This window comes from Rhodanobacter ginsenosidimutans (assembly GCF_042655685.1).
Lineage (GTDB): Bacteria > Pseudomonadota > Gammaproteobacteria > Xanthomonadales > Rhodanobacteraceae > Rhodanobacter > Rhodanobacter ginsenosidimutans.
Genome location: NZ_JBHSMM010000001.1, coordinates 745,432 through 1,206,804, shown reverse-complemented (window position 1 = coordinate 1,206,804; position 461,373 = coordinate 745,432). Strand labels below are relative to the sequence as shown.

Sequence of the window (461,373 nt, the reverse complement as noted above, 5' to 3'; positions counted from 1 at the left end):
ATTTCCACGCTGAGCAGGGCATCCTCGCCGCTTTCCACCGCCTGGCGCAGCGCGTCGGGGCCGGCGGCCAGCAATTGCGAGAAATCCATCCCCTGCAGGCTGCGGCCGTTGTTGAACAGGTGGCGCGAGGCGATGTTGGCGTAGGCCACGCGGCCGATCGCATCGGTCAGCACCAGCGCCACCGGCGTGTTCTGCACCACGGTGTCCAGCAACAGTTCGCGCTGCACCAGGTGCTGGCGCTGCTCGCGCAGGGTCTGGCCCAGCGCGTTATGCATGCGGATCAATTCGCCCAGTTCATCGCGCCGGTCCACGGCGATGGAGAAGCTGAAATCGCCATCGCGGTAGCTGGCCACCGCACCTTCCAGTGCGCGCAGCAAGCGGCTCACCGGCGCCATCACCACCCCGGCCAGCCAGAGCGCCAGCGGCAACAGCACGAGCAGGCTGATCAGCACGCCACCATAGACACCCGCCGACGACGCATGCGCCGAAAACGACTCCTGGGTCTGCAGCCAGTGCAGCACCTGCGGCACGGGCCAGCGGCTGACACCGGCATAGATCAAGGCCCCCGCCACACCGGCCACGACCAGCAGGATGGTCAGCCGCATCCGCAGCGAGGTCAGCCAACGCCACATGGCGAACTCCACCTTTGCGCAAAACCTGTAGGAGCGGCTTCAGCCGCGACCCACGGCCGTCGATTCTGCGTGGTCGCGACTGAAGTCGCTCCTACAAGGGCTGTGCAATGAACAATCGCACCATCCCTCAATGGCACTTGGCATCCATCGGCGTCTGCGCGCAATCCAGCGGCGGGCGGCCATCGGTCCACGGCAGGCCCAGGCCCAGCACCACATTGCGGTCGTTGGGTCGCGGCGGCGGCTGGCCCACCGGGCCGCGCGGGCGATGGTCGTCGAACTCGAACGGACTGGGTGGCGGCGCGTCGAGCCGCGGCGATCCGACGCGGTAGTCGATGGCGGGCGACTCCGTTGCCGGGATCGTCCACTTTTGCGCGATGGTTGGCTGGGTCAAGGCGGCTTGGGCCACCAGCGCACCCAGCAGCAGTGCCGGCAGCGGTGCCATTACGTATCGCATGACAGTTCTCCCCCGAGACAGACGGCGCCCATCTTTCTACGACCAGCGCGGCGCGGCAAGGCCACTGCATCTCAGTTTGACGACGCCAGGCCGTAGCGCTCCATGCGCCGGTACAGTGCCTGTCGCGACAGGCCCAGTTGTTGCGCTGCACGACTGACCACCCCGTCGGCCTTGTGCAACGCGCTTTCCACCACCTCGCGGCTGGGCTCGTCCAGGCTGCGCGCCACGCTGGAAACGTGCTGCGGCAGGTTGAGCAGCTCCGGTGTGATCGACCCGCCGCCCGAGAGCAATGCGGCGCGCTCGATGGCGTTTTTCAACTCGCGCACGTTGCCCGGCCACGGGTAGCCGAGCAGCAGCTCGCGCGCCGCATCGCCCAGTTCGGCGCGGCCACCGAGGAAAAATTCGGCCAGCGGCAGGATGTCGTCGCTGCGCTCGCTCAACGGCGGCAGGTTCACCTCGATCACGTTGAGCCGGTAATACAGGTCCTCGCGGAACGTGCCGGCACGCACCATCGCCTTCAGGTCGGCATTGGTGGCCGACAGCACGCGCACCTTCACCTGCCGCGTGCGCCCGGAACCCAGCCGTTCGTACTGGCCCGTCTCCAGCACGCGCAGCAGTTTCACCTGGCCGGACAACGGCAGGTTGCCGATCTCGTCCAGGAACAAGGTGCCGCCATCGGCCAGCTCGAAGCGTCCCTCGCGCGCCTTGTTGGCGCCGGTATAGGCACCGGCATCGGCGCCGAACAGCTCGGCCTCGATCAGCTCGCCGGGCAATGCACCGCAGTTCACCGCGATAAACGGGCCGCGCTTCACCGCGGAGTTCGCATGCACGATCGCGGCGATGCGCTCCTTGCCGGCGCCATTGGGGCCGGTGATCAGCACCGGTACGTCCGAACGGGCGATCTGGCAGGCCAGCTCCAGCGTGCGCGCCATCGCGTCGGAGGCGAACACCAGACCGTCCAGCTGGTAGTTCTTGCGCAGCTGATCGCTGCGCTGGCGCCGCTCGCGCCGGCTGCGCGACACCTCGCGGGTGGATTCGGACAGCTCCAGCAGGTTCTCTACCGTGGCCAGCAGCTTGTTGTCGTCCCACGGCTTGGCCAGGTAATCGGCGGCGCCGGCTTTGACCAGCTCCACCGCGGTTTCCAGGTGCGTCCACGCGGTCAGCAGGATCACCGGCAAATCCGGATGCCGCTCGCGGATGGCACGGAACAGCGCCACGCCCTCCTCGCCCGAGGTGGTGTCGGCGGTGAAGTTCATGTCCTGGATCACCACATCCACCTGGCCACGCGCCAGCAACGCCAGCCCCTCGTCAGGCGTGAGCGCGGTAAGCGGCTTGATCTCGTTCAACGACAACGCCAGCGACAACGCCTCACCCACGGCCGGGTTGTCGTCGATGACAAGGACAGTTCTCATAGGCTTTCTGCACATGCGGTCATGGATGCCGCCAAGGCCGGGAAGGTTGCCATGACTTTTGGCGGAAGTACCTCAATGATGCCTGCAGGAGCGGCTTCAGTCGCGATGCTTTTCGGTTCGCGCAAGAGCATCGCGACTGAAGTCGCTCCCACATGTCGGTTTTGGTGGCGTTTCGTCACACCGACCTCGTCGCCACCACCGGCGGCACCGCCGAGGCGCGGAGCGCGGGGCCGAGTACGGCGAGCTGGCCCAGCAGCCACAGCACCGGCGCGCCGATCGGCAGATAGAACAAAGGCAATCGCGGCACTTCGTAATGCGTCATCAATACCGCGTTCAAGCCGAACGCCAGCGCCATGCCCAACACGATGCCTGCGCCCACGATCAGGAAATTCTCGGCCTGGAAATAGCGCAGGATGTCGCCGCGGGTGGCGCCGATGGCGCGGCGGATACCGATACTGCGCGTGCGCTGCTGCACCCAGAAGCTGGCCAGCCCTGCGATACCCAGTGCGGTGACGAACAGCAGGCCCAGGGCCGAAGCCAGCAGCAGGCCGATCATGGTGGTGTCGCGCTGGAAGTAGGCCGCCCGGATCTCCTCGTAGGTCTGCGTGCGGGCGGCACTGATCAGCCGGTTCGCGTTGAGCTTCAGCAATTCCGCCGAACCCTCCTGCAGGACCCGCGCCCGATCACCGGGGGCGCTGCGCAGCACGTAGAGCACGCCTGAGCCCGGCGGCAGCTGCGGCCAGATCATGCTGTCCTCGTCCACCGCCGGCGAGCGCAGGTTCGGGCGCAGCAACCGGTCGACGATGCCCACGATGCGAATGTAGTTGTCGCCGTCGTACATGCTCTGGCCCAGCGCCTGCTTGCCCGGATACAGGTGTTGCGCCAGCGCGCGACTGACGATGGCCACCGCGGGCTTGCCCTGGCTCACGTAGTCTTCCGGCCGGAAGTCGCGCCCCGCGACCAGGTGCAGGCCCAGCGTGCCGACCAGACCGGGGGTGCCGTCGTAGACGGCAGGTTGCATGCAACCGCTGCCTTCGATCGTATTGAGCTGCATCGCCCGATCCAGCGCCTGCTTGCTGGGGCAGATGCCGCTGGACGACTCGCTGCGATCCAGCGGCAGCGAATAGCTGACCGCCACCACCGACTGCACGCCGCGCACGCCACGCAGGGCAGCCAGGTCCGCGGCATGCCGCGCCTGCGGATTCTCGCCCTCCTCGATGCTCGTGCTGGGGATCACCGACAGCTCGCTTTCGGCGATCCCGGTCGGCACGCTGATCCGCTGCAGGCGATTGGCGATCATGAACACCACGTTGCAGACGATCGCGCAGGTCAGGGCAGCCTGCAGCACCAGCAGGGTCGCGGTAAGTTTGTGTCGACGCAGGGTCGAGAGTATCGGGCGCAGTTCCATGCTGGATGTCCTCACAAGGCCTTCAGTTGCAGTGCGGGCGGCACGCGACACGCGCGCCATGTCGGCAACAGGCCGGCCAGGAGGCTGGCGGCGACCGCCAGCGCGAACGTGCCCAGCAGCATCGACGTGTCCATCTGCGCCAGTTGCGCATAGTCGTCGGGGCGATGGCGCACGCTCCACAGGCCGAGCTGGGCGATCAGCAAGCCGGACAGGCCGCCGGCCACGCCGACCATCGCCGACTCGATGCCCAGCTGCAGGAAGATGTCACGCCGGCGCGCACCCAGCGCGCGACGCACGCTGATCTCGCCGCTGCGGCGCAGGAACTTCGCCAGCAGCAAGGCCATGATGTTGACGATGCACACGAACAGGAAACCCAGCGCCAGCCACAGCTGCAGGCGCACATCCGTGGGCACCAGGTTGCGGTGCGCCAGCCAGCCCATCAGGCTGTACAGCTTCGCTTCCGTGGGCGGGCGCTGGAAGCGGCCCAGCGCCTTCTGCTGGGCGGAATAGTCGAGCAGGAACTGGCGATACGCCTGCACCTGCCCGGGGCTTTGCAATTGCACCCAGAATTGCAGCCAGGACATGTTGCCGCTGGTCATGGAATCACCGGCGTCGTCCTTGCCCCAGCCGGATTGATTCCCGTTGGTCGGCAACTTCAGGTCCACCGCGGCGGACAACGGCAGGAAGAATTGATCCGCATCGCCAAACGATTGCGCCGACAGGTCGGCATGGAACATCGGTTGCGGCTGCCAGTCGGTGGTGACGCCGATCACGCGGAAGTCGTGTTCACCCAGCCGCACGACCTGACCGACGCCTCCGCTGCCGCCGAACAGCTTGCGATCCAGCGTCTCGCCGAGCACCACCACATGCGTCCGTGCGGCATCGTCGGCGGCGGACCAGCCCTGTCCATGCTCGAACGAGATGCCGAACATCGCGAAGATGTCCGCCGTGGCATAACGCCCATCCACGCGGAACGGACGCACGTCCGCCCGCGCGGGGCGCACCAGCAGCGAGCCACCCGCCATCGCCGCCTGGCGCACGCCGCGGTGCGCGCGCAACAGGGACATCGCATCGGGCCAAGTGAGGTTGTCGGCAGGATCGGGACCGTTGCCGCCGTGCGTGTAATCCAGCGGCAGCGGATCAAGGTGCGGCGTATAGAGATGCGCACTGCGCCCCGGCAACGGATCCTCGGTCATCACATGCAACACCGTGATCATCGTCATGCTGGCGCCGATGCCCAGGCCGATCGCCAGCACCATCAGCGCGGTGAGCACCGGGCTTCGCTTCAGGCTGCGCAGCGCAAGTTCCATGTAATAAGCAAACATCCCATTCCCCTTGAATGGCTGGCGGAAGCGTGGACGATCAATCGCCGCGGGTGATTTCCGCCGGTGCCGCATCGCCGGCCTTCTGGGCAAACGGCAACGCATCCGTCACCAGGTGCATCAGGAATCGGCCCGGTTGATCCTGCATCACCATGTGCGCCGATTCCGCAAACAGCACCAGGTGCTTCGACGGCGCCTGGATGCGGTCGAACCATTGCTCGGCCAGTTCGTGCGAGGTGGTGTAGTCGTGTTGCCCGACGAACAGGATCACCGGGCAGCGGAACGCCGTTACGTTGTCGAGGTTCAGGCTGAGCAGCGGCTGCAGCAGGTGATGGAGCGTGTACAGGCTGCCCTTGCCGATCGCAGCGAGCTCAGCCTGGCTGTAATCGGGCGACAGGGCGCCGGCGTCGGCGTCGTAGGAGAAGTCCCTGCGGCCATAGGCCAGGCCGCCGTAGTAGGCCTCCCACTTGCTGCGCGTGCCGATGCGCGGGATCGTCATGGGCCCCGTGCCCGGATAGGGCATCAACGCCTCCAGCTCGCGTACGGCCGCCTGGTTGTGGTCGGCCTTAGCCTTGCGCAGGGCGAAGGCGAAACCGATCTCCTCGTTCCTGCGAACGTTCACCACCTGGCCGACGCCGATGTAGGCGTAGAACCAATCCGGATGCTGCTGCGCCAGCCGCGTGCCCAGCACGGTGCCCCAGGAATGGCCGAGCAGGAAAATCTTCTGCTTGCCGTAGTGCTTGCGCAGGTATTGCACGAGTTGCGCAGCGTCGTCGGTCATGCCGTCGACGGTCATGCCCGGCGACATCTGCGCTTCGGTGTTGGCCGCATAGGTCTTGCCGGCGCCGCGCTGGTCCCACTGCACGACGGTGAAGTAATCCTCCCACGGCGACTGGAACGTGTAGCTCGCCGGCATCACCACCGACGCCGGGCCACCGTGGAGAAACAGCAGGATCGGATTGCGGCGGTCGCGCCCGCGAATCGACACCCACTGGTCGATGCCGCCGATACGCAGCTTGATGCGTTCGTCCACGCCGTTGGGTGAAACGATGCGACGGGTGTTGTCGATGATGCCGGTGATCTCGTCACGCGAAAACATCCGGGGCGTGGCACTCGATGATGCCGACACTGCCGGGGCATCTGCTGGCGCGGGCGTCGCCCACGCCGCACGCGCCATCGTGGCCACGGCGACGGTCGCCATGCAAAGAAGTGTCATGCGGAAAGTGTTCATTGAAACTCCATGTTGGAAATGCCGGAAACCGAACCACCGATACGAGCCTTCACCGCGACATGTCCCGAGAGGCAACCCATCACACGCTGCGCGTGGCCACCACCGGCGGCACCGCTGCCGCACGCAGCGCGGGGCCGAGCACGGCAAGCTGCCCCAGCCCCCACAGCGTCAGTGCACCGATCGGCAGGTAGTAAACCGGCAGGCGTGGCAATTCGTAGTGCTGCATCAGCAGCAGGTTCAACCCGAACGCCAGCGCCATGCCCAGCACGATGCCGCCGCTGACGATCAGGAAGTTCTCGATCTGGAAGTAGCGCAGGATGTCGCCGCGCGTGGCGCCGATGGCGCGGCGGATGCCGATCTGTCGACGGCGCTGCTGCACCCAGAAGCTGGCCAGGCCGACGATGCCCAGCGCGGTGACGCCGAGCAGGGTGACGATCACGCCGAGCAGCAGGTTGATCATGATGCGATCGGATTCGAAGTAGGTCGTGCGCAGGTCGCTCACGGTCTGGCTGTTTTCCTGATCCAGCACCACATCGGGGGCAATCTTCGCCACGGCGTCGCGCGCGTTGTGCAGTACGCGCGGCAGATCGTGCGGGTCGGCACGCAGCAGGTACGTGCCGGCCAGCGAGCCTCCCGGCAGCGTGGGCGTGAACACCGTCCACTCTGTTGCCTGCGTGCCCCAATCATGCGGATGCGCGCGCGCCAGATGATCGACCACACCCATCACGCGGAAGTGCAGCTTGTCGCACCAGAAGTCCTTGCCCAGTGGGCTTTCCCCCGGCCAGGCGTGATCCGCCAGCGCGCGACTGACCAGCACCCGCGCATCCGGCGGCGCGAAATTGGTGGCAGGGCGATAGTCGTCCGTCTGCGGCAGGCGGCCCTCGACCAGCTTCAGGCCCAGCGCCTGATACGTGCCCGGGCCGCCCAGCACGAAATCCACCACGCCGATCTTGTTCTTGAAACTGCCGGGGTCGTGCGAAACGCCCGCTGCGCCGGCCTGGGTTCCGAACGGCACCTGGTTGGTCACGGTGACCGACTGCATGCCAGGGATGGTGCGCAAGCCGGTCAGCATGCGCGCATTGAGGTCTGCGGCCTGGCTGGGGTCGAAGCCATTGACCGTCAGCACCGCCAGCGCGCTTTCATCGACACCGCTGTTTATCTGGATCAGCTTCCAGCGCTGCACCACCAGGAAACACGCGTTGCACAGCACGGCGCAAGCCAGCGCAATTTCCATGGCGATCAGCAGCGTGGCGAGCCGATGGCGACGCAAGGCGGCGAGTATGGGTCGAATCTGCATGGTCATCCTCCTCACAGCGCCTTGAGTTGCCAGGCGGGCACCACGCGGCTGGCGCGCAGCGCGGGTATCACCCCGGCCAGCAGGCTCGCTGCTATCGCCATGACGAAGGTGGCCAGGAACATGCCGGTGTCCAGATGCGCGAGATGGGCGTAATCCACCGGTTGCTGTCGCACCAGCCACAAGCCGGCCAGCGTCAGCAGCCAGCCGAAGAACCCGCCAAGCAGACCGATCACGCCGGCTTCCACCAGGCACTGCGCAAAGATCGCGCGACGGCTCGCGCCGAGCGCGCGGCGCACGCCGATCTCACCGCTGCGGCGCAGGAACTTCGCCAGCAACAAACCCACCGCGTTGAACAGGCAGATCGCGAGGAAAGCCGACGCCAGCCATGCCTGCAGGCGTACATCGCCAGGCACCATGCCGCGTGCGGTCAGCATCGTCATCACGTCACGCATCCGCACATGCTCCCTGCCCGTCGCAAACCGCCCCGACGCCTTCTGCTGATCCGCGTAATCGCCCACGAAGCGCGCATAGGCCGCCGCCTTCGCCGGGCTGTCCAGCTCCGCCCACAACCACACCCACACGCAATCCGCGTTCTGCAGGTGGTGCGTATCCTCCGGCACATGCCAGCAGGTGTAGGGCAGGAAATTGCCCTCGTTGATTTCCATGCTGCTGGTGAACGGCGCAAATACATCCTCCGTCTTGCTGAAGTTCTGCGGCCACGGGTCGTAGAACAGCGGCGTGGGTCGCCATGGTTTGAGCACGCCCACGATGCGCACGTCGGTGTCGCGCACTCTCAGGCTGCGGCCGACGCTGTTGGCGCCACCGAACAGCTTGTCGTTCAGATCGTGCGAGATCACCACCACGCGTGCGTGGCGAGCGTCGTCTTCCGCGCTCCAGCCGGAGCCGTACTGGAACGGCACCTGGAACATCGGGAAGAAATCCGCGGAGGTGGAAAGCAGGCCCAGCATCAGCGGTGGTCGACCGGTTTCCGCTGCGCGCACCTTCACGGAACTGCTGGTAAGGATGGCCTGGCGATCGGCGCGGTGCGCGCTCCACAGATCCACCGCCGAGCGGTAATCCATCATGGCATAAGGCTCGGCGTGATCCGCTCTGGCAGGATTCTCGGGATCGAGCTGCGGGAAATACAGCACGCTGCTCTTGCCCGGTATCGGGTCGCCGGACAGCAGATGCACCACCGTGAGCGTGGTCATGCTCGCGCCGATACCCACGGCAATGGCCACCACCATCAGCGCGGTGAGCACCTTGTTGCGCTTGAGGCTGCGCAGCGCGAGGTTGAGGTAGTAGGTGAACACCTTCGGTGACTCCTTCGGAGGAGGGAATGGGGAATCGGGAATAGGGAATGGGAAAAGCCAGAGCGGGCCGCTGTTGCTCTACCGATTCCCTATTCCCGATTCCCCATTCCCTGCTTGTTGATCACACTGATCGCGTGGCCACTACCGGCGGCACCGCCGCCGCGCGCAATGCAGGCCCCAGCACGGCCACTTGCCCGATCAGCCACAACGCGATCGCGCCCACGGGGAAATAGATGGCCGGCAGGCGCGGCAATTCGTAATGCATCATCAAAAACAGGTTGATGCCGTAGGCCAGCACCATGCCCAGCGCGATGCCGATGGTGGCCAGCAGGAAATTTTCGGTCTGGAAGTAAACGAGGATGTTGCGGCGGGTCGCACCCAGCGCGCGGCGCACGCCGATGGTGCGGCGGCGTTGCGCCACCCAGAAACTGGCCAGGCCCACGATGCCCAGCGCGGTGACGATCAGCAGCGCGGCGATCGCTCCCACCAGGATGCCGGCCATGGAGCGATCATTCTCGAAGAACTTCTCGCGCACCTCGTCATACGTGCGTTGCGTGGTCACCACGCGGCGGGGGTCGGCCTTTTTCAGTGCGGCCACGGCGGCCTTGAGCACGGCGTGACGGTCCTGCGGCCGGGTGCGGATGAGGTAGCTCTGGTCCTTGCCGGCGCCCATGAACATGGGCAGGATCATCGAGTATTGCGCGGTGGCGTCATCGTACGCATTGGCACGCGCCAGTTCCGCCACCACGCCGACCACCCGCACACCGATCGGTCCGAGATAGATCATCTTGCCCAGCGCCTCGCCGCCCGGCCACAAGCGTTGCGCCATCGCCTGCGTGATCACCGTGACCGGGGCGATGACGTCCGTATCGCCATTGGCCACGGCCTTGAGCACGATGTCTGAATCAAGCACTTCCTCGGGGCGCAGGTAACGTCCCGCCAGCAGGCGCAGGCCCATCGTGGGCGCCAGATCCGCGCCGAAATACGTACCGGCATTGAGGGTCGGCTGGCGTTGCGCGGGGTCGAGAAAGATGCTGGCATTCGACGACGACGAGCCCAGCGGCACCTGGTTCACCAGGGTCGCGGCCTGCACGCCGGGCACCTGCCGGATGACGGCCAGATCCTCCCGCGCCCGCGCGTAGATATCCGGCAAGGGCGCCACTTCGGCCACCTGTATCTGCACCAGGGCGTGCTCGTCGATGCCGGTGGACATCTGCATGTGCTGCAGGCGGTGGTTGATCATGAACACCGCGTTGCAGACGATCGCGCAGGTCAGCGCGATTTCCAGTATCAGCAACCATGCGGTGGTCTTGTGCCGTCGCAGTGTGGAGAGAATCGGTCGCAGTTCCATCCGTGTCGTCCTCAATTGCTCTTGAGCTGCAGGGCGGGCGGCACCTGGCAGGCGCGCCAGGCGGGCAGCATGCCGGCGACCAGGGTGGAACCCAGCGCCAGTGCAAAGGTGACCAGCAACATGCTGCCGTCCAGATGCGCCAGCGCGGCATAACTGGACGGGCGCTGCCGCACCGCCCACAACCCCAGGCCCGCCAACAGCAGGCCGCCCACGCCACCGACGATGCCCACCACGCCCGACTCCACCAGCAACTGCGCGAACAGCGAACGTTTGGACGCCCCCAGCGCGCGACGCACGCCGAGGTCGGCGGCGCGACGCATGAACTTGGCCAGCATCAAGCCCATCGTGTTGACCAGGCACACCAGCAGGAAGCCGAACGCCAGCCCGGTCTGCAGGCGCACGTCGTCCGGCACCACTTTTTCGTGGGCCAGCCACTGCATCACGTTGCGCAGGCGCACGTTCGGCGGCCTCACGAAGCGTCCCAGCGCTTTCTGCTCCTGCGAGTAATGCACCAGGAACTGCTCGTAGGCGGCAACCTTCACCGCGCTGTCCAGCTGCGCCCAGAACTGCAACCACACGCAGCTTTCGCCGGGGTAGATCCGGCCCACACCACCGGCGCCCTTGCCCCAGCAGTCGTTGGAACCGTGGCGCTCCAGCTTCAAACCCATGGCCGTCTGCAACGGCACGAACACCTGCTCGGTACGGCCGAACGAGCCGGTATTGAGATCGTAGAAATGCGGATTGGGCGCCCAGTCGTCGAGCACGCCCACGATGCGGAAACGGGTGTCGGCGATGCGCAGCGTGCGGCCCACGCTGTCGGCGCCACCGAAGAGGCGGCCGTTGAGCTCGCCATTGATCACCACGTCGCGTGCCCTGGTCTCGTCGTCGAAGGCATTCCAGCCGCGGCCGTAGCGAAACGGCGCGCCGAACATGGGAAAGAAATCGGCGGTAGTGAAACGCGCCTCCACGTAGAACGGATCGACCACCGCGGAATCGGACTGCACCGGCACGTAACCGCCGGTCATCAACGCCTGTCGATCCGCCCGTTTCGCATGCAGCAGGTTGAGCCCGTCGGCGAGGGTGACCTGCGTCGGCGGCTCCTTGCCGGGCATCTGGCCACTGTCGTCGCGCGGGTCGATCTGCGGGTAATACAGCGATCCGCTGCGCCCCGGCAGCGGATCGCCCGACAGCACGTGCAGTACCGTAAGCGTGGTCATCGACGCACCGATACCCAGCGCGATCGCCAGCACCATCAGCACGGTGAGCGCCTTGTTGCGCCTCAGGCTGCGCAGGGCCAGGTCGAGGTAGTAGCCGAACACCTTCGGTGTCTCCTTTGGAGATGGGAATGGGGAATGGGGAATCGGGAATGGGGAATGGGAAAAGCCAGAGCGTGCGGCTGTTGCTCTACCGATTCCCTATTCCCTATTCCCGATTCCCTGCTTGTTGATCACACCGCGCGCGTCGCCACCACCGGCGCCACGTTCGACGCGCGTCGCGCCGGCACAAACACCGCGGCCTGGCCAATCGCCAGCATTGCCAGCACGCCCGTGAGCACGTACAGGACAGGGATGCGGGTCATCTCGTAGTGGCTCATCAGCCACTGGTTGAGCCCCACCGCCAGCAGCACGCCGATCACCACGCCGGTGCCGGCGATCAGCAGGTTCTCGATCTGGAAGTAATGCAGGATGTCGATCTTGCGTGCGCCCAGCGCGCGCCGCACGCCGATCTGCCGGTGCCGCTGGCCGACCCAGAAACTGGTGAGCCCCACGATGCCGGCGGCGGTGACGCACAGCAGGATCAGGCACACCACGCCCATCAGGATCGCCATGCCAAGATCGGCGCGATAGGCCTTGTCGCGGATCTCGCCGAACGAGCGCACGCTGTCGTCGTCGAGCACACGCATCGGGTTGACCTTGTACAGCGCCGGCATCACCGCGCGCATCACCTCGTCCAGGCGGCCCGGCTTGGTGCGTACCGCGTAGCGGGCGAAGTTCGCGTTCAGGCGGGCGGGTATCAGGGTGGAGTTCCACGCCACCTCGTCGCCGCCGCCGGCATACGGCACCTGCATGCGCTCGACCACGCCGATCACGGTGACCGGCTTGTTGTTGCCGTTGAGGTAAACGGCCTTGCCCACGGCACCATCCGGGAACAATTTGTCGGCAAGCGCCTTGGTCAGGATCGCGATGTCCGGATCACGCTGGTCGCGGAATCCCTGGTGCACCACGTCGCCGGCATTGAACGCGCGCCCGGCGACCAGCCGCACGCCGAGCGTGGGCAAGACATGCTCGTCGCTGAAGTAATACGTGGTGCGGGTAACGCTTTTGCCGCGGAATTGCGTATCCCCTGGCTTGGTGGCGATGGCGCCGTTCCATGACGAGTCGAGCAGCGGCATCGAATTGATCGGCGCCACCGACACCACGTCGGGCATTTGGCGCAACGCCGCCAGATCCTCGAGCTGCATGGCATCGAGCTTGTCCACGCCACCGGGCACGTCTTCGCCCGGCGCACCCACCCATTGCTGGGTGACCAGGAACAGGTTGCTCTCGTCCAGCCCGGTCGGGCGGTTCACCCGTTCGATGCGCTGGCCGATGATGAACACCGCATTGCAGACGATCGCCAGGGTCAGCGCGATCTGCATGGCGATCAGCACGACGCCGGCCTTGTGCTTGCGCAATGCGGCGAGGATGGGATGCAAGGTCATCGGTCGATCCTCAATTGCTTTTCAGTTGCCACGCGGGCTGCACGCGCGACGCACGGAAGGTGGGGTAAAGCCCGGCCAGCAGGGTCGCCGATACGGCCACCAGCAGGGTGATCACCAGCAGCGAAAGGTCGAGCCTGGCCAGGTCGGAAATGCTCTTGGGCAACACCAGGCCCACGCTGGCCACGCCCACGCCGGTCAGCAGCAGACCCAGCACGCCGCCGGCCGCGCCGACCATGCCGGCCTCGGTGAGAAACTGCAGGTAGATCGCCTTGCGCGGCGCACCCAGCGCGCGGCGCACGCCGATCTCGCCGCTGCGGCGCAGGAACTTGGCCAGCAGCAGGCCCACGGTATTGACCAGGCACACCAGCAGCAGGCCCAGCGCCACCAGCAGCGACACCTTGGTATCGCGCGGCACCACTTGTTGTTGTTCCAGGTAATCCGGCAGGTTGCGCAGGCGGTTGTTGGGTGCCCAGCCGAAACGGCCTGCCTTCTGCTGGTTTTTCGCATAGGCGTCCAGGTACTGGCGATACGCGGTGACCGCCGCCGCATCGTCCAGCTCGGCCATGTAGGCGATCCACACGCATTCCGAATGCTGCAGTCCCACGAAGCCCGACTCCTTCGGCGTGGCGTTGCAGTTGGTGTTGCCGTTGTTGGGCAAGCCCACGGAGATCGCGCGCTCGAACGGCAGGAAGACGTCCTCGACGTTTTCGCTGAAGCCGCCCGTGTTCGTCACATCGTAGAAGCGCGGTTGCGGATTCCAGTGATCGAGCACGCCGACCACGCGGTAATCGCGGCCTTCGATGTTCACCGTACGGCCCACGCTGTCGACATTGCCGAACAGCTTCTCGTTGAGCTTGCTGCTGATCACCGCCACCGCGGCGCGCTGCGCATCGTCCTGCGCGCTCCAGCCGTTGCCGTAGAGGAACGGCACGTCCAGCATCGGGAAGAACTCGCTGTACACCGCATGGCCGGTGACGTTGAGCGGATGCTTGCCGGCCTGCGTGGGCACCACCGAGGGAGAGATCTGATACATCGCCGATTGCCGCTTGGCGCGGTGGTCGCGCATCAGCGTGGTGGCGTCCACATAGCTCATGGCGCTGGGTGGCTCGCCATCGGTGTCGCGATCCTTCGGACCCCAGTTGTCGACCTGGGGCACGAACAACTGTGCCGACTTCCACGGGATCGGGTCACCCGAAACCGCGCGAAACACCGAGTACGTCGTCATCGACGCGGCGACGCCGAAGCCGATCGCCAGCACCATCAACGCGGTGAGGCCGGGGCTTCGCCTGAGGCTGCGCAGGGCCAGTTCGAGGTAGTAGGCAAACATTCCATTCACTCCGTTGTTTGTCTCCTCCCCCTGCAAAGCAGGGGGAGGTTGGGAGGGGGTGCTCCTTGAGCTATCCCGCGAAAAGCAAAAGCACCCCACCCCAGCCCTCCCCTGCATGCAGGGGAGGGAGTAGAAACTCACACACTCCGCGTTGCCTCCACCGGCGATACGTGCGAAGCACGCAACGCCGGCGCCAGCACCGCACCTTGGCCGAGCACCAACAACGCCACCACGCCGGCCGCCACGTAAGCCAGCGACAGCCGCGCCATTTCGAACTGGCTGACCATCCACACGTTGATACCGATCGCCAGCACCGCGCCGACCATCACCCCGCCGATGCCGATCAACAAGTTTTCAGTAAGGAAATAGTTGAGGATGTCGCGGCGCGTGGCGCCCAGCGCGCGGCGCACGCCGATCTGCTTGCGCCGCTGGCCGACCCAGAAACTGGTGAGGCCCACGATGCCCGCGGCGGTGATCGCCAGCAGCACCGCGCTGATGATGGCCATCAGGATCGCCATGCCGCGGTCGGGCCCGTAGGCGCGTTGGCGCACCTGGGCGAAGGTCATCACGCCGTCCTCGGGGTCGATGATGCGCATGCGGCTTTGCGCGAACAGCGCCTTGGGCGCATCTCGCATCGCGGCATCGAGCTGGCCCGGTCGCGCACGCACCAGATAGTAGGTGTAGTCGTTCAACAGCCGCGCCGGCACCAGCACCGCGTTGTACGCATAGGGGCCGGCCCAGCTGCCGGTCATGTGCGCCTGCAGCGTGTCGGTGATGCCGATGACGGTGGATGGCGTGCGCCCCATCGTCACATAGATGGTCTTGCCCAGCGCGGAGCCATCGGGGTAGAGCCGGTGCGCCAGGTCCTTGCTGATGATCACCTGCGCCGCATGCATCGCATCGCGCGGCTGCTGCGCGCCTACCTCGCTGGCGGTGAAATTGCGCCCCGCGATCAGGCGTGTACCCAGCGCGGCCAGGGCGTGTTCATCGGAGAAAAATATTGCCGCGTCGGTGGTCATCTTCACCTGGTCGGGCTGCAGCTTGATGAAGTTGTCCCAGCCGCTGCCAAGCAGCGGAAAGCTGTTGATCGGCGCGGCATCCTGCACGCTGCCGAGCTGGTGCAGGGCGATCAGGTCGGCGCGCATCTGCGCGTCGATGCGCTGCGGGTCGGACTTGTCGGCCCAGTCGCTGCGGATCACGAACAGGTTGGTTTCATCCAGGCCGCTGGGGCGCGCCATGCGTTCGATGCGCTGCTGGATGATGAACAGCGCGTTGCACACGATCGCCAGGGTCAGCGCGATCTGCAGCGCGATCAGCACAGTGCCGGCTTTGTGGTGGCGCATTGCCGCGAGGATGGGTTTGATCTGCATGACTGGAGCCTGCCCCATGCCTTCAGTTGGATTTCAGCTGCCACGCCGGCTGCACTCTCGCGGCGCGCCAGGTGGGATAGAAGGCCGCCAGCACGGTCGCCACGACCGCCACTAGCAAGGTCATCGCCACCAGCGACGCGTCGAGATGCGCCAGCCGGGCGATCTGCGGCTCGAACAGCAAACCCACGCCGAACATGCCCAGCGCCGTCAGCAGCAGGCCGAGCACGCCGCCGGCCAGGCCCACGGTGGCTGCCTCGGTCAGAAACTGGCGGTAGATCTCGCCGCGCGGTGCGCCGAGTGCGCGGCGCACGCCGATCTCCGCCGCACGGCGCATGAACTTGGCCAGCAGCAGGCCGATGGTGTTGACCAGGCAGATCACGAAGAAGCCCAGCGCCACCATCAGCGAGATGCGACTCTCCGGCGGCACCACCTGCTTGTAGTCGAGCCAGTTGTTGACGTCGCGCAGGCGCACATTCGGCGCCCAATGGAAGCGACCGGCACGCTGCTGCTCGGCGGCGTAGTGGGTGAGGAAATCGCGATAGGCGTTCGCAGCCGGCTGGTCGGCCAGCTCCGCCCACATCGGCACCCACACGCACTCGCCGTGCAACCAGGCATCGCGGCCGCTACCGAAATCCGCGTTGCTCCCGCAGTTGTTGCGCCCCGCGGTGTCCATCTCCACGTCGACCGCGCGGGAGAACGGCAGATACACCTGCACTGGGTCGCCGAAGGCGTTGCCGCTGAACAAGTCGTAGAAACGTGGCTTTGGATCCCAGTGCGCCGTCACCCCGACGATGCGGTAACTGTGCCGATCCATGGTGATTTCGCGGCCCACGCTATCGGCGCCGTTGAAAAGCTGCTGGTTGAGCGCGTGGCTGATCACCGCCACCGCCGCGCGGCCCTCGTCGTCGCTGGCGCGCCAGGCGCCACCAAACTCGAACGGCACCTCGAACATGCCGAAGAAGTCCGTGTTGGTGGCGTAACCGTGAGCGATGAAAGGCAGGCTCTGGTTGCCTTCCGGCAGCACCGACGGCGCCACCTCGAACAACAGCGTCTGGTGCGCGGCCTTGCGCGCGGCGACCAGCGCGGTAGCGTCGGTATAGGTAAGCGCCTCCGGCGGCTCACCCTTGTCGTTGTATTGCGGACCGCGGTTGTCGACCAGAACCGTATAGAGCTGGCCGGATTTGCCGGGTATCGGATCGCCCGACACCGCCCGAAACACCGACCAGGTGATCATCGACGCGGCCACGCCAAACCCGATCGCCATCACCATCAACGCCGTCAGAGCCGGGTTGCGGCGCAGGCTGCGAAGACCGAGTTGGAAGTAGTAGATGAACATGCGTGGGTTCCGGGAATGGGGAATCGGGAATGGGGAATCGGAAAGCGGCGGTCTCGCGAGCTTGCGCTCTCAACGATTCCCTATTCCCGATTCCCCATTCCCTGCTCTTCAGCCACGCACTTCGCCAGCGGCGACTTGCGCCGGGTGAAAGCGCGGGTCTTCCGACAACTCCACCACCTGGCCGTCGATGATGTGCACGTTGCGCTGGGCGCGGGCGGCCAGCTCGGGGTCATGCGTGACCATCACGATGGTGGCGCCTTCGCGGTGGATGTCTTCCAGCAACTCCAGCACGCTGCGCGCCATCTGCGTGTCCAGGTTGCCGGTGGGCTCATCCGCCAGCAGCAGGCGCGGCGAGCCGGCCAGGGCGCGGGCGATGGCCACGCGTTGCTGCTGGCCGCCGGAGAGTTCGGCCGGGTAGTGCTTGGCGCGCGAGGCCAGGCCCACGCGCTCCAGCGACTCCATGATCCGCTGCTTGCGCTCGGCCGCCTTCATGCCGCGGTAGCGCAGCGGCACCTCGATGTTGTCGAACACGTTGAGGTCGGGGATCAGGTTGAACGCCTGGAAGATGAAGCCGATCTTCTCGTTGCGGATCTTCGAGCGGGCGTTGTCGTTGAGGTTGCTCACCTCGATGCCATCGAGGTGGTACTCGCCACCGCTGAAGGTCTCCAGCAAACCGGCGATGGTGAGGAAGGTGGTCTTGCCCGAACCGGACGGACCGGTAACGGCCACGAACTCGCCTTCCTTCACGTCGATGTTGAAATCGCGCAGCGCGTAGGTCTCCACCACTTCGGTGCGGTAGACCTTGGACAGGTGGGTCATTTTCAGCATGGTTGCGTCCCTTGGTGGTGGTGATCTTGAAGCCCCTCTCCCCGTGGGAGAGGGGTTGGGGAGAGGGTTCGGGGCTTGCGGGGATTCCGCGCAAGGCACCGCACCCTCATCCGCCCTGCGGGCAAATCGTCAGTTACTGATCGCGACCGTCGTCGCGCCCTTGAAGCTGTCGGTACCGGAAATCACGATGCGGTCGCCTTCCTTCAGGCCTTCGAGGATTTCCACTTTGTCGATGCTGGAGGCGCCCACGCGGATGGGAGTCTTGGTGGCGATGTCGTCGCGCACCAGATAGGCGTAGCTGCCGCCGGATTCGTCCACGAACGAGCCGCGCTGCACGGTCAGCACGTTGTCGCGCTTGTCCAGCAGCACGCGCACGGACAGGCGCTGGTTCTGCCGCAACTGTTTGGGCGTGTCGCCGGCGAAGCGCAGCCGCGCGGCCACCTGGCCGTTGACCACCTCGGGCGAGATCGCGCTGACCAAACCTTTCCAGGTATGGCCATTGCCGCTGATCTCGCCGGCCATGCCGATGCCCAGATCGCGGGCGAAGCTTTCCGGCACCTGCATTTCCACCTGCAGCGCGGACAGGTCGATGACGCTGAGCAGTTGCGCATCCTTGGCCACGGTGGCGCGCTCGGCGATAAACAGCTGGCCGACCTGCCCGTCCACCGGCGATTTCACGTTGAGGTCGTCGACCTGGCGCTGCAGATCCTTCACCAGCAGCAACTGGCGTTCGTGCGCCAGCTTCTTCGACTGGATGTCGAAGTTGAGGCTGGCGTTGTCCATGCCCAGGTCGGCCTGGGCGTGCTGCAGGGTGATCTGCGCCTTGTGCAGGGCGTCCTTGGCACGGTCCACGTCCATGCCGGGCACGGCGCCCTTGCCGAACGCCTTCTGGTTGCGATCGAGATCGCGCGCGGCGGCCTGCTCGTCGATCTTGGCGTTGTCGTACGCCTTCTGCAGTTCGCCGCGCTGCTTGCGCGCATCGATCTGGGCGCGCTGGTAATCCACCTCCATCGCGTCGGCGTTGCTCTGTTCCTGCGCCAGCTTGTTGGTCAGCTCGGGGCTCACGATGGTGGCCAGCACCTGACCCTGCTTCACCGTGTCGCCCGCGTGCACCTTCAAGGTCACCGCGCCGCCCGACGTGGCATACAGCGTTGGGCTGACCGCCGCCACCACCTTGCCCTCGGCCGCGATGTCGCGCACGAACGGCCCACGCTCCACCGTGGCGAACGACAACCGCGAACTGCTGACCGACGCGGACGCGGAAAACATGCGCCCGATCCCCGGCGCCAACCACACCAGCAAGGCCAGCACGGCCACGCCAACGCCCGCCAGAATCACCCGTCGCCGACGGTTGGGTTTGACCTCGACCATGCGGTCTTGCGCGGAGGTATCACGAATCATCTTGCCCTTCCCGACCGCGGACAGCGCGGTTGCGAAGGGATGATTGCAAACGCTGTGCCAGCAGTACCCGGTACTGATTTGGCTTACCAATCAGTCAGTTAGGTCACAGCTGCGGAAAGACTCCAGTGTCCGCGGACAATAGGGCGGACAGGCGGACAGCCAAGGCGCCCTCATCCGCCTTCGGCCCCTTCTCCCGCGAAGCGGGAGAAGGAAACGGCAAAAGCTCGCGGCGCAAGCCCGCGACGCGGTAGGGCGGGATGCCCCCTTCTCCCGCTTGCGGGAGAAGGTGCCGAAGGCGGATGAGGGCGCTCTTCTAAACCCTCGCCACCCGCTACAGCGGTAACGCCTCGGCCAGCGCCACCTGTGCGGCCAGCCGCTGCCCCACCAGCGACACGACGGGCGCGGGGCAGGCATCGAACACCTTGAAACACGCCTGCGGCCACCAGCGAAAACCGCACAGCCGGGCGCTGGCCGGTCGAAATCGGCGCGACGCACGCCACGACGCGGCCGCAGGCACGCCCTCGCCCGCCGCCAGCAACCGGTCCCAGGCGAGATAGTCGGTATCCGGCAACAGATGCAACCGAGCCTGGGTCGCGCCGCGCACATCCACGCATTCGATCCATTCGCGCGGGCCTTCCGTGGTCACTTCGCCAACTTCCGCCAGCCAGTGCGTGCGCAACAACGGTTGCAGATCAGCCGAACCCAGCAGCCAGCCAGGCGGTGACCGGGTGTCGGCGCACTCGCCCGGCAGGTACAACACGCAGCCGAGGGCCGGCAGCCGGTGCATCAACTCCAGCGGCGTGAGCCGCCGCCAGCGCCGGGTGACGTGGGTGGGTGCGGGGTGATAGCCCAGACATTGCAAGATGGAAAATGGACGGCCAAACATGGATCACCTCGACGGTGGCCCGGCTGGCGCATGCGCACTGGCTGAGGCGTGGAAACTGGGGGTGGCGCGAGCTACTTGGTGAGGATCAACTTGTCGTTGCGCGTGAGGCGCAAGTGGTATTCGTTGCCCTGGTGCTGGATCACCAGCTCACGCGCGCCATCGAGCAGCGCGAGGCTGTTGACGCGGCGCACCGCACTGGTGGTCATCGACAGCGGGCGTCGACGTGATTCGCCGATGGAAACGACGGGGGACGACAACAACTGGGAGGAAGGCGACATCGGGAGCTCCAGCGCGGCGACGGTTTAAAGATGATAATGATTCTCATTAACCTGTCAACCGTACCGCAGCGAAGCCCGCGGAAATCCCGCTCAGCCCGCCATCGCCTGCTCGATCCGCTGTGCCACGGCTGCATCCAGCCGCGGCAGCACGTCCATCGCGCCCAGGTTGTGCTCCAGTTGCTCCAGCCGGCTAGCGCCCAGCATCACGGTGGACACGTGCGGGTTCAGCAGGCACCACGCCAGCGCCAGTTGCACCTGGCTCACGCCCAGGTCGTCGGCGATCGTCTTCAGCGCGCGCACCTTGCCGATGCGCTTGTCCAGGCCATCGCCCAGCAGGCTGTCGCGCAGCCATTCGTAACCTTCCTGTGCCAGCCGCGAATCCGGCGGCACGCCGTTGTTGTACTTGCCGCTGAGCAGGCCGGACGCCAGCGGCGACCAGATGGTGGTGCCCATGCCGTAAGCCTCGTACAGCGGCGCGTATTCCACCTCCACCCGCTGGCGATGCAGCAGGTTGTATTCGGGCTGCTCCATCACCGGCGCGTACATGTGGTTTTCGCGAGCCACGCGATGCGCCGCGTGGATTTCCTCGGCCGACCATTCGCTGGTGCCCCAGTACAGCACCTTGCCCTGGCGGATCAGCGTATCCATCGCCGCCACGGTTTCCTCCATCGGCGTTTCCGGATCGGCGCGATGGCAGAAATACAGGTCCAGGTAATCCACCCGCAACCGCTGCATTGCCTGGTGGCAGGCTTCGATCACGTGCTTGCGCGACAGCCCGCGCTGGGTCGGCAGCGGGTTCGCGGCCGAGCCGAAAAACACCTTGCTGGAGACACAGTAGCTGTCGCGCGGAAAACGCAGGTCGGCCAGCACGTCGCCCATCACTTCCTCTGCCACGCCGTGGTTGTAGATCTCGGCGTTGTCGAAAAAATTCACCCCGCGCGCGTGCGCCAGCGCCAGCAACTCGCGCGCCTGCGTGCGGTCCACCTGCTTCCCGAACGTCACCCACGCGCCAAACGACAATGCGGAAAGCTGCAGGCCGGATTTGCCAAGGCGACGGTATTGCATGGGCGTTTCTCCATGGGTCGGGTGAGTTAGCGCGCCGCAGCTAGCTGCGGCGACGAACTGCCGACATTACCTCAGCTGACCTCAGCGCCGCGAGAAAGTGGGAAAAGCGCAGGGTGCGTTCCCCGCGCCTTCAGGTCGACGGTCGCTTGTACGTGGTCACCTGCGTCCACAGCGCCCGCGTCAGGGCAAGCACCTCCTCGCGGCTCAGCTCGGTTTCGGCGCCGATGAACACCTCCATCATCACGCCACGCTCAGCCACCACCACCTGCCGAAGGGATTGGGACGGATCGCTGCCGAAACCCAGCGCCACTTCGGCCAAGTCGCCCAATGCAGGCGACCCCGCGTTGCCGTAAGTCTGCGCGGCCTCGGCCAGGATCAGGCGCACGGATTGATCAAACTGGCGCGAACCGCCCGCCGCGGCACGCGTGAGAAGCCCGACCTGGATGCGCCCGCCGCTACCGTCGCCGTCGTCGACATGGAACTCGCAGGTACCCGGTCCGCGCTCGGTGATCGGCACGCCATGCAGCGCTGAAGTCGCCGCCTCCAGCATCAGCGCGCAAACGTCGACGGTCTTCTCCGACGCCACCCGATGATTGCAGCCGGCCAGCAGCAACAGCGGGAGAACCATCAGTACGTGGCGTGACCGATGAAAGGCCCGAGACCACGCCTTCCCCGCCCGCACGGAAACCGGGCCCGGAAAGAATCCGCCCCCATGAGTGTCTGCAGCATGCATCGGTCTATCCCCTGTCGATGATCAAGCGGCTCAAGCGTCTTGCGGACCATACGCGACAACCGGGGGCGCCGGAATGTGCATGCCCCTCCCCCAGCAACGCCCGCACCCGCACAACCGCTAGATATTGGTCCCGTCGGACGGCGCCTCGCTGCCCAGAGGCGATGCCCCGGGCAAACCCGCCGCGGCAGGCGGGCACGGCACGCCCACGCCAAACGACGTCATCGACAGCGAGCCATAGGCGTAACCATCCACCAGCACCTTCGGCGTGTCCCCGGTGGCCGCGCTGAACCCGGCGATGTACAGCAGCGGCAGGAAATGCTCCGGCGTGGGCGCCACGCGGCTGAAGTCGCGATGCGACACCAGTTGCGCCGCATCTGCGGGGCGGTCCGTCATCACGTCGATCGCCTCCTCGCTGAACGGCCGCACCCAGTCGAAACCCAGGTCGGGCGAGCGGCCGTCCATCGCGCGCAGGTTGTGCACCACGTTGCCGCTACCCATCAACAGCACGCCGCGCTGGCGCAGCGCCGCCAGCCGAATGCCCAGCTCCACGTGATAACGCGCGGGTTCGGCGGCGTTGATCGACAACTGCACCACCGGCACGTCGGCATCCGGAAACGCATGCACCAGCACCGACCAGGTGCCGTGATCCAGCCCCCAGCTGTCCGCATCCGCGCCCACATAATCGGGCTTCGCCACCTCCGCCACTTCCTCGGCCAGCTCCGGCAACCCGGGCGCCGGGTAATCCACATCGAACAGCGCCTGCGGAAAGCCGTAGAAATCGTGGATCGTCTTCGGCCGCGCCATCGCCGTCACCGCCGTGGCATTGACATACCAATGCGCCGACACCATCAGGATCGCCCGCGGCTTCGGCACCGATGCGCCAAACGCACGCCATGCCTCCGTATAGCGGTTGCGCTCCAGCGCATTCATCGGACTGCCGTGGCCGATGAACGCGGCGGGCATGACGGGAGTGGGCATGGCTCATCCTCGGGCGGGTGACTGGAGATTACGCCACCCAGTCTGATTGGGCCGATGTGGTTTTCTGGCGAAGCTGGGGACCGCGCCGAATGGCACTTACCTAAGCGCAGGACCTTTTTTCTCGTCATTCCTGCGAAGGCAGGAATCCAGTGACTCGGGCCTTCCGCGAGCCGCCAAGGGAAACAAAAGGGGGGCATGTTCATTTACTGTTGAAAATGACAGCTAATAAATGAACCCGACCCCTTTTCCTTGACCCCTTTTCCTTGATGAGATGCTACGTATCACTTGGGCGATGGTCGTTGCCAAGCGGAATGCCAGCGAATCCACGTACGATCCAACCAATGGCCCAAACTAGCGCCCAGAAAACGCCAAGACCCACCGCGATGAAGCCTAATGAATGCAGCCAATTTTTCCAGTAACGTCCAGAGATCTCCTCGTCTACCCAGCTTGCGTCAGAAGCGGGGAACCTAAACCGGCTCTCCAGGTCGTGCTTGTAAACGCTAACTTCGTTGCTGTAGGTGGCAGCCCCCCAAAGCATGCCGGACTGGTCAATTTTGTAGGGGACCAATTGCTGGTGATCTTTGCCAAACGGCATAGTCAATAGACAGAGATTGATACCAACAGAATTACCATCTTGGCTCTTTTTAGGAAAGTAATCTCGCGCAGCCTCCATTGGACATGGATCATCCGTACGGATAAATGGCGCATCCGGACGAGAAACACTGTAATTCAAAGATAGGTAAGGCTTGTTTGTGCCCGCAACAATGAGAGCAGTAACAGTTGCTAGGAGCGCAAGCAATAAAGCAATTCTACGAGCCCCCTCAAATACATTGATTCGCATGGCTACCCCTAAGTTCACGTGCTGCCTAACGCTGGATTTTAGCGATGGATAAGCCGCCACCTCGAATGAGGTGTCAGGCCGCATTTTCGATCTTGACATTGACCAGCTGGATACAAGACGGCACTGCCACGTCGGGAATTGGGCGCGCTGCGAAAGCATTCTTGTACACCGTAACCGTAGCTCCTTCCTTTGTCTTTTGAAGATGACCGACACCGCTAAAGGAGGTATTGACACCCTCTCGCAATTTCGCGTTGCGACCGTAAAATAGCTCGCGCGCTTTGAGGCTCGTGGCGTCAATATGAAGCGTAAGCTCACCATACATTGCGTGCAGAAAATCGTGCGGCTCAGTGCCAAACAGTTGAAACGGGTCCACGGTGTTATAGATCAGAAGAATGGTTGGCATGCCATTACGCGCCGCAGCTTGAAGTTGGGCGCGGGCATCCGAGATCTGCTGCCGTACATGCCAACCGACGGTTCGCGAGCTAACCCCGCCTGGGTTAAACCCACGGAGACTTTCAATTTGTTTGATTTCTACGGCAACTGCAACCGAGCCAAAGTTAACGCTGTAATCCGGGGTCTTGACTGCACTTTCAGGAATACGGCACCAGTCCAAGTCGTGTCGGCGACAAAAGGCTTCGAAGATATCCTCGGATTCTGTCTTGTTCATTTCAAGATCATCTAGAGGTTGATAACGCGACCTAACGCTTAGTTGATTTAAAGACGCTCTGCGATACTGCAGCCTAACTCAACGGTTGACCTGTTCATTTCGGCGACATGCCTTGCTAGGCCAGATAGTTGCCCCAAATGGCGTAACCCGATCCTTCGCCTATCCCGATCTTGTCAACAAATGGCTTCTTGCGTATCGAATCCACCGTAAAGGTTGATCCGGTTTGTAGGCACGCTTTCGGCAGAAAGCGAATTCGACCACCGCTTACCCCAACCCCCACAACCCTACTACCAACGCCACCCCCGCAAACATCCCCGCAATCACATCATCAATCATCACCCCAAACCCGCCTTTGACCCGCCGATCTAGCCAACGAATCGGCCATGGCTTCCACACGTCGAACAGGCGGAACAGGGCGAAGGCGGCGAGGGGCATCCACCAGGCCAGGCCGGTGGGTGGCAGCAGGACCGCGATGCCCAGCGGCAGCAGGGCGATCCATTGGCCGATGAATTCGTCCCAGACCAGGCTGCGGTGGTCGTCCACGCCCAGCGCGCGGCCGGCGATGGTGCAGGCCCCTACGCCGATGGCGAAGCCGACGACCAGCACGGCAATGTAAAGCCACAACGGCAGCTGGCGCAGGGCCAGCCAGGGGATGAAGGCGGCGACCGAGCCGAAGGTGCCTTGGGCGATGGGTGCCAGGCCGGAGCCGAAGCCGCAGGCCAGCCAGCCGGCGGGAGTGGCTAGCAGGGCGCGGCGCTGGTCGCGGCTGAGGGTCTTTTTGGCGCTCATGCGAAATGCTCCCAGCCCTTCATGGTGACAGTGAGAGGGCTGCCATCGACGGCGCGCACGCGCACGTCGTGACCTTCGACGATGCGGCCGATGCGGGTCACGGGACAGCCGGTTTCGGCCAGCGCCGCCAGTGCGGCCGCCAGCCGCTGCGGCGGCACGGTGAAGCAGAGTTCGTAGTTGTCGCCGCCGCTCAGCGCCAGTTGTATGGATTCGTCTTCGCCATGCAGTTCACGCAGCGCGGGCGAGCGCGGCAGTTGTGCCGCCTCCAGTTCCGCGCCCACGCCGCTGGCGCTGCAGATATGGCCCAGGTCGGCCAGCAAGCCGTCGGAAATATCCACGCAGGCGGTGGCCAGCCCGCGCAGGGCGATACCGGCGGCCACGCGCGGCTCGGGGCGGGTCAAGCGTTCGGTCAGGGATTGGCGGAGAGTGGCCTGGTGCGCGTCGTCTTGCGGCGGTTCGCGCAAGGCGTACAAGCCCGCCAGCGCATCGCCCAGCGTGCCGGTGACCAGCACCTCATCACCCACCTGCGCGCCGGCGCGGGTCAGCGCCTGGCCCGGCGGCACGAAACCATGCACGGCTACGCTGATGCAAAGCGGCCCACCGGTGGTATCACCGCCAACCAGGGCCAGCCGGTGCGGCTGCGCCAGTTGTGCGAAGCCCTCGGCGAAACCATCCACGAAGGGCGCGTCGGCCTTGGGCAAGGTCAGCGCCAGCAGAGCCCAGGCGGGCGTGGCGCCCATCGCGGCGAGGTCGGAAAGGTTCACCGCCAGCGCCTTCCAGCCAAGGTCGGCGGGCGCGGTGCCGGGCAGGAAATGCGTGCCTTCCACCATGGTGTCGATGGCCACCACCAACTCCTGCCCCGCCGGCACCGCCAGCACGGCGGCGTCGTCACCGATGCCCAGGCGCACGTCGTCGCGTGGCTGGGCGGTGAGTTCGCGGATGCGATCGATCAGCCGGAATTCCATCGAGGCCCTTTGTGTTTTTTGTAGGAGCGGCTTCAGCCGCGATGCTTTTTGGCCGGGAATCGGGAATCGGGAATCGGGAATCGGGAATCGCGAAAAGCGTCGCGGCTGAAGCCGCTCCTACAGGTGTTTTGCGGGTGGGGTCAGCCGCGCTTCTCGACCGCGCGCAGTTCGCTGGCGAGTTTGTCCAGCACGCCGTTGACGTAGCTGTGGCCGTGGTCGGCGCCGAAGCGCTTGGTGACTTCGATGGCTTCGTTGATCACCACGCGGTACGGCACGTCGGGGCGGAATTTCAGCTCGTAGGCGGCCAGGCGCAGCGCTGCGCGTTCGATCGGATCGATCTGGGCAACTTCGCGGTCGATATGCGGGCGCAGGCTTTCGTCGAGCGCGTCGACGTTGGTTTCCACGCCGTGCAGCAGGTCTTCGAAGTACTCCAGGTCGGCAATCTCCATGTCCTGCTCGTGGCGGAACTGGTCGATCACCGCGTTCATGTGGCTGCCGCTCAACTGCCACGCATACAGCGCCTGCAGCGCGCGGCGGCGGGCGCGCGAACGCGCCTGCATGTCGATGCCCTGGTTCATGCCAGCTTGCCGTAGAGGTTGACCATTTCCAGCGCGGCCATGGCGGCGTCGGCGCCCTTGTTGCCGGCCTTGGTGCCGGAGCGCTCGATCGCCTGCTCGATGCTGTCGGTGGTGAGCACGCCGAACGCCACCGGCACGCCGGACGCGTACGCCGCCTGCGCCAGGCCCTTGGCGCATTCGCCGGCCACGTAGTCGAAGTGCGGAGTGGAACCGCGGATCACCGCGCCCAGGGCGATCACCGCCGTGTACTTGCCGCTGTTGGCCAGCTTGTGCGCGGCCAGCGCGATCTCCCAGGCGCCGGGCACGCGGACCAGGTCGATCGCGTCGTCCGCCACGCCGTGGCGCACCAGCGCGTCACGCGCACCGGCCACCAGCGGTTCGACGACGAAGCCGTTGAAGCGGCCGGCGACGATGACAAAGCGGCCTTTGGGCGTGGCGAAATCGCCTTCGATGATCTTCATTGCGGATTCCTTGGGTGGGCACAGCCCATGCTGGCCGGTCATTTTACGGGTTTGGGGCTTCGCCTGCTCTCTTTGCTCCCTCCCCTGCTTGCAGGGGAGGGTTGGGGTGGGGTCGCTTTTGATCTTGGAAAGTCAAAAGCTAACCCCCTCCCAACCTCCCCCTGCAAGCAGGGGGAGGAGTAAAGAGCTTCAGGTCAGGTGGGGATAACCGCTGAAACTCAGGCTGGCCTCGCCGCCGCCCACGCGCAGCCGTGCCGGCGCGCCGAAGGGCAGCGTGAACTTGTCCGGTTCGTGGCCGGTGGGCAGGCCATCGATCACCGGGATGCCGCAGGCGGCGCGGATCTGCTCGAAGCTGTGCTGCAGGCCGTAGCCGTTGTCGTAGGCGCTGCCGCGGCACTGGCTGAAATCGCCCAGCAGCAGCGCGCGCTGGCGCCCCAACACACCGGACAGGTGCAGTTGGTACAGCAGCCGCTCGATCCGGAACGGCGGCTCGCCCACGTCCTCCACGAACAGGATGCCGCCCTCGATGGCGGGGAAATACGGCGTGCCGATCAGGCTGCACAGCACGGCCAGGTTACCGCCCCACAGCGGGCCTTCGACCTCAGCTTCCGTTGCGGCCCTGGTGCGCCATGCGACCTCGGTCGCCGGCGAGCGCGCTGTCTGCCAGAAGTGTTGCCAGGTGAAGTCGCTCAAGGCTTCCGCGCCGAAATCCGCGCCCAGCATCGGGCCGCTGAAGGTGCACAGCCCGCTTTTTGCATGCAATGCCAATTGCAGCGCGGTGAAATCGCTGTAGCCGACCAGCATGGTGTTGCTGCCGCTCAGCCGTTCGCGCAAGGCGTCGTAATGCAGATCGGCCAGCAACCGCGTGGCGCCGTAACCGCCGCGGATGGCCAGCGCGATGTCCGGCAGTGCATCCAGCGTGGCCAGCGCATTGATATCGGCCGCCCGCTGGGCGTCGCTGCCGGCGTAGCGCTGCTCGCTGCGGTCAAGCACGTCCAGCGCATCCACGACGCAACCGGCCTCGCGCAGCCGTTCCACGCCGCGCGTCATGGCGGCGCGATCGTGCGGATAGCCGGAAGGGGCGATCAGGCGGATGCGGGTTTCGGGCATGGGCTTGGGTTCGGTTGGCGACAGTCGATTATGCGGGGATGGGGTGGCGGTTGCAGGGCGGAGACGGGCGCGATGCGGTGATTTTCTGTAGGAGCGGCTTCAGCCGCGACGCTCTTGGCTTCACCGAATCCCGAATCCCGAATCCCGAATCCCGTAAAAGCGTCGCGGCTGAAGCCGCTCCTACACGGGCGGGTGCGAGTCAAACGTACTCGACCACCTCCAGATCGAAACCGCCCAGGCCCACCAGCTTGCGCGGGGTGCCGAGCACGCGCAGGCGGTGCACGCCCAGGTCGGACAGGATCTGCGCGCCAAGGCCCAGCTGGCGCCATTCCTGCTGGGTGTCGCGGCGGCGGTTTTCCGTTTGCGGCTGGCGTTGCAGCCCAGCCAGCAGGGCATCGGGGCTGTCGTCGCCCGACAGCACCAGCAGCACGCCGCGATCCTCGTCGGCAATGCGGCGCAGGGCTTCGGTCACGGTGATGCCAAGATCGTCGCGTTGCAGGTGCAGCACGTCGGACAAGGTGTTGCGCACATGCACGCGCGACAACACCGGCGCGCCGTCGTCCACCGTGCCGCGCACCAGGGCGAAGTGCAGGCCCTTGCGGATCACGTCGCGATACGCGACCAGCCGGAACGCGCCGAACTCGGTCTGCACGTCTTCCTCGTGCACGCGCTGCACGGTCTTCTCGGTTTCCAGCCGGTGGCGGATCAGGTCGGCAATGGAGCCGATCTTCAACCCGTGCTTGCGCGCGAAAACCTCCAGCTCCGGTCGGCGCGCCATCGAGCCGTCCTCATGCAGGATCTCGATCAGCACCGCCACCGGCTCCAGCCCCGCCAGCGCGGCCAGATCGCAGCCGGCCTCGGTGTGGCCGGCGCGGCTCAGCACACCGCCGGGCTGGGCGGTGAGCGGGAAGATGTGGCCAGGTTGGGTGAGGTCCTGCGGCTTCGCGTCCGCCTGCGCGGCCACCTGGATGGTGCGCGCGCGGTCGTGCGCCGAGATGCCGGTGGTGACGCCTTCGGCCGCCTCGATCGAGACGGTGAAGTTGGTGTGGTAGGCCGAGGTGTTGTCGCTGACCATCGGCTTCAGGCCCAACTGGCGCGTGCGCTGCTCGGTGAGCGTGACGCAGACCAGGCCGCGCGCCTCGCGCACCATGAAGTTGATGTCTTCGGGGCGCACTTTCTCGGCGGCCATGATCAGGTCGCCCTCGTTCTCGCGGTCTTCGTCGTCGACGATGACGACCATGCGGCCGGCGCGGATGTCTTCGAGGATTTCGGGGATGGTGTTGAAGGGCATGGGTGTATCCGTTTTGGCGGTTCCCTTCTCCCGATGGGAGAAGGTGCCCCGAAGGGGCGGATGAGGGTTCGGGCGGAGCGAAAGCGCTGCGCTCCGCCCGAACCCTCACCCCAACCCCTCTCCCAGGGGGAGAGGGGCTTCAGGATCAGGCGAAACCGTTCTGCTTCAAAAACGCCTCATCCAGCTTCGGCGCCTCGCCGCTGGACAGCAGCCGTTCGATGTAGCGCGCCACCACATCCACCTCGATGTTCACCGCATCGCCCACGCGGCGGGCGTGGAAGGCGGTGTGCTCGACGGTGTGCGGGATCAGGTTGACGCCGAAGCGATGGCCCGACACTTCGTTGACGGTGAGGCTGGTGCCGTCGATGCAGACCGAGCCCTTGGCGGCGATATAGCGCGACAGGCTGGCGGGCACTTCGAAGGTCCAGCGCTGCGAGCGGCCATCGGGCGTGACCGACACCACCTTGCCCAGCCCGTCGACGTGGCCGGACACCATGTGGCCGCCCAAACGGTCGGCGAGGCGCAAGGCCTTTTCCAGGTTCACCGGATCGCCGGCTTTCAATTTTCCGAGAGAAGTCAGCGACAGCGTTTCGTTGGAGACGTCCGCCGCGAAACCGCGCGCTTCCAGCGTGACCGCCGTGAGGCAGACACCGGAGACGGCGATGGAATCGCCCAGTTGCACGTCGCGGAGATCGAGGTCGGCGGTATCGACATGAAGCCGCACGTCGCCGCCACGCGGTTCGAGCCGCGCGATGCGGCCCACGCATTGGATGATGCCGGTAAACATCAGCGCACCTCCGGCGGGAGGGCGAGGCGATGCCGTGACTGAACGATTTTCATGAAACGTTTCCCGCGTCGAAAAAAGCGAAAAACGCCTCAAGGCATGAGGCCTGACGCACGCCGCGAAGCGTGTGCCGTGCCGTCTTCTCTTTATCCGGACTTTGAGGATGCGGTTGCCCGCATCCAACCGTCGGCTCCGGAGTCTGACCGGATCTGCTGACCTTCCAGTGGGACTGGAAGCGCTCGCGGGCTCGCCTCGAAAGGCCTACCGCCGGTGGGGAATTTCGCCCCGCCCTGAAGACGTCGTACTGCCGGCCGAAGCCGGATGCGGCAGTCTAGCACCATCGCCGGCAGGCCCCTGCGCTTTCTGGCCTTCTGTGGGAGCGACTTCAGTCGCGATGCCTTTGTTTCAGCATCCCGAATAAGAGCATCGCGACTGAAGTCGCTCCTACAGAAGGCGGCGCGTGCTGCGCTACAGCCCGATCTGCTGCCCCGTGGCGCGCCGGTAATCGCGCAGCACCTGATCCATCACCCACGTGGTGCGCACGCCGCTGGCGGCAAGGTCCGGGCAGACGGCTGGTTGGCCGTGGAGCTCGGCCACCAGGGTTTCGATCAGCGGCTGCTGGATGGTGCGCGGGTTCTCGATGTGGAACTCGCGCACGCCGGCGGCATTCTCCAGCCGGATCGGACCGTCGCCGAAGGTGGCGAAGGAAAGCCGGCCCGCATCGCCCGTCACCTCGGTGAGGTCGTGCCGCTGCAGCGCGTCGAAATTCCACAAGCCGGTACCGACCATGCCGTTGCCGAACGCGAACGCCATCGCCACGCTGTCCTCAGCCGGATAGCTGCCGCGCTGGTTGCTGGCGTGGCCACTGACGCGGGTGATGGGGCCGAACAGCCAGTCCAGGATGTTCAGCGTGTGGCAACCGATGTCCACGAACAGTCCGCCGCCGGAAATCGCCGGGTTCACATGCCAGTGCGGCGACTGCGGACCGTCGTAGCGCGGGTTGTGCGAGGCGGTATGCACGCAATGCACCGAGCGCGGCGTGCCGATGGCGCGCTCGTCGAACAGCAACTCGCGCACCTTGTGGAAGCGCGGCAGCATGCGCCGGTAATAGGCCACGAACACCGGCACGTTGGCGGCACGGCCGGCAGCCACGATGGCCTCGCACTCGGCCGTATCCATCGCGAAGGGCTTCTCCACGTAGACCGGCTTGCCCGCCGCGATGCTCATCAGCGCGTAGTGCTTGTGCGATGACGGCGGCGTGGCGACATAGACCGCATCCACGTCGGGATCGTCGACCAGCGCCTGGCCATCGTCATACCACTTCGCCACGCCATGGCGCTGCGCGTAATCGCGCGCCTTGTCGCCGTCGCGGCGCATCACCGCCACCAGCGCGGACCCTTCCACCTTCTGGAAGGCCGGACCGCTTTTCACTTCGGTCACATCGCCGCAACCGATGATGCCCCAGCGGATGGTTTTCGGGTTGGCACCACTCATGGCGATGGGCTCCTTGTGCGACGAACGGCGGCGGGACTTCGGTGGCTCACGCGGGGCGCAGGCGCAAACGGATGTCGGGGCCGAGCATGCGCTGGTCCAGCAACTGCAGCGACCAGCGGGAGGCCATGTCGGTCAGGCCTGGAAGGTTCATCAGGGGTGCGGCTTCGCTGCCCAGCAGCACCGGCGCGATGTACAACAACAGCTCGTCCACCAGGCCCGCGGCGAACAACGCGCCGCACAGGGTGCGGCCGGCTTCGACGTGAACTTCGTTGCAACCGCGCGCCGCCAGCAGGGCCAGCACGGCATGCAGGTCGAGTGCGTCGCCCTGCTCCGGCACGCTGGCGTATTCGACATGCGCGGAACGCGTTGCAGCGGGCGTTGCGTTCGCCGCGTGCAGCAGCAGCGTGGGGGATGCGCCATCCAGCACATGGCTGCCGGCGGGGGTGCGCAGATGGCGGTCGAGGATCACGCGCAGGGGTTTGAAGCCCTCTCCCCCAAGCTCGCTTGGGGGAGAGGGTGGGGTGAGGGGGGCTCCGGCTTTCAGAGCGGCCCCCTCACCCCAACCCTCTCCCCCGGCAGCGCCGGGGGAGAGGGAGTTGGAGGCCCGCCGTACGGTGAGACGGGGGTTGTCCGCCAGCACGGTGCCGCTGCCACTGAGGATGGCCGAGCTGCGCGCGCGCCAATGCTGCACGTCGGCGCGGGCGGCTTCGCCGGTGATCCATTTGGAATCGCCGTTGGCCAGCGCAGTGCGGCCATCCAGGCTCATCGCCAGCTTCACCCGCACGAATGGACGTCCACGCTCGATGCGACTGAAAAAGCCGATGTTCAGTTCGCGCGCGGCATCGCGCATCAAGCCGGTTTCGACCGAGATGCCGGCGGCGCGCAGGCGCTCGATGCCGCGGCCGGCCACCTGATCGAATGGATCCTCCGCCGCCACCACAACCCGCCCGACTCCGGCTGCCACCAGCGCGTCGGCACATGGCGGCGTGCGGCCGTGGTGGGCACAAGGCTCCAGCGTTACGTAGGCGGTGGCACCGCGGGCGCGTTCGCCCGCGTCACGCAGCGCGAAGACCTCGGCGTGGGGTTCGCCGGCGCGCTGGTGGAAGCCGGTGCCAAGCACGGTTTCACCGTCCGCGATCACGCATCCCACGCGTGGGTTGGGCGCCGTGGTGTACAGGCCGCAGGCCGCGAGGCGCAGGGCGTGCGCCATGTGGGTGTGGTCGGTGGCGGAGAAAGAAATGGTCACGGCCTGGTACTTGTAGGAGCGCACCCTGTGCGCGAACCACGTGACCGTATCGCAAACCCTTCGCGCACAGGGTGCGCTCCTACGGGCACATCACTTGCCTTCACGCTTGCCGCCGCCAAGCAGCGGCAACTGCAGATCTGACAAGCCCGGCAGATCGCGCTCCAGCTTCTCGATTTCCTCGCGAAACGCGTGCACGTCCTCGAATTTGCGGTAGACCGAGGCGAAGCGCACGTACGCCACCTGGTCGAGATTCTTCAGCTCGCGCATCACCAACTCGCCGAGTTGGCGCGACGGGATCTCGCGCTCACCGCTGCGGCGCAGGTCGTTGATGATGGTGCGCACGGCGCTGTCCACGTCATGGCTTGGCACCGGCCGCTTCTGCAGCGCGCGCTCGAAACTGACCCGCAACTTGCGCTCGTCGAACGTCTCGCGCCGCTCGCCACTCTTCACGATCGTCGGCAACTTCAACTCGGCCGTCTCGAACGTGTTGAACCGCTCACCGCACTGCGGACACTCGCGCCGCCGACGCACCGTGCTGCCGTCCTCGGTCAGCCGCGAATCGATCACCCGCGTGTCTTCGTGCTGGCAGAAGGGGCAGTGCATGGTTAGGGGAATCGGGAATGGGGAATGGGGAATGGGGAAAAGCAAAAGCGCCCGGGAAACCGGCTTTCACCGATTCCCCATTCCCCATTCCCGATTCCCGGCATTTCAGCCATACACCGGGAACTTGCGGCACTGCTCGGTGACCTTGCTGCGCACCGCCGCGATCACCGCCTCGTCTTCGGGCGCGTCCAGCACGTCGCAGATCCAGTTCGCCAGCTCGGTCACGTCCGCTTCCTTGTAGCCGCGGGTAGTGACGGCCGGGGTGCCGACGCGCAGGCCGGAGGTGACGAAGGGCTTGCGTGGGTCGTTCGGCACGGCGTTCTTGTTGACCGTGATATGCGCCTTGCCCAGCGCTTCCTCGGCCGCCTTGCCGGTGACGTCCTTGCCGATCATGTCGACCAGCATCAGGTGGTTCTCGGTGCCGCCGGAGACGATCTTGTAGCCGCGCTCGATGAAGGTCTTGGCCATCGCCTTGGCGTTCTTCACCACCTGCGCCTGGTAGCTCTTGAACTCGGGCTCCAGCGCTTCCTTGAACGCCACCGCCTTGGCGGCGATCACGTGCATCAGCGGGCCGCCCTGGATGCCGGGGAACACGATCGACTGCAGCTTTTTCTCGATCTCTTCGCCGGCGCCCTTGGCGACAATGAGACCGCCGCGCGGGCCGCGCAGGGTCTTGTGGGTGGTCGAGGTGACCACGTGCGCGTGCGGCAGCGGGCTGGGGTAGACGCCTGCGGCGATCAGGCCGGCAACGTGGGCCATGTCGACGAAGAACAGCGCGCCCACCGAATCGGCGATCTTGCGCATGCGCGCCCAGTCGACCACTTGCGAATACGCGCTGAAGCCGCCCACCAGCATCTTCGGCTGGTGCTCCGTGGCCAGGCGCTGCACTTCGTCGTAATCGATCAGGCCGTTCTCGTCGACGCCGTACTGGATCGCGTTGAACAGCTTGCCGGAGACGTTGACCTTGGCGCCGTGGGTCAGGTGGCCGCCGTGGGCCAGGCTCATGCCCAGGATGGTGTCGCCCGGCTGCAGCAGCGCCAGGTAAACCGCCTGGTTGGCCTGCGAGCCGGAATGCGGCTGCACGTTGGCGTAGTCGGCGTCGAACAGCTGCTTCAGGCGCTCGATGGCCAGCTTCTCGGCCACGTCCACATACTCGCAGCCGCCGTAGTAGCGCTTGCCCGGATAGCCTTCGGCGTACTTGTTGGTGAGCTTGGAGCCCTGCGCTTCCAGCACGCGCGGGCTGGCGTAGTTCTCCGAGGCGATCAGCTCGACGTGATCTTCCTGGCGCTGGCCTTCATCGGCGATGGCCTTGGCCAGTTCGTCGTCATAACCGGCAATCGTGCAGTCCTTGGGGAACATTCTGGCCTCGGCGGGGTGGTGGCGGGATTTAGCCGGAAATTGTAGCGCTGCCGGGCTTTTGCGGCCACCGGCAGCTGGCTACACGCGGGTTCATCGGTGCGATGGCACAAGCCGCTATAATGCGCGGTTTGATGAATTCCCTTTCCGCGCCGCCCGTCGGTGGCGCGGTGCACGCTTTCGGAGGTTGCATGAGCTCGCAGTACATCTACACCATGAACGGGGTCAGCAAGATCGTCCCGCCGAAGCGGCAGATCATCAAGGACATTTCGCTCAGCTTCTTCCCCGGCGCCAAGATCGGCCTGCTCGGCGTCAACGGCGCGGGCAAGTCCACCGTGCTGCGGATCATGGCCGGCGTGGATACCGACTTCCAGGGCGAGGCGCGCGCCCAGCCGGGCACCAAGATCGGCTACCTGGCGCAGGAGCCGAACCTGGACCCCGAGAAGACCGTGCGCGAAGTGGTCGAGGAAGGCGTGTCGGAAATCCTCGACGCGCAGAAGCGGCTGGAAGAGGTCTACGCCGCCTACGCCGAGGACGGCGCGGATTTCGACAAGCTGGCCAAGGAACAGGAACAGCTGGAAAACCTGCTGGCCGCCAACGACGCGCATGCGCTGGAGCGCCAGCTGGAAGTGGCCGCCGATGCGCTGCGACTGCCGGCGTGGGATGCCATCGTCGGCCCGCTGTCTGGCGGCGAGAAGCGCCGCGTGGCGCTATGCCGCCTGCTGCTGTCCAAGCCGGACATGCTGCTGCTCGACGAACCCACCAACCACTTGGACGCCGAGTCGGTCGACTGGCTGGAAAAATTCCTGCACGACTACCCCGGCACCGTGGTGGCGGTCACCCATGACCGCTACTTCCTCGACAACGCCGCCGAGTGGATTCTCGAACTCGACCGCGGCCGCGGCATTCCGTGGAAGGGCAACTACACCGAGTGGCTGGAGCAGAAGGACGCCCGCCTGAAGCAGGAAGCGAACCAGGAGAAGTCGCGCCAGAAGGCGATCGCGAAGGAGCTGGAGTGGGTGCGCTCGGCCGCCAAGGGCCGCCAGTCCAAGGGCAAGGCCCGCCTGGCCCGCTTCGAGGAACTGAACTCGGTCGACTACCAGCGCCGCAACGAGACGAATGAAATCTTCATCCCGCCGGGCGAGCGCCTGGGCCAGGAAGTGATCGAGTTCAAGAACGTCACCAAATCGTTCGGCGACCGCATGCTGATCGAGGACCTGTCGTTCAAGGTGCCGCCAGGCGCGATCATCGGCGTGATCGGCCCCAACGGCGCCGGCAAGTCGACCATGATGAAGATGATCATGGGCAAGGAACAGCCGGACACCGGCGAGGTGAAGCTGGGCCACACCACCAAGCTGGCCTACGTCGACCAGTCGCGCGATGCGCTCGACCCGAAGAACAACGTATGGCAGGAAGTTTCCGGCGGTTCGGACATCCTCACCATCGGCAACTTCGAGATCCAGTCGCGCGCCTACATCGGCCGCTTCAACTTCAAGGGCACCGACCAGCAGAAGATCGTCGGCAGCCTGTCCGGCGGTGAGCGTGGTCGCCTGCACATGGCCAAGACCCTGCTGCAGGGCGGCAACGTGCTGCTGCTCGATGAGCCGTCCAACGACCTGGACGTGGAAACCCTGCGCGCGCTGGAAGACGCGTTGCTGGAATTCCCCGGCAGCGCGATCGTGATCTCGCATGACCGCTGGTTCCTCGACCGCATCGCCACCCACATCATCGCGTTCGAAGGCGACTCGCACGTGGAGTTCTTCCCCGGCAACTACAACGAGTACGAGGCCGACAAGAAGCGTCGCCTGGGCGACGATTCGGGTCCGAAGCGCGTGAAGTACAAAAAGCTGGCCTGAGCTCTGCTCCTCCCCCTGCGCGCAGGGGGAGGTTGGGAGGGGGTTGTCCGGGCTGGCGGGGAGATCAAAAGCACCCCACCCCAACCCTCCCCTGCAAGCAGGGGAGGGAGCAAAGGCCACAAGCAAAAAAACACCCCGCCGCAGCGGGGTGTTTTCGTTTCAGGCCTCGACCGTTACCAACACGGCACTACCACGCGGCAGCGACAACACGCCCCGCCCCGCATCGATCCGCAGCGTTTCATCGGAAACCGGCGACCACTCGCCCGTATGCCCCACGGCGGCGCCAGCCAACGTGGTGTGGTGCACGTCGTCGATGCCCGGCGCCTGCAGACGCCACACCTTGGCCGCACTTCCCGCGTGGCCGAAATCCACCTGCAGATCCACATCACGCTGCAGATCCTTGTTGAACACCGCCAGCAGGCGCTGCCCGTTGCGGTCGGCCGCGTAGGCGGTGAGGTTGGCGCCGTTCGCACTGAGCGCGGCATCGACGAAACCCGCCCCCGCGAACTGCCGCGCCAGCAGCAACCCGTAATACAGCGGGCGGGCGTAATAACCCTCCTCCGCATCGCCGGCGATGGGCGTGTAACGACCGCTGATCGCATCCAGCCGCTGCTCGTAAGTGGCGCCCTTCGGCGCCGTCGCCACGTTCTTGTTGAGCGATGCCTCCAGCACCGACAGCGTGCCGGAGTGAATGTTGATGCCGTCCACGCCGGCCTGTGCGCAAGCCAGCGCGAAATCGCCGCCCCACAACGCCGAAGCGAACGTATTGCTGACACCCAGCTTGCCGCCGCCCCAGTAGGAGTTCGCTTCGGTCAGCAGGAACGGCAGCTTCTTCGCCGCCGCCACCTTGGCGACCTGTTCCGCCTGCTGGATGAAGTCGGGGTCGCCACCCAGCATTTGCGCCACCGTGGTGGTCGGTTGCGGCGCGCCGCCGCGGTAGTAGTGATGCGTGAGTGCCACGATGTCGTTGGTGTCGTGGGCAAACTTCCGCACCCAGTCGATTTCATTGCTGGTGTCGGGGCCGGCGATCGGCACGTGCGCGCGCTGACGGATCGCCCCGGCGGTTTTGCGCCACAACGCCAGGTACTCGTCGTAGCTGAAGGCGCTGCCATCCGCGTGCTTGTACAGGCTCGGCTCGTTGCCGATCTGGATCGCCTGCAACCGATCGCCCACCGCGCGCTGCACCGCCTCAGCCAACTCGGCCGCCATCTCCGGCGAGCCGCGGCGCAGGTTGACACCGAACACCAGCCGCCAGCCGGTGGCATCGAGAAAGCCCGCCAGGTTCGTCAGCTGTGCGGGTGTAACCATGTACGGCCGCTTGAACACCGCGTGCGGCAATTGCTCGAACGGCGGCAGCGCGCCGGTGTAACCGCTCCACGCCGAGTAATCGCTGGAATTGCCGCCGATGCGCAACACGCCCTGCGGATTCAACCGGCGCAACATGCCGATCAGCGCCTCGTTCGATGCCGAAAAGTAGCTGGTGTCGTGCATCTGCAGCGTTTCAAAACTCAGGCCGACGAGGTCCGATGGCACGGTGCGTCCGGTCGCCGACTTGCCCAGTTTCAACATGGCGCGCGTTGGCGTTCCGCCGGAACCACCGCCGGCTCGCGCGGCAAACGGGTTGATCAGCGCCATGGTGGCGGCAGTGGCACCGATCTGAAGGAAGCGACGACGGCTGGCGGAAATCTCGTGCGTCATGGGCAAGGCCTCGCGGTTTCGAGATGACAGATCACTCCGGTCGACGATAAACGAAAAATCCCGCCAGCCGCTAAAATGGCCAACCGATCCCGCCGACCCGAGAGTGACCATGCGCTTTTCCGACGCCCTGCAGCAACGCTGGCGCCAGCACGACACCCTGGTCTGCGTGGGGCTCGATCCGGACCCGGCGAAATTCCCCGCGCACATCAAGGGCGCGCCCGATGCGGTGTTCGCCTTCTGCCACGCCATCGTCGACGCCACCGCCGACCTGGCCTGCGCATTCAAACCGCAGATCGCCCACTTCGCCGCCCTGCGCGCCGAAGACGCACTCGAGCGCCTGATCGCCTACATCCACCAGCGGCATCCCGGCGTGCCGGTGATCCTGGACGCCAAGCGCGGCGACATCGGCAGCACGGCGCAGCACTACGTCACCGAGGCGTTCGACCGCTACGGCGCCGACGCGGTGACGCTTAACCCGTACATGGGCCGCGATTCGATCCAGCCGTTCCTGGACCGCGCCGACAAGGGCGTGATCCTGCTGTGCCGCACCTCCAACCCCGGCGGCGCGGATTTCCAGGCGCTGGATTGCGGCGGCGTGCCGCTGTACCTGCGCGTGGCCGAGACCATCGCCCGCGACTGGAACACCCACGGCAACTGCGCCCTGGTCACCGGCGCCACCTGGCCCGAGGAAATCCGCCAGGTGCGTGCGCTTGTCGGCGACATGCCGCTGCTGGTGCCGGGCATCGGCGCCCAGGGCGGCGACATTGAGGCGGTGATGCACGCCGGCCGTACCACCGACGGCACCGGCCTGATGATCAACTCCTCCCGCGGCATCATCTACGCCGGCAACGACAAGGACTTCGCCCTCGCCGCACGCAACGCCGCCATCGAACTGCGTGACACGATCAATCGCTGCCGCTGACGCGCCTGCTCCGTCAGAAGAAAAGGGCTGACGGCAATCAGGGCCTTTTCTTACAGCGTCACTGCGCCGGATGGTTATCCTTTGCGTTTGGCAACGCGCGCTTGTCGGCTCCGTCGCAAGCGGTCCATGGACAGCATCCACCCATGCAGGGAACAGCGATGATCTTCCGTTCTGCACTCCTGATGCTTCTGGTCGGCGTCACCCTCCGGCCAGCTGCTGCGGAGGCCCCGCACATCACCACTCAACGGGAGAACGCGACCAGCATCCTGGTCATCTCACCGATCTTCAGTCAATTGGTGGCTTTCAAGATGCCGCTTGACTTCAAGGTGGTCAACGAAGAAACCAGCGCCCACGGCTACATCCGGGAATCCGTACCTATGGGGGAGAACGTTGAACACTGGAGCCGAATGATTACCGTCACCGGATACAAGGATGTCGCCGCCAACCCCGGACCGCCGCCCGCGGTATTGCTCAATACGATTGCGGAAGGTTTCAGGAAGGCCTGCCCCGACAGCGTAAGCGTCGGCGATCTGGGAAGCCCGTCCGTCGACGGCTACCCCGCCGCGGCCGCTTTCATTGCCTGCGGCACCACCATTTCCGGTGGCAAGCCTCATAGCGAAGCGGCACTCGTCGTGGCCATCAAGGGTGCGCGGGACTACTACACGATCCAGTGGGCCGAACGCGGAGCGGCGCAGGCGACTCCCGTCGCCTTCGACGGAAAGCACTGGGTGGGCCAGTTCAAGCAGTTGATGCCGATTTTCCTGTGCCAGAGGATCCCCGAGGAGCAAGCCCCCTACCCAAGCTGCATATCGCGCTTGTCCAGTGATAACCAGGCTCCTGCGACGCATGGAAGCCAGGCGGTGCCGCCGTTGAATGCCGCGTCGCCAGCTTCATAAAGCTCCTCGCCTGCATGCGACTTGCAGCCAGCGTTGACGGCCAGCGGATCACCCACGCTCAACCTTCCAATCGCAGGAAAAAGCGACACTTGGGTTTCCCGATGGCGCCGACGCCACGATAGAAACGTGCGGCATCGGTGTTCCAATCCGGCGTCTGCCACTGCATTTCTGCGCAACCGCTGCGGCGGGCGGCCGCGATGACGGTAGCCAGCAAAGACGCACCGATGCCCCTACCACGTCGGCCTTCGCGCACGAACAGGCAGTCCATGTGCAGGAATTCCCGCGCCCGCCACGTCGAGAACTCGACCGTGGCGGTCGCGTAACCCAGCAGGTCCCCGTCGGCCTCGGCGACCCATGCCTGCAGCCGTGGCGAGGGCGCAAACAACGCGCGCGCCAACCCGTCGAGCATGTCCGCCGCGGTGCCGAGCGTTGCCCGCTCGTACAGCGCATGTTCGCCACAAAGCGCGACCAGCGCCATGAGATCCTGCCGCTCTACGCGCCGCACCACGCAAGCTGCTGCAAGCGCTTTCACAATGCCTCCATCGCCAACGCCTGCTCGCGCACCGGTCGGGCATCGTACTGACGTCCCGCCCGGTGGTTTCGTGCCCTGTAAGACGCCACCGATCCAGTCGACTGCCATGCGCGCGGTGCCTGCATCACCCCTAATTCGTCATGCTGCTCAGTCATGCCCGGTACCCTCGGCCAGCTCGAAACCCTCATCGATCCAGCCCGTGATACCACCGGCCATCAGCTTCACCGGTCGTCCCAGCCGGGCCAGCCGCACGGCGGCGCGTGCTGCGCCATTGCAATGCGGGCCGGCGCAATACACCACGAACAAGGTCCCCGCGGGGTGCGTCGCCAGCCGCGATTCGATGATCTTGGCGTGCGGGATGTTGATCGCGCCGGGGACGTGCCCGCGCTGGTAGTGCGCCGGGCCGCGGGCATCGATGAGAACGAAGCCCGGCTCGGCCTGCTGCAGGGCGTCGTGCGTATCCCAGCAATCGGTTTCGAAGGCGAACGCCGCTTCGAAATGCTGCAGCGCCTGCGCGGACGGCGCGGCGGGAATCTGGGTGACGGCGTTCGACATGGGTGCTCCCGGGTGCGGATGGAGACTCATTGTTCGGCCGCGGCGGGGCGCGCACAATTGGCGAAAACGACACGCTTCGATCAGATCATGCCAATCTCCCGTCGCCGCCGAACCCCGCCCAACCCACTGGTCGCCGCGCTGGTCTACGACGGCTTGTGCGGCTTCGAGTTCGCCTGCGCGGCCGAGGTTTTCGGCCTGCCGCGACCCGAATTGCAGCCCGGCTGGTACCGCTTCGAAACCTGTGCCGCCGAGCGCGGCCCGCTGCGTGGTCAATACGGCATGCGGGTGACGGCGGACGCGGGACTGGAGCGACTCGCCGACGCCGGCACCATCATCATCCCCGGCTGGAAAGGCCTCGACGTGCCGGTACCGACACGCGTGCTGGACGCCCTGCGCGAGGCGCATGCACGCGGCGCACGGTTGCTGACGATCTGCTCGGGCGCCTTCGTGCTGGCCGCCACCGGCCTGCTCGATGGCCGCCGCGCCACCACCCACTGGCGCTACGCCGAGGCGCTGCAACGCAGGTACCCGCGCATCAAGGTCGATCCAGCGGTGCTGTACGTGGACGAAGGCCAGTTGCTCACGTCCGCCGGCAGCGCGGCGGGCCTGGACTTGTGCCTGCATCTGGTGCGTCGCGACCACGGCGCCGACGTGGCCAACCAGGTGGCGCGGCGGCTGGTGATTCCGCCGCACCGCGACGGCGGCCAGGCGCAGTTCGTCGAGCGGCCGGTGGCGAAACGCGAATCCAGCGCGCTGTCAAAGGTGATCGACCACATGCAGCGGCGGCTGGCCAGCCACCAGCCGATCGCCGAGCTGGCCGCGATGGCGGCGATGAGCGAACGCAGCTTCATGCGCCACTTCAAGCAAGCCACCGGCACCAGCCCGGCGGACTGGTTGATCGCCGCGCGGGTGGACCGCGCGCGGGAATTGCTGGAGGGTTCGTCGCTGTCCATCGACGCCATCGCCGGCGAGTGCGGCTTCGGCAGCGCGATCACCCTGCGCCATCATTTCCGCCGCAAGCTTGGCGTCAGCCCCGGCGCCTACAAGGCGCGCTTCGCTGCCACGGAAACGCGGCGGGAACCGACCACCGTGTGACGGCCGATGCGCCGACGCCGCAGCGTCGCTGCATCCGATCGGCCGTAACGCCAATCAGGCGGCCGTCTTGGCCGCCTGCAGGGTTTTCGCCTTCAGGTCCAGCGCATCGGCTGCGTCCAGCAGCGCTCGCGCAAAGCTGCGCACCTCACCGGGACGCAGGGCGTACCAGTTGCCCTTCTTGCTCACGTCGCCCACGGTGCGGCCGACGCGGGATACGCAGTGCGGTCGAAAAATCACCATCCCGGTCAGCAGTTCCGAGCTGATATCCGCGGACACAATCTGCATGTGCGTTTCATCTTCTTTCTTCACCAAATCTCTCCCCGGCGGAAAGCCACCGCTCTCCAGCTTACGCCACCGGTGATTTGGCGGTTGCCACCGCAACGGTGTGGAGCACCAAACACGGGAATCCTATACTCGCCGAGGGCCTACTGCTGGATGCGGTATCCGGCGGCATGTCCCTCCCTCCATCACACAAGGATTCCCCAAGATGAACGGACTTGCCGATGTGCGTATCGAAGACTGGAACCGCCTGCAACATGAAGTAGCCCGTTTGCGCGTGCTGGTGATCCTCGCCCTGCTGGCGGTGGTTGCGCTGGCCGCCGTGTCCCTGCTGCGCAAACCCGAGGCGCCGGCCAAGCCCGACGCGATCATCCGCACGCAAGGCCTGGTGATCACCGATGCCCAGGGCCACGACCGCATCCTGATCGGCGCGCCGGTGCCCGCCAGCAAGGACCGCACCCGCAAGGACGACGCTTCGGACGGCATCATCTTCCTCGGCAAGACCGGCGCCGATCGTCTCGCGATCGGGCAAATGCCCGCACCGGTGATTGGTGGCCAAACCCTGAAGCGCATCGGCGACGGCGACAACTACGGCCTGGCCTTGTTCGACAAGAAAGGCAACGAGCGTGGCGGCATGGCCTTCCTGGGCATGGGCCGTGTCGTGATCGGCCTGGACCGTGCGGCGCCGCTCAGCGACGCAATCGGCCTGATGGTCGATGACCGGGATGGCTTCGCGGGCATGATCATGAATTATGCCGACGGCAAGGTGCACGCGCCGGCACTCGAACTGGGCACCACCGCGAACGAGGTGCACATGCAGTTCTACGGCAAAGACAACCTGCCCCACGCGCAACTCAATTTCGACGGCAAGGGCAAACCCGCCTGGCAATTCGACGACGCGGCATCAGCGGCGAAGGCGGCGAAGGCCGCGCCGACCACCGCAAACTGACACGCTGCTCGCATCGTCCATGCGTAACCCGCTGCATGGACGATGCGTATCCACGCTTGCGCTGACAGATTCCTAATTCGTCCGCGGATACGGGCTTCCCTGCAACAGCCCCGCCAGATGCGCCGCATTGCAGGCCTGGGTCTTGATCGCGCCGGCCAGCGCCTTGGGCGTTTCCTTCAGGTCGATGTAGTTGGTCTTGTGCATCGCCTCGCCGACCCAGTAGCTGGAGCTGCCGCCGGGGATACTGAAACCGACATCGGCCAGCGCCTGGTAGAGCTCCGCGGTGACGTGATGCGCACCGTCCTCGTTACCGACCACGCAGACCATGGCGACCTTGCCGAAGGTGGGATAGACGCCGTGCTCGTCGATCTCGCCGAATACCGCGTCGAGACGTTCGCACACCCGTTTGGCCACGCTGCATGGCTGGCCCATCCAGATGGGCGTGGCCAGCACGAAGATGTTGGCGTCGTCGATGCGTTTGCGCAGCGCGGGCCACGCGTCGCCCGGCCCCTGGTCGGTCTTCACGCCGGGCTTGATGTCGTGGTTGACGGCGCGCTCGCTGGCGGTGGCCACGTCGTAGCCCTGCAGTGCTTCCAGCACCTGATCGAGCAGTTTCTGGGTGGACGATGGTTCGTTGCCGGTCTTGAGGGTGCAGTTGAGGCCGAAGGCGGAAAGCATGGCGGCTCCTTGAATCAAGGGCTTTCCAGCCTGCGCCTGCGGATGTCGAAATGCGGTCAGCATCATGTGTTGCCGTTGCATGGAGAACGGCAACGCAAAAACCCGCCGTATCAATCGACGACGCGCACCCCTTTCCAGAACGCCACCCGACCGGCGATCTGCGCCGCGGCTTCCTTCGGCTGCGGGTAGTACCACGCGGCCTGGGCATTCACTGCATCACCGACCACCACGTCGTAATAGCTGGCCGTACCCTTCCACGGACACACGCTGTGATGATCGCTTTCGCGGAAATATTCCTCTCGCAACGAGGCGGCGGGAAAGTAGTGATTGCCCTCAACCACGACGGTGTCGTCGCTGTCGGCCAGCACGGTGTCGTTCCAGATGGCTTTCATCAATCGTCTCCCAGGTCCTGCCCCGGAAACAGCACATCGGTGTAGCCGAACTTGCTGAAGTCGGTGATGCGCGAGGGGTACAGGCGACCGATCAGGTGGTCGCATTCGTGCTGCACCACGCGGGCGTGGAAGCCTTCGGCGGTGCGGTCGATGCGGGTGCCTTGCGGGTCGACGCCCTGGTAGCGGATGAGTGAGTAACGGCTCACCGCGCCGCGCAGGCCCGGTACGGACAGGCAGCCTTCCCAGCCTTCTTCCATGTCCTGCGACAGTGGGGTGATCAGCGGGTTGAGCAGGATCGTGCGCGGCACTGCCGGTGCGTCGGGGTAGCGCTCGTTGTGGTCGAAACCGAAGATCACCAGTTGCAGGTCGACGCCGATCTGCGGCGCGGCCAGCCCCACGCCGCCGGCGTCGTGCATGGTTTCGAACATGTCGGCGATCAGCACATCCAGCTCCGCGCTGCCCAGCATCGCCGTGGGCACGGCCGGGGCGACGCGCAGCAACCGTGGGTCGCCCATCTTCAGGATTTCGCGAATCATGCAGAACCTCGACGTGGAATCGCCATCTCTTGACGATCTAGGGGCGGTGCGGCGCAATGCAAGCGATGTGGTTCACGAGCCACGAGAAGCACGAGCCCCGGCGAGCCACAAAGCCTGAGCGTTGTGTTTGTTGAACCCGCAAGCGGGTTCAACCGCCGCCGAACACCTTTTTCAGCAACTCGGTGCTGCGCGCAGCGGGGTTCTCGCGGATCGATCGTTCCTGCGCGCCGATCTCGGTGAACAGGCCATCCAGTGTTTTCGCTGTCACGTAGTCGTCCAGGTCCAGCGGGCTGCCGCCCTTGTTCGACTTTCCGCCGCCCAGCGCCCCGAGCACGCTGCCGAGCTGGCCACCACCGCTGCCAGAGGTGAACGCCTTGTATTTCCGGGTGACGCCGGCGCTGTCGGTGGCCTGGGCCACGATGGGATGGATGCGCGCGGTCAGTGCATCGCCGGCCACGCGACGGAAGAAATCGGTGGCCGCGTGGTCACCGCCGGTGAGGATGCCGCGCGCGTCGTCCAGCGTCATCTTGCGGATGGCGTCGCCGAAGATCCCGGCAACCTGTGGCACCGCCTTCTCGGCGGCGCGGTTCATGCTCAACTCGAACGCATCCACCTTGGCGCCCTGGCCCAGTTGCCTGGCCAGCTGGCCGGCCTGTTCGAGCTTGCCCGGCAGGGGAATACGCACCTTGGCGTTGTTCCAGAAGCCGCCGTCGCGGCCGAGACTGTTGATGGCGTTGGTGGTGCCCTTGGCCAGCGCTTCCTTGAGGCCGGCGGCGATGTCGCTGGTCGGCAGGTTGCTGCCCGCCTGCGACGTATTCGAGGTGTGCGTCGACTGCTTGACCTTGTTCAACAAGTCCTTGAATTGATTGGACCCGACGGCGCCCACCGGCAACGCCAGAGCCACCAGGGCAAGACCGCACAAACCGTGACGTATCGCGATGCGCATGGCGTATTTCCTCGATGGCGGCGGGCCGGGCAGTGTAGCGCCGCCCCTGTGACGCGGTGTGCACGGATCTCGCAATTCGACCAATGGCTAATCCGGCTGGCCTTATTTGGCATTGACCATCGCCGCCGCCGGGCGGAGTCTTGCGGTATTGCCGAGGAGGAGTTGCCATGCAGACGATGCAAGCCACCGTTCCCCCGCCGAGCGCCGCCAGCAAGATTGTCTGGGTCGCGATCGCCATCATCGGTGCTTTCTGCCTGGGCGTGGTGGCATTGAGACGGGGCGAACCGATCAATGCGATCTGGCTGGTAGCTGCCGCAACGGCGATCTTCGCCATCGGCTACCGCTTCTACGGCAAGTTCGTCGAACACTCCGTGTTGAGGTTGGACCCCACCCGCGCGCCGCCCTCCGTGCTGCGCAACGACGGCCTCGATTACGTGCCCACCGACAAATGGGTGGTGTTCGGCCACCACTTCGCCGCGATCGCCGGCGCCGGCCCGCTGGTCGGCCCGGTGCTGGCTGCCCAGATGGGTTATCTGCCCGGCACGTTGTGGATCCTGTTCGGCGTGGTGTTTGCCGGCGCAGTGCAGGACTTCATGATCCTGGGCCTGTCGCTGCGCCGCGACGCGCGTTCGCTGGGCCACATGTTGCGCGAGGAACTGGGACCGGTGCCCGGCATCGTGGCGATGATCGGCGTGCTGGTGTTGATGATGATCGTGCTGGCGGTGCTGGCGCTGGTGGTGGTCAAGGCACTGACGCACAGCCCGTGGGGCACGTTCACCGTGGCCGCCACCATCCCGATCGCGTTCCTGATGGGCGGCTACATGCGCTGGTTCCGGCCGGGGCGGATTCTCGAGGTGTCTATCATCGGCCTGGTGCTGCTGCTGGTCTCGATCTGGGCCGGCAAGTACGTGGCCGACTCGGCCACGCTGGCGCCGCTGTTCGACATGGACGCCAAGGCGCTGGCCTGGTGGCTGATCGGCTACGGCTTCGTGGCCTCGGTGTTGCCGGTGTGGCTGCTGCTGGCGCCGCGCGATTACCTTTCCACCTTCCTGAAGATCGGCACCATCGCGTTGCTGGCGCTGGCGATCCTGATCGCCGCGCCGGACCTGCAGATGCCGGCGGTGACCCGCTTCATCGACGGTACCGGCCCGGTGTTCGCCGGCGACCTGTTCCCGTTCCTGTTCATCACCATCGCCTGCGGTGCGGTGTCCGGCTGGCATTCGATCATCGCCTCCGGCACCACACCCAAGCTGCTGGCCAACGAGGGCCAGGCGCGCATGGTCGGTTACGGCGGCATGCTGTGCGAAGCCTTCGTGGCGATCATGGCGTTGATCGCCGCCACCTACCTGCACCCGGGCGTGTACTTCGCGATGAACTCGCCCAGCGCCATCATCGGCACCACGGTGCAGGAAGCGGCCACCACGATCAGCCAGTGGGGCTTTGTGGTGACACCGGACGAGTTGATCAAGACGGCCCAGGACATCGGCGAAAACAGCATCCTCAGCCGTGCCGGGGGTGCGCCCACGCTGGCCGTGGGCATGGCCCAGCTGCTGCACAACATCCTGCCGGGCGGCGGCATGATGGCGTTCTGGTACCACTACGCGATCCTGTTCGAGGCGCTATTCATCCTCACCACGGTGGACGCGGGCACCCGTGTGGGCCGCTTCATGATCCAGGAGATCGCCGGCCTGATCCACCAGCCGCTGCAGGAAACCGAGTCGTGGGCTGGCAACCTGCTGGCCACTGCGATCTGCGTGTTCCTGTGGGGTTATTTCCTGTACCAGGGCGCGGTCGACCCGCTGGGCGGCATCAACACCTTGTGGCCGTTGTTCGGCATCGCCAACCAGATGCTGGCGGCAATCGCGCTGATGCTGGCCACCGTGGTGGTGGTGAAACTCAAGCGCGAGCGCTACGTGTGGGTGCCGGGCATCCCGGCGATCTGGCTGATCATCTGCACGCTCACCGCCGGTTACCAGAAACTGGTCGGCCCGATCAGCTTCACCGCCGCCGCCAACAAGTACAACGCGGCCCTGCAGCAGGGCCAGCTGCTGGCGCCGGCCAAGACCCCGGCCGCCATGCAGCAGATCGTCACCAACAACTACGTGGACATGGCGCTCACCGGCCTGTTCATGCTGCTGATCGTGGTGATGGTGGTGTTCTGCCTGCGCGCGCTGATCCGGGGCTGGCAGGCCAACCATCCCACCGCGCATGAAGAGCCCTACGTGGCGTTGGGTAGCGTGGCGTCGTGATGGCCAGCACGTTGAACGCGGTACGCAAGTGGGCGGTGCAGACCGCCCGCCTGTGCTGCGGCATACCCGACTACGACGTCTACGTGAAGCATCTGCGCGAGCATCACCCCGAGCGCAAGGTGCCCAACTATGGCGAGTTTTTCCGCGAACGGCAGGAAGCGCGCTACAAGGGCGGTGGCGGGCGCTGTTGCTGACGAGCTGCTCAATGTAGGAGCGGCTTCAGCCGCGACCGCTTCTGTCTCGACGCAGAGCGGTCGCGGCTGAAGCCGCTCCTACAGGGGTAATGCATGGCGCATTGGTCAACCGGTGCGAAGCGAGGACAATGGGCTGCTTGTCTGCTTGATGCCCACCATGTCCCCCACCGAAATCACCCTGCCGTCCCCGCTGAAATCCGCACCGCTGCAACGCCACCCCGAACTGCGCGTCATCGCAATGTACGAGATCGTAAAGACCGCCTGCCTGCTGCTGGTGGCGATGGCGGCGTTCCATCTGGACCATCAGCAGAATTTCGAACACCTGGTGCACTGGCTGGAACATCTTTCGCTGGCCGACAGCAATGGCCTGCGCTGGAAACTGGTGGGCGTGCTGGTGGCGTTCGGTCCCAGCAAGTTCGTGGCGGTCGGCGCGGTGGCGTTGGGTTATGCGGCGCTGTTCGGCGTCGAGGGCATCGGCCTGTGGCTGGGCAGGCACTGGGCGGAATGGTTCACGGTGATCGCCACCGGTTCGCTGATTCCGCTGGAGCTGTACGAGACGCTGCACCGCTTCGGCTGGTTGAAACTGGCCACCCTGGTGGGCAATGTGGCGATCATCATTTACCTGGTGCGGATCGCGTTGCAGCCGCGTGGCGGCGCATCCATCAGGACGCAACAGCCTCACACCTCGTGATGCGCCGCCTCGGCTTGCAGCGCGGTCGCCGTGTCGGACCGGCGCGGCGCCAGCTCCACCAGATACATCGCCGCCAGCACCAGCGCGCCGCCTGCCAGCATGCGCCAGCCCAGCACGTCACTGCCGAACAGCACCGCGAACGCCGCGGCAAATACCGGCTCGGTGGTCATCACGATGGCGGCGCGGGTGGCCGGCAGGTGTGACTGCGCCCAAGTCTGCATCAGCATCGCGCCGGCGCCGGCGATCAGCGCCATGTACAGAATCGCCAGCCACGCGTTGCGGTCGGGTGGCCACACCGGGCCGTGCGGTGCGGTGGCCAACAGGCAGACCGCGGCGATCGCCAGCATCTGCACCGCCGACATGCCGAACGCCTCGCCCGGCCGCGACCATTGCCCCAGCCCCACGATGTGCAGCGCATACAGCACGGCCGAGGCCAGCGTCAGCCACACGCCCAGATCCACCGAAAGCCCATTGAGCGACAGCAGCGCCAACCCCGCCGTGGACAAGGCCACCGCCAGCCACGTCACGGCAGGCATCCGCCGACGCAACAACAGCACCGCCAGGATCGGCGTGAACACCACATACATGCCGGTGACAAAACCGCTGACGCTGGGTGCGATCAAGGCCAGGCCCCAGGTCTGCAGCAGCTGCCCAACGCCGTAGAGCGCACCCAGCAACAAGCCGCGCACCAGCTGTTGCCGGCCAAGCCGCCACACCGGCCGCGCGAACAACGCCAACATCACCCCCGCGCCGATCAGGAAACGCACGGCCAGAAAATCCGCCACCGGCATGCGCCCCACCACGTCCTTGATCAGCACGAAGGTCGAACCCCAGACGGCTGTCATTGCCAGCAGGCCGAGGGTCGCGAGGGTGGTGGTCTGGCGTGGGTTGGGCATGGCGTGCCGGATGGAATGGGGAATGGGGAATGGGGGAATGGGGAATGGGGAAGCTCCCATCGATCGCCCTGAGCGTAGCCGCCCAGCGGCGGAGTCGAAGGGTGGTTATGCGGCAGGGCTTCGACTACGCCGCTGCGCGGCTACGCTCAGCCGGAACGGTTGAGGAAACTGTTGCGCGAAATCAGGCGTTCCCGCCCCGAACCCGTTGCCTCGCACGCCACCACTGCCCCGGCACCAGCAACAAAAAGTGTCCCCAGATACCGAGCCACACCACGGCCGCCAGCAGCGGGTTGCGCGCGGCCGGGTCAAACTTGCGAAACCAGCGCCACATGCCGCGGTGCTTGTAGCGGCTGACGAACACCGGCCGGTGGCGGCTGGAACTGCCCTTGCCATGCGGCACACGCACGTCGCCCGCCAGCAGCACCTGGTAGCCGGCATCACGCACGCGGCGGCACAGGTCCAGATCCTCGCAGTGCAGGAAATAGCCTTCGTCGAAGCCGCCCAACTGCTGGAAAACCCCGCGCGGCAGCAGCATCACCGCGCCGGAGACGGCCTCGGCTTCCACCACCCGATCGGGCATGGCGCCGTCGATCGCCACGCCTTCTCCCGCGCCACCGAACAGGCTGGTGAGCGCGCGCCGCAACAGCGGATCGCGGCGGAACGAGGCCGGGTCGGGCTGGCCGTCGGCGTCGCACACCACTGATCCCACCAGTCCCGCACGCGGATGCGCTTCGAGGATATCGAGCAACCGCTGCAACGCCGTTTCCTGCAGCAGGCAATCGGGGTTCAACACCAGCAAGGTTTCGCCGCATGCCTGTGCAGCCGCGCGATTCACCGCCGGCCCGAAGCCCAGGTTCGCCCCGTTCTCGATCACCCGCAACCGCGCGTCACCCGCGTGCGCCCGCGCGATCGCCTGCGGCATGCCGTCGGTGGAGGCGTTGTCGATCAGGATCAGTTCCAGCGGCAAGGTGCCAGCCAATACCTCGCGCACGCCATCGCGCAGCGACGGGCCGCTGTCGGCCGACACCACGATGATGCTGACCGCGGGCGCGGAAGCGGAAGAAGAAGGAGGATTCACCGGCGCAAGTATGCGTGAGACGGGGCGATGTGAGAACCGGATGGGTGCATCGGTGGGAGCGGCTTCAGCCGCGATGCCTTGCTTTGATGTGACAAGGGCATCGCGGCTGAAGCCGCTCCCACAGGGTGCGCTCCTACCGTCGCCCGCGGGAGCCGGCGACGTGTTCCAGCGGCACCGGCATGTCGCCTTCGCGCCGTTGCAGCCAGGGCTGTTCGCCGTCCCAGCCATACAGGTTCCAGCCGCGCAGGCGGTGGCAGCGGTGATGGTCGCGATCGCATAGCAGCAGGCGACGGCCGTGTTCGGGGCGGGCAGCGAACCAGCGTCCGCCCGGGCTGAAATCGCATTGCTCGCCGGCTTCCACTTGCATGCCGTCGGCAAACAGGTAGCTGCCTTCGCGCCACTGCAAGCGGCCGCCGCGCGGGTCGGCGAGTTCCGCTGATGCGGCGTGCCACTCGGGTGGGCGCAGTTCGATGATGCGGGCGGGCGGGCCGATCGGCGCGCGGGCCAGCTCGGGCCATTCCGCGTCGGAGGTGGTGCCGGCGGGGGCGCGGCGCAGGTCGCGATCCAGCCATGCCTCCATGCCGGCCAGCAAGGTGTAGCCAGCGAGTGCGCCCAGCAATGCGGCACCCACGCCGAACGCTCCGCCACCCAATGCCCGTTGCAGCGCGACCATCACCCCGGGCAGGCCCCAGCGCAACGCCTGCCGCAACAGCCTGGCGTGTTCAGCCGGCCAGTGCAGTTGCAACAACAACGCGGCAGCCAGCGCCAGCAACAGGGGCAGCCCCAGCCACCACGGCAGCAACGCCAGCGCCGCGAGCCATGCCAGCATCGGCGCCACGGCATGCCACTCGGGTAAGCGCCACCGGGCCATGGCTCAGTGGCGTTCTGTGGGCGGTGGAACGATCAGTCGCACCACACGCGGGCGTTGCGGAACATGCGCATCCACGGCGAATCCTCACCCCAGTTTTCCGGATGCCAGCTCAATTGCACACTGCGGAACACGCGCTCCGGATGCGGCATCAGGATGGTCACGCGGCCATCGGCGGCGGTGAAGCCGGCCAGGCCGCCGGGCGAGCCGTTGGTGTTGAGCGGGAAGTTCTCGGTGGGCTTGCCGCGGTTGTCGACGAAGCGCACCGCGCCGTGCGACTTGGACGGGCTGCATACCTGCGGAAAACTGACCCGGCCCTCGCCGTGCGCCACCGCCACCGGAATCCGCGAGCCAGTCATGCCCTTGAAGAACAGGCTGGGCGAATCGAGGATTTCCAGCGTGGCCACGCGCGATTCGTACTGCTCCGACGCGTTGCGCAGGAACTTCGGCCAGTGCTGCGCGCCGGGAATGATTTCCTTCAGCTGCGACAGCATCTGGCAGCCGTTGCACACGCCCAGCGCGAACTTCGTCTCGTCGGCGAAGAACGCGGTGAACTGCTCGCGCAAGTCGTCGTTGTAGAGGATCGAAGTGGCCCAGCCGCGGCCCGCGCCAAGCACGTCGCCGTAGGAGAACCCGCCGCACGCCGCGAAACCGCGGAAGTCGGCCAGCTTCACGCGGCCGCTGGCGAGATCCGACATGTGCACGTCCACCGCGTCGAAGCCGGCGCGGGTGAACGCCGCGGCCATCTCCACCTGGCCGTTGACGCCCTGCTCGCGCAGTATCGCGATGCGCGGCCGCTGGCCCTTGGCGATGAGCGCGGCGGCAACGTCCTGCGTCGGGTCGAACGTGAGCTTTGGCGAGATGCCCGGGTCGGCATCGTCCAGCCGCCATTCCAGCTCGGCGTCGGCGCTGAGCGGGTTGTCGCGCAGGCGCTGCATGGCGTGGCTGGTTTCGTTCCAGGCCGCGTACAGCGTGCTCCAGTTCCACTTGAACAAGGTGTCGCTGCCGTTGAACAGCTTGATGCCCAGCTTTTCTTTTGGACGTCCAATCCGGTGGCTGCAACCGGCGAGGTCGTATTTCACCAGCAGGCTCTCGAACGCCTCGCGGTTGGCATCCGCCACCTGCAACACGGCGCCCAGTTCCTCGTTGAACAGCGCGCGCATGGCCGCTTCGGCCCAGCCGTCCAGATGGATTTCCAGGCCGCAATGGCCGGCGAAGGCCATCTCCAGCAAGGTGACGATGACGCCGCCGTCGGAGCGGTCGTGATAGGCCAGTAACAGGCCGTTGGCATTCGCCTCCTGCACCAGTTCGAACAGCGCGCGCAGCCGCTTCGCGTCATCGAGATCCGGCGGCACGCCGCCGCCGCGGTTGAATACCTGGGTCAGCGCGGAGCCGCCCAGGCGGTCGCGGCCGGCGCCCAGATCGACCAGCCACAGGGACGAGTGGCCGCGATCGAGCTTCAGTTGCGGGGTCAGCGTGCGGCGCACGTCGCCCACGCGGGCGAAGCCGGTGATCACCAGCGACACCGGCGACACCGTGCGCTGTGGCGTGCCACCGTCCTGCCACACCGTCTGCATCGACAGCGAGTCCTTGCCGACGGGGATGGAAATATCGAGTTCGGGGCACAGCTCCATGCCCACCGCGTGCACCGCATCGAACAACGCGGCGTCCTCGCCCGGATGGTTGACCGCGGCCATCCAGTTGGCCGACAGCCGGATCTCGCCGAGTGAGGCGATCGGTGCGGCGGCCAGGTTGGTGATCGCCTCGCCCACCGCCAGCCGCGCCGCATCGGCGCTGCTGAGCAAGGCCACCGGCGCGCGTTCGGCCATCGCCATCGCCTCGCCCGCGTAACCGTCGAAATCGGCGATGGTCACCGCGCAATCGGCGACCGGCACCTGCCACGGGCCGACCATCGGGTCGCGCGCATTGAGGCCGCCCACGGTGCGGTCGCCGATGGTGATCAGGAAGCTCTTGCTGCCCACGCCGGGCAACCGCAGCACGCGCAGCAGCGCCTCGTCCATGCCGATGCCGGTGAGGTCGGGCACCAGGTCCACGCGCGGCTTGATGCGGGTGGCGTCGCGATGCATGCGCGGCGGCTTGCCAAACAGCACGTCCATCGGCAGGTCGATCACGGTCAGCTCGCGGCGCGGATCGGTCAGCACCAGTTGGCGTTCGGCGGTGGCGTCGCCCACGACGGCATACGGGCAACGCTCGCGCACGCACATGGCTTCGAATTGGGCCAGATTTTCCGGCGCGATGGCCAGCACGTAGCGTTCCTGCGACTCGTTGCTCCACACCTGCATCGGCGACAGCGAAGGATCGTCGCAGGGGATTTTCGACAGGTCGATCACGCCGCCCACGTCGGCGTCGTTGAGCAATTCCGGGATGGCGTTGGACAGGCCGCCCGCGCCCACGTCATGCACGCTGACGATGGGGTTGGCCTCGCCCAGCGCGCAGCAGGCGTCGATCACTTCCTGGCAGCGCCGTTCCATTTCGGGGTTGTCGCGTTGCACCGAGGCGAAGTCCAGCTCCGCGCTGGACGCGCCGCCGGCCACCGACGAGGCAGCACCGCCGCCCAGGCCGATCAGCATCGCCGGGCCGCCCAGCACGATCACCTTGTTGCCCGGCTGCACCGGATGCTTCAGCACGTGGCCCGCGCGCAGGTTGGCCAGACCGCCGGCCAGCATGATCGGCTTGTCGTAGCCGCGGCGCAGGCCGGCTTCGCCGGTCTCGTGCTCGTAGCTGCGGAAATAGCCGCCCAGGCAGGGGCGGCCGAATTCGTTGTTGAACGCGGCCGCGCCCAGCGGGCCGTCGCGCATGATCTCGAACGCGCTGGCCATCCGCGGCGGCAGCGGGCGCTCCACTTCCCACGGTTGCGGGTGGCCAGGAATGCGCAGGTCGGAAACCGAGAAACCGGTGAGACCGGCCTTTGGCTTGCCGCCGCGACCGGTGGCGCCTTCGTCGCGGATCTCGCCGCCCGCGCCAGTGGCCGCGCCGGGCCAGGGCGCGATCGCGGTGGGGTGGTTGTGCGTTTCCACCTTGATCGCGAAGTCGATGCGCTCCTCGATGCCGCGCCACACGCCATCATCCGGGTCGGTGAAGAAGCGCTTGCCGTTGCTGCCCTCGATCACCGCCGCGTTGTCCGAATACGCAGACAGCGTATACGCCGGCGAGCGCTGGTGGGTGTGCTTGATCATGCCGAACAGGGTCTTGTCCTGCGCCTCGCCATCCACCGTCCAGCTGGCGTTGAACACCTTGTGCCGGCAGTGCTCGGAGTTGGCCTGGGCGAACATGAAAAGTTCGGCGTCGGTGGGGTCGCGGCCCAACTCGGCGTAACGGTCGGCCAGGTAGTCGATCTCGTCGTCGGCCAGCGCCAGGCCCAGCCGCTTGTTGGCCTCGGCCAGCGCGCCGCGCGCGTCATCGCCCAGCGCGATGTATTGCAGATCGCCCGGCGCGCCACCCAGGAACAGGCTGTGTGCGTCTTCGATACGGCTCAACACCGATTGCGTCATCGCATCGTGCAGCAGCGCCATCACCGCTTCGTGGGCAGGCGTGCCGGCGTCCGGCAGGCCGGCCATGCGCCACGCCATGCCACGCTCCACCCGCCGCACGTCGGCGCCGAAACCGGCACCATGCAGGATGTCGGTGGCCTTGCTCGACCACGGCGAAATCGTGCCCAGTCGCGGCACCACCCACAGCGTGGCCGGCTCCGGCGCGGCATCCTTCGCTTCCAGCACGGCCAGCAACCGCTGGCGCAGCACGCCTTCGGGCGCGGCATCGGCGTCGATGAAATAGACAAACCACGACGCCTGCACGCGCACACCGTGATGCAGGGCATCCAGGCGGGCGTTGAGGCGTTCGAGGCGGAACGGCGAGAGGGCGCTCTGCCCGTCGAGTGCGATCATGCGGGGAACGGCGCTATGCGAGGGGAAACGCCCATTCTAACCGACCTGCCCGCCCGAGGTCTGCTGATGGGGCATCCTGCGGCAGAAACCCGGCATTACCTGTAGGAGCGGCTTCAGCCGCGACCGGCCTGTGCGGGGAGGCGGGTCGCGGCTGAAGCCGCTCCTACAGAACAGCCAGCTCAGCTGCCTTTCTGCAGCGCGATCAGCATTTGCTCGGGGGTCACATAACCGCCCAGCGTGCGGCCGTCAGGCGCGACGATGGTGGGCGTGCCGCTGACGCCCAGTTTCATGCCTAGGTCGAACTGGTCCGCCACCGGGTTGGTGCAGGTGGCCGCGGCCGGCGCCTTGCCTGCGATGGCGGCGCTGAAGGCCGCCTTGCGATCGGCCGCGCACCAGATCGACGCCATTTCGCTATAGGTCGCGGTGGGTTTGCCCGAGGTGCTGGCGACACCTTCACGCGGCCAGGCCAGGTATTCCACCGCGATGCCGGCCTTGTTGAAGGCGGCGATGTGCTCATGCAGCGCGCGACAATAGCCACAGTTGATATCGGTGAACACGGTGACGGTGTATTTCGGGTTCGCCGGCGCGAACACGATGCGCTGCGAGGCGGGCACCTTGGCCAGTTCCGCCTTGCGGAAGCGGGCCCACGCCGCGTTGCTCACGTTCTTCTTCTGCGTCAGGTCGATCAGGTCGCCGTTGAGCAGGTAGCGACCGTCGCTGCTGAGGTACATCAGCTGGCCCGAGGCGATCACCTGATAGAAGCCCGGCAGCGCCGCCGGCTCCACCGCATCCACCTGCACGCCGGGCGCCAGCGTTTTGAGCGCGTTCCGCACCATGGTGTTGACGGCGGGAGTGACCTTCAGGGGAGCCGGCTCGACCGCACTCGCAGCACCCATCGCTGTCGCGCTGGCGAGCATTGCGCTGGCGACCATCAGGCCGGCGCACGTCGCCAGCAGCCATTTCTTCGACATCACGACCTCGTTCGATCCGGCTTGGCCGGGCATGACAGGCGATTCTCGCATAGTCCGCTGAACCGGCCTGATCCACATCAACTCGATCCGCGCACGATCATCCGCGCGGGTGGTGCTGCGCGTGCAGCCGCTTCAGGCCTTCCTTCGCCACCAGGGTGTAGATCTGGGTGGTGCTGAGCGAGCTGTGGCCCAGCAGCATCTGCAGCGCACGCAGGTCGGCACCATGGTTGAGCAGGTGGGTGGCGAACGAATGGCGCAGCACATGCGGCGATATGCGCTTCGGGTTGATGCCCACCTGCACCGCATAGCGCTTCACCAGCAACCAGAACATCTGACGCGTCATGCCGCTGCCGCGCTGGCTGAGGAACAGTGCCGGCGGCTGGCGGGCGCCGGCCAGTTGCGGGCGTGCGTCGGCCAGATAGTTGCCGAGGTGCTCCAGCGCCACCTCGCCCACCGGCACCAGCCGATCCTTGCCGCCCTTGCCGGTAACCCGCAGCACACCCTGGCGCGCGTTGAACCCGGCCAGCGGCAGCTCGACCAGCTCCGACACGCGCAGGCCGCAGGCGTACATCAGTTCCAGCATGGCGCGGTCGCGCAGGCCCAGGGTGCTGCCGGAATCGGGCGCGGCCAGCAGGCTTTCGATCTCGCGCTCGGCCAGCGCCTTGGGCAGGCTGCGCGGCAGGCGCGGCCGCTCGATCAGGGCGGTGGGGTCGACGAACGAGGGCTCGTCGCGGGCGATGGCCGCGTAATAGCGGCGAAACGTGGATTGCCGCCGCGCCATCGAACGGATCGCCCCCGCGCAGGCCGCGTGGTAGGCGGAAATATCCTCGCGCCGCGCCGTGCGCAACTGCCGCCCGCGCCCGGCCAGCCACGCGGCCAGCGCCTGCAGGTCGCGGCGATACGCTTCCAGCGTACGATCCGCCAGGCCGTCCTCCGACCATAGCCGTTCGAGAAACGCGGCAATGCCCGCGCGGTCGGCTTCGGCGATACTGGCCGGGTTTTCTTCCTTCGTCATGCGCTCGATGCTGGCCATTGCGCGCGCAACACGCAAGCGATCCACACTGATGTCCAGCACCTTTCCCACCGCCCCGCCCTGCCCGCTGTGGCGCCGATTGACGGCGCTGGTGTACGACCTGCTGATCGTGCTGGCGATCATGATGGTGGCGAACATGCTGGGCCTGCTGGTCACCGGCGGCCGCCTGCTGGACGAGCAGCAGCACCTGCGTGCCTGGTGGTTTCCGTTGTTCGAGGCGGCCTGCGTGGGCGGGTATTTCGTGGCGTCGTGGCGGCGCGGTGGGCAAACCATCGGCATGCGACCGTGGCGCATCCGCCTGACCACCGCCGCTGGCGACACGCCCTCGTGGCCGCAATCGCTGATTCGCCTGGGTGTCGCCGCCGCACCGTGGTTTTTGCTGGGCCTCACCCACTGGGTCGGACTTCGACTGGCGCTGTGGGCCGTGCTGGTGGCGTGGGTCGTCTGGTACATACCGGCATTGATCGATCCGCGCCGCCGCGCCGTGCACGATATCGTTGCCGGCACCGAAATCCGTTCACCACCCTGATTCCCACCGTCGCCCCGCCCGCGCAGGACCCCAACCGCCCATGCCAAGCCCCGCACGCGACAGCCGCAGCAACGATGACCTCATTCGTGCCAACCGCGGCTTCTATGAATCGCTGTGGGCCGACGCGCATCTGATGGAACCGCAACGCTTCAACACCTGGCCACTGGTGCGCGAACTGGTCGCCGCCGCGCCGCGCCGGCTGGAGGTAGCCCCGGGCCTGCGCCCGCGCCTGCCGCTGGAAGACACCTGTTTCATCGACCTCAGCCACGCCGCCCTGCGCCAGTTGCGTGCGCGCGGCGCGAATGCCGCCCACGGCATGATCGGGGCGCTGCCCTGCGCCAATGCCAGCTTCGACCTGGTGTGCGCGCTGGACATCCTGGAACACGTGGCCGACGACGAAGGCGCGCTGCGCGAACTGGCACGCGTGGCCGCGCCCGGCGCCACAGTGCTGCTTTCGGTGCCGTTGCACCAGCACGCGTGGACGGCGTTCGACGAATTCGTGGGCCATTGCCGCCGCTACGAGCCGGACCGGATCATGACGCTGCTGGCGCAGCACGGCTTCACCATCGAGCAGAGCGCCGTGTACGGCATGCAACCCAAATCCTCGCGCCTGCTGGAACTGGGCCAGTGGTTTCTGGTGCACCGGCGCCAGCGCGCGATGTGGTGGTACAACCGCGTGTTCATGCCGCTGGGCGTGCGCTTCCAGAAGCCGCTGCAATGGCGCGACGGCATGGGCGACACCGAGGGCGTGGATGAGCTGCTGCTGCGCTGCCGTTTCTCGCCAAGTGATTGATTAGGCAGGCCACCGCCGCTTTTGCGGCGACGCAACACCCGGCGCTCAAAAGGGCTAAGATGGCGCCTTTCGTCGCAGGCACACCCGCCCCATGCTTTATCAAATCCACGAATGGCAACGCTCGTTTCTCGGCCCGTTGAGCTACTTCGCGCAGGCCAACGCGCGCATGCTCAATGACCATGCCAGCCCGCTGTCGCAATGGCCGGGCGTGCAGCGGATGGCGGCGGGTTTCGAGCTGATCCACCGGCTGGGCAAGGATTACGAGAAGCCGGAATTCGGCATCCACAGCGCGCTGGCGCACGAGCACGAGATCGCGGTGATCGAACGCGTGGCGCTGGACAAGCCGTTTTGCCAGCTGAAGCGCTTCAAGCGTTTCAGCGACGACCCGGCCACCATCGAGAAAATGAAGGCCGACCCGGTGGTGCTGGTCGTCGCGCCGCTGTCCGGCCATCACGCCACGCTGCTGCGCGACACCGTGCGCACGCTGCTGCGCGAGCACAAGGTCTACATCACCGACTGGGTCGACGCGCGCATGGTGCCCGCCGAAGCCGGCACCTTCGGGCTCGACGATTACGTGGCGTATATCGAGGAGTTCATCCGCCATATCGGCGCGCGCGAGCTGCACGTGATCTCGGTGTGCCAGCCCACCGTGCCGGTGCTGGCAGCGGTGTCTCTGATGGCCGCGCGCGGTGAGCACACCCCGCTCAGCCTCACCATGATGGGCGGCCCGATCGACCCCCGCCGCAGCCCCACCGGCGTCAACAACCTGGCCACCACGCAGCCGCTGTCGTGGTTCAAGAACAATGTGGTGCAGACCGTGCCGCCGAACTATCCCGGCCACGGCCGCGAGGTCTACCCGGGCTTCCTGCAGCACGCCGGCTTCATCGCGATGAACCCCAGCCGGCACCTCAGCTCGCACTGGGACTACTACCAGAACCTGCTGCGCGGCGATCAGGAAGACGCTGCCTCGCACCGCAAGTTCTACGACGAATACAACGCCGTGCTGGACATGCCGGCCGCGTTCTACCTGGACACCATTGCCACCGTCTTCCAGCAGTTCCTGCTGCCGCGCGGCCTGTGGGATGTGGCCGGCGAACGGGTGAATCCCGCCGCGATCACGAAGAGCGCGCTGCTCACCGTGGAAGGCGAGCTGGACGACATCTCCGGCCTGGGCCAGACCCAGGCGGCACACGACCTGTGCAGCGGCATTCCCGCGAAACGCCGCGCGCACAAGGTGATCGAGGGCGCCGGCCACTACGGCATCTTCAGCGGCCGGCGCTGGCGCGAGAAGGTGTATCCGCAGGTGCGCGACTTCATCCGCAAGTTCGACCGCGCGATGAAGTAAGCCAGTTACGCGGTGACACCACGAACGACAAAGGCCGGCAAGTTGCCGGCCTTTGTCGTTTTTGCATGCCTGGTGCCCCCGAGACGATTCGAACGTCCGACCTGCCCCTTAGGAGGGGGCCGCTCTATCCAGCTGAGCTACGAGGGCGAACGGCAATTTTCGCATGGATTCGCCGGGGCGCGAAGAACGCCAGCGAGAGGCTCGGTAAATGACCACCTGCTAGAATGGTTTCTTTTTAAACCATTCAATGGAGACGCTCATGTCCCATGCGATCCTGAAGTCGCTCGGCCTCGACCAGACCTTGTCCGGCACCTACCTGGGCCAGGGCGAATGGTCGGCCACGACCGACGCCGGCACGCTGCAGCCCACCAACCCGGCCACCGGTGAAGTGATCGCCAGCGTGCCCGCCACCAGCGCGGCCGATTACGAAAAGCTGATCGCGCGTGCCCAGGCCGCGTTCAAGATCTGGCGCACCACGCCCGCGCCGCAGCGCGGCGAAGCGGTGCGCCTGTGCGGTGAGGCGTTGCGCAAGCACAAGGACGCGCTGGGTTCGCTGGTGGCGCTAGAGATGGGCAAGATCAAGCCCGAGGGCGATGGCGAAGTGCAGGAGATGATCGACATCGCGGACTTCGCCGTGGGCCAGAGCCGCATGCTTTACGGCTACACCATGCATTCGGAGCGCCCCGGCCACCGCATGTACGACCAGTACCATCCACTGGGCCTGGTCGGCATCATCAGCGCGTTCAACTTCCCCGTCGCGGTGTGGGCGTGGAATGCGATGCTGGCGACCATCGCCGGCGACATCTGCATCTGGAAGCCGTCGCCGAAGACACCGCTGTCGGCGATCGCCACGATCAGGATCTGCAACGAGGCGCTGAAGGACGGCGGCTTCCCGGACCTGTTCTTCCTGTTCAACGATGCCGGCAGCGAGTTGGCGCAGAAGTTCGTGGATGACAAGCGCATCCCGCTGATCAGCTTCACCGGTTCCACCAAGGTCGGCCGCATGGTCGGCGAGCGCGTGGCCAAGCGCATGGGCCGTTCGCTGCTGGAGCTGGGCGGCAACAACGCCATCATCCTGGACGAGAGCGCCGAGCTGAAGCTGGCGATCCCCGCGATCGTGTTCGGCGCGGTGGGCACCGCCGGCCAGCGCTGCACCAGCACCCGCCGGCTGTTCGTGCACGAGTCGATCCACGACACCGTGGTCGACACGCTGGTCAAGGCGTACAGCCAGGTCGAAGGCAAGATCGGCGATCCCACGCTGGCCACCACCCTGATGGGCCCGCTCAACAGCCCGGACGCGGTACAGGCGTATCTGGCGGCGATCGAGAAGGCCAAGGCGGCGGGCGGCAACGTGCGCAGCGGCGGCAAGGCGCTCACGGATCGCAAGGGTAACTTCGTGCTGCCCACGATCATCACCGGGCTGAAGAATGACGATGAGGTGGTGCAGACTGAAACGTTCGCGCCGATCCTCTACGTGATGCCGTTCAAGACGCTGGACGAGGCGATCGAGCTGCAGAACAGCGTGCCGCAAGGTTTGTCCGCGGCGATCTTCACGCAGAACCTGAAAGCGGCCGAGCAGTACCTGTCGGCGGCCGGCTCCGATTGCGGCATCGCCAACGTCAACATCGGCACCAGCGGCGCGGAAATCGGCGGCGCGTTCGGCGGCGAGAAGGACACCGGCGGCGGGCGCGAGTCGGGTTCGGACGCGTGGAAGGTCTACATGCGCCGCCAGACCAACACCATCAACTATTCGGACGCGCTGCCGCTGGCGCAGGGCATCAAGTTCGAGTTCTGACGCAGGCGACCTGGCCGCGGCACCCGCCGCGGCCGGCGCCACGCGAGACCGCGTTGTATCCCACAAGAGTGCGCGATCGATGAGCTACCAACCGTCCCACCGCCCCGCCACAAACAGCACGCTGGCGATCGTGAGCCTGATCTTCGGCATCCTGGCGTGGTGCGTGTTGCCGTTCGTGGGAGCCCTGGTGGCGATCGTCTGCGGGCACATGGCGCGCGGACATCCGCCGCGCCAGCGTGGACGCCCCGATCGAAGGCGATGGCCTGGCCATCGCGGGCCTGGTGCTGGGCTACGTGCAAGTGCTGTCCGGCGTGGCGGTGGTCGTCTTCATCCTCGCCATGCTCTTCACCGGCCTGGGCTGGATGACCTGGTAGCGGCCACGGCATCGGCTGCGCAGATATTGAACGGCTGACCGACCGGCCAGGAGCGGGGCGGTAGAAACCAAGGGAGCGAGGCGAAGCGCTTTTGTGTCGGGTTTTTCGATCGTTTGAGGAAGATAGCCGTAGCTATCTGACGAGAAGGAGCGGAAAACCCGGCCAAAAGCGCAAAGCCGCAGCCCCTCGCGTTTCTGCCGCCCCCGCTCCCGAGCGCGATAAACTGGCGCGACGACTCCCGCACTTCGCGGACAACCGGTTCGACACATGTACGACTACCTGCGCCCGCTGCTGTTCAAGCTGGATGCCGAAACCGCGCATCGCGCCACCTTGTATGCCCTGGGCGTGGCCCAGCGCAGCAACCTCGCGCAGTGGATCACCAAGCCGCCGGCCGACCTGCCGACCACCGCGTTCGGCATCAGTTTCCCCAACCCGGTCGGCCTGGCCGCGGGGCTGGACAAGAACGCCGAGCATCTGGATGCGCTGAACACCCTGGGTTTCGGTTTCATCGAGGTGGGCACGGTGACGCCGCGGCCGCAGTCGGGCAATGAAAAACCGCGCATGTTCCGGCTGCCGCGGCACGAGGCGATCATCAACCGCATGGGCTTCAACAACGAGGGCGTCGATGCGCTGGTGCGCAACGTCCGCGCATCGAGCTACCACGGCGTGCTCGGCATCAACATCGGCAAGAACAAGGACACGCCGAACGAGAAAGCCGCCAGCGATTACCTGTTCTGCCTCACCCGCGTGTACGAGCACGCCAGCTACATCACCATCAATATCTCCTCGCCCAACACGCAAGGCCTGCGCGACCTTCAGCAGGAGGCCACGCTGCGGCGCTTCATCTCGGTATTGCGCGAGGCGCAGGAGCGCCTGGGCGCCCAGCACGGCCAGCGCAAACCGATGCTGCTGAAGATCGCGCCCGACCTGAACGAGGCCGAGCAGGACGCCGTGGCCGAGGTGCTGCTGCACACCGGCATCGACGGCGTGATCTGCGGCAATACCACCATCGACCACAGCGCCGTCGCCGACGATCCGCACGGCGACGAGGCGGGCGGGCTTTCCGGCAAGCCGCTGTTCGCGCACTCCACCGCTGTGCTGGCCGGCATGCACAAGCGCCTGCAGGGGCGCATTCCGCTGATCGGCGTGGGTGGCATCCTGGATGGCAGTGACGCGGCCGAGAAGCTCGACGCCGGCGCCTCGCTGGTGCAGCTGTATTCGGGGCTGATCTATCGTGGGCCAGCGCTGGTCAACGAATGTGTGGACGAAATCCGCCGCCAGCGCGGGGCCGCGCATGTCGAGTGAATACGAGCGCATGCCAGCGGAGCGGATTGATATGGGCGGCTACACGCTGATCGAAAACGCCCCGTTGGCCAACCGCAACACCTTGCGCGTCGATGCACGGGCCCGGCTGCTGGCCGAGATCCACGACGCCAGCAAGCTGCCCGAGCTGCTCGACTTCCCCGCCGTGCGCAACGGTCGCCTGCTGGTGTTGGGCGAAGGCAGCAACATGCTGTTCACCGGCGACTTCGACGGCACCGTGCTGGCCATGGCCACCCGCGGCGTGCAGGTGGAAAGCGACGGCGACAGTGCCCGTATCGCCGTGGCGGCCGGCGAACGCTGGGACGACTTCGTGCGCTGGACCCTGGGCCAGGGCTACGCCGGACTGGAAAACCTGATCCTTATCCCCGGCACCGTGGGCGCCGCACCGATCCAGAACATCGGCGCCTACGGCTGCGAAGTGGCCGAATTCGTCGAAAGCGTGGAAGCATGGGACACCCGCGAGCGCGGCGTGGTCACGCTGGATCACGCCACCTGCGCCTTCGGCTACCGCGACTCGCTGTTCAAGCACGAACCCGGCCGCTACATCGTCACCGCCGTGCGCTTCCTGCTGCCGCGCAACCGCCCGCTGCGCACCGACTACGCCGGCATCGACGAACAACTGGCGCGCATGGGCGTGGACAAGCCCGCACCGTTCCACGTCGCCGAAGCCGTCGTGCACCTGCGCACCAAAAAACTGCCCGACCCCGCCGTGATCGGCAACGCCGGCAGCTTCTTCAAGAACCCCATCGTTGACGCCACCGCCGCCGCCACCTTGAAACGCAACCACCCCGACCTGCCCGCCTGGCCGATGGCCGACGGTCGCTGCAAACTCTCCGCCGCCTGGATGATCGAGCAATGCGGGTTCAAGGGCCTGCGCGAAGGCGATGCCGGCATCTCCAACCGCCATGCGCTGGTTCTGGTAAACCACGGCCACGCCACCGGCCCGCAGTTGTGGGCATTGGCGCAGCAGGTGATGGATGGCGTGCGCGGGAAGTTCGAGGTGCAACTGGAACCCGAGCCGATCGTCATCGGGTCCTGAGTCCCCGTAGAAGCGCGCTCCGCGCGCGATGCTTTACTCTTCCTCTGTCCTGTGGGAGCGACTTCAGCCGCGACGCTTTGCTCTTGGATGTGACTTCAGAGCGAGAGCTTCGGGGCTGCGCGAAAACCGGAAAAGCGTCGCGACTGAAGTCGCTCCTACAAATACCCAAAGCAACAGCAAGAGCATCGCGCACGACCGAAGGAAGCCCCTTGTGGACATACACGGAAGCGGCAGGAACGAGGGGCATCTATCGCAAACGACCGGCGCGAAAACCAGCCTGATCGCGAAGACTCACACCACCCGCGCAAACCATGCGCCGTAACCCGGCAAACGCAACCCATCGCCATGCACCGCACCGGTCAATAACCCGTGGCCTTCCAAGGCGTGCAACGCACCCAAGGCAGGCAACGACACATCGACCGCCGCGCCGCCGAGGTTGAATATCACCAGCACGGTCTCGCCAGCGACGCGGCGTGTGAATGCCAGCACCGGTTCGGGCATGTCGATGAAGCTGATTTCGCCCACGCACAACGCCGGTTGCGCCTTGCGCCAGTGCATGAAAGTGCGGAAGCCGTTGAGTACCGAATGCGGATCGTGTTCCTGCCGCGCGACAGCGAGTTCGCGATGTTCCTGCGGCACCGGCAGCCACGGCGTGCCGGCGCTGAAGCCGCCGCTGGTTTCGTCGCTCCAAGGCATAGGCGTGCGGCAACCGTCGCGGCCTTTGAACTGCGGCCAGAACGCGATGCCGTAGGGGTCCTGCAACGCCTCGTAGGGCACGTCGACTTCGGTGAGGCCGAGCTCCTCGCCCTGGTATATGCATACCGAGCCACGCAGCGAACACAGCACCGCCGTGAACAGGTTGGCCAATGACGTCGATGCGTGCCCCCGGCCCCAGCGCGTGATCACCCGCTCCACGTCGTGGTTGGAAATGGCCCAGCACGGCCAGCCCTGGTCCATCTGCGCTTCCAGCGCCTGCACCGTGTCGCGGATGTAGGTTGCGCTGAAATCGTCGGTGAGCAGCTCGAAGCTGTAGCCCATGTGCAGGCGGCCGGGGCGGGTGTATTCAGCCATCGTGGCCAGCGAATCCTCCGACGAAATTTCGCCCAGCGCGGCCACATCCGTATAGCCGTCCATAAGTGCGCGGAGATCGCCGAGGAATTTCAGGTTCTCCGGCTGGGTGTTGTTGTAATGGTGGTACTGGAAGGCGTACGGGTTGTCCGGGCTGAAGCCGCGGCCCACGCGCTTTTCCTTCGGCTTGGGCGGGTTGTCGCGCAGTGCGCGGTCGTGGAAGCAGAAGTTGATGGAGTCCAGCCGGAAGCCGTCCACGCCCTTGTCGAGCCAGAAGCGCAGGTTGGCCAGCACCGCCGCGCATACATCGGGGTTGTGGAAGTTGAGATCCGGTTGCGAGGCCAGGAAGTTGTGCAGGTAGTACTGCCCGCGGCGCGGCTCCCATTGCCAGGCCGAACCGCCGAACAGCGACAGCCAGTTGTTCGGCGCGCTGCCATCGTCCTTCGCGTCCGCCCACACGTACCAGTCCGACTTGGGATTGTCGCGGCTCTCGCGGCTTTCCTTGAACCAGGCATGCTCGTTCGAGGTATGGCTGAGCACCTGGTCGATCATCACCTTCAGCCCCAGCGCATGCGCCTTCGCCAGCAAGGTGTCGAAATCGGCCAGGGTGCCAAACAGCGGGTCGACGTCGCACGGGTCGGCAATGTCGTAGCCGAAATCGGTCATCGGCGAACGGAAGAACGGCGCGATCCAGATCGCGTCCACGCCCAGGCTGGCCACGTAATCGAGCTTGCTGATGATGCCGGGGAGATCGCCCACGCCATCGCCATCGGTGTCCATGAAACTGCGTGGATAAATCTGATAGATGGCGGCTCCGCGCCACCAGGATGCCTCACTCATTCCGCATGTCCCCTTGTTCTTGTGCCGCGGCGCCGACGGATTCGGATCGGCTCGACTGCATGACATGGGGGCAGCTTAATGGCAGCGGACGACGCTCAATACGAGCGTGCATACGTATTCATTTGCGGCATGTAACGCGTCGCAACACGACGACAAAACGCTCCGGAACATGCCCTGCTTCATCGACGAAAACAGCTGGAAAATAGTGGTATTTCACACATGAACATACGTCATCGACCCCTGCCGTGTTAGCGCAAACATTGATGCGAAGCACAAAAATGAATACGTATGCACTACCCGCTTGAACGCGCGTTTCCGCGCCTACCATGGCCCCGCATCGACAAGCCGCATGCAACTCCAAGGGAGTACGCGGGGGAAAGTCGATCAGTCATCGATACGCGCAACCAATCATAGAAACTGGGGAGGGGGCACCATGGTATTCAAGCGAAACGTACTTGCCTTGGCATTGGCATCCGTCGGCTTTTGCGCTGCATCGAGCAGCTACGCTGCGCCGCAGGCGAACGACAGCAACGACCAGGCAACGCAGACGGCCGCGTCCAGTGACGTAGCCACCGCCAAGGCCAAAGCGCAGGCGAAGGAAGACCAGCACGTCAAGAACATGAGCACGATCACGGTGACCGGCTTCAGCCGCAGCATCGAGACCTCGATCGACGTGAAGCGCTACGCCGACACCGTGGTGGACGTGGTGACGGCGGCGGACATCGGCGGCCTGCCCGACGTTTCCATTTCCGATGCGCTGACCCGCCTGCCCGGCATCTCGGCCGAGCGCATCAACGGCGAAGCCAGTGCGATCAATATCCGCGGCATGTCCGGCGGTTTCGTGGAAACCACCTTGAACGGCCGTGAGCAGGGCGCCACCAGCGGCAGCCGCGTGATCCAGTTCGACCAGTACCCGTCGGAGATGATCAGCCAGGCGACGGTCTACAAGTCGCCCAAGGCCTCGTTGATCGAGGGCGGCGTGGCCGGCACCGTGGCGATGGAAACCGCCAACCCGCTGGAGAACTCCAAACAGTATTCGGCCGTGTTCAACCTGCGCGGCAGCTACAACGACCGCGGCAACGAAACCGACGGCGCCAATCCGCGCGGCTATCGCGCCAGCGCATCGTTCCAGGGCAAGTTCCTCAACAACACGCTGGGCCTGGGCCTGGGCGTGGCGCAGATGTACCAGCCGCACGTGGCCGACCAGTTCAACGGCCTGGCCTACAACGGCTCCAAGGACGTCGACGGCGACGGCGTCAACGACTACACCAGCGAAGGTTTCGAGATGCAGCAGAACGGCGGCTCGGCACGTCGCAACGGCTACATGGCCGTGGCGGTGTGGGAGCCCAGCGATTCGTTCACGCTGAAAGCGGACGGCTTCTACTCGCATTTCGACGCCACCAACTTCGGCCGCGGCTTCCGCGTGAAGACGCTGTCCAACGGCATCATCACCAACCCGCACCTGCAGCCGGATGGCCAGGTCACCGGCGGCACCGTCACCAGCGACCCGTCCAATCCGTACTACACCATCCAGACCACCAACGACGACGACAGCACGGTCACCAGCGTATTGTCCGGTGGCTTGAACGCGACATGGAGGACCGGCTCGTGGACCATCGCCGGTGACGTGGGCATGTCGCGCGCCAAGAGCGACATGACCAACGCGGTGTCATGGACATTGCCGTTCAACGGGCTCGGCACCGACAGCCCCACGGTGGCCAACGACCTTTCGGCCACCTATCAGCTGAAGAACCTCAACATCCCGGACGTCAGCTTCAACCGCGATCTCACCGATCGCAACCAGATGGCCCTGGCCAAGGTCGGCGTCTATCCGTACATCTACGAGGACACCACGAAGGCGGCGAAGCTGGACGTCCAGTACGACCTGTTCAACAACTCGGTCATATCCGCGATCCAGGCCGGCGCCCGCTATTCAGAGCGCCGCTACGAAGCGGACCGCGCCATCTGGGAATACGGCAACGACTTCGGCCAGTACGCCAACGGCCAGGTGCCGCTGGCCTTGAACGATGGCAACTCGCACACCGCCTGCTTCAAGGGCAACCTCTCGGGCTTCCCCTGCTTCCTCTCGGTCAACAGCCTGGCCGTGCTGGGCGAGAACGGCATCACGCCCACCCCGACCCGGCAGTGGGCCAACGACTGGACCCAGATCCAGAGCGCCACCGTCAGCGAAAACGTGCTGGCCGCCTACGTGATGGCCGACGTGGACACGATGATCGGCGACCACAACCTCACCGGTAACTTCGGCGTGCGCATGGTGCGCAGCTCGCAGTACAGCGAGGGCCTGCAGAACATCGGCGACGGCAGCGCACCGCCGCTCACCGACGGCCTGGGCGTGGTCAGCACCAACTACCTGATGGTGCGCCGTGGCAAGAAATACACTGACTACCTGCCCTCGCTGAACCTCAACTACCACTTCGACGACGCCAACCAGTTGCGCTTTGCCGCGGCCAAGGTGATGTCGCGCCCGCCGCTGAACAAGCTGATGGCCGGCGGCGGTTCGTGGATCGACGGCAACAAGTACAACATGTGGGGCAACACCAGCCCGTTCCTCGACCCGTTCTACGCCAAGGCGTATGACCTGTCGTTCGAGCACTACATGGACGACAACGGCGGCGCCATCGCGGCGGCCTTGTTCTACAAGAAGATCGATTCGTTCATCGAAGACCGCACCATCGATCCGTTCGATTTCGCCGGCGCGGGCATCCAGGTGCCGATCAACCCCACCACCGGCCAGCCGTACGAGAACGGCCAGTACCAGACCGCGGTGAACAACGACAAGGGCGGCTACGTCCGCGGCATCGAGCTGGATTACTCCAAGGTGTTCAAGTCGCTGCCCGGCGCATGGTCTGGCCTGGGTTTCACCGGCAGCTTTGCGTACTCGCAGAGCAAGGTGACGGAAACCTCCACACTGGGCGGCACGCCGGTCCAGATCGGCCTGCCCGGCCTGTCGCCGCGGGTGATCAACGGCACGCTGTTCTACGGCCACAAGGGCTTCGACACACGCCTTTCCGCGCGCTATCGCGACCGCTTCGTTTCCAACCAGATGTCCGAAGACAGCCAGACGGTCTATTACGCGCCGGAAACCGTGGTCGATTACCAGGCCTCCTACGCGTTCCAGTCCGGCAACCTGAAAGGCCTGAGCCTGCTGTTCCAGGTCAGCAACCTCACCGACCAACCGACCCGCACCTACTTCGGCAGCGAAGACCTGACCGGCACCTTGCAGTGGTTTGGCCGCCAGTACTACGTGGGCTTCACCTACGCGCTTTAATCGATGGATCACGGGCGCCGCGCAAGCGGCGCCCGGCAGTTTTCCTCTTCAGCCCGGACCGGTCGCACGCTGGATCCGGGCTTTTTTTCGACAGGCCGCACCGCGCATCATGCGTAGCTGCCGTCCACCCGCACTCCATGGGGAACGTCCATGTTCTGGCGACAGTCCGTACTCAGCTGCACCACCACGCTTTTCGCCGCGCTGGCACTTGGCCTTGCCGGCAACGTCGTTGCGGCCACGCCCACGACAACCAGCCACACACCCGCAACCCGCGCGGCGCCGTCGGATGTCTGGTACGAGATCTTCGTACGCAGCTGGGTCGACACCAACGGTGATGGCATCGGCGATCTCAATGGCGTCACCGCCAAACTCGACTACCTGCAATCGCTGGGCGTCAGTGGTATCTGGCTGATGCCGATCAACCCCTCGCCCAGCAACCACGGCTATGACGTCACCGATTACTACGGCATCAACCCGCAATACGGCAACATGCAGGACTTCGAAAAGCTGCTGGCGGAGGCGCACAAGCGCGGCATCAAGGTCATCATGGATCTGGTGATGAACCACTCCAGCGACCAGCACCCGTGGTTCCGCGCCGCACTGGACCCGGCCAGCAAATACCGCAGCTGGTACCAGTGGTCGCAGCCCGGCACCGACCTCGACGCGATCAGCGCCACCGGCACGCCGGCGTGGCACGCGCGGGGCAAACAGCATTACCTGGGTGTATTCACCGGCGCCATGCCGGATCTGGATTTCGACAACCCCGCCGTGCGCCAGGAGATGATCCGCATCGGCCGCTATTGGCTGGAAAAAGGCGTGGACGGTTTCCGCGTGGACGCCGTACAGCATGTCTATCTCGACTTCAAGGCGGATACCGACAACCCGCAGATACTGGCGAAGAACATCGCCTGGCTGACGCAGTTCCGCGCCGGCATGGATGCGGTCAATCCGCACGCCTATATCGTGGGTGAGGTCACCCAGCCGTCGGCGGAAAAGCTGGCGCCGTATTTCAAGCCGCTCAGCGCCGTGTTCGATTTTCCGCTGGCCGAAAAATTGATCGACAGTGCGCGGCAGGAACGCAACGATGGCCTGGATCAACTGCTCGGCCATATCGACACCACCTACCGTGCCACCACCGGTCGCTCCGGCGTCGATGCACCCTTCCTTTCCAACCACGACCAGAACCGCGTGATGAGCCAGCTCGACGGCAACGCCGAGCACATGCGCATGGCCGCCGCGATGCTGCTGACCCTGCCCGGCGAACCGTTCATCTACTACGGCGAGGAGATCGGCATGCAGGGGCAAAAGCCTGACCCCGACATCCGCACGCCGATGCGCTGGCATCGCGCCACGAACGCGCCCGGTGAAACCACCTGGCGCGCCGGCCATGACGATCCCGCCACCTCGGTGGAGGCGCAGCATGGCGACCCGGACTCCCTGCTGAATTTCTACACCCGGCTGATCCACTGGCGCGGCCAGGTCAGCGCGCTGCGCGATGGCCGGCTCACACCGTACCGCGTGGACAACAAGCAAGTGGTCGCCTACCGCCTCGACGACGCCAGCAGCCATGTACTGGTGACGCACAACCTTTCCGGCACGCCGCAAACGATCACGCCGGACAAGACACGCAGCGTGCGGTTGCAGAGCAAACCCGGCGTGACGCTGCGCGATGGCGTCCTGCACCTGCCGGCCTACAGCACGGTTGTGCTGCAATGATGGTGCTGGCCACCGCCCTCGCGATGGCGCTGTCGGGCACCGCGACGCCCGCGGCCGACAGTATCGAATGGCAGCAGCGTCGGGCCAGCATGAGCATCGCCGGTGACGGCTTCGTACTGCACGCCCCCGATGGCGAGCGCCACATCCCGGCCCAGCCGCTCGCCACCCATACCGGCAGCCCGTTGTTCGACGGCCTGTTCGCGATGGCGCTGGACGACCTGCACAAGGACTCGGTGGCGGCGATCCGCGACGACGCATTCGACCACGGCCAGTCGATGCCTTGCCCCTGCTTCGAGACGGGCGAGAAGTGGCATTACGTGTGGACGCGCGACCTGTCCTACGCGATCGACCTGGGTTTGTGGCGGATCGATCCGGCACGGGCAAAAGCCTCGCTGCTGTTCAAGCTGTCCGACGTGCGCGAACCCGCCGCGCCGCCGGGCCTGTACCCGATGCAGGACACCGGCTCGGGCGGCAGCTGGCCGATCAGCACCGATCGTGTGGTGTGGTTTCTGGGTGCGCGGCATCTGCTGGGCGACCCGGCGTTTGCCGACAAGGTGTATCGCGCGCTCACCGACACGCTGGCGCAGGATCAACACTACGTGTTCGATGCCGCGATGGGGCTTTATCGCGGCGAGACCTCGTTCCTCGACTGGCGCGAGCAGAGCTACCCCGGCTGGACCGCCAACGACGTGCGCTTCATCGCGCAGTCCTATGCGTTGTCCACCAATGTGCTGTATTACGAGGCGCTGCAATTGGCCGTCCAGATGGCCGAACGCCGCCACGACCCCAAGGCCGTCGACTACCGCGCCCGCGCCGGCGCCTTGAAGGCCGCCATCAACACCCGCTTCTGGCGCAGCGACCGCGGCCTGTACATGAGCTATATCGGTAGCGACGGCATGCCGATCGAGGCCTACGACCTGCTGGGCACCTCGCTGGCGATCACCAGCGGCGTGGCCGATGCCGATCGCGCCCGCCAGGCGCTGGCCAATTACCCCGCCTATCCGGCCGGCAGCCCGGTGATCTGGCCCGAGCGGGCGGATCAGCCGATCTATCACAACCGCGCGATCTGGCCGTTCGTCAGCGCCTACGCCCTGCGCGCCGCGCGGGCGGTGAACGACCCCGGGCGCATCGCGCACGAGTTGCGCTCGTTGCTGCGCGGCGCCGCTTTGAGCGGCTCCAACATGGAGAACTTCGAACTGCTGAGCCAGCGCGTGCATGTGGAAGACGGCAAGCTCAGCGGCCCGGTGGTCAACTCGCCGCGCCAGCTGTGGTCGGTGGGCGGTTACCTGGACATGGTGATCGAAGGCGTTTTCGGCCTCGGCGCCGATGGCCGCATCGCGCCGAAGCTGCCCGCCTCCCTGCTGCCGATACTGTTTGGTGACCACGAGCGCATCAGCCTGCAGTTGCGCGACCAGCGCATCACCCTGCAACGACCGGCCTCGGTGAACGGCAACCTGCTGGTGGCCGGTGACATTGAACAGCACGGCAACGAGACGGTGGTGACGCTGAAGGCGATCCATGTCGATACGCCGCCACTGCGGCTGGACGCACCGCTGTTTGCGCCGGCCACGCCGGCGGCGCCGCAAGCCACTCGCGCCGGGAGTGACTGGAAAGTCAGCTTCAGCGAGCATGGCCAGTTGTATGTGGATGGCAAGGCCGTCGGTGCCATCGACGGCCAACGCCTGGTTCCCGCCAGCACCGCGCAGCAATGTTTTTCCGTCACCCGCCGCGCCGGCGAACTCGAATCGCTGCCCAGCCCCGCCACCTGCGTCGGCCCGGCGCAGCGCCTTGCCGGCACCTGGCCACGCACGTGGACAGCGCCCGCCGGCGGCCGCTTCCAGGCCACCTTGATCTACGCCAACGATCACGGCCCGATCAACACCGGCATCACCGCCGCGGTGAATAACCTGGTCATCGCGTGCAAGGGCGCGCCAGTGCAGACAAGGCCCCTGGTGATGCCGCACAGTGTCGGCATGCAGCCATCCACCGATGTCACCTTCGACGCAGCCGCGGGCACGCCTTGCACCTTCTCGATCAGCCAGGGGTTCAACATGAGTTTCCTGCGCAGGTTCGCGCACTACACCGGCGGGCAAGGTGGCATCGAGGGATCATTGAATGAAGCGCGCATCGGCGATCTGCTTGTCGCACCGTTGACCAGGGCCACACCATGAGCAAAAAACCCGAGCTGTCGTTCTGGCAGATATGGAACATGTGCTTCGGTTTTCTGGGCATCCAGTTCGGCTTTGCGCTGCAAAACGCCAACGTCAGCCGCATCTTCCAGACGCTGGGCGCGGACGTCACCGACATACCCGCGTTGTGGATCGCCGCGCCGCTCACCGGTTTGCTGGTGCAGCCCATCGTGGGTTACTGGTCCGACCGTACGTGGAACCGGCTGGGGCGGCGGCGGCCGTATTTCCTGGCCGGTGCGGTGCTGGCCACGCTGGCCCTGCTGGCGATGCCCAACTCGCCTGCACTGTGGATGGCCGCGGGCCTGCTGTGGGTGCTGGACGCGTCGATCAACATCTCGATGGAACCGTTCCGCGCGTTCGTGGGCGACCAGTTGCCGCCGCGCCAGCGGCCATTGGGTTACGCGATGCAGAGCTTCTTCATCGGCCTCGGCGCCATCGTGGCCTCGGCCCTGCCGTGGCTGCTGGCGCATGCCGGCGTGGACAACGTGGGCGCCGCCGGCGTGATCCCCGATACGGTGAAATACGCGTTCTATATCGGCGGTGCGGTGCTGCTCTGCTCGGTGTTGTGGACGGTGCTTTTCACCCGCGAATACCCGCCGGAGACCTTGCTGGGTTTCGAGCAGAGTGACGAGCACGCCGCCGCCGTGACGGAAGCCGTCATCGACCGCCACGCCGCATGGCGCAATGCCGCGATCTGGTGTTTGGCAGGCATCGTCGGCGCGCTGCTGATCAGCCATTACAACCTCGAACGCGACCTGTACATCCTGGCCGGCAGCCTGATCGCCTACGGCCTGGCGCAGGCATGGCTGGGCCGCTCGCGCGGCGACGGCATGCTCACACAGGTGCTGCGCGACCTGCACCACATGCCGGACGCGATGCGTCGGCTGGCCTGGGTGCAGTTCTTCTCCTGGTTCGCGCTGTTCGCGATGTGGATCTACACCACCGCGGCCGTCACCGAAGTGCATTTCGGCAGCACCGATCCCCACTCCACCGCCTACAACGACGGCGCCAACTGGGTCGGCGTGCTGTTTGCCGCCTACAACGGTTTTGCCGCGCTGGCCGCACTGGTGATTCCGCTGATGGTGCGCCGCTGGGGTCTGCGCATCAGCCACCTGCTGAACCTTTGGATAGGTGGCGTTGCGCTGCTCTCGTTCCTGTTCATCCGCGACCCGCAGTGGCTGCTGCTGTCGATGGTGGGCGTGGGTTTCGCCTGGGCCTCGATCCTGTCGCTGCCGTATGCATTGCTGTCGGACAACCTGCCCGCCGCGAAGATGGGCGTCTACATGGGCATCTTCAATTTCTTCATCGTGATACCGCAGTTGCTGGCCGCCAGCGTGCTGGGCATGGCGCTGAAAACCTTCTTCCACAGCCAGCCGATCTGGGCACTGGCGATGGGCGGCGTCAGCCTGATGGTCGCCGGCGTTTTCACTTTGCGGGTGCAAGAACCACAGGCCGCATCAATTTCGCGCTAGCACCCACTTGTGGGAGCGACTTCAGTCGCGATGCTCTCGGAACGAACACAAAAGCATCGCGGCTGAAGCCGCTCCTACAAGGGCCTCGACCGCGATGCCGCACAGGACACCAACATGCTTTGCAAAACCATGCTCCCCATCCTCGCGACGATGCTGGCCACCAGCGCAGCCCAAGCAGCCGCCCCACCCGACTTCTACGGCACCGATGCCCCCTTCGCCGCCGACGCGATCTACTTCGTGATGACCGACCGCTTCGTCAACGGCGACCCCGCCAACGACCAGCGCCACCAGGGCGGCGCGCACCCCACGTTCAACATCCCCGTGGCGGGTGCGCCCGAAGGCCGCAGCGCGAACATCGGCTACCTCGGCGGCGACTTCAAGGGCGTGCTGGACAACGCCGGCTATATCCGCGGCATGGGCTTCGGCGCGGTGTGGATCACGCCGATCGTGGACAACCCCAACGAGGCGTTCACCGGCGGCGATCCGGTGCAATGGGCGTCCAAATTCACCGACCGCGGCAAGACAGGTTTCCACGGCTACTGGGGCGTCAACTTCTACAAGCTCGACGAACACCTGCCCAGCAAGAACCTGGACTTCGCCCAGTTCACCGCGGAGATGCGCACCCAAGGCTTGAAGACCGTGCTGGACATCGTCGCCAACCACGGCTCACCCGCTTTCACCATGCCGACAGCGCAGCCGATGTTCGGGCAGATCTACGACAAGAGCGGCACGCTGATCGCCGACCAGCAGAACCTGCCGCCGTACCAACTCGATCCGGTGCGCAACCCGCTGCACCGCTTCTATCACGCGTACGACGACCTGGTGCAGCTCTCCAACATCGACGACGCCAACCCGGCTGTACTCGACTACTTCGTTGGCGCGTACGAGCAATGGATCGAACGCGGCGCCGACGCTTTCCGCATCGACACCATCAGCCACATGCCCACCGCGTTCTGGCAACAGTTCGCCCAACGCATCCGCGCCAAACACCCCGGCTTCTTCATGTACGGCGAAGCCTTCGACTACAGCCCCGACAACATCGGCAAATACACCTGGCCCGAAAACGGCGGCATCAGCCTGCTGGACTTCCCCCTGCGCGGCCGCATCGCCGAACTGTTCGAGCACCCCGACGGCGACTACGCCAGCGTGCTCGACCGCCTCTACCTCACCAACGGCCCCTACGCCAATCCGTATGAGTTGGTGACCTTCTACGACAACCACGACATGGCCCGAATGAACGCCAGCGACAACGGCTTCATCGACGCCAACAACCTGCTGTTCACCGCACGTGGCATCCCGGCCATCTACTACGGCTCGGAAACCGGCTTCGAGCGCGGCCGCGCCGAACACGAAGGCAACCGCAACTACTACGGCCAACCCCGCATCGACGCCTCCCCCGCCAGCCCCATCTACCAGCACCTGAAACGCATCGCCCAACTGCGCCGGCAAACCATCGCCCTGCAACGCGGCCTGATGCTGCCCCTGCACTTCGCCGGCGACAAAGCCGCGTTCTACCGTGTCTACCAGCACAAGGGCGTGCATCAACTGGCCCTGGTACTGCTCAACAAAGGCGACCAGCCGGCAAGCTTCAACGTCAGCGAAAAACTGCAGCCCGGACACTGGAAGCCGGCACTAGGCGGCAACGCCATTGACGTGGCCGACGGCGGCAGTCTGCAGGCCAACGTGGCCCCGCACGACGTACAGGTCTACCTGCTCGACGCACCCGCCACCCAACCCGATCTGGTTGCCGAACTGACCCGACTGATGCGCGAGCGTGGGCATCCGCGGCATTAGAGATGTCGACGCCCAACCCGTCATTCCGATGCACTGGTTTCAACAACAACGCCGATCGAGTCGCAACTCGGTCTATCGAGGGCCAGCCGGGTCACTGGATCCCAGCTTTCGCTGGGATGACGGCGGTTCGTTACGTGCGGGCGCGTGCCGAGCGTCGAAGGCGGTCGAAAGCTCTGGCTCCGAATCAATGCCGAACCACAAAGCGTCGCGACTGAAGTCGCTCCCACAGTTTGCTGTTTGGCTATCGCGTCCGTGCCGCAACCCGATCAATCCAGCGTCGGATAGTCCGTATAGCCCTGCGCACCACCGCCATAAAACGTCTTCTGATCCGGCGCATTGAGCGACGCGTTTTCGCGCAGCCGGCGTGGCAGGTCGGGGTTGGCCAGGAAGGGGACGCCGAACGCCACCAGGTCGGCCTTGCCGTTGGCCAGCGCGTCGATGGCCATGTCGCGGTCGTAGCCGTTGTTGACGATCCAGGCGCCGCGGAACGGCTTGCGCATGGCGGCGTAGTCGAACGGTTGCGGGTGGCGATTGCCGCCAGTTTCGCCTTCGATCACATGGATATACGCCAGGTCCAGCGTGGCCAGGCGCTCGACGGCGCGGTTGAACAGGGCCTGCGGATTACTGTCGGCGATGTCGCCGGCCGGGGTCAGCGGCGACAAGCGCACGCCGGTACGGCCGGGGCCGACTTCGCGGGCTACCGCGTCGCACACTTCGAACAGCAGCCGCGTGCGGTTCTCAATGCTGCCGCCGTAGGCGTCAGTGCGATGGTTGCTCCTGTCGCGCAGGAACTGATCGATCAGGTAGCCGTTGGCACCATGCACCTCGACCGCATCGAAGCCGGCCTCGCGTGCGTTGGCGGCGGCCTGGCGATAGGTGTCGATGATGCGGGGGATTTCATCCAGCGCCAGCGCGCGCGGCGCGGACACGTCGACGAAACCTTCGGCGATGAAAGTCTTGGCGTCGGCCTGGATGGCCGACGGTGCCACCGGTGCCTGGCCGTCCGGTTGCAGCGATACGTGGGAAATGCGACCCACGTGCCACAACTGCAGCGCGATGCGCCCGCCCTTGGCGTGCACCGCGTCGGTGACCTTCTTCCAGCCGGCGATCTGTTCGGGCGAATGGATGCCCGGCGTGGCGATGTAGCCCTGGCCTTCGGGGCTGATCTGGGTGGCTTCGGCGATGATCAGCCCGGCGCTGGCACGTTGTGCGTAATAGGTGGCGTTGAGCTCGGTGGGCACGTTGCCGGCGCTGGCGCGGTTGCGGGTCAGCGGCGCCATCGCCACGCGGTTGGGCAGGTTCAGGTCACCGACCTGGATCGGCTGGAACAGGACTTCGGCATCGGATGGGCTGGCGTGGGAAGAGCTCATGGGATTTCCTTGTGGGTCGAAGAGCGGGCAGGCGCGCGTGGGGAACGCGCATCCTGCCCGAGGCCATGTTTGCGTTTCATGAGCGCCGGCCACATCGCCGCCGGGTGGTGACCGTTACCGCGGGCAGCGTCCACTACAATGGCCGCTTTCCGCGCTGATCATTCCCATGCCGCCGCTGCGCCTGAAACGCTACCTGCTGACCGGCTTGCTCACGTTCATCCCATTGTGGGTGACGTGGCTGGTATTCAAGTTTGTGCTGGGTGTGCTGGTGGACATCGGCGCGCCGCTGGTGGGCGCGTTGCTGGGTGCGCTGGCGCTGGTGGCGCCGCGCACGGCCGCCGTGCTGGGCAGCGCGTGGAGTACGTACATCGTGGCGCTGCTGATCACATTGGGCGCCTTGTACCTGCTGGGCGCGCTGGCCAACCGCGTGATCGGGCAGCGCGTGATCGGCGCGTTCGACGGTGTGCTGGCGCGCATCCCGGTGGTGCAGACCATCTACGGCGGCACCAAGAAGTTGATGGCGGTGCTGCAGAACAAACCCTCCGGCGTACAGCGCGTGGTGCTGGTGGAATTTCCGCGGCGCGGCATGCGGGTGGTCGGCTTCGTCACCCGGGTGATGGTCGAGGAAGACAGCGGACGCGAGATGGCGGCAGTGTTCATCCCCACCACGCCCAACCCCACCGGCGGCTATCTGGAAGTGGTGCCGCTGGCCGAGCTGACGCCCACCGACTGGACCATGGACCAGGCCATGGCCTTCATCATCTCCGGCGGCGCGGTGGCGCCCGATACACTGCCGGCCCTTTGTGGGAGCGACTTCAGTCGCGATGCTCTTGCGGCAACCGAAAAGCATCGCGACTGAAGTCGCTCCCACAAATATCCCCACACAGGAGCTCCCATGCATCGATGGCTGCTGATTCCCCTGCTGGGCCTTGCGACCCTCACCGTCCACGCCGCCGACTGGACCACGCCGGCCGAGGCGGCGCAGTTCCGCACCACGCCCAGCTATGCCGACACGCTGGCGTATCTGCAGCGGCTGCAGAAGGCGGCGCCGGGCATGATCCATCTGGAAACGTTCGGCACCACGCCCGAAGGCCGGCCGATGACGGTGGTGATCGCCAGCGGTGGCGGCACGTTCGATCCGGCCGCCGCGCGCGCGGCGCACAAGCCGGTGGTGCTGGTGCAGGCCGGCATTCATCCCGGCGAGATCGAGGGCAAGGATGCGGGGCTGATGTTGCTGCGCGATATCGCGGTCACCGGCAAATACCCGCACCTGCTCGACAAGCTGGTGCTGGTGTACATCCCGGTGTTCAGCGTGGACGGCCACGAGAACGCCAGCCCCTACCATCGCATCAACCAGAACGGCCCCGCGTCGATGGGTTTCCGCGGCCAGTCGCAGTACCTCAACCTCAACCGCGACTACATCAAGGCCGACGCGCCGGAGATGCGCGCGTGGCTGAAGCTGTGGCAGGCGTGGCTGCCCGATTTCCTGATCGACGTGCACACCACCGACGGCGCCGATTACCAGTACGACCTCACCTGGTACACCGAGGACCCGCACAAACTCGACCCCGCCGTGAGCGCCTGGCAGCACGACGCCATCGTCAACCACGCCATGCCGGCATACGAGCAACGCGGCCATCTGGCCTCCAGCTACCTGGAGTTCAAGGACGGCCGCGACCCGCTCAAGGGCCTGGAGAACTTCGGCTCCGGCCCGCGCTTTTCCACCGGCTACGCGGCGCTGCAAAACCGCCCCGCGCTGCTGATCGAAACCCACATGCTGAAGCCGTACGCGAACCGCGTGCGCGCCACCTACGACATCGTGGAACTGATGCTGGAACAGATCGGCGCACACCCCGCCGCCCTGCTCGCTGCCACCGCCAAAGCGGATGCCGACACCATCGCCCGCGCCCACGCTGCAAAGGCGAGTGTGCCGCTGACCTTCAAGCTTGATCCCCAACCCACGAAGTTGGAATTGAAGGGCTACGCGTTCACCCGCAGCCACAGCGACATCTCCACCAGCGAGTGGATCCGCTACGACCCCAGCCAGCCAACCACGTACACCATCGACAACTGGAACCGGCTGCTGCCCAACCTGTCCATCACGCCGCCCGCCGCGTACGTGGTGCCCGCGCAGTGGACGGTGATCATCGACCGGCTGGACGCGCACGGCATCCATTACCGGCGCACCACGCAGCCGCTGACGATGCATGCCGAGGGCTATCAGCTGGACGAACCGCGCTGGGCCGACAAGCCGTTCGAAGGCCATCTGATGCTGCGCGATTTCCGCTTGCGCACACTACCGCGCGAGGTGCAGCTGCCCGCCGGCTCGGTGATCGTGCCGATGGATCAGCGCGCCGCCAACGTGGCGATCAACCTGCTCGAACCGCAGGCGCCGGACTCGCTGCTGCGCTGGGGCTATCTCGACGCCATCTTCGAGGCCAAGGAATACGGCGAGCCGCGCGTGGTCGAGAAACTTGCCCGCGAGATGCTGGCGAAAAGCCCGGCGTTGAAAACCGAATTCCAGCGCAAGCTGCACAACGATCCAGCCTTCGCTGGCGACAGCCGCGCGCGGCTGGCTTTCTTCTTCGAACGCTCGCCCTGGTACGCCGCGCAAGACGTGGGCGCCTACCCGGTGCTGCGCCTGGACGCCGCGCAGTGGCGGTCGTTGTCGGCACAGGATGAAACGGTTGACGGCGCCCGCCACTGAGGCCCCGGCCGGCGGCCATACCCCTTACCTTTGACACTGTGCCCACCATGACGATTGACCTAGCTTGGCTCGTCATTGTCGCAGCCTGTGTCCGACCCACCATCAGCCACGCTCGCCATCCAAACGCCGCGCTCGCGGACCACAATCACGAGGGAAATCCATGACCAAGCCGTATTTGAAACCGCTGGCGCTGGCCGTCAGCCTGGCCTTGTCGCTGACCGCCTGCGGCAAACAGGAGCCGGCCGAATCCGCTGCGCCGGCGCCCAGCGCCAGTGCGAACGCCGCGGCAGCGCCGGCCGCGTCGGGCGGCATTTTCGATGTCAGCGAGCTCGACCCGAACATCAACGCCTGTCAGGATTTCAACGGCTTCGTCAACGACAAGTGGGTTGCCGCCAACCCGATCCCCGCCGACCACACCAGCTGGGGCGCGTTCAACAAGCTGGCCGAGGACAGCCTCAACACCCAGCATGAAATCGTCGAGGCCGCGGCCAAGAACGCCGCCTCCGCCAAGGCCGGTTCGATCGATCAGAAGATCGGCTACCTGTACCAGTCCGGCATGGACGAGGCCACCATCGACAAGGCCGGTTTCGACCCGATCAAGCCCCGGCTCGATGCGATTGCGGGCCTGAAGAACACCGCCGACATCGTCGATTTCATCAACAAGAGCTACGCCGAAGGCAACGGCCAGGTATTCGGCTTTGGCGCCGGCGCCGACTTCGACAACGCCAAGCTGCAGATCGCCTACGCGATGCAGGCCGGCCTGGGCCTGCCGACCAAGGACTACTACACCGAGCCCCAATTCAAGGAGATCCGCGACGCGTACGTGGCCTACATCGCCAAGTCGCTGGAGTTGACCGGCGTGTCGGCCGCCGACGCGAAAGCGCAGGCCGACCAGGTGATGAAGCTGGAAACCTCGCTGGCCGCCGCCTCGCTGGCGCCCACCGAAATGCGCGACCTGGACAACCAGTACCACTTCGTCAGCGTGAAGGAAGCGGACAAGATCACCCCGCACTTCAGCTGGGAAAAATTCTTTGATGCCCAGGGCGTCAAGATCGACAAGGGCTTCTCGCTGTCGCAGCCGAAGTTCTTCGCCGAGTTCGACAAGCTGCTGGCCAACGCGCCGGCGTCGCAGTGGCAGGCCTACCTGCGCTTCCACACCATCGACGACTCCGCCAACGCGCTGTCGAAGAATTTCCGCGACAACAAGTTCGACTTCTACGGCAAGACCCTGGCCGGCCAGCCGCAGCAACAGGAGCGCTGGAAGCAGGTGCTGGGCGCGGTCAACGGCGCCATGGGCCAGGCCCTGGGCCAGTTGTACGTGGCCAAGGAGTTCACCCCGGAAGCGAAACAGCGCGCCGAGGAGCTGGTCACCAACGTGCGCGATGCGTTGAAGACCCGCATCGAGAACCTGGACTGGATGAGCGCCGATACCAAGGCCAAGGCGATCGAGAAGTGGGAGCAGTTCATGCCCAAGATCGGCTACCCGGACAAGTGGCGCGACTGGTCGGACCTGAAGCTGAGCCCGGACAACTACTACGCCAACCTGCAGGCGGCGGCCAAGTTCAACTACGACTACGACATCGCCCACATTGGCAAGGCCACCGACCGTGGCGAGTGGTACATGACCCCGCAGACGGTCAACGCGTATTACGACCCCAGCACCAACACGATCAACTTCCCGGCCGCGATCCTGCAGCCGCCGTTCTTCGATGCCAAGGCGGATGACGCGATCAACTACGGCGGCATCGGCGCGGTGATCGGGCACGAAGCCAGCCACGGTTTCGACGACCAGGGCAGCCAGTTCGACGGCTTCGGCAACCGCCACAACTGGTGGACCAAGCAGGACAAGGCGCAGTTCGACGCGCGCAGCACCAAGCTGGTGGATCAGTTCAACGCCTATGCGCCGATCAAGAACAAGCCGGACCTGCACGTCAACGGCAAGCTGACCCTGGGCGAGAACATCGCCGACCTGGGCGGCCTCAACGTGGCCTACGACGCGCTGCAGACGGCGTTGAAGAACCATCCCGAGGAAGCGAACAAGAAGATCGACGGCTACACCGAGGATCAGCGTTTCTTCCTCAACTGGGCCCGCGTGTGGCGCGGCAGCATGCGCGAGAAAACCTCGATCGTGCGGCTCAACACCGATCCGCACGCACCGATGGCACTGCGCGCCACCGCCGCGCCGTCCAACATGCCGGAGTTCGCCAAGGCGTTCCAGTGCAAGCCCGGCGACACGATGGTGCGCCCGGCCGACACCCAGGTGAAGATCTGGTAAGGCGTTCGCGCCCACGCTGCAACAGGTGAAACGAAGAGGCCCCGCATGCGAATGCGGGGCCTCTTTCATTGTGGGAAAGAGGCTGCCCCGCAACAACGCTATTGCAAATCATTCTCATTCCTTTACCATGCGTCCGGTCGCGCCCGCCCCGATCCACGGGTAGCCAGCGCTCCACCCTCCCGCAATAAGTACGCCTCGGCACGACCCGGCGGCTGCGCCGTTCCGCCGTTCGCCCGGCGTCGGCAGCGGGATACATCGCAGATGGCAAAGGAACCCCACGCATGTCCTTCATCAAGAGCCGCAAGCACGCCGTTTCCACGAGCGCGCGCCGCCTGTCGCTGGCCGGCACCACCACCGCCACGTTGCTGACCAGCCTGGCGCTGGCGCAATCCGCCGTGGCCGCGGACTCCTCCCCGGTCGCGCAGCTGACTGACGCGCGCACGCTGCCGGGCATCAAGGTGCAGGCTACGCGCGGCGCCGATTACCGCGCCGACAAGGTCGAGTCGCCCAAATTCACCCAGCCGCTGCTGGATACGCCGCAGACCATCACGGTGATCTCCAAGGATCTGATCACCGACCAGGGCGCCACCACGCTGACCGAGGCACTGCGCAACAGCCCGGGCGTGGGCACCTTTTATGCCGGCGAGAACGGCGCCACCTCCACCGGCGACTCCGTCTACATGCGCGGCTTCGACGCCTCCAGCAGCATCTTCGTCGACGGCGTGCGCGACCTCGGCTCCATCTCCCGCGACGTGTTCAACATCGAACAGATCGAAGTGGAAAAAGGCCCAGCCGGCACCGACAACGGCCGCACCTCGGCCGGCGGCGCCATCAACATGGTGAGCAAGCAGCCGTTCCTGATGAATGCCGTCTCCGGCTCGGTCTCCTACGGCGACGCCAACCGCAAGCGCCTCACTGCGGACTGGAACCAGGCGATCGGCGAGCACGCCGGTTTTCGCCTCAACGTGCTGGGCCAGGAGGGCGGCGTCAGTGGCCGCGACCATGTCGAAAACAACCGCTGGGGCGTCGCGCCGTCGCTGGCCTTCGGCCTGGGCACGCCCACCCGCGTCTACCTCAACCTGCTGCACGTGAAGCAGAACAACGTGCCCGACGGCGGTGTGGCGACGATCGGCCTGCCCGGTTACCGCAGCCCCGATCCGGACGTCCGGCCGTGGCTGGACGATGCCCCGCGTGTCGACCCGGAAAACTTCTACGGCACCGATGCCGACCACGACCACGTGAAGGCCGACATGGCGACGTTGCGCATCGAGCACGATTTCGCCAACGGCGCCACGCTGCACAACACCACCCGCTGGGGAAGGACGCATCAGGACTATCTGCTGACCGCCTTCATGTACAGCGCCGCCAACCTGGTCACGCCCGACCCGGCCGATCCGTCCAGCTGGACCGTGGCGCGCAGCAACCCCACGTTCAAGGACAACACCAACACCATCCTCACCAACCAGACCAACCTCACCGCCTCGTTCCACACCGGCGCGGTGGAGCATGCGCTCAGCACCGGCATCGAGCTGACCCGCGAAAAGCTGTCGACCACCGGCATGGCCGTGCGCAATGGCAGCGCCTGGACACCGGCGAACATCTACCACCCCACGCCCCACGCCATCGGCCTGGCCTGGGGCCGCAACGACGCCGACAGCAACGGCAAGACCATGACCGAGGCGGCGTATGCGTTCGATACCCTGAAGTTCGGCGAGCAATGGCTGCTCACCGGCGGCTTGCGCCTGGATCACTACAAGACCGAGTTCACCAGCCGCGTGCCCTGCGGTGGTCGCCGCGGGCCGGACTGCGGCACGCTGGCCGAAGGCACCGCGGTGCCCGGCGTCGATGCCACCGTTTCGGACAACCTGCTCAACTGGAAGCTGGGCGTGGTGTACAAGCCCGCCGAGAACGGCAGCATCTACGCCGATTACGCCGTGTCCGCCCAACCGCCCGGCGGCGCGCAACTGCAGCTGAGCTCGTCGGCCAACAGCGCCGACAATCCCGCGTTCGATCCGCAGAAGGCGCGCACCGCCGAGATCGGCACCAAGTGGGATCTGCTGGGCGAAAACCTGCTCGTCAGCGCGGCCGTCTATCGCACGGAAGTCAGCAACGACATCGCCCAGGGCGACGACGGGCTGTACTACCAGACAGCGAAGAAGCGCGTCAGCGGGGTGGAGCTCACCGCGGTGGGCAAGCTGTCCGAGCGCTGGTCGGTCAGCACCGGCTTCACCACCATGGACACCAAGGTGCTCAAGGGCACGGTGGTTTCGCAGGATGGCTCCGACGATCTGGCCTACACGCCGAAGTACGCGTTCACCGCCTGGACCACCTACCAGCTGCCGTTCGGCCTCTCCATCGCCGGTGGCGCGCGTTACGCGGGCCAGCTGAAGCGCGGCACCGATGGCGCCGTCGGCACGCCCAACTACACCAAGTCGTATACCGTCTTCGACGCGATGGCCACCTATGCGATCAACCCGCATTTCGACCTGCAGTTGAACGTCTACAATCTGTTCGACAAGACCTACGTGGCGGCGATCAACAAGAGCGGTTACCGCTACACGCCAGGCGTGCCGCGCTCGGCGATGCTGACGGCCAATTTCCGGTTTTGATGGAGGCCGGGCGTTGAACGGGGAGAATCCTTTCAATCCGTTCACCCTGAGCGTAGCCGCGCAGCGGCGAAGTCGAAGGGGCTCCAGCACCAGGCTTCGACTCCGCCGCTACGCGGCTACGCTCAGCCCGAACGGTTGAGCGATACGCTTCTTCCCGATTCCCGTTCTGCCCACCGACGGAACCCGCCCATGCTCCTGCACATCCCCGCCGTTCTCGCACCCGATCAGACCACCCGACTGCGGGCCGCGCTGAGTACCGCCGAATGGGTCGACGGCCGCGAGACGGTGGGCGCGCAGGGCGCGAAGGTGAAGCGCAACCGGCAATTGCCCGATGGCTCGCCGCTGCGGCGGCAACTGGGCCGCGTCGTGCTCGATGCGCTGGCGAAGCATCCGCTCTATCACGCCGCCGCGCTGCCGTTGCGCACGCTGGCGCCGCGCTTCAACCGCTACGAAGGCGGCGGCGAATACGGTTTCCATGTGGACGGCGCGGTGATGGCGCTGGATGGTGAGGGTGCGCAGATTCGCAGCGATGTTTCCTGCACGCTGTTTCTCAGCGACCCGCACGAGTACGACGGCGGCGAGCTGATCGTCAGCGACACCTACGGCGAGCACGAGGTGAAGTTGCCCGCGGGCGACCTCATCGTCTACCCGTCGAGCAGCTTGCATCGCGTGGCGCCGGTCACGCGCGGCGCGCGCATCGCCTCGTTTTTCTGGGTGCAAAGCCTGATCCGCGACGACAGCCGCCGTCGCCTGCTGTTCGAGCTGGACGGCTCGATCCAGGCACTGACCGCCAGCGGCGCCGACGCCACCGCCGTGCTGCAACTGACCGGCATCTATCACAACCTGCTGCGGCAATGGGCCGAGACCTGAGCAACCAGGAGCCTGTCGGACTTGAGCTGGCCGGGCTGCAAAGCCGCCTGCGTGGTTCCGCCTTCCGCCCATGTTTGACCCATAGATGACTATGGGCCGGCACAAGGGCGAAAACCGGCCCTCACGCAGCCAGCTTTTCGCCTCGACCACTCAAGTCCGACAGGCCCCTACGACGCGGCACATCGCACCGATCCGCATCACAACGGTTCCCAGCGGGGACCGCGCGGCGGATAATCGTCGGCCCTCGAATGCAACACGGCGGCGCAATGTTCGTACCTGGTCAACGCTGGATCTCCTCTGCCGAACCCGAACTGGGCCTGGGCACCGTCTTGCGCGTCGAAGGACGCGGCGTACAGGTGCTGTTTGCCAAGGCCGGGGTGCTGCGTCCGTACGCGATCGACTCGGCGCCGCTGCTGCGGGCGGAGTTTCGCGCCGGGCAGCGGGTGGCCGGCAAGGGCATCGCGTTTCTGGTCGAGCGGGTGGAAATCCGCGACGAGTTGCTGATCTACCGCGGCGAAGGCCGCGAACTGGAAGAAGGCCAGCTCGACGACGAGCAGAGCGTGAGCCAGGCCGATGATCGCCTGATCGGCGGACGCACCGACCCGGTGGCGCAGTTCGAGCTGCGGCTTGACGGCATGCAACGGCGCGCGCTGGCGCGCCGTTCACCCAGTTGGGGCCTGGCCGCCGCCCGCATCGGGCTGGTGCCGCACCAGTTGCGCGTGGCCGGCATCGCTTCGGCACGACGCCCGCCGCGCGTGCTGCTGGCCGACGAAGTGGGCCTGGGCAAGACCATCGAGGCGGGCATGATCATCGCCCGCCAGCTCGCTACCGGCCGCGCCTCGCGCGTGCTGTTGCTGCTGCCCGACACGCTGGTCTACCAGTGGTTCGTGGAGTTGCTGCGTCGCTTCAACCTCAGCTTTGCGATCTACGACGAGGAGCGTTGCGAGGCACTCGAACAAGCGGGCGAACACGGCAATCCGTTCGAGGACGAGCAACTGGTGATCGCCGATTTCGGCTTCCTGGAAAACTCGCCCAAGTACGCGCAGCAATTGCTTGAGGCGCCGTGGGATCTGCTGGTGGTGGACGAAGCCCATCACCTGGCGTGGTCGCCCACGGAGGCCAGCCCGCGCTACACCATGGTGGAAAAGCTGGCCGCGGTGATCCCCGGCGTGATCCTGCTCACCGCCACCCCGGAGCAGCTCGGCCGCAGCGGCCACTTCGCCCGGCTGCGTCTGCTCGACCCGCAGCGCTACCACGATCTGGACGGCTATCTGGCCGAATCGGACAGCTACCAGGCACTGTCGAAAGTGGCCGACCGCCTGCTCGACGGCGAGCCGCTGGACGACAACCAGCGCGCCGCCCTGGCCGACGCCTTCCGCGGCGACGGCGCACTCACCGCGCTGCTGGCCGACTCGACCAAGCCGGCCAACGCGCGTGAGTTGCTGGCCGCACTGATCGACCGTCACGGCACCGGCCGCGCGATGTTCCGCAACAACCGCGCTGGCGTGGGCGGCTTTCCGCAGCGCGCGCCGGTATGGCACCTGCTGGATGCGGATGATATCGACGAGGCCACCCGGCAATCGCTGCTGGCCGAATTCCACGCCGACATCCAGCAACCGGCCGGGTTGATCGAGGTGGATTACAGCGCCGACCCGCGCGTGGATGCGCTGATCGCCCTGCTCGACGCGCACCCGCAGGACAAGTTCCTGCTGATCTGCCGCAGCCAGGCCAAGGTGCTGGCGTTGGAGGAAGTGCTGCGCACGCGCAGCGGCGTGGGCCTGGCGCGTTTCCACGAGGGCCTGGGCATCGTGCAGCGCGACCGCAATGCGGCGTTCTTCGCGCAGCCCGACGGCGCGCGACTGCTGCTGTGTTCGGAGATCGGCTCGGAAGGGCGCAACTTCCAGTTCGCCCATCGGCTGGTGCTGTGGGATCTGCCGCTGGACCCGGACCTGCTGGAACAGCGCATCGGCCGGCTCGACCGCATCGGCCAGCAGCACGACATCGCCATCCATGTCATCGCCGTGGCCGACAGCGCCCAGCACATGCTGGCGCGCTGGTATGACGAAGGCGTGGATGCGTTCCGCCACAGCCCCGCCGACGGCCGCGAACTGCTGCGCCGCTACGGCGCGACGCTGACCGAACTGGCCGAGGAACACGCCCGCGGCGACGACAACCGCGACCAGGAATTCGAGGCACTGCTGGCCGAAACCCGCGCCAGCCACGAGGAGCTGGCCGAGCTGATCCGCGGCGGCCGCGACCACCTGCTGGAACTGGCCGCCAGCCGCGACCTGCACGCCGACGAATTGCAGCAGGCATTCGCGCGCGAGGACAACGACCCCAGCCGCGACGCCTTCATCCAGCGCCTGCTGGAAGCGTTCGGCATCCACCCCGAGGAGCTGGGTGGCCAGGTGCTGCTGCTCGATCCGCAATACCTGTCCACCGACGCCCTGCCCGGTTTTGCCGAGGGCCCGCAATCCGTCACCTTCAGCCGCGACGTGGCGCTGGCGCGCGAGGAGCTGCCGCTGCTGCGGCTCGACCACCCGCTGGTGGCCGGCGCGCTGGACCTGGCGCTGTCCGGCGAACAGGGCAACGCCGCCTTCATGGTGGACGACGTGCTGCCGCCGCGCACCGCGTTGCTGCAGGCGGTGTTCGTGCTGGAGTGCGTGGCCGACCGCAGGCTGGACGCGGAGCGTTTCCTGCCCAGCCTGCCGATCATCGTCACGGTCGACACCAAGCTGGCCGAGCGCGCCGATTTCTCCCCCAGCGAAGTGGCCTTGCGCAAGGCCGCCGATCGCAATATCGAGGTGGCGCGCTACCGCAAATTCCTGGGCAAGCTGGTGCCGCCGATGCTGGAGCGCGCCGAAACACTGGCCACCAACCGCGGCCAGTCACGCATTGACGAAGCGCTGGCGCTGGCCACCGAAACGCTCGATGCGGAACTGTCACGCCTGCTGGCGCTGCGCGCGGTGAACCCGTCGGTGAGCGATGCGGAAATCGCCGCCGTCACCGACGAACGCACCCAGTTGCTGGCCGCACTGCCACTGTCGCGGCTGCGCCTGGATGCGGTGCGGTTTGTGGTCAGCGCGGATTTTCTGGCGCTGCGTTGACCTGTGGGAGCGGCTTCAGCCGCGATGCTCTTTCTCAGTGCCTGGAGAAGAGCAAGAGCATCGCGGCTGAAGCCGCTCCCACAAAAAACCGGCCCGGCAACGTCAACGCAGCAGCCTGCCCTTGGGCTTGATCGGCAGCCGCCCGCGCCAGTACTGGATCAACACATAGCCGCCCACCATGCCGCCCAGGTGCGCGAAATGCGCCACGCCGGCCTGGGTGCCGGTGACGCCCATCACCAGTTCCACCAGCGCGTAGCCGATCACGAACAGCCACGCGGGCATCGGTACCGGCAGGAACATCAGCATCACTTTCTCGTGCGGGTACAGCATGCCGAAGGCCAGCAGCAGCCCGAACACCGCGCCTGACGCGCCCAGCGTGGGATAGAAGCCGTGGGTGAACCACTGCACCACGATCAGCTGCGCCACCGCCGCCACGATGGCGCAAACAAAGTAATAGATGACGAAGTTGCGCGCGCCGAAGGTGCGCTCGATGACGCCGCCGAACATGTACAGCGCGATCATGTTGAACAGGATGTGGGTTACGCCACCATGCATGAACGCGTAGCTCACCACCTGCCACGGCCGGAAACCCACCGACGCCAGCGCGCCGCTGGACAGCTGCATCACGTGGTCCGGCCCCCACGGCCACAGCGCGAAATACTGCAACAGCATTTCGCCGAATACCTGCTGCAGCAGGAACACCACGACATTGGCGATCAGCAGGTTACGGGTGACGGGCGGCAGGTTCAAAGGCATGCGGCGGATTCCAGGAAGCAGGTGGCAAGCATGACAGCAGACGCGCCATGGGCGGCGCGCGCATCAACCCAGTGAGATGGGGCGGCCACGGCGATGGCACAAGCAGCGGGCGGGGCGTGAAAACCAAAAGCCGCCTTGCGGCGGCTTCATGCGGTGCGACGACGGTGGTGGATCAACCGTTGTGCGCGGCCATCGCCATCGCTTCCGGACGCTTGGCGCCCACGAAACGCTTGGCCCAGTAGCCGGTCTCCAGGCTGGAGATTTCCACCGACTTGCCGGTGGTGGGTGAGTGGATGAAGCGGCCGTCGGAGATGTAGATGCCCACGTGCGAGACGCGGTGCTTGCCGCTCGTGCGGAAGAACACCAGGTCGCCGGGCTTCATGTCGGCGCGCTTGACCTTCAACCCGGCCAGGAACTGCGCCGCGGAATTGGTCGGCAACTGCATGCCCACCGCGTGGGCAAACACGTAACGCACGAAACCGCTGCAATCGAAACCGGTCGAGGGGTCGCGGCCGCCACGTACATAACGGGTATCGCGCAGCTTCATCGCCATCGCGATCAAGGCCTTGCGCAGGTCGGTGACGCCGACGACGTCTTCCGCCTCTTCGTCCGCGGCAGTCGCCATGTCCGGCTTGATCGGTTTGACCGGCGCGACGTGGGCCACGTTGCGGTGGGCCAGCAGTGCGGGGAACGCGGCGGCATCGGCGCCGGCCAGGGACACGCTGGCGAAGATCGGCAGCGGCGCTACGGCCGGGGCGGCAGCGGTGGTGGCGGGCTGAACATCGATATAGGCGCTATGCGTGACGGCAGCATGCAGCGAACCGCAGAGTGATGCGGCAACAACGGCCGCAGCAACGGTCAATCGGTGGCTTGGCATGCGGGACTATCCCCTTTTGCGGTTCACGGACTGTCACCGAACGGTGTCGATGACGTGACGAAGGGGTGAACTTAGCAAAGGGAGATAGGCCGTATGTTCGATCCGGGTTAACTGAACTCCGTCGTTTCGGGTTTCCGAGACGGCGCGCACAGTTGGAATGGACTGATTCGACAGGGAAAATCGTCGCACGCCGGCTGAGATCTGGGCGAACCGCCTTCAGCCAGCAGCAGGTATGACCGTCGGCTGGGGGCGCTGGCCGAAGATCGCCGTGCCGATCCGTATCTCGGTGGCGCCCTCGGCGATCGCCAGCGGGAAATCGCCGCTCATACCCATCGACAGCCGCTGCAGATCGTGCCCGCGGGCCGCCGCCTGGTCGCGCAGCTCGCGCAACTGGCGGAAACAGCCGCGAACCACGCGCGGATCGTCGGAATGGGTGGCCAGCGTCATCAGCCCGCGCGGGCGCAACGTCGGGTAGTCGCGCAAGCTGTCCAGGAACGCCGGCAGCTGCGCCGGCTCCAGCCCGTACTTGCTTTCCTCGGCGGCGGTCTTGACCTGCACCAGCACGTCGATCGCCCGCCCCGCGGCCACCAGTTGGCGGTGCAGCGCCACGGCGAGTTGCGGCCGGTCCAGCGACTGCACTTCGCTGGCCAGCCGCGCCACGTCATGGGCCTTGTTGGTTTGTAGGTGGCCAATCACCACCCACTCGATGCCGCAGCCATCCAGCGCGGCGGCCTTGTCGCGGATTTCCTGCACCCTGTTCTCGCCGAAGCGACGCAAGCCCAGCGCCATCGCGGCGCGAACGGTCTCGGCGTCGAAGGTCTTGCTGACCGGCAGGATCGTCACCCCGGCCGGATCGCGCCCGGCGGCATGGCAGGCTTCGTCCACGCGCCGACGGACGTCGGCCCAGTTGGCGGCGAGATAGGTGGGGTCTGGCAACGTTGGAATCTCCTTTGAAGCGAGGAGTGATGAGTGAGGGAAAGCCGGGTAACGCGTGCCCTCCCTCACTCCCCTTGGCTCACTTCTCCGCCGTCACGCCTTGCCGCCGTTCTCGCCATGCCGCGCCACCACCTCGGCCACCACCATGCTCACCTTCTTGCCGGTGGGGATGTGCAGGAACTCGTTCGGGCCATGCGCGTTGGAATGCGGCCCCAGCACGCCGGTGATCAGGAACTGCGCCTTGGGGAATTTCTCGCCCAGCATGCCCATGAACGGGATGCTGCCGCCCTCGCCCATGTAGGTGGCGGGCGCGCCGAAGTAGTGCTGCGAGGCGTCGTCCACCGCCTGCTCCAGCCACGGCGACAGCGCCGGCGCGTTCCAGCCGCTGCCGTCCTTCTCCAGGTCGAAGCTGACCTTGGCGCCGTACGGCGGGTCCTTTTCCAGCAGTTGCTTCACGAACTCGCCGGCCTTGGCGCCGCTCAGCGTGGGCGGCACGCGCAGGCTCAGCTTCACCGCGGTCTTCGGGCGCAGCACGTTGCCGGCGCTTTCCAGCGGCGGGATGCCGCCGATGCCGGTGACCGCCAGCTGCGGGCGCCAGGTGCGGTTGAGCACCAGCTCGGACAGGTCGTCGGTGACCGGCTGCATGCCGTCCACCCACGGGAACTTGTTGAAGATTTCCTCGCCCAGCACCTCGGCCGAATGCTTCGCCTGCTCGACGCGATGCGGCGGGATGTCGACGTACAGTTCCTTCGGCTTGATCGTGCCGGTGGCCGGGTCCTCCAGCCGCGACAGCAAGTCGCGCAGGATGCGGAAGCTGGACGGCACCACGCCGGAGGCGTCGCCCGAATGCACGCCCTCCTCCAGCACCTGCACGGTGAGGTTGCCGCCGGTCATGCCGCGCAAGGACGTGGTCAGCCACAGCTGGTCGTAGTTGCCGCAACCGGAATCCAGGCACACCACCAGCGACGGGCTGCCGATGCGGGCGGCCAGGTGGTCGACGTAATGCGGCAGGTCGTAACTGCCCGACTCCTCGCACGCTTCAATCATGATCACGCAGCGGGCATGGGCAATGCCCTGGTCGTGCAGCGCCAGCAGCGCGGCCAGCGAGCCGAAGATGGCGTAGCCGTCGTCGGCGCCACCGCGGCCGTACAGCTTGTCGCCCTTGAGCACCGGCGTCCACGGGCCAAGCCCGTCGGCCCAGCCGGTCATTTCCGGTTGCTTGTCGAGGTGGCCGTACAGCATCACGGTGTCGTCGCTTTGGCCGGAGGCCGGCGCGCCGTTCGCACCGCAGGCGGGAATGTCGATGTAGATCAGTGGCGTACGCTTTTCCAGCCGCACCACTTCCAGGGTGGCGCCGGGAAGCTTCTCCAGCTTGGCGCGGGCCCAGGTTTCCATCAGCCGCACCGCCGCATCCATGTGGCCGTGCTCGGCCCACTGCGCGTCGAACATCGGCGACTTGTTGGGAATACGGATGTATTCAACCAACTGCGGCACGATTTCGGCGTCCCACAGATCACCCACGTAGCGGGAAAGACGGGCAGTATCCATCGCGTAACTCCAACAGCGTCAAACGCGCATTCTATCAGCGGCGTATGTTGGCCCTGCGCCGACGTGCCGTAAGTCATATCTCACAGTTCTCCACGTTTGACGCGCACGGGCTGGCTGCACGCGGTCCGGCTGTGCCCGCTGCACGAAGCGGCCAGTGTGGGGCGGCGGCCATCGGCCGCCTCGAACTTTCGCAAGGAGCAACCCATGATCCGCAAACTCGCCACCCTCGCCTTCGTCGCCCTGGCCGCCCTGCCCGCGCTGGCGCTCGCCGCCACGCCGGTCAACATCAACCAGGCCGACGCGCCCACCATCGCCAAGTCGCTCGACGGCGTCGGTGCCACGCGCGCCGAAGCCATCGTGGCTTGGCGCGATGCCCACGGCCCGTTCAAGAAGGCCGACGACCTGCGCCACGTCAAGGGCATCGGCAAGGCGACCATCGAGCGCAACCGCGACGCCATCCTGCTGGCCGACACCGCTGCGGCACCGTCCGAGCACAAGCGCGCCGCCCGCAAGGATTGAGCCTCGAACCGCTTTGCTCCCTCCCCTGCGCAGCAGGGGAGGGCTGGGCGACCACAGGGAGTGCTTCAGCTGAGGGGTCGCTCTTGATCTTCGACTCGCTGAACTGAAAAAACGCACCGTTCTCCCGCCCCCGACATCCCGCTGGCACCGTCGCCCCCCGGATCCATTCGCCGCACCGCCGCGCTAAACTCGCGCGCCCCGCTGCCGCTGTACTGGACATGATCCTGCCGCGCTACCACGTTGCCGCCTCCGCCATACCCGGCGCAGGCAAAGGCCTGTTTCTCGATGAACCCGTCGCCGCGGGCCGCGTGCTGACCGCGCCCGACGGCATCGACCGCACCTTTCGCCACGCCGAAATCGCCGCCTCACCCGCGCTGAGCGCCCAATGGCACGCCAGCGCGCGCTGGTTCGAGGATCGCTACACGCTGTCGCCGGATTGGCCCGACGAGTGCTACATCAACCACAGCTTCGCGCCAAACGGGCTATGGCACCTGGGCTTCGTGTTCGCGCTGGCCGACCTGCCCGCAGGAACCGAGTTGACGGTGGATTACCGCCACCTGCTGCCGCCGGGCCAAAGCGAGGATTTTGCCGATTCGGTGACAGGTGAGATAATTACCGGCTTGCCCTGGCACGAGAGTCTTGCCAGCACTACCCAGGCGCTGGCCCGTTTGCTGGCCGCCACCGACGCTGACCGTGATGTTTGACATTCCTACCCTCCAAACGGCGCGCTTGCGCCTGACCGCGCTCACCGAGCGTCACTTCGACGATTACGCCGCCATGCTGGCCAATCCCGAAAGCACGCGCTGGGTCGGCGACGGCCAACCGCTGGACCGCACCAACGCCTGGCGTTCGCTGGCGATGCTGCTGGGCCACTGGCAGTTGCGCGGTTGCGGCATGTGGGCGCTGGAGCTGAAAAGCACCGGCGAGTTCATCGGCCGCGTGGGTTTCATGTACCCGGAAGGCTGGCCGGATCTGGAGCTGGGCTGGATGCTGAAACCCGAACACCAGCACATGGGTTACGCCACCGAGGCAGGCAACGCCGCCCTGGATTTCGTGTGGAACCGCCTGCACGCGCCGCGGGTGATCAGCCTGGTGCGGATCGGCAACGAAGCCTCCGACCGGCTGGCCGAACGGCTCGGCGGCGAGCATATCGAAGACATGGATTTCTACGGCAGCCACAGCCACGTGTTTGCCTACTACCCGCCCCATCGCGAGCATCGCCGCGCCTACGCGTAAGCGCCGCGCGCTTCAGTAAACGTCGCGGCGATAACGGCCTGTTTCGCGCAACTGCTCGACAGCCGTCTCACCCAGCACCTCGCACAACACCGCATCCACCGCCGGCGCCATGCCCTGCAGGCTGCCGCAGACCTGGATCGCCGCCCCGGCCGCCACCCATTCGCGCAGCGCGTCGGCGGTTTGCAACAGGCGGTGCTGCACGTAGATACGCGCGGCCTGCTCGCGCGACCAGGCAAAATCCGCGCGTTCGAGTTGGCCCTGAGCCAGCCAGCGGTTGATCTCGTCGCGGTAGGGCAAGTCGTGCGCCTGCTGGCGCTCGCCGTACAGCAGCCAGTTGCGGTGGCGGCCCGCATCGATCCGCTCCTTCAGCAACGCGCGCAGGGCGGCCATGCCGGTACCGTTGCCGATCAGGATCAGCGGCCGCGCATCGGCGGGCGCATGGAAGGCGGCGTTGCGGCGCACGCGCAAGGCGATCTCGCTTCCGATCGGCGCATGCATGGTCAGCCAGCCCGAGCCGATGCCCGGCGTTCCATCCGGCGTGTTCTGCTGGCGCACCAGCAGGTGGATGGCACCATCGGCCGGTACCGAGGCGATCGAATATTCGCGGTGCGGCAACAGTTGCAACCGGGCCGCCACCGCAGCCTCGTCCAGCCCCGTCATCTCGCCGGGCGCCGGCAGGCGACAGCGTGCCAGCAGGCTGGACAGGGGCAGTGATTCCTTTCCAAACATCACCATGGCGTTGCCGTCGAGCGCGTGCGCCGACAGCCACTGCACCACGTCGGCGGGCGCATGCCGCGGCCCGATGTCCACCAGGTCGCCAGCCTGCCAAGACACCGCGCCGTGCAGCGGTCGCAAGGCCAGATGGAAGCAGGGGCCGCCCAGGCTGCCGGCATTGAGTAGTTGCCGTTCCGCCAGCTGCCATGGCTGATAGCGCGGCGGCTGCCAATCCGGCAGGTCGCGCACGTCGCACAGCGCGGCCAGATGGTGCTGCCAATGGCGCAGCGCGGCGGCGTCCTCGTCATCCACTTCCACCGGATCGAACAGCGCCTGCGCGCCGCTGGCCCGCAGCCAGCGCTGCAACTGGCGGCCGAAACCGCAGAACTCGTCGTAGTCGCTGTCGCCCAGCGCCAGCAGGCCGTAACGCACGCCGGCCAGATCCGCCGCGTTCGCCATCGCCTGATGGGCGAAGGCGACGGCCATGTCCGGCGGCTCGCCATCACCGGTGGTACTGACCACGAACAGCGCACGCGAGGTATCGCGCAGGGCCGCCAGGGTCGACGCGTCGATCGCATCCACGCGCGACGGCACGCCCGCCGTCTGCAGGCTTTGCCAGGTTTGCCGCGCCAGTTGCTCGGCCAGGCCGGTCTGGCTGGCGTAGAACACGCGCACCGTATCCGCCGCGGCCGGCGCGGGTGCCGCCGCGGTTTGCGCTGCCGGGGCGGCCGCTACGGTTTCACCGCCTTCGGTCCGTCCGCGGCGGCGACGGAACCAGCCCACCAGCGCCATCCAGCTGCCCAGCAATCCTGCCGCAGCCAGCCAGCAATGGCGGCCCGGATCATGCCACTGCACCGCTTCGACGCGGCAATACCACAACAGCGCGGCCAGCAGGCCGAACGTCGCCAGCAACATGCCGTTGCTGACGGCGGCGAGCCGGCCAAACATGTCGTGATCACGTTTCATCGGCGCACCGCCGCGGCGAATGCCGGCGACATCCGCTGCACGAAACCGTCGGCCTTGCGCACGATCATCAACACGGCCAGGCCGTGCGCCCGCGCGTACGCCATGCCCTTGTCGGCGCCCATCACGCTGAGCGTGGTGCCCAGCGGATCGGCTTGCATGCACTCGTCCGCCAGCACGCTCACCGAAGCCACTTCGTGCGGCACCGGGTAGCCGCTGCGCGGGTCGATGTGGTGCGAGTAGTAGCGGCCGCCGTCCTCGAACACGTGGCGGTAGTCGCCCGAGGTGGCGATGGCGTGCTCGTCCAGTGCGACGGTGTCGATCAGTTCATCGGCATCGACCACCGCGCCGGCTGCCGCGTCCGGCCGCTCGATGCCCACCCGCCACACGCTGCCGTCCGGCTTGCGTCCATGCGCCCGCAGCTCGCCGCCCACTTCCACCAGGTAAGCGCCCACGCCCATCCGCTGCAGGTAGCGCGCGACCTGATCCACGCCATAGCCCTTGGCCACCGCGGACAGATCCAGGTACACGCTGCCCGGCTGGCGCACGCGGCGGGTGGCGGGATCGATCTGCACTTTCCACCAGCCCACCCGCGCCTGCGCCGCTGCGATCGCCTGCGCCGTGAGTGGATGACGCGGGCGCTGGTCGGGGCCGAAACCCCACAGGTTCACCAGCGGCCCCACGGTGGGGTCGTAAGCGCCGTCACTATCCTTCGCCAGTTGCAACGCATGCCGCAGCACGGTGAAGAATTCCGGCGGCAGCTGCTGCCAGCTGCCGGCCGGCGCGCGGTTGAAGCGCGACAGGTCGGAGTCCGGCTTGTACGTGCTCATCTGGCCATCCACCCGATCCAGCTCAGCCTGGATGCCCCGCTGCAACACGTCCGTGGCGTGCGTCGGCGACAGCTCCACCAGTACCGACCAGGTGGTGCCCATGGTTCGCCCATGCAGGCGCTGCAGTTCCGCCGCCGCGACGGGTGCGGCCGCAATCAGTGCAATGAGGAAAACCAGGCAGGCGAGCAGACGGAACCGCATCATCGATTACTCGGGCAAAACCTCGAGCGTGGCGGTGTATGACAGCCGGCGCTTGCTGGCCTGCTTCACGCCGGCCTTGTCGTCCTGCGTGGCCGCGTTGACCCAATACATGCCCGGGTGCGGCCAGGTCAGCGTAAACCGGCCGTCCGCGCCGGTCTGCGCGGTCATCTCCTCCTGCGCATTGCGGTAACGGGTGGCGCCGGCGATGGCGCTGACCTTGAGGCCCGCGGCCGGCTTGCCGTCCAGCAGCAACTGGAACGTGGCCGGCTCGCCTTCCACCAGATCGGTGACGCCGGAAACCGGCACCAGTTCCAGCCCCTGTCCGCTGGGCTTCAGCGCGGTGGCGTTGGGCTTGCCGTTGGTGACGAAGGTTTCCACGCGACTGCTGGAGGCGGTGACCTCGACGTCCTTCGCGCCTGCAGGAATCGCCGTGGCCAGCTGAGCGGCATCGCCGCGCCAGCGCTTCTTCTGGCCGTTCAACTCATAACGGGCGAACAGGCCCCGGTTCACCAGCGCCAGCTTGTAGGTGCCTTGCTGGCTCAGCTCGACGTCGAACACGCTGCGGTATTTGCCGGTGGCCGCGTTCTGCGGTTTGGCCGTCTGGCCGTCCGGCGCAGTGATCACCAGCTGCTCCAGCGGCGCCGCGTGGTGATCGGGGAAAAACAGGTCGTTGGAGATCGCCGCGTCCACCGTCACCCACGGATCGGCGCCGGCCACGTTGGTGGCCGAGGGCACCATCCACATCTTGTGCGCCTGGGCCGCCAGCGGCGTGGCGATGGCGGCGGCAAGGACGATCCATTTCAGTGTGCGCTTGTGCATGTTCGCTCCGGGGTTCGGCAAGGGTGTTCTAGGGGTTGAGGTCGAGACTGACGGCGCCGAGTTCGCTGCTGCCTTGCGCGCTCAGGTGTTGGGTGGCGCTGACCGGCCAGGTGAACGGCACGCGCACCACTTCGCGGCCACCGACTTCGCGCGCGGCCTCGACCACCAGCGTGTAATCGCCCGGCGCCAGCGTGCCCAGCGGCGCCTGGCCGTCGACGAACTTCAGCTGGTACTGCCCGGCCGGCCGGGTGGCGCCGGACACGCCATCGACCGGCAGCGACAGTTCGCGGCCACCGCGTCGCCACCATTGGCGCAGGTCGGGTAGCCACTTGGTGCCGGCGCCTTCCTTGCTGTCTTTCTGCGCGTACCACGCCGCGAGCTGGGCGGCCACGCTGCGGTCGGCGCGCTCGATCCAGATGGCGGCGTAGGGCCGGTGGTACTCGGCCACCTTCTGCTCCGGAATCTGCACGGTAAGGTCCAGCTCGGCCGCCGCCAGCGGCGTGGCCAGCAACAGCGCGAGGGTGCAACAAAGCAAACGACGCATGGGCGTGGATCCCGTCAGTGAATGAAAAGCAGCGCCAGCAACGCGGGCAGCACCAACCCCAGCGCCACCAGCGGCCAGGTGGATGCGCGGCGCGCGGCGTGGAACTTCAGCAGGAACAGCCCGGTGATCGAAAACACCAGGCAGGCCAGCGCGAAGACATCGATGAACCAGCCCCACACCGGTCCGGCATGGCGGCCCTTGTGCAGGTCGTTGAGGTAGGCCACCGCACCGCGACGGGTCACCTCGAATTCCACCGCGCCGCTGGCGCGATCGATGCTGAGCCAGCCATCGCCGCCGGGGCGCGGCAGCGACAGATAGATCTCGTCCGCCGACCATTCGCCCGCACGGCCGGCAACATGGGCCGACAGGGATTCATCCAGCCAATCGGCCACCGCGTCCGGCAACGGCGCCGCCTTGCGCGCATCCTCGCCCGTCACCATCGCCAGCAGCGCCGGCGGCAACGTCGCCGCGCGGTCGACGACCTTTGGCGTGGCCTCGATCTGACGCGCGTGATTCAGGGTGATGCCGGTCAGCGCGAACAGCAGCAACCCGATCAGGCACAGCGCCGAGCTGATCCAGTGCCATTGATAGAGCTGGCGCATCCAGAACGCACGGCGTTGCGGGCGAATTGAATCGGCAGATGCTTGCAGCTGAGCCATGGTTATCCGTAGTTCGCACACCCGCACTCACGCCGGGAACTGCGGCGAACAGGCAGGGTCAGGATGAGCGCACACTCGCCTCGGGGCGAGCGCGCCGACTGATGCATATTAGACAGTAAATAAGAATCAATCTCAACTTCAAGCGCCCTGAAACAGCCCGTGGTTTCCCACCTTGCGGAGTAACCCATGCGAATTCTTCTGGCCGAGGACGATGGCTCCATCGCCGAAGGCATCAGTGCGTCGCTGCGCCATGGCGGCCACACCGTGGATCACGCCGCGCGCGGCAATCTCGCCGATGCGGCGCTGCGCGAGCACGACTACGACATGGTGGTGCTGGACCTGGGCCTGCCCGCGCTCGACGGCAGCGAGGTGCTGCGCAGGTTGCGCAGTCGCGGCACCAGCATGCCGGTATTGGTGGTGACCGCACGCGATGGCCTGGCCGAACGTATCCGCGTGCTCGACCTGGGTGCGGCTCATCTGCAGCAGGTCGACCTGGCCGGCCATGCCTTCGCACGAGCCGATACGGCCGGCGCGCCAGTTCTGCTACAGCACTTCCCAACCGGGGCGGCCGAAACGATCGAGCAGCGAGTCGATCACATCCTCGACGGAAATGGTGCCGTCGAAATCGCACAGGATGGTCCAGCCGGATACGGGCATCGCGAGCTCACATCGGCAGCGGTCCAGCAAAGCTTAGGAAGGCTGCCTTCCTGCGCCTTTCCTGGTTTCTAAGCCAACGAAAAGCTGGCGCGCGTAGCGTCGCCCGATAGAAACCAGCGGGCTTGCTGGCCGGGAGGGTGTGGACATGCGCGCTGCCAATCCTGTTGTTCGGCCTCGACAATCGCCACTGATCATCGAATGGCTGCCAGGCGGCTTCCAGATCGGCTTCATCCATCATTTCACGTGACCACCAGAATCCGCCCGCCGCACGCCAACCCTCGTCGCACGCGTACCGATCCGGTCGCGACACCCACCGCCGTGCGCCCGCGCCCGGCCGTTCGCAGCCGTTCACTTCGCCACGGCATCCGCATAGGCCTGTTGATCGGCACCATGCTGATCCTGACCAGCTGCGCCACCTACTCCGCACTGCCGCTGGGCGACGGGCACGGCGCCTCCAGCGTGGCGCAACTCAGGGCGCCGACGTCGGCGATGCCGCTGCCCGCGCTGTCGACCCATCGCTTCGATCCGTCCGATGGCCTGGATGCAACCGAGCTGGCGATGCTGGCGGTGGCGAACAGCCCGGCGCTGAAACTCCGGCGCGACGAACTGGGGCTGGCCCGCGCGCAGGCGTTCGCGGCCGGCCTGCTGCCCGACCCGCAGCTGAGTCTGGGTGCGGATTTTCCGCAGCACTCCGGGCCGGGCCTGAGCAAGGCATTCAACCTCGGCATCAGCGAGGACATCAGCGCGCTGCTCACGCGCTCCTCGCGCACAGCCGAGGCGCGCAGCCACGTCGAGCAGGTCAGCCTCGAGCTGCTGTGGGCGGAATGGCAGACGGTGACGCAGGCGCGCCAGCTGTTCGACCAAGTCGTCGCGTTGCGCGCGCAACAACATCGGTTGCAGCTGGAAGCGGATGCGCTGGCGCCGGTGGACCGCCATGTGCAAATGGCGCTGCAAGAAGGCAACCTCAGCTACGACACGGCCAGCGCCGGGCTCAATGCCGACGCCGACGTGCGCAAACGTCTCGGCGACATGGCAACACAATTGCACCAGGCGCAGAGCGATCTGCACGTGTTGCTGGGGCTGGCCGACAGCGCGCCGATCGAACTGGTGGAAGGCACCGATCCCGTTCAACCCACTGCCGCGCAAATCCAGCAGGCATTGACCGACCTGCCCGCGCGGCGGCCGGACCTGCTCGCGCTGAAGGCCGGCTATGCGGCGCAGGACGCCGCGCTGCGCGGCGCCATCCTGGCGCAATTCCCTGCGCTCACGCTGGGCTTCAACACCGCACGCGACACCAGCGCCGTGTACACCAAGGGTTTCAGCATCGGCATCAACCTGCCCTTGTTCAACCGCAACCGCGGCAACATCGCGATCGAACGCGCCACCCGCGTGCAGCTGAAGGATGCGTACGACGAGCGCGTGCTCACCGCCCGCAGCGACGTGGCGCGGCTGCAGGCCGACCTGGCCACGCTGGATGCGCAACGCGCGCCACTCGTCGCCCACGTTGGGCAGCTGGACGCGGCGCGCCGCGCAGCCGAAACGGCGTGGCGCGAGCAGTTGCTGGATTGGCCCACCTACCTTGCCATCCGCAGCAACGCGCTCAGTGCCGACCTCGATCTGCTCAGCTTCCGTCAGCAGCGCGCCAACGCTGCCGTTGCACTGCAGGCGCTGCTGGGCAGCACCGACATTCCCGCCGCCAGGAAATCTTCCCCATGATTCGCCGCTGCGTGACCTCATACCTCGGCGCCCTGGCCGTGCTCGGCTTGCTGGCCGGCTGCGACGGTGCCAGCCCACCCCAGCCCACTGACGACAGCAACACGGTGACTGTCACCACCATGACGCCGCGGCAGCAGCTGTTCCACGACACGATCGAGGCCATCGGCACGGCCGTGGGCGATCCGAACCGCGCGCGCACCTTGAGCCTGGCCCACGGCGGTCAGGTCGTCAGCGTGGCTGCCAATGCGGGGCAACGCGTGCAGCGTGGCGCGACGCTGTTGACCATCAGTCCCGACCCGACCACGCGCCAGGCCTTCCAGCAGGCGCAGACAGCGCTGGACCTGGCGCGCGGCGACCTGCAGCGCACCGGAAAACTTGTCGCGCAGCGGCTGGCCACGCAATCCCAGCTGGCCGCCGCCCGCAAGAGCCTGGCTGATGCGCAGGCCGCACTGGAGGCCCAGAAGGCTATCGGCGGCAGCAGCGCCAGCGAAGCGGTAACGGCACCGGCCGACGGTGTGGTGACCGCGTTGCGTGTGGGCCTGGGTGAGCGCGTGGCGGCGAACGCGCCGCTGCTGGATTTCACGCCGGCGCAAGCCCTGGTGGCGCAACTCGGCGTGCAGCCGCAAAGCGGTGGAAAGCTGAAGGCGGGCATGCCGGTGCAATTGAAGAGCGTCTACGCGCCCGCGGAAACTTTTGTCGGCGCGCTGCGCATGGTCGGCCAATCCATCGATCCGCAGAGCCATCTGCTGCCCGCGCAGGTCGAGCTGCCAGCCAGTACGGGCACCGGGCTGCTGGCCGGCACGGCCGTGACGGCGCAGATCGACGCCGGCGATTTCCGCGCATGGGCCGTGCCGCGCAAGGCCGTGCTGCACGACGACCGAGGCAACTATCTGTTTCAGGTGCACGATGGCCACGCCAAGCGCGTCGACGTGACGGTGCGCAGCCCCGATGACGACACCGTCGGGGTGCAGGGATCGATCGACCCGCGTGCGCCGATCGTGGTGCTTGGCGTCTACGAACTCGGTGATGGTGACGCGGTAACGGTCGGCGTGCCGAAGGACGGTGCAGCGGCCGCCGCCACGCAGCCCCCAGCCAGCGCGAGTTCGTCGACGTGAACTTCAGCCTGTGGATGCAGCGGCATCGCCGCTCGTTGCTGTTCCTGGTTTTCATGCTGGCCGTAGGCGGCATCGCCAGCGCGTTCTTCATGCCGGTGGCGCTGTTTCCCGACGTCGCCTTTCCGCGGGTGCAGATGAGCCTCGATGCGGGCGACCGGCCAGCCGACCAGATGGCCATCCAGGTGACCACGCCGGCTGAAGTGGCGGTGCGCCGGGTACGTGGCGTGCGCGACGTGAAGTCCACCACCAGCCGCGGCAGTGCGCAGATCGAGGTCAGTTTCGACTGGGGCTTCGACATGAACGCGGCGCTGCAGGAGATCAACGGCGCCGCCAGCCAGATGCTGGCGCAGCTACCCGCCGGCACGCAGCTGACCACCCGGCGGATGGACCCCACCACCTTCCCCGAACTCGGCTTCAGCCTGCGCTCGCACACGCTGTCGCCAAGCGACCTGCATGACCTGGCCCAGTACCAGCTGCGGCCGTTGCTCAGCTCGATCACCGGTGTGGCGAACGTCGACGTGCAAGGCGGCGCCGCGGCCGAATTCCATGCCGACGTGGACCCGCAGAAGTTGCGCGCGCTGGACCTGAGCCTGGCCGACGTGACCACGGCGGTGAGCCACGCGGCCACGATCCAGGCGATGGGCCGCGTGTCGGATCACTACAAGCTGTACCTGCTGCTGGCCGACAACCAACCGACCACGCTTGCCGCGCTGGGCGACATCGTGGTGCGGGCGAACCTGGGTGGCGTCATTCGCCTGAAGGATGTGGCGCGGGTCAGCCTCGGCCATGTGCCGCAGTGGATCCGGGTCAACGCCGACGGCCAGAACGCGGTGCTGCTGCAGGTCTATCAGCAACCCGGCGGCAACAGCGTGCAGATCGCCAGGGACGTGAGGCAGAGACTGGCCGACTACGCGCCACAACTGCCCGCAGGCGTGCACATCGCCAACTGGTACGACCAGACCCAGCTGGTGACGGCGGCGGCCGGCAGCGTGCACGATGCGATCCTGATCGGCATCGTGCTGGCGGGGCTGGTGCTGTTCGTGTTCCTGCGCAACACGCGGGTGATCCTGATCGCGCTGATCGTGGTGCCGGCGGTGCTGGCCATCACCGTGCTGCTGCTGTCCGTGCTGGGCATGAGTTTCAACATGATGACCCTGGGCGGCATGGCGGCCGCCGTGGGCCTGATCATCGACGACATCATCGTGATGCTGGAACACATCATGCGCCGGGTTGCCGGCGGTGCCGGCGAGATCCACCAGCGCGTGGCCGAAGCGGCGTGGGAATTCACCCGGCCGCTAAGCGGTTCCAGCGCCGCCACCATAGTGATCTTCCTGCCGCTGGCGTTCCTGACCGGCGTCACCGGCGCGTTCTTCAAGGCGCTGTCGCTGACCATGGCCAGCGCGCTGATCATTTCCTACCTGCTGACCTGGGTGGCGGTGCCACTGCTGGCCGAGCGCTTTCTTGATCGGAAACATCTTGCCGAGCCCGCGCAAGACCGATTCGCCCGCCGCATGATGGCCGGCTACCAGAACACGCTGGCGCGCGGGTTGAAGCGGCCGTGGCTGGTGCTGGTCATCATCGTCCCGCTGCTCGCGCTTGGCGGCCTGGCTTTCACCCAGGTCGGCTCCGGCTTCATGCCGAAGATGGACGAGGGCGGTTTCATCCTCGATTACCTGTCGCCGCCGGGCACCTCGCTGGAGGAAACCGACCGCCTGCTGCACCAGGTCGAAACCATCATCCGCGCCAATCCCGATGTCGACACCTATTCGCGGCGCACCGGCCTGCAACTCGGCGGCGGCCTGACCGAAGCGAACTCCGGTGATTTCTTCGTGCGCCTGAAGAACGGTGCGCGGCCCTCGACCGAGCAGGTGATGGAAACGGTACGCAGCCAGATAGAAAAGCAGGTGCCGGGGCTGGACGTCGACGTGGCGCAGTTGATGGAGGACCTGATCGGCGACCTGGTCGCGGTGCCGCAACCGATCGACGTGCAGCTTTCCGGCGCCGACGCCGCCACCTTGAACGCCACCGCGAAAAAAGTCGCGGCGAAAATCAGCTGGATCGATGGCGTGGTCAGCGTGCTCGACGGCATCAACCCGGCCGGCGACGCGCTGACCATCAAGGTGGACGAAACCAGGGCCGCACTCGAAGGGCTCGACCCGGTCAGCGTCACCGACCAGGTGGCCGCGGCAGTCGACGGCACGGTCGCCGCCAGCATGCCCGAGGGCGACAAGCTGGTGGGCGTGCGCGTGCGGCTGCCGGAAAGCGCGCATCGGCGCATCGAGCAGATCGACCAGTTGCTGATCCGCTCCCCCGATGGCCACATGGTGCCGCTGTCGCGCGTGGCCACCATCACCCCCGTGCAGGGCCAGCCGGAGATCACGCGGATCAACCTGAAGCGGACGGTCTCGGTGACCGGCCGCCTCAGCGGCCGCAGCCTGGGCGCCGCCGTCGCCGATGTGAAAAAGGTGATGAGCACCCCGGGCCTGCTGCCCAGGGGCGTGGTCTATCAGCTGGGCGGCACTTATCAGCAGCAGCAACAGGCGTTTCGCGGATTGATGATCGTGATGGCGGCGGCGATCGCGCTGGTGTTCACCCTGCTGCTGTTCCTGTACGAAAGTTTCCGCGTGGCCATCACCATCCTGGCGATGCCGCTGCTGGCCATTCCCGCCGTGTTCGTGGGGCTGTGGGTTACCGGCATCGAGCTCAACATCTCGGCGATGATGGGCATGACGATGATCGTCGGCATCGTCACCGAGCTGGCGATCTTCTATTTCTCGGAGCTGCAGGAAGCGGAGAAGGAACACGAACTGCACGCCGCACTGCACGCGGCCGGCGAACACCGCACCCGGCCGATCCTGATGTCCACGCTGGCGGCGGTCCTGACCCTGCTTCCGCTGGCGCTTGCCATCGGCCGGGGTTCGCAGATGCAGCAGCCGCTGGCCATCGCGATCATCTCCGGCATGCTGGTGCAGCTGCCGCTGGTGCTGCTGGTGATGCCGGTGCTGTATGCGCTGCTGCGTCGCCGCGACAACACGCAGTGTCCGGATTCGACGCGTCAGTGACCCAGCTCGACCTCGCCGCGTTCGGGCGCTGGCGGTGTGCTGACCGCGGGACGATCGTGATCGTATCCGGCGTGGATTCGCACCGCGTGGCGAGGCAGGTCAGCCCCGCGACGACGTGCCGCCGGCCACCTGTTTCGGCGAGAGCTTCGCGCACCATTCGGCGGCGGCTGTCGCCACCACCACGGCATGCATCCCGCGGGTATCCAGCGCGGCGTTGGCACCGCCGCAGGGCGCGTACTTGGTCGGGTCGGTCACCGAAAACAAGCCAAGCGTCGGCGTGCCGCTGGCGGCAGCCAGGTGCATGACGCCGCAGTCGGCGCTGATGAAGCCGTCCATGCAGGCAATCATCGCGGCCAGCCGGCGCAGGTTCCGCGAGTAGAACGGCGTCAGCCGCGACCCCAGTTGCGAGTGCCCATGCGCGGCCAGCAAATCCACCAGCTGCACTTGCGGGCACAACGCCTGGAACGTGTCCACGAACTGGTTCCACCAGCTTTCGCTGTAACACTTGGCGCCGGTGGCATTGGGGAAGATCGCCACCGTCATGCTGTGCGACCCACGCGACGCGCCACAAACGCGGCCCATGACCTTGGCCGCCTCCTGTATTTCGCGCGGCGTCAGATCGAGATTGAGTGGCGGGTAATCCGCACGCGTGGGGCCGGCATATGCCTGGCGCAGCAGGAAAACACTTCGATCGGCGAGATGGCGCGGCCATGCCAGCGCATGCCATGCCGACCCCGGATTCATCCTCGGGTCCGGAAACCCCAGTTTGTATCGCGCGTGCGACAGGGCCAGCGCGATCCGCCCGGACTGCGACCCATGGCAGGCGTCGATGGCCAGATCGTAATGACACCGCCGCAGCGCCCGCAGCGCGCGTATCGAAACCCACAGATGGCGGGCGATCTTCTGCGGCAGCACGAACACCTCGTGCACGCTGAACCGGTTGTCGTAGAGGCAGGCGGTGGCGTGGCTGCCCAGAATGTCGATCTCGGCCCCGGGGTACAGCGTCTCGATCTCGGCGATCAGCGGACTGATCAACACGCTATTGCCAAGCCGATGGTTCGGCCGGCAGACCAGTACCCGATGAATGCCGACCGTCGGCAGACCACCCGGCTCGCACAAGCCACGGCCCACCTTGCGAAACATGCGGCCAAGCACCCGCGCCACCGAATCCCGCCGCCACGCATCCCAGGGGAACGAACGTCGGAAAGCGCGCGGCAACGAGGGTCGCGCAATGGTGACGTGGCGAGCGAAGGGCGCGATAGTCATGACCAAAGCATGAAACCGCTCGCTTTCAATCTGCTTACGCTGGTGTGTGCTGGACGTTAACGCCGGCGCGCATTCTCGCTACGCCTGCAACACCGCGACCCGGGGCTTTACCGGTCGTCGCGGGTCCAGATGGCGCCGTCTTCCTCGCGCACGGGGAAGCTGGCAATCGGCTCGTACGCCGGTGGTTTCGTCACCGCGCCGGTGCGCACGTCGAAGCGCGCGCCGTGGCGCGGGCATTCCACTTCGAAACCGAACACCTCGCCGCCGGCGAGGTCACCGCCGTCGTGGGTGCAGGTGTCTTCGATGGCGTACAGCGCGCCTTCGATGTTGTACACGGCGATCGGCGTGTCGCCATCCCACACGACCTTGTACTCGCCGGGCAGGAAATCGCTGCGCGTGCCAACGCGGATCCAGTCGTGCACGTTCCAATCGCTCATGCGGCGGCCTCCGTCAGGTTCTTCAGCAGTACTTCGAAGCGCAGGTCGTCGCGGCGGGGGATGCCGAAACGCTCGTCGCCATACGGGAACGGCTCAAGCTGGCCGGTGCGCCGGTAGCCGCGACGGCCGTACCAGGCGATGAGTTCATCGCGCTGCACGATCACCGTCATGCGCAACGTGGCGCAGCCCCAGGTTTCGCCCACGATGCGCTCGGCCTCGGCCAGCACGCGTTTGCCCAGGCCCGCCCCCTGCGCCAGCGGGTCGACAGCGAACATGCCGAAATAGCCGCTGTCGCCGCGTTGTTCCAGCTGGCAGCAGGCCATCAACTTGCCATCGCGTTCGGCCAGCAGCAGCTGGCTATGCGGCCCGGCGATCAATGTCAGCACGTCATCGACATTGGTTCGCCGGCCATCGAGCAGGTTGGATTCGGTGGTCCAGCCGCGCAGGCCGGATTCGCCGCGATAGGCGGATTCCACCAGGTCGACGATGGCGGCGGCATCGGCGGCGCGCGCCGTGCGAAAGGTCAGGGCTTCAGTTTCCGTCATGCCCGACATGATAGTGGGCGGCCGCGTTCCGCCACCATGACCTGCGGCATGACCTTGGGCACTTCTGGTGCCCTGCGCTGACGCCTACGGTGCGGTTTCGACATTGACCACGCGCCGCGCGCACCCAGGAGATTCCATGACCTTCCGCATCGTCCGGCCGCTCACGCTCGCCATCGGACTGGCCCTCTCCGTCCCGGTCGTCGCCGCATCGCACAGCGCGTTCGACGTGAGCGAGATCGACACCACCCTCAACGCCTGCAACGACTTCAACGGCTACGTCAACGCCAAGTGGGTGGCGGCCAACCCGATTCCGGACGACCGCACCCGCTGGGGCTCGTTCGACCTGCTGCGCGAAGACAGCCTGAACGTGCAGCGCACGATCGTGGAGAACGCCGCGCACCACGCGGCCACCGCGAAGCCCGGCTCGATCGAGCAGAAAATCGGCTACCTGTACGCGTCGGGCATGGACGAGGCCGCCATCGACAAAGCCGGCTTTGCGCCGATCAAGCCTCGCCTGGCGCAGATCGCCGCGCTGCGCGACAGCAACGACGTGGTGCGCTACATCCGCGACAGCCATGCGCAGGGCGAGCCGGTACTGTTCCGCTTCGGCGGCAATGCCGACTTCAAGGACTCCAACCGGCAGATCGCCTACGCCAACCAGGGCGGCCTGGGCCTGCCCACGGCGGACTATTACCGCAAACCCGAGCAGGCGGCGATCCGCAGCGCCTACGTGAAGCACATCGCCAGACTGTTCGAACTCACCGGCACCGCCAGCGCCGACGCGCAACACCAGGCCGCCGCCGTGCTGGCCTTCGAAACCCGTCTTGCCGCCGCCTCGCTGGTACCGGTGCAATTGCGCCAGCCGGAAAACCGCTACCACTACGTCAGCCTCGCCGAAGCTGACAAGGTGACGCCGAGCTTCGACTGGGCCGCCTTCTTCAAGACACAGAACGCCAACGTCACCGACGGCTTCTCGCTGTCGCAGCCGAAGTTTTTCGCCGAAGTGCAGCAGATGCTCAGCGACGAGCCAGTCGCCACCTGGCAGGCCTACCTGCGTTATCACGCCATCGACAACGCAGCGCCCTACTTGTCCACACCGTTCCAGCAGGCGGATTTCGCATTCCACGAGCAGGCGCTGAACGGGCAGAAAGACATCAAGCCACGCTGGAAACGCGTGCTGGAAGCCACCAACGATGCGATGGGCATGGCGCTGGGCCAACTCTACGTGGCCGACCATTTCTCGCCGGTGGCCAAGCAGCGCGCCCAGCAACTGGTCGACAACCTGCGCGCCGCCTTCCGCACCCGCATCGAACAGCTGCCGTGGATGAGCGATGCCACCAAGCAGAAGGCGCTGCAGAAATGGGCCACCTTCGTGCCCAAGATCGGTTACCCGGACAAGTGGCGTGACTGGTCCGGGCTGACGCTGGCGCCGGACAACTACTACGCCAACATGCAGGCCGCGTCGAAGTTCGACCACAACTACCGCATGGCCAAGATCAGCAAGCCGGTGGATCGCGACGAATGGGGCATGACGCCGCAGACGGTGAATGCGTATTACAGCGCGCAGAAAAACGAGATCGTGTTTCCCGCGGCGATCCTGCAGCCGCCGTTCTTCGACGCCAACGCGGATGACGCGATCAACTACGGCGGCATCGGCGCCGTGATCGGCCACGAGATGGGCCACGGCTACGACGACCAGGGCAGCAAGTTCGATGCGCAGGGCAACAACGTCAACTGGTGGACCGACGCCGACCGCGCCGCATTCGAGGCACGCACCAAAAAGCTGGGCGCGCAATTCGACGCCTACGAACCGCTGCCCGGCAAACACGTCAACGGCCAGCTGACAATGGGCGAAAACATCGGCGACCTGGGCGGGCTCAACGCGGCCTACACCGCGCTGCAGATGGCACTGTCGAAAAGCCCGGCCGAGGCCAACCGCAAGATAGACGGCTATACGCAAGACCAGCGCTTTTTCCTCAACTGGGCGCGTGTGTGGCGCGGCAACATCCGCCCCAAGGCACAACTCACCCTGCTCAACACCGATCCGCACGCACCCGCGAAATTCCGCGCCATCGGCGCACCATCGAACATGCCGGAGTTCGCCAGGGCATTTCAGTGCAAGCGCGGCGACGCGATGGTGCGTGATGGGGAGAAGCAGGTGAAGATCTGGTAGGTGGTGTGGTCCGCTGAGCCCGAGTCGCCATGCCTCTTGCTTCCCCCGCTTGCGGGGGAAGCAACCGCCTGAGGCTTCGCGACGATTCAGACCGAGCGGCAAGCGTTCGCCATCACGCGGCCATGCCCGCCTCGTACACCTTCAAATTTGCGTAAACCACCGCCAGCAGCGACGACGCGGCGTGTTGCGAATCAGCTCGCGCCAGCATGTCGCCGATGACGTGATCAGCCTCGATCGCATGGCCATGTTGCAGGTCGCGCAGCATCGACGCGGTTAGGCTCGAACCGGCTTCGGTGAGTATCCCGCGGGCACGTTGCAACGTGGCCTCGCCCGGCGCGTGCCCGGCGCGTTCCGCCACCGCGCGGCACTCTTCCAGCAGCGCCAGCGCCGCCGCGGCGCCACCGGGTGCGGCGACGATATCGCCGACCGGGCCGCGCATCAGGCAGGTGATGCCCGCCAGCGACGCCAGAAACACCCATTTGTCCCACATGTCCTGCAGCACGTGCTGGCTGAGGCGGGCGTCGAAACCGGCATCGCTCAGCTCGCTCGTGATGCGCTGCATGCGTTCGGACGCGCTGCCGTCGCGTTCGCCAAAGGTGAGCCCGTGCGTCTGGTTCAGATGCTGCACGGCGCCGTCCCCATCCAGCGTGGCGGCGATCACGCACTGCCCGCCCAGCACATGCTGTGCGCCGAAACGCGCCTCCAGCAGATCGAGCTGGCGCATGCCGTTCAACAACGGAAGGATCGCGGTATCCGGCCCCACCGCCGGCGCCATGTCGGCCATTGCCTGTTCCAGGCCGTAGGCCTTGCAGCTGAGCAGGATCAGGTCGTACGGCTCCCGCAGCGCCGCCGCCACTACGGTCGGCGGCGCCGGCAGGTTCACATCGCCGGCGAAGCTGTGGATCGCCAGGCCATGCTGCGCCAGTTGCGCCGCACGGCGCTCGCGCACCAGGAAGGTGACATCGCGCCCGTGCCGCAACAGACGCCCGCCGAAATAACCGCCGGTGGCACCGGCACCGATAACCAGAATACGCATGACTCAAGCTCCGTGGAGATTGCGGTCGATTGGGAAGCATTGATGTTCTGAATGCCGCCACAGCATTGCCCGACGGCAAGCGAATAAATCGATCGGGAAACAAATCCCAGAATAGCCGTTCGACGATTGACGGTCGGAAATCACGAGGTCGCCACGATCAACCCTTCGACAACTTCCATTGGCAAGCCTTTGTGCAGCAACCCGTTGTTCCCTGAACGACCTCAAGAGTTATTCCCTGGCGCCGATGAATTGACAAGGGAGATACCGTTCGGCACAAAAACGGCAAATCGGCCTCCCTGAAATCGAAAGAAATGAGATGTGCATCACATTTTTTTCTTTCTCATGGGTTCAATGCACGAAACGCAAATGCTTTAGCCCATTTCTTGCTTATGGATTCAAACCGGCCAACAAGCCATCGAAGTTTCACGCCACCAGCAGTTGAAAGTGGTGGCCACCTTACTTACTGGGGAAAGAAACATGCGAACCAAGACCCGCTTTACCCGTTCCGCCATGGCCACGGCGTTGATCGTGGCGATGGCCGCCGTGAGCGGCACGGCAACCGCCGCCACCACCGACACCATGGCGGTTTCCGCCAACGTTGTGGCCGCCTGCGATATTGCGGTCACTGGAGATCTCGATTTCGGTGCCTACGATCCTCAATCGGCTACTGATACAACCAGCACGGGCACGATTGCTACTACCTGCACGGCAGGTACGCCCGCCGTCACCGTTGCACTGGATCAGGGACTGCACGCCACCGTAGCCAGCACCGACACAGCTCCGGAACGTCAAATGGACAACGCCGGGGTTTCGTTGAGATACGACCTGTACCAGGACTCGGGCGCCACGACGGCTTGGGGAGCCAGCACCGCCAGCTATACGGCAGCCGGTACAGCTACCGGCAGCGCGGATTCGGTCACGGTTTATGGCGTCTTGCCCGCTTCGCAAACAACGGCCACTGCAGGCGCGTATAGCGACACGGTAACGGCCACGGTGTCGTTCTGATATCGAAAGCCCAAGCAGATGCCCAATCAACGTTCATCACACCGGGCCCTTTGTGGCCTGGTGTTTTCCCTGGCGATAGCTGCGGCAGCGACGGCTACGGCGGGCTCGTTTCAGGTGAGCCCGATCAACCCGACGCTGTCCAGCCACCACCCCGTCAGCGCGCTTACCGTGCGAAACACCGGTGCGACGCCCACGGTCATCCAGCTGGATGCCATGGTCTGGTCACAACCAGACGGCGTTGACACGTACACTCCGGCACCCGACATCCTGGCGACCCCACCCATTTTCACCCTGCCAGCGGGCGGCACCCAGGTCATCCGCGTGGGCTCGCGACTCCCTCCCGACGCGAAAGCGGAACGCTCGTATCGACTGTTTCTGAGCGAGATACCTCCACCACCCAAAGCCGATTTCAACGGACTGCGCATGGCACTGCGGATCAGCCTGCCATTGTTCGTCCAGCCCACCACCCCTGTGGCGCCGCAACTGGAATGGCGTGCAACGCCCTCGGATAAGGGACATATCCGCATTGAGGCAACCAATCGCGGCCTCGGCCATGCACGCCTTAGCGCATTCAAGCTATCCGCCGGGACAAACAGCGAGCCGCTGCATATTCCCGCAGAAACTGTATACGTGCTACCCGGCGCCTCGCACGTCTGGATGGTGGAAGCCAGCGTCGCCAGCGGTACGCCGTTGCACCTCTCTGCCCAGAGTGACGCAGGGGAACTCCAGACCGACCTGGTCGTGGCCGGAAAATAGCTGGCCATGATCTGGGCGCCGCCATTCCAGCCCAGAGGGGTGCGATCCGCGCCCATCGGAAGATGACGCATCCGGGGCTCGCCGCCGCCACGCCCGTTTCTGCGCGTGCTGGCCTGTGCACCCGCCCCCACCGTCCCCGCATACCCACGCACAAGACCGCCGTCGCTGCGGCCTGCCTTGCCGCGCTGCTGGCAACCGTGCCCGACACATCGATGGCGGCGGTCGAGGTAAAGGCCGTGCGTGTGGGACTGGACGCGGAGCACTCGCGGCTGGTGCTGGAATCGGACAAACCGATCCGCGCCCGGGTGGAGCGCGATGCACAAACCGGTACGCTGGTGGTCGATCTCGATGACGTGGCCATAGGCGAGACTCTCGCCGACCTGGGCCGTGCGATCGGTGCGAACAACCCCTTCATCAGGGGCATCCAGTTCTCTCCCACGGAAACCGGTACGCGGATGGCGTTGGCCGCGCCGGCGGGTGTCGCGCCGCGCCTCTTCAACCTGCGTCCTGGTGATGGACACACCGACCGTCTGGTGATGGATTTCCATCGCGCGCCGACGACACCGGGGACGGAAAAAAACGCCACCTTTGGCCTGACCCATCCCGACACGGCGACAACGACCGTGCCCGCAGGCACCACCCACGTGAGCGCCGTCCAGGCCGCGCTGGCCCCCGACCGCGCCCGGCTGGTGCTGGAGTCGGATCGTCCCATCCAGGCCCGCGTGATTCATCCGACCGAACCTGGCGAACCGCTGGCCGTCGACCTGGGCGACGTTGCCCTGGATGCAGTCTTGCAAAGCCTGCCGAACAAGATCCGGCGCAATCCGTTTCTGAGCTCGGTGCGTTTCGGTCGCGACGCGGCTGACACGCGCATGGATCTGATCGCAACGGCTGCGTTCACATTGCAGATTTTTCATCTCCCGCCGGTCGCCGATCACACCAGTCGACTGGTGGTGGACATCGTTCCGACAATGCCCTTGCCGACGCCACCGCTGGAGACACCATCCACCTCCGCTACGGTGATGGCGACGCCGGCACCGATGTCGCCCGGCCTTGTCGCGGCGGCGACGCAAAACACGGGCGATGCCCTGACGGAAGCCTGGTTCGAGGTGCATGTGAATGGCATGCCCGAGGGCACCGTGCTGGTGCTGCAGGATGCCAATCGCAATGTACTGGTTCGCGCCGCCGACCTCGAACGCTGGCGCATCCCGGTCGCCGACGTCGCCGTAGTCACCCATGGTGCGGACGATTACCTTCCGCTGTCGGCGATCGCGGGGCTGACTTATCGGATCGACCCGTCGCAAGGCACACTGCTGCTGGACGTATCGGCGAGCCGGTTCGCAGCCACTCATTTCAGCGGCATCTCGCGCGCCGCCGACCAGCCGACGCCTTCGCCGCCTGGCGGCTACGTCAATTACGACATCTTCGGCGCACGCGGCGCGCATGGGTCGTCGCACGTCAACGCGTTGCTGGAGGCAGGCGTATTCGGCAGCTGGGGCTCCGGTTCGAGCACGTTCCTGGCGCGCCATCGTGATGGCAGCAATCGGACGCTGCGCCTGGACACCACCTGGATCCACGACCGCCCCGCAGACATGGCCAGCCTGCGCGTCGGCGACGTGACCAGCGCCCCCAGCAGTTGGGGCCGTGGCGTGCGTTTCGGCGGCGTGCAGTGGGGCACCAACTTTGCGACCCAGCCGGGCTTCATCAGCTTTCCGCTGCCCACGCTGGACGGCGTGGCCGCGGAACCGTCCACCGTGGATTTCTACGTCAACAACGTCCTGCGACTGCGGCGCAACGTGCCCAGCGGGCCGTTCACCATCCAGGATCTCCCCATCGTCACCGGCCAGGGCGACATCCGCATGGTGGTGCGCGACATGCTGGGTCGCGAGCAAGTGGTGACCCAACCGTTCTACGCAAGCGGCGGCTTGCTGGCGGCGGGGCTGCGCGATTATTCCTATGAACTGGGTTTCGAGCGCGAAAATTACGGCCGGGTCAGCAACGACTACGGACGGCTGGTTGCCGCCGCCACCGAGCGACGTGGCTTCTCCGACAGCTTCACCGGCGAGCTGCATGTGGAGGCCACGCTCGATCAGCAGACCCTGGGCATCGGCAGCACCGTGTTGCTGGGCAATGTCGGCGTGCTGACGGCATCGGTGGCCGGCAGCCACGCCCGTGCCGGCACGGGCGCGCTGATGGAGCTGGGCATCCAGCATCAGTCGCGCTACCTCAGTTACGGTGCGCGCACCCGGGTGACCACCGACGGCTTCACCCAGCTGGGCTACCTGCCGACGACACGTCCACCGCGGCAGACGTCCAGCGCCTTCGTGAGCATGTCCGCCGGCCGCGTCGGCTCGCTAAGCCTGAATTACACGCACCAGGATCTTCGCGACCAGGACAACGTCGAGCTGGTCGGCCTCAGCTACAGCCGTTCGCTCGGCTGGCTTGGTTATCTCTCGCTATCGGCACTACGCTTTCTTGGCGACGATCCCGCGCCACTGTTCTCACTCAACCTCACCGTGCCGTTGGGCGCGGCCGACAGCGTCAGTTTCAGCGGTCAGAGCCGCGCCAGCGACAGCCACGGCAGCGTGCAGTATCGGCGTAGCCTGCCGGTGGGTACCGGCGTGGGCTATCGCCTGCAGGCGGGGCTTGCCGCGAACGATCCGCGCCAGGCCGACCTCACTTTGCAGAACGACGTAGGTACATACAGCGTTGGCGTTGCATCGAACCCGGACGGGCAGGCATATCGGATGGGCGTCCGCGGCGGCATCGCGCTGCTGAGCGGCAAGGTATTTCCCAGCCGCCACATCGATGGCAGCTTTGCGGTAGTCCAGGTGCCCGGTTTTGCCGACGTGCGCGTCTACGCCGACAATCAGCAAGTCGCCACCACCGACAGCGATGGTTACGCGCTGGTGCCGCGCCTGCGCCCATATCAGAAAAACCCGATCCGCATCGAACAGGCCGACTTGCCGATGGACGCGCAGATCACGGGTCTGCAACTCGATGCCGTGCCGTACTACCAAAGCGCATTGGCGCTGACCTTCCCCGTCACGCGTTCGCGCGGCGCGGTCGTCGTCATCAAGTTGGACGACGGCAGCGATCTTCCCGCTGGTGCCGAAGTGACCGTCGACACTCAGGCAGCGGCATTCCCGGTCGGCCTGCGCGGCGAGGTTTACCTGACCGGGCTGGACGAAACCAGCCGCCTGCACGCCACCTGGAACGGACAGAGCTGCGACATGACGATAAGCTTCCCCGATACCAACGACCCACTGCCCCGCCTGGGGCCGGTCACCTGCCAGGGGATCGATCCATGAACCCTTCACCGTGCGGACAGGTTGCCTTTCACCCCGCGCGCCGGCGTCTCGCGCGCCTGCTGGGCGCCATGGGGTTGCTTGCGATCGCGCCGCTTCACGCAGCCACCTGCAGCCTCAGCGTCCAACCACTGGCTTTCGGCAACTACGACTTCCAGAGCAGCCAGGATCTGGAGAGTGTCGGTCACGTCATCGTGACCTGCGATGTCAGCAGCAGTTTCACCATCGCGTTAAGCCCAGGCAACGGCAGCTTCGCCGTACGCAGCATGCAGAACGGCGCGCACCAGCTCTTCTACAACCTCTACACCGACCCCACGCGAACCATGGTGTGGGGCGATGGCAGTGGCGGCAGCACGGTGGTTGGCGACAGTGGCATCGAGGTGGACCGGGCCGTGTACGGAAGCGTGCCCGCGGGGCAAAACCCGTATATCGGCGTGTACAACGACGCGATCACCGTGACGCTTTCCTTCTGAGCGACAGCCACGGGGCGGTGCGCCGTGCAGGCTTTCACTCCCCCTCAGCACCCGTCCGAACAGAATCCACCGGTCGTCGCTGCGCAGAAACTCCCATGCCGGAAGGTCCATCCATCGTCATCCTGCGCGAGGAAGCGGCCGGCTTCGTCGGCCAGCGCATCCTCACGGCCGAAGGCAACGCGAAGATCGACATGACGCGGCTGCCGGGCAAGCGCATCGAAAGTCTGCGCAGTTTCGGCAAGCAGACGCTGATCGAACTCCCCGACGTCACCATCCGCATCCACCTGCTGATGTTCGGCAGTTACCGCATCAACGAACGCAAGGATGCGGCACCGCGGCTCAGCCTGGGTTTCGACAATGGCGAGCTGAATTTCTATACCTGCTCGGTGCGCTTGCTGGACGGCGACCTGGACGAACTCTACGACTGGCGCGGCGATGTGATGTCGGATGCGTGGGATCCCGCGCTGGCCCGACGCAGGTTACGCGCGATGCCGGACACGCTGGTCTGCGATGCGCTGCTGGACCAGAACGTGTTCGCCGGTGTGGGCAACATCATCAAGAACGAGGTGCTGTACCGCATCCGCGTGCATCCGCTGTCCACCGTGGGCGCGTTGCCACCGCGCAAGCTGGGCGAACTGGTGAAGCAGGCACGCGAATACAGCTTTGAATTCCTGGCATGGAAGAAGGCATATGTGCTACGCAAGCACTGGCTGGTGCACAACCGGAAATGCTGCCCGCGCCACGACATACCGTTGACCCGCGCGTATCTCGGCAAGACCAACCGGCGCACGTTCTTTTGCGAGAAGTGCCAGAAACGCTACGGCGGGATGTAGATGGAGCACCAATGCCATCGGCCACAAAGGCTGGCGACGCGCTGACCGTTGTAGCGGGTAGTCATGCCATCAGAGGGCGTTGCGGACGCCGATCGCTAGGCGGAATCGTGCACTCAGTTGCCAGTCACCCGCGCCGTCGCCGTGCGCAGGCATGGGATACTCGGGCAAGTTGACCCACGGAAGGCTCGAACATGAAACATGGATGCGCATGCCTTGTATCGCTGCTCGCCCTGGCCGGATGCTCCCCATCGGCAGTTCGTCCTCCAGACACCGTGAGCGACCTCAGGCAACTCGTGACGTTTCTGCTGCACACCGATATGCGTGCTCCGTCTTTCGATACCGAACTGGGTTCGAAAATCGGCATCCGGTTGGTGGATGCGATGCACGGAGCGACACCGATCAGTCGAGCCGACAACGTGGTGTTGGCCGATGGCACGTTGATCGACAGCGTTGAAGCCACGCACCGGCGAGGGTTTGCCGATAACGTGACCCTATCGCTGAGCGATGCGCCATGCCTTGCTCCAGAGGTAATTATCGCCAAGCACGAAGTAACGTCCGTCAGTGGCGGGTCACTGCCCTCGCCCGGTCCCGTTGGTGCACCGCTCCCCACCCACACATTCCTGACCGGTGCCCGCGTTGCCGTGATCGACGGCCGCAAGCTCATCGTCGGGTTCAAATTCTGGGTGCCTGATGGTACCGAGTGTGTATCGTCGATCGTGATAGAACAGTAAGGCAGGGACGAATGCCTGCACATCCACCGACCGGTGCGGCATCACCTGCGAGGCATCCACCAGAAGATGCCTCGATTAGGCTTCCGCGGGCGATCTCGCGCACCGGATTGACCGTGCCGAGTACATTGGAAACATGCGCCATGCGGGCCAGTTTCGCGTCGGGCGCGGTGCTCCATCACCGTGGTGAGAATGGTGTCGCCAGCCGTTTCAGCGCCGCATAGGTCTGCTCGACATCGGCATCGGTGGTGCGCCAGTTGCACAGCGCCGCGCGCAGCATCGGCTGGCCGTCCAGCACCGATGGTGAAAGGTACGCGGTGCCGTCCTCATGCAACGCCTTGTGCAGCCGCTGCAGGGCCGCCGCATCGCCGTTGGCCAGCGTGAAGCACACCACGTTGAGCCGCACCGGCGCGGCCAGCCGGAACAGCGGATCGGCCGCCAGCAATTCACCCAGGTAACGGGCCAACGCGCAGTTGCGTTCGACCAGCTCGGCGTGGCCCTCGCGGCCGTAGGCCAGCAGCGTCATCCACAGCGGCAGGGCGCGGAAGCGGCGGGAGTTCTCCGGCGCCAGGTGCAGGTAGTTGTCCTCCACCGCCAACGGCGCCGGCAGGTAGGCCGAGCGGTTCTGGAAGACTTCCAGTTGCAGTGGCAAATGCGCGGTGTACGTCAGGGCGCAGTCGTAGGGCACGTTGAGCCACTTGTGCGCATCCACGGTCACCGAATCGGCGGCCTCGATGCCCGCCAGCAGGCCGCGATAGTTGTCGGAAGCCGCGGCAATGCCGCCGAACGCGGCATCCACGTGCAGCCAGAACGGGTGGCGCGCCTTCAAGGCGGCGATGGCCGCGAGGTCGTCGAAATCCACCGTGTTCACCGTGCCGGCGCTGGCCACCACAGTACACGGCGCACCACCGTGTGCCGCCAGTGCGCGTTCGAGCGCAGCCACGTCCAGCGCCTCGCGTCCCGGCAGCAAGGGCAGCGCGTGCAATTGCCCATGACCGATGCCGGTCATGCTCAGCGCCTTCGATGTACTCGAATGGCTCGCGCCGGCAAACACCGTCATTGGCGGCAAACCCCACACACCGTCGACGGCGACATCGCGGCCATGCTGTTTGCCGTACCACTGCCGCGCCAGCGCCATGCCCACGTAGTTGGCCATGGTGGCGCCGGTAACGCACAGGCCCGTCCAGTGTTCGGGCCAATGCAGCAACTGGCGCAGCAAGTCCACCGCCTGCGCCTCGATCGCCGCCGCGCCGGTGTCGCCGTTGCGCTGGGCGTTCTGGTCGTAGCTGCTCACCAGCCAGTCGGCCGCCAGCGCGGCGGGCGTGGCGCCACCGACCACGAAACCGAAATAGCGCGGGCCGGGGCTGCCAGACATCAACGGCAGCCAGTCCTTCTCGAAACGCTGCAGCGCGGCGTGCGCGCCAAGGCCGTGCGTCGGCAGAGGTGTGCGCAATGACAGATCGGCCGGCAGGTTGGCCGCGACCGGACGTTGCGGCAGTTCGTGCAGATAGGTGCCGGCCATCTCGCGAGCACGATCAAGGATGGCGTCGAAGTCAGCGAGGTCGCTGCTCAGCGTGGGATGCATGGATTCGCCCTTGGAAAAACGCGGTCTGCCGATGGCTTCGCCACAGTCACATCAGCAGCTTGCGCACCTTCAGCAAGGCCACCACGAACGCGTCGATTTCCTCACGCGTGTTGTAGAACGCCAGCGATGCCCGCAGCGTGGCGGGCACGCCGTAGAACTGCATCAGCGGATGGGCGCAGTGATGGCCCGAGCGCACAGCTACGCCCTGCAGGTCGAGCAGCGTGGCCATGTCGCTGGCCTGTGCACCGTCGAGCAGGAACGAGATCACCGGTTCCTTCTGCGCCGCCTCGCCGAAAATGCGCAGGCCCGGTACTTCGCGCAGGCGTTCGGTGGCGTAGGTCAGCAGTTGCTGCTCCCACGCGTGGATCGCCTCAAAACCCAGCGAATCGTAATAATCGATAGCCGCACTCAAGCCCACGAAGCCGGCGATGTTCGGCGTGCCGGCCTCGAACTTGTGCGGCACGTCGGCGAAGGTGGTGCCACTGAAACGCACTTCGCGGATCATGTCGCCGCCACCGAAGAACGGCGGCATCGCCTCCAGGTGTTCGCGCTTCGCCCACAGCGCGCCGGTGCCGGTGGGGCCCAGCATCTTGTGGCCGGTGATGGCGTAGAAATCGCAACCCAGCGCCTGCACGTCCACCGGACGGTGCGGTACCGCCTGCGAGCCATCCACCAATAGCGGGATGCCACGCTTGTGGCATGCCTTGGCGATCTCGCGTACGGGATTCACCGTGCCCAGCACGTTGGAAACGTGCGCCACGCAGGCCAGCTTCACCTCTGGCGTGAGCATGGCGATGTATTGCTCCACGTCCAGTTCGCCGCGCTCGTCGATCGGCGCAGCTTTCACCGTGGCGCCGCTGCGCGCGGCCACCAGCTGCCACGGCACGATGTTGGCGTGATGCTCCATCACCGTGGTGAGGATGGCGTCGCCGGGTTCAAGCCGCGGCAGCGCGTAGCTGTAGGCCACCAGGTTGATCGACTGGGTGGTTCCGGAAGTGAGGATCAGTTCATCGCGCGACGGCGCGTTGATGAAACGCGCCAGCTTGTCGCGCGCGCCTTCGTACGCCGCGGTGGATTCCTCGCCCAGCTGGTGCACCGCGCGAGCCACGTTGGCGTTGTGGCGGCGGTAATGCTCGTCCATCGCCTCGATCACCGAGGCCGGTTTCTGGCTGGTGTTGGCGTTGTCGAAATACACCAACGGCTTGCCGTGCACGCTGCGCGTCAGCAGCGGGAAATCCGCGCGGACGTGCTGGACGTCGAAGACGGTGGAAGGCGTGGGTTGTGCATTCATCTTCGATGTTTTCCATGAGTGGCCCCTCCCTGCTTCGCAGGGGGGGAGAAAAGCTTCAGATGTGGCTCCCTCCCCTGCTTCGCAGGGGAGGGCTGGGGAGGGGGGCTTTTGATCTTGAAAGTCAAAAGCGTAACCCCCTCCCAACCTCCCCCTGCGTAGCAGGGGGAGGAGCTAGAGCATCAGCCAGGAAGCTGCGCGATCAGCAGCGACGACAAGTGCTCGCGCAATACCGCGTTCGGCAGATCGTCGAGCACGGTCCGACAGAACGCCGCCGTCAGCAACGCCCGCGCCTCGGCCAGTGGAATGCCGCGCGAACGCAGGTAAAACAGCGAGCGTTCATCGAGCTGGCCCACCGTGGCGCCGTGCGCGGCCTTCACCTCGTCGGCGTAGATCTCGAGCTCGGGCTTGGTGTCGATCTCGGCGCTGCCGGACAGCAGCAGGTTCTTGTTGCTGAGACTGGCATCGCTGCCATCGGCACCGGGCGCCACCACGATCGCGCCGCGGAATACACCACGGGCGCGATCGCTGGCCACGCCGCGCCAGGTCGAGCTGGAGGCGGTGTTCAGCGCCTGGTGACGGATCGCCAGCTGCGTGTCCACATGCTGGCGGCCATGCGGCATGAACACGCCGCGGGTTTCCAGTTGCGCACCATCGCCGATCAGTTCGGCGCGCAGGTCGTGCCGCACCAACGCACCGCCCAGTTCGGCCAGATGCAGCGTGGCGTGGGCACGTGCGTGCAGACGCAAACCGGTGCGGCGGATAAGGCTGGCGCCGCTGGCGGCCTGCTGCAGCACGGTGTGGTGCAGGTGCGCGCCTTCGCGCAATTCGATGTCGCCGACCACGGTGGAAAGATGTGCCTGCTCGCCGCTGGCCAGATGATGCTCGACCAGCGTCAGCGCGGCACCCTCGCCCAGTTCGATCACGTTGCGCAGATGCCAGGCCAGGTCGCCCTCGGCAGGCGCGCCCAGGAAGACAAGATGCAGCGGCGCGTCGATCTTCACGCCATCGGCCACGCGCAACACGGCGCCATCGCGGGCGTGCGCCGCGTTGATCTGGGTGAACGCCTCATCGGCTTCGTAATGCCGGCGCGACAGCACGAAACGCAAGGGGTCCGGATCGGCATGCAACGCCTGCGACAGCGGCTGCAGCGTGAGGCCGGCCGGCAAGGCGTCCAGTGCGGACAAGTCGGCACGGAACGCGCCATTGACGAACACCAGCCGCGCACCATCGACACCGGGCAATGCCAGCGCCGACGGGTCGACCGCGCGCGTCAGTGCGGCCACGTCGCCATCGACGAACGGCCGCCGCGCCAGGCCGCGCAATGCGGTGTACTTCCACGCTTCCACCCGCGCCAGCGGCAGGCCGCCGGCGACGAAGACCTCGCGGTTGTCGCGCCGCATCGCATCCAGCCAGGCGATGCCGCTGACGGGCAGCGGTGCATCGACCAGTGAGGCGACCAGCGGCAGCAGTGCCGGCTCGCTCATGCCGATGCCCTCGCCGGCTGGCGTTCGGCGAGGCCGGCGTAGCCGTGGGCCTCAAGCTTCAGCGCCAGCGACTTGTCGCCGGTTTCCACGATGCGCCCGCCGGCCAGCACGTGCACCACGTCGGGCACCACGTAGTCGAGCAGGCGTTGGTAGTGGGTGATCATCAGGAACGCGCGATCGGGCGAGCGCAGCGCGTTGACGCCGTCGGCCACGTGCTTCAGCGCGTCGATGTCCAGGCCCGAGTCGGTCTCGTCGAGGATCGCCAGTTGCGGCTCGAGCACCGCCATCTGGAAGATCTCGTTGCGCTTCTTTTCGCCGCCGGAAAAACCTTCATTGACGGCGCGGTGCAGCAGCTCGTCGGAGATCTGCATCACCTTCAGCTTCTCGCGCACCAGCTTCAGGAACTGCATCGAATCGAGCTCCTTCTCGCCGCGCGACTTGCGCTGCGCGTTGAGCGCCGCGCGCAGGAAATAGGTGTTGTTGACGCCGGGGATTTCCACCGGGTACTGGAACGCCAGGAACACGCCGGCGGCGGCGCGCTCCTCCGGCGCCAGCGCCAGCAGGTCGACGCCGTTGTAGGTCACGGTGCCCGCGGTGACTTCGTAGCCGTCGCGACCGGAGAGCACGTTGCCCAGCGTGGATTTGCCCGCGCCATTCGGCCCCATGATGGCGTGCACCTCACCCGCATTCACGGTGAGGCTGAGCCCCTTGAGGATTTCCTTGCCCTCGACACGGGCGTGCAGGTTTTCGATTTTAAGCATTTCAGTATCCGGGAATGGGGAATCGGGAATGGGGAATCGTCAGAAGCGAAATCGGGCCGCATCGAAGCTCTTGCGATTCCCGATTCCCCATTCCCGACTCCCGTTTCAATCAGCCAACGGCGCCTTCCAACGACACCTCAAGCAGCTTCTTCGCTTCCACCGCGAATTCCATCGGCAGTTCGCGGAAGACCTGCTTGCAGAAGCCGTCGACGATCATCGACACCGCGTCTTCCTCGGCGATGCCGCGGCTGCGGCAATAGAACATCTGGTCGTCGGAGATCTTCGAGGTGGTGGCTTCGTGCTCGACGATGGCGGTGGGATTTTTCACTTCCATGTAGGGGAAGGTGTGTGCGCCGCATTGCTTGCCGATCAGCAGGCTGTCGCACTGGGTGTAGTTGCGCGCGTTGTCGGCGCCCTTCTCCATCTTCACCAGGCCGCGGTAGCTGTTGGAGCTCTTGCCGGCACTGATGCCCTTGGAGACGATCTTGGACTTGGTGTGCTTGCCCAGGTGGATCATCTTGGTGCCGGTGTCGGCCTGCTGGAAATGGTGGGTCAGCGCCACCGAATAGAACTCGCCCACCGAGCGGTCGCCGCGCAGGATCACGCTGGGATATTTCCAGGTGATGGCCGAGCCGGTTTCCACCTGGGTCCAGCAAATCTTGCTGTCGTCGCCGCGGCAATCGCCGCGCTTGGTGACGAAGTTGTAGATGCCGCCCACGCCGTTCTCGTCGCCGGGGTACCAGTTCTGCACGGTGGAGTATTTGATCTTGGCGCCTTCCAGCGCCACCAGCTCGACCACCGCCGCGTGCAGCTGGTTTTCGTCGCGCTTGGGCGCAGTGCAGCCTTCCAGGTAGGACACGTGGGCGCCCTCCTCGGCCACGATCAGGGTGCGTTCGAACTGACCGGTGTTCTGCGCGTTGATGCGGAAATACGTGCTCAATTCCATCGGGCAGCGCACGCCTTTGGGAATGAACACGAAGCTGCCGTCGGAGAACACCGCCGAATTCAGCGCAGCGAAGAAGTTGTCGCCGGTGGGCACCACGCTGCCCAGGTATTTCCGCACGATCTCGGGGTATTCGCGGATCGCCTCGCTCATCGAGCAGAACAGCACGCCGGCGTCGGCCAGCTGCTTGCGGAAAGTGGTGCCGACAGAGACGGAGTCGAATACCGCATCCACCGCCACGCCGGCCAGCGCGGCGCGCTCGTGCAGCGGGATGCCGAGCTTCTCGTAGGTTTCCAGCAGCGCCGGGTCGACATCGTCCAGCGACTTGGGCTGCTTCTTGGGCGCGGCGTAATAGCTGATCGCCTGGTAGTCGATCGGGTCGATATTGAGCTTGGCCCAATCGGGTTTCGGCATGGTCAGCCAATGGCGAAAAGCTTCCAGCCGCCACTCGGTCATCCACTCCGGCTCGCGCTTGACCGCGGAAATCGCGCGGACGGTGTCCTCGTCCAGGCCCGGCGGCAGGCCGGTCATCTCGATGTCGGTGACGAAGCCGGCGGCGTAGCTGCGGCCCAGGGCTTCGGCCACATCCACATTGTCGCGGAGCGTGGTGGCAGTGCTGCTTTCGATGGTCATGGCGTCTTTCATTCCGTGGTGGCCGCGCCGGCGGGGATGGGCGCGCTCTCGATCACTTGCATGGCGATGCGGCGTTTCTTCGGCGGCGGTTTCATCATGTCGGCCAGGCTTACCGCGCGCAGTGCGTCGTCCAGCACGTGGTTGATCTGTTGCCAGCTGCCGCGCACGCCGCATTGCGCCTCGCGGTCGCACTGGCCTTCGGCGATGCTGCATTCGGTCATGCCCAGCGGGCCTTCCAGCGCCTCGACGATTTCGGCCAGCGAAATCTCGGTGGCGGGCCGGGCCAGCCGGTAACCGCCGTTGGCGCCGCGAAACGATTCCACCAGCGTGGCGTGCCCCAGCGCCTTCAGCAATTTGCTCACCGTCGGCAGCTCCAGCCGGGTTTCCTCGGCGATCTGCACGGCGCTGTGCACGTGGTCCGGGTGGGTGGCGATGAAGGCCATTACCACGGTGGCGTAATCGGTCAATCGGCTGACGCGGAGCATGGAAACCGGCCGGATTCAATCGGGACCAAAATGGTACTGATTAGCGCCGTCGCGGTCAATGCCGCTGCAGCGCACCATCGGGGGGAAAGCATGGATCGCAATGCCCGATCACCGTGCAAGTTTCCGCGCGGGTGAGCCGCAAGTCATTGAAAAACATGTTGCCGGCCGGGTACGACGAGGTGGCACGCATCGTGCTGATTCCGAAGCCTCACCGCCGAGGAAACTGCCATGAAGTGGATCACAGCCATCATCAAGCCTTTCACCCTGGACAGCGTGCACGAGGCCCTGTCGGAAGCAGGCGTGCAAGGCATGACCGTCACCGAAGTGAAGGGTTTCGGCCGACAGCGCGGCCATACCGAGTTGTATCGCGGCGCCGAGTACGTGGTCGATTTCCTGCCCAAGCTGAAGGTCGAGGTCGCGGTGGCCGACGAGCAGCTCGAGCAGGTGATCGAGGCGATCAGCGGCGCCGCCCGCACCGGCAAGATCGGCGACGGCAAGGTTTTCGTCAGCGATCTGGAACAGGCCATCCGTATCCGTACCCAGGAGTCCGACGTCGATGCGCTCTGAAACGGGATTTGGAATGACCAGACATTCGTCTGTTGAAAGACGGGATTCGGGATTCGGCCGCCGCCTCGGAGTGCGGTGCATGCTGGCGCTTGCCGGCGGCCTGCTGACCTTGCCGGCGATGGCGCAGACGGCGGCCGCGCCGGACAGCGGTGACACCGCCTGGATGCTGACCGCCACCATGCTGGTGCTGCTGATGACGATACCGGGGCTGGCGCTGTTCTACGGCGGCATGGTGCGGGCCAAGAACCTGCTGTCGGTGTTGATGCAGTGTTTCGCCATCACCGCGCTGGTGAGCGTGCTGTGGCTGCTGTACGGCTACAGCATGGCGTTCAGCACCGAGGGCATGCAGGCCGGCGTCACCAACCTGCACTCGTTCATCGGCGGCCTGGACCGCGCGATGTTCGCGGGGATGACGCCAGCCAGCCTCTATGCCCATGTGCCGGAAAGCGTGTTCGCGATGTTCCAGCTCACGTTCGCCATCATCACGCCGGCACTGATCGTGGGCGCGGTGGCCGAGCGCATGAAGTTCTCGGCGCTGATGCTGTTCACCATCGGCTGGTTCACCTTTGCCTACCTGCCGATGGCGCACATGGTGTGGGGCGGCCCCGGCTCGTTCCTGGGCGACATCGGCGTGCTGGATTTTGCCGGCGGCACGGTGGTGCACATCAACGCCGGCATCGCCGGCCTGGTGGCCTGCCTGGTACTGGGCAAGCGCCGCGGCTATCCGCACGCACCCATGCCGCCGCACAACCTGGGCTACACCCTGATCGGCGCCAGCATGCTGTGGCTGGGCTGGTTCGGCTTCAACGCGGGCTCGGCCGTCGCCGCCAACGGCACCGCCGGCATGGCGATGCTGGTGACGCAGATCGCCACCGCCGCCGCCGCGCTGGGCTGGATGGGCGTGGAATGGATCATCCACCGCCGCGCCAGCGTGCTGGGCATCGCGTCGGGTGCCGTCGCCGGACTGGTCGCAATCACGCCGGCAGCCGGCACCATCGGCCCCGGTGGCGCGCTGATCCTTGGCGCGGCCGCGGGCGTGATCTGCTTCTTCTGCGCCACCCGCCTGAAGCACTACTTCGGCTATGACGACAGCCTGGACGTGTTCGGCGTGCACGCCGTGGCCGGCATCGTGGGCGCGCTGCTCACCGGGCCGTTCGCGGCGGCGGCGCTGGGCGGCTTCGGCGCCGTCGAGCATCCGTGGCTGCAGCTGTGGATCCAGGCCAAGGGCGTGGGCTTCACCGTGCTGTGGAGCGGTGCGCTGACCTGGTTGGTGCTCAAGCTGATCGACTGGACCATCGGCCTGCGCGTCGATGAGGAACAGGAGCAGATCGGCCTGGATCTGGCACTGCACGAGGAGCGTGCCTACAACCTGTCGTAAGCAACGGTCATGGAGATGGGTAGCGGACGGTCGACGGATCGACAAGAATCGTCCGCTGCCCTCTTCTCCGGAGTAACCCTTGCGCACCCACCTTCAATCCGATCTCGCGCGATGAGCTCCGGCCTTCCGGACCGCGCCGCCAGCCGCCTCGCCTGGACCCGCGAGGCACTCGCCGACCCCGGGCTGACGCTGGAGCCCGCCTCCGCCGACGCCAGCTTCCGCAGCTATTGGCGAACCCGCCATGCGGGGCAGAGCTGGATCGTGATGGATTCGCCGCCGGCGCTGGAAGACCCCGCGCCGTGGCTGGCCATCGGCACCCGCCTGGCCGCTGCCGGCCTGCATGTGCCGACGGTACGCGCGCAGGATCTGCAGCAGGGTTTCCTGCTGATCGAGGACCTGGGCTCACAGCTGTACCTGCCTGCGTTGAACGACGCCACTGTGGACGCCCTGTACGGCGACGCGTTGCGCGCGCTGCTGCACATGCAGCGCGACGTGGATACCGCGGGCATGCAGCGCTACACCCGCGACTTCCTGCTGCGCGAGCTGGAAATCATGCCCGAATGGTTTCTGCGCCGGCACCTGGGCCACACCCCGACCTGTGCGGAATGGGACGTGCTGGAAGCGGGCTTCACCACGCTGCTGCACAACGCGCTGGCGCAGCCGCAAGGCTTCGTGCATCGCGATTACCACAGCCGCAACCTGCTGATCGTGCCGCACGACCAGCCGCAGAACATCGCCACGCGATTGCCCAACCCCGGCATCATCGATTACCAGGGCGCGCTGATCGGCCCGATCACCTACGACCTCGCCTCGCTGCTGCGCGACTGCTATATCGCGTGGGATCGCCAGCGGGTGGAAGCGTGGGCGGACGGCTATCGTCTGCACCTGCAAACCGCCCAGTTGATCGACGGCTCGGTGGACCGCGGCCAGTTCCTGCGCTGGTTCGACCTGACCGGCCTGCAGCGCCACATCAAGGTGCTCGGCATCTTCTGCCGCCTCTGCTATCGCGACAACAAACCCGGCTACCTCGATGACCTGCCGCGCGTATACGACTACGTCATCGACGTCGCCGCGCGTTACCCCGAGCTGGCCGACTTCGCAGCGCTGCTGCAGCGCTGCGTGGGAACGCGCGACCTGCGCCAGGTGACGACCGCATGAGGCATGCACTGATCTTCGCCGCCGGCCGCGGTGAACGCATGCGGCCGTTGACCGACACCACGCCCAAGCCGTTGCTGCCGGTGGGCGGCAAACCGCTGATCGTCTGGCACCTGGAAAAGCTGGCCGCCGCCGGCGTGAACTACGTGGTGATCAACACCTCGCACCTGGCCGAACAATTCCCCGACGCGCTGGGCGACGGTTCGCGCTGGGGCCTGCGCATCCGCTATGCCTACGAAGGCGCGGAGCCGCTGGAAACCGGCGGCGGCATGCTCAATGCGCTGTCGCTGCTTGGCGATGCACCCTTCATCGCCATCAGTGGCGACATCTGGACCGACGCCGACTTCACTACCTTGCCGCTTGAACCGACCGGCCTCGCCCACCTGTTGCTGGTCGACAACCCGCCCCATCATCCCGACGGCGATTTCGCGCTGGATGCGCATGGGTTGGTGCACGACACAGGCACGGCGCGGCTGACCTTCAGCGGCATCGGCGTCTACCGCCCGCAGCTGTTGAACAACTGGCGTGATGTGGTGGAGGCGACGGATACCCAACCAACTCGCTTCAAGCTGGCCCCGCTGTTGCGCGCAGCGATGGCCGATGCTGCGGTCAGCGGTACGCATTTTCGGGGTACCTGGACTGACGTGGGCACGCCGCAGCGACTGCAGGAATTGGGGCAGACCTTGGACTCCAGGCAAACCTAACTCGCCGCGTAGGAGCGCACCCTGTGCGCGATGCTTTTGATGTTGCTTTGCGCATTTGTGGGAGCGACTTCAGTCGCGATGCTTTTTGATTTGGTGTGGTTTAGAGCAAAGAGCTTTCGATCGCCTGCGGCGCTCGAGTCACTTTCTCTTTGCGTGCTCAAAGAGAAAGTAACCAAAGAGAAAGAGCACCCCGCTTACGCGCCTTGCGGACATCCTGTCCGCAAGGTCCGCGTGCGGGCTACGGGGTTTGTCGACAGGGCATCGGGCAATTGCATCCTGCATTGCCTCAACTCCAGCATCCATGCCGTCGCCTGCCCTGACGCCAAACTGGCCGGCATCCATGCCGGCCACCCTTCGGGCTGATCCTTCGCCCGCCCGCCGCTTCAGAGGGGCCCCGGGTAGAGCAGCGCGCCATCGTGGCGCGCACTCGGTGCGCAGCGGCTGCGCCGCTGCGAGAGCGTCGCCGCATGAAGCTCTGCTTTTTTCCTCACCGTCCGATCGCCCTGAGCGTAGCCGCGCAGCGGCGGAGTCGAAGGGTGAAGTCGAGCGGCCCCTTCGACTCCGGCCTTCGGCCTACGCTCAGGGAGAACGGCTGAGGTGAGCAGCTTCACCTCTGCTTCTGCTTTCGCCGTTGCCTTTGCTCTGGCTTCATCCCGAGTACGGGCCAGGATGGCCCGTCGCTCTACCCGGGCCCCTGTGCGGCGGTGAGGCGGGGGCGACAAGGCCCCGAAGGGGGCATCGGCAGGATGCCGATGCCTTTTCGCCAGCACATGGATGTGCTGTCGAAAAGCCCGACCCCGACTCACGGACTTGCCGGGCAGGAGCCCGGCAAGCGCCAAGCGGGGTGGCCTTTCTCTTTGGTTACTTTCTCTTTGGCCACGCAAAGAGAAAGTAACTCGGCTGCCGTAGGCAGACGAAAGCTCTTCCTCGGAGGCCACATCCAAGAGCAAAGGCGTCGCGACTGAAGTCGCTCCTACAGAAAGCCAAAGAACAAGAGCATCGCGGCCAAAGCCGCTTCCACAAGGACCGACGGACCGCCGCCCGTTCGGCAACCGCAAAACAAAAACGGCACCGCGAGGTGCCGTTTTTGTTTCATCAGAAGCGCAGACTCAGTGTGCCGCAGCATCCGGCGCATGGGCGTGCCCGTGCTTCAGCTCGTCTTCGGTCGGCTCGCGCACTTCGCTGATGCTCACGTCGAAATGCAGCGTCTGGCCGGCCATCGGGTGGTTCATGTCCACATCGATGGTGCTCATGCCCACCTTGTGCACGGTGACCGCCCGCTGGCCGCCTTCCTTCATCCGCAGCACGGTGACGTCGCCGGGCTTGAGGCGGTTGGCCTGCGGCACGTACTTCTTCGACAGGCGCTGGACCTGGCCTTCCTGGCGCACACCGTAGCCTTCCTCCGGTGACACGTCGACCGCCAGCGTCTCGCCGGCTTCGTGGCCTTCCAGTGCTGTTTCCAGCCCCGGAATCAGCTGGCCGTGGCCCAGCAAAATCCACAGCTGCTGATCGCGATCGCGCGAGCTTTCCACCGCTTCGCCGTTCACCGTGAGGGTGTAGTGGAATGCGATGACCTTGTCCTTGCCAGCCTTCATTGCCTGTCTCGTCGATGGGAACAAACGACGGATTCTAGCTTACCCTTGGCTCGCCGGGACCCTACGGGGCACCTCGCCGCCGCCGGCCATCATCCGCCCGTCACGCCGCAGCCGGACATTGCAAGGCGCAGTGTCTGCCGTAACTGGTAAATGGCGGCGCTTCCCCCACTGCAATGGAGACAGGCATGGCGCTCGATCGCGCACAGCGAAACGACACCGCCCACCATTACGTCCACCGCGGCCACCAATGGTATGCGCGCTGGAAACTCGCCTGCGATCCGGCCTACGGCGCCGTGGACCCTCTGTTGCGCGGCTCGTCGCTGCCGCTGCTCGACATCGGTTGCGGCATCGGCCTGCTGGGCCAATACCTGCACGCCACGGGGATACGGGCGCCTTACATCGGCGTCGACCACGACCCGCGCAAGATCACCGCGGCACGCGAAGCCGCTGCGGCTGCAGGGCTTGGCGATCAGATGGACCTGCGCTGCGCCGATGCCGCCACGCTGCCACCGGTGCATGGCCACGTGGCGCTGCTGGACGTGCTGCACTACCTGGGCGCCGCGCAGCAGCAGGCGTTGTTGCAGGTGGCCATCGCGCATCTGGCACCGGCGGGCACGCTGGTGATCCGCAATGTCCTGCGCGAACCCAACTGGCGTTTCCACGCCACCCGGGTGGAGGAATTCTTCCTGCGGGTGTCGGGCTGGATTCCCGGTGGCGCGCAGCACTACCCGGATGCGCAGGAACTGTGCACGCCGCTGCGCCAGGCCGGCCTCGACGTGCAGGTGGGTTCCCTGCGCGGTCGCACGCCGTACAACAGCTATCTCCTGGTGGCCCGATTTCACGATACGGAACAAAAACGCGCGTGAGCGGCCTCGACCCGTTATACTCGGCGGCGCAGTCCCCCTGATTGCTGCGGCATTGCCGCCCTTTCCCCCTTAGTCTGCAACACGGTATGAACACTCCGGGTTGCTCAGGAGTGTTACATGTCTTTTGATTCGCTGGGCCTTGCGCCCGCGTTGTTGCGTGCGCTTGCCGAATACGGCTACACGCAGGCTACCCCGATCCAGGCCGCCGCCATTCCCGCCGCGCTGGAAGGCCACGACTTGCTCGCCGCCGCCCAGACCGGCACCGGCAAGACCGCCGCGTTCGCGCTGCCGTTGCTGCAGAAGCTTTCCACCAGCGGGCAGACCATGACGCGCCGTCCGCGCGCGCTGATCCTCACCCCCACCCGCGAGCTGGCCGCGCAGATCCACGACAACATGCGCAGCTACGGCAAGCACATCCAGGTCAGCGCCACCACCATTTTCGGCGGCGTCAGCATGGGCCCGCAGATCAACGCGCTGCGTCGTGGCGTGGACGTCGTCATTGCCACCCCCGGTCGATTGATGGACCACATGCAGCAGCGCACGCTGGACCTGTCCGCGGTGGAAACGCTGGTGCTGGATGAAGCCGACCGCATGCTGGACATGGGCTTCCTGCCGGCCCTGAAGCGTATCCTGCAGTCGGTGCCGAAGCGCCGCCAGACGCTGCTGTTCTCGGCCACCTTCGCGCCGGCGATCAAGACGCTGGCGATGGAGTTCATGCACAACCCGAAGGAGATCTCGGTCTCCGCGCCGAACACCGTCACCACCCTGGTCAGCCATCAGGTGCATCCGGTCGACGCCGCGCGCAAGCGCGACCTGCTGCTGCACGTGCTGTCGCAGGACAGCCGCCGCCAGACCCTGGTGTTCAGCCGCACCAAGCATGGCGCCGACAAGCTGGTGACGTACCTCAACGCCTCGGGCCTGCGCAGCGCCGCGATCCACGGCAACAAGAGCCAGAACGCCCGCACCCGCGCGCTCAGCGATTTCAAGAGCGGCCGCGTCACCGTACTGGTGGCCACCGACATCGCCGCCCGCGGCATCGACATCGAGCAGTTGCCGATCGTGATCAACTTCGACCTGCCCTCGGTGGCCGAGGATTACGTGCACCGTATCGGCCGCACCGGCCGCGCCGGCATGGAAGGCCTGGCGCTGTCGCTGGTCAGCCATGACGAGAGCGGCCTGCTGTACGACATCCGCAAGCTGCTGAAGCAGGAGATCGCGATCACCGCGGTGACCGGTTTCGAGCCGTCCGCGCCGCTGCGCGTCGATGCCGGCGCGCCGCGTCCGAAGCAGGGTGGCGGCGGTCAGCGCCAGCCGCGCCAGGGCAAGCCCTCCGGCTCGGCCCGCCCGAACGGCTACGCCGCACAAGGCCGTGGCGATCACGCCGCCGGCAACCAGCGTCGTCGCTCCAGCCATCGGCCTGCTGCCAAGGCTTGACCGTAATTTGTAGGAGCGGCTTCAGCCGCGACCGCCCTTCCATCGAACCGGAGAGCGTCGCGGCTGAAGCCGCTCCTACATTGGTTGGCTAACCCAACGCCTCCGCGTGATGGCGCAGGTGATCGTCGATGAAGCTGCTGATGAACCAATAGCTGTGGTCGTAGCCGACATGCCGGCGCAGCAGCAGCGGCTGGCCGGCTTCGGCGCAGGCCTGGTCGAACAGCTCGGGTTTCAGCTGGGCTTCCAGGAACGTATCCGCCTCGCCCTGATCGATAAGGATCGTGCCGGGAAAGGTTTGCCGCCGCACCAGTTCGCAGGCGTCGTAACCGGCCCAGGCTTCCGGGTTTTCACCCAGGTAGCGCGGCAACGCCTTGCGTCCCCATGGCACCTGGCTGGGTGCCACGATGGGCGCGAAGGCGGAAACCGAGCGGTAACGCCCGGGATGTTTCAGCGCGATGGTCAGCGCGCCGTGACCGCCCATGGAATGGCCGCAAATGCCGCTTCGCGCGGTATCGGCGGGGAAGTTGGCGGCGATCAACGCGGGCAGTTCATCGACCACGTAGCTGTGCATGCGGAAGCGCGCTGACCACGGCGCCTCCGTGGCATCGACATAGAAACCTGCGCCTTCGCCGAATTCCCAGTCGCCGGTGGCGCCGTCGAAACCGGTGTCGCGCGGGCTGGTGTCGGGCATCACCAGGATCAGCCCCAGCTCCGCGGCCAACCGCTGCGCGCCGGCCTTGATGGCGGCGGTTTCCTCGGTGCAGGTGAGCCCGGCCAGGAAATACAGCACCGGGCAAGGCCGATATTCGGCCTGCGGCGGCTGGTACAGCGCGAAACGCATCGGTCCGGCGCAAGCCGTCGAGGCGTGGCGATAAAACCCCTGCACACCGCCGTGACAGCGGTGGCGGGACATTGTTTCAAGCGTGCTCATCGTGATTCCTGTGGGTCCCGATGTGCCGAGCATATCCGCGCGTGGCTGAAGCACCCGTTCAGCCCGCGCCCGTAACGCGGCGCCAGCAGGCCTGATAGAATGGCCGGCTTGCGCGCCGCCTCTCCGACGCTGCTTTCTGTTTTGAGGTACCCCCCATGTCATCCCCCGTTTCCGACAACGCCCCGGTTCCGTCCGGCTTCGGCGCACTTGCGCTGCATCCCGATGTTCTGCGCGTGCTGGCCGATGTCGGCTATGAATCGCCCTCGCCGATCCAGGCCGCCACCATCCCGCCGCTGCTGGAAGGCCGCGACGTGCTGGGCCAGGCGCAGACCGGCACCGGCAAGACCGCCGCGTTCGCGCTGCCGATCCTGTCGCGTATCACCCCGCGCGCCGGCAAGCCACAGGCGCTGGTGCTGGCGCCCACGCGCGAGCTGGCCATCCAGGTGGCTGAAGCGTTCCAGCGCTACGCCGCGCACATCCCCGGTTTCCAGGTGCTGCCGATCTACGGCGGCCAGAGCTACGGCCCGCAATTGCACGCGCTCAAGCGCGGCGTGCACGTGGTGGTGGGTACGCCCGGGCGCGTGATCGATCACCTGGACAAGGGCACGCTCGATCTCTCCGAGCTGCGTTTCCTGGTGCTCGACGAAGCCGACGAAATGCTGCGCATGGGCTTCATCGACGACGTCGAGAAAGTGCTGCAGGCCACGCCGCCCGAGCGCCAGGTGGCGCTGTTCTCGGCCACCATGCCCACGGTGATCCGCAAGATCGCCCAGCGCCATCTGAAGGATCCGGTCGAGGTCATCATCAAGTCCTCCACCACCACCGCGGCCAACATCCACCAGCGCTACTGGTTTGTCAGCGGCATGCACAAGCTCGATGCGATGACCCGCATCCTGGAGGCCGAGCCGTTCGACGCGATGATCATCTTCGCGCGCACCAAGCAGGCCACCGATGAGCTGGCCGGCAAGCTGCAGGCGCGCGGCCTGGCCGCTGCCGCGATCAACGGCGACATAGCCCAGGCGCAGCGCGAGCGGGTGATCCAGCAGCTGAAGGACGGCAAGCTCGACATCCTGGTAGCCACCGACGTGGCCGCCCGCGGCCTCGACGTGGAGCGCATCAGCCACGTGCTGAACTACGACATCCCGTACGACACCGAGAGCTATGTGCACCGCATCGGCCGTACCGGTCGCGCCGGGCGCAACGGCGAGGCGATCCTTTTCGTCAGCCCGCGCGAGCGCGGCATGCTGCACGCGATCGAGCGCGCCACGCGCCAGCCGATTGAGCAGATGCAGTTGCCGTCGGTGGAAGTGGTCAACGACGTGCGCATCGGCAAGTTCAAGCAGCGCATCAGCGATACCCTGGCCGTGGGCGAGCTGGGCGATTTCCAGAAACTGATCGAGCAGTACGAGCAGGAATACAACGTACCCGCGATCGAGATCGCCGCCGCGCTGGCGCGCATCGCGCAAGGCGACCAGCCGCTGCTGCTGGCACCGCCGCCGAAGCGCGAGAAGTACGAGCCGGCCACGCGCGAGCGCAGCGATCGCACCTCGCGTGAACGCAGCGACACCCGCGCACCGCGCGAGCACAAGCCGCACCTGCACGAGCGCGCCGCACACGATCGCGCCGGACAGGAGCAGGCACCGCGCGAATTCGGCCAGCGCCCCGTGCGCGCCCACGCCACCGAGCAGGGCAAGCGCACCTACCGCATCGAGGTGGGCCACGAACACGGCGTGAAACCGGGCAACATCATCGGTGCGATCGCCAACGAAGCCGGCCTGGACAGCCAGTACATCGGCCGCCTCAGCATCCGCGACCACTACAGCCTGATCGACCTGCCCGACGGCATGCCGCCGGAAGTGTTCGATCACCTGAAGAAGGTGTGGGTGGTGCAGCAGCAACTGCGCATCCACGAATGGGACGGCAACGACACCGCATCCAGCAACGCGCCGGCGGTGCGCAAGTCTGGCGGCTACAAGAAACCCGGTGGCTTCAAGCCCGGCGGCAAGCCGCCGCATCGGCGGTAAGCCGCCCACTTTGTGGGAGCGGCTTCAGCCGCGATGCTTTTGCCTTGGAGCTTCAGGGCAAGAGCATCGCGACTGAAGTCGCTCCCACAGGTCCATCAGGCTTCAGGCGCTTTGCGGCAACGGCGGCGTGTCCGCCGTAGACGGGTCCAGCCAGTCCTGCGGCGTCAGCACCGCCAACCCGTGCGCAAGTCTTGCCTTGTCGCATTGCGGGCTGACCGCACCGAATTCCCACGACGGCACCACCTCGCGACACACCGATGGTCGTTGCGGGTAGATGCTGCAATGCGCCGCCTCGCCCACCGTGCCCTGCAATGCGGTGCAGCGCGGCGCCGCGGTATAGGTGCCGCGCATGGCCAACCGGTGCGGATCGAGTTTTTCGGTGAGTTCGGCCGGTACCACGCCACCGAGGAACGGCTCGGCTTCCGACCAGTGAAACGCCACGCGGAAATGCGCGCAGCAGGCGCCACAACGCAGGCAGGGATGATCCATCGAACGAACCAGGGCGCACCCCGAGGCGCGCAGCGGCGCATTCTAGAACGTGCCGCGTTCGCGTGACAGGGGATCCATGCAAGCCGGGTCAGGCGCGATTGCGGTCGCTTCCTGTCGCCGCAAACGACCCCGCACCGGCGAACCAGCCTTCCGTCCGGTTCACGATGCGCACCACCGACAGCATCACCGGCACTTCGACCAGCACCCCCACCACCGTCGCCAGCGCGGCGCCGGAGCGCAGGCCGAACACGCTGATGGCGGCGGCGACGGCCAGCTCGAAGAAATTGCTGGCCCCGATGAGCGCAGCCGGCCCGGCGACGCAGTGCGGCACCTTCAGCCAGCGGCTGAGGCCGTAGGCGATACCGGCGTTGAGATAGACCTGGATGATGATCGGCACGGCGAGCATGGCGATGATTAGCGGCTGCGCCAGGATCGCCTCGCCCTGGAAGCCGAACAGCAACACCAGCGTGGCGAGCAGGGCGATGGTCGACAGCGGATCCATGCGTTTCAGCGTCGCCTCCAGGGCCGCGTGCCCGCCGCGGCGCAACAGGCTGGCGCGCCACGACTGCGCCACCACCACCGGCAGCACGATGTACAGCAACACCGACAGCAGCAGCGTGCCCCACGGCACATGGATCGAGGCCACACCCAGCAGCAGCGCCACGATCGGCGCAAACGCGACCACCATGATGGTGTCGTTGAGCGCCACCTGCGCCAGCGTGAAATTCGGCTCGCCGCCACACAGCCGCGACCACACGAAAACCATCGCCGTGCATGGCGCTGCCGCCAGCAGGATCAACCCGGCGATGTACGAATCATGCTGATCGAGCGGCAGCCAACCGGCAAACACATGCCGCACGAACAGCCAGCCCAGCAACGCCATCGAAAACGGCTTGATCGCCCAGTTCACCAGCAAGGTGACGCCGATGCCGCGCACCTGATGGCGCACGCCCGCCAGTTGCGCAAAATCGACCTTGAGCAGCATCGGCACGATCATCAACCACACCAGCCCGGCCACCGGCAGGTTGATGTGCTGGATTTCCGCACGCGCCAGGGCCGCGAACACCCCGGGCAACCCGTGCCCAAGCGCAATGCCGACCACGATGCACAACCCGACCCATAGGCTGAGGTAACGGGCGAAGCGGCCGATCGGCGCAGGCGCGGCGAGCACCGCGTCGCTCACGCGGATTCCACCTTGCCGATGTCACGCAACGCCTGCTGCAACGCCGTGCGATCGAGCGTTTCCAGCGGCAGCGCCAGCAACTGCTCGATACGCTGGCGCAGCATCGCCCAGGCCGACTGGAATGCGCTCCGGCGCTGCGCGTCGGAGCCTTGCACGCCTGCCGGATCGGGCACGCCCCAATGCGCGCTCACCGGCTGGCCGGGCCAGATCGGGCACACCTCGCCGGCCGCGTTGTCGCAAACGGTGATCACGATATCGATCGCCGGCGCATGCGGCCCGGCAAACTCGTCCCAGGATTTGCTGCGCAATGGCGCGGCGTAGTCGAACGCGCGCGCCAGCTCCGCCGCGATCGGCTGCACCGCGCCACTGGGAAAACTGCCGGCGCTGAATGCCTGGAAGCGGCCCTCACCCAGCACATTGAGCAAGGCCTCGGCCATCACGCTGCGGGCGGAATTGCCGGTGCAGAGGAACAGCACCTTGATCGGTGGACGCACGACCATCTCAGCAGCAACCCGTGCCCGCATTCGGGCCGCACCCGGATGCGGTGCGTTTCGTGGTCGCCGGCCCACAACACGCGACGCCCGCTTCGTTCGGCGCGCCGGTGTAAGTGGTGGCCTCACCGTGTGTGTGGAAGCTTTCCCAGCGCACGCCCTGCGGATCCTCGGCCCAGAACTTGTCGGAGTGGGCGTAGCAGCAGGTGGTGCCCTGTTCCGCCAGCGCCACCGCGTCGGCTGCCTGCAGGCGTGCGCCGATGGCAGCCAGGTCGGCGGGATCGCCCGCTTGCAGACCCAGGTGATCGACGCCGGGCTGGCGGCCGCGTTGCGAGATCGCGAAGTTGACGCGCGGATCGTCCAGCATCCATTTGGCGTAATCGGGCCGGATCACGTCCGGAGCCGCGCCGAACAGCGTGGTGTAGAAGCGGATGCTGTCGTCCAGCCGCGCGACGTTGAGATGCACATGGAAGCGTTTCATGGTTTTTTCCGTGGAGGTTTGCATGCCACCGTCGTGCAGCCATCGGCCGCCGCCGAGCCCGCGCAACAGTTTTTGGTGAGGAAGCCGAGCAGGCTGTTCATCTGCGTGTAGCGCGCGCGGCACTGGATGACGCGACCACGGCGCTCGTCGCTGACCATGCCGGCACGACGCAATACGTGCAGATGACTGGTCAGGGTCGCGCCGGCCAGGCCGGTTGCGGCGGCCAGCTCGCCCACCGAAAGACCTTCATCGCCCGCCTCCACCAGCAGGCGGAACAGGTTCAGGCGATGTTCCTGCGCGAGCGCCGCGAGACAGGCGAGAGCTTCTTTTGGTTTCATATTTCTAAAATTATAGAAATAATAAAAAGCCGTCAAGCGCCCGCCGAAAAACCGAAAGGTCGGCATTCGCGATTTGCAGAAGCAGGAGCATCGCCCGCGGGCGGGCCCTAGCTACCTGGGGGCGACTTCAGTCGCGATGCTTTTGGAATGCGGAGGCGAAAGGCATCGCGGCTGAAGCCGCTCCTACAGGGATGTCGCCGATGTTCAGAGCGCGCCGGCAAACGTGTCGCACTGGTCCATGTCGCCGCTGTCGAAGCCGGTCTTGAACCAGTGCACGCGCTGCGCCGAGGTGCCGTGGGTGAAGGTGTCCGGCCGCACGCGTCCCTGCGCCTGTTGCTGCAAGGTGTCGTCGCCGATGTGGCTGGCGGCGTTCAGCGCCTCCTCGATGTCGCCCGGCTGCAGCCACTGCAGGCGTTGCTGGCTGTGATTGGCCCACACGCCCGCGTAGCAGTCGGCCTGCAGTTCCTGTCGCACCGAAAGTCCGCTGGCGCCTTCCATCGGCGCACCGCGGCGACGGGCAGCCTCGGTGCGGGCGAACACGCCGGTGAGGTTCTGCACGTGGTGGCCTACCTCGTGCGCGATCACGTAGGCACGGGCGAAATCGCCGGATGACTGCAGTTCGTCCTGCAACTGCTGGAAAAAGGCCAGGTCGAGATAAACCTTCTGGTCGCCCGGGCAATAGAACGGCCCCACCGCCGTGGTGGCACCGCCGCAGGCCGTGTTCACGCCACCGCTGAAGATGTGCAGCTTCGGCTCCACGTAACTGGCCCCGCGCGCCTGGAAGATCGCGCCCCAGGTCTGTTCGGTGGAATGCAGGATGGCGCTGACGAACGCCTGCTGCTCCGGGTCCACCTGGGTCGGCACGCTGTTCTGGGTGCCCGAGTCCAGCGCCGCGCCGCCCTGATCCAGCAGCGCCATCGGGTTCTTGAAGAAAATCCAGCCGATCAGGGCCAACACCACCAGCCCGCCCAGGCCCATGCCGCGGCCGCCGCCGAAACGCCTTCCGCCGCCGCCACCGCTGCCGACTTCGATGTTGCTGCTGCTGCCGCCTTTGCGCCAATCCATGAGAAACCTCGTTGAGCGATGCATGCGTCGGAGTACGCACGGCGAAGATAGCGACTGACGGGTGATCGCGCCATGCACGCGCACCGGCGTGGCCGCTACAGTAGGGGCTACTTCCGAGGAGCCGCCCATGACCCATCTGCCCGCGCTGGTGACCTTGCTCACCGTATTGCTGTTGTCCGGCACCATGTTCATTGTCGGCAAGATGCGTGGGCGCCACGGCATCAAGGCGCCCGCAACCAGCGGCCATCCGGCCTTCGACCGCGCCTACCGCGTGCAGATGAACACGCTGGAAGGCGCGGTGATGTTTCTGCCCACGCTGTGGCTGGCGGCCACGTACGGCTTCAGTGGCTGGGCCGGCATCGCGGGCCTGGTCTGGGTGGTGGGCCGCGTGTGGTACGCGTGGAGCTACATGAAAGACCCGGCTTCGCGTGGGCCGGGCTTCGCCGTCGCCATGATTGCCTGGGTGGCCTTGCTGGTGATGGCCGCGATCGGCGTATGCCGCGCGCTGATGCTGGGCTGACAGCCGTGGCCGGATACGGGCACCACGCCAGGCACGCAGGCTGATGGAAACGGCGCCGGACGCCACCCCGCCCTTGCCGCCCTCACGCCCATGGCCGGTGCCCGTGCTACGGGCGCCCGGCCTGCTGACGGCGCTGGGTTTCATCGCGCTGTACTTCCTGCTGCAGGCCACGGTGGGCGCGCTGGTGGCGTTCGTGCTTGGCCTGTGGCTCGGCCTGCGTGCCGGTCTGCAGCATCTGGCCTACGACACCAAGACCATCGGACACCAGGTGCGGACCCTGCTGGCGCAGCCGGATGCGCGCGCCGCGATGGTCATGCTGGTGTTGTGCGTGGCGGCCGGGTCGATGCTGTGGCTGGTGCATCGCAAATGGCCACGGCTGTGGTCACTGGCGTCACCGCCGGGTTTCGCCGTGGCGCGGCCCGCACAACCGCTGTTTTACCTGCTGGCCATTGTCATCGGCCTGGCCGCGCCGGTGCTGGGCGGCTGGCTGACCCAGCTGCTGGCGCACGGCCACAAGGTGCCGCAGGACATCCAGCGGGTCGGCGCCGAAGCGGCGTTGTCGCTGCGGGTGGCGCTGATGATCATCGTGGTGACGGTCGGCCCGCTGGTGGAGGAGCTGCTCTTTCGCGGCATGCTGCTCTCGGCACTGATGCGGCGAATGCGCGTGGGCTGGGCGGTAGCCGCGTGCTCGCTGTTGTTCGCCCTGGTGCACCTGCCTGACCTGGGTTTCCTGTGGTACGCGCTGCCCGGCCTGGCATTGCTGGCGGCAGCGCTGGCGTGGCTGCGCTTGCGCTCGGGTTCGATCTGGCCGGCGGTGGTGGCGCATGGCGTCAACAACCTGCTGGCGGTGGCGGCGTGGTTTCTGGCGGTCAAGCCGGCGGGTTGATGCCGAAGCCACGCAGCAGGCGCGCGGTCTCGAACAGCGGCAGGCCCATCACGCCGGAATAGCTTCCTTCGAGGTGTTCGATCAACACCGCGCCACGGCCCTGGATCGCATACGCGCCGGCCTTGCCGAACGGCTCGTCGGTGGCCACATAGACGGCTATATCGTTCTCGTCCAGCGCGGCGAAACGCACCTGCGATACGCAGACGGCACACTCCTGCCGTCCTTCGCCCAGCGCCCAGACCGTGGAGATCACCGCATGCGTGCGCCCGCTCAGGCGACGCAGCATGGCCGCGGCATCGACCGCATCGCGCGGCTTGCCGAACACGTCGTCGCCCAGCACCACTTCGGTATCCGCACCCAGTACCACGCCACCCGGCTTCACCAGCAGCGCGCCCGCGGCGGCCTTGTCGCGCGCCACGCGGCTTACGTAAGCCTGCGGTGTTTCGCCGGCGGCGCGCTGCTCGGGCACATCGACATCCAGCACGTCGAACGCCACGCCAAGCTGCTGCAGCAACTGATGCCGGCGCGGTGATTTGGAGGCGAGATGGAGCATGGGTCAGAGCGTCAGGTTGTAATCGCAGAACTGCTGGTCGCGCTGCCAACCCAGCGACGCGTACAGCGCCTGCGCCGAGGCGTTGTCGCGCGCGGTCGACAGCGACAGGCTGGCGGCGCCCAGCGCGCGGGCGTGGTCGGCGGCAGCCGTCAGCAAGGCGGCGGCCACGCCCTGGCGGCGTACGCGCAGCAACACGAACACATCGTTGAGCACATAGGTGCGCACCGTGCGCACCGACGAAAACAGCGGATAAAGCTGCACGAAACCTACCCCTTCGCGCTGCGGGTCGAGCGCCAGCAGGATCAGCGATTCATGGTGGCGGAACCGCTCGGCCAGGAACTCACGCGCCCGCGACAAGTCGCCCGGCTGACCGTAGAACTGGCGATATTCGTCGAACAACGGCGCCAGCTTGCCGAGATGGTGGATGGTGGCCTGGCAGATATGGAATGACATGGGGCGGGATTCGGGAATCGGGATTCAGAAGCATACCTTCACGCGCGGCGGCTTTTGCCTTTGCTGTTGCCTTTACGATTCCCCATTCCCGATTCCCCATTCCCGGCACTCAAGCCCGATGATACGGATGCCCGGCCATGATCGTGGTGGCCCGGTACAGCTGTTCGGCCAGCAGCAGTCGCACCAGCATGTGCGGCAGGGTCAGCGGGCCCAGCGACCAGGTCTGGTCGGCGCGGGCCAGCACGTCGGGCGCGTGGCCATCGGGGCCGCCGATCAGGAAGGCCAGGTCGCGCCCGGCCATGCGCCATTGCGCCAGCTGCTCGGCCAGCGCCTCGCTGGACCACGGCTTGCCGCCGCCGTCCAGCGCTATCACATGGGTATCGCGCGGCAGCGCGGCGAGAATCGCGGCGCCTTCGTCCTGCATGGCCCGCGCATCGTCGCGACCCTTGCCGCGCGTGCCGGGCTTCAACTCCAGCAACTCCAGCGGCAGCTCATGCGACAGGCGCTTGCGGTATTCGGCAAAACCCTCGGCCACCCAGCCAGGCATGCGCTCACCGACGGCAATGATGCGCGCGCGCATCATTGCCGTGGGGCCAGGAAACACCGGTGCGCAGCACCCGCGTTCGCTTTCTCTCCCCTGTGGCGACCGAAGGGAGTCCCCTTGCGGGTGGAGGAGGATCGAGGAGAGGGGGCGGGGCTAGCGGGGACATTCATCGGATGGGCTCGCTTCGTAGCAAATGCGTCGCAAGAGCGTCCCCTTTCCCCGGCCCTCTCCCCACGGGGGAGAGGGAGAAAGTCATGCGCTACCCAGCCTGCGCCGCTTCGCTTTCATCCTCATCGCGATCACCCACCGTCCACAGCCGCTCCAGGCCGTAGAACTCGCGGATGCGCGGCAGCATCACGTGCACGATCACGTCGCCCAGGTCCACCAGCACCCACTCGCCTTCGCCCTCGCCTTCCACGCCCAGCGGATGCACACCCGCTTTCTTGGCGAATTTCTGGACTTCGTCGGCAATGGATTTGACGTGGCGGGCCGATGTGCCGGAGGCGATCACCAGCAGGTCGGCGATGGAGGTTTTGCCGCGGACGTCGATCTCGCGCACGTCCTTGGCTTTCAGTTCGTCCAGCGCGTCGACGACGGATTGACGCAGGGTGGCCGTGGTGACGGCCTTGTTGGTGCGGGCAGTACTCAAAAGGGAGAGCCTCGATGGCGGTATCGCTGCGCAAAATGGCGCAGCCGCAGTATACCGTCCCGGCCGCAAGGGGAAGTCAAGGCGGCCACGCCGCCGCACGGTGACCGTGCGGCGGCGTGGGGATGGCCCGAAAACGACGCTCAAACGGGCCTGGCTGTTCGCGGCAGCACCGTACCGGCCCGCCGCGGCGCGTTCAGCCGCCCATCTTCCCGTCGGTTTTCTTCATGCCGGCTTTTTTCATGGCGCCCATCTTTCCGGCGTCGTGCTTCATGGCACCGTGGTGCATGGCATCCATCTTCATGCTGTTTTTCTGCATGGCGTCGTGCGACATGGCGCCCTTCATGGCGTTCGCGTGCATGGCATCGCCGTGCGCCATCGCGGTGCTGGAACTGGGGGCCATCGCGTCCTGTGCGAAAGCCGAGGTAAAGGCGAGGCCACTGGCGGCGAGGATCAGGGCGGCAAACAACGTGGTTTTCATGGCGTTGACTCCTGCAGGAAAGGGATGGAGACAGGCGTCTCCATCCTTTTCTTCGCCAGCGTCGCGACCGTGGTTACGTCCTGGATCGTTGCCGCCAGCCCGCAAGCACCGCTCAGTGCCTCGACAGCAATCGCCCACCCATGGCGGCATTCGCCGCCACCACCACGACCACGGCGGCGGCGTGGGCCAGCAGGTCGGTGGCGGCGGCGCCGTAGGCGTGGCAGATCTCCAGCAGGCTGGCCGAGGCCGCCGCGCTGGCCAGGCCGATCAGCACCGCGGTGAGCACCGGCCGCAACGGGCAGGCGCGGCGCAGCAGCCAGATCAGCAGAGCCGACAGCGGGATCGAGAAGGCCAGGATGAAATATAGGCAGTCGGGCGCGGGATGGGTGCGGGTCAACTGCGCCGCTGGCTCCACCCAGGTACGCAGGCACCCCAGGCCGCTGGCGCCGATCCACAGCAGGGCCGGCGGTAGCGGCAGCCAGGCCCAGATCGCCCGCCGCCCGGGCATGCCCGAGACGAACGCCGCCCACGCCGCGCAGATCGCGGTAAGCACCGCCCCGGCGGTGGCCCAGCCCATGTCCGGCGACGCCTGCCAGCGCTCCATCGCGATGCCGGTGCCGTAGCGCAGCAGCAAGGCCACGGCCAGCGCCGCCACCACCAGCAGCCACCCCAGCGTACGCAGCCACGGCGGCGGCAACCGGCGCACCGGCACCAGGCCAGCGCCCAGCGCGTGGATCAGGGTTTCATGGCGGGGTGAGTCGGACATGCTGCTCAAGGTTCTCCGTTGAAATGGCGGCGCAGCGATTTCAGCCCGCGATGCAGGTTCACTTTCAGCGAGCCGGCGCTGCGCCCGGTCTGCCCGGAGGCTTCGGCCAGTGTGCGTTCGCGCAAGCCCAGTTGTTCGACCGCCTCGCGCTGGCCCGGCGGCAATTCATCGATGGCCGCGCGCAGGCGTTGCGCGTCCTGCTGGCGCTCGCTGGCGGCACTGGCATCGTCGGCGTCGGGGTGGCGATCCAACGCGAACTCGTCGTGCAACTCGCGGCTGTCGCGACGCCCGCGGCTGCGCAGCGCATCGATGGCGCGGCGGCTGGCGATGGCATTGAGCCAGGCGTCGTACGAGCGCGACGGGTCGTAGGTATGCCGCACGCGATCCACGGTGATCAGGGTTTCCTGCACCACGTCATCGACGTGATCCCGCGCCACACCCTGCCGCCGTGCGGCCGCGCGGATCAGCGGGATCGAGTCGGCCAGCAGCTTCTCGTACGCGATCCGATCGCCGGCCTGCGCGGCCGCCATCCACGCCGCCCGCCGCTGGTCGGCGGTTTCGATGGCGCTGGTGGCGGGGCTGGCTGGCACGCGGTATCTGACGCTCGATCGACGGGGGAGCGCATCATCAGAGACCATCGGGCCCGCGGCGGTCAAGGGCTGCAACATTTTCTCCGACCAGACTTTCTCACCCTGCATTCGCTGCGCACGCGACCAGGGTTACCTCGTCACCGCATGTAACCGCACAGCGCCGCCCGGCGAATAGCTGACAAACCCCTCGCGGACGACGCTCATGCTCGTACTGATCATTGCCTACCTCGGCGGCGTGCTGACCATCCTCAGCCCGTGCATCCTGCCGGTGCTGCCCTTCGTGTTCGCCCGCTCGGACCGCCCCTTCAAGCGCAACGGCCTGCCGATGCTGCTGGGCATGGCGATCACGTTTGCGGCGGTGGCCACGCTGGCGGCGCTGGGCGGCGGCTGGGTCATCCACGCCAACCAGTACGGCCGCTACGTGGCGATGCTGGTGCTGGCATTCCTGGGCCTGGCGCTGCTGTCCACGCGGGTGGCCGAGTGGATCAGCCGGCCGTTCGTGGCGCTGGGCGGACGGCTGACCCGGCAAGCGGGCGAGCGCGATTCGATCTGGGCCTCCGCCGGCCTGGGCGTCGCCACCGGCCTGCTGTGGGCGCCGTGCGCGGGGCCGATCCTGGGCCTGCTGCTGACCGGCGCGGCATTGAACGGTGCCAGCGTGCAGACCACCCTGTTGCTGCTGACCTACGCCGCCGGCGCCGCCACCTCGCTGGGCCTGGCGTTGCTGCTGGGCGGCAAGGTGTTCGCGCTGATGAAGCGCTCGCTGGGCGCGGGTGAATGGGTGCGTCGCGGACTGGGCGCGCTGGTGCTGTGCGGCGTGGCGGCGATCGCGCTGGGCCTGGATACCGGCCTGCTGACGCGCGTATCGCTGGCCAGCACCGGCGGCATCGAGCAGAAGCTGCTGGATGCGGTGCGGCCGGCGCCGGTGAACGCCGCCACCGTGGTGAAACCCGGCGAACCGCTGCCGGTGGAAGGCGAACTGCCGTCGCTGGCTGGCGCCACGCAGTGGCTCAACAGCCCGCCGCTGACCGCGCAGTCGCTGCGCGGCAAGGTGGTACTGGTGGATTTCTGGACCTACTCCTGCATCAACTGCCTGCGTTCGCTGCCCTACGTGCGCGGCTGGGCCGACAAGTACAAGGACCACGGCCTGGTGGTGATCGGCGTGCACGCGCCAGAGTTCGCCTTCGAAAAGGATCCAGCCAACGTGGCCAAGGCGGTGAAGGACCTGGGCGTGGATTACCCGGTAGCGCTGGATAACAACTACGCCATCTGGCAAGGCTTCAACAATCAATACTGGCCGGCGCATTACTTCATCGACGCCCAGGGCCGCATCCGGCACCACCATTTCGGCGAGGGCGCCTACCCGGAAAGCGAGGACGTGATCCGCCGGTTGCTGAGCGAAGCGGGCTACAAGAACCTGCCCGGCGGCTATGTCAGCGCGGACCACCGCGGCGTGGAAGCGGCCGATTCGGGTGATGCCACCCGCTCGCCCGAGACCTACGTGGGCTACGCCCGCGCCCGCAACTTCGTCAGCGGTCGCGTCGCCCATGACGACGCCTGGAACTACCGCGCGCCCGACGCGCTGGGCACCAACCAGTGGTCGCTGGACGGCCGCTGGAACGTGCACGCGGAAAACGCGCAACTGCTGCAGGCCGGCGGCCGCATCGTCTACCGCTTCCGCGGCCGCGACCTGCACCTGGTGCTGGGCCCGGCCAGCGACGGCAAGCCCGTGCGCTTCCGCGTCACCCTCGACGGCAAGGCGCCCGGCGCCGACCACGGCATGGATACCGACGCCGGGGGCAACGGCGTCATCACCGGCCAGCGGCTGTACCAGCTGGTGCGCCAGGCCAACGGCAGCGGCGAGCGGGTGTTCGAGATCACCTTCCTCGACCCAGGTGTACAAGCGTTCGCGTTCACCTTTGGCTGAGGAAACGCCCACCAATCCCCCTGTAGGAGCGACTTCAGTCGCGACCGCTTTTCGCGGACCCAAGCCAAGAGCGTCGCGGCTGAAGCCGCTCCTACAGAAGTGCCGATCCACGTCCCAACGGAGGCAAGCCATGTCACGCATCGATGAAACCCTCGCGATGGACCGGCGCCGCTTTCTGCGCGCCGCACTGACCGGCGGCGCCGTGCTGGCGGTGGGCGGTGGTCTGCTGGCGCCGAGGTTGTTCGCGGCCGCCGCTACACCGGTCGGCAAGCCGGGCAAGGTGTTGCTGGAGATTTTCGCCGACGACGGCCGCGACCTCGGCGCGCGCGAGGTGCCCAGGCTGGTGCTCAGCAACGCGCAGTGGCGGCAGCGGCTGTCGCCGCCGGCATTCGGCATCCTGCGCCAGGCGGGTACCGAGCAGGCGTTCACCGGCGCCTACTGGAACCTGTTCGCGCCCGGCCTGTACCGCTGCGCCGGGTGTGGCACCGCGCTGTACGACGCGGCCACCAAGTTCCACTCCGGCACCGGCTGGCCCAGCTTCTACCAGCCGATCGCCCGCACCAATGTCACCCGCCACAGCGACCACCAGTTCGGCATGCAACGCACGGCCATCAACTGCGCCTGCTGCGGCGGCCACTTGGGCCATGTCTTCAACGACGGCCCGCGGCCCACCGGCCTGCGCTACTGCATGAACTCGGCGGCGCTGCACTTCATTCCGCACGCCGCCTGAGCCCAGCCCAGCACGTCGCGATGCGGGTGCGCTGAAACGACGCACCCCGACCGAAGCGCGCCACGCCTTGCGTGGCGTGCGTTCCCGCGTGGATCCCCCGCAAAAAGTGACGCGGGCGCAATTGCCGTCCGTCGCGCCCACTCCTACAATAAGAATCATTCTCACTTCCGATACGCCGGTTGCTCACCGTCGCCTTGGCAGTGCGGAAACAACCTCGCGCGCCTGGCGCGGTCGATCCATCGACCACGCGGCGCTTGCGCGGCTGCCTCTCCCACGTCTCAGAAACAGGGCTTCCATGTCATCGTCCCCCGCTCCGACCGCCGCCGCACGCCACCGCCCGTCCCTTCCCCGTGCCATCCACGCCGCCCTGCTTGGCGTCCCGTTGCTGGCCGCACTGGCGATGGTGACTCCGGCCCACGCCGATGACGCCGACGCCGCATCCACACCGCAATCCGCCACCGCGCTGTCGGGCGTGCAGGTCACGGCGCCGATCGCGCGGGAAAGCGATTCGGTCACCAAGACCGACACGCCGATCATCGAGATCCCGCAGTCGGTGTCGGTGATCACCGCCGAGCAACTGAGCCAGCGCGGCATCCAGGGCATCGAGGAAGCCGTGTGGTACACCGCCGGCGCGCAGGGCGGCGGCTACGGTGCCGACGCGCGCAGCGACTGGATGCTGGTGCGCGGCTTCACCCCCGCCCGCTACCTCGATGGCCTGGCGCTGCCCGAAGGCTCGGGCACCAGCATCACCCGTATCGAGCCGTATGGGCTGGAGCGGCTGGAGGTGATCAAGGGCCCGTCGTCGGTGGTCTACGGCGCGATGCCGCCCGGCGGCATGGTCAACATGGTCAGCAAACGCCCCACCGCGCAACCGCTGCACGAAGTGGGCGTGGAGGTAGGCAGTTTCGACCTGCGCCAGGGCACGTTCGATTTCGCCGGCCCGCTGAACGATGCGGGCACGCTGCTGTATCGCCTCACCGGCCTGGCCCGCAACAGCGACACCATGACCGACTACATCAAGGACGACCGCTACTACCTCGCCCCCGCGCTGACCTGGAAGCCGGACGACAACACCTCGCTGACCGTGCTGTCGCGCTACCAGAAGGCCGAGACCGCCTCCGGCGCCGGCTTCCTGCCCGCGGAAGGCACCTTGCTGCCCAGCCCGCACGGCAAGATCCCGCGCGACCGCTTCACCGGCGAGCCGGGCCAGAACGACTACGACAAGACGCTGGCCTCGATCGGCTACGAATTCCACCACGATTTCGCCAACGGCCTGGCGTTCAACCAGAACCTGCGCTACGGCACCGCCGACGTGGACAACAACGGCGCCAACGTGGGTGCGTTCGGCCTGCTCGGCGACGGCCGCACCCTGCTGCGCTACCTGTTCCCGAACGAGAACCACACCAAGACCTTCGGCGTCGACAACAACCTGCAATACGTGTTCGACAACGGCCGCGTGCAGCACACGCTGCTGGCCGGCGTGGATTACCGCCGCGCCAATGACGACTACGCTTCCGCGTTCGACTTCAGCGTTGGCGGGCTGGACGTGTTCGACCCGGTCTACGGCAGCCCGGTCACCGTGCCTGCGTACACCGTCCACACCGTGCAGGTGCAGTCGCAACTGGGCGTCTATCTGCAGGACCAGATCAAGGTCGGCCGCTGGAGCATCACCGCGGGCGGGCGCCAGGACCATGTCCGCACCGACACCGACAACCAGCTGGCCGGTAGCAGCGCCGGTCAGACCGACCGCGCGTTCTCCGGCCGCGTGGGCGTCAATTACCTGTTCGACAACGGGCTGGCGCCGTACGTGTCGTGGTCGCATTCGTTCCAGCCGACCGTAGGTACAAACTTCGGCGGCAACGCGTTCAAACCGACCACCGGCGACCAATACGAAGCCGGCGTTAAATACCAGCCCGCCGGCGGCAACGGCCTGGTCACCCTGGCGGCCTACCAGATCACCCAGCAGAACTCGCTGACGGTCGACCCGAACCATGCACTGTTCCAGGTGCAGCAGGGCGAAACGCGGTTGCGCGGCGTGGAGCTGGAAGGCCGCTGGAATCTCGGCACGCACCTGGCCATCTACGGCGGCTACACCTGGAGCGATTCGGAAGTCACCCGCACCAACGACCTGCCCTCGCTGGGCAAGCAGATCGCGCTGTTGCCCAAACAGCAGGCTTCGCTGGGGCTTGATTACACCGTGGTCGCCGGGCCGCTGGCGGGCCTCGGTTTCGGCGGCGGCGTGCGCTACATCGGCAGCCATTACGGCGACATCTACAACGAGTGGAAGACGCCTTCGTACACCCTGTTCGACGCCGCCGTGCATTACGACGTGGGCGACTGGCGGCTGCAGTTGAATGCCAGCAACCTGTTCGACAAGGAGTACGTCTCCGCCTGCAACAGCGCCGCGTGGTGCTACTACGGCTACGAGCGCAGCGTGACCGTCAGCGCGCGCTACCGCTGGTAAGGTGGCGCGATGATCAGCCTGCTCGGCTTCGTGCTCGCGGTGTGCGCCGCCATCGCCTGGTACGCCGGCTCGCCGCATTGCATGTGGTCCGCGCTGCGCGGCCACTCGCGCGCGGCGCGCATCGCCGGCAGCGTCTTGATGCTGCTGTCGCTGGCGTGCTGGATCGGTGTGGCCGGCATCGCGGTCGGGCTATGTGCCACGCTGGCCAGCGGCATGCTGGGCTTGATGGCGCAGCCGTGGCTGGCGATGTTCTTCGGCACGCCGGCCGCGGATGTCACCGCAGTGGAGAAAGAGTGATGTGCAACGGGGATAATCCCCACGCCGGCGAGGCATCGCACTGATGTGGGCGCGCGCCAGCGCCGGTGTGCTGCCGGGTTTCTTTCTCGCCGCCGCGCTGGTCGGGCTGGGTTGCTGGCTGCTGCCTGGTGCATGGCAGTCGACTATCGTGGTGGGTCTGCTGGCGTTTTTCCCGGTGTGGATCGGCGTGATCTGCGCGGCGTTCCGTTTCCCCAGTGGCGCTCGCGCGTGGCGCTGGCTGAGTGCGCTGGCGCTGCTCGGGCTGGGCCTGCTGTGGTTGTTGCAGCTGTCCGGCTGGGTCCGCTGAGGTTGTCACCATGAAGTTGCCCACATGAAATTGAAGCCCGCCACCTTGCGCACCTTCACCAGCCTGCATTCGTGGATGGGGCTGGTGGCCGGGTTCGCGCTGTTCGTGGCGTTCTATGCCGGCGCGATCACGGTGTTCCAGCCGGATGTGCAGCGCTGGGCGAACCCGCATGCCACGCCGTCGACCGCCACGCTGGCCGATGCGCAACAGCTGCTCGATGAGGTGCTGGCGCAGCACCCCGAAGCGCGCGATCACGTGGGCATGACCTTTCCCGGCTACGAGCTGGCGCAGCCGATGGCCTACTGGCAGGACGGCGACGGCACCTGGCTGTTTGCCTCGCCGGGCAACACCACCGGCAGCACCGTCGAACCCGGCGTCGCACCGCTGCCCGAACTGATCAACGAGCTGCATTACGCGCTGGGCATTCCGCAGGTGGGCACCTGGTTGATGGGCGTGGTCAGCCTGCTGTACGGCGTGGCGCTGGTGTCCGGTTTCGTGATCCACCTGCCGCGGCTGGCGAAAGATCTGTTCGCGCTGCGCCCCGGGCGCAATCTCAAGCGCTTCTGGCAGGACACGCACAACGTCATCGGCGTGCTGAGCCTGCCGTTCCACGTGATGTTTGCCATCACCGGCGCGGTGCTGTGCCTGCTGCTGGTGGCGATGCTGGCGCTGAATCCGCTGATCTACGAGGGCAAACTGATGGCGGCCTCGGCAGCGGCGATGAATACCGCACCGACCGTCGCCAAGGCTGGCGTCGCGGCACCACTGGCGCCACTGGCCGCGTGGCATGCGCGCTCGATCGCGGTGGCCCGCGAGCATGGCGAGGCTGCGTTCCAGCCGGGTTATCTCAAGCTGGCCCATGCCGGTGACGCGCACGCCGTGGTCGAGATCACCGGCAGTTCACCGCAAGCGCTGGGCGGTGGCTCGGTGGCGCTGGATGCGGTCAGCGGCGCGGTGCTGGCGACGCAGCTGCCGGGTTCACGCGACGCCAATCACGCCACCCTGGCCGCCGCGTATGCGCTGCATTTCGCCGATTACGGCGGCGCCGCCGTGCGCTGGCTGTACTTCCTGCTGGGGCTGGGCGGGGCCTTCCTGTTCTATTCCGGCAACCTGCTGTGGATCGAATCGCGCCGCAAGCGACGGCAGGCGGAACAGGGCCGTGCACAACTGGGCATGGCGCGCGCCACGGTGGGCATCTGCATCGGTGTTTGCGTGGCGATTTCCGCCGCGTTCGTGGCGGCGCAGATCCTGCCCATGCTGGGTTGGGACGTGGCTGCCGGTCAGCGCTGGGTCTGCTTCGCGAGCTGGGCCTTGTGCGCGCTGTGGGCCGCACGACGGGCGCCAGTGAAGGCGGCGCGCGAGCTGCTGTGGCTGGCGGCGATCGTTACCGCACTCGTGCCAGTGGTCCACGGCATCGCCACCGGCTGGTGGCTGTGGCGCAGCGCGGCGGCGGGGCATGGCGCGTTGTTCGCCATCGATGCGGGCGCGCTGGCGATGGCGTTCGCCTTTGCCTCGCTGGCCCGTGCCGTGGCGCGGCGGGCGCGTCGCGATCAACCGAACAGCGTGTGGGCCAGCACGGCGGCCTGAGCCGTCGCTACTGCCGATACGGCGCCAGCAGCGCGGGATCGTCGAACACACCGCACGGCAGCAGATAGCGTGGGTCCCGCCCCGCCGCCAGCAACTCGCGGATGCGGGTGGCCGAGATTTCCAGCGGCGTCACCGCCAGCTCGATGACCCTGCCCGCCGGCTGATCGCGCAACGCATCCGCCGTGGTGACGCGACGACCGGTCACCGCCTCTTCCAGCTCGGGCGGCAGGATCGATGAAACGCCGGGCCGGCTGAGCACGCCGATGTGCGCAACCTCGAACAACTCGCGCCAGCGATCCCAGCTGGCGAGGTTGGCGAACGCATCGGCGCCGATCAGCAGCACCAGCGGTCGCGCGCCCTGCTCGGCGCGCAGGCCGGTCAAGGTGTCGACGGTAAACGAGGGACCTGCGCGATCCAGCTCGCGTGTATCCAGACTCAATCGCGACTGACCCTGCAGCGCGGCACGCAGGATCGCCACGCGCTGCGCGGCGCTGGCGATCGGCGGCTGGCGGTGCGGCGGAATGCTGGCGGGCAGCAGCCGCACCTCGGCATCCAGCAGTTCGGCCGCCTCCCAAGCCACGCTGAGGTGGCCCAGATGCACGGGGTCGAAGGTGCCGCCGAAGAGCGCGAGGGGCTTCACGCCGAGGTTACGCCAGCGCCCGCGCGGCGCGCGGTTCGGCGATGGCGGCGATGAGGCGTTCGGCTTCCTGCCACGGGTTGCCGGCTTCGCGGCCTTTCACCATGCGGTCGATGCGCGAGGCACGGGCCAGGCATTGCAGCCAATGATCGCGCGGGGCGCGGCGCAGGGCCTGGCGGAACAGTTGCTCGCGCGCCTGCCACAAGCGTTCGGCCTTGGCCTGCGCCGCGAAGTTCTGCGCGTTGGCCAGCCGCAACGCCAACTGCAATTGATTCACCAGCCAGCCCATCAGCGCCAGCAACTCGTCGCCTTCCGAACGCAGGCCGGCGAGAATGCGCAGCGCGCGGGCGCCATCGCCCAGGAAGGCTGCGTCGGTGAGCTTGAACACGTCGTAGCGGGCGCTGTCGGCCACCAGCGTTTCCATCTCGGCGGCGTCGATGCGGCCCTCGCCGTGCAGTACGGCCAGCTTGTCGATTTCCTGCGCGGCGGCCAGCAGGTTGCCTTCGACGCGCTCGGCCAGCAGCGCGATGGCGTCGGGCGTGGCGGACAAGCCGCGCGAGGCCAGCCGGGCACCGATCCAGCTGCTCCACTCGCCGGGCCGCGGTGCGTTGAACACCACCATGGTGCCGCTGGTGTCCAGCTTGCGGCTCCAGGCGCCGTCGTGCTTGCTGCTCCACTCCATCGCGGTAACCAGCAAGGTCACGTCCGGCGGCGGATCGGCACAGAACGCGGTGATCGCCTTGGCGCCTTCGGTGCCCGGACGGCCGGTGGGCAAGCGCAGGTCGATCAGGCGGCGGCTGGCGAACAGCGACATGCTGGCGCCGGCACGGGCCAGGTCGTTCCAGTCGAAATGCTGGCCGACGTCGAAGACCTCGCGTTCGCCGTAGCCCAGTTCACGGGCACGCGCACGCAAGGCGTCGGCCGCTTCCAGCACCAGCAATTGCTCGCCGGCCAGCATATACACCGCTTCCAGGCGATCGGCCGCCAGTGCCTTCTGCCATTGGCCGGGACTCAGCGGCATCAGTGCGTGCTGGCAGCCGGTGCCGGCGCGGCCAGCTGGTGTTTGCTGGCGGCCTGCAGCCGGAACAGGATCGCCTGCACCATGTCGTCGTTGAGGCTGCGCTGGATTTCCTGCACCTGCGACGCGTCGCCAATGGTGTTGCCGGCGTCGTAGCTGTATTCGCGCGACATGGTAATCGTCTGCGTCGGCACCAGCGCATTGCCGGCGCCGTCGACCACGTCGAACCTCACCTCGTAGCGGATCGCGTACTCGGTGATGCGCACGTAGCCGCCGGCCGATACCTGGTCGGTGCTGAATGTCGCCACCGGCACCCGCAGCTCGGCGATGCCGGGGCCGCTGTCGTCCTCGATGGTGACGCCCGAATGCTGCAGCGCGCGGGTCAGGCTGCGCTGGAAATCACCGCCACGCATGTCCAGGTGCACGCGCTGCATCGACGCTGGCAGCGCGGCGGTCTGGCGCAGGTGGAAGCCGCAGGCGGTCACCACCGTGGCGACCAGCAACATCAGCAGGGGACGAAACAGACGGCCAAACTGGGTGACGTTCATGGGTTCATCCTGCAACGATGTTGACGATCTTGCCGGGCACCACGATGACCTTGCGCACGGTCATCTCCTGCAGGAAGTTGACCACCTGCGGCTGGGCGCGCGCCAGCGCCTCGGCCTCTTCCTTCGAGGCGCCCGCGGGCAGCTCGATGGTGGCGCGCAGCTTGCCGTTGATCTGCACCGCCAGGGTCACGCTGTCGCGCACCAGCGCGGCACTGTCCACGGACGGCCAGGCCACATTCTCCAGCACGGTTTCGGCATGACCCAGCAGTTGCCACAGCGCATGGCTGACGTGCGGCACCACCGGGTTCAGCAGCAGCACCATCGCCTCCAGCGCCTCGTGGCGCACGGCGCGGCCCTGTTCGCTGCTGTCGTTGAACTTGTTCAGCGCGTTCAGCAGTTCCATCAACGCCGCGATCGCGGTGTTGAACGCGTGGCGGCGACCGAAATCGTCGCTGACTTTCTGGATGGTTTCGTGAAGCTGGCGGCGCAGGGCTTTCTGGCCGGCATCCAGCGCGGCGGGATCGACCACCGCGTGCTCAGGCCCCGCGACGTGCGTGCTCACTTCACGCCACAGCCGCTTCAGGAACCGGGCCATGCCTTCCACGCCGGCTTCGCTCCATTCCAGCGACTGCTCCGGCGGCGCGGCGAACATCGAGAACAGGCGCACGGTGTCGGCGCCGTATTTCTCCACCATGGTTTGCGGGTCGATGCCGTTGTTCTTCGACTTGGACATCTTTTCGATGCCGCCGATCTGCACCGGCTTGCCGTCCGCGATCAGCACCGCGCCGGTGACGCGGCCGCGCTCGTCGCGCTGCACCTCGACCGCGGACGGGTTGATCCAGTCCTTCGAGCCGTCGGCGTTGTCGCGGTAGAACGTCTCGGCGATCACCATGCCCTGGCACAGCAGGTTTTGCGCTGGCTCGTCCGAATGCACCAGGCCCGCGTCGCGCAAAAGCTTGTGATAGAAGCGGAAGTACAGCAGGTGCAGGATGGCGTGCTCGATGCCGCCGATGTACTGGTCTACCGGCAGCCAGTAGTTGGCGCGCGCATCGACCTGGCCCTGGGCGCCGGGGCTGGTGTAGCGGGCGTAGTACCAGCTCGATTCCATGAAGGTGTCGAAGGTGTCGGTTTCGCGCTCGGCCGCGCCGCCGCATTGCGGGCAGGAGCACTTGCGCCACTCGGGGTCGGCCTTGATCGGCGAGCCGGTGCCCATCAGCACCACGTCCTCGGGTAACACCACCGGCAACTGGTCTTCCGGCACCGGCACCGCGCCGCAGGCGGCGCAGTAGATCACCGGGATCGGGCAGCCCCAATAGCGCTGGCGGCTGACGCCCCAGTCGCGAAGGCGCCAGTTGACCCGGCGCTGGCCCTGGCCCGTGGCCTCCAGGCGCTTGGCGAGTGCATCCAGCGCCTGCTGGAAATCCATGCCGTCGTAGTCGCCCGAATTCACCAGCACGCCGTGCTCGGTGAACGCGCACTGGGTCAGGATGCGCTGCTCGAAATCCTCGACCACCTGCACCGCCGACCGGGTCTCGTAGGCGTCGGTGTCGCTGCCGCCCAGCGCCGCGCGCATCGGATCGGCACCGACGCCACGCGACAGGTCGTGGCCGATTTCGCGCACCGCGTCGAGCACGCTGCGGTCGACCACCACCATCTTGATCGGCAGCAGATAGCGCTGGGCGAATTCCCAGTCGCGCTGGTCGTGCGCAGGCACCGCCATCACCGCGCCGGTGCCGTAGCCCATCAGCACGAAGTTGGCCACCCATACCGGCACCGGTTCGCCGGTGACCGGGTGGATCGCGCGCAGGCCGGTGTCCATGCCGCGCTTGTCCTGGGTCTCCAGCTCGGCCTCGGAGACACCGCCGTGTTTCAGCTCGGCGATGAAGCTCGCCAGTTTCTCGTTGTCCTGCGCCGCCTTCAGCGCCAGCGGATGCTCGGCGGCGATCGACAGGAAGGTCACGCCCATCAGCGTGTCGGGACGGGTGGTGAACACGCTCAGCGGCTCGGCCTCACCCTCCACCGCGAAATGGATCTCGAGGCCTTCGCTACGACCGATCCAGTTGCGCTGCATGGTTTTCACCGCGTCGGGCCAGCCCGGCAGGGTGTCCAGGCCGTCCAGCAGGTCCTGCGCGTAATCGGTGATCTTCAGGAACCACTGCGGGATCTCGCGCTTTTCCACCACCGCGCCGGAGCGCCAGCCGCGGCCGTCGATCACCTGCTCGTTAGCCAGCACGGTCTGGTCGACCGGGTCCCAGTTCACCACCGCGTTCTTGCGGTAGGCCAGGCCCTTTTTCAGCAGCCGGGTGAACATCAACTGTTCCCAGCGGTAGTAATCCGGGTGGCAGGTGGCGAATTCGCGGGTCCAGTCGATCGCGTAGCCCAGCGACTTCAGCTGGCTGCGCATGTGGTCGATGTTGGCGTAGGTCCACTTGGCCGGCGCGGTGTGGTTCTTGATGGCGGCGTTTTCGGCGGGCAGGCCGAACGCGTCCCAGCCCATCGGCTGCAGCACGTTTTTGCCCTGCATGCGCTGGTAGCGGCTGATGACGTCGCTGATGGTGTAGTTGCGCACGTGGCCCATGTGCAGCGCGCCGGAGGGGTACGGCAGCATCGACAGGCAATAGAACTTCGGTCGGCTGTCGTCTTCGCTGACTTCGTACGCGTGCTGGGCATTCCAGTACTGCTGCGCCGCCGCCTCCATGGCCTGCGGGCGATATCCCTGCCCGGTGGCGTCCTGGGTGGCGTCCTGGCGGGGGGAGTTCGGGTCTTGAATGTCCTGCATGATTCCGGTGCCGTTGTGCAATGAGCCCAGCCTGGCGAAAGCCGGCTGCAGCGAACGGATCAGACTAGCCCAGCGCAGCCCCTGCGCCAAGCCTGCGGCGCACCGTCACGCCGCCGGGCAGGCCGCTTTCTGCCCGTCCGCCAGCGCACGCGCGGCGGTGGCGATCTGCGCTGCGATCTGCGCGATCGCCCGCTGATGGCCCTGCACCAGCGCGGGATAACCCGGCCCCACGGCCTCGCGAACGCGGGTGGTGCAGGCCAGCGCGGCGGGCGAATCGCCGGCGGCCGCACGCACGCTCCAGGCCGCATCGATCAGCGCGTAGGCGCCGGGCGCGGAATCGAAGCGGCGTACGTCCAGCTTGATCCGCAGCCGCGGCTTTTCGCCGGCCGCCATGCCGCTGAGGTCGGCGCCATGCAGTTGCCGCACCAGGTCCGCCGACAATGCGCCGCGCACCTCGTCGGCCAGCGGCGCGATCCAGCGCTCGCTGCCCAACAGCGCCACACCCTGGCCGCCTTCGCGCACCACCAGCTGCGGTTGATCCACCTGCGCTGGCACGTTCACCGGCATCAGTTCGAACGACAGCGGTGAGGCGGCGGCCACCGGTTCCGATCCACCGGCCGGTGCCACCAAGGTGTAGTAATGCAGCGGCGCGGAGGCGCACCCGGCCAGCAGCAGACCCAGGGTCAGCCCATGCAGGCGTGTTCGGATACGGATCATGGCTGGCTCCCCTGGCCGGGTTGGACGGTGGGTTCGGGCGCGGCACTGGCGGGCGTGCTGGCGGGCTTGTCGTCGGCGCGGCCGCGGATCAGGGCCTCGGGATGACCGCCGAGGTAATCGGTGAGCACGCGCAGTGAACGCGCCATGCGCTGTACCTGCTGCAAGGTCGAGTTGAGGTTCTGCTGCAACGGCGAGTCGCCGGACAGCGCATCGTCGGCCGTGCCCATGGTCTTCTTAACACCCTCGAGCGTGTCGCGGAACGCCGGCAGGGTCTGCGCGTTGACCTGCTTGAGGGTGCTATTGAGGCTGGCCAGGGTCTGGTCCAGATGCTTGCCAATGCTCTCGAACGGGATCTTGTCGAGCTTGGCGACGATGCCGGCCAGTTGCTCCTGCAGCTTGTCGAAGCTGCCCGGCGCGGTGGGGATGGTCAGCGGCGTGGCATTGGCGTCGAAGGCCACCTTCGGCGTATGCGGCACGAAGTCGAGCGCCACGTACAACTGGCCGGTCAGCAGGTTGCCGGTGCGTGCCTGCGCGCGCAGGCCATGGGCGATCAGCGGCGCCATCAACTGCGCCAGGTCGGCCTTTTCACCGCGTGCCTTGGCCAACGCCTCCAGCTTGTCGTAGGCGCTGCCCAGACGCTGGGGATAGACCACCGCGCCCACCACCACCGGGAAACGACCCTTCTTCTCGTCGTAGTCCAGCCGCACCGACACCACCTTGCCGATGTTGATGCCCAGGAACTCCACCGGTGCATCCACCGCCAGCCCGCGCACCGATTGCTCGAAGCGCATGCGCAAGTAGCGCGGCTCGCCATCGGGTGGCGCCATCGCCAGGGCGCGCTCGCTGAACAGCCTGTATTCCGTGTCTTCCGCCGCCGGCGTGCTGTCATGCGGCCCCGGCGGGTCCTGGAAGGCCACGCCACCGGCCAGCACCGTGGCCAGCGACTGGGTGTTGAGTTTCAGGCCGTTGGCGCCGATCGACACGTCCACGCCGCTGGCATTCCAGAAGCGGGAATCGGTGGTGACGAAGCGGTCGTTGGGGCCGTCCACGAAGATGTTCAGCGAGACGCCCTTGCCATCCTTGTCCAGCTGGTACGACGCCACACGGCCCACCTGGATGCGCCGGTAGTAGACCGGCGAGCCGATGTCCAGCGAACCGAGATCGTCGCTGTGCAGGACGAAGCTGCGGCCCGGTGCGCCGTGGTTGACGGCCGGCGGGCTCTCCAGGCCCTTGAAGGTGTACCGCGACTCCTTCGAATCGCCCACGTCCGCGCCGATGAACGCGCCTGACAGCAGCGTGTCGATGCCGGACACGCCGCCCAGGCCGATGCGCGGGCGCACCACCCAGAAGCGGGTATCGCGGGTGGCGAAACCTTCGGCGCTCTTCTCCAGCGCCACCCGCACCAGCACATGGCTGCGGTCTTCGCTGAGCCGGATCTTGCTGACCCGGCCGATCACCACGTTCTTGTATTTCACCGGCGTCTTGCCGGCATCCAGGCCTTCGGCGCTCTGGAAGCTGATGGTGACTTCGGGGCCGGCCTGCAGCCAGCTGTTGACCACCAGCGACAACGCGATCACGGCCGCCAGCACCGGGATCAGCCAGATCAGCGAAACGCTGACGCGCCGACGCTTCACCACCGGCCGCGGCAGGTTCTCGCGCTCGGGCAGGTTCTGATCAGTGCGGTTTTCGTCAGTCATCGGTGTCCTTGCCGTCCCAGATCAATCGTGGATCGAAGCTCATCGAAGCCAGCATGGTCAAGACCACGGTCAGGCCGAAATAAATCACCCCGGGCAACGGTTCCACCCGGCTCAATACGCTGAAGCGCACCAGCGCGGTCAGCAGTGAAACCACGAACACATCCAGCATCGACCAGTAGCCCACCAGCTCCACCAGCCGGTACAGGCCGGCGCGCTGCTGCCGCGCCCAGTTGCTGCCGCGCCGGCTGCTGACCAGCAGCGTGCCCAGGGCCAGGAACTTCAGCATGGGCACCACGATGCTGGCAGTGAACACGATGATCGCCAGGTTCGGCGATCCATTCTTCCACAACTCCACCACGCCGCTGATGATGGTGTTGTCGTCGATGTCGTTGAGGCTGGCGGTGCGCATGATCGGCACCACGTTGGCAGGGATGTACATGATGAAGGCGGCAATCAGCAGCGCCCACGTACGCGAATAGCTGGCCGGCTTGCGCCGATGCAGCGCCACGCCGCAGCGCGGGCATGCCACGACCTCGGCCGCACCGGCAGCGGCATGCGCATCGCGGCACACCAGCCCGCACACATGGCAGCCGATCAGGCCCAGCTCGGCGGCGCGCGGCAACGCGTTCATGCAGCGACCTCGGGTGTACGCCACAACTGCCGCAGATCGATGCCGGCGAACACGGTGATCAGCACGGTCAACACCGCGTAGGCATAGATACCCGGCTCCGGTGTCACGTCGAAATACGTGTGCGCCTTGACGATCGCCACAAGCGCGCCCAGCACGAACACCTCGCTCATCGTCCACGGGTTCAGGTAATGCAACCCCACCATCATCGGCACGAAGCCCGGCGCGCGACGGCCTTGCCGGGCAAACCACAGCAGCCAGCCCAACTGCAGCATCTTCAGCAACGGCAGGAAAAACAGCGTGGCCGCCACCAGCACCGAGACGATGCCCGCGTCCTCGCGCCACATCGCGATGATCACGCCCCACAACGTGGAGCTGCTGTGCTGGCCGCTGAGCCCCAGCATCACGATCGGCCACATGTTGGCCTGCACGAACACGATCAGCGCGGTGACGATCAGCGCCAGCATCGCGTTCGTGCTCAACCGGTAATGGCGCTGCAACACCTTGCCGCAACGCGCGCAACGCGCCACCTCGCCGCGCGAAAGCGCCAGCCGCTGGTGCACCGTGTCGCAATGTTCGCAGACGATCAACGCTTCGGACGTCGTGCCCATGCACTCCAACCCTTGCCGGCCGCGGATGCGGCGACCGCGCAATTCTCGCAAATCCGCCGTGAACGCGCTCAGATGCGGTCGCGCGGTTGATATGCTGGGCGGCGCCCTGATCTGAATCGGCATCCGCCAAGCTGGAGTTACCCGTGACTGACGCCCCCACATTGCCTGTTGTTTTCGACGTCGATACGCAGACCTTCGAAGCCGATGTATTGCAGGCCTCGCTGACCACACCCGTGCTGGTGGATTTCTGGGCGCCCTGGTGCGAGCCGTGCAAGACGCTGGGGCCGATGCTGGAAAAGCTCGCCGCCGAGTACAACGGCGCATTCCGGCTGGGCAAGGTCGACGTGGACCAGCAACAGGAACTGGCCGGCATGTTCGGCATCAAGAGCATCCCCACCGTGGTGATGGTGAAGGACGGCCAGGTGCTGGACGGCTTCGCCGGCGCGTTGCCGGAAGGCCAGTTGCGTGAGTTCCTGTCGCGCCACGTGCAGCCGCTGGAAGCCACCGATGACGGGCTGGACGACGCCACCCCGGAAACCCCCGAGCAGGCGCTGGGGCGCATCCAGCAGGCGATCGCCGCCGAGCCGGACAAGGCCGAGCTGAAACTCGACCTGGCCCTGGCCCTGCTGCGCGTCGGCCAGACCGCCGCCGCCGAAGCGGAACTGGCCGCCCTGCCCGTCAACCTGGCCACCGACACCCGCGCGGTGCGCCTGCGCAGCGAGCTGGATCTGGCCCATGCGCTGAAAGACGCGCCCGAACTGACTGCGCTGCAGCAACGCGTGGAAGCCGACGGCAACGACTGGGAAGCACGCGACCAGTTGGGCGTGCGCCTGTTGCTCGAAGGCGACGTCGAAGCCGGCCTCGACCAGTTCCTGGTCATCCTGCAGAAGGCACGGGACTGGAATGACGGCCAGGCCAAGAAGCGTCTGCTCGCCGCGTTTACCACGCTGGATGATGCGGACGTGGTGGGCCGCTACCGGCGCAAGATGGCGTCGCTGTTGTTTTGATGGTTTGAGGAGCAGCACGAGCGTCGCTCCTCACCGATCACCCTGAGCGTAGCCGCGCAGCGGTGAAGTCGAAGGGCATGGCCGAGGAAGACTTCGACTTCGCCGCTGCGCGGCTACGCTCAGTCCGAACGGTTGGAGGGAATGCTTCCCGCCCCATTCTCGCGTCCATCTCTCCCAATCACCGAGCCCTCATGCGCGCCTCCACCTTCCGTCGCCTGTTCAACCTCTGGCCGCCGTTCCTGTGCAACAGCATGCGGCTGCAAATGCTCAGCGACGACTGGCGCGAGGCGCGCGTGGTATTGCGCCTGCGCCCGTGGAATCGCAACTACGTGAAAAGCCAGTTCGGCGGCAACCTGTTCGCCATGACCGACCCGTTCTGGATGCTGCTGGTGATGCACCAGTTGGGCAGCGACTACTACGTATGGGACAAGGCCGCCGCGATCGACTTCGTGGCACCCGGGCGCGAGGACGTCTACGCGCATTTCAAGCTGGAACCGGCCGTGGTGGATGAATTGCGCGCCGCGGCGGCGAACGGCGAAAAGGTGCTGCGTTGGTTCGAAACCGAGGTGGTCACCAGTAGCGGCAAGGTGATCGCCCGCGTGCGCAAGCAGATCTACGTGCGACTGAAGCCCAAGGCGCGCTGAGTCGCGCGTACGGTGGGAGCGGCTTCATCCCCCGCTCGAACGCCGCACCATCAGCTTCACCGGCAGCACCGCGCTTTCCACCGGCTCGCCGCGGATCTGGCTCAGCAGGCTGTCCACCAGCACTTCGCCGGCACGCTTGGTGTCCTGCAACACGGTGGTCAGCGGCGGGCTGACGAAGCTGGCGGTGGCGATGTCGTCGAAGCCGGCCAGCGCGACATCCTGGGGCACTTGCAGGCCGTGGTCGCCCAGTGCATGCAGGGCGCCGATGGCGATCAGGTCGCTGGCGGCAAACACCGCGTCATACGGCGTGGCGCGACTGATCAGTGTGCGCATCGCCTCGTAGCCCGATTGCTCGGTGCTTTCGGCGTTGACCTGCAGCGAGGCCTCGACCGGCAAACCCGCCCGTTGCAAGGCATCGACGTAACCGCGGTAGCGCTCGAAGAATTCCGGGTAGTGGCTGGTCGCGTCACCCAGGAAGGCGATGCGGCGACGGCCGCGTTCCAGCAGGTGCTCGGCCACCGCCTGGCCGCCGCGAAAATTGTCGCAGCCGATGGAAACGCCGGGCTGGTTGGGCAGCACCGCGCCCCAACGCACGAAATGCGTGCCTTGCGCCACCAGCTTTTCCAGCTTGTCGCGATAGGCCAGGTAATCGCCGTAACCCAGCAGGATGATGCCGTCGGCTTTCTTGCTGTCGGCGAAATCGGCATGCCAGTCGCGCGAGAACTGCTGGAACGAAATCAGCAGGTCGTAGCCCTGCCGCGCGCAGGCGCGGGTGATCGAGCCCAGCATCGACAGGAAGAACGGATTGATATGCGACTCATCCGCCGTGGGGTCTTCGAAAAACAGCAACGCCAGCGTGCCCGAGTACATGCGGCGCAAGCTGGAGGCGTTCTTGTCCACCGTGTAGTTGAGCTGGTCGGCCGCAGCCTGGATGCGCCGACGGGTTTCCGCGCTGACCAGGGTGCTGCCACTGAGCGCCCGCGACACCGTGGCCTGGGAAACCCCGGCCAAGTGGGCGATGTCGAGCGATGTGGCTTTTCTTTTCATCCGCGGTCGATCCGGGAAAACTGGCCAGAAGGCGGCGCCCCATCCGGATGCCGGCGGGCTGTCTTCGAATCCTAGCTGTTTTGCCCGAGGCGCGGGGCGAGGCCCGCCCGCCTATTCCTGCGCGTTGATCACCGCCAGGAAATCACGGCCATAGCGCTTGAGCTTGGCTTCGCCCACGCCACTGATGGTGGCCAGTTCGTCTTCGGTGGTGGGCAATGCGCGCAGCATCGCCAGCAAGGTGGCGTCGTGGAAAACCACGTACGGCGGCACGCCCTGCTGTTTGGCCAGTTGCGTGCGCACGGCGCGCAAGGCATCCCACATGTCCTGCTCGTAAGCCTCGATGCCCAGACTGCCGCCGCCCGTGACCAACTTGCTGTCGCGGCGACGACGGGCGGCGCGCTCTGGCCGCGCATCCTCGCGCAGCTTCACCGGTTGGCCGCCGCTGAGCACACCACGGCTGGCGGCGGTGAGGCGCAAGGTGCCATAGCCTTCGGCATCGGCCTCCAGCAAACCGGCGGCGAGCAACTGGCGGAACACCGAGCGCCACTGCTTCTCGTCCATGTCCGCGCCGACGCCGAAGGTGCTGAGCTGGTGATGGCCCAGGCTGCGCACGCGCTCGGTTTCCTCGCCACGCAGAATGTCGATGACATGGCCCGAACCAAAACGTTGGCCGCTGCGGTACACCGCCGACAGCGCCTTCTGCGCGGGCACGGTGGCATCCCAGGTTTTAGGTGGCGCGATGCAGTTGTCGCAATGACCGCAGGGGCCCGGATAACTTTCACCGAACGCGCCCAGCAGCAACTGCCGACGGCAATCGGTGGCTTCGGCATACGCCAGCAGCGATTCCAGCTTCTGCCGCTCCACGCGCTTGCGCTCATCGGCCGATTCGGACTGCGCGATCATCTGGCTCATGGTGACCACGTCGGACAGCCCGTAGATCATCCACGCTTCGGCCGGCAAACCATCACGACCGGCGCGGCCGGTTTCCTGGTAATAGCCCTCGATGCTGCGCGGCAGATCCAGATGCGCCACGAAGCGCACATCGGGCTTGTCGATGCCCATGCCGAACGCCACCGTGGCGACCATCACCACGCCGTCCTCGCGCAGGAAGCGCTTCTGGTTTTTCGCACGCGTCGCCGCATCCAGCCCGGCGTGGTACGGCAGCGCCTCCACGCCCGATTCGGCCAGCCACGCGGTGGTGTCGTCCACCTTGCGCCGGCTGAGGCAATACACGATGCCCGATTCGCCCTGATGTCCCAGCAGGAATTCGCCCAGCTGGCGCTTGGCGTTGTGGCGCAGGCCCACCCGGTAGCCGATGTTGGGCCGATCGAAACTGGATACGAACTGGCGCGCGTTCTGCAGCGACAACCGCTCCACGATCTCCTCGCGCGTGCGCGGGTCGGCGGTGGCGGTGAGCGCGATGCGTGGCACCTGCGGAAAACGCTGCTGCAGGATCGCCAGCTCACGGTATTCGGGCCGGAAATCGTGGCCCCACTGCGAGACGCAATGCGCCTCGTCGATGGCGAACAACGCCACTTCGGTGCGCTCAAGCTGAGCCAGGAACCGGCCGGTGAGCAGCCGCTCCGGCGCCACGTAAAGCAGATTCAGCTCGCCCGCTTCCAGCTGCCGCTCCACCTCGCGCTGCTCGGCGGCCGCCAGGCTGGAATTGAGAAACGCCGCGGCCACGCCCGCTTCGCGCAACGCGTCGACCTGGTCCTGCATCAGCGCAATCAACGGCGACACCACGATGCCCGTGCCCTGGCGCAGCAGCGCCGGCACCTGGTAGCAAAGCGATTTGCCGCCACCCGTGGGCATCAGCACCAGCGCATCGCCGCCTTCGCTGAGATGCTCCACCACGGCCTGTTGCTGGCCGCGGAAACTGGAATAACCGAAAACACTTTGCAACAGGTCGAGAGCGGGGGAAGTCATCCTGCAATGCTAGCAAACCGCGGGGTGGCGTCTGTCGGCGGATGGCGCACGCATCGTTCAGCCATGGCGTGCCGACGACGGCGATTTCGCCTGCGCGAGTTACCGCCCGGCGAGCCCCGGCCCCTGCTGGATAGCCGCGCTTTGAGACGTGGCCCAACCCGCCATTTGCGGCTGCTGATGGTATTGCTGGATCTGCAGGATGGATTGCTGCGGCTGGGGTGACGGGACCCTCACATCGACGCTGGCCGGCGTGGCCAACATGCCCGATCCCCGGAACAGCATTTGACCACCGGCCCGGTCGAAATGGACCTGTTGCAGGTTATGCGCCGTGATCTCGTGCGCATGACATGCAGCCGTGAATTGCAGCAAACGGGCTTCCGAAGCATCAGGGATACGTCGATGCAGCTCGTTGTAAAGCGCATGGTTGGTACCGTCTGGACGGCGCGGATCGCTGACCTCGTGAGCCGGATCGGCCGGAACGACGGCGCGGACCTGGTCGGGTAAAGACTCGTCCGGCTGCGAGGCCGCTGGCGTCTGTCCAAACCACCGTCCTGGATGTGACAAGGTGTCATAGGCTTCGCCAGCGGCTCGCTCCGCCGCATCAATCCCATGTGACACCGTCCGTTTGGCGTCTGAATAGGTATGACCGACGGCATCCATCATCTCTCCGAGCCGCGCGTGGTTTTCGATAGAGCTATCGATACGGTGCACGAGGGTCGCCTCGGCCTGATGCACCCCGGATTGCACCGCACTGGCATAGGCATGAACGCCTTGTTCCACGCCATGCTTGAGTTCCTGCCCCAACCCGGCAACGAATTGACCCGTAGCGTGAGCGGCCTGGCCGGCGAGGTGGCTGGTCCGCGCCAGCCCCTCCGCTTCGACATGCGTAGCAAAACCGACAGCCTTCGCACCCAGGGCGACACCACCGGCAACGCCTGGGTCCAGCGGCGCAGCTGCCCAGGCGATACGTGAAGCCTCATCTGCCCGCTGCTGCACGGCGTGCCCCGTCGAGCGGATACCATCCGCCAACTGGTCAGCACCCCGCTGCACGTACTGACCGCCAGCCTGAAACAAGACACTGCCCTGCTCCAAGGCACCCGTGGCGCCCTCGACGACGCGGTTGTGCTCCAGTGCATCCCGGATCGATGAATCAACCAGGGATGCGTGATATTCCATCAGCTGCTGCTGCATCCGTGGAGACAAGTGCGCGTAAGTGGATTCCAGATTCAGATGCTCCGTACTGTTCAATGCCACCGCCAACTCGGCGCGCGACTCGTACACATCACCTCGGAAATGGTCGATGGCGGCCTTGTTTTCCGCGTAATTTTTCCTGGCGTGCGCCATGTTCTCCGGCTTCAACACGCTATCCGGGCCGGTGAAATGGGTACCGCTGTGATCACCCAGGCTCATGGCTAGCAACGGGTTTGGCCCGATCACACCTGGATCTGCATCGAGGTAGCGTGCACCACGCAGTTTCGTCAGATCCTGATCACTAGCGAGTGTCACCACCTGTCCATAGTGGCGACTGGCTGCACTTACCGGGTCGCCAGCCATCACATAATTGATGACCCTGTCGCCACCCTCAGGCAGGCCGTAGCCCAGGTCTACGGCGCCGTACCCATTGATCGTCATGCCTCGCAGCCCGAATTCCGACGCCAGAACCTCGACCTCCGCACCTGCCAGGGAGTGACCGGCGAGTGTGATCTTGTCCCTGGGAACACCCGCCTTTTCGGCTTTGTCGAGTATTTCTCTGACGAAAGAGCGCGCGTCGTCCATTTGTGGATTGACGCGATCCCTGACCATCCGGTAATCGGCAATGGCGTCCTTTACCGTGACACTGGTGTGATGCAAGACATCCGGATCCGTGCCGCGAGGGGCGATGATGATTTCACCCGTAGCCACGCTTTGGTAGGCGGTGCCATGAAATCCACTTGGACTCACCGCATAGCCGAACACCCTGTATTTGTGATCATGCAAATCCACTTCCTTTTGCTTGCTCACCTGCATCCGCGAGCGATCCTCATAAGCATCAACGGCCGCAGCAGCAGAAACTTCCGGATCAAGGCTCATGGATTAGCCTCTTTTATAGTCAAAGTAACTGGAAAGAAGCCATCAGGATTCTTCTTATATTCAGGCCTCGTGACGGAGAAAGCGGGCGCACTGTCCAGATCTTTCACCTGTTCGGAAAGATCGCTTTTTCTAAAATAATCAGTTTGCGGAGATCCAAGAGCCTCATCCACCAACTGGGATGAGCCGAATCCAACTCCGTCCACCTTGAAGTCAGGCGCAACTTGAGTCGCATCCCAGTGACAAACCCCCTTTCCAAAATAATCATCATCTCGCAAGGCGTCTCGATAAAAATACCCACGCCACGTGTTTCTTCCAATGGGCACCATTTCAAAATCGTAACTGGTATTCGGAACGTTGCGACCTCCAGTAAAGGTATCTTGGGGCACGCACTCCGCATTGACGACATCAAAAAAAACCACGCCCTTTACTGAGTCCCACGGTCCGGGCGAATCCACTGTGGCGGTAACTTCATAGCGTTTGACGGGATGAGGGTTTTTCTCTGGATTCTTCGGGTCACCGTGCATGGCGGAGCATCCTGTGGTCAGAGCGATGGTCAAAATGAGTGCAGCAGCGGCTCTAAGCGGCATCGTAAGGATCCTTTCGGCCATGATGGAGCTCCTCGTTGGACGGCAGGCGAGGACGGAACGATACGACACCGAGCCTCCTTTTTTGTTGATTCCTAGCTCGCCAGCCATTGGGCTTCCTTCGCGTCATTCGGACGGATGACATCCTTCGTGGACGCGTCCTTCTGCTGCATGCTTGCCGTCGCTACCTTGATCACCGCAGGTGCCACCCCAGCCCGCTGCTTGAGCTGCTTGTCCCTGAAATACCAGTTCTTCCTGGCGCGGATCGGTTTGCAGCCTTCGTAGAAGATCAGCTCGTCGTCAGCGGGGAGTTCCTTGATTTCCTGAGGTAGGAACAGGGCGCGCTTTTCTTCGGTGTGGTTGATCGAGACCTGGTTGGTGCCGCGGCCGCGGCTGGTGCTGCGATGTTCCTTGCGGAGGGTCTTGTAGCCGAGCATTTCGCTGTATTCGTTGGCATCGCTCTGTTCGCGCGGGGCGAACACGATTTGCGCGCCGTGGTTGGTGATGAAGTTCTGCGCGTCGTCGTCACCGTAGGCCGAGCGCAGCTGGGCGCGGCTCTGCACGATGCACAGATCGCGCACGCCGTAGCTGGCGGAGATCGAGATGCGCTTGGCCCAGACGTCCATCCGGCCCATGGCGGTGAATTCATCCATCAGCAGCAGCATCTGGTGTTTCAGTTCCGGCTCCTCGCCCAGTTGTTTCGTGAGATTGCCGCCGATCACCGTGCTGAAGAAGATGTTGAGCAGCTTGCTGCTTTCGTCCAGCTTGTTGGTGGGGATGATGACGTACAGCGTGGTGGGCCGTTTGCGCAGGCTGGCCACGTCGATGTCGGTGGCGTTGGTGGCAGCGGCCAGGATGGGACTGAGGAACTGCTGCAGTGGCGCCTGCATGGTGGCGAGGACGGAGGAGAAGGTCTGTTCGGCCAGGCCGGCGAGGTTGCCGAACACGGTGCGGGTCTGGGCGCTGACGAACGCGTAGCGCGGATCCTTCAGGATGACCTGCAACATCTCCCGGGTGCCCTGGCCGTCGACGCCGCTGGACAGGCGCAGGATGCGCTCGAAGCTGGGGAAACCTTCGTGGGTATTGGGGTGCATGTCCGGCAGGCCGCTGCGGCAGCCGTGATCCCAGCCCTCGAACAGAAACGACGCGAAGGCGGTGAAGGCGGCGCGGCTCTGTGCGGTCCAGAACGGGTCCTTGCCGGCTTCGTCCGGGTACAGGATGGCGGCGATGGTCTGGATCTCGCCGATGCGCTTGCCCGGGTCCATCCCCGCCAGCGGCGTCATCGGGTTGAAGCGATGGGTGTTGCCCGCCTCGTCGTACGGCGCCCAGACACGGATGGCGTGGCCTTGCGCCTGGCGCCAGCCGCTGGTGGCCTTGAACAGCTCGCCCTTGAGGTCCAGCACCACCATCGATTCCTGGTACGAGAGCAGTACCGGGATGGCGACGCTGGTGGTCTTGCCCGAGCGGGTCGGGCTGATGGTGATGACGTGCTGGGCGCCGCCCAGCCACAGGTAGCGGCCCTTGTACGAGCCGATGAGGATGCTTTGCGGGGTCTGCTTGAGCAGCCCGGCCTTCTTCAGGTCGGACAACGTGGCGAAGCGGGCATCACCATGGAGGGAGGCGGATCTCGTCTTCAGCAGCGGAATCAGCGCACCGGCCCACGCCAGCAACGGCAGGCCGAAACCGATGGCGCCGCTGAGCTTGATCCGGGAAGCGAAGGGCGCGAACTGCGGCAGATCCATCGCCTGCAGGTATTGCCACCAGGTGTTCCAGGCCAGCGGCGTATCGCGCAGGCCGAGCAGAAGCAACACCAGCCAGTTCGAGAGAAACCATCCGCCGACCAGCCCCACCAACAGCAACGCCAACACCCAACCCAGCTTGTTCCGGCTCATCCCTGGCCTCCCCCGCATGTGGATTTTCGATGCTGGTGGAACCGCTTCCGTCGTGTCAATGCGTCGATAGCGCCTCACGCTGTCGGCGTTGGATGAAGCTTCGCGTAGTGACGATCAGGTCCGGGAATCCTCAGTCCCCCGGCATGCCCCACAGCGCCCGGTCCAGGTCGCCATCCAGGCCGAAACGGGACAGCGGCACGCGGCCGCCTTTTACCTCGACGCCCTCGGCGCGCAGCCGCTGGCATTGTTCGCGAAAGCCGTCGCTGTCGCGCGGCAGCGCGATCTGGCCGCTGGCGCGAAGCACGCGGTACCACGGCAGCTCCAGTCCGTCCGGCGTTTCACCCAGCAGCTTGCCCACCAGCCGCGCCCGCCCCGGCAGCCCGGCGCGGGCCGCGATGGCGCCATAACTGGCCACGCGGCCGGGCGGAATGGCGGCGATCGCGGCATAGATGCGGCGGGCGGCATCGCTCATGGTTCACAAGACGCAAGCGGGGGGACGTGGCAGAGTACCAGTGTTCGCTCGCCACCCCGGAAGCCTCCATGCGCCATTTCGAAGCCGTGCGTTCGCATATCGGCAGCCACTACGCGCTGCGCCACAACGACCCCTACCTGATCAGTTTCGACCTGGGGCTGGCGAAGGATCGTTACCAGGGCATCTACCTGGCGGAGCTGGAAGGCGAGGACGGTCGCCGCTACCTGCGTATTTCCACCCCGGTGGGGCCGCTGGCGGGTATCGATCCCAACCGCTGCCTGCGCTTCAACTGGCTGCAGCGCACGGGGTTCCTTGCGGTCACCGACCTGGACGGCTCGCCCTACCTGCATCTGTGCGAAAACCGCCCGTACGAGACGCTGGACGAAGGCGAGCTGCAACGGCTGATCAGCGAACTGGGCTCGCTGGGCGACGAACTGGAGCAGGTGATCGCCGCCGACAGCGACTCGCTGTAACGAACGTCAGGACAGTGCGTGGGCCACCAGCACCAGGCCGTACGCCAGCAACGCGGTGATCGGCAGGGTCAGGATCCACGCCCAGACCATCCGCTCCACCACCGACCAACGGATCGCATTGAAGCGCTTGGCCGCGCCCACGCCCATGATCGAGGCCGACACGTTGTGCGTGGTCGACACCGGGATGCCGAAGGCCGAAGCCACGAAAATCACGAAGGCCGAGCCGGTTTCCGCGGCAAAACCATTGATCGGATGCAGCTTGACCATCTTGTGGCCCAGCGTCTTGATGATGCGCCAGCCACCGCCGGCGGTGCCCGCGGCCATGGTCAGGGCGGAGACCACTTTCACCCAGACGGGAATCGCGAAACCGCCGGCGGGATCACCGTCGATGCGCAGGAAATCCAGCCATTCAGGCAGGTGATCGAACTGATGCGCGGCGGTGGCGCCGGCCAGGGCCAACGCGATGATGCCCATGCTTTTCTGGGCGTCGTTCATGCCGTGCGCCACGCCCATGGCGCTGGCCGACACGATCTGCGCCTTGCCGAAGAACGAGTTCACGAACGGTGTGCGGCCAAACCGGCGCAGCCAGCCCTGCCGATTGGCGAACCAGGCCAGCAACGCGTACAGCCCGCCCATCAACGCGAAGCTGAGGATGAAGCCGGCCAGGGGCGAATAGACCATCGGCAGGATGACCTTGGGGATCACGCCTTCGCCTCGCGCAAAGCCGTTCTGCGCCCAGATCACCGCTGAAAAATTGTTGTCTGCCGCCGCCAGCGCCGCACCCACCAGCGAGCCGACCAGCGCATGGCTGGAGCTGGAGGGAAGGCCCAGCCACCAGGTGATGAGGTTCCAGATGATCGCCGACAGCAATGCGCAGATCAGGATCTGCGAACTCATCTCCAGCACGCCGGCGTTGATCAGGCCCGAGGCGATGGTGGCGGCCACCGCCGTACCCATCAGCGCGCCGATAAGGTTGGTGCCGGCCGCCAGCAACACGGCCTGCCCCGGCGTCAGCACCTTGGTCGCCACCACGGTGGCGATCGAGTTGGCGGTGTCGTGAAAACCGTTGATGTAGGTGAAGACCAGCGCGATCACCACCACCGCGATCACCAGGGTCATGGCCGGTATCCGGTATGAAGCGGGCAAGTAGTCGTCGCGGTCGCGCGCCGGCGGAAGAACAAGGCAAGGGACACGGCGAAAACCCTCAGGAGTTCTTCAGCACGATCGAATAGACGATGTTGCCCACGTCGCGGCATTTGTCGATCGCCTTCTCGATCAGCTCGAACAGATCCTTGGCCAGCACCGCGCGCATCACGTCGCCGCCCTCCACATACAACGTGCGGTACGGCGCCAGCAGCATGCGGTCGCCTTCCGACTCCAGCGCCTGCAGGCGATCCTGCAGTTTTTTCACCGGGTCGATGCGCAGGCCGCGGCGCAGCTCGCCGATCATCTCCACCACCACGGCGCTGGAGCGCTCCAGCACCAGCGCGCGCTGGGCGAAATCCACGCCGTCGAGGCGATCGGCCACGATCTCGAAGCGTTCGGCGAATTTCTCCACCGTCTTGGGAATCTTGTACAGCGCCGAGTTCAACGCCTCGATGTCCTCGCGATCCAGCGCGGTGACGAAGGTGTTCACCAGGCCCTCGCTGATCTGCGCGGCCAGCTCCTTTTCGCGGGCACGGGTGGCGGTGAAGCCGGCCATCACCGAGCCTTTGCCGGGGTTGGTGAGCAAATCGTGCAGGGCCTTGGCACTTTCATGGGCGGCGCCGGCGCTCTGTTCGAGCAAGCCGTAGAATTTGTCGCCTTTTCCGAAAATCGTCTGCAGTGAAAACATGCGGCCTTGCCTGGAGGAAGCGGAATAGTGGAATGTTACAGGACACACGCCCCGTACGGTTACGCCCGCAAAAGGTGAACTGCGGGCCTCGCTGCCCTTACACTGCCCCCATGCCTCCGCCCCCAACCCCGCCGCGATGCTGATCGAAATCGCGCTCGTCTTCGTGCTGGCACTCTGCAACGGCTTCTTCGCGCTGTCGGAGATGGCGCTGGTCGTCTCCCGCAAGGGCCGCTTCAAGCAGATGGCGAAAACCAGCCGCGGCGCCGCCCTGGCGCTGCGTCACGCCGAATCGCCGGAGCACTTCCTGTCGACCGTGCAGGTGGGCATCACCCTGGTGATGCTGATCACCGGCGCCGTGGCCGGCGATGCACTGGGCGCCCACATCGCCAACGCATTGCGCGGCGACAACGTGGCATGGCTCCTCCCCTATGCCCGCATCATCGGCATCGTGTTGGGTTTCGTGCTGATCTCGTTCATCCAGATCGTCATCGGTGAACTGGTGCCCAAGCGGCTGGCGCTGGCGGCGCCGGAGAAAGTCTCCGTCATCGTGGCGTTCCCGATGCTGCTGCTGTCGCGCCTCACGGCGCCGTTCGTGTGGTTGCTGAACATCTCCAGCAACCTGCTGCTGCGGATGCTGCGGATCAACCAGCAGGGCCGCGGCGTGGTCACCGAGGAGGAGATTCGCCTGCTGGTGGCCGAAAGCGCCGAGCAGGGCGTGCTGGACGCCGACGAACACAACATGGTCAACCGCGTGCTGCGGCTCGGCGACCGCACGGTGGACAGCGTGATGACCCCGCGCATGCGCATCGCCTGGCTGGATATCGCCGGCACCCGCGAGGAAAACGTGGAAGTGCTGCGCCAGACGCCCTACTCGCGCTACCCGGTATACCGCGGCGACGAGAGTGAGGTGGTGGGCGTGGTCGAGGTCAAGCGCCTGCTGTACAGCTTCGCCCAGGGCCGCCCGGAGTTGTTCAGCCACCTGTCCAAACCGCTGTTCGTGCCCGCCACGGCCCGCGCGCTGGATCTGCTGGAGGAATTCCGCGACGCCGAGACGCCGCTGGCGCTGGTGGTGGACGAATACGGCGACATCGAGGGCGTGGTCACCGTCAACGACCTGCTGGCTGCCGTGGTCGGCGCCAGCCAGATCGGCCACGGCGGCAGCGATGACCACTCGCCGATCGTGCAGCGCGAAGACGGCAGCTGGCTGATCGACGGCAGCCTGCCCACCGATGACCTGCGCGAACTGCTGCAACTGAACCATCTGCCCGGCGAAGACGAACACGACTTCCGCACCGCCGCCGGCATGGTGATGGCCGCACTGGGCCACATCCCGCAAACCGGCGAAACCTTCACCTGGCACGGCATCCGCGTCGAGGTGGTGGACCTGGACGGCGCGCGGATCGACAAGCTGCTGGTGACGCTGGAGCCGACGTTCGAGGCGTCGGAGGACGAGTAGGTCAGGAGCTGCCCCCATCCGCCCTGTCGGGCACCTTCCCCCGCAAGCGGGGGAAGGGAAACCTGGGAGCGTGCAGCAAACCTGCTGTTCCTTCCCCCGCTTGCGGGAGAAGGTGCCCACTGCGAAGGCAGGATGCCGAAGCGAACGGCGAAGCCGGCCCGTAGGGCGTGCCGCAGGAGCGGCACGTAAAGGCGGAAGAGGCCGCTTTTCGCCCTCGCCTCTCAGCCCTTCTTCACCCCGGCCAGCCCCGCCATCCGCTGCGCATCGGCCAATATCCCGTGCAGCATGCGCAGCTCGCGCTCATCCATCTGCGCGCGCTGGAACAGCTTGCGCAGCCGCAGCATGATCGTGGTCGGCGTGCGGCCCTTGTGGAAATCGATGTCGTCCAGCGTCCGCGACAGATGGTCGTAGAACTGTTCCATCTGGATCGCGTCGGCGGGCGGTTCGTCATGCACGGGCGGCGGTGGCGCCGGCGTTTCCTGCAGCATGGCGATGCGCAGCTCGTAGGCCATCACCTGCACCGCCTGCGACAGGTTGAGCGAGCTGAAATCATCCACGCTGGGGATGCGCACCATCGCGTGGCAATGCGCCAGCTCCTCGTTTTCCAACCCGGTGCGCTCGTTGCCGAACACCATGGCCACCTGCTCGCCGCGTGCAGCGGCGGCAAGTGCCTGCGCGGCGGCCTCGCGCGGCGAGATTTCCGGCAGGTTCACCCCGCGCCTTCGCGCGGACAAACCCAGTGCCAGGTTGCTGCCGGCCAGGCCATCGACCAGCGTGCGGTGGATGCCGGCGGCATCCAGCACCGCGTCGGCGCCCGCGGCCAGCGCGGTGGCGTCCGGGTCGGGAAAGCGCGCGGGCAGGACCAGATCCAACCGCTCGAAACCCATCGTGCGGATCGCCCGCGCAGCACTGCCGATATTGCCCGGGTGCGAAGTGCGCACGAGCACGAAGCGCAGGCGGGCGGCGAGGTCGAGGGTATCGGTCATGGGGTGTGGGCGGTGAAAGAAAGCCTGCAAGCATAGTGCGAAGCCCGACACGGCACGAATGCGGAGGGCCGACGCCAGCCTTCCGTCTTCGATGCACCGGGCGCCCTCGCCCGCCGCTGCCCCATCGCGCCTCTGCTAGAATGCGCGGTCGCAACCCCGCTCTCTTCCAAAGTCGAAACCCCATGGCCCGACCCCACGTCACGATCGCGGCGCGCGCCGCGCGTTCCGCAGGCAACATCATCCTGCGCTACATGAACCGCATCGACGGCCTCAACGTCGTCGAGAAGCAGCAGCTGGATTTCGTCTCCGAAGTCGACAAGCTGGCCGAGGCGGAGATCATCAAGGAACTGCGCCGCGCCTATCCCGACCACGCGATCCTGGCCGAGGAAAGCGGCGCCATCGGCAAGAACCCGTTGACCTGGGTGATCGACCCGCTGGACGGCACGCACAACTACCTGCGCGGCATCCCGCACTTCAGCGTGTCGATCGCGCTGCTGGAAAAGGGTGTGCCGATCCACGCCGTGGTATTCGACCCGCTGCGCGACGAGCTGTACACCGCCAGCAAGGGCGACGGCGCCTACCTCAACGACCGCCGCATGCGCGTGGGCAAGCGCGAGAACCTGGGCGGCGCGATGATCGCCACCGGCTTCCCGTTCCGCCAGCGCCAGCATCTGGTGCCGCAACTGGACATGACTCGCGCCATCCTGGGCCAGGCCGAGGACATCCGTCGCTCCGGCTCCGCCGCGCTGGACCTGGCCTACGTGGCCGCCGGCCGCTACGACGGCTTTTTCGAGATCGGCCTGAAACCCTGGGACATGGCCGCCGGCGTGTTGCTGGTGCACGAGGCGGGCGGACGCTACTGCGACTTCGCCGGCCGCGACGGCATTCCCGCCAGCGGCAACATCATCGCCGGCAACCTGCACGTGGCCAAGGCGATGGTGGACGCGATCGGACAACAGGCGACGCCGGAACTGCTCAAGGCCTGAGCCACGTTTCATCGACACATCGAAGGCGCCGCAAGGCGCCTTTTTTGTGCGGAGTCGTCCGCAGGGTTTGCGCCTACGGTTCGGCGGCGTCGCGCAGGAAATCGCGCAGGAACGGCACGGTGATCCGTCGCTGCGCGGCCAGTGAGGCCTGGTCGAGTTTGTCCAGCAGGTCGAGCAAGGCACCCAGGTCGCGGGCGTAGCGGGAAAACAGCCAGTCCAGCACCGCGTCGTCCAGCTGGATACCACGCAGCACGGCCTGGCTTTTCAGCACCTCGCGGCGATCCGCGTCGTCCAGCGGTTTCAGCGTGAACCGGGTGCAGGCGCCCAGGCGCGAGCGTAGATCGGGCAGGCCCAAGGCCAGTTGCGCCACGCCGGCTTCCGCGGCGAACAGCAGGGCACCGCCCTCGGCGCGGGTGCGGTTGTAGAGGTCGAACAGGGCGTGCTCGGCATCGCGATCGCCGGCGATGGCCTGCAGGCCATCCAGCGCCAGCAGTTCGCTGCCGGCGACACCACGCAGGGCGGCGGCGCGGTCGACCTGGCTGGTCAGCGGCAGGTATTGCACGGTACGCCCGAGCGCGCTGGCGGCATGGCAGGCCGCGATCAGCAGATGGCTCTTGCCGCTGCCGGTCGGGCCGCCCAGATAAACCCACGGTGCGCCGGGCTGGCGCGCCAGCGCTTCCACCGCGGCCAGTGCGGCTGCGTTGGTGCCGGCGTGGAAATGCTCGAAACGCTGGCGCCGCGGCCAGCGCAGCGCCAGCGGCAACTGCGGAATCATGGGGTCGTTCCGTCGCCCGGTGGCGTCGCGATGTTCGATTCGACGTCGCCGTCGCCGTGCACGCTGACCTCGACTTCGGCAATCACTGGGTCGTCCGGCCCGGCCTCGTTGTACAGCTCGCTCATGCGATAGCGTTCGAGCAGGTAGCGCAACAGCACCATGATCACCGATGCCGCCGGCAGCGCCAGCAGCACACCGAGGAAACCGAACAGGTAGCCGCCGGCCAGCACCGCGAAGATCACCGCCACCGGGTGCAGGCCGATCTTGTCGCCCACCAGTTTGGGCACCAGCACGTAGCCTTCCAGCAACTGGCCCAGCACGAACACCCCGCACACCAGCAGCACGTGCATCCAGTCGCCGTATTGCACCAGCACGGCCACGATCGCGGCCACGAAACCGATGATGAAACCCAGGTACGGCACGAAGCTGAGCAGACCCGCGACCATGCCGATCAGCGGCCCCACGGTGAGCCCGACCACGCCCAGCCCGGCGCCGTAGAACACGCCCAGCGCCAGCATCACCAGCAGCTGACCGCGCACGAATGCGCCCAGGATGCTGTCCGACTCGCGCGCCAGGTGCGCGATGGTGGGCTGGATCGAGCGCGGCAACATGCGGTCGATGGTGGCCACCAGCCGATCCCAGTCGCGCAGCAGGTAGAACGCCACCACCGGGATCAGCACCAGGTTGGTCAGCCACATCGCGATACCCAGGCCCGAGCGCGACACCCGCCCCAACACGGTCGCGGTGACGGTGCCGATGGAGCCGATGTGGGCCTTGATCGCCTCCAGCAGGCGATCGCTGTCGAAGGTGTCCGGGTCCAGGTGCAACCGATCGCGCAGCCACGGCCAGGCGATGTCCTGCGCCCAGTCGCCATAGCGCGGCAGGTTCTCGATGAGGTTTTCCACCTGCCGCGCGATCAGTGGAATCAGCAGCAGCAGCACGCCACAGACCACCAGCAACAGCACCACGAACACCACCGTGGCGGCCCATATGCGCTTCAGGCCCAGCCGCTCCAGCCGGTCGGCCAGCGGGTCGCCCAGATAGGCCAGCATGGCGGCCACCGCGAACGGCATCAACACCGGCGCCAGCAGCCAGATCAGCCAGCCGATGATCGCGATGATCGCCAGCATCTGCCAGCGGTGCGAGGTGTCCTGGTTCACGAGTCGTTTCCCGGCGCCATCGACGGACATCAATGCAGCCAGCGCAGGCTGGCATCGGCGCCATCGTGCGGCGCATCCAGCAGCAGGCGTCCGCCGGCGGCCAGGCTGGTGGCCAGTGCCGCCGCCGGCAGCGCCGCCCTGATCTCCAGCATGATGCCGTCATCCTGCGCGCCCAGCGTGGTCACGCTGCGCACGGTGGGGTCGGCGTTGAGCATCGACAGCAGGTTGGCATACGCCATGGCCGAACCCACCCCATCCACCCACAGCCGGCTGGTGCTGACGGTGGCGCTGACCACATTGAGTTGCTGGCCCACGCGACCGACGGCGCCGGTGCCGGCATCGGCCAGCACGGCGTCTTCGGTAGCGCCCTGATTGCTCCAGCGCTGCGCTTTCCCGCCGGACACCAGCACCCAGTCGCCACCGCCATCATGCAGGTTGCCGAGCAGGACCAGCCCGGTGTGATATTGCTGGTTGATCGACGCCAGCGCGGCCGGGTCCGCCGCGGCCACACGCGCCAGGTCCGGCGTGCTGGCAGGGGCGGGATACACCACGCCGGTGCCGCCGGCCGTCACCGCCTGGGCCAGGCTGCCCAGGTCGTCCTGCTGCAACAACTGGCCGTCGCTGCCCTTCACCAGCAACAGTACCGGCGGTTTCACGCCGGCGCGGGAGACACCCAGTGTGTCGATCAACCGCCGTACCGCGCCGGGTTCGAAATTCACCTGCAGCGAAAGGCCGCCGCCATCCGCCTTGGCGTACTGGAACTGCTGCACCAGCGAGCGCGCCTTGCCCAGCGCGTCGGGGTAACCGGCCTTGCTGCGCAGATCCTGCCCGCCCGCCACGCGCACCAGCACCTGGCCCAGCGCCGTGGCAAACGCCTCGTCGCGCTGGGCGCTGCTGGTGTCGCTGACCGGTACCGTGACCGAATACGGCGAACCCGGGACCTGCGCGTGCAGCGGCGACCACGCCACAAACGCCAGCAACAGGGCGACAATCGACAGACGGGGCAGGCGCATAAGCATGGATTCTTGGCGGACAACTGCGGGAAGTCTGCCCAATCGCGCTGCCAGCGTCCATGACAGCCATGGCGGATATGGAAAAGTCCGCGCCGCCAACGGCCAGCCGCCGCCACATAACTGCTAAACTTGCGCGTTTCATCCAGCCGGTTTACGCCATGTCAGACGCCCTCACCTACCGCGCCGCCGGCGTCGACATCGACGCGGGCAATGCCCTGGTCGAACGCATCAAGCCACTGGTCAAGCGCACGCAGCGCCCGGAAGTGATGGGCGGGCTGGGCGGCTTCGGCGGCCTGTTCGACCTCTCCGGCCGCTACAAGGAGCCCGTGCTGGTGTCGGGCACCGACGGCGTCGGCACCAAGCTGAAGCTGGCGCAGATCCTCGGCCGCCACGACACCATCGGCATCGACCTGGTCGGCATGTGCGTCAACGATGTGCTGGTGCAGGGCGCCGAGCCGCTGTTCTTCCTCGATTATTTCGCCACCGGCAAGCTGGACGTGGACACCGCCGCGGCCGTGGTCGGCGGCATTGCCAAGGGCTGCGAACTGGCCGGCTGCGCCCTGATCGGCGGCGAGACGGCCGAAATGCCCGACATGTATCCACCGGGCGAATACGACCTGGCCGGCTTCACCGTGGGCGCGGTGGAAAAATCGCAAATGCTCAGCGGCGCCGGCATCGTCGCCGGCGACGTGATCCTGGGCGTGGCCTCGTCCGGCCCGCATTCCAACGGCTATTCGCTGATCCGCAAGATCCTGGAGCGCGCCGGCAACCCGTTGGACCTGGACCTCGGCGGCGTGAAGCTGGCCGATGCGCTGATGGCGCCAACCACCATCTACGTGAAGCCGATGCTGGAACTGCTGCGCGCGCAGTCGGATCAGGTGCACGGCATGGCCCACATCACCGGCGGCGGGCTGAAGGAAAACATCATCCGCGTGGTGCCGGACGGTCTGGGCATCGCGCTGCAAGCGTCGGCGTTGACCTTGCCGCCGGTGTTCGATTGGCTGATGCGCGAGGGCAACGTGGCGCGCGAGGAAATGTGGCGCACGTTCAACTGCGGCGTGGGTTTCACGGTCATCTTGCCGGCGGACGCGGTGGCTGCGGCCTCGGCGCTGCTGGCCTCGCACGGTCTGGCCAGCGCGGTGATCGGCGAAGTGGTAACCGCTTCGGGCGACGAGCGCGTGCGGATCGGCTGAGTACCCACGTTGATCGCCACGCTTTCTTCCACCGACGCCACTGATGCAGCCCAGGTGAGCGCGACTCCGCTCAAGGTCGCCGTGCTCGCCTCCGGTCGCGGCAGCAATCTGGCGGCCTTGCTGGCCGCGCGCGACCGCGGCGAACTGCCGGTGGATTTCGTGCTGGTGGGCAGCGACAAAGCCAGCGCGCATGCCTTGCAACTGGCCAAAGCAGCGGGCATCGCCACGCTGGCGCTGAGCCCGCGCAACTACCCGGACCGGCGCAGCTTCGACCTGGACCTGCTGGCCCGCATCGCCGCCAGCGGCGCCGACATACTGGTGCTGGCCGGCTTCATGCGGGTGCTGGATGGCGAAGCGCTGGCGCCGTGGATCGGCCGCGTGATCAACATCCACCCCTCGCTGCTGCCCAAGTACCGCGGCCTGCACACGCACCGTCGCGCGCTGGAAGCTGGCGACCGCGAGCACGGCGCCAGCGTGCATTACGTCACCGCCGAACTCGATGGCGGCCCGCTGATCGCCCAGGCCCGCATCACCGTCCACCCCGACGACGACGAAGACACGCTGGCGCAGCGGCTGCTGCCGCTGGAACACCGCCTGCTGCCCACCGTGCTGAGCCTGATGGCGAGCCGCCGCCTGCGCTGGAGCGACGACGGCGCGCAACTGGATGGCCAGCCGCTGCGCACCCCGCTGGCCCTGGGCGAGCACGGCCTGCACCTGCCTTGACGCGCGGTTCAGCCCGGTCGCGGCAGACTCGGCCGATGATCATCCGCTCCCTGTTCGTTCCGCTTGTTGGCGCTGCGCTGCTGTTCGGCAGCACGGCCATGGCCGCTGCCGCCAAAACGCCCACGGCCTTTACCGCCACCTATCGCGTCACCCAGGGCGGCATGCCCCTGGGCGACGCCAAGGTCACCTTGCGCCCGGCCGGCGACGGCGAATGGGTCTACAGCAAGAGCATCAAAGGCAGTGGCGGCATGGCAGCGCTGCTGGCGGCCAATCTTGAGGAAAGCTCGCGTTTCCGCTGGAAAGGTGTCGCGCCGGAGGCGGTCAGCTACGACTACCAGCTGACGTCGGCGATCAAGAGCAAGCAACGCCACCTGCGGGTGGACTGGGCGAAAAAGCAGGTCAGCGTGGACGAAGGCAAGGGCGCAAACACCTACCCGGCCGCGCCCGGCATGGTGGAGCGCAACACCCTGGCGCTGGCCATCGGCATGGCCCTGCGTGATGGCAGCAAGAACCTGGCGTTGCCGGTGGCCGTCAAGCAGCAAGTCGAAACCCAGAACTTCAAGGTGACCGGCAAGGAGACCATCAAGGTGCCGGCCGGCAGCTTCGACGCCGAACGGGTCGAACGCACCGATGCCGATCGCGGCTTCAGCGCCTGGTACGTGCCCGACCAGTACCCGCTGCCGGTGAAGCTGTCGCAGCACGATGGCGGCAACGTGGAGATGGAGTTGCTGAGCTACCGCGCCGACTGAGGCGTTGCCTTTTGTAGGAGCGCACCCTGTGCGCGATGCTTTCCGTCACGTCGGGCGAGAGCATCACGCACGGGGTGTGCTCCTACAACGCCGGTAATGACCGGCGCGGCACCCGCTGGCTCAGTTCGGCAGCCGGCGAATCTTCGCGCCCAGGGTGCCGAGCTTCTCCTCGATGTTCTCGTAGCCGCGATCGATGTGGTACACGCGATCGACGGTGGTGTCGCCGTGAGCCACCAGGCCGGCCAGCACCAGGCAGGCCGAGGCGCGCAGGTCGGTGGCCATGATCGGCGCACCGCTCATCTGGCCGACGCCCTTGATCACCGCGGTGTTGCCTTCCAGGTGGATGTCCGCCCCCAGCCGCTGCAGCTCGTGCGCGTGCATGAAACGGTTCTCGAACACGGTCTCGGTAATCACGCCGGTACCCTCGGCCACGCAGTTGAGCGCGGTGAACTGCGCCTGCATGTCGGTGGGGAACGCGGGATACGGTGCGGTGCTGATGTTGACCGCCTTCGGCCGCCGCCCGCCCATGTCCAGCTCGATCCAGTCGTCGCCGGTGGAAATGTGCGCACCGGCCTCTTCCAGCTTGGACAGCACCGCATCCAGCGTGTTGGCGCGCGCATGCCGTGCCCGTACCTTGCCGCCGGTGATGGCCGCGCCGACCAGGAAGGTGCCGGTCTCGATGCGGTCGGGCAGCACCTGGTAGTCGGTGCCGTGCAGCCGCTCCACGCCGTGGATCACCAGCGTGGAGGAACCGATGCCCTCGATCTGCGCGCCCATCGCGATCAGGCAATGCGCCAAGTCGACCACCTCGGGCTCCTGCGCCGCGTTCTCGATCACCGTGGTGCCCTGGGCCAGGGTGGCGGCCATCATGATGTTCTCGGTACCGGTGACGGTGACCATGTCCATCAGCACGCGCGCGCCCTTGAGCCGCTTGGCGCGCGCCTTGATGTAGCCGTTTTCCACACTGATGTCCGCGCCCAGCGCGCGCAGGCCGCGGATGTGCTGATCCACCGGCCGCGAACCGATCGCGCAGCCACCGGGCAGCGACACCTCGGCCTGGCCGAAGCGCGCCACCAGCGGGCCCAGCACCAGGATCGAGGCGCGCATGGTGCGCACCAGGTCGTACGGCGCCACGCAGGTATTGGTGGTGCGCGGGTCGATATGCATCTTCATGCGATCGTCCAGCACCAGTTGCACGCCCATCTGGCCCAGCAGTTCGATGAAGGTGGTGACGTCGTGCAGGTGCGGCACGTTGCCCACGCTCACCGGCTCGTCGGCCAGCAGGCAGGCGGCGAGGATGGGCAGCACGGCGTTTTTCGCACCGGAAATGCCCACGTCGCCGTGGAGCGGCGTGCCACCGCTGATCAGGATCTTGGCCATCGTTGTCCTTCGAAAAGATGTATCGGAAGCGCGGCGACTTCAGCGGCGCGCCGCTTCCTCGGACGTCAGCGTTGTCAGGGCCAGTGCGTGAATTTCCCCACCCATCAGCTCACCCAGTGTGGCGTATACCATCCGATGGCGGGCCAGCGGCAGTTTGCCCGCGAATTGATCGGCAACCACGGTGGCCTCGAAATGGACGCCATCGGCGCCACTGACCTCGGCCCGCGCACCCGGCAACCCGGCTTCGATCAGCGATTTGATGCGGTCAGTATCCATGGACTTCACGACTGATGGCACATAACCGGGGCGATTCGACCCTGCCCAACGGCTTATGACTGTAAAATGCGAATCGGCCATGATAGTGGAAATTTCATGTCGCAGAAACGACGATGAGCCGTCTCGTCGCCCGGCCGACCGGCAATACGCCACGATGACTCCCTTATTCGAGCTCCCATGAACGCACGCATCGCCCCGCCTGCCACCGTCGCGCTGCAGCCCGACGCCATCATTCGCCATGCGCGGGCCGTGATCGCGACCGAGGCGGAGGCCATCGGCGCGCTGGAGCCGCGCATCGGCACCGATTTCGTGGAGGCGTGCCGGCTGATCCTGAACTGCCACGGCCGCGTGGTGGTGACCGGCATGGGCAAATCCGGGCATGTGGCGCGCAAGATCGCTGCCACCCTGGCCTCCACCGGCACGCCGTCGTTCTACGTGCACCCGGGCGAGGCCAGCCACGGCGACCTGGGCATGATCATGCCGCAGGACATCGTGCTGGCGCTGTCCTATTCCGGCGAAACCGACGAGGTGCTGTTCATCCTGCCCACGCTCAAACGCGAGGGGATACCGCTGATCGCGATCACCGGCAAACCCGGCTCCTCGCTGGCGCGGCAGGCCGACGTACACCTGGACGGCAGCATCAGCTGCGAAGCCTGCCCGCTGGGTCTGGCGCCCACCACCAGCACCACCGCGGCACTGGTGCTGGGTGACGCCCTGGCCATCGCCCTGCTGGAAGCGCGCGGGTTCACCTCGGACGATTTCGCCCGCTCGCACCCGGCCGGCAGCCTGGGGCGTCGTCTGCTGCTGCGGATCAGCGACGTGATGCACACCGGCGAGGAGATCCCTCGGGTGGCGCCGGACGTCAGCCTCACCACCGCGCTGGTCGAGATGACCCGCAAGCACCTGGGCATGACCGCCGTGGTGGATGCCGACGACCGCCTGCTGGGCGTGTTCACCGACGGCGACCTGCGTCGTGCGCTGGATGACGTGGGCGTGGACCTGCGCGGTGCCACCGTCACCGAACTGATGACCCGCGGCCCCAAGACCATCGGCCCGGAGAAGCTGGCGGCCGAGGCGGCGCAACTGATGGAAAAGCACCAGATTCACGCCCTGTTGGTGGTCGACGCCGACCAGCGCGTGGTCGGCGCGCTGAATATTCATGACCTGCTGCGTGCCCGCGTGGTTTGATGGGGTCTTCGACCGCGTTCGCCAACCACCCATCACGCATGACCGACAGCTATCTCGCCCACCTCCCCGCCGACCTGCTCGCCCGCGCCGCCGCCATCCGGCTGGCGGTGTTCGACGTGGACGGCACCCTGACCGATGGCCACCTGCATTACAGCGAGGACGGCCGCGAAACCAAGGTCTTCCACGTGCATGACGGACTGGGCCTGAAGCGGCTGCAGGCCAACGGCGTGCAGGTGGCCATCATCACCGCGCGAATCAGCCACCCCGTGGCGCTGCGCGCCGAGGAGCTGGACATCGCCCACGTCTACCAGGGCCAGGGCGACAAGCGCGCCTGCCTGCGCGAACTGCTCGAAGCGCTGAAGCTGACACCGGCGCAGGCCGCCTTCGTGGGCGACGACCTGCCCGATCTGGCCCCGATGCGCATGGCCGGGCTGGCGGTGGCCGTGGCCAACGCGCATCCCTGGCTGGCTGCGCAGGCGCACTGGCAAACCAGTCGCCGCGGCGGCGAGGGTGCGGCGCGCGAAGTGTGCGACCTGATCCTGCTGGCCCAGGGCAAGGCCGACGCGGAGCGGGAGCGCTGGCAATGAATATCCGCCGCTACCTGCGCGACCGCCGCCTGCCGGTGGCGATCGTGGGGCTGGGGCTGGCTGCGGGGCTTGCCCAGACCTTGCTGTGGTGGATGGGCCCGCCGCCGAAAACCAACGACTTCGTGGGCCCGCCGCGTTCCGGCTACACGCTCACCGATGCCCGCGTCACGAAATACAACACCGAAGGCCTGGCCGCCTTCCACCTGACGGCGCCGCACGTCGAACGGCGCGAAGGCGACGATTCGCTGTACATCAACTCGCCCACCTTCGACCTGCCCTCGAACCAACCCGGCGTGCCGGACTGGAAAGGCGAATCGCTGTACGGCTGGGTCGACAAGGGCGGCACGATGCTGAAATTGCAGGGACCCGTCTACATGCACCGGGCCGCCTACGACGACACCCCCGCCACCGAGCTGCGCAGCGCCGACATCACCGCCTGGCCCAAGGACAACCGCATGCAGACGGCGGCAGCGGCGCAGATGGTGCAAGGGGGCACTAGAATCACCGGTCTTGGCATGCGTGCCAACCTCAACGACAAACACCTGGAGCTGCTCGATGACGTCCACGCCACGTTCCCGCCGCGCAAGCGCTAGCGCCGCCTGGCTCGTGCTGGGGCTGCTTGCGCTGTCGCCAGCCTTCGCCAAACAGAGCGACCGCGACCAACCGATGCAGGTCGACGCCAAGCACTTCGATGGTTTCCAGAAGCCGAACACGGTCAGCACCCTGACCGGCAGCGTGGTGATCCGCCAGGGCTCGCTCAAGGCCACCGGCGCCGAGGCCAAGGTCCACTTCGATGGCGAAAGCCAGATCGACCGCGTCGTCATCACCGGCAACCCCGCCCACCTCGAACAGCTCGACGACAACGGCAACCTGATGCAGGGCGAGGCGGCCACCATCGACTACCACGCCGCCAAGGATTACGCCGTGCTGTCCGGCAACGCCGTGGTGAAACAGAAAGGGCGCGGCGAAGCGCGCGGCGACACCCTCACCTACAACACGCAAACCAGCCAGATGACCGGCGAAAGCAACGGCGACGGCATGGTCCACATGACCTTCCAGCCCAAGGCCCGCGCCGCAACCACGCCCGCCGACAAACCCGCAGCACCCGCACCGGCGCCAGCCAGCACGGTCGCCGCGCCCGCTCCGGCGCAAAGCAGCGCCACGCCGGGAACGCCGTAACCGATGCTGTCCGCCGAAGGTCTGCAAAAGAGTTTCCGCGCGCGCAAGGTCGTGCGCGATTTCGGTTTTTCGATCCGTGAAGGCGAGGTCGTGGGCCTGCTGGGCCCCAACGGCGCCGGCAAGACCACCTGTTTCTACATGGTGGTTGGACTGATCGAAGCCGATGCCGGCAGCATCAAGCTCGACCAGCAGGACATCACCGGTCTGCCCATGCACGCGCGGGCCAAGCTGGGCATCGGCTACCTGCCGCAGGAAGCCTCGGTGTTCCGCCGGCTCAGCGTGGCGGACAACATCATGGCGGTGCTGGAACTGCGCGCCGGGCTGGATGCGAACCAGCGCGGCACCGAGCTGGAAAACCTGCTCGACGAATTGAAGATCGCCCACATCGCCGGGCAGAAAGGCATCAGCCTGTCCGGTGGCGAGCGGCGGCGCGTGGAAATCGCCCGGGCGCTGGCGGCCAAGCCGCGCTACATGCTGCTGGACGAACCGTTCGCCGGCGTCGACCCCATCTCGGTGGGCGAAATCCAGCGCATCGTGCGTCACCTGAAAGAACGTGGTATCGGCGTGCTGATCACCGACCACAACGTGCGCGAAACCCTGGGCATCTGCGATCGCGCGTACATCCTGAACGACGGCGAGGTGCTGTCGCGCGGCACGCCCGCACACATCCTGGCCGACGAAAAGGTGCGCGAGGTTTACCTGGGGCGCGAATTCCGGCTCTGAGCGGCGCGTTCGGCCGACCGGGTCGGAACACCACCGTCACGCTCTGGTCGCTTCGGCAGCGACCGGTTAGGATGGTTGCGAGCTCACTCGATCAAGTTGGCATGAAACCCGCATTACAGTTTCGCCTTCATCAGCAGCTGACCCTCACGCCGCAATTGCAGCAGGCGATCCGGTTGCTGCAGTTGTCGCAGCTGGAACTCGAAGCGGAACTGCGACAGATCGCCGAAGGCAACCCGCTGCTGGAATTCGCCGACGAGGCCGAGGAAGAAGCAGCGGACGACGAAGACGACTACGCGGCCGCCGAAAGCGTCGCCGATACGGCCAGCGTCGAACACGATGTGAACGATCCGGCCGACGACTGGGCCGACACCGGCGGCACGGCGGAATCGCCGATCGACTTCTCCAGCAGCAACAGCAGTGTCAGCAGCTCACCCGGCTCGCGTGGGGATGAGGATTTCGAACCGCAGAACGCGGCGCCGGAAACCTTGCAGCAACACCTGATGTGGCAGCTCAACCTGTCCCCGTTCAACCCGCGCCAGCATGCCATCGCGACCGTGCTGATCGACGCGTTGAACCCCGCCGGCTACCTCGCCGAAGGGCTGGATGCCGTGCTGGCGGCCCTGCCCGCCAGCCTCGACGCCAGCATCGAGGAGATCGAGGTGGTGCGCCGCCTGCTGCAGGGTTTCGACCCGGTCGGCGTGGCCAGCCTGGACCTGCGCGATTGCCTGCGGGTGCAACTGGAACAGTTCGACCCGGACACACCCCACCGCGACCTGGCCTTGCGGCTGATCGACGGCGAGCTGGAATTGCTGGCACGCAACGACATCGCCAAGCTGGCCCGCCACCTGCGTGCCAGCGAGGAAGACGTGGCCGGCGCGGCCTTGCTGATCCGCAGCCTGGACCCGCGCCCCGGCGCCGCGCTGGACACCACACCAGTGGAATACGTGGCGCCGGATGTCTACGCCCTGCGCGACGGCAACCACTGGCGCGTGAGCCTGAACGCCGACGCCCAGCCGCGGCTGGGGCTGAACCAGCATTACTGCGGCCTGATCGCGCAGGCTCGCGGCGAGGACGCCAGCTGGATGCGCGGCCAGTTGCAGGAGGCCCGCTGGCTGATCAAGAGCCTGGAGTCGCGCGCCGAAACGTTGATGAAAGTGGCCAACGCCATCGTGCGCCAGCAAAGCGCCTTCCTCGACTACGGCCCCGAAGCCATGCGCCCGCTGGTGCTGCGCGAGGTAGCCGAAGAAGTGGGCATGCACGAATCGACCATTTCACGGGTCACCACGCGCAAATACATGCACACGCCGCGCGGCACCTTCGAGCTGAAATATTTTTTCTCCAGCGGCGTATCCACCGAGGACGGCGGCAGCGCCTCGGCCACCGCCATCCAGGCCATGCTGCGCAAGCTGATCGATGCCGAGGACAGCCGCAAACCGCTGTCTGACCAGGCCATTGCCGAAGAATTGCAACGCCGCGGCATTCAGGTAGCGCGCCGCACCGTGGCCAAATACCGGGAGGGCTTGCGCATACCCAGCTCCAGCGAACGCCAGCGCGCCAGCTAGCTGACCAACAGGCTCGCGGGGGAACTTGCCCGCGCCCGAAACGTCCCCACTACATGAGTGTGATTCATCAGACATGCCGGCCCCACGCGGCATGTCCACCCGCCGCGCAACGCGGCACTGCACCAGAGGAGGCGACCCATGCAACTCCAACTCAGCGGCCAGCAGATTGAAGTCACCCCGGCCTTGCGCGATCACGTCAACGGCAAGATTGACCGTCTCACCCGCCTCGACGAGAAGCTGATCGGCCTGGCCGTCGTACTGGCCGTGGACAAGCTGCAACAGCGTGCCTCGGGCACCCTCACCACCACCGGAGCCACCTTGCACGCGGAAGCTGCCGAGGCCGACATGTATGCCTCGATCGACGTGCTGTTCGACAAGCTGGTCGACCAGTTGCGCAAACATCGCCAGAAAGTCAGCAACAAGCATCAGCGCCAGGCGCGCGAGGAACGCCAGTACGGTTGAGCCTCGACGGCTGACCCGCAACAAACGGCGGCAACGCGGCTGGAGTTCACCGCGTTGCCGCCGAGCCCAGCCCTCCATCATGGCAATGCAAGGCAACGGGCTCCCCACCCGTTCACCCCGAAAAGGGGCGCACGCCGAAGCCCTCATCGGCACCAGGAAACCATCCCGTCCGGACGCCGTTTCCGCCAAGCTGGCACAATGTCCGTTCACCGACGCGGCATCTCGCCCGGCCGGGAATGCGAGGGACATACGCTTGGATCGGCTCAGCGCGCGCCAACTCTACGACAACGTCTACGAGCGCATGGCTCTGCGCTGGGTGTCGGGCATGCGTGGCGAATCGCGCGCCCTGGAGCCCGGCGTGGCGCAGGCGCGACGGCCGTCGCTGGTCGGTTACCTCAACGTCATCTACCCGAACAAGATCCAGATCATCGGCACCGAGGAGCTGAATTTCCTTGATGCACTGGATTCGCGCCAGCGCTGGGAGGTGATCCACAAGATCGCCGCGCACCAGCCGGTGGCGCTGATCGTCACCAAGGACCAATCGGTGCCTTCGGACCTGCGCGAAGTGGCCGAGGAAACCAACACCCCGTTGTGGAGCAGCACCAAGCGCGGCCACGAACTGCTGACCTACCTGCAATACCACCTGGCGCGCATGCTCGCGGCCAAGGCCACCCTGCACGGCGTGTTCCTGGAAGTGTTTTCCATTGGCGTGCTGATCACCGGCGAGGCCGGCTCGGGCAAGAGCGAGCTGGCGCTGGAACTGATCAGCCGTGGCCACCGCCTGGTGGCCGACGACGCCACCGACTTCACCCTCATCGCGCCGGACGTGATCGACGGCACCTGCCCCGAGCTGCTGCAGGACCTGCTGGAAGTGCGCGGGCTGGGCGTTCTTAACGTGCGCGAGATGTTCGGCCATACAGCCGTAAAGACGTCCAAATATCTGCGCCTCATCGTTCACCTCAAGCCGCTGCGCGATGGCGAGGAAGTGGACGCCATGACCCGCATCACCGGCGACATCGGCCATCGCGACATCCTCGACGTCGCGGTGCCGATGATCACCATTCCCGTGGCCTCGGGCCGCAACCTCTCGGTGCTGGTCGAGGCGGCGGTCCGCAACCACGCACTGAAAAGCAAGGGCATCGACCCGGCACAGACCTTCATCGACCGCCAGGCGCACCAGATGCACCGACTGCCCCCATGGTGAACCCATGAACGACGAAAACACTCCCCTGCTCAATCCTCTCGTCGACCCGCACGAGATCCACCTGATCGTGCTCACCGGCGTTTCCGGCGGCGGCAAGACGGTAGCGCTGCGCGCGCTGGAAGACCTGGATTTCTACTGCGTGGACAACCTGCCCACCACCCTGGTGGCGCCGCTGGTGAACGCGGTGATCCAGGGCAAGGGCGGCAACCATCGGCGCATCGCGGTGGGCGTGGACGTGCGCAACCGGGGCGTCGATTTCGCGCAGATGCCGAACGTGCTGTCCGAGCTGGCCGGCGCCGGCGTGCAGGTGCACCTGATCTTCATCGATTGCCGCGACGAGGTGCTGATCAAGCGCTACTCGGAAACCCGTCGCCGCCATCCGCTGGCATCGCGGGGGCGTTCGCTGGGTGACGCGATCACCGAGGAGCGTCGCCTGCTGCGGCCGCTGATGGCGATCGCCGAAAAGGTCATCGACTCCAGCGAACTGAACGTGCACCAGCTGCGGCGCCTGGTGGCCACCGGCTATGCGCAGGCCACCGAAGGCCTGACCCTGATGTTCCAGTCGTTCGCGTTCAAGCGCGGCCTGCCGCTGGATTCCGACTTCGTGTTCGACGCGCGCTGCCTGCCCAACCCGCACTGGCAGCCGCACCTGCGGCCACTGTCGGGCAAGGACGCGCCGGTGCGCGAATTCCTCGAAGCCGAACCCCTGGTGGGCGAGTATTTCGCGGACACCGCGCGCTGGCTGGATGCATGGTTGCCGCGCTTCGAGCAGGACGACCGCAGCTACGTCACCATCTCCATCGGCTGCACCGGCGGGCGCCATCGGTCGGTGTACCTGGTGGAAAAACTGGCGGCGCATTACCGTCATCGCCGCGACGGCGTGTTGACCTTCCATCGCGAGCTGGATTGATCACGATGTCCCGGCAAAACGCCATCACCCCGGCCTCCGATAAAGGCTTCACCGTGCTTGCGGGGCAGCGGGCATGAGCGTCGGCGTCCTGCTGATGACCCACGAGGCGGTCGGCCATGCGCTGATTTCCGCCACGCACCACGTCATGCCGAAGCTGCCGCTGCGGGTGATGGCGGTGGAGATTCCGCCGCAGGCCGATCCGGACGTGATGCGCACCCTTACCGCGCGGCATGCACGCGAGCTGGACGAAGGCGATGGTGTGCTGGTGCTGGCCGATCTCTATGGCGCCACGCCGTGCAACATCGGCCTGTCACTGGGCGCGCTTGGCGTCCATCTGCGTTGCGTGTCGGGGCTCAACCTGCCGATGCTGCTGCGCGTACTCAACTATGCAGACAAATCGCTGGACGAACTGGCCGAGATCGCGGCCAGCGGCGGCCGCGGAGGAATTTTCATCGATCATGCGTAACCCTATTTATGCTTGAACAGGACATCGTGGTATCGAACCGGCTCGGCCTGCACGCGCGCGCGTCGGCCAAGCTGGTACAACTGGTCCAGGGCTTCAAAGCCACCGTATGGCTGGTCAACCGAGGCCGCGAGGTCAACGCGCAGAGCATCATGGGCGTGATGATGCTGGCCGCCGGCATGGGCACGCCGCTGACCATCCGCGCCGACGGCCCGGACGAGGAGGCGGCACTGGCCGCCGTGGCCGAACTGTTCGAGCGCAAATTCGACGAGGGGGCGTGAGATGCGGGGAATCGGGAATAGGGAATCGGGAATGGTGGAAAGCGGAGTGCGCGCGAGCGCCCTGCTTGCCGCAACAGCCCGGCTGTCCGCTTTTCCGATTCCCCATTCCCCATTCCCCATTCCCGGCGTCACAAGAGGCGCCAAGTGAGACACCTCCTCCCCGGCACGATCGCGGCGCGCGGCATGGCGCTGGGGCGGGCGCGGCTGGTGCAGCCCAGCCGTTACGCCGTCGATACCCGGCCGCTGGCCGACGAGGAGATCGAAGGCGAGCTGGAGAACCTGCATCGCGCGCTGGACATGGCGCGGCAGGAGTTGCGCGACTTGCGCGGCAAGTTGCAGGGCGCGCTGGCGCGCGAGGTCAACGAGTTCATCGACGCGCACAGCCTGCTGCTGGATGACGCGGAGCTGTTGCGCGGGCTGGACGAACTGGTACGTGTGGGCCATTACCGCGCCGGCGCCGCGTTGAAAAAGCAGCGCGAGAAGCTGTCGGCGATGTTCGAGGCGATGGACGACCCCTACCTGCGCAGCCGCAAGGAAGACGTCGAGCAGGTCATCAACCGGGTGATCGCCGCGCTGCAGCGGCAGACCAGCCCGGAGGAGCGCAAGCTGGCCGCGCGGGTGGGCGAGATCCTCATTGCCGACTCCATCGCGCCCGCCGACATGGCGCAGCTGGCCGGCAATGGCCTGCTCGGCGTGGTCGCCAGTTCCGGCAGTGCGTATTCGCACAGCGCGATCCTGGCACGCAGCCTGGGCCTGCCGATGCTGGTGGGCACGCGCGACGCGCTGTCGCACATCCACGACGACGACCTGCTTCTGCTGGATGCCGAACGCGGCGAAGCGGTGGTGCATCCCACCGCGCAGGACCTGGCCCGCTATCGCGCCTGGCAGCGCGAGGCGGTCATCGAAGGCCGCCGCCTGGCCCTGCTGGCGAACGCGCCCACGCGCACCCGTGACGGTCTGGACATCCGCCTGCTCGCCAATGCCGAAAGCCCCGCCGACGTAGCGCTGGCGCGCACCCGCGGCGCCGATGGCGTGGGGCTTTACCGCACCGAATTCCTGTTCCTGCGGCACAAGGATCTGCCCTCCGAGGACGAGCAGTTCATCGCCTATCGTGACCTGGTGCTGGGCATGGGCGGCCTGCCCGTCACCATCCGCACGCTCGACCTGGGCGCCGACAAGGCCGACGCGGCCGGGCTGGTGATGCAGGGCGAGGAAAACCCCGCACTGGGCGTGCGTGGCGTGCGGCTGTCGCTGCGCTATCCGGCGGTGTTCTCCACCCAGATCCGCGCCATCCTGCGGGCGGCCTGCTACGGCCCGGTGCGCGTGCTGGTGCCGATGGTGACCCAGCCCGATGAACTCATCGCGGTACGCACACTGTTCAAGCTGGCGCGGCAGGAGCTGAAGCGCGAGAACATCGACCTGCCCGAAAAGCTTCCATTGGGCGCGATGATCGAAGTGCCCGCCGCGGCGATCAACGTGCGCGCGCTGATCGAGCACGCCGACTTCCTGGCCATCGGCACCAACGATCTGGCGCAATACGTACTCGCCGCCGATCGCGGCAACGACGCGCTGGACAACATCTACAGCCCGCTGCAGCCCGCGCTGCTGCGGGTGCTGTCGCACGTGATCGGCGCTGGCCGGCGCGCCGGCAAACCGGTGAGCCTGTGCGGCGAGATCGGCGGCGACGTGAACTTCACTGCCCTGCTGCTGGCACTGGGACTGTGCGAATTCAGCATGCACCCCGGCCAGATCCTGCTGGTGCGCGACCGCCTGGCCACGCTGGATCGCAGCGCCCTGCGCCATCACGCGCCGCGCCTGCTGCGCGCGCATACGCACGAGCAGGTCGCCATCCTGCTGGCCGAGATCAGCGACGCCACTGCCTGAGACCTGTTGGACAAAAGATAGAGGGGAAGTTTCTACTCCAGCGGGGTCAGTGCGCCCTTTCCGAAGAGGGCATCGACCTCCTCTCGGCTTCACTGCCCCCCTTGAGATAACGCATCGCCTATTCGGACAATGCAAGTCCATGGCCGGCAGCGTTGCACCGCTGTCGGCCACACGACTCACGGCGGCGACAGCGTCTTCTGCACGCCCAGCAGGATGCTTTGATTGTCGCGGCTCGTGCTGTCCAGTTGATTCTGGTACTCAGCACGCAACGTCCAGCCTTTCAGCGTCTGCAGCGTGATGCCAGCGCCCATCAAAGTGTGGTTGCGGGCCTGGCGCGCCAGCGTGGCGCGGTACAGTGGGCCGGACAGCAGGTCGGCGTAATGCATCGTCGCGATGCCGGAACCCTGCATGTCGTGACCGAATTCCGCGCGCAGCTGCGGTGCCCACATGCCGTAGTCACTCTTGACCGTCCATTGCGCCAGCAGGCCCAGGGTGCCCGTGCTGGTCTTGACGGTTTGGCCCCGGTAGTTCAGCGCGAACACTGCATCACCGGCCTCGGTGTAACCGTCGAGCGTTGCGTGGGCGGCGTCCAGCCTGCCATAGGGCGTGAGCAGCAGACGGGCCGCCTGATATTGGTAGCCCACGGCGAGCGAGGCGAACCACTGCTTGCCATCGCGGCTGCCGCGCACGGTGTTGCCGTTGTCGGTGACGAAACGGCGTGCGTCGAACTGCAGCCATTGGTAACCGGCCAGCGCATCCACATAGGCCGAGTCGCCGAACCGATAGCTGCCGTAGGCAGCGACGTTGTAGCTGTCCACGGTGCTGCGACTGTGCCGACCGACGTCGGAGGCGTCATGGCCGTAGCCAATGCCTCCGCCCAATGTGAGCGCCTCGGTCACCTGCTTGTCCGCGCCCAGGCTCAGGCCCGAGGTGGTGAAGTCGATGCCGTTGCTGCTCGCGCCGGGTTGCAGCTTGCCGAAATTCACCGCGCCGCCGGTCCAGAAGGCCACGCCGTCGGTGGGCACTTCCTGGCCGCTGGCGACCGGACGGTCGGTCACCGTGGCGTCGGTGGGCGCCAGGAATGGCTCGCCGGCGCTACCCATCCCTTGCCGCATGCCGACGTCGAATGGCGTCTCGACATGCCGCTGGCTGCTGGCCGAGTTCATGGTGATGCCGTTGGTGAAGACGCCGTGGCTGCCGCCGCCGTGCAGGCTTTCCAGGCGGCGCTGGAAGTTGCCGATCTGGCCCATCGCCAAGCGGCGGGTGGCTTCGGCCTGCGCTTCCAGCATACCCAGGACCTCGGCGTCCTTCGACGGATCGCTGCGCAGTTGCACGGTCACGTCCACCGTGCCCGGTGCGGAAGTGGCGAACGCGTTGCTCAGGGTGTAGATGATCTGCGCTACACCACCAAAGGCGGGATCCGCAGCAAACGCCAGCGTGTAGTGGCCGGCGTCGGTGGCGGTGATGGTGGCCGTACCCGCATTCACCGGCGAAACGGACACCACCTTGGCCGCAGTGAACGGACCGCCATGCGCTGCCGCCGTCAGGTCGACCTGCACCGTGGTGCCGGCAGTGGCGGTCGCCGTCAGTGCCGGCGCCACCGGGCGCGGGTTGACCGTCAGTGTGACGTGCGCCGGTGCCGAGGTGCCGAAGGCGTTGCTCAGCGTGTAGTCGAAACCAAAGGTGCCGGCGGCATCAGGGTCGGCGGTGTAGACGATGTCGGTGCCCTGCACCGCCACGGTGCCTGAAGTCGGCGCGTTCACCACGGTGGCGGCGGTGAACGGGCCGTTGGCCGCATGGGCCGCCGCATGGATCGTGACCGATTGGCCGGCCAGTACCGTGGTGCTCTGCGCGGCGGCTACCGGAGTCGCACCGCCAACGACCGTGACGCTGACGGTCGCCGCTGCCGAGGTTCCCCCGGGGCCGGTGGCGGTGTACTTGAACGTGTCGCCGCCGAAGTAGCCGTGGGCCGGCGTGTAGACGATGTTCAGCCCGTCGACAGTCGCCGTGCCCTGTGCCGGCTGCTGGGTGACGGCGATGCCGGTGATCGGGCCGTTGTCGTTGCCGGTCACGGCAATCGTGGCCGTCCCATTGGCGCTCACGTTGGCGCTGTCATCAACCACTACTGGCGCGGGCTCACCGATGACGATGGTGTAGTTCTGCGTCCCGAGGAAGCCGTGCTGGTCGGTCGTGGTGACGGTCGCGTTGAAGCTGCCCGCTGTGGTCGGCGTGCCGGAGAGCGCACCCGCCGGGTTCAGCGTGAGGCCGGCGGGCAGCACGCCTGTGGTCACGGCAAAGGTGTACGGTGCCGTGCCACCACTCGCGGTCAGGTTCTGTGCATAGGTTTGGCCGACCGTGCCGCCCGGCAGGCTCGCAGGCGCCACGGTGATGGCTGGCGCGTCGACGACCAGCTGATAGCTCTGGTCGGCAGTCTGGGTGGCCGTGTCGGTGACGCGCAGCGTGAAGTTGAACGTACCGCCCGCCAGGGGTGTACCCGCCAGCACGCCCGAGGGGCTGAACGTCATGCCGGTAGGCAGGGTGCCACTGACCAGGGTGAAGGTGTACGGCGTAGCGCCGCCGGCAGCCGCGATGGTCTGGCTGTAGGCCACGCCACCGGTGGCGTTCGGCAGGGGCGAGCCGGTGGTGAACGCGACCGCCCCACCTGGCACCACGATGGCGAACGCTTGCGTCACCGCCGGTGCGGCCAGCCAGGCACTGTCGCCGGCCTGGTTGGCGTCGATGCGGCAGGTGCCAGGCGACACGGTGGTCAGGACGCCCGTGGAAGTCACCGTGCATACCGCCGTCGTGGTGGAAGTGAATGCCACCGCAAGGGTGGAGGTGGCGGTGGCGACCAACTGCGGCGAGGTGCCAAAGTTCGTTGCGCCGGGGTTGTTGAAGGTGATCGTCTGGATGCCTTGTGGCGTGACGCTGTTGGATGGCGCCGACGTGCCGCTGGGGCCGGCGCTGTTGGTCGCGGTGACGGTGAAGGTGTAGGTGGTGCCGTTGGTCAGGCCGGTCACCGTGATCGGGCTCGCCGTGCCGCTGCCGGTGATGGCGCCAGGGCTGGAGGTCACCGTGTAGCCGGTGATCGCATCGCCGCCGCTGCTCGCCGGGGCAATAAACGACACGGTGGCACTGGCGTCGCCGGCCGTTGCGGTGCCGATCGTCGGGACGCCAGGCATGACCGCAGCGACGGAGAAGATCTGCGTCACGGTCGCCGCGGGCAGCCAGGCAGCGTTGCCCGGCTGGTCGGCGTCGATCACGCAGGTACCGGCGGCGATGAACGTCAGTGTGCCGCCGCTGGTGATCGTGCACACGCCGGGAGTGGACGCGGTGAACGTCACCGCGAGGGTGGAGGTGGCCGTGGCGGTGAGGGTCGGCGTGGTGCCGAAGTTCTGCGTTCCCGGGTTGTTGAAGGTGATCGTCTGCGCGCCCCTGGGGGTCACGCTGTTGGAGGCCGCCGACACCGCGCCGGTGCCCTCGGAGTTGGTGGCGGTGACGGTGAAGGTATAGGTGGTGCCGTTGGTCAGGCCGGTTACGGTGATCGGGCTGCCCACGCCACTGGCGGTGATGCCACCGGGGCTGGAGGTCACGGTGTAGCCGGTGATCGGGGTGCCGCCATCGCTTGCCGGCGGGGTGAACGACACGACGGCACTGGCATCGCCCGCCGTGGCGGTGCCGATGGTCGGCGCATCCGGCGCAATGGCCGCCACGTGTACCACGTAGGTGCGGTTGCCCGTAAAGCTTTGCGCATCGGTCGCGACGATGCTGAAGGTGAAGTCGCCGGCAATGGTCGGCGTGCCGGACAGCGTGCCGTTGCTGCTGACGCTCAGTCCGGGCGGGATGCTGCCCGTGGCGGCAAAGCTGTAAGGCGCGGTGCCGCCCGAAGCCGACACCGTCTGGGTATAGGCCGTACCCACGGTTGCGCCGGGCAAGCTGGCTGGCGCCACGTTGATGGTTGGGCCGATGATGGTCAGCGTATACGCCCGCGAGCCACTGTAGGGAGCGTCTGGACCGGTGCTGGAGTCGGCTGCGGTGATGGTGATGGGGAAGGAGCCTGCCTGCGTCGGTGTGCCGCTCAACACGCCGCTGCTCGACAGCGTGACGCCGGTGGGCAGCGTGCCTGCCACGGTGTAGGTGTACGGTGCCGTGCCGCCCGTCGCGATGATCGGCAGGGGGGTGTACACGGCATTGACGGTGCCACTGGGCACGGAAGTCGGTGCCAGTGCGATGGTCGGGGCGTCGACGGTCAGCGTGATGCTGGCCGGCGCCGAACTGAATGGACCGGTGCCGTCCGAGTTGTCTGTTGCCACGACCTGGAACGTGAACGTACCGACGGCGGTGGACGTACCGCTGATGGTGCCATCGCTGGCCAGGGCCAGGCCTGACGGCGGCACACCGGAGGACACCGCATAGGTATAGGGTGCGGTGCCGCCGCTGGCATTGGCGATGGAGTGGCTATAGGCCGCGCCCGCGACGGCGTGCGGTGGCACGGTCGGCGTGTAGAGGATCGTCGGCGGCGACACCGTGACGGTTACGGTGGCCGGGCTTGAGGTGCCTGCACTGTTGCTGGCGGTGTAGGTGAAGCTGTCCGGTCCGGCATAGCCAGGCGTCGGCGTGTAGGTGATCGAGGTGCCGCTGGCCGTGGCGGTGCCGTGCACTGCAGCTGCGGCGACGGCGACGGAAGTCGCCGGTGCACCGGTGATGTTCAGCGTGATCGGGTTGTTGGTGCTGTTGTAGGCCACCGTCGTGCTGACCGGCCCGGCGGTTGGCGGCACGTTCTGCACTGTCAGGCTGAGGTTGATTACCTTGAAGTAGGGGCCTGGATTCAGCCCGGCCAGGTTGGGGCTGCTGTCGGTGGCCACGACGGCGAAGCTGAATGTGCCTGCCGAGCTTGGCGTGCCACTCAGGGTGCCGTCGCTGGCCAACGACAGGCCCGGTGGCAAGGTGCCGCTGTTGAGCACGAAGGTGTAGGGCGCCAGTGCACCCGAGGCGACCAGGATGTGGTTGTACGGTGAGTTCAGGAAGGCGGCGGTTGGTGCTGCGATGGTGATCCCGGGTGTGGGGTCGGGAACATCGAGTGTGTAGGACTTGGTGCCCGTCGTGCCGCCGTTGTCGGTCACGGTGATGGAGACCGAATACGGGCCGGCCTGCCGCGGCGTGCCGCTGATGGTGGCGCCGCTCAGGCTCAGGCCCGGCGGCAGGACGCCGCTGGCCAGGGCGTAGCTGTAGGGCGCGGTGCCGCCATTGGCGGTAAGTGTCTGGCTGTAGGCCGTGCCCACGTGCGGCATGGGCAGTGTGCCGGGCGAGACCGTGATCGGGCTGACGGCGGGCCCGATCGCGACGTTGACGGTGAAGGGAATACCGCTGGCATCCTTGACCACGAAGGAATCGCTGGTCGCGCCGTCACCGTTGTTGGCATAGGTGATGATGCCGGCGGGCGGATCCGATACCAGCGCCGTCCCGTGCAGAGGCGGTGTGACGTCGCTGGTCGGGTTCAGGCCGAAATCGTCGCACAAATTGCCGAGGGTAATGGTGATCGTGTCACCGGACGCCATCGGCGAAGTCGCTGGCACCGTATGCGAGTCGGGGACGTTTAGAGTACCGCATGCGGCGCTGGCGACCCCGGGCAGCAACGCCAGCAGCGCGATCATCGGCAGCCAGGCACGTGGCCGGCGGATGAACGACGAAAGGCGCGTCACGACGCGCTGCAACGACCAACAATAGGACATGATCCCCTGACTCCCTGCTCTGAAAACACGCATTTCCCCCAGGGCCGTGCCAGCTCTCCCGGGTAAGCAACGCCCACCCTCAGCCACGGCTTTCTCCACGCCCCTGAAGACTTAGATGCGGAAGCACTCCCTTGCGTTCCCATCCGCAAGAACGCGGCCAGGAACGAGGCCAGGTTGAGCCGGCCCAGCTTCAACGGACACGTTGATCTGGGACTCATCACCTCGTCGTCAACGCGGCGCCTGCGGTACCGATGGCCGAGATCAGCGACGCCACTGCCTGAGACCTGTAGGAGCGACTTCAGTCGCGACGCTTTTCTTCGGTGTTCGGTACCCTCTCCCCAACCCCTCTCCCGCAAGCGGGAGAGGGGCGAAAGAGCAGGAGCATCGCGACTGAAGTCGCTCCCACAGAAGCCGCCCCCGAAAAAGCGGCGGGAGTGCTTCAGCGACCGGTGGCGGCGTCGCGCAGAAATGCATCCAGCAAGGCGCCGCGGTATTTTTCCTTGTGCAGCAACAGCGACAGTTTGCGGCGCAGGTCGAGGAACGGGGTTTTCAGCGCCTTCAGCCGGCCAGTAGCCAGCGCGTCGGTCAGCGCCACCTCGGGCAGGCAGGCGATGCCCAGTCCCGCCGCCACGGCCTGCTTGATCGCTTCGATCTGATCCAGCTCCAGCACGGTTTCGCCGGGCGGCAATTGCGACAGCACGCGCTCGCTGGTGGCACGGGTGGCCGAGCCCGGTTCGCGCAGCACCCAGCGAGCGCCCACGAAATCGGCGGGCTTCAATCCACGCTTGCGCGCCAACGGATGGTCCGGCGGCGCGCACACAACCAGCCGGTCATCGCGCCAAGGGCGTATCTCCAGCGAGGGATGTGTCACCGGGCCCTCGACGCAGCCCACGTCGAGGCTGTGGTCGATCACGCCGGCGGCGATCGTGGCGGTGTTGCCCACGCGCAGGCGCACGGCCACCTGCGGGTGAGCGCGCACGAAATCGCCCAGCAGTTCACCCACCCGATAATTGCCCACGCTGTTGCTGGCGCCGATGCGCAGCTCGCCACTCAGCTCCACGCCTTCGCCGCCGCGGCGCGCGAAGTCGGCGTGGCGTTCCAGCAGTTCCTGCGCCAGCGGCAACAATTCGCGGCCGCGGGTGTTGAGGCGCAGGCGCCCGCGCTCGCGGGCGAATACGGGTGAGCCGAGCTGTCGCTCCATTTCGGCCAACGCCATGCTGGCGGCCGGCTGGGTCAGGTGCAGGCGTTCGGCGGCAATGCGCACGCTGCCGTGCAAGGCCACCTGCACGAAGACTTCGAGTTGCCGCGGGCTGATGTTGATCATCATTCCATCTTATACGCCACATCAAATATTCGAAATTTTGTTGATCGCCGGCGGCGACCACAATGCACGGGTTCCCACGGAATCCCCATGCACGCCACCGCTTTTGCACCCACGCATCCACGCACTGTTCTGCCCGGCCTGGCGCTGGCGGTGGCGGTCGCCGTGATTGCGCTGCTGCTGGGTCGCTGCCTGCCGCTGATCGGCGGGCCGGTGTTCGGCATGGTGCTGGGCTTGCTCGTGCGCAGCGTGTTGGCGCCTGACGCGCGGTTTGTCCCGGGCATCGCGTTTGCCAGCACCACCGTGCTGCAGGCGTCGATCATCGCGCTCGGCTTCGGGCTGAGTCTCGATCAGGTGGTGGCGACCGGAATGCGTTCGCTTTCGGTCACCGTGGTCACCCTGAGCGTGGCCTTCTTCAGTGCGTGGCTGCTGGGCCGCTGGCTCGGCGTGCACGACAAACTGAAGATCCTCGTCGGCGTGGGGACGGCCATCTGCGGCGCCTCGGCGATCGCCGCGGTGACACCGATCATCCAGCCGGATGAACACGACACGGCGTACGCGATCTCCACCATTTTCCTGTTCAACATCGTGGCCGTGCTGTTGTTTCCGCTGCTCGGCCACCTGATGCACATGGGCGACCTGGGCTTTGGCCTGTGGGCCGGCACCGCCATCAACGACACCTCGTCGGTGGTCGCCGCCGGCTACAGTTTCAGCAAGGCCGCAGGCGACTACGCCACCATCGTGAAGCTGACCCGCGCCACGCTGATCATCCCGGTGTGCCTGCTGCTGGCGCTGGTGGCTGCCGTCCGTGCGCGGCGACAGCGCCGGCTGGACGGGACGGCCAGCCAGTTCAGCCTGCTGCGCATCTTTCCCTGGTTCATCCTGTGGTTTCTGGTGGCGTCGGCGCTGCGTACGGCGGGGCTGGTTCCCACCGCGATCCAGCCCGACCTGCACCAGGCCGCGGAATTCCTGATCGTGGTGGCGCTTGCCGCCATCGGCCTGTCGGCGAACCTGCGCAGGATGATCGCCAGCGGCCCGCGCCCGATCCTGCTGGGCCTGGGCGTGTGGATTGCGGTGGCGACGAGCAGCCTGCTGGTGCAGGTGATTACCCGCCAGCTATAGCGGCAGGCTCAGGCTTTGCCCTGCTCCACCAGGGTCAACGCCACCTTGTCGCGCAGATACACGGGCAAGGCCAGTTCGGGCGCCTGCGCGCGGCCGGCGTTGAATTCCGCCAGCGCCAGTTCGGCCACATGCGCGGCCTGCGGATAACGCACGCCATCGGCCGAGTGCAAGGTGCCGGTGAGGCGCTGGCTCAGTTCGGTGGCGTAGGTGGCCCAGCCGGTGCCGACCACCTGCCACGCGGATGCCGCGGGCAGTTGCAGCGAATCGGCGGTGCAGATGCGCTCCTCGTCCAGCGCGATCAGGCCACCGAGGCCGTCGCGCCGATAGCTGGCCGCGTAGATCTCGCCCATGCGTGCATCGATGACCGCCAGGATGGCCGTCTCCTCGCCCTCTTCCGGCGCCTCCAGCGCCAGCGCAGCCAACGAGGAAATGGTGATCACCGGCAGGTCCAGCCCCAGCGCCATGCCTTGCGCCAGCGACACGCCCAGCCGCACGCCGGTGAACGCGCCGGGGCCGCGGCCCACGGCGATCGCATCCAGCGCATGGCGATCGATGCCGGCCTCGGCCAGCAGGGCGTCGGCCATCGGCAGCACCAGCTCGGTGTGGCGACGCGGCGCGATCTCGCTGCGGGCGATCAGCTCCTGGCCGTGGATCAACGCAACGGAACAGGCTTCGGTGGCGGTTTCTATCGCGAGCAGGTTCATGATCCGCCCATGATAGCGGCTGGCGCTTCGGCCGACGCAGGTGCCGCCGTCGGAATGCTCGCGTACCAGTCGATGCGGCGGGTCAGGTACATCATCAGCGCCACCGTCGCCAGCAGCACCAGCGCGCCGATCAGCAGCGCGTATTGTTCGGCCGCGATCAGCCCGTACAGCATCGCGTAGATCAGTCCCAGCACGCCACCCAGCAATGCGCCGGCACGCCGCGCGCGCAGGACCGCCATCGCATAGCCGCCCACCATCAATACCACGGCGGACGCGGCCAACGCGTAGGCCGGGCCGAAACCGATCTGTTCGGACAGCGCCAGCAGCACCACGTAGAACGTGGCCAGTGCCGCACCTACCAGCAGGTACTGCACCGGATGCACGCGCAGGCGCTTGAGCACCTCGAACAGGAAGAACGCCACGAAAGTCATCGCGATGAACAGCAGGCCGTATTTCCCCGCGCGCACGTTGCGCTGGTACACGTCGACCGGCTGGTACAGCTGCACGCCGAAAGTCGACGCCTGCAATGCGTCTCTCACTCCGGCATCGCCATCGCTCCAGTGCTGGCCATAGCTGCGGTTGAGATCGAGCAGATGCCAGTGCGCGCTGAAACCGTCGGCATCGATGCTGTGTTCCAGCGGCAGCGCGGCACCGATGAAACCGGGATCGCTCCACGGCGCACGCATGGTTACGTCGGTGCTGCGCGCCAGCGGCAGCAGCTGCAGCGCTTCGGTGCCGGCCAGTTTCAGCACGATCTGCACGTCGATCGGCTGGTCGACCAGCGTGTCCAGATCGATCGGCACCACCACGGTCGGCCAGTGGCCCAGTCGGTCGGCCGAGGATTCGAAGCGCGCCGGCTGGCCGTTGACGCGCAGTTCGGAAATTTCCTGCAGGCCGCGCAGGTCACCGATCGGCAATCGCAGCTCGGCTTTGCCACCCTGCCACGATGCATCGCCGGCGTGGCGATACTGGGCGACGTCCTGCGCGCGGAACTGCGCCGCGATTTTCACCGTGGCCACAAACACCGGCGCGCTGTAGATGCCATAGCTGCGCCTGGTCACCACCATCGCCACGTCCTGCTTCAGCGCATCGGCCAGCACGCTTTCGCTGCCAGTCTGCCAGCGCGGTGTCAGTTGCCCTTCCACCGCTACCTGGCGCAGCGTGGGCACCACCAGCACCGGCCCGCCGATGACCTGCTTGCCGCCCCAGCCCTGCGCGATCTGGCTGATTGCATCGCTGCGCAATTGCTGGCGCTCACTCACCAGCTCGCGCACCTGCAGCAGCGGTATCGTCATCAGCAACGCCAGCGCGCCGATGCCCAGCACCTTGGCGGTAACGGTCTGTGTCCACTTGCCCATGTCGCGGCACTCCCCTGATCGGAGCGTCCATCACAACAGCGCCGGCGGCGCCGCAGCGGGCAGACAGGGGCGAAATGCGGGCGGACAGGCGGCGATGGCCTGTCCGCGGTGGTGGGTCAAATCACGCGATGCACCTACGGGTGCTGTGTCGCGCCGACCAACTGATGCACGGGCGCGCTCGCGTACAGCTTCCACTCCAGCAGACGCACGGCGCGCTGACCGGCCGGCGGGGTGAACAGCACGCGGAATCGGCGCGCCGTCACCGGTGCCCAGCCGAGCGCATTCACACCATTGGCCAACGGTTTGCCGACCGGTTCGCTGCCAACCGCGTGCCAGGCGCCATCCTTGAAATACTGGATGGCGTAGGACGCGGGCGCGGCGAAATGCGTTGCGTCATCGAGGAAGTAGATTTGCGACGAGGCGATCGTGGTCGGCGTTCCGAAATCGAGCGCGTACCACTGCGGCTTGTCCGCCGCACCCGCCGTGCTCCAGCCTTCCTGGATCTGCGGGAAGAACCACATGCGGCCGTCGATGCTCTGCCGCAGGACTTTCTTGTCATCGCCGTTCACCGACGCCGACGGCTGGGGAAAGCCGTCGGCGACAAGGTTCACCGCCAGGTCGACATGACGCGTCACCGGCGGCAACGGCGCCTGATCGATCGGGGCAGTCAGGCGCGCAAGCACCGGCGATGACGCCACCTTGCGACCGTCGATGAACACCTGCAGTCCTGCACCACGGTGATAGTGGCTGCCATCGCGGTCGTACAACACCGAAACCAGGTGGCCGTGATACGGCGCGTTCTCCAGCGCAAACCAGGCCATGGCGTTGGGATCGGACGCATCGCGCGGCAGCAGCGGATTGACCTCGAGCACGTTGTCCGCGCGCGGGCGAATGCCGACCAGGCCGGTGATGATCAGGTCGTCGTAGGCGGAGTGGTAATAGTGGTGGCTGCGCGGCAAGCCGACGATGGGCTTGCCGGTGGCCGGGTCGTAGTCTTCCTGGATGTCGGGATGACCGTCGACGTAGTGCAGCTCGGTGTACTGCTTCAGCAGCGACATGTAATCGGCTCGGGTGATCAACGTCTGACTGCCGGTGTTGAGCAGGTTGGCCAGCCCGATCAGCGCCTGCGTGGTCTGGAACGGCCAGACCGGTCCATTCCACTGGCATTCGCGCAACCCGGTGGCCTCGTCGTAGCGGAATTGCTGCATGTAGTGCTTGTAGCTGGGCTCGACCGTGCGCAGGCCATGAGGCCCATGCAGTTGATCGGCCTTCAGCGCGTGCGCCCATGCCACGGCATATTTCGGATCATCGACGAGCCCGAACGTCCACGGCGTATAGCCGGCCAATTCGCGCCCACCGACCGGGTCCCAGTAATGCACGAACTCGTTGTCGACCTTGTAGCGGTCGATGAAGTGATCCAGCTCCGTGCTCCACAGGTGCTGTTCGACATGGCGGCGCAGATCGGCTGCTTTGGCCGCGTAGCGGCTGGCGGTGGTGTCGTCGCCAGCCAGCGCCGCCAGTCGACTGATGGCGCGGGCGTTGGCAAACATGTAGCTGTTGATCGAGGGGCGGAACGCGTCGCCGCCCCGGAAACCATCCTTGCCGCCGCTGGCATCGATCGAGGCGATCGAGTACTCGGTGGCATCCAGCAGGGGTTCGATCCAGTACAGGTGCTTGTCGAAATCGTAGTGGTCGTCCCACAGGTTGTACGTCTGCTCCATCGAGGGCAGGAAGCGGGTGGCAAACGCCGCATCGCCGTCGACTTCATAGCGCTGCCAGGTCGCGTCCGCGATGGATTCGGAGAAGTGCCGGTTGTTGCCGCCACCGGTCCACAGGTAGCTGATCCAGTCGTCCAGATAGCTGCGGTCGCGCAGCCAGCGGCCGTCGTAGATCGGGAAGATGGCCGAGTCGTTGAGCGTGGAATAAGGGTCGCGATCCCACGTCATGTCCTGCAGGAATTCGGTGAACAGATTCCCCTGTGCACCCACCGCGCGGATATGTGCGCGAAATACTTCCCAGCGGTAGTAGTAGATCTGGTTGGTTTTAGCGTCCGGGGAGTCGAAGAACGGGATGTTGTTTTCGTACCAGGACGCGTCATTGCCGAAGTAGCGCCGGGCAATGGCCGCCTGCGGAAGTATCGTCGGAGCGCTGCTGGCCGTGGCGGCCGGCGTAGATCGCGCAGCGCCGCCGTCGTTCATCCCTCCGGCCCACAGTGCAAACGGTACCCATGCAGATACAAGAAGAACGGCCAGGCGCATGAAGATCCCCATCGAATGATTTGCCGCGCGGCGGCAGCGGTTGGCGAAACAGCATCATCACCCCAGGCATGAAACCCATCCAGCCGCGGCCGGTTCAATATTCCGCCTGAGCCCCGGCCGGCCTTCCATACCGGGCCGAGGTTGAACAGTACCAATCCCGGCGCCCGATGCCACGCCCCTCGTCCACAAAACCGCAACGATCGACGTATCAGCGCCCCCTTTGGCGACAATGGTTTCATGCCGTCGCCCCCAGCGCGCATTCGCTGCCGCCAGCAGACCGAATGACCGCACGCCGCAAGTCGTACAGCCCACGAAGGTGTCGATCGATACCAAGGCATCATCCTGCGACGGTAGCCGGAGAGTCGGCGGCAGGACTCAGCGCCCGATGTCCTCCACCAATTGGCCGTCCGTCAGTTCGAGCCAGCGGTCTACATCGATTTCCGCCAGGAACGCCGGATCATGGCTTGCCACCACCAGCGCACCTTCGTAGGCGCGCAACGCCTGAACCAGCAAGTCCACCGCATCGATGTCGAGGTTGTTGGTCGGTTCATCCAGCAGCAGAAGCACTGGCGGCGGCGTGGCATGCAGCACGCAGGCCAGCACCGCGCGAAGGCGCTCGCCGCCGGACAACGCCAGCGCAGGCAGATCCATGCGATCGCCCGGGAACTGCAGCCGGGCGAGCAGGTTTGCGCGCTCCTGCGCCGGCATGTCGGGCGCGGCAAGTGCAAGGTTCTGCGCCACCGTGCGCGCGGGATCGAGCAAGTCCAGCCGCTGTGAAAGATAAGCCACGCGACCGGCGCCCCGACGCACGCTTCCATCGGACGTGCATTCCCCGGCGATAACCCGCAACAAGGTGCTTTTGCCCGCGCCGTTGACGCCGCGCAGCGCAATGCGTTGCGGACCACGGATCGTAAATGCCAGGCCGTGCGCGCCGAACAGGTCGCGACCACCCCGCCGCACACGCAAGCCTTCGGCCGAGAACAGTACGCGATCCGCCGGCACGCGCGTGGCCGGCAGCGAGAGATCGAGCACTGCGTTCTCGCCCAGCGCCTGCGTGGCATCGTGCAGGCGCGAGCGCACCTGTTGCACTCGCGCCGCATGGGTGGCATCCGACTTCGCCGCGGTGGTCTGCGCGGCGCTCTTGCGATTGCCGGCCACGATCCGCGGCAGTCCGGCGTCAGCCACGTTTCGTGCGGCGTTGCCTGCCCGGCGCGCGGCACGTTCGCGTGCCTGCTGCATGTCGCGCTTCTCGCGCTTGAGCTCACTGCGCAGGTTGCGCGCCTGCTGTTCGGCGGCGCGTCGCTCGGCTTCCTGCGTTTCGCGATAGAACGCGTAGCCACCGCCGTACAACCGCAAGCCGGAAGGCGTCAGCTCCGCGATCTGCTCCATTCGATCGAGCAGTTCGCGGTCATGGCTGGCCACCAGCAGGCAGCCCTTCCACTCCTGCAGCACCCCGTAGAGGCGCTGACGCGTGGCCTGGTCGAGGTTGTTGGTAGGTTCGTCCAGCAGCAGGACGTCGGGGCGTCGCAACAGTTGCGCGACCAGACCCAGCGACATCGCCTCGCCGCCGCTGATGGTGGCCAGCCGACGTTCCGGCGCGACATCGTTCAAGCCAAGACCCGCCAGCGCCGCCGCGCTGCGCTCGCGCAGATCCCAATCGTCATCGACGACATCGAAATGCGCGGGATCGACGTCACCGGCGGCAATCGCGTCCAGCGCCCGCAGCTTGCCCGCAACGCCAAGCACCTCGGCCACGGTGGCCTCGCCATCGAGCGGCAGGCTTTGCGGCAGGTATCCAACGACACCGTCGATCGTCACCTGGCCGGACAGCGGCAACAGCTCGCCGGCCAGCAGTTTCAGCAAACTGCTCTTCCCTGCCCCGTTGGGCGCGACCAGACCGGTGCGAACCGGACCCAGCACGAATGAAAGCCCACCCAGCACGGGCGTGCCGTCGGGCCATGAAAAAGCGAGATTGGAGACGCGAATGCGAGCATCCGACATGCAGGGATCTCCCATGGAACGCGCCCGCTTCGGCGGGCACAACCAGAAACCGGACGGCACGCTTTGCGCATGCCATCGAGGGTCAGGGATGCATCGTGCTGCTCACATGTGGATCGCGATCTCCTGCAGGAACGGACATTCTATTCCACTGGAAAACCCGTCGACGCACTCAGCTCGCGCCATCGATCGGGTTCATTCAACCTGGCGCGATCGGATGAGATGGCAGAACCGCGCCCCGGTCGCCGAAACTTCAGGCCAGCGGCGCGGTCAGCAGTTGATCGACCATCCACGCCAGGGGAAAGCCATGCGCACGATCGCGAAGTTCCTGCTCCGCAACCGCGGCTTCATGGCCTTCATGCTGTGCATGGTCGTCTTCCGCAGCGCGGTGGCCGACTGGAACGTGGTGCCGACCGGCTCGATGCAGCCGACCATCCGCATCGGCGACCGCATCCTGGTCGACAAGCTGGCTTACGACGTGCGCCTGCCGCTGACCCACGTCTCGCTGTACCGCCTGGCCGACCCGCAACGCGGCGACATCGTGGTGCTGGATTCGCCGGCAGCCGACGAGCGGCTGGTGAAGCGGGTGATCGGGCTGCCCGGCGACGAGGTGGCGATGCGCGCCAACGTGCTCTACATCAACGGCCAGGCGGCCAGCTACACGACCAGCGGGTACGAGGGCATCCACGATGACCTGCGCGATCCCGCGCATTACGCGACCGAACGCTACGGCGCGCTGCACCACGCGATCCGCCTGTCCAACCGTCACCCCAGCCCGCCCAGCAATTTCGGCCCGACCAAGGTACCGCCCGGCCAGTACCTGCTGCTGGGCGATGACCGCGACAACAGCATGGACTCGCGCTATCTCGGCTTCTTCGCCCGCAACGAGATCGTCGGCCGCGCGCACCGCGTTATCGTCTCGCTCGATCCCCAGCATCACTACCTGCCGCGCGGGAATCGCTTCGGCACGGCACTGCGCTGATCCGGGAGTTGGGGGTCGATTTCGGGCAGGATGTGCCCGGCCCGCACGGCGAACCCAACCCGGGTGCGCTCAGCGCCACGGTGGCGCTGAGGTTGCCGCCCACGCCGCGCAGCAGCACCGGTAGCTACGTTGGCCGTCGCGGCGGCGGCTGCAGGGCGGAAGGTCAGCACGAGGCGGGATCGTTCCACAGGGGTGGCACAGTCTTCATCCTGCCTTCCCTTGCGCGGCATGAGGCAGGCCGAACGCGAACGAATCCATCGACAGCACGCCGTAGGTCATGCCGCCTTCGACCAGCTGCGGCGCATCCGTATCGGCGCTGGCGCCAACGGCGACCAACAACGGCAGGTAGTGCTCCTCGGTGGGATGCGCGCGCTCGGCGTGCGGTGCGCGGCGGCGGTAATCCACCAGCGCCTCGACGTCGCGCGCGGCCACCGCCTCGCGAACCCAATCCACGAATTCCTGCGCGTATTCCGGGTCGCGGATGTGCTGGCGGAATTCGTACAGGTTGTGGGTGAGGCTGCCGGAACCGACCACCAGCACGCCACGCTGGCGCAGCGGCGCCAGGGCCTGCCCCATGCGCAAGGCGCCGGCCGCATCGATGTGCTGCGGCAGCGACACCTGGAACACCGGCACGTCGGCGCGCGGGAACAGATAGCGCAGCGGCACCCACGCGCCGTGGTCCAGGCCGCGGCGTTCGTCGAGTGCCACTTCGAAGCCGGCGTCCGAAAGCAGCCGCGCGGCATCCTGCGCCACCGCCGGTGCACCCGGCGCGGCGTACTGCAACTGGTACAGCGGCGCGGGGAAGCCACCGAAGTCGTGGATGGTTTCCGGCGCGACGCTGCTGGCCACGCGCACGCCCCGGGTCTGCCAGTGCGGCGACACCACCAGCACGGCGGTGATGTCCGTCAACGACTCGCCCATCGCGCGCAGGTTCGGGCCGAGCAGGCCCGGCTCCAGCGCAAACATCGGCGAACCGTGGGAGATGAAGAGCGAGGGGGCGGTAGTCATGGTGTTTCCTCCACAGACGGCGGGCGCAATGGCGCCCGCCGGGTTGAACTGCTCGTTGCGGAACTCAGGCGTTGCGACGCTTGGCCCACAGGTGATCGAGGCTGAGCGCGCCGGCGCCGTGGGCGGCAAGCATCAGGAAGCCGCCGGCCATCGCCACGTTCTTCCAGAAGTTGATAGCCTGCGCAGCGTCGCCGAGATTGGCGTGGAACAGCGCGGCACTGGCCAGCGAGAACGCGGCAAGCGCCAGTGCAATCCAGCGCGTGAACAAGCCGCCAAGGATGGCCAGGCCACCGCCCAGCTCCAGCGCGATCACCAGTGGCAGCAAGGCGCCGGGCACACCCATCGCCTCCATGTATTGCTGGGTGCCGGCGTAGCCGGCGATCTTGCCCCAGCCGGAGATGATGAAAACAAGCGAGAGGCCGATGCGGCCGAACAGTGCGAGCGAAGCGTTCATGAGGATTCCTTGGATGACAAGTAGTAAGTGGATGACGCGGATGTGTCAGGCATTGCTGATCCAGGTCGGTGCGATCGACGTGCCAAGACCGGCGCCGTAGCCCAGGTAGATGTTCAGCGCGGCCAGCGGCTCCAGGTAACGCGCGTTCTTCAGCGGGCCGGCATCGACCGGCGTGTAACCGAGGCTTTCGATCAGCGCCTTCGCCGTCTGCTTCGCCCGCTCGCTGTCGCCCGCAAAGAACGCGGGGGCCACCTGGCCATCGGCAAACTGCGGGCCATCAGTCAGCACCTGCGCGAACAGCGTGTTGAACGCCTTCACCACCTCGGCTTCGGGCACGGCCTTGGCGATCTCCTCGGCGGCCGAGGTGTCGTAGCCCAGGGTCAGGCCCATGTAGTCGGCGGTCAGCGGATTGGTGATGTCGATGACGACCTTGCCCGCCAGCGAACCCAGCGAGCGCAGCGAACGCAACGCCGGCACCGCATCGACGTAACCGGTGGCGACAACGACGACGTCCGAACCGGCCAGCGCCTCGGCCGGGGCCGCCGCCACGGCGCCGGGGTTGGCGGCGGCCAGCGCCTGCGCCTTGGCCAGATCGCGGGCGGTGATGCGCACGGTGTGGCCGGCGCGGGTGAGTTGCTTGGCAAGCGCCGAGCCCATGTTGCCGGTGCCGATCAAAGTGATGTTCATGGAGGTCTCCGTCAGTCGCCCAGGGCGTCCGGGCATGGGACATACTCCATTGACCAACATGGCATCGATAAACTAGCTTCCTGTTGACTTACTGTCTCGAAATTAGAGACAAAAGGAGGCAATGTGGACAAATTCCAGGAAATGACCAGCTTCGTGGCCGTGGTCGACGCCGGCAGCTTTGTCGGCGCGGCCGATGCCATCGGCATGTCCAAGGCGGCGGTATCGCGCCACGTCGCCGAGCTTGAACAACGCCTGGGCGCGCGCCTGCTGCACCGGACCACGCGCCGCTTGTCGCTGACCGACGACGGCCAACTGTTCTACGCCCGCGCGAAAGAGATGCTGGCCGCCGTCGACGAGGCGGAATCGGAAATCAGCTCGCGCAGCGGCGAACCCAGCGGACGCCTGCGCATCAACGCGCCGCTCAGCTTCGGCGTGCTGCACCTCGCCCCGCTGTGGCCACGCTTCGCGCAGCTGTACCCCAAAGTGTCGCTGGACATCGAACTCAGCGACCGCGTGGTCGACCTGGTCGAAGAGGGCTATGACCTGGCCATACGCATCACCAACCTGCCCAACTCGCAACTGGTCAGCCGGCAACTCGCCACCACCCGCATGATCGCCTGCGCTTCACCGCAATATCTCGCGCAACACGGCACACCCGCGCACCCCGACGAACTGGCGCAGCACGAAGTCATCTCCTACAGCTACTTCGCCGCCCGCGACGAATGGACCTTCACCGCCCCCCACGAAACCCCCGTCGTCGTGCACACCCACGCCCGCATCCACGCCAACAACGGCGACACCTGCCGCGCCGCCGCGCTGGAACACCAGGGCATCATCCTGCAACCCGATTTCATCGTCGCCGACGACCTGCGCCGCGGCGACCTGGTCGAACTGCTGCCAACCTGGCGCACGATGACCCTGGGCATCCACGCGGTCTATCCCTCACGCAAGCACCTGCCGATCAAGACGCGGAGGCTGGTGGATTTTCTGGTGGAGGGGTTTGCGGTGCCGAGGTGGGAGGTGGCGCGGTGATCGCCATGCAGAGCGGGCGATCGCCTATTTGCTTTGGCCGGTTGTTTCGCTTCCATCCGAAGGATTTGAAGCGAAGAGCTTTCGCCGTCCTGTGGAGGGCGAGGTACTTCTCTTTTGCTTGTCCAAAATAGAAGCACCCAAGAGAAAACGACACACCACTTGACGCTTGCCGGACTCCTGTCCGGCAAGTCCGTGAGCCGGGGCCGGCCTTTTCGCCAGGGCATCCTGCCCTGGCGAAAAGGAGTCGACATCCCTGTCGACCCCGCTACGCGGCCTATCGTCCCCGACTCACCGCCGCACAGGGGCCCCCGGTAGAGCAGCGGGCCATCCTGGCCCGCACTCGGTGCGCAACCGCCGCGCGGTTGCGAGAGCCAAGCCTCCTGGCATTGAATACGCAGTGAGAAGTTGCCACTCAATGAGAGATGGTTTCGGCTCACGCCTCTTAGAAGCGGCAGTGCCGATAGAGCAGAACCCACTGTGAGATACCACGCTATCGGGCAACAATTTGGCCTTCACGCCCCAAAGAAGCGTAGCCTGTGCCAGCAGTCACAGCGGTACAGGCATTTAGTTTTTCGGCGAAAAACACAGGGAGGTGGAATCAGCAATGAAAATCCAGTCCGTTCGCATCAAAAACTTCCGCACGTTGAAAGACGTAACGATCCCCTTCGATTCCGTCACGACCTTCATCGGGCCGAACGGAGTCGGGAAGTCAACGGTACTTCGTGCGCTCGATTGGTATTTCAACGGTAAGCCCGGGTCGCTGACGGGGAAGGACTGCTCCTTCGGGGCGACTGACGAAGAAATCGAAGTTCAGGTTACATTTTCTGATCTCACGGATAAGGATCGAAATGAGCTTGGCAAGTACGCTCCAGCTGGAGTTACGACATTCACCGCGTGGAAGCGTCGCGACCCAGACGGGACTGAAAGCCTATCCGCGAACTCGAAGAGCTATGCACCATTCAATGCCATCCGCGGTAAGGGATCGGCTGCCGACAAGAAGGCCGCTTACAACGATCTTCGGAACTCCGATTCGTCGCTCGGTCTTTCAGCTTGGAGCAATGTTGATGCCGCCAGCCAGGCAATGACGACTTGGGAGGCCATTCATACCGATCAGCTCGTCGAAGCGCCGGAGTCCCTGCAGACCAACTTCTTCGGCTTCAACAGTGGCGGCAAGATGAGTGGTCTTTTTGACTTTGTTCTGGTCACTGCAGACCTTCGAGCGAGCGAAGAGTCGATCGACGGCAAGTCGAGCATCATCGGACGAATCCTTGAGCGCTCAATCGATCGTACTGCTGCTGACGAAGAGATCGCGGATATTGTCGAGAAGTCACGCAAGCAGCAGCAAAAAGTCTACGAGGAAAAGTTCAAGACGCAGCTCGACATAATGACGACCCATCTCAACGAAATCGTGACGTCTTACTCGCCCGGTCGCGCTGTCACCGTTGCCCCTTCAGAAGTAGAACTCAAGGCCCCGAGAACCACGTTCGAAGTAACAGTGCTCGACAGTACATATCCGACTGCTGTGGAACGTCAGGGCCATGGGTTTCAGCGCACGCTTTTGATCTCTGCACTGCAACTCTTGGCGCAGTCGAGCGCCGCATCGGCAGAGGGCACCATATGTTTGGCGATCGAGGAGCCGGAACTCTTTCAACACCCGATTCAGGCTCAGACATTCGCGAAGGTGCTCCGATCACTCGCCGAGGACGCCGCCAAACGCATTCAGGTGACCTATGCGACTCATAGCCCGTACTTTCTTGAGACGCGACATTTCGACCAAGTCAGAAGGCTGACGAGGTCGTCCGCTGAGACTCCTGTGGTCACCGTCTGCTTCGCCACGCTAGCCGACGTCAAGGCCAAGTTGAGCGGGGTAGTTAAGCCCGCCACGGTTGACCGCCAGCTTGACGGCATCGTGGCGAATAACCTTGCGGTAGCGCTCTTCGCGCACCGGGCATTCCTCGTAGAGGGACCGACGGAAGCGTCAGTTTTCTACGGTATTGGCGACAAGTCCTCTCTTGGATCGCTTGAAGCCAGTGGGGTCTCCATCGTTTCGGTAGGAGGCAAGACATCAATCCCCCTCGCGCACGCAATCCTGACGTTGATTGGCATTCCGGTCTATGCCCTCTTCGACGCAGATGGCGGGTTTGAGAAGCGCGCGAAAGACAACGGTAAGACGCCGGACGATATCGACAAGGAGCGGAAAAGCCACATAGCGGAGAATCGTATGGCGCTGAAGTACTTCGGTCTAACTGAAGAGGATTTCCCTGCTGCCATCGTTGCTGACGAGGTAGCAATCCTCGAGGATCATCTCGAAGCATTCCTGTCAGCAAGCTGGGCTGAATGGATCATTGCCTGCAATGATGTCGAATCTGCCGCAGGCATCCGTCTCGCGAAAAATCAGTTTGCGTATCGAGCGGCGACACTTAAAACCGAGGGAGGAGTGCCAGAGATGCTCACTCAAATCTTGGCCAAGGCGAAGGGTGAATAGCCATGCATGAAATTATCTGCCCGCATTGCAGAAAAGCATTCAAAATTGACGAAGCCGGGTACGCTGACATCCTTAAGCAAGTTCACGACAGCGAGTTTGAGCAGCAGATACACGAGCGACTGGAGCTCGCCGAGCAGGAAAAACTGAACGCAGTTGAGCTAGCCGAAACCAAGGGCGCCAGCGAATTGCAGAAGGCTGGTGCAGCCAAGGACGCCGAGATCCAGAAACTCCAAGCCAGACTCGATGCCGATGCAGTCGCGCGGAAGCTCGCCGTGACCGAGGCCTTAAGCATCGTGGAAAAAGAGCGTGACGCGCTCACAAACGAACTTGAGCAGGCGAAGCATGAGAAGCAAGCCGCTTCCAAGCTAGCCGAGGCGATGCTAGCGAATGAACTACAGAAGACCGCGGCTACGAAGGATGCAGAAATCCAGAGCCTGAACTCCAAGCTTGGCACCATCGAGCTTGCTCAGAAGCTCGCGATCACCGAAGCAGTCAGTGCCGTCGAGAAGGAGCGCGACGAACTAAAGAGTGGCCTCGAGAGAGCGAAGCTTGAGAAGCAGCTCGCCGAGCAGTCGCTCAAGGACAAGTACGAGACGCAGATCAAAGACCGCGAGGACATGATTGAGCGTCTCCGGGACATGAAGGCGCGCCTGTCCACCAAGATGGTCGGTGAAACCCTCGAGCAGCACTGCGAAACTGAGTTCAATCGAATTCGATCGACGGCATTTCCGAGAGCATATTTCGAGAAGGACAACGACGCGCGAACTGGCAGCAAGGGTGACTATATCTTTCGCGACTCCGACGAGGCCGACACTGAAATTGTCTCGATCATGTTCGAAATGAAGAACGAGAGTGATCGAACCACGACGAAGAACAAGAACGAAGACTTCCTGAGAGAGCTCGACAAGGATCGCAGTGAAAAGGGCTGCGAATATGCGGTGCTGGTTTCCCTGCTGGAGCCAGACAGTGAGCTCTACAACACTGGCATCGTCGACGTGTTCCACCGTTACCCAAAAATGTACGTCGTCCGGCCGCAATTCTTTCTTCCAATCATCACGCTGCTGCGGAATGCCGCGATGAAATCGCTCATGTACAAATCGGAGTTGGCACTCGTTAAGGCGCAGAACATCGACATCACAAATTTCGAGGGCGAGCTTGAGACATTCAAGTCCGGATTCGCTCGAAACTACGATCTCGCGTCCCGAAAGTTCAAGACCGCGATCGAAGAGATCGACAAGACCATCGACCATCTCCAGAAAACGAAGGATGCGCTTCTCGGCTCGGAGAACAACCTTCGCCTCGCCAACGACAAGGCACAGGACGTGACCATCAAGAAGCTGAGTCGGGGCAACCCGACGATGGCAGCAAAGTTCGCCGACTTAAAGAATGATGGTTCTTCCGGAAACCGGGACGGAGGAAGTTAGACGGAGAGGGCAACAGCCGGCTCTGTCCTGGCTCTTCTGAGAAGTGCGGGCCAAGATGGCCGTGCTCTGCCCGGCCCCTGTGCGGCGGTGTGATGCGAGGCAATAAAGCCGCGTAGCGGGGGAAGCCTCTCTTTGCTCCGGTCATCCGGCCTTCTGCCCTTCGCGCCAGCTTCGCCATTCGCGCAGCTCCTGCGGCGCAGTGGGCCACGTTTCTCTGGCCACACAGAGGAGAAAGAGAGCTGGCCCAGCAAGAGCACACTCATCAACCAGAGCGCGCCCTTGCCGCCAGCAGCTTATGGCGCGCTGGACGGCGCCGCCGGCGCGGGCGACGAAGTCGCTGGTGCCGGAGGTGTTGCCGCCGGCGCGGCGACAGCCGCCGTCGGCGTGACGCGCCAGATCGTGTTGGAGAGATCGTCGGCGACGATCAGCGCGCCGCGTGGGTCGACGGTGACGCCGACCGGGCGGCCGCGGGTCTTGCCGTCTTCCGTGCGGAAACCGGTGACGAAGTCGATGGGTTTGCCGGATGGACGGCCATCGTGGAACGGCACGAACACCACCTTGTAGCCCACCGGCGGGTTGCGGTTCCAGCTGCCGTGCTCGCCGACGAACACACCGTCACCGAACTGGCCGCCCATCGTGGGTGCCGAGAACGCCACGCCCAGCGCGGCCACGTGCGAGCCCAGCGCGTAATCGGGCTTGATGGCGGCGGCGACCTTGGCCGGGTCCTGCGGCATCACACGGGTGTCCACATGCTGGCCCCAGTACGCATAGGGCCAGCCGTAGAAGCCGCCCTCGCGTACCGAGGTGAGGTAGTCGGGCACCAGGTTCGGGCCGATCTCGTCGCGCTCGTTGACCACCACCCACAAGGTGTCGGTGCCGGGCTGGATCGCCAGCGCGGTGGGGTTGCGCAGGCCGGTGGCGTAGACCTTGTGCGCGCCGGTGGCGGCGTCCACTTGCCAGATGCGCGCGCGGTCGACTTCGGCGGTCATGCCGCGCTCGGTGATGTTGCTGTTGGAGCCGATGGCCACGTACAGGTAACGCCCATCGGGGCTGGCCGCCAGCGCCTTGGTCCAGTGGTGATTGATCGCCGACGGCAGGTCGGTGACCTTCACCGGCGCACCGCTGGCATGGGTCTGGCCCGCCTGGTAATCGAAGCGCACCAGCTCGCCCTGGTTGGCGACGTACAGGTTGTTGCCGACCAGGGCGAGGCCGTAGGGCGCGTCGAGGTTGTTGGCAAATACGGTCTTCAGTTCGTACTTGCCATCGCCATCGGCGTCGCGCAGCAGGGTCAGGCGATTGCCGCTCTTGACCGAGGTGTTGCCCTTGGCCTTGATCTTGCCGGCGATCACGTCCTTGGGCTTGAGCTTGGGCGCATGGCCGCCGCGACCTTCGGCCACCAGGATGTCGCCGTTGGGCAACACCAAAGTCTGCCGCGGAATGCCCAGGTCGGTGGCGATGGCGGTGACGCTGTAGCCCTGCGGCACGGTGGGCACCTGGTCACCCCAGGCGGCGGGTTTGGCGATGATCATGTCCGGCATGACGCCGCGCGCCGGCGACGGCAGCTCCGGGCTGGCGCCGTACTGGTTCAGGTCGGGTGCCTTGCCGCAGGACGCCAGCAACATCACGGCGGCGGCGATGGGCAGGACTTTCAGGCTGGAAATTTTCATCGTGCACCTCCCGCGCGCAGGCTTGCGAAACCGATCCAGGTCGCCACCAAGGCCAGCACGACGACAATCACCGAGAACACCAGCGCCATGGGCATGATCGCCCACGCATCCCTGGCGTGATACAGCGCATCGAAGAAGCCGACCAGCCAGGTCGCCACCAGCACCACGATATGAACGATGCTGCGCCCGCCACGGACGAGGGCGAAGATTTCGCAGATGACGGCGACGGAAGTGAGCACCATCGCGCCAACCAGCAGCCAGGAGGCGAAGTCGCTCCACTGGATCAGGTAGGTGGTCCAGTAGGCGTAGTCGGTCAGCAGCGCACCGATGAACAAGGCCAGCGCGCCGGCCAGGACAGCCGCATGAAAAAGACGCGCGCCGCCGGGGCGCACGCGATCGACGATCGAAACCATATCAGTCTCCTCCGGACGGGTGCCGAGCCCCATGCTGCATGAGTCAAGGGACGTTTGGCGTGAAGACGACAGCCCGGCGACTACTTGAGGTAGCTTTTCAGCACCGCCAGCACCGGCAGCAACTCGTCCTGCCGTTTGCTGCTGCCGGGCCCGGCCACGTGGGCCCGCAGATGACCTTCCATCACCTGCAGGATCAGCCCGTTGACCGCGCCGCGCACGGCGGCCAGTTGCTGCAGCACGGCGCCGCACTCCGTATCACCTTCGATCGCGCGCTCGAGCGAGGCCATCTGCCCATTGATGCGGCGCACGCGGGCGACCAGCTTTTTGCGATTTTCATGGATATGCGACATGGGGTGGCCTCGCGCTCATATACTGTGGGGGAGTATATGACCCGAGACCACCTCATGCCCGCGCCCGACATCGCCCCGTTCACCCACAGCCACCAGTTCAACCACGTCGATGCGAAGGCGGAGCGCAATACCCGGCGCGTGGTGTACATCACCGCGGCGATGATGGTGGTGGAGATCGTCGGCGGTTACTGGCTGAATTCGATGGCGCTGCTGGCCGATGGCTGGCATATGAGTTCGCATGCGCTGGCGATGGGGCTGTCCGTCATGGCTTATGCGCTGGCGCGGCGCTACGCAAAGGACGGCCGCTTCGCCTTTGGCACGTGGAAGATCGAGATACTCGGCGGCTACAGCAGCGCCATGCTGCTGGCGGTGGTTGCCGCGCTGATGATGATCCAGTCGCTGCAACGCCTGTTCGTACCCGCCACGATCCACTACGACGAAGCCATCCCGATTGCCGTGCTCGGCCTGGGCGTCAACCTGCTGTGCGCATGGCTGTTGAAGGGAGAGCATGGTCACGAGCGCGGCCACCACCACGGGCACGACCACGGCCATGCGCACGGCCACGCGCATGGCCATGGTCACCATCACGACGTGAACCTGCGCGCGGCCTACCTGCACGTGATCGCGGACGCGGCCACATCCGTGCTGGCCATCGTGGCGCTGGTGGGCGGCAAGCTCTACGGCGCCGCATGGCTCGACCCGGCGATGGGTATCGTCGGCTCGATCCTGGTGGCACGCTGGGCGCTCGGGCTGTTGCGCGAATCCGGCAAGATCCTGCTGGACGCGGAGATGGATCAGCCGGTGGTGGAGGAAATCCGCGACGTGGTGCGCGAGCAGTTTGCCACCGCCGCCGTCAGCGACCTGCATGTGTGGCGCGTCGGGCGCAACAGCTACGCCTGCATCCTGGGGCTGGTGGTGACGACGCCCATCAGCGCCGAGGACGTGCGCCGGCAACTGGCCATCCACGAAGAGCTGGTGCACGTGACCGTCGAGATCGCTGCCGCCTGAGCGCTGGCCAGACCACTTTCGCCCCGGTGCGCCAGGGCAAGTAAGCTGGGCCGACGGATTTACCCGAGGCGACACGTCAGATGATCGAAGCGCTGAACGCATTGCTGTCGACCTACGGGCTGTGGCTGGTTTTTCTGGTCGTGCTGCTCGACCAGGGCGGCATCCCGATTCCCGCCTGGCCGCCGCTGGTCGTGGCCAGCGCGCAGGCAATGGAGCGCCAGGAGCCGGTCTGGCCGATCCTGCTGGCCGCCACGCTGGCCGCGTTGTTGGCCGATACGTTGTGGTACCTGGCCGGGCGTCGGCATGGCGCGCACATGTTGCGGCTGATCTGCCGCGTTTCGCTGTCACCCGACAGCTGCGTGTCCAGCACGCGTGCGATCTACGCGAAGTGGGGGGCGCCGTCGCTGGTGCTGGCCAAGTTCATTCCAGGCTTTGCCGCGGTCGGCACCACCCTGGCCGGCCACCAGCGCACGCCGCTGCGCCGCTTCGTGGCGTATGACGGCACCGGCGCCGTGCTGTGGGCGGGCGTGGCGATCGCCACCGGCGTGGTGTTCCATGACGCCGTCAACGAGGCGCTGTTGACGCTGGAATCGCTGGGCCGGGTCGGCATCGGCGTGGTGCTGGTGGCGCTGGTGGTTTTCATCATCCGCAAATACTGGAAACGCCGACTGTTCCTGCGCGAGCTGCGGATGGAGCGCATCTCCGTGGCCGAGCTGCAGGCGCTGATGGACAAGCCCGGCCGCCCGCTGCTGATCGACGTGCGCAGCGCAGCCGAACGCGATGCGACGGGCTGGATACCCGGCGCGGTCCACGCGGCGCGCGTGGCCGACCTCGTCGCCGACGCCAGCGCTGAAGTGGTGGTCTATTGCGACTGCCCGAACGAAGCCTCGGCCGCGCGCGTGGCCAGCCAGCTCAAGCAGCTGGGTTTCGCCCGCGTGCGACCGCTGGCCGGCGGGCTGGAGGCGTGGCTCGCGCACGGCCTGCCGATGGAGGCGGCGCCGGAGCACTCACGCCGCGCCTGAGCCAAGGTGCGATAGTGGTCGTCCAACGTTTCCCTGTTGCCGCCGGAGGTATCCCGTGATCGAACTCATCATCGCCCAGCGCCGCCGCGACCTGGGCTCCTTCGAAGTCGGCCGCGTGCTGCCGTTCGCCCAGCGCCGCATGGTCGGCCCCTACATTTTCTTCGACCGCATGGGCCCGAAGCAGATCGCGCCCGGCCTGCCGCGTGAGGCGGACGTGCGCCCGCATCCGCACATCGGGCTGTCGACCATCACCTATCTTTTCGACGGCGAGATCATGCACCGCGACAGCCTCGGCTCCGAGCAGGCCGTGCGCCCCGGCGAGGTCAACTGGATGACCGCCGGCCGCGGCATCACGCATTCGGAGCGCTTCGAGAAACTGCGCGCGCAGGGCGGGCCGCTGGACGGCATCCAGGCCTGGGTGGCGCTGCCGGACGGGCGCGAGGAAATGGACCCGGGCTTCTGGCATTACGCCAACCATGACTTGCCGGTCTTCGACGACGACGGCCTCACCGGGCGGCTGATCGCCGGCAGCCTGGCCGGCGTGACGTCGCCGGTGAAAGTCGATTCGCCGCAGTTCTACGTGCACTGGCAACTGCGCGCCGGCGCGCGGGTGTCGCTGCCGGCCGAGTACCCCGAGCGGGCGGTCTACGTGGCCAGCGGCGAAGTGGAGATCGACGGCGAGCGGGTCGAAGCGGGCAAGATGGCGGTGCTGGTGCCCGGCAAGGCCGCCACCATCGCCACCCACAGCGGTGCGGTAGTCATGGCGCTGGGCGGCGAGCCGGTGGGGCCGCGCTACATCGACTGGAACTTCGTCTCCTCGTCGCCCGAACGGCTCGACCAGGCCCGCGCCGACTGGGCCGCCGGACGCATGAAACTGCCGGACCTGGACCACGAGGAATTCATCCCGCTGCCGCCCAAGCTGGGTGCCAAGCCCGAGCCGATGTCGTAGCGACGGGATTCGGGATTTGTAAAAGAAGCCAGCCAGCCGTTGTAGGAGCGGCTTCAGCCGCGACGCTCTTGCCATGACCGAAGGGCAAAGGCGTCGCGACTGAAGTCGCTCCTACAGTGAGGCGGTCGCGTCATCGAAAAACGCCTGCACATCGGCCAATTCCCGGGTGCGCGGCATCGGCGGCACGCTGGCGAGAAACAGTTTGCCGTAGCCCTTGCCGGTGAGGCGCGGGTCGCACAGCATCAGCACGCCGCGGTCGTGCACGTCGCGGATCAGGCGGCCGGCGCCTTGCTTCAGCGCGATCACCGCGCTGGGCACCTGCCAGCCCATGAACGGGTTGATACCGGAGGCTTCCAGCGCGGCGAGCCGCGCCACCAGCACCGGATCGTCGGGCGCGGCGAACGGCAGCTTGTCGATCACCACCACGCTCAGCGCCTCGCCCACCACGTCCACGCCCTCCCAGAAACTGGCCGCGCCCAGCAGCACGCCGTGGCCGCTGGCGCGGAAGTCTTCCAGCAGCCGCGGCCGTGGCGCGGTGCCCTGCACGAACAGCGGCCAGGGCACCTTGTCTTCCAGCAACTCGGCGGCGCGGCGCAACGCGCGATGCGAGGTGAACAGCAGAAACGCGCGGCCGTTGGAGGCGTGCAGCACCGGCAACGCGGCCTCGATCACCTGCTCGGTGTAGTCGCGCGCGTTGGGGTCAGGCAGGCCCGACGGCAGGTAGCACAGGCCTTGTCTGGCGTAGTCGAACGGGCTTTCCAGGCTCAGCGTCCGCGGGTCGTCCAATCCCAGCTGGCGGGCGAAATGATCGAAATTCCCGGCCACCGACAGCGTGGCCGAGGTGTGTATCCACGCCGCCTGGGTGCGTTCGCGCAGGGCACGCATCGGCGTGGCCAGATCAAGCGGCGTGGCATGCAGGGCGAAACCACGCGTCCATGACTCGTACCAGCGCACGTCGCGCTCGCTGCGATCCTCCACGATGCGGTCGAGCCTTTCGGCCAATGCAGTGGCGCGCTCGCTGAGGTTGGAGAAGCCGCGCGAACGCTCGGCCTGGGAGACCAGCAGCTCGGTCAGCGTGGCCAGCAGCTCGCGCAAGTCGTGCAGGGCCTCGCGCACACCGGCGCGATCCTCCAGCTCCTGGAACGCGCCACGCTGTGGCAGCGGCGCCATCGCCAGGCGCAGTTGGCGGAGGGATTCCTGCAACGCTTCCACCGGCTCCAGCAGCAATCCGATGGCGCCGGTAACGCCGGTGCATTCGGCCAGCGCATCGTGCGCCAGGTCGGTCAGCTGGCGCGCGCTGAGGCTCTGCGAAAAGAACTGCCCGGCCAGCTCGGGCACCTGATGCGCCTCATCCAGGATGAAGGCGGCGGCGCCGGGCAGGATCTCGCCGAAACCTTCCTGCTTCAGCGCCAGGTCCGCGAACAGCAGGTGGTGATTGACCACCACCACGTCGGCCTCCATCGCCTCGCGGCGCGCCTTCACCACGTGGCAGTCGTCGAAGAACGGGCACTCCACGCCCAGGCAGTTTTCCGGGGTGGAGGTGACGCGCGGCCACAGCGGCGACTCCTCCGGCACCTCGGCCAGCTCCATGCGGTCGCCACGGCGGGTGCGCGCGGACCAGGCGCGGATGGTGGCCAGTTGCGCGGCCTGCGTACGCTCGAAGGTGGCACCCTCGCGCACGGTCTGGTCCAGCCGGTACAGGCACAGGTAGTTGGCGCGGCCTTTCAGCAAGGCGGTCTTCAGCCGCGCGCCCAGCACCGAACGCACGCGCGGCAGGTCGCGGAAATACAGCTGGTCCTGCAGCGTCTTGGTGCCGGTGGAAATGATCACCCGCTCGCCCGACAGCAACGCCGGCACCAGGTAGGCGAAGGTCTTGCCGGTGCCGGTACCCGCCTCGGCAATCAGCGTTTCACGCCCCGCAATGGCCTGCGCCACGGCCTGCGCCATGCGCTGCTGTGCCTCACGCGGGGCGAAGCTTGGCACCTCGCGGGCAAACGGGCCATCGCTGCCCAGCAGCGCCGCAACATCCATGGTTGCGGGGTCGTCGTGATCAATCATCACGCCAGTATCGCCGAGCGGCCGCGGCGACGAAACCTTGGCGCGCCGCTTTCGAGCGGATGCCGCTTGCGGCGACAATGCGCGTACGCGGCGCGGAGGTTCACATCATGCGGTTATGGACACTGCATCCGAGTTATCTGGACCGACAAGGCCTGGTGGCGCTCTGGCGTGAGGCCCTGCTGGCGCGCGCAGTATTGCGGGGCGAGACGCGCGGCTATCGCAATCATCCACAACTGCAGCGTTTCCGCGCCCATCCCGCGCCGTTGTCCGCGATCGAATCCTATCTGTGCGCCGTTTACGCCGAGTCGCTGGCGCGCGGCTATGTCTTCGACCGCAGCAAGATCGAACCGGTTCTCGCGGTGACCCCCATCGCCGCCAGCGACGGTCAGTTGGCGCACGAATGGGCGCACCTGATGGCCAAGCTGCGACAGCGCTCGCCGCAGCTGCACCGGCAATGGCAGGCCTGCAAGCAACTAGCCTGTCACCCGCTGTTTCGGCTGGAACCGGGTCCGGTGGCGGAGTGGGAACGCGGCGGCATCATCGAGGCCTGAGTGCCGCCAGACCACCACTGAGCCGGCGATCAATGACTTCAGCATATGGACGCCTTGACGTCCATATCAGTAACGCGGCACGCCCGCCTTGTGGCACTGGGCCAGCCATTTGCGCGCGGTGGCGGCGCCGGCCTCGTCCCTGGCGTGCAGCCGCAACTCCACGATGGTCTGCCAGTTGCGGGCGCACAACGGGCCCAGCTTCGGCCCCAGCGACCATGAGCGATGGGCCAGTTTTTCGGCACCGCTGAAATCACCCAGCCGGATGGCGATTTCGGCACGGTCCTGCAGCAGGGCGGGCGAATCCGGGCTGAGCTTCAAGGCCTGGTCGAGCTTGGCCCCGGCATCGGCGTAACGGCCGGCGTTGGCGTCGACGCGGGCGGCATCCTGCAGCCCGGTGACGCCGGGATCACCCAGCGGATTGACGGCGATCACCGAGCTTTCGCGGTCACCGGCGGCACGGATGGCGGCCACCATGTCGTGGGCGGGAGCGGCCGCGCGCGATGGGGCGGGCGGCGGCGGCGTGGCACAGCCGGCAAAAAACGCGACGGCCACCAACAAGGCGCCGCTACGCGCGGTGTTTACAAGGTACGACATGGTCAATTCCGGTACGGATCAGCGGGGTTCGAGGGGGCAGTGGGAGCAACCGGTGCCGCCGGAGCGGCCGGGGCGCCGGGCGCGCCGTTGGTGGTGGGCTGACCGACGCCGAACAGGCCTTGCACGGTTTCCCAGGCGCAGCCATCGACATCGGCGGACAGGCTGCCGGCCACCACCGGCACCTGTTGCGCGCCAGCGCATTGCGGATCAGTGCGGCGGCCGCTGGTCGGGTTGATCCAGGCCATCTCCAGGCCGCTGCCCGGTGCGCTGGACAACGGCCGGGTGGGCAGCTTGGCGAACAGCTCGCGCCACGCACGCAAGGCACCGGTGGAACCGAACAGGCCGGCCGGCTTGTTGTCATCGCGGCCCATCCAGAACACCGCCAGGTGTTCGCCGGTGTAGCCGGCAAACCAGCTGTCGCGCAGGTCGTTGCTGGTACCGGTCTTGCCGGCGGCGTGCAGCCACGCCAGCCCCGAATTGCCGATCGAATGCGCGGTGCCGTACACCGCCACCTGCTGCAACGCCCAGGTGGTCAACCGCACCGCGCTCTGGTATTCGCCGTCGCCGGGCTGCACCTGATAGCGTTTGATCGTGCGACCGTTGCCGTCGAGCACACCGCTGACGGCAACCAGCGGCAGCGCGTGGCCGTCAGCGGCCAGGTACTGGTAAAGATGGGTAACCTGCAGCGGCGAAAGATCCAGCGCACCAAGCAGCAACGACGGGCCGGGGTTGACGCCGGTCAGCCCGAACGACTGCAGGAACGCCTTGATCCGCGGCAGCCCCAGCGCCATGCCGAGGTGGATGGTGGCCAGGTTCCACGACTTCGCCAGCGCATCCACCATCGGCACCATGCCGTGGCTCTGGTTGTCGTCGTTCTGCGGGTTCCAGACGGTGCCATTGGGCTGGCGCAGCGAGATCGGGCCGTCGTCCAGCAAGGTGGCCAGGTTCCAGCGCTCGGGCTGGGTCAGGGCCACCAGATAGATGAACGGCTTGATCGTGGAGCCGATCTGCCGGCGCGCATCCAGCGCCCGGTTGAAGCCCTGCGCGCCCGGCCGCTTGTCGCCCACCACGGCCAGCACGTTGCCGGTTTGCGCACTGGTCACTACCGCCGCCGCCTGCACCGCCTCGCCCCGCTTGCCCAGCGCCTTCACCGTGCTGCTGATCGCCTGCTCGGTGTAGATCTGCGCCGCCGGGTCGAGCGTGGTGAACACCGACAGGTGGCCGCCGCGCAGCGTTTCGTCATCGAAGTCGCTGGTGATCTGCTCGCGCACCAGTTGCATGAAAGCCGGGAAACGGTTGTGCGGCAGCTGGCCGTTCTTGATCACGTCCAGCGGCGCCGCCTGCGCCGCATTGGCCTGTGCACCGGTCAGCAAACCGGTGGTCTCGAACTCCTGCAGCACAAGATTCCGGCGCGCCAGCGCACGCTCGGGATAGCGGCGCGGGTCGTAATAGCTGGGGCCTTTCACCAGGCCCACCAGCATCGCGATCTCCTGCGGCCGCAACGCCTCCAGCCGGCGCCCGAAATAGAACTCCGAGGCGGCCGCGAAACCGTGCACCGCCTGGTCGCCCTGCTGGCCGAGGAAAACCTCGTTGATGTACGCCTCCAGGATCCGACCCTTGCTGTAGTGCAGCTCGATCAGCACCGACATCAACGCTTCGTTGATCTTGCGGGTGAAGCTGCGCTCGCGGGTGAGGAACAGGTTGCGCACCAGTTGCTGGGTCAGCGTGGACGCGCCCTGCACCGTGCGGCCGGCGCGCAGGTTGGCGAACGCCGCCCGCGCGATGGCCGAGAAATCGACGCCGATGTTGTGCTTGAAATCGCGGTCTTCCACCGCCTGCAAGCCGCTGACCAGCAGCGGCGGCACATCGGCCAGATGCACGATGCGCCGCTCCACCTGGCTGGCGCCGTACAACGTGGCGATGCGCGCGGGGTCGAGATGCGCGATGGCCATCGCCTTGTCGCTGGCCGCGTCGGTGACCGAACGCACCTCGCCCTTGCCCAGGGTCACCTCGATCCGCTTCGGCAACTCGCCGCCGGCCGGGCCGGCGTAACCACGCGAGGCGATGGTGTAGCGCGATCCGTCCTTGACCCAGCTACCGGGCAAGTTGCCGCGGTCGCCACGGCGATAGCCGGCAAAGGTCAGCTCCAGCTCCAGCGCGGCGGGCGTCATCGGCACGCCCGCGGCCAGCGGCAGCGGCCGCGCGTACACCCGCGTGGGCACTGCGAACACCAGGTCGTTGAAACGCTCCTGCACACGCTTGTTCAACACCAGCATGTACGGCAGCACGAAACCCACCAGCAGGCCCATGCCGATCCAGAACGGGATGCGCAGCCACGGCCACGTGCGGCGCGCCAGGGAACGGGTACGGGTCAGGAAGGCCAACGGCGGGGAATCCTCGATCAAATGCGTCGATCATAGGGCCTGCTACCCGAGGCGCATATGAATGGTGCGGGTATTTTGCGGGCAAAACGCGGTCATCGCAGCGAATGTTGGGGTGACCATCAATAATGTGGGGGCGACTCCTGTGGGAGCGACTTCAGTCGCGATGCTCTTGCTTTGGAGCTCCAGAGCAGAAGCATCGCGACTGAAGTCGCTCCTACATGTCCTCATACAACCCCGCCGCTCGGGCCTGGCGTCACTGACCCGGTGGGAACCACATCGTGGATTCGGGATCGAATGCGCGCGGGTGGATGCCGAGCAGGCACTGCAACTCGCTGTTGTCGGCGATCAGGTCGGTGTCCAACCGGTTCAGCGGCCCGCGCAGGCGCGGCAAGGCGCTGGCACAGGCGCGCAACAGGCCGCCGGGCAGCGGCAGCGGCAAGGTGGCGCACGGCTGGCTGCGGCGCACGCGGCGGAACATCTCGACAAAAGACAGGCGCTCGCCGCCGCCGATCGGCAGGATGCGGCCGGCAACCGCCGGGCAAGCCAGCGCCGCCACCACGGCCTGGGCAATGTCGTCCGCGTGCACCGGCTGGCGCAGGCCATGCCCGCCGGGCAGCGGGAAAACCCGCAGGCGGCGGGCGCGGCGGGCGATTGGTGTCAGGCTCTTGTCCAGGCCCGCGCCATAGATCAGCGTGGGCCGCAGCACGGTCCAGGCGCAGCCATGACGGGCACAGGCGGCCGCCAGCGCCGACTCGCCATCGCGCAGCAACTGCGAGATGGCGCGTTCGGCCGGTACCGCCGAATCACGCTTGGTCTCGGCGCTCATCGAGCTGGTGGCGATCACCCGCGGCGCGCCTTCCAGCGGCGTGGCCGCCAGCCAGTCCGCGAACGGTTGCAACGGGCCGAAGCTTACGATCGCCGACAGCGCCGGCAATGTGGGCACCTGGTCGGGAAGCTGGCCGTGCAGCCAGGTCACGCCAGGCTGTTCCGGTCGCGGTTGCCGGCTCAGGGAAATGATCGACTCGCCGCGCTCCAGCAGCCGCGGCAACAGGAAATGGCCGATCTGGCTGCTGCCACCGAACACCAGGATTGTCATGGCGCGCTCGATGTGCGACTGACCAGCGCACGACGCCAGCCTGACGCTGCGCCGTACCCGATCGTGGATTGGATGCCGCCAGCAGGGCTCACGGACCGCCCTGCAAACGGACGGCCATATCCTGCACCCGCGCGCTGTCGGGCGTGAGTTTGCGGGCGCGATTCAGCGACTGGGCAGCGCCCACGCGATCGCCGCTGGCCAGCTGGCGGTCGGCCTGATCGAGCCACGCGCCGGCCAGTCGATTGGCCAGCGCGCCCTGCGCGGGGTCGCCCGGTGCCAGCTCGGCCAGGTTCGCCAGCATGTCGGTGGCCTGGCCCAGCTGGCCGGCGGCCAGCGCCTGGTTGAACCGCTGCTCCACCTGCACCGGCAAGGCCTGCAAACCACGGCGCGCCTCGACGTTGTTGCCATCGATGGCCAGTGCCTGGCGATACAGGTCGTAGGCGCTGCCACCTGGCGGCAGCATGATGTCGCCGCGCGTGGCAGCCGCCTGCGCGCCTTGCAGCAACTGGGTGATCTGCGCCTGCTGGGCGGCCGACAAGGTTGGCGCTACCAGCCCCGCATCATCCGGCGCGGCCGCGGCGGTTGGCGCGGCCTTCTCGCCCGGCGACGACGTGGCGGCAGTGGCCGCGTCGATGCGTGCCCGCGCCGCGGCGAGGTCGGCGGATTTGGGGGCCAGCGCCGCTGCCTGGTCGAGCAGGCCGGCGGCCTGGCTGCGGTCGCCCGCTTCGATCGCGGCGTTGGCGCGCACGATCATCGCCTGCGCCACCATGCCGAGGCCGGCATGCGCCTCGCGGCTGTCGGGATCAATCGCCAGCGCCGCCTTGAAATGTGCCAGTGCGGTGTCGTCGCCGGCACCGCTGACGCGGCCCTCGGCGAGCGCGGCGCGGCCCTGCTTGATCGCCTCGTCCAGCGCCTCGGTGTTTTGCTGGCGCTGCTGCGCCTGCTGCGCGCGCAAGGCAGGCAAGGCGCCGTGGTTGGGTTGCAGCGCAGCCAGCCGGTCGATCAGCGCGGCGGCTTCACTGTCCTGCTTCGTATCGAGCGCCTTGCGCGCCTGCTCGGCAAGCGCGTCGCCGACCTGGTTGAGGCCGTGTGCGGCGACTGCATTGCCGGGGTTGGCGCGCAGCATTTTCTGGTACAGCGCACCGGCGCCCTGCTCGCCATCCAGCTGGCCGGCGGCAAAGGCCTGGCGCGCGCGATCGACGAGATCATCGGTCGGCAGGTGCGCCGCGCGGGCTTTATCGATGGCGCGGTCGAGCCGGTCGATGTCGCTGCCGCCACCCAGCAGCTGGCGCGCCACGGCGGCGTGCTGCGCGGCCTGGTCGAGCTGGCCGGCCTGCAATGCCGTATCGCCTTGCGACAGTTCGGCGCGACCGACCTGGTGCAGGCCGTTGCGCGCGGCATCGTTGTCCGGCTCCAGCGCCACGGCGGCCTGGTACAGCTCGCGGGCACTGGTACCATCCTGGCCGTCCAGACGTCCATCCTGCAACGCCTGTTGCGCCCGGCTCAGCACGTCGTTCAACTCGGTGCGCGGCAGCATGCCGCGCAGGTCGTTCTGCTTGAACCAGACGGTGGCGATCAGCGCCACGAACACCAGCAGCAACAAGGCCATCAGCCAGCCGCGGTGGCCGGACTCCGGCCGCGGCGCACGGGTGCGGGTGCGCGACACGCGCGGCTCCACCGTCACCTGCGGCAATCCGTCGGATGCCGGCGCGGGCGCCGGCGCATCCATCCGGTCGATATCGCCGAGCGTAGGCTCGGTGCGACCGCGCGGATCGTTTTCGTGGTTTTCCCTGTTTCCGCTCATGGGCCCATCGTCCGGAACAACTGGCGCAGCTTAACATCGGCCCGACGACACCCCGGGGTTGCGGGCGCCGGTATTGCAGGTGGATTCAGCCGACGCCCACGCGGCGCGCGTCAATCACGTTGGGCAGCGCCTGCAGCTTGGCCAGCAGGATCGACAGCTGCTCGTAATCCCGCACGCGCAGGGTGAAGCGCATTTCCACCTCACCGGTGTGCACGAACAGGCGGCTGGACGAGGCGATGATGTGGGTGTTGGCGTTGCTGATCACGCTGGTGATGTCTTTCTGCAGGCCCTTGCGGTCATAGCCGCGCACTTCGATGTCGACCTCGTACGCCTGTGCCGACGCGGTGCCCCAGTTCACCTCGATCACCCGATCCGGATCGCGCCGCGCCAGCCGCGCCAGGCTGGCGCAGTCGGCCCGGTGCACCGACACGCCGCGGCCGCGGGTGATGAAGCCGCGCACCGGATCGCCCGGCAGCGGCTGGCAGCAGCGTGCCAGCGTGGTCAGCAGGTTGCCGATACCCTGGATGCTGAGCGCGCTGTGATCGAGCGTGGCGTGGCGCGACGCCACCGGCGTGGCCGATTGGGTGACGAGCGGCGCCGGTGGTTGCGCCGCCTCCTGCAAGACGCGGGTGAGCTGGCCGGGCGTGACTTCGCCCAGCGCCACCGCCACCAGCAGGTCGTCCGGCGTTTTCAGGTTGAAATGGGCGGGCAGTTTCGCCACGTCGGCGGCGGAAACGGCGGGCAGCGCCATGCGCTTCAGCTCGCGCTCGAACATGGCGCGGCCGGCCGCCACGTTGGCGTCGTGCGCCAGCTTGCGAAACCACACACGCACCTTGTCGCGCGCCCGCGAGGTGTTGAGATAACCGTGATGCACCGACAGCCAGTCGCGGCTGGGCTCGGCAATCTTGGTGGTGAGTATTTCCACCCGGTCGCCACTCTGCGGCTGGAACGTCAGCGGCACGATGCGGCCGTTGACCTTGGCGCCGCGGCAGCGGTGTCCCACCTCGGTATGTACGTGGTAGGCGAAATCCAGCACGGTGGCGCCGTGCGGCAGGTCGAACACCTCGCCCTTGGGCGTCAGCAGGTAGACGCGGTCTTCCAGCAATTCGGTGTGCAGGTCGGCGGCGAGTTTGCTGTCGTCCTCGCCGCGTGCGTCGAGCAGCTTGCGCATCCAGGCGATCTTGGCCTCGAACTCGGCGTCGGCGCTGCCGCCCTCCTTGTAGCGCCAGTGCGCGGCCACGCCCAGCTCGTTGGCGCGATGCATCTCGTGGGTGCGGATCTGCACTTCCAGCGTCTTGCCCGACGGCCCCAGCACGGCGGTGTGCAGCGACTGGTAGCCGTTGCCCTTGGGCCGCGCGATGTAGTCGTCGAACTCGCCTGGCAGGTGCGGCCAGCGCGCATGCACCACGCCCAGCGCGGCATAGCAGTCGGACACGCTGTCCACCAGCACGCGTACCGCGCGGATGTCGTACAGGTCGGAAAACTCCAGCGCCTTGCGCTGCATTTTTTTCCAGATGGAATAGATGTGCTTGGGTCGCCCGGCCAGCTCGGCATGGATGCCGCCGGCCTCAAGGTCGTGCTGCAATTCGTCCAGCGACTGGCGGATGAACGCCTCGCGATCGGCGCGGCGTTCGTCCAGCAACTTGGCGATGCGGCGGTAGGTGTCCGGTTGCAGGTAACGGAACGCCAGATCCTCCAGCTCCCACTTCAGCTGCCAGATGCCGAGCCGGTTGGCCAGCGGTGCATGGATGTCGCGGGTGAGCCGGGCCAGCGCGGCGCTCTCCTCCGCCGGCCACGACGCCGCCGCGCGCATCCGCGCCAGCTGCCGCGCCAGCAGGATGAACACCACGCGCAGGTCGCGGATGATCGCCAGCAGCAGCCGGCGCAAACCTTCGGCCGCCCGTTCCGGCGTGCGCTTCTGCGCATGCAGCGCCCATACCTGCTCGGCCGCCTGCTGGCCGGCCACCAACCGCTGCACGTCGGCCGGCAGCGATTCGCTGCGGGCAGTCCATACCGCCGGCGCCACCCGCGCCAGCTCGAACCACAGCGCCGCCGCCAGCGTCTGCGCATCGCAGCCGAGCATGTCCAGCAGATCCAGCACATCGGCGCAGCCGGCCTCGTCCAGCGGCTGCCCGGCGCAGGCATCCAGTGCGTCGGCCAGCAGCGGCGACAACGCCGTGGCGCGATCGCGCCAGCGATTCAGGCTGGAAGGTTGGGTGGCACGAACCATGATGGGGAATGTTCCAGGCGACGTTTCATTCTAGGACACGGCGAGCGCCAGCCCAGTGTCAGCCAGGCTGACCGAGAAACGCCCGCACCGCAGCGGCATCGAACGGCCAGTCCAGCTCGCGACCGGTGCGGTTGTCGCGCAGCACCGGGACGCGCACGCCATAGCGCGCTTCCAGTTCGACCGAATCGTCCACCCATGCGCTGTCGAAGTCCGGCGCGCGCGCCTCGGCCAGCACCGCCAGGGCCAGGTCGCAGAGATGGCAGTAGTCGCGCTGGTACAGGATCAGGTCGGGCATGCGTTTCGGCAGGGGCTGCGTTCAAGGGGGCCCGCGTAGAATAGCGCGCACCTTTCCTCCCTCGGCAGCCACATGGCCGTCAGCGTATTCGACCTGTTCAAGATCGGCATCGGGCCGTCCTCCTCGCACACGGTGGGCCCGATGCGCGCCGCCGCGCGGTTCACCGAACGCTGGCTGGAGGAAAAGGGCGTGCTGGACCAGGTGACCCGCGTGCGCACCGAACTGTTCGGCTCGCTGGCGCTGACCGGCCGCGGCCATGGCACCGACAAGGCCGTGCTGCTGGGGCTGGAAGGCCAGCATCCCGACACCATCGACCCGGATGGCATCCCCGCCACGCTGGAGCGCATCCGCTCCAGCGGCCGGCTGCAGCTGCTGGGCAAGCGCGACATCGCGTTCGACGAGAAAAGCGACCTGGTGTTCAACAAGCGCCAGAAGCTGCCGTTCCACACCAACGGCATGCGCTTCTCCGCGTATGACGCCGACGGCAACCTGCTGGCCACGCGCGACTACTACTCCGTGGGCGGCGGTTTCGTGGTCAACAAGGACGAAGCCGCCGAAGACCGCATCGTGGCCGACACCACCGAACAGCCCTACCCGTTCAGCAGCGGCGACCGGATGCTGGCGCTGTGCGAACAGCACGGCATGACCATCGCCCAGTTGATGATGTCCAACGAATCGGTGTGGCGCAGCGAAGCGGAAACCCGTGCCGGCCTGCTGACCATCTGGCAGGCGATGCAGGATTGCGTGACCCGCGGCCTGCGCTCACCCGGCACGCTGCCCGGCGGCCTGCACGTGGCACGCCGCGCGCCGGCGATGGCGGAGGAACTGCGCAACCAGCCCGAGGCCGCGTTGCGCGATCCGCTCACCATCCTGGACTGGGTCAACCTCTACGCGCTGGCCGTCAACGAGGAGAACGCCGCCGGCGGCCGCGTGGTCACCGCGCCCACCAACGGCGCGGCCGGCATCATGCCGGCGGTGCTGCATTACTACCAGCGCTTCTGCCCCAAGGCCGACGAAAACGGCATCATCGAATTCATGCTCACCGCCGCCGCCATCGGCATCCTGTACAAGGAAAACGCCTCCATCTCCGGCGCTGAAGTGGGCTGCCAGGGCGAGGTCGGCGTGGCCTGCTCGATGGCCGCCGGCGGCCTCACCGCCGCGCTGGGCGGCAGCATCTGGCAGGTCGAGAACGCCGCCGAAATCGGCATGGAGCACAACCTCGGCCTCACCTGCGACCCGATCGGCGGCCTGGTGCAGATCCCCTGCATCGAACGCAATGCGATGGGCTCGGTCAAGGCCATCAACGCCAGCCGCATGGCGCTGAAAAGCGACGGCAAGCACCGCGTCAGCCTCGACAAGGTGATCAAGACCATGCGCGACACCGGCCGCGACATGAAGGACAAGTACAAGGAAACCAGCCGCGGCGGGCTGGCGGTGAACGTCATCGAATGTTGATGACGGACGCGGCCGTGTGCCTGCGTGAGCCGTTGCCCTACCAACCCTTCGACTTCGCCGCTGCGCGGCTACGCTCAGGGTGAACAGGGCCGGGTGCGTCATCCCATGAAGTCGCGTCACACCCACGGCGCCAGCACGCGCAACCAGCGCGGACGCCAGGCCAGGGTGAAGGCAACCAGCAGGGCGGCCCCCGTCGAGGCCATCACCCAGACCAGGACCGCCATGGAGGCGTGGTCCGCGCCCAGACACAAGGCCAGCGCGGCGACGATGCCCGCCACGCCGAGGCATCGCAGCAGACGCGTCATCGCCGATGCCGGAATGCGTTCCCACACCTGTTGCGCATGTACCGGCAACGACACGGCCAGCCAGCCCATGCCGGCTACGCTGGCAAGCCACGCCGCGGATAGCAGGCACGTCGCGAGCGCGGATTCAGACACGTGCCATCTCCATGCCGGTCATGCGTGATTGCGCCACGCAAGCGCGGCGTTTCAATACGCGAGCCGTCAGGCAGGCCACGGCGGCGCTGCACAACAGAAACAGGTCGATGCCAGCGACCGGCCAGTAGCCAGTGGCGATCGTGCGCCACACGTAATCGCCGGTGGTGATGCCGTTCAACACCACGGCTGCCAGCGCCAGCGTCGCGATCGCGATGCACTGCTCGCGCCAGGCCGGGTTCGCGCGTCCTTGCGCCACCGGTGCGCTGCGCCAGGCGGCATGCAGCAGCGCCAGCGCCCAGGTGCACCAGAACGCGTAACGCTCCCAATCGCCGCGTGCCGGCAGGTTCTCCGGCAGCAGGCGATTGGCCACCAGGATGCCCAGCGTGGCCAGCAGCATGCCGGTCACCGTGGTGACGGCCAGCGCATCCACGATGCGTGCGCCCTGGCTGCCCCGCTGCGCATGCTGGCGCTTGCGCTTTTCGACGAAGAACACAAAGCCGGTCGCAATGCAGACCGCGCCTGCCAAGCCGCCCAGCATGTAGAACCAGCGCAGCAGCCAGTGGCGGAAATGCTGCAGGTGCAGCCCGGTGAGGAATTCGCTGACGCGACCCGTCGGCGTGGCCGGCGGGTCCACGCGGATCAGTTCGCCAGTCGACGCCTTGAAGTGGATGCCGTCGCCCACCAGCGCGATGCGGTCGGTGCCGGCGCGGTAGACGCTGACGTAGCCGTTGGCGTCGCCCACGTGCTGCATCATCAAAAAGCCCACGTCGCCGGCCTTGCCGTCGGCGGCCCAGCGGCGTTGCGCCTCGGCCACCATCGCGTCCACCGACGCCAGCCCCGCTGGCACGCCGGCGCGATCGTGCGGCAGGCCGGTTTCCTGCGCTTCCACCTGCTCATGCAGCTCGTGCAGGCCATGCAGTTGCGTTTGCCCGACGGGAAAGTAGTAGGTGCTGGCGAAGATCACCAGGCCGGTGAAGGCAAAGAAGAAGTGGAACGGCAACGCCACCACGCCGGTGAGGTTGTGCAGATCCAGCACGCTGCGCAGCCGCGCCTTGCCTGGGCGGAAGGTGAAGAACTCGCGGAACAGCTTGCGGTGCATGATCACGCCGCTGACCAGCGCCGCCAGCATCATCAGCGCGGAGAAACCCACGATCCAGATGCCCAGGTTTTTCCAGTCCAGCGTGAGGCTGTAATGCATCGGGTAGAAGAAGCCGCTGCCGATCTTCAGCTGGTCGTCGGACAGCGCCTTGCCGTTGCGCGGATCGATGGTGCCGTAGGCCCAGATCGCCTCCTCCGGGTCCTTCGCGTTGGGCACTTCGTAGCCGGCGTACAACTCCAGCACCGGATCGCGGTGGGTGGTGTAGGCGCTCCAGTTGACCACGGTGTCGAAGTGTTGCGGCATCGCGCCGTCGACGCGGGGACGCATGGCGTCGATCGCCGCGGGCGTGGGATGCATGCGCTCGAACGCCGGTCGCAGTACCTGCTCGAACGATGGCATCGGTTGCGGCGCGATTCGGGTGGTGGGGACCGTCCACCGGTCGATCTCGCGATCGAACACCGACAGCGCGCCGAAGAAGAATGCCGCCATCAGCACGAAGCCCAGCACCAGGCCGAACCAGGTGTGCAGCCATGCCATGGCCTGCCGGAAACTGGAAAACATCACGCCGCCTCCTCAGGTCAGCAACGATTGCACGAACGAAGCGGCGGCCGTCATCAGCGCGCCGGCGCCCAGCAGCACCAGCCAGGCCATCGCCAACCGGCGCGTGGCGACGGTGCACAGGAACGCCACGAGGTAGGCGAGCAGCCCCGCCACGGCGCCCAGGAACTCGGCGTCGTGGAATTCCATTCCCGTTGCGGACAACAGGCCGGTCACGGCCGCGACCGTGCCCCACGCGAAGACGTAGCCACCGAGCACGGCGGCAGCAACGCGCGATGCGACGCGAAGGCGGGTCGCGGACGAACCCTGGACAGCGAGTGTGTTGGACATCGGCTACTGCCTTCCCACGGTGAAGTCGCTCAGAAGCGCCAGTCGAGGCTCAACATGTAACTGCGCGGTGCGCCGTAGAAGCCGCTGTAGCGCAGCGTGTTGATGTACTTCTCGTTGGTGATGTTCCTGGCGTTGAAACGCAGCGTGGCATTGGGGCGAAAATCCCAGGCCACGAAACCGTTGACCACGGCGTAACTGTCCTGGCGCACGGCGAAGCCGCTGGTTTCCACGTTGGAGATGGCGCTCTGCCAGCGCCCGCCGACACCGAACGACAACGGCGTATAGCTGGGCAGGCGCGCGCTGAGCATCAAATTCGCGGTGCGACGCGGCACCCAGCGGTAGGTGTCGTCGCCGCCCTGGCCGGTCAGTTTCAGGGTGGTGTAGCCGAACACCAGGTCGACGTGGTCGCCGAGCTTGCCAGTGGCTTCGAATTCGACGCCCTTGGATTCGACGTCGACGCCGCCGTAGTAGTACTGGCCGTTGTCGTTGTAGCCGATGCCGGTGGCCAGCCCGTCCTGCTCGGCCTTGAACACGGCCAGGGTGGTCAGCAGCCGGTGGTCGAACCAATCGGCTTTCACGCCCACTTCGTAGTTGGTGCCCTTGGTGGGGTCGAGGTAGCGCTGTTCCTTGTCGGCCTGATCCTGCGGCTGGTAGATGTCCGAATAGCTGACATAGCCAAGCACGTGCTCGTTGAAATCGTAGGTGAGGCCGCCGTAGGGACTGGTGTGGCCCTCGGTCTGGTCGAAGGGCACGCCATAGTTGGCGCCGTCGCGGTGATAGTTCGCGTAGTTGAAGCCGACCACGGCCTTGAGCCGGTCGGTGAGCGCGAGCCGGGTGGCGCCGAACGCGCGCTTCAGCCGCTGGTCCAGCGTGCCGTAGACGGAGAGCTCGCCCCACTGCGGTTCGGCGATCGCGTCACCGGCCCACGGGAAGCCAGGCATCGCGATGTAGCCGCAGGTTTCAGTGCCGCATATCGCCTGCGCGTACTCCCGGTTGGTCGCTTCGCTCTTGCCTACGCTGACGCCCAGCATCAGCTCCTGATCGCGGCCGAACAGTTGGAAATGACCATTGAGGGTGGCCGCGCCGAGATGCGACGTGGTGGTATCCGGGCCACCCCAGGGATAGCCGTACAGACCCAGGTTGGTGCCCGGCTCCATGCCGGTACCGTCGACGTCGGTGGCGTAGAACATCTTGGTGTCGTTGCCGATGCGGCGGTAGTTGTAGGAGAGCTTCAACTGCCAGTCCGCCGCCAGCTGGTGGGTGTATTCGAGGAAGCCGGTCTGGCTGGTGGTGTTCCAGTAGGTCCAGTCCTGGGTGGTCGATGCGCCGCGATCCCATTCGGCCTGGCTGCCGTCGCTGTACATGAAGCTCAGCGCGCCCCACATGTTGCCGTTGGTTTTTGCCTTCTGCCACGAATAACCGGCCGACAGGGTGCCGTTTTCGCCGACCTGTCCGTCGATCACGCCGTAGATGAAGTCACGCTTGTCGTCCTTGCCGCGCAGGTAGGAGTCGCCGTCTTCATGCGCCGCAACGATGCGCCCAGCCCAGGTGCCTGTCGCGGTGAACGGGGTCGAATAATCCGCCTGGAGGCGCTTGGTGCCCCATGAGCCGTAGCTGATGCCGACCGCGCCCTGCTCGTCATTGGTCGGGCGCTTGCGCACGTAGTTGATGGTGCCGGCCGCGTTGCCCACGCCGGTCAGCAGGCCGTTGGCGCCGCGGATCACTTCCAGCTTCTCGTAGCCGTACGCATCCATCGCGCCGGTGGCCACGCCCCAGCCATTGGGCAGGCCGACACCATCGATCTGGGTGTTCTGGATATCGAAACCGCGCGAGGTGTAGGTGGTGCGGTTGGTTTCCCACTCCTCCACCTGCACGCCGGTGGCCAGGCGCAATGCATCGTTGACGCTGGTGGCGCCGAATTGCTGCATCTGTTCGTCGCTCACCACGCTGATCGACTGCGGCGTGTCCTTGATGCCCAGATCGAGGTTGGTCGCGCCGTTGCTGACACGGTCGGCGCGCTGTGCCACGACCATCACCGCGCCCAGATCGGTGGCCGCACTGCTGCCTGCCTCATCGGGTACGGCCAGCAATACGCCCGGTGAACATGCCAGCGCCACACAGATCGCGAAGCGCAAACGGCCAGGGGCTGATGCGGCCGAACGATTTTTGGGCGCGCTGAGGGACGGCAGACGAATGGAACTCGTGGGGCGCATGGGGATCCCGGATGGAGAGGAACGGGCGTCGCTCCGGGTAGCGCGATGGCATGCGCCGCCGCGGCCTGGAGGCAACGAATCAGCGCGCTATTAAATGAGAATGCTTCTCATTATGCAAGTCTTTGTCGGCCGGGGGACGTGGCCGGCTTGCGACGGAAAAAGTGCGAAGGTCACGCCCGGTGGCGAATGCGGCTGGATAGCCGTCGTTTTCCGCGTTGCGCGGATTCACTCAGTCACGCGCGCGCCAACCGCCAACAATCGCTGCAGCAAGGTCATTGCGCCATCAGGGCGCGACGGCGCCATCGATCGCCCTCAGTGCTCTGCCAGCGCCTTGTCGATGGCCGCCACGAACGCGGGATCGACCCGGCCGATGACGGTGGTGCGGGCGGCGATGCGGCCGTCGGTGTCGAGCAGGATCAGTTCGCTGCTGTGGTTGAAATCGCCATCGGGGAGCTGGCGGTATTGCAGGCCGAACAGCGCCGCCAGCGGGCGCGCGTCTTTGAGTTCAGTGCGAGCCAGGGTCCAGTAGCGCATGTCGAGTTTGCGCGTGGCGGCGTAGCTGCGCAGCGCGTCCACGCTGTCGCGCGCGGGGTCGAAGCTCACCGCCAGCAGGGCCAGCTTGTCGCGGCCGGGTTCGGCCACGGCCTTGCGGGTGAGCTTCATGGTGTCCACGATCATCGGGCAGACCATGGCGCAGGAGGTGTAGATCATGCTGACCAGTTGCACCTGCCCGCGACGCGAGGCCAACGGTTGCGCGTGGCCGTCCTGGTCGGTGAGGACGACGTTGAACTGGTAGACCGAATCGGGCGGCAACGAGGTGGCGGCGAAGGCCTGGCCGGCCAGCAGCAGCGTCAGGAGCAACCACGGGGCAAGGCGTTTCATGGAAGGACCTCAGTCGGGCTTCGCACAGCGGAAGCCCATGTTGTTGGTGGTGTCCACCGCCTTCAGCGCGCTCAGCATGGCAATGCGCATCAAGGTGGCGTAGTTCTCTTTTTCCTGCATGCTGACGGCGCCGGCGCCGCAGAACTTCATCTTGTCGGCACCGTCCTGGTCGCGGCTGTCGCTGCCGACCAGCAAGGCGTTGAAGTCGTCCACCCACTCCCACACCACGCCGTTGAGATCGCGCACGCCGTGCACGTCGGCCGCGCCGCCCACGGTGGGCAACGCCTGGCTGGAGGGGCGGCTGTACCACTGCAGTACGCGTTCGCGCCAGGCCGGATCGCTGCGGGCGTCGGCGCGCCGGGCATCGGCCGCGGCGGCGTATTCCCATTCGTACCAGCTGGGCAGGCGGGCGTGTTCGCTTTCGCAATAAGCCTGGGCGGCGAACCAGCTCACCCGCGTCACCGGCTGTTGCGGCAAGGCATCGCCCAGCGCGTCGGGCGCGGCCCAGTGGGTGAGGTAGCGGCGGTCGGCGAAGACCGGGGCCGCCTGGTCACGCCGCCACTGCGGATGGGCTTTCACGAAGCCCAGGAATTCGGCGTTGGTCACCGGCTCGGTGCGCAAGCGGAACGGCGCGATCTTCGCCGGCGCCGCCTTGCCGTCGGCGGGCAGCACGCTGGTGAACGTGCCACCCGGCAGCGGGGCGTAATCCGCCGCCACCGCCGGGCCGGCCAGCAGCGCGCCCAGCATCATCGACAACTGCCAGGCGCGCATCCTCAGTGCTCCGGTGCCGCTTGCGGTGCCGGCTGCGCACGCACCTTGGCGACCTCTTCCTTGGTGACCTGGCCGCCGGCGTTGTCCCAGCTGTTCAGCACGTAGGTGAGGATGTTGGCCACCTCGTCGTCGTTGAGCTGGCTCATCGGCGGCATCACCGAGTCGTAATCCACGCCGTTGACGGTGATCTTGCCGTGCAGGCCGTGCAGCGGGATCGAGATCAGGTGCTCGCGATCCTGCTTGACCAGGTAATCCGACTTGGCCAGCGGCGGGAACACGTTGGTCATGCCCTTGCCATCGGCCTGGTGGCAGACCGAGCAGGTGCCGGTGAACAGCTGCGCGCCGGCCTTGATCTGGTCTTCCTTGGTGAGCGTACCGGCGGCGTTCGCCTTGGCTGCCGCGCTCACCGCGTGCAGGTTGGGTTCGGCGCGGTCGCCCAGGTAGACCGAGTCCACCTCCTTGCCCGAATAGACCAGCTTGTTCTCCGGCCCGTCCACCTTGAGGATGCCCAGCGCACCCTTGTTGAAGGCGCGGAAGATCGAGTGGTCGACCAGCACGTAGCTGCCCGGCACGTCGGTGTGGAACTCGACAATGGCGGCGCCGCCGGCGGGGATCAGAGTGGTCTGCACGTTCGACTGCGGATGGGTGCCGCCCTCCTGCTGCACGCGGTCGAAGATCTCGCCGATCACGTGGAAGCTGGAGATCAGGTTGGGGCCGCCGTTGCCCACGAACAGGCGCACCGTCTCGCCGGTCTTGGCGGTCAGCGCGTTGTCGCCGGTAAGCGCACCTTCGTGGCCGTTGAACAGCACGTAGGTGGGGTGCTCGTCGATGGCCTTGTCCATGTCGAACGGCTGATGGCCCTTCTCGCGGTACTTGCCGGTGGTGTAGAAGTCGCCCTGCATCACGTAGTACTCGTGATCGACCTTGGGCAGACCCTCCGGCGGCTCGACCAGGATCAAGCCGTACATGCCGTTGGCGATGTGCATGCCCACCGGCGCGGTGGCGCAATGGTAGACGTAGATGCCGGCGTTGAGCGCCTTGAAGGTGAACTGCGAGGCGTGCCCGGGCGCGGTGAAGCTGGACGCCGCGCCACCACCGGGGCCGGTGACGCCGTGCAGGTCGATGTTGTGCGGCATCTTGCTGTCGGGCGCGTTCTTCAGGTGGAACTCGACCGTGTCGCCCTGGCGCACGCGGATGAAGCTGCCCGGCACGGTGCCGCCGAACGTCCAGTAGGTATAGCTGACGCCCTCGGAAATGGGCATCTCCTTCTCGATCACCTCCAGCTCCACGATGACCTTGGCCGGATAATTGCGATTGACCGGCGGCGGCACGTGCGGCGGGCTGGTGAGTACGGCGTGGATCGGCTCGCCCTGCGGCGGACCGAAGCTTTCCGGTGGCGTGACGGCGGCCGCCGCGGCACTGCCGAACGGGACCTGGCTGGCGTCGCCCGCGGGCTTTTCGGAGCAGGCCGCAAGGGCCATCAGGCCGGCCGCGGCAAGGATGAGTGACAGCTTTCGTGTCATGGCGCTTCGCTCTGTGGAGTTCGGCGCCAGACTAGGTGATCGTTGTTTGCCCCAATTGACGCGGATCAAGTTCCGCCACCGAAACCCGCTTCTGCGTCAAGCTGCCACAGCAGCTCAGCCCGGTTTGCCGTCGCGGCGCGGGGTCAGGTAGATCCACGCCGAACGCAACACCCACGGCAGGAACGCCACCAGCCAGCCGTAGGCGGCGATCACCAGCCACAGGTAGACGTCGCCGCCCAGTTCGGCGCGGATGCGCAGCAGCGCCACGATCTGCAGCAAGGCGAAACACAGCCACGCGACCTTGCCCATCTGCAGCGGCCGGCCGGAGTGGCCCTGGGTCACGCGCGTCACCATCGCCACCAGCATCGAGCCGAAATAGCCGATGCCCAGCGCGTGCAACGGCGCGCGCATGAACAGCAGCTCGCCGCGCGTGGCGTAGATCACGTCCTGCACCGCATACAGCACGAACGCGATCGGCAGCCAGGCGAACGACAGATGCAGCACCGCCAGGATGCCGGGACGCATCGACTTCCACGGCTGCCACGCCACCGCATGCCACGCGAACACCAGCGCCAGCGGCACGTCGACCACCCAGCGCCAGGCCAGCAGCTCGCGCCACTCCATCAGCAGGTGCCCCAGCAGCAGCACCCACACCACCGGCAGGCTCCAGCGCGGGCGCACCACGTGGTAGTCCTTCACCACGTTGCCGCTGAAGAACGGCAGCATGCGGTGCGTCACGGTGAAGAAGATCGGCAGCAGCAGGCCGAACGTGCCGATGTGTATCGCCAGCAGCGCACAGGTCTCCGGGCCGCCGAACAGGTACACCAGGAACGCCACCAGCCCCACGCAACCGAGCCCCAGCGCCAGCAGGCAGGATTTTGCGTGATCGATGCGGTTGCCGGCCGCCAGCAGCACCTGGCCGAGAATGGTGGTGCCGATCAGGTAACCGGCCAGCATCACGATGAAGCCGGCCTTGACCAGCCACGGCATGCCCACCAGGCCGACATTCGCCAGCACGTAGCCGCCGAACACGCTCGCCGCCACCGGCACATAGTGACGCCGCGACAGCGCCGGCAGGTTCATCCAGCGCGGAAACACCGTCAGCAGAAAGCCGAACATGAACAGCGGAAACAACCCGTACTGGATCACCATCGCATGCGCCCAGCCCGGCGGAATCGATGGCTGCGGCCAGCCGCCCAGGCCGAAGCGCATCCAGGTCAGCTCCACCGCCCACCACGCCATGCTCAGCAGCACCGCGATGGCGCCGGCCAGGAACAGCAAACGGTGCGGCGCCGAGCTGAGCAGGGCGGGCAGTTCGGCGAACGTCGCCGGCTTGACGCTGGAAGTGCGTGATTCGGCCATGAGCCATCTCGAATGAGAATGATTTCCACATAGTGGCAGATCGGCGTACGCCACGACATTGACCTGTATCAGCGCGCGCACCGCGCGCTTTTGCCGCGCCGGCGCAGAGCGGAAGGTTGACCACGATCAACACCCACCCGCGCGATCGGGGTCAGGCTGTACCTGACATCCACATGGAGACACGACCATGGGCAGACTGAGCGGCAAGGTGGCGCTGGTGACAGGCGGCGCATTGGGCATCGGCGCGGCATGCGTGACACGGATGATCGAGGCCGGCGCGAACGTGGCCATCGTCGACCTGCACGACGACGCAGGGCAGGCGCTGGCCGCGCAGCACGGCGGCAACGCACGCTATTTCCACGCCGACGTATCCAGCGAGGCCCAGGTGGCCGCGGCGATCGCCGGCACGGTGGAGGCGTTTGGACGTCTGGACGTACTGGTCAACAACGCCGGCATTGCCGGGGCGAACAAGCCCACGCACGAACTTACCGAAGCCGAATGGGACCGCGTGCAGGCGATCAACGTGAAGGGTGTTTTCTTCGCCACCAAGCACGCGATCGCGCCGCTGCGCGCGGCCGGTGGCGGCAGCATCATCAACCTGTCGTCGATCTACGGCCTGGTCGGCGCGGCGGATTCGCCGCCCTACCATGCGTCCAAGGGTGCGGTGCGGCTGATGAGCAAGACCGACGCCATGCTGTACGCGGCCGACAGGATCCGCGTCAATTCCATCCACCCCGGTTTCATCTGGACACCGATGGTGGAGCAGCACATCGCCTCAATGGGCGGCGACCCCGTGCAGCATCGCCACGAAGTCGGCGCCCTGCATCCGCTGGGCCACATGGGCGACGCGGACGACATCGCCTGGGGCGTGGTCTATCTCGCCTCCGACGAATCGAAATTCGTGACCGGCAGCGAGCTGGTCATCGATGGTGGCTACACCTGCCACTGATTTGTCCCCCGACATAGAGGAGTTCGCCATGTTCAAGCGCATCCTGCTACCCATCGACGGTTCCGAGCTGTCGCTGCGCGCCGTCGACCTCGGCGTGGGGCTGGCCGCCAAAGTCGGCGCCAGCGTGTACGCATTCCATGTGATCGCTCCGTTGCCCGCCTCCGCCTACGCGGCCGAATTCATCCAGGTCGATCCCGAGTACACCATCGAGGCCAGCGCCGCCGCCGAACGCTACCTGGCCGAGGTGCACCAGCGCGCCGAAGCCGCCGGCGTCCACTGCGACAGCAGCTACCAGACCGACGCACGCCCCTACTCCGCCATCGTGGAAGTGGCGCGCAAGCAGCACTGCGACCTGATCGTGATGGCCTCGCACGGCTGGCGCGGCTTCGACCGGCTGCTGCTGGGCAGCGAGACACACAAGGTAATCCTCAACGGCGACGTGCCGGTGCTGGTTTGCCGCTGAGCAACGGCCCGCAGACCGCGGCATGAACGAGAAAGGAGCAGCGCCCGCCCGCCCCGGCCTCGACCCGGCCGAGGCGGCGCGCCGGCTGGCCGCGCACGGTCCGAACCTGCTGCCGGGCAACGCGCCCCGCAGCATGCTCGCGATCGTCGGCGGCGTGCTGACCGAGCCGATGTTCCTGATGCTGCTGGTCGCCGGCGGCCTGTATCTGGCGCTGGGCGATCGGGCCGAGGCGGCGTTCCTGCTGTCGTTCGTGTTCGTCGTCATCGGCATCACGCTGGCGCAGGAGCGCAAGACCCAGCGCGCGCTGGAATCGCTGCGCGAGCTGTCCGCGCCGCGCGCGCTGGTGATTCGCGGCGGCGAGGAAGTGCGCATTCCCGGCCGTGACGTGGTGGTTGGCGACTTGCTGGTGCTGCACGAGGGTGATCGCATCGCCGCGGATGCCGTGCTGCTGGACGGCCATCTCGGCGTCAACGAATCGCTGCTCACCGGCGAGGCGGTGCCGGTCACCAAACTTCCCGGCGAAGACACCGGCCAGTTGTTTGCCAGCACCGTGGCGACCAAGGGCGTGGGCGTCGCCGAGGTCCGCGCCATCGCCGGCGCCACCGCGGTCGGCCGCATCGGCCAGGCGCTGGTCGATACAGCCGAACCGGTGTCCGGCCTGCAGCGTGCGTCGCGCCGACTGATCCGCAACCTCACCGTCGGCGGCCTGCTGCTGGCCACGGCGTATACGCTGCTCGGTTGGTTGTGGGACGGTCACGGCCTGCTGCAGAGCGTGCTGGCCGGCATTGCGCTGACCATGGCGATCCTGCCGGAAGAGATCCCCGTGATCCTCACCGTGTTCCTCGCGCTCGGTGCGTGGCGGATCTCCAAACACAAGGTGCTGACCCGGCGCGTGCCGGCAGTGGAGGCGCTGGGCGCGATCTCGGTGCTGGCGGTGGACAAGACCGGCACGCTGACCCAGAACCGCATGCAGGTGGCCGAGCTGAACCTGATCGGCGACAGCTTCCGCGATGCGGGCGCCGACGACTTGCCCGAGCCGTTTCACGCGCTGGTCGAGTTCGCCATGCTGGCCACGCCGATCGACCCGTTCGATCCGATGGAAAAAGCGATCCAGCAATTCGGCCTGCGCTGGCTCACCAACACCGAGCACGTGCACGCCGAATGGGCGCCGGAATTCGAATACGCGCTGTCGCCCGAAATCCTGGCGATGACCCACGTGTTCCGCGGCGACACGCGCGATGCGCATCTGCTGGCCACCAAGGGTGCGCCCGAAGCGGTGATCGACCTGTGTCACCTGGATGCGGACGCGACGGCTGCGATCCTGCGCCAGGTCGAGACGATGGCCGAGCGCGGCCTGCGCGTGCTCGGCGTGGCGCGCGGCGAATGGCAGGGCGACGCGTGGCCGCGCAGCCAGCACGATTTCGATTTCCGCTTCCTCGGCCTGCTCGGCTTCGTCGACCCGCCGCGCCCGGAAGTGCCGGCGGCAATCGCCGAATGCCGCAGCGCCGGCATCCGCATCATCATGATGACCGGCGACCACCCGGCTACCGCGCGCGCGATTGCCCGCGAGGTCGGACTGAGCGAGCGCGCCGAGGTCATCACCGGCGCGGAAATGGCCGCGCTGGACGACGCCGCGTTGCGCGAACGCCTGCATCACGTCGACCTGTGTGCACGGCTCAAGCCCGAGCAGAAACTGCGCCTGGTGCAATTGCTGCGCGAAGGCGGCGACGTGGTGGCGATGACCGGCGACGGCGTCAACGACGCGCCCGCGCTGAAGGCCGCCGACGTCGGCATCGCGATGGGCGAGCGCGGCACCGACGTGGCGCGCGAGGCCGCCGCGCTGGTGCTGCTGGACGACAGTTTCGCCAGCATCGTCAGTGCGATCCGCCAGGGTCGGCGCATCTACGACAACATCACCAAGGCCACCCGCTTCGTGTTCGCCGTGCATATGCCGATCATCGCGCTGGCGCTGGTGCCCACCCTGCTGCACTGGCCGGTGCTGCTGATGCCGGTGCACATCGTGCTGCTGGAACTGCTGATCGACCCCGCCTGCTCGATCGTGTTCGAAGCCGAGCCGGCCGACGACGACATCATGCAGCGGCCGCCGCGCGCAGCGTCGGATTCCCCGTTCGCCGCCGCCAGCCTGCGCTACGCGGTGATCCAGGGGCTCGGCTTCGCCACCATCCTGCTGCTCGGTTACGGCGCGCTGCTGGGCCAGGGCCTCGACGCCGCGCAAAGCCGCGGCGCGGTGTTCATCGCGCTGATCGTGGGGCTGTTCCTGCTGACCCTGGCCAACCGCGACCTGGCCCATCCCGCACTGGCGCGCCACCCGGTGCACAACTCCTGGCTGCTGCGCATGTTCGGTGCCGTGGCGGCGATGCTGGTCGTGGTGATCGGCGTGCCGTTCTTCCGCGGCGTGATGGCCCTGGCGATACCGAACGCGCCGATGCTGCTCGCCAGCGCGGCGATGCTGGTCGCCGCCGTCCTGTGGCTGGAACTGTTGCGTCGCGCCACGCGCACCCGGCCGCGCGCGTTTGTGCCGCATTGACCTGCGACCGCGCCACAGGCGATATCTTCAACCCTGCCGGCCCACCCCCATCTCGCGCCGGCCCAGCGGAGGCCACGCCATGACCACGACGCCCGCCCACACCACCGTCGGACAGCCGCTGCTGGAACGCGCGCGGCAGCTGGGCGCTCTCCGCATGGCGGTGGTTCATCCCTGCGACGCCACCAGCCTGGCCGCCGCGCTGGATGCCTGGCGTTGCGGATTGATCGAGCCGGTGCTGGTGGCGCCACGCCACAAGCTTGAGCAGGTCGCGAAAGACGGCGCGCTCGACCTGGCCGGCGTCCCCATCGACGACGTGCCACACAGCCACGCGGCGGCAGCCCGGGCGGTGGCGCTGGCCGCCAGCGGGCACGTCGACGCGTTGATGAAAGGCAGCCTGCATACCGACGAACTGATGACCGCGGTGATTGCCGCCACGTCCGGCCTGCGCACGGCGCGGCGCATCTCGCATTGCTACCTGATGAACACGCCGGCCTACCCCCGCTCGTTCATCATCACCGATGGCGCGATCAACATCGCACCGACGCTGGAGGACAAGGCCGACATTGTGCGCAACGCGATCGACTTGGCCCACATCCTGGGCGTGGCCACGCCGCGCGTGGCCATCCTGGCCGCGGTGGAGACGATCAACCCGCGCATGCAGGCCACGCTGGACGCGGCCGCGCTGTGCAAGATGGCCGATCGCGGCCAGATCACCGGCGCGATCCTGGACGGGCCATTGGCCTTCGACAACGCGATCTCAGTCACCGCCGCGAAGATCAAGGGCATCGCCTCGGAGGTGGCCGGCCGCGCCGACATCCTGCTGGTGCCCGACCTGGAAAGCGGCAACATGCTGGCCAAGCAGTTGGAATATCTCGGCGGTGCCACCAGCGCGGCGGTGGTGGTAGGCGCGCGTGTACCGATCGTGCTGACCAGCCGCGCCGACTCGCGCGAATCGCGCATCGCCTCCTGCGCGCTGGCCGTGCTGATCGCCCATCATTACCAGGGCTCGCCGCCATGACCGACGCTGCCGGCCACCCGCTGATCCTGGTGCTCAACTGCGGCTCCTCCAGCATCAAGTTCGCGCTGTTCGATGCCAGCCACGCGCCGCTGTCGCGCGCGCCGTACTGGAGCGGCGCGATCGAGGGCATCACCGGTGCCACGCCGGTGTTCAGCGCCATCGACGCCGCTGTCGAGCCGCTGACACTGGACGCCGAACGTCCGTATTTCTCGGCCCTGACGCTGCTGCGCCAGCGCATCCGGGATCGGCTGGACGAGCGCCGCATCGTGGTGGTCGCTCACCGTGTCGTGCATGGCGGCAGCAAGTATTTCGAGCCGACGCGGGTCGACGCCGCGGTGCTGGCTGAGCTGAAAAGCTATATCCCGCTGGCGCCGTTGCACCAACCTTTTGCGCTGGAAGCGATCGCCGCGCTGCTGGCCGAACAGCCGCAGCTGCCGCAGATCGCCTGCTTCGACACCGCGTTCCACCAGACCATGCCCACCGTGGAAAAAATGCTGCCGCTGCCACGGTCGGCCTGGCAGCAGGGCTTGCGTCGCTACGGTTTCCACGGTTTGTCGTATGCCTACGTGGCGCAGGTGTTGGGCGAGCGCCACGGCACCGCCGCGCGCGGCCGCACGATCGTGGCGCACCTGGGCAGCGGCGCCAGCCTGTGCGCGATGCAGGATCTGCGCAGTGTCGCCACCACCATGGGTTTCTCCGCGCTGGATGGATTGATGATGGGCACGCGTTGCGGCGCGCTGGACCCCGGCGCGGTGATCTACCTGATGGATATCCGCAAGCTGTCGCTCGAACAGGTGGCGCGGATGCTGTACCACGAGTCCGGCCTGCTCGGTGTTTCCGGCATCTCCGCCGATCCGCGCGTGTTGTTGCAGCACGAAGACGACGCACACGCACGCGAAGCGCTGGACCTGTACGTGCGCAGTGCGGTGCGCGAAGTGGGCGCGCTGGCGGCGGCGCTGAACGGTTTGGACATGCTGGCGTTCACCGCCGGCATCGGCGAGCACAACGCGGTGATCCGCGAACGCATCTGCGCCAGGCTCGGCTTTCTCGGCATCGAACTGGACCCATCGGCGAACGCCGCCCACGCACCCGTGATCTCCAACGCGTCCAGCAAGGTGCGCGTGGTGGTGGAACCCACCAACGAGGAATGGGTGGCCGCCAGCGCTGCCGCCACCCTCATTCGCCACTGAAGCGCGGCACTGCCTTACGCCAGCATCCCTGCGTTCTCCGCGCTCCACGCCCAGTTGCGGATCTCCGGCAGGTCCTCGCCGTTCTCGTCGATGTACCGCTTGTGCTCGACCAGCTTGTCCAGCAGCTTCTGCTTGAGGTAGATGGCGCGCTCGCCCGCCCGCGGCACGCGGTTGATCACGTCGATCACCAGATGGAAACGGTCGAGCTGGTTGAGCACCGTCATGTCGAACGCGGTGGTGATGGTGCCCTCCTCCCGGTAGCCGTGAACGTGCAGGTTGTCGTGGTTGGCGCGCCGGTAGGTCAGGCGGTGGATCAGTGTCGGGTAGCCGTGGAAGGCGAAGATCACCGGCGTGTCGCGGGTGAACAACTGATCGAAATCGTCGTCGTCCAGGCCGTGCGGGTGTTCGCTGGGTGATTGCAGTTTCATCAGGTCGACCACGTTGACCACGCGCACCTTCAGCTCCGGCAGGTAGCGACGTAGGATCGACACTGCGGCCAGCGTTTCCAGCGTGGGCACGTCACCGGCACAGGCCATCACCACGTCCGGCTCACCGTGCTGATCGCTGCTGGCCCAGGGCCACAGGCCGATGCCTTGGCTGCAATGGCTCGCCGCCGCATCCATCGCCAGCCATTGCGGCGCCGGATGCTTGCCCGCCACCACCACGTTGACGTAGTGCCGGCTGCGCAGGCAATGATCCATCACCGACAGCAGGCAGTTCGCATCCGGCGGCAGGTACACCCGCACGATGCTGGCCTTCTTGTTGATCACGTGGTCGATGAAACCCGGATCCTGATGGGTGAAACCGTTGTGGTCCTGTCGCCACACATGCGACGCCAGCAGGTAATTCAGCGAGGCGATCTTGCGCCGCCACGGAATCGCCGCGGTCATCTTCAACCACTTCGCGTGCTGGTTGAACATGGCATCGACGATATGGATGAACGCCTCGTAGCAGTTGAACAGGCCATGCCGCCCGGTCAGCAGATAGCCCTCCAGCCAACCTTCGCACTGGTGCTCGCTAAGCATCTCCACCACCCGCCCACTCGCGGCGAGAAACTCGTCGCCCGGCAAGGTGGTGGCCTGCCACTGCCGGTCGGTGACTTCGAACGCCGCGCCCAGGCCGTTGGACAGCGTCTCGTCCGGCCCGAACATGCGGAAGTTGCGCTGCTCGGCGTTGAGCCGGATCACGTCGCGCAGGAACGGCCCGAGCACCCGCGTGTCCCCGATGCCGGGCACGCCGGGGATCGGCACGTCGACGGCGTAATCGCGGAAGTCCGGCATGTTCAGGTCGCGCAACAGCAGGCCACCGTTGCTGTGCGGGTTCGCGCTCATGCGACGCGCCCCGGTCGGCGCCAGTGCGGCCCACTCCGCGCGGAAACGGCCTTCCTCGTCGAACAGTTCTTCCGGCCGATAGCTGCGCAGCCACGCCTCGAGCTGCGCCAGGTGTTCCGGCGGGCTCGTCGACGAAATCGACAACGGCACCTGGTGGGCGCGGAACGTGCCTTCGTTTGGCCGTCCATCGACCACGGCCGGGCCGGTCCAGCCCTTGGGTGAATCGAGCACGATCATCGGCCAGCGTGGCCGGGTGGTGACGCCGCCTTCGCGGGCGTCGCGCTGGATCTGGCGGATCTGCGCCACCACGGTGTCCAGCGTCGCGGCCATCGCCTGGTGCATGGCGGCCGGTTCGCTGCCCACCACGAAATGCGGCGTCCAGCCGTAGCCGCGCAACAACTGCTCCAGCTCTCCATGGCCGATGCGTGCCAGCACGGTGGGATTGGCGATCTTGTAGCCGTTCAAGTGCAGGATCGGCAGCACCGCGCCATCGCCTACCGGATCGAGGAACTTGTTCGAATGCCACGCCGTGGCCAGCGGCCCCGTCTCCGCCTCGCCATCACCCACGACACAGGCAGCGATCAAGCCGGGGTTGTCGAATACCGCGCCGAACGCGTGGCTGAGCGAGTAGCCGAGTTCGCCGCCCTCGTGCATCGAGCCGGGGCACTCCGGCGAGGCATGGCTGGCAATGCCTCCCGGGAACGAGAACTGCTTGAACAGCCGCTGCAACCCGACCTCATCCCGACCGATCTGCGGATAGACCTCGCTGTAAGTGCCGTCGAGGTAGGCGTTGGCCACGACGGCAGGCCCGCCATGGCCCGGCCCGGAGATGTAGAGCATGTCCAGATCGTGCTGCCTGATCACCCGGTTCAGGTGCGCGTAGATGAAGTTCTGCCCCGGCGTGGTGCCCCAGTGGCCGAGCAACATGCGCTTGATGTGCGCCCGCGCCAGCGGCTCGCGCAGCAGTGGATTCGCGCGCAGGTAAATCTGTCCGACCGAGAGGTAATTCGCTGCGCGCCACCACGCATCGATACCCCGCAACGATCCGGCATCAGCCGGCGGACAATCCAGATGGGTCGCCATCGACAGTCTCCCCGGCGTGCGGAACGCCTAGTGTGTCAGCAGTATGTACCGGCATCCGTGAATTCCCATGCAGCACATTGCCGCATGCCATGCAACCGTGCCGACTCGCGACCACACTTGGCGCAGTGGGCCCTGATATCGCGAAACCGGCCCAGTCGGTAGCCACCCCATCCGGAAACATCCATGGCCGAGCGCAGGAACACCGAAGATGGCGGTACCGAAAAGCCGGCGTGGGCCAATCTGAGCGCGGGCCTGGTCACCGGCGCGGCGGACGACGACCCCAGCGGGATTGCCACCTACTCGCAGGTGGGCGCCGCGTTCGGCTACGGCATGCTGTGGTGCATCGTGGTGACCATGCCGCTGATGATCGCGATCCAGGCGGTCAGCGCCGGCATCGGCCGCGTCACCGGTCATGGCCTGATGGACGGCATGCGCAAGTACTACCCGCACCGGCTGGTCTACGCGCTGACGGCCTCGCTGGTGGTCGCCAACGTGATCAACCTGGCGGCCGACATCGGCGCCATGGGCGCCGCGCTGAAACTGCTGATCGGCGGCCCGGCGCTGCTCTACGCGGCGGGTTTCGCGCTGTTGTCGCTGGTGCTGCAGGTATTCATACCGTTCACGCGTTACGCCCCGCTCCTGAAACTGCTCACCCTCAGCCTGTTCGCCTACGTGGCCACCGTGCTGGTGATCGGCGTGCCGTGGCTGGCCGTACTCAAGAGCGTGGTGCTGCCGCCCATCCACTGGAATGCGCAGTACGCCGTCGGCCTGGTCGCCCTGCCCGGCACCACCATCAGCCCCTACCTGTTCTGCTGGCAGGCAGCGCAGGAGGTGGAGGAAATGACGTCGAGCAAGCGCCGCAAGCCCCTGCGCCGCGCGCCGAAGCAAGCACCGAGCGCCCTGCGCCGCATCGGCATCGACACCACGGTCGGCATGGTCTTCTCCAACCTGATTGCCTTCTTCATCATCCTCACCGCCGCGATCGTGTTGCACGCGCACGGCAAGGTCGACATCCAGACCTCCGCCGAAGCGGCCGAGGCACTGCGGCCACTGGCGGGCGACCTGGCCTTCGCGCTGTTCGCCGCGGGGATCATCGGCACCGGCCTGCTCGCCGTACCGGTGCTGGCCGGCGCCACCGCCTATGCCGCCGCCGGCGCGTTCGGCCAGCGCAGCGGGCTGGAATACAAACCTCAGAATGCCCGTTTTTTCTACGCCGTACTGATCGTCGCCAGCCTTGCCGGCATCGCGCTGAACCTGACGCCGCTGGATCCGATCAAGGCCTTGTACTGGAGCGCGGTGATCAACGGCGTGACCGCCGTGCCGCTGATGATCGTGATGATGCTGATGGGCTCGCGGCGCGAGGTCATGGGCAAATTCACCATGCCGTGGCCGCTGAAGATTTTCGGCTGGCTGGCTACCGTGGCGATGGCCGCGGCGGCCGTGGTGATGTTCATCGGGTGGGGGACATGAGAGCACGGCAACGACATCGGTCAACAAGCCCCACCGCACCGTCCACCACGGCGGGCAACGCGATCCGCTCGCATGCACGTTCCGCGACGCGAGGGGACGCCGCGGCAACGCGCTGAGACTATCGCGGCAGCAGTCCATCGGCCCCTTGCATCACGCGGGTTGACAACCGTCCCGCCCGGAATAAGATAGTAATTACTTACTTACTTCTTTGTGAGTGACACGATGGAAGCACAGCGCAAACACCTGCCTGCGGACGAGCGCCGCGCGGTTACGGTCGAGGCGGTCGTCAAGCTGGCGGCCGAGCAGAACCCCAGCGAGATCACCACCGCGGCGATCGCCACCTCGATGAAGCTGACCCAGGGCGCACTGTTCCGCCACTTCCCGAACAAGGACGCGATCTGGCAGGCGGTGATGGAATGGGTCGCCGACCACCTGCTGGCGCGGGTCGAGCGCGCCGCGCGCGACGCGGCCAGCCCGCTGGCCGCGCTGGAGGCGATGTTCATGGCGCACATCGCCTTCGTCGCCGAGCACCCGGGCGTACCGCGCGTGCTGTTCGGCGAACTGCAGCGATCCGGGGACACCGCCGCCAAGCGGATGGTGCAGACCATGATCCGCCGCTACCGCGAGCGCCTGGCCGCGCTGATCGAGCAGGGCAAGACCGTCGGTGAGCTGGACCCGCAACTGGACCCGGCTGCCGCGGCCACGTTGTTCGTCGGCAGCATCCAGGGCCTGGTGGTGCAGGCGCTGCTGGCCGGCGACACCCGGCGCATGCGCAAGGAAGCTCCGGGCACGTTCGCGATCTACCGTCGCGGTATCGCTCGCCGCTCGCCATGAACCTGCGCCGCCACCACGGCACGCTGAACCCTCCCCTCTCACGCGGAGCCCGTTGCGATGAAGATGCCGAGCCTGCTCACTGAAAAGACCCGCTGGATCGTGTTCGCCCTGGTCGTGCTTGCCATCGGCGGCGCGCTGTCGTTCTGGCTCGCGCGCGATCGCGGTGATCCGAACGCGCTGCGCCTGTACGGCAACGTCGACATCCGCGAGGTGGAGCTGGCCTTTCGCCAGCCCGGCCGCCTGACCGACATGGCGTTCGACGAAGGCGACGCCGTCACCGCCGGCGCGGTCATGGCGCAGCTCGACGCCACGCCGTACCGCGAGAAGCTGGCGGCGGCCGAAGCCGAACTGGCGGCGGCGCAGGCGCAGCTGGACAAGCTGCACAGCGGCAACCGCCCGCAGGAAATCGCCCAGGCCCGCGAGCAGGTGCGCCAGGCGCAGGCCAGCGCGGACGAGGCCGCGCGCAACTTCAGGCGCCAGGACACCTTGCTCAAGTCGGGCGCCAGCAGCCAGCGCGCCGCTGACGCGGCACGCGCCGCCCGCGATCAGTCCGCCGCCAACCTGGCCGCGGCGCAGGCCTCGCTGTCGCTGGCCACCGCGGGCTTTCGTCGCGAGGACATCGCCGCCGGCCAGGCGCGCGTGGCCGCCGCCGAGGCCGCCGTGACCCAGGCGCGTACCGCGCTGGCCGATGCGACCCTGACCGCACCCAGCAACGGCATCGTGATCGCCCGCGTGCGCGAGCCGGGCAGCATGGTGGCGAGCGGCACGCCGGTCTACAGCCTGAGCCTGCGCGATCCGCTGTACCTGCGCGCGTACGTCGGCGAGGCGCAGCTGGGTCGCATCGCGCCGGGCACGAAAGTGCGCGTGCACACCGATTCCTCCGCGACTGTCTATCACGGCCAGATCGGCTTCATCTCGCCGCGTGCGGAATTCACCCCGAAGACGGTGGAGACCGCCGACCTGCGCACCGACCTGGTCTACCGCCTGCGTGTGGTGGTGTCCGACGCCGACCAGGGCCTGCGCCAGGGCATGCCGGTGACGATCGATGTCGACACCGCCGGCGCGGCCGGCCAACCCGCGCGAGGGCGATGAGATGAGCCCGCAGCCGGCCAGCGCCGCATCGCGCCAGCAGGGCGATGCCGCCGTGGTCATCGAGCGCGTCGACAAGCGCTTCGGCGAGGTCCACGCGCTGCGCGGCCTCAGCGCCACGATCCGCTACGGCCGTCTCACCGGCCTGGTCGGCCCCGACGGCGCCGGCAAGACCACGCTGATGCGGATCATGACCGGGCTGCTGGTGCCCGACGCCGGTAGCGTCGCCCTGGCCGGTTTCGACGTGGTGAAGGACAACGACGCCATCCATGTCGCCAGCGGCTACATGCCGCAGCGCTTCGGCCTGTACGAAGACCTTTCGGTGATGGAGAACATGCGCCTGTACGCGCGCCTGCGCGGCATGGACGCGGACGGCCACACCGACCTGTTCGCCGAGCTGCTCGAGTTCACCCGGCTCGGCCCCTTCACCACGCGCCTGGCCGGCAAGCTCTCCGGCGGCATGAAGCAGAAGCTCGGCCTGGCCTGCGCGCTGATGGCGCGACCCAAGGTGCTGCTGCTGGACGAGCCCGGGGTAGGCGTCGATCCGGTCAGTCGCCAGGACCTGTGGCGCATGGTGCAGGCGCTGACCGACGAGGGCATGGCCGTGGTCTGGTCCACCGCCTATCTGGACGAGGCCGAGCGCTGCGAGAGCGTGCTGCTGCTGAACCAGGGGCAGCTGCTGTTCGATGGCCCGCCGCAGACACTCACCGCGCAACTCGAAGGCCGCAGCTTCCGCCTCGAAAACGTCGGCGCCGAGCGCCGGGCGGTGCTGACCGAGGCGCTCGACCTGCCCAGTGTGAGCGATGGCGTGATCCAGGGCGCCGGCGTGCGCGTGGTGCTGCGCGCGGGCGCCGGCACGGAGCAGATCCAGTCGCTGGCCGAGCAGGCGCGGGTAGAGCTGGCGCCGGTACCGGCGCGCTTCGAGGACGCCTTCATCGACCTGCTCGGCGGAGGCCCCGGCGGCACCTCGACCCTGGCCGAGCGCCTGCCGCCGGTCGAGCTGGGCTCCGACATCGCCGTGTCCTGCCGCAACCTGACCAAGCGCTTCGGTGCCTTCACCGCCACCGAGAGCGTCAGTTTCGAGGTGCACAAGGGCGAAATCTTCGGCCTGCTCGGCCCCAACGGCGCCGGCAAATCCACCACCTTCAAGATGCTCTGCGGCCTGCTGAAACCCAGCGCGGGCGAGGCGCATGTGGTGGGCCTCGACCTGCGTCGCGCCACCGGCGCGGCCAAGAGCCAACTGGGCTACATGGCGCAGAAGTTCTCGCTCTACGGCCTGCTCTCGGTGCGGCAGAACCTGGAGTTCTCCGCCGGCGTGTACCAGTTGGAAGGCAACACGCGACGCGAGCGCATCGAGGAGATGATCGCGACCTTCGACCTGGGCGACTGGCTGTCCGCCACGCCCGACTCGCTGCCGCTCGGGCACAAGCAGCGCCTGGCGCTGGCCTGCTCGCTGATGCACCGTCCGCCGGTACTGTTCCTGGACGAGCCCACCTCGGGCGTGGACCCGATCACCCGGCGCGAGTTCTGGACCCACATCAACGGCCTGGCGCGCAAGGGCGTGACCATCATGGTCACCACCCACTTCATGGATGAGGCCGAGTACTGCGACCGGGTGGCCATGCTCTCGCACGCACGGCTGATTGCGCTGGACACGCCCGATGCGCTCAAGCACATGGCGATCAGCCCGCAGCGGCCGGACCCGACCATGGAGGATGCCTTCATCCACTTGGTGGAATCCACCGACCGTGACATCGAGGCCGCCGCATGAACATCGCCACACCACGCAAGCACGGCCATGGCGCGCTACCGCCCGGCGTGCGTCGTTTCGACCTGCGCCGCCTCAGGGCCCTGGTGGTCAAGGAAAGCCATCAGGCCCTGCGCGACCCCTCGACCCTGCTGATCGCGTTCGTGTTGCCGGTGGTGCTGCTGTTGCTGTTTGCCTATGCGGTGTCGCTGGATGCCAAGGACGTGCGCATCGGCGTGGTACTGGAATCGCCCGGCGCCTCCGCGCAGTCCCTGAGTGCCGCGTTCTCGGGCACCCGCTTCCTCGACGTGCATTTCGCGCACGACCGGCGCGAGGTGGCCGACCAGCTGGTCTCCGGCGCGCTGCGCGGCTACGTGGTGATCCCGCAGGATTTCGAGCAGCGCCTGGCCCGGCGCGGCAGCGAGCCGCTGGTGCAGATCATCACCGACGGCTCCTACCCCAACACCGCCAACTACGTCGAGAACTATGCCCGCGGCGTGGTGCAGACCTGGCGCGCCGGGCGCGGCATCGCAGCGCCCGCGCAGGCCGTGGTGCTGGAGCCGCGCTACTGGTTCAACCCCGAGCTGGAGAGCCGCCGCGCGCTGATCCCCGGCGCCATCGCCATCGTCATGACCATCATCGGCACCATGCTGACCGCGCTGGTGGTGGCCCGCGAATGGGAGCGCGGCACGATGGAGGCGGTGCTGTCCACGCCCGCCTCGGTGGCCGAGATCCTGATCGGCAAGCTGCTGCCCTATTTCGTGCTCGGCATGCTGTCCACGCTGGGCGCCGCGGCACTGGCAGTGTTCGTGTTCGGCGTGCCGCTGCACGGCTCGCTGGCGGCCTTGCTGCTGTTGTCGGCGGTGTTCATGGTGCCGGCGCTGGGCCAGGGCCTGCTGATCTCGTCGCTGGCGCGCAACCAGTTCCTGGCGGCACAGATTGCACTGTTCACCGGCTTCCTGCCGGCCTTCATGCTGTCGGGCTTTTTGTATGAGATCGACGCCATGCCGGCGCCGATCCGCGCCGTGACCCATCTGATCCCGGCGCGCTATTTCGTCGAATCGCTGAAGACGGTGTTCCTGGCCGGCGACATCTGGGCGGTGTTCGTGCCCAACCTGCTGGCGATGGCGGCGATCGGCGCGGTGTTCTTCGGGCTGGCCAAGCGCGCCACGCGCAAGAACCTGGAGTAGCGCCCATGTCCGGCTCCCTGCTCAGCTTCACCCGCCTGCGCGCGCAGTTCGTCAAGGAAATCTTGAGCATCCTGCGCGACCCGCGCAGCCGCATGGTGGTGTTCGTGCCGCCGATCCTGCAGCTGCTGGTGTTTGCCTTCGCCGCCACGCTGGAAGTGCGCAACGTCGATATCGCCGTCTACAACCAGGACGCTGGCCGCTGGTCGCACGAGCTGGTGCAGCGGCTGGACAGCGCCCGCTTCATCACCCACGTCCGGCACGTGGACAGCCAGCGGCAGCTGCACGAACTGATCGACCGCGGCGAGGTCATCGCGGCGCTGGCCATTCCAGTGGATTTCTCGCGCACGATCGCCGCCGGCGGCAGCGGCCGCGCGCAGGTGCTGGTCGATGGCCGGCGCAGCAACTCCGGCCAGATCACCGTCGCCTATCTGTCCACCATCGCCGCCGAGGTCGGCGCCGCGGTCGTGCCCGGCGCGCAGACGCCGAACCCGGTAGTCGTACGCCACTGGTTCAACCCGAACCTGGTCTACCGCTGGTTCATCGTGCCCGGCCTCACCGGCATCCTGGCGCTGTTCAGCGCGCTCTTGATCACCTCGCTGTCGATCGCGCGCGAACGCGAGCTCGGCACCTTCGACCAGTTGCTGGTGTCGCCCACCTCGACGCCGGAAATCATCATTTCTAAATCGCTGCCGGCGCTGGCGATCGGCACCTTGCTCGGCCTGTTCATGATCAGCGCGGGCGTGTTCCTGTTCGGCATTCCCTTTACCGGCTCGTTTGGCTTGCTGCTGGTGAGCCTGATGCTGTTCATCCTTTCGGTGGTCGGCATCGGACTGATGATTTCCGCGGTCAGCGCGACGCAGCAGCAGGCCATCCTCGGCGCCTTCGCCGTCGGCGTGCCGGCGGTGCTGATGTCCGGCTTCGCCACGCCGGTGGAGAACATGCCGGTGGCGCTGCAATGGCTGGCGCAGGCCATTCCGCTCACCCACTTCCTGGTCATCGTCGAAGGCACGTTCCTGAAAACGATGCCGGCGCTGGACATCCTCGCCAACCTCTGGCCACTGGCCGTGATCGCGCTGGTGACGCTGACCCTGGCCACGGCGCTGGTGCGCAGCCGCCTGCAGTGACCGCCACCCAAGCCATGCCTGAAGGAGTTGTCATGACCCGCTCATCCAATCGCCGCTGCCGAGCGCCCCGCGTGGCGGCCGTCGCGCTGGGCACGCTGTTGCTCGGCGCCTGCGCCGCCGGCCCCGACTACCGCGGGCCGCCGAAGGTCGACACCGGCCATGGCTGGACGCAGCCGGACACCGCCGCGCCGGCGCCGGCCAGCCTGTCGAGCTGGTGGACCATGCTGGGCGACCCGACGCTGGACCGGCTGGTCGCCACGGCGTTGGCGGACAACCTCGACCTGCGCCAGGCGCAGGCGCGCATCGCCGAGGAGCGTGCCCTGCGCGATCGCGCGACCGGCGGCTATGCGCCAACCGTCGGTGCCGGCGCCAGCGTGACCCGGCGCCGGCAGAGCGAGAACGGGCCGCTGCCGATCGGCTCCATCCCCGGCTTGGCACGGGACCAGACCATCTACGACGCCGGCTTCGACGCGGCCTGGGAAATCGACCTGTTCGGCGCCACCCGGCGCGCGGTGGAAGGCGCCGCGGCGCGCCTGCAGGCCGCGCAGGAGGATGCGGCTGGCGTGCGCGTCAGCATCGCCGCCGAAGTGGCGCGCAGCTACCTCAGCCTGCGCGGCGCGCAACGCGAGCTGGCCGCGCGGCAAGCCTCGGTGCAGGCGCTCGCGCAGACGACCGACCTCGTCGGCCAACGCTTCCGTGCAGGCGACGCAGCGCAGGCCGATGTCGATGCCGCGCAGGCGCGCCTGGACGCCGCCGCCGCCGGCCTTCCCGCCATCGACGCGCGCCTGCGCGCCGCGGCGCTGGGTCTGGGCGTGTTGCTGGGCGCACCGCCCGAGCGCGAGCTGGCCTTGCTCGACACCACCGCCACACCGATCACGCTGGTGCCGATCCCGGTCGGCCAACGCGCCGATCTGCTGCGTCGCCGGCCCGACGTGCGCGCGGCCGAGCGCCGCCTGGCGGCACGCAGCGCCGACATCGGCGTGGCGACGGCGGAGCTGTTCCCGAAGCTCTCGATCGGCGCCAGCGGTGGCTTCCAGGCACTCGATGCAAGCCAGCTGTTCGAATCCGCCAGCCAGCGCTTCTCGATCGTGCCGCTGATCTCCTGGCGCGTGTTCGACGGCGGCCGCGTGCGCGCGGAGATCCGCGCCAGCGAGGCACGCGAGCAACAGGCTGCACTCGCCTACGAGAAAACGGTGCTGGCGGCGCTGGGCGATGCGGAGCGCGCACTGAGCGACTACCGGCTGGGCCTGGACGCGGTACGCCGCCAGCAGGGCGCGCTGGACGCCGCACGACGCAGCTACGCCCACGCGCAGGCGCGCTACGCCGCCGGCGACATCGCGCTGACCGAACTCCTGGCCGAAGAGCGCGTGCTGCGCGAGGCCGAAGATGGTCACGTGCGCACGCATACCGCCGCGGCGATCGACCTGGTCGCGCTGTTCAAGGCGCTGGGCGGCGGCTGGGACCCCGCCGCCGGCGATGCCGACAGCCGCGGCCAGGGCAAGACCAAGCCGCGGTCACCGGCACGGCAGGAGGAGTCTTCCGATGGATGACCGGCGACGGGTCGAAGCCGCTGACGGGCCGCCGCGTCGACGCCGACAGCGGCCTTGGGGATGTTTGCCACGTGGCGGCAGTGAAGCCACTGGCAGTATCGGATTCTTCGCATCCGCCCGACAGACCAGGCGATACACTCCGGCGGGACCCGTGCCCAACCGCACCGCAACAGGAGCGAGCGCCATGTTGACCTTGATCGATGGACTTCCGGACCACGTCATCGGCATCCGCATCACCGACAAGCTGCGCGCGGAGGATTACGAGAAGCAGCTCATCCCGCTGATCAACGAGCGGTTGGAGAAACACCGCAAACTCGATTTCCTGTGTTGCATCGACGGCGAATGGAAAGGCATGGAGGCCGGCGCGGTATGGCAGGACCTGCGCCTGGGCCTGGGTCGGATCGGGCACTGGGCGCGCCTGGCGATCGTCAGCGACATCGGCTGGATGGAGAATGCGGTCAAGCTGTTCGGCGTGTTTTCGCCGGGCGAACTGCGACACTTCGACGGCGACGATTACGACGAGGCCAGGGACTGGGTCTGCGAAAGCGGGCGCGCCCGCATCGGCATCCAGCTTGATGCGGAGACGGGTATCCTGGTGCTGGAACCGGCCGCCGACAAGGCGCTGAACGAAGATGATTTCGAGGCGGTCGGCAAGGCCATCGGCCATTACCTGGAAGGCCACGAGCGCTTGCGCGGCATCATGATTCACAGCCGGCGGTTTCCCGGCTGGCGGGGTGTGGGTGCGCTGTTCGCGCACCTGAAGTTCGTCAGCAGCGTGCACGACAGGATCGACAGGCTGGCCGTGGTCACCAGCAGCCCGCTCGGATCGCTGGCCGACCATGTGCTCGATCCGTTGATGCTGGCCAAGGTCCGCAAGTTCGACTACGACCAAAGCGACCAGGCCATGGCCTGGCTGAAGGAGCACTAGCCCCGGTCACTCGTGCCCGGGCGCACCCACCGGTGCACCGCCAGGCGCCAGCCACGACGACGTCCGCGTGCGATCCAGCGCGGCAAGCAACGGACCGTCACGCCGGTAGACGTCGGGCCGGAAACCAATCCTGCCGCCCTCGCGCAGGTCCACCGTCCAGTACGCCAGCAACAACGTTACGGGCTGGCGCAACGTCACCGTCTGGGTCTTGCCGGTATCGATGGCGCTGTCGATGGCCGCCCGATTCCAGCGCACGGGATCGTCCAGCAGCAACTCGGCCAGCTCGCGCGGCCGCTCCACCCGGATGCAGCCGGAGCTGGTGGCGCGCTGCGGGTTCGCGAACAGTTCCTGATGCGGCGTGTCGTGCAGGTAGACCGCGTAGTCATTGGGAAAGCGGATCACCAGCCGACCGAGCGAATTGCCCGGCCCGGCGTCCTGGCGCAACACGATGCCGCGCGGGTTGGCCCAGTTCACGCTGCCCGGCGACAGCTCGCGGCCCTGGCTGTCCAGCACGCGGATGCGGTTGGCGGCGAGATAGCCGGGGTTCTTGCGGACCTTGGGCAGGATGTCGTTTTTCAGGATGGTGGGCGGCACCGTCCAGGTCGGGTTGAGCGTGAGGTAGGTGATCTGCGACTTGAACACCGGCGTGCTGCGGTACGGCTTGCCCACTTGCACGCGCGCGCGCCAGACCGGCTTGGCATCCTTGTAATAGGTGACGCCGTAGCCGGCGATATCCACCATGACGAAGTTGCCGTGCAACTGGTGCAGCAACCAGCGCGCACGCTCCAGGTTCACCCGCAGCTGGTCGATGCGCGCCGCCGGCGCCACGTTCAACGCGGCCCACGTGTTCGCCCCCACCCGGCCATCGTCGCTGAGGTATTGCTCGCGCTGGAATTGCCTGAGCGCCTGCTGCAACGCCGGGTCGTAACGTTCCGCCGCATCGGCGGCGACGCCCACGTCGTAGCCGATCCGCTGCAGCCGAAGCCGCAATGCCGGCACGCGCGGATCGAGCGCATCGGGCTCCAGCGTGGGGCCGCTGGCGATCGGCTCCCAGTCGCCATGCGCCGCTATCTGCCGCCACCGGGCCAGGGCATCACGCAGCCTGGCGTACAACGCGTTCTGCGGTCGCGCCTGCGCAAACAACTCACCGATGCGGCCCTGCGCCAGGGCGTCGCGCACACTCTGCACGCCGCGTCCTGCCACCGGTTGCCGCGCGTCGAAATTCCAGTGCGTATCCAGCGAGGCCGGATCGACCTTGCCGCGGTACAGGTGGGTCAGCGCGGCGAGGCAGGCGTCGGTGGCGAGCAGGTCGAACTGCGCGCGTTGCAACGCGGTGGCGTGCGGATCGGTCAGCAGCGCGCGGCCACGCGACAGCGCGTCCACTGCATAGTCGTCCGGGTTCAAGCCATCGGCGGCCACGCCACGCAAGGCCGCCAGCAACTGGTCGACATCGGCCGGCCGTGTCCACGCGGGCGCAAATTGCGCTTGCGCGTAGAACGTGGCCAACGCCTTGTCCACTCCCGCACCGGGCCCATTGAGGGTCGGCTCGACGTGCTCGCGGATCAGCTCGGCCACCGGATCGGGCGGCGGTACAGGGTCCGCGTGCGCGGGCTGAACCACGCCGAATGCCAGCATCAGCACGGCGATGAAGGGCAACACCCGGATAACAGGCACGGCGGTTTCTCCCGATGAACCTTGTTGCATGGTGCCACGCCTCGGCGACCACACGCGAAGACCCGCTGGCTGGCGTGGAAGCGTCAGTCCTCCTCCGTCTGGCGCCGCAACACGCCGGAAAGCCGGGTGCCCGGCGCCACGGTATTGAACACCGTGCCGTATTTGCGCACGTTGTCGTGCAGCAGGGCCAGGCGCTGCTCGCTCTCGTCGCTATCCACCAGGATTTCGTAGTCGATCGATTCCAGCCGCGGCGGCACGTCCTGGCGCACACCGCTGATGCGCACCTGCACGCCCCGCAACCGAAACTTCAACATCGGCGTGACCCGCTCGATACCCTTGATGATGCAGGCCGACACGGCGGCCAACAGCAGTTCGGCAGGGTTGAACGCATCGACGCGCCCGGCCAGATCGGTGTCCAGCGACAGTTCGGCGCTCTTGCAGCGGGCGATGCTGCCGTGGGCATCCGTGCGGCGCGCCACGACATGGAAACTGAGTTTGCGGGTGGTTTCAGTCACGTGATTCTCCGTGGACACCCGATGCAGAGGCCGATGGCTCAGACATAACCCGGCACATGCGGCGCCTGGCCGGCCACGCGGGGCAGGCTCAGGCTGACTTGTGCGCCGCCCAGCGCGGAGCGGCCGAAGCTCAGCTCGCCGTGGTGCAAACGGGCGATAGCCTGGGCGATGGACAGGCCCAGCCCACTACCCTCGCCCACGCTGCCCTCGGGTCGATGGAAACGTTCGCCCAGCCGCGTGGTATCGACCGCAAAACCGCCGCCGTTGTCGTTCACCTGCAGCGTCACCCGTTCGCCGTTGCCACCGACGCGCACATTCACCTGGCCGTGTTCGGGTGCGTGGCGCACGGCGTTGTCGACCAGGTTCTGCACCAGGATGCCGAGCAGGCCGCGGCTGCCCAGCACGAAGTCGTTGCCGTCGTGATCCAGCGACAACTCGATGGAGCGCGCCGCCGCGCGCTCGCTGGCGTCGCGCAGGGCCGCTTCGGCCACGCCGACCAATCGCAACGAACCGGCGTCGTCCAGCTCGACCAGTTTCTCCACCCGCGCCAGCATCAGCAGTTGGGTCACCAGCCGCTGCATGCGGTCCAGCGCCTCCTGCGCGCGCTGCAGGTGCCGCGCGCGAGCGGGCACATCGTCGCCGTGGCCGGCCAGATCCAGCTCCAGTCGCAGCGCCGCCAGCGGGTGGCGCAGTTCGTGCGCGGCGTCGGCGGTGAAGCGGCGCTCGTGTTCCAGGCTCAGCCGCAGGCGATCGACCAGTTTGTCGATCGCTTCGGTGAACGGCGCCAGTTCGATCGGCACCTGTGCGTCGGTGAGCGAGGCGGCAGTGGGATCGGTGCCGACGGCAAGGTTGCGGGTGAGCCGGCGCAGCGGTTCCAGTCCACTGCGCAAACCGGCAAACACCGTCGGCGGCACCAGCACCAGCAGCGCCAGCAAGGCCAGCAGCGCCGGCGCCAGCAGCTTGCGCATCAGCTCGTCGCGCTCGTCCAACGGCGCCCCGACCTGGATCCAGTAGCGATGCTGCACATCCCAACGCTGGAACACGCGCCAGCGCCGCTCGTCGTGCTCGATCGAATGGAAATGCGCATCGCCCGGATCGAAGCGCAGCGGCGGCAGCTCGGCACTCTCCACCAGCAGCTCGCCGCGCGCATCACGCAACACGATGGCCGGCCGCTGGGCGGTGGTGTCCGACTCGACCAGCCGGCCATCCGACAGGCGCACCGCACCCGCGTGCGATGCCTTGTCCGGCATCACCGCGAACACGCTGGCGGCGGTGCGCACCAGCATCTGGTCGAAGATCTCGTCGACCTCGTGCAGGCTGCGCCAGGCCAGCCAGCCGGCGGCGGCGCACCACACCAGCACGATGCCGGCCACCAGCCGCAGCACCAGCCGCCGGTTGAGCGAGGGGCGGATCACGCGGGCGACCCGCCGGGACGGTTGATCGCGTAGCCGATGCCGCGCAAGGTGCGGATCCACCCCGGCCCCAGCTTGTGGCGCAGATGATGGACATGCACTTCCACCGCGTTGCTGGCCACTTCCTTGTCCCAGCCGTACAGCGCTTCCTCCAGTTGGTCGCGCGAATAGGCGCGGCCGGGATGGCGCACCAGGGTTTCCAGCAGCGCGTATTCGCGCGCGGTCAGCTCCAGTGGCGCATCGGCCAGCGTGGCGCTGCGTGCGGCCGGGGTGACTTCGAGTGCGCCCAGGCGGATCGCCGGTTCCACCTGGCCGTCGGCGCGGCGCAACAGCGCGCGCAGGCGGGCAGCGAGTTCGTCCAGATGCACCGGCTTGACCACGTAGTCGTCGGCGCCGGCATCCAGCCCGGCGACGCGATCGGCCAGTTCGTCGCGGGCGGTCAGCAGCAGTACCGGGGTGGCGTCCTGGCGACGGCGCATGCCAGCGATGATCGACGGGCCGCTGCTGCGCGGCAGGTTCCAGTCCAGCACGGCGGCGGCGTAGGTCGTGTCGGCCAGTGCCGCGGCGGCCTGGTTGCCGTCGGTGATCCAGTCCACCGCATAGCCGAGCTGGCGCAGGCCATCGGCCAGCGCCTGCCCCAGTGCACGGTCGTCTTCGGCGAGCAGGATGCGCATGGCCTCATTCTTGCCGCGCGATCGGGCCATTCAATTGACTTGCAGCAATTGGCGTCGTTTTTTCGCCGGCTGCGGCATCCTGCCCCAGCGCCCGCTTGCGACCGTGGATCATCGAGGCGACCAGGTTCTCACCGTAATGCACGCTCTCGCCCACCGCGGCCAGCACGTGCAGCACCACCAGCCCCAGCACACCGTAGGCCAGCACTTCATGTAGCTCCTCCAGCCACCCTTCGCCGAAGAATCGGTCGGTGGTCTGCAGCCAGCCGGTGACGCCCACCAGCAGCACGCCGGCCAGCAGGGCCAGGATCATCACGGCGGCCGCCGGGTTGTGCCCGAGCTGCCGCCGCGAGCGCCCGGCCAGGCGCTGGCGCAGGTAATCGCGCACCCGGCGCGGGCCGGGCACCCAGTCGGCGAAGCGGGCGTGCCGCGTGCCGACCCAGCCCCACACGAAGCGGACGGCTATCAGGACCAATATGGCGTAACCGAAACCGCGGTGGACCAGCTCGCCCTCCTCGGTGAAAAAGTTGGCGAGGAACAAGCCCGCCAGCGACCAGTGGAACAGGCGGACCAGCGGGTCCCACACCTTGACCATCGCGTTCATGGCTTGCCCTCGCTGAGAGTCAGGTGACGATCAACCGCCCTTCTTCTTCACGATGCGGCCATCGGTGGGGTCGAAGTAGATCTCCACGTTCTTGCCGGCCTTGTCCTTGCCGTAGATCTCGTAGCAGTTGCCCGAGACCTGGAACACCTTGATGGTGTAGCCCTGGTCGAGCACCTTCTGCTTCATCGCCGCTTCGGTCAGCCACTGCGCGCGCGGCGCACTGGTGCACTGCGGCGCGGCGAAGACGGACGCCGACAGGACGGCGGCGGCAAGGAACAACGGTGCGATGACAATGCGCTTCATGGTGCGTCTCCGGTATCGGCAGGGATTTGCCTTGGGGGACATTGCAACCGCGAAGGCTTATGCGGGTCTTAAGGCGTGGCCACCACCGCCTGGTTGCGGCCCGCGTTCTTGGCCGCGTACAACGCCGTGTCCGCACGCTGGACCAGATCCGCGGCGGTGTCACCGCAGGTCGCCTGCGTCACGCCGATGCTGACGGTGACTGCACGCTGCGGCCATGCGAAGTCGCGGAACGCGTGCAGGATGCGCTCGGCCGCTTCGCGCGCGCCGGCCGCATCGGCCTCGGGCAACAGCAACACGAACTCCTCGCCGCCATAGCGCGCGGCCCGATCCGACGGCCTCAGTGCGGCGCGCAACAGGTGGCCGGTGATGCGCAATACCTGGTCGCCCGCCAGGTGACCGTAGTCATCGTTGTAGGCCTTGAACCGATCCAGATCGAGCATCAGCAGCGAGAACACGGTGTCGCGTTCGCGCTGCCCGTGCAGCAGGCTGGCCAGCGCGCCATCAAACGCGCGTCGGTTGGCCAGCCCGGTCAACACATCGGTATCGGCATCGTTGCGCAGCAGCGCCGACTCCATCCGCTGGCGCTCCAGCTTGTCCAGCAGGCTGGCCACCCACCACACCAGCCCGGCCACGGCGCCGCCACTGCCCAGCGCCACAAAGGCGAAAGCCAGCGTCTCCGGCAAGCCCAGCAGCGACTGCAACGCCTCCAGCACGAAGATGAACATCACCGGCAACAGCAATGACGGCAGCAGCAGCCGGCGCGCCAGCGCGCCACCGAACGTATCGGCCGTGGCCACCCGCGTGAGCCCGGTGGTGGGCGATGAGGAAAGCCAGCCCAGTACTGCCAGCAACAGCATGAGCAAGGTCGGCAACGGCACCTGCGCGAACGGCCCGCCGATCTTGCCGGCCAGGGCAACCGCATACGAGGCCAGGCCGGTCACCACGATGGCCAGCAGCACCATCGCGATGGTTTCTCGCAGCACCAGGTAACGCCGCGTGGACACCAGCAAACCCAACACGCCCAGCAGCGTCAGCGCGAGCGCGGCGGGCACCGCCATGCGCCCCTGCGGCAAACCGGCGGCCCGTGCGACGGAGTCGTCGAACAAATGGTCGAAACCCGGATCCAGCGACCACAGGTACTCGCCCAGCGTCACCGCGCCGATGCCCGCCACCACGATCGACAGCCATGGGCCAAGACGCCACCGCGGGGTTACGAAATCCTGGGTCAGCAAAAGGGCCAGCCCGGAAAGCGCGAACGCGATCGCCGCGTTCGCCTTCATGGCATGTTGTCCCGGCACCAGCGTGGTCAGCAGCGGCACGCCCAGGCACCAACCTGTCAGCACCACCAGCGCGACCGTGCCGATCAACACCGCCACCACGCGCGAGAACACGACGAAGCCACGAACGGCCTTCGCGTTCTGATGAAATGGCACTGCGATCATGCCCCGTTGTCCCAGCAAAGAGTGATTGTGGTTGGTTTGCCAGACTATTCCGGCGTCGACAAGCCCCGCCGAAAGATCGCAGCGAGCCCTGTATCTGACGCCAGTCAAGCCGCCCCGTGCCCCGCCCTGCCACAGTGTCGTTGCATCCCGTCCAACAACTGTCGTCCGGAGTGTCGCCGATTATGATCATCTACAGCTGCCACGGTGCGGCCAAACAGGTAACCGGCTCCTGCCATCTCGTCACCTGCAACGACCGCCGCGTGCTGATCGACTGTGGCATGTTCCAGGGCAGCGAGGAGGTGGAACGGGCCAATGCCGAGCCGTTCGGCTTCGACCCGGCCGGCATCGACGTGTTGCTGCTGACCCACGCCCACCTCGACCATTGCGGACGGATTCCGCTGCTGGTGCGCCAGGGTTTTCGCGGCCGCATCATCACCACCGCCGCCACCCGCGAACTGGCGCGGGTGGTGATGCTCGATTCGGCCGGCCTGCAGGAGGAGGAAGCGCGCCGCGCGCAACGCCGCAACCGCCGCAGCGAGGAGCTGGCGCCGCCGCTGTACACGCTGGATGACGCGCTGCACGCGCTGGATTTCTTCGGCCCGGATGTCGGCTATGACGAAACCGTGCCGGTGGTCGAAGGCGTCACCGCACGCTTTCTCGACGCCGGCCACATCCTCGGCTCGGCCTCGATCCTGCTGGAGCTCGACGACGGCAAGCTGCAACGCCGCATGCTGTTTTCCGGTGACCTCGGCAACCCCGGCCGACCACTGCTGCGTGACCCGACACCCGCGCCACCCGCCGACTACGTGGTAATGGAAAGCACCTACGGCGACCGCCCGCACCGCTCGGTGCCGGATTCGATCGACGAGATGTACCAGGCGATCCGCGACACGGTGAACCGCCGCGGCAACGTGGTGATCCCCACGTTCGCGCTGGAGCGCACGCAGGAACTGCTCTACTACCTGCACCGCGGACTGCGTGACGGTGCGATCCCGCACGTGCGCGTGTTCCTGGATTCGCCGATGGCGATCTCCGCCACCGAGATCTTCCGCCGCCACCCCGAGTGCTTCGACGAACGCTTCCTGGACGAACTGCGGCACGGCGACCCGTTCGCCATGCCCGGCCTGCATTTCACCCGCGACACGGCCGAGTCGATGGCGATCAACAACATCGACGGCGGCGCGATCATCCTGGCCGGCTCGGGCATGTGCAACGGCGGCCGCGTGCGCCACCACCTCAAGCACAACCTTTGGCGCGAACGCAGCAGCGTGGTGTTCGTCGGTTACGCCGCCGAAGGCACGCTGGCGCGGCGGATCATCGACGGCGCCGCCAGCGTGCGCGTGTTCAACGACGAGATCCCGGTGCGCGCGCAGGTGTGGACGATCAACGGCTTCTCCGCCCACGCCGACCGGCCCTCGCTGCTGGCCTGGCTGGGCGATGCGCCGCGGCGCAAGGTGTTCCTGGTGCACGGCGAATACGACCGTGGCATGCGCGCCATGCAGGACGTGCTGGCCGAACGCGGCGTCGCCTGTCAGCTGCCGGGCCTGCACGAGCCGATCAAGATCGACTGAGCGTATTGCTCACGCGGTTCCGTTTTTCCGCCCGCATGCGGGTCGATCGGGTAATAGCCGATCGTGCCGATGGTTTCGCGGAGATCCCAGGCAGGCGTTTCCGGTCACGGGGCGATACATGGGCGCCCCCATGCCGGATGACACGCCGCCAGCATGGCCGTGCCCGCGAGGTGCCCGCTTGAGCCTGGTCGAGTTCGCGGGCGATGGCTGGGCGCCGCTTGCGTCGTTTCGTCACGCGCGGCAGTCCCCTTTCACGACAGAAAGAGCCTTATGCTAGGGCTTGAAGATGGTGATTTCCCCATCAACTGGCCGCTTCGGCCTGTGCGAGCTCCGATGGAACCTGCCGCCACCGTGCTCGACCTCAATCAGCTGCGCCGCAGTTGCAGCTCGTGCGCGCTGTATGAACTGTGCCTGCCGGCCGGCATTGGCGGCGACGACCTGGACCGCCTCGACGCCACGGTGAAGGACAAGCGCACGCTGGAACGTGGCGCCATGCTGTACCGCGAGAACGACACGTTCGAGGCACTGTACGTGGTGCGCTCCGGTGCGCTGAAAACCTTCGTGCAGAACGAGGCGGGCGACATGCAGATCCTCGCCTTCCATCTGCCTGGCGAGATCCTGGGTTTCGACGCATTGGCCACCAACCTGCACGTCAGCCAGGCGGAGGCGCTGGAACGGTCCAGCATCTGCGAGTTGCCCTACGCCAAACTGCAGCAGGTCACCAGCGAGGTCCCCGCGTTGCACCGCCAACTGATGCGGGTGATCAGCCGCGAGGTGGTTGAGGAGCACCGGCACCTGGTCATGATGGGCAAGCAGCAGGCACAGGAGCAGCTGGCCAGCTTCCTGCATGGCCTCGCCGATCGCTACCAGCGCCTGCATCGCGACGGCACCGCGCTCAACCTGCCGATGTCGCGCTATGACATCGCCAACTATCTCGGCCTGGTGGTCGAGACGGTGAGCCGCCTGTTTTCGCGCATGGAGGAAATGGGCGTGCTGGAGGTCAACCGTAAATCGGTGCGCATCTTGCGACCTGACCTGCTGGCCGCCCTCTGCCGCACCGATACCGTCTCCAGGCGCAACGACGTCGGCTGAACAAGGCGTCGACCGAGCAAGGCGCACCTACGCCCTCATGTCCGCGCTCGCCGTGTGCCGATCGCGCGGCCAGTTGACGGAAGTCAACGGGCCGCGGGCATGGCTGGCGTACAAGTGGACCTTGCAGCACCCGGGCCACCTGGACGCCTGTGCGGCGTCGTGGCCTTCACGATCACCTGCCGTGAGGATCCCACCATGTCCAACCCATCCCCGGGCGCCCCGCCCGCATTCCCGGAAAAACTGGACGGCTCGCACTGGATCGAGTCACTTTCGGACGGCAGCCAGGTGTTGATCCGTCCGCTGCGTGAAGACGACCGCGAGCGCGAGGAAGACTTCATCCACCGCTTGTCGCCTGACTCGCGCCGGCTTCGTTTCCTGGGCGGATTCAAGGAAGCGAGCCCGGCACTGATCGACCAACTGATGGATGTCGACTACAACCAGCGCATGGCGTTCGTGGCACTGGCCCACGAAAACGGCAAGCTGCGCGAAGTGGGCGTGAGCCGCTACAGCGCCACCGACGCGCTGGGCCGTTGCGAATGCGCGGTGACCGTGGCCGAAGATTGGCGTCAACGCGGCCTCGGCGTGTTGCTGATGAGACACCTGATCGACTTGGCGCGCCGCAACGGCTACAAGCAGATGATTTCGCTCGACGCCGCCGACAACGAGGCGATGCGCGATCTGGCCAGCTATCTTGGCTTCCATCGCCGGCTCGACCCCGGCGACTCGGGCCAGGTCATCCATACGCTCGACCTGTGAGCTGGCGTACGGCGGCGGGAGCCGTGGTCGCGCCTAGTCGGGCAGCAGCGCCTGGCCGATCTTGCGCAGGCCGGCGGGGTCCAGCAGGTGCAGTTCGCGCCCTTCGATCTGGATCAGCTTCTGGTTGCGGAAACGGCTCAGCACGCGGCTGACGGTTTCCGCCGCAAGGCGCAGGTAATTGGCGATGTCGCCGCGCGACATGCTGAGGTGGAAGCGGGTAGCGGAGAAGCCGCGTGCCGCGTAGCGACTGGCGAGATCCATCAGGAACGCGGCCACGCGCTCGTCGGCGCTGTGATCACCGGCCAGCAGCGAGGCGGTGCCCAGCTCCTTGCTCAACATGCGGAACAGGTGCTGCTGCACGGCCGGCACGCGCGCGGCCAGCGCGCTCATCGCGGGGAACGAGAAACGGCAGAAGAAAGCCGTATCCAGCGCCACCGCGTCGCAGGGGAAATGCTCGGGGTAGATCGCGTTGAGGCCGATCACCTCGCCGGGCAGGTAGAAGCCCAGCACCTGCTCGCGTCCTTCCTTGTCCACCATGCGGGTTTTCACGGTGCCGCCGCGCACCGCGAAGATCGCGCGGAACGGATCGCCGGTGCGGAAGATGTGCTCACCGGCCCGGAACGGCCCCACGTGTTCCACCAGACACTGCAATTCGGCCAGCTCGGGCTTGTCGTAGCCGGCGGCGATGCAGGCGCTGGAAAACGCGCAGGTACCGCAGAAATGCGTCTCGTCACCGTCGTCGGCGATCGGGCTGGGCGGCTCAGGCAGGCGGCCTGCCGGGTACTTGGATGACATGATGTCGGGGACGCCGGTTCTGGAGCGCGGATCAGATCGCGCGTGAATAACGCGGTGTGTGCGACTGCCCATCGAGATAGGCATCGAAGCACATGGCGATGATACGCAACAGCAGGCGCCCCGGCGAGGTCACCTGTAGCGATGTGGAGTCTTCGAGCAGCAGGCCGTCGGCGATCAACGGTTGCAGCCGCTGGCGTGCGGCGGCGAAATATTCGTCGAAAATCAGCCGGTGGCGCTCGCCGAAACGCGGCTTGTCCACGCAACCGTGGCACATCAACTCGCCGATCAGCTCGCGCCGGATCACGTCGTCCTCGTCCAGCAGCAGGCCGCGGGCCACCGGCAGGCGGCCGGCATCCAGCGTGGCGTAGTAGCCGGTAAGGTCGCGCGCGCTCTGGCTGTAGCTGTCGCCGATGCGGCTGATGGCGCTGACGCCCAGGCCGATGATGTCGCAGTCGCCGTGGGTCGAGTAGCCCTGGAAATTGCGCTGCAGGGTGCCAGCGCGCTGGGCCACGGCCAGCTCGTCGTCGGCGCGGGCGAAGTGGTCCATGCCGATGTAGACGTAGCCGGCGGCGGACAACTGCGCCAGCGCGCGGCCGAACAAGGCCAGCCGCGTGCCGGCATCCGGCAGCTCCTCCGCGACGATTTGCCGCTGCGCCTTGAACATCTCCGGCAGGTGCGCGTAACCGTAAACGGCCACCCGGTCCGGGTGCAGCGCCACCACCTGGTCCAGCGTGCGGCTGAAACCATCCAGGTTCTGTTTCGGCAGCCCGTAGATCAGATCCACGCTGACCGAGCGAAAGCCCGACTCGCGCGCGGCCACGATGGCTTCCTGCGTCTGCTCGAAACTCTGGATGCGGTTGACCGCCTCCTGCACCGCCGGATCGAAATCCTGGATGCCGACCGACATCCGGTTGAAGCCCAGCTCGCCCAGCGCATGCACGTAATCGCCATCGGCAAAGCGCGGGTCCAGCTCGATGCCGTACTCTCGCTCGGCCTGCTGGCTGAAACTGAAATGGCGCGCCAGCGATTCCATCAGCTCGCGCATGCGCGGCACGTCGAGGAAATTGGGCGTGCCGCCGCCGAAATGCAGCTGGCGCACCGGCCGGTCGCGGTCGAACAGCGGTGCCGCCAGCTCGATCTCACGGTACAGGCGCTCCAGGTAGCGATCCGCCTGGCCGATGTCGCGGGTGATCACCCGGTTGCAGCCGCAGTAGAAACACGGGCTCATGCAGAACGGCACGTGCACGTACAGCGACAGCGGCCGCGGGATCGGCTCCTCGTTGGAGGCGCGGATCACCTGCCGCAACGCCGCCTCGTCGAACGAGGGCGTGAACTGCGGCGCGGTGGGATAACTGGTGTAGCGCGGGCCCGCCACGTCATAGCGGGCAACCAGCGCGGGATCGAATTCAGGAGGGATGATGGGAGTGGCCATGGAGCAAGTCTGTGGGCGCGCCCGCTGCAGCACATTGATCCGAATCAATTCCCGCAATGATCGTGGTGTGGGAGGACCTCTGTGGGAGCGACTTCAGTCGCAATGCTTCTGCTCTGGAGCCCCAAATCAAGAGCATCGCGACTGAAGTCGCTCCTACAAGTCGCTCCCACCAAAGGGGCAGCTCTCTCGCTCAGCGCGCCAGCGGCTCGACCCGCTGCTCGATCGAACCGAAGATCGAGCGGCCGTCGGCATCGGTGATATCGATCTTCAAGCGGTCGCCGAATTTCAGGAACGGCGTGCTGGGCTGGCCATCGCGCAGGGTTTCCACCGTGCGCTGCTCGGCCAGGCAGGAGGCGCCCTTGCCGGTGTCCTGGTTGGCGATGGTGCCCGAGCCGATGATGGTGCCGGCGGTGAGCGGGCGCGTGCGCGCCACGTGCGCCACCAGTTCGGCAAAGCTGAACTGCATGTCCACGCCGCACTCGGCTTCGCCGAACCACGCGTCGTTGAGCCAGGTGCGCATCGGCAGATGCAGTTTGTCGCCCTGCCATGCCTCGCCCAATTCATCGGGCGTCACCAGCACCGGCGACAACGCCGAGCGCGGCTTGCTCTGCAGGAAGCCGAAACCCTTGGCCAGTTCGCCGGGTATCAGGCCGCGCAGGCTCACGTCGTTGATCAGGCCCACCAGCTGGATGTGTGCCGAGGCCTGCGCCGGCGTGGCCGCCATCGGCACATCGTCGGTGACCACCACCACCTCGGCCTCCAGGTCGATGCCGACATCCTCGGCGGGCACGACCACCGGATCGCGCGGCGCCAGAAAACCCGCACTGGTGGCCTGGTACATCAGCGGGTCGGTATAGAACGACGCCGGCACCTCGGCGCCGCGGGCGCGACGCACGCGCTCGACGTGCGGCAGGTAGGCGCTGCCATCCACGAATTCGTAGGCGCGCGGCAAGGGCGACGCCAGCGCGTGCATGTCCAGCGCGAACGCACCCGTCGCGGTGCCCGCATTCAGATCCTCGGACAGCGCGTTGAGCCGTGGCGCGGTGTTGGACCAGTCGTCCAGCGCGGCCTGCAGCGTCGCGGCGATGCCGCTGGCGCGAACCGCGCGGGTGAGATCGCGGCTGGCCACCACCAGCGTGCCGTCGCGGCCGCCTTCCTTGAGAGTTGCAAGTTTCATCGGGACTCCGGATTCATCTAACCACAACCTTCCACGTAATCGATTTGTGGTGGCACACCGACGCGCCACCGCGTGATTTTGCCCTGCGCATCGGTCTCGAACACCAGCACCTCGTCGCCGTGCGGCGCGGCGATGCGCAGGTAGTTTGCGCCGCTGACGTACTTGTGCGGCTGCGCATCCACATGGGCGTACAGCGCCCGGATCCCCGCCTCGTCCATGCCGACCTTGCCGCCACCCGGCGCAGTCTCCTTCGCGGTACCGACGTCGTAGCGCACGAAATGGCCGCCCTCGAACATGAAGGCGATATCCGCCGGCGGCGTCACCCCTTTCGGCGTCTTGTAGAAACAGCCCGACCCCGGTGACGGTGCGCCCTTCAACTCACCACGCCAAGCCTCGGCGAACGCCGCTTCGTCCATGCCGAAACGCACATCACCGTAGCCGTCGTAGCGCGCCAATGAGGCAGGGGCGGTGTTCGCCACCGCTGGCGTGACGGCCGAGCTGACCGATGCCACCGGCACGGCCGCCGGCTGGTCGGGGCTGCCGCAGGCGGCCAGCAGCAGCGCGCCGGCGACGACGAAAGCCGTACGCATCACGGTTTGTTTCCACCATCGAAATGCTTCGCGATGCCCTGCCAGCAGGTGTAGTAATCGCCCTGCAATTGCGGCGAGGCCAGCGCCTGCGCGGTGGGGCGGATCACCTTGCGCGTCTCGAACATGAAAGCCATGGTGCCGCCGATCACGTCCGCTTTCGACAGGTCGGCGTTCGACGCCTTCTCGAACGTGGCCGCGTCCGGCCCGTGCCCGCTCATGCAATTGTGCAACGACGCGCCGCCGGGCACGAAACCCTCGGCCTTGGCGTCGTAGACGCCGGCGATCAGCCCCATGAATTCGCTGGCCACGTTGCGATGGAACCACGGCGGACGGAACGTGTGCTGCGCCACCAGCCAACGCGGCGGGAAGATCGCAAAGTCCACATTGGCCGTGCCCGCGGTATCGCTGGGCGAGGTAAGCACGGTAAAGATGGACGGATCGGGATGGTCGTAGCTGATCGAACCGATCGTGTTGAAGCGGCGCAGGTCATATTTGTACGGCGCGTAATTGCCGTGCCAGGCGACCACGTCCAGCGGCGAGTGATCGATCTTCGCCGACCACAGCGCACCCTGGAATTTCGCCACCAGCTCGAACGCGCCATCGACGTCTTCATAGGCAGCGCATGGGGTGAGGAAGTCGCGCGTGTTGGCCAGGCAATTGGAACCGATCGGCCCCAGCTCGGGCAGGCGCAGCAGCGCGCCGAAGTTCTCGCAAACATAGCCGCGCGCCTCGCCGTCGATCACGTCCACGCGGAAACGCACGCCGCGGGGAATCACCGCAATTTCCTGCGGCTCGATCTCGATCACGCCCAACTCGGTCGCCAGCCGCAAGCGCCCCTGCTGCGGCACGATCAGCAGCTCGCCGTCGGCATCGTAGAAAAACCGGCCCTGCATCGAGCGGTTTGCGGCATAGAGGTGGATGCCAACGCCCGCCTGCTCGGCCGGCCCGCCGTTGCCGGCCAGCGTGGTGAGGCCGTCGATGAAATCGGTGGGCACGTCGGGCAGCGGCAACGGATCCCAGCGCAACTGGTTCGGCGTGGCCGGCGCTTCATCGAACCGGTTGTGGAAGGTGGCGTGCGCCAGCGGCCGGAACGGCTCGTGCACCGCGGCGGGCCGAATCCGGTACAGCCAGCTGCGCCGGTTGGCGTGGCGCGGCGCGGTAAACGCCGTGCCGGAGAGCTGTTCGGCGTAGAGACCGTGGGCTACGCGCTGCGGGGAATTCTGACCGACCGGGAGCGTGCCTTCGATGGCTTCGGTGGCGAACTCGTTGGCGAAACCGGGTTGGTAGTGCGATGGCACGTTCACTGCTGATTCTCCGAATAGGCTGTTCGCTGGCTTGCCCTTCGACTTCGGCCCTGCGGGCCTACGCTCAGGGTGATCGGTGTGGTGCGGCTGTTGCTTTTCTGCCGTTCTCCCTGAGCGTAGGCCCGTAGGGCCGAAGTCGAAGGGCCGCCACCTAACGCTGATGCCTGTGTTTACCCTTGCCAAGGGCACCGATCTCCTTCCAGTCACCCGCCATGTACGCCAGCTTCTTCGCCCGACTCCAGCCTTTCAGCTTGCGCTCCATGGTCAGGGCTTCATAGCGCGTCTCGAAACCCTCTGCATGGATCAACTTCAATGGACGCCGAGTCGAGGTGTATGCGCAACCCTTGCCCTGATCGTGCTGCGACATCCGTTGATCGAGATTGTCGGTGTGACCGATGTAGAAGCTGCCGTCGGCGCATTCGAGGATATAGAGGGTGAATTCCATCTCTTTGGCTTCCTTGCCGTGTCAATGATTCGCCAGCTTGCCCTTCGACTTCGCTGCTGAGCAGCTACGCTCAGGGGGATCGGTTTCTGGGACAACGGAATGTCTCCACACCGATCACCCTGAGCGTAGGCCCGCAGGGCCGAAGTCGAAGGGCCACGCGCCCCCGACCTTACAGCACCCCCCGCTTCATCTGATCCCGTTCGATGCTCTCGAACAGCGCCTGGAAATTGCCCTCGCCGAAACCCTCGTTGCCCTTGCGCTGGATGATCTCGAAGAAGATCGGGCCGATGCAGTTATGGGTGAAGATCTGCAACAGTTTGCGCTGGTGCGTTTCCGGGTCGGCGTCGATCAGGATCTTGTTGCGCGCCAGCCGCGGCACGTCCTCGCCATGGTTCGGCACCCGCTCGTCGATCACCTCGAAATACGCGTCCGGCGTGTCGAGGAAGGCCACCCCGGCGGTGCGCATCTTTTCCACCGTGGCGTAAATGTCGTCGGTGAAGCAGGCGATGTGCTGGATGCCCTCGCCCTTGTACGCATCGAGGTATTCGTTGATCTGGCTTTTCGGGTCGTCCGATTCGTTGAGCGGGATGCGCACGATGCCGTCGGGTGCGGTCATCGCCTTCGAGACCAGGCCGGTCTTGGCGCCCTTGATGTCGAAGTAGCGGATCTCGCGGAAGTTGAACAGGCGCTCGTAGTAGTCCGACCACTTCTGCATGTTGCCGAAATACAGGTTGTGGGTCAGGTGGTCGATGAAGGTGAGGCCGAAGCCGGCCGGTTTCTGCGCCGCGCCCTCGATGGGTTGGTAGTCACCGTCGTAGATGCTGCCCGCGTCGCCGTAGCGGTCCACCAGGTACAGCATGCAATCGCCGATGCCCTTCACCACCGGTGCGTTCACCGCTCGGCTGTCGGCCTTCTCGGTGAACGCTTCGCCGCCATTGCCCAGCACGGCACGCAGCACCCCGGCGGCCGGTTTGCGGAAGCGGATGGCGAAGCCGCAGGCGCTGGGGCCATGCGCCTGCGCGAAGGCCACGGCGAAGGAGTCGGGGTCCTCGTTGACGAGGAAGTTCACGTCGTTCTGGCGATAGACGATAATCGGGCGGTGCTTGTGCCTGAGCACGGCGACGAAACCCATGCGCTGGAAAAGGGTATGCAGTTCGGCGGCGCGCCCGGGCGGCGCGGCGAATTCGACGAATTCGAAACCGTCGATACCCATCGGATTCTCGAACGTGGCGACCTGCATGCCGGGATCGGGCTTGGTGTTCATGGCACTCTCCGGTTCAACACGGGCGAATTGACTCTGAGCGCCGCAAGGATGCGCTGCCGCCCGCGAAAGGATTTGCATGCCAATGTTATAGTTACAACTGAAACCAGTTGCAAGGAGCACTGCCGCAGTGTCGACCGACCGCAAACGCATTCCCGCCAGCGCCGAGCACGCGCCGCTCGAACTGGAACACTTCCTGCCGTACCGGTTGTCGATCCTGTCCAACGCGATCAGCCAGTCGATTGCCGACGACTACCAGCGCCGCTACGACCTCAGCATGACCGAGTGGCGGGTGATGGCCGTACTGGCCCGCTTCGATGGTTTGTCCGCCCGCGAAGTGGCCGAGCGCACCCTGATGGACAAGGTGGCGGTGAGCCGCGCGCTGGCACGATTGGTGGAAGCGGGCCGCGTCACCCGCGCCACCCATGCGGGCGACAAGCGCCGCTCCGTGCTCGGCCTGTCCGAAGCCGGCTGGGCCCTGCACGATGAAGTGGCGCCGATGGCGCGTGCGCGCGAGCGCGAAGTGCTGGCGAAACTGGATTTCGAGGAGCAGCACTGGCTGACGCGGATCATCGACAAGCTGATGGTCTGACCACCGCTCACGTCCCGGCCGCGGCCGGCGCAGGGTCCAGCAGTTGGCGCAGCATGTAGGGCAGGATGCCGCCGTGGCGGTAATAGGCCGCCTCGGCGGGCGTGTCGATGCGCACGATGGCGTCGAACGCGACCTCCCTGCCCTGCGGATCGATGGCTTTTACCCGCACCTCGCGCGCCGGCGCCTCGCGGCCGGCCAGGCCGGCGATCTCGAACGTCTCTTCGCCGGACAAACCCAGCGTGTCCGCGTTCTGGCCGTCATGGAACTGCAGCGGCAGCACGCCCATGCCGATCAGGTTGGAGCGGTGGATACGCTCGTACGATTGCGCGATCACCGCACGCACGCCAAGCAACGCCGTGCCCTTCGCCGCCCAGTCGCGCGACGAGCCGGAGCCGTATTCCTTGCCCGCCAGGATCACCAGCGGCGTGCCGGCGGCGATGTAGTTGACCGACGCGTCGAAGATCGTGCTCACCGGTGCGCCCGCCCGGGTGAAGTCGCGGGTGACGCCGCCCTCGGTGCCCGGCGCCAGCTGATTGCGCAGGCGGATGTTGGCGAAGGTGCCGCGGATCATCACCTCGTGGTTGCCGCGACGCGAGCCGTAGGAGTTGAAATCCTTGCGCTCCACGCCGTGCGCGACGAGGTACTGCCCCGCCGGTGAATCGAGCTTGATCGCACCGGCCGGGCTGATGTGGTCGGTGGTCACCGAATCACCCAGCCGGGCCAGCACGCGCGCGCCGCGGATGTCGGTCAACGGCACCGGCTCGCGACCCACGCCATCGAAATACGGCGGTTGCCGCACGTAGGTGGAATCGGCATTCCACTGGAAGGCATTCCCTCCGGGCAGCGGCAGGCTGCGCCAGTTGTCGTCGCCGGCGAACACGTCGGCATAGCCACGGGCGAACATGTCCGCCTTCACGCAGCTGTCGATCACATCCTGGATCTCGCGGGTCGAAGGCCAGATGTCGCGCAGGTACACCGGCTTGCCATCACTACCGGTACCCAGCGCATCCCGCAGCAGGTTGACGTGCATCGTGCCGACCAGCGCGTAGGCCACCACCAGCATGGGTGACATGAGGAAATTCATCTGCGTCTGCGGATGGATGCGGCCCTCGAAATTGCGATTGCCGGAAAGCACCGAACACACATTGAGATCGTGCTCGGTCACCGCCGCCGCCACTTCGGGAATCAGCGGGCCGGAGTTGCCGATGCACGTGGTGCAGCCGTAGCCGACCAGGTTGAAGCCGAGCTGGTCCAGGTACGGCGTGAGCCCCGCGCGGTCGTAGTAATCGGTAACCACGCGCGAACCCGGCGCCAGCGAGGTTTTCACCCAGGGCTTGCGGCGCAGGCCTTTCTCGACCGCGCGTCTGGCCAGCAGGCCGGCACCGATCATCACCAGCGGGTTGGAGGTGTTGGTGCACGAGGTGATGGCGGCGATGACCACGTGACCGTTGTCGAGCCGCGCGCTGCCGCCGTTGGCCAGGGCCACGTCGACCGGTGCGTGTGGCCAGTCGTGCTTGAGGTCGCAATGGCCGGGCGAATGCGGCGCGTCGCTGGCGCTGCTGCGCACGATCGACACCGGGTCGCTGGCGGGAAACGATTCGTCGATCGCTTCGTCCAGACGGCCCTGAATGGCATTTTCGTACGTCTGCCCCGCCAGCAACGCGCCGACGGCGCCGGGCGCCACCCGCACGGGAATGCGGTCCTGTGGCCGCTTGGGGCCGGCAATGGACGGCTCCAGCGTGCCCAGATCCAGCTCCAGCGTCTGCGAATAGTCGGCTTCCTGCCCGGGGTCGTGCCACAGCCCCTGTGCCTTGGCGTAAGCCTCGACCAGGCGGACTTGCTGCTCCGAACGACCGGTCAGGCGCAGGTAGGCAAGCGTCTCGTCGTCGATCGGGAAGATCGCGCAGGTGGCGCCGTATTCCGGGCTCATGTTGCCCAGCGTGGCGCGGTTGGCCAGCGGGATGCGGGCCACGCCCGGTCCGTAGAAATCGACGAACTTGCCCACCACGCCGGTCTTGCGCAGCAGTTCGGCGACGGTCAGCACCAGGTCGGTGGCGGTGGTGCCGGGCGGAAACTCGCCGGTGAGCTTGATGCCGACCACCTGCGGAATCAGCATGCTCATCGGCTGGCCCAGCATGGCTGCCTCGGCCTCGATGCCACCCACGCCCCAGCCCAGCACGCCCAGCCCGTTGACCATCGGCGTGTGCGAGTCGGTGCCCACCAGCGTATCGGGATAGGCCTGCAGGCCGTCCGGCCCTTCGCGGGTGAACACCACGCGCGACAGGTATTCCAGGTTCACCTGATGGCAGATACCGGTGTCCGGCGGCACCACCTTGAAATTGTCGAACGCCTGCTGCGCCCAGCGCAGCATCTGGTAGCGCTCCACGTTGCGCTCGAACTCAAGCTGCGCATTGGCGGAAAAGGCGCCGTCGTGGCCGAAGGCATCGACGATGACGGAGTGATCGATCACCAGCTCGCTGGGCACCAACGGGTTGATCCGCTGCGGGTCGCCACCCAGCGCGATGATCGCGTCACGCATCGCCACCAGATCCACCACGCACGGCACGCCGGTGAAGTCCTGCATCAGCACGCGCGCCGGCGTGTACTGCACTTCCTTCTGCGCGGTGGCGCCGGGTTGCCAATTGGCCAGGGACTGGATCTGCTCGCGCGTCACCAGACGGCCATCTTCGTTGCGCAGCAGGTTTTCCAGCAGCACCTTGAGGCTGTAGGGCAGTCGATGTGCGGTCTTGATCCGATCAAGCCGGTAAATCTGGTAGCTGGTGCCCCCGACGACCAACTGGTCGCGCGCGCCAAAGCTGTCGCTGCTCATGAAAATCTCCTCGTCAAACTTGAAAGGACCATCGCCATCCGCTGGTGGCGATCCCGGCCACGTACTGGGTCAACGAAATGCCAGATACAAACCGGTGAACACACCGATGGCCATCAGCGCCAGGCAGATCAGATCGACCGCGATCAGCGCTGCAAACTTCACACGGTCGGCATGCACATAGTCTTCCACGATGACGCGCAGGCCCAGTTTCATGTGCCAGAACAGCGCTACCAGCAATACTGCAATGGTCACGGCCACAGCGGGTCGGCCCAGCCATGACGCCACCATTTGATGACCACCGCCGGCATGGGCCAGCAAGGACCCCAGCAGCCACAACAGCAGCGGCACCAGCGCCACCGCGGTCACGCGCTGCAGCCACCAGTGATGTGAGCCGGATTTGGCCGAACCCAGCCCGATGGCGCGATATAGCGGCGACGATCGGGCGGACGGAGGGTTGCGGTTGAGCGGGTCACCTCGGTGCCATTCAGACATGCGCTTATCCCCCACCCGCCAGGCCGAATGTCCAGGTCGCCACTGTCAGGATCACGCTGACCGCCACCACCGCCCAGCCGGAGCGATAGATGCTGCCCAGCTCGAAGCCGAAATTCAGATCCCAGGCCAGGTGCCGGATGCCGTTGCACAAGTGATAGAACAGGGCAAAGGTCCAGCCCACCAACAAGACGATACCCAGCCACGAACGCAGCCAGCGGTCAGCCAGGGCGTAGGTATCGCCACCCGCCGCCACGGCCACCATCCACGTCACCAGCAACACGCTGCCCACGCTGAGCACCACGCCAGTCATTCGGTGCAGGATCGACAGCACCGAGGTCAGTTGTGGCCGGTAAATCTGGATGTCCGGCGAGCGTGGACGCGGGCGTGCCGTGGTCATGTTTCAGCTCCTTCGCTGCTGAATCATCAGCTTGATCTCGGCAATCTTCTTGCCCGGATTGAGCCCCTTGGGGCAGGTACGCGTGCAATTGAGAATGGTGTGGCAGCGATACAGCTTGAACGGATCTTCCAGTTCGTCCAAGCGTTCGGCAGTGGCCTCATCGCGGCTGTCCACCAGCCAGCGATGCGCCTGCAGCAGCACCGCCGGGCCAAGGAAGCGGTCACCATTCCACCAGTGACTGGGGCAACCTGAGGTGCAGCAGAAACACAGGATGCACTCATAGTCGCCATCCAGCCGCTTGCGCTCTTCCGGTGATTGCAAACGCTCACCCGTCGGCGCGGGTGTCTTGCTGCGCAACCATGGCTTGATCGAGGCGTATTGGGCCAGCGCGTGGGTCTGATCGCCGACCAGGTCCTTGACCACATCCATGTTGTTGAGCGGATACACCGTCGACGGCTCGCTGATTTCATCCAGCGAGCGAATGCAGGCGAGCCAGTTGGTGCCATCGATGTTCATCGCACACGAGCCACACACGCCTTCCCGGCAGGAGCGGCGGAAGGTCAACGTGGGGTCGATCTCGTTCTTGATCTTGATCAGCGCGTCGAGCAGCATCGGCCCGCATTTGTCGCGGTCGATCGCGTAGGTATCAATGCGCGGATTTTTTCCGGATTCGGGGTCGTACCGATATACCTGCAGGTGCTGTACCCGGGTGGCGCCTTCCGGCTCGGGCCACGCTATCCCCGGTTCGAGGCGAGATCCGGCAGAAGTCCCCGATTCGGGCGAGACCGGAAAACGTTTGGGTACGCGCCAGCGCGAAACTTGTTTCGAGCTCTTGATCAACACCGGCGACTCTCCCGTGACGATTGAAGTCAGTCGGCAGGTTGTCTCGAATCCAGACGTCATTCCGTCCGGGAACCGGATAATCCCCGCCATGAATCTCGCGGGGCACAAACCCGTTCAGACAGCGGGCCTTCCGGGCAATCTTGGTAGGGAAACCGTGAAGCGATGGTCAAACCAACCGCCCCGACCGTATCGACGCAAGGGTCCCGAACAGGATGGAATAGCGTCGCGCGCCGCCCATCCTGCGCGAGCATCAGTGGCCCATTAGATATCGGGCGCGCTCAGCGCACCCCGTGCATCAGCTTGTTGATCAGCGGGGCGATCAGGAACAACACCACGCCGCCGCCCAGCAGGATCCAGAAGCCCATGGTGTAACCGGACAGCGCCGATTCCACCGTCATGCCGGTCTCGCCGCTGACGTGGCCGGCAAACAGCCCGGCCAGGTTGTTGCCGATGGCGGTGGAGAGAAACCAGCCGCCCATCCCCAGGCCCACCAGCCGCAACGGCGCCAGCTTGGTCACCATCGACAGGCCGATCGGCGACAGGCACAACTCGCCGGCGGTCTGCAGCACGTAGCACAGCACCAGCGTCCATAGCGGGATCATGCCGTCGCTGCCGACCAGGTTGGACAACGCATACATCAGCACCGCAAAACCCAATGCGTTGCCGATCAGCCCCAGGCCGAACTTGCGCGGAATGGAGGGCTCGGCGCGACGCTTGTCCAACCATGCCCACACCAGCGTCACCAGCGGCGCCAGCAACACGATGGCCACCGGGTTCACCGACTGGAACCAGCCGATGGGGAAGTCCCAGCCGCCAAGGTTGCGGTCGACGATGTGCTGGGCCAGGAAGTTGAACGAACTGCCGGCCTGCTCGAAGAACATCCAGAACAGTACGTTGAAGGTGAAGATGATCAGCATCGCGATCACCCGCTGGATCTGCACGCGGCCGGTGCGGATCGCCTCGGCCACCAGCATCACCGCCACGCCCAGGAACAGCACCGTCAACAACCACTGCAGCACCACCGCGCCGGCACGATCCATCAGCAGGTACACCAGCGGAATGGCCACCAGCACGCCCAGCGCCACCCACACCACGCGCACGCGGCTGGCGATTTCCGGTGCCGGGCGGCCCACCATGCCGAGCTGGCGGCGACCAAACCAGAACCACACCAGGCTGATCAGCATGCCCACGCCCGAGGCGGCGAAGACCACGTGGTAGTTCTGGTGCCCCGGCGTGCCGAACACGCGCGTCGCCAGCAGGCTGGTCAGCACCGGCGCAATCAGCGCGCCCGCGTTGATGCCCATGTAGAACAACGTGAACCCGCGGTCGCGGCGCGAATCACCCGGCGCATACAGCTGGCCCACCATCGAGGAAATGTTCGGCTTGAACAGGCCGTTGCCCACGATGACCGTGGCCAGGCCGAACATGAACACCTGATGGTTCGGCACCATCACCATGAACAACCCTGCCGACATCACCACCGCGCCCAGCAGGATCGAACGCTGGTAGCCGATGATCTTGTCCGCCACGTAACCACCGAACACCGCGGTGGCATACACCAGCGCCAGATAGGCGCCGTAAGTGCGACTGGCGGATGCCTGGCCCGCATCGTCACCGCCGTAGAACTGCGCCACGATGTACAGCGTGAGCGCCCAGCGCATGCCGTAGAACGCAAAGCGCTCCCAGAACTCGGACATGAACAGCATCCACAGCGGCCGCGGGTGGCCGAGCATTTGTGGATAGGCCGGCACGCCGTTCGATGCCGCGTTGGTAGTGGCTGGAGTCATGGTTTCCGTACGCATCAATTCAATGGATGCGCGAAGGTGTACCTGCCCACCGCGCAAGCCGTCAAATGCGCCGCAACAAATCCGCGTCAGCCGATGGGATCAACTGCCAAGAATGGTGCGCACGTCCAGCAGCTCGGGGAAGAACTCCAGCTCCAGCGCTTTTTTCAGGAAACCCACGCCCGACGAGCCGCCGGTGCCGCGGCGGTGGCCGATGATGCGTTCCACCGTCTTCATGTGGCGGAAGCGCCACAGCTGGAAGCTTTCCTCCACATCCACCAGTTGTTCGCACATGTGGTATTCGGGCCAGAAATCGGCGCGATGCTCGTAGATGCGCTTGATCGCCGGCAACAGCGCCTCGCTGCGCTGGTACGGCTGGGCCCAGTCGCGCTGCAGCAGTTCCGCCGGCACGGCGTGGCCGCGACGCGACAGGTAGCGCAGGAATTCGTCGTACAGGCTCGGCGCCTCCAGGATCTCGCGAAGCGCGGCCTGGGCCACCGCATCGTGGGCAAACACGGCCAGCATCGCCGGCTGCTTGTTGCCCAGCAGGAATTCGATCTGCCGGTATTGCAGCGACTGGAAGCCCGACGACGGGCCCAGGGCGTGGCGGAACTCCAGGTACTCCGACGGCGTCAACGTCTCCAGCACCGCCCACTGCTCGAACAGCTGGCGCTGGATCTGCTTCACCCGGGCCAGCACCTTGAGGCAGGCATCGATCTGGTCATGCTGCAGGTGATCCACCGCGGCCTTCATCTCGTGGATCATGAGCTTCATCCACAGCTCCGCCACGTGGTGCTGCACGATGAACAACATCTCGTCGTGATAAGGCGGATCGCTCAACGGCCGCTGCGCCGACAACAGCGTGTCCAGCTGGAGGTAACCGCCGTACGTCATCCGCCCGTCGAGATCGGTCTGGATGCCCTCCTCAAGCTCACGCTGGTTGTCGCTCATGCCGATTCCATGCATTACAAAGCGGCCATGGTAACGGCTGCCCGGCGGTGCGGTCTTGACCTATGGCAGACGTATCGATCCGGGCGGGCAATTACAATGTTCGTTCCGCGCCCTGAGGAAGCGCCTGAAAACCTCCACACAACAGAGGCTTACACGATTTTCATACAGTGACCGATGTTGCGCTGTACCTTGCCGCCCCACGAACGGGCCTGTTATCAAGCGCGGTCTTGTCTGGGCGGTTTCGTGCGCCGGGATGATTTTTCAGCTGCCATGGCGCCATCCACCGCCTTTGTTCCCCCTAGATTCCCCACCTCGGAGCGAGTCGTGACTATCGCCGCCAAGTTTGAAATTGAATACCTGCAATACCTCGATGCCGAGGGCAAGCAGATCCGGGACGACCTGCCCGCGTTCGCCAATGACCTCGAGCACATGGTCGGGCTGTACAAGACCATGCTGTCCACCCGCGTGTTCGACGCCAAGTCGGTGGCGCTGCAGCGCACCGGCAAGCTGGGCACCTACGCCAGCTGCCTGGGCCATGAAGCAGCGCACGTGGGCGTCGGCAGCGCCATGAAGCCCGAAGACGTGCTGACCCTGAGCTATCGCGAATACGGCGCCCAGCTGTACCGCGGCGTGCAGCCGCGCGAGGTCTACATGTACTGGGGCGGCGACGAGCGCGGCAACGATTACCAGCGCGAGCCCGCCCGCCACGATTTCGCCTGGTCGGTGCCTATCGCCACCCAGTGCCTGCACGCGGCCGGCTCCGCGCTGGCGTTCAAGATCCGCAAGGAGCCGCGCGTCGCCGTCTGCACGGTGGGTGATGGCGGTTCGTCGAAGGGCGATTTCTACGGCGCCATCAACATCGCCGGCGCGCAGAACCTGCCGATGGTGGCGGTGATCGTGAACAACCAGTGGGCGATCTCGGTACCGCGCCGGATCCAGTCCGGTGCCTCCACGCTGGCGCAGAAAGGCATCGCCGCGGGCCTCGACTGCATCCAGGTCGACGGCAACGACATCATCGCCGTGCGCAAGGCGATGGGCGACGCGCTGGACCGCGCCCGCAAGGGCGAAGGCGCCAGCGTGGTCGAGCTGGTCACCTACCGGCTGGGCGACCACACCACCGCGGACGACGCCCGCCGCTACCGCGGCGAGGATGAAGTGAAGGAAGCCTGGACCAAGGATCCGATGAAGCGCCTGCGCAACTGGCTGACCGCCAAAGGCGTGTGGGACGACGCGAAAGAGGAAGCCTGGAAAGCCGAATGCGATGAGTGGATGGACAACGAAGTGAACGCCTACCTGGAAACCCGAACCCAGCCGGTGACGGCGATGTTCGACTACATCTTCGCCGAGGTGCCCGCCGACCTGGCCAAACAGCGCGACTACGTCCTTTCGCTCGAACAGAAGGGGCACTGAGATGGCACAGATCACACTGGTCGAAGCAGTCACCCAGGCACTGGCCTACGAGATGGCCCACGACGACAGCGTCGTGGTGCTGGGCGAGGACGTGGGCGTCAACGGCGGCGTGTTCCGCGCCACCCAGGGCCTGCAGGAAAAATTCGGCGAACTGCGCGTGCTGGACACGCCGCTGGACGAAGCCACCATCGCCGGCGTCACCGTGGGCCTGGCCGCGCAAGGCATGAAAGCCGTGGCCGAAGCGCAGTTCGAAGGCTTCATCTACCCGATGATGGAGCAGATCGCCTGCCACGCCGCACGCATGCGCAGCCGCACCCGCGGGCGCATCACCGTGCCGGCGGTCTTCCGTGCGCCATGGGGCGGCGGCATCCGCGCGCCGGAGCATCACTCCGAGGCCAACGAGCACCTGTTCACCAACATTCCCGGCCTGCGCGTGGTGCTGCCCTCCTCGCCCGCACGCGCCTACGGCCTGTTGCTGGCCGCGATCCGCGATCCCGATCCGGTGATCTTCTTCGAGCCCAAGCGCATCTACCGCCAGTACAAGGAAGAGGTGCCCGACGACGGCGAGGCGTTGCCGCTGGACGTGTGCTTCGTGCTGCGCGACGGCACCGACGTGACCCTGGTGACCTGGGGCTCGCAGGTGAAGGAATGCCTGGAAACCGCCGATGAACTGGCGGCCGAGGGTATCAGTGCCGAGGTGATCGACGTGGCCACGCTGACCCCGCTGGATTTCGACACCATCGCCGAATCGGTGCAGAAGACCGGCCGCTGCGTAATCGTGCACGAGGCACCGAAAACCGCCGGCTTCGGCGCCGAGATCGCCGCGCGCCTGTCCGAGGAATGCTTCTACGACCTGCTGGCCCCGGTCGAGCGCGTCACCGGCTACGACACCCACATCCCGCTGTTCCGCCTGGAAATGAAATACATGCCCAGCGTGGAACGCATCACCGCGGCCGTGAAGCGTACATTGGCGGTCAGCTGAGCTGACCGCCGGGAATCGGGAGTAGAGAATGGGGAATAGGCAAAGCAAAATCGCGCTGCCAGCCCGCTCTTCCGATTCCCCATTCCCGATTCCCCATTCCCGGATGAAATCAAATGGCTGATCTCAAGACGTTCTACCTGCCCGACCTCGGTGAAGGCCTGCCCGATGCCACCGTGGTCGAGTGGCACGTGAAAGTGGGCGACAGCATCAAGCTGGATGCGCCGCTGTGCTCAATGGAAACCGCCAAGGCGATCGTCGACGTGCCCTCGCCCTACACCGGCAAGGTCACCAAATTGCACGGCGCCCCCGGCGACGTGATCGAGACCGGTGCCGCATTGGCCGAGTTCGAACCGGACCCCAACGCCAAGCAGCGCGCCGAAGCCGAATCCACCGGCCATCACCATGGCCCGCGCAAGAGCGTGGGCAGCCCGGCCCCGGACAATTCCCGGAAAGTGGTGGCGTCCGATGAAGGCGGCGAAGTCGCGGTGAAAGGCGTGGATCGCGAGGACGAAGGCACCGTGGTCGGCGCCATGGTCAGCGGCAACACCGTGCATGTGGAACAGGCCGCCTCGGTCGGCGGCGTGAAAGCCGTGCCGGCCGTGCGCGCGCTGGCGAAAAAGCTGAAGGTCGACCTGACCCGCGTGACACCCAGCGGTGCCGACGGCGTGGTCACGCTGAAGGACGTGAAGAACGCGGCCGCCAACGGCAGCGCGCCCCTGCTCCCCTCTCCCTCCGGGAGAGGGGCTGGGGGAGAGGGTACGGTCGGAGCGCGACATTCCGCTTCGCCCGAACCCTCTCCCGGCGCTGCGCGCCACCCTCTCCCGACATCGGGAGAGGGGAGAACGGCGGTTTCGCTCGCCGGCAAATCCGTCCGCACCGCACCGCCCTCGCAGCAGGCCAGCGGCCAGCCCGAACAACTGAAGGGCGTGCGCCGCAACATGGCCCGCGTGATGGCCGACGCCCATGCCCAGGTCGTGCCCACCACCCTGGTCGACGACGCCGACCTGCACGCATGGATCGGCAAGCAGGACATCACCGCGCGCCTGATCCGCGCCATCGTGGCCGCCTGCAAGAGCGTGCCCGCGCTCAACGCTTGGTTCGACGGCAAAAACCTCAGCCGCACCCAGCACCCGCACGTGGACATCGGCATCGCGGTGGACACCGACGACGGCCTGTTCGTGCCTGCGCTGCGCAATGCCGACGTGCTGGACGCCGCCGGCGTGCGTGCCGCGATCAAGCGCCTGCGGGCGCAGGTGGAGGATCGCTCGATCCCCTCGTCGGAACTGTCCGGCCACACCATCAGCCTGTCCAACTTCGGCATGTTCGCCGGCCGCTATGCCACCCCGGTAGTGGTGCCGCCGACCGTCGCCATCGTCGGCGCCGGCAAACTCAGCCACGACGTGGTCGCAGTGATCGGCGGCATCGAAGTACACCGGCGGCTGCCGATCAGCCTGACCTTCGACCACCGCGCCGCCACCGGCGGTGAAGCCGCGCGCTTCCTCAAGGCACTGCTGGACGATCTGGCACAGCCGAACTGATCGGGCCGGCTATTGCGACGTTGAAACCCGGGCATCCCACGATGCCCGGGTTTTTTCTTTCCTACAGAAATCGCGCAATCAATAGTCGCGCACGTCCAGCACGATGAAGCTGCGGGCGGTATAGGCAAGCTCGTCGGACGGCCACGCCAGTGTGGCCAGCGCTTGCGTGCCGGCGGTCCACGGCTCGTTGTCGAGCAGGGCCTCGCAGCGCACTTCGCTATCCCCCGTGCGGCGATAGGCCAGCCGCAACCAGTGCAGCTCGGGCTTCAACGCCTCGTTGTGCAGCGCGGCCTCCATCGCGACGGGCACCTGGTCGAGCATCTCCATGTCGGTGATGTCCACGCCGCGCAGCGTGAACGGGCCGATGAACACATCCCAGGTGCGAACACCCATCTCCCAGGAGGTGATCTGCATACGGCGGCTGTCGGTGACGTACCAGCAGGCGGCCAGCAGTACGTGGAACGCATCGCGTTCGAACCCTTGCAGCGCGTCGCGGCAACCAGCCTCACCGCCGCCGAAGCCCGCGAAACTTTCCTCGATGCGGCGCTCCTCGCTCAGCACCACGTCCACGTCCAGCCGACCGGGTTCGCCGGCGACGCCTTCATGCCATTCGGCGCGGATCGCGGGGAAATCGTCGTCGGTGACCAGCCAGCCGTCCTCGTCCGCCTCCATCTCCACGCCATGCTTCTCGAACAACCGCAACAGGTATTTTTGCAGCGCCACACTTTCCATCGTCGTTCCGTTCGGTGGGTAAGGATTCCGCAGCCGTTCTCCCTGAGCGTAGCGCAGCGGAGTCGAAGGGCAATCACAGGGGAAAGCTCAGCGTTCGCCGCCCGACCCGGGCAGCTCGCGCCAGGTGAGGTAGATGCGCAAGTCCAGCTCGAGTTGGTGATAGTCCGGCAGCATGTAGGTGCACAACTGGTAGAACGCCTTGTTGTGGTCATGCTCTTTCAGGTGCGCCAGCTCGTGCACCACGATCATGTTGAGGAACTCCGGCGCGGCGGCCTTGAACACGCTGGCCACGCGGATCTCCTTTTTCGCCTTGAGCTTGCCGCCCTGCACGCGCGAGATCGCCGTGTGCAGGCCCAGCGCCCGCTGCACCACGTCGAGTTTGCTGTCGTACAGCACCTTGTCGATGCCGGGAGCGTTCCTCAAATGTTGCTGCTTCAATGCCGTCGTGTAGGCATACAACGCCTTGTCGCTCTGCACGTCGTGCCGGTCGGGGTAGCGCCGCGCCAGGTACTCGCCCAGGCGCTGCTGCGCGATCAGCTCACGCACCTTGTCCTGCAGCGCGACGGGATAGGCCTGGAGGTATTTGAGGGGGATCATGCCGGCCATTCTCGCATTGCCGGATGTGGTGCGGCCTCAGATGTCGAAGCGATAGCTCAGCTTCACCAGCAGTTGCTCGTCGTCGCGCAGCGAGAAGGTGTTGCCGAAGACGCCGCCGGTGCGGTACGGGTAATCCTCATCCTGCGCGTAGCCGCCGCGGCCGTAGACCACGTACAGGTACGACAGCGGCGCCAGCTCGTAGCGATAGCGGATCTGCAAGCCCAGGTTGCGCACGCTGAAATCATCGACGTCCTCGGCGCTGGCCACGGCACGGCCGTCGCCACTCACGCGATACGCATCGCGCAGCCGCGCATCCAGACCGATCGCCTGCAGCTTCAGGCGCAGCTCCTGGCGGTCGTCGATACTCCAGTCGAAACCCGCGTTGAGCTGCAGCGTGTGCTGGTCGAAGCTGCCGATCAGGTTGTCGTGCTGCCATACCAGCCAGTCCGGCGTGTGCTCGAAATACGGCCCGGCGTAAATGCTGAAGGCGTCGCTGATGAAATAGGTGGGAATGAACTCGATGTCGTAGCCGAGCCGCCGGTTGCCACTGAGGCCACCGCTGACCACTTCCGCCTCCAGCTCGAACGCCCAGTCGCCGTGGCGTGGGCTGCTGCGGTCGTAGGCCAGTGCCAGCGAGGGCGGCAGGAAAACCGCGCCATGGCCGCGCGTCAGCAGATCGTCCCAGGCGGCCGTGTTGAGGTTGAGTTGCACATCCTCGGTGGCGCCGTTGCGCAGGTTGCTGGAGCGGCTGATGCGCAACTGGCGGCGCAGGCGCAGGCCGTGGTCGTTGTCCAACCCGTCGATACGGAAGTGCCAGTCGTGCGAGCTGTAGGCCGAATCGGGCGACAGGCTGGTATTGCGCTTGCGCACTTCCCAGTGGCCGTAGTTGAAATTGTTGCGCTCCAGGTAGCCGAAGTCGTTGACCTGCAGCTGATCGCCGAAATGCATGCCCAACCACTGCTGGCGCCAACCGTCGCCCATCTCGTAGTCGGCAAGCACGGTGCCGCCGCTGCCGCGGGTGTGGGTGCCGTGCTGCAGGATGTCGCTGGCCACCGCGTTGGTGGCCACGGTGAGCCGCGCCGTGGGTTGCCAGTGGTGGTCGACGCCGACCACGGTGGCGTGCCGGTCCAGCCAGGGGCGATCGACGCGAGTCAGCATCGCACCCAGGCTTTGCGTGCCGAAATCATGGGTGACGCGGGCGGCACCGAAGAAACGGCCGGCCTCACCGTCCTCGTCCGCGGCGATCACGCCGTAACTGGTGCTGCCCACACTGCCGTTGAGCTTGATCGCCGCGTTGATGTCGGCCGCGCCGTGGCCATCGTCGGCCAGCGCGCCGACGCGGCGGGTGTAGATCAGCTGGCTGTTGTCGTCCAGCAGGCTGAAATCGAAAATGCCCTGGTTCTCGGTGAAAAACGGCCGCTTGTCCCTGACATAGGTTTCGGTGGCGCCGAAATTCACCACCAGGTCGTCGCTTTCCACCTGGCCGAAATCCGGGTTCAACGCGGCGGTGAGCTGGAACTGCCCGCTGGGCTTCCACAGGATGTCGGCGCCTTCCTGGAAGTGGCTGCGACCGCGCACGTTGTCGTACAGGCCGGACACGTACGGCGTCACCGCCAACAGCGACTGGCTGTAGGCCGGCACCGCCACGCGCTGGAACTCCGACAGGAACCGCGGCCGCTTGAAGCTGGCCGTGGGCCACGCGTCGCGCTCGCCGCTGGAGCCGGTGACGCGGTCGAGATAGATGCCCAGCGTGCGCTTGCCGTCGCGGCTGGCATGCATCGGCGCGATGTACCACGGAATCAGCATCTCCACCGTCCAGCCGGCGGCATCCTCGCTGACGGCGTGTTGCCAGTTGCTGTCCCAGTCCTTGTTGAAGTCGCTCTCGTTGGTGATGACGGCATCGTTGATGCCACCGGTGGAACTGACCACGAAGTTGTAGCCGGTGCGGCCGGTGCCGTCGAAATCCACCATCAGGTTGACCCGGTCGACCTGATCCTCGAAGTCGCGCTGCACGCGCTGCGGGGTGCGCGGCACGCCGGGCGGCTGGTCGCAACGAAACGCCACCGCCAGACCTTCGGGTGTGGCCAGCAGCCATGCCTCGGTGCGCAACGAGGCCGGTTCACCGGTCAGTGGCTGCACCTTGCGGAAATCAGTGATGTGCTGCGCGCCCTCCCATTCGGTTGCATCGATGCGGCCGTCGACATCCACCGCCAGAACAGGCGCGGATACGGCGGAAATGGCCATGGCGAACAGGCATGCAAGACGCATGTCGGGGATTCCGGAAGAAGGCGCTGGATTACGCGAAGGACGATGGCGCAGCGGGGACGTGCTCACCGGTAGATGCACAGCATGCCCAAAGCGTTTGAGCGTCTCGACGGCCACAAGTCATGCGCGATGCACGATGACTGTCACGGCAAAATCAGCGGCGACGTCCCCAACACAGATGACGCCAGACCATCGCCACCGCCAACACTGCGGCGAACGCGCCGTAGCCATACAGCGCTGGCAGCACCTGTTGCCAGATGGCACCGCTGGCGCGGCCGAACCCGTCCACCGACGGCAACGCCGCGTGATCGAAACCGAGCAACGCACACTGCACCGCAGTAACCAGTGCCAGCAGCAAGGCCGCCACGTCGAACGTGCGCCGGCCCGCCGATCGCGGCAGGCTTTTCGGATATGCCCAGTAACCCCAGCACAGGATCAGCAAGGGGGGCGCAAGCAGCATCAGGGCCAGATAACGCATCGATCAGATACTCCACCGCACCATGCGGTATGTCATGCCTTGGTGGCCAGTTGGCCGAGCGCCTCGCGCAAGCGCAGCAGCGCCTCATCGCGGGCGGATGCGTCGGCGTAATCGGGGGTTTCCGCCACCGCCTCGCCATCCACGTCCAGCGTCATGCCCTGCTCCTTCATCTGCAGCACGGCCCCGGTGGCGCCCAGGCTGCCGATGCGTTTCTGCAAGGCGCCCGCTGCCTTTGGATCGGCGAACGCCATCGACAGCAGCAACTGCTCGCCATCAGCGGACAGCAGGCGAAAGCGGAACTTGCCATCGGCATCGCGGAAACTGGCGAAGCGCGGCAGCTTGCCCGCCCCGGCAACTTTCTTCGTCGTGCTCGACGCACCGGACGCGGCGCTGGAACGCAAGCCCAACGCTTCGCGCAACGCCGCCAGCTTGGGTGTGGCGATGGCGCGCGCCTTGGCGGCACCACGCAACAGGATCGTTTCGATGCCGGCCGGATCGGCCATCAGCGCCTCGTAGCGCTCACGCATCGGCGCCACGTCGGTTTCGATCCGTTCGTACAACACCTGTTTGGCCTCGCCCCAGCCCAGCCCTGCTTCCAGCGCCTGGCGATAAGCGACCGTTTCGGACTCATTGGCGAACGCGCGAAACAGCGTGAACAAGGCGCTGCCGTCCGCATCCTTCGGCTCGCCCGGCGCGCGCGAGTCGGTGACGATGCGCATGATGGTGTCGCGCAAAGCCTTCTTGCCACCGGCGAACAGCGGAATGGTGTTGTCGTAGCTCTTGGACATCTTGCGGCCGTCGAGGCCGGGCAAGGTGGCCACCTGCTCGTCGATCTGTACCTGCGGCAGCACGAAGAACTCGCCGCCGTGCAGATGGTTGAAGCGCTGTGCGATGTCGCGCGCCATCTCGATGTGCTGGATCTGGTCGCGCCCCACCGGCACCTGGTTGGCGTCGAACGCCAGGATGTCGGCCGCCATCAGCACCGGGTACATGTACAGCCCGGCGGTGATGCCCGCGTCGGCGTCCTCGCCGGTTTCCGCATTGCGATCCACCGCCGCCTTGTACGCGTGCGCGCGGTTGAGCATGCCCTTGCTGGTGATGCAGGTGAGGAACCAGGTCAGCTCGGGAATCTCGGGGATGTCCGACTGCCGGTAGAACGTGGCTTTTTCCGGGTCCAGCCCCGCCGCCAGCCAGGTGGCGGCGATCTCCAGCCGCGAGCGTTCGATCCGCGCCGCATCGCCGCTCTTGATCAGCGCGTGGTAATCGGCCATGAAGAAAAACGCGTCCACGCCCGGCTCGCGGCTGGCCGCGATGGCCGGGCGGATCGCACCCACGTAGTTGCCCAGGTGCGGAGTGCCGGTGGTGGTGATGCCGGTGAGGACTCGTGTGTTCATGCTGTGCTGCGCGGGGAAAACGCCAGTTTACGACATACCCTCAACCGCGCAGCAGGGTGGACTTGCCGAACATCGATTCCACCAGATCCACCGCCACTTTCGCCGTCTGGTTGCGCTTGTCGTAGGCGGGGTTCAACTCGACGATGTCCAGCGACGCCAGAGCGCCGGTGTCGGCGATCATCTCCATGCACAACTGCGCTTCGCGGTAATTGGGCCCGCCGCGCACGGTGGTGCCCACGCCGGGCGCGATGCTGGGATCGAGAAAGTCGACGTCGAAGCTGACGTGCAGATGGGTGTTTTCATCCATGCCATCGAGCGCCTGCTCCATCACCCGGCGCATGCCGATCTCGTCGATCTGGCGCATGTCATGGATCGCCACGCACGCCTCGCGCACCAGCTTCTTCTCGCCCTCGTCGACCGAGCGGATGCCAACCTGGCGAAACACGGCGGGCGTCACCGCGGGAGTGGTGCCGCCGATGCCGGTCAGCACGTCCGGCCCGTAGCCGCACAGGCACGCCACCGGCATGCCATGGACATTGCCTGAGGGCGTGGCCTGGGCGGTGTTGAAATCGGTGTGCGCATCCAGCCACAGCACGCGCAGCGACTTGCCCTGCTCGCGGCAATGACGCGCCACGGCGCTGATCGAGCCGATGCCCAGGCAATGATCGCCGCCCAGCATGATCGGCAGCTTGCCGTTGGCAAGATCCTCATAAATAGCCGTATGGACGGCCGTATTCCACGCCACCACTTCGGCCAGGTGACGATACCCATCCACCGGCGGCAGCCACGGATTGAACGGCCCTTGCAGATTGCCGCGATCGACCACCTGCAACCCCAGCTTCGTCAACTTCTCCGCGATCTGCGCCACCCGCAACGCCTCCGGGCCCATTGACGCACCGCGATGCCCAGCGCCGATGTCGGTCGGCACACCAATCAGGGAGAGGTTTTTGCTGCTCATGCCAGCGATCTCTTGATAACGAATCAAGAACCAGTCTAGCGGCTCGACCTGCACGATTTGGTGACAGACCCGTTGCCGCGATAGGCAAAACGTGAGCGGTGTGGGAGTGTGGTGCCGGCACCAGGAGTCGAACCCGGGACCTACTGATTACAAATCAGTTGCTCTACCAACTGAGCTATGCCGGCGCACTGGCGGCGGATTCTAGCAGGCGGGGCTATTCCCGGCCATGTGCGAGCGGCTCGCTTCAGAAACAGGGGATGCGGCGGGAATCGATGCCGCGCGGCACGCGGCTGCGCCAGCGGGTGCCGGCATCACCGGGCAGCACCAGGTCTAGCCAGTATTCGGCCACGGTTTCGCTGCGCTCGGTCACCTGGGCCGGGAAACCGGCGGCGATCACCTCGGCGCGGCGCTTGCGCGCATTCCCCTGATCCTTGAACAAGCCCAGCGAGATGGTGTTGGGCTGTTCACCGGAACTGACCACGAAATAGTCGTCGATGTGGTGCTCGGCCAGTTCGCGTGCCCGCGCCAGCGCCTGGGCGCGGGTGGCCATGGCGGGCAGATAAACCCACCAGCCATGCGATTGATTGACCTGCTCCTGCCGCGAGCGCATGCGTCTGGCCTGGCCCGAGAGGGCTTCCCGCGCCCGCCGCACATCCTCCGGCGTGGTGAACGGGCCCAGCGCCACGCACGATGGCGCGGGCGCCGGGCCTTCGATCTTCGCCGCGACCACCGGTTGGGGCGCGGAAGCGGGAGGTGCGGTGGGAGCCGGATCAGGCACGGTCGCGGGTGCGGCCGGTTCGGGCAATTCGGACAGCAGGCGCAGTTCGGGCACGCCTGGGTCGGTAGCCATGCCGGTGCGCGAATAAGGCTGGCCCAGCAGCAGCCACGCGCCCACGGCAATGTTGAGGGCGATCAGCAAGACGAACATCAAACGCAGAAACATCGAACCCCCATACCCGTGCCTAACGCCTTCACCGGATGCTACTCGTCCGCATCGGCCCACAACGCCAGGCCGCGCAACACCGCATTGTGGGTGACCTGCGCCGGCATGGACAGCAGCGGCACCAGTTGCTCCGCGTCGCCGCCGCTGAGGCACAGCGTGGGGCGCGCACCAAGGTCATCGGTCGACTGTCCGACAAAACGTTCGATCAGCGCCACGGCCGCCAGCCAGCAGCCGGACACCACCGCGTCGGTGGTGTTGTCCGCCCGCTCCTGGACCCGGCCCGCCGCGTCCATCCGCACCTGCGCGGTAGCGCTGAGCAGGGTCTGCTGCATCAGCATCGGCCCGGGCGCGATCAAGCCGCCCAAGTGGCGACCGTCGGTTGCCAGCGCATCCAGGGTCAACGCCGTACCCACGCCGACCAGCACGTGCGGCCCGCCACCATGCGCGTGCGCCGCGACCATCGCCAGGAACCGGTCCACGCCCAGCCGCTGCGGCTCGGCATACGCATTGCGCACGCCGCAGGCCGCCGCGGGCGAACGTCGCCAGTCGATCGGCTGCGCACACAGCCGCATGACGATCGCGGCAATCAGGGCTTCACGAGTGGAATCCACGACCGAAGCGGCCAGCACGATGTCGGGGCGCGGCCACGACGTCAGTCCTTCGGTCAGCGCCGCGTCGAGGTCCTCGTTCCAACCCACGGCGCCGTGCGCCAGCCAGCGGTCCGACGTCAGCGCCCATTTCAGGCGGGTGTTGCCCATATCCAGCAGCAGTTTCATGCGCGGCGCACCGAGACGTCGGCGCTGTCGACCTTGCGCCTTTCGCCATCCGGCAGGCGCACCAGCAGGGCGCCGCGGCTGTCCACGCCGTCACCGGTGCCTTCGAATTCCCCTTGGCCACCGCTGACGGTGAGCGGCTGTCCACGCAGCAGGTCGTAACGCGCGTAATCCGCGGCGAAGGCGTCAAAACCATCGCGCTCGAACGCTTGCAGACCGTCGATCAACGCCCCGACCAGCGCGGCGGCCACGCGGTTGCGATCCGGCGGCGTTCCATCAGCCAATGCAGCGAGATCGCATACCGGCTGCCCCGCCTGCTCGCGCAATTGCGGCGTCAGACGCACGTTGAGACCTACGCCGATCACCGCCGCACACGGCCCCTGGTATTCCCCGCTCAGTTCGACCAACACACCGGCGAGCTTGCCTTCCGTGGCGAGCACGTCGTTGGGCCATTTCAGGCCGGCCCCCGCGATGCCCAGTTGCTCCAGCGCCCGCAGCACCATCACGCCGATGGCGAGGGAAAGGCCGGACAAGGCGGCAAAACCGGCATCGAAACGCTTCAGGCAGGACAGATGGATGTTGAGCCCGGGCGGCGACAACCACGCGCGCCCGCGGCGTCCGCGCCCTGCGCTCTGGGTTTCGGCAAACACCATGCTGAGGTCCGCGGCGGCGGCGATGCGCCGCTGCAATTCGCTGGAGGTGGAATCGAGTTGCCAGTGCACCTCGAGCCCACCCAGGGCGGCGACATGATCGGCGCTCAGCGCGACACGAATCCGCGCGGCATCCAGCACCTGCAGCGGCCACGGCACCTTGTAACCGGCGCTGCCCGATTCCACCGGCAAGCCGAGCGCACGCAGGGTTTCGATCTGCTTCCAGATGGCCGCACGGGTCAATCCGGCCCGCGCCGCCAATTCCACGCCAGACACCGTCTCCCCGCTGGCCAACAGCGGCAACAACGCCTCGATCGCCATCAGAAACCGCCGCTCGTGGCGGCGCGGGAACGGCGGGACCGTAGTGAAACGGAGAGAGAAATGCACATTGCGCAGATAGTAACGGGACAGTTCAGGGAGCGGCAGATCCAGTTGTTAAAACCAAGTTATTCAAGGCACTGGCACTGCCCGAACATTTCTGACACGATCCCGGACCTTCGCATGCGGATCAAGGATTTGAGTCGCCATGAATGTAAAACATTGGTTCATTGGCTGTGTGGTGGGCTTGGCGGGCGTAGCCGCCACGCTGACCGTGCACGCCAATCAGGCCGACCCCACCAACAGCGCGCGCATGTCGCCTGACCGTGGGGCGCGCATCGTGGCGGACGCCGATGGCGCCTGCCCCGCACGCGAATGCCCGACGCCGGACGAAGCGGCCGGAAACGACACCAACCGGCCGGATACGCACAGCAACCGTTCCGGCGGGGGATCGGCCACGCCATCCACTTCCGGCCGTCGTTCGCACCTGGGTTGGCAGTCGCTGCTGCCGGGCTCGATCCAGTAACCGAAAGCCGCCGCGCTCAGGCGTGGGTCAACTTCACGCAGAAACGGGCACCGCCGAATTCCGGCGAGCGGTCCACGCCCAGCTCGCCGCGATACGCCCGCACGATGTCCTGCACGATGGACAGCCCGATGCCATGGCCCTGCACTCTCTCGTCGCCGCGCACACCACGCTGCAAGACCTTGTCGATCTTGTCTTCCTCGATGCCGGGGCCGTCGTCTTCCACGCTCAGCACCAGGTTCGGCCGCAGGCGACCGGGCTGCGGCTCTGATTTCACCACCAGCAACACATGATGGTTGGCCCATTTGAAGGCGTTCTCCAGCAGGTTGCCGAGCAACTCCAGCAAGTCGCCCTGCTCGCCGTAGAACACGGCGCCTTCGTCGATATCGAATTCGCACAAGACGTTCTTGGCGGCGTAGACCTTTTCCAGGCTTTGCACCAGATCCTCGGCGTGGCCGGCGATCGGCACCGCACTGGCGAACGTCTGGCGACCGGAGGTGGCCGCGCGGGACAACTGGTAGGCCACCAGCTCGTCCATCCGGCGCACCTGGTCGAGCACGGCGCTGCGCCGCTCTTCTTCCTCGCCGGTGGTTTCCAGTTGCGAACGGATCACTGCCAGCGGCGTCTTCAGGCTGTGCGCCAGGTCGGCCAGTGTGTGCCGATAGCGCGTGCGCTGCTCGCGCTCGTTGTCGATGAAGGCGTTGATGCGGTGTGTGAGGCCAGTCAACTCCAGCGGATACTGGCTGTCCAGGTGTTCGCTGTCGCCGCGCTCGACCCGGCTCATGTCGTTGGCCACCTTGCGCAGCGGGGTGAGGCTCCAGCGCAGCAACAGCATCTGCAGCACGATCAGCATCACGCCCAGGATCGCCAGCCACATCACCAGGGTGCGCCGGTACACCGCGTTCTCGCCTTCGAACTGATCCTCCGTCTGCGCCACCATGAAGGTGAGCTTGACCGAGCGGTTGTCCGAGCTGTCGAAGGCCACGCCGTAAGCGTAGTAATAGAGCCGGCCCATGCGGGTATCGACGGGGCCCACGAACTGGCTTTCGCCCGGCTGCAGCGGCTTCAGGAAATGGAAATCACGGCCGATCGCCGACGAGGACTCCCAGTGGTAGCCACGCTCGCCCAGCGCCATCGCGTACAGGCCGGAACCGGGCCGCATGAAATTGGGGTCGGGCGGGGAATCGGGCAGCAACACCTTGCCGTACCGGGTCACCTCGGTGCCGGCCAGGTAGGCGATCACGAAATTCTGCAGCCGATCCTGCAGGCTGCTGCGCGCGGCCCGGTATTGGGCCTGCGACAGGGTCAGCCCGACGATGCCCAGGAACGCCGCCAGCGCAAAGCCGGTGGCGATCGCCGCGCGCGCCGCCAGCGACAGCGGGCGGCGCGGCGGTACCGGGTTACTCGTCGTCGCCGTCGGTGCGCGGGATGGCAAAGCGATATCCGCGTCCACGTACCGTCTCGATGGGTTTGAGGGTGCCTTCCGGGTCCAGCTTGCGGCGCAGGCGGCCGATGAACACTTCCAGCACGTTCGAGTCGCGGTCGAAATCCTGCTGGTAGATGTGCTCGGTGAGGTCGGCCTTGGAAACCAGCTCACCCGCATGCAGCATCAGGTATTCCAGCACCTTGTATTCGTAGCTGGTCAAATCCACCAGCTTGCTTTCCACCGACACCGTCTGGGCCGTGGTGTCGAGCTTGATCACGCCGCAGGCCAGTACCGGCTTGGACCAGCCGCTGGCGCGACGCACCAGCGCATTGATGCGCGCCAGCAGTTCCTCGACGTGGAACGGCTTGACCAAGTAGTCGTCGGCGCCGTGCTTCAGCCCCTCGACCTTGTCCTGCCAGCTGCCCCGCGCGGTGAGGATCAGGATGGGATAACGCTGGCCGTGTTCGCGCAACGCCTTGACCAGCTCCATGCCCGACATCTTGGGCAGGCCCAGGTCGATGATCGCCAGGTCGAACGGCACCTCCCGCCCCAGGTAGATGCCCTCTTCGCCGTCCTGCGCCGAGTCAACCGCAAAACCGTCCCGCTTCAGGCGGGCCGCCAGCGTCTCGCGCAATGGCGCCTCGTCCTCCACCAACAGGATGCGCATCAGTGTTTCTCCTTGCTGCCTCCGGCCTTGCCGGACGAACTTCTGGTTGACCGGGTCGAGCCCGGTGTCTTTCCCGTTTCCGACGATACCGCGACCACCCGCACATGTCCTTCCGGCGTGAGCACCTTGATGCGGTACTCCAGGCGCCGACCGAGGCGATGCGGCTCGGCCGACAATACCTTGCCGCCGGTATCGCTCTGCACCTGCCTCACCGCCTGGTCCAGCGTCACCGCCGGCGTCACCGGTGGCTCGGCCATGGCCGCGAAGGCCCACATCAGCAGCGCCGTCAGCGCCACGCTCCTGCCCATGTTCATTCTCAACCGCCCGCACGTTACCTGCCCAATTGTGCAGCCTAGGTAACAAGGCCTGAATAGCGCCCGGCCGGGCGCGTCGACGCCCCCCATCAATTGACCTGCAACGCCGCCTGTTCCAGCACGTTCCAGCCCGCCTCCGGCAGGTGCGCGTTCTCGCTGATGACACGGCGAAACCCGCGCGCACCCGGCTCGCCCTGATAAAGCCCCAGCAGGTGCCGGCTGACGTGTTTCAGCGCGGTCCCGCGCGCCAGCTCCGCCTCGATATAAGGCCGCATGTGCCCGAGGATGTCGCTGCGCGAAGGAAGCGGCTGACCGTAAAGCGCCGCCTCGATCTGCGCCAGCAGGTAAGGATCGTGGTACGCCGCCCGACCGAGCATCACGCCATCCACCTGGCGCAGATGCGCCTGCACCTGCTCCAGCGTGACGATGCCGCCATTGATGATCACGATCAGCTGGGGAAACTCGCGCTTCAGCCGGTAGACCCGTTCGTAATCCAGCGGCGGGATGTCGCGGTTCTCCTTCGGCGACAGCCCTTGCAGCCAGGCCTTGCGCGCATGCACCGCCAGCACGCCCACGCCCGCCTCCAGCATGGTTTCGGTGAATTGCTGCAGATCGGCGTAATCATCCTGGTCGTCCACACCGATGCGGCATTTCACGGTGACCGGGATGTCCACCTCCTGCCGCATCGCCCGCACGCAATCGCCCACCAGCGCGGGCTCGCGCATCAGGCAGGCGCCGAAGCGCCCCGATTGCACCCGATCGGAGGGGCAGCCGACATTGAGGTTGATCTCGTCGTAACCCGCATCGGCGCCCAGCCGCGCCGCCAGCGCCAGCTCGCGCGGATCGCTGCCGCCCAGCTGCAACGCCAACGGATGTTCCTGCTGGCTGTGCTCCAGCAACCGCAACTGCCCGCCACGCACCAGCGCCGCGCTGGTCACCATCTCGGTATACAAGCGCGCCCGCGGCGACAGCAGGCGGTGGAAATAGCGGCAATGGCGGTCGGTCCAGTCCATCATCGGGGCCACGCAGACGCGCCAATCGCTCGAATCTGGCGATTCTTGGCCGTGCAACTGGCTTTTCTGGACATCTGGAGCGGTTGCGTTTTCGGGAATTTCCGGCATTTTTCGAGTGTTTTTGGTGCTGCAGTGCTACGATAATTGCTACACAAGCAACCATGTAGCACTGCCATATGGGCACTATCGTACAGCGCCGTCGAAGCAACGGCTCAATAGGGTACACCGCGCAAATCAGGCTCAAGCGGGACGGCGCCTTGGTGCATACCGAGGCACAGACCTTCGGAAAGAAAGCGCTCGCCACGGAGTGGCTGCGACGGCGCGAATCAGAACTCGATCAGCAGCGCGCCCGCGGCGAACCACTGGGCGTGCGCCATACGTTGAGGGAACTTATCGACTGGTACATCACCGAGGTCAAAGCGTCCGCGAACTGGGGGAGGACCAAGGAGGCGGATCTCAACCGACTTCGTGGCTACCCCATCGCAGCGAAGAAAGCCGCCAACCTCTCAGTCGCGGACTACCTGCAACACGCCGCCGAAAGGCGCGATGAAGGAGCAGGCCCAGCCACCGTAGGAAACGACTTCATCTGGATTGGCCAGATACTGAAGTCAGCACGATCTGCGTTGGGCATCCCTGTAGACCTCACGAAGCTGGACGATGCCCGCCATGAGCTCCGCAGTCGCAAGGTGATCCAGAAATCGAAGCAACGCGATCGACGCGTCAGCAACACAGAAGAAGAGAGGCTGCTGGAGTATTTCCGGTCGCGAGATGGGCGCGCCGAGATCCCTATGGCGGACATAGTGCAGTTCGCACTAGCGTCCGCGCGACGGCAGGAGGAGATCACGCGCCTGCGTCGCCTTGACCTTGTTCCGGAGAAGGGCATCGCCTGGCTTGACGATGTGAAACACCCTCGGCAGAAAATCGGTAATCGCCGTAGCTTTCGCATGCCGCCGGCAGCCTGGGAGATCGTTCATCGCCAGCCCGCGGATAGCGACCTCGTTTTCCCCTACAACCCCAAGTCGATCGGTGCGGCCTTCACCCGCGCCTGCAAGCTGCTCGGGATCAAGGATCTGCGGTTCCACGATCTGCGTCACGAAGCTACGTCGCGACTGTTCGAACGCGGTCACAGCATCCAAGAGGTAGCTCAGTTCACGCTGCACGAATCTTGGGCCACGCTCAAACGCTACACCCATCTGAAACCGGAAGACGTGCCAGACCGGTAGATGGGCGAAGGCTTGGGTAGATCTGTTGTCACGAGCGTTCGCCATGAACCTTTGAATAAGGAACCCCGATGCAATATGAGATCAAGGCCGTCGCATTCGACGCATTCGGGACCCTCGTCGAGATACACGACAAGCGACGGCCCTACGCCAAGCTCGCGAAGGCTGCCGCGCAACCGCTGGCGAGATCGCCCATGTGCGAACCGATCGAGCTAGACGCAATGGTCCGCCTCTGCGGCTTGACTCTTGAGGCCAGCGATATGGACGTCCTCTATGCAGATCTGCAAGCAGAACTCGCATCTACCCAGCCCTATCCAGAAGCGCAAGGGGTTCTGGAAGAACTCAGGACGCTCGGCATCCGCACTGCCGTCGCCTCGAACCTTGCGTTGCCCTATGCGCGCCCAATCGAAGACAAGCTTGGGCCGCTACTGGACGTTTCGTGTATGTCTTTCGAGGTCGGATTTATGAAGCCGGACAGCGGCTTTTACGACGCTCTCTGCGGACGTCTGCAGCTTCTTCCTCAGGAGGTGCTCATGATCGGCGACACTTGGCGTTGCGACTACGAGGGTGCTACTGCCGCCGGCCTGCACGCTGTACACCTCAACCGGAGAGGTAATGCGGAAGATCACCAGCTAGCTGTCTCAGCGACCGACCTTCATGGCGTTCTGCGCTACTTGAAGGGGCCGCACACAGGGCTGCATCCCGCCAGCGCCAAAAGCAGTTAGTGCGTATTCCGGCTTGGTTGGCCATCCGTTCCGGTAATCCCTGACCGTCGTACCGCTGCTGGCTAGCACCTAGAGCCGACGGCTGACGAACGACCGCAACCGACCCAAAGCGGGCATTACTCCAAAGTGTATGAATGCCCTCTCTGCGCCGAGTTGCTGCCCTTCTGTTCCCCAGGTGAACTCCTACTCAGCGACATGAAGTCGTAGCTAGCTCAGCAATGGAGCCATAGGTTGCTGGAAGGCAGGGTCGGCTATCTCGAAAGCCACTTCCGAAAGCGAGACCATAGACCCCCAGTTTGCGCATCACCATTTGCGGATTCAGTCGACGTCGCGGCGGATCGCACAAGAGCCGACGCTCGGTCGTAGTACCCGGCTTTCGCCCGCTTGTCGCGGCGCCTTTCAGCTTCAACGCGCGTATCAGACCAGTGACCGCATTCGATGACGCGATTTTTTTCGATCACGTAGTGCGAGCGGCAATCCTGGTTCCAGTTGCCCACTGAGGGGCGAAGCGTCACAGACTCCCCATCAAACGTCATCCACCAATCAGTCGGTGTGAACGGAGTCACCACGCGCTCCCCGCAGCCGCAGCAGCACGAGTGCACCGCAGTTGCGTACTCCATCGAAACGTACAGCACACCCGGCTCCAGCTCGCGTGGTGCGTTCCGAACGAACCGGTGCTCAAGGGTTTGGTGCCGCATCACGACTGATCTCCGTTGAGCAGCATGCCGCCGTCTGTGGTGTAGGTGGTTTGGTGCTCAAGCTCCAAATCCCGATAAAAGCCGCGCAGCTTTTTCCACTTCACGACCGCCAGGCAAGCGTTCAGGGCATTCAGGTCGGCCACTTGGATGTTGGATGCGTAGACGTCTCGGCCACCGCCGCCCGCGAAGGAGATTCGGCCCTGGTGCACGTGGTCACGCTTCGCTGGCGTGCTGGTCGTGACGCGCAGGATGCCACCGAGGCTGCCATTGGTGAGTTCCAGCCCCATGCCGACGTCGATGAACGACACGTCCAGCGCTTCGAGCTTAGCCACGACGGCGCGCTTCTCCTCGCCCGCGTCCATGCTGAGGAACGCGAAAGTGACGCCGTCCAGAAGGCCGAGAGTCTCCTCCTTCATCTCCACAGGGTGCGCTACGATGCCGCGGTGCATACGCTCGTAGATGCCCTTCAGGTGATGCACCTTCTTCGGGGCATCCCGCAGCTCCTCCAGTGACGGCGCGCCAGGCGCGCGGAAGGCGTTGTGCGATAGGAAGTCATCGGCGTCGAACAAGCGAATCTGCTTTACGGGCGCCTTCGCGACGAAGTCGAGGATGTAGCCACCAGTGCCCCCTAGGCCAATGATTGCTACGACTTCCTGCTCTAGCTTACTGGTCAGCGCGCCAATGCCGACACGGCTAGAGGCCGTGTCGAGATAATTGAACACGCTGGCCTCATCATCCTCGTCGCCGCCGCGGAACACGCGTGGGCTGATGCCAGGTTGCAGCACCGCGGCCGGCCCAGACACGATGGTCGCGTAGGTCGACATCTTGTCGTAGTAGTTTGGGTAGCCTAGGTCGCTCGGCTTGCTGGAGAAGCTGTACCGCGCCTTCAACCCGTGGCCGAGGTCCGAATTCGGCGCGGCATGCGAGATGCCCTGCAAGGGTGCCCCGTCAGCATTGCACGGGAAATCTCCATCCCAGTGCATGACGTGAGTCTCGGGCTTGCGGGTGCGATCACCTGCAAGGTCGAGGTTCGATACCAAGGTACCGAAGCGCACCTGGCGCTGGGCATCGACGTAAGGCACCTCCAGCATCACCAGGAGGCTCCCCTGGATGCGCATGAAATAGCCGTCCGAGCGGAGCCGGGCCAGGTCGGGATTAAGACTGAACAGTGCGCGTGACATTGAATACAGTCCCCTTCTTCTTGACTTCAACAGAGCCGCCCTCGCCGAGTTCGCCGGCGTGGGGGAACGAGGCCGCATTGCGGTAGGTCATCGAGAACTTCACGTTGGTCTCGGGAGGCGCGTTCGGATGCGACAGCTTGACCACCTGCTCGAAGGTGACGTGCTTGTCCGACACGGTCTCCTCGACGGAGTTGACCAAGATGACGTAGCCCGTTTGCGGCTTCGGCGCCGTGATGAAGCGCTCGATGCCCGGTCCTTCGAGGTTGACACGGTCGTCCGGGTCGATGATCCGGTCCTCCCCGCCGCGAACCTCTAGGAACACCGCCTCGTCGGGCGACGCGTCAGCGAGGTCGTACAGGAAGCTACCCAGCAAGTCGGCGTGACCCCACGCCAGCTGTCGGTCATTCAGCGAGAACTTGAAGTCACGGTCAGACTTGAACGCGATGAAGCGTTCGGCGCCCTTACCGCGGAGGTCGAAGGTCTCGTCGAGACGGACGTCCTCGAAGTCGCCCGTGTCCAAGTAGGCGTACAGAATGTAATCAGCGCGGTGATCCAAGCCAGCGCTGGCCAAGATTTGCCGACCGGTGGGAACCGGATCCGGCACATCGATGTTGCGGAAGGTCAACCCTTCCAGGCCGAAGCGGATGCGGTAGGCAGCGGCCTCCCGCAAAGCACGACCCTCACGGATTGCGTCACCAACGTCGTCGTAGTTCGAGATAGACATATGGCCCTTTTGAGGTTTGTAGGAAGCTTCATTGCTCCCCTACACCTACTCAATCGGACCTACCGGACCCGGCCGGTAAATTTTTTAGAAGGCCTTTACCAAGGTGCCCGGCGGTACGGTGCCGCACACGAAGAAGGCCGGGCAATTGGGACACGTCATGTCTGATGCCTCGGCCCGGAAGGTGCCCCCGCGGATGTCGCGCAGAATGTTGCCCAGCTTGACTTGACGGTTGCTCAGCTCCCTAGCTGACAGCCCCAAGGGCTTTGCTTCTGCGTCGGCCAGATACACCAGCTCCACGACCGCATCAGGAAAAGCGGCACGGGCCGCGAGGACGAACGCCGCGGCGCCGACGTCCTTACTTTCCTGGCTCCTAGCGTGCCCCGTCTTGACCCGACGCAACGTTCGAACGCCGTCACGCACCAGGATTTCGTCGGGCCTGACCTCCACTTCGTAGCTGTCGAAAGCGATGCGAAGCGCCGTAGGCGCCTCGACCAGCGCGCCTGCTCGCGACTCCAAGAAGTAGCGCAGCATCGTGGAGGCCATGGCGCGGTAGTCCTCGACGTAGCCATGCTCGTGAAGTCCGTGGGTGACGAATGCCTGCGCGAGAAGCGCGTCGCAATGGTCAGGCGAGGTGGTTCCCTGGGTGATAACCGCCCGATAGACTTCCCGGATCGCCTCGTGCATCAGCATGAAGACGCTCATGCGCCGGCGGCCACCAACCTGCAGCAAATGCGTGTAGAGAAACCTCCGCCCGCACGATTCATAGAGTGCGACCGCCTCGGAACTGAAGCGCGGCGTCCCCGAGAAGACCACAGGTATGTGCGCAAGATCTGGGGCCGGAGGCAGGACCGTCGATGGTGTGACCGGCCGCCGGCTGACGGCGCCGATGCGGTCTAGGAACTTCGACAGCGGCCTAGAGGTGCCGTTGGATTTCGCCGTAGCGCCGTAAAACGCCAGATGGTCCTTGGCCCGCGACATCGCCACGTAAAAGAGGCACTCCTGCTCCTCGTTATGCGCAGCCCGGGCAATTTCGTCCGGGCCGCCCTCCCATCCTGTGACCATGCCGTTCGGCGGCGGGCATTTGGAGGGGCGGATAGCGCCGGGGATGGAGTCCTGATTCACGCCCACCATGTGGACCACAGGGAACTCCAAGCCCTTGGAGCCGTGGATCGTCATCAGGCGGACGGCGTCGATGCCTTGGGCCGCGGCGGGCAGTTGCCTGAGATCCCTGTCGTCCCGCAAACGCAGAAGCCTCCGGATGCGGTCGGCCAGCCGCTGGATCGGCAGGCCCTGCCCGTTGGGCTGGACCCGCACGAAGTTCATGAACTGCCAGATGGCGATGCCTTGGGCTTGGTCGGGAACGCTGGACGACGAGGCGATGCGTGCCGCTAGCCTGGTTCGGTCGAGCAGGAGGGTCGCAAGCACCGTCCAGGGCTGGGACGTGGCGTCGAAGCCGTCCAGCACGGTACTCAAGGCAGCTAGGGCGGCCTGCCCGGCTGGAGTGACATCTGGTGACCCCTGCCGCCACGCGCCAGGCTGAACTTCGGCGCCGCGAAGGCGCTCAAACACACGCATGGTGTCCTCAAGCGCCATCGCAAACTCGGGCCAGCAGGCGGTGCGGATCAAGCCCATGGCGCGCCCGTCCACGAGGAGCAAGAGAACCGCGACAAGGTCCTTTATCTCAGTGCGCTCGAAGAGGCTGCCCAGGAACAGGACGGGCACGCCGGCCCGCTCAAGCTCCTGCCCCATGTCTGACAGCCGGTCGTTGCCCCGGCACAGAACTGCCTGGTCGCGATACCGAAAACCCGCTGCGCGGAATTGCTCGATGCTGTCGACGAGCGCCGGCGTCACGAGCGAGCCATCGGCGACCGTGATGACCTCTGGCTGAGCCCCACCAGAGTCACGTTCGGCCTCAAGCGCGGTAGGCCCGTCGGCAGCACTCATGCTGGCCGCAAAGGTGGAGAAGACGTCGACGATTTCTGATGTAGAGCGGTAGTTGATGTCCAGGCTGTCTCGAACGCCTCCAGGGAAGTCCTCGCGGCCGAAGCGTCCCATGTTGAAGGGCGAGGCGCCCCGGAAGCGATAGATGGACTGCTTGGCGTCGCCAACGACCCACAGGTTCTCCCCGGTGGGCTTGAGGGCCTTAAGGAGCCGCACGCTACTTCGGTTCACGTCCTGATACTCGTCGACCAGGACGTGATCGTAGTCGCTCTGAAGTTGGGTCCTCACCGCTTCATCGCGTTCAAGAAGGAGCACTGGCTCCATGACCAAGTCGCCGAAGTCGACGCACCCCGCGGTCATTTTGAGTTCCTCGTAGCGCACGTAGACCCTCGCAACCTCCACAGCCTTCTCGGCAGCTTCGATAGCAGCCGGCTCGGACGCTGCCGCACGCATCGCCTGAGCCAGGACGAGATAGGCTTGGGGACCAACCACTTCGTCCTTGGCACGCGAGACGGCGGCCAAGATGTCGGCCACCGTCTGCGATGGGTCGTAGAGGTTCCGATAGTGCGTCAGGCCGAGACGCGGGAACTCGTTTTCGAGCAACTCAACGGCCTCGGTGCGGTCCATCAGTCGAGGGTCAGCTGGCAGCTCGCACCTGTCGTTGAACCGCCTCAGGATGTCCAAGCCGAAGCTGTGGAACGTGCCGATACACAGTGCGGCCGCCTCTTGCGGGCGTTTCTGCGCGATCCGCTCGGCCATCTCACCCGCGGCCTTATTCGAGAAGGTCAGGAGGAGGACACGCCTAGGGTCAACGCCCTCGTTTAGCAGGCTTTCGACGCGCGCCACCAGCGTGCGTGTCTTCCCTGTGCCTGGCCCGGCCTGGAGCAGGAATGCCGCGCCGCGGTGGGCGGCGGCGGTTCGCTGCTTGTTGTTCAGAGGGATTTCGACTGAGTCCGCTTCGGCGCTTACCGGTACGGCAGGTAGCAACAGAGCGTCCAGCATCTGCTGCGCGACAGCCTCGAACGGAGCCCCCAGGCGTGCGGCTATGTTGGAGCACGTCAGGCCTTGAGCCACATGTAGGTCGAACGCCACGGGCCTCGGGAGGAGGAGCTCCCTCGCGAAGAGATCCATCTGTACCTCCCGCCGTTGCCGTCGACTGTAGTCGACGACTCGGTCCATCCCGACCGGAGCGGCTTCCGAGCTGCGGACTGGGTCGATGTGGATCGCTGGCTCGGGCTCCTCTTCTCCATCGCCCAGTTCGGCGTGCCCGATTTCGTGCGCAACCAGGAACGCTTGGTCGAAAGGCGAGCCTTCGGCCTCATGGACGATGAGGCGAAGGTCTGGGTCAAAGGAGGCCCGACCGCCATCGAGCAGCGCGGCACCGGGAGCGCAGGTCTCGACGGTGATACCGAGGTCGTTTGCTATGCTGACAGCGAACTCGTACGGGAACCACGGGTTGCGTCCGCGCTGGACGGCCTCATGGTGCAGTTGCCGAGCGTGCTGCCGAGCCAACTCTACCGGGTCCATGGCTACTCCTCGCGGAGTAGGTTCGAGACGCTCTGTTCATCGACGCCGGCGTCTTGCAAGACCCTCTCGAACGACACCTTCTCAGGAGCTGCTGGTTTGACGGCCGACTTCCTTGCGCGAGCCAGAGGAGCCTCGGGAGGAAGAGCGAGATACGAGAGAAGCGTCTCGGTCGATGTCTGCAGCGCCTCAGCCATCTTCGCAAGAACGCGCTGGGGCAGGGTTGCGACGTCTATCCGACGCTCTCGAAACGCAAGGCCAACCTGCATAGGCAAGGACAGCACTTTGATGGCGTTGGCAAACGCCTTTGCTGGGGCAGCTTGCAGGGACTGAAGCGTTATCGTGTTCTCCCGGAGGCGCGCCATACCTGCGGCGACGAGGTCGAACTCAGCAGTGCCGGGGGGGCGGTCATCGTCGAACTCCCGTGTCAGCTCCATGGAGAGGTCTATCAGGGCCACGGAATACTCAGGGTACTGGGCGAGGTATCGCTGCAGGACACCGGTTCCTGGCTCGAAGTCCATGGCAAACGCCTTCAGAACATCGTCTATGGTGATTTGAGGCTGCTTGGTCATCACATCTTCCCCTTGCGCTCAAGGCGCAGCTTTAGGGACGCAAAAGCCTTGTCACGATGCGTGCGAATGGTCTTCTCCGATTTACCCAGGACTTTGCTGATGGACTCGATCGAGGGGTCGTTGGACTCGATAGGAATATCTTGCCGCCACATCACGACGATCCTCCTTTGGAACTCAGGTAGGCTGTCAATCGCCTCGTCAAGGAGGAGCCGGTAATCTTTTTTGTCGAGTTCGTCGGCATCGAACGGGTTGTAGCCGCCGACAGCTGATTCGACTAGGGCTGAGACCTCACCCTCCTCGATCTCGATTTCAGCGGTCCGATTCTCGTGCTTCCAGTGGCGGTCGCTCGCGTCGAGGCGATCCGCCGCCACTGCGCTGTTGAAGTTGACCTCGTAGTAGTCGAGACGCTCGTCGTATTGCTTCCGGTCGCTGAGCAGGAGGTCGATGAAGTGGTCGCGAACGTCCTCGCGAATGTTCATTCTAGTCAACGAGACCGTTTCGCCGCCGGAGTTAGAGACTGACGGGACTCGGCGGGCCACACGGACTAAAAGCTTCTCGGTCAGCTTCTCGCGGTGAGTGCCGGCGGTCGCGTTGCGCACGAAGTACAGCAGCGCTTCCGGAGAAACGAATCCGGGGTCGCTGACCTGCCACAGGCCGGCCCGACGTTCCAGTTCGGTGGCGCTAATTTCCCCCAAGGTTCGAATCTCAGCCTCAACCTTTTCTCGTCTGAAATAAAGCGTACCGTCGAGCTTACGTTTGCGAATAGGGCGTAACACGGATATTCCCCTGTCTCGTGCACTAATGCCCCTTTGTTGAGGGCTGCCGTCAAGTGTAGCAACAGATATTTCAGTGCGAGGCTATGTTCGCTTAAGAGCGATGAATAGTGCCATCCAATGACGTTAGCCAAACTGTCTTTGTCCAGCAGATTCTTGGCACTATATAGATCCGTTCTGTCAGAGTTGGATAGCAACTTTAGACAGCGAGTGCTTTCGCGTTCTAGGTCTGACTGTCATTACCTAGCCTAGAGCAGCCACCCACGTTGGCGGTCTTGATGTCGGCCTTCGGCCGGAAGGCGCCTTTCGCTAGCGTCCGCATTGGTTACCGGGGCACTGGTCGACGAAAGCGGGCATCCGCAATTAGTGTCGGTTAGCCGGACCGCTACTGGGCGATAGACGCCTCCCTTTTTGAACGTATTCGTTTCGTAACAGAACAGCCGCCCTCATTCCAACAGCAGGTTTTCATCAGCGTTCTAGGGTCGGCCAAAAGCGTCAGCACTGACCAGCATAGGGCCGGCCAAATAGGTCGGTGGCACGCCTGGACCACAAACGGATTGTCCAGACGCAAGACGCTCCGCTACAGCCGCGTTTAGCGCCAGTAGTTGCGTAAGTAGGTCTTTCTTCGCGCTGAAGCCGTAGGCGGCCAGCACGGCCGCATCCAGCGCGGCGTGCGCCTCCTTGAGCGGATTCCTGCCCGGCAGATCGAGCGTGCGATAGAGCGCGCGCAGGCCGCCGTGGATGGATTGCAAGGCGGTGGCGCGCACGGCGCGCACGGCGCGTCCTGCTTCGGCAACCGCGTTCACCTGCGCCCTCGTGGGCGACTGCGGCCATGGGAACGTGTCGAAGACCGATTCCGAGGTGTAGCGAGGATCGGACTTCATGTTTGAGCACTTCGCGTGAAACCACTGATAGTGCGGCGCGGATTGCAGGACGCCAAAGCTGAAATCGTCTTCGAGCGCGAAGACTTGCAAGGCATCGCCCGGCCGGATTGATGCATCCACAAATGAAAAAATAGGGCGCTTCGTCACTCTCGAGCAGACGAGGTAACGGCTCAGCGGCGCTAGAGCCGCAAGCATGTCCGCACGTCCCCATGAAAGTTGCCACCAGCGTTCAAGAAACCGGCGGTGGTGGGAACGCATGTTGCCCTCCTCGTCCCGACCTTCGTCAGCAGCCTTTTCGCGCGCTGGCAGCACCTCATTCCGTGCATGCTCAAAGGCTCGGGGAAACGCCCTCGCTTCAAGAATGTTTCGCTGGCCAAAATCGAGCAGATATCGGCGATTCGGCTCGTCACCCAAAACCTCATCACCAACGAGATATGGGGCTATCAAGCAAGCCTCCGATCCGCTGAAGTAGATCCTTTGCTGCTCTGTGAGAACAAAGGCGGCATGACCCGGAGTGATGCCTTGGAAGGCAATTTGCGGATTGGCATTGCATGCCAACTGCAATGCGCTACCCACGTCGACCTTGTCTGACAAAGCCGCATTGATATGCGCGACCTCGCGCATATCCAGCTCAAACTCCTTGTCCGCACGTCCGCCCCCGCGCTTCTTGCGCTTCGCCTTGCCCGCTGTCGGCGCCACCTTGAACCACAGCCGGCGCGACGCGGGCAGCAGCGCCGCGTCCTGCGTATGCACCCAGTTGGCGACGGACACATGCACGTTGGCCTCGCCCGACCACGGCTGGTTGTCGACCGCTTCCACCACAGTGCCGGTGGCGCAGATCACATCCAGCCCGCCCACGCGGCTGGCGTTGTTGCGGATGTTCTGCGTGCCGACAAGGCCAGCGTGTCCGGTGAGCGGATCGCGCGCGGTACAGGTAGGCAGGAGTTCCGCCGCGCGGCGAAACCAGTACACGCAGAAGTCCGCCATGCCCGGCACCTCCGGGTAGGCCCTGCGCAGCCGCTTCACGTAATCCACTCCCAGCTTGGGCTTGAGCAGCTTGGCGCCAAGGAACGGTGGGTTCCCGATGATCACATCCGCGCTGGGCCACGGAGTACGGCTGTTGTCCGGCGCGATCAGCGCATCGCCGGTATGGAAGTTGGCGTCGAGATTGTCCAGCGGCAACGCGTTTTCGCTGATGTGCAGTTCGTCGATAGCCAGCTTGTGCGCCAGCATCATGGTGACCTTGGCCAGCTCCACCGCAAATGGGTTGATGTCGATGCCGTAGAAGTTGCGCGCCGTGACGAAGCCGAACGGACGCTGCGCCGCATCAACGCTCTTGAACTCGCCCATGCGCTCGTAAATGGAGGCTTCCAGGCGCTTCATCTCGCGGTAGGCGATGTAGAGAAAGTTGCCCGAGCCGCAGGCGGGATCGAGCACGCGGAAGCTCTCGATACGGGCGAGCAGCTGCTCTAGCCCCTTGAGCGTTTTGGTGCGCTCGATCTGCTCGCGCCATGGCTCGACGATGGTGGGGCCAACCACCTTCATAATGTCCACCGGGCTGGTGTAGTGCGCGCCGTGGGCGCGGCGCTCCTCGGCATCCATGCTGTGCTCGAAGATGGCGCCGAAGATTTCCGGCCGCACCTTGGACCAGTCGAACCGCGCCGCATCGCGCAGCAGCTCGATCTCCGCGGCGGTCAATTCGATGCGCGCGGGATGCGCGAACAAGCCGCCGTTGAAATACGGCACGCCCTTGAACCGCCCGCCGGCGGTGATGCCTGGCGTGTTCATCTCCACGAACAGCTGGCCGATCAGGTCGTAGGCCTGGGCTGGCGTGTGGCAGTCGTCCAGCAAATGGGCGAAGAAATAGCGCTCCAGCAGGCCGATGTCCTCAGCAAACAGCGCCATCAGCGATTGCAGGGTGAAGCGCTGGGCGAGATCGCGCGGCACCTTGCGGCCGATCAGCGCGCGAAACAGCTCCACCAGCTTGTCGGCCGCATCGCGGGTGACGGTTTCCTGATGGTTGCCGAACACCGGCTCCTCATCATCAGGAAACAGGAACGCCAGCGGACCGTAACGGGCGGGCAGCTCGGCCAGCGTCACCTTGTCGACCGGGCTGTCCATCTGGGTTTCAAAGTCGTACACCCAGAACTCGTCGAAATTGCATAGCACCACCCAGCGCGGGCGCCCCGGCACCAGCCGCGCCCAGTAATCGAAGGCCTGCCGGTAATGACGGCTGAGGTCTTCGCCGCGCTTTTTCATTTCCACCAGCACGACGGGTTTCCACACGAGGTCGGCAAAGCTCGTGCCCTTGCCCTCTTTCTTCACCCGCTCCTCGAACACCGCGCCTACTTCCTTGACGCCGGGTTGGCCGAAGGCACGAAACAGCCGGTCCAGGAAGATTTGCGCCTCGCCCTTTTCGTCGCCGCGAATATGGGCGGCGCACCATTGGACGAACTGGTCGAGGTGTTCCTGCTTCTGCGTCATGGGCGCGTGGCTTCCTGCGGTGATGCCGATGGTGACCCTCCAAGATTAGGCGGTTTGGGCGCTCGGGGGCAGGCGAGTTACACTGTGCAGGCCCGCGAGTGCGCTCTGTTGGGGTCATACCGGCCCAGGCCGCGCCGGCAAGGCCCTGGGGTCACTGCCTATCGTCAACGTCGCCAGGGTGCCGGCGAGCATTCCATGCTCGGAACTGAGGGTGCTCGTCCAAAAAGTACAGAACGATGCCTTCGACGATGTCGCTCTTGGCTGCTTGGAGCCCCTCCTCTTGCTCTAGATACATGCAATATCGATCCAAGATTCTTCCGATCTTGGCGTCGTTCAAATGCAAATTCATTGCCGCTCCAAGTGGCCGACCAGTTGCTGAGAGGTGCCTTTCTGCCCGCACAGCGGCTTGCAGGGCGATTGCATATCGTTCATGGGGGCCCACCGGTGGTGAGATTTCAGCTCTCCCTGAGCACCCATTTTTGCGGACTCCGCAAAAATGGAGTTACTCCGCAACTGACCAGAGCGCCGCGAGCCCTTCGCCATTTTGCAGCGCGGAAGGTATGTCGCGCATGAGCTTGTGGTACCTCTCGCTTGCGGTTGCCGCCTGCGCATCGATGGCTTCCAAAGGAACCGGCGGCGTGTGCACGAGGTAGGAACGCACAAACCTGTCGAAGAAAGCCATCAGCACGTGCACGTCGTTGCGCACGAGGCTTATCTCCTTCCTGGTTCGGCTCAACGACCCAGCGATCCGCGCTTCTAGGTGATCTTGCTCGTCGCGCCGCCGCTCCTCCTGTAGCCAGTCGCGCACGGCTTCGCGTACCGCGGCAGCACGTGTTCCGCCACGTTCTGCCAGCAGGACTTCTAGCTTCTGCAACATGCCGTCGTCGAGACGAACGCTGATTTGGGAGGTCGCCATAGCGGGATTCACCTGAGATTCGATGGTTGTATTTTTGGGATTCGTTGCATCTGAGCGATACCAACGGCTGCGCGGCTGATCGCGAGAAAGTGAATCCCACTCCTTTATGTTCCACTACCTGAGCATCCGGGTTGCCGCTGTGGAATCGCCTGGGAGTTTTTTGCGGGCTCCGCAAAAAACTTCTGACAATGGATCGGTTGCGCTCCCGTCGGACAAGCGCCGAATGGAACCCGCAGCGAGCAGCCGCTGAAAAAATTATCGTGCTCCACGGACGACGACTCCGGTATCAAAGTGGCCCGCCGGCCGCATTGATGCGGCGCCAGTCCGCTGCGGCTTGGGCCTTGCGCTCATCCAGGTATGCCGCAAGGCGCGTGGCATCCACCAGCCAAGGCGATTTCTGGCTCCCGACTCGAAATGCCGGTACCGGGAGCGCCGCGCGGCCAGCGCGCTTCGCTGCCTCCTCCGGGGTCATCCCGAAAAGTTGAGCACAGCGACCCAGGGGAATCTGTGCCGTTCCGTATTCCGCCATCAAAAGAAAGAGGGTGTTCACGCTACAAAACCCCGCTTTTTGAGTTCTTCCATCGCTTTCACGCGCGCCGCTTCCCTTCGCTCCAAGCCGTCGGAATCGCGTTCCTTGGCCAAGCGATCTGCATTGGCCTGAGCCTTTCTGTTTTCCTCCATACGCTTCTTTTCGGCAGCCGCACGCTTCATCGCTACCTCAAGACCAGCCCGGGGAGTGAACGTGCCAGCCGAAGCCCTGTCACGCAGGCTAGCGGCAAGCTTGAGTGGACTCGCGCGAAGCATCCCTTTCGCAGCCAGCCCTTCTACTTCATCCGCAATGGCCTGCCCGATCACCCGGCCGCAGGGCAGCAAGAGGCTCTCCATCGCGTCGACCAGCAACGGATCGAGTGACTCAGGCATGCGCAGCCACGAACCACTTTCGTCCGGTTGTGGTGGTGATTTGAATGATGGTTGTTGTGGTGGTTCTTGGGGTGCCACAGCTCTGACACCCTCCCCCCGACATAACTTTGTCACCCCCTGAGTGCCATCTATGTCGTGGGCGGGGTGACGCCAAACTGGGGTGGGCGACAATCTGTCGGGGTAAGCCTGCAGACCTAGCTGGTACCCATTTGACGTTTGGCGACCGTCCTCGGGCCGGAACCGGCGAATGACCCTAAGCAGCGCCGAGGTTTCAAAATTCCTCAGCGTTCGCTGTACGGTGCGCTCGGAAACGGAACATCGCTCGGCGATTTTCTTTACGCGCGGCCAGCAGTAACCCGCGTCGTCAGCGTTGTCGGCGAGGGCCATCAGGATGAGCTTCGGCGCCGGCGGCAGTACTTGGCTCCATGCCCAATGCATAGCGGCGACACTCACGCGCGGCCTCGGTCGACGATCTCTGCCACCTGGTCGGTGCGGAAGTACACGCGATGACCGAGCTTCACCCGAGCAACCAGAAGCTCCTTGGAGAATTCCGAATCCTGCTTCGACATCGAGTAACGCAGTCCGGTGATGCTTCGCTTCAGTAGCTCCGCAAGCTGGGGATACGTCATCAATTCGCCAAAGCGCGCGACCAATCTCTCATTCGTGTCCATAGCGCAGTCTTTGCCCAACAAACCCTAAGTTGGACCTAGATTGCCTAAACAAAAAGGCACCTTTCAAGGGGCGCCTTTCTTGATCAATATATATATATCACTCTATTTTCAATATTATATTTCACGCCGAGTTACCAAGCAACTTTCAGCGCCTCTATTACGTCAACCATCTGATGTATAAAGGATTTGAGAAAATTAACCAATTATAAATATGGTGGCGAGCAGACCGGCCGGGCTCGATAGTGAGAGGATGTAGATGAGCTCCAAGCCAAGAGTCGCGACACGCACATATCCTTCAGCCCCGCTGATGCAAGGCGCAAGCATTCGGAGTCTCAATCATGAGCCTGTGGCTTCCCGGATATGCGCACCTCGAATGCAAGCGACTGACAGAATCACCGCGACGAGGCCTAGCACTCTCTATGTACTTAAAGATTCAAAAAGCCTGTTTCGCCCAATCATAGATATCTCGTGCAAGAAGCGATTCGGAAGCGTGCGACACCACTTGAAAGCCCTCCCTTTCTAGCTTCCATTCTTGAGCTTCCACTACGTCCTGCACCCTTTTACGAGCCTTAGCGTCAAGCTGGTTTTGATCTGGCAGAAGCAAAAAAATTGCAGGCGTGCCAAGCTTCATCTCACTTGTATAGGCTGCGATATCACTACTCGGTCGAAGTATGTTGAGCTCGACCGATTGTTCGCTGTGGAATACCGTGGATACGACTGCGCCGCAAGCTTTCGTTGGCCGCAAATTTATGTCCAGCTTATGAGCTTTTCCTTTGTCCCTCAAAACAATGGGGGACCCCTCTGGGACCACAATCTTGTCGTAGTCTGAATTAGCAATAATTCTAAGCTGATCGTTAACTATTTTACGTGCAGCCCGCGTGGTCAGTCCTTCTTGGCGCGGAATTCTAACGTCCGGAGCGAGCACCACCACGTCTGCAAAAATCCGCGAGGCAACTTGGTGGATCGAATCGCCCGAAGTAAATCGCGGCTCGCCAAGCTTTAGATTTGCCGTCAATAAATCTATTGCTGACATATTCAATTTATTCTTAGCGGCCTCAGTCAGAACCTCTCGCGCCATTTCTAACATGCCGACCCGGGTCTGCTCATCAAACTTTGATTTATAGATACAGTCAAACTTACTACTGTCTTCTAGAACTTTAACGGCGGTTTCGCCGCTATTACCGACAACGACGACACCAACGGTGAATGTTTGAGGAACAAATACGTCGGGTTGAAGCTCGATGGTTCGCCATGTGCCTGCAAACGCCGGTTTTTGGCGAGCCAAGGCCTTCGTGGACAGCGCTGAAATTGATGTACCCTTAAACTGGAACGTGGAGTTCATGCTGTTACCCCTACATTCGCAGGGAACCATGAAGGAGCGGATCTAGCTCCCAAGTAACTAACGATTGCGTTAGCCAGAGGTAGAGCATGCACTGGGTCTACAACTGTTGCCACGATATCTCGGATGTCTTTTTCAACGGATTTCATTGCACCATTGTGAGTGCCTGCGGCATCGTGCATGTTGCTGAAGAAGGTCTTGAAAGCGCTTTTTCCTAAAAACGTCTTTCCTGCGTCCACTAACCGCTGGACGGTGTAGCGCCTTCCTGAAGGGATCCAGAGCATTTCGTGTAGCAGAGTTTCGTGGTCGATCGCCACGTACCCTCCGCTCGAACTCCGCATGACATTGCCCATATGCCGATCTGCGTTATCCGACCAGACATCAAATGCCGCAATCGCATGAGTATCGATGCTATTCAGGCACCTTTTACGGCGTATGGCGTAGAGCCATTTATGAACTTGTGCAACCGAGTCTCCGGTAATCACCTCGGTACACCAGGCAGGTGCCTCAGAGAGGCCCGTAAGCCATGAAGGCAGCGCTACGTGTTTCTTGAGCTCATCAACGGGCACAAAAACGATGCAGGCGAATTCCGCGGTGGGAACGCTCGCCCCTTGCGCAACCGCCCAGCCGAGCGCTTCGCACAATAGCCCTGGCGTTGAAGGGTCTATCAGCTTTAGGAAGCACTTGTGGAGCTTGCCGCCAGAGCCCTCAACGAGAGCGAAGTGGCTGGTCTGGTTCAGGCCCCTGAGACCTGGAAACCCACGAAACTCCCGCCATGCGCTCGACGGTAGGACCTGCAATGTCATGAGATCTCCCTGAATGCCGCATCCCTTGGACAGCGGTTTCTTGTGAAGCATGACATGACTTGCCCCCGAGGTCGGCTATCGGGCAGTCGTCCCGCGAACTCGCTTACCTCTCGCCACGCCCCGATGGTGCAACACCTGTGCTACGCAACAGGGATACACCGGGATGTAAACCTTATCAGATAAGGGTTACTAGCTTTAGTCGGTCCAGTCCATCATCGGGGCGATGCAGACGCGCCAGTCGGCGGCGTGGAGAGGCGACGGTTGGGGCAAGGAAACGGCAGACATCCCTACATGTTCGCCGAAAATGGTGCCGCTGTCGCCACATCACGGCGCCTGCGCCGGAAGCGGCCAGCGCACGGCCGGACCGCGTATGGTGGTTCAACGCGATGCGGCTGGGGGGAGCGATGTAAACCTTTCCCAAACAGAAGGCATAGATCGTTCAAAGTGTGACGCAATTCACTTGCTTATGTTACCTTTCCCGTTCTCAAACCCACCAATATGGCCGTCATGAAGAGTCTCTGCAGTCTCCTCACGTTGTCTCTCGTCCTGCTGCTTGCCGGATGTGCCTCCACGCGGGGGGCGAACCAGGCTCCGGTGCTCAACCCCGAGGCCCACGCGGTGAGCTCGTACCACATTGGTGTGGACGACCAATTGCAGATTTCCGTGTGGCACAACCCGGACCTCAGCGTCAGCGTGCCGGTGCGTCCGGATGGCAGGATCACAGTGCCGCTGATCGGTGACGTCGAGGCCGGCGGCCATACGCCCGAGGAAGTCGCCGCGGTCATCAAGGAGAAGCTGCAATCCTACGTGCGTGATCCGCAGGTGGCGGTCATCCTCACCCAGCTCCGCAGCCATGAATACCTCTCGCGCGTGCGCGTGACGGGCGCCGTGCGTACGCCGGTATCGGTACCTTATCGCCAGGGCATGACCGTGCTGGATGCCGTGCTGGCGGCCGGTGGCACCACCGAGTTCGCCGCGCCGGACCGGACCGAGCTGTATCGCAAAAGCGACAATGCCACCACCAAGGCCTACGCTGTCCACCTTGGTGACATCCTGCAAAAAGGCGCGTTGGACACGAACTACCCGGTGCAACCGGGCGACGTCATCACCGTGCCACAGCGCTCGTTCTGAGCCGGACCGGGGATGCAGGGGATCAACATGAATGAACAACCCACCTCGTTGCAGGCCCTGGTGCCTGTATTGCTGAGCGAGGCACGGCGTCATCGCGTCAGCCTTGGCGTGCTGTTTGCCGTCATTGCGCTGGCCGCCCTGATCGTCGGGGTGCTGTGGCCAAAGAAATACGACGCTTCCGTCACCATCCTGGCGCAGGAAAGCAGCATCATCACGCCGCTGATGGAGGGAGCCGCCACACCCACCGGCACGGCAAACCGTGCCGGCATTGCGCGCGCCGTGATCTTCAGTGCCAAGGTGATGGATGAGATCCTCGTCGCTGGCGGCTGGATGGCAACGCATCCCAGTGCGATCGAGCAGGACCGCATCATCGACGGCATCAAGGGCCGCACGACCATCCGGTTCGGTCGTGACAACCTGATCACCATCAGCTACCACGACGTCGACCCCAAGCGCGCCTACATCGTCACGCGCCAGTTCGGCCAGCTTTTCATCAGCGAAAGCCTGGCATCCAAGCAGCGCGAAAGCCGCGATGCCTACGAATTCATCAATGGCCAGGTCGAGACCTACCGGGAGAAGCTGACCACGGCCGAAAACAAGCTCAAGGAATACAGGGAGGCCAACGTCGATGCCAGGCCCGGCAGCGAAGCCGATACCGCCTCGCGAATCAGCCAGCTGCGCACGCAGGTCGAAAATGCGCACATGGACCTGATGGAGAAGCGGTCGCAGGAGGCGTCCCTGGTGGCCCAGCTTTCAGGTGAATCGGAGATCAGCTCCGTACAGACCGTCGAAGGCGTCTATCACGCCCAACTGGCAGACCTGCAGACCCAGCTCGACAAGCTGTTGATGACCTACACGAGCGAATATCCCGACGTGGTGCGCGTTCGCCACCAGATGCAGGATCTGCGTCAGCAGCTGGCGCAATCCGAACAGCGCAAACAGAGCGCGCGCCTTGCCGGTACGCCCACCACTATCGACAACAACGCGAAATTTAACCCGCTTTATCAGCAATTGAAAAGCCAACTGTCGGCGTTGCGCGGCGACATCGCCGCCACCAACGCCCGCATGGCTGCAAGCCAGACCATGCTGCAGGCCGAACTGGAGCGTAGCAAACGCATTGCCGGCTCCGAGAACGCCACCTCCGAGCTTACCCGCGACTACGACGTCAACCGGGATGTCTACCAGGACCTGTTGAAGCGGCGCGAGAACGCACGGGTTTCGATGAACCTCGACGCCGGCCAGCGCGGCCTTACTTTCGTCGTGCAGAATCCGGCCGTGATGCCGCTGACACCTTCGGGCCTGCGCTTCATGCATTTCGGTCTGGCTGGCATGCTCCTGGCGCTGGCCGCTCCATGCGGCTTGCTTTTCACCATTGCCCGGTTCGATCCACGGGTTCGTTCGGCGGAACAGCTTGAGCGACTGACCGGCCTGACCACGCTGGCGACCGTTCCGTTCTATTCCACGCCGCAGGACCAGCGAAAGGGGCGGTTGCAAAACATGGCTGTCGCATTGACCGTGGCTGGCGTCTTTGCCGCCTACGCGATTCTTTTCTGGCTCAAACTGCGGGGGATGGCATGAACGCGAAGAACCGCGGAGCTGCACCGCCCGGAAACGGGGCAGGCGCCGAAAGCGACGCCACCGTTGTCGTACCCGCTGGCGCGCTCCCAAACCAAGGTTCGCCCAGCAACTCGATCGCGCTGATGGCCGAGCCGGGTCAGCTTGCACCACAACAGTTGGGCCAGCGGCGGCTCATCCACCGCGATCCATCGGTGCGCAAACAATCGGACGCGTTTCGCGAGATCCGCACACGTTTGCTGGAGCTGGCGGGTACACAGAATTTCGTGACACTGCTCGTATCGGTAAGCCCGCGATCCGGCAGCAGCTTCGTGGCGCGCAACCTCGCCGCCGCTTTCGCCTTCGATGAAAGCAAGACCAGCTTGCTGATCGACTGCAACCTGCGCTACCCGGAACAGCACAAGGCGCTGGGCGTGGATGCCAACCAGGGCGGATTGATCGACTTCCTCGAACACCCGTCGCCGGGCATCAAGCCCATGATCTACCACACCGGCATTCCGCGGGTGCGGCTGATCCCCGCGGGACAAGCCCGCGAGAACAGCGGCGAATATTTTTCATCGTTCCGGATGCGCGCGGTCATCGATTCGCTGCGCTGCCGCTATCCCGACCGCTACATCTTTCTCGACGGCCCTACGATCAAGGGCTCGCCGGATGCGCGCATCCTGTCCGAATTGGCTGATTTCGTGGTTGTCGTTGCCGGCTATGGCCGCGACACGCCCAAGGCGATCAACCAGGCCGTCGCGCATTTCGACCCGGAGAAGCTGGCCGGCGTCGTATTCAATCACGCGCCCTGAGCGGGCGACGCAAGGGTCGAGGTTGGCGCGCGGTCATCCGTAATCGCGCGCTCGGCGCGAACCGTGAAGTCATCGGCAAATCAGTTTCAACTTAAAAAAAATACGCCGCAATACCGCCATCGACCGTCATCGCACGCTCGTCCACAGGGAGGGATGAACATGTCGACACCCAGCAAGCTGGCCAGCGCCATTGCGCTGACCTTTGCCCTCGCCCCGGGCGCAACCATCGCCGGCCAGCTCGATTACAGCCTGTATGGTGGCGTCGCGCACAGCGACAACGTCAACCTGACGGCGCATGACCCGATCAGCCAGACCATGCTGATCCCCGGCGTCAATTTCACCTATAACCAACAGGGCGAGGATCTGCAGGCCAACGTCATCGGCGACGTTGAATACCGGGATTATCTCGGCAACCGGTTCAGGGACCAGACCCAGGTCGAATTGGCCAGCCAGCTCAACTGGAGCGTCCTGCCTGACCGGCTGGATCTCGCAGTGCAGGACTACGCCGGCATCCAGCCGCTGGACACGCTGGCCAGCGATGCACCGGGCAACCAGCAGCAAACCAACGTGTTTGCCGTGGGCCCCATCTACCATTTCCGGCTGGGCAGCACCGTACGCGGCCAGGCCGAGTTGCGCTATATCGACAGCTATGCGGAAAAAACCCGGGCGTTCAATTCCCACCGCAACCAGGGCGCGTTGCGCTTCGCCAAGATTCTGGGGCCGACCAGTCAACTGTCACTCAACGCTACCGTGCAACAGGTCGATTTCTACAACAACACCGATTCGAACTACGACCGCAACGAGCTGTACGTCCGTTACGTCAGTCAACTGACTTTTTTCGACATCGACGCGGCGCTGGGTGAATCACAGATCAATTACGATCGCGCCGGCACGCGCACACAGTCGAGTCCGTTGGCACGTGCCACGCTGAGCTGGCGCCCCACCGAAAGCAGCACCTTCTCGGCCAACGTCATCCGGCAGTACTCCGATGCCGCGCAGGACATGATGCTGATGCCGGGTCAGTCGCCGCTCGCCAACACCACGGGCATCAGTACCGGCGACGCCGTGGTCAGTTCCGAGGTCTATCTGGAACGCAGCCTGCAGCTGACCTACGCGTTGCGCACGGAGCGTGTGACGTTCTCGATCAGCCCGAGCTACCGCAAGCTCGGTTACGGCAATGACCCCACCTATGACCAGACCGGGCGCGGCGGCAATATCGCCATCGACTACCGACTGCGCCCGACCATGACGCTTTCGGCCTTTGCCAATGGTGAGCAACTGAAATACCACACCCTTTCCCGACGCGACAAAACCGTCACCTACGGACTGGAATTGGCAGACCAATGGACCCAGCACTGGAGCTGGCGCGCCGCGCTTACGCAGCAACGGCGCACGAGCAACGTGCCTGATCAGGGTTTCCACGAAACCCTGGCCTACGTCGGAATTGTTTTCAAACGATGATTGCGCGGCTCGATGCCGAGCGCCCCCTCTTTTTCGGGGCGGACCAGGGCTTGTTCGGCATCTATCATCCGCCCGTTGCGCCTGCCACGCAGGCTGTCCTGCTGTGTCCACCGCTGGGCCAGGATCACATCCGCAGCCACCGGCTTTATCGCCAACTGGCCAATGCGCTGGCCGCCGCGGGCATGCCGGCGCTGCGTTTTGATTTCCATGGCAGCGGGGATTCGGCCGGCGACAGCACGGACATCCGCTGGGATCGCTGCCTGGCGGACACCACCGCTGCCGCCGCCGAACTGCGGCAACTCAGTGGCTGCGACCGCATCGCGCTCTTTGGCGCGCGCCTCGGCGGAAGCGTCGCCCTTGCCGCCGCCGCAAACGTGAAGCCCGATCGGGTCATCGCCTGGGACCCGGTACTGAACGGCGCTGACTACGTGGCCCGGCTCGATGCGCTGCAGGACAGCTTGCGCATCGACACCCGACGCTTCAGCCAGGCCAGGACGGCAGAGGCGGCCGCCGGGCAATGGCAGGGTTTCACGATCGATGCACGGCTGCGCCAGCAACTTGCGGAACTTCAGTTGGAACCGCCTTCCACACAAGTGCGCCTGATCGAATCCGCGCTTCCGGTAACGACGTCGGCGGATCGGCAAAGATTCATCGCCAACGGCGCGACCGTCACGACCCTGTCCTCATCCACACCCTGGGAGGAACTGGATCGGCTGGAGATCGCGATCATCTCGCATGAACTCGTTCAATCCGCCAGCGGGCTTTTGCGGGAGGCGACATGACCGAGCAGGCTTTCCGTTTCGGACGCGCGGGACATCTGGTCGGCATTGCCGGACTGCCGTCGGCGGCATCGGCGCAAACTGGCATCATCATGCTCAATGCGGGCCTGGTGCATCGCATCGGTCCCTTCCGGTTGCATGTCGCCATTGCGCGCCGACTGAACGCTTGCGGCTACCCCACGTTGCGCTTCGACCTTTCCACGCTTGGCGACAGTGCCGCCAGCGACGAATCCTTGCCCCGTGCACAACAGGTCCGCGCCGATGTGGCCGAGGCCATGGACCTCCTGGGCAAACAGGCAGGCTGCACCCGGTTCGTGCTGATCGGGTTGTGCTCAGGTGCGGAGAACGCCCATCTGGTGGCATGCAGCGACCCGCGCGTTGCCGGTGCCATCTTCCTCGATGGCTTTGCCTACCGCACGCCGGGCTTTCTGTTGCGGCACTACCTGCCCAAGCTGGCGAACCCCGTCCGTATCTGGCGCTTCGTGCACCGCCGGCTGCGCCCCTCCGGGCGGATTGCCGCACCGGATTTCGGCGTGGTCGTACCACCGCTGGCACAGGTGCGAGCGGAGCTCGCCGACATGCTGCAGCGCGGGCTCAAACTGTGCTTTGTCTACAGCGGCGGCACCAGCGAGTATTTCAACCATCGCCGCCAATTCCGGGAATGCTACGGTGCCGTGGCTAGCCATCCGGGAACCACCCTCGAATATTTCAAGGCGGCCGACCACACCTACATTCTTGAAGGTGACCGGCGGCAGTTGGTCGATAGCATCGAACGCTGGCTTCTTCTCAACCTTCCGCAAATCACCGCGGCCAGCGATGCGTGACCCGCGGCGCGCGTAGCGCGGCCCGAGCAACGTTCTGACGGCGGCAGGGATGCCGTCGTGACAACAAACCACTTCTCCAGACCGGTTGGATCCTCATGTTCTGCACTCCGTCGTACGGTTCGACCCGCTGGATGCCAGCCACACTTGCTCTTGTCGCGTGGATGTTCGTCAGTTGCCTCCATGCCGCCCCGGTTACGGCTTCTAGCAGCAGTGTGCCAGCCACGGCATCCAGCACGGCCGATCGCAGCGTGGTGCAACTGGGGCAAGTGGCCGTAAGCGCCATCGCCGAAGCGGATTCGCGCTGGCAGACGATCACGTTGCATCGCCACGGTGCCGAGGGCAACACCGTCGCGGTCACCCTGGGCATCCCGTTTCCGCCGCACATGCTGCGCGACGCCAGGCGCGTACTCATCCTCGATGAACAAGGCCAGACCATTCCGACTCACGTCGAAGCGACGCTGCACTGGTACGTTGGCGGCGGCGGCATCCGCGCCGTAAAGGTGCAGTTCCGGACCACGCTGGATGGCAACACCCGCACGCTCCGCTTCGCCGTAGGCGATCCAGATGGCAAGACCATTGACGGTTGGGCGTACACCGACGGTCTGATCAAGGATGCCGATGGCGTGCTGGTACCTGCCGTGCTTGCCACCTTGAGCCCCGAGTGGATGTCAGCCTCGCTGATCGCCGGACCACAGCGCCCCGCCGTACCCAAATCCGCCTACGATCGCTATTTCGCCACCCAGTTCCGCTGGGCCGAGGCGCTGCCCCGCGAGAACGGTGCCGCATGGCTGTTCGACCGCCCCACCACGTTGTTCCAGCAATACGTCCGCACCGGCCGCGTGGATTATCTGGCCGCGGCCACGCAAAGCTATCGCTTCTACATGGACCACATCCGACGTCACGGCGCGCCCGGCTGGCCGCTGTGCGGTGGCGGCTGGAGCCTGGGCGAGGTCAATGTCTGCGACCCCAAGTACGTCTATATCGAACCGATCCTGCTTGCGCTCGGGCTCACGGGCGACGACAGCGAGCACGACGCAGACCTGATCCAGCGCATGATGGGTGCATGGGATACCGGCGGCTGGAGCATCCCCGTCGGCCCCTACCTCAAGCCGGATCAGTTGTTTACCGAACGCCAGACCGGGCTCGGCCTGATCGCCGCGGTCAGTGCGTACGAAATCACCGGTGAGAAACGCTATCTGGACGGCATCAAGAATCGCCTGGGCTGGCTCTACCAGCACCAGCAACACAATCCCGATGGCCTCGGCGTTGACGGCTCCTGGCGCAACAGCTGGCAGGTGCATGAAGGCAACGACCACAACCCGGCCACCGACATCCGGGGCTCATCGCCATGGATGACCGAGAACATCATCGACGGCCTGTGGCACGCCTGGCTCGCCACCGGCGACAAGCGCATTCCGGTCATGATCACTGCCTTCGGACGCTACATGGAGCGCCATGGCTGGATTGACCCGAAAGTGATGAAGGAAGCCGGCGTCGACTGGCGTAACCCGTGCAGCGGGCCGAATGGCCAGATCAGCTGGTACTGGTCGTCTGCCCACGCCACGACGCAACAGTTGGTTGCCGTGCAGAGTTCCGAAGGCTGGTACAGCGACTCGCACAACGTGGAAATGACCTTGCCGGTGGCGGCCGCCCGCTATTTCGAGACTGACCCCGTGCAGCAGAAGGCGCTCGATCGGCGGCTGAAACTGCTGTCCAGTTCGTATGACCTCGACTGTGCCGACGGACGTGCCACGCCGCGACGTTTCAACTGGAACAACCGCGGCGTTGGCGTGGTGCAATGGTTCATGCAGCAGTCCGAGCCAGACGCCGATTGAGCTTTTTCACAGATCAACGCGCGGCAAAACAACCGCCACTTTGCAGAGGTTCGCATGAGCCAGTCGACCAGCGATGACGATCGCCGATCCGCCGGCGCCGCCCCCGCGACCTATACCCAAATCGATGCCAACATTGATCAGGACAGTGCGTTGGCGGTCGATGTCTGGGAGGGGAATCTGGGCTGGACGGGGCGATTCCCGGAAATGTACAAGGCGTTCTATGTCGACTGCCCCATGGGACAACCGATATTGAAGTTACTGCGTTATGAGCCAACACGGGTGGTGGTTGGTACTGCCGGCGTCGGACCACGGCGCATCCTTTGGAAAGGGCGTGAGATACGCGCCGGCGTAGGGGCTCATCTCTGCGTGACGCAGGCGCACCGCTCGGTCAAGCCAGCCCTGTTGTTGTTGCGCTCCTGCGTGGAAGCCGCGCATGGCCACTTTGACGTGGTGTACGGGCTGCCTAGGCCCAAGGGCGCAGCGATTTACAAGCTTGGTGGTATCAAGATCGGCGGATACCTGATACGACGCGTAAAAATACTGCGGCACGAAAACTACGCCGCGCGCTTCTTGCCACGTTTACTCGCCATCCCCGCCGGTCGACTGCTCGACCTGATCTGCCGCATCCGCGATCTCGCCCGCCACGCCGGGAAGTCTGCCGCGCCCTCCGCCGAATGGGCTGACACTGTCGACCCGCGCATGGGAGAGCTTTGGGAAAACACAGACCACGGAGACGGCTGGACCACCATCCGCGACACCGAAACGCTGCGTTGGCGTTTCGACCGCCTGCCGTCCACGAAACGTCGCTACCTGCTGCTCGGCAGCGCTCCTGGAGCGACGCTTTCAGCATGGTTCGCATGCGATACCAACCCGCGCGACGCAAGCATTCTCACCGTCAACGACTTCTGGTCCAACAACGGCGTGAATGCCATCGACCCCATCGCTATACGAACGCTGTGTTCCGCCGTGCGCGACGCAGGGTTCCATGCGCTGGAGCTGCGATTCACCGGCTCTGAGCAGGCCCAGAGAAGCTGGACCACAGAGGGATTTGTTGAACGGGGACGACAGCCACTGTACGTACGCTGGCTCAATCCAGACGTTGCCGGCGACCTTGAAGGCCAGCTACACATTACCGACATTGAAGACGACGGATAGTCGCGCGTTTCAGTTTCCTGCAGACGGCCGCGACCTCTCCAGCAACGTGCGCCGCACCCAGCGATAAAGCGGCCGCGCCCAGCGCTTGAGGAGTTTCTTCAAGTTCCACGCCAACCACTGGTGTTGACGCGCCACGCCGCTGCCCAGCGCCAAGTCCAGCGCTCGCTGTGCAGGCATGCCACGCCAAAGCGTATAGCGGCCAAGGATCAGACAACCATCCACGACCTGGGTGCGTACCGTTGGCTCCGAGGTCAGCAGATAACGGATACCGGCGGCCGCCGCCGCTTGTGCCACCTGTCGCGAATAAAATCCGCCGGGTACCGAGGCCACGGTCACTGGCGCGCCCAATAAGGCGGAGAGAATGTCGACGCTCTGCTGCCACTCCCGTTCGAGCTCGGCCATCGAAAGACGCGAGATTTCCGCCGGATGCGTATGCGAATGACTTCCCACCACATGGCCGGCGGAATGCAGCGCCACGACATCCGCTGCGCTGACAAATCCCTGCTGGCCGATCCGTGCCGTGGTGATCAGGAAGTGGCCAATCATGCCCCGCCGGGTCAATGCTGCCGCCACGGCGACGGCGCTCGCGCCACCATCATCGAACGTGAGCAGACCGTTGCCCGCTGCCGCAACAAACGTATCGGTTACTGCCGCAAAGCGTGAACCGCTCGCAGCCAGCGCCTCCAAGTGGGTATCGAACTCAGCCACATCCAGTTTGTAGTGGGCCGCTGCGCCGCCCGGAAAACCGCTGGCATCGGCCTGTCCCCGCTCCACCACGTCGTGGTACATCAGCGCCGGTATCTTCATCGTGCGGCCGCCTTCGCCACAGCGCGGCGCCAGCCCAGGTAACGGGACAACCATGGCTGTCCCCAGTTGGCGCTGGCTCTGCCATGCGTATCGATCGGTTGCGCCGTACCGGCGGCGATCTCGCCGAAGCGGTCGGTCAGAGCGTCGAGGTTTTCCGACACCACGCGATACTGGATCACGTTGTACGACTCGTGCTTTTCATCGAACGGATAGCTGTAGTGGCCGTAGACCGGGCCGGTGTCGACACCCGCATCGACCTTCAGCAAGGTCATGCCAACCCGGGTCAGGTCGCGCTCCGCCAGGGCCCAGAAGCAGCCATGGGCATTGCGGTATTCCGGACAGATGCCGGGGTGCAACACGAAACAGCCCAGCCGAGGCAGGTTGATCAATTTCTTCTTCAGCAACTGCTTGCAACGGGCCAGCATCAGATCGGGGGCGATGCCTCGCAGAAACTCCAGCACTTCGGGATCGTTGACGCTGGCAGCCACGATCTGCGGCACCACGGGCGGTGCCCCGTAGCGACGACGCATGTCGGCTAGTACCTGGCGCATCCAGGCTTGATCGCGCGCGGCGATCGCCAGGCGCTGGTAGAAGCGCATCGCCACCACATCCAGAAAGCGCAACGGGCCGACCCGGCGCAACTCGCGTCGGAAGCGCGCCCGCTTTTGCGCCGCCGTTTCATCCAGCACCACGATGCCCGCCAGCTCGGTGAATGACGCCAGCCAGGCGGCCAGGCCTTCGCGGTCGAAGTCGTCGCCGGCATGACAGATCAGCACGCTGCGCACGGGGTTCATCGCGCACCGTGCGGCGGGGGCGGCAGTTCGAAGTCGCGCCAGTCGTTCGGGTTGCCGCTCTTGCCGGCTTCCGCTGCCTTGATGATGTTGTACATCTCGCGCGCGGTCACGTAGTGCAGCACGTGGCGGCTGCCGTCGTTGTAGGCCGTTTCCAGATGGCGATGCATGGTGTGCGCAGCCTCGCCCAGCAAGGTATCCATGTCGCGCTCCTGCGTGCCATGCGTGTGCACCTTGATGAAGATCCATTCCGGCCGACCCTCGACGTGGATGCCGGTGCGCACCCAGTCGTCCACCCGCGCCGGCGTGGGCGGACAGGCGCGGCGCACGTCCGAAGCCTCGATGCGCGGAATCAGGCCGAAGCGCCGTTCACGCCAGTTCAGGCCCAGCGGTCCCTGCACGATCATCAGGTCACCGCTGGGCTTGCCACCGACCCGCACCAACTCGCCGGTGTTGTGCGATTTCGGACGCAGCGGATCGTCGGTGGCGTAATAGATCGCATTGATCATCCGCGTCTGCGTGTCGCTCGGTGCCGACGGCAAGGTGAAATCGGCATAGCAGCCCAGCTCACGCAGCAAGGTCAACTCATTGTTGATGCCGCACCAGCGACCGTCGGCGCGCGAGTTGTCCAGGCTCCAGTTGCCGTGGATGAAGCCGAAGCGCAACTGGCCGGTGCGCGGATCACGGGGCAACGCCCCATGGCGCTCGTGCAGCAGCTTGTTGAAGCGGTCGATGGTGGCGTTGAAGTTTTCGGCGGTGTCGTTGTCGTGATGCAGGTGGATCTCGATCTCGCCGTAACCGTCGGCGCAAAGCTGCGCGAGCTTGTCGAGATGCTCCTCGACGTATTCCTCTTCGGGATAGAAGAAGCTGTGTTGCGGCGGGCGGCCATCCGCATCACGATGCGCGCCCGCCAGGGCACGATAGTCGCGGCACCAGCGATCGACCCGCGCACGCTGCGTGGCCATGTCGACCCGTCCCCAGTTCGGCTCGAAATGGTCGACGAAGCAGAACATCACGTGGACCGGCCCATCGACCGGTGGTGGCCGTTTCCTGCGCAGGTAACTGCCCAGCCATATCTGCATGTTGCGGGCGCGGATCGCCCAGGTCAGCAATGCCACCGCCGCGATCAGCAGCAGCACCAGAAGCGCCAGCACGACAGTCCACATCAGCGTGTTACCTCCGCCGGCACCAGCGTCAGCAACTGCTCGGCATTGTTGCGCCACTGGCGCTCGCGGGCGATATAGTCGCGCGCCGCTGCACCGACGCGGCGACGCTCCTCCGATTGGGTGGCAAGATCGAGCACGCGCTGCACGCAGGCGTCAGTCTGGCGGCGCGGAAACAGCCAGCCGGTGCGGCCATCGTCGATCACCTCGGCAACCGGCGCATAGTCCGGTGCCACCACGGCCACGCCCATCGCCATCTGTTCGAACAGTTTCATCGGCGAACCGTACTGGTTGGAGTCGGGCAACACGGCGTAATCCATGCAGGCAATCCAGCTGGCGATTTCGTCATGCGCGACACGACCGGGCAACAGCACGCGATCGCTCAACCCACGGTTGGCCACCAGCTCGCGCACCGCCGGCAAGGTACGCCCATCGCCCACCAGCACCAATGCCAGCTGCGGCGCTTCGTCCAGGCGCTGCGAGATGGCATCGACAAAACCATCGACGCCATGCCAGCGCGCGAACACGCCAATATGGCCGCACACCACCCGCCCGGCCAGGCCGCGCTGCTCGCGCAGTTGCTCGCGGTCGAAACGGCTCGGGTCGAAACGCGCCAGGTCCGCCGCATTGGGCGAGACCACTGATGGCGCGATTTGCTGATAGGCCGCCTCGGCCTGGTCGCGGAAGTAGCTGGAGATGAAAACCAGTCCGGTGCAATGACGCAGGCACCAGCTTTCGATGCGCCGCGCAAGACGTTTCAGCCGCAATGGACGTACGCGTTCCACCAGGGCCGAATCGTTTATCTCGAGCACCACGGGAATACCGTGGCGCCGCGCCAGCCAGATCGTGGCGCACAGGAACAGCGAATAGCGCTCGTAGATCAACTGCGGTCGCAGGCGGCGTATGGCGGCGGCCATGCGAAACAGGGTGACCACGTTGTAGGCCAGTTCCATGAACTCGAACAGCACGCCAGGCAACTTCGCCACGGCACCGGCCAGGCGCCCCTTGCCGGCCGACGCCTGCGCCGCCGGGGCAGGCTCATGTTCGGGATCGGCGCCGGGAAACGACATCACCGTGACCTGGTGGCCCAGCTCGCGCAACGCGTTGACGATGCCGCGGATATGTACGCCCTCGACATGCCTGCCGCGGGTTCGGTGGTGGTAGAGAATTCTCATGAGGCTTCCGGAAGCAGGGCCTGGAACGCGTGGCCTTCGGCACACCATTGCGGCAACAGCATGGCCAGTGCGTCACCGGCCAATGCACTGTCATCGTGCATCAATACGATGTCGCCGGCCTGCGGCGGCCGACGCCGCAACTGGTCGGCAAGTTCCATCGGCGACTGGCCGCGATAATCCATGCTGTCATAGGACCAGTAGGCAATGCTGCGGCCGCGACGGGCGAGGTGCAGGAACAGCGGCAGGGGCAGGACGCCTTGCGGCGGCCGCACGCGGTGTCGCGGTTGATGGTCAAAACCGGCCAGCAATGCATCCGTCCGCTCCAGCTCCGCCACCTGCTCGCGCAGGGGCAACCGTCCGAAGCGGTTGTGGCTCCAGGAGTGATTGCCCAGCAGGTGCCCCTCGGCCACGATCCGCTCGACCACGGCGGGGTACCGCTCCGCCCGATCACCCACCACGAAAAAACTTGCCCGGATGTCGTGCGCGGCCAGCAGGTCCAGCAGGCGCGGCGTGTGCTCGGGGTGCGGGCCATCGTCGAAGCTGAGAAACCGCGCATGGCCAGGGCCATGCGTCTGCACCAGCGTATCCGGCAGCAGGCTCAACAGATGTTGTTTTTTCAGTTTGAAGTTCATGCGGCCGAATCGATGCAAGGGGGATGGGCGGCTGCCTGCAGAATGCCGCTCAGCCGAGCCACATTATCGTCCCAACGAAAACCGCTCGCGTGCGCGGCGATCCGGCCACTGTCCCATTCGCAGGCAACGGCTTCCACCAGCGCCGCGGACAAGGCGGCCGGTTCCTGCGACGGCACCAGCAACCCGGCGTATTCGGGAACCACTTCGGGGATGCCGCCCACGCGGGTGGCCACCACGGGGATACCGCAGGCCATCGCTTCCAGGATCACGTTCGGCACGCCTTCGTTGTGGCTGGGCAGGCACAGCAGGTCGGCCGCGCGAAACCAGTCGCCCAACGCCGCGTGCGCCACGGCACCGGCCAGCGATACGCGATCCGAACAGCCCAGCGCCGCCGCGCGTTCCAGCAGCGCAGGGCTGCACGGGCCGGCACCGACATAGATCAGCCGCGCCTGGGGCTGTTTGGCCAGCAAAGCGGGAAACGCCTCCAGCAGATCCAGGCAGCCCTTGCTGGACTTCAAGTTGCCCACGTAGAGCAGCAGCGGCTCTTGCGACGAAAGGCCCAAACGCGCGCGGGCCTCGCCGCGCGAACCGGGTGAGAAACGATCGCTGTCGACGCCGTTGTAGACGACGTGCACGCGATCGGGCGCCGCGCCGATCGCCAGCGCCTTTTCGGCCAACGCGCGGCTCACCGCCACCACCGCGCCCGCGCCGCGCAAGGCGGAACGAATCTGCCGGCGGCGCAGCGGATAGCTGGCCTGTACGTTGAGGTCGCTGCCGTGCACCTTCACGACATACGGAATGCGCAATCGCCGCGCCAGCCAGCCTGTCGCGGCGGCATCGGGATAAGCCCAGCTGACCAGGATGCAATCGTAGCCGGCCGCGCGCAGACGGCGTCCACGCTGCAGCCATAGCGACAGCAACCAGGTCATGGCATGCAGCGAGCGACCGAAGCGCGGCGGATAGAAGAACGTGAAGTGATCCGTGCGCAAACCGTCTACGCTGACCTCACCACGCGCGCCGCGCAGGCGCTCGCGGAAATCCACCGCGGTGAGCACGTCGATATCGTGATGCTGGCCCAGCCGCTCGAATTGCTGGCGATTGAACGCACCGCGCAACGGGTCCCACGGCGTCGGAAACAGGTTGGTGAGGATCAGTATCTTCAATCGCATGGCTCAGCTCACCGATGCCTGATACAGATCGGCATAACGCGCCGCCATGTTCTCCAGCGAACCATGCGCCTCCACCCACGTTCGCGCCGCTTGTGCCACGGCGTCAGCCCGTGCCGGCTGTGCCAGTAGCTCCAGCATTCCCTCAGCCAGCGCCGCCGCGTTGCCGGCCGGTACCAGCCTGCCTGTTTCCCCATCACGAATGATCTCGCCGTTGCCGCCGACATCGGTGGCCACGATCGGCAACGCCACCGCGCAGGCTTCCAGCAAGGCCATCGAATAGCCTTCGCTCACCGACGACAACACGAACAGGTCGAGCCCCTGCAGCAGCTCACGGACATCATTGCGATCGCCGAGAAAATGCACGCTGCCCGTCACTCCCTCGTCGCGCGCGGTTTGCTGCAGGGCGTCGCGCAACTCGCCGTCCCCGATCAATACCAGCATCGTGTCAGGCTGCTGTTCCCGCACCAGGCGGAACGCGCGAATCATGCTGGCCTGATCCTTCGCCCAGTTCAGCCGGCCCACCGTGCCGATCACGCGAGTGGTGGAAGCGACACCGAGCAGTTGGCGCAATGACCGGCGCATGGCTTCCGATGCCTGGCGGAAGGACGCCAGCGGAATACCGTTGGGTACCACCCTGGCCTTTTCCCGCGGGACGATGCCGCGCTGGATGGCGTCGACGCGCGCCGCCTCGCACACGGTGACGACGGCATCCGTGCGCACCAGCGCGCGCCGGTAGAACCACTCGCGTCGCGCCGCCCGCCGGTTGCCACCCATGCCGTGGCGGGTATTGATGATCCGCCGCAAACCGAGCCCGCAGGTCGCCAGTACCGCTTGGTAATGGGCGACCGCGTTGTGGGTATGCAACACGTCGGTGGCGTGTTCGCTTATGCGGCGCCGCGCACGCGCCAGCGCGCGCAGATCCACACCCTGCCGCTTGCCGCAGGCATGCACCGGAATCTCCAGCGCCGCCAGTTCGTGCGCCAGCGTGCCCTCTTCGTACAGGCACACCACCTGGCAGCGGTGCCCCTGCCGGTGCTGGATCTTGACCAGTTCCAGAACCATGCGCTCCAGCCCGCCACGATTCAGGTTTTCCACGAAGTGGGTGATGTTCACGACGGTAGCTCGGACACGGTGACACGCAGCTTGCCGCTGGGCGTCAGTGGAATGTCCTCGACGAAGCGGCAATCCAGCGCGACGCTGTCACCCAGTACCTTGGCGACCTCACGGCGGATGTAGGCCAGCGAGTCCTCATCGAAATCCGCCCCGCGCACGATGGCCAGGTCCAACCGGTCCAGTCGGCGCTGCACCAACTGGAAACGCTGCACGCCCGGCACGTCCTTCAGCATGTGCGGGAAAAATTCGCCAGGCAGCACGTGGCCCGACGGGGTGCGGATGGCGTCCAGCACGCGCCCTTCGACCCGGCTCAGCAGCGGCAGACCACGACCACAGCTGCACGCCTCGGTGGCCGCCGTGGCCATGTCGCCGTTGGCATAGCGCAGGAATGGCATGCCGTAGTTGAACAGGTCGGTGATCACCACCTCACCCGTGTGCGTATCCGGCGGTGCGTGCTGCGGTTTGTGCAGCTCAACCACCAGGTGATCGGCGTTTACATGCAGGCCGTGGCGCTTTTCGCACTCCGCGGCAATCAGCATGAATTCACGGCAGCCATAGGTATTGAAGGCCGGCGCGCCGAACGCCTGCTCGATGATTTCGCGCTGGAACTCATGCAGCGCCTCGGCCGCGCCGATGATGCCTTGCGGCCGCCAGATGCGACGCTTGTTGGCGATCAACCACTGCGCCAGCCGCACCAGCGGGCCCACATACGCGACGATGATTTCCGGGCAATAGCGATCGATGGCGTCGGCGTACTCGGCCATGTTGGCCTCGGTCATGTGGAAACTGTTCAGCACATGCCGCGCGAAAAGCCGGTTGTAGATGGCATCCTTCAACTGGTGCGTGCGGGTCGGCTCGCCCACCGCGCCGCCCCACAGAAACAGCGTGCGCCGGCCCATGCGCGATCCAGCCCACTCATAGCCACGCCACATCACCGCCGTGCGCCGGTCGTTGCTCTCGCGCGTGTAGCCGAAACGCATCGGCTCGCCGGTGGAACCACCGGTGGCCTTGGTCAGCAGGCGACCGCGCCAGGAGTCGGCCTGCAATTCGTCGAAGTTGGCGCGGATGTCCGCCTTGGTCAGCAACGGCAGCTTCGCGTAGTCATCGAGGTTGCGTATATCCGCCGGCACCACGCCCAGTTCGCGCCAGCGACGCTGGTAATAAGGCACTTCGCGTTGGCAATGCTCAAGCAATCGCTTCAGGCGCTGCCACTGCAACGCGGCGATCTGCTCCGGCACCAGCCACTGGTCGCGCTGATAGTCGGCCAGCCAGGCGAGCGTGTGGCGTCGTCGCAAGCCGCTTTCGTAGGCTGGAAACAACACACGCCGAAATGCCGTTTCATACCAACCGCTCATCATGAATGCCTCGCTGCACGCGCACCGGCCCAGCCCAGAAACTGCCCCAGCATGCGCGGATGACCACCTGCAAAACGCAGATGCAGCCCCTGCAACTGGCCGATGTCATCCTTGCTCCAGCATCCCAGCACCAGGGTCAGGCACAGATACGTGACCGATACCAGCACCCCGCCCAACAGCAAGGTCCACAACGGCAGCAGATGCAAACCGAGCACGGGGAGGGCAACCAGCGCCGCGCCCAGCCCCGAGAGAATGATGCGCAGCAAGCGTCCCCACTGCAGTCCCGTTCCACCCACCCGCACGCCGATGGCGACATACGCGGTCGAGCCGATCAGGGTTCCCGAAAGGATGGCGGCCACTGCGCCGTACAACCCGAAATGCCGGATCAACACGACATCGAGGATGACTTTCATCAATCCGAAAATGATCGTGAGTATCAGGATGGTCTGTTGCCGGTCGGCACTGATCAGGAGGCTGCTTGCTCCCTGGGTCGCCGTGCCCACGCCGCCGGAAAAAATGAGCAGCGCGAATACCGGGGCCGCAGCGGCGTAGGAACTGCCATACAGCAAGGCGATCACCGGGCCGGCGAAACACATGCCGAAGGTCACCACCGGAACCGCCAGCAGCACAAGGTAGGACGTCACCATCGCGAAACGCCGGCCGGCCACGGCCTGCCCCTGGCTCAACGCCTTGGCCATCATCGGCAACAACAAGGCACCGAACACGCCAGGCACCAGCAGGATGATGCCCGAAGCGAGCTGATAGGCCACCTTGAAATAGCCGGCCGACCTGGCGCTGTCGTACATGTTCAGGAACAGGATTTCCACGTCGCTGGCGATCAGGAAGCTGATGACCACCGTGGCCGAGACGATGCGCAAATGTCGGCGCATGCGTTGCACCAGCGCCGCCGGTAGCGCGGCAAGCTTTGGAAGCATGGCCATCACGCGTCGGGCCTGGACATGCGAAACCGCCAGGAAAACCACACTGGAGACGGCATACACCACCACAAACAGGAAAATGTCCCCCTTCATCAGCATCGCGATGACAACCATGACCAGGTTCAACGGCGCCGCCACCAAGGCCACCTTGGCCGTCGCGTCGAACGCCTCGAAACCCTTGGCCACCGCGATGTTGAACATGTAGGACGCGCGCATCACCATCGCGCCCAGCAGCAGCACGAACTCAAGCCGCTTGATCGGGATGGGAAAACGGCTACCCATGGAGAAATACAGCACCACCCCGATGCCCACCGCCGCGAGCATGTGCATGCGTTGAACGCGGCGCAGGCGCCGGATTACGGGCACGATCAACTCGTCCTGGCCGCTACCGCGCAGTTCGGCGACGAACTTGATCACCCCGGTGGTGATGCCCGAGTTGGTGATGACCATGCCCACCGAGACAAACCACATGAACAAGCCATAGACACCGTAGAACTCGGGGCCGAGATGGCGGGCGATCATGATCGCCGCGAGCATCCCAAGGGCATACTCCGTGTAGATCCCGACCGAGGAAAACACCGTATTGCGTAAGGTCAGCGCGCGATTGCTCATGAGGTATGCATCAACACTTCGACGATGACGAACAACGCGAAGATGCTGCCCAGGGCTATCGGTATCCAGCGCCACCAGCCTTCGGCCAGGCTGAAGGAAGGCAGCGACGGGTAGCGTTTGCGCACCCCGACGTAATAGCCCACCAGCACCGCGATCAGCAGGTACATCACCACCGTATAGCTGCGACTGAGAAAGAAGGCGGCGGCAAACAGGCCCAACTGCGACAGCAACAAAGTCAGGGCCAGCTTGCGTTCGTCCGCCCACGCGCCCACGACACCCTCGGCCGCGGGCTGCGGCGGGCTCCGCAATACCTTCAACATCATCCAGAAGCCGTAGCCCACGAAGGCAAGCCAGGTGATGAAACCGAAGAAGCCGGTTTCGGCCAGCACCAGCACAAACGAGTTATGGGCGGTGAGGTAGTTGTATTCGGTGAAGTTGCCCGCGCCCACACCGAACAGCGGATGCGAAAGGAACATGTGCAAGCCTTCGTACCACGCGTCAACGCGACCGGCAGCCGACGACTCGTCAGCGTCCAGCTCCTGCATGCGCGATGACAGCAGCTGCATGGCGACCAGGCCGACACTGCCAAGGATTCCTGCGGTCACGATGCCGCGCTTGTACCAGACATAGGCACCACCGATCGCCAGCACCGCAAGAAAGGCGCCGCGCGAATTGGTGAGGTAAACCCCGTAAAGCAACAACCCCGCGGCAGCCAGCCAGAAGATCCGGCGCAGAAACCCACCCCGGCCGCTGAGGAAACAGGCCATCGGCAACACCGCGGCGAACAGCAGCCCCAGATCGTTCGGGTCGTTGAAGATGCCCACGTACTGGATGCGACCGTCCTCGGCCATGCCCACGCCGGTCCAGCCGATACCGTTCAGCGACTGGTCCACGCCGTGCACGGCCAGCACGCACGCACACAGGACGAATACCGCGAACGTCGTTGCAATGCGGCGTGGACTGTTGGCCGTCACCGTGGCCAGTACGAAGAACGCGATCATGGTGGGGCCAAAGGCGGCCAGCACCTCCAGCGCACCGCCAACCCAGCCGGCGGCCACCTGCGACATCATCAATGCCAGCAGGAAAATGGGCAGGATAAAGAACTGAGGCGCGGCAAACGTCTTGGCCGACGACAGCAGCCAGCTGAAAAACGCCAGCAACAGCACCCCCGAAAGTATCGGCAGGCCGGTTAGCCCCGGCATGTAATCCTGCGGACGAACGATGGTCAACGCGAGATAAAGAAGAATGAAAATGAGCATGCAACAGCGAGCCTGATCAGGTAATGCGGCTGACGGTGGGATAACTCATCAGTTCCGGTAACGTCAGCATGGATGCGAACCAGCCCGCGCTCATCTCGCGCTCGACCGGCAAGCGGTACAAGGCGTAGCGGTTCGCCGATGGCATGGGGTTGGTGCCGCTGATATAGCTGCAGCCGGCGCGATAACCCGCTGCAATGGTGGCCTGCACGACGCGTTCGTCGAACGCCGCATCGCCGCCCACCGGATAGGAAATAAGCGTCGCAGCCCCGCCGAGCTCGCGCTCCAGCGTCGCCTTCGAATCGCACAGCTCACTCTCGAGTTCGCTCTGCGGCAACTTCGCCAGCATCCGGTGATTGACGCCGTGCGAGCCGATCTCGAAACCGGCCGCGTGCATTTCGCGCAACTGATCCCAGTTCATCGGTTGGCAGGCGGGGTGCACGCCCTTCATGGGCACATCCAGGTCGGCGGCGAGCCGGGCCAGCAAGGCCGACTGGGTCACGGCCTGGAGCGTCTTCAATCGATTCAGCATCTCGCCGGCGAGCTGGCGCCGGCCGATGCGCTCTTCCGGCAGAGGCAAGTCCAGACCAAGCTCGGGGATCTGCAGGTGGCTTGCTGTTGTGCGCAAGACCATGTGCACCAGCCAGTCGTAGTCATAGGGGCGGCCGCTATCGATGTGCCCGGTCGACACGAAGAAGGTGGCCGGCAGGCCCAGTTCGCGCAATATGGGGTACGCGACATGGTAGTTGTCGTCGTAACCGTCATCAAAAGTCACCACCACGGCCCCGGCCGGCAGGCCCTGCCCCGCTTCCATGGCCGTCACCACGTCCCCGAGGCGCATGGGGACGAATCGCTGCTTCAGCAGCAGCATTTGTTCACGGAACTGTTCGGCCGAGGCACTGACAAGATCGAGGTCGAAATCGAACGTGCGCGCATCGGCCACCGTCACCACCCGGTGGTAGGCCAGAATGCGCAGGTCGCGGTACTTCCAGGCGCGCATCCGTTGCAGCACATGCAGCAGGCCACTGCTGTGACAGAGCTCCCCCAGCCGGCCTCGAATACCCGGCGAGTGAACCCTTTCATCCTTTTCTTCCGTGCGGTTCACCACAGGTGCAACCTCCGATTCCGGACGAAAGCGACGAGTGCCTGCGCGGCGAACAGATTGAGATAGAAGAAAGCCCCAAGCAGGCGAATCGGTGCCAGTTTCCCCAACGTCGGCCTCAGCTTTCCTGCCACGACCAAGGCCATGCCCACGGCCAGCAGCAGCACGGCTGCAGCGTAGATTACATGGCGCGATGCCAGCGCGGCGGAACTCAACGCAAACAACAGCAGCAACCAAGGCGCCAGCAATCGCAGCAGCTTGTGGCTGACGAAGCGGAACCACAGCGGATTGCGCGCTGGCGACAGCAACCAGGGTGCAAGCTGGATCAACTGGTAGTTGCCGGCCAGGGTGCGGATCTTGCGTTTCTGCTCCTGCGCCGGGTGTTGCGAGGGGCGATCCCAGGCCAGGGCCAGCGGTTCGAACACCACGCGCTTGCCAGCCGCAACCACCTGCATCGGCACCAGCACATCGTCGAGAACAGTGCCCGCAGGCAGTGACCGGAACAGATCGCGACGCATTGCATACAGCGCCCCGCTGACGCCGACGGTCGAGCCCCCGCGACTTTCGGCATGACGGATCAGCTTTTCATAGCGCCAGTAGGCATCGACACCTCGCGCAAAGCCGGTTTGCGCATCCTCCAGCTGGAGTTCACCACTGACGGCACCCACCGACTCGTCACCAAGGTTGGCGGCCAGTTCGCGCAGCGCCACCGGCGCCAGTCGCTGGCGAATGTCCGTCAGCAAAAGCAACTCGCCGGTGGCGACGGCGATGCCATCGTTGAGGCAGGCGGCCTTGCCCCGACGTTCGGCAAACTCCAGCACGCGCAGGCGCGGGTCGCCAAACCGCCGGCAGCGTTCCGCCGTGTCGTCACCGCAGCCATCGCAAACGATCACGATGTCCAGCAGCTGCGAGGGATAGTCCAGCGCGTTGAGATTGGCCAGCTTGGCATCGACCTCGCCAGCACCATCGTGAACGGCGATGACAATCGTCACTCTCGGCGTGATGTCCCGCTTGCGCACGGGTTGCGGCATCAGGCTCGCCATCAGCCACATGCATATCGGGTAGCCCGCAAAGACATGCACGAGCAGCAGGGCGCTGCCCCAGAACGCAAGTTCCAATGCGCTGGTCATGGCATAGGTTTCCGGCGAGGCTGGTCCATGTCATTTGATCCCGAACAGCCGACGCAGGCGCATGCCCAGCGACGCGTTGCCCGAACCGGCAACCGCTTTCGCCTCGGGCAGCTCGGCGGCCAGCGCCGACAGCGTGCTGGTGGCCACATCGAGCAACGCAATGCGCACGCCGGTTTCACGTTGCACGCGATTGGCGAACTCGACGGCCAGCAGCGAATGTCCCCCGATATCGAAGAAATTGTCGTTGCGCCTAATGTCGCTTACGCCAATCAGATCTCCCCATACCGCGGCCAGGTAGGCTTCCCGCGGGTTATCTAGCGTGGGGGCGGTCGCCATCGTGGTGCTGTGGCCGACAGCACCGGCAGCCGAGGGTTCGGGCAAGGCCTTGCGATCGATCTTGCCGTTGGGCGTCTTGGGCAAGGCATCGAGCAACTCGACATGTTGCGGCAACATGTAGGCCGGCAGGCGTGCACGCAGGTGCTCGCGCAGCGCTCGGGCCACATCGGTGCGATCGCCATCGACGACGGCGTACAGCACCAGCCGCAAGTCGTTGTCACCGAAGCGGTACGCCACCGCGACGCATTCGCGCATGCCCGCATAGGCATCCGCTGCAGCCTCGATGTCGCCTGGCTCGATACGATATCCGCGGATCTTGATCTGGTTGTCGACGCGCCCGTTGAAATACAGCACGCCATCGCGCCAGCTGCCGAGATCACCGGTGCGATACATGCGCGCGTCACCACCGACAAACGGGTCGGCGAGGAAACGTTCAGCGGTCAGCTCGGGCTGATGGAGATAGCCGTCCGCCACGCCATCGCCGCCGATCCAGATTTCACCGATGAGGCCGGGCAGCGTCGGCTCGCCGTTGGCGTCGAGCACGTAAATACGGGTATTGGCAATCGGCTTGCCCAACGGCACTTCGGTCAGCCCCGGGCGGACACGGGCCACGGTCGACCAGATCGTGGTCTCGGTGGGGCCATACAAGTTCCAGAACTCGCGGCAACGCCCGGCCAGGCTGTTGGCCACTTCCAGCGGCAGGGCCTCGCCGCCCACGAACAGACGCAGGTTGCGCACCTCGTTGTCGCGTCCGGAATCCATCAGCAACCGCAACAGCGAGGGTGTCGTCTGCAGCACGTTGCAACCGCTGCGCTCCACCAGATCCCACAACGGTTGCGGCTCGTGGTGTTCTTCCTCCGTGGCGATCACCAGGCGGGCGCCAACGATCAGCGGCAGATACAACTCCAGCCCGGCGATATCGAACGACAGCGTGGTCACCGCGCACAACACGTCATCCACCCCGAAACCGGGCTCGTGGCTCATGCTGAGCAGGAAGTTGACCAGGTTGCGATGAGTGATGCCCACGCCCTTGGGCTTGCCGGTGGAACCGGAGGTGTACAGCACATAGGCCAGGTTTTCGCCGCTGACGGTCGGCAGCGCCATCTGTTCTTCAGGCTCCTTCAGCAACTCCGTGACGTCCAGCAGGAGACGATTCGACGCCACTTCCTGCGGCAACAATCCGGCGTCGGTCACCAGTACATGCTGGAGGCCGGAATGGTCCGCCATGTAGTGCAGGCGTTCCGCCGGGAAGGTGGGATCCAACGGCACGTAGGCCGCGCCGCTGCGCAGCACGCCAACCACCGCGATCAACATCTCCAGGCTGCGGGGCACGCAGATCCCCACCAGCTTGCCGCGCCCGATACCCCGACGCAGCAGCGCGTGGGCCAGGGTACGCGTTGTTCGATCCAGCTCCCCGTAACTGATCGATTTACCGCCGCACTCGGCGGCCACCTGCCGTGGAACCCGCTGCATCTGCGCTTCGACGAGCGTGGTCAAGCCCTGCTCGCGAGCGTATGGCACCGCCGTCGCGTTCCATTTTTCCAGCACCTCGTGGCGGCCGGCGGCACCCAGCAGATCGATCGCGCCGAGGGCGACATCCGTACCGCGAAGGTTCGCGATACTGCGAAGCAGCGCCTCGTAAAAGCCGATCCAGCGCTGCATGGTCGGCGCGTCATGCCGCGCCGTGGCGTAGTGCAGGTCCAGCACCAACGTGCCGTTGGAGGGACTGAGGTTGAAGTACAGGTCCCAGTCCAGGGCCACACGCGGAGATTCCCGCACCTCATGGGCCAATCCGTCGAAAGCCACTGCGGTCGATTCGGGCAACAGGTTGAATGTCACCCCGGTCAATGCCGCCTCGCCGTTGTGGGCACGCAGGCCAAGCATCCGCTGGATATCCGTCAGCGTGGCCTCGCGGTGCGCCATCGCATCCAGCACGGCAGCATGGTTACGGTCGATCCAGTCTCCCCAGGCAAGCCCGGGCTCGAGCTGCATGCGCAACGGCAGCGAGCTGACACCGTCGCCCATCAGCGACTGGTTACCCGCCAGCGCGAGGCCCGCAAAGGGCACCGCAACCGCGAAATCGTTCTGCCCCGAAAGCCGCGCCAGCAACACGCCAAAACCGCTGAGCAGCAGGCTGTACAGGCTCACCCCGCGCCGAACCGCGTCGCTTCGCAGCGCGGCGACAAGCGCGGGAGCGAACTCGTGCCGCACGGTGGCGGCGGCGTAATCGGGCTGCCCGGGTGTCGGCCTGTCGCTGGGCAGGCGCAACGTCGGCGGCGGTGTGGCATACACCTGCCGCCAGTAGTCGAGGCTCGCGGTCAGGCGCTCCGCGCGGCGTGCCTGCGCGGCCATCAGATAGGTCCGGAATGCGGCCGCCGGCGCAAGGACCGGCTTGTGGCCAGCGGCAAGCGCGTTGTAGCACGCGCTCAATTCGCTGATGAATATCGCCAGCGACCAACCATCCATCACCAGATGATGCGCCACGATATGCAGCGCATGCCGGCGCTCGCCCATCCGCACAAGGGTGAAACGCACCAGGGGCGCCGTGGTCAGATCGAACGGCCGGCGGACCTGGGCATCGCAGAAATCGTCGAGTGTCGCGGCTGTCTTTCCGGCTTCGGCGAGTTCCGCGTCCATCAATGGCAGCGGCACGTCAGGATTGAAACGCTGGCTGCTGCCGTCGGCAGCGAAACTGAATCGGAGCGATTCGTGCCTCTGCCACACAATCTCCAGCGCCTGACGGAATGCAGCCCGGTTCAACTCACCGTCGAGCAGGAGTGACGAGGATTCGTTGAACGACAACGACGCCATCTCGCCGAACTGGCTGGCAAACCATTTCTCCATCTGACCGTGACTGAGCGGCACCTCCGATGGCAGCGCGGCGAATGACGAATCGGTTTGCTCCGCCTCCGCCGTGCGCCCCTCGGCCGCCGGTGGCGCAACAGCGCTCGCTTGCGCTTGCTGGCGCGGTGACGGGTGCCGATAAACCGTCGCCGCGCTCAGGGCGGACCCGGCGATGGAGCGCCATCGCGTGACGAACACCATCACCAACAGCGAATCGGCGCCATGGTCGAACACGTTATCTTCGGCGCGCAGTTCGGGAGCGGCCAGCAATTCGCGCCACAGCGCCACCGCGCGATCTTCCATCGCCGCGTCGGGCCGTGCCGGCAGCGCAGCAACATCCGGCAGCGAATGCGCCGCGAGCTTGCGGCGGTCGATCTTGCCATGGGACGTCAGTGGCAGCGCGTCGTGGAAAACCAGATTCTGTGGGCGGGCGAAGGCCGGCAGCTGCGCGGTGAGATGCTGCTCGATCGCGGCACGCGTATCGTGTGTCGAGAGCGCGTCGCCAGCCAGCACGATGTGCGCGACGAGTTGACGGCCAGCGGCTCCCTCGGGCGCAACGACGGCAACGTCGCGTACCGCGGCATGGGCGGAAAGCGCGGCTTCCACTTCGCCAAGCTCCACCCGGTATCCCGCGACCTTGACCTGATCGTCGACCCTGCCCAGGAAAACCAGATGGCCATTGGCTTCCCGCCGCACGCGGTCGCCGCTGCGGTAGACGCGTTCCGTCGCAGCAGGCGATTCCAGCTGCACGAAACTTCGACCGGTGAGCTGCGGCTGATTGAGGTAACCGTCTGCCACGCTGTCGCCGCCGATCAGCAGCTCGCCTTCCGTGCCGTCGGGCACCGGCCGCAATTGCTCGTCGACGACGTGCAGATGCGCGTAGGGCAGCGCCAGCCCCAAGTCGGGCCGCTCGGGCCAATGCGCGGGATCGCCAGCCAGCGCGTGGCTGGTGACGAGGACACCTGTTTCCGTAGGACCGTATTCGTTGTACAGCACGGCATCACGCAGCCCTGAAAACAGCTGCCGAACAGCCGGGGTAATGGCCAGGGCCTCGCCTCCGGTGATGACGTCGCGCCACGCTTCCGGCTGTGCGCCGCCTTCGGCCCACGCTTCGGCAACGGCGCGCAGCATGGCGTAAGGCAGGGCCACCCGCGCGACGCGCTGCTCGCGCATGAGATTCAGCAGGCGGAACGGGTCCTTGCGATCGGCTTCCGCGGCCATCAACAAACTCCCCCCCGTGGCCAGCGTGGCGAAAATGTCGCGGACGGAGGGGTCGAAACCCAGCGAAACGAATTGCAGCACGCGCGCCGGCTGCCCCAGGCGCGGATGCTCCACATGCCAGTCCACCATGCGCGCCAATGCATGGCGCGACACCACCGCCCCCTTGGGACGACCGGTGGAGCCGGAGGTGAACACTACGTAGGCTGGCGCACGCACGGCGGCCAACACCGGTTCGACCAACGCGGCCGCCGAGCCGATCGCTGTGGTTTCGATAATGGGCAACTCGCGCGAACGAAACACGGCGCCATCCGCAGCCGGCACCACCACCGCCAGCCGGGGGTTCGCGTCGTCGAGCATCTGGGCCAGACGAGCCTGCGGGTACGAGGGATCCAGCGGCAGATATGCCGCGCCCGCCGCATACGCCGCCAGGATGCCCACCACGCTTTCGACCGAACGGTCACACGCCACCGCCACGACATCGCCCGGGACAACGCCTGCCGCGACCAGTTGGCCGGCCAAGCCCAGCACGCGCTCCCGCAGCTGGCCATACGTGAGTACGCCATTGCCATCCGACAATGCCATGCGCGCTGTCGCCGCATGGCCTCGGCTCAGGAAGCCCAGCGTCAAACCATCCGCACCCATCATTTCCCCTTCTACGCCCGCGTCCACCGCTATCGGCCGGACTGCCGGCAACTCAAACCCGTTCGCTCCAGCCGTGTGCCGCCTTGCTGCGACACTGACCATTGCGCTTGATCAAGGACCGATGCGCCGCCTGCCGACTTACCGCTGGAAACGGCGAAATGAGACGGAGCTCTCAGACGCTTGACCCCGACTATGTTGACACATGGAAGGCGCCCGGAAAATTGCGTCACTCCTCGGCGGGAGGGTTGGCGGCAAGAGTCCGGGAACGCTGCCGTGACCCAGGCGTACGAGACCGAACGGCGGCGGGTGCGCCCTCGCCTGTGTTGCTTTGCCGGGCAACTGCAACCGCTGAACGAATCGCCGTCCTCACCCCAACCCCAGCAAACGACGCAGCCGTGCACCGAACGAGGGCGTGCCGGGTGCAGCCGTCGCCGCGGTTTCGGGCAATTCCCTGGCCAGCGACGCCAGCGTGCCGGTGGCGATATCGAGCAAATGAATGCGCACGCCTCTCTCACGCTGGACCCGGGTGGCGAACTCGACTGCCAGCAGCGAATGGCCGCCGACGTCGAAGAAATTGTCGCTCTCGCGGGCATCCTCGACCCCGATCAGCTCGCGCCAGATGTCCGCGATGTAGATCTCGCGCAGGTCCATCTGCGTCGACCGTTTCGCCGAGCCCGGTGAGGGCGCGGCGAACTCCGCCGCTCGCGTGGGCAGCGGCAATGCCTTGCGGTCGATCTTGCCATTGGGTGTCTTGGGCAGGCTCTCGAGCCGCTCGATGTGTTGCGGCAGCATGTAGGCGGGCAGCCGGTCGCGCAGCCGATCGCGCAGCTGGGCGAGCCAGGCCGGGTCGTCCACCGCTGCCGCCACGTACAGCACCAGCCGCACGTCGTTGTCGCCGAAGGGCTGCGCTACCGCCACGCATTCGCGCACGGCCGGATCGGTGCCTGCCGCGGCCTCGATGTCGCCCGGTTCGATGCGATAGCCGCGAACCTTCAGCTGATGATCCACGCGGCCGTGGAAGAACAGCACGCCATCACGCTCACTGCCCAGATCGCCGGTGCGGTACATGCGCGATCCGTCCGTGGCAAACGGATCGGGGCGGAAGCGCTCCGCGGTGAGGTCGTCGCGGAACAGGTAGCCATCGGCCACGCCATCGCCGCCGATCCAGATTTCGCCGACCTCGCCTTGCGGCACTGCTTGCCGCTGCTCATCGAGGATGTGGATGCGCGTGCGGGCGATCGGGCGCCCCAGCGGCACCGGGCCCGGACCCGGCTGCACCTGCATCAGGGTGGACCAGATCGTGGTTTCTGTGGGGCCGTACATGTTCCACAGCTCACGGCATTTCCCGGCCAGCAGGTCGGCGGTGGCCCGCGGCAGCTCTTCGCCACCCACCAGCAATTTGAGCTTGCGCATGACGCCCGTGGCATCGTGGTCGGCCAACATCCGCAACAGCGCGGGCGTCGTTTGCAACACGCTGGCCTGGCACTCGCGCAGCAACTGCAGCAACGCGTCGGGGTCGCGCTGCTGCGCATCGCTGGCCACCACCACGCGGGCACCGGCGATCAATGGCAGGTAAAGCTCGAGGCCGGCGATATCGAACGACAGCGTGGTGACCGCGCACAACACATCCGCTTCGTCGATACCCGGCTGCGCACGCATGCTGGTGAGGAAGTTGGCCAGATTCCGGTGCGAAACACATACGCCCTTCGGCTGACCGGTCGACCCTGACGTGTACAGCACGTAGGCCAGGTCGCTGCCTTCGACGACGGGCAAGGCCGCCGCTGCGTGTGTGCCGGTTTCGATATCGGCGATGGCCAGCAGTTCGAGGCCACGGGCTACGCTGGCCGGCAGCGCATCGACCTCCGCCGTCAACACATGCCGAAGCTGTGCGTGCTCGGCCATGTAGCGCAGGCGCTCCTCCGGGAACGCGGGATCGAGCGGAACGTAAGCCGCCCCATTCTTCATCACGCCCAACACCGCAATCAGCATGTGCTCGCTGCGCGGCATGGAAACGCCAACCAGCTGACCCTTGCCGACGCCGCGCGCGCGCAGTGCCTGCGCAACGGCGGTGGCCCGCCGGTCCAGTTCGGCGTAGGAAAGCGTGCGCCCTTCGCACGCCACGGCAATGCGCTGCGGCGTTCTTTTCACTTGCGCGTCGAGCAGCGCGATCAAGGTATCCGCGGCGCCCGTCCGCTCGCCCCTCTGGGCCACTTGGGTACCGTTGCCAAGCATGTCCGCAAGCACGGCTTCGTACGTCTGGATCCAGCGACGGATGGTGGCGTTGTCGAACCTGGCCGTGGCGTAGTGAAGATCCAGCGTGAGCGTTTTCGCTGTGTCGTTGAGGTTGAAGAACAGGTCCCACGCCAGCGCGGCGCGACGGCAATCGTGGAGCTCGTGCTCCAGGCCGCTGAAGGTGACGTCCGGCACACGCGGATTGAGGTTGAAGATCACCCCGGTCAATGGCGTGCCGCCGGCGCGGCGATGCAGGCCGAGCGCACGCAGGATGTTCATGAAGGTGATGTCCTGGTGCTCGGACGCATCAAGCAGCGCTGCATGCGTGCGACTCACCAGCGCTGCCGTGGTCGCGGCGGGATCCACCTTCAACCGCACCGGCAGCGTGTTGACGCCATCGCCGATCAGCGCATGGCTGCCTGCCAGCGCCTGGCCAGCAAACGGGATACCGACCGCGAAGTCGTGTTGCCCGGTCAAGCGCGAAATCCACGCGCCAAAGCCAGCCAGCAACAAGCTGTACAGACTCACGCCCAGCCGGCGCGCTTCCTGTTTGAGCGCGGCGGTCAGCGCGGGCGGGAACGCATGGCGCTCGGTTGCCGCGGCAAAGTCCAGCGCCGCCTGCGGGTGGTCGCCGGGCAACTGCAGCGCAGCCGGTGGCGTCGCGTAGACAGCCTTCCAGTAATCGAGCTGACTGGCCTGCGTGCGGATTTGCCGCGACCGCTCATCCAGTACGTAGGCACGGAACGACTCCGCCACCGGCAGATCCGGCGCGCGGCCGGCGACGGCAGCGTTGTAGCAACGAGCCAGTTCATCCATGAACACGGCCACCGACCAGCCATCCATCACCAGATGGTGCGAGATCACGTGCAGACCATGGCTTCGTTCGCCCAGCCGCACCAGGCTGAAGCGCACCAGCGGCGCCCGGGTGGTGTCGAAAGGCAGGCCCATCTGCGCTTCGCAGTACGCAGTGAAGCGCGTCTGCGCCTCGTCACCGTAGCCCGCGTAATCCATCTCGGCCAGCGGCAAGGGCGTGTCATCGTTGACCCGCTGGCTTTTGCCATCCGCCGCGAAACTCAGGCGGAACGCTTCATGGCGCGACCATACCGTTTGCAGCGCCTGCCGCAGCGCGACCGCGTCCAGCGCGCCCTCTAGCCGCAAGGCCATCGATTCGTTGAACGCCAACTCGGCAGCGCCGCCGTACTGGCCGCCCAGCCATTTCTCCAGCTGCCCTTCGCTGAGTGGTGCTTCAGCGGGAAGCCCGATGGCGGAGGCATCTGCCTCGACGCCAACCGCGGGCGCATGGGCCGGTTCGGTCGATGCGTCGCGTGGCGTCAGCACATGGCCGTCCATCAGCGCATCCACCGCCGCCGTAACCGCTTCCACGATCCGCGCCACCTCGGCGTCGCCATGCGCCACCGAGAGGAAGCAGTTGAATTGTTCGTAGACGTGCAGGCCCTCATGGCGCAGGCGGTACCAGAACAGGCTGGCGCAGGGCTGATCGTCATCGACCAGGATGCGCCACAGCGAGCTGTAGCCCAGCGCGGTGAGCGGCGCGCGACGTGCCTTGAATACCGCATTGAGCTGATCGATCAGGCCGGTCGTGCGCGCATTGAGGCCGGCCTGCAGCGCCGGCCCCTGCTGCTTGACCCAGCTCAGCGCGGCATGAGCTGCGGCCAGCGCCAGCGGGTGGCGCACGAAGGTGCCGGCGAAATAGGTGACGCCCGCTTCGGGGTAGCTTTCGTCACCGAACTGCCAATGGCCGCCATCCAGCGCATCCATCCAGCGCGTGCCGCCGGCGATGGCCGCGAACGGCAGGCCGCCGCCGATGATCTTGCCGTAGGTGGCGATGTCCGCACGCACGCCGTAGTACTCCTGCGCGCCACCGGGCGCCATGCGGAAACCGGTGATCACCTCGTCGAAGATCAGTGCGCAGCCGCCGTCGTTGCACAACTCGCGCAACGCGCGCACGAACGCATGTGGCTGCAAGGTGGGGTGCTTGCTCTGCACCGGCTCGATCATCACCGCGGCCAATTCGTGGGCGCGCTCGTGGATGACGCGCAGAGCTTCGTCGCTGCCGTAATCGAGCACCAGCACGTTCTCCACCGCATTGGCGAGGATGCCAGGCGCGGCCGCGATCGAACGCAGCGTGCGCGTGCCGCGCACGATCACCTCGTCGAAGATGCCGTGGTAGGAGTCGCGGAAGATCACGATGGTCTTGCGCCCGGTCACGGTGCGGGCGATGCGCATCGCACCCATCACCGCTTCGGAGCCGGTGTTGCAGAACGCCACGCGCGGCATGCCGGTCATGTCGTTGATCAGCTGCGCCACGTCGGCGGTCAGCGGATGCTGCGGCCCGATCTCCATGCCGGCGTCGAGCTGCGCATGCAGCGCGGCGGTGATGAACTCGGGCTGGTAACCGAGGAAGTTCACGCCGAAGCCGTTGAGCAGGTCGATGTATTCGTTGCCATCCAGATCCCACAACCGCGCGCCCTGCGAGCGCTCGACCACGATCGGATAGGTAAGCTCCTTCCACAGCGGATTGAAGCCGGTGACTACGCGCGGGTCGGCCATCAAGGCACGATGTTGCTGGCTGAAGGCCTTGGAGCGCGCGGTGCGCTGGCCATAGGCCTGGCTGAACGTATCCACCCACGCGCGCTGCGCCGGGTTCAATTCGCCATGACGCGCGGTGACGATGCGGGCGGACGCGCCGAACGGCCGCTCCACCAGATTGGCTTCGGGCACGACTTCGCCGGCGGCGACCTGGGCTGGCGCTTCAACGGGCGCAACCGCCGCCGTTCCGCCGGCCAGCGCGCGCAGCAATTCGGCCTGCTGGTTCATCAGCGCCATCTGGCTCTGGATCAGCTGGGCCAGCGCCGACGGATCAGTGCTGGTACCCGTGGGCGCGGGCGCCGCGATCATCGGGGCAGCGGCGGCGACAGGCTCGGCGGGGAGCGTCTCATCGAGCAGCGCCACCAGCCGCGAAACGCTGTCCAGATCCTCCATCAGCCGACGGAATTTCAGCTTCACGCCGTAGCGCCGCTCGATCTCCAGCGTGGCCTGGGTGAGCGCCAGCGAATCGAGCCCGAGGCTGAGAAAGCTGTCGCCCTCATGCGCGGGCGCGATGGTTTCGCCGCTGAGGTTTTCGAACAGTTCGCGCAGCTCCTGCGCCAGACGCGACGCGCGCGCCGGCACTGCCGGCGTCGCGGCGGGCGCGATGGTCGATGGCAATCCTTCGTGCATGGTGATCTTCCCTTCCGTGACGTGTTGCGTTGCCGAGGCCGCGGCGGGTGGCTCGATCCAGTAGCGCTCGCCGCGAAATGGATAACCGGGCAACGGCACGCGCCGGCGCTGCTGGCCCGTGAAATAGTCTGCCCATGCTGGTGCGACGCCCGCGCACCAGCATTCGCCCAGTGCGCGCTGCAGGTGTTCCGACGCATCGCCCGGACGCGCCGCCGGGCCAAGCGATGCCACCGCGCGGCCACGCCCATCGAGCATGCCGCGCGCCAGACCCGTCAGCGCCTGCGCCGGCCCGACTTCCAGCAGTACCGCTTTTTCCTGTCGCGCCAGCACGTCCTGCACTGCCTGGACAAAATGCACCGGCTGGCGCAACTGGGCGCACCAGTAATCCATCGAGGTGGCCTCGGTGGCCGTGATCGGCGCACCGCTGACGCAGGAATAAAACAGGCGCTGCGGCGCGTGCAACATCACGCCCTCGAAAGCCTGACGGAAAATCGGCAGCGCGCCGTCCATCGCGGCGGAGTGGAATGCATGGCTCACCCGCAAGCGGGTTGATGCGATGCTGTCGCTGGAAAGCGCCTGCGCAAAACCATCGATAGCCGCTTCGCTGCCGCTCACCACGGTCAACGCGGGTGCATTGTGACCGGCGATTTCCACACCGGGCGGCAACTGCGACGACAAGCTCTCCGCATCCAGCCGCACCGCCAACATCGCACCGCGGGGTTGCGCGGCCATCGCCGCGCCGCGAGCGACGACCAGCTTCAGCGCGTCGTCCAGGCTGAACACGCCGGCGCGGCAGGCGGCCACGTATTCGCCAATGCTGTGGCCGATCATGGCGGCCGGCTGCACGCCCCACGACTCCCACAGGTCGGCCAGTGCGTATTCCACCGCGAACAACGCTGGCTGGGTGAAACGCGTATCGGCCAGCGCGGCGTTTGCCGCTTCCTCATCACCGGCCGCAGGCAGGATCAGTGAACGCAGGTCGCGACCCAGGCAAGTGGATGCGATGGCGCAGCAACGCTCGAACGCATCGCGGAAAACCGGCTCGCTGTCGATCAGCTCGCGGGCCATGTGGGCATGCTGCGAACCCTGCCCCGGAAACAGGAACACCGTGGAAACCGAAGACGCTACAGGTGCCTGCGCGGACAGTTCGGCGAGCCTGGCGCGCGCGTCGGCCACGTCGCGGGCCACCACGCAACCACGCACCGGCAGCGCACGCCGTCCCACTGCCAGCGTGTAACCGATGTCGGGCAGTGAGGCGTCGGGGCGATCCGCCAGTGCGTCGGCCAGCTCGGCGGCACGGCGCAGCAGCGCAGGTTCATCGCGTGCGGACAACGGCAACAGCGTGAACGGCCGACCCGGCGCGGCGGCCTCGGGCAGCGGCGCTTCCTCCAGAATGACGTGCGCATTGGTGCCGCCCACGCCGAACGAACTGACGCCCGCACGCCGCGGCCGTGCGCCACGCGGCCAGTCGATCAGTTGATCGGCGATCTTGAACCGGCCGGACGCGAAATCGATCTCCGGATTGGGCGTGCGGTAATGCAAGGTGGGCGGAATCCTGCCGTGGTGCAGCGCCAGCGCGGCCTTGATCAAACCGGTCACGCCGCTGGCAGCGTTGAGATGACCGAGGTTGCCCTTGACCGACCCCAGCCAGCAGCTGTCGCCGGTAGCCGGTGACGCGCCGAATGCACGGGTCAGCGCGGCGACCTCGATGGGATCACCCAGCGGCGTCGCCGTGCCATGCGCTTCCACGTAACCGATCGAATCGGCCTCCACGTCGGCGCTGGCCAGCGCCTGGGCGATCACCGCCGCCTGCCCGCGCACACTGGGCGCGGTGAAGCTGGCCTTGTCGCCGCCATCGTTGTTGACGCCCACGCCGCGGATCACCGCGTAGATGGTGTCGCCATCGGCGATGGCCTCGGCGACGCGCTTCAGTGCCACCACCGCGCCACCGGACGAAAACAGCGTGCCGTTGGCCGAAGCATCGAAGGGGCGGCAATGGCCATCCTCCGACTCCATGCCTCCTTCGACCGGCAGGTAACCGGACGCCTGCGGCACCACGATGTTGATGCCTCCCGCCAAGGCCAGGTCGCACTGCCAGCTCATCAACGCGTACCAGGCCTGCGCAATCGCCACCAGCGAGGTGGAGCAGGCGGTGTGCAGGCTCAGCGCCGGGCCGGTGAGGTCGAGTCGATGGGCCACGCGCGTGGCCACGTAATCCTTCTCGTTGGCCAACATGGTGGCGAACTCGCCGGCGGCCTGGACCAGGTCCGCACGTGAATCCACCAGCTTGCGGTAGCCGTTGTTGGATGTGCCGGCGTACACGCCGACGCTGCCGGGAAACTGCTGCGAATCCACGCCGGCGTTTTCCAGCGCGTTCCAGCACAGTTCGAGAAACACGCGCTGCTGCGGATCCATCAGCAACGCTTCGCGTGCGGGAATGCCGAAGAACGCCGCGTCGAAACGATCGGCATCGGCGATCACGCCGCGCGCGGGCACGTAGCGCGGATGCGCCCGCAGGTCGGCCGCGATGGACGGCGACAATTGCTCGGGGGTGAAGCGGGTGATGCTCTCGCGTCCGGCCAGCAGGTTGCGCCACAACGCATCGACCGAATCGGCGTCGGGGAAACGCCCAGCCATGCCGACGATGGCGACGCCTTCGATATCCTGGTTCATTGCATGCCTCCACGCCTGGGCGCAAACCGCGCCAGCGCCGCGCGCTGACGATTGCCACGTGCCAACTCATCGGCTGCCGACGGCACCACGGCCGGCGCGTCCGACAACAGCGAAGCCAACCGGGCGACGCTCGGATGCTCGTAGATTTGCGCGGCGCTGAGCGTGTGAAAACCGCGGCGGCGCAACTCCGTCAACGCCCGCACCACGGTCAGCGAACGCGCGCCAAGGTCGAACAGGTTCTGCTGCACGTCGATCTCGGCCAGGCCCAGCAGCTGTTGCCACAAGCCGCGCAACTGCTGCTGCAGCGGTGCGTCCTCTTGCCAGGTCAATGGCGGGGCGGCGTTCGCGTTCGCCAAGGCACGCCGATCGATCTTGCCGCTCGCGGTGAGCGGCAGCAGCGGCACCACCACGAACGCGTGTGGCTGCAGATACGCAGGCAACCATCGTTCGCCATGCGCGCGCAGCTCCCGCAGCAGCACGGTTTCATCCGCCTGCGCATCGCGCGGCACCACATGCGCTACCAGTCGCCGGCCTTGCGCATCATCCACCGCCACCACGACGGCCTCGGCGACGCCGGGATGGCGGCCCAGAACCGACTCGATCTCGGCCGGCTCGATGCGGAAGCCGTCCAGCTTGATCTGCTGATCCAGCCGGCCGCGATAGGCCAGCACGCCGTTGCCGGTATCGCACACGCCATCGCCGGTGCGATACCAGCGCTCGCCATCGAGTTCGATGTACCGTTCGGCGGTGAGGTCCGCACGATGGATGTAACCGGCGGCAAGACAATCGCCGCCCAGCAGCAACTCGCCTTCGGCCGGGGCCTCGACATCTCGCAGCGAATCATCGACCAGGCGTACCCGCACATGCGGCAGCGGTTGCCCGATCGGCGGCAGCTCGGGCCAGTTCGCCGCATCGCCCTCCAGCTCATGCGCCGTGACCACATGCGTTTCGGTGGGACCATAGTGGTTGTGCAGCACGCCACCGTCGAGCCCGGCAAACAGCGTGCGGATCGCCGGCGTGACACGCAACTGTTCACCGGCCGTCACCACGTCACGCAAGGTGGAAGGCATCTGACCACCGGTCGCCACCGCTTCGGCCAGCGCCTGCAGTGCCACGTAGGGCAGGAATATCCGTTCGACGCGTTGCCGCGCGATCAACGCCAGCAGCGCGTACGGATCGCGGCGCTCCGCTTCCGTGGGCAATACCAGGGTGCCGCCGACGGCGAAGGTCACCAGCATTTCCTGGAACGACACATCGAAGCTCAGCGGCGCAAATTGCAGCGTGCGCGCGGCGTGCCCAAGCCGCGGATGCGACACATGCCACGCCACCAGATGCCCGAGCACGGCGCTGCGCATGGCCACGCCTTTGGGGCGCCCGCTGGAGCCGGAAGTAAACAGGACGTAGATCCACTCACCCGGCACCTGCGCCGCAAGCGGTGCCATCGCAGCCGCTGCCGTTTCGAGCTGATTGCGATCAACGCGGGTTGTGCCGTCGGGAAGCTCGTAGCCGGCCTGTGCATCCGCGATGAGCAATCGCGGCCGCGCGTCTTCGAGCATGGCCGCCAACCGGGCCGGCGGATAGGCTGCATCCAGTGGCAGGCAGGCGCCGCCTGCCAGCAAAATCGCCAGCATCAGTACCAGCGTGGCGGGGTCGCGCTCGGCCACCAGCGCGATCACGTCGTTCGGCCGCATGCCCTGTGCCTGCAGCGCGGCGGCCAACCGACCGGCCCGATCCAGCAGCTCGGCGTAATCGATTGAAGCGTCATGCGCGCACAACGCTATCGCCTGCGGCCGCAGGCGCGCCTGTGCGCGGATCAGATCCAGCAGGTGCCCGGCGGCTTGCTCGCTGGATGGCACCGTGTCGGCAATCACGTCGGACATTATCGGTTTCCCCAACCGCGCGACTGATTGGCACCGAAAGCCTCGCCCACGCTCAATACCGGGCCCAGCAAACGCAGGTACGCGCCCAGCAAGAATCCTTTCAGCGGATGTCCCAGCCGCTGTCGCTGCTCGACCACGTCACCGATGAACGCCGACCAGTTGTCCGGCCCCAGCTGATCGAACGCGATCGAGATCGTCATGTTCAAGCTGCGCGCGGTATGCCACCAGCCGCACGGCAGGAACAGCGTTTCACCCGCGCGCACCACGATCTTTTGTGATTTCGCCTGGCGCAACAGCGGGTAGCGCTCGTAATCGGGATGGTGGTGATTCTGGATGCTGGATTGCCAGGGCATGTCCGGATTGACGTAGAGCAGGTGCTCCTGTCCCGGCGCGTACACGGTGAATTCCTTGTCGCCATGCAACTGGGTGATCCACGCATGCAGGCGCATCACGTCGTAATGCAGGTAGGGGAACTCGCCACCCGGACCACCGAAGAAAATCTCCAGGTTGTTGACCGACCGGAACAACTGCTGCGGCAGCAGCGGGTTGGCCTGGCGGTCGGGCAAGCTGTAACGGAACCGCGGCGTGACCTCGGGCACCAGTTCGCGGAAATCCCTGGCGATCTCGAACTTGCACGGATACGGCGCCGGCTGCTCCACGGTGGAGGCTTCCAGCAGATCGATCAGCTCGCCCAGCGCGTAGTCGCGGCCGCGTACCCGCACCGTGCGACTGCCGTAGGCGCGGCGAAAATCGTCAGGCGTGGCGCGCCCGTAAATGGGCCACTCGCGGGCGGCGTCGACCAGGATGACCGGCCGCCGGGGCTTGCGATATTCGGCGATGAACTCGCCCACGCCCATGCCGGCGATGCGCTGCACCGGTACGACATCATCCGGCGGCATCAGGGCCTCGGACGCAACCGCTGCGGAAATCTGCTCGTTCATTGCCTTCGTCCCCTGTGTGCCGCGCTCGTGTCGGCAATATCCATGATCAATGCACACCCCAGTCGCCGCGGCGACCGGCCCCCGACCGCCTGGCGTCCCACCGCTCGGAGAAATCCAGCCATGGGCCCAGCATGTGCAGATAGACGGCCAGCACGACAGCCCGACCGTTACGCTGCGCCCGGCGTTCGGCAGCGCACACCTCATCCACGAACTCGGCCCAGTTATCCGACCCCAATTGATCGAAAGCAACGGTGATGCCCACGTTCAGGCAGCGCGCCGTGTGCCACGTACCGCAAGGTAGAAACAGCGCCTCGCCCGCATGCACCACCACCTTGTGGCAGCGCGCCTGGCGAAACAGCGGAAAGCGCTCGTCATCGGGGCTTTCCGAATGCTCCACGCGGGACAGCCACGGTTTCAGCGGGTCCACATAAAGCAGCGGCTCCTGCCCGCGCTCGTACAGGGTGAACTCCTTGTCACCGTACATCTGCGCGATCCACGCATGCATACGCAGATAGTCATAGTGCAAATAGGGGAACTGGCCGCCGGGCCCGCCGAAGAAGATCTCCAGGTGGTTGACCCACTCGAACAACACCTTGGGAATCAGCGAACTGGCGTGGCGGCTTGGCAGGCTCTGGGCAAAGCGCGGGCTGATGTCCGGCAGCAGGCTGGCGCAATCGGAAAAGGTGCACGGGTAAGGCCCCGGATGCTGCTCGTCGGACGCCTCCTGCTGCTCGATGACCTCGGCCAGCCGGTAATCGTGGCCACGTATCCGGATCAGCCGGTCGCCGTGCTCGCGCTTGAAAAAATCGGGCGTGTAGCGACCAAGGGCCGGCCATTGGCGCAGCGCATCAGTGAGGATCACGGGGCGTCTTGGCTTGCGGTAGCGACGGACGAACTCCTCCTGACTCAGCCCGCTGACACGCTCGATCGGTTCGGCCGCGTCGACATCGACGCAAGGCGGGGCCGCGACGGCGCCGGAATCATCGAATGTCATGTTGCCCCCTTGTCCGCCCGGGACGTCTCATGCGGCGCGGCTCGCCCGCCGCTGCCACCGACCGTGTCGCCGCCCTGAACCGGCGGCGTCTGCCACCCGTATTTGTGTGATCCATATCACATATCGGGAAAGCTATCTTATACTTGTCGTTGATCAAGGGCGATGCCCGGACGCCGTTCCGGCCAGCCTTTGGTGGCGCCGCGCCACAACATCGAAGTCGCGTGACAGGGGCTCGCACGCGGCGCCGAACAGGGGGATGCACCGTGGCACGCGACACCGATTTTCTTGAGCTGTACCGGGACCTCGGGTTGAACCCCGACTGCGGACTGACCGAGTTCAAGCAGGCCTATCGCCGTCGCCTGGCCGTCCTGCACCCGGATCGGCAAACCGCGGCCACGCGTACGCCGCCGGCCGAACTGCAACGGCTGACGGCGATGTACGGCGCCGCCATGGAATTCCAGCGCCGCCACGGTCGCCTCCCGGGCGCGCCGCAAGCGCGTCCGGCCCGCAGCGTGAAGCCCGGCCGGTCGTCACGCCCGGCCATCACCGCGGCGCCCAACGGCCGCTCGCGACGCATGCTGGTGTTGCTGGGGGTTTCGGTCGCGGTGTGGCTGCTGTGGAACAACGAGCCAGCGCAACAACCGCACATGACCTGGTCCCTGGCCGCGCCGTCGCAGCCGACGTCACCGGCGAAAACCACGGCCAAGGTTTCTCCGCTGGCGCCGGGGCTCGGCGAGGACGCCGTGCGCGCAGCGGAAGGCGAGCCGCTGATCATGAGCGACGGCCGCTGGGAATACGGCCCCTCGTGGGTCCGCTTCGAGGGTCACAAGGTGGTGGACTGGTACAGCTCGCCACTGCGCCCGCTGAAATCCGCGCCATCATCGTCGATCTCGCCGCCATGAACTGCCCCGGCACGACATCACGCCTTCACTCCCACGCCGACAACGGTGGCGATGAAGCCCTCCCCGCCCCTTCCCGCCACGCCTTCATTCGGGCCTGATCACCAAGACACCGGAGTCCGCGTCACATGTGTGGAATCGCAGGTTTTTCAGGCGCTCCCGCAGCGCCCGAAACAGCTCGGGCCACGCTGGAGCGGATGATCCATACGCTGCATCACCGCGGCCCTGACGGCTACGGCTTCCATGTGGGCAACGGCGTGGGGCTGGCGCATGCGCGGCTGTCGATCATTGATCTTGCCACCGGCCAGCAGCCGATCCACAACGAGCGGCGCACCGTGTGGACGGTGTTCAACGGCGAGATCTTCAACTACGTCGAACTGCGGCAGCAGTTGGAATGCCAAGGCCATCGTTTCTATACGCGATCCGACACCGAAGTGATCGTGCACCTGTACGAGCAGCACGGCGATGACTTCGTCAGCCATCTCAACGGCCAGTTCGCGATTGCGCTGTGGGACGCCGAGCGGCGCCGGCTGCTGCTGGCCCGCGACCGCACCGGTATCCGTCCGCTGTTCCATACCCGCGCCCACGGCCGGCTCTGGTTCGGTTCGGAAATCAAGGCCTTGCTGACCGTGTTGCCGCAACGGGCCACGCTCGATCCGACAGGCCTGGCGCAGACGCTGAACTACTGGGGCCCGGTCGACCCCGCCACGGTCTTCGAGGGCATTCACAGCCTGCCACCCGGCCACGTACTGACCGTGGACGACGGCGGCCGCGAAACGCTGCGCCGTTACTGGGACTGGCGTTTCCCCGCCGCCGCGGATCAGACCATGGCGAGCGCCCGGCGCATGTTCGGCTCGGAGGAGCAGGCCGCCGCCGAGCTGCGCGAGCTGCTGATCGACGCCGTACGCCTGCGCCTGCGCGCCGACGTGCCGGTCGGCGCCTACCTCAGCGGTGGGCTGGACTCGTCCGGCATCGTGGCGCTGATCCGTCGTTTCACCGACACGCCGGTGCGCACGTTCTCGGTCGCGTTTGCCGACAGCGAGTTCGACGAAAGTGCGGAACAGGCCGCCATGGTGCGTCACCTGGCCACCGAACACACCACCATGCACTGCTCGCGGCGCGATATCGGCATGGCCTTTCCGCAGCTGATCCGCCACACCGAAACGCCCATCCTGCGCACGGCGGCGGCGCCATTGATGCTGCTCTCCGCGCGCGTTCGCGCCGGAGGCTACAAAGTGGTGCTGACCGGCGAAGGTGCCGACGAGGTATTCGGCGGTTACGACATTTTCAAGGAGGCCAAGGTGCGCCGCTTCTGGGCACGGCAACCGCAGTCACGCTTCCGCCCACGACTGCTTGGACGCCTTTACGGCTATCTCGAAAACTCGCCGGTCGGCAACGCCGCGTTCGCCCAGGCCTTCTTCGGCAAGGGCATGGAACATATCGACCGGCCCATCTTCTCGCATGCGCCACGCTGGGCCACCTCGCAGCATGCGCTGCGGTTCCTGTCGGCGGACATGCGCGCCAGCATCGGCGACTGGCAGCCGCTCGACGGATACGAGCAACGGCTGCCGGCGTCCATCATGTCCTGGCACCCGTTGGCGCGCGACCAGTACGTGGAGGCCAAGTCGCTGCTGGCGGCATACCTGCTGCCGGCGCAGGGCGACCGGGTGGCTATGGCCAACTCGATCGAGGGGCGCTTTCCCTACCTCGATCACCGGTTGATCGAATTCGCCAACCGCCTGCCACCGAGCTGGAAGATCCGCGGCCTCACCGAGAAATACCTGCTGCGCCGTGCGCTCGACGGCCTGCTGCCACCGGACATTCTTCACCGCACCAAGCAGCCGTATCGCGCACCCGACCAGTCGAGTTTCTTTTTCGACGGCAAGCCGCTGGATTACGTGGCCGACCTGATGAGCAGCGAACGCATCCGCGCCGCCGGCTACTTCGACGCCGACGCCACCGGCCGTTTGTTCGACAAGTGCCGCCGCGGACGCGCAATCGGGTTCGCCGACAACCAGGCGTTCGTGGGCATCCTCTCGACCATGCTGCTCGATGAAACCTTCCTGCGTCGTTCCTCCCGCGATCCGCATCGCGACCTCTGCAGCGCCTGAATCTCCAACCCAAGGAAAACCATGTCGAACGAAGCCAAAGAAATCGAAGCCAAGGTCCGCGGCTACATCCTGGAAAACCTGCTTTTCAGCAACGACCCGGCCGAACTGCCCAACGGCGCCTCGCTGCTGGATCGCGGCATCATCGACTCCACCGGCGTGCTCGAGATCGTGCTGTTCCTCGAAGGCGAGTTCGATATCCAGATCAAGGCCAGCGAGATGCTGCCGGAGAATTTCGACACGGTGAACAACATGGTCGCCTTCGTGCAACGGCTGCGGGTTGCCGCGTAATGACGATACCGCCCCAACGCCTGCTGCAGGATGCCCTGCTCGCCCGCGCCACGGATCCCGCGTTCGCGGACAAGCCCGTGGTGGTGATCGAAGGGCAGCCTTACCGCTATGCCGAGCTGCTGGATCGCGCACAGCGCCTGGCCGGCGTATTGGTGGCGCGCGGCGTGGCGCGCGGCGATCGCGTGGCGATCTACATGGACAACAGCTGGCCGTGCGTGGTGTCCATCTTCGCCGTACTGCTGGCTGGCGGCGTGTTCCTGCTGATCAACCCGCAAACCAAATCCGAAAAGCTCGGGTTCATTCTTGATGACAGCGGCGCCCGCCTGCTGCTGACCGACGGACACCTGGCGCAGGAGTTCGTACCGTTGTTCGGCCATGGTTTGTCCCCCGCCCAGCTGATCAGCTCGGGCAAGCTGCCCGATGGCCACGACATCGCCGCATTCGACGCAGTGATCCACGCCGCCGTACCGCTGGCCGTGCCGCCCGCCACGATTCCGCTGGACCTAGCCGCCTTGATCTACACCTCCGGCAGCACCGGCACGCCCAAGGGTGTGATGCAGACGCACCAGTCGATGGTGTTCGCCCGCGACAGCCTGATCGAATACCTGCGCCTGGCCGCACACGACAACATCCTGTGCGCCCTGCCGCTGGCGTTCGACTACGGCCTGTACCAATTGCTGATGACGGTGCAACTGGGCGCCACGCTGGTGCTGGAACGCTCGTTCACCTACCCCGCGCAGGTCTTTGCGCGGATGGCTGAATTCGGCGTCACCGTATTTCCCGGCGTCCCCACCATCTTCGCAATGCTGCTGTCGGCACACCGGCGCGAACCGCTGCGTTTCCCCGGCGTCACCCGGGCCACCAATACCGCCGCCGCACTGGCCGACGACGCTGCCACCCGTCTGCGCGAAATTTTCCCCCACGCGCTGATTTACAAGATGTACGGGCTCACCGAATGCAAGCGGGTGAGCTATCTCGCGCCCGAACTGGCGGAGAGCAAGCCCGGCTCGGTGGGCAAGGCCATTCCCGGCACCGAGGTGTACCTGCTTTCCGCCGACGGCCAGCGCACCGCTCCGGGCGAAACCGGCACGCTGTACGTGCGCGGGCCGCACGTGATGCGCGGCTACTGGAATCGCCCGGAGTTGTCGGCACGCATGCTCAAGCCCGGCCCGCTGCCCGGCGAAATGGTGCTGTGCACGCAGGATCAGTTCCGCATGGACGCCGAGGGCTTCCTGTATTTCGTGGGCCGCAGCGACGACATCATCAAGACCCGCGGCGAGAAGGTGAGCCCGGTCGAGGTGGAAAACGCCATGCACGCGATCGACGGCATTCGCGAGGTGGCTGTCGTCGGTATCGATGACGAATTGCTGGGCCAGGCCATCCGCGCCTACGTGGTGCTGGAGCCGGGCGTCGCCCTCAGCGCTGGCCAGATCCGTGCGCAGTGCATCAAGCGACTGGAAAACTTCATGGTTCCGCAGCAGATCGTGCTGTGCGCGGACCTGCCCCGTACCGCCACCGGCAAGGTCAGCAAGAAAGCCCTGCTGGAGCAGACCGATGCCTGAGGGAACGCCTTTGAACGCTACCTATCTTGCGCTGCGCGAACGCCTCGCCAACGACCTCGACGTGCTACCGGACAAACCCGAGGAGACGCCGGACAGCACGCTGCGCGCACTGTGGTTCGCCGCCGCCGGCAGCCCGCGTTCGGCCACCGCCGCCGCCCTTGGCGAGCTGCCCGCATTGGCGCACGACCATGCGCATGCGCTGGAGCATTTCGTCACGCGCCGGCTCGCTGGCGAACCGCTGGCCCACATCACCGGCCGCCAGCGTTTCATGGGGCTGGAAATGCTCAGCGCACCGCAAGCGCTGATCCCGCGCGCGGAAACCGAGCAACTGGCCGGCGCCAGCATCGACCTGCTGCAATCCTCGACCGCATCCCGTCCCGCGCGAGTCATCGACGTCTGCACCGGCAGCGGCAACTTGGCGTTCGCCATGGCCCACCACGTGACCGACGCGGAAGTGTTCGGCAGCGACCTCAGCGTGGAAGCGATCGACTTTGCGCGGCGCAACGGCCGCCACCTGGGGCTGTCGTCACGCGTGCAGTTCCGCACCGGCGATCTGCTGGCTCCGTTCGAGACGGCAGACTTCATCGATCACACCGACATGATCGTCTGCGCGCCGCCGTACATCCGCAGCACCAAAGTCGAGCAGATGGCCACCGAGATCGCCGACCACGAACCGCGCCTGGCCTTCGACGGCGGCCCGTTCGGCGTCACCATCCTGATGCGGCTGATCGAGGATGCGCCACGCTTTCTGCGCCCTGGCGGCTGGCTGACGCTGGAGGTCGGCCTGGGCCAGGGGCCGGCGCTGACCAAACGGCTGCAACGTGACGGGAACTGGCAGGATGTCCGTGCGCTGGCCGATGCCAACGGCGACACGCGCGTACTGCTGGCCTGCCGAAGCTGAGAACCGGGCGGCAATGCCCGGCAAGCACCACTGTGGTCAAGGGGGAATCCGTGGACGAATTGAACTGGGATGTGCTCGACCTCGACTACGCGCAGGAAGCCGAACGCATCGCCGCCCGCCTGCGTGAAATCACCGCGCGCACGCTGCACAAGCGCGGCCTGGTGGTGGCAATTTCCGGCGGCGTGGACAGCTCGGTCTGCGCCGCACTCGCGGTCAAGGCACTCGGTGCCGAACGCGTCTACACGCTCATACTGCCCGAGCGCGATTCGGCCGATGCCAGCGCCGACAACGCACACATCCTTGCCGACCACCTCGGCGTGCGCGCGGAAACCTTCGACATCGCGCCCGCGCTGGCCGCCATCGGCTGCTACCGCGCGCGCGACGAAGCGGTGCGCCGCGTGCTGCCCGCGTACGCCGACGACTGGCGCATGAAGATCGCCATCGCCGGGGGACTGGATGGCCGCATCAACCATTTCAACCTGATTGCGCAGGCACCCGACGGCACGCTGCACGAGAAGCCGTTGGGCCTGTCCGAGTACCTGCAGATCGTGGCCGCCACCAGCTTCAAGCAACGCCTGCGCAAGACACTGGAGTACTACCACGCGGACCGCCTGAACTATGCCGTTGTCGGCACCCCCAACCGGCTGGAATACGACCAGGGCTTTTTCGTGAAGAACGGTGACGGCTCCGCCGACATCAAGCCGATCGCGCACCTCTACAAAACCCAGGTCTACGGCATGGCCCGCCACTTGGGCCTACCCGAATGCGTCGCCACCGCCGCACCCACCACCGATACCTACAGCCTTGCGCAAGGCCAGGACGAGTTCTATTTCGCCCTGCCATGGCAATCGATGGACCTGGCGTTGTGGGCGCTGGAGCAACAGCTGCCGTCCGCCAAGCTGGCGCAAGCGCTGGATATTTCTCCGGCGGCCGCCGAGGCGGTGTACGCCGACATTCAAAACAAGCGGCGCAGCACGCGTTACCTGCATCAAGCGCCCATCCTGCTGGACGAAGGAATGGGAGCCACGACACCGTGACTGACGACACGCCCCGGGGCCCTCGCGATTACGTCGTCCACGCGGGCGACGTCACGCGCGAACGCGATGCCGTTATCGAGGCGTGGCGCGGCAACCTGGGCACACCCGACCGTCACGCCCCCAAATTCGACTGGTTTTATCTCCACTGTCCCTATGGCGAGCCCCTGGTGAAGCTGCTTCGCCACCAACCATCTTCGTGTTGGGTGGGTGCCTGTGCCGCCGGCCCGCGCCGCATGGAGTGGCGGGGGCGCGAGCTTAGCGCTGGCGTATTGGTGGACATGGCGGTCGATGCGCAGCACCGGACGCTGGGGCCGGCGATGATGTTGCAGGCTGACCTCATCGAGACGGCGGCGGGGAGGTTCGAGTTGCTCTATGGCTTCCCCAATCGCAAGTCGTTGCCGGTCGTCAAACGGCTGGGTTACGACGTGCTGGGATACATCCCCCGCTTTTCCCGTGTATTGCGGCACGCCCGGTACCTCGAACGGCATCTACCGCGTTGGGCGGCACGATCGGCGGGATGGTTGGTCGATATCTTCCGCGATACATGGAGCGCAGCAAGCGGAGCGCGTGGTGCGCACCCCTCGGCCGTCTGGTCCGACCAGGTCAACCCGCGCATGGACGCGCTCTGGCAGCACTCCAGCCACGGCGACGGGCCGATCACCGTGCGCGACACCACCTTCCTGCGTTGGCGTTTTGACCAATCACCCGCGGCGGCAACGCGGTATCTGCTGCTTGGCGATCAACCCGATGGCCCCCTGCAGGCCTGGTTCGCCTGTCAGGTCGACGGCGACACGCTGAGGGTGCGCGATTTCTGGTCGATGGATGCCAGCGTGGGTGTCGGACGCCGGTGGATCGAGGCATTGATCCGGTGCGCACGACGCGATGGGCATTCCGCCGTTGCACTCGAGTACGCGGCCTCTGCACGAAAACTCGCCCACTGGCTCGATGCCGGCTTCAGCGAGCGCGAAAGGCGACCGATCATTGGAAAGTGGTTGCAGGACATTCCCACCGACATGTCCGGCACCATCGAATGGCATCTGACGGCAGCGGACGAGGACGAATGACTGCACGCGCTGGCGGGTGTCGGGAGCTTGCTGTGCGGATTTCCGACTAGCGTGTCGAAGCTGCCGACCCGCCGCTCATTCGGGAAGCCGCGGTGTGCAACCCATCGCCGGGCCGAAATCGCAGTTGGCGATCATCTTCTGGCACGCCAGGTTGTCGGCCGAGGTGTCGATGTAGAACGTCGACAACCCACGCCCGATCAACTCGTTGATGGCGCGCTGGGTGGCGTACTTGGCCAGGCCCTGCCCTCGCGTACCCGTGGCCGACCAGATCGGCCCTATCACCACGTCGCCCGGGCCAACCTTGTAATGGTTGCAGAACGACACGCTCACCCAACCGCGGTGCAGGATCACCCCGTTACGAAGCAGGCAATAGAACATGCGCCCGCCCATGTTGATGCGAACCAGCGACTTTGCCCATTCCGAGGTGGTCACCACGCGTCGCAACGGCAGCGCCAGCGGTAGCAATTGCGGCAGGCTGGAGACAAACCGGAACTCGACATCGTCCCTGTCAGGAACATTGAACAGTGCCGTTCGATGCATCCGGTAAATCAACTGATACGGCAGATCCGCGGGAATCCGCAATTCAACCAGGTGATCAGCCATGCTGGCGGCAACAGGGTTGGACAAGATCAATCTCCAAGAATCCAGCGAGCCCGATGGGGCATGAAACCGAACTTGCGCTTGAAGCGCTGCATCGTTTCGGTGGCGCCGAAATACGTACCGTACGAATAATATTTGACGTCGGGGTGATGCTTGATCACCCACTCGGCCATATCGATGATCATCATCGGCACGATGCCATCGGCCTGATGATCGGCGTGACCATAGATGGTCTCGATCGAACACAGTTCGCCAGCGATCAGGCAGCTGGCAAACGCATAAAGATGCCCATCGCGAAGGATGCCGAAGTAAGGGTAATCATGCAGCGCGGACGTGGATGGCGGGTCGTTGGAAGCCACCGTCTCACGAGTGAACAACGCCGCCGGCATGGGTCGGCCCTGCCGCACCCGGGTCGAGCGCAGGATGGCCGTGATGTCGTCAAGATGATTGTTGTAGTCGATGCGATCGAAGCTGTAACCCAGCCGCAAGGACTTCTTGTAGTTGCGCCGCGCCGCGCTCTCGATCGACTTGAAATAATCATTGAAGTCATGCGTGAGGTGGCAGGCGGTAACGCCATATTGGTAATTGCGCACCAGCGGAAACTTGGGATGGCGGCGCATCGCGTCACGATAGAACTGGCGCACGATCCGTTCGAAAAAGGGATCGTTTCCGGCCGTTTCCGCATAACGAAGGTTGACCTCCAGCGGTGGCAATGCACGCAATTCGGAGATCAATTTCGTAACGCGGTTGAACACAGTCCGATTCCCATGGTGGTTTTAGGTACGTTCGCCTGGCTCGGCGGCCTGACGCACAAGGTGGTGACCCCCTGCTAGGCACACGGTTCAAGGCCTGTAGCCTCTTGGATAGCCTTTCACCGGGAGTGAACTCACCGGCAGTCCGGTATCGCCGCCTTCGGTAACGGTGCCGCTGGCATCCACATAAAAGTTGAGCACGCCCTGCGCACTGCTTACGTAGGTGCCGCCCGGGCTGATGCTCACGGTCTGCCCGGTGCCACTCGTGACGGTAATGTTGTATCCGGTGGCCTTGGCCAGCTCGGTGACGACATGGTGTGCCGGCCCGAGCACGGTATATGCCACCGTGCCGCTGATCGCGGTACCCGCCGCCCCGGTACTGTTGATCACCACACTGTCGCCGTCGCCGCCGTCAATCCACGCGCCAACGACGCCGCCCTGGGTGATCGTGACCGGGCTGATCGCCGCCACATCCGCCGCCTGACTCGAAAGATCGAAAACCGTCATCCAGCGCTGGCTGACATCGGTGGTGGACGGGCGCACCTGCACCTGCCAGACCTTGGTGGTACTGCTGCTCGGATACAGCGGCACCGTGGTGATGGTTGTGTTTGCGGGCAGCAACGTGGTCATTGCACCGGCATACTGTCCGTTGTAACTCACGTCGAGTCGCTTCTGGCCCGTGGCGGCCACGCCTGCGACGGGATTGGCGGGGAAATGCCAGGCCATGTACTGGTCGTACGAGGCGCTACCCGACGTGGTGCGGTCATAAACCACGAAGCGGTTCGGCCGCAGATAGACGATCTGCCGCGACCAAGCCGCCACACCCGGGCCGGCGGAAAATTTGCGGTACATGTCCTCGAGATTGGTCGACTGCACGTAGACGTAGTCGCCGCCGTCCTCGAACGCCGACACCTTCGTGCGGACGTTGTTGTCTTCGGTCGTGTAGGCGGCCTGGCCAAAGCGATCGACTACCGTGCTGCCGCTCATGTTGCGCACGTAAAACACGTTGTACATCTGCCGATTGCCCAGGTACAGCGTGTTGTTGAACGAGCCGAACAGATCGCTGTACAACAGGTTTTCGTCGGCCGAACCATTCGGTTCGTGGGCCATCCAGCCAAAGGTGTTGACCAGCAACGGCACATTGCCGCGCACCAGGGCGAGGCTGCCCTGATCGAAGCCTTCCTCGCCCTGGGCCGGATTGTTGACGTAAGCGGCGGCCCTGAACGACATCCAGCTGGCGCCTGTCGTCCAGTTCGAGCGCGCGGCAACTGCACCCAACCCCTTCGCGAGATAGGAACGCGGCATGGTGCCTACCTCGACCGTCGGCGCCGAAGGATAGGACTGCAGGAACAGCAACCATGGCGCTGCCGGGTTGTAGCCGGAGGTCGCCGCACTGACCTCGTTGAGATACTGATGAAACACACCGACGCGTGGCGAGCCCCAATAGTTCAGCGCACCAAACAGCTGTTCGTACATGCCCACCTGGGTCGTCCCCACCGGCGGGTTCGCCGTGCCGCTGGCGTGGTTGGTGTCGCGATCGTCGAAATAGGCACGGGAAGGCCAGGTGAAATGCATCGCGTAATCGGCGCTTTCCAGCGGGAAGCTGTACGGTGCCGCGGCGTGCACCAGATCCACGCCCGTCGCCGTTTTCACCTCACGCGCCGGCAGGCTCATGTTGAGGATGGCCAGCGGCGCATAGTTGCCGTAGCCCTCGGGCCAGCCGCCACCGCTCAGGTGCAGCGCAAAATACGGCTGGACCCGATTGCTGAACTGGTTGCCGTACCAATCGTCCCATTGCGCGGCGGCGCTGGGGTTTTCGCCATAGGTTGCCAGCGCGATTGCAGCCTTCGCATGGAAGTAACCGGCAAAGTAATTGCTGTGCGGATGCACGTATTCGAAATTCGCACAGGCCGACGGATTGGGGTCTTCCCATGCGGTCAACCACGCGTTCGCGGCGGTATAGATCTGCGTGCGCTGGGAGGGGCTCAGCAACTCATACACCCAGTCGTAGCCAAGCCCGTAACCGACACCGAAGAAGCGGATACCGTAACCATTATCCGTGCACGGATTCTGTCCCTGGCTGCCGGCGCCGGTATACGGCGCCGACATCTTCATCAGGATATCCACTGCCTTGGCACCGTAAGGCGCCGCCGCGGTGGGGTTGCTCGATTTCAGGACCTGGTAGCACATGCCCTCGGACAGCAGGGCTGGAAGATACGACTCTCCCTGATAACCCGAACCCAGGTTGGGGAGGTTCGGATAGCCGCTCTCGCTTGGATAATTGACCGTACCGCCGATGAAGGAATCGCACGTGCTTTTCAGCAGTTGCCATTCCGCCGTATTCGCGGCGGCGTGCGCGCGCATGTCACTCAGCGTTGCACTGTCCAGGATCAGGCGCGGGTGGGCTGCCGTGATCGCGGGCGCGACAGCGGCAGCCCGAACCGGAAGGGCGACCATCGCGCTCGCATCCAGCACTCGGCTCGGACGCGAGCCGACGCTGGCGATCGGGCCGGATTTCATCGGGCTTGCCCCGATCGGACTCGCGCCGACCGAACCGGTTTCGGTGGACGCAGGCGTTGCGCCCACGGGGGCCGAAGCTGACAGGAACACGCCAAAGCCGGGTGCCTGGGCTCGGTAGCTGTCTGCGCGTGGCAGCAACGGCGCATCGGATTTTTCTTGCGAAACCGATGTGTCGGCGTTGGACGATGACGCCACCTCGGTGATGACCGACGGGGACGGCAACGCAGCAACGGAAGATGACGGAGACGGTGCCGACGAGGCCGACGCCAACCCGGCAGACGCGGAAGAAACGGGCGTGCTCAGCGAAGAGACCGTCGAGCCTGCCTGTGCCGCAGCCTCCGATCCTTGGGATGGTGTTGGCGAAGGCGACGACGATGGCGCTGGCTCGATGACCTGTGCCATCGCGAACGCACCCAGCAGACAGGCGATGCCGACCGCGGCCAGACGCTTGTGCAAGCTGTAGCGGGCACGTTTCCCTGGCACGCGAACGATGGCGTGATCGACCGTTGAACGATGATCACGATTCAAATGTGGGTCATGGATGGGCACGTGGAGCTCTCCTGCATTGCCGCGCCGGCTATCGCCGATCGACCAGTCTTCCATCGGGGACGCGAGCTTGGCGCCCGCCTGAACCAAAGTTTGCAGCCAACGCTTTTTCACCGGCCCGGCCCCCACACTTCACGCCGAAGGCCTATCGGGCACCGCGACTGAACAACACGACCTCGATCGTCTGAATGAGTATCAGCAGATCGAACAACAGGTTGTGGTTTTTTACGTAGTACAAGTCGTATTTCAATTTTTCGGCGGCATCTTCATCCGATGCGCCATACGGATAACGCAGTTGCGCCCAACCGGCCAAACCCGGTTTCAGGCAGTGGCGCAGGTTGTAATAGCGGATCTTGGTGGCCAGGTCGGCCACGAATTGCGGGCGTTCGGGGCGCGGACCGATAAAGCTCATTTCGCCCTTGAGCACGTTCCACAATTGCGGCAGCTCGTCCAGCCGCACCTTGCGGATAAAACGGCCAACCCGGGTGACCCGGTCGTCGTTCTTGCTGGCCCAGCGCGCCACGCCATCGATTTCCGCATCGGTGCGCATGCTGCGGAACTTGGCCAGGCGAAAGCTCTTGCCGCGCACGCCAACGCGCTCCTGGAGGTAGAAAATGGGTTGTCCGGCACCGGACTCGATGCGGATCGCCAGCGCCACCAGCAACATGAAGGGCCAGGTCAGCAAGAGCACCAATGTGGCGATACCCAGATCGAAACAGCGCTTGCTGAGCTGCCGCAGCGGCGTGGCGTTGAAGCCGCCGGAAAAAACCAGCCACGACGGGTCGGTGAGCGAGAGTTGCACGCGGCCGGATTCGCGCTCGAAAAAGGTGGTGAGATCGGTAACCGCCACGCCATGCTGGCGGCATTCCAGCAACTCCTCCATCGGCAGGCCGCCGCGGCGGTCATCGACGCCCACCACGACTTCGTCGACCTGTTCGCGCTCCACCAGTTCAAACAGCGTGTCCGCCGTCAGCACCTGTTCGACAGGCACCACCAGCTGCTCGCCCGGGCGCGGCACGAAACCGACCACGGTAAACCCGCGCCGGTCGGAACGCCGACGCATGCGGCTATGGATTTGCGAGGCACGCATGCCGGCGCCGAGAATCAGTACGCGCCGCTTGAACGATTCCACTTCCACCAGGCGCAGGAACAACGCGCGCAAGGCGGTTACCGCGATGAAACCGATCACCAGCGCGATACCCAGCACCCCGCGTCCCACGTACGCTTGCGGTACCACGTAATACGCCACGACCAGGCCCAAACCGCCCAGCACGAATCCCACGCCCTGACGCGCAAGCAGGCCGAACCAGGTCGCCCGCATATGGGTTTGATATTGACCCAGCGCAGCCAGGCCAAGAAGCAGCATCACCGCGAACACCAGCGAACGCTCCGGCATGTGGCGGGAGAATTCCTCCAGTTGATCCGGATACCGGAAATAACGCAGATACGTGGCCACGTTCAAGGACGCCGCCAACAGCAATGCCTCGCCCAGGCCCAGCAAAAGGAGCCAGCGCATAGCTTGCTTATGCAAAAAACGAAACATCCCTATCCCCTGCCCGATTCAGCGGTGGCATTACGCGAGCCAACAGGCGAGAGTATCGCCCGTTTCGGCCGAGTTTCCACGCGCCGGTAAGTCTATGCCTTTCGATTATGTCGTGCGGATCCGGCGGGAAAAATCGCCACCGCACTGCCTGTCCAGCTGCGGACGCTGACCAGGATTTTCATTCGCCGGCGCTACCGTCCCCGGCCATGGGTCGGTCAAGTATATGCAAATACCGCTCGCCCGACCCGACCGGCAGAGCCAGCGCCCCCACCACCGCCGTGGGTAGCTGCAATTCGTGCACGCTGCATGGCGGGCACGCGAGCCCCGGTGGCGGAGCCACGCGAGCCTCAGGCAAGGCTTCGAATGTCGCCGGCGGCGGCCCGCTCAAGCCGGTGCCGAAAGCCTTCAGCAAGGCCTCCTTGCGTGTCCACAAGCGGAGCATGGCGTGTTCGCGCGCCACGGGCGGGAGAGCATGCATATCGATTGCCTCGCGCGGCGTGCAGACAGTGGACACGAGATCGTTCAAGGCACGCAACGGCGGCGAACGCTCGATGTCCACGCCCACCACGGCGGTGCGGCCCACGGCCACCGCTACCCAGCTTCCGCTGTGGCTGAGGCTGGTTGCCCAGGGCGTACCGGGCAATTGCGGCTGACCGGTGGGGGTGCTGGTGATCCGGACCGCCGCCGCTTCACACCCGAGGCACCAACCCAGCACCGAACGCCACATGGCGTGTGCCAGGACATAGGCCACACGGTCATGCGCGAGCCGGAAGCGCGCCGCGCGTCGGCGCTCGCCAGAATCCAGCAGGTGCTCCGCGGCAACGGCCTGGTCGAGCCACGCCACAGAGTCGAATACCAGCACCGCCACATCGTCCGCGGTGGGCGGGCTGAAACCCGCCTGTAAAAAGGCGCGCGCCGCAAGCCGTGGAAACACCTCGTACACCCGATCCGCCGCGTTCATGATGACGACGGCCCCGCCGGCAGACTCAGGCCTGGACACCTTCCCTGCGCGTAATGAAATCCACATACCATGGCATCGCCTCGCCTAACCCCAACTGCAGCGTGTGCGTAGGCGCGTAGCCCAGGCGCGCGTGCGCACGACCGATATCGGCCAGCGAATGGCGCACGTCGCCCGCACGGAAATCACGATAGACGGGCTGCTTGTCGTAGCTGACGCCCTGATCCGCCAGCTGCGTTGCCAGGCTTTCGAAAAGCTCGTTGAGGGTGGCGCGCTGGCCCACGGCAACGTTGAACACCGGCTCGCAATCGGGGTCGACCACCAGCGCCGCCAGCAGGTTGGCCTGCACCGCGTTGGCGACATAGCAGAAGTCGCGGCTGGTTTCGCCATCGCCATTGATGAACACGTCGTCGCCGCGGATCATCGCCGCCAACCACTGCGGGATCACCGCCGCGTACGCGCCATCGGGGTCCTGGCGGCGACCGAACACGTTGAAGTAGCGCAGCCCCACGGCCTTGAAGTCGTAGCAGCGGGCGAAGACTTCGGCGTAGAGCTCGTTGAACAGTTTGGTGGCGGCATACGGCGACAGCGGACGGCCGATGCGGTCTTCCACCTTGGGCATCGTCGGCTCGTCACCATAAGTCGAGCTGGACGCCGCGTAGGTGAAACTGGCCACGCCCGCGTCGCGCGCGGCCACCAGCATGTTGAGGAAACCGGTGACATTGGCCGAGTGGGTGTCCACCGGATCTTCGATCGAGCGCGGCACCGAACCCAACGCCGCCTGATGCAGCACATGGCGCACGCCGGCGCAGGCGGCCTGGCAATCCTCGGGGCGGCGGATGTCGCCCTTGATGAAGCGGAACCGCGACCACGCTTCCTCGCCAACCAGCTGCCGCACTTCATCCAGATTGCGTTGATGGCCGGTGGCGAAGTTGTCCAGCCCGACCACGCGCTGGCCCAGCCGCAACAGCGTCTCGACCAGGTTGGAACCGATGAACCCGGCGGCACCGGTAACCAGCCACGGAGCGGTCTCGGCGCGCACCCGTGCCTGCAGTGTTGCCGGCAGCCCGGCTTCGATCGTGGTCATCACAGTCTCCCATCCACGGCTTCGCGTGGCAGTACGTATTTGACGTCGTAAAGCACCATGTCGGGCTTGCCGAATGCACGGATGCCTGTTTCACCCAGCGCCACAAACTGCTTGTGGCCCACCGCCACGACAACGGCATCGTAGGTGCCTTGCTGCGGTTCGGACACTGGCCGAATGCCGTATTCATGCTGCGCCTCGTCGGCACTGACCCAGGGGTCGTACACATCCACGTTGGCGTTGTAGCCGCGCAACGCATGCACGATGTCGACCACGCGGGTGTTGCGCAGGTCCGGGCAGTTTTCCTTGAACGCCAGCCCCAGCAGCAGGACGCGCGCACCGACCGGGTTGATCCCCTTGCACACCATCAGCCGCATCACTTCGTTGGCGATGTACGGCCCCATGCTGTCATTGGTGCGGCGGCCGGCCAGGATCACGTCGGGGTGATGGCCCACCTCCTGCGCCTTGTGGGTGAGGTAGTACGGATCCACGCTGATGCAGTGCCCGCCGACCAGGCCCGGCCGGAACGGCAGGAAATTCCACTTGGTACCGGCCGCCTGCAGCACTTCCAGCGTGTCGATGCCCAGCTTGTTGAACAGGATCGCCAGATCGTTCACCAGTGCGATGTTGAGATCGCGCTGGGTGTTTTCGATCACCTTGGCCGCCTCGGCCACCTTGATGCAGCTGGCCTTGTGCGTGCCGGCGGTGATGATCGAGCCATACAGGCGGTCGACAAAATCGGCCACCTCCGGCGTCGAGCCGGACGTTACCTTGAGGATGCTGGTCACCCGGTGCAGCTTGTCGCCGGGATTGATCCGCTCCGGGCTGTAGCCGGCGAAGAAATCCTGGTTGAAGACCAGGCCGGAGCCCTTGGCCAGGATCGGCACGCACACTTCCTCGGTGCAGCCCGGATACACGGTGGATTCGTACACCACGACATCGCCACGCTTCAGTACCTTGCCCAGCGTTTCGCTGGCCTTGATCAGCGGCGTGAGGTCGGGCCGCTTGGCCGAGTCGATCGGCGTGGGCACGGTGACGATATAGACGTTGCAGTCGCGCAGATCATCCAGCTGCGAGCTGAAGCGCAAATGCGTCGCTGCAGCCAGCTCCTCGGCATCGACCTCCAGCGTGGCATCGCGGCCGGCGCGCAGCGCATCCACCCGCGCCGCATTGATATCGAAACCCATCGTCTTGTAGTGCTTGCCAAACTCGACGGCCAACGGCAAACCAACGTAACCGAGCCCGACAATGGCGATCCTGGCTTCTTCAAGATTCCGCATGCATAACTTCCCGTTCTGATGTCCATCGGAAAAGACGCCACGCCCACCAGCAACACCGCGAGCATTGCGGGTCAACGCAACATGATAGCGCGCTGTCTACTGAGTCTCACTTTCGAACTTTCCCTGTTCACCTGCCCTGAATGCGCCGTCGGCGATCGCGACATTTCCTGGCGACCACGGCCAATTCGCCGCACCCCGGCGGCGTGATGAAATCGTGGTGGCGGCCCCCGGCGTGGCATAATGCGCCGTCACGGTTGCGCGGCTGCGCAGCACTCGTCAGGCACCGCGGCCATGCCCGCCCTCCCCACGCGAGTTTGTCATCCGGCCCGGGCCGGACGCCACCGTATGGCACTCCTGTTCATCGACCGACGGTAAAGATCATGGTGGCAATGGCGACCGAGCACGTGATTGACGTGCACCACTGGAACGACACGCTTTTCAGCTTCCGCACCACGCGCGACCCGGGTTTCCGCTTCGACAGCGGCCATTTCGTGATGATGGGGCTGGAGGTGGATGGCCGTCCGCTGTTGCGCGCGTATTCGATCGCCAGCGCCAGCTATGAAGAGCACCTGGAGTTCTTCAGCATCAAGGTGCCGAATGGGCCGCTCACCTCGCGCCTGCAGCACCTGCAGCCGGGCGACCCGGTGATCGTCAGCCGCAAACCCACCGGTACGCTGGTGCTCAACGATCTCAAGCCGGGCAAACATCTTTATCTGCTGGGCACGGGCACCGGCCTGGCGCCCTTCCTCAGCCTGGTTCGCGACCCCGAAACCTACGAGCGCTTCGACCGGATCGTGCTGGCGCACGGCGTGCGCACGGTGAGCGACCTCGCCTATGCCGACTACCTCGAGCGCGAACTGCCGCAGCACGAATATCTGGGCGAACTCATCCGCGAGAAGCTGATTTATTACCCCACAGTGACCCGCGAAGCTTTCACCAACCGCGGCCGAATTACCGATGCGATCGCCGACGGTGTGATGAGCCGCGTCACCGGCCTGCCCCCGCTCAACCCGGAGACCGACCGCGTGATGCTCTGCGGCAGCCCGGCGATGCTGGAGGATCTGGCCACCCTGCTGGATGGTCGCGGCTTCCAGCCCTCGCCGCGCACGCGGGAGCCGGGTGATTACGTGATCGAGCGCGCGTTCGTCGAGAAATAAGCCGCCTGTCGGCAAGCGGGAGACGCATGCGAACGGGTCAGTCGCGCACGCGACCTTTCCCTTCGTTGTCCCAGTAGCCGAAAAGACGGCGCGCAATCAGCTTGTACAGGCGCTTTCCCGTGGCGCGCCATAGCCGCGAGTGCGGCGCGGGGGTGTTCAGGATCGCGCGCTGGCGAGTGCTCAGCGCCTGCGGGCAATACGTGCGCTTGTGCTTGAGCAGGTGGCGCAGGTCTTCCCGCGCCAGCACACGATAAAGCGCGCCGCGGCGACCGCGCGTCCAGGCAATCTGGAAATCCACCAGCGCGGGGCTGCCGTCCTCGCTCACCAGCCAGTTGGGCTCCTTTGCCAGATCGTTGTGCACCACGCCACGACGGTGCAATTGCGACAGCAACGACAACGCCTGGCGGTAATAGTCGCGGTCGGTCGGCGGTGCCTGCTGCATCGGCGCGCCGGGAATGTAGCTGCGCAACAACACCGCACCGTCCCAGCCGAGCAATCGCGGTACACCGGCCACGTCGGCAAGCCGCACCAGCGCCCGTGCCTCCCGCGCTGCCGCGCGACGCGCCAGCGGTCGCGCCCACCAGCGAGCGGCCCGAATGTCGCGCCGTATCACCGGCACACCCTCGTGCACCGCCATCTCGATACGACCCAGTTCATCGGCTTTGAGTACAGTGGCCTCGGGAATGTTCAAGCTGACCTCGTCGACACGCGCATCGGCCCATGATGGCGCATCGTTGATGAAGGTTGCGGACTATCGCGCCGCATGAATCCGACAGGGGAGCTTCGATGGAACTGGCGTTGTACGTTCTGGCCGCCGCATTGATCGTCGGTGGACTGCTCGGCTCGATCCTGCCCGTGCTGCCGGGTATTCCGATGGTGTTCGGCGGCATCTGGCTGGCGGCGGCGGTCGACGGTTACCAACACCTCGGCGTGTGGTGGCTGGTGGTCATCGGCGCGCTCGGCGTTGCCGGCATCGCGGTCGATTTCGTCGCCAGCACGCTGGGCGCCAAACGCGTCGGCGCCAGCCGGCGGGCGTTGTGGGGTGCGGCACTGGGTACGGTCGTCGGCATGTTTTTCGGTATCCCGGGGTTGCTGATCGGCCCCTTCGCCGGCGCCCTGATCGGCGAACTTGCCTCGGGCAACAGCGTGCTGCGGGCCACGCATGTAGGTGTCGGCACCTGGCTTGGCCTGCTGTTCGGCACGCTCGTCAAGCTGGTGATCTCGTTCGTGATGGTGGGGTTGTTCGGGTTGGCCCTGCTGTTCGGTTGAGCGGGGTCAGGCCACCGCATCCGGAATCACGTACAGCACCACCGCCAGAAAATGCAGAACGCTGCCGGCCAGCACGAAGACGTGCCACAAGGCGTGGTGATACGGCAGCCGCCGCCACAGGTAGAACGGCACGCCCAAGGTGTAGGACAGGCCACCGCCGAGCAGCAGCAGCGTGCCGCCCAGCTGCAGGTGTTCGCTCAACGGTTTGAACGCCACCACGCCGATCCAGCCCATGCCCACATACAACACCACCGCCCACCGGTGATAGCGCTTGAGCAGGCCCAGCTCCAGCACGCTGCCCAGCAACGCCAGCGCCCACACCGCGGCAAACAGGCGCCAGCCCCAGGGATCGGGCATGGCGATCAGGGTGAACGGCGTATACGTGCCGGCAATCAGCAGATAGATCGCAATATGGTCGAGCGCCCGCAGCGTGGGCTTGGCGGAGGCGAGCGGGATCGAGTGATAAAGCGTGGACGCGGTGTACAGCAACACCAGCGTCGCGCCATAGACCGCACTGGCCACCACCACCCGGATATCACCGTGCAAGGCGGCAAAGGCCACCAGGATGGCCAGCCCCGCGATACTGAGCACGATGCCCACGCCATGGATGATGCTGGCAGCCAGTTCATCACCGAAGCTGTAGCCGGTGTCGGTAGCGATGCGGGAGAAGGTGGGCATGACGGCAAGAATACTGGAGCCGGATGCGAAGCGGAGATCCGCCCTGCAGGGCTTTCATGCGCGACGTCCCGGAATCGGTGTTTGCGCCCGATGCTCCGCTGCGGCGCGGGCAAGTCCGCCAGGGACCAAAGCCGGCAGACGGCGGGCAGAGGGCTGGAATGTGCGCAAAGTCTCAGGATCTTCGCGGATAAACACCGTTTTTACAGTATTTGAACGCTCGTTCGATATTCCTTAGGCGACACTAACTGTCGTGGATGCTTCAACCTCCCCGCATCCGCTTTCCCCGCCCCATGCGGGGATTTTTTTGTGCGCCGAAAGTCCGACTCGCGATGGCGACCAAGCCACCGGGCATCGTCATTTGCTGCGGCGAAAATGACCGAGACCACCGTGCGGCGACAACAGCCACCCCATGGCTATGCCGACCCCCACGCCAAGGAATTCGCATAGCACCCGAAGGCCGATGCCGTCCGGGTCATGCACCATCGCCAACTTGGCCTTGAGCAACTGCAACGATTGCAGCTGGGCGTAATTGAAATAGAACAGATTCCACAGATCGCCACTGACCGTCAGCACCGCCGCCGACAGAAAGGTCCAGCCGATCTGCGGGCCGTAGCTCCATCCGTTGCGGCGACCCAACCAGTGGAAAAACCCAAACAGGAGCATGGCGGCCAGGGCAGCAATCGCGCCGGCCTGCAAACCACCGACGATGCCATAGCCCATCCACGTTTGGTCATACTGCATTTCGGCTCCGTTTGAGTGATTGGCTGCCGCATTATGCCTGCCGGTTCACGCACCCATCGGCCAAACCAGGGCTCAAGCTAGAATCCGTGATTGTGTCCAACCATGCGACGAAACCCTTCATGCCTGCCGATACCGCGCTGATCGTGGTGGATGTGCAGCCGGACTTCATGCCCGGCGGCGCGTTGGCGTGCCACCAGGGCGACGCCATCGTGCCGGGCATCGATCGACTGCTCCGTCATGGCCGCTATCGCCACGTGGTGGCCACCCAGGATTGGCACCCTTCGGGACACGCTTCCTTCGCCAGCTCGCATCCGGGCACCGAGGCGTTCGGCCAGATCCTGCTGCATGGCCAGCCGCAGACACTGTGGCCGGATCATTGCGTGCAGGGTACGCCGGGCGCCGCGCTGCATCCGGGCATCGACTGGTCGGCCGTCGATGCGGTGATCCGCAAGGGCAGTCATCGCGAGGTCGACTCCTACAGCGGGTTTCGCGAAAACCACGGCCCGCAAGGCGAACGCCCCAGTACGGGGCTGGCCGGCTGGCTGCGCGACCGTGGCGTCACCGAAGTGCACGTCTGCGGGCTGGCGCGCGACGTGTGCGTGTTGTGGACCGCACAGGACGCGGTCGCGCTGGGATTCCGTGCCAGCCTGCTGTGGGATCTCAGCCGCCCGGTCACCCCGCAGAGCGATGACGTCACGCGCGACGCGCTGCACGCTGGCGGCATCGCCGTTATCGGCACGGCGTACTGAGCGACGCGCCGTCGTTCGCTCAGGCGTCGTTTTCGCCGCTGGCGTGGACGCTCGGCATGCCCTCCTCGTCCACGCTCACATCCAGCGTGATCGGCCGGCAACAGACCTGGCAATCCTCGATATAGCGCTGATGGGGAACCGAGGCATCGAGAAAGATATCGATCGGCTCGCCGCAATACGGGCAGTCGATGGTGTGGGGAACGAGCATCGGCACATCTCTCCGGCTTGGGTGCAGTTACGACACGCGATCGGTCGCACGAGGCGACGGTTCAACCAGCGACCACACCTGCGGCTGCAGGATCGCAAACCGGCAGTCGCGCTGGGCGCGGCTGGCCAGCTTCAGCAATTCCTTGTCCTTGCTGAGCAGCCACCTTGCTCCCGTTTCCAGTGCCAGTTCCAGAAACTTCTGGTCGTCGGGATCGGCGCAGCGCGGCAACGGCAGCGCCGCCGCATCCGTCAGCGGTGCAGGCGCAAGGTGGTTCAAGGCGTCGAAGGCGGCCACCAGCGCCGGCCGGGAAGTGTCATCCACCGGCAAGCCGGGATAGTGCAGCACGCGCAGCCATTCATCGCGGCAATCCGGCCGGGTCATGGCGTGTACCGCGCCGCGCTGCAGTGCGTCGTGCAACGGCATGCAGCCGGGGTCGCGGAACACCAGCAGGTCCAGACACACATTGGTATCCAGCACGATGCGCGGCACGGAACAGTCATCACCAATCATCTTGCCATGATGACGCACTGGCGGCGCGCTATACACTGCGGGTTTTCATCGGGACAGGAACCATGGCCGAACGCGAGTTCCCCAACTTCACGGTACGCTCGGGCGCCACGCTGGAAGGCTCGCGCTATACCGCCTACCTCGCGGTGACGCCGAGCAAGAACGGCTTTCCTGTCTATTACGCGATCTGCGAAAACCGCAGTTTCCGGGCAAGTGATGTGGCGGAAGCCGCCGCCGCCAAGGCGCTCACCGACATGCTGGGCCTGGAGGACGACGGTACGCCGGTCTTCCCCGAGGATTACACCGGGTTTGATGACGAGTAGCTGACGCGACCGAACGGCTGACAGCAAGAGGCCCCGCATGCGGGGCCTCTGCCGTTTCAATAATGATGCGCCGTGTACTTACTGGCCGATGTCACGCAACGGCTTGCCGGACATCAGGTTGCGCTCGATCTGCTCCAGCGTGACGTTCTTGGTTTCCGGGATCAGGAAGAACGTGATCAGGATGAACACCACGTTGAGCGCGCCATACAGCCAGAACGTGGCCGCGTTGCCGATGCCGTTGAGCAAGGTCAGGAACGTGGCGCCCACGATCATGTTGGCGACCCAGTTGGTGAAGGTCGAGGCGCCGATACCGAAATCGCGGCCCTTCAGCGGCTGCACTTCCGAGCACAGCGTCCAGATCAGCGGACCGGCCGACATCGCGAAGCCCACGATGAACACCAGCAGCATGGCCACGGTGAAGATCTGCTCGCCATGCGTGGTGATGCCCAGATGCATCATCGTGCCGACCAGACCCAGGCCAATCGCCATCACGCTGAAACCCGCATACAGGATCGGCTTGCGGCCGAGGCGATCCACGAAGCCGATCGCGATGAACGTAGCCAGCATGTTGGTCAGGCCCACCGCGGCGGTAAACCACATCTGCGCCGCGGTGGCGTAGCCCATGTCCTGGAAAATGCGCGGCGCGTAGTACATCACCACGTTGATGCCGGTCAGCTGCTGGACCACCTGCAGCAACACGCCCAGGCCCACCGAGCGGCGGAAATTGCGGTTTTCGAGGAACAGGTGCCAGCCCTTCTGCGGCGTCTTCAGCTGTTCTTCGATGTCGGCCACTTCGTTGCTGACATGCTCGGCATCACCACGCAGCTTCTGCAGCACGTCGGTTGCCGCCTGCTTGCGTCCGCGCATCATCAGCCAGCGCGGGCTTTCCGGCAGGAAAAACAGGCCAAGCAGAAACAGGACGCCGGGGATCGCGATGATGCCCAGCATCCAGCGCCAGTTGCCGGTGTAGCTGAAGGCCGTGTCGGACAGGAACGCCACCAGGATGCCGGTGGTGATCATCAGCTGGTACAGCGAGATCATCGCGCCGCGGATGTTCTCCGGCGCCACTTCGGCCAGATACAGCGGTGCGGTGAAGGTGGCCACGCCGATGGCGAGGCCCAGGATCACGCGTGCCGCGATCAGCGTCTCCGGCGACCATGCGCCACCGCTGAGCAGCGAGCCGGCCACGAACATCACGGCGGCCAGGATCAGCGACCGTTTGCGCCCCAGCGTGGAGGACATCCAGCCCGCACCCAGCGCGCCGATCGCCGCGCCCAGCATCATCGAGCTGACGATCCACTCGATCATGTGGTCGTCGATCAGGAATTCCTTCTGGATGAATTGGGTGGCGCCCGAAATCACGCCGATGTCCAGGCCAAACATCAGCCCGGCCAGCGCGGCGAGCACGCAGGTAAACACCACGGTGGTTTTTGGACGCGCAGTAACCGGTTCAGCGATAGCGTTCATGTCATTCCCCGTATTCGATAAACGTTCGACTTCTATGGATTGTTGTTATGCAGGCGGCAGACAGACCTGCCGCTGCGGTCGAGCGGAAAAAGTCGCGCGCCCCGCACGCGCGACCGGATATTTCAATGGGTGGGGCAAGCTACCAGCTTGTCCACGTCCGTACCCAATGCCACCCGGGCAATCGACAGCGTCGCCTTGGCCGCGCTTTGCAGGCGAAACGGTACGTCAATCTTCGTCATGTCCGCCCCGGCCTCACGGAAGCACTTCAGCGGGACGCCAACGCGCAGCCATTCGCCCTTGGGCAAGGTCGCCAGCGTGGCATCCAGCGGTACGCTGGCGCCACACTTGGCACCGCAAGCGACGGCAAGGCTGACCTTGCCCGGAGCCAGCGCATCCACCTTCATGGTGGTCACCAGCAAAACGTCGCCATTGGTCTGGCGATCCTGATCCAGCTTCGATGCCGCATGCAGTGCCACCGAAGCGGCGCCAGCGCCGGACCACTCGACACGGCGGGCGTCTTCCTGCGCCTGGTAGTCGATGGCCGTGAGGCGAATGCTGCCGTCGCGCGAACGTGCCGGTGCGACAACCTCGTCGAGGGTGGCGCCATCGGCCCCCGTCAATTGCAGCGTCAGCCCGGTGACAGGCTTGCCCCGCTGCAGGTAAAGACCCGGTGCAACAGCACTGTTCTTGACGCCGGAAACTTCCGACAACGTGCCGAGCGTGTCCTTGTCCTTGTAGGTCAGGCCATAACCGAACGCGAACTGCGGGTTGTAGTTTTTCTGGCCCACGTTGAGCGGCGTCTGCACGGCCGTACGCGGCCACGAATACGCCAGCTTGCCGTGGAAATCGTGGTTGATCGCGCCCGCGGCGGTGCGCAGGATCACGTCGGCCACGCCGCCGCCCTCGGAACCGGGCAACCATGCCGCCACGAACGCGTTGGACGCGTTGATTTCGGGGTTCACCCACAACGGCCGCCCGGACAGGAACACCGATACCACCGGAATCCCCTGCGCGCGCAGGCGCTTGATCATGTCCAGGTTGCTGCTGTCGCCAGGCGAGAACAACAGGTTGGGGATGTCACCCTGGAATTCGGCGTACGGATTCTCGCCGTAGACCACGATGGCAACGTCGGGCTTCTGGGTGTACTTGCCGTCCACCGACAACTGCGCCGTACCACCGGCGGCCACAACCTGCTCGTGGATGCCACCCCAGATGGATTGGCCATTCGGGAAATCGGCGTTGGTGGTGCCGGTGCCCTGCCAGGTCAAGGTCCAGCCACCGGACTGCTTGGGAATGTTGTCCGCGCCGTCGCCGGCCACCAGGATCCGCTGCTTCGGGTTCAGCGGCAGGATGCCGTTGTGGTTTTTCAGCAACACCAGCGTTTCACGAACCGCACGCCGTGCGATGGCACGATGCTCCGGGCTGCCCAGGGCATAGGACGGGTTGTCCGAAACCTGCGAGGACGGCGAACCCTTGTCGAACAGGCCCAGGCGCATCTTTACGCGCAGGATGCGGGATACCGCGTCATCCAGGCGCGACATCGGAATCACCCCGGACTTCACTTCCGCCAGCGTGTTCTTGTACAGCCCGCGCCAGCTGTCCGGCGCCATGAACATGTCCATGCCGGCATTGATCGCCTGCGGGCAATCCTCGTTGGTGCAGCCGGGCACCTGGCCGTGACCGTTCCAGTCGCCAACGACGAAGCCCTGAAAATCCATGCGTCCCTTCAGCACATCGGTCAGCAGGCCCTTGTGGCCGGACATCTTCTCGCCGTTCCAGCTGGAGAACGACGCCATGACGGTCTGCACGCCGGCGGCGATGGCCGGCGGGTAGCCGGCGGAGGCCACGTCGCGCAGATTCTCCTCGCTGACTTCGGCGTCGCCCTGGTCCTTGCCGTCCTTGGTGCTGCCGTCGCCCACGAAATGCTTGGCCGACGCAATGACATGCGCATTGTCGAGGAAGTCGGCACTGCCCGGCTTGCCCTGCAAGCCCTCGACCACGGCGGCGGCATAGCTCGCCACCACGGCCGGATCTTCCGAATAACCCTCGAACGCACGGCCCCAACGATCATCCTGCGGCACGGTGAGCGTGGGCGCGAACGTCCAGTTGATGCCCGTCGCACGCGCCTCCTCGGCGGTGGCGGCGGCGATTTCTGCGACCAGCGCGGGATCGCGCATGGCGCCCAGCGCGGAGTTCTGCGGGAAGATCGTGGCGCCGACCACATCGTTGTGACCATGCACGGCGTCCACGCCGAACAGCACGGGAATCCCCAGGCCGCCGTCGGAAGTGTCGACGGACGCGTGATAGAACGCGTCAGACAATTCCAGCCAGGCCTGGCCGCCGGACAGCTTGCCGCCGGGCTTGGAGTTGCCACCCGCCAGGATCGAGCCCAGCCGGTACTTGCGCACCTCGTCCGGGGTAACGCTGGCGATGTCGGCCTGGATGATCTGGCCTACCTTGTCTTCGTCCGACATTTTGGCCAGCAGGCTTTTCACGCGCTGTTCCAGCGCCGCATCGTGCGCGAACGGCCACTTCACCTTGGGCCATGCGTCCGGGTGCACTACGGCCGAGTGCACCCCATCGGTCGGTGTGGGCTTGACGTCCGCGCTGCAGGCGCTGGCCACGGTGAAAGCGCAGACCAGCGCTCCTGCCGTCGTGAAAGCCCGTTTGATCGACACCCGTCGATCACGAAAGACAAGCTGCATGGTGACTCTCCCCAGCTGTGCGCCATGGCGTGATTGCCACACGACCTCGTATCCGTTCGAGTATTTGCCGAATGTGACAGCGCTGTCAATCAACCGCGGCGGCGCAACGCGTTCCAAAAAAAACGCCCGGGCGAATCCTCCCTCGCGTCAGGGGCGCACGCGTCTGGGCGCCGCCCCCGTGGACTGTCGCAGGCGCAACGTATACGGCACCGACACCATCTGGCCCGGCTTCCCACTCCTGATGGTGCGCAGCAATTGCATCGCAGCGATCCGCCCCATGTCCTGACTGGGTTGACGCACCGTGGTCAGCGCGGGCCACACCTGGCGCGCAAGCGGGATGTCATCGAAGCCGCAAACGGAAAGGTCCTTCGGCACCTTGAGCCCCCGTTCGGCCGCCGCCCAGAGGATGCCCGCGGCCGTGTCGTCATTGGCGCCGAAAATCGCCGTGGGCCGGTGTTCCAGCGCAAACAGGCGACGCGCTCCCGCCACGCCCGAATCGAAAGAGAACCGGCCTTCGACAACCAGTTCCGGATCGTAGGCAAGGTGCGCCTGCTCAAGGCCGTCACGATAACCGCGCAAGCGCCACACGTTGCCACCATGCGTCGGGTGCCCGGTGATGTGGGCAATCCGCCGGTGCCCCAGCGACGCGAGATGCAGCACCATTTCGCAGGACGCCGAACGCTCGTCCAGCGTGGCACCCACACCTTCGGTGTAGTTTTTGGGCGAGATGCTCGCCCAGGGGACATTGCGGGTGCGAAGCATATCCAGCAACGCCGGATGGTCGCAGATAGGTGGCGTCAACAGCAGGCCGTCCGGCCTGAACTGCGATATCAACACGTCCACCCGCTCGACGAAATCGGGTGCGCCCGATACGAGCGGCCGAACCATCATGCTGTACTGATGCGCGTCACAAGCCTCCAGCGCCCCCTGCTGAACTTCCATGACGTAATGGGGTGACGGGTTGTCGTACAACAAGGCAACCAGGAACGCCCGGTTGCTGGCGAGACTGCGCGCGGACGGATTGGGGCGATAGCCAAGCATCTCCACGGCCGCAAGAATGCGCTCGCGCATTTCATTCCGGACGTTCGGCTCATTGTTGAGCACGCGCGAAACCGTCTTCGGGGATACCCCGGCTTCCCGCGCCACGTCCTCGATGCGCGCCCTCATCGGCAACCTCCCCTGGTATCCATCAATGAAATGCCCCTTCCCCTGGGTTCAACCGAGGCTGCCGGCATAACCATTTGGCATATGCATATATCAGCCCGGCATCTTCCCCTGTTTGACGCTGCCATGCGGATTCCCGAAGGCCATATTACGAAAAATTGACAGCGCTGTCACACTCATGTACACCGTTGCTACAGAAGCGCTTTCGCGGGGAACTCACCGGAAAATGGGTCATCGCTATTCCGCACATCCCGTTGCACGAGAGGCAACGATTGCCGCCAGTTCCGACAACATCGGCGCTGGCGTTTCGCGTGTCCTGATCACTGACGTGACAGCGCTGGACAGGGCATGTGGGCTGTGATAAAGATGTTAACGCTAACATCAGCTGCACTCGCCATCCGTCCAACGCACATATGCGTTCGGTGGGCGAGTCAACGGGACAAAGGGTGCCCACAGGCGTCCGACTGAGGTTGTTCGGGGAGTCCGAGGGAGGCAGAAAAGGCGGACCAGCGTCCGCAGGCGTTTCGGGGATGGAAACGTCTATTGGTCAACCAGCAGTCACCTGAATGCCGGACCGGAATTCGGTGGCGCGAACTTGGTTGAAGGCCATGAAGTGGGTGGACCCACAACGTGGATAAGAAACTTCGCACGCACCATTGTTTGCTATTGAGTTCAATTAATTGGAAGGGGAGTGCACACGAATGAACCACAACAAGTTTAAGCACCTCAGGTCGAAGGTGATGTTCACCATCGTCGGTGGTGCCGTCATCATCAACCCGCTCTACGCGCAGGACACGCAGCCGGCCGCACCGGCAGCGCAGACGGCGGGTACGCACAACGATCCGACCACGCTGCAGACCGTGACGGTCAGCGGCGTGCGTAACAGTCTCGAACAGTCGATGAACATCAAGCGTTACGCCATCGGCGGTGTCGATGCGGTCAGCGCCGAAGACATCGGCAAGATGCCGGACACCAACCTGGCCGAATCGCTGCAGCGCATCACCGGCGTGTCGATCGACCGCCGCAACGGCGAAGGCTCGCAGGTCACCGTGCGTGGCTTCGGCCCGGACTTCAACCTCATCACCATCGACGGCCGCACCGTTCCTGGCGCGGACGCCTTCGGTGCCGCCGGCCAGGTTCCGATCGGCGGCGTCAACGGCGGTACGCGTTCGTTCAACTTCGCCCAGCTGTCGCCCAACGGTGTCAGCTCGCTGGAGGTCTACAAGACCGGTCGTGCCGACGTCGCCAGCGGCGGTATTGGTGCCACCATCGACATCCGGACCGATCGCCCGTTCAACCATGAAGGCGGCAAGCTCATCGGTTCGGTCGGTTCGAAGGCCACGCTCGACAAGTCGCAGCCGTTCGATACCAGCATCACGCCGGAATTCTCGGGCAACTTCAGCTACGCGAACCCGGACAAGACCTGGGGCATCGGCCTCGACGCCAGCTTCGCCAAGCGTCACGGCGGCGCGGTGGAAGCGACCGAGAACAACTGGGCCATCCAGCCGTGGACTGGTTTCGCCAACGGCTTCAATTTCGACCCCACCAAGGGTGCCGTCACCAACGTCACCAACGCACCGGCTATCGGCCAGCTCTACGGCATGCCGAACGACGTTCGTTACGCGGTCAACGACTTCGAGAGCAAGCGCACGAACGCTCATGCCGTGCTGCAGCTTGCTCCGGTCGACGGCCTGACCATGACGTTGGACTACCTGTATTCCCGGTACGATCTCACCTCCAACCGCGGTGAGCAGTCGATGTGGCTGCAGCAGCAGCACTTCAGCGACGTGACGTTCGACACCAGCGGCGCTGTGGCTACGCCGACGTACATTCGCGATGTCGTGCAGACCAAAGACTTCGGCATGGAGCAGCAGCACAACGCCCAGAGGTACAAGCTGGACGATATCGGCTTCAATACCGAGTGGCAGGCCACCGACAGCCTCAAGCTGACGCTTGATCTGCACGATGCGAAGAGCCAGAGCGTACCCAATGACGGGCTTACCGGTGGCGGCGCCACGGCTGTAGGCCTCGCGGGCACCAACAATTGCGCGACCGGCCCGCAGTGCGGCGGCTCGTGGGCGCAGGAATACCATTTCAACAACAGCCTGCCCATTGCCACCCGCACCTGGTACCCGACCACGGACTCCACCGGTCCTGGCCTGGTCAACCAGCCGTTCGGCGTCAACAATCTCGGCATCCAGCCCGTGCGCATCGACGCGCAATCGCAGAAGACCGAAGTCAAGGAAGCGAAGTTCGGCGGTGAGCTGGAGTTCGACAACGGTCGGTTCCAGTTCGGTGCCGACATCATGAAGACCAAGCTGCATCGCACCCAGGCGGCCCAGAACTATCAAGCGATGGGCGACTGGAGCGTGAATGACGCTGGCGCATATCCGGACCTGGCAGATAGTCTCGTTCACCAGGTCAACACGGCCGGCCTGTTCAATGACTTCAACACCAACGGTATCGCGCAGAGCACCTGGATCGGCAACGCCGACGACCTGGCCAAGTTTGCGGTCAGCCAGTACCCGGGCACCAACTACATGGTCAGGGAGACCCTGGCAGCCGACAACACCGTGGTCGAGAACACGAAGGCTGCGTACGCACAGCTCGTGCTGGAAGGCCAGTTGGGCGACCTGCCGACCACCACGCGTTTCGGCATGCGCTACGAGCAGACCGACGTGAGCTCCAAAACGCAGCTCGCGTTGCCGAGCGGCATTCTCTGGTTGTCCAACAACGACTTCCAGAACCCGTCCGGCGCAACTGTGCAGCCCATCACCGGAAGCGGCAGCTACAGCAACCTGCTGCCTAACGTCGACTTCAGCATCGACTTCACCGACGCGCTGCAGGGCCGCGCTTCGTACAGCAAGACCCTTGCACGTTCGCCGTACAGCAACCTGTACGCGGGCTCCACCGTAGGCAACCCGAGCGGCTCCATCCTGGTCAACCCCTCGTCGCAGGCTACCGGTGCCAGCAACAACCCGGGCCTGAAGCCGCTCGAATCAGACAACCTGGACCTCGGCCTGGGCTGGTACTTCGCCAAGTCGAGCTACGTGTCGGTAACGTTCTGGGACAAGCGCGTCAGCAACTTCATCGGCACCACGGTGTCGGACGGAAGCCTGTACGACCAGCGTGACCCGACCTCGGGCCCGCGTGCTCTGCAGGCCCAGGCTTTCCTGGGAAGCGCACAGTGTGCAGCTCAGGTAGGGGCGCCATGCGCAATCAACGACACGACCCTGTTCGACGCGATCTCGTTGATCGACCTTCAGGGGTCGACCAATAAGTGGAACGGCGGTCTGGCCGATTTCAACGGCACCGACGCCCAGAACCTGGATCTGGAATCCAGCCACGACGTCACCGCCAACCCGGACGACCCGCTGTACATGTACAAAATCTCCAAGCAGGCCAACGTGCACAGCGCCATGCTGCACGGTTGGGAGCTTGGTGGTCAGTACTTCCTCGGCGATACCGGCTTCGGCATCCTGGCGAACTACACCAAGGTTGACGGCGACGTTCACTACAAAAATGGTGGCAACCCGAGCGTCGATCAGTTCGCGCTGCTCGGCCTCAGTGACAGCGCCAACGCCGTGCTGATGTACGAGAAGTACAACTTCTCCGTACGCCTGGCCTACAACTGGCGTGCCTCGTTCCTGACGGCAGCCTCTGCCACCAACCCGACCTACGTCGCTCAGTACCACCAGACCGACCTGAGCGTGAACTACGACTTGAACGATCACCTGTCGTTCCAGTTCGAAGGCATCAACCTGACCGGCGAAGACGTGCGCTGGTATGGACGTACAGGCAAGCAGTTCGTGCGAGTGGTCGACCAGGATCCGCGTTACGGGCTTGGTGTCCGCTACAAGTTCTAATTGCGTCAGTAGGGTAAAAAACGGGGGCCACTGCTTGCAGTGGCCCCTTTTTTTGTGCCGCCTGCGGTAAGATCAAATGCTGACAACGATTCAAAATAAGTGTGCAAAAGCAATTCCTTGGGGGAGCCGAATGGCACGTTACGAAATGCTCAACAATGTGGCGCACAAGGGTTTGCGCGTTGCCACCCGCTTTGGGGCGTCCTACGGGGATGACATCGGCATGGTGCCGGCCTACCCCACTGAATATGCCGAGCTGGTGCGCGAATATCCGATCTTCTTCCGCAAGAACGAGGATGGTGAATACCAGTCGGTGGTGCTTCTTGGTTTCGGCGTCAACGAGAATCTTTTTCTCGACGGTGAACAGTGGAAAGCGACCTATTTGCCCGCTCACATTGCACGGGGTCCTTTCCTGATTGGTTTTCAGGAGCAGAACATCGACGGCGAATTGCGCCGCGAAGCTGTGATCAGCGTTGATCTGGACCACCCGCGCGTCAACTTCGAAGAAGGCGAAGCGGTGTTTCTTCCCCAGGGTGGCAACAGCCCGTACCTCGAACACGTCACCAGCATGCTGCGCGGCATTCGAGACGGCGTGGAAGGCGGCAAGGCCATGTACGCGGCCTTCGATTCCCTCGATCTGATCCAGCCCCTCACGCTTGATATCAAGTTCGACAACGAGCACGGCGCCAACGTCACCGGCCTGCTCGGCATCGACCGCGAACGACTGGCCGCCCTGGACGCGGAATCGCTGCATTCGCTGCATCGCTCGGGTTATCTCGAGGGTGCCTACCTGGTGTTGGCCTCGATGCACAACATGCGCCGGCTGATGGCTGAAAAGCAGCGCCGCCTGAGCCAGGAGACAGTCGCCGCCAACGCGGGTTGATTGCCATGAGGGAACCAGTTGCCAGCGTCCGCGAGCGATCGGATGTTCGCGCCGACGCGCTTCCCGTCGACGAATTGCTCGAAGCAGGACAACCCGTTGTACTGCGCGGACTGGTGCGTGCTTGGCAGCTGACGCAGGCGGGACAGCGCTCGACGAGCGACGTCATGGCCTGCCTGGCCCGTTTTTACAATCAGCGGCCAATCCAATACTCCTACGGCGCGCCCGATATCGCCGGGCGCGTGTTCTACAACGACGACTTCACCGCCATCAACTGCCAGGTGATGCGCGGTACGCTTACCGAACTCATTGACGAGATCGGCGCACATCTCGATGACCCGCAGCCGCCTACCTGGTACATGGCCTCGGCGCCGGTCGACGCCTTGCTGCCGGGCCTGCGCGATACCGACGATCTGAATTTCGCGGCCAACGGAATCGATGCTCCGCCGCGCATCTGGATCGGCAACCGCACCATCGCCTCGGCACACTACGACGCGATGAACAATATCGCCTGCAACGCCGTAGGGCGCCGTCGATTCACGCTGTTCCCGCCGGAGCAGATCAAGAACCTGTATCCCGGGCCGCTGGAACCGACCCCGGGGGGCCAGGCGGTCAGCGTCGTCGATTTTGCCGCGCCCGATTTCGGGAAGTATCCGCGTTTTCGTGAAGCCCTTGCCTCGGCGCAACGCGTCGAGCTGGAGCCGGGTGACGCCATATTCATTCCGAACATGTGGTGGCACCATGTTGAAGGGCTCGAGCCATTCAACGTGCTGGTGAACTACTGGTGGAGCAGCGTGCCCCACTATGTGCCGACACCCATGCACGCGCTCTACCACGCGCTGTGGGCCATCCGCGACCGTCCCGAGGAGGAGAAACGCGCCTGGCGCGAGGTCTTCGATTATTACGTTTTCGGACCGTCCGAGCGTGCCGGCGAGCACCTGCCCGAAGGCGCACGCGGCGCGCTAGGGCCGCTCGACGAAACCAGTATCCGGCGGCTGCGCGCCATGCTGATCGACCGGCTCAACCGATGAACGCCATCGATGTTGACGGACGCTTCAAACCGCCCTAGAGCGGGCGCGGCAAAACGTCCCAAGTAATACGGATCCCTGCAAAAGCGGGGGAAAATGCGGTACGACCAAATGGGGAGGGGTAGACGTGGGCAACAACAGAATTCGCAAGGTGGTTATTGCCGGTGGCGGCACGGCGGGATGGATCGCGGCAAGCGCGCTGGCGTATCAGCTGAAGGACCAGATCGAGCTGACGCTGGTGGAATCGTCCAAGATCGCCACCGTCGGTGTGGGCGAAGCCACCGTGCCACCGGTTCGCAACTTCCACCGGTTCATGAACATCGACGAGCAGGAATTCCTGCGCGCGGTAGCCGGCACGTTCAAGCTGGCCATCTCGTTCGAAAACTTCGTCCGGCCAGGCCATCGCTACATCCATCCCTTCGGCAACACGGGCAAGGGAACACTGGTCGCCGGGTTCCAGCAGTACTGGCTGGAGAGCGTGCGCCGTGGCATGAAGTCGGATCTGGGCAATTTCAGCCTGGAAGCGATGGCTGCGCTGGAGGACAAGTTCGCGCTGACCGAAAACCCGGAAATCAACTACGCGTACCACATGGATGCTGCGCTCTACGTCGATTTCCTGCGCAAGAAATTCGAGCGTTACGGGATCAACCGGATCGAGGGCATGATCAAGGAAGTGCGCCAGAATCCCGATAGCGGCTACGTCGAGGCGCTGGTGCTGGACGATGGCCAGGTGATTGAAGGTGACCTGTTCATCGATTGCACCGGCTTCCGCGGCCTGTTGATCGAACAGACGCTGAAAACCGGTTACGAGGACTGGAACCACTGGCTGCCCTGCGACCGCGCGATTGCGGTGCAGACCCAGTCGGTCGATCCGTCGCCGGTGCCGTATACACGCGCCATCGCCCATGAAGCGGGCTGGCGCTGGCACATCCCGGTGCAGCATCGCGTTGGTTGCGGGCTGGTATACGACAGCCGTTACATGTCCGACGACGAGGCGCGCGCCAAGTTGCTGCACGATGTCGGTGCCGAGCCGGTCAGGGATCCGTGGCAAGTGAAGTTCCGCACCGGCCGCCGGCTCAAGGCCTGGAACAAGAACGTGGTGGCGTTGGGCCTGGCCAGCGGCTTCATCGAGCCGCTGGAATCGACCAGCATCCACCTGGCGATGAGCGCGGTGATGCTGCTGGTTGAGCTGTTCCCGTCCGAAGGCATCCCGGATTCGCTGGTCAAGCGCTACAACGACGTTTGCCGTGGCGAACTGGAACATGTGCGCGACTTCATCACCCTGCACTATCACGCCAACCAGCGCGAAGAAAAGATGTGGAAGGACTGCCGCGAGATGACCTTGCCGGATTCCCTCCAGATCCGCATCGATGCCTGGCGTGACCGCGCGCATGTCTGGAAGGATCAGGGAGAACTGTTCGCAACCACCTCGTGGATGCACGTCTTGCTGGGCCAGGAAATCATGCCGAACCAGCATCACCCGGTAACGCGGGAGATATCCGACGCCGACCTGCGCCGCCTGCTCGACAGTATCCGCGGGCCGATCGATCGCACGCTGCCGCTGCTGCCCTTGCAGCAGGAGTTCATCGATCGCTACTGCAAGTCGCCGGATGGTATCTGGGACATGCACCGGTTGGGCTGAGAGGCCGGCTTTTTCAACCGCTCAACCCGCGGCCACGGCGACGCAAGGGCATGGCGAGGGTATGGATGCCCGAGTTGAGGCAACGCATGGATGCAGTTGCCTGATGCCCGAGCGCGGATGGATCGCGCAAGTAACGAAATCGCGTGAACGCGTTCGGGCACGCACCGACGCGCCATGGAAAAAAGCCACGGAAAGTGGCTTTTTTCACAAACTCCGGGACCTTCATCATGCTGATCGAACGCCATGCCAACATGCGCATCGAGAAACGCACCTTCGGCAACGAAGGTGCGGTCCTGCTGGTCATCGACCATCTTGTCGCTGACCCCGAACGTCTGGTTCGCAAGGCCGCGCGGCGTCCCTTCGATCTCCGGAGCAACTACTTTCCGGGCCCGCGTACGCGGGCTCCGGCCATGTATTCGCCTTTTCTCGAGTCGGTGCTCAATCCGCTGTTGCCCGAGCATTTCGGGATGCAGCCCGGGCGCTTCAAATTCTCGATGTGCCATTACTCGCTGGTGGCCACGCCTCCGCAGGAACTGAAGTTCCTGCAACGGGTACCGCATATCGATTCGACCGGCAGCGACGGATTGGCAACCGTGCATTACCTGTTTCACGGCCATTGGGGCGGCACCGCGTTCTACCGCCACCGCCAGACCGGTTTCGAGTCCATCGACGATGGGCGCAAGGAAGGCTATTTCCGTCAACTTGAAGCGGAAAGTCAGGGGGCTGACGCCCCTGCTCCCGGCTATATCAATGGCGACACGGCGCTGTTCGAGCAGACCGCCAAGGCGGATGCCGTGTTCAACCGCATGCTGGTCTACCGGCGCAATTCGCTGCACTCGGCATGCATCGAGAATCACGACATTCCACCGCCCGATCCGGTATTGGGACGACTGTCGATCAACAGCTTCATCGACGTGATATAGACCAGTGCGGCACAGCCGCGCCGCTCCATCAATGGCGACACCTGGACGCGGGCGAACGCACGGCCAACCCGACAACGCGTCAGGCAACATTGAACAAACCCCAGGCGCAGGCTCGCTCCGCGCACTTTTAAGCCCTTCGTAAGCGAACCCCGGGATAATCCGGCGACATGTCATGCTTGCCGCGGATCGGTTCGCGGACCTGACCTCGAAGGGAACACCGTGCACATCATTCTGGTGGAAGACGATACCCAGCTCGGCACCGCCATTGCGCGGGCACTGGAACGTCTGGCCTATACCGTCACCTGGCTGCGTGACGGCCGCGAGGCGCTGAGCGCGCTGCGCGACCAGACCGCCGACCTGGTATTGCTGGACCTTGGCCTGCCCGGCAAGGACGGCATGGAGGTACTGACCGAAGCGCGCCGCAGCCACGTCACCACGCCGGTGATGGTGATGACGGCGCGCGACAGGCTGGATGACCGGGTTGCCGGCCTCGATGCCGGTGCCGACGATTATCTGGTCAAACCGTTCCACCTGGACGAGTTGGCGGCACGCATCCGCTCGTTGACCCGGCGCGCGCAAGGGCTGGCGGCGAACCGCATCGAGGCCGGCGCGCTGAGCCTCGACCTCGGCACGTCCGAGGTGAGCTTTCGTGGCGAAAGGGTGGAACTGACCAAACGCGAATTCGCCCTGCTGCAGATCCTGATGGAGCGTGCCGGACGGCTGGTGCGCCGCGAGAGCCTGGAGAATTCGCTGTACGGGCTGGACAACATCGTCGGCAGCAGCGCGCTGGAAGTCCTGGTGCACACGCTGCGTCGCAAGCTCAGCTTCGACACCATCCAGACCGTACGCGGCTTCGGTTACATGATTCCGCGCGAACCCAAATGACATCGACCAGCCCGCGAAAACCGGCGAGCCTGCACGGCCGACTGCGGCTGTTGATCATCCTCGTGTTGCTGGCGGTGCTGTTGCCGCTGGGCGTATTCAGCTTCCAGCGCACGATCACCGAGGTGGACGAGCTTTCCGACGGCCGGCTGGCGCAATCGGCACGTACCCTGCAGGTGCTGATCGAACACGCCGGCCTGTCCGCGCTGCAGGGCCGCGATGCCGCCGGCATGCTGGTGCCGATCGAGGTCAGCCAGGCCCAACAGCCCCGGCAGCACCGAACCTACGAATCCGAAGTGGGCTTCCAGGTATTCGATCATGCCGGCCGCACCGTGCTGGCCACCACCAACATCGCGACCCTGCCACCACCGAACGATACCGACGCCGATTTCCGTGACGTGCGCCAGGGCAGCTATCGATGGCGCATATTCACCCTGCGCGACGACGTCGACAACGTGGTGATCCGCACCGGTGAGCGCTACGACAGCCGCAACGACATCATGCACGCGGTATGGCTGGAGCACAGCCTGCCGCTGCTGATCGGCCTGCCCTTGCTGGCCTGGTTGGTGGGTTGGGCGGTAAAACGCGGGCTGCGCCCACTGGAAACCCTGACCCGTGAACTCTCGACCCGGGAACCGGGCAGCCATGCACCGGTCCGCCTGCCCGCTGCGCCGCAGGAATTGCAGCCCGTACTCACCGCGCTGAACGGACAACTGGCGCGGCTGGAGGATGCGCTGGAACGCGAACGCCGTTTCAGCGCCGACGTGGCGCACGAACTGCGCACGCCGCTGGCCAGCGCCATGATCAACCTCGAAAGCGCCATGATCGCCACCGATCCGGCGGAACTCAAAACCGGCCTGGGCAGCGCCCAGCACGGTCTCGCGCGGCTGGCGCGGCGAATCGAACAACTGCTGGCGCTGGCCCGGCTGGAAGCCGGCGCGGCGTCGGGCCAACGCAACAACATCGACCTGGTCGCCGTGGCGATGGACGTGATCGAGGAGCTGTCGGCCGCGATCGCCGACAGCGGGGTGGATCTGAGCTTTGCGCGGCTGACACCGCACGTGCCCGTGCAAGGCTACGAAGCCGCACTCGCTGCGCTGTTGCGCAACCTGGTCGAGAACGCGCTGCGCCACGTTCCGCACGGCGGCCAGGTGCAACTTGCGATCGAGCAGGGCCAGGGCATGGCGCTGATCGACGTCATCGACGATGGCCCCGGCATCCCGGCCGAACGCCGCGCCAGCGTGTTCGCCCGCTTCCATCGCGAAGCCGGCAGCCACGGCGACGGCTTCGGACTGGGCCTGTCGATCGTGCAGCGCGCCGCCCAGTTGCACGGCGCCACCATCGAACTGCTCGATTCGCCCTACGGAAGCGGCTTGCGCGTCCACGTGGCGATTCCGCAACAGTAGCCTTGCCGTCATGGTCACTGCCGAAAGTGCCGCAGCGAGGATCTCGACCGGCGGGAAAAGCGCCATCGCCTGACCTGCCGCTGACCACCATCGACGATCTTTATTGAGCCCGATGCCATCCATTGGTTAAGCTCCGTGGGCTTTATCGCCTGTTGCGCAGGCTTTCCCCGGGGTTTTTCTTTGAGCGCCAACGCAGCAAAGCAGCACAGCCGGTTTCCGTTGCTCTCCGCCGTGGTGCTGGCGCTGATCGTGGCGTCAATGAATATCGGGCTGTGGTGGTGGGGCAACCTGCCGCACGGGCCGGAGGATTGGCACGGCAAGATCGGCGGCTTCGCGCTGTCGGCCTTCCAGCGCTACCAGAGCCCGCTGAAGAGCGATTTCCCCAGCGATGAGGAGATCGACAGCGACCTCAAGCTGGTCAGCAAGTACACCTCGCGCGTACGCACCTACTCGATGCTGCAGAACCCGCAGGTGCCGCGGCTGGCCGAGCGCGAGGGGCTGAAGGTGATGGCCGGCGCCTGGATCGACCGGCGGCTGGACAACAACGAGAAGGAAATCGAAACCCTGATCGCCCAGGCCCGGCACTACCCGGGCACGGTCAACCGGGTGATCGTGGGCAACGAGGTGCTGCTGCGCAACGACATCAGCCCCGAGCAGCTGATGACCTATCTCGATCGCGTGCGCGCCGCGCTGCATCAGCCGGTGTCGACCGCCGAGCCTTGGCACATCTGGGAGGAATATCCCGAACTGGTGCAGCACGTCGACTTCATCACCGTGCACCTGTTCCCCTACTGGAACGGCATCGACCGCAAGGATGCGCTGGCCGACGCGCTGTCGCGCTACAACCATCTGCGCCAGCTGTACCCGAACAAGCCGGTGGTGGTGGGCGAAATCGGCTGGCCGTCCAACGGCGACCGTTTCCAGTACGCCACGCCGTCGGTGTCGAACGAGGCGATCTTCCTGCGCCAGTGGTTCAACGCGGCGCGCGAGCAGCACATCGACTACTACGTGATGGAAGCGTTCGACCAGCCGTGGAAAGAAGGCCTGGGCGAAGGCCGCACCGGCGCGTACTGGGGCATGTTCAATGCCGACCGGCAGCTGAAATTCCCGTTCACCGGCCCGGTCACCGAGGACACCGCCTGGCCGTGGAAGGCGCTGGCCGCCAGCCTGCTGGCGCTGCTGCCGATGATCCTGTTCGCGCGCCGCTTCAGCCGCTTCAAGCTGATGGGGCGGCTGTTCTTCTGCATGCTGATCCAGCTCGCCTGCGGCTTGATCACCTGGTCGGCCACGCTGCCATTCAACTTCTACCTCAGTTGGGTCGACTGGACCATGCTGGTGCTGTTGTTCCCGGCGCAGATCGCGATCCTGGCGATCCTGCTGATCAACGGCTTCGAGTTCACCGAGGTGCTGTGGCGACGGAAGTGGATGCGCCATGCCGGCATGCTTCGGCCCGACCCGCCGGAAAAGCAGCCGTTCGTGTCGATCCACCTGGCCTGCTACAACGAGCCGCCGGAGATGGTGATCGTCACCCTCGATTCGCTGGCCGCGCTGGATTACGCCAACTTCGAAGTGCTGGTGATCGACAACAACACCAAGAACCCGGATGTGTGGAAACCGGTGCAGGCGTACTGCGAGAAGCTGGGCAAGCGCTTCCGCTTCTTCCACCTGGAGCCGTGGCCCGGTTACAAGGCCGGCGCGCTGAACTTCGGCCTGAAGGAAACCGACCCGGCCGCCGACGTGGTGGCGGTGATCGACGCCGACTACGAAGTGCGCCCGGACTGGCTGGCCACGCTCACCGGGTATTTCCATGATCCGAAGGTGGCGGTGGTGCAGTGCCCGCAGGCGCACCGCGAGTTCGAGAACAACACCTTCCGCCGCATGACCGCGTGGGAATACGACGGCTTCTTCCGCATCGGCATGCATCATCGCAACGAGCGCAACGCGATCATCCAGCACGGCACCATGACGATGGTCCGGCGCAACGCGCTGGAAGGCACTGGCGGCTGGTCGGAGTGGACCATCTGCGAAGACGCCGAGCTGGGCCTGCGCCTGATGCACGCCGGCTACGAGCTGGTTTACGTCGACGAATTGATGGGCAAGGGCCTGACCCCGGCCGACTTCAAGGCGTACAAGAGCCAGCGCTATCGCTGGGCGTTCGGCGCCATGCAGATCCTCAAGGGTCGCTGGAACTGGATGACCCAACGCGGCCCGCTCACGGCCGGCCAGCGCTTCCACTTCCTCACCGGCTGGTTCAGCTGGTTTGCCGATGCGCTGCACCTGATCTTCACCCTGATGGCGATTTTCTGGACCGCCGGCATGGTGGCGTTCCCGCAGTTGTTCAGCCTGCCGATGCAGCTGTTCCTGATCCCGGTGATCGGTTTCTTCTTCGCCAAGGCGATCTTCGGCATCGTGCTGTACCGCGCCCGCGTGCCGTGCGGCTGGTACGACACCTTGATGGCGTCGCTGGCCAGCATGGGGCTCTCGCATGCAATCGCCCGCGGCATCCTGCACGGACTGACGCGCGAGAAAACATCGTTCGTGGTGACCGCCAAGAGCCGCCGGCTGGGTGAATCGGGCTTCGCCGCGTTCGCACCGGTACGCGAGGAACTGCTGATGGCGATCGCGCTGGTGCTGTGCGTGATCGGCATGGCCACGGGCTTCGGCACGCGCTACATCGAGGGCACGTTGTGGATCTTCATCCTCAGCGCGCAGTCGATCCCGTACTTCTCGGCGGTGATTGGCGCGTGGATCGCGCACAAGGCCGGCGACAAGGCCGGTTGATCCGGCATCGCCAGTATCCGGATGGGCGCCAGGTTCATACGACGCCCACGCGCGCTTCGGTAAGCTGCCCTCACGTTCCTGAAGGTTGCCATCGCGGATGCGCCGAATGTTCCGACGCCTGAGTCTCCTGCTGCCGCTGTGGCTGGTGCCGCTGCTGGCACAGGCAAACGTGCAGTTGGTCGTCGATGGCGTGAACGATCCCCTGCGCAACGCGGTGATGGCGGCGGTGGATCTTTCGCAGTACGCCGCGCGCGACGTCAGCGATGCGCAGGTGCGGCGACTGGTGGAACGCGCGCCGGAGCAGGTGCGCACCGCGCTGGAGCCTTACGGCTATTACGATGCCACCGTCACCAGCGATCTCCTGCCGCGCGGCAACGACTGGCTGGTGACGCTGCACGTGAAGCCGGGCGAGCCGGTGAAAGTCACGGCGGTGGAACTGCAACTGGATGAAACCGCTTCGCGCATCGGTTCGATCCGCCGCGCGCGGCGCGTGATCGAACGATTGCAGGGCCAGGTGCTGAACCACGGCGTGTACGACGCCGCGCGCGATGACCTCTCGGCGGAATTGACTGCCCAGGGTTTCCTCGACGCACGCCTGCTCACCCATCGCGTGGAGGTGCGCCGTGCCGATCGCAGCGCGGTGATCAAGCTGGCCTGGCAGGCGGGCCCGCGCTACCGCTACGGCAAGGTGCGCTTCGAGGGCTCGCAGTTCAACGAAGGCTTTCTGGACCGCTACGTGCCGTTCAAATCCGGCGACTATTTCGAACAGAACGAATTGCTGGCACTGCAACAGGCGTTGAACGGTGCCGATTATTTCTCGGTGGTCAACGTGCTGCCCGATGTGGACGAAGCCCACGCCGGCGTGGTCGATGTCACCGTGCAGCTTGTGCCGGCCAAGCGCACGATCTACACCGGCGGCCCGTTCATCGGCACCGACACGGGCTTCGGCATGCGCGGCGGCATGGAGCGTCGCTGGGTCAACCGGCGCGGTCACAAGTGGAAGAACGAACTGGTGGTGGCGCAACGGCTGAAAACGCTGTCCACCCTGTATTCCATCCCCCTGACCGGCCCCAACCAGCGCAGCTACAACTTCGGCGCCAATTTCCGCGATGCCGACACCACCACCTCGCAATCGCGCACGCTGGAGCTGGTGGGCAACGAGACGCGGCAATGGCACGGCTGGGTGCGCACCCTCGGCGTACATGCGCTGTCGGGCACGTTCACCGTGGGCAAGCGCGGCAACGAGCCGGACAACACCCCCGGCATCGACCACGGCCGCAGCACGCTGGTGTTCGGCGAGGCGTCGCTGTCACGCAAGAAGGCCGACAACGCCACTTTCGTGCGGCATGGCTGGGCGGTCAACCTGGCCGCGCGCAGCACTGCGGGCACGCTGCTTTCCAATGCCAGCTTCAGCCAGTTCACCGCCGACGCCAAATGGATTCGCGCCTTCGGCGAACGCAGCCGCAACCGGCTGATCCTGCGCGGCAGCGCCGGCATCACCCGAACCAGCGACTTCTCCGCGCTGCCGCCGCAGCTGCGCTTCTTTGCCGGTGGCGACCGCTCCGTGCGTGGCTACGGCTTCCAGTCGATCGGCCCGCGCAACGGCGCCGGCCGCGTGGTTGGCGGGCGCAACCTGCTGGTCGCCAGCACGGAGATGGAGCACTACTTCACCCGTCGATGGGGCATGGCCGCCTTCGTCGACGCGGGCAATGCGTTCACCGGCACCGACTACCGACCGCGCATCGGCGCAGGCCTGGGCGTCCGTTGGCTGAGCCCGGTGGGCATGATCCGCGTCGACGTCGGCACGCCGATCCACGACGCGAATGCCCACGGTATCGAATTGCACCTGGTGATCGGCCCGGACCTGTGAGAGGCCGGGAATCGAGAATGAAGAATCGGAGAAGCCCATCCGTGAACATGACGATCGACCAGAAGGATAGAGAGCACGCGACGCGTGCTGTCTTTTCCCATTCCCTATTCACTACTCCCCATTCCCGGCCTCCTCGCGCATGAAGTGGTTCAAACGCATCGCCCTCACCCTCGCCACCCTGCTGCTGGTTGCGGCGGCGGCGCTGTGGTGGCTGCTTGGCAGCGATGCCGGGTTGCGCTTTGCGCTGGACCGGGCCGAAGGCTTTACCCAGGGCGCGCTGACCGTGCAGCAAGCCCGCGGCCATCTGGCCGGGCCGATCGATGTCGCCGGCCTGCGGTACGACGACGGCAACGGCACCGTGGTGAAGGTGGAAAAGGCACACCTGCACGTTCGCCTCTGGCCGCTGCTGGCCCGCCGTGTGCACGTGCTCGATCTCGACGCGGACGGCGTCGAGGTGGCGTTGCCGCAAAGCGCGCCATCGTCGCAGGAGGCCACGCCGTTCTCGCTGAAACCGCCGGTGCAGCTGGTGCTCGACCGCGTACGCGTGGGTTCGATGGCGATCCGCCAGGGCGGCGCGGTGGTGTTCATCTCCAATCAGCTCGATCTGTCCGGCAGCTGGACCGACAGCGGGCTGGTACTGAAACAGCTGGCGCTGCAGGCGCCGGACGGCCACGTGCAGCTCGGCGGCACGCTGGCCATCGGCACCGGCTACGCCGGCGACAGCAAGGCCAGCTTTCGCTGGAAGCTGGGTGACACCGATCTTGCCGGGCAACTGAACGCGCGGAGCGATGGCAAGCTCGCCCACATCGATCTGACGCTCACCCGGCCCAGCGCGTTGCATCTGCGACTGGAGCTGACCCAGAGCGCTGATTACCCCTGGACCGCCGCGCTCGATGTGCCGCGTTTCGACCCCCAGGTACTGTTGGGCGACAGTTCGCTGGATACCGTGGGCGCCACGCTGAAAGGCCAGGGCGATCGCTACGGCGGCACCCTGGAAGGTCGACTCGACCTCAACGATTACCCGTTGCTGTTGCAGCCGCTGCGCGCCCGCTTCGACCCCGCATTTGACACCTTGACGCTGCAGCAATTGAACCTCAGCTCGCCCCGGCTGAAGGGCAACCTCGCCGCCACCGGTACCGTACGCCTGACTGCGCAACCGGTCACCGCGGCGCTGGACGTCCGCTGGAGCGACCTGCTGCTGCCGCAGGAGCTGGTCGGGCAGGAGCTGGCCAGTCACGGTGCGATCAACGTCCATGGCAGCATGGCGAAGTATCACGCCGAGGGCGACGTCGCGATCGGACCACCCGGCAAGTTGGCCGCGTTGTCGCTCGATCTGGATGGCAGCACGCAGGCACTGGTGCTGCACACGCTGGCGCTGCAGCAGGCGCAAGGCAACGTGCGCGCCAGCGGCACGTTGACCCTGCAACCGATGCTGGCGTGGCAGGCCCAGGTCAATGCCGATCGCTTCGACCCCGGGCAGTTGTTCGCCGGCTGGAATGGCGCGCTGGATTTCGACCTTGCCAGCCATGGCTCGCTGCCCGACAACGGCCCCGACGCAACGCTGGAGATCCGCAAGCTGGGTGGCGAGCTGCGCCAACGCGCGGTCAGCGGCCACGGCAAGCTGCACCTGTCGCCAAACGAAGTTGTGGACGGCAGCCTCGACCTGGCCTCCGGCGGCAGCACGATCCGGCTGGATGCCAAACCCGGCGCCAGCAACGACGCGCAACTGAAACTGGCGATCGCCTCGCTGTCCGACTGGTTGCCTGATGCCAGCGGACGTCTGGACGGCCATTTCTCGATACGCGGCAAGCCGCCCGAACTCGCCATCAACGGACAACTCCATGGCCGCTCACTTTCCTGGCAGCAGCAAAAAGTCGACGCGCTGCAACTGATCCTTGGCGTGCGCGACATCAGCCGTCCTGCCGGGAAACTCGACGTGCAGGCCACCGGCGCCTGGCTGCAGGGGCTGGCGTTCCAGCAGATCCACCTGCTTGCCGAGGGCAGCCAGACCAACCACCGCCTGACCCTGGACGCGCGCGGCACGCAACTTTCCGGCCGGCTGGCGCTGCATGGTTCAAGCAAGGGCGCGAACTGGGACGGTACGCTGGAAACGCTCGACCTTGCCCCGCAGGGTATGCCCGAGTGGCGCTTGCAGCAAACCGCGTCGCTGCGCTATCGCAACGGCGCCGCGAGCCTGTCCGAACTTTGCCTCACCGCCGGCGATCCGCACCTGTGTGTGGCGGCCAGCCGCGACAAGGGCGGCAACCTGGATGCCAGCTACCGCCTGCATGCATTGCCGCTGGCCTTGCTGCTGAGCGCCAGCGGCAACGTCGACCTGCCATTGCGTGCCGACGGCACGTTGGAGGGCGAAGGCAAGGTTCGCCGTAGCGCCGCCGGTGCACTCACCGGTACCGCCGGAATCAGCTCGACCCGCGGCTCCATCACGTATACCGATCGCAGCGAAGAGCCCCTGCTCCGCTACGATCAGCTGCACCTTGCCGCCACACTCGCGCCAGGCAGCCAGCGCATCGAGCTGCACAGCAACCTTGACGACAATGGGCGTCTGGACGGCCATCTCACGCTGAGCGGCGCTCAACAGAACCTGGCCGGCCAGCTCGACCTGCGGCTGCGCAACCTGGCCTTCATCGAATTGCTGAGCACCGACGTGGCCAACGCCAAGGGCAAGCTCGACGGTAGCTTCAATTTCGCCGGCACCTTGCAGCAACCGGCCGTTACCGGCCATGCCGACCTGGCGGAGTTCGCCGCCGAATTGCCTGCCGTCGGACTCAAGCTCAGCCATGGCAATCTCGCCATCAACACCATCAATGCGCAGCAGTTCCGGCTGGACGGCAGCGTGCAATCCGGCAAAGGCAGCGTCGCCATCAATGGCGTGGCCGGCATCGGTGCCGGCGCGACTACCGCCATCACGCTCAAGGGCAGCGACGTCACGGCCGCCGACATTCCCGCGGCCAAGGTGGTGCTCTCGCCGGATCTGGTCGTGAAGCAGGACGCCCAGGGGCTGGATATCGGCGGCAGCGTGGGGATCGACAGCGCCGACATCAATGCCGACCGGCTGGCCGGCAACGGCAGCGTCAAAGCATCACCCGATGTCGTGGTGGTGGACGAGCAGCACGAAGAACAAGCGGCCAGCCGGTTGCCCATCACCGCCCACGTCAAGGTCGATCTGGGTCGGCGCACGCATGTGGTCGGAATGGGGCTGGACGGCCGCGTCACTGGCCTGCTCACCGTCAACGAGCGACCCGGTCATGCCACGACTGGGCAAGGCCAGGTCGCGGTGAGCGGCACTTATCGCGCCTACGGGCAGAACCTGCAGATCCAGCACGGCCAGCTGCTGTTCGCCAGCACGCCGATCGACAACCCGGGCCTGAACATCCGCGCCACGCGCAAGATCAATCCCAACGCCACCATCGACGAGGGCCAGGAGGTTGGCCTGTATATCGCCGGCACCGCACAGCGGCCGGTGCTGACGGTTTTCTCCAACCCGGTGATGGAGCAATCCGATGCATTGTCGTACCTGATCACCGGCAAGCCGCTGTCCGACGTGAAGGGCGGCGAAGGCGACATGGTGGGCGCCGCCGCCCAGGCGCTGGGTTCGGCCGCGGGCAACCTGCTGGCCAAACGCATCGGCTCGGAGATCGGCGTGGACGACATCGGCGTGTCCAGCAACGAGGCGCTCGGTGGCGAGTCGGCCTTCACCGTGGGCAAGTACCTGTCGCCACGGCTGTACCTGAGCTACGGCGTCGGCCTGTTCGAGCCGGGCACGGTGATCACCCTGCGCTACCGGCTCAGCCACCGCTGGAGTTTCGAGGCGCAGAACGCCACCGACTTCAGCCGCGCCAGCTTCAATTACCGGATTGAGAAGTAGCGCCGCCCGTCGGCAACGAAATCCGCCGACCAGGAATTTTCCTCCTGGCAGCTTGACCTGAACTCGGCACACACATATATTCACCCTTATGGATGAATATCAAGCCACTCACCTGGATGCGTTGTTCGGCGCCATGTCCGATGCCACGCGCCGCGCGATCCTGGCGCGGCTGGCGCAATCGGACGCGCGCGTGACCGAGTTGGCCAGCGCATTCACGATTTCGCTGAACTCCACCTCCAAACACATACGCGTGCTCGAACGCGCCGGGCTGGTCACGCGCACCGTGCAAGGTCGCGAACACGTGTTGTCGCTCAACGCCGGGCCGATGGCGGAAGCCGCCGGCTGGCTTGAGTTCTATCGCCAGTTCTGGACCGACCGACTGGCTGCACTGGAAGACTTCGTCGTCAAGAAACGCCACACGGACAAACACGGGAGCAAGCAATGACACAAACACTAACCCCCGTCGCCAACGAAGGCGGCAAGGTCGTGGTCAAGCGGACCATTCCCGCCACCGTCGACGAATTGTTCGATGCCTGGCTCGACCCCGAAAGCCTGGCGCAATGGATGCGGCCCGGCACCGACGCGCTCAGCACGGCCACGGTGGACGCGCGCGTGGGCGGCGCTTTCGAGGTGCTGATGCACTACCCCGACGGGCCAAAGCGCCACCACGGCGAATACCGCGTGATCGAACGCAACCGCAAGCTGGTCTTTACCTGGATTTCCGACGCCACGCACCACGCCGAAACGTTGGTGACGGTGGACTTCCATCCAGCCCTCTCCAGCACCGAGATCGTGCTCACCCATGAACGCATGCCGGATCACGACGCCGCCCTCAGCCACAGCCACGGCTGGACCGCTGCACTGCAACTGCTGGAAACCCTGCTCGCCCGCTGAGTACCACGTGCACAAAGAGGAAACGAGATGACCACCGACACGCTCCCGATTACCGTCACCGCCTATCGCTGGGTGCCCGCTTTCGCGCAAGGCCTGGTACGCGACCTGCGCGTGCGCTGGGCGCTCGAAGAAGCCGGCCTGCCTTACCGCGTCGAGTTGATCGACCACAAGGAAAAGGACAGCGCGGAGTACCTCGCCTGGCAACCGTTCGGCCAGGTGCCCGCCTACGAACAGGACGGCATCAAGCTGTTCGAGTCCGGTGCCATCGTGCTGCACATCGCCGAGCAGTCGGACGTGCTGATGCCGCCCGACGCCGCCGGCCGCGCTCGGGTGCGGACATGGCTGTTCGCCGCGCTCAATTCGATCGAGCCCTCGGTGCAGGAACTGACGGGCATCGACCTGTTCCACGGCGACGAGGCGTGGACCGGGCAACGCCGCCCGCAAGTGGAAGGTACCGTCAGGAAACGGCTTGGCGCGCTCGCCGCCTGGCTGGGCGAACGCGAGTATCTGGAGACACGCTACACCGCGGCCGATCTGCTGATGGTCACCGTGCTGCGCAACCTGCGCCATACCGATTTGCTGGCGCAGTTTCCCACGCTGAAAGCGCATAGCGAACGCTGCGAGGCACGCCCTGCCTTCCAGAAAGCCTTGCGCGACCAGATGGCGGATTTCGTGCCGGACCCGGTGGCGGCCTAGTACCGTCGTTGCCGGTCACCCGACCTCCGGCCGACACGATGTTCGGGTTTATGGAGGGGGTAGCCAGTGCGCTCGGCGCGGGGTTCAAACGCATTGCCTCCAATCTGCGGGTGCGTATAACATACGTTATAACCTGTCCGAGGCCGCCCATGAAACTGAAGATCACCACCATCGGCAACTCCGCCGGCGTCATCCTGCCCCGCGAACTGCTGGCCCGTCTGCGTCTGGAAAAAGGCGACGAACTGTTCGCGCTGGAAACCCCCGATGGCGTGCGGCTCACCACTTATGACCCCAAATTGGCACAACAGATGGAAGTGGCCGAGGAGGTTATGCGCAAGCGCCGCACCCTGCTGCACAAACTGGCGCAGTAGGCAGATGAACATGATCGTCTGGATCGAAAAGGCACTCACCGTCGCCATCCACGAACGCCAGTTGGCCGAGCATGGCGGCAGCGTCGGCGTGCGCGACGAAAGTCTGCTGGATTCCGCCCTTGCCCACCTACAGCAAAAGCATGCCTATGGCGACCCACCGCCAGACCTCGTCGACCTCGCAGCCAGTCTCGCCTTCGGCCTGGCCCGCAACCATCCCTTCGTCGATGGCAACAAGCGCACGGCTGCCGTGGTGTGCGAGGCCTTCATCATGCTCAACGGCGGCATCCTCGATGCTGACGATCTTGAACTTTATCCGTGCTATGTCGCCCTCGCCGAAGGCACCCTGACCGAAACCGACTTCGCCGACTGGTTGCGCGAGCATGTCCGGTTCGATACCGGCGAACGCGTGAACGAGCCGCGCGTTCGTTACGGGCGCCGCTAGCATCTGTCGCTCCGCCCCAAGACAAATCCGTTGCGCGGAACATGCGGTCAGACATCTCGCCCAGATCCCGCGCAACAGGCCACCGCCGTCCCTACTGCACGCTGATCGAACCCTTCATCAACGCCGAGTGTCCCGGGAAGCTGCAGAAGAACGTGTACGGGCCGCCGTCCTTGATCTTGCTGACCGGGAAGCTGACCGAGGTGGTTTCGCCGCCACCGATCAGCTTGGTATGGGCAATGACCCGCGGGTCGTCGGCTTTCACGTAGCCATTGTCCTGACCGGCAGCGCGGCCATCGGCGTCCACCGCTTCCATGTCGGAGGTCTTGGTGATCACCACGTCGTGGCCCATCGCCGCCACCGGCAGCTTGCCGGTGTGTTTGAGGGTGATCTTGAAGTCCGTGCACGAGGCCGGCACCACGATCGACGAGATGCTGTATTGCATCGCATCCGTGCCTTCGAATTCGGTCGAGCAATCCGTGATCTGCGCGGTCGGTTTGCCGTTGGCCGCGGCGTTCACATCAGCGGCGGGAGTGGCCGGAGCGGCAGATGCGGCGGGGGTCATCGCCTGCATTGAATCCTGCGGCGCCGCTTCGGTCGGTGCCGGTGCCGGTGTCGCAGCGGTGGGTGCGGCTTGTGGCGCCTCCGCGGGTTGCTTGTCGCTGCATGCGGCCAGCGCGAACGCGCAGGCGGCGGCGAGAATGCCGAGCTTGGTATTGATCATCGTCTCTTCTCCGTGGCCAAAGCGACATCATCCGGCGGCAATGCTGTCGGCGACGTGAAGATGCGTTCTCCCGTGCGTAACGAATCGCTTGCATGTCGCTCGCTTGACAGCATTGGGCGCTCGGTTGATGGTGGCGCGACCACCTACAGGGGATCCGCATGAAACGTCTTGCCCTATTCGCTGTGTGCCTGTTGTTCGCCTGCGCCGCGTCCGCGCAGGAGCGCTTCCCGCTCTGGCAGGGCGGCGTGCCGGGCTTCGAGGCGCGCGCCTCCATCCCCGAAATCTCCAAGGATTACTGGACCAAGCACGTCAACAATCCCAGCGTCACCGCCTACCTGCCCGACGCAGCCAAGGCGAATGGCACCGCGGTGCTGGTCGTCCCGGGGGGCGGGCACACCTTGCTGGTGACGACGAGCGAGGGATCGGCGGTGGCCGAATGGCTCAATCAGCGCGGCGTCGCCGCGTTCGTGCTGCGCTATCGCCTGTTCCGCGAGGAGGGTTCTCCGTACAAACTCGACGACGCCCGCGCCGATACCGAGCGCGGCATGCGCTTCATCCGGGCACACGCAAAGCAATTCCATGTCGATCCGCAACGCGTGGGCATCATTGGATTCTCCGCCGGTGGCGAACTGGCGCGGATGGTGACCTTGAGCCCGCCCGTCGCGGCGCGCGGCAAGGGCGACAGCATCGACAAGCTGAGCGCGCGTCCGGACTTTTCGATCCTGATCTTCCCCGGGCCGTTGCACGCCGCCGAACACGTTACCCCCGACTCGCCGCCGATCTTTCTGGCCGCGGCCAATGACGACCAGTGCTGCTCGCAACCACCGATCGACCTGCTCAACGCCTATCGCAAGGGTGGCGCATCGGCCGAGCTGCATATCTACCGGGCCGGCGGCCACGCCTACAATCTGGGCGAGCGCACGGATCTGGTGTCGCTGAAACACTCGCCCCAGCAGATCGAGGATTGGCTCAGCGACAGCGGCTTCCTCGGCCACCCCGCACCATCGACGTCGCCGCACCTCGATCCGCAGCCGAAGGCCAAATGACGGCAGGTTGATCGACTGCCCGCCGCTCATCATCAGGAGCGGCGGCGCCCGCGTGCATCAGCGCGGATCTTCCCGATCGTCCGCAGCCAGGTATCGACCAGCACACGCTTCAGGTGGCCTGGCGCACGCCCCCGGGTTCGCCAAACCATCGGGATGCGGCCCGAAAGGCTTCATCCCGATCGAAGCGGCCTGCGCCGACCCAGGCGACAAAGCCGTCCGGACGCACCAGCATGGCATTCACTCCCAGCCGATCATTGACCTCGCTGGCGACATACGTGATCCGCCCGCTCCACTGGCTCGCCAGCGACTGCAACGACGCATCCGCATCGAAGTCCAGCAGCAGGCCCTTCCCGTTCCGAAGGAGCTCGCCGAGCCTCCTGCCGTCGAGCAACTCGAAATCGGGAGCGCTGCGTCCCACCAGCGGATGGCTGCTACCGAGGTCGTAACGGATGGAAACGCCCCACACGCGCTCCGCGAAATACGTCGCGCCGTCGCGCGTGTCGATGATGTCCCGAATGATCGCCTCGAGCGCGCGCGCATTGCGGGTCGGACGCATCAAGGCGACCTGCGCGCGCGACCAGTCAAGTACCTGCTCGCCCACCGGCTGCCGCTCGCGCTCGTAGCTGTCGAGCAGATCGGCCGGTGCATCGCCGCGGATGACCGCAGCCAGTTTCCAGCCCAGATTCATCGCATCGCCCAGGCCCAGATTCAGCCCCTGACCGCCCAGTGGGGAATGGATATGCGCGGCGTCGCCAGCGAGCAGTACACGTCCGTTGCGGTACGTGGTGGCCTGACAGGCGCGATCCGTCCAGGTGGTGCCCGCCTTCAACGCGGTCAAGGTCACGTCGACGCCCGCAACGCGCCGCAAAACGGCCTGCACATGCTCCTGCGTGAGCGGCTGGTTACGATGGAATGCGCCGCCATCGAATTCGACCATCGCGATATCGCCGGGCTGCCCCTGCGCATACATGCCCGTCGGGGTGTAATTGCGACCCGGCCTGAGCTGGCCCGGATCGGCGAGCTCGACCTGGACGGAGTAGCCGGTGAACTCGGGCTCGGTGCCCGCAAACTCGAAACCGCCGGCCTTGCGCACCGTGCTGCGGGCGCCATCGCAGCCGACCAGCCAGCGTGCGCGAAACGATTCGCCACCGGCACGAACCGTCACGCCGTCATCGGACGACACAAAACCCTCCACCTCGATCCCGCGCCGGATCTCCACGCCCATTGCACTGGCGCGCGCGATGAGGCCGGCCTCGATGTGCGCCATGTCGGACGCCACATTCGTGATCGGCGAACCGGGCAGACGATAAAGCCACTTCGACGTATCAATGTTGTCGTAGTCGAACTGGATGCCCGCGAAATGCCCGGCTGGGCGGCGCGGCCGCCCGGAGCCTGGCGCGGTGGCCGACGCACCGCTGCCAAAGCCGATACCCGCCGCCTGCGGCATCATGATGTCGTCCAGCATGCCCCGCCGGTAGAAAGCGTCGGTGCTGGGCGCCCACAGGCCGCGCATGCCGAACGGCAGCCGTTTCAACGACGAATGCGGATCCTCGGCCCGCTCCAGCACCAGCACCGAGACACCGGCAAGGCGCAGCTCACAGGCGAGAAACAGGCCGACGGGGCCGGCGCCGGCAATCACAACGTCATGGGTCAAGGCATCATTCCTTACGCTTGGAGTCAACAACTGGCAACGGCGCGAAGGCCCGATTGAGGCACCACCGACCCGCCTGCATAATTGCACTGAGTGCAGTATTATTATTGCACCCAGTGCAACCTTGCAAGAAGGCGCGAGAAACATGGCTATGGAAACTGCGTCAGAACCGCCCCGGGGCCTACGCGAGCGCAAGCGTCATGAGACCCATGAACGCATCATCGAAATAGGCCTGAAGCTGTTCGTGAAGCACGGCTACGAAACCACCACCGTCGACGCGATCGCCAGCGCCGCCGGCATTTCGCGCCGCACCTTCTTCCATTACTTCAAGTCCAAGGAAGCGATTCTGCTGTCCGCCCACGACAGCGGTTTTCGCGAAGCACTCCGGCCCGCGATGCTCGCCGAGTCGCCTGACCAGGCACCCATCGATGTCGCCAGAAAGTGCCTGATCAAGCTCGCCGCCCGCTACGAGACAAAGGAATCCGTCGCCTTCGACCGCCTGATGCACTCCACCGAAGCCCTCCGCGCCCGCAAGGAAGCCGTCTTCGTGGAAACCGAACAGGTCCTGCTGGAAGCGATGTGCGAACGGTGGCCGTCGCCGGCACGACGGGAGGGGCTTCGACTGGTCGCCATGGTGGCGATCGGCACGTTGCGCCTGGCATTGGAGAAGTGGAAGCAGAGCGATGCGGCGCGGCCGATGGCGTACTACGTCCGCCAAGGTTTCACGCTGCTGGCGAAGCAGTTCGGCCATGGCTCCTGACATCGGTCGCAAACCCGTGCGGCTGGCGTCGGAACAGCGAAAGCATCGTGCGCGGATTACCGTCGGACAGCCTGTGCGGCCTGGTCAGTCGTGCGGACTTCCCTCGATACCCAGCCCGTCGATGCTGGCAATGTTTGCCGCATCAAAGCCGGCCAAGGCACTGAACCTCCGCCCGCGCTCCGCATAGTCCCTGAACTGGTCGAAACTCGGCGCACCCGGCGAGAGCAGGATCACACCGTTTTCGGGCGTATGGGTTTTGGCGGTTTCGACCGCACTGGCGAGATTGCCCACCAGCAGGACCGGACAGACGACCCCAGCCGTGCGCAGCGCGCTTTCGATGCGTGCGCCGTTGCTGCCCATGCAGATGATCGCGTGGGCCGGCGCGTGGCGCATCGCGTCGACGAACGGCGTCCAGTCCAGCCCGCGATCATGACCGCCGACCAGCACGGTCACCGCGCGGCCATGCAGGCTTTCCAGCGCGGCCAGTGTGGCCAGCGGCGTGGTGCTGATCGAGTCGTTGACCCAATGCCAACCGCCGTGTTCGCCCAGCGGTTGCAGCCGGTGCGGCAGTGGGCGGAAACGTGCAAGCGCGGGCGCAGCAGCCAGCGCATCCATGCCCAACGCTTCCAGCGCGGCCAGCGCGGCGCAGGCGTTCAGCGCGTTGTGCAAGCCTGGCGCGGCCAGTTGCGCGATCGGGAATACCTGCTGCGCGCCACGGCAGATGAAAGCGTCGACGACGTGCCAGCCTTCCGACCGGCCGAACAGCAGGCGATGAGGATGGTGTTGCGTGCGTTCCAGCAGCGCCGGCTGCAACGCGTTCACCAGACATTGGCGCGACACGTCGGCCAGGCGCAGTTTGTCGGTGACGTATTGCTCGCGCGAGCCGTGCCAGTCCAGGTGTTCCTCGTACAGGCTGGTGATCACGCCCAGTTCCAGCGGGCCGGCCTCGCCGGTCTGGAAGCTGGACAACTCGATCACCCACAGGTCAGCATGTTGGTCGAGCAACTCCAGCAACGGCAGGCCGATATTGCCGGCCAGCGCGGTGCGTACGCCCAGCGCGCGCGCCAGGTGCGCGATCAAGGCGCTGGTGGTGCTCTTGCCCTTGGTGCCGGTGACGGCGATCACGCGTGCCGCCGGATTCTCGCCGAACCACAGCGCGGTACCCGAGGTGAATCGCGTGCCTTGCGCCTGCGCGGCGAGCAGTGCCGGTTTGTAGGCGGAGATGCCGGGCGATTTCACCACGATGTCGAACCGGGCCAACGCGGCGGCATCCGGTTCGCCTGCGATCACCTCCAGCGCCGCATCGAACGCACGCACCGCCTCGACCTCGGCGGCACTGCAGAACACGGTGAAATGCTGGTCGGGGCAGCGCTGGCGCAGCGCGCGGAGGGCTGCGCGCCCTTCGCGGCCGAAGCCCCAGATGGCGACGCGATGGCCGGTTAGATCAGCGATGCGCATGGTAGCGGCCCCGTCACGCCGCGGATTCCTGTAGGAGCGACTTCAGTCGCGACGCTTCTCGTCGTGTTGCGAAAGCAAGAGCATCGCGACTGAAGTCGCTCCTACAAGGAGGCACCGAGGCGTTGGGCACATCCATCAACCGATGGTCGCCAGCGCGCCCTGCAACCGGACCGGTACGCGATGTTCGCCCAACGGCTGCAGCCAGGGTTCCAGCGCCAACTGCGAGACATCGAGCTGGGGCAGGATGGTGTTGATGAAACGGGCCACCAGGGCGTCTTCCTGCCATTCCGGCCGCTGGCTCAGCGCGTACATCGCGGCACGCGCCTCGGCACCCTCGCCCACGCATTCGAACGGCTTGTGGTCCTGGTATTCCAGCAGCGCATCGAAACCGGCCGTCTGTGTTTCGTCATCCAGCAGGTTGCGGCCGAAGATCGACAGCAACCGGGGCTTGGGCAGGAACGGCGCCAGCGCCAGGAACACGAAATGGCACTTCGGGCACTGCCCGCACCAGCGATCCACCGGCTTGGGGCCAAGAATCCTGAAGTTGCGGTTGCAGCTGGAGAACACGTCGAAATACGGCGTCAGCTTCGCGAACGCACGGGTGATCGCCAGCTCGGAATACGGGCGCAGCAGCGAGCAGTAATCGAGGTCCGCGGCGACATGGCTGTGCAGCCAGTCGTTGAGCAAGGTCTCGAACAAATAACCCTTGCTCCACTGATGATTCACTTGCTGGCCTTCGTATTCCAGCGTGGCCGCCGAGGCGGAACGCTCGTTGGCGAAGGCGATGGAATCATGGCCGTACAGGATCGCCGCCACCACCAGGATCGCCGAGTTCACCGCGGTCACCGGAATGTGGCCGTTCCACGCGCCGCGCTGGTTCAGCTCGAACAGACCCGGCGCCAGTTCGCGCTGGATGTTCAGCAGGGCCAAGCCGGTGCGTTCGGCGCAGGCGGCGATCAGCGGCGAGTTGCCCACCCATACGGCGGTGGCGTCACCACCGATGGATTTGATCGCCTCCACCGCCACCAGCGAATCCTTGCCGCCGCCGATGGGGACGAGGGTGTGCTTCGGGAGGCCCAGCGTGGGGGCACTGCCCTCTCCCCCGGCCCCTCTCCCGTCAGCGGGAGAGGGGGGAAGAGCGCGTGGGAACGCGATGCGTCCGCGCAGGTCCAGCCCGTTGCGGTAGGCAAACTCGGCCAAGCCATGCAGGTACAAGGTGTCGAGCAGGTCGGCGGTGGCCTCGTCGAGTGGGCCATCGGCCAGCTCGATCTTCGGCGGCACGCCGGCTTTGTAGTAGCTGATGCCGGCGACCAGATGCAGCAGCTTCAGCGCCGCCTCGAACGCAGCGGCGCGGGCGGCGGGGATGGCCGGCGCATTCGGAAAGCTGATCCGTTCGACCAGCTCCTCGCCATCGTCGAACGCGTACGCCAGCTCGGCCACGCCATTGGCGTAGTTGGCCCGCACGAAGCGGAATACCTGGGTCAGGCGCGGTTGAATTGTCGTTGTCACTTTTCACTCTCCGGCATGCCAAGCCCCCTCTCCCCGATGGGGAGAGGGCTGGGGTGAGGGGCCGGGCTTGCCACGGCCTCCAGAATCACCTCAAGCACGCTCTCGATATTGGCCAACACATCATTGTTCCAGAAACGCAGCACGCGGTAACCCATGGAGTGCAGATACTGCGTCCGATGCTCGTCGTAATCCACTAGCTCGGCGTGTTGACCGCCATCCAGCTCGACGACCAGCATGGCCTCCGCACAGACGAAATCGACGATGTAATGGCCTACTTCGTGTTGCCTGCGGAATTTCCATCCCGACAAGTGGCGGTTACGCAGGTATCGCCACAACAACCGCTCTACATCCGTCATCGCGCGACGCAATCCACGCGCGCGATCCACGTTGATGCGTTTCATCCTTGAACGCTCCTTCGTTGGGTATTTACGGCGGCGTGGCCCCTCACCTCAATCCTCTCCCCAAAGGGGAGAGGAGGCAGAAGCGCTACTCGATCACCACCTCTTCCGCCTCATCGCGCAAGTTGTACGGCGACGACATCACCTTGCCGTAGGCGCCTGCCTGGGCGATCAGCATCACGTCGCCTTCGTTGGCCTCGGGCAGGCGGCGGTCGGTGCCCAGCACGTCGCCGCTTTCGCAGATCGGGCCCACCACCTGGTACAGCGCGGTGGCCGGCGCGTCGAGCTGGGTGAGGTTGACGATCTGGTGCCAGGCGTCGTACAGCGCGGGGCGGATCAGGCTGTTCATGCCGGTGTCGATGCCGAGGTAACGGAACGCGCCCTTGCCCTTCTGCTGGGTAGTGCGCGCCAGCAGCACGCCGGCGTCGGCCACCAGATAGCGGCCCGGTTCCATCCACAACTGGTAATGCGGGTAGGCGGTCTTCACGTCGCGCAGCACGCGGTCCAGGCCGGCGATGTCCAGCGCCGCCTCACCCGGGTGCGATGGCACGCCCAGGCCGCCGCCGATGTCGATGAAGCTGACGCTGCCGATGCGTTCGGCGAGGCTGGCCAACTGGCCATAAACCTCACCCCAGTGGCTGTCATCGAGAATGCCCGAGCCCAGGTGCGCGTGCAGGCCGCGCACGATCACGCCATGCGCATCGGCCAGGCGCAGGAAGCTGTCGAGCTGGTCGACCGGCAAGCCGAACTTGCTGCCGCTGCCGCCGGTGCGCACTTTCTCGTGATGGCCCAGGCCGCGGCCCAGATCCACCCGCAGCACGATCTCCTTGTCGCGGAACAGCTCGCCCCAGTACTGCAGCGGGTGCAGCGCATCCAGCGACACGGTAGCCCGGGTGGTCAGCGCGAACGCGTAATCCTCGCGCGGCGCGAAGTTGGGCGTGAACAACAGCGGCGCGGATTCCGGCACCGCCGCGATGACCGCCCGCAGCTCGCCCGGCGACACGCACTCGAAGCCGAAACCTTCCTCGGCCAGTGCGCCCAGGATGGCCGGGTGCGTGTTGGCCTTCACCGCGTAATGCAACCGGTCCACCGCCGCCAGCTTTTTCAGCTCACGCGCCTGCTGGCGCACCGTGGGCAGATGGTAGACATAGCGCGGCGTGGCCTTGGCGGCGATGTCCAGCAGCCGTTGCCGCTCTTCGGTGCGCCACCACGAGGCCGCCGCGGGGGCCACGTCGCCGCGACCATAAAGCGCTTCCCAGCTGGGCCCGAACAGCGCGCTGTCGTCGGTGCGCAACGCGCCCGCGCCGATCAGCAGATCGTGCAGGTGCGGCACCAGCGCGTCGACCACCTCCTCGTCCACCACGAAGGTGAGGTTGAGGTTGTTCGACGACTGCGAGATCAGGTGCACGCGCAACTGGCCGAACTCCGCCAGCACGCCGGACAGCGTGTGCAGGATCGAACGCATGCCGCGACCCACCAGCGAAATCGCGGCGCAGGGTGCGATCACCTTGACCCGGCACACCTTGGCCAGGTCGGTGGCCAGTGCGGCGATGGCGTCGGAATCGAGCAGGTTCTCGGCCGGGTCCAGCGACACGGTGACGTTGGTTTCGGCCGAGCCGATCAGATCCACCGACAACCCGTGCTGCTTGAAATAGGCAAACACGTCGGCCAGGAAACCCACTTCCTGCCACATGCCCACCGACTCCATCGAGATCAGGGTGATGCCCTTGCGCGCGCTGATCGCCTTGATGCTGGGCGCGTGCTCGCGCACCTCGGGGCCGATCACCGTACCCTCCAGCTCGGGCCGGTTGGTGTCCTTGATCAGCAGCGGCACACGCGGCTCGCGCAGCGGCGACAGGCAGCGCGGATGCAGCACCTTGGCGCCGGTGGAGGCGATTTCCTGCGCCTCTTCGTAATCCAGCCGCTGCAGCAGCCGCGCGCCGGTGACCTGGCGCGGGTTGGCGGTGAACATGCCGGCCACGTCGGTCCAGATCTCCACCCGCTGCGCCTTCAGCAGCGCACCCAGATAGGCGGCCGAGGTGTCCGAACCGCCGCGACCCAGCAGCACGGTGCGGCCAGCGACGCCGTCGTCGCGGCCTTCGCGGGCGATGAAACCCTGGGTGATGAAAACTTCGCCCAGCCCCGCCAACCGCGCCGTCAGCACCGGATCGGGCTTCGCCGCCACCATCGCCGAGAGCAGGCGGGTGCGCTCGTTCTGGTTCGGCAAGGCGATCGCGGTGAGGCATTCGCGCGCGTCCAGCCACTGCGTGGCGACGCCGGTGGCACTGAGGAACGCCGCGCCCAACGTGCTGGACAGCAACTCGCCGTGCGCCTGCACCTGCGCCTGCCAGGCCAGTTCGCCCAGCACGCGCGAGCCGTCCTCGGCCAGTTTCGCCAAGTCGTCCAGCCGCGCCAGCAAGCCCTCGGGCGCCGCCAGCTGCATCTGCTCCAGCAGCTCGTGGTGACGCTGTTTTATCGCCGCGGCCGCTTCGATCCGTTTGCTTTTGTCGCCCTGCGCGCACAGTTGTTTCAACGCGTCGGTAATGCCGGACAGCGCGGAAACGACGATCAGCACGCGTGCGCCTTCGGCACGGCGGCTGGCCACCAGTTCGCGGATGTTCTGCCAACGCGGCAGCGTCGCCACGCTGGTACCGCCGAACTTCATGACGATCCAGGGGGCGTGGGAGGGCAAAGCTTGGGAAACGGAAGCGGTCACGGTCAGTCGCCGTTGGTTGTTGGAGGGATTGGGAAGTCTCATGCGCTGGCGCGTCATTGCCGCGCCAGGGTCGAATCAGTGTTGCAACGCGTCATGATGAATGAACGAGCGAGGAACGGCAACCCGTTTGGACGTCCAAAGTGGTGGCGTGGCTTTTGGTGTGGACGGCAAGGGAGGCGAGGATGCGCGTGGCCTCGCCGCTTTCCCCCTCCCCTGCTCGCAGGGGAGGGCTGGGGTGGGATGCTTTTGCTTGATGGGCGCAGTGGCTACCGGGCGCTCCCCTCCTCAATCCTCCCCCGCAGGGGGAGGAGGCAAACGGGTGCGCTGCGCGCACGGCTTTTACTGGATAAAGACGGGGATTTTCCCGATGCGGGCCTGCCACTCGCGCGGCCCGGTCTGGTGCACCGAGCTGCCGGCGGAATCGACGGCCACCGTGACTGGCATGTCTTCCACGGTGAATTCGTAGATCGCCTCCATGCCGAGATCGGCGAAACCCACGACGCGCGAGGCCTTGATCGCTTTCGACACCAGGTACGCCGCGCCGCCGACGGCCATCAGGTACACCGACTGGTGCTTCTTGATCGCCTCGATCGCGGCCGGACCGCGCTCGGCCTTGCCGACCATGCCCAGCAGGCCGGTCTGCGCCAGCACCTGTTCGGTGAACTTGTCCATGCGCGTGGCGGTGGTGGGGCCGGCGGGGCCGACCACTTCCTCGCGCACCGGGTCGACCGGGCCCACGTAGTAGATGAAGCGGCCGTTGAAATCGACCGGCAGCGGCTCGCCCTTGTTCAGCATCTCGACCATGCGCTTGTGCGCGGCGTCGCGGCCGGTGAGCAACTTGCCGCTGAGCAGCAGGGTTTCGCCGGGCTTCCAGCTGGCCACGTCGTCCTTCGTCACCGTATCCAGATTCACCCGACGCCCCTTCGAGGCGTCATAGGTGAGCTTGGGCCAGTCTTCCAGCGAGGGCGGATCGAGCATCACCGGACCTGAGCCGTCCAGCACGAAATGCGCGTGGCGGGTGGCGGCGCAGTTGGGGATCAGCGCCACCGGCAGGTTGGCCGCGTGGGTGGGGAAATCCTTCACCTTGACGTCGAGCACGGTGGTGAGCCCGCCCAGGCCTTGCGCGCCGATGCCCAACGCGTTGACCTTCTCGAACAGCTCGATGCGCAGTTCCTCGGCGCGATTGGCCGGGCCGCGTGCGATCAGTTCCTGGATGTCGATCGACTCCATCAGCGATTCCTTCGCCATCAGCATCGCCTTCTCGGCGGTGCCGCCGATGCCGATGCCCAGCATGCCCGGCGGGCACCAGCCGGCACCCATGGTGGGCACGGTTTTCAGCACCCAGTCGACGATCGAGTCGGACGGGTTGAGCATGGCGAATTTCGATTTCGCCTCGGAGCCGCCGCCCTTCGCCGCCACGATCACCTCGACCGTGTCGCCGGGCACGATCGACATGTTCACCACCGACGGCGTGTTGTCCTTGGTGTTGACGCGCTTGCCGGCCGGGTCGGCCAGCACGCTGGCGCGCAGCTTGTTGTCCGGGTCCAGGTAGGCGCGGCGCACGCCTTCGTTGGCCATGTCTTCCAGTGACATGGTGGCATCGTCCCAGCGCACGTTCATGCCCACTTTCAAAAATACCGTGACGATGCCGGTGTCCTGGCACAGCGGCCGGTGGCCTTCGGCGGCCATGCGCGAGTTGATCAGGATCTGCGCCATCGCATCCTTCGCGGCAGGGCTTTCCTCGCGCTCGTAGGCGGCGGCGAGCGCCTTGATGTAATCGACCGGGTGGTAATAGCTGATGTATTGCAGCGCGTCGGCGACGGACTGGATCAGGTCGGCTTGCTTGATGGTGGTCATGGGCGGCTTTGAATGGCGGGGACGAGGGCTGCGGGCGGCTTTTGCCGCACGCAAGCCGCCTATTGTGCCGCAAGCGGGCCGCATCGTTCTGCTCCCGCACGGGCAAAACCGGGGCGCGCCAGCGTGCCGCACACGCCGAAAAAGCCGGCACAGCTTGCCGGGCGCGCAGCGCACCGCCATGCTGTCGCGCTTTTCAATTGCCGTCCGATTCGATGTCCACGCCCACGAAACCCGATACCTACCTGCGCAGCCTGCGCCCCTGGGACGCCGCGCTGATCGTGGTCGGCGGCATCATCGGTGGCGGCATCTTCCTCAGCCCGGGGGTGGCCGCGCAGCGTACGGAGTCGGGGCTGGCGCTGCTGCTGGTGTGGGCCGGCGCGGGCGTGCTGACCCTGATCGGGGCGCTGTGCTACGCCGAGCTGGGTGCGCGCCGGCCGCATGCCGGCGGTACTTACGTTTATTTGCGCGAGGCCTTCGGGCCGCTGGCGGGGTTCCTGTTCGGCTGGACCATGCTGCTGGTGATCTACTCCGGCTCCAGCGCGGCGGTGGCGACGATCTTCGCCAGCTACACCGCGTCGCTGTTCGGACTTTCGACGGCGTGGTCGCTGCCGTTGACGGTGGGCGCGCTGGTGTTCGTGACCGGGCTGAACCTGTTCGGTCTGCGGCTCGGCGCGCAAATCCAGAACCTGTTTTCCCTGCTGAAGTTGCTGGCGGTGGCGGCGCTGGTGGGCTGCGGGCTGTTCCTTGCCGGGGCCGGCCAGGATCAGGTGCTGGCGATTGACCCGGCGCGCCACGGCGTCGGTTTCGTCAGTGCCGCGCTGCCGGTGCTGTTCGCCTATTCCGGCTTCACCTATCTCAACAACCTGGCTGGCGAGGTGCGCGATCCGCAACGCACGCTGCCACGTGCGCTGACCCTGGGCATGCTGCTGGTGATCGTGGCCTACGTGTTGGTCAACGTGGCCTACCTCGCCGTGCTCGGCCACGACGGGCTGGCCGCCAGCACGGCCCCGGCGGCCGACGTGATGCAGCGGGTGCTCGGCCCCACCGGGGCGAAAGTGATCGCGTTGGGTGTGGCGATTTCCACTCTGGGTTTCTGCAACATCACCCTGGTGGCCGGCGCGCGCGTGCTGCAGGTGATGGGCGAGGACGGCCTGTTCTTCCGCGCCGTGGCGCGGCTGCATCCGCGTTACCGCACACCGAACACCGCGCTGCTGCTGTTGTCCGGCTGGGCGATCGTGCTGGCGCTGTCGGGCAGCTACGGCCAGTTGCTGGATTACGCCACCTTCGGCGACTGGCTGGCCTGCGCGGCGGGCGTGGCCACGCTGTTCTGGTACCGCCGCCGCGACGGCGCCACGGCCAGTTTCCGCGTGCCCGGCTATCCGTGGCTGCCGCTGCTGTTCATCGGCATCGTGGCGTGGGTGGTGGTGATGACCATGCTGGACAACCCGCGCAATGCCGGCATCGGCGCGCTGATCATGCTGGCCGGCGTGCCGGTGTACGTGGTCTGGCGCCGGCTGTTCAGCCGCGCGGCACCCTGAGCCCGGGGCGGCAATGTCACAATAGGGCGATACCCGCCAAGGAGATGATGGATGCCGCCCGCGCAAGATCAGGCCATGCCGACCCCGGACAGCAACATCGTGCCCGAGAAGATCCGCGATGGTATCGAGGTGGTCATCAACGGCGAGCCCTTCCGTCATACCGGCGATCCCGCGATGCCGCTGCTGTGGTACCTGCGCGACGTGCTGCGCCTGACCGGCACCAAGTACGGTGGTGATGCCCAGGCCGGCAACGGCGCCGACCTGGTGCTGGTGGACGGCAAGCCGGTGCCGGCCATCGGGCAACCGATGAAGGCGCTGGCGGGCAAACGGGTCACCACGGTGGAGGGCCTGGCCGCCAACGACGGCACCCTGCATCCGCTGCAGCAGGCTTTCATCGACGAGGACGCAATCGGCTGCGGCTACTGCACGCCAGGCTGGCTGATTTCGGGAGTGGCCTTGCTGACGCGCGCCGCGCAACCCTCCGACGACGACATCGATCGGCTGCCCAACCTGTGCCGCTGCGGTTCGCAGACGCGCGTGCGTCGCGCCATCAAGCGGGCGGCCGCCGGCAAGGCGGGCCAGGCATGAGCGGGCAGATCCAGCTTTCGCGGCGCCGCTTCCTGCAGGTGCTCACCGGCACCGCCGGGGCGTTGATCGTGGGCATCCGCACCGCCGGGGCGGTCGACCTGCCGCCGGCGTTGCTGGGCGGCACGTTCCAGGCGCTGGGCCCCTACGTGCAGATCGACAGCGACGGCAACGTGCTGATCGGCGCGCGCGACCCGGATACCGGCACCGGCGTGGCCACCTCCCTGCCACGCATCATCGCCGACGAACTCGACGCGGACTGGAACCGCGTCAGCGTGATTCCGCTGGGCCTGGGCGTGGAAAACGACCACGGCCAGCCGCGCTGGATCTACGGCCGCCAGCTCGGCGGCACCGGCGGCTCCATCCCCGCCGCCTGGCAGGAGCTTCGCCAGGTCGGCGCGCTGGCCCGCTGGCTGTTGCTGCAGGCGGCCGCGCGCCGGCTGGGCGTCCCGGCTGACCGCTTGCGCTGTGAATCGGGAACGGTGATCGCACCCGACGGGCGCCGCGTCACCTACGGCAGCCTGGTCGAGGTAGCCGGCAAGATCCCGCTGACCAAGAGCGTGCCCCCGGTGAAAACGCCGGAGCGCTACACCCTGATCGGTGCGCCGGCAGGCGACGTGGATGCCCACGCCATCGTCACCGGCCAGGCCAGCTACGCCATCGATCACCACTATGGCGATGCGCTGGTGGCGGTGCTGGTGCATTGCCCCTGGCCCGACGGCACGCTGGCGCGCATCGACACGGCCGCAACGCTGGCGGTCAAGGGCGTGGTCAAGGTGCTGCAGTTGCAGCCGGAGAAGGATCAGCCGCTCGGCGAGACGGCGATCGCCCCGGCCGTGGCAGTGCTGGCGCAGGACACCTGGTCGGCATTGCAGGGACGCGACAAGCTGGAGCTGGAATGGAAGCCCGGCGCCAGCGGCACGCAAAGCAGCTACGCGCTGGAACAACAGGCGCAGGCCCTGCTCGACGGCGACGACGCGCCCACCACGCGCGTGCGCAACGACGGCGACGTGGATGCCGCCGGCAAGAAGGCCGCCCGCCGACTGGAAGCCACCTACGTGCAACCGTGGCTGGCCCACGCCACCGCCGAGCCGATGAACTGCCTGGTGCGGCTGGACAAGGACCGCGCCAGCCTGGTCGTGCCCACCCAGGCGCCGCAGCGTGCCTGGGCCGTGGTGCAGCGGCTGACCGGGCTGGCCCCCGACCACATCGACATCCGTGTGCCCCGCGTCGGCGGCGGTTACGGTCGCCGGCTCGATCACGACTACGTGGCCGAGGCGGTGATGCTGGCCAAGCTGGTCGACAAACCGGTGCGGCTGTTGTGGACGCGTGCGCAGGATTTCGGCCACGACTTCTACCGCGCCGCCAGCGTGCACCGCATCAGCGCCATCGTGGGCCGCAAGCGCGAACTCATCGGCTGGAACCAGCGCATGGCCAGCGCTTCGGCACTGGTGCAACGCGGCGTGCCGGACAACCGCCTGTGGACGTCCGAAACCCGCGCCGACCAGCTGCCCGCGGGTCTGGTGCCGAACTACCGCAGCGACTGGTACGGCCTGGAATCAGCCATGCCACGCGGCCCGATGCGCGGCATGCCGCACCTCAGCAACGCATTCGCGGTGGAAAGCTTCATCGACGAAATCGCGCACATGATGCGCGAGGACCCGCTGAAAACCCGCCTGCGCCTGCTCGGTGAACCACGCGCGCTGGCGCTGGCCGGCGGCGGCACGCTCGACCTCGGCCGTCTGGCCAACGTGCTGAAACTGGTTGCCGACCGCATCGAATGGAAAAACTGGTTGCGCAGCGTCAACGGCCTGGGCATCGCCTGCTGGCACATCGACGGCGCCTACGTGGCGCACGCCATCGAAGCGTCGATGCAGGGCGAAAAACTCACCATCGAACGCGCCGTGTGCGCCATCGACGTGGGCCGCGTGATCAACCCGCTGGGCCTGCAAGGCCAGGTGGCCGGTGCCACCCTGGATGCGCTGTCCACCGCGCTGAACCTGGCGGTGACCTACAAGGATGGTCAGGTCCAGCAGCACGACTACAAGAGCTACCCGCTGGCCAGCATGGCGCAGCTGCCCAACGACGTGGAAGTGATCACCGTGCCCGGCGACCGCTCGCCCGCCGGCGCCAGCTTCCTGGCCATGCCCACCGCCGCCCCCGCCCTGGCCAACGCGGTGTTCCGCGCCAGCGCCGTGCGCGTGCGCCGGCTGCCGCTGATGAAGGAGTTGCTGCGGCTGTTGTAGCGGCGGGCTGCACCCTGTAGGAGCGGCTTCAGCCGCGACGCTCTTTGCCTCGCGGACTCGAAGCAGGAGCATCGCGGCTGAAGCCGCTCCTACAGTGGTTGGCGGCGAACTCAGCTGCCGCACAACCTCTCCAGCATCTCCGCCTGCGCGTGCCGGCCCGGCATCGCTTCGGGCGCGGCGAGGCGCAGATAGTCGCCATCGGGCTGCAGCAGTGACGCGCCGGTGTCGTCGGCGAGATAGCGCTGCAATGCACTGAACACGCGCAGCTGCAGCTTCTTGCCTTCGATCGGGAACGCGGCTTCCACGCGGCGATCGAGATTGCGTTCCATCAGGTCGGCACTGGCCAGGTACACCCGCGGCTCGCCATCGTTGGCAAACCAGTAGATGCGGCTGTGTTCGAGGAAGCGGCCGATGATCGAGCGCACGCGGATGTTTTCGGAAACGCCCTCGATGCCGGGGCGCAGGGCGCAGATGCCGCGCACGATCAGGTCGATCTGCACGCCGGCGATGCTGGCCTTGTACAGCGCGCGGATCACGTTGGGTTCGGTCAGCGCATTGATCTTGAGAATGATCTGCGCCGGCTTGCCGGCCGCGGCATGCGCGGCCTCCTGCGCGATCAGCTCCAGCAGGCCGTTCTTCAGCGTGAACGGTGCATGCAGCAGTTTCTTCATGTGCAGCACCTTGCCCATGCCGGTGAGCTGGCTGAACAACTTGTGCACGTCCTCGCACAGCGCCTGGTCGGAAGTGAGCAGGCTGTAATCGGTGTACAGCCGCGCGTTGCCGGTGTGGTAGTTGCCCGTGCCCATGTGCGCATAGCGCACCAGCCCGCGACCCTCGCGGCGCTGGATCAGCATCAGCTTGGCGTGCGTCTTGATGCCCACCACGCCGTAGATCACCATCGCGCCGGCCTGCTGCAGGCGCGAGGCGAGGCTGAGGTTGGACTCCTCGTCGAAACGCGCGCGCAGCTCGACCACCGCGGTCACTTCCTTGCCGGCGCGTGCCGCATCGACCAGCGCGTCGGCGATCTCGGAGTTCGCGTTGGTGCGGTACAGCGTCTGCTTGATCGTCAGTACCTGCGGGTCCTTGGCCGCCTGGCGCAGCAGGTCGACCACCGGCGTGAACGACTCGTACGGATGCAGCAGCAACACGTCCTGCCTGCCGACCACCTGGAACAGGTCCTCGGCATGCCGAAGCGCCTTGGGCAGGCTCGGCGTGAACGGTGGGTACTGCAATTGCGGATAGCGGACGTCGGTGGCGATGCGGAACAGCCGCGCCAGGTTCACCGGGCCGTTCACTTCGTACAACTCCGATTCGGTCAGGCCGAACTGCCTGAGCAGGTAGCCGGTCAGATCCTTCGGGCAATTGTCGGCCACCTCCAGCCGCACCGCGTCGCCGAAACGGCGCGAATACAGCTCGCCGCGCAACGCCAGCGCCAGGTCCTCGACGTCTTCCGGATCGAGCGTGAGATCCGCGTTGCGGGTCAGCCGGAACTGGTAGCAACCGAGCACGTCCATGCCCGGAAACAGTTCCGCCACGTGGGCGTGGATCATCGACGACAGCAAGACGTGGTTGTCGCCGCCATCGCTGATTTCCGGCGGCATCGGGATCAGCCGCGGCAACACGCGCGGCGCTGGCACGATGGCCAGGCCGGAGTCGCGCCCGAACGCATCGACGCCGTCCAGCTGCACGATGAAGTTGAGGCTCTTGTTGACCAGCAGCGGAAACGGATGGGTGGGGTCCAGCCCGATCGGCGTCACCAGCGGCGCCACCTCGTCGCGGAAATAGCGACGCACCCACAGCTTCTGCTTGTGCGTCCACTGCGTGCGGCGAACGATGCGGATGCCATGCGCCGCCAGCTCCGGCAGGATGCGTTCGTTGAGGATCGCGTACTGCCGCTCGATCTGCCGATGCGCGATCTCGCTGATCATCGCCAGCGCGCGCTTGGGCCGGATGCCGTCCGGGCCGATCATCTCGTGATCCAGCGCCACCTGCCCTTTCAGGCCAGCCACCCGGATCTCGAAAAACTCGTCCATGTTGCGCGAGAAGATCAGCAGGAACTTCAGCCGCTCCAGCAACGGCGTGCGCTCGTCCAGCGCCTGATCCAGCACGCGGATGTTGAACTGCAGTTGCGACAGCTCGCGATGGATGTACAGGCGGTTGTCACCCAGGTCCACCGCGGGCAGCACCGCGCCCGCATCGTTGGCCGCCGGCGCCGCGGCGTCAGGCGGTGATGTGTCGCGAATCAGGCGGCTGTTCATCACCGGCTCCGGCAAGAGGGATAAGGGTGGCGCGCATGCGCGCCGGACGCCCAGTTTGCGAAGTTTTCTTGACCGGAAGATGACAGTCGCGATGTTCGGCCGCAGCAGGCCTTTTGATGCCTATTGCCGGATGAACTGGTCGCTGGCCGGCACCCACGAACTGGAGGAGCGCGCCGGCGCGGCGGGTTTGACCGCAGGCGCGAAGGCGCTTTCGCAGCCGGGCGGCGGCGGGCCGCCGGCGACGCGGGCGGCGGCGCATTCGGCATCGTTGGTGAACACGATGGCCCGCTTGGGCGCGCTGGCCGCGGGCGCCGGCACGGTGGGCACACCCGCCGCGGTCGAGGGCAGGTTGAGCCGGCGATACACCTCCTGACCCAGCGGCTTGGCCGGCGGGTCAGGGTTGCCGCAACCGAGCAGCGCGATCGGCAGCAGCGGCGAGGCGGAGCATTCGACGCGGATGCCTTGCGGAAGGTTGAAGGTGTGCTTGATGGTGGTTTTTTCCACCGCGCGACGCAGGGCGGTGTCGATCGAGCTTTCGTTCTTCGGCGCCCAGTATTTGTCGAATGATGTCGCCTTGTAGGTGATGCCGGAAGAACGGTGGCTCATCACGTCGGTGTCGCCGCGGGGTTTCAGCTGCACGTAGTCGCCCAGCTCACCCTGCTTCTCGCCCTGCGCCGCACCGGCCTGCTCGGCGCCCTGCTCGCCGACGCCGCGGCTCTTGCCGGTGGCCGCTTTCGTGCTGCCCTGCGCCTGCGTGGGAGCGGGCTGGCCGGTGCCACTGGCGGCCGCCTTGGCGACGCCCGCGGGCTCGCCCGGCGTGGCGGTGTCGCTGCCTTGCGCGATGGCGTCGGGCGCGGTGCTGACGTCGCGACCGGCATCGGCCTTGCTGGTCGCGGCGGTGCTGTTTTCCGCGCTGGCCGTGGGCTCGCTGGTGTCGGGGGCGCTGGTGTCAGCGGCGCTGTTGTCCTTCGTCGCGGCCGCCGCCTCGGCATCAGCGACGGCAGCGGGCTTGGCCTCGGCAGCCGGCTCCGGCGCGGGTTGCTCGCTGAGTTGCGGGCGCGCCAGTACGGGGCGCTCAATCGCCGCCATGGCCTTGCGCGTGTCCTGCACCTTCACCGCCGACGCTTCCGGCGGCGCCACGGCCGGACGCGCCAATGCCGTCTGCGGCACCGCGTCCAGTTGCGCCTCGGCCACCTCGACGGCGGGTGCCTCGATCCGCGGCGCTTCGCGCTGCACCACCGGCGTGGGCACGGTGAAGGTCGCCTGCAGGTTGACCTGCGGCGACGGTTGCGCGGGCAAGGGCACGGCCTGCATGTCGGGCACCGGCGGCGCGGCCGCCACGGTAGCGCGGATCGGCTGCACGCTGGGCGGCTCGGTGCTGCGTGGCACCTTCACGTCCAGCGCGATGCTGGGCGCGCTGACCGGAGGCGGCGCTTGCGCTGGCAACGGCGGCAGCGCCAGCGAGGCCGGCGGCGGCATCGGCTCGGTGCCTTCGAGCTGCGGCGGGCGCACTGCCTCGGGCTGGAATTTTGGTGGCACCGGCGGCTGCATCGACACCACCGGCGGCGTCACGCTGGGTGGCTCGGCGGCCAGCGGTATCGGTTGCAACTCGGGCGCGGGTGCGGGTGTGGGCAGGCTGATCGGTGGCAGGGGTGCGGCCGATTTGTCCGGTGTCGGCGCGCGAACCGGCGCGGGCGGGCTGACCACCGCAGGCTCGGGCACGACCTTCGCTTCACTGACGCGCGCCAACGACGGCACCGCCGTGCTGGCGCTGGTGTGGCGCACGGGCGGACGCGTGGCAGTCGGTCGCACGCGGGCCTGGTGGCGGGGGCCGATCTCCTTGGGCGGCGTGCCGCGCACGGGCGGCGGCGGTGGCGGCTCGGGCGCATCGATCAGCCGCACCCGCAGTGCCTTTTCCTGCGATTCCGGCGGCAGTTTCACCTGGTAAGCCGGGCCCAGCACGAACACCAGCAGAAACACCACGTGCACCAGCATCGTGCCGACGATGCCAACGATGCGGCGACCCGTTTCGCGCGGCTCGACGCGGGTGCGCTGGCGGTAGGCAACGGCGCGGCGGGCCGCCAGCGGCGAATCCATCAGCACACGTGCCGGACGATCAGCTGGGGGGCCGGCAGGTTGGTCCGAAGGCGGCAAGGGCATGGGCGCAAGTGTAGCCGGGCGCGCCGCGCCGGTGCGGCGATCAATGGGCCCTGGCGGCACCTGCGGCGCGATCACGCAACTCGGCATCCACCGCGCGGTTCGGCGTGTCGGTGGGGCAACCCCAGGGCAACGGTTTGTTGGCCCGGTAGATTGCGATGCAGGCCTCCACGCTGGGCGGTTTCGCTGCCTTGGGATCGGGTGCCAACGGTTTGGATGGCGCCATGCTGAGGCGTGCGTCGCCATCCTTGGCCGAGGGCGGTGGCGGCGGATTGATGCAGTCGGGAATGGGCACGCCCACGACCGTCTTGCACTTCAGGTGGATGCCGCCCGGCAGGTCCACATCCGTGTCCTTGACCACGGCATCCACCACATGCCGCAACGCGGCACCGCCCAGGGTTTCGTCCGGCGGCGGAAAATACTTGTCCAGCGAGGTGCCCTTGTACTTGATCGGATCGCTGTTCTGCATGATCCGGCGATCACCCTGCAACGCGTGCGACACGTAACCGGGCGTTGCACTGCTGGCCGACGCGGCGGGTAGCAGCGGCTGGCCGTCGCGGCCGTACAAGGTCACCGGTTTGCGCGCCGGCGGCGTGGCCGGCAGCTGAATCGTCATCGCGCGCCTGGTCGCAGGTGTTGTGCGTGCCGGTGGCTCCCGCGGCGGCAAGGGTGGCACGACCGGCGGTGGCGGCGCGGCCGTTTCCACCGGCGCGCGCGTGATGAAACGCACCTGCAGGACCTGTTGCGACTCGGCCATGATCACGCGACGCCCCGGCCGCAGTGCCTGCCATGCCATCAGCGCCATCACCACGTGCAGCAGCGCCACCAGGCACAGCAACCAGCGATTCCATGGCAGCACGCGCGGTGAAACCCGCCAGCGCCGCCGCCGCAAAAGCGCCAGCGTTCCGGCGTCCAGATCGTTCCAGTCGCCACCTTTTTTCCGCTGCATGGAAGCGATAACAATGTCCCGGCCACGAAGGGATGTCGGCAGCATGGCAAACCCTGCTTGAACCCGACCCTTCCCCGACCACCGCCAGCACGCGCGGGTTCCCGCACCACGATGCGCGGGACATCGATTGACGCCCTCGTCATAACCACATGACGGAAGATAACTTCCGTCAGCGAACCGTTTGGATACCGTTGTGCCCACTGCGCATGAAGCGCTGGCGCTCCCCAACGAGAATCCCCATGCACACCAGAACCCTGCTTGCCCTGAGCCTTCTCGGCCTTGCCCCCTATGCTTTCGCCGCTACCGACGAGTGGCCGACACGAGCGCATTTCGACGACGGCATCGAGCTCGGCGTGAAGGGCAATTTCCAGTACGACGCCAACCAGTTCAGCACCGACCACTTCGACGACGCCACCACCTGGCGACGCCAGGTCGTCACTCTGTACGGCGCAAAAAAGGGCGTTTTCAACGCGGACGTGGGCTACGACTTCCAGTCCAACGCGTGGCAGGACGTGTTCCTGGGCGCCACCACCGGCATCGGCAATTTCCGGCTGGGTGAGTTCAAGACGCCGGTAGGCATGGAAGATGGCGCCACCTCGGCCAGCGCCACCACTTTCCTGGAAACCAGCCTCGCCGGCCAGGCGATATACGAGGGCCGGCGGCTGGGCCTGGAATGGAAGTACACCGGGCTGTCGCGCTGGGCGTTCCAGCTGGCGTATTTCGGTCGCCACGATCTGAACGACGCGGCCAGCGGAAATACGGCAGCGGCCCGCGCCGTGTTCAATCCCGTCAATGAAGGCAACGACGTCATTCACCTGGGGCTGTCCGCCTCGCGCGAGGCGCGCGACGATCGCACGGCGCGTGTGCGCGCCCGCCCGGAGGTAAACCTCACCACGATCCGCCTGGTCGACACCGGCACCCTCACCGGCGTCGACCGCATCGATCGCGCGGGACTGGAAGCGGCGTGGCTGCACGGCCCGTGGCTGGCGCAAGCCGAATACCTCACGCTCGACGCCCACCGCAACATCGGCAGCAACTACCGCAGCGACGGCTACTACGTATCGGGCAGCTGGCTGCTGACCGGCGAATCCCGGCGCTATCGCAACAACGCCTTCGGCGCCCCGACGCCCGCCCGCGACTGGGGCGCACTGGAGTTTGCTCTGCGCTATTCCGCGGTGGACCTGGACGATGGCGTCGTGCGCGGCGGCGAGCAGCACGACTGGACGCTGGGCCTGAACTGGTACCTGCCCCGCGGCTTCAAACTGCAAGCCAACTACATCCGCGCCTGGAGCGACCGACGCGGAGCAAGCGTGGACCCGGAGATCTTCGCGCTGCGTGCGCAGCTGGCGTTTTGAGGAAAGCCGCTACTGGGCCCGCTGTAGGAGCGACTTCAGCCGCGACGCTTCTGGTTCCCCGCGTGGTTTAGAGCAAAAGCACCAACGGCAGCCGGGTCAGTTTCTCCTCGCGCGCATTCTGTGGGAGCGCCCCTGTGTGCGATGTTCTTGATGTTCGTGGGAGCGACTTCAGTCGCGATGCTTTTCGACAGCACATCCATGTGCTGGCGAAAAAGCATCGGCATCCTGCCGATGCCCCCTTCGGGGCCTTGTCGCCCCCGCCTCACCGCCGCACAGGGGCCCCGGGTAGAGCGACGGTCCATCCTGGCCCGTACTCGGGATGAAGCCAAAGCAAAGGCAAAAGCAAAGGCGAAAGCAAAGGCGAAAGCAGAAACAGAAGCAGAAGCAGAAGCAGAAGCTGCTCACCTCAACCGTTCTCCCTGAGCGTAGGCCGCAGGCCGAAGTCGAAGGGCCGCTCGACTTCACCCTTCGACTCCGCCGCTGCGCGGCTACGCTCAGGGCGATCGGAAGGTGAGGAAAAAAGCAGAGGCTTCACGCTGCGGCGTTCTCGCAGCGGCAACGTCGCTGCGCACCGAGTGCGCGCCACGATGGCGCGCTGCTTTACCCGGGGCCCCTCTGAAGCGGCGGGCGGGCGAAGGATCAGCCCGCAGGGTGGTTCGCATGGATGCGAACCAGTTTGGCGTCAGCACAGGATGTGCTGTCGACAAACCCCGTAGCCCGACCGCGTACCTTGCGGGCAGGATGCCCGCAAGGTACGCAAGCGGGGTGCTCTTTCTCTTTGGTTACTTTCTCTTTGAGCACGCAAAGAGAAAGTGACTCGAACGCCGTAGGCGATCTAAAGCTTTTCGCTCTATGGCTACACGAAACCAAAAAGCATCGCGACTGAAGTCGCTCCTACAAAAACGGCAAGAGCATCCCGCACAGGCCCGCTCTAACGGCGAGGGGTTGCTCTGTCTACGGAGCAGCTTGCGGCTGCAGCACGTGGCGCGCGGCCACATTGGCTTCACCTTCTGCGTCGAGCGGAAACGCGGTGATCAGTCGTGGTTGCACGACCAGCGATTGCCCCGGCTGCAGGCCGCGTTGGGCCACCTCGTCACTGGACATGTCCGCCTCCAGCACCTGCCCCAGCGCGGGCACATCCAGCTCGAGGTGCGCCACGCCGCCGGCCAGGTAGATGTGCCGCAGTTGCGCGGCCCAGCCATCCGCTGCTGGCGCCGACGACACCAGCAGATGTTCCGGGCGCACGTAGCCGATGGCGCTGCCGACGGCGTTGCCCGGCCAGGGATCGGCACCGAGTTGCCGTTGCCCGCCGGTCAACACGCCGTTCGCGCGCTGCAGCGGAATCCTGTTGTTCTTGCCGATGAACTCGCACACGAACGGCGTGGCCGGCTGCTGGTAGATCGCCTCCGGCGTGCCGATTTGTTCGATGCGGCCGCGATTCATCACCGCCACGCGATCGGCCAGCTCCAGCGCCTCCTCCTGGTCGTGGGTGACGAACACGCTGGTCAGGCCCAGCTCCTCGTGCAGATTGCGCAGCCAGCGGCGCAGTGCCACGCGCACTTGTGCGTCGAGCGCACCGAATGGTTCGTCCAGCAACAGCAGGTCCGGCTCGACGGCCAGTGCGCGCGCCAATGCCACGCGCTGGCGCTGGCCGCCGGAAAGCTGGCTGGTGTAGCGCTTGCCCAGGTCGTCCAGTTGCACGCGCTTCAGCAGTCGCTCCACGCGCTCGTTGATCTCCGCGCGGCTGGGACGCGACTTGCGCGGGCGGATGCGCAGGCCGAACGCCACGTTCTCGCTCACCGTAAGGTGGCGGAACAGGGCGTAATGCTGGAACACCAAGCCCACCTTGCGCTGCCGCGCGTCGACCGCCAACAGATCGCGGTCGTTCTGACGCACGCTGCCGCTGTCGGGATAATCCAGCCCTGCCAGGATGCGCAGCAAGGTGGTCTTGCCCGAGCCGGATGGACCCAGCAGCGCCAGGAACTCACCTGGTTCGATGCGCAGGCTGACGTCGTCCAGTGCGGCAAAGCCGGCGTAGCGGCGATGGAGATGGGACAGTTCGAGGGTCATGCGTTGTTTCTCAATGGCCACGCGTAGCACGCGCGGCAAGTTCGTCGCCGTAGCGCCATTCCAGTAGCGCCTTCACCACCAGCGTCAGCAGCGCCAGCAGGCCCAGCAGCGAGGCCACGGCAAAGGCGCCCATGTAGTCGTACTCGTTGTAGCGCATCTCCACTTCCAGCGGCATCGTGGTGGTCAGGCCGCGGATGTGACCAGACACCACCGACACCGCGCCGAACTCGCCCATCGCCCGCGCATTGCACAGCAGCACGCCGTACAGCAGCGCCCAGCGGATGTTGGGCAGCGTGACGCGGAAAAACATCTGCCAGCCGCTGGCGCCCAGCGTGCGCGCGGCTTCTTCTTCCTCGCTGCCCTGCGCCTGCATCAGCGAAATCAGCTCGCGCGCCACGAACGGCAAGGTGATGAACACGGTCGCCAGCACCAGCCCGGGCACTGCGAAAATGATCGTGACGCCGTGATCGGACAGCCACGGTCCAAACCATCCCTGCGCGCCAAACAGCAGTACATAGACCAGGCCGGCCACCACCGGCGATACCGAAAATGGCAGGTCGATGAACGCGCCCAGCAGCGCCTTGCCGCGAAACTCGAAGCGCGTCATCGCCCATGCCGCCGCCACGCCGAACACCAGGTTCAGCGGCACCGCGATGATCGCCACCAGCAAGGTCAGCTTGATCGCCGACACCGTCTCGGGCTGCGCCAGCACGTCCATGAACGCGGCCACGCCCTTGCCCAGCGCCTCGATGAACACTGCCGCCAGCGGCAGCAGCACCAGCACAGCCATGAACGCCATCACCAGCGCGATCAACGTGCCACGCAGCAGGCGGTGGCGCCAGCTCAACGGGCGGCTTGCATGCCGGCCATTCATGCGCCGCGCTCCGCCCAACGCCCGCTCCAGCGTTGCAGCAGCGCGATGGCCACCAGCAGCAACAGCGAGAAGCCGAGCATCACAGTGCCCAGCGCGGCGGCGCCGGCGTAGTCGAATTGCTCCAGCTTCTGCACGATCAGCAGCGGTGCGATTTCCGAGCGCAGCGGGATGTTGCCGGCGATGAAAATCACCGAACCGTACTCGCCCACCGCCCGCGCCAGCGCCAGTGCAAAGCCGGTGAGCAGGGTCGGCAACAAGGCCGGCACGATCACCCGCACGAAGGTCTGCAGGCGGGTGGCGCCCAGGCTTTCGGCGGCTTCTTCGACATCGCGATCCAGTGTTTCAAGCACCGGCTGCAGCGTGCGCACCACGTAGGGAAAGCCCACGAAAATCATCGCTACCAGCACACCGGCCGGCGCGTACGCGATCTTGATGCCAAGCGGCAGCAGGTATTGCCCGAGCCAGCCGTTGGGCGCGTAGATCGCCGTCAACGCGATGCCGGCCACGGCGGTGGGCAAGGCGAACGGCAGATCCACCAGTGCGTCGATCAGCCGCCGCCCGGGGAAGCGGTAGCGCACCAGCACCCATGCCACCAGCAAACCGGCCACTGCGTTGAACAGCGCCGCGATCAGCGCCCCCCCGAAACTCAGCTTCAACGCAGCCAGCGTGCGCGGCGCGGAAAGCAGTTGCAGCCAGCCGTCCACATCCAGCGCCGACGCCTTCCATACCAGCGCCGCCAGCGGCAACAGCACGATCAGCCCAAGATACGTCAGCGCGTAGCCCAGGCTGATGCCGAAGCCGGGCAGCACCCGTCGTCGTTGGCGAGCCATGCGTCAGCTGCCCGGGCCGATCTGGTCGAACACGCCGCCATCGGCAAAGAAGCGCTTTTGCGCCGCGCGCCAGCCGCCGAAGGTGTCATCGATGGTGAACAATTTCAGCTTCGGAAACTGCGTGTCGTACTTGGCCTCCACCGAGGCCAGCCGCGGCCGGTAGAAATTCCTGGCGATGATTTCCTGCGCCGCGGGCGTGTAGAGAAACTTCAGGTAAGCCTCGGCCACCGCCTGGGTGCCATGCTTCTTCGCGTTCCTGTCGACCACCGCCACCGGCGGTTCGGCCAGAATGCTGATCGAGGGCACGACGATCTCGAAGGCTCCCTTGCCCAGCTCCTTCTGCGCCAGAAACGCCTCGTTTTCCCATGCCAGCAACACGTCGCCTACGCCGCGCTGCACGAAGGTATTGGTAGCGGCGCGGGCACCGGTATCGAGTACGGGCACGTGCTTGAACAGCTCCTTCACGAAAGCTTTTGCGCTGTCATCGGTGCCACCGGGCAGCTTGCGCGCATAACCCCACGCCGCCAGGAAATTCCAGCGTGCGCCGCCAGAGGTTTTCGGGTTGGGCGTGATCACCTGCACGCCCGGCTTGATCAGATCGCCCCAGTCGCGGATGCCCTTGGGGTTGCCCTTGCGCACCAGGAACACGATGGTCGAGGTGTACGGCGTGGAGTTGTCGGGCAGCCGTTTCTGCCAGTCCGTGGCCAGCAGGCCGCGATCGGCCAGCGCGTCGATGTCGTAAGCCAGCGCCAGCGTCACCACGTCGGCGGGCAGGCCGTCCACCACCGAGCGCGCCTGCTTGCCGGAGCCGCCATGGGACATCCGGATCGCCGCCTTGTCGCCCGGGTGGCTGGCGTTCCATTGCGCCAGGAAAGCGGCGTCCACATCGCGGTACAACTCGCGGGTGGGGTCATAGGAAACGTTGAGCAGGGTCGCGGCGGCGACAGTTCCCGCCAGGGTCATTCCGCTCAGGAGGACAGCGGCCAGCAAAAACAGTGATGGTCGTTTCATGGCGATTCCACGGGGATGGGGAGGGCTCAGCGTATCGGGGCCTTTCCGGCCCCGCGAAATGGTCAAAGGCGATGACGATATGCCGCCCTGCATGGTGCGGGCCTGATCGGGAGATGAATGCAATCACGTCGCCGGTTAAGGTTCCGCTAGGAACCCGCCGCGTGGAATGTCGGGCACACCGATGCGGTGGCACTGCGTGTTTTTCCGCGCATCGCGACCGCTCCGCAGCCTTGCCGCACGCCCATCCCTGCACTGCAGCTTGACCCGACCCGCGCTTCGCTCAAGTCTAGGCGGGCGGCATCTGCCGCTTCCGCCATGACCGTCCTCGCTGCGTGCGGGCGATGCGCGACCATGACGGCCCGCCATCGTCAGCCGCCAGCGCGGCCTCATGCGGCGCCGTTATGCCATGAGGCCACGCCCTTTCTGGGAGGGTCGCATCGTGTCGCATTCCACGGAACACATCCGCAACATCGCCTTGACCGGGCACGCGGCAGCGGGCAAAAGCACGCTGCTGGAGGCCTTGTTGCTGGCCGGCGGCGCGATCCAGTCGCCCGGCAGCATCGAGCGCGGCAATACCATCTCGGACAGTGACGCGCAGGAAAAAGCCCGTGGCCATTCCATCGACAACTGCGTGGCCAGCGTCGATCACGGCGATTGCCACCTCAACCTGATCGACACCGCCGGCTACGACGATTTCCGCGGCGGCACCCTGTCCGCCTTGGCGGCGGTGGAAACCGCGGCGATCGTGGTCAACGCCGTCAACGGCATCGAGCACGGCACCCGCCGCATGATGTTGCACGCGCGCCAGCGCGGCCTGGCGCGCATGCTGGTGATCAACAAGATCGATTTCGACGGCGCCGACCTGGCCGCTCTGGTAGATGCGTTGCGCCAGGAATTCGGCACCGAATGCCTGCCGGTGAACCTGCCCGCCGGGCACGGCAGCCGCGTGCTTGACTGCTTTTTCCACAAGGACGGCGTCACGGATTTCTCGTCGCTGGCCGAGGCGCACCAGCGCATCATCGACCAGGTCGTGGAGATCAGCGAAACCACGATGGACGTCTATCTTGATGCCGGCGAGGCCGCGCTCACACCGCAACAGTTGCACGACGCGTTCGAGCAATGCCTGCGCGAGGGGCATCTGGTGCCGATCTGCTTCGTCAGTGCCCGCACCGGCGCGGGTGTACGCGAATTCCTGGAACTGGCCGAGCGGCTGCTGCCGAATCCGGCCGAGGGCAACCCGCCGCCGTTCGTGCGCGCCGACGGCACGCCGTTGCCTGTCGGCCCCGACCCGACCGGCCACGTGGTCGCCGACGTGTTCAAGATCGTCAACGACCCGTTCGTGGGCAAGCTGGGTGTGTTCCGCGTGTGGCAGGGTACGGTGCGCCGCGACAGCCAGTTGCTGATCGACGACAACCGCAAGCCGTTCAAGGTCGGTCACCTGCTGCGGCTGCAGGGCAAGACGCATGTGGAGATCGAGGCCGCCATTCCGGGCGACATCGCGGCGGTCTCCAAGGTGGAGGACATCCACTTCGACGCGGTGCTGCACGATTCCCACGACGAGGATGCCATCAGTCTCGCACCGCTGGCATTCCCGTCACCGATGTTCAGCCTGGCGGTGCGGACGCGGCACAAGGGCCACGAGCAGAAGCTGTCCAACGCGCTGGCACGGCTGGCCGAGGAAGACCCCTGTTTCCGGGTGGAGCATCACAAGGAACTCAATGAAACGGTGGTGCGCGGGCTTTCCGAATTGCACCTGAAAGTGATGTTGGAACGCATGCGCGAGCGCTACGACGTGGAGGTGGACACGCACCCGCCGCGCATCGCCTACCGCGAAACCATCGCCGCCAGCGCGGATGGCCATCACCGGCACAAGAAGCAGACCGGCGGCGCCGGCCAGTTCGGCGAAGTGTTCCTGCGGGTCGAGCCGTTGGCGCGCGGCGCCGGTTTCGAGTTCGTCGACGAAGTGAAAGGCGGCGTGATCCCCGGCCAGTTCCTGCCGGCGATCGAGAAAGGCGTGCGCCAGGCGATGGAGCACGGCGCCATCGCGGGTTTCCCGTTGCAGGATCTGCGCGTGACCGTTTACGACGGCAAACACCACGCCGTGGACTCGAAGGAAGTGGCCTTCATCAGCGCCGGGCGCAAGGCGTTCATCGATGCCGTGGGCAAGGCCAAGCCGATCGTGCTGGAGCCGATCGTGAACGTGGAAGTGGCCGTGCCCGAGCACCACGTAGGCGACGTCACCGGCGCGCTGGCCGCCAAGCGCGCGCGCATCCTGGGTACCGATACGCAACGCGGCGGCGAGCGCGTGATCAAGGCACAGGCGCCGCTGGCCGAACTGACCGACTACCCCACCGAACTGAAATCGATGACCGGCGGCCGCGGCCGCTACAGCCTTGATTTGAGCCACTACGAGGCGGTGCCGCCGGCCGTGCAGAAGCAGCTCGGGGAGAGCTGGAAGCCGCGTGTCGAAGAGGATTGAGGCGAGAGGCTGTCCGTGGCCGACTGTCTTTCTGTAGGAGCGACTTCAGTCGCGATGCTTCGCTCAAAAGTTCGGGCAAAGAGCATCGCGACTGAAGTCACTCCTACAAGGTCTTTTACGCCGCGCGAGGACGCTTGGGCTTCAGCAAGGTCCCGGTGCACTTGGGCGAACCGCACAGGCACTGCCACAGCTTCTTCAACCGCGGTGTATACGGCGCATCCAGCACGATGCCGTAGTCATAGGTGAGCTCCTCACCCGGCTTGATCTTGCGCAGCGCCTCGATCACCACCTTGTCGCGACGACGATCGCCATCGGCATTTTCCTCCACCAGCGCGCGGCAATTGGGCGCGCAGCTGTGGTTGATCCAGCGCGCGCTGTTGCCGCCCTGGTTGGCGTCGATGATGTACTCGTCGTTCAACGTGAACAGGAACGTGTGCCCGGTTTCGCCACCGTCGCCATACAGCTCGTCCGCCTCGGCGTGTGTCAGCAACTTGCCCTTGTACTCGACGACTTCCTCGCCCCGGGCAATCGTGTCGACAGCGAAAACGCCATTGCCGTGGATGGGAGAACGGCGGGCGACGAAACGTCGTGGCATGGAATGGAACCTGCGGAGGAAAAGAAACATGATGCCTGTTTGCGCTTGGCCAATAAACATCGCACTGGCGTGCGCACGGCCAAACATGGTTAGAATCAGAGTTCAAACGATCGTTTGGAGAATCTGCAATGTCCGTATTGCGCTGGATCGTCCCCGCCCTGTTGTGCCTGGCGCTGGTCGCCTGCGGGCCGCCGAAGAAAAGCGTGTTTCCGCCGACGGTCACCGTGCAGCAGTTGACGGTGCTTCCCGGCGGGCAGTGGCAGCTGACGGTGCGCATCCAGAACAACAGTTACTCCAGCATGGATTTCAGCGTGCTGGAAGGCAGCATGCAGGTGGCCGAGCTGATGCCGATCCGGCTGCATGCCAGCTTCAAGCGGGACATTCCGGCGTTCGCCGGCGACGTGATCCAGCTTGACGTCCTGCCCACGGCGGCGATGACCCAGACGCTGCAGGCCGTCGCCGCCAAGGGCAGCCGCGGGTCGCTGCCCTATCGCATCGGCGGCAGCGCCCGCGCCCAACCCGAGCAGGAAGACGCGCCACGCGACTTCGATTTCAGCGGCAAGGACTGGCTGTCCCCCGTCCCCGGCATGCCCGGCACCTTCCGCTAGCACCCTCTTCCCAAGGAACCGACATGACTGCTTACAAAGCCCCCCTCGATGACCTGCGCTTCACGCTTTTCGATGTGCTTGGCGCGGAACAGACCCTGCTGTCGCTGCCCGGCGGCGACGCCCACAGCCGCGACCTGCTGGATGCGGTACTGGAGGAAGCCGGCCGCCTCAGCGAACAGCTGCTGGCGCCGACCAACGGCCCGGCCGACGCCGAGGGCTGCCACTTCGACAAGGCCACCCAGACGGTGACCACGCCGAAAGGCTTCAAGGAAGCGTTCAAGGCCTTCGCCGAAGGTGGCTGGACCGGCCTGACCAACCCCGAGATCTACGGCGGCCAGGCGCTGCCCGGCGTGCTCGGCACCGCCACCACCGAAATATTCCAGTCCGGCAACCTGGCCTGGAGCTTGTACCCGCTGCTGTCCGAGGGCGCCACCCACGCAATGGCCATGCACGGCGAGGAATGGCAGCGCGAGCGCTTCATGAAGCCGATCGTGGCCGGCCGCTGGACCGGCACCATGTGCCTTACCGAACCGCAGGCCGGCTCCGACCTGGGCCTGCTGAAAACCCGCGCGGAACCCGCTGCGGCGGACGCCGACGGCCACGCCGTCTACAAGATCAGCGGCACCAAGATCTTCATCAGCGCGGGCGAGCACGACCTCAGCGAGAACATCGTGCACCTGGTGCTGGCGCGCCTGCCCGACGCGCCGGAAGGCAGCCGCGGCATCTCGATGTTCATCGTGCCGAAGTTCAAGCTCAACGCCGACGGCACGCCGGGCGAACGCAACACCGTGGCCGCCGGCGCGATCGAGCACAAGATGGGCATCCACGCCTGCTCCACCTGCGTGATGAACTTCGACGGCGCCGAGGGCTACCTGATCGGCAAGCCGCACAAGGGCCTGCCCGCGATGTTCACCATGATGAATGCGGCGCGCCTTTCGGTCGGCGTGCAGGGCCTGGCATTGGCCGAACGTGCGCTGCAGAACAGTCTCAACTACGCCCGCGAACGCTTGCAGTCGCGCTCGCTGTCGGGCCCGAAATTCCCCGACAAGCCGGCCGACAACCTGCTGGTGCAGCCGGACGTGCGGCGCATGCTGCTGACCCAGCGCGCCTTCGTCGAAGGCTCGCGCGCGCTGGTGCTGTACACCGCGTTGCAGACCGACATCGAGCATCGTTCCACCGACGAAGCAGTGCGCCAGAAGGCCGGCGAGCTGGTGGCGTTCCTGATCCCGATCGCCAAGGGCATGACCACCGAGCTGGCGCAGGAGTGCACCAAGGAGGCGCTGCAGATCTACGGCGGCCACGGCTACATCGCCGAGAACGGCATGGAGCAGTTCGTGCGCGATGCCCGCATCATCACCTTGTACGAAGGCACCACGGGCATCCAGGCCGCCGACCTGCTGGGCCGCAAGATCCTGCAACTGCAGGGCGTCGGCGCAAAGCATTTCCTGCAGGAGATCAGCGCGTTCTGCCAGCAGCAAAGCACCAACGCGGCGCTGCGCCATCTGATCGGCCCGCTGGCCGTTGTCACCAAGGAATGGAGCGACCTCACCGTGAGCCTGGCCCAGCGCGTGGCGGCCAACCCGGAGGAACTCGGCGCCGCGGCGACCGACTACCTGTACTACTCCGGCTACGTCACCCTCGCCTACCTGTGGGCGCGCAGCGTGGCGGCCGCCGAGGCCGGCAATCAATCCGCCGCGTTCAAGCAGGCCAAGCGCGACACCGCCGCGTTCTACTTCGCCCGCATCCTGCCGCGCACGCTGATGCACAAGGCGGCGATCGAAGCCGGCGTGGACACGCTGCCCGCGATCGACTGATCCATCGCTGGCATTCGCCATGACAAAAGCCCGGGGCGATCCCGGGCTTTTTTTCGACCGGGGCGGACCCCCGACGCCCGCTACGGCGTGTGCTTCACCGCCTCCAGCTGCAACCGGAGAATCCGGCGCAGCTCCAGGATCGCCGCCGGGGTTTCCTGCACGCTGTGCCAGGAGGGTATGGCCAGTTCGGAATCGGCGCCGTCGAGATGGGCGCTCTTGTACGGCACCACGCCGTCGCTGCTGTCCTGCAGCGGTCCCTTGCTTTTGTAGACGCCCACGATGGTGTGGTAATGCACGCGCGGCGAGATCGGCAAGCCGGCCGAGGCGATGATGAAGGGGTCGGTGTCACTGAGGTTGTCGATGCTGTTGGGGATGCGCAGCAGCGGCGCGTTGTTGCCTTCGTCGCCGTCGGTCTTGATCAGTTCGGTGAGGCTGGCCATTTCCTTCAGCACGCCGACCGGCAGGCGGATCAGGTTGCCGATCCAGCGCGCCAGCCGATGCTGCGCATACGGCGTGCCGCGATGCGGCGAGGCGAGGAAGATGGCGCGATCCACCTGCGGCATCGGGGTGAACTGCAGGTAGCGGCTGAGCCGCGCGCGAAAGCGGGCGCGCTTTGCCGCCGGCAGGTTCGGCCGCAGCGGAATCAGGTCCCACAGCTTGTCGCCGCTGGAGGACACCAGCAGCCGTGCGATGACGCCGCCCATGCTGTGCCCGATCAGTGTCATGTCCCGCGAGGCGCGCGCCGTGCCGGTGGGGTCGTAGTGGTGCAGCGTGGCGTCCAGCGCCTTGCGGATGTTGGCGAGATTGACGGCAACCGGCGCGTTGGTCGGGTAGTAGACCTCCCACACCTGGTAGTTGCGGCGCAGCGCCTCGTCGCCCATCACTTCGTTGGCGACGTTGATCCACGCCTCCGGGCTGCTGGCCAAGCCGTGCAACATCACCACCACCAGACGGTTCGGATCGTACGGCTGCATCAGCAGCACGCGCGGGGTCTGGATGCCGCCTTCGCGCCCCAGCAGCGAGCGGATCGACTGGCTGGCGAAGCCCGAGCGCGCCAGCCACACGCCATAGGCGGCGGTGAAGTTGGCGCCCAGCGGAACGCTGCGGCCGGCGATCGTGAGGGTGTCGTCGCGATACGGGTCGCGCACCACCAGTTGCACCTGCCGCGTCGCCAACACCTGGGCCAGCGTATCGCCGTCGAAGATCAGCGCGCCGGTCATCGATACGTAATCCGGATCGCGCCATGCCACGTCATGGCCGGGCGCCTGGGGCGGTGCGACGGCGACGAAGTCCGAGCCGAAACCGTCACGTCGGTAGACGTTGCGCAGGCCACGAAAACGCAGGCCCGCCGCGGGGATGAGTTCGGCCGGCACCCGCGCGTCGTCGGCCAGGCGCAGGTCGGTATCGGCGCGCAACACCGTCCAGCCGGCCAGCTCGGTCTTCGTCCATTGCCGACCCAGCTGCGGCAGTGCCTCGAAGAAGCGGCTCACCGCGCGCTGCACGGCGTAGTTGTAGAAGCCGATCACCTGCACCTGGCGCAGGTCGAAGGCGCGCGCGGCCAGCGGGCGCTCGGTGTGGAACAGATAGGCGTAGGCGTAGCGCGCGGATTCCAGGTATGCGTCGAGCGTCGCCGCGTCCATCGGCGTCTTGTCGTTCGCGTGATCACCGTCGATGGCGCGGCCCATCCACAGCTCGGACAAGGCCGAAAGCCGCTGCTCGTCAGTGAGCCCAGGCGACTGCGCCACCGTGTCCGTGCAACCGATGAATTCGCGCTGGCAACTGTCGGTGGTCAACGCCACCACATTCAGCGCCTGCACCGTGCCGTCGCTGAGGCGGGCGGCACCGATCACGTCGGCGCGCCGCTCGTTGGCGTAGTCGTTGTGCTTGACGCGGCTTACCTCGACCATCGCGCAGGCATTGAGGCACAGCAGCACCGCGACGAGGGCGCAACGCGCCATCACGCGACCCCGGACCGGCAGGGAAAGCTGCATCGCTACACTCATCGGCCGAGTGTAGCCGCGAGGCGGGCACGGATTGCCTTGCCGTGGCCGAAGTCGCACGCTGGCGCCATGGATCGCTGGCCCGAGACGTGATGAAGCAGAGAATCAGGATGATCGCGCGGATGCTGCTGGTCGGCCTGCTCGCCCTGGCCACGCTGTGCTCGGGCGCGTGGGGCGCGCTGGCCCTGTGGTACCAGTTGCCGGGCGGCACCGTGGTGAAGACCCTGGGCAGCGTGGCCTGGTCGCTGGTGGTGATCGTGCTGGCCGGCATCGCGATCAGCCGTCGCAGCTGGCTTCCGGCGGGCATCTACCTGGCGCTGTACGCGCTGCTGCTGTTCTGGTGGAGCAGCATGGCGCCATCCAATCTGCGCGACTGGGCCGACGATGTCTCGCGCCCGCTCACCGGCCGCATCGAGGGCAACCAGGTGGTGTTGCACAACGTGCGCGACTTCGCCTGGCGCAGCAACACCGACTACGACGCACATTGGGAAACCCGCCGCTACGACCTGGACCACCTCGCCAGCGCCGACGCCGTGCTGTCGTACTGGGGCAGCCAGGCGATCGCCCACGCGATGATCTCGTTCGGCTTCGACGACGGTCGCCACGTGGTGTTCTCGGTGGAAATCCGCCGTGAGCGCCACGAGCAGTACTCGCCGATCGGTGGTTTCTTCAAGCAGTTCGAGACCACCCTGGTGGCCGCCGACGAACACGACATCATCCGCGTGCGCACCAACGTGCGCGGCGAGGACGATTACCTCTACCCGCTGCGCATGGACAAGCCCGCGATGCGTGCGCTGTTCCTGTCCTACGTGCGCGCCGCCAACCACCTGGCGACGACGCCGACGTTCTACAACACGCTCACCTCCAACTGCACCACGATCGTCTACGACATGGCCCGCCAGATCGCACCGGGCCTGCCGTGGGACATCCGCCTGCTGCTCACCGGCTACCTGCCGGAGTACCTGCACAAGGTGGGCGCAGTGGATCGCAGCGTGCCGGTGGATGTCTTGCGCGAACGCAGCCGGATCACCGAGCGGGCGAGAAGCACGCGGGCGACGGACGACTTCTCGCGGGCCATCCGCGAACGCACGCCGTGATCGAGCCCGGCGTCTTGCTCAGCGGTTCAGCGCGAAACGCGCCACCCGCCTGACCGGATCGGCCTCCACCAGGCTCACCTTGACGTCGGCACCGAGTGGCAGCGCGCCGGTACCGGAAACGCCAGCCTCGATCGCCGGTTCGCGCACGATGACCGTGCCCTTGTGCGGGTCCTCGTGATCCACCTCCACGATGGCTCCCGGGAAAACTTCACCCACCCGCGACGCCAGCACCACCGCCTCGGCCAGGTTGAGCACCGCGCTTTCGTACTGGCCGGCGCGATGACCGCAGGACTGCATGGTGGTCGGCAACCCTGGCAGCGCCGCCAGCACCCATGCCGGCACGGGTTGCCCCGCGCACAAGGCCACGCAGATCTCGCCGGTGTACCGATCCACCAGCCGCCGCAGCGGTGCGGTGGCGTGGGTGTATTGCGCGGCCAGCGCCGAATGCATCGACTGCTCCGGCAGTGTGCCGTTGAAGGCGGCGTAGCCGGCTCCGCGCAACACGCTGGTGCAGGCGGTGAGCATCGCCACGTGCAAGCTGTTGGAGGGATCCAGCGAACGGATGAAGCCGGGGTAATCGAGCGCGGCCGGCCAGTCGATGGCCAGCGCTCGCGCCGTCACGCGCAGGCGTTCGATCGAGCGCGGATCGAGCGGCGGCAGCGTGCGCAGGATGCCGACCCCGGCCTGCACCATCAGATGCGCGGCAGCCATGCCGGTCAGCAGCGAGATCTGCTCGTTCCAGTCCTCCAGCGGCAGGCGCGCGCGAAAGGCCAGCTCCCATCGACCGTCCACCACGCCCACCTCCTGCTCCGGCAGCGGCAGGCTGACGCCGCCACGGGAAACCTCGCGCCGGCGGCGCAGCTCGCCGATTTCGCGCAGCACCGCCCACATCGGCTCGGTCGTGCCCGCATCGATGAGCTTCTGCACGCCGTCGTAGTCGAGCTTCGCCCGACTGCGCACCTTGGCCCGCCGCACGTCGACGGCGATGCCTTCGCCGGTATGGTCCAGCTCGATCGTCCACAGCAATGCGGGGCGCAGCTGATCCGGCAGCAGCGACGCAGCATCCTCGGACAGCACCTTGGGGTGCAACGGAATCTTCGTCTGGCCGCCATACAGCGTTTCGCCGCGCCGGTGCGCTTCCAGATCGATGGGGTCGCCCGCACTGACAAAGGCGGCGACATCGGCAATCGCGTAGTACACGCGGTAGCCGCCCTCGGTGCGCTCCACATACATGGCCTGGTCCAGATCCATCGCACCTGCCGGGTCGATGGTGACCAAGGCGATCTCGCTGCGATCCAGCGCCGGCCAGCGCGGCTGGGCCGCGGCGGCAACCGCGGCCGCCTCCACCTCCGGTGGAAACGCCGACGGCAGTTTCAGGTCGCGCTGGATGTCATCCAGGCCCTGCGAAAACGCCGTGTCGGCTTCGGGCTTGATGTGGAGGCGGCGGGTGGTCGACATGAAGAGCTCCCTGGCTTGGTGGGTTTCGATGATTCACCGCACGATCCGTCGCGGCAGCGGCCTTTTCAAGATAACCCACACCGTTCGGGCTACCGCGCCGCGGCGGCAAGGTGTAGAAACGACAGCTTCAGTCCTGTCTGATGGACCCATGACCGACACCAGCCTGCTGATCCGCCTGGCCGAAGAGGAAGACGGTGATTTCATCCTTGCGCAGGTCACCCGCTTCGTGAATTTCACGCTGCCGCCGTGGCGGCGCAGGGAGGCATGCATCGGCGGGATCCGCCGCGACCTGCTGCGGCATCTGGACGACCAGCCACCCAACAGCTACCTGTTCGTGGCCGAGGACGCCGACGGCGAGCGGGCCGGGTTCATCCACCTGCAACGCACAGTGGATTTCTTCACCGGTTTCAGCAACTGCCACATTTCGGATCTGGCCGTCGCCTCGACGCATGAGGGCACAGGCGTGGGCAAGGCCTTGCTTGCGCATGCCGAAACGTGGGCGGCGGAACACGATTGCCGGCTGCTGACGCTGGCCGTTTTCCCCGGCAACGAGCGCGCGCGGGCGCTGTATGCGGCGGCGGGCTATGCCACGGACCTGTTGCGGCTGGCCAAGCCCGTGGGCTGAGCGGCTACCCGACAACGCAGCCGATCATTCCCCCGCAAGCGGGGGAAGCAAAAGCCCGCTCCTTCCCTCGCTGCGCGGGGGGAAGCGAAAACCCGCTGTTCCTTCCCCCGCTTGCGGGGAAAGGTGCCGAAGGCGGATGGGGGGGCGCGGCAAAGCTGCGCTGCTGTTGGCTTTCACAACAACCGAAGAGCGCCCCCTTCAGCCCTGCGGGCAGCTTCCCCCGCAAGCAGGGGAAGCGAAAGCCTGCCGTTCCTTCCCCCGCTTGCGGGGGAAGGTGCCGAAGGCGGATGGGGGTGCGCGGCAAGGCTGCGCTGCTGTTGGTTTCACGACAGCCGAAGAGCGCCCCCTTCAGCCCTGCGGGCAGCTTCCCCCGCAAGCGAGGGGAGCGAAAGCCTGTTCCTTCCCGTGGGTCGTGGGAGCGCGGGTCGCTCAGTTGGTGGTCTTGTTGGCCGCTTCGGTCAGCTCGCGCTGGCTCAGGCGCTGGGCCACGCGATCGATGTTGATCAACGAAAGCAGGTGCGCGTAGATCCAGCCCATCGCGCCGCTGACCAGCAGCTCCTGCGTGACGGTGGCGTCCAGCGCGCGCAGCTTGTCCTCGTTGACCATGAACAGGCCGTTGAGGTTGATCGTCTTGCCGCCCTTCTCCAGCCGCAGGCTGCGCGACTCCAGCAGGTCGTGCTTGACGAGCTGCTCCATGAACCACTTGGTACGCGACACCTGGTCCTGGAACTCGCCCAGGAAGCCGATCGCCTTGGTCAGCATCTCGCTGTTGGTGCCGTCTTCCTGGAACAGGCGCTCGCCTTCGCTGGGGTTGAAGCCGCTGTAGGCCTCGTCCAGGAACACGGTGAAATCATCGCCCTCGGTGCCGGCCGGCTTCTCGGCCAGCACGAACGGGTAGCGGCGCACGAACGCGGGGATGTAGGTGTCCCTCTCCCACTTGCCCTCGGCGTCCACATAGAGGTTTTCGTTCTCGCGCAGGCCCAGCACCGCCATCGGGCCGGCCTCGGCAATGGTCTTGCCGCCGAACACGATCATCAGGTCGCGCGCGGCCACGGCGAATTCGGCACCGGTCAGGGGCACCGAATGCGCGTTGAGCGCGAATTTCAGGCTCTCAAGCGGTTTCAGCCGCAGATTCTTGTGTTCGTTGCGATTGAGCGGAACTGGACGCTCGTAGAAAAGGATTTCAGCCACGTTACTTACCTCTACCCCGCCGTGCCGGGGTCGCCACCGAAGCGCCCCCTACCAAACCCGGCGTCGGGGTCTGTGTTGATGGGCAACTATATCAGCGCCGATGCACGTCGGGAATCGGGGCAAGCCCTTGTAGAGACAGTGGCTTGCACGCGATGGAAGGGGCATTTGGTCTATGCTGGCTGCCGACTGCATCGCGCAAACGCTCTTTCGCTACCGCTGAAGGAATCCGTACATGCTGATGGAAGTAACGAATCAGCCTGATCTCCAGGCAACCCGGGTGCTGTCGCTGGATGTATCCGGCCGCATCCTGGACTGGATCAGCTGGCAGGACGCCGTCTGCCTGTACGTCCGCGAGGCCGTGGCCTGGACCCTGGGCGACCCCTGCCTCACCGTCCACGGTGGCATCAACCGCCTGCGCGGCGCGCAGAGCCTGCTGCACCTGCATCCGATCGTCGCCAGCACCGGCCACTGCCGCGACCACGCGGTGGACCCGGCGCCGGCGTTGACCAACACCGCCCTGTTCGCCCGCGACCGCCACCTGTGCCTGTACTGCGGCAACCACTTCACCCGTGCCGAACTCACCCGCGACCACGTGCTGCCGCTGTCGCGCCAGGGCAAGGACGAATGGGAGAACGTGGTCAGCGCCTGCGTGGCCTGCAACCTGAAAAAGAGCAACCGCACGCCGCAACAGGCCAACATGCCGCTGCTGGCGGTGCCATACCGGCCCAGCTGGGTGGAGCACCTGATCCTGTCCAACCGCAACATCCTGGCCGACCAGATGGAGTTTCTGGTCAGCCACCTGCCGCGCAGCCGGCGCGGGTTGATGGTGGAAGCGAACGCGGCATGACGGTCCGGTAGCCGAGGTGCCAGCTGGCTAGCTGGCTGGTTTCTCTTCGGCGGCGGCTTCGGCGGCCTTCTTTTCCTCTTCGGCGGCCTGACGCTGCTCGCGCAACTCGCGATCGATCTCCTTCATCTCTTCGCAGGCTTCCGTCTGTTCCTGCTCCACCTCCACTTTTTTTCCTTCGCGCGATCGGGTGGCTTCCTCCTTCCGCCGCGCGGCCAGCTTGCTGTAGTTCTCGCGGATGCGTTCCAGCGTGTCCTCGTCCAGGTTTTCCACGTCCAGCAGGCCGTTGTGCGCGGCGGTGGCGCGAATCAGCTCGTCCAGCTTGATCTGCAGCGCCGCGCTGTCGCGGTTCTGGCTGTTCTGGATCAGGAACACCATCATGAACGTGATGATGGTGGTGCCGGTATTGATCACCAGTTGCCAGGTGTCGCCAAAGCCAAACAGCGGCCCGGTGGCCGCCCACACCACGATCATGCCGGCGGCGAGCAGGAAAGCGCCCGGTTTGCCTGAATAACGCGCCGTGGACTCGGCAAAACGACGGAAAGATTGCGAAACTTTGCTCATGGTTCGATTACCGGTGCCTGGATCGGCGCCAGCTTGCCGTGACGATCGTGTGCCAAACGTGCAGGCGGAGCACCTTCGCACCGGGGATTTCACGGCTCCACGCTTGCCCCACTTCGCCGCTAGCCCAACAATACGCCGATGAACGACCTTTCCCGTTACCCCCATCTCGCCGCGATCGAGACCCCGGCGGATCTGCGCCGCGTGGCCGACGACGAGCTGCCCGTCGTGGCGGACGAACTGCGCCAGTACCTGATCGAATCGGTCGCCAGCTCGGGTGGCCACTTCGGCGCCGGCCTGGGCGTGGTGGAACTGACCGTGGCCCTGCACAGCGTGTTCGACACGCCGCATGACCGGCTGGTGTGGGATGTGGGCCACCAGTGCTACCCGCACAAGATCCTCACCGGCCGCCGCGACCGCATCACCACGATCAAGAAGAAGGATGGCCTGGCGCCGTTCCCGCGCCGCGCCGAGAGCGAATACGACAGCTTCGGCGTGGGCCATTCGTCCACCTCGATCTCGGCCGCGCTGGGCATGGCCATCGCGGCGCAGCGCCAGGGTGACCATCGCAAGGTGGTGGCCGTGATCGGCGACGGCGCGATGACCGCCGGCATGGCGTTCGAGGCGCTCAACCACGGCGGCGATGTGGAGCCGGACATGCTGGTGGTGTTCAACGACAACGGCATGTCGATCAGCGAAAACGTGGGTGCGCTGACCAAGATGATGGCCCGCGCCATGGCCAGCCAGCGGCTCAACGAGTGGCGCGAGCGGGCCAAGCGGGCGATCCCGAAGCAGTCGTTCTTCGGGCGCCTGTTCAAGAACTGGGAGGAGCACGCCAAGGGCATGTTCGTGCCCAGCACGCTGTTCGAGGAGCTGGGTTTCCACTACACCGGCCCGATCGACGGCCACAACATGCCGCAGTTGCTGCAGGCGCTGCGCACGGTCAAGCAACTGCCCGGCCCGCAACTGCTGCACGTGGTCACCACCAAGGGCAAGGGCTACGCACCCGCCGAAGAGGCGCAGATCAAATACCACGCGGTGGGGCCGTTCGATCCGCAGGCCGGGCTGACCAAGAAGGCGGCGACCAGGCCCACCTACACCGACATCTTCGGCGACTGGCTGTGCGACATGGCAGCCGCCGATTCGCGCCTGCTGGCGATCACCCCCGCGATGCGCGAAGGCTCGGGCCTGGTGCGTTTCTCGAAGGAATACCCGCAGCGCTATTTCGATGTGGCGATCGCCGAGCAGCACGCGGTGACGCTGGCCGCCGGCATGGCCTGCGAAGGCGCCAAACCCGTCGTGGCGATCTACTCCACCTTCCTGCAACGGGCCTACGACCAGGCGATCCACGACGTGGCGCTGCAGAACCTGGACGTGACCTTCGCGATCGACCGCGCCGGCGTGGTCGGCCCCGACGGCGCCACCCACGCAGGCAGCTTCGACCTCACCTTCCTGCGCTGCCTGCCGCACATGGTCATCATGGCGCCGGCCGACGAAAACGAATGCCGCATGATGCTGACCACGGCGTACCAGCATCCCGGCCCCGCGGCCGTGCGTTATCCGCGCGGCGTAGGCTCCGGCGTGGCGATTCATCACGAGCTGGAAACCCTGCCCATCGGCAAGGCGCAACGGCGTCGCCGCGGCCACGGCCTGGCCCTGCTCAGCTTCGGCGCGATGCTGGAGCCGGCGGCGGTGATCGCCGCCGAACTGGATGCCACCCTGGTCAACATGCGCTTCGTGAAGCCGCTGGACGAGGCGATGATCCTGGAACTGGCCAAGACCCACGAAGGCTTCGTCACACTGGAAGACAACGCCGTCGCCGGCGGCGCCGGCTCAGCCGTGGCCGAGTGCCTTGCGGCCAACGGCATCACCGTGCCGATCCTCCACCTCGGCCTTCCAGACGTCTATCTGGAACACGGCAGCCGCGAGGAAGTACTGAGCATGGCAGGCCTTGATCTGCCGCAGATCCGCGAGGCCATCCACGTACGGTTCCCCATGCTGACGACGACGTACGTGGCCCACGCGGGGTAAGCGGGATTCGGGATTGGGGATTCGCAAGAACCGTCTTGCTTTCCGCTTCTCGCTTCTCGCTTCTCGCCTTTTGCTTTTCGCTTTTTCGCTTCTGCTCCCCACCGAGTGCGGGCCAGGATGGCCCGCTGCTCTACCCGGGGCCCCTGTGCGGCGGTGAGGCGGGGTCGACAGGCCGCGTAGCGGGCGAGTCCATGGATGGACTCGCCTTTTCGCGCGGGCAGGAGCCCGCTCGAAAAGCCCGACTCCGACTCACGGACTTGCCGGGCATGGATGCCCGGCAAGCGCCAAGTGGGGTGGCCTTTCTCTTTGGTTACTTTCTCTTTGGCCACGCAAAGAGAAAGTAACTCGAGCGCCGAAGGCGATCGAAAGCTCTTTTGCCTTTGTCCTCGCTTTTGCTCTTGCCTTACCAAAAGCGTCGCGACTGAAGTCGCTCCTACAAACATCAAAAGCATCGCGCACGACCGAAGGAAGCCCCTTGTGGACAGGGTGCGCTCCTACGCCGGATTGCGTGCGCCTGAAACACGGTCGCGCTGCTCCAGATCCTGCGCAGTGAACACGTCGTCATAGCCAGCCTGATGCAGCAACGCCCTCGCCGCCTCGCCCTGATTCCAACCGTGCTCGAACAACAGCCAGCCGCCGGGTGCCAAATGTTCGCGCGCGCTGGCCACGATGCGGCGAATGTCGTCCAGTCCATCGCGCCCCGAGGCCAGCGCCGTAGCCGGCTCGAAGCGCAGATCTCCACGCGCCAGATGCGCGTCGTCCAATTCGATATACGGCGGGTTGGAAGCGATCAGTTCGAACCGCGCATCACCCAGCGGCGCCATCCAGTCGCCCTGCACGAAGGCCACGTTGTCGATCCCCAGCCTCGCCGCGTTGCGCCGCGCGACCTCAAGCGCCGCCGCGCTGGCATCGGTGGCGGTCACGCGGCAAAGCGGCAACTCGCTGGCCAACGCCAACGCCACCGCGCCACTGCCGGTGCCCAGATCCGCCACGGCGCAAGCCGAATCGCGCGGCAGGCGTTCCAGCGCCAGCTCCACCAGCAGCTCCGTCTCCGGGCGCGGGATCAGCGTGGCCGGCGTCACCTCCAGGTCGAGCGACCAGAAGCCACGCAGGCCGGTGATGTAGGCCACTGGCTCGCCGCGCGCGCGACGCTCCAGCAGTTCCGCATAAGCCGTCTGGACGTCCCTATCGAGTACGTCGTCGGCATGCGTGAACAGCCAGCTGCGCGACTGCTGCACGGCGTGCAGCAGCAGCAACTCGGCCTCGGCGCGATCACCGAGTTGCTGCGCGGCATCGGCCAGCAGGTGGCGCACGTCAGGCATCGGGCGACGACCCCGCGGCAGGCGGCAGCGGCGGCGGTGCCGCGACGGCTTTCGGCGTGTTCCTGCGCCAATAGCCGCCGTGCGTCCAGGCCTCGAAGCCCCAGCGCAGCCAGCCGATCAGCGCATTCGCCAGCCACAGCGCCCACGCCAGCATGGCAATCTTGTAGACCCACAGCGAGACGCTGAGCACCCCGGCGCCGGGCAGCGCGTTCGCACTCTGGTCGGCAAACCAGTGCAGGTTCCACGCGCTGGAACCCTGCCCGGCCACATGCATGTCAGGCAGGCCCAGCAGACCGGTCGGCACCGCCCCGATCAGCACGATCAGCGACAGCACCGTGAGCCCGGCAAGACCGGCCTGCAGCAGGTTGAACGTCGTCACGTTGAACCGCTCCGTCGACGCACGCGCACGCAAGCCCAGCAGGATCAGCCACAGCACCACCAGCGCATAGGCGCTCCAGGCGAACGCGGAGAAACCCAGCCCGAGCAGCAGCCAGTGATGAAAGCGCAGCGGCGTGGGGGCGAACCGTGCCAGCAGCCAGGCGGCCAGCAGCAACACGATCAGTTGCGACCAGTACAGCACCGCCGGCCCCGCCGTCGGACCCCACGCCCACAGCACCCAGCGATCCTGCGGCAGTTGCAGGGTCAGGTCGACGTTGGCCACCGGCGCGCGCAGGGCGACGACCGGCGTGCCCACGCGGGTGGCGACGCCGTGCGGTTCGCGCAGCCGCAAACGGTAGCTGTGCTCGCCGGGCAGCAGCGGCAGGCTGAGCTTGCCGTCACGCACAGCGAGGTTGATCGGCTGCTCATCGCGATGCGCTTCCAACAGCTCGGAGCCCACCGGCAGGTCGATGGCATGTTCGCCACCGCGCGTGCTGCGCGCCCGCAGGTTCAACACCGTTTCCGTCGCACGCTCGCCAGCCGTACTGGTGAGCTCGACACTGTCGAAGGCGAGGCTGTCGCCCTTCACAGCCACCGGCTGGTTGAAGGCGAGCTGCAGGGTTTCACCCGGCAGGGGCTGGTACAGCAGGCCATCGTCGCTGGCGCTGGTCGGCACCCCTTTCGCGTCGACATGCCACATCGGCGCCGCGTGGATCGCCCACACCTCCGCCCGCTCGCCCAGCGCCGGAGCCTTCAGCGCCAGCGCGGCGGTCTGGTCGAGGCGGCTGGCCCACCTGACCACATCGCTATTGGCGTTGAAGGTGATGCTGATCCGGCCATCCTTGACCCGCACGTCATCGCCCTGCGGGTGCTCGCCCGGGAGCAGCGGCAGCGTGGTGCTGAAACCGCCTTGCTGTGGCGCGATGCGTCCCGCCACGTTCTGCACGGTCCAGTCCAGGCCCAGCACCAGCGTGCGGGTCAGCCGCACATACGGCGGAAAACTCTGGCTGGGCGGCAGGCTCTTGCCGTCGTCGGTAGTGCGCACGCGGTGCAGCGCGATGCTGTCGCCCAGCGCGCGCGCGCCGTCGACGCCGTCCAGCGACCAGCCTTCGCCACTGAACGTGACGCGCTGCGGCCGCGGTGCGAAACGCAGGCTGGCGCTGTCCGTGTCGGCGATGCGGTAGCGCAGGCTGACGCGGTGCACGCCGCGATCCAGCCGCACCAGCACCTGCCCGGCGTCGCGGGTGAGCGGCGCATCCGCGACGCCGTCCACCGCCACCGCGAGCAGCTGCAAGGCGTCATCGGCCTGCGGCAACGGCAGCGCCACCGCCGCGCCGATATGCGCCTCCAGTTCGACGTCCAGCGCATCACCGGTGGCGTGCAACTGCGCCTGCGCCAGCTCGGCGCAGTTCGGTGCGCACTTCGGCGCTTCGGTAAGGCGCGTGCGCAACTGATCCAGCAATTGCTGGCTCGGCATCTCCTGCGCCTGCACGCCGTGCGGCAACAGGGCCAGCGCCAGCAGCGCGGCACCCGCCACGCCGCGGCCGCGCCAGTGCGGCCAGCGACCACGCCACGGCAGTCCCAACACCATCACCAGCCGCCCCAGCAGCACCGCCAGCAACAGCACCATCGCCACGCGAAGCACGCGCACCAGCCACGCCGGCGCAATCATCAGCCGGCTGCTCTGCTCCACCGTCACCGGCCCGGACCAGCCGAGCCGGTAGTTGTTGCCCTGATCCCAGCGCGGCATGCCGGCGCCCGCCTGGATCACGCTGCGCGGGTCGATGCGATCGGCCGACTTGTCGACGACGGCAGCGGCGATACGGACATTGGCGTCGGACCGTGATGCCAGCCGCGGTGAAGGACTGGCCATGGTCATCTTGTCGGCCATCGGCCGGGACGCCATGGCAGAGGCGGTTGGAGCCGCTGGCGCGGGCGGCGGTGGCGGCGGCGGTGGCGGAATGAAGTTCTCTTCCACGATGCGTTCTTTCTCCTGCTGTGGATGAGCGTGCTCCACCCCCTGCCCCTCAAGCTGCGGATGCAACGCGTACTGCAGTTGGCCGGCGGCAAACGGCAGGGTCGACAGCACGGTGAGCGCAAACACGACGATGGCGCCGATACGCGCCGTCGCACGCAGGCGTCCTTCGGGCAGCGCCCGCAGCAGCAGGGCCAGCACCAGC

The 461,373-nt window shown here is 65.9% G+C and carries 387 protein-coding genes, 2 tRNA genes, 4 pseudogenes and 1 riboswitch (2 of these 394 cut by a window edge); of the genes and pseudogenes, 156 read left to right on the top strand and 237 right to left on the bottom strand.

Translation table 11 applies throughout. From position 1 onward, the window contains the following. The 34 genes from ACFPK0_RS05125 to glyA all read right to left on the bottom strand — a co-directional run. Positions 1–632, bottom strand: partial view of a sensor histidine kinase gene (locus ACFPK0_RS05125; protein WP_056081162.1) — the 5' portion only. 751 nt of this gene lie to the left of the window's left edge; the window shows 632 of its 1,383 coding nt (coding positions 1–632); its start codon is at positions 630–632; the stop codon falls past the left edge of the window. Between the two features lie 127 nt (positions 633–759). Next, the gene (locus tag ACFPK0_RS05120) at positions 760–1,086 is read right to left on the bottom strand and encodes a hypothetical protein (RefSeq protein ID WP_235578676.1); all 327 of its coding nucleotides are present in this window, start codon (positions 1,084–1,086) and stop codon (positions 760–762) included. Positions 1,087–1,157: 71 nt separating this feature from the next. After that, positions 1,158–2,498 (bottom strand): sigma-54-dependent transcriptional regulator, encoded by a 1,341-nt coding sequence (locus ACFPK0_RS05115; RefSeq protein WP_056081169.1) that lies wholly within the window; start codon positions 2,496–2,498, stop codon positions 1,158–1,160. Positions 2,499–2,673: 175 nt separating this feature from the next. Next, complete coding sequence (locus ACFPK0_RS05110; RefSeq protein WP_377338879.1) at positions 2,674–3,906, bottom strand: ABC transporter permease; 1,233 nt, start codon at positions 3,904–3,906, stop codon at positions 2,674–2,676. Positions 3,907–3,917: 11 nt separating this feature from the next. Then, entirely contained in the window at positions 3,918–5,231 is a 1,314-nt protein-coding gene (locus ACFPK0_RS05105) for an ABC transporter permease (protein ID WP_377338877.1), read from the bottom strand. A gap of 37 nt (positions 5,232–5,268) precedes the next feature. Further along, positions 5,269–6,444: an alpha/beta fold hydrolase gene (locus tag ACFPK0_RS05100; protein ID WP_377338875.1), complete on the bottom strand. Its 1,176-nt coding sequence runs from the start codon at positions 6,442–6,444 to the stop codon at positions 5,269–5,271. Between the two features lie 94 nt (positions 6,445–6,538). After that, positions 6,539–7,756, bottom strand: a complete 1,218-nt coding sequence (locus ACFPK0_RS05095; protein WP_377338872.1) for an ABC transporter permease — start codon at positions 7,754–7,756, stop codon at positions 6,539–6,541. A gap of 11 nt (positions 7,757–7,767) precedes the next feature. Then, positions 7,768–9,069, bottom strand: coding sequence for an ABC transporter permease (locus ACFPK0_RS05090; protein ID WP_056081178.1), 1,302 nt, complete (start codon positions 9,067–9,069; stop codon positions 7,768–7,770). A gap of 121 nt (positions 9,070–9,190) precedes the next feature. Next, positions 9,191–10,420, bottom strand: coding sequence for an ABC transporter permease (locus ACFPK0_RS05085; protein WP_377338868.1), 1,230 nt, complete (start codon positions 10,418–10,420; stop codon positions 9,191–9,193). Between the two features lie 11 nt (positions 10,421–10,431). Continuing rightward, positions 10,432–11,739 carry an ABC transporter permease gene (locus ACFPK0_RS05080; RefSeq protein ID WP_377338865.1) on the bottom strand — a complete coding sequence of 436 codons (1,308 nt, stop codon included), beginning with the start codon at positions 11,737–11,739 and terminating at the stop codon, positions 10,432–10,434. A gap of 128 nt (positions 11,740–11,867) precedes the next feature. Continuing rightward, positions 11,868–13,121: an ABC transporter permease gene (locus ACFPK0_RS05075; RefSeq protein WP_377338863.1), complete on the bottom strand. Its 1,254-nt coding sequence runs from the start codon at positions 13,119–13,121 to the stop codon at positions 11,868–11,870. A 10-nt stretch (positions 13,122–13,131) separates the two neighbouring features. Next, the gene (locus ACFPK0_RS05070; RefSeq protein ID WP_377338861.1) at positions 13,132–14,448 is read right to left on the bottom strand and encodes an ABC transporter permease; all 1,317 of its coding nucleotides are present in this window, start codon (positions 14,446–14,448) and stop codon (positions 13,132–13,134) included. A 137-nt stretch (positions 14,449–14,585) separates the two neighbouring features. Next, complete coding sequence (locus ACFPK0_RS05065; RefSeq protein ID WP_377338858.1) at positions 14,586–15,818, bottom strand: ABC transporter permease; 1,233 nt, start codon at positions 15,816–15,818, stop codon at positions 14,586–14,588. Between the two features lie 22 nt (positions 15,819–15,840). Then, positions 15,841–17,154 (bottom strand): ABC transporter permease, encoded by a 1,314-nt coding sequence (locus tag ACFPK0_RS05060; protein ID WP_377338856.1) that lies wholly within the window; start codon positions 17,152–17,154, stop codon positions 15,841–15,843. A 108-nt stretch (positions 17,155–17,262) separates the two neighbouring features. Continuing rightward, a complete protein-coding gene (locus ACFPK0_RS05055; RefSeq protein WP_056081199.1) occupies positions 17,263–17,982 on the bottom strand; it encodes an ABC transporter ATP-binding protein in 720 nt (239 codons plus the stop codon). Positions 17,983–18,111: 129 nt separating this feature from the next. Then, positions 18,112–19,383, bottom strand: coding sequence for an efflux RND transporter periplasmic adaptor subunit (locus tag ACFPK0_RS05050; protein WP_377338853.1), 1,272 nt, complete (start codon positions 19,381–19,383; stop codon positions 18,112–18,114). Positions 19,384–19,714: 331 nt separating this feature from the next. Next, positions 19,715–20,269: a hypothetical protein gene (locus ACFPK0_RS05045; RefSeq protein ID WP_377338851.1), complete on the bottom strand. Its 555-nt coding sequence runs from the start codon at positions 20,267–20,269 to the stop codon at positions 19,715–19,717. A 71-nt stretch (positions 20,270–20,340) separates the two neighbouring features. Then, positions 20,341–20,547, bottom strand: coding sequence for a hemin uptake protein HemP (gene hemP, locus ACFPK0_RS05040; RefSeq protein WP_082520178.1), 207 nt, complete (start codon positions 20,545–20,547; stop codon positions 20,341–20,343). Positions 20,548–20,637: 90 nt separating this feature from the next. Further along, the gene (locus tag ACFPK0_RS05035; RefSeq protein ID WP_056081208.1) at positions 20,638–21,612 is read right to left on the bottom strand and encodes a potassium channel beta subunit family protein; all 975 of its coding nucleotides are present in this window, start codon (positions 21,610–21,612) and stop codon (positions 20,638–20,640) included. Between the two features lie 130 nt (positions 21,613–21,742). Beyond that, a complete protein-coding gene (locus ACFPK0_RS05030) occupies positions 21,743–22,240 on the bottom strand; it encodes a hypothetical protein (protein WP_056081211.1) in 498 nt (165 codons plus the stop codon). Positions 22,241–22,462: 222 nt separating this feature from the next. Next, entirely contained in the window at positions 22,463–23,323 is an 861-nt protein-coding gene (ygiD, locus tag ACFPK0_RS05025) for a 4,5-DOPA-extradiol-dioxygenase (RefSeq protein ID WP_377338848.1), read from the bottom strand. A 274-nt stretch (positions 23,324–23,597) separates the two neighbouring features. Then, positions 23,598–24,164 (bottom strand): hypothetical protein, encoded by a 567-nt coding sequence (locus ACFPK0_RS05020; protein ID WP_377338846.1) that lies wholly within the window; start codon positions 24,162–24,164, stop codon positions 23,598–23,600. 73 nt (positions 24,165–24,237) lie between these two features. Beyond that, on the bottom strand, positions 24,238–24,831 hold the full coding sequence (locus ACFPK0_RS05015; protein WP_377338844.1) for a hypothetical protein: 594 nt from the start codon (positions 24,829–24,831) through the stop codon (positions 24,238–24,240). 264 nt (positions 24,832–25,095) lie between these two features. Beyond that, positions 25,096–25,620, bottom strand: a complete 525-nt coding sequence (locus ACFPK0_RS05010) for a phosphatidylglycerophosphatase A family protein (protein WP_377338840.1) — start codon at positions 25,618–25,620, stop codon at positions 25,096–25,098. Then, a complete protein-coding gene (gene thiL, locus ACFPK0_RS05005; protein ID WP_377338838.1) occupies positions 25,617–26,585 on the bottom strand; it encodes a thiamine-phosphate kinase in 969 nt (322 codons plus the stop codon). The genes ACFPK0_RS05010 and thiL overlap by 4 nt, the downstream gene beginning before the upstream one ends. A 140-nt stretch (positions 26,586–26,725) precedes the next feature. Further along, complete coding sequence (gene nusB / locus ACFPK0_RS05000) at positions 26,726–27,163, bottom strand: transcription antitermination factor NusB (RefSeq protein ID WP_056081220.1); 438 nt, start codon at positions 27,161–27,163, stop codon at positions 26,726–26,728. Next, positions 27,160–27,624, bottom strand: coding sequence for a 6,7-dimethyl-8-ribityllumazine synthase (gene ribH, locus ACFPK0_RS04995; protein ID WP_056605387.1), 465 nt, complete (start codon positions 27,622–27,624; stop codon positions 27,160–27,162). The genes nusB and ribH overlap by 4 nt, the downstream gene beginning before the upstream one ends. A gap of 189 nt (positions 27,625–27,813) precedes the next feature. Further along, positions 27,814–28,734: a muramoyltetrapeptide carboxypeptidase gene (gene ldcA, locus ACFPK0_RS04990; RefSeq protein ID WP_056081226.1), complete on the bottom strand. Its 921-nt coding sequence runs from the start codon at positions 28,732–28,734 to the stop codon at positions 27,814–27,816. 199 nt (positions 28,735–28,933) lie between these two features. Next, entirely contained in the window at positions 28,934–30,025 is a 1,092-nt protein-coding gene (ribBA, locus tag ACFPK0_RS04985) for a bifunctional 3,4-dihydroxy-2-butanone-4-phosphate synthase/GTP cyclohydrolase II (protein ID WP_377338834.1), read from the bottom strand. Positions 30,026–30,170: 145 nt separating this feature from the next. Then, entirely contained in the window at positions 30,171–30,812 is a 642-nt protein-coding gene (locus ACFPK0_RS04980) for a riboflavin synthase (RefSeq protein ID WP_056081231.1), read from the bottom strand. Positions 30,813–30,942: 130 nt separating this feature from the next. Next, positions 30,943–31,111, bottom strand: a riboswitch (FMN riboswitch). 166 nt (positions 31,112–31,277) lie between these two features. After that, positions 31,278–32,303, bottom strand: a complete 1,026-nt coding sequence (locus ACFPK0_RS04975; protein WP_377338832.1) for a Gfo/Idh/MocA family protein — start codon at positions 32,301–32,303, stop codon at positions 31,278–31,280. A gap of 46 nt (positions 32,304–32,349) precedes the next feature. Beyond that, complete coding sequence (ribD, locus tag ACFPK0_RS04970; RefSeq protein ID WP_377340262.1) at positions 32,350–33,513, bottom strand: bifunctional diaminohydroxyphosphoribosylaminopyrimidine deaminase/5-amino-6-(5-phosphoribosylamino)uracil reductase RibD; 1,164 nt, start codon at positions 33,511–33,513, stop codon at positions 32,350–32,352. Positions 33,514–33,639: 126 nt separating this feature from the next. Next, complete coding sequence (gene nrdR / locus ACFPK0_RS04965) at positions 33,640–34,152, bottom strand: transcriptional regulator NrdR (RefSeq protein WP_007082952.1); 513 nt, start codon at positions 34,150–34,152, stop codon at positions 33,640–33,642. A gap of 105 nt (positions 34,153–34,257) precedes the next feature. Beyond that, positions 34,258–35,511, bottom strand: a complete 1,254-nt coding sequence (glyA, locus tag ACFPK0_RS04960) for a serine hydroxymethyltransferase (RefSeq protein ID WP_056605402.1) — start codon at positions 35,509–35,511, stop codon at positions 34,258–34,260. A gap of 188 nt (positions 35,512–35,699) precedes the next feature. Here glyA and ettA point away from each other — a divergent pair, with 188 nt between their 5' ends. Further along, a complete protein-coding gene (gene ettA / locus ACFPK0_RS04955) occupies positions 35,700–37,364 on the top strand; it encodes an energy-dependent translational throttle protein EttA (protein ID WP_377338828.1) in 1,665 nt (554 codons plus the stop codon). A 159-nt stretch (positions 37,365–37,523) separates the two neighbouring features. On the opposite strand, the gene ACFPK0_RS04950 is transcribed toward ettA, so the two are convergent. Next, entirely contained in the window at positions 37,524–39,062 is a 1,539-nt protein-coding gene (locus ACFPK0_RS04950; RefSeq protein WP_377338826.1) for a hypothetical protein, read from the bottom strand. A 109-nt stretch (positions 39,063–39,171) separates the two neighbouring features. Between ACFPK0_RS04950 and pyrF the strand changes: the two genes are divergently transcribed. Continuing rightward, entirely contained in the window at positions 39,172–39,984 is an 813-nt protein-coding gene (pyrF, locus tag ACFPK0_RS04945) for an orotidine-5'-phosphate decarboxylase (RefSeq protein WP_377338824.1), read from the top strand. A 143-nt stretch (positions 39,985–40,127) separates the two neighbouring features. After that, positions 40,128–40,880 carry a hypothetical protein gene (locus tag ACFPK0_RS04940; RefSeq protein WP_377338822.1) on the top strand — a complete coding sequence of 251 codons (753 nt, stop codon included), beginning with the start codon at positions 40,128–40,130 and terminating at the stop codon, positions 40,878–40,880. 58 nt (positions 40,881–40,938) lie between these two features. On the opposite strand, the gene ACFPK0_RS04935 is transcribed toward ACFPK0_RS04940, so the two are convergent. Together ACFPK0_RS04935 and ACFPK0_RS04930 are read right to left on the bottom strand one after the other, a co-directional pair. After that, a complete protein-coding gene (locus ACFPK0_RS04935; protein ID WP_377338819.1) occupies positions 40,939–41,358 on the bottom strand; it encodes a GNAT family N-acetyltransferase in 420 nt (139 codons plus the stop codon). A gap of 201 nt (positions 41,359–41,559) precedes the next feature. Then, positions 41,560–41,967: a rhodanese-like domain-containing protein gene (locus tag ACFPK0_RS04930; protein WP_377338817.1), complete on the bottom strand. Its 408-nt coding sequence runs from the start codon at positions 41,965–41,967 to the stop codon at positions 41,560–41,562. A gap of 87 nt (positions 41,968–42,054) precedes the next feature. Here ACFPK0_RS04930 and ftrA point away from each other — a divergent pair, with 87 nt between their 5' ends. Beyond that, positions 42,055–43,062 (top strand): transcriptional regulator FtrA, encoded by a 1,008-nt coding sequence (gene ftrA, locus ACFPK0_RS04925; protein ID WP_377338815.1) that lies wholly within the window; start codon positions 42,055–42,057, stop codon positions 43,060–43,062. A gap of 54 nt (positions 43,063–43,116) precedes the next feature. On the opposite strand, the gene ACFPK0_RS04920 is transcribed toward ftrA, so the two are convergent. Further along, positions 43,117–43,347 (bottom strand): hypothetical protein, encoded by a 231-nt coding sequence (locus ACFPK0_RS04920; RefSeq protein WP_056083943.1) that lies wholly within the window; start codon positions 43,345–43,347, stop codon positions 43,117–43,119. Positions 43,348–43,549: 202 nt separating this feature from the next. On the opposite strand from ACFPK0_RS04920, the gene ACFPK0_RS04915 reads away from it, so the two are divergent. Beyond that, positions 43,550–44,290 carry a hypothetical protein gene (locus tag ACFPK0_RS04915; protein WP_377338813.1) on the top strand — a complete coding sequence of 247 codons (741 nt, stop codon included), beginning with the start codon at positions 43,550–43,552 and terminating at the stop codon, positions 44,288–44,290. Positions 44,291–44,362: 72 nt separating this feature from the next. Here ACFPK0_RS04915 and ACFPK0_RS04910 read toward each other — a convergent pair whose 3' ends face one another. The 4 genes from ACFPK0_RS04910 to ACFPK0_RS04895 all read right to left on the bottom strand — a co-directional run bounded on the left by ACFPK0_RS04910 (position 44,363) and on the right by ACFPK0_RS04895 (position 46,842). Then, positions 44,363–44,968: a flavodoxin family protein gene (locus ACFPK0_RS04910; RefSeq protein ID WP_377338811.1), complete on the bottom strand. Its 606-nt coding sequence runs from the start codon at positions 44,966–44,968 to the stop codon at positions 44,363–44,365. Positions 44,969–45,078: 110 nt separating this feature from the next. Further along, positions 45,079–45,360, bottom strand: a complete 282-nt coding sequence (locus ACFPK0_RS04905) for a DUF427 domain-containing protein (RefSeq protein WP_377338809.1) — start codon at positions 45,358–45,360, stop codon at positions 45,079–45,081. Beyond that, positions 45,360–45,896, bottom strand: a complete 537-nt coding sequence (gene def, locus ACFPK0_RS04900; protein WP_056081280.1) for a peptide deformylase — start codon at positions 45,894–45,896, stop codon at positions 45,360–45,362. The genes ACFPK0_RS04905 and def overlap by 1 nt, the downstream gene beginning before the upstream one ends. Before the next feature lie 148 nt (positions 45,897–46,044). Then, positions 46,045–46,842, bottom strand: coding sequence for a DUF4197 domain-containing protein (locus ACFPK0_RS04895; protein WP_377338807.1), 798 nt, complete (start codon positions 46,840–46,842; stop codon positions 46,045–46,047). A gap of 176 nt (positions 46,843–47,018) precedes the next feature. Between ACFPK0_RS04895 and ACFPK0_RS04890 the strand changes: the two genes are divergently transcribed. The 3 genes from ACFPK0_RS04890 to ACFPK0_RS04880 all read left to right on the top strand — a co-directional run bounded on the left by ACFPK0_RS04890 (position 47,019) and on the right by ACFPK0_RS04880 (position 49,976). Then, entirely contained in the window at positions 47,019–49,091 is a 2,073-nt protein-coding gene (locus tag ACFPK0_RS04890; RefSeq protein ID WP_056607374.1) for a carbon starvation CstA family protein, read from the top strand. Next, positions 49,091–49,285 carry a YbdD/YjiX family protein gene (locus ACFPK0_RS04885; RefSeq protein WP_056083948.1) on the top strand — a complete coding sequence of 65 codons (195 nt, stop codon included), beginning with the start codon at positions 49,091–49,093 and terminating at the stop codon, positions 49,283–49,285. Before ACFPK0_RS04890 ends, ACFPK0_RS04885 begins: the two co-directional genes overlap by 1 nt. A gap of 157 nt (positions 49,286–49,442) precedes the next feature. After that, the gene (locus ACFPK0_RS04880; protein ID WP_377338804.1) at positions 49,443–49,976 is read left to right on the top strand and encodes a DUF2127 domain-containing protein; all 534 of its coding nucleotides are present in this window, start codon (positions 49,443–49,445) and stop codon (positions 49,974–49,976) included. Here ACFPK0_RS04880 and ACFPK0_RS04875 read toward each other — a convergent pair. The 6 genes from ACFPK0_RS04875 to xerD all read right to left on the bottom strand — a co-directional run bounded on the left by ACFPK0_RS04875 (position 49,964) and on the right by xerD (position 58,709). After that, on the bottom strand, positions 49,964–50,872 hold the full coding sequence (locus tag ACFPK0_RS04875; RefSeq protein ID WP_377338802.1) for a DMT family transporter: 909 nt from the start codon (positions 50,870–50,872) through the stop codon (positions 49,964–49,966). The two genes, ACFPK0_RS04880 and ACFPK0_RS04875, sit on opposite strands and share 13 nt — an antisense overlap. 181 nt (positions 50,873–51,053) lie before the next feature. Then, positions 51,054–51,950, bottom strand: a complete 897-nt coding sequence (locus ACFPK0_RS04870) for a glycosyltransferase family 2 protein (protein ID WP_377338800.1) — start codon at positions 51,948–51,950, stop codon at positions 51,054–51,056. Between the two features lie 133 nt (positions 51,951–52,083). Continuing rightward, entirely contained in the window at positions 52,084–52,821 is a 738-nt protein-coding gene (locus ACFPK0_RS04865; RefSeq protein WP_056081292.1) for a hypothetical protein, read from the bottom strand. Between the two features lie 32 nt (positions 52,822–52,853). Next, positions 52,854–56,723, bottom strand: coding sequence for a phosphoribosylformylglycinamidine synthase (gene purL / locus ACFPK0_RS04860; RefSeq protein WP_377338798.1), 3,870 nt, complete (start codon positions 56,721–56,723; stop codon positions 52,854–52,856). 179 nt (positions 56,724–56,902) lie between these two features. Beyond that, on the bottom strand, positions 56,903–57,694 hold the full coding sequence (locus ACFPK0_RS04855; protein WP_056607379.1) for a DsbC family protein: 792 nt from the start codon (positions 57,692–57,694) through the stop codon (positions 56,903–56,905). A 97-nt stretch (positions 57,695–57,791) separates the two neighbouring features. Continuing rightward, positions 57,792–58,709 carry a site-specific tyrosine recombinase XerD gene (gene xerD / locus ACFPK0_RS04850; protein ID WP_377338795.1) on the bottom strand — a complete coding sequence of 306 codons (918 nt, stop codon included), beginning with the start codon at positions 58,707–58,709 and terminating at the stop codon, positions 57,792–57,794. A gap of 49 nt (positions 58,710–58,758) precedes the next feature. Here xerD and ACFPK0_RS04845 point away from each other — a divergent pair, with 49 nt between their 5' ends. From ACFPK0_RS04845 to ACFPK0_RS04835, 3 genes are all read left to right on the top strand, one after another. Further along, positions 58,759–59,256 carry an RDD family protein gene (locus ACFPK0_RS04845; protein ID WP_056083957.1) on the top strand — a complete coding sequence of 166 codons (498 nt, stop codon included), beginning with the start codon at positions 58,759–58,761 and terminating at the stop codon, positions 59,254–59,256. A gap of 40 nt (positions 59,257–59,296) precedes the next feature. Then, positions 59,297–60,049, top strand: coding sequence for a class I SAM-dependent methyltransferase (locus ACFPK0_RS04840; RefSeq protein ID WP_377338792.1), 753 nt, complete (start codon positions 59,297–59,299; stop codon positions 60,047–60,049). A 91-nt stretch (positions 60,050–60,140) separates the two neighbouring features. Continuing rightward, positions 60,141–61,394 (top strand): polyhydroxyalkanoate depolymerase, encoded by a 1,254-nt coding sequence (locus tag ACFPK0_RS04835; protein ID WP_377338790.1) that lies wholly within the window; start codon positions 60,141–60,143, stop codon positions 61,392–61,394. 70 nt (positions 61,395–61,464) lie between these two features. Here ACFPK0_RS04835 and ACFPK0_RS04830 read toward each other — a convergent pair. Continuing rightward, positions 61,465–61,541 (bottom strand) — tRNA-Arg (locus ACFPK0_RS04830). A gap of 112 nt (positions 61,542–61,653) precedes the next feature. Between ACFPK0_RS04830 and amaB the strand changes: the two genes are divergently transcribed. The 4 genes and pseudogenes from amaB to murB all read left to right on the top strand — a co-directional run bounded on the left by amaB (position 61,654) and on the right by murB (position 65,925). Further along, positions 61,654–63,189, top strand: a complete 1,536-nt coding sequence (amaB, locus tag ACFPK0_RS04825; protein ID WP_377338788.1) for an L-piperidine-6-carboxylate dehydrogenase — start codon at positions 61,654–61,656, stop codon at positions 63,187–63,189. Positions 63,190–63,268: 79 nt separating this feature from the next. Then, positions 63,269–63,563 (top strand): annotated as a pseudogene (locus ACFPK0_RS04820) (DUF4190 domain-containing protein). A 267-nt stretch (positions 63,564–63,830) separates the two neighbouring features. After that, the gene (locus tag ACFPK0_RS04815; protein ID WP_377338785.1) at positions 63,831–64,868 is read left to right on the top strand and encodes a quinone-dependent dihydroorotate dehydrogenase; all 1,038 of its coding nucleotides are present in this window, start codon (positions 63,831–63,833) and stop codon (positions 64,866–64,868) included. 31 nt (positions 64,869–64,899) lie between these two features. Further along, positions 64,900–65,925, top strand: a complete 1,026-nt coding sequence (gene murB / locus ACFPK0_RS04810) for a UDP-N-acetylmuramate dehydrogenase (protein ID WP_377340258.1) — start codon at positions 64,900–64,902, stop codon at positions 65,923–65,925. Positions 65,926–66,216: 291 nt separating this feature from the next. Here the strand turns inward: murB and ACFPK0_RS04805 are convergent, their stop codons facing one another. Continuing rightward, positions 66,217–67,833, bottom strand: coding sequence for an alpha-glucosidase family protein (locus ACFPK0_RS04805; protein ID WP_056081312.1), 1,617 nt, complete (start codon positions 67,831–67,833; stop codon positions 66,217–66,219). 433 nt (positions 67,834–68,266) lie between these two features. Here ACFPK0_RS04805 and ACFPK0_RS04800 point away from each other — a divergent pair, with 433 nt between their 5' ends. The 5 genes from ACFPK0_RS04800 to ACFPK0_RS04780 all read left to right on the top strand — a co-directional run bounded on the left by ACFPK0_RS04800 (position 68,267) and on the right by ACFPK0_RS04780 (position 78,293). Further along, on the top strand, positions 68,267–71,122 hold the full coding sequence (locus ACFPK0_RS04800) for a TonB-dependent receptor (RefSeq protein WP_377338783.1): 2,856 nt from the start codon (positions 68,267–68,269) through the stop codon (positions 71,120–71,122). 150 nt (positions 71,123–71,272) lie between these two features. Then, entirely contained in the window at positions 71,273–72,838 is a 1,566-nt protein-coding gene (locus ACFPK0_RS04795; protein ID WP_377338781.1) for an alpha-amylase family glycosyl hydrolase, read from the top strand. Then, entirely contained in the window at positions 72,835–75,009 is a 2,175-nt protein-coding gene (locus tag ACFPK0_RS04790; protein WP_377338777.1) for an alpha-L-rhamnosidase-related protein, read from the top strand. Before ACFPK0_RS04795 ends, ACFPK0_RS04790 begins: the two co-directional genes overlap by 4 nt. Beyond that, on the top strand, positions 75,006–76,499 hold the full coding sequence (locus ACFPK0_RS04785) for an MFS transporter (RefSeq protein ID WP_377338775.1): 1,494 nt from the start codon (positions 75,006–75,008) through the stop codon (positions 76,497–76,499). Before ACFPK0_RS04790 ends, ACFPK0_RS04785 begins: the two co-directional genes overlap by 4 nt. Positions 76,500–76,613: 114 nt before the next feature. Then, positions 76,614–78,293 (top strand): alpha-amylase family glycosyl hydrolase, encoded by a 1,680-nt coding sequence (locus ACFPK0_RS04780; RefSeq protein WP_377338773.1) that lies wholly within the window; start codon positions 76,614–76,616, stop codon positions 78,291–78,293. A 266-nt stretch (positions 78,294–78,559) separates the two neighbouring features. Here ACFPK0_RS04780 and ACFPK0_RS04775 read toward each other — a convergent pair whose 3' ends face one another. After that, positions 78,560–79,663, bottom strand: a complete 1,104-nt coding sequence (locus tag ACFPK0_RS04775) for an alkene reductase (RefSeq protein WP_377338770.1) — start codon at positions 79,661–79,663, stop codon at positions 78,560–78,562. Positions 79,664–79,829: 166 nt separating this feature from the next. Here ACFPK0_RS04775 and ACFPK0_RS04770 point away from each other — a divergent pair, with 166 nt between their 5' ends. From ACFPK0_RS04770 to rapA, 6 genes are all read left to right on the top strand, one after another. After that, positions 79,830–80,522 (top strand): DUF502 domain-containing protein, encoded by a 693-nt coding sequence (locus ACFPK0_RS04770; protein WP_377338768.1) that lies wholly within the window; start codon positions 79,830–79,832, stop codon positions 80,520–80,522. A gap of 36 nt (positions 80,523–80,558) precedes the next feature. Then, a complete protein-coding gene (locus ACFPK0_RS04765; protein WP_377338766.1) occupies positions 80,559–82,370 on the top strand; it encodes a M14 family metallopeptidase in 1,812 nt (603 codons plus the stop codon). Between the two features lie 160 nt (positions 82,371–82,530). Next, on the top strand, positions 82,531–84,645 hold the full coding sequence (locus ACFPK0_RS04760) for a M13 family metallopeptidase (protein WP_377338764.1): 2,115 nt from the start codon (positions 82,531–82,533) through the stop codon (positions 84,643–84,645). 281 nt (positions 84,646–84,926) lie between these two features. Next, positions 84,927–87,254 (top strand): catecholate siderophore receptor Fiu, encoded by a 2,328-nt coding sequence (locus tag ACFPK0_RS04755; protein WP_377338762.1) that lies wholly within the window; start codon positions 84,927–84,929, stop codon positions 87,252–87,254. Positions 87,255–87,443: 189 nt separating this feature from the next. Beyond that, complete coding sequence (locus tag ACFPK0_RS04750; protein WP_377338760.1) at positions 87,444–88,124, top strand: Fe2+-dependent dioxygenase; 681 nt, start codon at positions 87,444–87,446, stop codon at positions 88,122–88,124. A 266-nt stretch (positions 88,125–88,390) separates the two neighbouring features. Further along, positions 88,391–91,231, top strand: coding sequence for an RNA polymerase-associated protein RapA (gene rapA / locus ACFPK0_RS04745; RefSeq protein WP_377338758.1), 2,841 nt, complete (start codon positions 88,391–88,393; stop codon positions 91,229–91,231). Between the two features lie 102 nt (positions 91,232–91,333). On the opposite strand, the gene ACFPK0_RS04740 is transcribed toward rapA, so the two are convergent. The 4 genes from ACFPK0_RS04740 to ACFPK0_RS04725 form a co-directional block, all read right to left on the bottom strand. Beyond that, positions 91,334–91,987 (bottom strand): rhomboid family intramembrane serine protease, encoded by a 654-nt coding sequence (locus tag ACFPK0_RS04740; RefSeq protein ID WP_056081344.1) that lies wholly within the window; start codon positions 91,985–91,987, stop codon positions 91,334–91,336. Between the two features lie 172 nt (positions 91,988–92,159). Then, positions 92,160–92,864: a C40 family peptidase gene (locus ACFPK0_RS04735; protein WP_056605483.1), complete on the bottom strand. Its 705-nt coding sequence runs from the start codon at positions 92,862–92,864 to the stop codon at positions 92,160–92,162. Between the two features lie 216 nt (positions 92,865–93,080). Beyond that, complete coding sequence (locus tag ACFPK0_RS04730) at positions 93,081–93,800, bottom strand: YggS family pyridoxal phosphate-dependent enzyme (protein WP_056081349.1); 720 nt, start codon at positions 93,798–93,800, stop codon at positions 93,081–93,083. A gap of 93 nt (positions 93,801–93,893) precedes the next feature. Beyond that, entirely contained in the window at positions 93,894–95,348 is a 1,455-nt protein-coding gene (locus ACFPK0_RS04725) for a M20 family metallopeptidase (RefSeq protein ID WP_377338755.1), read from the bottom strand. Positions 95,349–95,552: 204 nt separating this feature from the next. Here ACFPK0_RS04725 and ACFPK0_RS04720 point away from each other — a divergent pair, with 204 nt between their 5' ends. The 3 genes from ACFPK0_RS04720 to ACFPK0_RS04710 all read left to right on the top strand — a co-directional run bounded on the left by ACFPK0_RS04720 (position 95,553) and on the right by ACFPK0_RS04710 (position 97,103). After that, complete coding sequence (locus ACFPK0_RS04720) at positions 95,553–95,867, top strand: ComEA family DNA-binding protein (RefSeq protein ID WP_377338752.1); 315 nt, start codon at positions 95,553–95,555, stop codon at positions 95,865–95,867. Positions 95,868–96,085: 218 nt separating this feature from the next. Then, on the top strand, positions 96,086–96,571 hold the full coding sequence (locus ACFPK0_RS04715; protein WP_056081353.1) for an SET domain-containing protein-lysine N-methyltransferase: 486 nt from the start codon (positions 96,086–96,088) through the stop codon (positions 96,569–96,571). Continuing rightward, complete coding sequence (locus tag ACFPK0_RS04710) at positions 96,564–97,103, top strand: GNAT family N-acetyltransferase (RefSeq protein ID WP_056081356.1); 540 nt, start codon at positions 96,564–96,566, stop codon at positions 97,101–97,103. Before ACFPK0_RS04715 ends, ACFPK0_RS04710 begins: the two co-directional genes overlap by 8 nt. 12 nt (positions 97,104–97,115) lie before the next feature. On the opposite strand, the gene ACFPK0_RS04705 is transcribed toward ACFPK0_RS04710, so the two are convergent. From ACFPK0_RS04705 to ACFPK0_RS04685, 5 genes are read right to left on the bottom strand one after another with little or no spacing between them, the layout of a single operon-like run. Further along, a complete protein-coding gene (locus ACFPK0_RS04705) occupies positions 97,116–98,783 on the bottom strand; it encodes a sulfite reductase subunit alpha (RefSeq protein WP_377338748.1) in 1,668 nt (555 codons plus the stop codon). Continuing rightward, positions 98,780–99,766 carry an FAD:protein FMN transferase gene (locus tag ACFPK0_RS04700; protein ID WP_377340256.1) on the bottom strand — a complete coding sequence of 329 codons (987 nt, stop codon included), beginning with the start codon at positions 99,764–99,766 and terminating at the stop codon, positions 98,780–98,782. The genes ACFPK0_RS04705 and ACFPK0_RS04700 overlap by 4 nt, the downstream gene beginning before the upstream one ends. A gap of 51 nt (positions 99,767–99,817) precedes the next feature. Then, entirely contained in the window at positions 99,818–100,630 is an 813-nt protein-coding gene (locus ACFPK0_RS04695; protein ID WP_377338746.1) for a DUF4198 domain-containing protein, read from the bottom strand. A gap of 28 nt (positions 100,631–100,658) precedes the next feature. Continuing rightward, positions 100,659–101,174, bottom strand: a complete 516-nt coding sequence (locus ACFPK0_RS04690; protein ID WP_377338744.1) for a DUF2271 domain-containing protein — start codon at positions 101,172–101,174, stop codon at positions 100,659–100,661. A gap of 14 nt (positions 101,175–101,188) precedes the next feature. Continuing rightward, positions 101,189–101,833 carry a PepSY-associated TM helix domain-containing protein gene (locus tag ACFPK0_RS04685; protein ID WP_377338741.1) on the bottom strand — a complete coding sequence of 215 codons (645 nt, stop codon included), beginning with the start codon at positions 101,831–101,833 and terminating at the stop codon, positions 101,189–101,191. Positions 101,834–102,019: 186 nt separating this feature from the next. Here ACFPK0_RS04685 and ACFPK0_RS04680 point away from each other — a divergent pair, with 186 nt between their 5' ends. From ACFPK0_RS04680 to ACFPK0_RS04665, 4 genes are all read left to right on the top strand, one after another. After that, on the top strand, positions 102,020–102,562 hold the full coding sequence (locus ACFPK0_RS04680; protein ID WP_377338739.1) for a response regulator: 543 nt from the start codon (positions 102,020–102,022) through the stop codon (positions 102,560–102,562). A gap of 171 nt (positions 102,563–102,733) precedes the next feature. After that, entirely contained in the window at positions 102,734–104,206 is a 1,473-nt protein-coding gene (locus ACFPK0_RS04675; RefSeq protein ID WP_377338737.1) for a TolC family protein, read from the top strand. Further along, positions 104,203–105,321 carry an efflux RND transporter periplasmic adaptor subunit gene (locus tag ACFPK0_RS04670; protein WP_377338735.1) on the top strand — a complete coding sequence of 373 codons (1,119 nt, stop codon included), beginning with the start codon at positions 104,203–104,205 and terminating at the stop codon, positions 105,319–105,321. Before ACFPK0_RS04675 ends, ACFPK0_RS04670 begins: the two co-directional genes overlap by 4 nt. A 14-nt stretch (positions 105,322–105,335) precedes the next feature. Then, complete coding sequence (locus ACFPK0_RS04665) at positions 105,336–108,383, top strand: efflux RND transporter permease subunit (RefSeq protein ID WP_377340253.1); 3,048 nt, start codon at positions 105,336–105,338, stop codon at positions 108,381–108,383. 99 nt (positions 108,384–108,482) lie between these two features. Here the strand turns inward: ACFPK0_RS04665 and ACFPK0_RS04660 are convergent, their stop codons facing one another. The 3 genes from ACFPK0_RS04660 to ACFPK0_RS04650 form a co-directional block, all read right to left on the bottom strand. Continuing rightward, positions 108,483–109,649 carry a glycosyltransferase family 9 protein gene (locus tag ACFPK0_RS04660; protein WP_377338733.1) on the bottom strand — a complete coding sequence of 389 codons (1,167 nt, stop codon included), beginning with the start codon at positions 109,647–109,649 and terminating at the stop codon, positions 108,483–108,485. A 107-nt stretch (positions 109,650–109,756) separates the two neighbouring features. Next, positions 109,757–110,071, bottom strand: a complete 315-nt coding sequence (locus ACFPK0_RS04655) for a non-heme iron oxygenase ferredoxin subunit (RefSeq protein WP_377340251.1) — start codon at positions 110,069–110,071, stop codon at positions 109,757–109,759. A gap of 11 nt (positions 110,072–110,082) precedes the next feature. After that, entirely contained in the window at positions 110,083–110,631 is a 549-nt protein-coding gene (locus ACFPK0_RS04650) for a GNAT family N-acetyltransferase (RefSeq protein ID WP_377338731.1), read from the bottom strand. Between the two features lie 136 nt (positions 110,632–110,767). On the opposite strand from ACFPK0_RS04650, the gene ACFPK0_RS04645 reads away from it, so the two are divergent. After that, complete coding sequence (locus ACFPK0_RS04645) at positions 110,768–112,804, top strand: M13 family metallopeptidase (protein WP_377338728.1); 2,037 nt, start codon at positions 110,768–110,770, stop codon at positions 112,802–112,804. A gap of 112 nt (positions 112,805–112,916) precedes the next feature. Here ACFPK0_RS04645 and panE read toward each other — a convergent pair whose 3' ends face one another. Beyond that, positions 112,917–113,840, bottom strand: a complete 924-nt coding sequence (panE, locus tag ACFPK0_RS04640; RefSeq protein ID WP_377338726.1) for a 2-dehydropantoate 2-reductase — start codon at positions 113,838–113,840, stop codon at positions 112,917–112,919. A 477-nt stretch (positions 113,841–114,317) separates the two neighbouring features. Between panE and ACFPK0_RS04635 the strand changes: the two genes are divergently transcribed. The 6 genes from ACFPK0_RS04635 to ACFPK0_RS04610 all read left to right on the top strand — a co-directional run bounded on the left by ACFPK0_RS04635 (position 114,318) and on the right by ACFPK0_RS04610 (position 120,946). Beyond that, positions 114,318–114,845, top strand: coding sequence for a Csu type fimbrial protein (locus ACFPK0_RS04635; RefSeq protein WP_377338724.1), 528 nt, complete (start codon positions 114,318–114,320; stop codon positions 114,843–114,845). An 18-nt stretch (positions 114,846–114,863) separates the two neighbouring features. Then, a complete protein-coding gene (locus ACFPK0_RS04630; RefSeq protein ID WP_377338722.1) occupies positions 114,864–115,601 on the top strand; it encodes a fimbrial biogenesis chaperone in 738 nt (245 codons plus the stop codon). Positions 115,602–115,837: 236 nt separating this feature from the next. Further along, positions 115,838–118,912 (top strand): fimbria/pilus outer membrane usher protein, encoded by a 3,075-nt coding sequence (locus ACFPK0_RS04625; protein WP_377338719.1) that lies wholly within the window; start codon positions 115,838–115,840, stop codon positions 118,910–118,912. Next, a complete protein-coding gene (locus tag ACFPK0_RS04620; protein ID WP_377338717.1) occupies positions 118,909–119,382 on the top strand; it encodes a Csu type fimbrial protein in 474 nt (157 codons plus the stop codon). Before ACFPK0_RS04625 ends, ACFPK0_RS04620 begins: the two co-directional genes overlap by 4 nt. Before the next feature lie 95 nt (positions 119,383–119,477). Then, positions 119,478–120,215: a DNA-formamidopyrimidine glycosylase family protein gene (locus tag ACFPK0_RS04615; protein ID WP_377338715.1), complete on the top strand. Its 738-nt coding sequence runs from the start codon at positions 119,478–119,480 to the stop codon at positions 120,213–120,215. A 191-nt stretch (positions 120,216–120,406) separates the two neighbouring features. Next, positions 120,407–120,946, top strand: coding sequence for a hypothetical protein (locus ACFPK0_RS04610; protein WP_377338713.1), 540 nt, complete (start codon positions 120,407–120,409; stop codon positions 120,944–120,946). Positions 120,947–120,964: 18 nt separating this feature from the next. Here the strand turns inward: ACFPK0_RS04610 and ACFPK0_RS04605 are convergent. From ACFPK0_RS04605 to ACFPK0_RS04575, 7 genes and pseudogenes are all read right to left on the bottom strand, one after another. After that, positions 120,965–121,109 (bottom strand): annotated as a pseudogene (locus ACFPK0_RS04605) (aminotransferase class V-fold PLP-dependent enzyme); the annotation flags it as partial. 12 nt (positions 121,110–121,121) lie between these two features. Then, positions 121,122–122,528: a pyridoxal phosphate-dependent decarboxylase family protein gene (locus tag ACFPK0_RS04600; RefSeq protein WP_377338710.1), complete on the bottom strand. Its 1,407-nt coding sequence runs from the start codon at positions 122,526–122,528 to the stop codon at positions 121,122–121,124. Positions 122,529–122,574: 46 nt separating this feature from the next. Then, positions 122,575–123,819 carry a cysteine desulfurase gene (locus ACFPK0_RS04595; protein WP_377338708.1) on the bottom strand — a complete coding sequence of 415 codons (1,245 nt, stop codon included), beginning with the start codon at positions 123,817–123,819 and terminating at the stop codon, positions 122,575–122,577. 179 nt (positions 123,820–123,998) lie between these two features. Then, positions 123,999–125,303 (bottom strand): Fe-S cluster assembly protein SufD, encoded by a 1,305-nt coding sequence (gene sufD, locus ACFPK0_RS04590; protein ID WP_377338706.1) that lies wholly within the window; start codon positions 125,301–125,303, stop codon positions 123,999–124,001. Continuing rightward, entirely contained in the window at positions 125,300–126,064 is a 765-nt protein-coding gene (gene sufC, locus ACFPK0_RS04585) for a Fe-S cluster assembly ATPase SufC (protein ID WP_056605550.1), read from the bottom strand. The genes sufD and sufC overlap by 4 nt, the downstream gene beginning before the upstream one ends. A 109-nt stretch (positions 126,065–126,173) precedes the next feature. After that, positions 126,174–127,640, bottom strand: a complete 1,467-nt coding sequence (sufB, locus tag ACFPK0_RS04580; RefSeq protein WP_156458974.1) for a Fe-S cluster assembly protein SufB — start codon at positions 127,638–127,640, stop codon at positions 126,174–126,176. Between the two features lie 8 nt (positions 127,641–127,648). Then, entirely contained in the window at positions 127,649–128,125 is a 477-nt protein-coding gene (locus ACFPK0_RS04575; RefSeq protein ID WP_056605557.1) for an SUF system Fe-S cluster assembly regulator, read from the bottom strand. Between the two features lie 228 nt (positions 128,126–128,353). Between ACFPK0_RS04575 and ACFPK0_RS04570 the strand changes: the two genes are divergently transcribed. The 5 genes from ACFPK0_RS04570 (at position 128,354) to ACFPK0_RS04550 (ending at position 132,292) form a co-directional block, all read left to right on the top strand. Next, positions 128,354–128,692 (top strand): P-II family nitrogen regulator, encoded by a 339-nt coding sequence (locus ACFPK0_RS04570; RefSeq protein WP_007082881.1) that lies wholly within the window; start codon positions 128,354–128,356, stop codon positions 128,690–128,692. Between the two features lie 79 nt (positions 128,693–128,771). After that, complete coding sequence (locus ACFPK0_RS04565; RefSeq protein WP_377338701.1) at positions 128,772–130,070, top strand: ammonium transporter; 1,299 nt, start codon at positions 128,772–128,774, stop codon at positions 130,068–130,070. Between the two features lie 111 nt (positions 130,071–130,181). Next, positions 130,182–131,228, top strand: coding sequence for an aminoglycoside phosphotransferase family protein (locus tag ACFPK0_RS04560; RefSeq protein ID WP_377338699.1), 1,047 nt, complete (start codon positions 130,182–130,184; stop codon positions 131,226–131,228). Continuing rightward, a complete protein-coding gene (murU, locus tag ACFPK0_RS04555; RefSeq protein ID WP_056081420.1) occupies positions 131,225–131,929 on the top strand; it encodes an N-acetylmuramate alpha-1-phosphate uridylyltransferase MurU in 705 nt (234 codons plus the stop codon). The genes ACFPK0_RS04560 and murU overlap by 4 nt, the downstream gene beginning before the upstream one ends. A gap of 30 nt (positions 131,930–131,959) precedes the next feature. Next, entirely contained in the window at positions 131,960–132,292 is a 333-nt protein-coding gene (locus ACFPK0_RS04550; protein ID WP_377338697.1) for a hypothetical protein, read from the top strand. 746 nt (positions 132,293–133,038) lie between these two features. On the opposite strand, the gene ACFPK0_RS04545 is transcribed toward ACFPK0_RS04550, so the two are convergent. Next, entirely contained in the window at positions 133,039–133,524 is a 486-nt protein-coding gene (locus ACFPK0_RS04545; RefSeq protein ID WP_056081423.1) for an FKBP-type peptidyl-prolyl cis-trans isomerase, read from the bottom strand. A gap of 185 nt (positions 133,525–133,709) precedes the next feature. On the opposite strand from ACFPK0_RS04545, the gene ACFPK0_RS04540 reads away from it, so the two are divergent. Beyond that, on the top strand, positions 133,710–134,390 hold the full coding sequence (locus ACFPK0_RS04540; RefSeq protein WP_377338693.1) for a class I SAM-dependent methyltransferase: 681 nt from the start codon (positions 133,710–133,712) through the stop codon (positions 134,388–134,390). Positions 134,391–134,507: 117 nt separating this feature from the next. Further along, a complete protein-coding gene (locus tag ACFPK0_RS04535; RefSeq protein WP_377338691.1) occupies positions 134,508–135,824 on the top strand; it encodes a DEAD/DEAH box helicase in 1,317 nt (438 codons plus the stop codon). Between the two features lie 88 nt (positions 135,825–135,912). Here ACFPK0_RS04535 and fghA read toward each other — a convergent pair whose 3' ends face one another. Next, the gene (gene fghA / locus ACFPK0_RS04530; protein ID WP_377338688.1) at positions 135,913–136,755 is read right to left on the bottom strand and encodes an S-formylglutathione hydrolase; all 843 of its coding nucleotides are present in this window, start codon (positions 136,753–136,755) and stop codon (positions 135,913–135,915) included. Between the two features lie 155 nt (positions 136,756–136,910). Between fghA and ACFPK0_RS04525 the strand changes: the two genes are divergently transcribed. After that, positions 136,911–138,779, top strand: coding sequence for a DEAD/DEAH box helicase (locus ACFPK0_RS04525; RefSeq protein ID WP_377338686.1), 1,869 nt, complete (start codon positions 136,911–136,913; stop codon positions 138,777–138,779). A gap of 102 nt (positions 138,780–138,881) precedes the next feature. Here ACFPK0_RS04525 and ACFPK0_RS04520 read toward each other — a convergent pair whose 3' ends face one another. From ACFPK0_RS04520 to ypfJ, 6 genes are all read right to left on the bottom strand, one after another. Further along, complete coding sequence (locus ACFPK0_RS04520; RefSeq protein WP_377338684.1) at positions 138,882–139,268, bottom strand: YkgJ family cysteine cluster protein; 387 nt, start codon at positions 139,266–139,268, stop codon at positions 138,882–138,884. A gap of 88 nt (positions 139,269–139,356) precedes the next feature. Beyond that, positions 139,357–140,451, bottom strand: a complete 1,095-nt coding sequence (gene arsB, locus ACFPK0_RS04515) for an ACR3 family arsenite efflux transporter (protein ID WP_377338682.1) — start codon at positions 140,449–140,451, stop codon at positions 139,357–139,359. Beyond that, positions 140,448–140,951, bottom strand: a complete 504-nt coding sequence (locus ACFPK0_RS04510) for an arsenate reductase ArsC (protein WP_377338680.1) — start codon at positions 140,949–140,951, stop codon at positions 140,448–140,450. The genes arsB and ACFPK0_RS04510 overlap by 4 nt, the downstream gene beginning before the upstream one ends. Before the next feature lies 1 nt (position 140,952). Further along, positions 140,953–141,423, bottom strand: a complete 471-nt coding sequence (locus ACFPK0_RS04505; protein ID WP_377338678.1) for an ArsI/CadI family heavy metal resistance metalloenzyme — start codon at positions 141,421–141,423, stop codon at positions 140,953–140,955. Beyond that, positions 141,420–141,827, bottom strand: coding sequence for an ArsR/SmtB family transcription factor (locus ACFPK0_RS04500; protein WP_235578684.1), 408 nt, complete (start codon positions 141,825–141,827; stop codon positions 141,420–141,422). The genes ACFPK0_RS04505 and ACFPK0_RS04500 overlap by 4 nt, the downstream gene beginning before the upstream one ends. A 138-nt stretch (positions 141,828–141,965) precedes the next feature. Further along, positions 141,966–142,826: a KPN_02809 family neutral zinc metallopeptidase gene (gene ypfJ, locus ACFPK0_RS04495; protein WP_377338675.1), complete on the bottom strand. Its 861-nt coding sequence runs from the start codon at positions 142,824–142,826 to the stop codon at positions 141,966–141,968. 127 nt (positions 142,827–142,953) lie between these two features. Between ypfJ and ACFPK0_RS04490 the strand changes: the two genes are divergently transcribed. Next, a complete protein-coding gene (locus ACFPK0_RS04490; RefSeq protein ID WP_377338673.1) occupies positions 142,954–143,346 on the top strand; it encodes an MAPEG family protein in 393 nt (130 codons plus the stop codon). Positions 143,347–143,389: 43 nt separating this feature from the next. Beyond that, positions 143,390–144,232 (top strand): CPBP family intramembrane glutamic endopeptidase, encoded by an 843-nt coding sequence (locus ACFPK0_RS04485; protein WP_377338671.1) that lies wholly within the window; start codon positions 143,390–143,392, stop codon positions 144,230–144,232. On the opposite strand, the gene ACFPK0_RS04480 is transcribed toward ACFPK0_RS04485, so the two are convergent. The 7 genes from ACFPK0_RS04480 to ACFPK0_RS04450 form a co-directional block, all read right to left on the bottom strand. Continuing rightward, positions 144,216–144,785 carry a Maf family protein gene (locus ACFPK0_RS04480; protein WP_377338669.1) on the bottom strand — a complete coding sequence of 190 codons (570 nt, stop codon included), beginning with the start codon at positions 144,783–144,785 and terminating at the stop codon, positions 144,216–144,218. The genes ACFPK0_RS04485 and ACFPK0_RS04480 overlap by 17 nt on opposite strands. Before the next feature lie 3 nt (positions 144,786–144,788). Further along, positions 144,789–145,238 carry a GNAT family N-acetyltransferase gene (locus ACFPK0_RS04475; protein WP_377338667.1) on the bottom strand — a complete coding sequence of 150 codons (450 nt, stop codon included), beginning with the start codon at positions 145,236–145,238 and terminating at the stop codon, positions 144,789–144,791. A 109-nt stretch (positions 145,239–145,347) separates the two neighbouring features. Then, complete coding sequence (gene rlmH / locus ACFPK0_RS04470) at positions 145,348–145,818, bottom strand: 23S rRNA (pseudouridine(1915)-N(3))-methyltransferase RlmH (RefSeq protein ID WP_377340248.1); 471 nt, start codon at positions 145,816–145,818, stop codon at positions 145,348–145,350. A gap of 223 nt (positions 145,819–146,041) precedes the next feature. Next, the gene (rsfS, locus tag ACFPK0_RS04465; protein ID WP_377340246.1) at positions 146,042–146,389 is read right to left on the bottom strand and encodes a ribosome silencing factor; all 348 of its coding nucleotides are present in this window, start codon (positions 146,387–146,389) and stop codon (positions 146,042–146,044) included. Positions 146,390–146,624: 235 nt separating this feature from the next. Then, entirely contained in the window at positions 146,625–146,897 is a 273-nt protein-coding gene (locus tag ACFPK0_RS04460; RefSeq protein WP_377338665.1) for a pentapeptide MXKDX repeat protein, read from the bottom strand. Positions 146,898–147,021: 124 nt separating this feature from the next. Further along, on the bottom strand, positions 147,022–147,675 hold the full coding sequence (locus ACFPK0_RS04455; RefSeq protein ID WP_056083992.1) for an NrsF family protein: 654 nt from the start codon (positions 147,673–147,675) through the stop codon (positions 147,022–147,024). Between the two features lie 5 nt (positions 147,676–147,680). Next, positions 147,681–148,265, bottom strand: a complete 585-nt coding sequence (locus ACFPK0_RS04450; RefSeq protein ID WP_200945358.1) for an RNA polymerase sigma factor — start codon at positions 148,263–148,265, stop codon at positions 147,681–147,683. A 202-nt stretch (positions 148,266–148,467) separates the two neighbouring features. Here ACFPK0_RS04450 and ACFPK0_RS04445 point away from each other — a divergent pair, with 202 nt between their 5' ends. The 6 genes from ACFPK0_RS04445 to ACFPK0_RS04420 all read left to right on the top strand — a co-directional run bounded on the left by ACFPK0_RS04445 (position 148,468) and on the right by ACFPK0_RS04420 (position 155,574). Beyond that, entirely contained in the window at positions 148,468–150,189 is a 1,722-nt protein-coding gene (locus ACFPK0_RS04445; RefSeq protein WP_056081471.1) for a cytochrome c biogenesis protein DipZ, read from the top strand. A 130-nt stretch (positions 150,190–150,319) separates the two neighbouring features. Beyond that, entirely contained in the window at positions 150,320–150,919 is a 600-nt protein-coding gene (gene msrB / locus ACFPK0_RS04440; RefSeq protein ID WP_377338661.1) for a peptide-methionine (R)-S-oxide reductase MsrB, read from the top strand. Between the two features lie 295 nt (positions 150,920–151,214). Continuing rightward, complete coding sequence (locus ACFPK0_RS04435; protein WP_377338659.1) at positions 151,215–153,383, top strand: TonB-dependent siderophore receptor; 2,169 nt, start codon at positions 151,215–151,217, stop codon at positions 153,381–153,383. A gap of 9 nt (positions 153,384–153,392) precedes the next feature. Then, positions 153,393–153,680: a hypothetical protein gene (locus tag ACFPK0_RS04430; protein ID WP_056081479.1), complete on the top strand. Its 288-nt coding sequence runs from the start codon at positions 153,393–153,395 to the stop codon at positions 153,678–153,680. 43 nt (positions 153,681–153,723) lie between these two features. Continuing rightward, the gene (locus ACFPK0_RS04425; RefSeq protein ID WP_056081482.1) at positions 153,724–153,987 is read left to right on the top strand and encodes a hypothetical protein; all 264 of its coding nucleotides are present in this window, start codon (positions 153,724–153,726) and stop codon (positions 153,985–153,987) included. A gap of 24 nt (positions 153,988–154,011) precedes the next feature. Further along, positions 154,012–155,574 (top strand): PepSY-associated TM helix domain-containing protein, encoded by a 1,563-nt coding sequence (locus ACFPK0_RS04420; RefSeq protein WP_377338656.1) that lies wholly within the window; start codon positions 154,012–154,014, stop codon positions 155,572–155,574. A 7-nt stretch (positions 155,575–155,581) separates the two neighbouring features. On the opposite strand, the gene nadD is transcribed toward ACFPK0_RS04420, so the two are convergent. From nadD to ACFPK0_RS04380, 8 genes are all read right to left on the bottom strand, one after another. Further along, complete coding sequence (gene nadD, locus ACFPK0_RS04415) at positions 155,582–156,214, bottom strand: nicotinate-nucleotide adenylyltransferase (protein ID WP_377338654.1); 633 nt, start codon at positions 156,212–156,214, stop codon at positions 155,582–155,584. Positions 156,215–156,221: 7 nt separating this feature from the next. After that, positions 156,222–157,232 (bottom strand): DNA polymerase III subunit delta, encoded by a 1,011-nt coding sequence (gene holA / locus ACFPK0_RS04410; RefSeq protein WP_377338652.1) that lies wholly within the window; start codon positions 157,230–157,232, stop codon positions 156,222–156,224. Beyond that, positions 157,232–157,777: an LPS-assembly lipoprotein LptE gene (locus ACFPK0_RS04405; RefSeq protein ID WP_056081505.1), complete on the bottom strand. Its 546-nt coding sequence runs from the start codon at positions 157,775–157,777 to the stop codon at positions 157,232–157,234. Before ACFPK0_RS04405 ends, holA begins: the two co-directional genes overlap by 1 nt. Positions 157,778–157,781: 4 nt before the next feature. Next, positions 157,782–160,475 carry a leucine--tRNA ligase gene (gene leuS, locus ACFPK0_RS04400; RefSeq protein WP_377340244.1) on the bottom strand — a complete coding sequence of 898 codons (2,694 nt, stop codon included), beginning with the start codon at positions 160,473–160,475 and terminating at the stop codon, positions 157,782–157,784. A gap of 186 nt (positions 160,476–160,661) precedes the next feature. Beyond that, positions 160,662–161,273 carry a PqiC family protein gene (locus ACFPK0_RS04395; RefSeq protein ID WP_377338649.1) on the bottom strand — a complete coding sequence of 204 codons (612 nt, stop codon included), beginning with the start codon at positions 161,271–161,273 and terminating at the stop codon, positions 160,662–160,664. After that, positions 161,270–162,970 carry a PqiB family protein gene (locus ACFPK0_RS04390; protein WP_377338647.1) on the bottom strand — a complete coding sequence of 567 codons (1,701 nt, stop codon included), beginning with the start codon at positions 162,968–162,970 and terminating at the stop codon, positions 161,270–161,272. Before ACFPK0_RS04390 ends, ACFPK0_RS04395 begins: the two co-directional genes overlap by 4 nt. Continuing rightward, positions 162,963–163,601: a paraquat-inducible protein A gene (locus ACFPK0_RS04385; RefSeq protein ID WP_056081515.1), complete on the bottom strand. Its 639-nt coding sequence runs from the start codon at positions 163,599–163,601 to the stop codon at positions 162,963–162,965. The genes ACFPK0_RS04390 and ACFPK0_RS04385 overlap by 8 nt, the downstream gene beginning before the upstream one ends. Then, entirely contained in the window at positions 163,598–164,209 is a 612-nt protein-coding gene (locus ACFPK0_RS04380; protein WP_056081519.1) for a paraquat-inducible protein A, read from the bottom strand. Before ACFPK0_RS04380 ends, ACFPK0_RS04385 begins: the two co-directional genes overlap by 4 nt. A gap of 143 nt (positions 164,210–164,352) precedes the next feature. Here ACFPK0_RS04380 and trxA point away from each other — a divergent pair, with 143 nt between their 5' ends. Together trxA and ACFPK0_RS04370 are read left to right on the top strand one after the other, a co-directional pair. Next, a complete protein-coding gene (gene trxA / locus ACFPK0_RS04375) occupies positions 164,353–165,216 on the top strand; it encodes a thioredoxin (RefSeq protein WP_377338644.1) in 864 nt (287 codons plus the stop codon). 191 nt (positions 165,217–165,407) lie between these two features. Further along, a complete protein-coding gene (locus tag ACFPK0_RS04370; protein WP_377338642.1) occupies positions 165,408–165,860 on the top strand; it encodes a DUF4442 domain-containing protein in 453 nt (150 codons plus the stop codon). Positions 165,861–165,884: 24 nt separating this feature from the next. Here ACFPK0_RS04370 and ACFPK0_RS04365 read toward each other — a convergent pair whose 3' ends face one another. The 6 genes from ACFPK0_RS04365 to ACFPK0_RS04340 all read right to left on the bottom strand — a co-directional run bounded on the left by ACFPK0_RS04365 (position 165,885) and on the right by ACFPK0_RS04340 (position 173,854). Beyond that, on the bottom strand, positions 165,885–166,907 hold the full coding sequence (locus ACFPK0_RS04365) for a LacI family DNA-binding transcriptional regulator (RefSeq protein WP_056081527.1): 1,023 nt from the start codon (positions 166,905–166,907) through the stop codon (positions 165,885–165,887). A gap of 111 nt (positions 166,908–167,018) precedes the next feature. Beyond that, positions 167,019–168,836, bottom strand: coding sequence for a DNA helicase RecQ (gene recQ, locus ACFPK0_RS04360; protein WP_377338639.1), 1,818 nt, complete (start codon positions 168,834–168,836; stop codon positions 167,019–167,021). 99 nt (positions 168,837–168,935) lie between these two features. Then, on the bottom strand, positions 168,936–170,906 hold the full coding sequence (locus ACFPK0_RS04355) for a hypothetical protein (RefSeq protein WP_377338637.1): 1,971 nt from the start codon (positions 170,904–170,906) through the stop codon (positions 168,936–168,938). Beyond that, positions 170,903–171,514, bottom strand: coding sequence for a hypothetical protein (locus ACFPK0_RS04350; protein WP_377338635.1), 612 nt, complete (start codon positions 171,512–171,514; stop codon positions 170,903–170,905). Before ACFPK0_RS04350 ends, ACFPK0_RS04355 begins: the two co-directional genes overlap by 4 nt. Before the next feature lie 71 nt (positions 171,515–171,585). Then, the gene (locus ACFPK0_RS04345; RefSeq protein WP_377338633.1) at positions 171,586–173,382 is read right to left on the bottom strand and encodes a type IV secretory system conjugative DNA transfer family protein; all 1,797 of its coding nucleotides are present in this window, start codon (positions 173,380–173,382) and stop codon (positions 171,586–171,588) included. 130 nt (positions 173,383–173,512) lie between these two features. Then, positions 173,513–173,854 (bottom strand): MGMT family protein, encoded by a 342-nt coding sequence (locus ACFPK0_RS04340; protein WP_056605641.1) that lies wholly within the window; start codon positions 173,852–173,854, stop codon positions 173,513–173,515. Between the two features lie 68 nt (positions 173,855–173,922). Here ACFPK0_RS04340 and ACFPK0_RS04335 point away from each other — a divergent pair, with 68 nt between their 5' ends. Beyond that, on the top strand, positions 173,923–174,327 hold the full coding sequence (locus ACFPK0_RS04335; protein WP_007082579.1) for a hypothetical protein: 405 nt from the start codon (positions 173,923–173,925) through the stop codon (positions 174,325–174,327). A 6-nt stretch (positions 174,328–174,333) separates the two neighbouring features. On the opposite strand, the gene ACFPK0_RS04330 is transcribed toward ACFPK0_RS04335, so the two are convergent. Together ACFPK0_RS04330 and ACFPK0_RS04325 are read right to left on the bottom strand one after the other, a co-directional pair. Beyond that, on the bottom strand, positions 174,334–175,446 hold the full coding sequence (locus tag ACFPK0_RS04330) for an inorganic phosphate transporter (RefSeq protein ID WP_056081545.1): 1,113 nt from the start codon (positions 175,444–175,446) through the stop codon (positions 174,334–174,336). Between the two features lie 85 nt (positions 175,447–175,531). After that, complete coding sequence (locus tag ACFPK0_RS04325; RefSeq protein WP_007082581.1) at positions 175,532–176,161, bottom strand: DUF47 domain-containing protein; 630 nt, start codon at positions 176,159–176,161, stop codon at positions 175,532–175,534. Positions 176,162–176,297: 136 nt separating this feature from the next. Here ACFPK0_RS04325 and ACFPK0_RS04320 point away from each other — a divergent pair, with 136 nt between their 5' ends. Beyond that, complete coding sequence (locus ACFPK0_RS04320; protein ID WP_056081549.1) at positions 176,298–177,617, top strand: hemolysin family protein; 1,320 nt, start codon at positions 176,298–176,300, stop codon at positions 177,615–177,617. A gap of 221 nt (positions 177,618–177,838) precedes the next feature. Here the strand turns inward: ACFPK0_RS04320 and ACFPK0_RS04315 are convergent, their stop codons facing one another. Next, complete coding sequence (locus tag ACFPK0_RS04315) at positions 177,839–178,603, bottom strand: RNA methyltransferase (protein WP_056081551.1); 765 nt, start codon at positions 178,601–178,603, stop codon at positions 177,839–177,841. Positions 178,604–178,785: 182 nt separating this feature from the next. On the opposite strand from ACFPK0_RS04315, the gene ACFPK0_RS04310 reads away from it, so the two are divergent. Continuing rightward, complete coding sequence (locus tag ACFPK0_RS04310) at positions 178,786–179,589, top strand: inositol monophosphatase family protein (protein ID WP_377338629.1); 804 nt, start codon at positions 178,786–178,788, stop codon at positions 179,587–179,589. Between the two features lie 73 nt (positions 179,590–179,662). On the opposite strand, the gene hda is transcribed toward ACFPK0_RS04310, so the two are convergent. The 3 genes from hda to ACFPK0_RS04295 are packed head-to-tail and all read right to left on the bottom strand — an operon-like array spanning position 179,663 to position 182,537. Continuing rightward, on the bottom strand, positions 179,663–180,364 hold the full coding sequence (gene hda, locus ACFPK0_RS04305; protein ID WP_056605644.1) for a DnaA regulatory inactivator Hda: 702 nt from the start codon (positions 180,362–180,364) through the stop codon (positions 179,663–179,665). Continuing rightward, on the bottom strand, positions 180,361–181,554 hold the full coding sequence (locus tag ACFPK0_RS04300; protein ID WP_377338627.1) for an AI-2E family transporter: 1,194 nt from the start codon (positions 181,552–181,554) through the stop codon (positions 180,361–180,363). The genes hda and ACFPK0_RS04300 overlap by 4 nt, the downstream gene beginning before the upstream one ends. Next, positions 181,554–182,537 carry a DUF2066 domain-containing protein gene (locus ACFPK0_RS04295; protein ID WP_377338625.1) on the bottom strand — a complete coding sequence of 328 codons (984 nt, stop codon included), beginning with the start codon at positions 182,535–182,537 and terminating at the stop codon, positions 181,554–181,556. The genes ACFPK0_RS04300 and ACFPK0_RS04295 overlap by 1 nt, the downstream gene beginning before the upstream one ends. Positions 182,538–182,614: 77 nt before the next feature. Between ACFPK0_RS04295 and purM the strand changes: the two genes are divergently transcribed. The 3 genes from purM to ACFPK0_RS04280 are packed head-to-tail and all read left to right on the top strand — an operon-like array spanning position 182,615 to position 185,202. Beyond that, the gene (gene purM, locus ACFPK0_RS04290; protein WP_377340242.1) at positions 182,615–183,730 is read left to right on the top strand and encodes a phosphoribosylformylglycinamidine cyclo-ligase; all 1,116 of its coding nucleotides are present in this window, start codon (positions 182,615–182,617) and stop codon (positions 183,728–183,730) included. A gap of 54 nt (positions 183,731–183,784) precedes the next feature. Then, positions 183,785–184,453: a phosphoribosylglycinamide formyltransferase gene (purN, locus tag ACFPK0_RS04285; protein WP_056607409.1), complete on the top strand. Its 669-nt coding sequence runs from the start codon at positions 183,785–183,787 to the stop codon at positions 184,451–184,453. A 35-nt stretch (positions 184,454–184,488) separates the two neighbouring features. Then, a complete protein-coding gene (locus ACFPK0_RS04280) occupies positions 184,489–185,202 on the top strand; it encodes a DUF3108 domain-containing protein (RefSeq protein ID WP_056081566.1) in 714 nt (237 codons plus the stop codon). A gap of 120 nt (positions 185,203–185,322) precedes the next feature. On the opposite strand, the gene murA is transcribed toward ACFPK0_RS04280, so the two are convergent. Then, positions 185,323–186,582: a UDP-N-acetylglucosamine 1-carboxyvinyltransferase gene (gene murA / locus ACFPK0_RS04275; RefSeq protein ID WP_056081568.1), complete on the bottom strand. Its 1,260-nt coding sequence runs from the start codon at positions 186,580–186,582 to the stop codon at positions 185,323–185,325. A 39-nt stretch (positions 186,583–186,621) separates the two neighbouring features. Continuing rightward, positions 186,622–186,858, bottom strand: a complete 237-nt coding sequence (locus ACFPK0_RS04270; RefSeq protein WP_056605653.1) for a BolA family protein — start codon at positions 186,856–186,858, stop codon at positions 186,622–186,624. Between the two features lie 177 nt (positions 186,859–187,035). Here ACFPK0_RS04270 and ACFPK0_RS04265 point away from each other — a divergent pair, with 177 nt between their 5' ends. The 12 genes from ACFPK0_RS04265 to ptsP all read left to right on the top strand — a co-directional run bounded on the left by ACFPK0_RS04265 (position 187,036) and on the right by ptsP (position 197,301). Beyond that, positions 187,036–188,046 (top strand): KpsF/GutQ family sugar-phosphate isomerase, encoded by a 1,011-nt coding sequence (locus ACFPK0_RS04265; RefSeq protein WP_056081574.1) that lies wholly within the window; start codon positions 187,036–187,038, stop codon positions 188,044–188,046. Between the two features lie 38 nt (positions 188,047–188,084). Beyond that, positions 188,085–188,633, top strand: coding sequence for a KdsC family phosphatase (locus ACFPK0_RS04260; protein WP_056081578.1), 549 nt, complete (start codon positions 188,085–188,087; stop codon positions 188,631–188,633). Then, positions 188,630–189,226 carry an LPS export ABC transporter periplasmic protein LptC gene (lptC, locus tag ACFPK0_RS04255; RefSeq protein ID WP_056081581.1) on the top strand — a complete coding sequence of 199 codons (597 nt, stop codon included), beginning with the start codon at positions 188,630–188,632 and terminating at the stop codon, positions 189,224–189,226. The genes ACFPK0_RS04260 and lptC overlap by 4 nt, the downstream gene beginning before the upstream one ends. After that, a complete protein-coding gene (gene lptA / locus ACFPK0_RS04250; RefSeq protein ID WP_377338620.1) occupies positions 189,189–189,812 on the top strand; it encodes a lipopolysaccharide transport periplasmic protein LptA in 624 nt (207 codons plus the stop codon). The genes lptC and lptA overlap by 38 nt, the downstream gene beginning before the upstream one ends. A gap of 3 nt (positions 189,813–189,815) precedes the next feature. Further along, positions 189,816–190,535 carry an LPS export ABC transporter ATP-binding protein gene (lptB, locus tag ACFPK0_RS04245; RefSeq protein WP_056081587.1) on the top strand — a complete coding sequence of 240 codons (720 nt, stop codon included), beginning with the start codon at positions 189,816–189,818 and terminating at the stop codon, positions 190,533–190,535. A gap of 101 nt (positions 190,536–190,636) precedes the next feature. After that, positions 190,637–192,097, top strand: a complete 1,461-nt coding sequence (locus ACFPK0_RS04240) for an RNA polymerase factor sigma-54 (protein ID WP_056081590.1) — start codon at positions 190,637–190,639, stop codon at positions 192,095–192,097. 138 nt (positions 192,098–192,235) lie between these two features. Then, a complete protein-coding gene (hpf, locus tag ACFPK0_RS04235) occupies positions 192,236–192,559 on the top strand; it encodes a ribosome hibernation-promoting factor, HPF/YfiA family (protein ID WP_056081593.1) in 324 nt (107 codons plus the stop codon). A 253-nt stretch (positions 192,560–192,812) separates the two neighbouring features. Continuing rightward, a complete protein-coding gene (gene hprK, locus ACFPK0_RS04230; RefSeq protein WP_056605662.1) occupies positions 192,813–193,763 on the top strand; it encodes an HPr(Ser) kinase/phosphatase in 951 nt (316 codons plus the stop codon). A 4-nt stretch (positions 193,764–193,767) separates the two neighbouring features. Next, positions 193,768–194,673 carry an RNase adapter RapZ gene (rapZ, locus tag ACFPK0_RS04225; protein ID WP_056081598.1) on the top strand — a complete coding sequence of 302 codons (906 nt, stop codon included), beginning with the start codon at positions 193,768–193,770 and terminating at the stop codon, positions 194,671–194,673. Between the two features lie 73 nt (positions 194,674–194,746). Beyond that, positions 194,747–195,139, top strand: coding sequence for a PTS sugar transporter subunit IIA (locus tag ACFPK0_RS04220; protein ID WP_007082602.1), 393 nt, complete (start codon positions 194,747–194,749; stop codon positions 195,137–195,139). Between the two features lie 8 nt (positions 195,140–195,147). After that, positions 195,148–195,417: an HPr family phosphocarrier protein gene (locus ACFPK0_RS04215; RefSeq protein WP_056081601.1), complete on the top strand. Its 270-nt coding sequence runs from the start codon at positions 195,148–195,150 to the stop codon at positions 195,415–195,417. Between the two features lie 144 nt (positions 195,418–195,561). Then, positions 195,562–197,301: a phosphoenolpyruvate--protein phosphotransferase gene (gene ptsP, locus ACFPK0_RS04210; protein ID WP_056081604.1), complete on the top strand. Its 1,740-nt coding sequence runs from the start codon at positions 195,562–195,564 to the stop codon at positions 197,299–197,301. Between the two features lie 176 nt (positions 197,302–197,477). Here ptsP and ACFPK0_RS04205 read toward each other — a convergent pair whose 3' ends face one another. Further along, a complete protein-coding gene (locus ACFPK0_RS04205; RefSeq protein ID WP_377338615.1) occupies positions 197,478–203,033 on the bottom strand; it encodes a putative Ig domain-containing protein in 5,556 nt (1,851 codons plus the stop codon). A 439-nt stretch (positions 203,034–203,472) separates the two neighbouring features. Continuing rightward, positions 203,473–204,357 carry a LysR family transcriptional regulator gene (locus tag ACFPK0_RS04200; RefSeq protein WP_056084002.1) on the bottom strand — a complete coding sequence of 295 codons (885 nt, stop codon included), beginning with the start codon at positions 204,355–204,357 and terminating at the stop codon, positions 203,473–203,475. A gap of 87 nt (positions 204,358–204,444) precedes the next feature. On the opposite strand from ACFPK0_RS04200, the gene ACFPK0_RS04195 reads away from it, so the two are divergent. After that, a complete protein-coding gene (locus ACFPK0_RS04195; RefSeq protein WP_377338612.1) occupies positions 204,445–205,476 on the top strand; it encodes a YeiH family protein in 1,032 nt (343 codons plus the stop codon). Positions 205,477–205,484: 8 nt separating this feature from the next. Here the strand turns inward: ACFPK0_RS04195 and tsaB are convergent, their stop codons facing one another. From tsaB to ACFPK0_RS04175, 4 genes are all read right to left on the bottom strand, one after another. Next, positions 205,485–206,180 carry a tRNA (adenosine(37)-N6)-threonylcarbamoyltransferase complex dimerization subunit type 1 TsaB gene (gene tsaB / locus ACFPK0_RS04190; protein WP_377338610.1) on the bottom strand — a complete coding sequence of 232 codons (696 nt, stop codon included), beginning with the start codon at positions 206,178–206,180 and terminating at the stop codon, positions 205,485–205,487. Further along, complete coding sequence (creD, locus tag ACFPK0_RS04185; RefSeq protein WP_377338608.1) at positions 206,177–207,538, bottom strand: cell envelope integrity protein CreD; 1,362 nt, start codon at positions 207,536–207,538, stop codon at positions 206,177–206,179. Before creD ends, tsaB begins: the two co-directional genes overlap by 4 nt. Before the next feature lie 134 nt (positions 207,539–207,672). Continuing rightward, positions 207,673–209,736 carry an MGH1-like glycoside hydrolase domain-containing protein gene (locus ACFPK0_RS04180; protein WP_377338605.1) on the bottom strand — a complete coding sequence of 688 codons (2,064 nt, stop codon included), beginning with the start codon at positions 209,734–209,736 and terminating at the stop codon, positions 207,673–207,675. A gap of 435 nt (positions 209,737–210,171) precedes the next feature. Beyond that, positions 210,172–211,797, bottom strand: coding sequence for an ABC-F family ATP-binding cassette domain-containing protein (locus tag ACFPK0_RS04175; protein ID WP_377338603.1), 1,626 nt, complete (start codon positions 211,795–211,797; stop codon positions 210,172–210,174). Between the two features lie 304 nt (positions 211,798–212,101). Between ACFPK0_RS04175 and lepB the strand changes: the two genes are divergently transcribed. Continuing rightward, positions 212,102–212,776: a signal peptidase I gene (gene lepB, locus ACFPK0_RS04170; RefSeq protein ID WP_377338602.1), complete on the top strand. Its 675-nt coding sequence runs from the start codon at positions 212,102–212,104 to the stop codon at positions 212,774–212,776. 204 nt (positions 212,777–212,980) lie between these two features. On the opposite strand, the gene ACFPK0_RS04165 is transcribed toward lepB, so the two are convergent. From ACFPK0_RS04165 to ACFPK0_RS04155, 3 genes are all read right to left on the bottom strand, one after another. Beyond that, positions 212,981–213,784 (bottom strand): dioxygenase family protein, encoded by an 804-nt coding sequence (locus ACFPK0_RS04165; protein WP_377338600.1) that lies wholly within the window; start codon positions 213,782–213,784, stop codon positions 212,981–212,983. Between the two features lie 64 nt (positions 213,785–213,848). Then, positions 213,849–214,238 carry a DoxX family protein gene (locus ACFPK0_RS04160; RefSeq protein WP_377338598.1) on the bottom strand — a complete coding sequence of 130 codons (390 nt, stop codon included), beginning with the start codon at positions 214,236–214,238 and terminating at the stop codon, positions 213,849–213,851. A 45-nt stretch (positions 214,239–214,283) separates the two neighbouring features. After that, positions 214,284–214,925 carry an NADPH-dependent F420 reductase gene (locus ACFPK0_RS04155; RefSeq protein ID WP_377338596.1) on the bottom strand — a complete coding sequence of 214 codons (642 nt, stop codon included), beginning with the start codon at positions 214,923–214,925 and terminating at the stop codon, positions 214,284–214,286. A 123-nt stretch (positions 214,926–215,048) separates the two neighbouring features. On the opposite strand from ACFPK0_RS04155, the gene ACFPK0_RS04150 reads away from it, so the two are divergent. From ACFPK0_RS04150 to ACFPK0_RS04140, 3 genes are all read left to right on the top strand, one after another. Beyond that, positions 215,049–215,957: a LysR family transcriptional regulator gene (locus ACFPK0_RS04150; protein WP_377338594.1), complete on the top strand. Its 909-nt coding sequence runs from the start codon at positions 215,049–215,051 to the stop codon at positions 215,955–215,957. 604 nt (positions 215,958–216,561) lie between these two features. Then, complete coding sequence (locus ACFPK0_RS04145) at positions 216,562–218,442, top strand: ATP-dependent nuclease (protein WP_377338592.1); 1,881 nt, start codon at positions 216,562–216,564, stop codon at positions 218,440–218,442. Positions 218,443–218,444: 2 nt separating this feature from the next. Continuing rightward, positions 218,445–219,866, top strand: coding sequence for a DUF2130 domain-containing protein (locus ACFPK0_RS04140; RefSeq protein WP_377338590.1), 1,422 nt, complete (start codon positions 218,445–218,447; stop codon positions 219,864–219,866). A 293-nt stretch (positions 219,867–220,159) separates the two neighbouring features. Here the strand turns inward: ACFPK0_RS04140 and ACFPK0_RS04135 are convergent, their stop codons facing one another. From ACFPK0_RS04135 to ACFPK0_RS04125, 3 genes are all read right to left on the bottom strand, one after another. After that, positions 220,160–221,533, bottom strand: coding sequence for a PQQ-dependent sugar dehydrogenase (locus ACFPK0_RS04135; protein WP_377338588.1), 1,374 nt, complete (start codon positions 221,531–221,533; stop codon positions 220,160–220,162). Beyond that, positions 221,530–221,946, bottom strand: coding sequence for a DUF2231 domain-containing protein (locus tag ACFPK0_RS04130; protein WP_377338586.1), 417 nt, complete (start codon positions 221,944–221,946; stop codon positions 221,530–221,532). Before ACFPK0_RS04130 ends, ACFPK0_RS04135 begins: the two co-directional genes overlap by 4 nt. Positions 221,947–222,026: 80 nt before the next feature. Beyond that, positions 222,027–222,296, bottom strand: a complete 270-nt coding sequence (locus tag ACFPK0_RS04125; protein ID WP_056081646.1) for a metal/formaldehyde-sensitive transcriptional repressor — start codon at positions 222,294–222,296, stop codon at positions 222,027–222,029. Positions 222,297–222,350: 54 nt separating this feature from the next. On the opposite strand from ACFPK0_RS04125, the gene dmeF reads away from it, so the two are divergent. The 3 genes from dmeF (at position 222,351) to ACFPK0_RS04110 (ending at position 225,275) form a co-directional block, all read left to right on the top strand. Further along, a complete protein-coding gene (dmeF, locus tag ACFPK0_RS04120; protein ID WP_377338583.1) occupies positions 222,351–223,304 on the top strand; it encodes a CDF family Co(II)/Ni(II) efflux transporter DmeF in 954 nt (317 codons plus the stop codon). An 80-nt stretch (positions 223,305–223,384) separates the two neighbouring features. Continuing rightward, entirely contained in the window at positions 223,385–224,326 is a 942-nt protein-coding gene (locus tag ACFPK0_RS04115; RefSeq protein WP_377338581.1) for a rhodanese-like domain-containing protein, read from the top strand. A 55-nt stretch (positions 224,327–224,381) separates the two neighbouring features. Next, on the top strand, positions 224,382–225,275 hold the full coding sequence (locus ACFPK0_RS04110; RefSeq protein ID WP_377338579.1) for a pirin family protein: 894 nt from the start codon (positions 224,382–224,384) through the stop codon (positions 225,273–225,275). A gap of 111 nt (positions 225,276–225,386) precedes the next feature. On the opposite strand, the gene ACFPK0_RS04105 is transcribed toward ACFPK0_RS04110, so the two are convergent. Beyond that, positions 225,387–227,333 carry an ATP-dependent DNA helicase gene (locus tag ACFPK0_RS04105; protein WP_377338577.1) on the bottom strand — a complete coding sequence of 649 codons (1,947 nt, stop codon included), beginning with the start codon at positions 227,331–227,333 and terminating at the stop codon, positions 225,387–225,389. A gap of 107 nt (positions 227,334–227,440) precedes the next feature. On the opposite strand from ACFPK0_RS04105, the gene ACFPK0_RS04100 reads away from it, so the two are divergent. Continuing rightward, positions 227,441–227,884: a pyrimidine dimer DNA glycosylase/endonuclease V gene (locus tag ACFPK0_RS04100; RefSeq protein ID WP_377338575.1), complete on the top strand. Its 444-nt coding sequence runs from the start codon at positions 227,441–227,443 to the stop codon at positions 227,882–227,884. 66 nt (positions 227,885–227,950) lie between these two features. Here the strand turns inward: ACFPK0_RS04100 and ACFPK0_RS04095 are convergent, their stop codons facing one another. The 6 genes from ACFPK0_RS04095 to ACFPK0_RS04070 all read right to left on the bottom strand — a co-directional run bounded on the left by ACFPK0_RS04095 (position 227,951) and on the right by ACFPK0_RS04070 (position 236,287). Further along, the gene (locus ACFPK0_RS04095) at positions 227,951–228,478 is read right to left on the bottom strand and encodes a tetratricopeptide repeat protein (protein WP_377338573.1); all 528 of its coding nucleotides are present in this window, start codon (positions 228,476–228,478) and stop codon (positions 227,951–227,953) included. A 2-nt stretch (positions 228,479–228,480) separates the two neighbouring features. After that, positions 228,481–230,862, bottom strand: a complete 2,382-nt coding sequence (mrcB, locus tag ACFPK0_RS04090) for a penicillin-binding protein 1B (RefSeq protein WP_377338571.1) — start codon at positions 230,860–230,862, stop codon at positions 228,481–228,483. Positions 230,863–231,115: 253 nt separating this feature from the next. Beyond that, positions 231,116–231,958 carry an SDR family oxidoreductase gene (locus ACFPK0_RS04085; protein WP_377338569.1) on the bottom strand — a complete coding sequence of 281 codons (843 nt, stop codon included), beginning with the start codon at positions 231,956–231,958 and terminating at the stop codon, positions 231,116–231,118. A gap of 88 nt (positions 231,959–232,046) precedes the next feature. Continuing rightward, on the bottom strand, positions 232,047–233,762 hold the full coding sequence (locus tag ACFPK0_RS04080) for a hypothetical protein (protein WP_377338567.1): 1,716 nt from the start codon (positions 233,760–233,762) through the stop codon (positions 232,047–232,049). Between the two features lie 85 nt (positions 233,763–233,847). Next, on the bottom strand, positions 233,848–235,992 hold the full coding sequence (locus ACFPK0_RS04075; RefSeq protein ID WP_377338565.1) for a bifunctional (p)ppGpp synthetase/guanosine-3',5'-bis(diphosphate) 3'-pyrophosphohydrolase: 2,145 nt from the start codon (positions 235,990–235,992) through the stop codon (positions 233,848–233,850). Positions 235,993–236,050: 58 nt separating this feature from the next. Then, positions 236,051–236,287, bottom strand: a complete 237-nt coding sequence (locus tag ACFPK0_RS04070; RefSeq protein WP_377338563.1) for a glutaredoxin family protein — start codon at positions 236,285–236,287, stop codon at positions 236,051–236,053. Positions 236,288–236,359: 72 nt separating this feature from the next. Between ACFPK0_RS04070 and ACFPK0_RS04065 the strand changes: the two genes are divergently transcribed. Then, complete coding sequence (locus tag ACFPK0_RS04065) at positions 236,360–237,742, top strand: L-serine ammonia-lyase (protein ID WP_377338561.1); 1,383 nt, start codon at positions 236,360–236,362, stop codon at positions 237,740–237,742. 116 nt (positions 237,743–237,858) lie between these two features. Here the strand turns inward: ACFPK0_RS04065 and ACFPK0_RS04060 are convergent, their stop codons facing one another. From ACFPK0_RS04060 to ACFPK0_RS04025, 8 genes are all read right to left on the bottom strand, one after another. Continuing rightward, entirely contained in the window at positions 237,859–238,179 is a 321-nt protein-coding gene (locus ACFPK0_RS04060) for a DUF3325 domain-containing protein (protein WP_377338559.1), read from the bottom strand. Continuing rightward, a complete protein-coding gene (locus ACFPK0_RS04055; RefSeq protein ID WP_377338557.1) occupies positions 238,172–239,839 on the bottom strand; it encodes a PepSY-associated TM helix domain-containing protein in 1,668 nt (555 codons plus the stop codon). The genes ACFPK0_RS04060 and ACFPK0_RS04055 overlap by 8 nt, the downstream gene beginning before the upstream one ends. Positions 239,840–239,851: 12 nt before the next feature. Beyond that, positions 239,852–240,166 carry a hypothetical protein gene (locus ACFPK0_RS04050; protein ID WP_056081686.1) on the bottom strand — a complete coding sequence of 105 codons (315 nt, stop codon included), beginning with the start codon at positions 240,164–240,166 and terminating at the stop codon, positions 239,852–239,854. Between the two features lie 29 nt (positions 240,167–240,195). After that, positions 240,196–242,283 carry a TonB-dependent siderophore receptor gene (locus ACFPK0_RS04045; RefSeq protein ID WP_377338555.1) on the bottom strand — a complete coding sequence of 696 codons (2,088 nt, stop codon included), beginning with the start codon at positions 242,281–242,283 and terminating at the stop codon, positions 240,196–240,198. Between the two features lie 408 nt (positions 242,284–242,691). Continuing rightward, positions 242,692–243,261, bottom strand: a complete 570-nt coding sequence (locus ACFPK0_RS04040; protein ID WP_377338553.1) for an SCO family protein — start codon at positions 243,259–243,261, stop codon at positions 242,692–242,694. A gap of 9 nt (positions 243,262–243,270) precedes the next feature. Beyond that, entirely contained in the window at positions 243,271–244,032 is a 762-nt protein-coding gene (locus ACFPK0_RS04035) for a formylglycine-generating enzyme family protein (RefSeq protein ID WP_377338551.1), read from the bottom strand. Between the two features lie 2 nt (positions 244,033–244,034). Beyond that, entirely contained in the window at positions 244,035–245,555 is a 1,521-nt protein-coding gene (gene nirK, locus ACFPK0_RS04030; protein ID WP_377338549.1) for a copper-containing nitrite reductase, read from the bottom strand. Positions 245,556–245,669: 114 nt separating this feature from the next. Further along, on the bottom strand, positions 245,670–246,917 hold the full coding sequence (locus tag ACFPK0_RS04025) for an NnrS family protein (protein WP_377338547.1): 1,248 nt from the start codon (positions 246,915–246,917) through the stop codon (positions 245,670–245,672). Between the two features lie 187 nt (positions 246,918–247,104). Between ACFPK0_RS04025 and ACFPK0_RS04020 the strand changes: the two genes are divergently transcribed. From ACFPK0_RS04020 to ACFPK0_RS04000, 5 genes are all read left to right on the top strand, one after another. Then, complete coding sequence (locus ACFPK0_RS04020; protein ID WP_377338546.1) at positions 247,105–247,866, top strand: glucose 1-dehydrogenase; 762 nt, start codon at positions 247,105–247,107, stop codon at positions 247,864–247,866. 28 nt (positions 247,867–247,894) lie between these two features. Then, positions 247,895–248,329, top strand: coding sequence for a universal stress protein (locus ACFPK0_RS04015; RefSeq protein WP_377338545.1), 435 nt, complete (start codon positions 247,895–247,897; stop codon positions 248,327–248,329). Positions 248,330–248,351: 22 nt separating this feature from the next. After that, complete coding sequence (locus ACFPK0_RS04010; protein WP_377338543.1) at positions 248,352–250,877, top strand: cation-translocating P-type ATPase; 2,526 nt, start codon at positions 248,352–248,354, stop codon at positions 250,875–250,877. Positions 250,878–250,956: 79 nt separating this feature from the next. Beyond that, positions 250,957–251,895, top strand: coding sequence for a bifunctional enoyl-CoA hydratase/phosphate acetyltransferase (locus tag ACFPK0_RS04005; protein WP_426698201.1), 939 nt, complete (start codon positions 250,957–250,959; stop codon positions 251,893–251,895). Then, positions 251,892–253,085 (top strand): acetate/propionate family kinase, encoded by a 1,194-nt coding sequence (locus ACFPK0_RS04000; protein ID WP_377338541.1) that lies wholly within the window; start codon positions 251,892–251,894, stop codon positions 253,083–253,085. Before ACFPK0_RS04005 ends, ACFPK0_RS04000 begins: the two co-directional genes overlap by 4 nt. A 14-nt stretch (positions 253,086–253,099) precedes the next feature. Here the strand turns inward: ACFPK0_RS04000 and ACFPK0_RS03995 are convergent, their stop codons facing one another. After that, positions 253,100–255,499 carry a phosphoketolase family protein gene (locus ACFPK0_RS03995; protein ID WP_377338539.1) on the bottom strand — a complete coding sequence of 800 codons (2,400 nt, stop codon included), beginning with the start codon at positions 255,497–255,499 and terminating at the stop codon, positions 253,100–253,102. 183 nt (positions 255,500–255,682) lie between these two features. Between ACFPK0_RS03995 and ACFPK0_RS03990 the strand changes: the two genes are divergently transcribed. The 8 genes from ACFPK0_RS03990 (at position 255,683) to ACFPK0_RS03955 (ending at position 265,431) form a co-directional block, all read left to right on the top strand. Next, on the top strand, positions 255,683–256,969 hold the full coding sequence (locus ACFPK0_RS03990) for an NRAMP family divalent metal transporter (RefSeq protein WP_377338537.1): 1,287 nt from the start codon (positions 255,683–255,685) through the stop codon (positions 256,967–256,969). A 222-nt stretch (positions 256,970–257,191) separates the two neighbouring features. Continuing rightward, positions 257,192–257,803: a TetR/AcrR family transcriptional regulator gene (locus ACFPK0_RS03985; RefSeq protein ID WP_377338535.1), complete on the top strand. Its 612-nt coding sequence runs from the start codon at positions 257,192–257,194 to the stop codon at positions 257,801–257,803. A gap of 57 nt (positions 257,804–257,860) precedes the next feature. Next, complete coding sequence (gene hlyD, locus ACFPK0_RS03980) at positions 257,861–258,895, top strand: secretion protein HlyD (RefSeq protein WP_377338533.1); 1,035 nt, start codon at positions 257,861–257,863, stop codon at positions 258,893–258,895. 1 nt (position 258,896) lies between these two features. Beyond that, entirely contained in the window at positions 258,897–260,663 is a 1,767-nt protein-coding gene (locus tag ACFPK0_RS03975) for an ATP-binding cassette domain-containing protein (protein WP_377340239.1), read from the top strand. After that, positions 260,660–261,829 carry an ABC transporter permease gene (locus ACFPK0_RS03970; protein WP_377338531.1) on the top strand — a complete coding sequence of 390 codons (1,170 nt, stop codon included), beginning with the start codon at positions 260,660–260,662 and terminating at the stop codon, positions 261,827–261,829. The genes ACFPK0_RS03975 and ACFPK0_RS03970 overlap by 4 nt, the downstream gene beginning before the upstream one ends. A gap of 5 nt (positions 261,830–261,834) precedes the next feature. Next, the gene (locus ACFPK0_RS03965; RefSeq protein ID WP_377338529.1) at positions 261,835–262,953 is read left to right on the top strand and encodes an ABC transporter permease; all 1,119 of its coding nucleotides are present in this window, start codon (positions 261,835–261,837) and stop codon (positions 262,951–262,953) included. Positions 262,954–262,985: 32 nt separating this feature from the next. Continuing rightward, a complete protein-coding gene (locus ACFPK0_RS03960) occupies positions 262,986–264,503 on the top strand; it encodes an efflux transporter outer membrane subunit (protein ID WP_377338527.1) in 1,518 nt (505 codons plus the stop codon). Between the two features lie 184 nt (positions 264,504–264,687). Further along, the gene (locus tag ACFPK0_RS03955) at positions 264,688–265,431 is read left to right on the top strand and encodes a SpoIIAA family protein (protein WP_377338525.1); all 744 of its coding nucleotides are present in this window, start codon (positions 264,688–264,690) and stop codon (positions 265,429–265,431) included. A gap of 6 nt (positions 265,432–265,437) precedes the next feature. On the opposite strand, the gene ACFPK0_RS03950 is transcribed toward ACFPK0_RS03955, so the two are convergent. The 7 genes from ACFPK0_RS03950 to ACFPK0_RS03920 form a co-directional block, all read right to left on the bottom strand. After that, positions 265,438–267,105: a L,D-transpeptidase family protein gene (locus ACFPK0_RS03950; RefSeq protein WP_377338523.1), complete on the bottom strand. Its 1,668-nt coding sequence runs from the start codon at positions 267,103–267,105 to the stop codon at positions 265,438–265,440. An 83-nt stretch (positions 267,106–267,188) separates the two neighbouring features. Then, positions 267,189–267,620 carry an OsmC family protein gene (locus tag ACFPK0_RS03945; RefSeq protein WP_377338521.1) on the bottom strand — a complete coding sequence of 144 codons (432 nt, stop codon included), beginning with the start codon at positions 267,618–267,620 and terminating at the stop codon, positions 267,189–267,191. 38 nt (positions 267,621–267,658) lie between these two features. Further along, a complete protein-coding gene (locus ACFPK0_RS03940) occupies positions 267,659–269,035 on the bottom strand; it encodes an ATP-binding protein (protein WP_377338519.1) in 1,377 nt (458 codons plus the stop codon). Beyond that, positions 269,032–269,706, bottom strand: coding sequence for a winged helix-turn-helix domain-containing protein (locus ACFPK0_RS03935; RefSeq protein ID WP_377338517.1), 675 nt, complete (start codon positions 269,704–269,706; stop codon positions 269,032–269,034). The genes ACFPK0_RS03940 and ACFPK0_RS03935 overlap by 4 nt, the downstream gene beginning before the upstream one ends. A gap of 4 nt (positions 269,707–269,710) precedes the next feature. Continuing rightward, a complete protein-coding gene (locus ACFPK0_RS03930) occupies positions 269,711–270,307 on the bottom strand; it encodes a cytochrome b/b6 domain-containing protein (protein ID WP_377338515.1) in 597 nt (198 codons plus the stop codon). Positions 270,308–270,337: 30 nt separating this feature from the next. Continuing rightward, the gene (locus ACFPK0_RS03925) at positions 270,338–270,610 is read right to left on the bottom strand and encodes a PepSY domain-containing protein (RefSeq protein WP_377338513.1); all 273 of its coding nucleotides are present in this window, start codon (positions 270,608–270,610) and stop codon (positions 270,338–270,340) included. Between the two features lie 68 nt (positions 270,611–270,678). After that, complete coding sequence (locus tag ACFPK0_RS03920) at positions 270,679–272,052, bottom strand: GGDEF domain-containing protein (RefSeq protein ID WP_377338511.1); 1,374 nt, start codon at positions 272,050–272,052, stop codon at positions 270,679–270,681. 182 nt (positions 272,053–272,234) lie between these two features. Between ACFPK0_RS03920 and ACFPK0_RS03915 the strand changes: the two genes are divergently transcribed. The 3 genes from ACFPK0_RS03915 (at position 272,235) to ACFPK0_RS03905 (ending at position 275,471) form a co-directional block, all read left to right on the top strand. After that, positions 272,235–273,623 (top strand): MBL fold metallo-hydrolase RNA specificity domain-containing protein, encoded by a 1,389-nt coding sequence (locus ACFPK0_RS03915; RefSeq protein ID WP_377338509.1) that lies wholly within the window; start codon positions 272,235–272,237, stop codon positions 273,621–273,623. 333 nt (positions 273,624–273,956) lie between these two features. Next, positions 273,957–274,715: a cyclic nucleotide-binding domain-containing protein gene (locus ACFPK0_RS03910; protein WP_056081735.1), complete on the top strand. Its 759-nt coding sequence runs from the start codon at positions 273,957–273,959 to the stop codon at positions 274,713–274,715. Between the two features lie 195 nt (positions 274,716–274,910). Beyond that, a complete protein-coding gene (locus ACFPK0_RS03905) occupies positions 274,911–275,471 on the top strand; it encodes a GNAT family N-acetyltransferase (protein WP_377338506.1) in 561 nt (186 codons plus the stop codon). 33 nt (positions 275,472–275,504) lie between these two features. Here the strand turns inward: ACFPK0_RS03905 and ACFPK0_RS03900 are convergent, their stop codons facing one another. From ACFPK0_RS03900 to hppD, 7 genes are all read right to left on the bottom strand, one after another. After that, positions 275,505–276,266: a helix-turn-helix domain-containing protein gene (locus ACFPK0_RS03900; protein WP_056081737.1), complete on the bottom strand. Its 762-nt coding sequence runs from the start codon at positions 276,264–276,266 to the stop codon at positions 275,505–275,507. Between the two features lie 31 nt (positions 276,267–276,297). After that, on the bottom strand, positions 276,298–277,698 hold the full coding sequence (hemN, locus tag ACFPK0_RS03895; protein WP_377338503.1) for an oxygen-independent coproporphyrinogen III oxidase: 1,401 nt from the start codon (positions 277,696–277,698) through the stop codon (positions 276,298–276,300). A 190-nt stretch (positions 277,699–277,888) separates the two neighbouring features. After that, a complete protein-coding gene (locus ACFPK0_RS03890; protein WP_056605776.1) occupies positions 277,889–278,875 on the bottom strand; it encodes a fumarylacetoacetate hydrolase family protein in 987 nt (328 codons plus the stop codon). A 17-nt stretch (positions 278,876–278,892) separates the two neighbouring features. Further along, positions 278,893–279,465, bottom strand: a complete 573-nt coding sequence (locus ACFPK0_RS03885; RefSeq protein WP_377340235.1) for a lectin — start codon at positions 279,463–279,465, stop codon at positions 278,893–278,895. Beyond that, positions 279,465–280,769: a homogentisate 1,2-dioxygenase gene (gene hmgA / locus ACFPK0_RS03880; protein ID WP_377338501.1), complete on the bottom strand. Its 1,305-nt coding sequence runs from the start codon at positions 280,767–280,769 to the stop codon at positions 279,465–279,467. The genes ACFPK0_RS03885 and hmgA overlap by 1 nt, the downstream gene beginning before the upstream one ends. Positions 280,770–280,920: 151 nt before the next feature. Continuing rightward, entirely contained in the window at positions 280,921–281,214 is a 294-nt protein-coding gene (locus ACFPK0_RS03875) for a GIY-YIG nuclease family protein (protein ID WP_056605781.1), read from the bottom strand. Between the two features lie 169 nt (positions 281,215–281,383). Then, on the bottom strand, positions 281,384–282,454 hold the full coding sequence (gene hppD / locus ACFPK0_RS03870; protein ID WP_377340233.1) for a 4-hydroxyphenylpyruvate dioxygenase: 1,071 nt from the start codon (positions 282,452–282,454) through the stop codon (positions 281,384–281,386). A gap of 151 nt (positions 282,455–282,605) precedes the next feature. Here hppD and ACFPK0_RS03865 point away from each other — a divergent pair, with 151 nt between their 5' ends. Then, a complete protein-coding gene (locus ACFPK0_RS03865; RefSeq protein ID WP_007080440.1) occupies positions 282,606–283,067 on the top strand; it encodes a MarR family winged helix-turn-helix transcriptional regulator in 462 nt (153 codons plus the stop codon). Positions 283,068–283,074: 7 nt separating this feature from the next. On the opposite strand, the gene acnA is transcribed toward ACFPK0_RS03865, so the two are convergent. From acnA to ACFPK0_RS03835, 6 genes are all read right to left on the bottom strand, one after another. Continuing rightward, on the bottom strand, positions 283,075–285,897 hold the full coding sequence (gene acnA / locus ACFPK0_RS03860; RefSeq protein WP_377338498.1) for an aconitate hydratase: 2,823 nt from the start codon (positions 285,895–285,897) through the stop codon (positions 283,075–283,077). 69 nt (positions 285,898–285,966) lie between these two features. Then, a complete protein-coding gene (gene sdhD, locus ACFPK0_RS03855) occupies positions 285,967–286,389 on the bottom strand; it encodes a succinate dehydrogenase, hydrophobic membrane anchor protein (protein WP_377338496.1) in 423 nt (140 codons plus the stop codon). 4 nt (positions 286,390–286,393) lie between these two features. Beyond that, on the bottom strand, positions 286,394–286,786 hold the full coding sequence (gene sdhC, locus ACFPK0_RS03850; RefSeq protein ID WP_377338494.1) for a succinate dehydrogenase, cytochrome b556 subunit: 393 nt from the start codon (positions 286,784–286,786) through the stop codon (positions 286,394–286,396). A 3-nt stretch (positions 286,787–286,789) separates the two neighbouring features. Continuing rightward, positions 286,790–287,719 carry a succinate dehydrogenase iron-sulfur subunit gene (locus tag ACFPK0_RS03845; RefSeq protein WP_377338492.1) on the bottom strand — a complete coding sequence of 310 codons (930 nt, stop codon included), beginning with the start codon at positions 287,717–287,719 and terminating at the stop codon, positions 286,790–286,792. Between the two features lie 188 nt (positions 287,720–287,907). Next, positions 287,908–289,416, bottom strand: coding sequence for a peptide MFS transporter (locus tag ACFPK0_RS03840; protein ID WP_056084015.1), 1,509 nt, complete (start codon positions 289,414–289,416; stop codon positions 287,908–287,910). 99 nt (positions 289,417–289,515) lie between these two features. Continuing rightward, entirely contained in the window at positions 289,516–290,364 is an 849-nt protein-coding gene (locus ACFPK0_RS03835; protein ID WP_056081757.1) for a tryptophan 2,3-dioxygenase, read from the bottom strand. Between the two features lie 324 nt (positions 290,365–290,688). On the opposite strand from ACFPK0_RS03835, the gene pdhA reads away from it, so the two are divergent. The 3 genes from pdhA to ACFPK0_RS03820 all read left to right on the top strand — a co-directional run bounded on the left by pdhA (position 290,689) and on the right by ACFPK0_RS03820 (position 294,294). Then, positions 290,689–291,774 (top strand): pyruvate dehydrogenase (acetyl-transferring) E1 component subunit alpha, encoded by a 1,086-nt coding sequence (gene pdhA / locus ACFPK0_RS03830; protein ID WP_377338490.1) that lies wholly within the window; start codon positions 290,689–290,691, stop codon positions 291,772–291,774. Position 291,775: 1 nt separating this feature from the next. Beyond that, on the top strand, positions 291,776–292,756 hold the full coding sequence (locus tag ACFPK0_RS03825; RefSeq protein ID WP_056081762.1) for an alpha-ketoacid dehydrogenase subunit beta: 981 nt from the start codon (positions 291,776–291,778) through the stop codon (positions 292,754–292,756). 113 nt (positions 292,757–292,869) lie between these two features. After that, positions 292,870–294,294: a dihydrolipoamide acetyltransferase family protein gene (locus ACFPK0_RS03820; protein ID WP_377338487.1), complete on the top strand. Its 1,425-nt coding sequence runs from the start codon at positions 292,870–292,872 to the stop codon at positions 294,292–294,294. Positions 294,295–294,372: 78 nt separating this feature from the next. Here ACFPK0_RS03820 and ACFPK0_RS03815 read toward each other — a convergent pair whose 3' ends face one another. The 10 genes from ACFPK0_RS03815 to ACFPK0_RS03770 all read right to left on the bottom strand — a co-directional run bounded on the left by ACFPK0_RS03815 (position 294,373) and on the right by ACFPK0_RS03770 (position 303,405). Further along, positions 294,373–295,026: a DUF6348 family protein gene (locus ACFPK0_RS03815; protein WP_377338485.1), complete on the bottom strand. Its 654-nt coding sequence runs from the start codon at positions 295,024–295,026 to the stop codon at positions 294,373–294,375. 87 nt (positions 295,027–295,113) lie between these two features. After that, positions 295,114–295,623 carry a M48 metallopeptidase family protein gene (locus ACFPK0_RS03810; protein ID WP_377338483.1) on the bottom strand — a complete coding sequence of 170 codons (510 nt, stop codon included), beginning with the start codon at positions 295,621–295,623 and terminating at the stop codon, positions 295,114–295,116. A gap of 36 nt (positions 295,624–295,659) precedes the next feature. Further along, positions 295,660–297,891, bottom strand: coding sequence for a DUF5916 domain-containing protein (locus ACFPK0_RS03805; RefSeq protein ID WP_377338481.1), 2,232 nt, complete (start codon positions 297,889–297,891; stop codon positions 295,660–295,662). Positions 297,892–298,042: 151 nt separating this feature from the next. Further along, on the bottom strand, positions 298,043–298,366 hold the full coding sequence (locus ACFPK0_RS03800) for a hypothetical protein (protein ID WP_056081774.1): 324 nt from the start codon (positions 298,364–298,366) through the stop codon (positions 298,043–298,045). A 32-nt stretch (positions 298,367–298,398) separates the two neighbouring features. Then, positions 298,399–299,760: a tryptophan--tRNA ligase gene (locus ACFPK0_RS03795; RefSeq protein WP_377338479.1), complete on the bottom strand. Its 1,362-nt coding sequence runs from the start codon at positions 299,758–299,760 to the stop codon at positions 298,399–298,401. A gap of 40 nt (positions 299,761–299,800) precedes the next feature. After that, positions 299,801–300,718, bottom strand: a complete 918-nt coding sequence (gene rocF, locus ACFPK0_RS03790) for an arginase (RefSeq protein WP_377338477.1) — start codon at positions 300,716–300,718, stop codon at positions 299,801–299,803. A 109-nt stretch (positions 300,719–300,827) separates the two neighbouring features. After that, positions 300,828–300,903: transfer RNA gene (locus ACFPK0_RS03785), tRNA-Thr, on the bottom strand. Positions 300,904–300,962: 59 nt separating this feature from the next. Beyond that, positions 300,963–301,661, bottom strand: a complete 699-nt coding sequence (locus ACFPK0_RS03780; RefSeq protein ID WP_056605880.1) for an SPOR domain-containing protein — start codon at positions 301,659–301,661, stop codon at positions 300,963–300,965. 38 nt (positions 301,662–301,699) lie between these two features. Beyond that, entirely contained in the window at positions 301,700–302,437 is a 738-nt protein-coding gene (locus ACFPK0_RS03775; protein WP_377338475.1) for a type III pantothenate kinase, read from the bottom strand. Beyond that, positions 302,434–303,405, bottom strand: a complete 972-nt coding sequence (locus ACFPK0_RS03770) for a biotin--[acetyl-CoA-carboxylase] ligase (protein WP_377338473.1) — start codon at positions 303,403–303,405, stop codon at positions 302,434–302,436. Before ACFPK0_RS03770 ends, ACFPK0_RS03775 begins: the two co-directional genes overlap by 4 nt. A gap of 205 nt (positions 303,406–303,610) precedes the next feature. On the opposite strand from ACFPK0_RS03770, the gene ACFPK0_RS03765 reads away from it, so the two are divergent. Next, positions 303,611–303,928, top strand: a complete 318-nt coding sequence (locus ACFPK0_RS03765) for a hypothetical protein (RefSeq protein WP_377338471.1) — start codon at positions 303,611–303,613, stop codon at positions 303,926–303,928. A 16-nt stretch (positions 303,929–303,944) separates the two neighbouring features. Here ACFPK0_RS03765 and ACFPK0_RS03760 read toward each other — a convergent pair whose 3' ends face one another. The 4 genes from ACFPK0_RS03760 to dusA all read right to left on the bottom strand — a co-directional run bounded on the left by ACFPK0_RS03760 (position 303,945) and on the right by dusA (position 307,453). Continuing rightward, entirely contained in the window at positions 303,945–305,360 is a 1,416-nt protein-coding gene (locus tag ACFPK0_RS03760) for an ATP-binding protein (protein ID WP_056081795.1), read from the bottom strand. Then, positions 305,326–306,018 (bottom strand): response regulator transcription factor, encoded by a 693-nt coding sequence (locus ACFPK0_RS03755; RefSeq protein ID WP_377338469.1) that lies wholly within the window; start codon positions 306,016–306,018, stop codon positions 305,326–305,328. Before ACFPK0_RS03755 ends, ACFPK0_RS03760 begins: the two co-directional genes overlap by 35 nt. After that, positions 306,018–306,332 carry a PepSY domain-containing protein gene (locus ACFPK0_RS03750; protein WP_056081801.1) on the bottom strand — a complete coding sequence of 105 codons (315 nt, stop codon included), beginning with the start codon at positions 306,330–306,332 and terminating at the stop codon, positions 306,018–306,020. Before ACFPK0_RS03750 ends, ACFPK0_RS03755 begins: the two co-directional genes overlap by 1 nt. 89 nt (positions 306,333–306,421) lie before the next feature. Then, entirely contained in the window at positions 306,422–307,453 is a 1,032-nt protein-coding gene (gene dusA / locus ACFPK0_RS03745) for a tRNA dihydrouridine(20/20a) synthase DusA (RefSeq protein WP_377338467.1), read from the bottom strand. Between the two features lie 68 nt (positions 307,454–307,521). Between dusA and ACFPK0_RS03740 the strand changes: the two genes are divergently transcribed. Next, entirely contained in the window at positions 307,522–308,568 is a 1,047-nt protein-coding gene (locus tag ACFPK0_RS03740) for a tyrosine-type recombinase/integrase (RefSeq protein ID WP_377338465.1), read from the top strand. Between the two features lie 68 nt (positions 308,569–308,636). Continuing rightward, positions 308,637–309,290, top strand: a complete 654-nt coding sequence (locus tag ACFPK0_RS03735) for an HAD family hydrolase (protein WP_377338463.1) — start codon at positions 308,637–308,639, stop codon at positions 309,288–309,290. Between the two features lie 251 nt (positions 309,291–309,541). On the opposite strand, the gene ACFPK0_RS03730 is transcribed toward ACFPK0_RS03735, so the two are convergent. The 14 genes and pseudogenes from ACFPK0_RS03730 to ACFPK0_RS03665 form a co-directional block, all read right to left on the bottom strand. Next, entirely contained in the window at positions 309,542–309,988 is a 447-nt protein-coding gene (locus tag ACFPK0_RS03730; protein ID WP_426698207.1) for a ubiquitination-like system serine protease family protein, read from the bottom strand. Next, a complete protein-coding gene (locus tag ACFPK0_RS03725) occupies positions 309,988–311,169 on the bottom strand; it encodes a ThiF family adenylyltransferase (RefSeq protein WP_377338461.1) in 1,182 nt (393 codons plus the stop codon). Before ACFPK0_RS03725 ends, ACFPK0_RS03730 begins: the two co-directional genes overlap by 1 nt. Continuing rightward, a complete protein-coding gene (locus ACFPK0_RS03720) occupies positions 311,144–311,893 on the bottom strand; it encodes a multiubiquitin domain-containing protein (RefSeq protein ID WP_377338459.1) in 750 nt (249 codons plus the stop codon). Before ACFPK0_RS03720 ends, ACFPK0_RS03725 begins: the two co-directional genes overlap by 26 nt. A gap of 84 nt (positions 311,894–311,977) precedes the next feature. Then, positions 311,978–315,361, bottom strand: coding sequence for a UvrD-helicase domain-containing protein (locus tag ACFPK0_RS03715; protein ID WP_377338457.1), 3,384 nt, complete (start codon positions 315,359–315,361; stop codon positions 311,978–311,980). 2 nt (positions 315,362–315,363) lie between these two features. Next, complete coding sequence (locus tag ACFPK0_RS03710) at positions 315,364–315,930, bottom strand: hypothetical protein (protein WP_377338455.1); 567 nt, start codon at positions 315,928–315,930, stop codon at positions 315,364–315,366. Then, entirely contained in the window at positions 315,930–316,706 is a 777-nt protein-coding gene (locus tag ACFPK0_RS03705; RefSeq protein ID WP_377338453.1) for an RNA polymerase sigma factor, read from the bottom strand. Before ACFPK0_RS03705 ends, ACFPK0_RS03710 begins: the two co-directional genes overlap by 1 nt. Before the next feature lie 473 nt (positions 316,707–317,179). Further along, a complete protein-coding gene (locus ACFPK0_RS03700; RefSeq protein WP_377338451.1) occupies positions 317,180–320,071 on the bottom strand; it encodes a DNA methyltransferase in 2,892 nt (963 codons plus the stop codon). Positions 320,072–320,573: 502 nt separating this feature from the next. Further along, positions 320,574–320,987, bottom strand: a complete 414-nt coding sequence (locus ACFPK0_RS03695; protein WP_377338449.1) for a CopG family ribbon-helix-helix protein — start codon at positions 320,985–320,987, stop codon at positions 320,574–320,576. 286 nt (positions 320,988–321,273) lie between these two features. Continuing rightward, on the bottom strand, positions 321,274–321,537 hold the full coding sequence (locus tag ACFPK0_RS03690) for a pyocin activator PrtN family protein (protein ID WP_377338447.1): 264 nt from the start codon (positions 321,535–321,537) through the stop codon (positions 321,274–321,276). Further along, positions 321,534–321,908, bottom strand: a complete 375-nt coding sequence (locus ACFPK0_RS03685) for a hypothetical protein (RefSeq protein WP_377340322.1) — start codon at positions 321,906–321,908, stop codon at positions 321,534–321,536. The genes ACFPK0_RS03690 and ACFPK0_RS03685 overlap by 4 nt, the downstream gene beginning before the upstream one ends. 282 nt (positions 321,909–322,190) lie before the next feature. Further along, positions 322,191–322,346: pseudogene (locus ACFPK0_RS03680) on the bottom strand (helix-turn-helix domain-containing protein); the annotation flags it as partial. Between the two features lie 11 nt (positions 322,347–322,357). After that, positions 322,358–322,537, bottom strand: a complete 180-nt coding sequence (locus ACFPK0_RS03675; protein ID WP_377338445.1) for a hypothetical protein — start codon at positions 322,535–322,537, stop codon at positions 322,358–322,360. A 475-nt stretch (positions 322,538–323,012) separates the two neighbouring features. Next, a complete protein-coding gene (locus tag ACFPK0_RS03670; protein ID WP_377338443.1) occupies positions 323,013–323,921 on the bottom strand; it encodes a hypothetical protein in 909 nt (302 codons plus the stop codon). Beyond that, positions 323,918–324,724 carry a hypothetical protein gene (locus ACFPK0_RS03665; protein WP_377338441.1) on the bottom strand — a complete coding sequence of 269 codons (807 nt, stop codon included), beginning with the start codon at positions 324,722–324,724 and terminating at the stop codon, positions 323,918–323,920. The genes ACFPK0_RS03670 and ACFPK0_RS03665 overlap by 4 nt, the downstream gene beginning before the upstream one ends. A gap of 594 nt (positions 324,725–325,318) precedes the next feature. On the opposite strand from ACFPK0_RS03665, the gene ACFPK0_RS03660 reads away from it, so the two are divergent. The 8 genes from ACFPK0_RS03660 (at position 325,319) to ACFPK0_RS03625 (ending at position 334,278) form a co-directional block, all read left to right on the top strand. Continuing rightward, positions 325,319–325,855, top strand: a complete 537-nt coding sequence (locus tag ACFPK0_RS03660) for an XrtA/PEP-CTERM system exopolysaccharide export protein (RefSeq protein WP_377338439.1) — start codon at positions 325,319–325,321, stop codon at positions 325,853–325,855. A 12-nt stretch (positions 325,856–325,867) separates the two neighbouring features. Further along, complete coding sequence (locus ACFPK0_RS03655) at positions 325,868–327,433, top strand: XrtA system polysaccharide chain length determinant (RefSeq protein WP_056081807.1); 1,566 nt, start codon at positions 325,868–325,870, stop codon at positions 327,431–327,433. 122 nt (positions 327,434–327,555) lie between these two features. After that, positions 327,556–328,224: a P-loop NTPase family protein gene (locus tag ACFPK0_RS03650; protein WP_377338437.1), complete on the top strand. Its 669-nt coding sequence runs from the start codon at positions 327,556–327,558 to the stop codon at positions 328,222–328,224. 159 nt (positions 328,225–328,383) lie between these two features. After that, positions 328,384–329,685 (top strand): hypothetical protein, encoded by a 1,302-nt coding sequence (locus ACFPK0_RS03645; protein ID WP_377338435.1) that lies wholly within the window; start codon positions 328,384–328,386, stop codon positions 329,683–329,685. Continuing rightward, complete coding sequence (locus ACFPK0_RS03640; protein WP_377338433.1) at positions 329,682–330,467, top strand: alpha/beta fold hydrolase; 786 nt, start codon at positions 329,682–329,684, stop codon at positions 330,465–330,467. Before ACFPK0_RS03645 ends, ACFPK0_RS03640 begins: the two co-directional genes overlap by 4 nt. Beyond that, entirely contained in the window at positions 330,464–331,288 is an 825-nt protein-coding gene (locus ACFPK0_RS03635; RefSeq protein WP_377338431.1) for an alpha/beta fold hydrolase, read from the top strand. The genes ACFPK0_RS03640 and ACFPK0_RS03635 overlap by 4 nt, the downstream gene beginning before the upstream one ends. A 212-nt stretch (positions 331,289–331,500) precedes the next feature. Continuing rightward, complete coding sequence (locus ACFPK0_RS03630) at positions 331,501–333,123, top strand: AGE family epimerase/isomerase (RefSeq protein ID WP_377338429.1); 1,623 nt, start codon at positions 331,501–331,503, stop codon at positions 333,121–333,123. Positions 333,124–333,177: 54 nt separating this feature from the next. Further along, on the top strand, positions 333,178–334,278 hold the full coding sequence (locus tag ACFPK0_RS03625; protein ID WP_056081824.1) for a hypothetical protein: 1,101 nt from the start codon (positions 333,178–333,180) through the stop codon (positions 334,276–334,278). A 9-nt stretch (positions 334,279–334,287) separates the two neighbouring features. Here ACFPK0_RS03625 and ACFPK0_RS03620 read toward each other — a convergent pair whose 3' ends face one another. The 17 genes from ACFPK0_RS03620 to ACFPK0_RS03540 all read right to left on the bottom strand — a co-directional run bounded on the left by ACFPK0_RS03620 (position 334,288) and on the right by ACFPK0_RS03540 (position 364,524). Then, entirely contained in the window at positions 334,288–335,085 is a 798-nt protein-coding gene (locus ACFPK0_RS03620) for a polysaccharide deacetylase family protein (protein ID WP_056081827.1), read from the bottom strand. Next, positions 335,082–335,879, bottom strand: a complete 798-nt coding sequence (locus ACFPK0_RS03615; RefSeq protein ID WP_377338426.1) for a formyltransferase family protein — start codon at positions 335,877–335,879, stop codon at positions 335,082–335,084. The genes ACFPK0_RS03620 and ACFPK0_RS03615 overlap by 4 nt, the downstream gene beginning before the upstream one ends. Beyond that, positions 335,876–337,042 carry a hypothetical protein gene (locus ACFPK0_RS03610; RefSeq protein WP_377338424.1) on the bottom strand — a complete coding sequence of 389 codons (1,167 nt, stop codon included), beginning with the start codon at positions 337,040–337,042 and terminating at the stop codon, positions 335,876–335,878. Before ACFPK0_RS03610 ends, ACFPK0_RS03615 begins: the two co-directional genes overlap by 4 nt. Further along, positions 337,042–338,214, bottom strand: coding sequence for a glycosyltransferase family 4 protein (locus ACFPK0_RS03605; protein ID WP_377338422.1), 1,173 nt, complete (start codon positions 338,212–338,214; stop codon positions 337,042–337,044). Before ACFPK0_RS03605 ends, ACFPK0_RS03610 begins: the two co-directional genes overlap by 1 nt. Beyond that, the gene (locus tag ACFPK0_RS03600; RefSeq protein ID WP_056081835.1) at positions 338,211–338,846 is read right to left on the bottom strand and encodes a polysaccharide deacetylase family protein; all 636 of its coding nucleotides are present in this window, start codon (positions 338,844–338,846) and stop codon (positions 338,211–338,213) included. The genes ACFPK0_RS03605 and ACFPK0_RS03600 overlap by 4 nt, the downstream gene beginning before the upstream one ends. Continuing rightward, a complete protein-coding gene (locus tag ACFPK0_RS03595; protein WP_377338420.1) occupies positions 338,843–340,015 on the bottom strand; it encodes a glycosyltransferase family 4 protein in 1,173 nt (390 codons plus the stop codon). Before ACFPK0_RS03595 ends, ACFPK0_RS03600 begins: the two co-directional genes overlap by 4 nt. 3 nt (positions 340,016–340,018) lie before the next feature. After that, positions 340,019–341,128, bottom strand: coding sequence for a glycosyltransferase (locus ACFPK0_RS03590; protein ID WP_377338409.1), 1,110 nt, complete (start codon positions 341,126–341,128; stop codon positions 340,019–340,021). Continuing rightward, positions 341,125–342,423 carry a phenylacetate--CoA ligase family protein gene (locus ACFPK0_RS03585; RefSeq protein WP_377338407.1) on the bottom strand — a complete coding sequence of 433 codons (1,299 nt, stop codon included), beginning with the start codon at positions 342,421–342,423 and terminating at the stop codon, positions 341,125–341,127. Before ACFPK0_RS03585 ends, ACFPK0_RS03590 begins: the two co-directional genes overlap by 4 nt. Positions 342,424–342,482: 59 nt before the next feature. Continuing rightward, positions 342,483–344,033 (bottom strand): oligosaccharide flippase family protein, encoded by a 1,551-nt coding sequence (locus tag ACFPK0_RS03580; RefSeq protein ID WP_056081844.1) that lies wholly within the window; start codon positions 344,031–344,033, stop codon positions 342,483–342,485. Next, the gene (locus ACFPK0_RS03575; RefSeq protein ID WP_056081847.1) at positions 344,030–345,292 is read right to left on the bottom strand and encodes an O-antigen ligase family protein; all 1,263 of its coding nucleotides are present in this window, start codon (positions 345,290–345,292) and stop codon (positions 344,030–344,032) included. Before ACFPK0_RS03575 ends, ACFPK0_RS03580 begins: the two co-directional genes overlap by 4 nt. Before the next feature lie 16 nt (positions 345,293–345,308). Beyond that, positions 345,309–346,394: a polysaccharide deacetylase family protein gene (locus ACFPK0_RS03570; RefSeq protein WP_377338404.1), complete on the bottom strand. Its 1,086-nt coding sequence runs from the start codon at positions 346,392–346,394 to the stop codon at positions 345,309–345,311. Beyond that, positions 346,391–347,521: a glycosyltransferase family 2 protein gene (locus ACFPK0_RS03565; protein WP_377338402.1), complete on the bottom strand. Its 1,131-nt coding sequence runs from the start codon at positions 347,519–347,521 to the stop codon at positions 346,391–346,393. Before ACFPK0_RS03565 ends, ACFPK0_RS03570 begins: the two co-directional genes overlap by 4 nt. A 30-nt stretch (positions 347,522–347,551) precedes the next feature. Beyond that, positions 347,552–352,504 carry an amino acid adenylation domain-containing protein gene (locus ACFPK0_RS03560; RefSeq protein WP_377338400.1) on the bottom strand — a complete coding sequence of 1,651 codons (4,953 nt, stop codon included), beginning with the start codon at positions 352,502–352,504 and terminating at the stop codon, positions 347,552–347,554. Between the two features lie 426 nt (positions 352,505–352,930). Continuing rightward, entirely contained in the window at positions 352,931–360,709 is a 7,779-nt protein-coding gene (locus ACFPK0_RS03555; protein WP_377338398.1) for a hybrid non-ribosomal peptide synthetase/type I polyketide synthase, read from the bottom strand. Then, complete coding sequence (locus ACFPK0_RS03550) at positions 360,706–362,589, bottom strand: non-ribosomal peptide synthetase (RefSeq protein ID WP_377338396.1); 1,884 nt, start codon at positions 362,587–362,589, stop codon at positions 360,706–360,708. Before ACFPK0_RS03550 ends, ACFPK0_RS03555 begins: the two co-directional genes overlap by 4 nt. Then, entirely contained in the window at positions 362,589–363,530 is a 942-nt protein-coding gene (locus tag ACFPK0_RS03545; protein ID WP_056081862.1) for a cupin-like domain-containing protein, read from the bottom strand. The genes ACFPK0_RS03550 and ACFPK0_RS03545 overlap by 1 nt, the downstream gene beginning before the upstream one ends. 46 nt (positions 363,531–363,576) lie before the next feature. Continuing rightward, entirely contained in the window at positions 363,577–364,524 is a 948-nt protein-coding gene (locus ACFPK0_RS03540) for a cupin-like domain-containing protein (RefSeq protein WP_377338394.1), read from the bottom strand. 263 nt (positions 364,525–364,787) lie between these two features. Between ACFPK0_RS03540 and ACFPK0_RS03535 the strand changes: the two genes are divergently transcribed. The 7 genes from ACFPK0_RS03535 (at position 364,788) to ACFPK0_RS03505 (ending at position 372,386) form a co-directional block, all read left to right on the top strand. Further along, positions 364,788–365,426, top strand: coding sequence for a J domain-containing protein (locus ACFPK0_RS03535; RefSeq protein ID WP_377338392.1), 639 nt, complete (start codon positions 364,788–364,790; stop codon positions 365,424–365,426). Between the two features lie 125 nt (positions 365,427–365,551). Then, a complete protein-coding gene (asnB, locus tag ACFPK0_RS03530) occupies positions 365,552–367,534 on the top strand; it encodes an asparagine synthase (glutamine-hydrolyzing) (RefSeq protein ID WP_377338390.1) in 1,983 nt (660 codons plus the stop codon). A 21-nt stretch (positions 367,535–367,555) separates the two neighbouring features. Continuing rightward, positions 367,556–367,822, top strand: a complete 267-nt coding sequence (locus tag ACFPK0_RS03525) for an acyl carrier protein (RefSeq protein WP_056081873.1) — start codon at positions 367,556–367,558, stop codon at positions 367,820–367,822. Beyond that, positions 367,822–369,384 carry a class I adenylate-forming enzyme family protein gene (locus tag ACFPK0_RS03520; RefSeq protein ID WP_377338388.1) on the top strand — a complete coding sequence of 521 codons (1,563 nt, stop codon included), beginning with the start codon at positions 367,822–367,824 and terminating at the stop codon, positions 369,382–369,384. Before ACFPK0_RS03525 ends, ACFPK0_RS03520 begins: the two co-directional genes overlap by 1 nt. 10 nt (positions 369,385–369,394) lie before the next feature. Then, positions 369,395–370,285, top strand: coding sequence for a peptide chain release factor N(5)-glutamine methyltransferase (gene prmC, locus ACFPK0_RS03515; RefSeq protein WP_377338386.1), 891 nt, complete (start codon positions 369,395–369,397; stop codon positions 370,283–370,285). 50 nt (positions 370,286–370,335) lie between these two features. Then, positions 370,336–371,322 (top strand): NAD(+) synthase, encoded by a 987-nt coding sequence (gene nadE, locus ACFPK0_RS03510; RefSeq protein WP_377338384.1) that lies wholly within the window; start codon positions 370,336–370,338, stop codon positions 371,320–371,322. Beyond that, positions 371,319–372,386, top strand: a complete 1,068-nt coding sequence (locus tag ACFPK0_RS03505) for a hypothetical protein (protein WP_377338382.1) — start codon at positions 371,319–371,321, stop codon at positions 372,384–372,386. The genes nadE and ACFPK0_RS03505 overlap by 4 nt, the downstream gene beginning before the upstream one ends. 75 nt (positions 372,387–372,461) lie before the next feature. Here ACFPK0_RS03505 and ACFPK0_RS03500 read toward each other — a convergent pair whose 3' ends face one another. From ACFPK0_RS03500 to tviB, 7 genes are all read right to left on the bottom strand, one after another. After that, on the bottom strand, positions 372,462–373,013 hold the full coding sequence (locus tag ACFPK0_RS03500) for a GNAT family N-acetyltransferase (protein WP_156458980.1): 552 nt from the start codon (positions 373,011–373,013) through the stop codon (positions 372,462–372,464). 2 nt (positions 373,014–373,015) lie between these two features. Further along, the gene (locus tag ACFPK0_RS03495; protein ID WP_377338380.1) at positions 373,016–373,741 is read right to left on the bottom strand and encodes a hypothetical protein; all 726 of its coding nucleotides are present in this window, start codon (positions 373,739–373,741) and stop codon (positions 373,016–373,018) included. Between the two features lie 87 nt (positions 373,742–373,828). Continuing rightward, positions 373,829–376,918, bottom strand: a complete 3,090-nt coding sequence (locus ACFPK0_RS03490; protein ID WP_377338378.1) for a hypothetical protein — start codon at positions 376,916–376,918, stop codon at positions 373,829–373,831. Between the two features lie 31 nt (positions 376,919–376,949). Next, entirely contained in the window at positions 376,950–378,320 is a 1,371-nt protein-coding gene (locus ACFPK0_RS03485; protein WP_377338376.1) for a TIGR03013 family XrtA/PEP-CTERM system glycosyltransferase, read from the bottom strand. Positions 378,321–378,525: 205 nt separating this feature from the next. Then, on the bottom strand, positions 378,526–379,308 hold the full coding sequence (locus ACFPK0_RS03480) for a 4'-phosphopantetheinyl transferase family protein (protein ID WP_377338374.1): 783 nt from the start codon (positions 379,306–379,308) through the stop codon (positions 378,526–378,528). A gap of 25 nt (positions 379,309–379,333) precedes the next feature. Then, a complete protein-coding gene (locus ACFPK0_RS03475) occupies positions 379,334–380,392 on the bottom strand; it encodes an SDR family oxidoreductase (protein ID WP_377338372.1) in 1,059 nt (352 codons plus the stop codon). After that, a complete protein-coding gene (gene tviB, locus ACFPK0_RS03470; protein WP_056081902.1) occupies positions 380,392–381,669 on the bottom strand; it encodes a Vi polysaccharide biosynthesis UDP-N-acetylglucosamine C-6 dehydrogenase TviB in 1,278 nt (425 codons plus the stop codon). The genes ACFPK0_RS03475 and tviB overlap by 1 nt, the downstream gene beginning before the upstream one ends. A 380-nt stretch (positions 381,670–382,049) precedes the next feature. Here tviB and ACFPK0_RS03465 point away from each other — a divergent pair, with 380 nt between their 5' ends. Next, positions 382,050–382,826 carry a ferredoxin--NADP reductase gene (locus ACFPK0_RS03465; RefSeq protein ID WP_056081905.1) on the top strand — a complete coding sequence of 259 codons (777 nt, stop codon included), beginning with the start codon at positions 382,050–382,052 and terminating at the stop codon, positions 382,824–382,826. A gap of 37 nt (positions 382,827–382,863) precedes the next feature. Here the strand turns inward: ACFPK0_RS03465 and ACFPK0_RS03460 are convergent, their stop codons facing one another. Next, a complete protein-coding gene (locus ACFPK0_RS03460) occupies positions 382,864–383,463 on the bottom strand; it encodes an RIO1 family regulatory kinase/ATPase domain-containing protein (RefSeq protein ID WP_377340228.1) in 600 nt (199 codons plus the stop codon). Positions 383,464–383,612: 149 nt separating this feature from the next. Here ACFPK0_RS03460 and ACFPK0_RS03455 point away from each other — a divergent pair, with 149 nt between their 5' ends. Next, on the top strand, positions 383,613–384,095 hold the full coding sequence (locus ACFPK0_RS03455) for a DUF456 domain-containing protein (protein ID WP_377338369.1): 483 nt from the start codon (positions 383,613–383,615) through the stop codon (positions 384,093–384,095). Between the two features lie 6 nt (positions 384,096–384,101). Here ACFPK0_RS03455 and trhA read toward each other — a convergent pair whose 3' ends face one another. After that, entirely contained in the window at positions 384,102–384,773 is a 672-nt protein-coding gene (trhA, locus tag ACFPK0_RS03450) for a PAQR family membrane homeostasis protein TrhA (protein ID WP_377338367.1), read from the bottom strand. A 354-nt stretch (positions 384,774–385,127) separates the two neighbouring features. Beyond that, positions 385,128–385,514 carry a hypothetical protein gene (locus tag ACFPK0_RS03445; RefSeq protein ID WP_056081912.1) on the bottom strand — a complete coding sequence of 129 codons (387 nt, stop codon included), beginning with the start codon at positions 385,512–385,514 and terminating at the stop codon, positions 385,128–385,130. A gap of 119 nt (positions 385,515–385,633) precedes the next feature. On the opposite strand from ACFPK0_RS03445, the gene pncA reads away from it, so the two are divergent. Beyond that, positions 385,634–386,263, top strand: coding sequence for a bifunctional nicotinamidase/pyrazinamidase (gene pncA, locus ACFPK0_RS03440; RefSeq protein ID WP_377338365.1), 630 nt, complete (start codon positions 385,634–385,636; stop codon positions 386,261–386,263). Between the two features lie 19 nt (positions 386,264–386,282). On the opposite strand, the gene ACFPK0_RS03435 is transcribed toward pncA, so the two are convergent. Next, positions 386,283–386,471 (bottom strand): CPXCG motif-containing cysteine-rich protein, encoded by a 189-nt coding sequence (locus ACFPK0_RS03435; protein ID WP_056084037.1) that lies wholly within the window; start codon positions 386,469–386,471, stop codon positions 386,283–386,285. 27 nt (positions 386,472–386,498) lie between these two features. Continuing rightward, a complete protein-coding gene (locus tag ACFPK0_RS03430; protein ID WP_377338363.1) occupies positions 386,499–386,981 on the bottom strand; it encodes a PIN domain-containing protein in 483 nt (160 codons plus the stop codon). Positions 386,982–387,043: 62 nt separating this feature from the next. Between ACFPK0_RS03430 and ACFPK0_RS03425 the strand changes: the two genes are divergently transcribed. Next, the gene (locus ACFPK0_RS03425) at positions 387,044–387,301 is read left to right on the top strand and encodes a hypothetical protein (RefSeq protein ID WP_056081917.1); all 258 of its coding nucleotides are present in this window, start codon (positions 387,044–387,046) and stop codon (positions 387,299–387,301) included. 78 nt (positions 387,302–387,379) lie between these two features. Here ACFPK0_RS03425 and ACFPK0_RS03420 read toward each other — a convergent pair whose 3' ends face one another. The 3 genes from ACFPK0_RS03420 to ACFPK0_RS03410 all read right to left on the bottom strand — a co-directional run bounded on the left by ACFPK0_RS03420 (position 387,380) and on the right by ACFPK0_RS03410 (position 392,640). Beyond that, the gene (locus ACFPK0_RS03420; RefSeq protein ID WP_056081920.1) at positions 387,380–388,768 is read right to left on the bottom strand and encodes a sugar porter family MFS transporter; all 1,389 of its coding nucleotides are present in this window, start codon (positions 388,766–388,768) and stop codon (positions 387,380–387,382) included. A 122-nt stretch (positions 388,769–388,890) separates the two neighbouring features. After that, positions 388,891–391,473 (bottom strand): glycoside hydrolase family 3 protein, encoded by a 2,583-nt coding sequence (locus ACFPK0_RS03415; RefSeq protein ID WP_377338361.1) that lies wholly within the window; start codon positions 391,471–391,473, stop codon positions 388,891–388,893. 147 nt (positions 391,474–391,620) lie between these two features. After that, entirely contained in the window at positions 391,621–392,640 is a 1,020-nt protein-coding gene (locus ACFPK0_RS03410) for a LacI family DNA-binding transcriptional regulator (protein WP_377338359.1), read from the bottom strand. A gap of 737 nt (positions 392,641–393,377) precedes the next feature. On the opposite strand from ACFPK0_RS03410, the gene ACFPK0_RS03405 reads away from it, so the two are divergent. From ACFPK0_RS03405 to ACFPK0_RS03335, 15 genes are all read left to right on the top strand, one after another. After that, on the top strand, positions 393,378–396,503 hold the full coding sequence (locus ACFPK0_RS03405) for a TonB-dependent receptor (protein ID WP_235578700.1): 3,126 nt from the start codon (positions 393,378–393,380) through the stop codon (positions 396,501–396,503). A 130-nt stretch (positions 396,504–396,633) separates the two neighbouring features. After that, on the top strand, positions 396,634–397,383 hold the full coding sequence (locus ACFPK0_RS03400) for a SapC family protein (protein WP_056605918.1): 750 nt from the start codon (positions 396,634–396,636) through the stop codon (positions 397,381–397,383). Positions 397,384–397,388: 5 nt separating this feature from the next. After that, a complete protein-coding gene (locus ACFPK0_RS03395) occupies positions 397,389–398,411 on the top strand; it encodes a cupin-like domain-containing protein (RefSeq protein ID WP_056081933.1) in 1,023 nt (340 codons plus the stop codon). 124 nt (positions 398,412–398,535) lie between these two features. Continuing rightward, positions 398,536–400,050, top strand: coding sequence for a tryptophan halogenase family protein (locus ACFPK0_RS03390; protein ID WP_056081935.1), 1,515 nt, complete (start codon positions 398,536–398,538; stop codon positions 400,048–400,050). Positions 400,051–400,277: 227 nt separating this feature from the next. Continuing rightward, a complete protein-coding gene (locus ACFPK0_RS03385) occupies positions 400,278–400,973 on the top strand; it encodes a DUF6445 family protein (protein ID WP_377338355.1) in 696 nt (231 codons plus the stop codon). Between the two features lie 219 nt (positions 400,974–401,192). After that, positions 401,193–401,858, top strand: a complete 666-nt coding sequence (locus tag ACFPK0_RS03380) for a response regulator (protein WP_056081941.1) — start codon at positions 401,193–401,195, stop codon at positions 401,856–401,858. After that, on the top strand, positions 401,855–403,261 hold the full coding sequence (locus tag ACFPK0_RS03375; RefSeq protein ID WP_377338353.1) for a sensor histidine kinase: 1,407 nt from the start codon (positions 401,855–401,857) through the stop codon (positions 403,259–403,261). The genes ACFPK0_RS03380 and ACFPK0_RS03375 overlap by 4 nt, the downstream gene beginning before the upstream one ends. A gap of 180 nt (positions 403,262–403,441) precedes the next feature. Then, entirely contained in the window at positions 403,442–406,042 is a 2,601-nt protein-coding gene (locus tag ACFPK0_RS03370; protein WP_056081947.1) for a glycosyltransferase family 2 protein, read from the top strand. A gap of 97 nt (positions 406,043–406,139) precedes the next feature. Beyond that, a complete protein-coding gene (locus ACFPK0_RS03365; RefSeq protein ID WP_377338351.1) occupies positions 406,140–407,912 on the top strand; it encodes an autotransporter assembly complex protein TamA in 1,773 nt (590 codons plus the stop codon). A gap of 139 nt (positions 407,913–408,051) precedes the next feature. Beyond that, complete coding sequence (locus ACFPK0_RS03360; RefSeq protein ID WP_056081955.1) at positions 408,052–411,798, top strand: translocation/assembly module TamB domain-containing protein; 3,747 nt, start codon at positions 408,052–408,054, stop codon at positions 411,796–411,798. An 88-nt stretch (positions 411,799–411,886) separates the two neighbouring features. Then, a complete protein-coding gene (locus ACFPK0_RS03355) occupies positions 411,887–412,243 on the top strand; it encodes an ArsR/SmtB family transcription factor (RefSeq protein WP_056081958.1) in 357 nt (118 codons plus the stop codon). Next, positions 412,240–412,692 carry an SRPBCC family protein gene (locus ACFPK0_RS03350; RefSeq protein WP_056081961.1) on the top strand — a complete coding sequence of 151 codons (453 nt, stop codon included), beginning with the start codon at positions 412,240–412,242 and terminating at the stop codon, positions 412,690–412,692. Before ACFPK0_RS03355 ends, ACFPK0_RS03350 begins: the two co-directional genes overlap by 4 nt. A gap of 27 nt (positions 412,693–412,719) precedes the next feature. Continuing rightward, the gene (locus ACFPK0_RS03345; RefSeq protein ID WP_377338348.1) at positions 412,720–413,388 is read left to right on the top strand and encodes a glutathione S-transferase family protein; all 669 of its coding nucleotides are present in this window, start codon (positions 412,720–412,722) and stop codon (positions 413,386–413,388) included. A gap of 149 nt (positions 413,389–413,537) precedes the next feature. Then, a complete protein-coding gene (locus tag ACFPK0_RS03340; RefSeq protein WP_056605936.1) occupies positions 413,538–413,759 on the top strand; it encodes an AbrB/MazE/SpoVT family DNA-binding domain-containing protein in 222 nt (73 codons plus the stop codon). A gap of 10 nt (positions 413,760–413,769) precedes the next feature. After that, the gene (locus tag ACFPK0_RS03335; RefSeq protein ID WP_056084039.1) at positions 413,770–414,201 is read left to right on the top strand and encodes a type II toxin-antitoxin system death-on-curing family toxin; all 432 of its coding nucleotides are present in this window, start codon (positions 413,770–413,772) and stop codon (positions 414,199–414,201) included. Positions 414,202–414,292: 91 nt separating this feature from the next. On the opposite strand, the gene azu is transcribed toward ACFPK0_RS03335, so the two are convergent. Beyond that, positions 414,293–414,922 carry an azurin gene (gene azu, locus ACFPK0_RS03330; protein ID WP_056081969.1) on the bottom strand — a complete coding sequence of 210 codons (630 nt, stop codon included), beginning with the start codon at positions 414,920–414,922 and terminating at the stop codon, positions 414,293–414,295. Positions 414,923–415,080: 158 nt separating this feature from the next. On the opposite strand from azu, the gene ACFPK0_RS03325 reads away from it, so the two are divergent. After that, the gene (locus tag ACFPK0_RS03325) at positions 415,081–415,968 is read left to right on the top strand and encodes an alpha/beta hydrolase (protein ID WP_056081972.1); all 888 of its coding nucleotides are present in this window, start codon (positions 415,081–415,083) and stop codon (positions 415,966–415,968) included. 109 nt (positions 415,969–416,077) lie between these two features. Here the strand turns inward: ACFPK0_RS03325 and ACFPK0_RS03320 are convergent, their stop codons facing one another. After that, positions 416,078–417,622, bottom strand: coding sequence for an FAD-dependent monooxygenase (locus ACFPK0_RS03320; protein WP_200946347.1), 1,545 nt, complete (start codon positions 417,620–417,622; stop codon positions 416,078–416,080). Positions 417,623–417,743: 121 nt separating this feature from the next. Between ACFPK0_RS03320 and ACFPK0_RS03315 the strand changes: the two genes are divergently transcribed. After that, the gene (locus tag ACFPK0_RS03315; RefSeq protein WP_200946348.1) at positions 417,744–418,379 is read left to right on the top strand and encodes a TetR/AcrR family transcriptional regulator; all 636 of its coding nucleotides are present in this window, start codon (positions 417,744–417,746) and stop codon (positions 418,377–418,379) included. A gap of 84 nt (positions 418,380–418,463) precedes the next feature. On the opposite strand, the gene murD is transcribed toward ACFPK0_RS03315, so the two are convergent. The 5 genes from murD to ACFPK0_RS03290 form a co-directional block, all read right to left on the bottom strand. Further along, entirely contained in the window at positions 418,464–419,837 is a 1,374-nt protein-coding gene (gene murD, locus ACFPK0_RS03310) for a UDP-N-acetylmuramoyl-L-alanine--D-glutamate ligase (RefSeq protein ID WP_056081980.1), read from the bottom strand. Positions 419,838–419,972: 135 nt separating this feature from the next. Further along, positions 419,973–421,346, bottom strand: a complete 1,374-nt coding sequence (gene murL / locus ACFPK0_RS03305) for a UDP-N-acetyl-alpha-D-muramoyl-L-alanyl-L-glutamate epimerase (protein ID WP_377338342.1) — start codon at positions 421,344–421,346, stop codon at positions 419,973–419,975. Continuing rightward, on the bottom strand, positions 421,343–421,747 hold the full coding sequence (locus ACFPK0_RS03300; RefSeq protein ID WP_056081987.1) for an endonuclease domain-containing protein: 405 nt from the start codon (positions 421,745–421,747) through the stop codon (positions 421,343–421,345). Before ACFPK0_RS03300 ends, murL begins: the two co-directional genes overlap by 4 nt. A gap of 85 nt (positions 421,748–421,832) precedes the next feature. Further along, on the bottom strand, positions 421,833–424,502 hold the full coding sequence (locus ACFPK0_RS03295; protein WP_377338340.1) for a bifunctional aspartate kinase/diaminopimelate decarboxylase: 2,670 nt from the start codon (positions 424,500–424,502) through the stop codon (positions 421,833–421,835). Between the two features lie 297 nt (positions 424,503–424,799). Beyond that, positions 424,800–426,317 carry a fumarate hydratase gene (locus ACFPK0_RS03290; RefSeq protein WP_056081992.1) on the bottom strand — a complete coding sequence of 506 codons (1,518 nt, stop codon included), beginning with the start codon at positions 426,315–426,317 and terminating at the stop codon, positions 424,800–424,802. Positions 426,318–426,529: 212 nt separating this feature from the next. Between ACFPK0_RS03290 and ACFPK0_RS03285 the strand changes: the two genes are divergently transcribed. Genes ACFPK0_RS03285 through ACFPK0_RS03275 form a run of 3 tightly spaced genes read left to right on the top strand, consistent with a single transcriptional unit; the run spans position 426,530 to position 430,686 of the window. Beyond that, entirely contained in the window at positions 426,530–427,855 is a 1,326-nt protein-coding gene (locus ACFPK0_RS03285; protein WP_377338338.1) for an APC family permease, read from the top strand. A gap of 51 nt (positions 427,856–427,906) precedes the next feature. Then, a complete protein-coding gene (locus tag ACFPK0_RS03280; RefSeq protein ID WP_377338336.1) occupies positions 427,907–428,443 on the top strand; it encodes a (2Fe-2S)-binding protein in 537 nt (178 codons plus the stop codon). Continuing rightward, positions 428,440–430,686: a xanthine dehydrogenase family protein molybdopterin-binding subunit gene (locus tag ACFPK0_RS03275; protein WP_377338334.1), complete on the top strand. Its 2,247-nt coding sequence runs from the start codon at positions 428,440–428,442 to the stop codon at positions 430,684–430,686. The genes ACFPK0_RS03280 and ACFPK0_RS03275 overlap by 4 nt, the downstream gene beginning before the upstream one ends. A gap of 110 nt (positions 430,687–430,796) precedes the next feature. Here the strand turns inward: ACFPK0_RS03275 and ppk1 are convergent, their stop codons facing one another. From ppk1 to ACFPK0_RS03260, 3 genes are all read right to left on the bottom strand, one after another. Further along, positions 430,797–432,944, bottom strand: coding sequence for a polyphosphate kinase 1 (ppk1, locus tag ACFPK0_RS03270; RefSeq protein WP_377338332.1), 2,148 nt, complete (start codon positions 432,942–432,944; stop codon positions 430,797–430,799). 120 nt (positions 432,945–433,064) lie between these two features. Next, positions 433,065–435,041 (bottom strand): hypothetical protein, encoded by a 1,977-nt coding sequence (locus ACFPK0_RS03265; RefSeq protein WP_377338330.1) that lies wholly within the window; start codon positions 435,039–435,041, stop codon positions 433,065–433,067. A 103-nt stretch (positions 435,042–435,144) separates the two neighbouring features. Next, the gene (locus ACFPK0_RS03260; RefSeq protein ID WP_377338328.1) at positions 435,145–436,050 is read right to left on the bottom strand and encodes a hypothetical protein; all 906 of its coding nucleotides are present in this window, start codon (positions 436,048–436,050) and stop codon (positions 435,145–435,147) included. A gap of 239 nt (positions 436,051–436,289) precedes the next feature. Between ACFPK0_RS03260 and ACFPK0_RS03255 the strand changes: the two genes are divergently transcribed. Then, entirely contained in the window at positions 436,290–437,405 is a 1,116-nt protein-coding gene (locus ACFPK0_RS03255; RefSeq protein ID WP_377338326.1) for an OprO/OprP family phosphate-selective porin, read from the top strand. Between the two features lie 954 nt (positions 437,406–438,359). On the opposite strand, the gene ACFPK0_RS03250 is transcribed toward ACFPK0_RS03255, so the two are convergent. From ACFPK0_RS03250 to ACFPK0_RS03235, 4 genes are read right to left on the bottom strand one after another with little or no spacing between them, the layout of a single operon-like run. Then, entirely contained in the window at positions 438,360–439,475 is a 1,116-nt protein-coding gene (locus tag ACFPK0_RS03250; RefSeq protein WP_377338324.1) for a sulfate/molybdate ABC transporter ATP-binding protein, read from the bottom strand. 10 nt (positions 439,476–439,485) lie between these two features. After that, on the bottom strand, positions 439,486–440,349 hold the full coding sequence (cysW, locus tag ACFPK0_RS03245; protein WP_377338322.1) for a sulfate ABC transporter permease subunit CysW: 864 nt from the start codon (positions 440,347–440,349) through the stop codon (positions 439,486–439,488). Next, positions 440,346–441,179, bottom strand: a complete 834-nt coding sequence (gene cysT, locus ACFPK0_RS03240) for a sulfate ABC transporter permease subunit CysT (protein ID WP_377338320.1) — start codon at positions 441,177–441,179, stop codon at positions 440,346–440,348. The genes cysW and cysT overlap by 4 nt, the downstream gene beginning before the upstream one ends. A gap of 3 nt (positions 441,180–441,182) precedes the next feature. Then, entirely contained in the window at positions 441,183–442,190 is a 1,008-nt protein-coding gene (locus tag ACFPK0_RS03235) for a sulfate ABC transporter substrate-binding protein (RefSeq protein WP_377338318.1), read from the bottom strand. 439 nt (positions 442,191–442,629) lie between these two features. Here ACFPK0_RS03235 and fusA point away from each other — a divergent pair, with 439 nt between their 5' ends. Continuing rightward, on the top strand, positions 442,630–444,669 hold the full coding sequence (gene fusA / locus ACFPK0_RS03230; RefSeq protein WP_377338316.1) for an elongation factor G: 2,040 nt from the start codon (positions 442,630–442,632) through the stop codon (positions 444,667–444,669). A gap of 115 nt (positions 444,670–444,784) precedes the next feature. Here the strand turns inward: fusA and ACFPK0_RS03225 are convergent, their stop codons facing one another. Next, positions 444,785–445,264 carry an SET domain-containing protein gene (locus ACFPK0_RS03225; RefSeq protein WP_377338314.1) on the bottom strand — a complete coding sequence of 160 codons (480 nt, stop codon included), beginning with the start codon at positions 445,262–445,264 and terminating at the stop codon, positions 444,785–444,787. A 128-nt stretch (positions 445,265–445,392) separates the two neighbouring features. On the opposite strand from ACFPK0_RS03225, the gene ACFPK0_RS03220 reads away from it, so the two are divergent. Together ACFPK0_RS03220 and ACFPK0_RS03215 are read left to right on the top strand one after the other, a co-directional pair. After that, complete coding sequence (locus ACFPK0_RS03220; protein WP_056082035.1) at positions 445,393–445,872, top strand: hypothetical protein; 480 nt, start codon at positions 445,393–445,395, stop codon at positions 445,870–445,872. A gap of 23 nt (positions 445,873–445,895) precedes the next feature. Further along, on the top strand, positions 445,896–447,686 hold the full coding sequence (locus ACFPK0_RS03215; RefSeq protein WP_377338312.1) for an acyl-CoA dehydrogenase C-terminal domain-containing protein: 1,791 nt from the start codon (positions 445,896–445,898) through the stop codon (positions 447,684–447,686). Between the two features lie 80 nt (positions 447,687–447,766). On the opposite strand, the gene ACFPK0_RS03210 is transcribed toward ACFPK0_RS03215, so the two are convergent. After that, complete coding sequence (locus ACFPK0_RS03210) at positions 447,767–449,677, bottom strand: esterase/lipase family protein (protein ID WP_377338310.1); 1,911 nt, start codon at positions 449,675–449,677, stop codon at positions 447,767–447,769. Between the two features lie 119 nt (positions 449,678–449,796). Between ACFPK0_RS03210 and ACFPK0_RS03205 the strand changes: the two genes are divergently transcribed. Continuing rightward, positions 449,797–450,783 (top strand): Lnb N-terminal periplasmic domain-containing protein, encoded by a 987-nt coding sequence (locus tag ACFPK0_RS03205; RefSeq protein ID WP_377340226.1) that lies wholly within the window; start codon positions 449,797–449,799, stop codon positions 450,781–450,783. A gap of 18 nt (positions 450,784–450,801) precedes the next feature. On the opposite strand, the gene ACFPK0_RS03200 is transcribed toward ACFPK0_RS03205, so the two are convergent. Further along, a complete protein-coding gene (locus ACFPK0_RS03200) occupies positions 450,802–452,241 on the bottom strand; it encodes an RNB domain-containing ribonuclease (protein WP_377338308.1) in 1,440 nt (479 codons plus the stop codon). Positions 452,242–452,389: 148 nt separating this feature from the next. On the opposite strand from ACFPK0_RS03200, the gene ACFPK0_RS03195 reads away from it, so the two are divergent. Continuing rightward, positions 452,390–452,866, top strand: a complete 477-nt coding sequence (locus ACFPK0_RS03195; protein WP_056082050.1) for a GNAT family N-acetyltransferase — start codon at positions 452,390–452,392, stop codon at positions 452,864–452,866. Positions 452,867–453,295: 429 nt separating this feature from the next. Here ACFPK0_RS03195 and ACFPK0_RS03190 read toward each other — a convergent pair whose 3' ends face one another. After that, a complete protein-coding gene (locus ACFPK0_RS03190; RefSeq protein ID WP_056082053.1) occupies positions 453,296–454,057 on the bottom strand; it encodes a SapC family protein in 762 nt (253 codons plus the stop codon). A 232-nt stretch (positions 454,058–454,289) separates the two neighbouring features. On the opposite strand from ACFPK0_RS03190, the gene ACFPK0_RS03185 reads away from it, so the two are divergent. Next, positions 454,290–454,904: an HNH endonuclease gene (locus tag ACFPK0_RS03185; protein WP_056082056.1), complete on the top strand. Its 615-nt coding sequence runs from the start codon at positions 454,290–454,292 to the stop codon at positions 454,902–454,904. Between the two features lie 177 nt (positions 454,905–455,081). Here the strand turns inward: ACFPK0_RS03185 and ACFPK0_RS03180 are convergent. Next, positions 455,082–455,465: pseudogene (locus ACFPK0_RS03180) on the bottom strand (low affinity iron permease family protein); the annotation flags it as partial. Between the two features lie 138 nt (positions 455,466–455,603). On the opposite strand from ACFPK0_RS03180, the gene dxs reads away from it, so the two are divergent. Then, positions 455,604–457,493, top strand: coding sequence for a 1-deoxy-D-xylulose-5-phosphate synthase (gene dxs, locus ACFPK0_RS03175; RefSeq protein WP_056082065.1), 1,890 nt, complete (start codon positions 455,604–455,606; stop codon positions 457,491–457,493). A 494-nt stretch (positions 457,494–457,987) separates the two neighbouring features. Here dxs and prmC (ACFPK0_RS03170) read toward each other — a convergent pair whose 3' ends face one another. Together prmC (ACFPK0_RS03170) and ACFPK0_RS03165 are read right to left on the bottom strand one after the other, a co-directional pair. Continuing rightward, complete coding sequence (prmC, locus tag ACFPK0_RS03170; RefSeq protein WP_377338302.1) at positions 457,988–458,815, bottom strand: peptide chain release factor N(5)-glutamine methyltransferase; 828 nt, start codon at positions 458,813–458,815, stop codon at positions 457,988–457,990. Then, positions 458,808–461,373, bottom strand: partial view of a hypothetical protein gene (locus tag ACFPK0_RS03165; RefSeq protein WP_377338300.1) — the 3' portion only. The gene runs 1,562 nt beyond the window's last position; the window shows 2,566 of its 4,128 coding nt (coding positions 1,563–4,128); its start codon lies off the right edge, out of view — the gene reads right to left on this strand; its stop codon occupies positions 458,808–458,810. The genes prmC (ACFPK0_RS03170) and ACFPK0_RS03165 overlap by 8 nt, the downstream gene beginning before the upstream one ends.

Excerpts from the sequence above, each read along its gene's own strand:
- ACFPK0_RS05120 (WP_235578676.1), bottom strand. The coding sequence starts at position 1,086 with ATGCGATACGTAATGGCACCGCTGCCGGCACTGCTGCTGGGTGCGCTG.
- ACFPK0_RS05115 (WP_056081169.1), bottom strand. The coding sequence starts at position 2,498 with ATGAGAACTGTCCTTGTCATCGACGACAACCCGGCCGTGGGTGAGGCG.
- ACFPK0_RS05110 (WP_377338879.1), bottom strand. The coding sequence starts at position 3,906 with ATGGAACTGCGCCCGATACTCTCGACCCTGCGTCGACACAAACTTACC.
- ACFPK0_RS05105 (WP_377338877.1), bottom strand. The coding sequence starts at position 5,231 with ATGTTTGCTTATTACATGGAACTTGCGCTGCGCAGCCTGAAGCGAAGC.
- ACFPK0_RS05100 (WP_377338875.1), bottom strand. The coding sequence starts at position 6,444 with ATGACACTTCTTTGCATGGCGACCGTCGCCGTGGCCACGATGGCGCGT.
- ACFPK0_RS05095 (WP_377338872.1), bottom strand. The coding sequence starts at position 7,756 with ATGCAGATTCGACCCATACTCGCCGCCTTGCGTCGCCATCGGCTCGCC.
- ACFPK0_RS05085 (WP_377338868.1), bottom strand. The coding sequence starts at position 10,420 with ATGGAACTGCGACCGATTCTCTCCACACTGCGACGGCACAAGACCACC.
- ACFPK0_RS05075 (WP_377338863.1), bottom strand. The coding sequence starts at position 13,121 with ATGACCTTGCATCCCATCCTCGCCGCATTGCGCAAGCACAAGGCCGGC.
- ACFPK0_RS05070 (WP_377338861.1), bottom strand. The coding sequence starts at position 14,448 with ATGTTTGCCTACTACCTCGAACTGGCCCTGCGCAGCCTCAGGCGAAGC.
- ACFPK0_RS05065 (WP_377338858.1), bottom strand. The coding sequence starts at position 15,818 with ATGCAGATCAAACCCATCCTCGCGGCAATGCGCCACCACAAAGCCGGC.
- ACFPK0_RS05060 (WP_377338856.1), bottom strand. The coding sequence starts at position 17,154 with ATGTTCATCTACTACTTCCAACTCGGTCTTCGCAGCCTGCGCCGCAAC.
- ACFPK0_RS05055 (WP_056081199.1), bottom strand. The coding sequence starts at position 17,982 with ATGCTGAAAATGACCCACCTGTCCAAGGTCTACCGCACCGAAGTGGTG.
- ACFPK0_RS05050 (WP_377338853.1), bottom strand. The coding sequence starts at position 19,383 with ATGATTCGTGATACCTCCGCGCAAGACCGCATGGTCGAGGTCAAACCC.
- ACFPK0_RS05045 (WP_377338851.1), bottom strand. The coding sequence starts at position 20,269 with ATGTTTGGCCGTCCATTTTCCATCTTGCAATGTCTGGGCTATCACCCC.
- hemP (WP_082520178.1), bottom strand. The coding sequence starts at position 20,547 with ATGTCGCCTTCCTCCCAGTTGTTGTCGTCCCCCGTCGTTTCCATCGGC.
- ACFPK0_RS05035 (WP_056081208.1), bottom strand. The coding sequence starts at position 21,612 with ATGCAATACCGTCGCCTTGGCAAATCCGGCCTGCAGCTTTCCGCATTG.
- ACFPK0_RS05030 (WP_056081211.1), bottom strand. The coding sequence starts at position 22,240 with ATGGTTCTCCCGCTGTTGCTGCTGGCCGGCTGCAATCATCGGGTGGCG.
- ygiD (WP_377338848.1), bottom strand. The coding sequence starts at position 23,323 with ATGCCCACTCCCGTCATGCCCGCCGCGTTCATCGGCCACGGCAGTCCG.
- ACFPK0_RS05020 (WP_377338846.1), bottom strand. The coding sequence starts at position 24,164 with ATGCGAATCAATGTATTTGAGGGGGCTCGTAGAATTGCTTTATTGCTT.
- ACFPK0_RS05015 (WP_377338844.1), bottom strand. The coding sequence starts at position 24,831 with ATGAACAAGACAGAATCCGAGGATATCTTCGAAGCCTTTTGTCGCCGA.
- ACFPK0_RS05010 (WP_377338840.1), bottom strand. The coding sequence starts at position 25,620 with ATGAGCGCCAAAAAGACCCTCAGCCGCGACCAGCGCCGCGCCCTGCTA.
- thiL (WP_377338838.1), bottom strand. The coding sequence starts at position 26,585 with ATGGAATTCCGGCTGATCGATCGCATCCGCGAACTCACCGCCCAGCCA.
- nusB (WP_056081220.1), bottom strand. The coding sequence starts at position 27,163 with ATGAACCAGGGCATCGACATGCAGGCGCGTTCGCGCGCCCGCCGCCGC.
- ribH (WP_056605387.1), bottom strand. The coding sequence starts at position 27,624 with ATGAAGATCATCGAAGGCGATTTCGCCACGCCCAAAGGCCGCTTTGTC.
- ldcA (WP_056081226.1), bottom strand. The coding sequence starts at position 28,734 with ATGCCCGAAACCCGCATCCGCCTGATCGCCCCTTCCGGCTATCCGCAC.
- ribBA (WP_377338834.1), bottom strand. The coding sequence starts at position 30,025 with ATGCCCTTCAACACCATCCCCGAAATCCTCGAAGACATCCGCGCCGGC.
- ACFPK0_RS04980 (WP_056081231.1), bottom strand. The coding sequence starts at position 30,812 with ATGTTTACCGGCATCATCCAATGCGTGGGCCGCATCGCGCGGCTCGAA.
- ACFPK0_RS04975 (WP_377338832.1), bottom strand. The coding sequence starts at position 32,303 with ATGAGTGGTGCCAACCCGAAAACCATCCGCTGGGGCATCATCGGTTGC.
- ribD (WP_377340262.1), bottom strand. The coding sequence starts at position 33,513 with ATGGCGCACGCCCTGCGCCTCGCGGCCTGCGGCCTGTACACCACGGCG.
- nrdR (WP_007082952.1), bottom strand. The coding sequence starts at position 34,152 with ATGCACTGCCCCTTCTGCCAGCACGAAGACACGCGGGTGATCGATTCG.
- glyA (WP_056605402.1), bottom strand. The coding sequence starts at position 35,511 with ATGTTCCCCAAGGACTGCACGATTGCCGGTTATGACGACGAACTGGCC.
- ettA (WP_377338828.1), top strand. The coding sequence starts at position 35,700 with ATGAGCTCGCAGTACATCTACACCATGAACGGGGTCAGCAAGATCGTC.
- ACFPK0_RS04950 (WP_377338826.1), bottom strand. The coding sequence starts at position 39,062 with ATGACGCACGAGATTTCCGCCAGCCGTCGTCGCTTCCTTCAGATCGGT.
- pyrF (WP_377338824.1), top strand. The coding sequence starts at position 39,172 with ATGCGCTTTTCCGACGCCCTGCAGCAACGCTGGCGCCAGCACGACACC.
- ACFPK0_RS04940 (WP_377338822.1), top strand. The coding sequence starts at position 40,128 with ATGCAGGGAACAGCGATGATCTTCCGTTCTGCACTCCTGATGCTTCTG.
- ACFPK0_RS04935 (WP_377338819.1), bottom strand. The coding sequence starts at position 41,358 with ATGGCGCTGGTCGCGCTTTGTGGCGAACATGCGCTGTACGAGCGGGCA.
- ACFPK0_RS04930 (WP_377338817.1), bottom strand. The coding sequence starts at position 41,967 with ATGTCGAACGCCGTCACCCAGATTCCCGCCGCGCCGTCCGCGCAGGCG.
- ftrA (WP_377338815.1), top strand. The coding sequence starts at position 42,055 with ATGCCAATCTCCCGTCGCCGCCGAACCCCGCCCAACCCACTGGTCGCC.
- ACFPK0_RS04920 (WP_056083943.1), bottom strand. The coding sequence starts at position 43,347 with ATGCAGATTGTGTCCGCGGATATCAGCTCGGAACTGCTGACCGGGATG.
- ACFPK0_RS04915 (WP_377338813.1), top strand. The coding sequence starts at position 43,550 with ATGAACGGACTTGCCGATGTGCGTATCGAAGACTGGAACCGCCTGCAA.
- ACFPK0_RS04910 (WP_377338811.1), bottom strand. The coding sequence starts at position 44,968 with ATGCTTTCCGCCTTCGGCCTCAACTGCACCCTCAAGACCGGCAACGAA.
- ACFPK0_RS04905 (WP_377338809.1), bottom strand. The coding sequence starts at position 45,360 with ATGAAAGCCATCTGGAACGACACCGTGCTGGCCGACAGCGACGACACC.
- def (WP_056081280.1), bottom strand. The coding sequence starts at position 45,896 with ATGATTCGCGAAATCCTGAAGATGGGCGACCCACGGTTGCTGCGCGTC.
- ACFPK0_RS04895 (WP_377338807.1), bottom strand. The coding sequence starts at position 46,842 with ATGCGCATCGCGATACGTCACGGTTTGTGCGGTCTTGCCCTGGTGGCT.
- ACFPK0_RS04890 (WP_056607374.1), top strand. The coding sequence starts at position 47,019 with ATGCAAGCCACCGTTCCCCCGCCGAGCGCCGCCAGCAAGATTGTCTGG.
- ACFPK0_RS04885 (WP_056083948.1), top strand. The coding sequence starts at position 49,091 with ATGGCCAGCACGTTGAACGCGGTACGCAAGTGGGCGGTGCAGACCGCC.
- ACFPK0_RS04880 (WP_377338804.1), top strand. The coding sequence starts at position 49,443 with ATGTCCCCCACCGAAATCACCCTGCCGTCCCCGCTGAAATCCGCACCG.
- ACFPK0_RS04875 (WP_377338802.1), bottom strand. The coding sequence starts at position 50,872 with ATGCCCAACCCACGCCAGACCACCACCCTCGCGACCCTCGGCCTGCTG.
- ACFPK0_RS04865 (WP_056081292.1), bottom strand. The coding sequence starts at position 52,821 with ATGGCCCGGTGGCGCTTACCCGAGTGGCATGCCGTGGCGCCGATGCTG.
- purL (WP_377338798.1), bottom strand. The coding sequence starts at position 56,723 with ATGATCGCACTCGACGGGCAGAGCGCCCTCTCGCCGTTCCGCCTCGAA.
- ACFPK0_RS04855 (WP_056607379.1), bottom strand. The coding sequence starts at position 57,694 with ATGTCGAAGAAATGGCTGCTGGCGACGTGCGCCGGCCTGATGGTCGCC.
- xerD (WP_377338795.1), bottom strand. The coding sequence starts at position 58,709 with ATGACGAAGGAAGAAAACCCGGCCAGTATCGCCGAAGCCGACCGCGCG.
- ACFPK0_RS04845 (WP_056083957.1), top strand. The coding sequence starts at position 58,759 with ATGTCCAGCACCTTTCCCACCGCCCCGCCCTGCCCGCTGTGGCGCCGA.
- ACFPK0_RS04840 (WP_377338792.1), top strand. The coding sequence starts at position 59,297 with ATGCCAAGCCCCGCACGCGACAGCCGCAGCAACGATGACCTCATTCGT.
- ACFPK0_RS04835 (WP_377338790.1), top strand. The coding sequence starts at position 60,141 with ATGCTTTATCAAATCCACGAATGGCAACGCTCGTTTCTCGGCCCGTTG.
- amaB (WP_377338788.1), top strand. The coding sequence starts at position 61,654 with ATGTCCCATGCGATCCTGAAGTCGCTCGGCCTCGACCAGACCTTGTCC.
- ACFPK0_RS04815 (WP_377338785.1), top strand. The coding sequence starts at position 63,831 with ATGTACGACTACCTGCGCCCGCTGCTGTTCAAGCTGGATGCCGAAACC.
- murB (WP_377340258.1), top strand. The coding sequence starts at position 64,900 with ATGGGCGGCTACACGCTGATCGAAAACGCCCCGTTGGCCAACCGCAAC.
- ACFPK0_RS04805 (WP_056081312.1), bottom strand. The coding sequence starts at position 67,833 with ATGAGTGAGGCATCCTGGTGGCGCGGAGCCGCCATCTATCAGATTTAT.
- ACFPK0_RS04800 (WP_377338783.1), top strand. The coding sequence starts at position 68,267 with ATGGTATTCAAGCGAAACGTACTTGCCTTGGCATTGGCATCCGTCGGC.
- ACFPK0_RS04795 (WP_377338781.1), top strand. The coding sequence starts at position 71,273 with ATGTTCTGGCGACAGTCCGTACTCAGCTGCACCACCACGCTTTTCGCC.
- ACFPK0_RS04790 (WP_377338777.1), top strand. The coding sequence starts at position 72,835 with ATGATGGTGCTGGCCACCGCCCTCGCGATGGCGCTGTCGGGCACCGCG.
- ACFPK0_RS04785 (WP_377338775.1), top strand. The coding sequence starts at position 75,006 with ATGAGCAAAAAACCCGAGCTGTCGTTCTGGCAGATATGGAACATGTGC.
- ACFPK0_RS04780 (WP_377338773.1), top strand. The coding sequence starts at position 76,614 with ATGCTTTGCAAAACCATGCTCCCCATCCTCGCGACGATGCTGGCCACC.
- ACFPK0_RS04775 (WP_377338770.1), bottom strand. The coding sequence starts at position 79,663 with ATGAGCTCTTCCCACGCCAGCCCATCCGATGCCGAAGTCCTGTTCCAG.
- ACFPK0_RS04770 (WP_377338768.1), top strand. The coding sequence starts at position 79,830 with ATGCCGCCGCTGCGCCTGAAACGCTACCTGCTGACCGGCTTGCTCACG.
- ACFPK0_RS04765 (WP_377338766.1), top strand. The coding sequence starts at position 80,559 with ATGCATCGATGGCTGCTGATTCCCCTGCTGGGCCTTGCGACCCTCACC.
- ACFPK0_RS04760 (WP_377338764.1), top strand. The coding sequence starts at position 82,531 with ATGACCAAGCCGTATTTGAAACCGCTGGCGCTGGCCGTCAGCCTGGCC.
- ACFPK0_RS04755 (WP_377338762.1), top strand. The coding sequence starts at position 84,927 with ATGTCCTTCATCAAGAGCCGCAAGCACGCCGTTTCCACGAGCGCGCGC.
- ACFPK0_RS04750 (WP_377338760.1), top strand. The coding sequence starts at position 87,444 with ATGCTCCTGCACATCCCCGCCGTTCTCGCACCCGATCAGACCACCCGA.
- rapA (WP_377338758.1), top strand. The coding sequence starts at position 88,391 with ATGTTCGTACCTGGTCAACGCTGGATCTCCTCTGCCGAACCCGAACTG.
- ACFPK0_RS04740 (WP_056081344.1), bottom strand. The coding sequence starts at position 91,987 with ATGCCTTTGAACCTGCCGCCCGTCACCCGTAACCTGCTGATCGCCAAT.
- ACFPK0_RS04735 (WP_056605483.1), bottom strand. The coding sequence starts at position 92,864 with ATGCCAAGCCACCGATTGACCGTTGCTGCGGCCGTTGTTGCCGCATCA.
- ACFPK0_RS04725 (WP_377338755.1), bottom strand. The coding sequence starts at position 95,348 with ATGGATACTGCCCGTCTTTCCCGCTACGTGGGTGATCTGTGGGACGCC.
- ACFPK0_RS04720 (WP_377338752.1), top strand. The coding sequence starts at position 95,553 with ATGATCCGCAAACTCGCCACCCTCGCCTTCGTCGCCCTGGCCGCCCTG.
- ACFPK0_RS04715 (WP_056081353.1), top strand. The coding sequence starts at position 96,086 with ATGATCCTGCCGCGCTACCACGTTGCCGCCTCCGCCATACCCGGCGCA.
- ACFPK0_RS04710 (WP_056081356.1), top strand. The coding sequence starts at position 96,564 with ATGTTTGACATTCCTACCCTCCAAACGGCGCGCTTGCGCCTGACCGCG.
- ACFPK0_RS04705 (WP_377338748.1), bottom strand. The coding sequence starts at position 98,783 with ATGAAACGTGATCACGACATGTTTGGCCGGCTCGCCGCCGTCAGCAAC.
- ACFPK0_RS04695 (WP_377338746.1), bottom strand. The coding sequence starts at position 100,630 with ATGCACAAGCGCACACTGAAATGGATCGTCCTTGCCGCCGCCATCGCC.
- ACFPK0_RS04690 (WP_377338744.1), bottom strand. The coding sequence starts at position 101,174 with ATGCGTCGTTTGCTTTGTTGCACCCTCGCGCTGTTGCTGGCCACGCCG.
- ACFPK0_RS04685 (WP_377338741.1), bottom strand. The coding sequence starts at position 101,833 with ATGGCTCAGCTGCAAGCATCTGCCGATTCAATTCGCCCGCAACGCCGT.
- ACFPK0_RS04680 (WP_377338739.1), top strand. The coding sequence starts at position 102,020 with ATGCGAATTCTTCTGGCCGAGGACGATGGCTCCATCGCCGAAGGCATC.
- ACFPK0_RS04670 (WP_377338735.1), top strand. The coding sequence starts at position 104,203 with ATGATTCGCCGCTGCGTGACCTCATACCTCGGCGCCCTGGCCGTGCTC.
- ACFPK0_RS04665 (WP_377340253.1), top strand. The coding sequence starts at position 105,336 with ATGCAGCGGCATCGCCGCTCGTTGCTGTTCCTGGTTTTCATGCTGGCC.
- ACFPK0_RS04660 (WP_377338733.1), bottom strand. The coding sequence starts at position 109,649 with ATGACTATCGCGCCCTTCGCTCGCCACGTCACCATTGCGCGACCCTCG.
- ACFPK0_RS04650 (WP_377338731.1), bottom strand. The coding sequence starts at position 110,631 with ATGACGGAAACTGAAGCCCTGACCTTTCGCACGGCGCGCGCCGCCGAT.
- ACFPK0_RS04645 (WP_377338728.1), top strand. The coding sequence starts at position 110,768 with ATGACCTTCCGCATCGTCCGGCCGCTCACGCTCGCCATCGGACTGGCC.
- panE (WP_377338726.1), bottom strand. The coding sequence starts at position 113,840 with ATGCGTATTCTGGTTATCGGTGCCGGTGCCACCGGCGGTTATTTCGGC.
- ACFPK0_RS04635 (WP_377338724.1), top strand. The coding sequence starts at position 114,318 with ATGCGAACCAAGACCCGCTTTACCCGTTCCGCCATGGCCACGGCGTTG.
- ACFPK0_RS04630 (WP_377338722.1), top strand. The coding sequence starts at position 114,864 with ATGCCCAATCAACGTTCATCACACCGGGCCCTTTGTGGCCTGGTGTTT.
- ACFPK0_RS04620 (WP_377338717.1), top strand. The coding sequence starts at position 118,909 with ATGAACCCTTCACCGTGCGGACAGGTTGCCTTTCACCCCGCGCGCCGG.
- ACFPK0_RS04615 (WP_377338715.1), top strand. The coding sequence starts at position 119,478 with ATGCCGGAAGGTCCATCCATCGTCATCCTGCGCGAGGAAGCGGCCGGC.
- ACFPK0_RS04610 (WP_377338713.1), top strand. The coding sequence starts at position 120,407 with ATGAAACATGGATGCGCATGCCTTGTATCGCTGCTCGCCCTGGCCGGA.
- ACFPK0_RS04600 (WP_377338710.1), bottom strand. The coding sequence starts at position 122,528 with ATGCATCCCACGCTGAGCAGCGACCTCGCTGACTTCGACGCCATCCTT.
- ACFPK0_RS04595 (WP_377338708.1), bottom strand. The coding sequence starts at position 123,819 with ATGAATGCACAACCCACGCCTTCCACCGTCTTCGACGTCCAGCACGTC.
- sufD (WP_377338706.1), bottom strand. The coding sequence starts at position 125,303 with ATGAGCGAGCCGGCACTGCTGCCGCTGGTCGCCTCACTGGTCGATGCA.
- sufC (WP_056605550.1), bottom strand. The coding sequence starts at position 126,064 with ATGCTTAAAATCGAAAACCTGCACGCCCGTGTCGAGGGCAAGGAAATC.
- sufB (WP_156458974.1), bottom strand. The coding sequence starts at position 127,640 with ATGACCATCGAAAGCAGCACTGCCACCACGCTCCGCGACAATGTGGAT.
- ACFPK0_RS04575 (WP_056605557.1), bottom strand. The coding sequence starts at position 128,125 with ATGCTCCGCGTCAGCCGATTGACCGATTACGCCACCGTGGTAATGGCC.
- ACFPK0_RS04570 (WP_007082881.1), top strand. The coding sequence starts at position 128,354 with ATGAAGTGGATCACAGCCATCATCAAGCCTTTCACCCTGGACAGCGTG.
- ACFPK0_RS04565 (WP_377338701.1), top strand. The coding sequence starts at position 128,772 with ATGCTGGCGCTTGCCGGCGGCCTGCTGACCTTGCCGGCGATGGCGCAG.
- ACFPK0_RS04560 (WP_377338699.1), top strand. The coding sequence starts at position 130,182 with ATGAGCTCCGGCCTTCCGGACCGCGCCGCCAGCCGCCTCGCCTGGACC.
- murU (WP_056081420.1), top strand. The coding sequence starts at position 131,225 with ATGAGGCATGCACTGATCTTCGCCGCCGGCCGCGGTGAACGCATGCGG.
- ACFPK0_RS04550 (WP_377338697.1), top strand. The coding sequence starts at position 131,960 with ATGCTTTTGATGTTGCTTTGCGCATTTGTGGGAGCGACTTCAGTCGCG.
- ACFPK0_RS04545 (WP_056081423.1), bottom strand. The coding sequence starts at position 133,524 with ATGAAGGCTGGCAAGGACAAGGTCATCGCATTCCACTACACCCTCACG.
- ACFPK0_RS04540 (WP_377338693.1), top strand. The coding sequence starts at position 133,710 with ATGGCGCTCGATCGCGCACAGCGAAACGACACCGCCCACCATTACGTC.
- ACFPK0_RS04535 (WP_377338691.1), top strand. The coding sequence starts at position 134,508 with ATGTCTTTTGATTCGCTGGGCCTTGCGCCCGCGTTGTTGCGTGCGCTT.
- fghA (WP_377338688.1), bottom strand. The coding sequence starts at position 136,755 with ATGAGCACGCTTGAAACAATGTCCCGCCACCGCTGTCACGGCGGTGTG.
- ACFPK0_RS04525 (WP_377338686.1), top strand. The coding sequence starts at position 136,911 with ATGTCATCCCCCGTTTCCGACAACGCCCCGGTTCCGTCCGGCTTCGGC.
- ACFPK0_RS04520 (WP_377338684.1), bottom strand. The coding sequence starts at position 139,268 with ATGGATCATCCCTGCCTGCGTTGTGGCGCCTGCTGCGCGCATTTCCGC.
- ACFPK0_RS04510 (WP_377338680.1), bottom strand. The coding sequence starts at position 140,951 with ATGGTCGTGCGTCCACCGATCAAGGTGCTGTTCCTCTGCACCGGCAAT.
- ACFPK0_RS04505 (WP_377338678.1), bottom strand. The coding sequence starts at position 141,423 with ATGAAACGCTTCCATGTGCATCTCAACGTCGCGCGGCTGGACGACAGC.
- ACFPK0_RS04500 (WP_235578684.1), bottom strand. The coding sequence starts at position 141,827 with ATGCCGACCTTTCGGTTTTTCGGCGGGCGCTTGACGGCTTTTTATTAT.
- ypfJ (WP_377338675.1), bottom strand. The coding sequence starts at position 142,826 with ATGGATTGGCGCAAAGGCGGCAGCAGCAGCAACATCGAAGTCGGCAGC.
- ACFPK0_RS04490 (WP_377338673.1), top strand. The coding sequence starts at position 142,954 with ATGACCCATCTGCCCGCGCTGGTGACCTTGCTCACCGTATTGCTGTTG.
- ACFPK0_RS04485 (WP_377338671.1), top strand. The coding sequence starts at position 143,390 with ATGGAAACGGCGCCGGACGCCACCCCGCCCTTGCCGCCCTCACGCCCA.
- ACFPK0_RS04480 (WP_377338669.1), bottom strand. The coding sequence starts at position 144,785 with ATGCTCCATCTCGCCTCCAAATCACCGCGCCGGCATCAGTTGCTGCAG.
- ACFPK0_RS04475 (WP_377338667.1), bottom strand. The coding sequence starts at position 145,238 with ATGTCATTCCATATCTGCCAGGCCACCATCCACCATCTCGGCAAGCTG.
- rlmH (WP_377340248.1), bottom strand. The coding sequence starts at position 145,818 with ATGCGCGCGCGCATCATTGCCGTCGGTGAGCGCATGCCTGGCTGGGTG.
- ACFPK0_RS04455 (WP_056083992.1), bottom strand. The coding sequence starts at position 147,675 with ATGTCCGACTCACCCCGCCATGAAACCCTGATCCACGCGCTGGGCGCT.
- ACFPK0_RS04445 (WP_056081471.1), top strand. The coding sequence starts at position 148,468 with ATGCTCGTACTGATCATTGCCTACCTCGGCGGCGTGCTGACCATCCTC.
- msrB (WP_377338661.1), top strand. The coding sequence starts at position 150,320 with ATGTCACGCATCGATGAAACCCTCGCGATGGACCGGCGCCGCTTTCTG.
- ACFPK0_RS04435 (WP_377338659.1), top strand. The coding sequence starts at position 151,215 with ATGTCATCGTCCCCCGCTCCGACCGCCGCCGCACGCCACCGCCCGTCC.
- ACFPK0_RS04430 (WP_056081479.1), top strand. The coding sequence starts at position 153,393 with ATGATCAGCCTGCTCGGCTTCGTGCTCGCGGTGTGCGCCGCCATCGCC.
- ACFPK0_RS04425 (WP_056081482.1), top strand. The coding sequence starts at position 153,724 with ATGTGGGCGCGCGCCAGCGCCGGTGTGCTGCCGGGTTTCTTTCTCGCC.
- ACFPK0_RS04420 (WP_377338656.1), top strand. The coding sequence starts at position 154,012 with ATGAAATTGAAGCCCGCCACCTTGCGCACCTTCACCAGCCTGCATTCG.
- holA (WP_377338652.1), bottom strand. The coding sequence starts at position 157,232 with ATGCCGCTGAGTCCCGGCCAATGGCAGAAGGCACTGGCGGCCGATCGC.
- ACFPK0_RS04405 (WP_056081505.1), bottom strand. The coding sequence starts at position 157,777 with ATGAACGTCACCCAGTTTGGCCGTCTGTTTCGTCCCCTGCTGATGTTG.
- leuS (WP_377340244.1), bottom strand. The coding sequence starts at position 160,475 with ATGGAGGCGGCGGCGCAGCAGTACTGGAATGCCCAGCACGCGTACGAA.
- ACFPK0_RS04395 (WP_377338649.1), bottom strand. The coding sequence starts at position 161,273 with ATGATCCGTATCCGAACACGCCTGCATGGGCTGACCCTGGGTCTGCTG.
- ACFPK0_RS04390 (WP_377338647.1), bottom strand. The coding sequence starts at position 162,970 with ATGACTGACGAAAACCGCACTGATCAGAACCTGCCCGAGCGCGAGAAC.
- ACFPK0_RS04385 (WP_056081515.1), bottom strand. The coding sequence starts at position 163,601 with ATGAACGCGTTGCCGCGCGCCGCCGAGCTGGGCCTGATCGGCTGCCAT.
- ACFPK0_RS04380 (WP_056081519.1), bottom strand. The coding sequence starts at position 164,209 with ATGGGCACGACGTCCGAAGCGTTGATCGTCTGCGAACATTGCGACACG.
- ACFPK0_RS04370 (WP_377338642.1), top strand. The coding sequence starts at position 165,408 with ATGCGCGCCTCCACCTTCCGTCGCCTGTTCAACCTCTGGCCGCCGTTC.
- ACFPK0_RS04365 (WP_056081527.1), bottom strand. The coding sequence starts at position 166,907 with ATGAAAAGAAAAGCCACATCGCTCGACATCGCCCACTTGGCCGGGGTT.
- recQ (WP_377338639.1), bottom strand. The coding sequence starts at position 168,836 with ATGACTTCCCCCGCTCTCGACCTGTTGCAAAGTGTTTTCGGTTATTCC.
- ACFPK0_RS04355 (WP_377338637.1), bottom strand. The coding sequence starts at position 170,906 with ATGAGCCTTGATCCGGAAGTTTCTGCTGCTGCGGCCGTTGATGCTTAT.
- ACFPK0_RS04350 (WP_377338635.1), bottom strand. The coding sequence starts at position 171,514 with ATGGCCGAAAGGATCCTTACGATGCCGCTTAGAGCCGCTGCTGCACTC.
- ACFPK0_RS04345 (WP_377338633.1), bottom strand. The coding sequence starts at position 173,382 with ATGAGCCGGAACAAGCTGGGTTGGGTGTTGGCGTTGCTGTTGGTGGGG.
- ACFPK0_RS04340 (WP_056605641.1), bottom strand. The coding sequence starts at position 173,854 with ATGAGCGATGCCGCCCGCCGCATCTATGCCGCGATCGCCGCCATTCCG.
- ACFPK0_RS04335 (WP_007082579.1), top strand. The coding sequence starts at position 173,923 with ATGCGCCATTTCGAAGCCGTGCGTTCGCATATCGGCAGCCACTACGCG.
- ACFPK0_RS04330 (WP_056081545.1), bottom strand. The coding sequence starts at position 175,446 with ATGACCCTGGTGATCGCGGTGGTGGTGATCGCGCTGGTCTTCACCTAC.
- ACFPK0_RS04325 (WP_007082581.1), bottom strand. The coding sequence starts at position 176,161 with ATGTTTTCACTGCAGACGATTTTCGGAAAAGGCGACAAATTCTACGGC.
- ACFPK0_RS04320 (WP_056081549.1), top strand. The coding sequence starts at position 176,298 with ATGCTGATCGAAATCGCGCTCGTCTTCGTGCTGGCACTCTGCAACGGC.
- ACFPK0_RS04315 (WP_056081551.1), bottom strand. The coding sequence starts at position 178,603 with ATGACCGATACCCTCGACCTCGCCGCCCGCCTGCGCTTCGTGCTCGTG.
- ACFPK0_RS04310 (WP_377338629.1), top strand. The coding sequence starts at position 178,786 with ATGGCCCGACCCCACGTCACGATCGCGGCGCGCGCCGCGCGTTCCGCA.
- hda (WP_056605644.1), bottom strand. The coding sequence starts at position 180,364 with ATGATTCCGCAGTTGCCGCTGGCGCTGCGCTGGCCGCGGCGCCAGCGT.
- ACFPK0_RS04300 (WP_377338627.1), bottom strand. The coding sequence starts at position 181,554 with ATGTCCGTCGATGGCGCCGGGAAACGACTCGTGAACCAGGACACCTCG.
- ACFPK0_RS04295 (WP_377338625.1), bottom strand. The coding sequence starts at position 182,537 with ATGCGCCTGCCCCGTCTGTCGATTGTCGCCCTGTTGCTGGCGTTTGTG.
- purM (WP_377340242.1), top strand. The coding sequence starts at position 182,615 with ATGGAAAAGTCCGCGCCGCCAACGGCCAGCCGCCGCCACATAACTGCT.
- ACFPK0_RS04280 (WP_056081566.1), top strand. The coding sequence starts at position 184,489 with ATGATCATCCGCTCCCTGTTCGTTCCGCTTGTTGGCGCTGCGCTGCTG.
- murA (WP_056081568.1), bottom strand. The coding sequence starts at position 186,582 with ATGGCCAAGATCCTGATCAGCGGTGGCACGCCGCTCCACGGCGACGTG.
- ACFPK0_RS04270 (WP_056605653.1), bottom strand. The coding sequence starts at position 186,858 with ATGGATACTGACCGCATCAAATCGCTGATCGAAGCCGGGTTGCCGGGT.
- ACFPK0_RS04265 (WP_056081574.1), top strand. The coding sequence starts at position 187,036 with ATGAACGCACGCATCGCCCCGCCTGCCACCGTCGCGCTGCAGCCCGAC.
- ACFPK0_RS04260 (WP_056081578.1), top strand. The coding sequence starts at position 188,085 with ATGACCGACAGCTATCTCGCCCACCTCCCCGCCGACCTGCTCGCCCGC.
- lptC (WP_056081581.1), top strand. The coding sequence starts at position 188,630 with ATGAATATCCGCCGCTACCTGCGCGACCGCCGCCTGCCGGTGGCGATC.
- lptA (WP_377338620.1), top strand. The coding sequence starts at position 189,189 with ATGACGTCCACGCCACGTTCCCGCCGCGCAAGCGCTAGCGCCGCCTGG.
- lptB (WP_056081587.1), top strand. The coding sequence starts at position 189,816 with ATGCTGTCCGCCGAAGGTCTGCAAAAGAGTTTCCGCGCGCGCAAGGTC.
- ACFPK0_RS04240 (WP_056081590.1), top strand. The coding sequence starts at position 190,637 with ATGAAACCCGCATTACAGTTTCGCCTTCATCAGCAGCTGACCCTCACG.
- hpf (WP_056081593.1), top strand. The coding sequence starts at position 192,236 with ATGCAACTCCAACTCAGCGGCCAGCAGATTGAAGTCACCCCGGCCTTG.
- rapZ (WP_056081598.1), top strand. The coding sequence starts at position 193,768 with ATGAACGACGAAAACACTCCCCTGCTCAATCCTCTCGTCGACCCGCAC.
- ACFPK0_RS04220 (WP_007082602.1), top strand. The coding sequence starts at position 194,747 with ATGAGCGTCGGCGTCCTGCTGATGACCCACGAGGCGGTCGGCCATGCG.
- ACFPK0_RS04215 (WP_056081601.1), top strand. The coding sequence starts at position 195,148 with ATGCTTGAACAGGACATCGTGGTATCGAACCGGCTCGGCCTGCACGCG.
- ACFPK0_RS04205 (WP_377338615.1), bottom strand. The coding sequence starts at position 203,033 with ATGTCCTATTGTTGGTCGTTGCAGCGCGTCGTGACGCGCCTTTCGTCG.
- ACFPK0_RS04200 (WP_056084002.1), bottom strand. The coding sequence starts at position 204,357 with ATGATCAACATCAGCCCGCGGCAACTCGAAGTCTTCGTGCAGGTGGCC.
- ACFPK0_RS04195 (WP_377338612.1), top strand. The coding sequence starts at position 204,445 with ATGCACGCCACCGCTTTTGCACCCACGCATCCACGCACTGTTCTGCCC.
- tsaB (WP_377338610.1), bottom strand. The coding sequence starts at position 206,180 with ATGAACCTGCTCGCGATAGAAACCGCCACCGAAGCCTGTTCCGTTGCG.
- creD (WP_377338608.1), bottom strand. The coding sequence starts at position 207,538 with ATGGGCAAGTGGACACAGACCGTTACCGCCAAGGTGCTGGGCATCGGC.
- ACFPK0_RS04180 (WP_377338605.1), bottom strand. The coding sequence starts at position 209,736 with ATGAACGACGGCGGCGCTGCGCGATCTACGCCGGCCGCCACGGCCAGC.
- ACFPK0_RS04175 (WP_377338603.1), bottom strand. The coding sequence starts at position 211,797 with ATGTCGGATGCTCGCATTCGCGTCTCCAATCTCGCTTTTTCATGGCCC.
- lepB (WP_377338602.1), top strand. The coding sequence starts at position 212,102 with ATGCGCACGATCGCGAAGTTCCTGCTCCGCAACCGCGGCTTCATGGCC.
- ACFPK0_RS04165 (WP_377338600.1), bottom strand. The coding sequence starts at position 213,784 with ATGACTACCGCCCCCTCGCTCTTCATCTCCCACGGTTCGCCGATGTTT.
- ACFPK0_RS04160 (WP_377338598.1), bottom strand. The coding sequence starts at position 214,238 with ATGAACGCTTCGCTCGCACTGTTCGGCCGCATCGGCCTCTCGCTTGTT.
- ACFPK0_RS04155 (WP_377338596.1), bottom strand. The coding sequence starts at position 214,925 with ATGAACATCACTTTGATCGGCACCGGCAACATGGGCTCGGCGCTTGCC.
- ACFPK0_RS04145 (WP_377338592.1), top strand. The coding sequence starts at position 216,562 with ATGAAAATCCAGTCCGTTCGCATCAAAAACTTCCGCACGTTGAAAGAC.
- ACFPK0_RS04140 (WP_377338590.1), top strand. The coding sequence starts at position 218,445 with ATGCATGAAATTATCTGCCCGCATTGCAGAAAAGCATTCAAAATTGAC.
- ACFPK0_RS04135 (WP_377338588.1), bottom strand. The coding sequence starts at position 221,533 with ATGAAAATTTCCAGCCTGAAAGTCCTGCCCATCGCCGCCGCCGTGATG.
- ACFPK0_RS04130 (WP_377338586.1), bottom strand. The coding sequence starts at position 221,946 with ATGGTTTCGATCGTCGATCGCGTGCGCCCCGGCGGCGCGCGTCTTTTT.
- ACFPK0_RS04125 (WP_056081646.1), bottom strand. The coding sequence starts at position 222,296 with ATGTCGCATATCCATGAAAATCGCAAAAAGCTGGTCGCCCGCGTGCGC.
- dmeF (WP_377338583.1), top strand. The coding sequence starts at position 222,351 with ATGCCCGCGCCCGACATCGCCCCGTTCACCCACAGCCACCAGTTCAAC.
- ACFPK0_RS04115 (WP_377338581.1), top strand. The coding sequence starts at position 223,385 with ATGATCGAAGCGCTGAACGCATTGCTGTCGACCTACGGGCTGTGGCTG.
- ACFPK0_RS04105 (WP_377338577.1), bottom strand. The coding sequence starts at position 227,333 with ATGATTGATCACGACGACCCCGCAACCATGGATGTTGCGGCGCTGCTG.
- ACFPK0_RS04100 (WP_377338575.1), top strand. The coding sequence starts at position 227,441 with ATGCGGTTATGGACACTGCATCCGAGTTATCTGGACCGACAAGGCCTG.
- ACFPK0_RS04095 (WP_377338573.1), bottom strand. The coding sequence starts at position 228,478 with ATGTCGTACCTTGTAAACACCGCGCGTAGCGGCGCCTTGTTGGTGGCC.
- ACFPK0_RS04085 (WP_377338569.1), bottom strand. The coding sequence starts at position 231,958 with ATGACAATCCTGGTGTTCGGTGGCAGCAGCCAGATCGGCCATTTCCTG.
- ACFPK0_RS04080 (WP_377338567.1), bottom strand. The coding sequence starts at position 233,762 with ATGAGCGGAAACAGGGAAAACCACGAAAACGATCCGCGCGGTCGCACC.
- ACFPK0_RS04075 (WP_377338565.1), bottom strand. The coding sequence starts at position 235,992 with ATGGTTCGTGCCACCCAACCTTCCAGCCTGAATCGCTGGCGCGATCGC.
- ACFPK0_RS04070 (WP_377338563.1), bottom strand. The coding sequence starts at position 236,287 with ATGCCCGACCTGATCCTGTACCAGCGCGACTACTGCCATCTCTGCGAC.
- ACFPK0_RS04065 (WP_377338561.1), top strand. The coding sequence starts at position 236,360 with ATGGCCGTCAGCGTATTCGACCTGTTCAAGATCGGCATCGGGCCGTCC.
- ACFPK0_RS04055 (WP_377338557.1), bottom strand. The coding sequence starts at position 239,839 with ATGTTTTCCAGTTTCCGGCAGGCCATGGCATGGCTGCACACCTGGTTC.
- ACFPK0_RS04050 (WP_056081686.1), bottom strand. The coding sequence starts at position 240,166 with ATGTCCAACACACTCGCTGTCCAGGGTTCGTCCGCGACCCGCCTTCGC.
- ACFPK0_RS04040 (WP_377338553.1), bottom strand. The coding sequence starts at position 243,261 with ATGAAACGCCTTGCCCCGTGGTTGCTCCTGACGCTGCTGCTGGCCGGC.
- ACFPK0_RS04035 (WP_377338551.1), bottom strand. The coding sequence starts at position 244,032 with ATGCGCGCCTGGCAGTTGTCGATGATGCTGGGCGCGCTGCTGGCCGGC.
- nirK (WP_377338549.1), bottom strand. The coding sequence starts at position 245,555 with ATGACACGAAAGCTGTCACTCATCCTTGCCGCGGCCGGCCTGATGGCC.
- ACFPK0_RS04025 (WP_377338547.1), bottom strand. The coding sequence starts at position 246,917 with ATGGCCGAATCACGCACTTCCAGCGTCAAGCCGGCGACGTTCGCCGAA.
- ACFPK0_RS04020 (WP_377338546.1), top strand. The coding sequence starts at position 247,105 with ATGGGCAGACTGAGCGGCAAGGTGGCGCTGGTGACAGGCGGCGCATTG.
- ACFPK0_RS04015 (WP_377338545.1), top strand. The coding sequence starts at position 247,895 with ATGTTCAAGCGCATCCTGCTACCCATCGACGGTTCCGAGCTGTCGCTG.
- ACFPK0_RS04010 (WP_377338543.1), top strand. The coding sequence starts at position 248,352 with ATGAACGAGAAAGGAGCAGCGCCCGCCCGCCCCGGCCTCGACCCGGCC.
- ACFPK0_RS04005 (WP_426698201.1), top strand. The coding sequence starts at position 250,957 with ATGACCACGACGCCCGCCCACACCACCGTCGGACAGCCGCTGCTGGAA.
- ACFPK0_RS04000 (WP_377338541.1), top strand. The coding sequence starts at position 251,892 with ATGACCGACGCTGCCGGCCACCCGCTGATCCTGGTGCTCAACTGCGGC.
- ACFPK0_RS03995 (WP_377338539.1), bottom strand. The coding sequence starts at position 255,499 with ATGGCGACCCATCTGGATTGTCCGCCGGCTGATGCCGGATCGTTGCGG.
- ACFPK0_RS03990 (WP_377338537.1), top strand. The coding sequence starts at position 255,683 with ATGGCCGAGCGCAGGAACACCGAAGATGGCGGTACCGAAAAGCCGGCG.
- ACFPK0_RS03985 (WP_377338535.1), top strand. The coding sequence starts at position 257,192 with ATGGAAGCACAGCGCAAACACCTGCCTGCGGACGAGCGCCGCGCGGTT.
- hlyD (WP_377338533.1), top strand. The coding sequence starts at position 257,861 with ATGAAGATGCCGAGCCTGCTCACTGAAAAGACCCGCTGGATCGTGTTC.
- ACFPK0_RS03975 (WP_377340239.1), top strand. The coding sequence starts at position 258,897 with ATGAGCCCGCAGCCGGCCAGCGCCGCATCGCGCCAGCAGGGCGATGCC.
- ACFPK0_RS03970 (WP_377338531.1), top strand. The coding sequence starts at position 260,660 with ATGAACATCGCCACACCACGCAAGCACGGCCATGGCGCGCTACCGCCC.
- ACFPK0_RS03965 (WP_377338529.1), top strand. The coding sequence starts at position 261,835 with ATGTCCGGCTCCCTGCTCAGCTTCACCCGCCTGCGCGCGCAGTTCGTC.
- ACFPK0_RS03960 (WP_377338527.1), top strand. The coding sequence starts at position 262,986 with ATGACCCGCTCATCCAATCGCCGCTGCCGAGCGCCCCGCGTGGCGGCC.
- ACFPK0_RS03955 (WP_377338525.1), top strand. The coding sequence starts at position 264,688 with ATGTTGACCTTGATCGATGGACTTCCGGACCACGTCATCGGCATCCGC.
- ACFPK0_RS03935 (WP_377338517.1), bottom strand. The coding sequence starts at position 269,706 with ATGCGCATCCTGCTCGCCGAAGACGACCGTGCACTGGGGCAGGCGCTG.
- ACFPK0_RS03930 (WP_377338515.1), bottom strand. The coding sequence starts at position 270,307 with ATGAACGCGATGGTCAAGGTGTGGGACCCGCTGGTCCGCCTGTTCCAC.
- ACFPK0_RS03925 (WP_377338513.1), bottom strand. The coding sequence starts at position 270,610 with ATGAAGCGCATTGTCATCGCACCGTTGTTCCTTGCCGCCGCCGTCCTG.
- ACFPK0_RS03920 (WP_377338511.1), bottom strand. The coding sequence starts at position 272,052 with ATGATCGCAGTGCCATTTCATCAGAACGCGAAGGCCGTTCGTGGCTTC.
- ACFPK0_RS03915 (WP_377338509.1), top strand. The coding sequence starts at position 272,235 with ATGATCATCTACAGCTGCCACGGTGCGGCCAAACAGGTAACCGGCTCC.
- ACFPK0_RS03910 (WP_056081735.1), top strand. The coding sequence starts at position 273,957 with ATGGAACCTGCCGCCACCGTGCTCGACCTCAATCAGCTGCGCCGCAGT.
- ACFPK0_RS03905 (WP_377338506.1), top strand. The coding sequence starts at position 274,911 with ATGTCCAACCCATCCCCGGGCGCCCCGCCCGCATTCCCGGAAAAACTG.
- ACFPK0_RS03900 (WP_056081737.1), bottom strand. The coding sequence starts at position 276,266 with ATGTCATCCAAGTACCCGGCAGGCCGCCTGCCTGAGCCGCCCAGCCCG.
- hemN (WP_377338503.1), bottom strand. The coding sequence starts at position 277,698 with ATGGCCACTCCCATCATCCCTCCTGAATTCGATCCCGCGCTGGTTGCC.
- ACFPK0_RS03890 (WP_056605776.1), bottom strand. The coding sequence starts at position 278,875 with ATGAAACTTGCAACTCTCAAGGAAGGCGGCCGCGACGGCACGCTGGTG.
- ACFPK0_RS03885 (WP_377340235.1), bottom strand. The coding sequence starts at position 279,465 with ATGCGTACGGCTTTCGTCGTCGCCGGCGCGCTGCTGCTGGCCGCCTGC.
- ACFPK0_RS03875 (WP_056605781.1), bottom strand. The coding sequence starts at position 281,214 with ATGGAATTCACCCTCTATATCCTCGAATGCGCCGACGGCAGCTTCTAC.
- hppD (WP_377340233.1), bottom strand. The coding sequence starts at position 282,454 with ATGCAGGTCGCCACGTTCGAGAATCCGATGGGTATCGACGGTTTCGAA.
- acnA (WP_377338498.1), bottom strand. The coding sequence starts at position 285,897 with ATGAGCAGCGACAGCTTTGGCGCGCGCGACCAGTTGGTCGTCGGGGGC.
- sdhD (WP_377338496.1), bottom strand. The coding sequence starts at position 286,389 with ATGTCTGAATGGCACCGAGGTGACCCGCTCAACCGCAACCCTCCGTCC.
- sdhC (WP_377338494.1), bottom strand. The coding sequence starts at position 286,786 with ATGACCACGGCACGCCCGCGTCCACGCTCGCCGGACATCCAGATTTAC.
- ACFPK0_RS03845 (WP_377338492.1), bottom strand. The coding sequence starts at position 287,719 with ATGGCGGGGATTATCCGGTTCCCGGACGGAATGACGTCTGGATTCGAG.
- ACFPK0_RS03840 (WP_056084015.1), bottom strand. The coding sequence starts at position 289,416 with ATGACTCCAGCCACTACCAACGCGGCATCGAACGGCGTGCCGGCCTAT.
- ACFPK0_RS03835 (WP_056081757.1), bottom strand. The coding sequence starts at position 290,364 with ATGAGCGACAACCAGCGTGAGCTTGAGGAGGGCATCCAGACCGATCTC.
- ACFPK0_RS03825 (WP_056081762.1), top strand. The coding sequence starts at position 291,776 with ATGGCACAGATCACACTGGTCGAAGCAGTCACCCAGGCACTGGCCTAC.
- ACFPK0_RS03820 (WP_377338487.1), top strand. The coding sequence starts at position 292,870 with ATGGCTGATCTCAAGACGTTCTACCTGCCCGACCTCGGTGAAGGCCTG.
- ACFPK0_RS03815 (WP_377338485.1), bottom strand. The coding sequence starts at position 295,026 with ATGGAAAGTGTGGCGCTGCAAAAATACCTGTTGCGGTTGTTCGAGAAG.
- ACFPK0_RS03810 (WP_377338483.1), bottom strand. The coding sequence starts at position 295,623 with ATGATCCCCCTCAAATACCTCCAGGCCTATCCCGTCGCGCTGCAGGAC.
- ACFPK0_RS03805 (WP_377338481.1), bottom strand. The coding sequence starts at position 297,891 with ATGCGTCTTGCATGCCTGTTCGCCATGGCCATTTCCGCCGTATCCGCG.
- ACFPK0_RS03800 (WP_056081774.1), bottom strand. The coding sequence starts at position 298,366 with ATGCGTTATCTGGCCCTGATGCTGCTTGCGCCCCCCTTGCTGATCCTG.
- ACFPK0_RS03795 (WP_377338479.1), bottom strand. The coding sequence starts at position 299,760 with ATGAACACACGAGTCCTCACCGGCATCACCACCACCGGCACTCCGCAC.
- rocF (WP_377338477.1), bottom strand. The coding sequence starts at position 300,718 with ATGAGCAGCAAAAACCTCTCCCTGATTGGTGTGCCGACCGACATCGGC.
- ACFPK0_RS03780 (WP_056605880.1), bottom strand. The coding sequence starts at position 301,661 with ATGTTTCTGCGTTTGATGTTCGTCTTGCTGATCGCCCTCAACATTGCC.
- ACFPK0_RS03775 (WP_377338475.1), bottom strand. The coding sequence starts at position 302,437 with ATGAAACTGCTGCTGGATATGGGCAACACCCGCCTGAAATGGGCGCTG.
- ACFPK0_RS03770 (WP_377338473.1), bottom strand. The coding sequence starts at position 303,405 with ATGGCGATCGAGGCGTTGTTGCCGCTGTTGGCCAGCGGGGAGACGGTG.
- ACFPK0_RS03765 (WP_377338471.1), top strand. The coding sequence starts at position 303,611 with ATGAATGTAAAACATTGGTTCATTGGCTGTGTGGTGGGCTTGGCGGGC.
- ACFPK0_RS03755 (WP_377338469.1), bottom strand. The coding sequence starts at position 306,018 with ATGCGCATCCTGTTGGTGGAGGACGAGGCGCCATTGCGCGAGACGCTG.
- ACFPK0_RS03750 (WP_056081801.1), bottom strand. The coding sequence starts at position 306,332 with ATGAACATGGGCAGGAGCGTGGCGCTGACGGCGCTGCTGATGTGGGCC.
- dusA (WP_377338467.1), bottom strand. The coding sequence starts at position 307,453 with ATGCCGGAAATTCCCGAAAACGCAACCGCTCCAGATGTCCAGAAAAGC.
- ACFPK0_RS03740 (WP_377338465.1), top strand. The coding sequence starts at position 307,522 with ATGGGCACTATCGTACAGCGCCGTCGAAGCAACGGCTCAATAGGGTAC.
- ACFPK0_RS03735 (WP_377338463.1), top strand. The coding sequence starts at position 308,637 with ATGCAATATGAGATCAAGGCCGTCGCATTCGACGCATTCGGGACCCTC.
- ACFPK0_RS03730 (WP_426698207.1), bottom strand. The coding sequence starts at position 309,988 with ATGCGGCACCAAACCCTTGAGCACCGGTTCGTTCGGAACGCACCACGC.
- ACFPK0_RS03725 (WP_377338461.1), bottom strand. The coding sequence starts at position 311,169 with ATGTCACGCGCACTGTTCAGTCTTAATCCCGACCTGGCCCGGCTCCGC.
- ACFPK0_RS03720 (WP_377338459.1), bottom strand. The coding sequence starts at position 311,893 with ATGTCTATCTCGAACTACGACGACGTTGGTGACGCAATCCGTGAGGGT.
- ACFPK0_RS03715 (WP_377338457.1), bottom strand. The coding sequence starts at position 315,361 with ATGGACCCGGTAGAGTTGGCTCGGCAGCACGCTCGGCAACTGCACCAT.
- ACFPK0_RS03710 (WP_377338455.1), bottom strand. The coding sequence starts at position 315,930 with ATGACCAAGCAGCCTCAAATCACCATAGACGATGTTCTGAAGGCGTTT.
- ACFPK0_RS03700 (WP_377338451.1), bottom strand. The coding sequence starts at position 320,071 with ATGACGCAGAAGCAGGAACACCTCGACCAGTTCGTCCAATGGTGCGCC.
- ACFPK0_RS03695 (WP_377338449.1), bottom strand. The coding sequence starts at position 320,987 with ATGGCGACCTCCCAAATCAGCGTTCGTCTCGACGACGGCATGTTGCAG.
- ACFPK0_RS03685 (WP_377340322.1), bottom strand. The coding sequence starts at position 321,908 with ATGCCTGAGTCACTCGATCCGTTGCTGGTCGACGCGATGGAGAGCCTC.
- ACFPK0_RS03675 (WP_377338445.1), bottom strand. The coding sequence starts at position 322,537 with ATGACGTATCCCCAGCTTGCGGAGCTACTGAAGCGAAGCATCACCGGA.
- ACFPK0_RS03670 (WP_377338443.1), bottom strand. The coding sequence starts at position 323,921 with ATGAACTCCACGTTCCAGTTTAAGGGTACATCAATTTCAGCGCTGTCC.
- ACFPK0_RS03665 (WP_377338441.1), bottom strand. The coding sequence starts at position 324,724 with ATGACATTGCAGGTCCTACCGTCGAGCGCATGGCGGGAGTTTCGTGGG.
- ACFPK0_RS03655 (WP_056081807.1), top strand. The coding sequence starts at position 325,868 with ATGCAGGGGATCAACATGAATGAACAACCCACCTCGTTGCAGGCCCTG.
- ACFPK0_RS03650 (WP_377338437.1), top strand. The coding sequence starts at position 327,556 with ATGGCCGAGCCGGGTCAGCTTGCACCACAACAGTTGGGCCAGCGGCGG.
- ACFPK0_RS03645 (WP_377338435.1), top strand. The coding sequence starts at position 328,384 with ATGTCGACACCCAGCAAGCTGGCCAGCGCCATTGCGCTGACCTTTGCC.
- ACFPK0_RS03640 (WP_377338433.1), top strand. The coding sequence starts at position 329,682 with ATGATTGCGCGGCTCGATGCCGAGCGCCCCCTCTTTTTCGGGGCGGAC.
- ACFPK0_RS03635 (WP_377338431.1), top strand. The coding sequence starts at position 330,464 with ATGACCGAGCAGGCTTTCCGTTTCGGACGCGCGGGACATCTGGTCGGC.
- ACFPK0_RS03625 (WP_056081824.1), top strand. The coding sequence starts at position 333,178 with ATGAGCCAGTCGACCAGCGATGACGATCGCCGATCCGCCGGCGCCGCC.
- ACFPK0_RS03620 (WP_056081827.1), bottom strand. The coding sequence starts at position 335,085 with ATGAAGATACCGGCGCTGATGTACCACGACGTGGTGGAGCGGGGACAG.
- ACFPK0_RS03615 (WP_377338426.1), bottom strand. The coding sequence starts at position 335,879 with ATGAACCCCGTGCGCAGCGTGCTGATCTGTCATGCCGGCGACGACTTC.
- ACFPK0_RS03610 (WP_377338424.1), bottom strand. The coding sequence starts at position 337,042 with ATGTGGACTGTCGTGCTGGCGCTTCTGGTGCTGCTGCTGATCGCGGCG.
- ACFPK0_RS03605 (WP_377338422.1), bottom strand. The coding sequence starts at position 338,214 with ATGAGAATTCTCTACCACCACCGAACCCGCGGCAGGCATGTCGAGGGC.
- ACFPK0_RS03600 (WP_056081835.1), bottom strand. The coding sequence starts at position 338,846 with ATGAACTTCAAACTGAAAAAACAACATCTGTTGAGCCTGCTGCCGGAT.
- ACFPK0_RS03595 (WP_377338420.1), bottom strand. The coding sequence starts at position 340,015 with ATGCGATTGAAGATACTGATCCTCACCAACCTGTTTCCGACGCCGTGG.
- ACFPK0_RS03580 (WP_056081844.1), bottom strand. The coding sequence starts at position 344,033 with ATGAGCAATCGCGCGCTGACCTTACGCAATACGGTGTTTTCCTCGGTC.
- ACFPK0_RS03575 (WP_056081847.1), bottom strand. The coding sequence starts at position 345,292 with ATGCTCATTTTCATTCTTCTTTATCTCGCGTTGACCATCGTTCGTCCG.
- ACFPK0_RS03565 (WP_377338402.1), bottom strand. The coding sequence starts at position 347,521 with ATGACCAGCGCATTGGAACTTGCGTTCTGGGGCAGCGCCCTGCTGCTC.
- ACFPK0_RS03560 (WP_377338400.1), bottom strand. The coding sequence starts at position 352,504 with ATGGCATTGTCGGATGGCAATGGCGTACTCACGTATGGCCAGCTGCGG.
- ACFPK0_RS03555 (WP_377338398.1), bottom strand. The coding sequence starts at position 360,709 with ATGAACCAGGATATCGAAGGCGTCGCCATCGTCGGCATGGCTGGGCGT.
- ACFPK0_RS03550 (WP_377338396.1), bottom strand. The coding sequence starts at position 362,589 with ATGTCCGACGTGATTGCCGACACGGTGCCATCCAGCGAGCAAGCCGCC.
- ACFPK0_RS03545 (WP_056081862.1), bottom strand. The coding sequence starts at position 363,530 with ATGAACGAGCAGATTTCCGCAGCGGTTGCGTCCGAGGCCCTGATGCCG.
- ACFPK0_RS03540 (WP_377338394.1), bottom strand. The coding sequence starts at position 364,524 with ATGACATTCGATGATTCCGGCGCCGTCGCGGCCCCGCCTTGCGTCGAT.
- asnB (WP_377338390.1), top strand. The coding sequence starts at position 365,552 with ATGTGTGGAATCGCAGGTTTTTCAGGCGCTCCCGCAGCGCCCGAAACA.
- ACFPK0_RS03525 (WP_056081873.1), top strand. The coding sequence starts at position 367,556 with ATGTCGAACGAAGCCAAAGAAATCGAAGCCAAGGTCCGCGGCTACATC.
- ACFPK0_RS03520 (WP_377338388.1), top strand. The coding sequence starts at position 367,822 with ATGACGATACCGCCCCAACGCCTGCTGCAGGATGCCCTGCTCGCCCGC.
- ACFPK0_RS03485 (WP_377338376.1), bottom strand. The coding sequence starts at position 378,320 with ATGCGCTGGCTCCTTTTGCTGGGCCTGGGCGAGGCATTGCTGTTGGCG.
- ACFPK0_RS03480 (WP_377338374.1), bottom strand. The coding sequence starts at position 379,308 with ATGAACGCGGCGGATCGGGTGTACGAGGTGTTTCCACGGCTTGCGGCG.
- ACFPK0_RS03475 (WP_377338372.1), bottom strand. The coding sequence starts at position 380,392 with ATGACCACGATCGAAGCCGGGCTGCCGGCAACACTGCAGGCACGGGTG.
- tviB (WP_056081902.1), bottom strand. The coding sequence starts at position 381,669 with ATGCGGAATCTTGAAGAAGCCAGGATCGCCATTGTCGGGCTCGGTTAC.
- ACFPK0_RS03465 (WP_056081905.1), top strand. The coding sequence starts at position 382,050 with ATGGTGGCAATGGCGACCGAGCACGTGATTGACGTGCACCACTGGAAC.
- ACFPK0_RS03460 (WP_377340228.1), bottom strand. The coding sequence starts at position 383,463 with ATGGCGGTGCACGAGGGTGTGCCGGTGATACGGCGCGACATTCGGGCC.
- ACFPK0_RS03455 (WP_377338369.1), top strand. The coding sequence starts at position 383,613 with ATGGAACTGGCGTTGTACGTTCTGGCCGCCGCATTGATCGTCGGTGGA.
- trhA (WP_377338367.1), bottom strand. The coding sequence starts at position 384,773 with ATGCCCACCTTCTCCCGCATCGCTACCGACACCGGCTACAGCTTCGGT.
- ACFPK0_RS03445 (WP_056081912.1), bottom strand. The coding sequence starts at position 385,514 with ATGCAGTATGACCAAACGTGGATGGGCTATGGCATCGTCGGTGGTTTG.
- pncA (WP_377338365.1), top strand. The coding sequence starts at position 385,634 with ATGCCTGCCGATACCGCGCTGATCGTGGTGGATGTGCAGCCGGACTTC.
- ACFPK0_RS03435 (WP_056084037.1), bottom strand. The coding sequence starts at position 386,471 with ATGCTCGTTCCCCACACCATCGACTGCCCGTATTGCGGCGAGCCGATC.
- ACFPK0_RS03430 (WP_377338363.1), bottom strand. The coding sequence starts at position 386,981 with ATGATTGGTGATGACTGTTCCGTGCCGCGCATCGTGCTGGATACCAAT.
- ACFPK0_RS03425 (WP_056081917.1), top strand. The coding sequence starts at position 387,044 with ATGGCCGAACGCGAGTTCCCCAACTTCACGGTACGCTCGGGCGCCACG.
- ACFPK0_RS03420 (WP_056081920.1), bottom strand. The coding sequence starts at position 388,768 with ATGAACGCTATCGCTGAACCGGTTACTGCGCGTCCAAAAACCACCGTG.
- ACFPK0_RS03415 (WP_377338361.1), bottom strand. The coding sequence starts at position 391,473 with ATGCAGCTTGTCTTTCGTGATCGACGGGTGTCGATCAAACGGGCTTTC.
- ACFPK0_RS03410 (WP_377338359.1), bottom strand. The coding sequence starts at position 392,640 with ATGAGGGCGCGCATCGAGGACGTGGCGCGGGAAGCCGGGGTATCCCCG.
- ACFPK0_RS03405 (WP_235578700.1), top strand. The coding sequence starts at position 393,378 with ATGTTCACCATCGTCGGTGGTGCCGTCATCATCAACCCGCTCTACGCG.
- ACFPK0_RS03400 (WP_056605918.1), top strand. The coding sequence starts at position 396,634 with ATGGCACGTTACGAAATGCTCAACAATGTGGCGCACAAGGGTTTGCGC.
- ACFPK0_RS03395 (WP_056081933.1), top strand. The coding sequence starts at position 397,389 with ATGAGGGAACCAGTTGCCAGCGTCCGCGAGCGATCGGATGTTCGCGCC.
- ACFPK0_RS03385 (WP_377338355.1), top strand. The coding sequence starts at position 400,278 with ATGCTGATCGAACGCCATGCCAACATGCGCATCGAGAAACGCACCTTC.
- ACFPK0_RS03375 (WP_377338353.1), top strand. The coding sequence starts at position 401,855 with ATGACATCGACCAGCCCGCGAAAACCGGCGAGCCTGCACGGCCGACTG.
- ACFPK0_RS03365 (WP_377338351.1), top strand. The coding sequence starts at position 406,140 with ATGCGCCGAATGTTCCGACGCCTGAGTCTCCTGCTGCCGCTGTGGCTG.
- ACFPK0_RS03360 (WP_056081955.1), top strand. The coding sequence starts at position 408,052 with ATGAAGTGGTTCAAACGCATCGCCCTCACCCTCGCCACCCTGCTGCTG.
- ACFPK0_RS03355 (WP_056081958.1), top strand. The coding sequence starts at position 411,887 with ATGGATGAATATCAAGCCACTCACCTGGATGCGTTGTTCGGCGCCATG.
- ACFPK0_RS03350 (WP_056081961.1), top strand. The coding sequence starts at position 412,240 with ATGACACAAACACTAACCCCCGTCGCCAACGAAGGCGGCAAGGTCGTG.
- ACFPK0_RS03345 (WP_377338348.1), top strand. The coding sequence starts at position 412,720 with ATGACCACCGACACGCTCCCGATTACCGTCACCGCCTATCGCTGGGTG.
- ACFPK0_RS03340 (WP_056605936.1), top strand. The coding sequence starts at position 413,538 with ATGAAACTGAAGATCACCACCATCGGCAACTCCGCCGGCGTCATCCTG.
- ACFPK0_RS03335 (WP_056084039.1), top strand. The coding sequence starts at position 413,770 with ATGATCGTCTGGATCGAAAAGGCACTCACCGTCGCCATCCACGAACGC.
- azu (WP_056081969.1), bottom strand. The coding sequence starts at position 414,922 with ATGATCAATACCAAGCTCGGCATTCTCGCCGCCGCCTGCGCGTTCGCG.
- ACFPK0_RS03325 (WP_056081972.1), top strand. The coding sequence starts at position 415,081 with ATGAAACGTCTTGCCCTATTCGCTGTGTGCCTGTTGTTCGCCTGCGCC.
- murD (WP_056081980.1), bottom strand. The coding sequence starts at position 419,837 with ATGCGCATCGCTGATCTAACCGGCCATCGCGTCGCCATCTGGGGCTTC.
- ACFPK0_RS03300 (WP_056081987.1), bottom strand. The coding sequence starts at position 421,747 with ATGAAACGCATCAACGTGGATCGCGCGCGTGGATTGCGTCGCGCGATG.
- ACFPK0_RS03295 (WP_377338340.1), bottom strand. The coding sequence starts at position 424,502 with ATGAGACTTCCCAATCCCTCCAACAACCAACGGCGACTGACCGTGACC.
- ACFPK0_RS03290 (WP_056081992.1), bottom strand. The coding sequence starts at position 426,317 with ATGACCACCATCAAGCAAGCCGACCTGATCCAGTCCGTCGCCGACGCG.
- ACFPK0_RS03285 (WP_377338338.1), top strand. The coding sequence starts at position 426,530 with ATGTCCACGCCCACGAAACCCGATACCTACCTGCGCAGCCTGCGCCCC.
- ACFPK0_RS03280 (WP_377338336.1), top strand. The coding sequence starts at position 427,907 with ATGCCGCCCGCGCAAGATCAGGCCATGCCGACCCCGGACAGCAACATC.
- ACFPK0_RS03275 (WP_377338334.1), top strand. The coding sequence starts at position 428,440 with ATGAGCGGGCAGATCCAGCTTTCGCGGCGCCGCTTCCTGCAGGTGCTC.
- ppk1 (WP_377338332.1), bottom strand. The coding sequence starts at position 432,944 with ATGAACAGCCGCCTGATTCGCGACACATCACCGCCTGACGCCGCGGCG.
- ACFPK0_RS03265 (WP_377338330.1), bottom strand. The coding sequence starts at position 435,041 with ATGGATTCGCCGCTGGCGGCCCGCCGCGCCGTTGCCTACCGCCAGCGC.
- ACFPK0_RS03260 (WP_377338328.1), bottom strand. The coding sequence starts at position 436,050 with ATGCAGCGGAAAAAAGGTGGCGACTGGAACGATCTGGACGCCGGAACG.
- ACFPK0_RS03255 (WP_377338326.1), top strand. The coding sequence starts at position 436,290 with ATGCACACCAGAACCCTGCTTGCCCTGAGCCTTCTCGGCCTTGCCCCC.
- ACFPK0_RS03250 (WP_377338324.1), bottom strand. The coding sequence starts at position 439,475 with ATGACCCTCGAACTGTCCCATCTCCATCGCCGCTACGCCGGCTTTGCC.
- cysW (WP_377338322.1), bottom strand. The coding sequence starts at position 440,349 with ATGAATGGCCGGCATGCAAGCCGCCCGTTGAGCTGGCGCCACCGCCTG.
- cysT (WP_377338320.1), bottom strand. The coding sequence starts at position 441,179 with ATGGCTCGCCAACGACGACGGGTGCTGCCCGGCTTCGGCATCAGCCTG.
- ACFPK0_RS03235 (WP_377338318.1), bottom strand. The coding sequence starts at position 442,190 with ATGAAACGACCATCACTGTTTTTGCTGGCCGCTGTCCTCCTGAGCGGA.
- ACFPK0_RS03225 (WP_377338314.1), bottom strand. The coding sequence starts at position 445,264 with ATGCCACGACGTTTCGTCGCCCGCCGTTCTCCCATCCACGGCAATGGC.
- ACFPK0_RS03220 (WP_056082035.1), top strand. The coding sequence starts at position 445,393 with ATGTCCGTATTGCGCTGGATCGTCCCCGCCCTGTTGTGCCTGGCGCTG.
- ACFPK0_RS03215 (WP_377338312.1), top strand. The coding sequence starts at position 445,896 with ATGACTGCTTACAAAGCCCCCCTCGATGACCTGCGCTTCACGCTTTTC.
- ACFPK0_RS03210 (WP_377338310.1), bottom strand. The coding sequence starts at position 449,677 with ATGCAGCTTTCCCTGCCGGTCCGGGGTCGCGTGATGGCGCGTTGCGCC.
- ACFPK0_RS03205 (WP_377340226.1), top strand. The coding sequence starts at position 449,797 with ATGATCGCGCGGATGCTGCTGGTCGGCCTGCTCGCCCTGGCCACGCTG.
- ACFPK0_RS03200 (WP_377338308.1), bottom strand. The coding sequence starts at position 452,241 with ATGTCGACCACCCGCCGCCTCCACATCAAGCCCGAAGCCGACACGGCG.
- ACFPK0_RS03195 (WP_056082050.1), top strand. The coding sequence starts at position 452,390 with ATGACCGACACCAGCCTGCTGATCCGCCTGGCCGAAGAGGAAGACGGT.
- ACFPK0_RS03185 (WP_056082056.1), top strand. The coding sequence starts at position 454,290 with ATGCTGATGGAAGTAACGAATCAGCCTGATCTCCAGGCAACCCGGGTG.
- dxs (WP_056082065.1), top strand. The coding sequence starts at position 455,604 with ATGAACGACCTTTCCCGTTACCCCCATCTCGCCGCGATCGAGACCCCG.
- prmC (WP_377338302.1), bottom strand. The coding sequence starts at position 458,815 with ATGCCTGACGTGCGCCACCTGCTGGCCGATGCCGCGCAGCAACTCGGT.